This is a genomic window from Sphingobium boeckii (assembly GCF_014199215.1).
In the GTDB taxonomy this organism is placed as follows: Bacteria; Pseudomonadota; Alphaproteobacteria; order Sphingomonadales; family Sphingomonadaceae; genus Sphingobium_A; species Sphingobium_A boeckii.
The window spans coordinates 1-456,379 of the sequence record NZ_JACIJC010000004.1 but is presented as its reverse complement, the minus strand read 5'-3'; the positions used below and the strand labels follow the sequence as shown (position 1 = coordinate 456,379).

435 protein-coding genes, 1 tRNA gene, 2 pseudogenes and 2 riboswitches (1 of these 440 cut by a window edge) are annotated in these 456,379 nt (G+C 61.8%); of the genes and pseudogenes, 247 read left to right on the top strand and 191 right to left on the bottom strand.

The genetic code is table 11. The features are described 5' to 3' along the window. The 7 genes from FHS49_RS13735 to FHS49_RS13705 all read left to right on the top strand — a co-directional run. A protein-coding gene (locus tag FHS49_RS13735; protein WP_184019477.1) for a TonB-dependent receptor crosses the window boundary here: on the top strand, positions 1–10 show its 3' end. 2,444 nt of this gene lie to the left of the window's left edge; the window shows 10 of its 2,454 coding nt (coding positions 2,445–2,454); its start codon lies off the left edge, out of view; its stop codon occupies positions 8–10. 337 nt (positions 11–347) lie between these two features. Continuing rightward, entirely contained in the window at positions 348–1,034 is a 687-nt protein-coding gene (locus FHS49_RS13730; protein ID WP_184019475.1) for a TetR/AcrR family transcriptional regulator, read from the top strand. Positions 1,035–1,119: 85 nt separating this feature from the next. After that, entirely contained in the window at positions 1,120–2,103 is a 984-nt protein-coding gene (gene acuI / locus FHS49_RS13725) for an acrylyl-CoA reductase (NADPH) (protein WP_184019473.1), read from the top strand. Between the two features lie 53 nt (positions 2,104–2,156). Further along, positions 2,157–3,851 carry a class I adenylate-forming enzyme family protein gene (locus tag FHS49_RS13720; protein WP_184019471.1) on the top strand — a complete coding sequence of 565 codons (1,695 nt, stop codon included), beginning with the start codon at positions 2,157–2,159 and terminating at the stop codon, positions 3,849–3,851. After that, complete coding sequence (locus FHS49_RS13715; RefSeq protein ID WP_184019469.1) at positions 3,848–4,261, top strand: nuclear transport factor 2 family protein; 414 nt, start codon at positions 3,848–3,850, stop codon at positions 4,259–4,261. The genes FHS49_RS13720 and FHS49_RS13715 overlap by 4 nt, the downstream gene beginning before the upstream one ends. A 28-nt stretch (positions 4,262–4,289) precedes the next feature. After that, positions 4,290–5,051 carry an SDR family NAD(P)-dependent oxidoreductase gene (locus tag FHS49_RS13710; protein ID WP_184019467.1) on the top strand — a complete coding sequence of 254 codons (762 nt, stop codon included), beginning with the start codon at positions 4,290–4,292 and terminating at the stop codon, positions 5,049–5,051. Continuing rightward, a complete protein-coding gene (locus FHS49_RS13705) occupies positions 5,051–5,479 on the top strand; it encodes a nuclear transport factor 2 family protein (RefSeq protein ID WP_184019465.1) in 429 nt (142 codons plus the stop codon). The genes FHS49_RS13710 and FHS49_RS13705 overlap by 1 nt, the downstream gene beginning before the upstream one ends. On the opposite strand, the gene FHS49_RS13700 is transcribed toward FHS49_RS13705, so the two are convergent. After that, complete coding sequence (locus tag FHS49_RS13700) at positions 5,480–6,190, bottom strand: alpha/beta hydrolase (protein ID WP_246350713.1); 711 nt, start codon at positions 6,188–6,190, stop codon at positions 5,480–5,482. A 47-nt stretch (positions 6,191–6,237) separates the two neighbouring features. Between FHS49_RS13700 and FHS49_RS13695 the strand changes: the two genes are divergently transcribed. After that, a complete protein-coding gene (locus FHS49_RS13695) occupies positions 6,238–6,837 on the top strand; it encodes a TetR/AcrR family transcriptional regulator (RefSeq protein ID WP_184019463.1) in 600 nt (199 codons plus the stop codon). Positions 6,838–6,849: 12 nt separating this feature from the next. Here the strand turns inward: FHS49_RS13695 and FHS49_RS13690 are convergent, their stop codons facing one another. Then, positions 6,850–7,401: a cupin domain-containing protein gene (locus FHS49_RS13690; RefSeq protein ID WP_184019461.1), complete on the bottom strand. Its 552-nt coding sequence runs from the start codon at positions 7,399–7,401 to the stop codon at positions 6,850–6,852. 175 nt (positions 7,402–7,576) lie between these two features. On the opposite strand from FHS49_RS13690, the gene FHS49_RS13685 reads away from it, so the two are divergent. The 4 genes from FHS49_RS13685 to FHS49_RS13670 all read left to right on the top strand — a co-directional run bounded on the left by FHS49_RS13685 (position 7,577) and on the right by FHS49_RS13670 (position 11,471). After that, positions 7,577–8,359 carry a hypothetical protein gene (locus FHS49_RS13685; RefSeq protein ID WP_184019459.1) on the top strand — a complete coding sequence of 261 codons (783 nt, stop codon included), beginning with the start codon at positions 7,577–7,579 and terminating at the stop codon, positions 8,357–8,359. Between the two features lie 95 nt (positions 8,360–8,454). Beyond that, positions 8,455–9,192: an SDR family NAD(P)-dependent oxidoreductase gene (locus FHS49_RS13680; RefSeq protein WP_184019457.1), complete on the top strand. Its 738-nt coding sequence runs from the start codon at positions 8,455–8,457 to the stop codon at positions 9,190–9,192. Positions 9,193–9,235: 43 nt separating this feature from the next. Beyond that, positions 9,236–10,699: an aldehyde dehydrogenase family protein gene (locus FHS49_RS13675; protein ID WP_184019455.1), complete on the top strand. Its 1,464-nt coding sequence runs from the start codon at positions 9,236–9,238 to the stop codon at positions 10,697–10,699. A gap of 25 nt (positions 10,700–10,724) precedes the next feature. Further along, entirely contained in the window at positions 10,725–11,471 is a 747-nt protein-coding gene (locus FHS49_RS13670; RefSeq protein WP_246350710.1) for a TetR/AcrR family transcriptional regulator, read from the top strand. 6 nt (positions 11,472–11,477) lie between these two features. Here the strand turns inward: FHS49_RS13670 and FHS49_RS13665 are convergent, their stop codons facing one another. Genes FHS49_RS13665 through FHS49_RS13650 form a run of 4 tightly spaced genes read right to left on the bottom strand, consistent with a single transcriptional unit; the run spans position 11,478 to position 15,588 of the window. Next, complete coding sequence (locus FHS49_RS13665) at positions 11,478–12,278, bottom strand: enoyl-CoA hydratase/isomerase family protein (protein ID WP_184019453.1); 801 nt, start codon at positions 12,276–12,278, stop codon at positions 11,478–11,480. 7 nt (positions 12,279–12,285) lie between these two features. Then, a complete protein-coding gene (locus FHS49_RS13660; RefSeq protein ID WP_184019451.1) occupies positions 12,286–14,493 on the bottom strand; it encodes an acyl-CoA dehydrogenase family protein in 2,208 nt (735 codons plus the stop codon). Between the two features lie 15 nt (positions 14,494–14,508). After that, on the bottom strand, positions 14,509–15,336 hold the full coding sequence (locus FHS49_RS13655) for a coniferyl-alcohol dehydrogenase (RefSeq protein ID WP_184019449.1): 828 nt from the start codon (positions 15,334–15,336) through the stop codon (positions 14,509–14,511). Between the two features lie 21 nt (positions 15,337–15,357). Beyond that, positions 15,358–15,588, bottom strand: coding sequence for a ferredoxin (locus tag FHS49_RS13650; RefSeq protein ID WP_184019447.1), 231 nt, complete (start codon positions 15,586–15,588; stop codon positions 15,358–15,360). Positions 15,589–15,824: 236 nt separating this feature from the next. On the opposite strand from FHS49_RS13650, the gene FHS49_RS13645 reads away from it, so the two are divergent. Genes FHS49_RS13645 through FHS49_RS13630 form a run of 4 tightly spaced genes read left to right on the top strand, consistent with a single transcriptional unit; the run spans position 15,825 to position 19,388 of the window. Then, positions 15,825–17,078, top strand: coding sequence for a cytochrome P450 (locus FHS49_RS13645; RefSeq protein ID WP_184019445.1), 1,254 nt, complete (start codon positions 15,825–15,827; stop codon positions 17,076–17,078). 2 nt (positions 17,079–17,080) lie between these two features. Continuing rightward, complete coding sequence (locus FHS49_RS13640; RefSeq protein ID WP_184019443.1) at positions 17,081–17,485, top strand: Zn-ribbon domain-containing OB-fold protein; 405 nt, start codon at positions 17,081–17,083, stop codon at positions 17,483–17,485. A gap of 3 nt (positions 17,486–17,488) precedes the next feature. Then, complete coding sequence (locus tag FHS49_RS13635) at positions 17,489–18,649, top strand: thiolase family protein (protein WP_184019435.1); 1,161 nt, start codon at positions 17,489–17,491, stop codon at positions 18,647–18,649. 4 nt (positions 18,650–18,653) lie between these two features. Beyond that, positions 18,654–19,388: a DUF2889 domain-containing protein gene (locus FHS49_RS13630; protein WP_184019433.1), complete on the top strand. Its 735-nt coding sequence runs from the start codon at positions 18,654–18,656 to the stop codon at positions 19,386–19,388. A 134-nt stretch (positions 19,389–19,522) separates the two neighbouring features. On the opposite strand, the gene FHS49_RS13625 is transcribed toward FHS49_RS13630, so the two are convergent. From FHS49_RS13625 to FHS49_RS13615, 3 genes are all read right to left on the bottom strand, one after another. Continuing rightward, positions 19,523–20,812 carry an amidohydrolase family protein gene (locus FHS49_RS13625; RefSeq protein WP_184019431.1) on the bottom strand — a complete coding sequence of 430 codons (1,290 nt, stop codon included), beginning with the start codon at positions 20,810–20,812 and terminating at the stop codon, positions 19,523–19,525. After that, positions 20,805–21,641 carry a helix-turn-helix domain-containing protein gene (locus FHS49_RS13620; RefSeq protein WP_184019429.1) on the bottom strand — a complete coding sequence of 279 codons (837 nt, stop codon included), beginning with the start codon at positions 21,639–21,641 and terminating at the stop codon, positions 20,805–20,807. Before FHS49_RS13620 ends, FHS49_RS13625 begins: the two co-directional genes overlap by 8 nt. A 94-nt stretch (positions 21,642–21,735) precedes the next feature. Next, a complete protein-coding gene (locus FHS49_RS13615; protein WP_184019427.1) occupies positions 21,736–23,241 on the bottom strand; it encodes a class I adenylate-forming enzyme family protein in 1,506 nt (501 codons plus the stop codon). A 126-nt stretch (positions 23,242–23,367) separates the two neighbouring features. On the opposite strand from FHS49_RS13615, the gene FHS49_RS13610 reads away from it, so the two are divergent. After that, complete coding sequence (locus FHS49_RS13610; RefSeq protein WP_343052984.1) at positions 23,368–24,315, top strand: enoyl-CoA hydratase-related protein; 948 nt, start codon at positions 23,368–23,370, stop codon at positions 24,313–24,315. On the opposite strand, the gene FHS49_RS13605 is transcribed toward FHS49_RS13610, so the two are convergent. From FHS49_RS13605 to FHS49_RS13585, 5 genes are read right to left on the bottom strand one after another with little or no spacing between them, the layout of a single operon-like run. Next, entirely contained in the window at positions 24,277–25,671 is a 1,395-nt protein-coding gene (locus FHS49_RS13605; RefSeq protein WP_184019425.1) for an amidohydrolase family protein, read from the bottom strand. The genes FHS49_RS13610 and FHS49_RS13605 overlap by 39 nt on opposite strands. After that, positions 25,665–26,828 carry a CoA transferase gene (locus FHS49_RS13600; RefSeq protein WP_343052982.1) on the bottom strand — a complete coding sequence of 388 codons (1,164 nt, stop codon included), beginning with the start codon at positions 26,826–26,828 and terminating at the stop codon, positions 25,665–25,667. Before FHS49_RS13600 ends, FHS49_RS13605 begins: the two co-directional genes overlap by 7 nt. A gap of 1 nt (position 26,829) precedes the next feature. After that, the gene (locus tag FHS49_RS13595) at positions 26,830–28,326 is read right to left on the bottom strand and encodes a class I adenylate-forming enzyme family protein (protein WP_184019421.1); all 1,497 of its coding nucleotides are present in this window, start codon (positions 28,324–28,326) and stop codon (positions 26,830–26,832) included. A 10-nt stretch (positions 28,327–28,336) separates the two neighbouring features. Beyond that, a complete protein-coding gene (locus FHS49_RS13590) occupies positions 28,337–28,627 on the bottom strand; it encodes a hypothetical protein (RefSeq protein WP_184019419.1) in 291 nt (96 codons plus the stop codon). Positions 28,628–28,646: 19 nt separating this feature from the next. Further along, the gene (locus tag FHS49_RS13585; protein WP_184019417.1) at positions 28,647–29,873 is read right to left on the bottom strand and encodes a CaiB/BaiF CoA transferase family protein; all 1,227 of its coding nucleotides are present in this window, start codon (positions 29,871–29,873) and stop codon (positions 28,647–28,649) included. Between the two features lie 231 nt (positions 29,874–30,104). Here FHS49_RS13585 and FHS49_RS13580 point away from each other — a divergent pair, with 231 nt between their 5' ends. Continuing rightward, the gene (locus FHS49_RS13580; RefSeq protein ID WP_184019414.1) at positions 30,105–30,896 is read left to right on the top strand and encodes an SDR family NAD(P)-dependent oxidoreductase; all 792 of its coding nucleotides are present in this window, start codon (positions 30,105–30,107) and stop codon (positions 30,894–30,896) included. A 191-nt stretch (positions 30,897–31,087) separates the two neighbouring features. Further along, positions 31,088–31,381 carry a hypothetical protein gene (locus FHS49_RS13575; protein ID WP_184019412.1) on the top strand — a complete coding sequence of 98 codons (294 nt, stop codon included), beginning with the start codon at positions 31,088–31,090 and terminating at the stop codon, positions 31,379–31,381. Between the two features lie 126 nt (positions 31,382–31,507). On the opposite strand, the gene FHS49_RS13570 is transcribed toward FHS49_RS13575, so the two are convergent. Together FHS49_RS13570 and FHS49_RS13565 are read right to left on the bottom strand one after the other, a co-directional pair. Then, positions 31,508–31,972 (bottom strand): MarR family winged helix-turn-helix transcriptional regulator, encoded by a 465-nt coding sequence (locus FHS49_RS13570; protein WP_184019410.1) that lies wholly within the window; start codon positions 31,970–31,972, stop codon positions 31,508–31,510. A gap of 68 nt (positions 31,973–32,040) precedes the next feature. After that, on the bottom strand, positions 32,041–33,297 hold the full coding sequence (locus FHS49_RS13565; RefSeq protein WP_184019408.1) for an acetyl-CoA C-acetyltransferase: 1,257 nt from the start codon (positions 33,295–33,297) through the stop codon (positions 32,041–32,043). Positions 33,298–33,481: 184 nt separating this feature from the next. Here FHS49_RS13565 and FHS49_RS13560 point away from each other — a divergent pair, with 184 nt between their 5' ends. The 3 genes from FHS49_RS13560 to FHS49_RS13550 all read left to right on the top strand — a co-directional run bounded on the left by FHS49_RS13560 (position 33,482) and on the right by FHS49_RS13550 (position 38,536). Continuing rightward, positions 33,482–35,152, top strand: a complete 1,671-nt coding sequence (locus tag FHS49_RS13560) for an MFS transporter (protein ID WP_184019406.1) — start codon at positions 33,482–33,484, stop codon at positions 35,150–35,152. 157 nt (positions 35,153–35,309) lie between these two features. Beyond that, positions 35,310–37,499: a TonB-dependent receptor gene (locus FHS49_RS13555; protein ID WP_246350708.1), complete on the top strand. Its 2,190-nt coding sequence runs from the start codon at positions 35,310–35,312 to the stop codon at positions 37,497–37,499. Next, positions 37,499–38,536, top strand: a complete 1,038-nt coding sequence (locus tag FHS49_RS13550; protein WP_184019404.1) for an NAD(P)H-dependent amine dehydrogenase family protein — start codon at positions 37,499–37,501, stop codon at positions 38,534–38,536. Before FHS49_RS13555 ends, FHS49_RS13550 begins: the two co-directional genes overlap by 1 nt. Before the next feature lie 15 nt (positions 38,537–38,551). Here the strand turns inward: FHS49_RS13550 and FHS49_RS13545 are convergent, their stop codons facing one another. Further along, entirely contained in the window at positions 38,552–39,475 is a 924-nt protein-coding gene (locus FHS49_RS13545) for an SDR family NAD(P)-dependent oxidoreductase (RefSeq protein WP_221240503.1), read from the bottom strand. Positions 39,476–39,630: 155 nt separating this feature from the next. On the opposite strand from FHS49_RS13545, the gene FHS49_RS13540 reads away from it, so the two are divergent. The 7 genes from FHS49_RS13540 to FHS49_RS19900 all read left to right on the top strand — a co-directional run bounded on the left by FHS49_RS13540 (position 39,631) and on the right by FHS49_RS19900 (position 45,068). Beyond that, entirely contained in the window at positions 39,631–40,386 is a 756-nt protein-coding gene (locus tag FHS49_RS13540) for an SDR family oxidoreductase (RefSeq protein ID WP_184019402.1), read from the top strand. 58 nt (positions 40,387–40,444) lie between these two features. Next, positions 40,445–41,782: a spinster family MFS transporter gene (locus FHS49_RS13535; protein ID WP_184019400.1), complete on the top strand. Its 1,338-nt coding sequence runs from the start codon at positions 40,445–40,447 to the stop codon at positions 41,780–41,782. Between the two features lie 18 nt (positions 41,783–41,800). Further along, positions 41,801–42,103, top strand: a complete 303-nt coding sequence (locus tag FHS49_RS13530) for a DUF1330 domain-containing protein (RefSeq protein ID WP_184019398.1) — start codon at positions 41,801–41,803, stop codon at positions 42,101–42,103. 15 nt (positions 42,104–42,118) lie between these two features. After that, on the top strand, positions 42,119–42,907 hold the full coding sequence (locus FHS49_RS13525) for an acid phosphatase (protein ID WP_184019396.1): 789 nt from the start codon (positions 42,119–42,121) through the stop codon (positions 42,905–42,907). Between the two features lie 29 nt (positions 42,908–42,936). Continuing rightward, positions 42,937–43,590 (top strand): carboxymuconolactone decarboxylase family protein, encoded by a 654-nt coding sequence (locus FHS49_RS13520; RefSeq protein ID WP_184019394.1) that lies wholly within the window; start codon positions 42,937–42,939, stop codon positions 43,588–43,590. Between the two features lie 131 nt (positions 43,591–43,721). Then, positions 43,722–43,952, top strand: a complete 231-nt coding sequence (locus FHS49_RS13515; protein WP_184019392.1) for a biotin/lipoyl-containing protein — start codon at positions 43,722–43,724, stop codon at positions 43,950–43,952. 12 nt (positions 43,953–43,964) lie between these two features. Continuing rightward, complete coding sequence (locus FHS49_RS19900) at positions 43,965–45,068, top strand: Gfo/Idh/MocA family protein (protein ID WP_184019390.1); 1,104 nt, start codon at positions 43,965–43,967, stop codon at positions 45,066–45,068. Positions 45,069–45,077: 9 nt separating this feature from the next. On the opposite strand, the gene FHS49_RS13505 is transcribed toward FHS49_RS19900, so the two are convergent. Continuing rightward, a complete protein-coding gene (locus tag FHS49_RS13505; protein ID WP_184019388.1) occupies positions 45,078–45,878 on the bottom strand; it encodes an enoyl-CoA hydratase/isomerase family protein in 801 nt (266 codons plus the stop codon). A 148-nt stretch (positions 45,879–46,026) separates the two neighbouring features. Between FHS49_RS13505 and FHS49_RS13500 the strand changes: the two genes are divergently transcribed. Continuing rightward, positions 46,027–47,712: an FAD-dependent oxidoreductase gene (locus FHS49_RS13500; protein ID WP_184019386.1), complete on the top strand. Its 1,686-nt coding sequence runs from the start codon at positions 46,027–46,029 to the stop codon at positions 47,710–47,712. A 3-nt stretch (positions 47,713–47,715) separates the two neighbouring features. Here the strand turns inward: FHS49_RS13500 and FHS49_RS13495 are convergent, their stop codons facing one another. Beyond that, positions 47,716–47,985 (bottom strand): hypothetical protein, encoded by a 270-nt coding sequence (locus FHS49_RS13495; RefSeq protein WP_184019384.1) that lies wholly within the window; start codon positions 47,983–47,985, stop codon positions 47,716–47,718. A 167-nt stretch (positions 47,986–48,152) separates the two neighbouring features. On the opposite strand from FHS49_RS13495, the gene FHS49_RS13490 reads away from it, so the two are divergent. Next, complete coding sequence (locus FHS49_RS13490; protein ID WP_184019382.1) at positions 48,153–49,148, top strand: thiamine pyrophosphate-dependent dehydrogenase E1 component subunit alpha; 996 nt, start codon at positions 48,153–48,155, stop codon at positions 49,146–49,148. A gap of 5 nt (positions 49,149–49,153) precedes the next feature. After that, positions 49,154–50,134, top strand: a complete 981-nt coding sequence (locus FHS49_RS13485; RefSeq protein ID WP_184019845.1) for an alpha-ketoacid dehydrogenase subunit beta — start codon at positions 49,154–49,156, stop codon at positions 50,132–50,134. 46 nt (positions 50,135–50,180) lie between these two features. On the opposite strand, the gene FHS49_RS13480 is transcribed toward FHS49_RS13485, so the two are convergent. From FHS49_RS13480 to FHS49_RS13465, 4 genes are all read right to left on the bottom strand, one after another. Continuing rightward, positions 50,181–52,310, bottom strand: a complete 2,130-nt coding sequence (locus FHS49_RS13480) for a PKD domain-containing protein (RefSeq protein ID WP_246350705.1) — start codon at positions 52,308–52,310, stop codon at positions 50,181–50,183. 25 nt (positions 52,311–52,335) lie between these two features. Then, positions 52,336–53,322, bottom strand: coding sequence for an acyl-CoA dehydrogenase family protein (locus FHS49_RS13475; protein ID WP_184019380.1), 987 nt, complete (start codon positions 53,320–53,322; stop codon positions 52,336–52,338). Beyond that, positions 53,319–54,512: an acyl-CoA dehydrogenase family protein gene (locus tag FHS49_RS13470; protein WP_184019378.1), complete on the bottom strand. Its 1,194-nt coding sequence runs from the start codon at positions 54,510–54,512 to the stop codon at positions 53,319–53,321. Before FHS49_RS13470 ends, FHS49_RS13475 begins: the two co-directional genes overlap by 4 nt. Positions 54,513–54,671: 159 nt before the next feature. Further along, positions 54,672–54,986: a Rieske (2Fe-2S) protein gene (locus FHS49_RS13465; RefSeq protein ID WP_184019376.1), complete on the bottom strand. Its 315-nt coding sequence runs from the start codon at positions 54,984–54,986 to the stop codon at positions 54,672–54,674. Positions 54,987–55,202: 216 nt separating this feature from the next. Here FHS49_RS13465 and FHS49_RS13460 point away from each other — a divergent pair, with 216 nt between their 5' ends. After that, positions 55,203–56,348 carry an acyl-CoA dehydrogenase family protein gene (locus FHS49_RS13460; protein ID WP_184019374.1) on the top strand — a complete coding sequence of 382 codons (1,146 nt, stop codon included), beginning with the start codon at positions 55,203–55,205 and terminating at the stop codon, positions 56,346–56,348. Continuing rightward, positions 56,348–57,265, top strand: coding sequence for an acyl-CoA dehydrogenase family protein (locus FHS49_RS13455; protein WP_184019372.1), 918 nt, complete (start codon positions 56,348–56,350; stop codon positions 57,263–57,265). Before FHS49_RS13460 ends, FHS49_RS13455 begins: the two co-directional genes overlap by 1 nt. Positions 57,266–57,377: 112 nt before the next feature. Here FHS49_RS13455 and FHS49_RS13450 read toward each other — a convergent pair whose 3' ends face one another. Together FHS49_RS13450 and FHS49_RS13445 are read right to left on the bottom strand one after the other, a co-directional pair. After that, positions 57,378–58,778 carry an aromatic ring-hydroxylating oxygenase subunit alpha gene (locus FHS49_RS13450; protein ID WP_184019841.1) on the bottom strand — a complete coding sequence of 467 codons (1,401 nt, stop codon included), beginning with the start codon at positions 58,776–58,778 and terminating at the stop codon, positions 57,378–57,380. A gap of 111 nt (positions 58,779–58,889) precedes the next feature. After that, complete coding sequence (locus FHS49_RS13445) at positions 58,890–60,068, bottom strand: CaiB/BaiF CoA transferase family protein (protein ID WP_184019370.1); 1,179 nt, start codon at positions 60,066–60,068, stop codon at positions 58,890–58,892. 160 nt (positions 60,069–60,228) lie between these two features. Here FHS49_RS13445 and FHS49_RS13440 point away from each other — a divergent pair, with 160 nt between their 5' ends. The 5 genes from FHS49_RS13440 to FHS49_RS13420 all read left to right on the top strand — a co-directional run bounded on the left by FHS49_RS13440 (position 60,229) and on the right by FHS49_RS13420 (position 65,745). After that, positions 60,229–61,395 (top strand): acyl-CoA dehydrogenase family protein, encoded by a 1,167-nt coding sequence (locus FHS49_RS13440; RefSeq protein WP_184019368.1) that lies wholly within the window; start codon positions 60,229–60,231, stop codon positions 61,393–61,395. A 15-nt stretch (positions 61,396–61,410) separates the two neighbouring features. After that, entirely contained in the window at positions 61,411–62,298 is an 888-nt protein-coding gene (locus tag FHS49_RS13435) for an HpcH/HpaI aldolase/citrate lyase family protein (protein ID WP_184019366.1), read from the top strand. After that, positions 62,295–63,557: an acetyl-CoA hydrolase/transferase C-terminal domain-containing protein gene (locus FHS49_RS13430; RefSeq protein ID WP_184019364.1), complete on the top strand. Its 1,263-nt coding sequence runs from the start codon at positions 62,295–62,297 to the stop codon at positions 63,555–63,557. The genes FHS49_RS13435 and FHS49_RS13430 overlap by 4 nt, the downstream gene beginning before the upstream one ends. 1 nt (position 63,558) lies before the next feature. Continuing rightward, positions 63,559–64,326, top strand: a complete 768-nt coding sequence (locus FHS49_RS13425; protein WP_184019362.1) for an enoyl-CoA hydratase/isomerase family protein — start codon at positions 63,559–63,561, stop codon at positions 64,324–64,326. 66 nt (positions 64,327–64,392) lie between these two features. Next, positions 64,393–65,745, top strand: coding sequence for an aromatic ring-hydroxylating oxygenase subunit alpha (locus tag FHS49_RS13420; protein ID WP_184019360.1), 1,353 nt, complete (start codon positions 64,393–64,395; stop codon positions 65,743–65,745). 70 nt (positions 65,746–65,815) lie between these two features. Here FHS49_RS13420 and FHS49_RS13415 read toward each other — a convergent pair whose 3' ends face one another. The 4 genes from FHS49_RS13415 to FHS49_RS13400 all read right to left on the bottom strand — a co-directional run bounded on the left by FHS49_RS13415 (position 65,816) and on the right by FHS49_RS13400 (position 68,915). Continuing rightward, on the bottom strand, positions 65,816–66,661 hold the full coding sequence (locus FHS49_RS13415; RefSeq protein ID WP_184019358.1) for a TauD/TfdA dioxygenase family protein: 846 nt from the start codon (positions 66,659–66,661) through the stop codon (positions 65,816–65,818). A gap of 62 nt (positions 66,662–66,723) precedes the next feature. Then, a complete protein-coding gene (locus FHS49_RS13410; protein ID WP_184019355.1) occupies positions 66,724–67,299 on the bottom strand; it encodes a TetR/AcrR family transcriptional regulator in 576 nt (191 codons plus the stop codon). A gap of 59 nt (positions 67,300–67,358) precedes the next feature. Continuing rightward, positions 67,359–68,159 carry an SDR family NAD(P)-dependent oxidoreductase gene (locus tag FHS49_RS13405; protein WP_184019353.1) on the bottom strand — a complete coding sequence of 267 codons (801 nt, stop codon included), beginning with the start codon at positions 68,157–68,159 and terminating at the stop codon, positions 67,359–67,361. Between the two features lie 3 nt (positions 68,160–68,162). Continuing rightward, the gene (locus FHS49_RS13400; RefSeq protein ID WP_184019351.1) at positions 68,163–68,915 is read right to left on the bottom strand and encodes an SDR family NAD(P)-dependent oxidoreductase; all 753 of its coding nucleotides are present in this window, start codon (positions 68,913–68,915) and stop codon (positions 68,163–68,165) included. Between the two features lie 157 nt (positions 68,916–69,072). Between FHS49_RS13400 and FHS49_RS13395 the strand changes: the two genes are divergently transcribed. The 3 genes from FHS49_RS13395 (at position 69,073) to FHS49_RS13385 (ending at position 71,551) form a co-directional block, all read left to right on the top strand. Beyond that, on the top strand, positions 69,073–69,669 hold the full coding sequence (locus FHS49_RS13395) for a TetR/AcrR family transcriptional regulator (RefSeq protein WP_246350703.1): 597 nt from the start codon (positions 69,073–69,075) through the stop codon (positions 69,667–69,669). A gap of 107 nt (positions 69,670–69,776) precedes the next feature. Next, positions 69,777–71,240: a carboxylesterase/lipase family protein gene (locus FHS49_RS13390; protein ID WP_184019349.1), complete on the top strand. Its 1,464-nt coding sequence runs from the start codon at positions 69,777–69,779 to the stop codon at positions 71,238–71,240. A gap of 56 nt (positions 71,241–71,296) precedes the next feature. Next, positions 71,297–71,551 (top strand): hypothetical protein, encoded by a 255-nt coding sequence (locus tag FHS49_RS13385; RefSeq protein WP_246350700.1) that lies wholly within the window; start codon positions 71,297–71,299, stop codon positions 71,549–71,551. A gap of 145 nt (positions 71,552–71,696) precedes the next feature. On the opposite strand, the gene FHS49_RS13380 is transcribed toward FHS49_RS13385, so the two are convergent. Further along, positions 71,697–72,260 (bottom strand): pseudouridine synthase, encoded by a 564-nt coding sequence (locus tag FHS49_RS13380; protein ID WP_184019347.1) that lies wholly within the window; start codon positions 72,258–72,260, stop codon positions 71,697–71,699. Further along, positions 72,261–73,412, bottom strand: a complete 1,152-nt coding sequence (locus FHS49_RS13375; protein ID WP_184019345.1) for a cupin domain-containing protein — start codon at positions 73,410–73,412, stop codon at positions 72,261–72,263. Positions 73,413–73,826: 414 nt separating this feature from the next. On the opposite strand from FHS49_RS13375, the gene FHS49_RS13370 reads away from it, so the two are divergent. The 4 genes from FHS49_RS13370 to FHS49_RS13355 all read left to right on the top strand — a co-directional run bounded on the left by FHS49_RS13370 (position 73,827) and on the right by FHS49_RS13355 (position 77,753). Then, complete coding sequence (locus FHS49_RS13370; protein WP_184019343.1) at positions 73,827–74,552, top strand: Crp/Fnr family transcriptional regulator; 726 nt, start codon at positions 73,827–73,829, stop codon at positions 74,550–74,552. 92 nt (positions 74,553–74,644) lie between these two features. After that, positions 74,645–75,136: a MarR family winged helix-turn-helix transcriptional regulator gene (locus FHS49_RS13365; protein WP_184019341.1), complete on the top strand. Its 492-nt coding sequence runs from the start codon at positions 74,645–74,647 to the stop codon at positions 75,134–75,136. A gap of 334 nt (positions 75,137–75,470) precedes the next feature. Then, positions 75,471–76,385, top strand: a complete 915-nt coding sequence (locus tag FHS49_RS13360; RefSeq protein ID WP_184019339.1) for an alpha/beta fold hydrolase — start codon at positions 75,471–75,473, stop codon at positions 76,383–76,385. Positions 76,386–76,562: 177 nt separating this feature from the next. Beyond that, positions 76,563–77,753 carry an FAS1-like dehydratase domain-containing protein gene (locus FHS49_RS13355; protein WP_246350697.1) on the top strand — a complete coding sequence of 397 codons (1,191 nt, stop codon included), beginning with the start codon at positions 76,563–76,565 and terminating at the stop codon, positions 77,751–77,753. 52 nt (positions 77,754–77,805) lie between these two features. Here the strand turns inward: FHS49_RS13355 and FHS49_RS13350 are convergent, their stop codons facing one another. Then, on the bottom strand, positions 77,806–78,630 hold the full coding sequence (locus FHS49_RS13350) for an alpha/beta fold hydrolase (RefSeq protein WP_343052981.1): 825 nt from the start codon (positions 78,628–78,630) through the stop codon (positions 77,806–77,808). Between the two features lie 164 nt (positions 78,631–78,794). Between FHS49_RS13350 and FHS49_RS13345 the strand changes: the two genes are divergently transcribed. After that, positions 78,795–79,802: a DUF1838 family protein gene (locus FHS49_RS13345; protein ID WP_184019335.1), complete on the top strand. Its 1,008-nt coding sequence runs from the start codon at positions 78,795–78,797 to the stop codon at positions 79,800–79,802. A gap of 18 nt (positions 79,803–79,820) precedes the next feature. Beyond that, on the top strand, positions 79,821–80,738 hold the full coding sequence (locus tag FHS49_RS13340; RefSeq protein ID WP_184019333.1) for a DUF1838 family protein: 918 nt from the start codon (positions 79,821–79,823) through the stop codon (positions 80,736–80,738). Between the two features lie 35 nt (positions 80,739–80,773). Here the strand turns inward: FHS49_RS13340 and FHS49_RS13335 are convergent, their stop codons facing one another. Further along, positions 80,774–81,898 carry a serine hydrolase domain-containing protein gene (locus FHS49_RS13335; RefSeq protein WP_184019331.1) on the bottom strand — a complete coding sequence of 375 codons (1,125 nt, stop codon included), beginning with the start codon at positions 81,896–81,898 and terminating at the stop codon, positions 80,774–80,776. 412 nt (positions 81,899–82,310) lie between these two features. Between FHS49_RS13335 and FHS49_RS13330 the strand changes: the two genes are divergently transcribed. Continuing rightward, the gene (locus FHS49_RS13330; protein ID WP_184019329.1) at positions 82,311–84,887 is read left to right on the top strand and encodes a TonB-dependent receptor; all 2,577 of its coding nucleotides are present in this window, start codon (positions 82,311–82,313) and stop codon (positions 84,885–84,887) included. A 145-nt stretch (positions 84,888–85,032) separates the two neighbouring features. Here FHS49_RS13330 and FHS49_RS13325 read toward each other — a convergent pair whose 3' ends face one another. The 3 genes from FHS49_RS13325 to FHS49_RS13315 all read right to left on the bottom strand — a co-directional run bounded on the left by FHS49_RS13325 (position 85,033) and on the right by FHS49_RS13315 (position 87,060). Then, positions 85,033–85,557, bottom strand: coding sequence for a DUF3598 domain-containing protein (locus FHS49_RS13325; RefSeq protein ID WP_184019327.1), 525 nt, complete (start codon positions 85,555–85,557; stop codon positions 85,033–85,035). 109 nt (positions 85,558–85,666) lie between these two features. Next, positions 85,667–86,626, bottom strand: coding sequence for an alpha/beta fold hydrolase (locus FHS49_RS13320; RefSeq protein WP_184019325.1), 960 nt, complete (start codon positions 86,624–86,626; stop codon positions 85,667–85,669). Beyond that, on the bottom strand, positions 86,626–87,060 hold the full coding sequence (locus FHS49_RS13315) for a c-type cytochrome (protein ID WP_184019323.1): 435 nt from the start codon (positions 87,058–87,060) through the stop codon (positions 86,626–86,628). Before FHS49_RS13315 ends, FHS49_RS13320 begins: the two co-directional genes overlap by 1 nt. A gap of 230 nt (positions 87,061–87,290) precedes the next feature. Between FHS49_RS13315 and FHS49_RS13310 the strand changes: the two genes are divergently transcribed. The 11 genes from FHS49_RS13310 (at position 87,291) to FHS49_RS13260 (ending at position 97,884) form a co-directional block, all read left to right on the top strand. Continuing rightward, complete coding sequence (locus FHS49_RS13310; protein WP_184019321.1) at positions 87,291–88,733, top strand: FAD-dependent oxidoreductase; 1,443 nt, start codon at positions 87,291–87,293, stop codon at positions 88,731–88,733. Between the two features lie 211 nt (positions 88,734–88,944). Then, positions 88,945–89,679, top strand: coding sequence for a Crp/Fnr family transcriptional regulator (locus tag FHS49_RS13305; RefSeq protein ID WP_184019319.1), 735 nt, complete (start codon positions 88,945–88,947; stop codon positions 89,677–89,679). A gap of 27 nt (positions 89,680–89,706) precedes the next feature. After that, the gene (gene ccoN / locus FHS49_RS13300; protein WP_184019317.1) at positions 89,707–91,374 is read left to right on the top strand and encodes a cytochrome-c oxidase, cbb3-type subunit I; all 1,668 of its coding nucleotides are present in this window, start codon (positions 89,707–89,709) and stop codon (positions 91,372–91,374) included. Positions 91,375–91,386: 12 nt separating this feature from the next. Next, the gene (ccoO, locus tag FHS49_RS13295) at positions 91,387–92,121 is read left to right on the top strand and encodes a cytochrome-c oxidase, cbb3-type subunit II (RefSeq protein ID WP_184019315.1); all 735 of its coding nucleotides are present in this window, start codon (positions 91,387–91,389) and stop codon (positions 92,119–92,121) included. Continuing rightward, complete coding sequence (locus FHS49_RS13290; protein WP_184019313.1) at positions 92,118–92,279, top strand: CcoQ/FixQ family Cbb3-type cytochrome c oxidase assembly chaperone; 162 nt, start codon at positions 92,118–92,120, stop codon at positions 92,277–92,279. Before ccoO ends, FHS49_RS13290 begins: the two co-directional genes overlap by 4 nt. Beyond that, positions 92,272–93,201 carry a cytochrome-c oxidase, cbb3-type subunit III gene (ccoP, locus tag FHS49_RS13285; RefSeq protein ID WP_184019311.1) on the top strand — a complete coding sequence of 310 codons (930 nt, stop codon included), beginning with the start codon at positions 92,272–92,274 and terminating at the stop codon, positions 93,199–93,201. Before FHS49_RS13290 ends, ccoP begins: the two co-directional genes overlap by 8 nt. After that, on the top strand, positions 93,188–94,639 hold the full coding sequence (gene ccoG, locus FHS49_RS13280) for a cytochrome c oxidase accessory protein CcoG (protein ID WP_184019309.1): 1,452 nt from the start codon (positions 93,188–93,190) through the stop codon (positions 94,637–94,639). The genes ccoP and ccoG overlap by 14 nt, the downstream gene beginning before the upstream one ends. Next, complete coding sequence (locus tag FHS49_RS13275; protein WP_184019307.1) at positions 94,636–95,088, top strand: FixH family protein; 453 nt, start codon at positions 94,636–94,638, stop codon at positions 95,086–95,088. The genes ccoG and FHS49_RS13275 overlap by 4 nt, the downstream gene beginning before the upstream one ends. After that, on the top strand, positions 95,085–97,208 hold the full coding sequence (locus tag FHS49_RS13270; protein ID WP_343052980.1) for a heavy metal translocating P-type ATPase: 2,124 nt from the start codon (positions 95,085–95,087) through the stop codon (positions 97,206–97,208). Before FHS49_RS13275 ends, FHS49_RS13270 begins: the two co-directional genes overlap by 4 nt. Continuing rightward, on the top strand, positions 97,205–97,357 hold the full coding sequence (gene ccoS / locus FHS49_RS13265; RefSeq protein ID WP_184019305.1) for a cbb3-type cytochrome oxidase assembly protein CcoS: 153 nt from the start codon (positions 97,205–97,207) through the stop codon (positions 97,355–97,357). Before FHS49_RS13270 ends, ccoS begins: the two co-directional genes overlap by 4 nt. 128 nt (positions 97,358–97,485) lie before the next feature. Next, on the top strand, positions 97,486–97,884 hold the full coding sequence (locus tag FHS49_RS13260; RefSeq protein WP_184019303.1) for a hypothetical protein: 399 nt from the start codon (positions 97,486–97,488) through the stop codon (positions 97,882–97,884). A gap of 128 nt (positions 97,885–98,012) precedes the next feature. Here FHS49_RS13260 and FHS49_RS13255 read toward each other — a convergent pair whose 3' ends face one another. Then, entirely contained in the window at positions 98,013–98,669 is a 657-nt protein-coding gene (locus tag FHS49_RS13255) for an OmpW family outer membrane protein (protein WP_184019301.1), read from the bottom strand. A 133-nt stretch (positions 98,670–98,802) separates the two neighbouring features. On the opposite strand from FHS49_RS13255, the gene hemN reads away from it, so the two are divergent. Then, the gene (gene hemN / locus FHS49_RS13250; protein WP_184019299.1) at positions 98,803–100,125 is read left to right on the top strand and encodes an oxygen-independent coproporphyrinogen III oxidase; all 1,323 of its coding nucleotides are present in this window, start codon (positions 98,803–98,805) and stop codon (positions 100,123–100,125) included. Further along, positions 100,115–100,348 carry a hypothetical protein gene (locus FHS49_RS13245; RefSeq protein WP_184019297.1) on the top strand — a complete coding sequence of 78 codons (234 nt, stop codon included), beginning with the start codon at positions 100,115–100,117 and terminating at the stop codon, positions 100,346–100,348. Before hemN ends, FHS49_RS13245 begins: the two co-directional genes overlap by 11 nt. Before the next feature lie 31 nt (positions 100,349–100,379). Here FHS49_RS13245 and FHS49_RS13240 read toward each other — a convergent pair whose 3' ends face one another. After that, positions 100,380–101,057, bottom strand: coding sequence for an NAD(P)H-dependent oxidoreductase (locus tag FHS49_RS13240; RefSeq protein ID WP_184019295.1), 678 nt, complete (start codon positions 101,055–101,057; stop codon positions 100,380–100,382). 117 nt (positions 101,058–101,174) lie between these two features. After that, positions 101,175–101,627, bottom strand: a complete 453-nt coding sequence (locus FHS49_RS13235) for a potassium channel family protein (protein WP_184019293.1) — start codon at positions 101,625–101,627, stop codon at positions 101,175–101,177. Positions 101,628–101,814: 187 nt separating this feature from the next. Between FHS49_RS13235 and FHS49_RS13230 the strand changes: the two genes are divergently transcribed. Continuing rightward, positions 101,815–103,089 carry an MgtC/SapB family protein gene (locus tag FHS49_RS13230; protein WP_184019291.1) on the top strand — a complete coding sequence of 425 codons (1,275 nt, stop codon included), beginning with the start codon at positions 101,815–101,817 and terminating at the stop codon, positions 103,087–103,089. On the opposite strand, the gene FHS49_RS13225 is transcribed toward FHS49_RS13230, so the two are convergent. Further along, entirely contained in the window at positions 103,066–103,233 is a 168-nt protein-coding gene (locus FHS49_RS13225; RefSeq protein ID WP_184019289.1) for a hypothetical protein, read from the bottom strand. The genes FHS49_RS13230 and FHS49_RS13225 overlap by 24 nt on opposite strands. 168 nt (positions 103,234–103,401) lie before the next feature. On the opposite strand from FHS49_RS13225, the gene FHS49_RS13220 reads away from it, so the two are divergent. Beyond that, entirely contained in the window at positions 103,402–104,199 is a 798-nt protein-coding gene (locus tag FHS49_RS13220) for a universal stress protein (RefSeq protein ID WP_184019288.1), read from the top strand. A gap of 123 nt (positions 104,200–104,322) precedes the next feature. Here the strand turns inward: FHS49_RS13220 and FHS49_RS13215 are convergent, their stop codons facing one another. Then, the gene (locus FHS49_RS13215; RefSeq protein ID WP_184019286.1) at positions 104,323–104,460 is read right to left on the bottom strand and encodes a hypothetical protein; all 138 of its coding nucleotides are present in this window, start codon (positions 104,458–104,460) and stop codon (positions 104,323–104,325) included. Here FHS49_RS13215 and FHS49_RS13210 point away from each other — a divergent pair. From FHS49_RS13210 to FHS49_RS13200, 3 genes are all read left to right on the top strand, one after another. After that, positions 104,459–106,297, top strand: a complete 1,839-nt coding sequence (locus FHS49_RS13210; protein ID WP_184019284.1) for a PAS domain S-box protein — start codon at positions 104,459–104,461, stop codon at positions 106,295–106,297. The two genes, FHS49_RS13215 and FHS49_RS13210, sit on opposite strands and share 2 nt — an antisense overlap. Next, a complete protein-coding gene (locus tag FHS49_RS13205) occupies positions 106,294–106,908 on the top strand; it encodes a response regulator transcription factor (protein WP_184019282.1) in 615 nt (204 codons plus the stop codon). The genes FHS49_RS13210 and FHS49_RS13205 overlap by 4 nt, the downstream gene beginning before the upstream one ends. A 71-nt stretch (positions 106,909–106,979) precedes the next feature. Beyond that, a complete protein-coding gene (locus FHS49_RS13200) occupies positions 106,980–107,387 on the top strand; it encodes a response regulator (RefSeq protein WP_246350694.1) in 408 nt (135 codons plus the stop codon). 9 nt (positions 107,388–107,396) lie between these two features. Here FHS49_RS13200 and FHS49_RS13195 read toward each other — a convergent pair whose 3' ends face one another. After that, positions 107,397–109,025, bottom strand: coding sequence for an NAD(P)/FAD-dependent oxidoreductase (locus FHS49_RS13195; protein ID WP_184019280.1), 1,629 nt, complete (start codon positions 109,023–109,025; stop codon positions 107,397–107,399). Between the two features lie 90 nt (positions 109,026–109,115). On the opposite strand from FHS49_RS13195, the gene msrB reads away from it, so the two are divergent. Then, positions 109,116–109,565 carry a peptide-methionine (R)-S-oxide reductase MsrB gene (gene msrB, locus FHS49_RS13190; RefSeq protein ID WP_184019279.1) on the top strand — a complete coding sequence of 150 codons (450 nt, stop codon included), beginning with the start codon at positions 109,116–109,118 and terminating at the stop codon, positions 109,563–109,565. After that, a complete protein-coding gene (gene msrA / locus FHS49_RS13185) occupies positions 109,562–110,071 on the top strand; it encodes a peptide-methionine (S)-S-oxide reductase MsrA (RefSeq protein ID WP_184019277.1) in 510 nt (169 codons plus the stop codon). The genes msrB and msrA overlap by 4 nt, the downstream gene beginning before the upstream one ends. Before the next feature lie 131 nt (positions 110,072–110,202). On the opposite strand, the gene FHS49_RS13180 is transcribed toward msrA, so the two are convergent. Then, positions 110,203–112,299, bottom strand: a complete 2,097-nt coding sequence (locus tag FHS49_RS13180; RefSeq protein WP_184019275.1) for a catalase — start codon at positions 112,297–112,299, stop codon at positions 110,203–110,205. Between the two features lie 220 nt (positions 112,300–112,519). Between FHS49_RS13180 and FHS49_RS13175 the strand changes: the two genes are divergently transcribed. Further along, a complete protein-coding gene (locus FHS49_RS13175; RefSeq protein ID WP_184019273.1) occupies positions 112,520–112,666 on the top strand; it encodes a lmo0937 family membrane protein in 147 nt (48 codons plus the stop codon). Between the two features lie 3 nt (positions 112,667–112,669). Here FHS49_RS13175 and FHS49_RS13170 read toward each other — a convergent pair whose 3' ends face one another. From FHS49_RS13170 to FHS49_RS13160, 3 genes are all read right to left on the bottom strand, one after another. Continuing rightward, the gene (locus FHS49_RS13170) at positions 112,670–113,851 is read right to left on the bottom strand and encodes a glycosyltransferase (RefSeq protein ID WP_184019271.1); all 1,182 of its coding nucleotides are present in this window, start codon (positions 113,849–113,851) and stop codon (positions 112,670–112,672) included. Positions 113,852–113,857: 6 nt separating this feature from the next. Then, positions 113,858–114,745 carry a hypothetical protein gene (locus tag FHS49_RS13165; RefSeq protein WP_184019269.1) on the bottom strand — a complete coding sequence of 296 codons (888 nt, stop codon included), beginning with the start codon at positions 114,743–114,745 and terminating at the stop codon, positions 113,858–113,860. Between the two features lie 155 nt (positions 114,746–114,900). Further along, positions 114,901–116,235, bottom strand: coding sequence for a tetratricopeptide repeat protein (locus FHS49_RS13160; RefSeq protein ID WP_184019267.1), 1,335 nt, complete (start codon positions 116,233–116,235; stop codon positions 114,901–114,903). Between the two features lie 333 nt (positions 116,236–116,568). Between FHS49_RS13160 and FHS49_RS13155 the strand changes: the two genes are divergently transcribed. After that, positions 116,569–117,117 carry a PEPxxWA-CTERM sorting domain-containing protein gene (locus tag FHS49_RS13155; protein ID WP_184019265.1) on the top strand — a complete coding sequence of 183 codons (549 nt, stop codon included), beginning with the start codon at positions 116,569–116,571 and terminating at the stop codon, positions 117,115–117,117. Positions 117,118–117,122: 5 nt separating this feature from the next. Here FHS49_RS13155 and FHS49_RS13150 read toward each other — a convergent pair whose 3' ends face one another. After that, positions 117,123–117,593, bottom strand: a complete 471-nt coding sequence (locus tag FHS49_RS13150; RefSeq protein WP_246350691.1) for a CAP domain-containing protein — start codon at positions 117,591–117,593, stop codon at positions 117,123–117,125. A 250-nt stretch (positions 117,594–117,843) separates the two neighbouring features. On the opposite strand from FHS49_RS13150, the gene rfbC reads away from it, so the two are divergent. From rfbC to FHS49_RS13115, 7 genes are all read left to right on the top strand, one after another. Then, positions 117,844–118,404: a dTDP-4-dehydrorhamnose 3,5-epimerase gene (gene rfbC / locus FHS49_RS13145; RefSeq protein WP_184019261.1), complete on the top strand. Its 561-nt coding sequence runs from the start codon at positions 117,844–117,846 to the stop codon at positions 118,402–118,404. Positions 118,405–118,424: 20 nt separating this feature from the next. After that, entirely contained in the window at positions 118,425–119,498 is a 1,074-nt protein-coding gene (rfbB, locus tag FHS49_RS13140) for a dTDP-glucose 4,6-dehydratase (protein WP_184019260.1), read from the top strand. Then, positions 119,495–120,391 (top strand): dTDP-4-dehydrorhamnose reductase, encoded by an 897-nt coding sequence (rfbD, locus tag FHS49_RS13135; RefSeq protein WP_184019257.1) that lies wholly within the window; start codon positions 119,495–119,497, stop codon positions 120,389–120,391. The genes rfbB and rfbD overlap by 4 nt, the downstream gene beginning before the upstream one ends. After that, a complete protein-coding gene (rfbA, locus tag FHS49_RS13130) occupies positions 120,388–121,254 on the top strand; it encodes a glucose-1-phosphate thymidylyltransferase RfbA (protein WP_184019255.1) in 867 nt (288 codons plus the stop codon). The genes rfbD and rfbA overlap by 4 nt, the downstream gene beginning before the upstream one ends. A 196-nt stretch (positions 121,255–121,450) precedes the next feature. Next, the gene (gene xrtV, locus FHS49_RS13125; protein WP_184019253.1) at positions 121,451–122,356 is read left to right on the top strand and encodes an exosortase V; all 906 of its coding nucleotides are present in this window, start codon (positions 121,451–121,453) and stop codon (positions 122,354–122,356) included. After that, positions 122,343–123,044 carry an exosortase-associated protein EpsI, V-type gene (gene epsI / locus FHS49_RS13120; RefSeq protein WP_184019251.1) on the top strand — a complete coding sequence of 234 codons (702 nt, stop codon included), beginning with the start codon at positions 122,343–122,345 and terminating at the stop codon, positions 123,042–123,044. Before xrtV ends, epsI begins: the two co-directional genes overlap by 14 nt. Positions 123,045–123,095: 51 nt before the next feature. Next, on the top strand, positions 123,096–124,382 hold the full coding sequence (locus FHS49_RS13115; RefSeq protein ID WP_184019249.1) for a glycosyltransferase family 4 protein: 1,287 nt from the start codon (positions 123,096–123,098) through the stop codon (positions 124,380–124,382). A 4-nt stretch (positions 124,383–124,386) separates the two neighbouring features. Here FHS49_RS13115 and FHS49_RS13110 read toward each other — a convergent pair whose 3' ends face one another. Beyond that, positions 124,387–124,635, bottom strand: coding sequence for an XrtV sorting system accessory protein (locus FHS49_RS13110; protein WP_184019247.1), 249 nt, complete (start codon positions 124,633–124,635; stop codon positions 124,387–124,389). Positions 124,636–124,759: 124 nt separating this feature from the next. On the opposite strand from FHS49_RS13110, the gene FHS49_RS13105 reads away from it, so the two are divergent. Continuing rightward, complete coding sequence (locus tag FHS49_RS13105) at positions 124,760–125,611, top strand: EpsD family peptidyl-prolyl cis-trans isomerase (protein WP_184019245.1); 852 nt, start codon at positions 124,760–124,762, stop codon at positions 125,609–125,611. Between the two features lie 38 nt (positions 125,612–125,649). Here the strand turns inward: FHS49_RS13105 and FHS49_RS13100 are convergent, their stop codons facing one another. From FHS49_RS13100 to FHS49_RS13090, 3 genes are all read right to left on the bottom strand, one after another. Further along, the gene (locus FHS49_RS13100; RefSeq protein ID WP_184019243.1) at positions 125,650–126,831 is read right to left on the bottom strand and encodes a glycosyltransferase family 2 protein; all 1,182 of its coding nucleotides are present in this window, start codon (positions 126,829–126,831) and stop codon (positions 125,650–125,652) included. After that, on the bottom strand, positions 126,828–127,889 hold the full coding sequence (locus FHS49_RS13095; RefSeq protein WP_221240500.1) for a glycosyltransferase: 1,062 nt from the start codon (positions 127,887–127,889) through the stop codon (positions 126,828–126,830). Before FHS49_RS13095 ends, FHS49_RS13100 begins: the two co-directional genes overlap by 4 nt. A gap of 217 nt (positions 127,890–128,106) precedes the next feature. Next, positions 128,107–129,588 carry an O-antigen ligase family protein gene (locus FHS49_RS13090; RefSeq protein WP_184019239.1) on the bottom strand — a complete coding sequence of 494 codons (1,482 nt, stop codon included), beginning with the start codon at positions 129,586–129,588 and terminating at the stop codon, positions 128,107–128,109. 539 nt (positions 129,589–130,127) lie between these two features. On the opposite strand from FHS49_RS13090, the gene FHS49_RS13085 reads away from it, so the two are divergent. The 4 genes and pseudogenes from FHS49_RS13085 to FHS49_RS13070 all read left to right on the top strand — a co-directional run bounded on the left by FHS49_RS13085 (position 130,128) and on the right by FHS49_RS13070 (position 133,877). Beyond that, positions 130,128–131,189, top strand: a complete 1,062-nt coding sequence (locus FHS49_RS13085; protein ID WP_184019237.1) for a glycosyltransferase family 2 protein — start codon at positions 130,128–130,130, stop codon at positions 131,187–131,189. 50 nt (positions 131,190–131,239) lie between these two features. Further along, entirely contained in the window at positions 131,240–132,286 is a 1,047-nt protein-coding gene (locus FHS49_RS13080) for a glycosyltransferase family 2 protein (protein ID WP_184019235.1), read from the top strand. A gap of 4 nt (positions 132,287–132,290) precedes the next feature. Then, entirely contained in the window at positions 132,291–132,848 is a 558-nt protein-coding gene (locus FHS49_RS13075) for a serine O-acetyltransferase (protein WP_184019233.1), read from the top strand. A 91-nt stretch (positions 132,849–132,939) separates the two neighbouring features. Beyond that, positions 132,940–133,877: pseudogene (locus FHS49_RS13070) on the top strand (IS630 family transposase). Positions 133,878–133,889: 12 nt separating this feature from the next. Here the strand turns inward: FHS49_RS13070 and FHS49_RS13065 are convergent. The 3 genes from FHS49_RS13065 to FHS49_RS13055 are packed head-to-tail and all read right to left on the bottom strand — an operon-like array spanning position 133,890 to position 137,722. Beyond that, positions 133,890–134,678, bottom strand: coding sequence for a WecB/TagA/CpsF family glycosyltransferase (locus FHS49_RS13065; RefSeq protein WP_184019231.1), 789 nt, complete (start codon positions 134,676–134,678; stop codon positions 133,890–133,892). After that, positions 134,668–136,125, bottom strand: coding sequence for an undecaprenyl-phosphate glucose phosphotransferase (locus tag FHS49_RS13060; RefSeq protein WP_184019229.1), 1,458 nt, complete (start codon positions 136,123–136,125; stop codon positions 134,668–134,670). Before FHS49_RS13060 ends, FHS49_RS13065 begins: the two co-directional genes overlap by 11 nt. A 40-nt stretch (positions 136,126–136,165) precedes the next feature. After that, complete coding sequence (locus tag FHS49_RS13055) at positions 136,166–137,722, bottom strand: tetratricopeptide repeat protein (RefSeq protein WP_184019221.1); 1,557 nt, start codon at positions 137,720–137,722, stop codon at positions 136,166–136,168. A 289-nt stretch (positions 137,723–138,011) separates the two neighbouring features. Between FHS49_RS13055 and FHS49_RS13050 the strand changes: the two genes are divergently transcribed. The 7 genes from FHS49_RS13050 (at position 138,012) to FHS49_RS13020 (ending at position 144,693) form a co-directional block, all read left to right on the top strand. After that, entirely contained in the window at positions 138,012–138,629 is a 618-nt protein-coding gene (locus FHS49_RS13050; protein ID WP_246350688.1) for a polysaccharide biosynthesis/export family protein, read from the top strand. A gap of 68 nt (positions 138,630–138,697) precedes the next feature. After that, positions 138,698–139,879, top strand: coding sequence for a hypothetical protein (locus FHS49_RS13045; RefSeq protein ID WP_184019219.1), 1,182 nt, complete (start codon positions 138,698–138,700; stop codon positions 139,877–139,879). Further along, positions 139,876–141,330, top strand: a complete 1,455-nt coding sequence (locus tag FHS49_RS13040; protein WP_184019217.1) for a GumC family protein — start codon at positions 139,876–139,878, stop codon at positions 141,328–141,330. Before FHS49_RS13045 ends, FHS49_RS13040 begins: the two co-directional genes overlap by 4 nt. Before the next feature lie 5 nt (positions 141,331–141,335). Further along, the gene (locus FHS49_RS13035) at positions 141,336–142,154 is read left to right on the top strand and encodes a CpsD/CapB family tyrosine-protein kinase (RefSeq protein WP_184019215.1); all 819 of its coding nucleotides are present in this window, start codon (positions 141,336–141,338) and stop codon (positions 142,152–142,154) included. Between the two features lie 230 nt (positions 142,155–142,384). Beyond that, positions 142,385–142,765: a PEPxxWA-CTERM sorting domain-containing protein gene (locus FHS49_RS13030; protein WP_221240499.1), complete on the top strand. Its 381-nt coding sequence runs from the start codon at positions 142,385–142,387 to the stop codon at positions 142,763–142,765. A 186-nt stretch (positions 142,766–142,951) separates the two neighbouring features. Next, a complete protein-coding gene (locus FHS49_RS19895) occupies positions 142,952–143,944 on the top strand; it encodes a cell wall hydrolase (RefSeq protein WP_343052979.1) in 993 nt (330 codons plus the stop codon). Further along, complete coding sequence (locus tag FHS49_RS13020) at positions 143,941–144,693, top strand: enoyl-CoA hydratase-related protein (protein ID WP_184019213.1); 753 nt, start codon at positions 143,941–143,943, stop codon at positions 144,691–144,693. The genes FHS49_RS19895 and FHS49_RS13020 overlap by 4 nt, the downstream gene beginning before the upstream one ends. Positions 144,694–144,698: 5 nt before the next feature. Here the strand turns inward: FHS49_RS13020 and FHS49_RS13015 are convergent, their stop codons facing one another. The 3 genes from FHS49_RS13015 to FHS49_RS13005 all read right to left on the bottom strand — a co-directional run bounded on the left by FHS49_RS13015 (position 144,699) and on the right by FHS49_RS13005 (position 148,080). Beyond that, positions 144,699–145,673 (bottom strand): quinone oxidoreductase family protein, encoded by a 975-nt coding sequence (locus tag FHS49_RS13015; protein ID WP_184019211.1) that lies wholly within the window; start codon positions 145,671–145,673, stop codon positions 144,699–144,701. A 42-nt stretch (positions 145,674–145,715) separates the two neighbouring features. Then, positions 145,716–147,242 (bottom strand): UxaA family hydrolase, encoded by a 1,527-nt coding sequence (locus FHS49_RS13010; protein ID WP_184019209.1) that lies wholly within the window; start codon positions 147,240–147,242, stop codon positions 145,716–145,718. A 70-nt stretch (positions 147,243–147,312) separates the two neighbouring features. Continuing rightward, positions 147,313–148,080: a phytanoyl-CoA dioxygenase family protein gene (locus tag FHS49_RS13005; protein ID WP_184019207.1), complete on the bottom strand. Its 768-nt coding sequence runs from the start codon at positions 148,078–148,080 to the stop codon at positions 147,313–147,315. A gap of 114 nt (positions 148,081–148,194) precedes the next feature. Here FHS49_RS13005 and FHS49_RS13000 point away from each other — a divergent pair, with 114 nt between their 5' ends. The 4 genes from FHS49_RS13000 to FHS49_RS12985 all read left to right on the top strand — a co-directional run bounded on the left by FHS49_RS13000 (position 148,195) and on the right by FHS49_RS12985 (position 155,298). Continuing rightward, positions 148,195–149,115: a LysR substrate-binding domain-containing protein gene (locus tag FHS49_RS13000; protein ID WP_184019205.1), complete on the top strand. Its 921-nt coding sequence runs from the start codon at positions 148,195–148,197 to the stop codon at positions 149,113–149,115. A gap of 162 nt (positions 149,116–149,277) precedes the next feature. Further along, positions 149,278–151,590 carry a TonB-dependent receptor gene (locus FHS49_RS12995; RefSeq protein ID WP_184019203.1) on the top strand — a complete coding sequence of 771 codons (2,313 nt, stop codon included), beginning with the start codon at positions 149,278–149,280 and terminating at the stop codon, positions 151,588–151,590. Between the two features lie 65 nt (positions 151,591–151,655). Beyond that, positions 151,656–153,299 (top strand): long-chain-fatty-acid--CoA ligase, encoded by a 1,644-nt coding sequence (locus FHS49_RS12990; RefSeq protein WP_184019201.1) that lies wholly within the window; start codon positions 151,656–151,658, stop codon positions 153,297–153,299. After that, positions 153,289–155,298, top strand: a complete 2,010-nt coding sequence (locus tag FHS49_RS12985) for an alpha-glucosidase (protein ID WP_184019199.1) — start codon at positions 153,289–153,291, stop codon at positions 155,296–155,298. The genes FHS49_RS12990 and FHS49_RS12985 overlap by 11 nt, the downstream gene beginning before the upstream one ends. Here FHS49_RS12985 and FHS49_RS12980 read toward each other — a convergent pair. After that, positions 155,244–156,191: a LysR family transcriptional regulator gene (locus FHS49_RS12980; protein WP_184019197.1), complete on the bottom strand. Its 948-nt coding sequence runs from the start codon at positions 156,189–156,191 to the stop codon at positions 155,244–155,246. The two genes, FHS49_RS12985 and FHS49_RS12980, sit on opposite strands and share 55 nt — an antisense overlap. Positions 156,192–156,259: 68 nt before the next feature. On the opposite strand from FHS49_RS12980, the gene FHS49_RS12975 reads away from it, so the two are divergent. Genes FHS49_RS12975 through FHS49_RS12965 form a run of 3 tightly spaced genes read left to right on the top strand, consistent with a single transcriptional unit; the run spans position 156,260 to position 160,546 of the window. Next, positions 156,260–157,747, top strand: coding sequence for a glycerol-3-phosphate dehydrogenase/oxidase (locus FHS49_RS12975; protein ID WP_184019195.1), 1,488 nt, complete (start codon positions 156,260–156,262; stop codon positions 157,745–157,747). Further along, on the top strand, positions 157,744–159,138 hold the full coding sequence (locus FHS49_RS12970; protein WP_184019193.1) for an FAD-binding oxidoreductase: 1,395 nt from the start codon (positions 157,744–157,746) through the stop codon (positions 159,136–159,138). The genes FHS49_RS12975 and FHS49_RS12970 overlap by 4 nt, the downstream gene beginning before the upstream one ends. Then, a complete protein-coding gene (locus FHS49_RS12965) occupies positions 159,131–160,546 on the top strand; it encodes an FGGY family carbohydrate kinase (RefSeq protein ID WP_184019191.1) in 1,416 nt (471 codons plus the stop codon). The genes FHS49_RS12970 and FHS49_RS12965 overlap by 8 nt, the downstream gene beginning before the upstream one ends. A gap of 2 nt (positions 160,547–160,548) precedes the next feature. On the opposite strand, the gene FHS49_RS12960 is transcribed toward FHS49_RS12965, so the two are convergent. After that, complete coding sequence (locus FHS49_RS12960) at positions 160,549–161,382, bottom strand: sugar phosphate isomerase/epimerase family protein (RefSeq protein WP_184019189.1); 834 nt, start codon at positions 161,380–161,382, stop codon at positions 160,549–160,551. A gap of 71 nt (positions 161,383–161,453) precedes the next feature. Between FHS49_RS12960 and FHS49_RS12955 the strand changes: the two genes are divergently transcribed. Continuing rightward, positions 161,454–162,788 (top strand): spinster family MFS transporter, encoded by a 1,335-nt coding sequence (locus FHS49_RS12955; protein ID WP_184019187.1) that lies wholly within the window; start codon positions 161,454–161,456, stop codon positions 162,786–162,788. Continuing rightward, positions 162,785–163,948 (top strand): iron-containing alcohol dehydrogenase, encoded by a 1,164-nt coding sequence (locus tag FHS49_RS12950; RefSeq protein ID WP_246350685.1) that lies wholly within the window; start codon positions 162,785–162,787, stop codon positions 163,946–163,948. The genes FHS49_RS12955 and FHS49_RS12950 overlap by 4 nt, the downstream gene beginning before the upstream one ends. A gap of 90 nt (positions 163,949–164,038) precedes the next feature. Here FHS49_RS12950 and FHS49_RS12945 read toward each other — a convergent pair whose 3' ends face one another. The 3 genes from FHS49_RS12945 to FHS49_RS12935 are packed head-to-tail and all read right to left on the bottom strand — an operon-like array spanning position 164,039 to position 167,320. After that, positions 164,039–165,106: an LLM class flavin-dependent oxidoreductase gene (locus tag FHS49_RS12945; protein ID WP_184019185.1), complete on the bottom strand. Its 1,068-nt coding sequence runs from the start codon at positions 165,104–165,106 to the stop codon at positions 164,039–164,041. Next, a complete protein-coding gene (locus tag FHS49_RS12940) occupies positions 165,103–166,011 on the bottom strand; it encodes an aldo/keto reductase (RefSeq protein WP_184019183.1) in 909 nt (302 codons plus the stop codon). Before FHS49_RS12940 ends, FHS49_RS12945 begins: the two co-directional genes overlap by 4 nt. A 52-nt stretch (positions 166,012–166,063) precedes the next feature. Further along, on the bottom strand, positions 166,064–167,320 hold the full coding sequence (locus FHS49_RS12935) for an MFS transporter (RefSeq protein ID WP_246350683.1): 1,257 nt from the start codon (positions 167,318–167,320) through the stop codon (positions 166,064–166,066). 113 nt (positions 167,321–167,433) lie between these two features. Between FHS49_RS12935 and FHS49_RS12930 the strand changes: the two genes are divergently transcribed. Continuing rightward, positions 167,434–168,489 carry a YeiH family protein gene (locus FHS49_RS12930; RefSeq protein ID WP_184019181.1) on the top strand — a complete coding sequence of 352 codons (1,056 nt, stop codon included), beginning with the start codon at positions 167,434–167,436 and terminating at the stop codon, positions 168,487–168,489. Here FHS49_RS12930 and FHS49_RS12925 read toward each other — a convergent pair. Both FHS49_RS12925 and FHS49_RS12920 read right to left on the bottom strand, forming a co-directional pair. Then, positions 168,486–169,496: a LacI family DNA-binding transcriptional regulator gene (locus FHS49_RS12925; RefSeq protein ID WP_184019179.1), complete on the bottom strand. Its 1,011-nt coding sequence runs from the start codon at positions 169,494–169,496 to the stop codon at positions 168,486–168,488. The genes FHS49_RS12930 and FHS49_RS12925 overlap by 4 nt on opposite strands. 67 nt (positions 169,497–169,563) lie before the next feature. After that, the gene (locus tag FHS49_RS12920) at positions 169,564–170,028 is read right to left on the bottom strand and encodes a GNAT family N-acetyltransferase (protein ID WP_184019177.1); all 465 of its coding nucleotides are present in this window, start codon (positions 170,026–170,028) and stop codon (positions 169,564–169,566) included. A gap of 248 nt (positions 170,029–170,276) precedes the next feature. Here FHS49_RS12920 and FHS49_RS12915 point away from each other — a divergent pair, with 248 nt between their 5' ends. The 4 genes from FHS49_RS12915 (at position 170,277) to FHS49_RS12900 (ending at position 177,645) form a co-directional block, all read left to right on the top strand. Beyond that, complete coding sequence (locus FHS49_RS12915) at positions 170,277–170,792, top strand: RNA polymerase sigma factor (RefSeq protein WP_184019175.1); 516 nt, start codon at positions 170,277–170,279, stop codon at positions 170,790–170,792. Between the two features lie 37 nt (positions 170,793–170,829). Then, positions 170,830–171,822: a FecR family protein gene (locus FHS49_RS12910; protein WP_184019172.1), complete on the top strand. Its 993-nt coding sequence runs from the start codon at positions 170,830–170,832 to the stop codon at positions 171,820–171,822. Next, entirely contained in the window at positions 171,809–174,220 is a 2,412-nt protein-coding gene (locus FHS49_RS12905; protein ID WP_184019170.1) for a TonB-dependent receptor, read from the top strand. The genes FHS49_RS12910 and FHS49_RS12905 overlap by 14 nt, the downstream gene beginning before the upstream one ends. Positions 174,221–174,417: 197 nt before the next feature. Further along, a complete protein-coding gene (locus FHS49_RS12900) occupies positions 174,418–177,645 on the top strand; it encodes an autotransporter outer membrane beta-barrel domain-containing protein (RefSeq protein ID WP_184019168.1) in 3,228 nt (1,075 codons plus the stop codon). Positions 177,646–177,987: 342 nt separating this feature from the next. Here the strand turns inward: FHS49_RS12900 and hemC are convergent, their stop codons facing one another. Continuing rightward, positions 177,988–178,917 (bottom strand): hydroxymethylbilane synthase, encoded by a 930-nt coding sequence (gene hemC, locus FHS49_RS12895; RefSeq protein ID WP_184019819.1) that lies wholly within the window; start codon positions 178,915–178,917, stop codon positions 177,988–177,990. Positions 178,918–179,043: 126 nt separating this feature from the next. Between hemC and FHS49_RS12890 the strand changes: the two genes are divergently transcribed. Further along, entirely contained in the window at positions 179,044–179,487 is a 444-nt protein-coding gene (locus FHS49_RS12890) for a c-type cytochrome (protein WP_184019160.1), read from the top strand. Beyond that, positions 179,487–179,912: an OsmC family protein gene (locus FHS49_RS12885; RefSeq protein WP_184019158.1), complete on the top strand. Its 426-nt coding sequence runs from the start codon at positions 179,487–179,489 to the stop codon at positions 179,910–179,912. Before FHS49_RS12890 ends, FHS49_RS12885 begins: the two co-directional genes overlap by 1 nt. Positions 179,913–179,998: 86 nt before the next feature. On the opposite strand, the gene FHS49_RS12880 is transcribed toward FHS49_RS12885, so the two are convergent. The 3 genes from FHS49_RS12880 to FHS49_RS12870 form a co-directional block, all read right to left on the bottom strand. Next, positions 179,999–180,523: a phosphoribosyltransferase gene (locus tag FHS49_RS12880; protein ID WP_184019156.1), complete on the bottom strand. Its 525-nt coding sequence runs from the start codon at positions 180,521–180,523 to the stop codon at positions 179,999–180,001. Then, positions 180,520–181,539, bottom strand: a complete 1,020-nt coding sequence (locus FHS49_RS12875; protein ID WP_184019154.1) for an adenosine deaminase — start codon at positions 181,537–181,539, stop codon at positions 180,520–180,522. The genes FHS49_RS12880 and FHS49_RS12875 overlap by 4 nt, the downstream gene beginning before the upstream one ends. A 71-nt stretch (positions 181,540–181,610) precedes the next feature. Next, positions 181,611–182,840, bottom strand: coding sequence for a TetR/AcrR family transcriptional regulator (locus FHS49_RS12870; protein WP_184019152.1), 1,230 nt, complete (start codon positions 182,838–182,840; stop codon positions 181,611–181,613). Between the two features lie 205 nt (positions 182,841–183,045). On the opposite strand from FHS49_RS12870, the gene FHS49_RS12865 reads away from it, so the two are divergent. Together FHS49_RS12865 and FHS49_RS12860 are read left to right on the top strand one after the other, a co-directional pair. Continuing rightward, complete coding sequence (locus tag FHS49_RS12865) at positions 183,046–183,813, top strand: thioesterase family protein (RefSeq protein WP_184019150.1); 768 nt, start codon at positions 183,046–183,048, stop codon at positions 183,811–183,813. Continuing rightward, the gene (locus FHS49_RS12860) at positions 183,810–184,703 is read left to right on the top strand and encodes an acyl-CoA thioesterase (RefSeq protein ID WP_184019148.1); all 894 of its coding nucleotides are present in this window, start codon (positions 183,810–183,812) and stop codon (positions 184,701–184,703) included. Before FHS49_RS12865 ends, FHS49_RS12860 begins: the two co-directional genes overlap by 4 nt. Here FHS49_RS12860 and FHS49_RS12855 read toward each other — a convergent pair. After that, positions 184,700–185,266 (bottom strand): TlpA family protein disulfide reductase, encoded by a 567-nt coding sequence (locus FHS49_RS12855; protein WP_343052978.1) that lies wholly within the window; start codon positions 185,264–185,266, stop codon positions 184,700–184,702. The two genes, FHS49_RS12860 and FHS49_RS12855, sit on opposite strands and share 4 nt — an antisense overlap. Before the next feature lie 16 nt (positions 185,267–185,282). Here FHS49_RS12855 and argH point away from each other — a divergent pair, with 16 nt between their 5' ends. From argH to FHS49_RS12830, 5 genes are all read left to right on the top strand, one after another. Then, the gene (gene argH / locus FHS49_RS12850; RefSeq protein WP_184019143.1) at positions 185,283–186,659 is read left to right on the top strand and encodes an argininosuccinate lyase; all 1,377 of its coding nucleotides are present in this window, start codon (positions 185,283–185,285) and stop codon (positions 186,657–186,659) included. After that, entirely contained in the window at positions 186,656–186,895 is a 240-nt protein-coding gene (locus FHS49_RS12845; protein ID WP_184019141.1) for a hypothetical protein, read from the top strand. Before argH ends, FHS49_RS12845 begins: the two co-directional genes overlap by 4 nt. Before the next feature lie 69 nt (positions 186,896–186,964). Then, entirely contained in the window at positions 186,965–188,236 is a 1,272-nt protein-coding gene (lysA, locus tag FHS49_RS12840) for a diaminopimelate decarboxylase (protein ID WP_184019139.1), read from the top strand. Between the two features lie 68 nt (positions 188,237–188,304). Further along, entirely contained in the window at positions 188,305–189,072 is a 768-nt protein-coding gene (locus FHS49_RS12835; protein ID WP_184019137.1) for a precorrin-2 dehydrogenase/sirohydrochlorin ferrochelatase family protein, read from the top strand. After that, positions 189,069–190,025: a zinc transporter ZntB gene (locus FHS49_RS12830; protein WP_184019135.1), complete on the top strand. Its 957-nt coding sequence runs from the start codon at positions 189,069–189,071 to the stop codon at positions 190,023–190,025. The genes FHS49_RS12835 and FHS49_RS12830 overlap by 4 nt, the downstream gene beginning before the upstream one ends. Positions 190,026–190,055: 30 nt before the next feature. On the opposite strand, the gene FHS49_RS12825 is transcribed toward FHS49_RS12830, so the two are convergent. Further along, positions 190,056–190,460 (bottom strand): DUF1489 family protein, encoded by a 405-nt coding sequence (locus FHS49_RS12825; RefSeq protein WP_184019133.1) that lies wholly within the window; start codon positions 190,458–190,460, stop codon positions 190,056–190,058. A gap of 31 nt (positions 190,461–190,491) precedes the next feature. Then, the gene (gene mgtE / locus FHS49_RS12820) at positions 190,492–191,916 is read right to left on the bottom strand and encodes a magnesium transporter (protein ID WP_184019131.1); all 1,425 of its coding nucleotides are present in this window, start codon (positions 191,914–191,916) and stop codon (positions 190,492–190,494) included. Positions 191,917–192,085: 169 nt separating this feature from the next. On the opposite strand from mgtE, the gene FHS49_RS12815 reads away from it, so the two are divergent. Beyond that, the gene (locus tag FHS49_RS12815) at positions 192,086–192,532 is read left to right on the top strand and encodes a peptidylprolyl isomerase (protein WP_184019129.1); all 447 of its coding nucleotides are present in this window, start codon (positions 192,086–192,088) and stop codon (positions 192,530–192,532) included. Positions 192,533–192,697: 165 nt separating this feature from the next. Here the strand turns inward: FHS49_RS12815 and FHS49_RS12810 are convergent, their stop codons facing one another. After that, positions 192,698–193,579, bottom strand: coding sequence for a LysR substrate-binding domain-containing protein (locus FHS49_RS12810; RefSeq protein ID WP_184019127.1), 882 nt, complete (start codon positions 193,577–193,579; stop codon positions 192,698–192,700). A 264-nt stretch (positions 193,580–193,843) separates the two neighbouring features. Between FHS49_RS12810 and FHS49_RS12805 the strand changes: the two genes are divergently transcribed. Further along, positions 193,844–196,144 (top strand): CDC48 family AAA ATPase, encoded by a 2,301-nt coding sequence (locus FHS49_RS12805; RefSeq protein ID WP_184019125.1) that lies wholly within the window; start codon positions 193,844–193,846, stop codon positions 196,142–196,144. Here the strand turns inward: FHS49_RS12805 and FHS49_RS12800 are convergent. Beyond that, positions 196,098–197,408 (bottom strand): MFS transporter, encoded by a 1,311-nt coding sequence (locus FHS49_RS12800; RefSeq protein WP_184019123.1) that lies wholly within the window; start codon positions 197,406–197,408, stop codon positions 196,098–196,100. The two genes, FHS49_RS12805 and FHS49_RS12800, sit on opposite strands and share 47 nt — an antisense overlap. 175 nt (positions 197,409–197,583) lie before the next feature. Between FHS49_RS12800 and FHS49_RS12795 the strand changes: the two genes are divergently transcribed. Then, positions 197,584–198,213: a class I SAM-dependent methyltransferase gene (locus tag FHS49_RS12795; protein ID WP_184019121.1), complete on the top strand. Its 630-nt coding sequence runs from the start codon at positions 197,584–197,586 to the stop codon at positions 198,211–198,213. Between the two features lie 3 nt (positions 198,214–198,216). Here the strand turns inward: FHS49_RS12795 and FHS49_RS12790 are convergent, their stop codons facing one another. Beyond that, complete coding sequence (locus FHS49_RS12790; RefSeq protein WP_184019119.1) at positions 198,217–199,395, bottom strand: phospholipase D-like domain-containing protein; 1,179 nt, start codon at positions 199,393–199,395, stop codon at positions 198,217–198,219. Positions 199,396–199,545: 150 nt separating this feature from the next. Between FHS49_RS12790 and rpoZ the strand changes: the two genes are divergently transcribed. Continuing rightward, a complete protein-coding gene (gene rpoZ, locus FHS49_RS12785; RefSeq protein ID WP_184019118.1) occupies positions 199,546–199,890 on the top strand; it encodes a DNA-directed RNA polymerase subunit omega in 345 nt (114 codons plus the stop codon). 119 nt (positions 199,891–200,009) lie between these two features. Here rpoZ and FHS49_RS12780 read toward each other — a convergent pair whose 3' ends face one another. Beyond that, the gene (locus tag FHS49_RS12780; protein WP_184019116.1) at positions 200,010–200,510 is read right to left on the bottom strand and encodes a winged helix-turn-helix transcriptional regulator; all 501 of its coding nucleotides are present in this window, start codon (positions 200,508–200,510) and stop codon (positions 200,010–200,012) included. Between the two features lie 117 nt (positions 200,511–200,627). On the opposite strand from FHS49_RS12780, the gene FHS49_RS12775 reads away from it, so the two are divergent. The 3 genes from FHS49_RS12775 to FHS49_RS12765 all read left to right on the top strand — a co-directional run bounded on the left by FHS49_RS12775 (position 200,628) and on the right by FHS49_RS12765 (position 204,906). Then, a complete protein-coding gene (locus tag FHS49_RS12775; RefSeq protein WP_184019114.1) occupies positions 200,628–200,957 on the top strand; it encodes a CC_3452 family protein in 330 nt (109 codons plus the stop codon). A 140-nt stretch (positions 200,958–201,097) separates the two neighbouring features. Then, complete coding sequence (locus tag FHS49_RS12770) at positions 201,098–203,191, top strand: RelA/SpoT family protein (RefSeq protein ID WP_184019112.1); 2,094 nt, start codon at positions 201,098–201,100, stop codon at positions 203,189–203,191. A gap of 80 nt (positions 203,192–203,271) precedes the next feature. Continuing rightward, complete coding sequence (locus FHS49_RS12765; RefSeq protein WP_184019817.1) at positions 203,272–204,906, top strand: alkaline phosphatase D family protein; 1,635 nt, start codon at positions 203,272–203,274, stop codon at positions 204,904–204,906. A gap of 40 nt (positions 204,907–204,946) precedes the next feature. On the opposite strand, the gene FHS49_RS12760 is transcribed toward FHS49_RS12765, so the two are convergent. Continuing rightward, the gene (locus tag FHS49_RS12760) at positions 204,947–205,681 is read right to left on the bottom strand and encodes an SDR family oxidoreductase (protein ID WP_184019110.1); all 735 of its coding nucleotides are present in this window, start codon (positions 205,679–205,681) and stop codon (positions 204,947–204,949) included. 177 nt (positions 205,682–205,858) lie between these two features. Between FHS49_RS12760 and FHS49_RS12755 the strand changes: the two genes are divergently transcribed. Continuing rightward, on the top strand, positions 205,859–206,770 hold the full coding sequence (locus FHS49_RS12755; protein ID WP_184019108.1) for an AraC family transcriptional regulator: 912 nt from the start codon (positions 205,859–205,861) through the stop codon (positions 206,768–206,770). Here FHS49_RS12755 and FHS49_RS12750 read toward each other — a convergent pair. After that, positions 206,767–207,069 (bottom strand): phasin family protein, encoded by a 303-nt coding sequence (locus FHS49_RS12750; protein ID WP_246350681.1) that lies wholly within the window; start codon positions 207,067–207,069, stop codon positions 206,767–206,769. The genes FHS49_RS12755 and FHS49_RS12750 overlap by 4 nt on opposite strands. 146 nt (positions 207,070–207,215) lie before the next feature. Here FHS49_RS12750 and FHS49_RS12745 point away from each other — a divergent pair, with 146 nt between their 5' ends. From FHS49_RS12745 to FHS49_RS12735, 3 genes are read left to right on the top strand one after another with little or no spacing between them, the layout of a single operon-like run. After that, positions 207,216–208,379 carry a PepSY-associated TM helix domain-containing protein gene (locus FHS49_RS12745; protein WP_184019104.1) on the top strand — a complete coding sequence of 388 codons (1,164 nt, stop codon included), beginning with the start codon at positions 207,216–207,218 and terminating at the stop codon, positions 208,377–208,379. Beyond that, the gene (locus FHS49_RS12740; RefSeq protein WP_184019102.1) at positions 208,376–208,564 is read left to right on the top strand and encodes a hypothetical protein; all 189 of its coding nucleotides are present in this window, start codon (positions 208,376–208,378) and stop codon (positions 208,562–208,564) included. Before FHS49_RS12745 ends, FHS49_RS12740 begins: the two co-directional genes overlap by 4 nt. Before the next feature lie 48 nt (positions 208,565–208,612). Next, positions 208,613–210,805 carry a TonB-dependent receptor gene (locus FHS49_RS12735; RefSeq protein WP_184019100.1) on the top strand — a complete coding sequence of 731 codons (2,193 nt, stop codon included), beginning with the start codon at positions 208,613–208,615 and terminating at the stop codon, positions 210,803–210,805. Between the two features lie 48 nt (positions 210,806–210,853). Here the strand turns inward: FHS49_RS12735 and FHS49_RS12730 are convergent, their stop codons facing one another. Both FHS49_RS12730 and FHS49_RS12725 read right to left on the bottom strand, forming a co-directional pair. Beyond that, complete coding sequence (locus tag FHS49_RS12730) at positions 210,854–212,236, bottom strand: FAD-containing oxidoreductase (RefSeq protein ID WP_184019098.1); 1,383 nt, start codon at positions 212,234–212,236, stop codon at positions 210,854–210,856. Beyond that, positions 212,233–212,697: a DUF4126 family protein gene (locus tag FHS49_RS12725; RefSeq protein ID WP_184019096.1), complete on the bottom strand. Its 465-nt coding sequence runs from the start codon at positions 212,695–212,697 to the stop codon at positions 212,233–212,235. The genes FHS49_RS12730 and FHS49_RS12725 overlap by 4 nt, the downstream gene beginning before the upstream one ends. 176 nt (positions 212,698–212,873) lie before the next feature. Between FHS49_RS12725 and glk the strand changes: the two genes are divergently transcribed. The 3 genes from glk (at position 212,874) to FHS49_RS12710 (ending at position 217,439) form a co-directional block, all read left to right on the top strand. Further along, complete coding sequence (gene glk / locus FHS49_RS12720) at positions 212,874–213,899, top strand: glucokinase (protein ID WP_184019815.1); 1,026 nt, start codon at positions 212,874–212,876, stop codon at positions 213,897–213,899. Between the two features lie 100 nt (positions 213,900–213,999). Next, positions 214,000–216,159, top strand: a complete 2,160-nt coding sequence (locus FHS49_RS12715; RefSeq protein WP_184019094.1) for a TonB-dependent receptor — start codon at positions 214,000–214,002, stop codon at positions 216,157–216,159. Positions 216,160–216,383: 224 nt separating this feature from the next. Next, complete coding sequence (locus tag FHS49_RS12710) at positions 216,384–217,439, top strand: serine hydrolase (RefSeq protein WP_246350680.1); 1,056 nt, start codon at positions 216,384–216,386, stop codon at positions 217,437–217,439. Between the two features lie 50 nt (positions 217,440–217,489). Here FHS49_RS12710 and FHS49_RS12705 read toward each other — a convergent pair whose 3' ends face one another. Next, positions 217,490–218,074 carry an arylesterase gene (locus tag FHS49_RS12705; protein WP_246350679.1) on the bottom strand — a complete coding sequence of 195 codons (585 nt, stop codon included), beginning with the start codon at positions 218,072–218,074 and terminating at the stop codon, positions 217,490–217,492. Between the two features lie 84 nt (positions 218,075–218,158). Between FHS49_RS12705 and FHS49_RS12700 the strand changes: the two genes are divergently transcribed. From FHS49_RS12700 to glpK, 11 genes are all read left to right on the top strand, one after another. After that, on the top strand, positions 218,159–218,851 hold the full coding sequence (locus FHS49_RS12700) for an ABC transporter ATP-binding protein (RefSeq protein ID WP_184019088.1): 693 nt from the start codon (positions 218,159–218,161) through the stop codon (positions 218,849–218,851). A gap of 115 nt (positions 218,852–218,966) precedes the next feature. Then, a complete protein-coding gene (locus FHS49_RS12695) occupies positions 218,967–221,462 on the top strand; it encodes an ABC transporter permease (protein ID WP_184019086.1) in 2,496 nt (831 codons plus the stop codon). A gap of 55 nt (positions 221,463–221,517) precedes the next feature. Then, a complete protein-coding gene (locus FHS49_RS12690) occupies positions 221,518–221,748 on the top strand; it encodes an AbrB/MazE/SpoVT family DNA-binding domain-containing protein (RefSeq protein WP_184019083.1) in 231 nt (76 codons plus the stop codon). Then, positions 221,738–222,145, top strand: coding sequence for a PIN domain-containing protein (locus FHS49_RS12685; protein WP_184019081.1), 408 nt, complete (start codon positions 221,738–221,740; stop codon positions 222,143–222,145). Before FHS49_RS12690 ends, FHS49_RS12685 begins: the two co-directional genes overlap by 11 nt. After that, the gene (locus FHS49_RS12680; protein ID WP_184019079.1) at positions 222,138–222,869 is read left to right on the top strand and encodes a TlyA family RNA methyltransferase; all 732 of its coding nucleotides are present in this window, start codon (positions 222,138–222,140) and stop codon (positions 222,867–222,869) included. The genes FHS49_RS12685 and FHS49_RS12680 overlap by 8 nt, the downstream gene beginning before the upstream one ends. A 65-nt stretch (positions 222,870–222,934) precedes the next feature. Next, on the top strand, positions 222,935–223,984 hold the full coding sequence (locus FHS49_RS12675; protein WP_184019077.1) for an efflux RND transporter periplasmic adaptor subunit: 1,050 nt from the start codon (positions 222,935–222,937) through the stop codon (positions 223,982–223,984). Between the two features lie 11 nt (positions 223,985–223,995). Next, positions 223,996–227,103 (top strand): efflux RND transporter permease subunit, encoded by a 3,108-nt coding sequence (locus FHS49_RS12670; RefSeq protein ID WP_184019075.1) that lies wholly within the window; start codon positions 223,996–223,998, stop codon positions 227,101–227,103. Positions 227,104–227,117: 14 nt separating this feature from the next. Beyond that, on the top strand, positions 227,118–227,672 hold the full coding sequence (locus FHS49_RS12665; protein WP_184019073.1) for a TspO/MBR family protein: 555 nt from the start codon (positions 227,118–227,120) through the stop codon (positions 227,670–227,672). 32 nt (positions 227,673–227,704) lie between these two features. Beyond that, on the top strand, positions 227,705–227,998 hold the full coding sequence (locus FHS49_RS12660; RefSeq protein WP_184019071.1) for an accessory factor UbiK family protein: 294 nt from the start codon (positions 227,705–227,707) through the stop codon (positions 227,996–227,998). A 115-nt stretch (positions 227,999–228,113) separates the two neighbouring features. After that, positions 228,114–228,623, top strand: coding sequence for a type III secretion system chaperone family protein (locus tag FHS49_RS12655; RefSeq protein ID WP_184019069.1), 510 nt, complete (start codon positions 228,114–228,116; stop codon positions 228,621–228,623). Positions 228,624–228,696: 73 nt separating this feature from the next. Continuing rightward, positions 228,697–230,178 (top strand): glycerol kinase GlpK, encoded by a 1,482-nt coding sequence (gene glpK / locus FHS49_RS12650; RefSeq protein ID WP_184019067.1) that lies wholly within the window; start codon positions 228,697–228,699, stop codon positions 230,176–230,178. A 160-nt stretch (positions 230,179–230,338) separates the two neighbouring features. Here glpK and FHS49_RS12645 read toward each other — a convergent pair whose 3' ends face one another. Beyond that, on the bottom strand, positions 230,339–230,518 hold the full coding sequence (locus FHS49_RS12645) for a hypothetical protein (protein WP_184019813.1): 180 nt from the start codon (positions 230,516–230,518) through the stop codon (positions 230,339–230,341). Between the two features lie 106 nt (positions 230,519–230,624). On the opposite strand from FHS49_RS12645, the gene FHS49_RS12640 reads away from it, so the two are divergent. From FHS49_RS12640 to FHS49_RS12625, 4 genes are all read left to right on the top strand, one after another. Next, entirely contained in the window at positions 230,625–231,548 is a 924-nt protein-coding gene (locus FHS49_RS12640; RefSeq protein WP_184019065.1) for a M48 family metallopeptidase, read from the top strand. Between the two features lie 142 nt (positions 231,549–231,690). Then, on the top strand, positions 231,691–232,557 hold the full coding sequence (gene galU / locus FHS49_RS12635; protein ID WP_184019063.1) for a UTP--glucose-1-phosphate uridylyltransferase GalU: 867 nt from the start codon (positions 231,691–231,693) through the stop codon (positions 232,555–232,557). Positions 232,558–232,660: 103 nt separating this feature from the next. Next, positions 232,661–233,818 (top strand): aminotransferase, encoded by a 1,158-nt coding sequence (locus FHS49_RS12630; RefSeq protein WP_184019061.1) that lies wholly within the window; start codon positions 232,661–232,663, stop codon positions 233,816–233,818. 795 nt (positions 233,819–234,613) lie between these two features. Then, on the top strand, positions 234,614–234,937 hold the full coding sequence (locus FHS49_RS12625; RefSeq protein ID WP_184019059.1) for a hypothetical protein: 324 nt from the start codon (positions 234,614–234,616) through the stop codon (positions 234,935–234,937). Between the two features lie 72 nt (positions 234,938–235,009). On the opposite strand, the gene purU is transcribed toward FHS49_RS12625, so the two are convergent. Both purU and FHS49_RS12615 read right to left on the bottom strand, forming a co-directional pair. Then, positions 235,010–235,861: a formyltetrahydrofolate deformylase gene (gene purU / locus FHS49_RS12620; RefSeq protein WP_184019057.1), complete on the bottom strand. Its 852-nt coding sequence runs from the start codon at positions 235,859–235,861 to the stop codon at positions 235,010–235,012. Positions 235,862–235,901: 40 nt separating this feature from the next. Continuing rightward, the gene (locus tag FHS49_RS12615) at positions 235,902–237,908 is read right to left on the bottom strand and encodes a GMC family oxidoreductase (protein WP_246350678.1); all 2,007 of its coding nucleotides are present in this window, start codon (positions 237,906–237,908) and stop codon (positions 235,902–235,904) included. 148 nt (positions 237,909–238,056) lie between these two features. Here FHS49_RS12615 and FHS49_RS12610 point away from each other — a divergent pair, with 148 nt between their 5' ends. Then, positions 238,057–238,473 carry an RrF2 family transcriptional regulator gene (locus tag FHS49_RS12610; protein ID WP_184019053.1) on the top strand — a complete coding sequence of 139 codons (417 nt, stop codon included), beginning with the start codon at positions 238,057–238,059 and terminating at the stop codon, positions 238,471–238,473. A gap of 132 nt (positions 238,474–238,605) precedes the next feature. Continuing rightward, positions 238,606–239,289 carry an RBBP9/YdeN family alpha/beta hydrolase gene (locus FHS49_RS12605; protein WP_184019811.1) on the top strand — a complete coding sequence of 228 codons (684 nt, stop codon included), beginning with the start codon at positions 238,606–238,608 and terminating at the stop codon, positions 239,287–239,289. Between the two features lie 16 nt (positions 239,290–239,305). On the opposite strand, the gene FHS49_RS12600 is transcribed toward FHS49_RS12605, so the two are convergent. Further along, a complete protein-coding gene (locus FHS49_RS12600) occupies positions 239,306–240,346 on the bottom strand; it encodes a rod shape-determining protein (protein WP_184019051.1) in 1,041 nt (346 codons plus the stop codon). Between the two features lie 460 nt (positions 240,347–240,806). Here FHS49_RS12600 and FHS49_RS12595 point away from each other — a divergent pair. From FHS49_RS12595 to FHS49_RS12575, 5 genes are all read left to right on the top strand, one after another. Then, a tRNA-Gly gene (locus FHS49_RS12595) sits at positions 240,807–240,880 on the top strand. 124 nt (positions 240,881–241,004) lie between these two features. Next, on the top strand, positions 241,005–241,610 hold the full coding sequence (locus FHS49_RS12590) for an EF-hand domain-containing protein (protein WP_184019049.1): 606 nt from the start codon (positions 241,005–241,007) through the stop codon (positions 241,608–241,610). Positions 241,611–241,676: 66 nt separating this feature from the next. Continuing rightward, a complete protein-coding gene (locus tag FHS49_RS12585; RefSeq protein WP_184019047.1) occupies positions 241,677–242,396 on the top strand; it encodes a response regulator in 720 nt (239 codons plus the stop codon). Further along, positions 242,372–243,760 (top strand): sensor histidine kinase, encoded by a 1,389-nt coding sequence (locus tag FHS49_RS12580; RefSeq protein WP_184019045.1) that lies wholly within the window; start codon positions 242,372–242,374, stop codon positions 243,758–243,760. Before FHS49_RS12585 ends, FHS49_RS12580 begins: the two co-directional genes overlap by 25 nt. 72 nt (positions 243,761–243,832) lie before the next feature. Then, complete coding sequence (locus tag FHS49_RS12575; RefSeq protein ID WP_184019043.1) at positions 243,833–245,146, top strand: methyltransferase family protein; 1,314 nt, start codon at positions 243,833–243,835, stop codon at positions 245,144–245,146. A gap of 152 nt (positions 245,147–245,298) precedes the next feature. On the opposite strand, the gene FHS49_RS12570 is transcribed toward FHS49_RS12575, so the two are convergent. From FHS49_RS12570 to FHS49_RS12560, 3 genes are all read right to left on the bottom strand, one after another. Beyond that, complete coding sequence (locus FHS49_RS12570) at positions 245,299–245,634, bottom strand: hypothetical protein (protein WP_184019041.1); 336 nt, start codon at positions 245,632–245,634, stop codon at positions 245,299–245,301. A gap of 51 nt (positions 245,635–245,685) precedes the next feature. Beyond that, the gene (locus FHS49_RS12565; RefSeq protein ID WP_184019039.1) at positions 245,686–247,059 is read right to left on the bottom strand and encodes a glutamate--cysteine ligase; all 1,374 of its coding nucleotides are present in this window, start codon (positions 247,057–247,059) and stop codon (positions 245,686–245,688) included. Positions 247,060–247,199: 140 nt separating this feature from the next. Continuing rightward, a complete protein-coding gene (locus FHS49_RS12560) occupies positions 247,200–247,880 on the bottom strand; it encodes a YiaD family glycine zipper/OmpA-like lipoprotein (RefSeq protein WP_184019037.1) in 681 nt (226 codons plus the stop codon). A 155-nt stretch (positions 247,881–248,035) separates the two neighbouring features. Here FHS49_RS12560 and FHS49_RS12555 point away from each other — a divergent pair, with 155 nt between their 5' ends. The 3 genes and pseudogenes from FHS49_RS12555 (at position 248,036) to FHS49_RS12545 (ending at position 250,798) form a co-directional block, all read left to right on the top strand. After that, positions 248,036–249,355, top strand: coding sequence for a hemolysin family protein (locus FHS49_RS12555; protein ID WP_184019035.1), 1,320 nt, complete (start codon positions 248,036–248,038; stop codon positions 249,353–249,355). 390 nt (positions 249,356–249,745) lie between these two features. Next, positions 249,746–250,168: an enoyl-CoA hydratase-related protein gene (locus FHS49_RS12550; RefSeq protein WP_343052977.1), complete on the top strand. Its 423-nt coding sequence runs from the start codon at positions 249,746–249,748 to the stop codon at positions 250,166–250,168. A 328-nt stretch (positions 250,169–250,496) separates the two neighbouring features. Next, positions 250,497–250,798: pseudogene (locus tag FHS49_RS12545) on the top strand (GIY-YIG nuclease family protein). Positions 250,799–251,134: 336 nt separating this feature from the next. Here FHS49_RS12545 and FHS49_RS12540 read toward each other — a convergent pair. Beyond that, entirely contained in the window at positions 251,135–251,920 is a 786-nt protein-coding gene (locus FHS49_RS12540) for an SDR family NAD(P)-dependent oxidoreductase (protein WP_184019033.1), read from the bottom strand. Positions 251,921–252,017: 97 nt separating this feature from the next. Between FHS49_RS12540 and FHS49_RS12535 the strand changes: the two genes are divergently transcribed. After that, positions 252,018–252,683, top strand: a complete 666-nt coding sequence (locus FHS49_RS12535) for a nitroreductase (RefSeq protein ID WP_184019031.1) — start codon at positions 252,018–252,020, stop codon at positions 252,681–252,683. Positions 252,684–252,733: 50 nt separating this feature from the next. On the opposite strand, the gene FHS49_RS12530 is transcribed toward FHS49_RS12535, so the two are convergent. The 4 genes from FHS49_RS12530 to FHS49_RS12515 all read right to left on the bottom strand — a co-directional run bounded on the left by FHS49_RS12530 (position 252,734) and on the right by FHS49_RS12515 (position 257,007). Then, entirely contained in the window at positions 252,734–253,561 is an 828-nt protein-coding gene (locus tag FHS49_RS12530) for an alpha/beta fold hydrolase (RefSeq protein ID WP_184019029.1), read from the bottom strand. Between the two features lie 69 nt (positions 253,562–253,630). Beyond that, complete coding sequence (locus FHS49_RS12525) at positions 253,631–254,806, bottom strand: GAF domain-containing sensor histidine kinase (RefSeq protein ID WP_184019027.1); 1,176 nt, start codon at positions 254,804–254,806, stop codon at positions 253,631–253,633. A 36-nt stretch (positions 254,807–254,842) separates the two neighbouring features. Next, positions 254,843–255,772: a DUF808 domain-containing protein gene (locus tag FHS49_RS12520; protein WP_184019025.1), complete on the bottom strand. Its 930-nt coding sequence runs from the start codon at positions 255,770–255,772 to the stop codon at positions 254,843–254,845. 80 nt (positions 255,773–255,852) lie between these two features. Beyond that, positions 255,853–257,007, bottom strand: a complete 1,155-nt coding sequence (locus tag FHS49_RS12515; protein ID WP_184019023.1) for an acyl-CoA dehydrogenase family protein — start codon at positions 257,005–257,007, stop codon at positions 255,853–255,855. Positions 257,008–257,193: 186 nt separating this feature from the next. Here FHS49_RS12515 and FHS49_RS12510 point away from each other — a divergent pair, with 186 nt between their 5' ends. Beyond that, positions 257,194–258,198, top strand: a complete 1,005-nt coding sequence (locus tag FHS49_RS12510; RefSeq protein ID WP_184019021.1) for a fumarylacetoacetate hydrolase family protein — start codon at positions 257,194–257,196, stop codon at positions 258,196–258,198. 43 nt (positions 258,199–258,241) lie between these two features. Here FHS49_RS12510 and FHS49_RS12505 read toward each other — a convergent pair whose 3' ends face one another. Beyond that, positions 258,242–259,438, bottom strand: a complete 1,197-nt coding sequence (locus tag FHS49_RS12505) for an acetyl-CoA C-acyltransferase (protein ID WP_184019019.1) — start codon at positions 259,436–259,438, stop codon at positions 258,242–258,244. Between the two features lie 139 nt (positions 259,439–259,577). Here FHS49_RS12505 and FHS49_RS12500 point away from each other — a divergent pair, with 139 nt between their 5' ends. From FHS49_RS12500 to FHS49_RS12480, 5 genes are all read left to right on the top strand, one after another. Further along, the gene (locus FHS49_RS12500; protein WP_184019017.1) at positions 259,578–260,753 is read left to right on the top strand and encodes an acyl-CoA dehydrogenase; all 1,176 of its coding nucleotides are present in this window, start codon (positions 259,578–259,580) and stop codon (positions 260,751–260,753) included. Between the two features lie 141 nt (positions 260,754–260,894). Next, positions 260,895–263,057, top strand: a complete 2,163-nt coding sequence (locus tag FHS49_RS12495) for a M3 family metallopeptidase (RefSeq protein WP_221240497.1) — start codon at positions 260,895–260,897, stop codon at positions 263,055–263,057. A gap of 113 nt (positions 263,058–263,170) precedes the next feature. After that, positions 263,171–264,457: a 3-methyl-2-oxobutanoate dehydrogenase (2-methylpropanoyl-transferring) subunit alpha gene (locus FHS49_RS12490; protein WP_184019015.1), complete on the top strand. Its 1,287-nt coding sequence runs from the start codon at positions 263,171–263,173 to the stop codon at positions 264,455–264,457. Between the two features lie 178 nt (positions 264,458–264,635). Then, positions 264,636–265,640 (top strand): alpha-ketoacid dehydrogenase subunit beta, encoded by a 1,005-nt coding sequence (locus tag FHS49_RS12485; RefSeq protein ID WP_184019807.1) that lies wholly within the window; start codon positions 264,636–264,638, stop codon positions 265,638–265,640. A 162-nt stretch (positions 265,641–265,802) separates the two neighbouring features. Continuing rightward, on the top strand, positions 265,803–267,092 hold the full coding sequence (locus tag FHS49_RS12480) for a dihydrolipoamide acetyltransferase family protein (protein WP_184019013.1): 1,290 nt from the start codon (positions 265,803–265,805) through the stop codon (positions 267,090–267,092). Between the two features lie 11 nt (positions 267,093–267,103). On the opposite strand, the gene FHS49_RS12475 is transcribed toward FHS49_RS12480, so the two are convergent. Next, complete coding sequence (locus FHS49_RS12475; RefSeq protein WP_184019011.1) at positions 267,104–267,559, bottom strand: hypothetical protein; 456 nt, start codon at positions 267,557–267,559, stop codon at positions 267,104–267,106. 124 nt (positions 267,560–267,683) lie between these two features. On the opposite strand from FHS49_RS12475, the gene FHS49_RS12470 reads away from it, so the two are divergent. From FHS49_RS12470 to FHS49_RS12460, 3 genes are all read left to right on the top strand, one after another. After that, positions 267,684–269,819: a prolyl oligopeptidase family serine peptidase gene (locus FHS49_RS12470; RefSeq protein ID WP_184019009.1), complete on the top strand. Its 2,136-nt coding sequence runs from the start codon at positions 267,684–267,686 to the stop codon at positions 269,817–269,819. A gap of 90 nt (positions 269,820–269,909) precedes the next feature. Further along, entirely contained in the window at positions 269,910–270,572 is a 663-nt protein-coding gene (locus FHS49_RS12465) for a hypothetical protein (protein ID WP_184019007.1), read from the top strand. Continuing rightward, positions 270,569–270,907: a hypothetical protein gene (locus FHS49_RS12460; protein ID WP_184019005.1), complete on the top strand. Its 339-nt coding sequence runs from the start codon at positions 270,569–270,571 to the stop codon at positions 270,905–270,907. The genes FHS49_RS12465 and FHS49_RS12460 overlap by 4 nt, the downstream gene beginning before the upstream one ends. Before the next feature lie 12 nt (positions 270,908–270,919). On the opposite strand, the gene cobU is transcribed toward FHS49_RS12460, so the two are convergent. After that, positions 270,920–271,441, bottom strand: coding sequence for a bifunctional adenosylcobinamide kinase/adenosylcobinamide-phosphate guanylyltransferase (gene cobU / locus FHS49_RS12455; protein ID WP_184019003.1), 522 nt, complete (start codon positions 271,439–271,441; stop codon positions 270,920–270,922). Between the two features lie 133 nt (positions 271,442–271,574). On the opposite strand from cobU, the gene FHS49_RS12450 reads away from it, so the two are divergent. Genes FHS49_RS12450 through FHS49_RS12440 form a run of 3 tightly spaced genes read left to right on the top strand, consistent with a single transcriptional unit; the run spans position 271,575 to position 274,934 of the window. Further along, complete coding sequence (locus FHS49_RS12450; RefSeq protein ID WP_184019001.1) at positions 271,575–272,549, top strand: aminotransferase class I/II-fold pyridoxal phosphate-dependent enzyme; 975 nt, start codon at positions 271,575–271,577, stop codon at positions 272,547–272,549. Further along, positions 272,542–273,480: an adenosylcobinamide-phosphate synthase CbiB gene (gene cbiB, locus FHS49_RS12445; RefSeq protein WP_184018999.1), complete on the top strand. Its 939-nt coding sequence runs from the start codon at positions 272,542–272,544 to the stop codon at positions 273,478–273,480. Before FHS49_RS12450 ends, cbiB begins: the two co-directional genes overlap by 8 nt. Continuing rightward, positions 273,468–274,934, top strand: a complete 1,467-nt coding sequence (locus FHS49_RS12440) for a cobyric acid synthase (protein WP_184018997.1) — start codon at positions 273,468–273,470, stop codon at positions 274,932–274,934. The genes cbiB and FHS49_RS12440 overlap by 13 nt, the downstream gene beginning before the upstream one ends. On the opposite strand, the gene cobS is transcribed toward FHS49_RS12440, so the two are convergent. The 7 genes from cobS to FHS49_RS12405 all read right to left on the bottom strand — a co-directional run bounded on the left by cobS (position 274,908) and on the right by FHS49_RS12405 (position 281,748). Next, positions 274,908–275,627, bottom strand: coding sequence for an adenosylcobinamide-GDP ribazoletransferase (cobS, locus tag FHS49_RS12435; RefSeq protein WP_184018994.1), 720 nt, complete (start codon positions 275,625–275,627; stop codon positions 274,908–274,910). The two genes, FHS49_RS12440 and cobS, sit on opposite strands and share 27 nt — an antisense overlap. After that, entirely contained in the window at positions 275,624–276,193 is a 570-nt protein-coding gene (locus tag FHS49_RS12430) for a histidine phosphatase family protein (RefSeq protein WP_184018991.1), read from the bottom strand. The genes cobS and FHS49_RS12430 overlap by 4 nt, the downstream gene beginning before the upstream one ends. After that, positions 276,190–277,206 (bottom strand): nicotinate-nucleotide--dimethylbenzimidazole phosphoribosyltransferase, encoded by a 1,017-nt coding sequence (cobT, locus tag FHS49_RS12425; RefSeq protein WP_184018989.1) that lies wholly within the window; start codon positions 277,204–277,206, stop codon positions 276,190–276,192. Before cobT ends, FHS49_RS12430 begins: the two co-directional genes overlap by 4 nt. After that, positions 277,203–277,610, bottom strand: a complete 408-nt coding sequence (locus FHS49_RS12420; protein ID WP_184019805.1) for a DUF1636 domain-containing protein — start codon at positions 277,608–277,610, stop codon at positions 277,203–277,205. Before FHS49_RS12420 ends, cobT begins: the two co-directional genes overlap by 4 nt. A gap of 72 nt (positions 277,611–277,682) precedes the next feature. Continuing rightward, the gene (locus FHS49_RS12415; RefSeq protein ID WP_184018987.1) at positions 277,683–279,626 is read right to left on the bottom strand and encodes a TonB-dependent receptor domain-containing protein; all 1,944 of its coding nucleotides are present in this window, start codon (positions 279,624–279,626) and stop codon (positions 277,683–277,685) included. Between the two features lie 146 nt (positions 279,627–279,772). Further along, positions 279,773–279,964: riboswitch (cobalamin riboswitch) on the bottom strand. 21 nt (positions 279,965–279,985) lie between these two features. Continuing rightward, entirely contained in the window at positions 279,986–280,756 is a 771-nt protein-coding gene (locus tag FHS49_RS12410; protein WP_184018985.1) for an ABC transporter ATP-binding protein, read from the bottom strand. After that, on the bottom strand, positions 280,750–281,748 hold the full coding sequence (locus FHS49_RS12405) for a FecCD family ABC transporter permease (RefSeq protein ID WP_343052976.1): 999 nt from the start codon (positions 281,746–281,748) through the stop codon (positions 280,750–280,752). Before FHS49_RS12405 ends, FHS49_RS12410 begins: the two co-directional genes overlap by 7 nt. 73 nt (positions 281,749–281,821) lie before the next feature. Between FHS49_RS12405 and FHS49_RS12400 the strand changes: the two genes are divergently transcribed. Next, complete coding sequence (locus FHS49_RS12400; RefSeq protein ID WP_425502689.1) at positions 281,822–282,658, top strand: ABC transporter substrate-binding protein; 837 nt, start codon at positions 281,822–281,824, stop codon at positions 282,656–282,658. Between the two features lie 101 nt (positions 282,659–282,759). Here the strand turns inward: FHS49_RS12400 and cobO are convergent, their stop codons facing one another. The 9 genes from cobO to FHS49_RS12355 form a co-directional block, all read right to left on the bottom strand. Continuing rightward, entirely contained in the window at positions 282,760–283,422 is a 663-nt protein-coding gene (cobO, locus tag FHS49_RS12395) for a cob(I)yrinic acid a,c-diamide adenosyltransferase (RefSeq protein ID WP_343052975.1), read from the bottom strand. Positions 283,423–283,427: 5 nt separating this feature from the next. Then, positions 283,428–287,147 (bottom strand): cobaltochelatase subunit CobN, encoded by a 3,720-nt coding sequence (cobN, locus tag FHS49_RS12390; protein WP_184018977.1) that lies wholly within the window; start codon positions 287,145–287,147, stop codon positions 283,428–283,430. Then, a complete protein-coding gene (cobW, locus tag FHS49_RS12385; protein ID WP_184018975.1) occupies positions 287,147–288,193 on the bottom strand; it encodes a cobalamin biosynthesis protein CobW in 1,047 nt (348 codons plus the stop codon). Before cobW ends, cobN begins: the two co-directional genes overlap by 1 nt. Further along, the gene (locus tag FHS49_RS12380; protein ID WP_221240495.1) at positions 288,190–289,161 is read right to left on the bottom strand and encodes a DUF6925 family protein; all 972 of its coding nucleotides are present in this window, start codon (positions 289,159–289,161) and stop codon (positions 288,190–288,192) included. Before FHS49_RS12380 ends, cobW begins: the two co-directional genes overlap by 4 nt. Positions 289,162–289,172: 11 nt before the next feature. Beyond that, a complete protein-coding gene (locus FHS49_RS12375) occupies positions 289,173–289,940 on the bottom strand; it encodes an ABC transporter ATP-binding protein (RefSeq protein ID WP_184018971.1) in 768 nt (255 codons plus the stop codon). Further along, positions 289,937–290,923, bottom strand: coding sequence for a FecCD family ABC transporter permease (locus FHS49_RS12370; RefSeq protein WP_184018969.1), 987 nt, complete (start codon positions 290,921–290,923; stop codon positions 289,937–289,939). Before FHS49_RS12370 ends, FHS49_RS12375 begins: the two co-directional genes overlap by 4 nt. Further along, entirely contained in the window at positions 290,920–291,825 is a 906-nt protein-coding gene (locus FHS49_RS12365; protein ID WP_246350752.1) for an ABC transporter substrate-binding protein, read from the bottom strand. The genes FHS49_RS12370 and FHS49_RS12365 overlap by 4 nt, the downstream gene beginning before the upstream one ends. Beyond that, positions 291,825–293,735 (bottom strand): TonB-dependent receptor plug domain-containing protein, encoded by a 1,911-nt coding sequence (locus tag FHS49_RS12360; protein WP_184018964.1) that lies wholly within the window; start codon positions 293,733–293,735, stop codon positions 291,825–291,827. Before FHS49_RS12360 ends, FHS49_RS12365 begins: the two co-directional genes overlap by 1 nt. Before the next feature lie 174 nt (positions 293,736–293,909). Continuing rightward, positions 293,910–294,147, bottom strand: a riboswitch (cobalamin riboswitch). Between the two features lie 63 nt (positions 294,148–294,210). Beyond that, the gene (locus tag FHS49_RS12355) at positions 294,211–295,434 is read right to left on the bottom strand and encodes an NAD(P)/FAD-dependent oxidoreductase (RefSeq protein WP_184018962.1); all 1,224 of its coding nucleotides are present in this window, start codon (positions 295,432–295,434) and stop codon (positions 294,211–294,213) included. 122 nt (positions 295,435–295,556) lie between these two features. Between FHS49_RS12355 and FHS49_RS12350 the strand changes: the two genes are divergently transcribed. After that, the gene (locus FHS49_RS12350) at positions 295,557–297,395 is read left to right on the top strand and encodes a DUF885 domain-containing protein (RefSeq protein WP_184018960.1); all 1,839 of its coding nucleotides are present in this window, start codon (positions 295,557–295,559) and stop codon (positions 297,393–297,395) included. Positions 297,396–297,605: 210 nt separating this feature from the next. Beyond that, complete coding sequence (locus tag FHS49_RS12345) at positions 297,606–298,658, top strand: GGDEF domain-containing protein (RefSeq protein WP_184018958.1); 1,053 nt, start codon at positions 297,606–297,608, stop codon at positions 298,656–298,658. A gap of 89 nt (positions 298,659–298,747) precedes the next feature. On the opposite strand, the gene FHS49_RS12340 is transcribed toward FHS49_RS12345, so the two are convergent. After that, on the bottom strand, positions 298,748–299,818 hold the full coding sequence (locus FHS49_RS12340; RefSeq protein ID WP_184018957.1) for a LysR substrate-binding domain-containing protein: 1,071 nt from the start codon (positions 299,816–299,818) through the stop codon (positions 298,748–298,750). Positions 299,819–299,875: 57 nt separating this feature from the next. Here FHS49_RS12340 and FHS49_RS12335 point away from each other — a divergent pair, with 57 nt between their 5' ends. Next, a complete protein-coding gene (locus FHS49_RS12335) occupies positions 299,876–301,123 on the top strand; it encodes a GNAT family N-acetyltransferase (protein ID WP_184018955.1) in 1,248 nt (415 codons plus the stop codon). Further along, positions 301,113–301,496 carry a hypothetical protein gene (locus tag FHS49_RS12330; protein ID WP_184018953.1) on the top strand — a complete coding sequence of 128 codons (384 nt, stop codon included), beginning with the start codon at positions 301,113–301,115 and terminating at the stop codon, positions 301,494–301,496. The genes FHS49_RS12335 and FHS49_RS12330 overlap by 11 nt, the downstream gene beginning before the upstream one ends. Positions 301,497–301,514: 18 nt before the next feature. Here FHS49_RS12330 and FHS49_RS12325 read toward each other — a convergent pair whose 3' ends face one another. Further along, positions 301,515–301,691, bottom strand: a complete 177-nt coding sequence (locus FHS49_RS12325; RefSeq protein ID WP_184018951.1) for a hypothetical protein — start codon at positions 301,689–301,691, stop codon at positions 301,515–301,517. 293 nt (positions 301,692–301,984) lie between these two features. Between FHS49_RS12325 and FHS49_RS12320 the strand changes: the two genes are divergently transcribed. Further along, a complete protein-coding gene (locus FHS49_RS12320; RefSeq protein ID WP_246350676.1) occupies positions 301,985–302,815 on the top strand; it encodes a hypothetical protein in 831 nt (276 codons plus the stop codon). Here FHS49_RS12320 and FHS49_RS12315 read toward each other — a convergent pair. The 13 genes from FHS49_RS12315 to flgB form a co-directional block, all read right to left on the bottom strand. After that, positions 302,808–303,755 carry a flagellar motor protein MotB gene (locus tag FHS49_RS12315; protein ID WP_184018947.1) on the bottom strand — a complete coding sequence of 316 codons (948 nt, stop codon included), beginning with the start codon at positions 303,753–303,755 and terminating at the stop codon, positions 302,808–302,810. The two genes, FHS49_RS12320 and FHS49_RS12315, sit on opposite strands and share 8 nt — an antisense overlap. Before the next feature lie 3 nt (positions 303,756–303,758). Next, positions 303,759–304,622 (bottom strand): flagellar motor stator protein MotA, encoded by an 864-nt coding sequence (motA, locus tag FHS49_RS12310; RefSeq protein WP_184018945.1) that lies wholly within the window; start codon positions 304,620–304,622, stop codon positions 303,759–303,761. A 122-nt stretch (positions 304,623–304,744) separates the two neighbouring features. Then, positions 304,745–305,575 carry a flagellin gene (locus FHS49_RS12305; protein WP_184018943.1) on the bottom strand — a complete coding sequence of 277 codons (831 nt, stop codon included), beginning with the start codon at positions 305,573–305,575 and terminating at the stop codon, positions 304,745–304,747. 11 nt (positions 305,576–305,586) lie between these two features. Then, positions 305,587–306,933, bottom strand: coding sequence for a flagellar hook-associated protein FlgK (gene flgK, locus FHS49_RS12300; RefSeq protein ID WP_184018941.1), 1,347 nt, complete (start codon positions 306,931–306,933; stop codon positions 305,587–305,589). Continuing rightward, positions 306,930–307,232, bottom strand: coding sequence for a rod-binding protein (locus FHS49_RS12295; protein ID WP_343052974.1), 303 nt, complete (start codon positions 307,230–307,232; stop codon positions 306,930–306,932). Before FHS49_RS12295 ends, flgK begins: the two co-directional genes overlap by 4 nt. Next, positions 307,229–308,329, bottom strand: coding sequence for a flagellar basal body P-ring protein FlgI (locus tag FHS49_RS12290; protein ID WP_425502688.1), 1,101 nt, complete (start codon positions 308,327–308,329; stop codon positions 307,229–307,231). The genes FHS49_RS12295 and FHS49_RS12290 overlap by 4 nt, the downstream gene beginning before the upstream one ends. Positions 308,330–308,340: 11 nt before the next feature. Beyond that, positions 308,341–309,024 carry a flagellar basal body L-ring protein FlgH gene (locus tag FHS49_RS12285; RefSeq protein ID WP_184018939.1) on the bottom strand — a complete coding sequence of 228 codons (684 nt, stop codon included), beginning with the start codon at positions 309,022–309,024 and terminating at the stop codon, positions 308,341–308,343. Between the two features lie 13 nt (positions 309,025–309,037). After that, positions 309,038–309,826 (bottom strand): flagellar basal-body rod protein FlgG, encoded by a 789-nt coding sequence (gene flgG / locus FHS49_RS12280; RefSeq protein ID WP_184018937.1) that lies wholly within the window; start codon positions 309,824–309,826, stop codon positions 309,038–309,040. A 27-nt stretch (positions 309,827–309,853) separates the two neighbouring features. Further along, positions 309,854–310,597, bottom strand: a complete 744-nt coding sequence (gene flgF / locus FHS49_RS12275) for a flagellar basal-body rod protein FlgF (RefSeq protein ID WP_184018935.1) — start codon at positions 310,595–310,597, stop codon at positions 309,854–309,856. Positions 310,598–310,603: 6 nt separating this feature from the next. Next, complete coding sequence (locus tag FHS49_RS12270) at positions 310,604–311,917, bottom strand: flagellar hook protein FlgE (RefSeq protein WP_184018933.1); 1,314 nt, start codon at positions 311,915–311,917, stop codon at positions 310,604–310,606. A 25-nt stretch (positions 311,918–311,942) separates the two neighbouring features. Then, a complete protein-coding gene (locus FHS49_RS12265) occupies positions 311,943–312,602 on the bottom strand; it encodes a flagellar hook assembly protein FlgD (protein ID WP_184018932.1) in 660 nt (219 codons plus the stop codon). Next, positions 312,599–313,003: a flagellar basal body rod protein FlgC gene (gene flgC / locus FHS49_RS12260; protein ID WP_184018930.1), complete on the bottom strand. Its 405-nt coding sequence runs from the start codon at positions 313,001–313,003 to the stop codon at positions 312,599–312,601. Before flgC ends, FHS49_RS12265 begins: the two co-directional genes overlap by 4 nt. Before the next feature lie 4 nt (positions 313,004–313,007). After that, positions 313,008–313,361, bottom strand: coding sequence for a flagellar basal body rod protein FlgB (gene flgB, locus FHS49_RS12255; protein WP_184018928.1), 354 nt, complete (start codon positions 313,359–313,361; stop codon positions 313,008–313,010). A gap of 217 nt (positions 313,362–313,578) precedes the next feature. Here flgB and FHS49_RS12250 point away from each other — a divergent pair, with 217 nt between their 5' ends. The 8 genes from FHS49_RS12250 (at position 313,579) to FHS49_RS12215 (ending at position 319,714) form a co-directional block, all read left to right on the top strand. Next, positions 313,579–314,262 (top strand): MotA/TolQ/ExbB proton channel family protein, encoded by a 684-nt coding sequence (locus FHS49_RS12250; RefSeq protein ID WP_184018926.1) that lies wholly within the window; start codon positions 313,579–313,581, stop codon positions 314,260–314,262. Further along, positions 314,259–314,726, top strand: coding sequence for a flagellar motor protein MotB (locus tag FHS49_RS12245; RefSeq protein ID WP_184019798.1), 468 nt, complete (start codon positions 314,259–314,261; stop codon positions 314,724–314,726). The genes FHS49_RS12250 and FHS49_RS12245 overlap by 4 nt, the downstream gene beginning before the upstream one ends. Positions 314,727–314,777: 51 nt before the next feature. Continuing rightward, on the top strand, positions 314,778–315,287 hold the full coding sequence (locus tag FHS49_RS12240; RefSeq protein ID WP_184018924.1) for a flagella basal body P-ring formation protein FlgA: 510 nt from the start codon (positions 314,778–314,780) through the stop codon (positions 315,285–315,287). Positions 315,288–315,355: 68 nt separating this feature from the next. Then, positions 315,356–315,637: a flagellar biosynthesis anti-sigma factor FlgM gene (gene flgM / locus FHS49_RS12235; RefSeq protein WP_184018922.1), complete on the top strand. Its 282-nt coding sequence runs from the start codon at positions 315,356–315,358 to the stop codon at positions 315,635–315,637. A gap of 3 nt (positions 315,638–315,640) precedes the next feature. Next, a complete protein-coding gene (locus tag FHS49_RS12230) occupies positions 315,641–315,985 on the top strand; it encodes a hypothetical protein (protein ID WP_184018920.1) in 345 nt (114 codons plus the stop codon). A gap of 99 nt (positions 315,986–316,084) precedes the next feature. After that, positions 316,085–318,190: a flagellar biosynthesis protein FlhA gene (gene flhA, locus FHS49_RS12225; RefSeq protein ID WP_184018918.1), complete on the top strand. Its 2,106-nt coding sequence runs from the start codon at positions 316,085–316,087 to the stop codon at positions 318,188–318,190. Next, the gene (locus tag FHS49_RS12220) at positions 318,187–318,996 is read left to right on the top strand and encodes a nucleotide-binding protein (protein ID WP_184018916.1); all 810 of its coding nucleotides are present in this window, start codon (positions 318,187–318,189) and stop codon (positions 318,994–318,996) included. Before flhA ends, FHS49_RS12220 begins: the two co-directional genes overlap by 4 nt. Next, a complete protein-coding gene (locus FHS49_RS12215) occupies positions 318,986–319,714 on the top strand; it encodes a sigma-70 family RNA polymerase sigma factor (protein ID WP_184018914.1) in 729 nt (242 codons plus the stop codon). Before FHS49_RS12220 ends, FHS49_RS12215 begins: the two co-directional genes overlap by 11 nt. 226 nt (positions 319,715–319,940) lie before the next feature. Here the strand turns inward: FHS49_RS12215 and FHS49_RS12210 are convergent, their stop codons facing one another. Beyond that, positions 319,941–320,753, bottom strand: coding sequence for a flagellin N-terminal helical domain-containing protein (locus FHS49_RS12210; protein WP_184018912.1), 813 nt, complete (start codon positions 320,751–320,753; stop codon positions 319,941–319,943). 260 nt (positions 320,754–321,013) lie between these two features. On the opposite strand from FHS49_RS12210, the gene FHS49_RS12205 reads away from it, so the two are divergent. From FHS49_RS12205 to FHS49_RS12115, 19 genes are all read left to right on the top strand, one after another. Continuing rightward, positions 321,014–322,267 carry a sigma-54 interaction domain-containing protein gene (locus tag FHS49_RS12205; RefSeq protein WP_184018910.1) on the top strand — a complete coding sequence of 418 codons (1,254 nt, stop codon included), beginning with the start codon at positions 321,014–321,016 and terminating at the stop codon, positions 322,265–322,267. 14 nt (positions 322,268–322,281) lie between these two features. Beyond that, complete coding sequence (gene fliE, locus FHS49_RS12200; protein WP_246350675.1) at positions 322,282–322,623, top strand: flagellar hook-basal body complex protein FliE; 342 nt, start codon at positions 322,282–322,284, stop codon at positions 322,621–322,623. 1 nt (position 322,624) lies between these two features. Next, positions 322,625–324,334: a flagellar basal-body MS-ring/collar protein FliF gene (fliF, locus tag FHS49_RS12195; protein ID WP_184018908.1), complete on the top strand. Its 1,710-nt coding sequence runs from the start codon at positions 322,625–322,627 to the stop codon at positions 324,332–324,334. A gap of 34 nt (positions 324,335–324,368) precedes the next feature. Further along, the gene (gene fliG / locus FHS49_RS12190) at positions 324,369–325,358 is read left to right on the top strand and encodes a flagellar motor switch protein FliG (RefSeq protein WP_184019794.1); all 990 of its coding nucleotides are present in this window, start codon (positions 324,369–324,371) and stop codon (positions 325,356–325,358) included. Continuing rightward, positions 325,351–325,995, top strand: a complete 645-nt coding sequence (locus FHS49_RS12185) for a FliH/SctL family protein (protein ID WP_184018906.1) — start codon at positions 325,351–325,353, stop codon at positions 325,993–325,995. Before fliG ends, FHS49_RS12185 begins: the two co-directional genes overlap by 8 nt. Next, the gene (locus FHS49_RS12180; protein ID WP_184018904.1) at positions 325,992–327,320 is read left to right on the top strand and encodes a FliI/YscN family ATPase; all 1,329 of its coding nucleotides are present in this window, start codon (positions 325,992–325,994) and stop codon (positions 327,318–327,320) included. The genes FHS49_RS12185 and FHS49_RS12180 overlap by 4 nt, the downstream gene beginning before the upstream one ends. Then, positions 327,317–327,748: a hypothetical protein gene (locus tag FHS49_RS12175; protein ID WP_184018902.1), complete on the top strand. Its 432-nt coding sequence runs from the start codon at positions 327,317–327,319 to the stop codon at positions 327,746–327,748. Before FHS49_RS12180 ends, FHS49_RS12175 begins: the two co-directional genes overlap by 4 nt. Next, positions 327,745–328,959 carry a flagellar hook-length control protein FliK gene (locus tag FHS49_RS12170; protein ID WP_184018900.1) on the top strand — a complete coding sequence of 405 codons (1,215 nt, stop codon included), beginning with the start codon at positions 327,745–327,747 and terminating at the stop codon, positions 328,957–328,959. The genes FHS49_RS12175 and FHS49_RS12170 overlap by 4 nt, the downstream gene beginning before the upstream one ends. 14 nt (positions 328,960–328,973) lie before the next feature. Then, a complete protein-coding gene (locus tag FHS49_RS12165) occupies positions 328,974–329,552 on the top strand; it encodes a flagellar basal body-associated FliL family protein (protein ID WP_184018898.1) in 579 nt (192 codons plus the stop codon). Beyond that, positions 329,549–330,523, top strand: coding sequence for a flagellar motor switch protein FliM (locus FHS49_RS12160; RefSeq protein WP_343052973.1), 975 nt, complete (start codon positions 329,549–329,551; stop codon positions 330,521–330,523). The genes FHS49_RS12165 and FHS49_RS12160 overlap by 4 nt, the downstream gene beginning before the upstream one ends. Then, the gene (gene fliN, locus FHS49_RS12155; RefSeq protein WP_184018896.1) at positions 330,520–330,834 is read left to right on the top strand and encodes a flagellar motor switch protein FliN; all 315 of its coding nucleotides are present in this window, start codon (positions 330,520–330,522) and stop codon (positions 330,832–330,834) included. Before FHS49_RS12160 ends, fliN begins: the two co-directional genes overlap by 4 nt. Continuing rightward, positions 330,834–331,124 carry a FliO/MopB family protein gene (locus FHS49_RS12150; protein WP_184018894.1) on the top strand — a complete coding sequence of 97 codons (291 nt, stop codon included), beginning with the start codon at positions 330,834–330,836 and terminating at the stop codon, positions 331,122–331,124. Before fliN ends, FHS49_RS12150 begins: the two co-directional genes overlap by 1 nt. Then, positions 331,117–331,980 carry a flagellar type III secretion system pore protein FliP gene (gene fliP / locus FHS49_RS12145; protein ID WP_184018892.1) on the top strand — a complete coding sequence of 288 codons (864 nt, stop codon included), beginning with the start codon at positions 331,117–331,119 and terminating at the stop codon, positions 331,978–331,980. The genes FHS49_RS12150 and fliP overlap by 8 nt, the downstream gene beginning before the upstream one ends. 3 nt (positions 331,981–331,983) lie before the next feature. After that, a complete protein-coding gene (gene fliQ / locus FHS49_RS12140; RefSeq protein ID WP_184018889.1) occupies positions 331,984–332,256 on the top strand; it encodes a flagellar biosynthesis protein FliQ in 273 nt (90 codons plus the stop codon). Then, the gene (gene fliR / locus FHS49_RS12135; RefSeq protein ID WP_184019782.1) at positions 332,253–333,032 is read left to right on the top strand and encodes a flagellar biosynthetic protein FliR; all 780 of its coding nucleotides are present in this window, start codon (positions 332,253–332,255) and stop codon (positions 333,030–333,032) included. Before fliQ ends, fliR begins: the two co-directional genes overlap by 4 nt. Before the next feature lie 4 nt (positions 333,033–333,036). Further along, positions 333,037–334,176, top strand: a complete 1,140-nt coding sequence (locus tag FHS49_RS12130) for an EscU/YscU/HrcU family type III secretion system export apparatus switch protein (RefSeq protein WP_184018887.1) — start codon at positions 333,037–333,039, stop codon at positions 334,174–334,176. Between the two features lie 56 nt (positions 334,177–334,232). Then, positions 334,233–334,523 carry a hypothetical protein gene (locus FHS49_RS12125; protein ID WP_184018885.1) on the top strand — a complete coding sequence of 97 codons (291 nt, stop codon included), beginning with the start codon at positions 334,233–334,235 and terminating at the stop codon, positions 334,521–334,523. A gap of 62 nt (positions 334,524–334,585) precedes the next feature. Then, on the top strand, positions 334,586–336,205 hold the full coding sequence (gene fliD / locus FHS49_RS12120; protein ID WP_246350673.1) for a flagellar filament capping protein FliD: 1,620 nt from the start codon (positions 334,586–334,588) through the stop codon (positions 336,203–336,205). 30 nt (positions 336,206–336,235) lie between these two features. After that, positions 336,236–336,619, top strand: a complete 384-nt coding sequence (locus FHS49_RS12115) for a flagellar export chaperone FliS (RefSeq protein ID WP_184018883.1) — start codon at positions 336,236–336,238, stop codon at positions 336,617–336,619. A 7-nt stretch (positions 336,620–336,626) separates the two neighbouring features. On the opposite strand, the gene FHS49_RS12110 is transcribed toward FHS49_RS12115, so the two are convergent. The 3 genes from FHS49_RS12110 to FHS49_RS12100 all read right to left on the bottom strand — a co-directional run bounded on the left by FHS49_RS12110 (position 336,627) and on the right by FHS49_RS12100 (position 338,523). Continuing rightward, a complete protein-coding gene (locus tag FHS49_RS12110; protein WP_184018880.1) occupies positions 336,627–337,697 on the bottom strand; it encodes a sigma-54 interaction domain-containing protein in 1,071 nt (356 codons plus the stop codon). Positions 337,698–337,824: 127 nt separating this feature from the next. Further along, complete coding sequence (locus tag FHS49_RS12105; RefSeq protein ID WP_184019880.1) at positions 337,825–338,088, bottom strand: hypothetical protein; 264 nt, start codon at positions 338,086–338,088, stop codon at positions 337,825–337,827. Between the two features lie 69 nt (positions 338,089–338,157). Continuing rightward, positions 338,158–338,523 (bottom strand): hypothetical protein, encoded by a 366-nt coding sequence (locus FHS49_RS12100; RefSeq protein ID WP_184018878.1) that lies wholly within the window; start codon positions 338,521–338,523, stop codon positions 338,158–338,160. A gap of 479 nt (positions 338,524–339,002) precedes the next feature. Between FHS49_RS12100 and FHS49_RS12095 the strand changes: the two genes are divergently transcribed. Together FHS49_RS12095 and FHS49_RS12090 are read left to right on the top strand one after the other, a co-directional pair. Further along, a complete protein-coding gene (locus FHS49_RS12095; protein ID WP_184018876.1) occupies positions 339,003–339,629 on the top strand; it encodes an NADPH-dependent FMN reductase in 627 nt (208 codons plus the stop codon). Between the two features lie 58 nt (positions 339,630–339,687). Then, complete coding sequence (locus FHS49_RS12090) at positions 339,688–340,419, top strand: metallophosphoesterase family protein (RefSeq protein ID WP_184018874.1); 732 nt, start codon at positions 339,688–339,690, stop codon at positions 340,417–340,419. Between the two features lie 3 nt (positions 340,420–340,422). Here the strand turns inward: FHS49_RS12090 and FHS49_RS12085 are convergent, their stop codons facing one another. The 9 genes from FHS49_RS12085 to FHS49_RS12045 all read right to left on the bottom strand — a co-directional run bounded on the left by FHS49_RS12085 (position 340,423) and on the right by FHS49_RS12045 (position 346,880). Continuing rightward, positions 340,423–341,112, bottom strand: coding sequence for a hypothetical protein (locus FHS49_RS12085; protein WP_184018872.1), 690 nt, complete (start codon positions 341,110–341,112; stop codon positions 340,423–340,425). Between the two features lie 18 nt (positions 341,113–341,130). Then, positions 341,131–341,877 (bottom strand): arsenical resistance protein ArsH, encoded by a 747-nt coding sequence (gene arsH, locus FHS49_RS12080; RefSeq protein WP_184018869.1) that lies wholly within the window; start codon positions 341,875–341,877, stop codon positions 341,131–341,133. Next, a complete protein-coding gene (arsB, locus tag FHS49_RS12075; protein WP_184018862.1) occupies positions 341,874–342,953 on the bottom strand; it encodes an ACR3 family arsenite efflux transporter in 1,080 nt (359 codons plus the stop codon). The genes arsH and arsB overlap by 4 nt, the downstream gene beginning before the upstream one ends. Next, positions 342,950–343,372 carry an arsenate reductase (glutaredoxin) gene (gene arsC, locus FHS49_RS12070; protein WP_184018859.1) on the bottom strand — a complete coding sequence of 141 codons (423 nt, stop codon included), beginning with the start codon at positions 343,370–343,372 and terminating at the stop codon, positions 342,950–342,952. The genes arsB and arsC overlap by 4 nt, the downstream gene beginning before the upstream one ends. A gap of 14 nt (positions 343,373–343,386) precedes the next feature. After that, positions 343,387–343,716, bottom strand: coding sequence for an ArsR/SmtB family transcription factor (locus FHS49_RS12065; RefSeq protein WP_184018857.1), 330 nt, complete (start codon positions 343,714–343,716; stop codon positions 343,387–343,389). Positions 343,717–343,831: 115 nt separating this feature from the next. Then, on the bottom strand, positions 343,832–344,392 hold the full coding sequence (gene rpsI, locus FHS49_RS12060; protein WP_184018855.1) for a 30S ribosomal protein S9: 561 nt from the start codon (positions 344,390–344,392) through the stop codon (positions 343,832–343,834). Further along, entirely contained in the window at positions 344,392–344,871 is a 480-nt protein-coding gene (gene rplM, locus FHS49_RS12055) for a 50S ribosomal protein L13 (RefSeq protein ID WP_184018853.1), read from the bottom strand. Before rplM ends, rpsI begins: the two co-directional genes overlap by 1 nt. Before the next feature lie 151 nt (positions 344,872–345,022). After that, complete coding sequence (locus FHS49_RS12050; RefSeq protein ID WP_184018851.1) at positions 345,023–346,057, bottom strand: COX15/CtaA family protein; 1,035 nt, start codon at positions 346,055–346,057, stop codon at positions 345,023–345,025. 46 nt (positions 346,058–346,103) lie between these two features. Beyond that, the gene (locus tag FHS49_RS12045; protein ID WP_246350671.1) at positions 346,104–346,880 is read right to left on the bottom strand and encodes a PEPxxWA-CTERM sorting domain-containing protein; all 777 of its coding nucleotides are present in this window, start codon (positions 346,878–346,880) and stop codon (positions 346,104–346,106) included. A gap of 407 nt (positions 346,881–347,287) precedes the next feature. Here FHS49_RS12045 and FHS49_RS12040 point away from each other — a divergent pair, with 407 nt between their 5' ends. Further along, complete coding sequence (locus FHS49_RS12040) at positions 347,288–347,626, top strand: MerC domain-containing protein (RefSeq protein WP_184019776.1); 339 nt, start codon at positions 347,288–347,290, stop codon at positions 347,624–347,626. 30 nt (positions 347,627–347,656) lie between these two features. Here the strand turns inward: FHS49_RS12040 and FHS49_RS12035 are convergent, their stop codons facing one another. After that, positions 347,657–349,042 (bottom strand): MATE family efflux transporter, encoded by a 1,386-nt coding sequence (locus FHS49_RS12035; protein WP_184019774.1) that lies wholly within the window; start codon positions 349,040–349,042, stop codon positions 347,657–347,659. A gap of 378 nt (positions 349,043–349,420) precedes the next feature. On the opposite strand from FHS49_RS12035, the gene FHS49_RS12030 reads away from it, so the two are divergent. From FHS49_RS12030 to FHS49_RS12020, 3 genes are read left to right on the top strand one after another with little or no spacing between them, the layout of a single operon-like run. Further along, positions 349,421–349,573, top strand: coding sequence for a hypothetical protein (locus FHS49_RS12030; protein ID WP_184018848.1), 153 nt, complete (start codon positions 349,421–349,423; stop codon positions 349,571–349,573). A gap of 32 nt (positions 349,574–349,605) precedes the next feature. Next, the gene (locus FHS49_RS12025; protein ID WP_184018846.1) at positions 349,606–350,607 is read left to right on the top strand and encodes a threonine aldolase family protein; all 1,002 of its coding nucleotides are present in this window, start codon (positions 349,606–349,608) and stop codon (positions 350,605–350,607) included. Next, complete coding sequence (locus FHS49_RS12020; RefSeq protein ID WP_184018844.1) at positions 350,604–351,521, top strand: EamA family transporter; 918 nt, start codon at positions 350,604–350,606, stop codon at positions 351,519–351,521. Before FHS49_RS12025 ends, FHS49_RS12020 begins: the two co-directional genes overlap by 4 nt. Here the strand turns inward: FHS49_RS12020 and FHS49_RS12015 are convergent. Beyond that, on the bottom strand, positions 351,431–352,285 hold the full coding sequence (locus FHS49_RS12015) for an SDR family oxidoreductase (protein ID WP_184018842.1): 855 nt from the start codon (positions 352,283–352,285) through the stop codon (positions 351,431–351,433). The two genes, FHS49_RS12020 and FHS49_RS12015, sit on opposite strands and share 91 nt — an antisense overlap. A 59-nt stretch (positions 352,286–352,344) precedes the next feature. On the opposite strand from FHS49_RS12015, the gene pepN reads away from it, so the two are divergent. Beyond that, entirely contained in the window at positions 352,345–354,936 is a 2,592-nt protein-coding gene (gene pepN / locus FHS49_RS12010; protein ID WP_184018840.1) for an aminopeptidase N, read from the top strand. On the opposite strand, the gene FHS49_RS12005 is transcribed toward pepN, so the two are convergent. The 5 genes from FHS49_RS12005 to FHS49_RS11985 form a co-directional block, all read right to left on the bottom strand. After that, positions 354,937–355,395 (bottom strand): 3'-5' exoribonuclease, encoded by a 459-nt coding sequence (locus FHS49_RS12005; RefSeq protein WP_184018838.1) that lies wholly within the window; start codon positions 355,393–355,395, stop codon positions 354,937–354,939. A gap of 70 nt (positions 355,396–355,465) precedes the next feature. Beyond that, complete coding sequence (locus FHS49_RS12000) at positions 355,466–356,056, bottom strand: ABC-type transport auxiliary lipoprotein family protein (protein WP_184018836.1); 591 nt, start codon at positions 356,054–356,056, stop codon at positions 355,466–355,468. Position 356,057: 1 nt separating this feature from the next. Then, a complete protein-coding gene (locus FHS49_RS11995; RefSeq protein ID WP_184018834.1) occupies positions 356,058–357,008 on the bottom strand; it encodes an MlaD family protein in 951 nt (316 codons plus the stop codon). A 7-nt stretch (positions 357,009–357,015) separates the two neighbouring features. After that, complete coding sequence (locus tag FHS49_RS11990) at positions 357,016–357,858, bottom strand: ABC transporter ATP-binding protein (protein WP_184018832.1); 843 nt, start codon at positions 357,856–357,858, stop codon at positions 357,016–357,018. Next, positions 357,855–358,964 carry an MlaE family ABC transporter permease gene (locus FHS49_RS11985; protein WP_184018830.1) on the bottom strand — a complete coding sequence of 370 codons (1,110 nt, stop codon included), beginning with the start codon at positions 358,962–358,964 and terminating at the stop codon, positions 357,855–357,857. The genes FHS49_RS11990 and FHS49_RS11985 overlap by 4 nt, the downstream gene beginning before the upstream one ends. Before the next feature lie 89 nt (positions 358,965–359,053). Here FHS49_RS11985 and FHS49_RS11980 point away from each other — a divergent pair, with 89 nt between their 5' ends. Next, positions 359,054–359,704, top strand: a complete 651-nt coding sequence (locus FHS49_RS11980) for an HAD family hydrolase (RefSeq protein WP_246350669.1) — start codon at positions 359,054–359,056, stop codon at positions 359,702–359,704. A gap of 34 nt (positions 359,705–359,738) precedes the next feature. Here the strand turns inward: FHS49_RS11980 and FHS49_RS11975 are convergent, their stop codons facing one another. The 7 genes from FHS49_RS11975 to FHS49_RS11945 all read right to left on the bottom strand — a co-directional run bounded on the left by FHS49_RS11975 (position 359,739) and on the right by FHS49_RS11945 (position 368,077). Beyond that, a complete protein-coding gene (locus FHS49_RS11975; RefSeq protein ID WP_184018826.1) occupies positions 359,739–361,349 on the bottom strand; it encodes an FAD-binding oxidoreductase in 1,611 nt (536 codons plus the stop codon). A 138-nt stretch (positions 361,350–361,487) separates the two neighbouring features. After that, a complete protein-coding gene (locus FHS49_RS11970) occupies positions 361,488–362,879 on the bottom strand; it encodes an MFS transporter (protein WP_184018824.1) in 1,392 nt (463 codons plus the stop codon). Between the two features lie 101 nt (positions 362,880–362,980). After that, entirely contained in the window at positions 362,981–363,547 is a 567-nt protein-coding gene (locus FHS49_RS11965) for a cupin domain-containing protein (RefSeq protein ID WP_184018822.1), read from the bottom strand. A gap of 11 nt (positions 363,548–363,558) precedes the next feature. Further along, positions 363,559–364,941 carry an MFS transporter gene (locus tag FHS49_RS11960; RefSeq protein WP_184018820.1) on the bottom strand — a complete coding sequence of 461 codons (1,383 nt, stop codon included), beginning with the start codon at positions 364,939–364,941 and terminating at the stop codon, positions 363,559–363,561. Positions 364,942–364,980: 39 nt separating this feature from the next. Further along, positions 364,981–365,847: a phytanoyl-CoA dioxygenase family protein gene (locus FHS49_RS11955; protein WP_184018818.1), complete on the bottom strand. Its 867-nt coding sequence runs from the start codon at positions 365,845–365,847 to the stop codon at positions 364,981–364,983. Then, on the bottom strand, positions 365,844–367,142 hold the full coding sequence (locus FHS49_RS11950; protein ID WP_246350667.1) for a DUF3089 domain-containing protein: 1,299 nt from the start codon (positions 367,140–367,142) through the stop codon (positions 365,844–365,846). The genes FHS49_RS11955 and FHS49_RS11950 overlap by 4 nt, the downstream gene beginning before the upstream one ends. 8 nt (positions 367,143–367,150) lie before the next feature. After that, positions 367,151–368,077: a LysR family transcriptional regulator gene (locus FHS49_RS11945; protein ID WP_184018814.1), complete on the bottom strand. Its 927-nt coding sequence runs from the start codon at positions 368,075–368,077 to the stop codon at positions 367,151–367,153. A gap of 159 nt (positions 368,078–368,236) precedes the next feature. On the opposite strand from FHS49_RS11945, the gene FHS49_RS11940 reads away from it, so the two are divergent. From FHS49_RS11940 to FHS49_RS11930, 3 genes are all read left to right on the top strand, one after another. Continuing rightward, complete coding sequence (locus FHS49_RS11940; RefSeq protein WP_184018812.1) at positions 368,237–369,397, top strand: LLM class flavin-dependent oxidoreductase; 1,161 nt, start codon at positions 368,237–368,239, stop codon at positions 369,395–369,397. A 126-nt stretch (positions 369,398–369,523) separates the two neighbouring features. After that, complete coding sequence (locus FHS49_RS11935) at positions 369,524–370,072, top strand: cupin domain-containing protein (protein ID WP_184018810.1); 549 nt, start codon at positions 369,524–369,526, stop codon at positions 370,070–370,072. Positions 370,073–370,442: 370 nt separating this feature from the next. Further along, entirely contained in the window at positions 370,443–372,788 is a 2,346-nt protein-coding gene (locus FHS49_RS11930) for a TonB-dependent receptor (RefSeq protein WP_184018808.1), read from the top strand. 136 nt (positions 372,789–372,924) lie between these two features. Here the strand turns inward: FHS49_RS11930 and FHS49_RS11925 are convergent, their stop codons facing one another. The 7 genes from FHS49_RS11925 to FHS49_RS11895 all read right to left on the bottom strand — a co-directional run bounded on the left by FHS49_RS11925 (position 372,925) and on the right by FHS49_RS11895 (position 377,030). After that, on the bottom strand, positions 372,925–373,797 hold the full coding sequence (locus FHS49_RS11925; protein WP_246350665.1) for an alpha/beta hydrolase family protein: 873 nt from the start codon (positions 373,795–373,797) through the stop codon (positions 372,925–372,927). 117 nt (positions 373,798–373,914) lie between these two features. Continuing rightward, entirely contained in the window at positions 373,915–374,208 is a 294-nt protein-coding gene (locus tag FHS49_RS11920; protein WP_184018804.1) for a DUF1330 domain-containing protein, read from the bottom strand. A 198-nt stretch (positions 374,209–374,406) separates the two neighbouring features. Then, positions 374,407–374,964 carry a nuclear transport factor 2 family protein gene (locus tag FHS49_RS11915; protein WP_221240494.1) on the bottom strand — a complete coding sequence of 186 codons (558 nt, stop codon included), beginning with the start codon at positions 374,962–374,964 and terminating at the stop codon, positions 374,407–374,409. Beyond that, complete coding sequence (locus FHS49_RS11910; protein WP_184018802.1) at positions 374,961–375,833, bottom strand: SDR family NAD(P)-dependent oxidoreductase; 873 nt, start codon at positions 375,831–375,833, stop codon at positions 374,961–374,963. Before FHS49_RS11910 ends, FHS49_RS11915 begins: the two co-directional genes overlap by 4 nt. Beyond that, positions 375,833–376,366 carry a nuclear transport factor 2 family protein gene (locus FHS49_RS11905; RefSeq protein WP_221240493.1) on the bottom strand — a complete coding sequence of 178 codons (534 nt, stop codon included), beginning with the start codon at positions 376,364–376,366 and terminating at the stop codon, positions 375,833–375,835. Before FHS49_RS11905 ends, FHS49_RS11910 begins: the two co-directional genes overlap by 1 nt. 200 nt (positions 376,367–376,566) lie before the next feature. Further along, complete coding sequence (locus FHS49_RS11900) at positions 376,567–376,752, bottom strand: hypothetical protein (protein ID WP_184018799.1); 186 nt, start codon at positions 376,750–376,752, stop codon at positions 376,567–376,569. Continuing rightward, entirely contained in the window at positions 376,749–377,030 is a 282-nt protein-coding gene (locus tag FHS49_RS11895; RefSeq protein ID WP_184018797.1) for a hypothetical protein, read from the bottom strand. The genes FHS49_RS11900 and FHS49_RS11895 overlap by 4 nt, the downstream gene beginning before the upstream one ends. 155 nt (positions 377,031–377,185) lie before the next feature. Here FHS49_RS11895 and FHS49_RS11890 point away from each other — a divergent pair, with 155 nt between their 5' ends. Continuing rightward, complete coding sequence (locus tag FHS49_RS11890) at positions 377,186–377,614, top strand: hypothetical protein (protein ID WP_184018795.1); 429 nt, start codon at positions 377,186–377,188, stop codon at positions 377,612–377,614. Positions 377,615–377,828: 214 nt separating this feature from the next. Next, a complete protein-coding gene (locus FHS49_RS11885) occupies positions 377,829–378,623 on the top strand; it encodes an alpha/beta fold hydrolase (protein WP_184018793.1) in 795 nt (264 codons plus the stop codon). 150 nt (positions 378,624–378,773) lie between these two features. Here the strand turns inward: FHS49_RS11885 and FHS49_RS11880 are convergent, their stop codons facing one another. Further along, the gene (locus tag FHS49_RS11880; RefSeq protein ID WP_184019770.1) at positions 378,774–379,208 is read right to left on the bottom strand and encodes an Rrf2 family transcriptional regulator; all 435 of its coding nucleotides are present in this window, start codon (positions 379,206–379,208) and stop codon (positions 378,774–378,776) included. An 85-nt stretch (positions 379,209–379,293) separates the two neighbouring features. Between FHS49_RS11880 and FHS49_RS11875 the strand changes: the two genes are divergently transcribed. After that, positions 379,294–380,073 (top strand): class I SAM-dependent methyltransferase, encoded by a 780-nt coding sequence (locus FHS49_RS11875; protein WP_184018791.1) that lies wholly within the window; start codon positions 379,294–379,296, stop codon positions 380,071–380,073. 32 nt (positions 380,074–380,105) lie between these two features. Here the strand turns inward: FHS49_RS11875 and rsgA are convergent, their stop codons facing one another. The 6 genes from rsgA to FHS49_RS11845 all read right to left on the bottom strand — a co-directional run bounded on the left by rsgA (position 380,106) and on the right by FHS49_RS11845 (position 388,124). Then, entirely contained in the window at positions 380,106–381,131 is a 1,026-nt protein-coding gene (rsgA, locus tag FHS49_RS11870; protein WP_246350663.1) for a ribosome small subunit-dependent GTPase A, read from the bottom strand. A gap of 332 nt (positions 381,132–381,463) precedes the next feature. Further along, positions 381,464–382,393, bottom strand: a complete 930-nt coding sequence (locus tag FHS49_RS11865; RefSeq protein WP_184018787.1) for an alpha/beta fold hydrolase — start codon at positions 382,391–382,393, stop codon at positions 381,464–381,466. Positions 382,394–382,446: 53 nt separating this feature from the next. After that, positions 382,447–383,508, bottom strand: a complete 1,062-nt coding sequence (locus tag FHS49_RS11860) for a DUF3089 domain-containing protein (RefSeq protein WP_184018785.1) — start codon at positions 383,506–383,508, stop codon at positions 382,447–382,449. A gap of 143 nt (positions 383,509–383,651) precedes the next feature. Further along, the gene (locus tag FHS49_RS11855; RefSeq protein ID WP_184018783.1) at positions 383,652–385,139 is read right to left on the bottom strand and encodes a flavin monoamine oxidase family protein; all 1,488 of its coding nucleotides are present in this window, start codon (positions 385,137–385,139) and stop codon (positions 383,652–383,654) included. 126 nt (positions 385,140–385,265) lie between these two features. Next, a complete protein-coding gene (locus tag FHS49_RS11850; RefSeq protein WP_184018781.1) occupies positions 385,266–387,371 on the bottom strand; it encodes a TonB-dependent receptor domain-containing protein in 2,106 nt (701 codons plus the stop codon). 279 nt (positions 387,372–387,650) lie between these two features. Further along, entirely contained in the window at positions 387,651–388,124 is a 474-nt protein-coding gene (locus FHS49_RS11845) for a c-type cytochrome (RefSeq protein ID WP_184018779.1), read from the bottom strand. A gap of 297 nt (positions 388,125–388,421) precedes the next feature. Between FHS49_RS11845 and FHS49_RS11840 the strand changes: the two genes are divergently transcribed. Further along, on the top strand, positions 388,422–389,303 hold the full coding sequence (locus FHS49_RS11840) for a LytTR family DNA-binding domain-containing protein (RefSeq protein ID WP_184018777.1): 882 nt from the start codon (positions 388,422–388,424) through the stop codon (positions 389,301–389,303). Between the two features lie 81 nt (positions 389,304–389,384). Here the strand turns inward: FHS49_RS11840 and FHS49_RS11835 are convergent, their stop codons facing one another. Both FHS49_RS11835 and FHS49_RS11830 read right to left on the bottom strand, forming a co-directional pair. Beyond that, entirely contained in the window at positions 389,385–391,718 is a 2,334-nt protein-coding gene (locus FHS49_RS11835) for a putative bifunctional diguanylate cyclase/phosphodiesterase (RefSeq protein ID WP_246350660.1), read from the bottom strand. A 59-nt stretch (positions 391,719–391,777) separates the two neighbouring features. After that, on the bottom strand, positions 391,778–392,383 hold the full coding sequence (locus tag FHS49_RS11830) for a cupredoxin domain-containing protein (protein ID WP_184018773.1): 606 nt from the start codon (positions 392,381–392,383) through the stop codon (positions 391,778–391,780). 134 nt (positions 392,384–392,517) lie between these two features. Between FHS49_RS11830 and FHS49_RS11825 the strand changes: the two genes are divergently transcribed. Together FHS49_RS11825 and FHS49_RS11820 are read left to right on the top strand one after the other, a co-directional pair. Then, on the top strand, positions 392,518–393,405 hold the full coding sequence (locus FHS49_RS11825; RefSeq protein WP_184018771.1) for a DUF3034 family protein: 888 nt from the start codon (positions 392,518–392,520) through the stop codon (positions 393,403–393,405). A 13-nt stretch (positions 393,406–393,418) separates the two neighbouring features. After that, the gene (locus FHS49_RS11820) at positions 393,419–393,889 is read left to right on the top strand and encodes a group I truncated hemoglobin (RefSeq protein ID WP_184018769.1); all 471 of its coding nucleotides are present in this window, start codon (positions 393,419–393,421) and stop codon (positions 393,887–393,889) included. Between the two features lie 347 nt (positions 393,890–394,236). Here FHS49_RS11820 and FHS49_RS11815 read toward each other — a convergent pair whose 3' ends face one another. The 3 genes from FHS49_RS11815 to FHS49_RS11805 all read right to left on the bottom strand — a co-directional run bounded on the left by FHS49_RS11815 (position 394,237) and on the right by FHS49_RS11805 (position 396,059). Then, positions 394,237–395,052, bottom strand: coding sequence for a hypothetical protein (locus FHS49_RS11815; protein WP_184018767.1), 816 nt, complete (start codon positions 395,050–395,052; stop codon positions 394,237–394,239). Positions 395,053–395,181: 129 nt separating this feature from the next. Continuing rightward, complete coding sequence (locus FHS49_RS11810; RefSeq protein ID WP_184018765.1) at positions 395,182–395,469, bottom strand: UvrB/UvrC motif-containing protein; 288 nt, start codon at positions 395,467–395,469, stop codon at positions 395,182–395,184. 116 nt (positions 395,470–395,585) lie between these two features. Beyond that, entirely contained in the window at positions 395,586–396,059 is a 474-nt protein-coding gene (locus FHS49_RS11805; RefSeq protein WP_184018763.1) for an Hsp20 family protein, read from the bottom strand. 555 nt (positions 396,060–396,614) lie between these two features. Between FHS49_RS11805 and FHS49_RS11800 the strand changes: the two genes are divergently transcribed. Continuing rightward, complete coding sequence (locus FHS49_RS11800) at positions 396,615–396,884, top strand: hypothetical protein (RefSeq protein ID WP_184018761.1); 270 nt, start codon at positions 396,615–396,617, stop codon at positions 396,882–396,884. Positions 396,885–397,020: 136 nt separating this feature from the next. After that, positions 397,021–399,531, top strand: a complete 2,511-nt coding sequence (locus tag FHS49_RS11795) for an esterase-like activity of phytase family protein (RefSeq protein WP_184018759.1) — start codon at positions 397,021–397,023, stop codon at positions 399,529–399,531. Positions 399,532–399,659: 128 nt separating this feature from the next. Here FHS49_RS11795 and katG read toward each other — a convergent pair whose 3' ends face one another. Both katG and FHS49_RS11785 read right to left on the bottom strand, forming a co-directional pair. Beyond that, the gene (katG, locus tag FHS49_RS11790) at positions 399,660–401,921 is read right to left on the bottom strand and encodes a catalase/peroxidase HPI (RefSeq protein ID WP_184018757.1); all 2,262 of its coding nucleotides are present in this window, start codon (positions 401,919–401,921) and stop codon (positions 399,660–399,662) included. Between the two features lie 188 nt (positions 401,922–402,109). Next, the gene (locus FHS49_RS11785) at positions 402,110–402,883 is read right to left on the bottom strand and encodes an N-formylglutamate amidohydrolase (RefSeq protein ID WP_184018755.1); all 774 of its coding nucleotides are present in this window, start codon (positions 402,881–402,883) and stop codon (positions 402,110–402,112) included. A 30-nt stretch (positions 402,884–402,913) separates the two neighbouring features. Here FHS49_RS11785 and FHS49_RS11780 point away from each other — a divergent pair, with 30 nt between their 5' ends. The 4 genes from FHS49_RS11780 to FHS49_RS11765 all read left to right on the top strand — a co-directional run bounded on the left by FHS49_RS11780 (position 402,914) and on the right by FHS49_RS11765 (position 407,062). After that, positions 402,914–403,837, top strand: a complete 924-nt coding sequence (locus FHS49_RS11780; RefSeq protein WP_184018753.1) for a transglutaminase family protein — start codon at positions 402,914–402,916, stop codon at positions 403,835–403,837. Next, positions 403,837–404,646, top strand: coding sequence for a transglutaminase-like domain-containing protein (locus FHS49_RS11775; protein ID WP_184018751.1), 810 nt, complete (start codon positions 403,837–403,839; stop codon positions 404,644–404,646). The genes FHS49_RS11780 and FHS49_RS11775 overlap by 1 nt, the downstream gene beginning before the upstream one ends. A 121-nt stretch (positions 404,647–404,767) precedes the next feature. Then, positions 404,768–405,442: a spermine/spermidine synthase domain-containing protein gene (locus FHS49_RS11770; RefSeq protein ID WP_184018748.1), complete on the top strand. Its 675-nt coding sequence runs from the start codon at positions 404,768–404,770 to the stop codon at positions 405,440–405,442. Positions 405,443–405,550: 108 nt separating this feature from the next. Further along, on the top strand, positions 405,551–407,062 hold the full coding sequence (locus FHS49_RS11765; RefSeq protein WP_184018746.1) for a serine hydrolase domain-containing protein: 1,512 nt from the start codon (positions 405,551–405,553) through the stop codon (positions 407,060–407,062). A gap of 334 nt (positions 407,063–407,396) precedes the next feature. On the opposite strand, the gene FHS49_RS11760 is transcribed toward FHS49_RS11765, so the two are convergent. Further along, on the bottom strand, positions 407,397–408,335 hold the full coding sequence (locus tag FHS49_RS11760) for an SDR family NAD(P)-dependent oxidoreductase (protein ID WP_184018744.1): 939 nt from the start codon (positions 408,333–408,335) through the stop codon (positions 407,397–407,399). Positions 408,336–408,517: 182 nt separating this feature from the next. On the opposite strand from FHS49_RS11760, the gene FHS49_RS11755 reads away from it, so the two are divergent. Further along, entirely contained in the window at positions 408,518–409,654 is a 1,137-nt protein-coding gene (locus tag FHS49_RS11755; protein WP_221240511.1) for an aldose epimerase family protein, read from the top strand. A 35-nt stretch (positions 409,655–409,689) separates the two neighbouring features. On the opposite strand, the gene FHS49_RS11750 is transcribed toward FHS49_RS11755, so the two are convergent. Then, the gene (locus tag FHS49_RS11750; protein WP_221240492.1) at positions 409,690–410,982 is read right to left on the bottom strand and encodes a sensor histidine kinase; all 1,293 of its coding nucleotides are present in this window, start codon (positions 410,980–410,982) and stop codon (positions 409,690–409,692) included. Positions 410,983–411,023: 41 nt separating this feature from the next. Then, positions 411,024–411,773: a response regulator gene (locus FHS49_RS11745; RefSeq protein ID WP_184018738.1), complete on the bottom strand. Its 750-nt coding sequence runs from the start codon at positions 411,771–411,773 to the stop codon at positions 411,024–411,026. 308 nt (positions 411,774–412,081) lie between these two features. Between FHS49_RS11745 and FHS49_RS11740 the strand changes: the two genes are divergently transcribed. Genes FHS49_RS11740 through FHS49_RS11715 form a run of 6 tightly spaced genes read left to right on the top strand, consistent with a single transcriptional unit; the run spans position 412,082 to position 418,027 of the window. Then, positions 412,082–412,408 (top strand): high-potential iron-sulfur protein, encoded by a 327-nt coding sequence (locus FHS49_RS11740; RefSeq protein WP_184018735.1) that lies wholly within the window; start codon positions 412,082–412,084, stop codon positions 412,406–412,408. Between the two features lie 52 nt (positions 412,409–412,460). Further along, on the top strand, positions 412,461–412,922 hold the full coding sequence (locus FHS49_RS11735) for a c-type cytochrome (RefSeq protein ID WP_184018733.1): 462 nt from the start codon (positions 412,461–412,463) through the stop codon (positions 412,920–412,922). Further along, on the top strand, positions 412,919–413,722 hold the full coding sequence (locus FHS49_RS11730; RefSeq protein WP_343052969.1) for a hypothetical protein: 804 nt from the start codon (positions 412,919–412,921) through the stop codon (positions 413,720–413,722). The genes FHS49_RS11735 and FHS49_RS11730 overlap by 4 nt, the downstream gene beginning before the upstream one ends. Before the next feature lie 38 nt (positions 413,723–413,760). Further along, positions 413,761–414,963 carry a hypothetical protein gene (locus FHS49_RS11725; RefSeq protein WP_246350659.1) on the top strand — a complete coding sequence of 401 codons (1,203 nt, stop codon included), beginning with the start codon at positions 413,761–413,763 and terminating at the stop codon, positions 414,961–414,963. Next, the gene (locus FHS49_RS11720; protein WP_184018731.1) at positions 414,960–416,690 is read left to right on the top strand and encodes a DUF1592 domain-containing protein; all 1,731 of its coding nucleotides are present in this window, start codon (positions 414,960–414,962) and stop codon (positions 416,688–416,690) included. The genes FHS49_RS11725 and FHS49_RS11720 overlap by 4 nt, the downstream gene beginning before the upstream one ends. Then, positions 416,687–418,027, top strand: a complete 1,341-nt coding sequence (locus FHS49_RS11715) for a DUF1552 domain-containing protein (protein WP_184018729.1) — start codon at positions 416,687–416,689, stop codon at positions 418,025–418,027. Before FHS49_RS11720 ends, FHS49_RS11715 begins: the two co-directional genes overlap by 4 nt. Positions 418,028–418,133: 106 nt before the next feature. Here the strand turns inward: FHS49_RS11715 and FHS49_RS11710 are convergent, their stop codons facing one another. After that, positions 418,134–420,854 (bottom strand): TonB-dependent receptor domain-containing protein, encoded by a 2,721-nt coding sequence (locus tag FHS49_RS11710; protein ID WP_184018727.1) that lies wholly within the window; start codon positions 420,852–420,854, stop codon positions 418,134–418,136. A gap of 303 nt (positions 420,855–421,157) precedes the next feature. Between FHS49_RS11710 and FHS49_RS11705 the strand changes: the two genes are divergently transcribed. The 9 genes from FHS49_RS11705 (at position 421,158) to FHS49_RS11665 (ending at position 431,449) form a co-directional block, all read left to right on the top strand. Next, entirely contained in the window at positions 421,158–422,093 is a 936-nt protein-coding gene (locus FHS49_RS11705; RefSeq protein WP_184019764.1) for a formylglycine-generating enzyme family protein, read from the top strand. A gap of 76 nt (positions 422,094–422,169) precedes the next feature. After that, entirely contained in the window at positions 422,170–424,131 is a 1,962-nt protein-coding gene (locus FHS49_RS11700) for a sulfatase-like hydrolase/transferase (protein ID WP_184018725.1), read from the top strand. Positions 424,132–424,504: 373 nt separating this feature from the next. Continuing rightward, entirely contained in the window at positions 424,505–425,797 is a 1,293-nt protein-coding gene (gene andAc, locus FHS49_RS11695) for an anthranilate 1,2-dioxygenase large subunit AndAc (RefSeq protein WP_184018723.1), read from the top strand. After that, entirely contained in the window at positions 425,794–426,270 is a 477-nt protein-coding gene (gene andAd, locus FHS49_RS11690; RefSeq protein WP_184018715.1) for an anthranilate 1,2-dioxygenase small subunit AndAd, read from the top strand. The genes andAc and andAd overlap by 4 nt, the downstream gene beginning before the upstream one ends. Positions 426,271–426,279: 9 nt before the next feature. Then, a complete protein-coding gene (locus FHS49_RS11685) occupies positions 426,280–426,588 on the top strand; it encodes a non-heme iron oxygenase ferredoxin subunit (protein ID WP_184018713.1) in 309 nt (102 codons plus the stop codon). Positions 426,589–426,972: 384 nt separating this feature from the next. Continuing rightward, on the top strand, positions 426,973–428,277 hold the full coding sequence (glcF, locus tag FHS49_RS11680) for a glycolate oxidase subunit GlcF (protein WP_184018711.1): 1,305 nt from the start codon (positions 426,973–426,975) through the stop codon (positions 428,275–428,277). 2 nt (positions 428,278–428,279) lie between these two features. After that, positions 428,280–429,827 carry an FAD-binding protein gene (locus FHS49_RS11675; RefSeq protein ID WP_221240491.1) on the top strand — a complete coding sequence of 516 codons (1,548 nt, stop codon included), beginning with the start codon at positions 428,280–428,282 and terminating at the stop codon, positions 429,825–429,827. 18 nt (positions 429,828–429,845) lie between these two features. Beyond that, positions 429,846–430,634, top strand: a complete 789-nt coding sequence (locus tag FHS49_RS11670) for an SDR family NAD(P)-dependent oxidoreductase (protein WP_184018709.1) — start codon at positions 429,846–429,848, stop codon at positions 430,632–430,634. 20 nt (positions 430,635–430,654) lie between these two features. Then, positions 430,655–431,449 (top strand): alpha/beta hydrolase, encoded by a 795-nt coding sequence (locus tag FHS49_RS11665; protein ID WP_184018707.1) that lies wholly within the window; start codon positions 430,655–430,657, stop codon positions 431,447–431,449. On the opposite strand, the gene FHS49_RS11660 is transcribed toward FHS49_RS11665, so the two are convergent. Next, the gene (locus FHS49_RS11660; RefSeq protein WP_184018705.1) at positions 431,441–432,355 is read right to left on the bottom strand and encodes a LysR substrate-binding domain-containing protein; all 915 of its coding nucleotides are present in this window, start codon (positions 432,353–432,355) and stop codon (positions 431,441–431,443) included. The two genes, FHS49_RS11665 and FHS49_RS11660, sit on opposite strands and share 9 nt — an antisense overlap. Positions 432,356–432,447: 92 nt before the next feature. On the opposite strand from FHS49_RS11660, the gene FHS49_RS11655 reads away from it, so the two are divergent. The 4 genes from FHS49_RS11655 (at position 432,448) to FHS49_RS11640 (ending at position 435,854) form a co-directional block, all read left to right on the top strand. Beyond that, a complete protein-coding gene (locus FHS49_RS11655) occupies positions 432,448–432,813 on the top strand; it encodes a hypothetical protein (protein WP_184018703.1) in 366 nt (121 codons plus the stop codon). A gap of 26 nt (positions 432,814–432,839) precedes the next feature. Beyond that, positions 432,840–434,066 (top strand): aromatic ring-hydroxylating oxygenase subunit alpha, encoded by a 1,227-nt coding sequence (locus FHS49_RS11650; RefSeq protein ID WP_184018701.1) that lies wholly within the window; start codon positions 432,840–432,842, stop codon positions 434,064–434,066. Positions 434,067–434,290: 224 nt separating this feature from the next. After that, entirely contained in the window at positions 434,291–434,755 is a 465-nt protein-coding gene (locus FHS49_RS11645; RefSeq protein ID WP_184018699.1) for a cupin domain-containing protein, read from the top strand. Between the two features lie 139 nt (positions 434,756–434,894). Continuing rightward, a complete protein-coding gene (locus FHS49_RS11640; RefSeq protein ID WP_184018697.1) occupies positions 434,895–435,854 on the top strand; it encodes an AraC family transcriptional regulator in 960 nt (319 codons plus the stop codon). Positions 435,855–435,980: 126 nt separating this feature from the next. On the opposite strand, the gene pcaD is transcribed toward FHS49_RS11640, so the two are convergent. Genes pcaD through FHS49_RS11605 form a run of 7 tightly spaced genes read right to left on the bottom strand, consistent with a single transcriptional unit; the run spans position 435,981 to position 441,722 of the window. Then, on the bottom strand, positions 435,981–436,769 hold the full coding sequence (gene pcaD, locus FHS49_RS11635; RefSeq protein ID WP_184018695.1) for a 3-oxoadipate enol-lactonase: 789 nt from the start codon (positions 436,767–436,769) through the stop codon (positions 435,981–435,983). Next, positions 436,766–437,968, bottom strand: coding sequence for a 3-oxoadipyl-CoA thiolase (gene pcaF / locus FHS49_RS11630; RefSeq protein WP_184018693.1), 1,203 nt, complete (start codon positions 437,966–437,968; stop codon positions 436,766–436,768). The genes pcaD and pcaF overlap by 4 nt, the downstream gene beginning before the upstream one ends. Then, positions 437,965–438,624, bottom strand: coding sequence for a 3-oxoacid CoA-transferase subunit B (locus FHS49_RS11625; protein WP_184018691.1), 660 nt, complete (start codon positions 438,622–438,624; stop codon positions 437,965–437,967). The genes pcaF and FHS49_RS11625 overlap by 4 nt, the downstream gene beginning before the upstream one ends. Continuing rightward, on the bottom strand, positions 438,624–439,328 hold the full coding sequence (locus FHS49_RS11620; RefSeq protein WP_184018689.1) for a CoA transferase subunit A: 705 nt from the start codon (positions 439,326–439,328) through the stop codon (positions 438,624–438,626). Before FHS49_RS11620 ends, FHS49_RS11625 begins: the two co-directional genes overlap by 1 nt. Positions 439,329–439,345: 17 nt before the next feature. After that, positions 439,346–440,236 (bottom strand): dioxygenase family protein, encoded by an 891-nt coding sequence (locus FHS49_RS11615; protein WP_184018687.1) that lies wholly within the window; start codon positions 440,234–440,236, stop codon positions 439,346–439,348. Between the two features lie 30 nt (positions 440,237–440,266). Next, entirely contained in the window at positions 440,267–440,557 is a 291-nt protein-coding gene (locus tag FHS49_RS11610) for a muconolactone Delta-isomerase (protein WP_184018685.1), read from the bottom strand. 4 nt (positions 440,558–440,561) lie between these two features. After that, on the bottom strand, positions 440,562–441,722 hold the full coding sequence (locus FHS49_RS11605; protein ID WP_184019760.1) for a muconate/chloromuconate family cycloisomerase: 1,161 nt from the start codon (positions 441,720–441,722) through the stop codon (positions 440,562–440,564). Positions 441,723–441,804: 82 nt separating this feature from the next. Between FHS49_RS11605 and FHS49_RS11600 the strand changes: the two genes are divergently transcribed. The 3 genes from FHS49_RS11600 (at position 441,805) to FHS49_RS11590 (ending at position 447,059) form a co-directional block, all read left to right on the top strand. Beyond that, positions 441,805–442,707, top strand: coding sequence for a LysR family transcriptional regulator (locus tag FHS49_RS11600; protein ID WP_246350657.1), 903 nt, complete (start codon positions 441,805–441,807; stop codon positions 442,705–442,707). Positions 442,708–443,237: 530 nt separating this feature from the next. After that, complete coding sequence (locus FHS49_RS11595) at positions 443,238–445,760, top strand: TonB-dependent receptor (RefSeq protein WP_184018683.1); 2,523 nt, start codon at positions 443,238–443,240, stop codon at positions 445,758–445,760. A 423-nt stretch (positions 445,761–446,183) separates the two neighbouring features. Continuing rightward, the gene (locus FHS49_RS11590) at positions 446,184–447,059 is read left to right on the top strand and encodes a DMT family transporter (protein WP_184018681.1); all 876 of its coding nucleotides are present in this window, start codon (positions 446,184–446,186) and stop codon (positions 447,057–447,059) included. 91 nt (positions 447,060–447,150) lie between these two features. Here FHS49_RS11590 and FHS49_RS11585 read toward each other — a convergent pair whose 3' ends face one another. The 3 genes from FHS49_RS11585 to FHS49_RS11575 form a co-directional block, all read right to left on the bottom strand. Beyond that, positions 447,151–448,377: an NAD(P)/FAD-dependent oxidoreductase gene (locus FHS49_RS11585; RefSeq protein ID WP_184018679.1), complete on the bottom strand. Its 1,227-nt coding sequence runs from the start codon at positions 448,375–448,377 to the stop codon at positions 447,151–447,153. 280 nt (positions 448,378–448,657) lie between these two features. Beyond that, positions 448,658–449,218, bottom strand: coding sequence for an S-(hydroxymethyl)glutathione synthase (gene gfa / locus FHS49_RS11580; protein WP_184018677.1), 561 nt, complete (start codon positions 449,216–449,218; stop codon positions 448,658–448,660). Positions 449,219–449,239: 21 nt separating this feature from the next. Further along, complete coding sequence (locus FHS49_RS11575) at positions 449,240–450,346, bottom strand: S-(hydroxymethyl)glutathione dehydrogenase/class III alcohol dehydrogenase (protein ID WP_184018675.1); 1,107 nt, start codon at positions 450,344–450,346, stop codon at positions 449,240–449,242. A gap of 98 nt (positions 450,347–450,444) precedes the next feature. Here FHS49_RS11575 and FHS49_RS11570 point away from each other — a divergent pair, with 98 nt between their 5' ends. After that, positions 450,445–451,350 (top strand): LysR family transcriptional regulator, encoded by a 906-nt coding sequence (locus FHS49_RS11570; protein WP_184018673.1) that lies wholly within the window; start codon positions 450,445–450,447, stop codon positions 451,348–451,350. Between the two features lie 117 nt (positions 451,351–451,467). Here FHS49_RS11570 and FHS49_RS11565 read toward each other — a convergent pair whose 3' ends face one another. Beyond that, the gene (locus FHS49_RS11565; RefSeq protein ID WP_184018671.1) at positions 451,468–452,394 is read right to left on the bottom strand and encodes a LysR family transcriptional regulator; all 927 of its coding nucleotides are present in this window, start codon (positions 452,392–452,394) and stop codon (positions 451,468–451,470) included. A gap of 250 nt (positions 452,395–452,644) precedes the next feature. Between FHS49_RS11565 and FHS49_RS11560 the strand changes: the two genes are divergently transcribed. Beyond that, positions 452,645–453,862, top strand: coding sequence for an aromatic ring-hydroxylating oxygenase subunit alpha (locus FHS49_RS11560; protein ID WP_246350655.1), 1,218 nt, complete (start codon positions 452,645–452,647; stop codon positions 453,860–453,862). After that, positions 453,810–455,225, top strand: a complete 1,416-nt coding sequence (locus FHS49_RS11555; RefSeq protein WP_184018667.1) for an MFS transporter — start codon at positions 453,810–453,812, stop codon at positions 455,223–455,225. The genes FHS49_RS11560 and FHS49_RS11555 overlap by 53 nt, the downstream gene beginning before the upstream one ends. Positions 455,226–455,501: 276 nt before the next feature. On the opposite strand, the gene FHS49_RS11550 is transcribed toward FHS49_RS11555, so the two are convergent. Then, positions 455,502–456,268, bottom strand: a protein-coding gene (locus FHS49_RS11550) for an IS5 family transposase (RefSeq protein ID WP_184018665.1) whose coding sequence is annotated in 2 segments (ribosomal slippage) — positions 455,502–455,956 and positions 455,956–456,268 — 768 coding nt in all. Because the reading frame shifts where the segments join, the coding sequence is not laid out codon by codon here. Positions 456,269–456,379: the final 111 nt, after the last annotated feature.

The following is a 456,379-nucleotide window of genomic DNA, read 5'->3' as shown; positions in this document are numbered from 1 at the left end:
ATCGCGCTGATCGTCGGAAAGCACGGACAAGGGAATCGAAATCGGCCGGGCAGCGTCAGCGTTGCCCGGCCGATCTTCGTTCGCACGCCGTAAATCCGGGCACGTCGTTCGCGGGAGCGATGAACGCACCGCTCCGCCGCAGGAAGCGAGAGCTTTTATTGACTCTCGCGGCGCGGCGTTCAGTGATGGTGGCGGATCGAATGGTCGATGTGTGTGACGGGGCAGGATTGGCTCCCGGGCGTCGGTGATGTGGGTTCGTGCCGTCACTTCCGTGACGACCTTTGCAGGTGTTGGCTCATCCAATGCCGGGAAGGCGAGATCGAGAATCAATTGAGGTGCGGCCCATCATGACGGAAATTCGCAAGCGACGCTCGAGAGACCCGGCGGCCACGCGCGAAGCGATCCTTGAGGCGGCGCGCACCCTGCTGGCCAAGGATGGCCCCGAAGGAATCAGCCTTTCCGAAGTCGCGCACCTGGCGGGGGTCAATCGCGGCACCGCCTACCAGCATTTCGAGACGCGCGAGAAGCTGATCGCCGCAACAGCGGATTGGGTGTCGAACAAGATGTTCCGCGCGGTGTTCGGGGATCCCGAGACCGTTGGGGAGCGGCGCATCGAGCAGGTGGATATCGCCGACACCACCAATCGGCTGACCGATTTCGCGATGGACAATCCCGAGCTGTGCCGCATCTGGCTGCTCCAGTTGCTTTCATCCGCCGAACCGACGGGCGATCCGTTCTGGCGCGAATATGAGGGGTCGCTGCAGCGCTTTGCGGAAAGCGATCTGGCGCAGGAGAATGTGGACGCGGAAGTGCTTTCGGTGCTCATGCTGGCCGGCACGTTCCTGTGGCCGATATGGGCGCGATCCCATGCACGCAGCAATGGCGAGCGGCGGAGCCTGGCGCACCGTCTGGCCCAGGAATGCCTGCGCCTGTGCATGTTCGGTTCGATGCGGAGCGAGCGCTTTCCCCAGATTGCGGAGCAGCTTGGCAGGGGCCCGGCCGGTGCCGCCAAAATTGCCGTGGCGGGGCATTAGGTCATGTTTCTGCCACCGCTTCCGTTCTAGACACGCACGATCACCATTTCGATATTTCATCCCATCATCACAAAAAGGATAACCGATGTTTTCAGCCATCATAATCGACAAGATCGACGACAAGCAGACCGTCTCGCTGGCCCAGATTGAAGAGACCCAGCTTCCCGAAGGCGATGTCACGATCGATGTCGATTATTCCACGCTCAATTATAAGGACGGACTGGCCATCACCGGCAAAGGTCCGGTCGTGCGCAAATTCCCGATGGTCCCCGGCATCGATCTCGTCGGAACCGTGACCGAGTCCAGCCATGCCGATTGGAAGGCCGGAGGCAAGGTAGTGCTTAATGGCTGGGGCGTGGGCGAAACCCATTGGGGTGGCCTGGCGCAGAAGGCGCGCCTCAAGGGCGATTGGCTTGTGCCCTTGCCCGCGGGCTTTACGCCGAAGCAGGCCATGGCGATCGGCACGGCCGGCTACACCGCTGCACTGTGCGTTGAAGCGCTGGTGGCGCATGGCGTGACGCCCGATCAGGGCGAAGTGCTTGTCACGGGCGCAACCGGCGGCGTCGGCAGCGTTGCGGTGGCGCTGCTCGCCAAGCTCGGCTTCAATGTGGTCGCGGCGACCGGCAAGGAGTCCGAAGGCGATTATCTCAAGCAGCTTGGCGCGACATCGATCATCGCGCGTTCGGATCTGAGCGAGCCAGGCCGGCCGTTCCAGAAGGAGCGTTGGGCCGCCGTGGTGGATTCGGTGGGCAGCAACACGCTCGCCAATGCCGTGGCCGCCACCAAATATGGCGGCACGGTCGCCGCCTGCGGTCTGGCGCAGGGTGCGGACTTTCCTTCGTCCGTGATGCCGTTCATCCTGCGCGGTGTCAGCCTGCTCGGGATCGACAGCGTGATGGCACCCAAGGCCAAACGGCTCGTCGCCTGGAAGCGCCTGGCGGATGATCTCGATCCGGCCATTCTGGAAACGATCGCCAAGGAAATCAGCCTTGCCGAAGCCGTGCAGGCGGCGGCCGATCTGATCGACGGCAAGGTCCGCGGTCGCATCGTCGTCGACGTCAATCGCTGATCGCATAGAGGGGAGAGACCATGCCAGCATCTTCGAACCCCTCTTGTCCTGACATGAAAAGCCGCCCGCCATCGATCATCGCCGGACGCCCCCTTTCGGAAGAGGAGGGGCTTGGCGCATTGACGCTTGGCGGGTGGCTCCGCGAAGTGACGGATCGCTTCGGCCCCCGCGAGGCGCTCGTCCTGCATGAAGCGGGCGGCGTCACGCGATGGAGCTATGACGAGCTTTGGGAGCGCGCCAATGCAGTCGCCCGGTCGCTGATCGCCTGTGGCGTCGGCAAGGGCACCCGCGTCGGCGTGCTGATGACCAACCGGCCGGAATTCCTGTCGGCGGTTTTCGGTACGGCTCTTGCGGGCGGCGTGGCGACAACGCTCAGCACCTTTTCGACACCCGCTGAGCTTGAGCATCTGCTGCGGTCTTCGGGCTGCTCGATTCTGCTGCTCGAACGCGCTGTGCTCAAGAAGAATTTTGCCGAGATGGTGACCGCGCTCGAACCCGCCATCGCCGACGCCGCGCCGGGTGCGCTGGCCTCACCCAAATTTCCGTTCCTGCGCCGTATCGCGGCGGTCGGCGGCGGATCGGACGGGATCGAGGATTGGGAGACCTTCCTCAGCCATGGCGACGATACGGACCAGGCCATCGTCGATGCTGCCGCGGCTTCGGTATCGCCCGCCGATCCCGGTGCCTTATTCTTCTCCTCTGGCTCCACCGCCAAGCCCAAGGGCATTTTGAGCGCGCATCGCGGTGTCGCGCTGCAGCTTTGGCGCTGGAAGCGTTTCTATGCGACGGGACCGGATGTGCGGCTATTGTCTGCCAACGGTTTCTTCTGGTCGGGCAATTTCGGCATGGCGATCGGCGGCGCGCTCTCGAGCGGTGGCAGCCTGATCCTGCAGGCAACCTTCAATCCCGCAGAAGCGCTGTCTCTGATGGAGACCGAAAAGGCGACGATGGCGGTGGCCTGGCCGCATCAATGGGCACAGCTTGAGGCGGCATCGAACTGGGCCGACGTCGATCTGTCCCCACTCAAATATGTCGGTACGCAGACGCCGCTGGCCCGCCACCCGACGGTCCATACGGATTGGCAGGAGCCGATGGCGGCTTATGGCAATACGGAGACCTTCACGATCAGCGCGATCTTCCCCTCGGGCACACCCGAGGATGTGATCGGCGGCAGCCATGGCACCCCGCAGCCGGGAATGGTGTTCAAGATCGTCGATGCGCTGACCGGAATGGTCGTGCCGATGGGCGAACGCGGGGAGATCACGGTGAAAGGACCGACGCTGATGCTGGGCTATTCGGGCATTCCGCTGGATGAAACCCTGGATGGCGAAGGCTTTTTCCGCACCGGCGACGGGGGCTATGTGGACGTGACCGCAGACGGCATCCCGCGGCTGTTCTGGGAGGGGCGGCTGAACGATATCATCAAGACCGGCGGGGCCAATGTCTCGCCGATCGAGATCGACACGGTGCTGAAATCCTGCCCCGGCGTGAAGGTCACGCAGACAGTGGGCGTGCCGCATGAGACGTTGGGCGAACTGGTCGTCACCTGCATCGTGCGCCATGAGGGCGTGACGCTGGATGAAGAGGGCGTGCGCGGCTTCGCCAAGGAGCAACTGGCCAGCTACAAAGTGCCCCGCCGCGTGATGTTTTTCACCGACGATGCGCTGGAACTGACCGGCACAGCCAAGATCAAGACGGCTGATCTGAAGGCGCTGGTGATCAAGCGGCTGGAAGCGGAAAGCGAGTGACCGCGCTGGCCGAACAGGCGCTGGCCATCGCCAATTTGAAGGCCCGCTATTGTGCCGCCGCCGATCTCTCCGCCACTGACCAGGCGCAGGCGCGCCTGCTGTTTTCGGATATCTTTGCCGATGATTTCCGGGGCGATTATGGAATGGGACCGTTGATCGGCGCGCAGGCCATCATCGATTTCCTGTGCACGGCCATTGCGGGAAACAGCCTTTGGGTGCTGCATATGCTCCATTCCCCCTGCATCGTCGTCGACGGTGATCGGGCGACGGGCGACTGGACCATATTGGCGTCTCTCAAGCGCCGGGGTGGCGGTGCGCTCGACACCGTGATGGGCCGCTATAGCGATACATTCCGGCTGACCGAACATGGCTGGCGGATCGAGACCGTGACGTTCGTGCGGCTGGAGTAGCGCACACCCCCTCCAGGAGAGGCCAGATATGACTGATCGATTTCAAGGCAAGACCGTGCTGGTGACGGGCGGCGCGGGCGGACTTGGCCGGGCTTACGCCCTCGCCTTCGCACGCGAGGGGGCTTTCCTCATCCTCGCCGACATCAATGAGGCCGGACTGGCCGAGACCAAGGATATGGTCGAAGCGCTCGGATCGGGTGCATCGGTGCATCGGGTGGATATGGCGGTCGAAGCCGATATCGAAGCCTTGGGCCGCGATGTGCTGGCGACGCACGCGCGACTGGACGTGCTGATCAACAATGCCGGGCTTCACGCGGGCGAAATCGCGCGGGGGTTCTTCGGATTGGGCCAGGCCAAGTGGCAGCATTTCTTCGCGGTCAACACGATCGGCCCGCTGCTGCTGGCAGAGGCGCTGCGCCCGGCGCTGGCCAAAGCGAAGGGGGTGATCATCAATAAATCCTCGATGGCGAGCTACAATCCCGCGACGGCCTATGGCATTACCAAGGCGTCGCTCAACGTCCTCACCCACGCCATGGCGCAGCAATTCGGGACCGATGACATCCGTTGCGTCGGCATCGCGCCCGGCCTGATGGCAACCGACGCGGCGTTGGGCGGGGTTGATCCCGAAAATTGGGAGCGGCTGAAGGCCATGCAATCGGTCAAGCGCCAGGGCACCGCGGACGATATCGCGAATCTGGGGCTTTTTCTGGCGTCGGACGAAGGCAGTTTCGTCAACAATCAGGTGATCCTGTGCGACGGCGGCAATCAGATGCGGGGTTTTCGCATTTGATGGCTGCGCCCGATTTTCAGGACTGGCTCGCCATCGCCAATCTGAAGGCGCGCTATTGCCGCCTGCTCGACACCAAGGATTGGACGCGCTTCGCGGGCCTGTTCACCGAAGACCTCGTGATCGACGCGACCGGTTCGGGCGGCCCCCGTCTGGAAGGACGGGCGGCGGCCATTGCCAGCGTGCGCGCTTCGATCGACACGGCGAAGACGGTGCATCAGGTGCATACACCCGAGATCGAACTCGAAGGCGATGACGCGCGCGCCATCTGGGCGATGCAGGATCGGCTGATCTGGCCCGATGGCCGCACGCTCACCGGCTATGGTCATTATCATGAGCGCTATGTGCGTGCAGACGGCGATTGGAGGATTTCCGAATCCCGCCTCACGCGGCTGAGCATCGAAATGCAGCCGCCGCGTGAGGCGGGATGATCAGGCGCGCTTGAGCAGGCACGCGGTGACGGCTTCGGGCTCCGTGATCATCAGATCATGGCCCGTATCGATTTCGAAATTGTGATCCCCCTCCAATTGACGCGCGCGCGCGGGCTCCGGGCTGTTGCGCAGCGATTCCGTGCAGTTGATGTTCGTCCGCGGCAGCGTGCTGGTGCCGTGGGTCAGCGTGAGGGGCTGCGAAAAGCATTTCCAGGGATGCGGGGTGAGTTTGCTCTCGGTCCAGGCCACATCATCCGGATCGGTCACCCCCAGAAACCCGGCCATGCCCGGAAAGGGCCACATGACCAGTTCCACGCCGTCGACGGTCTTGGCCCCGGCATAGGTGGGCTCCATCTGCTGGGGCGCGACGGTCGCCAGCGATTCGCCGTTTCTGGGATGCGCGGCATCGAGATAGACCAGTTCCCTGATCCGCTCCGCGGCGCGATCTGCCACGCCGGTGATCACCATCCCGCCATAGCTGTGACCGACCAGGATGACATCGCGCAGATCTTCATAGGTGAGGACCGCGACGATATCCGTGATGTGGGTGTCGAGATCGATATCCGGATGGCGCAGGTGCGCGCGCTCCCCCAGCCCGCTCAGCGTTGGCGTGTAAACCTCATGCCCTGCCTGCCGCAGCAAACGGGCGACCTTTTGATAAACCCAGCCGCCGTGACCGCCGCCATGCACCAAGACATATGTCGCCATCATGGAATCTCCTCTAATGTTGGGTCTCGACCGACCTTCTTCACGGAGATATGGAACATGGTGTTCCGAAACGCAATCGTCACTGGATGCTGATGGAGGATGCACGCGTGCGCCGGAGTCGCGTGGGGCTGCGCACGGCGCTGATCGCCCTGCTCGGGCAAAGGCCGCTCGATCAGATCAGCATCCGGGAGATCGCGGCTTCGGCGGGCGTGGGATACACCACCTATTTTCGGCACTATCCCAATAAGGAAGCGCTGCTCGACGCGGTGATCACGCAGGAAATCACCGCGTTGACCCGGCTGACGCTGCCGGTTTACGATACTGCCGATTCCGCGGCCGCCTGCGTGACCCTGTGCCGCTATATCGACCAGCATCGCCCCTTATGGACGGCGCTGCTCACGGGTGGCGCGGCGGGCGCGGTGAAGGAGGAATTGCTGCGACAGGGCCGCGCGGCTTCGGCGTTGCGATCGGACAAGCACGGGCTTCCGGTGGAGCTGGGCGTGGCCATGGCGATTGCGGTGACAGTGGAGCTCATGTCGTGGTGGCTGCGGCAGACGGAGCCCTGGCCTGCCGAAGAGATTGCCGCAATTCTCGATCATACCGGCATCAAGCCGGCGATCAGCGTCCACGCCATAAAAAGCGGCCGATGACGATCCGCGTGTCTATGCGTTCGCGGCGGGGTTGCTGTTTCGCCCGAAAGTGAGGCCGGAGGGCGGGGATTCGGCCGGCCAATCCGCTTGCTTGGCTTTGACGCCCTCGACCGCCTTGGCCCAGAAAGCGGCGTTGCTGGCGAGCAGATTGATATCGAAGCTGTTGGATGTTCGGAACTCCAGCACTTCGACCCCATCGTCGCCCGGCACATAGGCATAGGGCACGTCCGCCCCGACGAAGAAACCATCGCCCGCGCCCAATTCCTCGGTGCCGAGCCGAAGCGAACCGGCGATGATGTAATAGAGACAGTCCACATTGTGGCTGTGACGAGGCAGGGGAAACCCGCTCTTGAACCAGGCATGGGCAAGGCTGAGCCCCGGCAATTCGAACAGCAGCCGCGTGGACGCGCCGGCCATGGCACCCGCATCGATCGCTGCCACCGAACCCGCGATCTCCGTCTCCGTGAGCGGGACGGTGGACATCAGGCCGCTCTCCTCGAAATCCGTGGCCGATTGTGCGCTGAAAATGGCGAAGCGGGTGTTGGGTGGCAGTTTCGCGGTCATGACGATGGACTCACTGGCTTGAGGAGGTCAGCGTGCGATCCGGCAGGACGGGCGTCAACCGCGATCGCCGCGGCTCACGGCTCAATGCCCCGGCGATAAGTTTGGTATTCGGCTGGTATCAACGGTGTTTCCATGCTGGATATCGACCAAACAGAATGAATCCGAGGATCGAGGCATGAGCCTGTACACGACCATTCACCTCCACAATGTCACCAGCGGGCGCGAGGCGGATTATGCGCAATGGTTCGATGGCGAACATCGCGAGGATGTGGGGCGGCTGCGCGGCTATCGATCCGCGGATCGCTATGAGATCACGCCCGAGCAGGTGATGCCCGATATTCCCCAGCCTTGGCGCTATATGAGCGTCTACGAGTTCGATCACCCCAGGCCGGAGATCGACTTGCCGGCGCTGGGGCCGCTGCTGGCCGAAGCGCGCGACGCCGGGCTGACCGATGATTCCGCCGAGAGCGAGCGGATTCACAGCTACGCCATGTATTCCGACTGGGTATCCAGCCCCAATCATCGGACAGACAAGCCCTTTTCCGGCGTCAGCATCATCCTGGCCAATTTCGTGGCGGGGCGCGAGGCGGAATATCATCAATGGTATGAAGAGGTTCATGGCCCCGAAGTCACCCGCGTGCCGGGCAAGGTGGCGATGAAGCGCGGCCGCCTTTCCCCCATCCAGATCGAGCCGCGGCGTTATTGCCCGGGCAGCGATCTGGTCTTCTGCGCGCAGCAGACAGACGATTTGCTGTTCACGGTGAAGGATTTCAGCGCACGCGCGCGCGGCGTCAGCCCCAGCGGAATCGCCATGGCACCGCGCTCGTCGGCAGGATCGGTGGCGCGCACGGTGCATTATTTCAGAAAGATCAGCGGCGCTGAATTCTGGTCGGATGGCATCGCCTATGATGGCGATCTCTCCGTATATCCGGCCGATTTTGCGCGGCCGGCAGGCTGAAGCGGAAGCATCGCGCGCGCGATGGCGCTACCACTTGCCGCTTATGGGGGCGGTGTGCAGTTAACATTTCATAGCAGCCAATATTGGAGCAGCATGTGAACAAGATTATCGTCATAACCGGTGCGGGCGACGGGCTTGGCCGTGCGCTGGCGCGGCGTTTCGCGGCGGATGGCGAAACCGTGATCCTGCTGGGCCGGACTCTGGCGAAGGTGCAGGCGGTTGCCGATGAACTGGGCGCGCCGCATATCGCGCTGGAATGCGATGTGACCAATCCGGATTCGGTGCGGGCTGCGTTTGCGGCCATCGCTGCGCGCCATCCCAAGATCGACGTGCTGATCAACAATGCGGGCGTTTTCGAGCCGTTCACGCTGGCCGAAGTGCGCGACGATCAACTCGTGAACCAATTGATGACCAATCTTGCCGGCCCGATCTTCTGTTCGCGCGATGCCCTGCCGCTACTGCGCGGGGGCGGCCATATCATCAATGTGAGCAGCGAATCCGTATCGGTCAAAATGCCCATGCTGTGGATGTATGCGGGCACGAAGGTCGGCCTGGAATTCGTTTCGGAAATGTGGGCGCGTGAACTGGAGGCCGATGGCGTGCGCGTCACGACGGTGCAGGCCGGGCAGATGATGGATGAAACCAAGACGGGCAGCAAATGGCCGATGGACGTATCCATGCGCTTTGCACAGGAAAACGCCAAAGTGGGCCTCCATCTGCGCGAGCGGCCCATGACGCATTATAATTCGGTGACCGATGTCTTTCGCGCCGTGCTGGACATGCCGGCTGACCTTCACATCGGCACCGTCGCGCTCAGCGCGTCCCGGCGTTGATCATCGCGCCCACCGCAAGATTTTTCGACAGGAAACGACAAACATGACCATTCTCCCCGACGCCAAATTGTTCATTGATGGCGTGTTGCGCGATGCCGAAGGCGGCAAGACCTTCGACGTGATCGGCCCCTGGACGGGCGAAGCCGTGGGCCAGGCCGCCGACGCCTCCGCCGGGGATGTGGACGCCGCCATCGCCGCCGCCCGCCGCGCCTTCGATCACACGGACTGGGCGACCAACATCGAAAAGCGTGTTGCGCTGGTCACCAAATTGCGGGCCTTGTTCGAAGACAATAGGGAGCGGCTGTCCGATCTGGCCCGGCATGAAGCCGGAGCCGCCTGGGGCGCGGTGGGTCGCGCGCATGTCGATATGGCGCTTGAAGGCTGGGATGATTACCTGGCTGTCTTCCCGCAGGTGACATGGGAGCGCGATTATGGCGGTCGCACCAGCTATGGTTTCGAAACGCTGCGCAAGGCGGTGTATGAGCCGATCGGCGTGGTTGGCGCGATCACGCCCTGGAATGTGCCGCTCTATGTGAATGTCGGCAAGGTGGTGGCAGCGCTGCTGGCGGGCTGCACGGTGATCCTGAAGCCCGCCCCCAACACGCCGGGCATGGGCGCGATCTTCGGCGAACTGGCGGCAGAGGCTGGCTTCCCGGCGGGCGTGATCAACGTGGTGTTCGGCAGCGATCCGGCGCTGGCGGGTGAAATGCTCGTCACCGATCCGCGCGTCGATCTGATCTCTTTCACCGGCTCGACCGGCGTGGGCAAGCGGATCATGGCGCAGGGCGCGGAGACGCTCAAGCGCGTGTTTCTGGAGCTTGGCGGCAAATCGGCCAAGATCGTGCTTGATGATGCGCCCAATTTCGCGATGGAAGTCGCGCAGACCATGCTGGTGTTCCACGCCGGGCAGGGCTGCGCGGTGCAATCGCGCCTGCTGGTGCCGCAAAGCCGTTTCGAGGAAGCCAAGGCGATCCTCAAACATGGGTATAGCAGCTTCGGTGAGAATTGGGGCGTGTTCGACGATCCCAAGCACATCATGGGGCCGGTCGTGTCCAAGCGGCAGATGGAACGGGTGATGTCCTATATCGAACTCGGCAAATCGGAGGGCGCGGAATTGCTCGCCGGCGGCAACGCCCGTCCCGACAAGGGCGGCGGCTTTTTCATCGAGCCGACCTGCTTTGCCGGCACCAACGATATGCGGATCGCCCGGGAAGAGATTTTCGGGCCGGTGCTGGTAGTGATACCGTTCGAGGATGATGAGGATGCCATCCGCATCGCGAACGACAGTGACTACGGGCTGGGCGGCGGGGTTTCCTCCGGTGATCTGGATCGCGCCATGCACATCGCCAATCGGGTGCGCACGGGCACGATGAGCGTGAATGGCGGGATGAGCATCGCCGGCGATATCCCGTTCGGCGGCTTCAAGGCCAGCGGGATGGGCCGTGAATGGGGGCTTGAAGGGATTGAGGAGTTCCTCGATACCAAGCTGATCGCATGGCGCAATTGATACGATAGACAAAAAAGGACGAACTTTGGACGCGAAAGCCGGAGTGGCAACGACGGACGTGATCGAGATGGCGGGACGGAGCCGGGCGCGCACGGCCGCGCCCGCCAAGGCCTTGAGCCACAATCTCAATGGTCAGCGTCTGGGCCGCAAGGGCCGCGATACGCGCGATCGCATCATCGCTGCGACCAGCGAATTGCTGGCCGAATCGCCTGTCGCGCCGATTTCGCTCAGCTCGGTCGCGCGGCAGGCGTCGCTCGGCATGACCTCGCTCTATCTCTATTTCAACGATCTGACCGAATTGCTGCTGGCCGTGCTCGAACCGATCATGGCGACGGCGGAAGAATCCTATGTGTCCATGCTGCGCGCGCATTGGGAAGAGGCCGAACTGGGCCAGCGCGCGCTTGAATTCGTGACGGCCTATCATGGTTTCTGGGTGAAGCATTCGCGCATTCTTCACCTTCGCAACAGCATGGCCGATCAGCAGGACGAGCGCATGTTGCTGCATCGCGTCCGTTCCGCGCAGCCGCTGATGCGGATGATGGTGGAGCAGATGGACGGCGATCTGGAAGCGGTCGGGTCACCCGTCTTCAGCATGGCGACGGCGCTGATGACCGGGCTGGAGCGTGTGGTGACCGTCACCACCGATACCGCGCTGCAGGATATCCTCCACGCGCGATTCTCGTCATCACACGCGCATTTGCTGGTGGCGGAAGCGCGGCTGCTTGAGCTGGGAATCCGCGATTACCGCACGCTTTGCGATCGCGCGCGCTGAAGGGCGCTATCCCTTCTTCTCGCCAATCCCCTTGATGTAACGCTCGATCCCTTCGAGATAGGCGGGATTGAGCATTAGCGCGCTATTGGCCATCCGCTCGACATGGCGACCCATGCCAGGGCCGACTTCATTGGCCAGCTCGATCGCGATCTTCGCTGCAGCCATCTGCTCGCCATTCTGCTTGGTCAGATGCCGGCAGAAATCCAGCGCGGCCTGCGCGAATTCATCGTCTGCGATCACATCATGGACCAGCCCCATGATCAGCGCGCGATCGGCATCGGCCTTTTGATTGCCCATGATCAGCCAGCGCGCCCAATGCGGGCCGCAAATGCGGGTGAGCCGGCTCACGCCGTTGGACGCCGGCAGCACGCCGAACAGGCCTTCGGGGAAGGAGAAGGCCGCACTCTTGGCGGCCAGACGGAAATCGCATGACAGCGCCAGTTCCAGGCCGCCGCCGACGCAAGTGGCGTGGATTGCGCACACGATGGGCTTTTCCACATGCTCCATCTCGTCATAGATGCGGTGCATCCCGTTGAGATTGAGCCGGTGGTTTTCGCGAATGCCGGAGGGGGTGCGGGGTTGGTTGGGATTGCTGCCGCTCTTGAGATCCGCGCCCGCGCTGAAATAGCGGCCATTGGCGCGCACGAGCATCACCTTGAGCGCGGGCGTATCCCGGAAGCGGTGTAGCGCGGCCTCGAACAGCGACATGGTTTCGGCGGACAAGGCGTTGAGCTTGTCCGGGCGGTTCAACGTGGCGATCAGGATGCCATCCCGTTCTTCCGTCAGCAGATGGGGTTCGTCGGTCATGTCATTCCTATCCACGGGTGCGCGGCAGGCCGAGCGCGCGTTCCGCGATCATGCTACGATGGACCTCGCTGGTGCCGCCATAGATGGTCGCTCCTTGCGCATGGCGATAGAACATATTGATCTCGGCAACGGCGCCCTTGCGCTTGGAGAGCGATAGCGGGGCGGTGAGATCCAGCAGATCGCGGGCGTCGCTCAGGAATTTTTCGGAGCTGAACATCTTGGCCATCGGGCCATAGGCCAGATTGGGCTTTTTCTCCATGCTCGCCCATTGCGCGCGGAAGGCAATCAGCTCCGACGCCCAGAGATTGGCGGTGGTGCGGGCGAGGCGGATCTGCGCGCTGCCATCGGCGATCAGCGGCTGGCCCTGATGACTGATTTCGCGGCATAATGTTTCCGCCGCGTGCAGCATCGCGCGCTGATATTTCGCAAAGCCGCCGCCATGCTCAAGCTCGAGGCTGGCGCTCATGGTCCGCACGCCACCGTCCACATCGCCCAGCCGCCAGCTATCGGGAATGCGCACGCCATCATAGAAGGTGATATTGGTGCGCTCGTCCTGAAAGGTATAGACGGGCTGGACGGTCACACCTTCGGCCTTGAGCGGCACGATGAACATCGTCAGCCCCTTATGCTTGGCCACATCCGGATTGGTCCGGCACAGCATCAGCACATAGCTGGAGAGATTGGCGCCGCTTGTGAACATCTTGGTGCCGTCGATGCGCCAGCCATTGCCATCCGGCGTCGCGCGGCATTGCGCGGCAAACACGTCCGAACCCGAACCGGGCTCGGAATAGCCCAGACTGCAGATCACTTCGCCGCGCATGATCTGCGGCAACACATCCTGCTTGAGTTCTTCGCTGCCGAAGCGGTGGATGATCAGCGACACCATCTGGGTGACGCCCGCGGCCGGGTTGTTATAACCTTGCAACTCCAGCGCATCCATTGCAGCGGTCTTGGCATAAGCTGAAAGACCACGCCCGCCCACATCCTTGGGCAAGCCCAGATAGAGCAGATTCTGCTCGGCCAGCTTGCGGTTCAGCTCGGGATTGTAGCCCTCCCAGCTATAATGGAAGGTTTCGCGCATTTCCGGCGTCACATTGGCTTCGAAGAAGGCGTTGATTTCGTCAGTCAGCGCGCGCGCGTCTTCGCCCAGATCGAAGTCGATCGGCATCGCGCCGACATCGGGCAGCGCCGCGGCTTCGCCGGCATAGAGGCGCCGCCCCGCCTCCTCGAGAAGCCGCTGCGGATCGCCCAGCACGAGGGGCCAGGCCTTGGCGCGCAGATTGAACAGGAAGATGTCATATTCTGTGGTGAGGCCATAGCCACCGAACGTGTGAAGCGCCTGAGCCACCGCGCGCGTCGCCGCATCGGCATTCCACCAAGCGGCGAGCGAGATCGCGGCCCCGGCATTTTCGGCGCCATCGGCCAGATCGCGGATCGCTTTCCACACCAGGAATTTGCCGCCGTCGACATCGCACAGCAGATCGGCGAGCGGATGGGAAATGGCCTGGAACTGGCCGATATATTGATCGAACTGCTTGCGTTCGCACGCGTAAGCGGACGCCAGCTTCAGCGCTTCCCGCCCGATCCCGGCGAGGCCGGCGGAGATAAGGAGCTTCCACTCCTCCACGCCTTGCGCAAACGTCTCCAGCGCGTCAGTGCCGGTCGCCAGCGTGATCCGCGGATGCGCCGCCAGATCGATTTCGGCCATGGGCGTCGAGGCGAGATTGTCTTCCGCCGCGCGTGCCGTTTCTGGCACGGAAATAAGCACGATCTCCTGACCCATGCGCGCGATCACCGCTTCAGCACATTGACCGCCGCCGATCCATTGCACCGGCGCGATCGCCACGTCGTGAAACGCCAGGCTGGCGACCGCGGTGCCGGTGACCACCCGATCGAGCAGCTCGGCCGTTGCCTCGCCGCCCAATTGCGCCAGCAGCCGCGCGGTGACCAGCGTCTCGGCCAGCGGACCCGAAGCGAGCGTTCGCCCCGCTTCCTCCATCAGGATGGCGGCGTCGAACAGCCCGAGACCGAGGCCGCCCACCTCTTCCGGCACGCGGATCGATAGCGCGCCCTGTTCGGCCAGGCCTCGCCAGAGCGCATCATCGAACCCCGATGGCGCAGCGGCACGCACACGCGCCAAGGTGCTGTTTTCATCCAGGAACCGCGCGAACATGTCGCGCATCATTTCCTGATCGTCCGTCAAACCGAAATTCATGTCCGAGGCTCCAGATTATTGCGCGGGCGCAGACCGGCGCATCATGACGCTCAGATCGACCTGGCCCGTGGCCACACCGCCCATGAACCCGCCATCCACCGGGAATACCACGCCGTTGACGATGCTGGCGAGTGCGCTGTTGAGAAGAACGATGCCGCCTGCTTGCTCTTCGGGAGTCGAATAGCGACCCATTGGCTGGGCCGCGGCTTCCACCACGTCCTTGCCCGATGTTGCTTCAAACGCCGCCATCATCGGAGTTTGCGTGGGGGAGGGCAGGGTGCAATTGATGCGGATGCCCTTCTTGATCAGGTGCGCGCCCATATATTGGGTCCACACGATCACATTCTCCTTGGAGAAGCTGTAGCCTTCCTTCACGTCGTCCATATGCGCCTCGCACCAGGCGACTGCGGCATCGAAACCCGGTGTGGTGACGAATTCCATGTTGAGCGGAACCCGTCGACTCCAGCCCAGACCGCCGGTGGACGCAATGTTGGCGATCGCGCCGCCCGGCCCCATCAGCGGCAAGACCTGCTCCGTCAGATGACGCAAGCCGATGAAATTCACTTTCATCACATCCATGGCGGGGAAGGATTGCGGCAGGCCGGCGCAATTGAACAAGGCATCGACCTTGCCGCCGATCGCGGCGACACCCGCTTCGATCGACGCCGCATCGCGCAGATCGACGCTGTTGAAGGATGCCAAAGGCAGCGTGCTATCCTTGTAATCAAGGCCGTGCACTTCGGCGCCAAGCTCAAGCAGCAGCTTGGCAGTCGCCGCACCCATGCCGGAAAAGCAGCCGCTCACGATGACGCGCTTGCCCTGATATCCCAAAATGTCGCTCATCATATTCTCCGATTCATCAATTCAATGTTTGGCATTGGGGGGCCAGGAAATCGTGCCGTCATCCTCTTCCACGACGATGATCCGTTCGGGGCAGGCGCGCGCGCCCCTCCTGGCCATCTGTTCCGTTCCCGGCTGCACGTCGAAACCCTGGGTGGCAATGTAGCCATCGTCATCCAGCGGAAAAAGCTCTTCGGACACAGCAGCGCAGCGGGCATTTCCGACGCAGCCAGATTGTTCGATCCGGATCTTCATGGCCCTCTCCACCGATGCTCACGTCCTTAGAAAGGAGTATGGAAGCGCGATCAACTCGCGCCCATGCTCATCGCTGACGCGATGGCGCGTTCGCGCGCATTTCCGGGCAATCGTCGGCGCGTTATCTGGGCGCTTTCCGCCGCAGCCATTGCCTTTGTTCACCATGCGCGCGACATCAGGCACCGTTCACGGGCGGGTGCGCCTGTAAGACAGATGCACGATGATCGGAGATGTCGATGACCCATGCCATTTTGAGTCCGGCGATGCCCAAACCCGCTCATGTTCCCGATGCGCTGGTTTATGATTTCGATCTTCATGCCGATCCCGGCCTGCTGGCGGATCCGCACGCCAGGCTGCTCGATATCGCGCGTAATGCGCCGCCGGTATTCTGGTCGCCGCGCAACGGCGGCGGCTGGGTGATCGCCAGCCACGCCGCCAATTACGCCGCATCACGCGATACGGAGACCTTCTCGAGCGAGTTTGTGCCGCAGGCGCAGATGAAGGCCATGCTCGCGTCGCTGCCGGCTGGCGCACCCCATATTCCGCAGCCTATTCCGATTACACTCGATCCGCCCGAGCATACCAAATATCGCCAGCCTCTGCAGAAGGTGTTCTCGCCCAAGACGATCTCGAACCTGCGCAGCAGCATCGCCGAACTGGCGGGCGAATTGATCGACGCGGTGAAGCCGAATGGTGGCTGCGAATTCATGTCCACGGTCGCCGAGCCGCTTCCTGTCCAGGTGTTTCTCAAGATGCTCGGCCTGCCGCTGGAGCGCGCGGGTGAATATCGCGCGATTCTTAAAGAGCATATGTCGGCGATGGACAATGATCGGGAGGGCGCGATGCGGCGCCTGCAGCGGATCGCCGCGGCCATGCGTGATACCGTGCTCGCCCGGAAGGAAAATCCGCAGGATGATATCCTCTCGATGCTGTGGCAGTTGGAGATCGACGGCCAGCCGACCACGCTGGCGGATATGGAGAATTATGGCGTGTTGCTGTTCATCGCCGGGCTCGACACGGTGATGAACGGCATGGGCTTGGCAATGCGCGGTCTGGCGGGCGACCCCGCGATGCAGGCTAAGCTCCGTGCAGAGCCCAGGTTGATCCCCGAAGCCTCCGAAGAAATGCTGCGCCGCTATACGTTCACGGTGCCGATGCGGATTGTCCATAAGGAGGTAGAGCTTGCCGGTGCGCGGATGCTGCCCGGTGATTGGGCCAAGCTGTTGCTGCCGGCTGCCGATCTGGATTCTAGCGAATTTCCTGTGCCGGAGGATTACGATCTCAATCGGGAAAACAACGTCCATATCGCCTTCGGCGTCGGGCCACATCGTTGCCTGGGATCGCATCTCGCCCGTGTCGAACTGCAGGTTCTTTACGAGGAAATGCTGGCGCGCCTGCCAGAATTCAGGCTCGATCCGGCGCATCCGCCGGTCTTCCATGGCGGCCATGTGATCGGTATCGAGCGCATGAACCTGATCTGGGATATCTGATCATGGCATGGCAACGCTCGCGTCCGCGGCTGGACAATGACAATCGCGCCTTCTGGACCGGAGGCGCTGATGGCAAGCTGAACATCACGCGCTGCAATGATTGCGGGGGCTTCATCCATCCGCCGCGCGAAATCTGCCGTCATTGCCAGTCCGAAAATGTGGCGCCTTTCGCCGTTGCGGGCACGGGAAGCGTCGATACCTATACGGTCAATCATCAGGCGTGGGCGAAGGATATGGACGTGCCCTTCGTCATTGCGCGCGTAAAGCTGGATGATGCGCCGGGCGTGTATCTCACGACCAACATCGTGAATTGTCCGGTCGATGCGGTGGATGTGGATGATCGTGTTCAGGTGGTTTTCGAGGAGCAGGACGGCATCTGGTATCCGCTGTTCGAGAAGGTGCAATAACTCATGTCGAACGAAGCCTATATCACGGGAATCGGCATGTCCGAGGTCGGTGTTCGCCTCACCCGCTCACCCCTTTTGCTGACCGTCGACGCGGTCAAGGAAGCGATTGCGGATGCGGGCCTGACGCTCGACCAGATCGACGGGGTGGCCACATATCCTGGCAAGATGGCCAGCTTTCTCGGCTTTTCGCCGGTCAGCTCCGATGATCTGATCGAAGTGCTGGGCCTCGAGACGCGGTGGCATATCGGCGCTGCGGAAACGACCGCGCAGCTCGGCGCGATTGCCGAGGCTGCCAATGCCGTGAAGGCGGGCCTTGCGCGGCATGTGATCTGCTTCCGCACGGTCTATGAAGCCGCGGCGCTCGCCCGCCCGGAAGAGTTTCCGCCGATGGAGCGGCGCAAGGACGTCTCAGGCAATTCGCAATGGGTTTCGCCCTTCGGCGCGTTTTCCGCCGCCAATTGGACCGCGCAATTCGCGATGCGTCACATGAAGCGCTATGGCCTGACGCGCGAGCAATTGGCGCAGGTGGCGCTGAACGACCATGCCAATGCCGCGATCAATCCGCGCGCCTTGGTCAAGAAGCCACTGACGATGGACGATTATATGTCGGCGCGGCTGATCAGCACGCCTTTCTGCCTCTATGATTGCGATCGGTTCACCGATGCGTCCACGGTGGTGATCGTATCAGCGGGCGATGCGATCGACGAGGTGAAGACAACGCCCATCCGGATCGCGGCCACTGCCGGGTCGGTGGAACGCTATAGCTGGGATCAGGCCGAATGGGCGGGGGCGTATCCCACCGGTCGTGATCTGTGGAAGAATACGGATTACCAGCCAAAGGACGTGGATACCGTCCAGCTCTATGACGGCTTTGCCTTTCAGCCGATCACCTGGCTGGAGGGGCTTGGCTTTTGCGGCATCGGCGAAGGCGGGCTGTTTCTGGAAGGCGGAAAGCGGATCGCGCGCGATGGCGCACTGCCGATGAACACGGGCGGCGGACAGCTTGGCTGGGGGCGGCTCCATGGCTTCGGCTTTGCGTTTGAGGCGGTGGTCCAGTTGCGCGGCGAAGGCGGTGCCCGGCAGATCGGCGGTGATCCGAGAGTGGCGATCGCGACATCAGGCGGCGGACCGATGGCGGCGGCGCTGCTGCTGACGAAGGACTGACGGCGTGGATGCGGTCGAGGTTGACGGATTGCCGGGATTTCGCCGGCGATTCCTGATCTCGCCCACCGCCGATCGGGTAACGGCGGCAGTAGAAGACGATTTTCACTGCATGGCGGTGACCTTGCATCATGACGGGCACCAGATCGCCGCCGTGGATGCGGAGATGCAGCGATGGCCGTGGACGACCTGTCCGGGTGCTGTGACGGTGGTGCGATCGACCTTCGTCGGTGCAGCGCTATCGCAAGCCGCAGCGCTCGGCCTGAAATCCAGCAATTGCACGCATCTTTACGATCTGGCCATTCTGGCGGCGGCCCACGCCCAGGATCATGAAGCGGTCTGCTATGATGTGTTTGTCGGTGATGCGGTAGAAGGCCGCAAATATGCCGAGATCCGCAGAGACGGCGAGATCATGCTCTGCTGGACCATGGACCGCGACGTGCTGCGATCGCCCCCCATCGTGCAAGGTACGCCTCTCATGAAGCTGCGCGACTGGATCGCAACGCTGGATCCGGCGGCGCAGGAGGCGGCGCGCATCCTGCAATGGGCGTCGTTGATTTCGCACGGGCGCAGCATCCCGCTGGATCAGCAGTCAGACGCCACGCGGATGCCACCGAATTGCTATTCCTTCCAGCCGGAGCGCGCGAAAAGGGCGGGAAGGATCGGCCAGATTCTCGATTTCAGCGGCAAGGATCGTCGCCCGCTCGATCATTTCGACGGTCACGCCTTTATCGGCCGCTAGAGCGGGATGACTTCAGGTTGATCCACCCCCGTCATTGCGAGCCTGGCGAAGCAATCCAGAGCGGTTTATGCCACCCTGGATTGTCGCGTCGCTGCGCTCCTCGCAATGACGGAGCCATGTAATATTATCGTGCTCTAGAAGGGCAGATTATACAGTTTGGTCGCATTATCCTGAAGAACCTTCTTCTTCGTCGCGAAGTCATAATCACCCAGCGTCGTCTGGATATGCTTCTGCACGCCGGGATAGAGCGACGTGGGATGCGGGAAATCGGTTTCGAACATCACTTTGTCGACGCCAATGGTTTCCAGAAGGAGCTTCGGCCCCACCGTTTCAAACCAATAGGTCACCCAGAAATGGTCGCGGAAATATTCCCACGGCCGTTTGTGGAGCAGATTGGCCTTGCTCGGCAGCATCTCGTTAAACTGATGCTCCAGCGCCTCGACGGCGAAGGGCACCCAGCCCATGCCGCTTTCGATGAGGCCGATCTTGAGCTTGGGATGCTGGTCCAGCCGGCCCGAAACCATCCAATTGCCCAGCGTCGCCGCATTGCCGATCGAGAACATGGTCGCCACCACGGAGAGCGTTTGTTCGAAGCCGAAGCCGTCCCAGGTGAGCGTGTTGGGATCGATCGCCGCATTGAGATGGAAGTTGAGCGGCATACCGGTCGCTTCGCACATCTCGAGGAACGGGGTCCAATAATCCTGCAGGAAGCTCGGCACGCCGACGCGCTCGGGCGTATCGGGCAGCACAAAGCCCTTCAGGCCCATGTCGAAGCAGCGGCGGGCTTCCGTTTCCAGAGCCTTCTGATCCCAGAAGGGCAGATGCGCCATGTTGAAGATGCGGTTGCCCGACACTTCCTGATATTCGGCCGACGCATCGTTGAAGATCTGGATGATCATCAGCGCCAGATCAGGATCGCCAAGGGACATCAGCGATCCAGCCTGGGTGACACCCGAATTCTGGAAACCGATCTGGGCATAGACACCCATATCGTCCATCGCCTGGATGCGTTCCTTGATCTTGTGTCCGCCGGGATGCGCTTCTTCCAGCTTGGGAAAGGCGAGGCGACCCAGCAATTTGTTATTGTCGGCGCGAATGACGTTGCCGCCCATCGATCCGAAATTGCGATCACCAACATACCAGCGCTCGACGCCATCGGCGTCCAGCTTCACATAGGGCATCTTGTCTTTGAGCGCGGCTGGCGCGCGCGAGGTGAACAGATCGGGCGCCTCGGTGATGTGCGTATCGGTATCGACGATCTTGATGCCCGCCAGCGACGGATCCATGCCGCCGGATTGCGACGCATAATCGACCTCGCGGATCACGCCGCCCGGCGTATATCCTTCCGCAGACCAGTATTTGCGCGCATTCGCGGCCATTTCCGGTTCTTCGGTGGCGATTTCAGGTTCTTTGGTTTCAGCCATGCATTTTCTCCAGCCGGGGCCGCCAGGCTGCGTCAAAGAGCGGCTGTACGGTGTCGGGCGCTGATGTGTGTCCCTCGATGCAGCGACCAACGGCTTCGTTGAGCGTGTGCATCAGGATTGCGGTGTCGATATGTTCGGAAGGTTCGTAGACGAACCCGATCGCCAGAGGTTGGTTTTCGGGCAGATCCGGAAGGAGGACCGCGGTCACGTCCGCGATCGATCCAAAGCCCACAGCACCGCTCACATTCCCGCCGTCCCGGCATTGCTGCACGCGGGCGGCCATATCGGTAAAGGAGAATTTGCGCTCGGTGGCCGCTTCGGCGTTCAGGCGACGGATCATGCCGTCGCGCCTTGGCTGGGCCACGGTGGAAAGCAGCAACATGCCAGCCGCGGAGTCCGAGAGATGCTCCTGCTGGCCGCCGCAGAAGCCGCTGAGGCCCGAGGTGCGGAAGGTGCGTTTGCCGCTGCGCCAGTTGAACACCTGGATTTTGAGGCCGACCATGCCGAACACCGCGACGCCAAGGCCCGTCTGGGCGGAAAGGCGATCGATCAGATCGGTCAGGCGGCCATCGCGCACGAGGCCCGGCTGCACGGCGCAGCCCAGCATGGCGGCGCGCGGCGTGGGCGAATAAGAGCGCGAGCAAGGATCCTTGTGCAACAGGCCGAGGTCCACGAGGCTCGAGAGAAGTTCGGATGTGCTCGACTGCGGCCGATCAAAGCGGCGAACGATGTCCATGACCGTCGCCTGGGGATGCTCTTCATCGAAGAATTCGAGCACCTCGATGACCCGCTTGGCAATCTTTGCCTTGTTGGACTCCACTAGAGCCATATCCCTCTCCTTCTGTTTATCAACACAGTTGTTCACTAAGGACAAGGGGCTGTCAATTAAAAATGAGACGGTCTCTGTTTTGTAACTTTTGATGTCAAAGCGGGCCGGGTTTCGCGTCGGGATCAGGCTCGAAAAGACGCTGCAGTGCGGGACGATCCAGCTTGAGCGAGGGTGTGCGGGGTAATTCTTCGCAAAATAGCCATTTTATCGGAATGTGCGTTGCGAGAACATGGTGCCTCAAATGAGCCTCCAACGCGTCTGCAGCAGGAACATCGCAGCCGGGCTTTACCCTGATCGCAGCGGCCGGCACCTGTCCCAGCCGGCGATCCGCAATGCCGATCACTGCCGCCTCGGACACCGAGGGATGTAACATCAGCGCGCGTTCGATCGATTCGGGCAGCACCTTGAATCCGCCGCGCATGATCGCGCCGTCTGCCCGCCCGCGATGGAACAGAAAGTCATCCTCGTCGATCATCGCCATGTCCGACGTGCGGATCCATTCGGGGCCGATCCGCGGTGAAACGACCTCCAGCAGCCCCTCCACCCCGCGCGGCAGTTCAGCGCCCGTCTGCGGATCGACGATGCGCAGACGCGCACCCGGCATGGCGCGCCCCACGGTGCCGCATTTGCGATTGCCCCATGCGGCGTGAAGATCGGCGGTCATCGCGGCGACCGGGCCGGCAAATTCGGTCGCGCCATAGGATATCAGGATCGGGATGCCATAGCGATCCTCGAACGCCTTTTGCACCGTGGGATCGAGCGGCGCCGCGCCGACGCCGATGGCCTTGATCGAGGCCAGATCCTCCTTGGGGATATCCGCATCCAACACTAGCTGCACGCAAGAGGGCGGCAGGCCTGAATGGGCAGGCCTGAAACGCACGACGTGATCGCGCCACGCCCCGATCGTGAAGCGTTCGAGCAGCACGATGGGTTGTCCGCGGATGACCATCGGCAAGGTGGAATACAGACCCGAAATATTGCCGAGCGGAAAGAAGAGCAAGAAGGGGGGCGATTGCGCGGGAGCATCGCCCTGTTGCCTTGTCAGGGCGCTGTTGATGAAATGCTGCTCCAGCAGTCTGTAAGCCACGGGAAAGGACTTGGGCGGTCCGGTCGTGCCGCTGGTCAGGATCTCGATCTGTGGCTCTGCGGGGCCAGTGCGGGCGAGTGCAGCGCCGGTGGCGCGTTCGAAGCCAGTAAGCGGGGCTGCCGTCATGTCATCCAGCGCGACCGCCGCCATGCCCTGCCGTTCCATCGCCGCGCGCACTTCGGGGGAAAAATCCTCCCGATAGGCGATCACCGCGGCGGACTGAAGGTGCTCGATATTCCGCGCGATGCCGGTGGCCGATTGAAAGGCATAGATCATCCGGATCGTGCGCCCCTGCGCGATCAGCCCCAGCAACGCGGCGATCGCACCAGGTCTGTTTCGCGGCACGAAGGCCACCGGGGCATCGGCCGCGATGCCGCTGGCTTCAAGCGCTGCCTGCACGCTTTCCGCCACACGCCGGATCGCACCCCAATCATGCCAGTGATGCGCGAATTCGATCGCGGGAATTTCCGGATTCCGCTCCAGCGCTTGGGCCGCCAATGCCTGCAGGCTCATCGCCATTCTCCCTTCACGAACCTCTGCCGGAGGGTAGCCCGGAACGCCAGAAAGCCCGCAACGCCGCAGCGATGTTTGCGCTTCCAGACGTTTGACGGCGGTGCCGACGCCTCTAGTCTGCGCCGCGTGACGATAGCGCCTTTCATGATTGATCCCCGCGATCTTCTGCTCCCCTGGTCCGGGGATGCCATGCCGATCGGCGTGATCGATCTGGATGCTGCGCGCGATGAGGGCGCGACGCTTGCGCTGCCGCCCTTCCCGCTGATCGGTATCGGCGATCCCCTTCATCCGATCGCTTGGCAGATGGATGCACTCATCGAAGCGCCCGTCACGCTGGAGGCGATACTGGAAGCGGTCCGGGATCAGCCCGCGGCCGCGGCGGTGCTGGTGCAATTGCTGCGCCTGATTGAGGGAATGGAGTTGCAGGCTGCGCTGGTGGCGGAATCCATGGCCTATGGGCTGCTGCAAGGGAGCGATGGCCATGCCCAATGGCTGGCTGCGCAGACGGTTGCTTCCACGGCACCACCGGGGCGGGTGGTGATGGAGCGGAGGGAAAAGGTGCTCGATATCCGTCTCGACCGGGCGGCGGCGCATAATGCGATAGACCGCATCATGCGCGATGGGCTGCGCGAAGCGTTCGAACTGGCCGCGCTGGATCCGGAGATCGAGCGGATCACGCTGCGCGGCGCGGGGAAGACATTTTCATTGGGGGCCGATCTCTCCGAATTCGGCACCACGCGCGATCCTGCCACCGCCCATGCGATAAGGATGCAGACGCTGCCCGCACATGTGATGGCGCGCTGCTGCCACAAGCTCGAAGTGCATGTGCAGGGGGGCTGCGTGGGATCCGGTCTGGAAATGGCGGCTTTCGGGCGGCGGATCACGGCGAGCCCCACGGCCTGGTTCCATCTGCCCGAGCTTGCCATGGGGGTGATCCCCGGGGCGGGGGGCTGCGTCTCGCTGTCCCGCCGGATCGGCCGGCAGCGCGCGGCGCTGATGATGCTGTCGGGCAAGCGGATTAATGCCCGGATCGCACTAGATTGGGGATTGATCGACGCGATCGTGGACGATTGAGCCGGCGATGAAAGTCAGGCGGACATCCTCTGCCCGCAAGCGTGTCCGCGCCGCTGCCCACGTTCGGTCAAGCAGACAGAGGTGGGCTGGTGCGCCCGGCGCGATGCGGCGCTCCACCGTCAAATCCAGCGGATCGCCGAGATAGAGTGCCAGCGCGGCTTCCGGGGTCAGCGCTTCATCCAGGCCGACCACCACGCCTGCGCCGGTGCGTCGCGTGATCGCCGCGCGCATGGCGGCCCAGGGATCATGCGTGCCATAAGGCGCGTCGCTGCCCGCGGCCACGGTCAGCCCCGCGCGCCGCAACGCGCCCAGCCGATAGAGCAAGGCGTGATCGCGTGGCTCCACATCGCGCAGATAATGATCGCCGCGCTCGGCGATGAAATGCGGCTGGGTGACCACTTGAACCGCCATCCGCGCCATCTCCTCCACCAGCGTATCAGGCGCGACGCCGGCATGTTCGATCCGGTCGCCCGGTCGCGGCCCGGCGGCTTCGAGCGCGGCGAGCGCGAAGACCAGTTCGGTTTCTGTGGTGCAATGAATGGCGGTGGCACGGTCCTGCGCATGTGCCGCGCTCAGGAAGCCCGCGGTTTCGTCAAAATCGGGCAGCGCGTTTTCATGAAGATGCAGCTTGGCAGGACCGAGGCGCAGGGTGTTGCTGAATCCCGCGTCCGCCAGCGCCAGCGTGCCTGCCAAAACCGTAAGCTGAGGCAGGTGGCCGGATGCCTGCTCCCGGGCGAAATGCGCAGCCATGATCGCGTCATTGGCGGGCGACATATCCGTGATGCCGGTGACGCCCATCGCCGCCAGTTCTGCGCCAATGGCGGCAAAGGCGGGGGGACTGCTTCCCAAAGCCTCGCGCAGCCAGCGGTCTTCATCGAACAGCCGGCCCGTCCATCGGCCGCCTTCGCGCTCCAGCCCGGCTGGCGGTGCGGCGCTTTCGAGCAACCGATCCAGCGCCAGGCTGTTGAGAAACCACATCCGCCCCGAACGATGCTGGATGCGAATGGGGCGATGCGGTGCCAGGCGATCGAGCAAGGCGACGTCCGGCATCCCCGCGACGCTCTCATGATAGCCGATCCCGCGCAGCCATGCCGCGCCCGGCTGCGCCAGCGCCCGGGCCAGTCCCGCCTCATCCGTGACATCCGGCGGACCGCACGGAACTGAGGCCTTGGCGACGGCCAGCGCGGCCATATGGATATGATGATCATGCAGGCCGGGCAGCAGCAGCCCGCCATGGGCGTCGCGGACATCCTCGCCATCCAGCGGTGACAAATGCCCGATCTCGGCGATTGAGCCAGACGCGATCCGTATATCGGCGATACCCTGCCGCCAGATTTCGGCGTTGCGGATCAGCATGACGCCAGCCACGCGGCAGTGTCAGCGCCGAGCGCGGCGACCGATCCTGCGATCCGCCCGGGGACGGCGGGAAACGGCTGGCCGACCGATGCCGCCCAATGGATCAGCATCGCCTGAAGAGTTTCTTCACCCTCGTTCGACAGCGCTTCGGCGACGATCCCGCTCATCGAGAGAATCAGCCGCGCGCCCACGCCGCGTGTACGCTGTGTGAGCGCGGCGCGCGCGGCGTAAATGCCGGTCAGCGGATCGGCGCAGGCGTCCCCGCCAAAACCGGTCGCGCCGGTGGCTGTGTGCAATGCGGCGCTCAAGCCACCCCCCACGCTGCAATCATCGCCAAACCCGATCCATTGGGCGGCGTCACCCGCAGCGCCATGGCCCGTGATCGTGACCCACACCAATCCCGGCGTTTCCGTCACCAACCGATCGGCATCGATGCCGAGTTGCAGCAGAGCGCGGGGGCGGGCCGCCTCTATCACAATGTCCGCGCGCCGGATGAGCGCGATCAGCGCGTCCCGATCAGCGGATTGGCGCAGATCCAGCGCGACATTCGCCTTGTCCTGATTCAACCGCGCAAATAGCGCCGGATCGCCCTGGCGCATCCGATCGGGGCGGTTGACGCTTTCGACCTTGATCACCTGCGCGCCGCTCATGTCGAGCAGATGCGCCGCCAGCGGCCCGGCCCAGAGGGCGGAAAGGTCGATCACCAGCGGTAGACCGGTTGCGGGCGCGGCCGGGAGTCCCTGGGCCGTGATTGTGGCGGCGGGGCTGACGGGATGTTCGTCCAGCGCTGCCATGGCAAGACCAAGCACCCGTCCGCGCGCGACGATATCGGCGGCGCTTTCGCGGCGTAATCGTTGAGCGATATCGCCATTGTCATCAGGATCGACCGAGGCGTCTCCGAACAGCGCGGGCAGCAGCGTGCGGTCGTCAGGCCGGGCCAGCGTGAGCGCGACCGGCGCGTCCCGCGTATCGAAGAGGCGGCAGCCGCCGCCACAGGAATGGCGTCCAGGGATGACGAAACCATTAAGCGCGGCGCGTTCGCCCAGCAGCATCGTGCCCGACACCGCTGTGAGCCTGGAGGATGTGGTGAATGCTGCCATCGCCGCCAATTGCGCATCCGCCCAGCCGGACAGGGGAATGGCGAATGGCGGGGTCACCTTACGCGGCAAACAGCTTCTTGATCTCACGCCGGAGGAGTTTGCCCATCTCATTATACGGCAGCGTATCGGCAAACAGCAATTTCTCCGGCACGCGCGACGAGCGCAGGCGCGCGCGGACAAGCGCGTTCAGTTCATCGTCGCCAGGCCGTTCATGGCCTTCGCGGATGACGACGATCAGCCCGACCGCCTCGCCCCATTCCAGCGAGGGAATGGCCACCGCGGCGGCGTCGGCGATGGCGGGATGCGCAAGCACCACATCCTCGATTTCGCCGGGCGAGATATTCTCGCCGCCGCGCACGATCACATCGTCAGCCCGGCCGGACAGGAACAGATAACCCTCCTCGTCGATCCAGCCGGCATCGCGCGTGGGAAACCAGCCTTCGGCATTCAACGCGCTGCGTTCGCGATATTCGCCGGAAACCTGCTCACCGCGCACATAGATTTCGCCCTGCTCGCCGGCGGGCAAGACATGACCATCCTCGTCCCGGATCTCGATTTCCACAGTGGGCAATGGACGGCCGACCGAAGCGAGCCGGGCGCTGACCGCGGGATCGTTCGAGGCATGAGCGGCGCGGTGCTCATCCGGCCCGAGCAGCGCGATCGTCGAGCTGGTTTCTGTCAGGCCATAGGCATTGGTGAACCCCGTTTCCGGAAACAGATCCAGCGCATGATGGATCAGTTCCAGCGGCATCTTGCCACCGCCATAGGCAAAGGAGCGCAATGAGGAGAGATCGGGCGCATGACCCTTGTCCATCGTGTCGATGATGCGGGAAAGCATGGTCGGCACCACAAAGGCGTTGCTCGCCTTTTCCGCCGCCGCGAGATCGAGCCAGGCCTTGGGATCGAAGGCAGGCAGCAGCAGGATGCGGCGCAACGCATAAATGGAGCTGAGCAGCGCGGCAATGCCCGCGATATGATAGGGCGGCACGCTCACCAGCGCGGCGTCTTCTTCCGGCGCCGACGCGAATTCCACCGTGCCGAGAATGTAGGATACCAGATTGGCGTGCCGCAGGATCGCCGCCTTGGGCGCAGCCGTCGTGCCGCTGGTGAAAAGCTGGATCGCGATGCCCTCGCCGTCTTCGCCCTCGGCGGGCGCATCCGCGCTGCGCGCGAGCGCCGCCGTCACGAAATCGGCGCGGCTGTAAAGCGTGTTGGCCTCTGATGGATAAAGGCGCGCCACCCGGTCCACGTCGCCCACGATCAGCGCCGGTGTGATCCGATCCAGCAGCGCGGCCAGATCGGCGTCGGCCAGACGATAATTGAGGGGCACATAGGGCACGCCCGCCAGCGCCGCGCCGAACAGCGCCATCGCCGCCGCTTCGCTGCTTTCATCAAGCAGAGCGACATGCGTGCACCCGCTCTCCCGGATCAGGGCGGCGGCACCGCGCGCCCCCCCCAGCAATTCGGCATAGGTCCATCGCCGGCCGTCGCACACCACCCCGATGCGATCGGGCGCGGCCTCGGCGGCCATTTCAAGAAACAAGGCGATGTTCATCGGTTGCGGATCAATCCGAAGCCGGAAGCGGCTTGGCATCCTTGGTGGAAAGCGCAGCCCCGCTCACGGAGAGCGAACCCTTGCCGGGCTTCACGCACAGCAGCTCGAATGCGCCCGCGGCATCGACATAACGCTTGCCCATCAGCGTGCCATTGGCATGATCCGCGCTTGGCGTGCCTAGCGTCTCAGGCTTTGCATCCCCCATTGGCGCGCCACCGCATTCGATCGCGCCCTCGCCGCAGCGGATGATCATCACCTCGGTATCGCATACCGCGCTTTTCAGTTTCGTTCCCGGTTTCATGCTGTGTTCCTTCCGGCCCTCAGGCGATCGCGCCCTTGGCCTTTAGCGCTTCGATCCGGTCCCACTCAAGCCCAAGCTCCATCAGCACCAGTTCGGTATGTTCGGATGCCTGGGGCGAGCGCGTGGTTTCCAGTGGCTGTCCGTCATATTGGACCGGGCCGCGCACCAGCCGAAGCGGCTTGCCGCCATCAGCGCCTTCCACTTCGATGATCATGTCATTGGCCAGCGCCTGCTCATCGGTCAGCAGATCCCGGAAGCTCTGAATGGGTGCCCATTGCCCCTTCATCGTCTTCAGATGATCGCGCCAGTAAGCGAAGGGCTTTGATGCGAAGGCCTTGACCAGAATGTCGCTCGCAGCGCCTGCATTTTCGATCAACAGCAGCACGTCGGCGAAGCGCGGATCGTCCGCGGCTTGGGGCACGCCGACATGCTCGAAGGTATCGCGGATCAGGCCGGTGGGGCTGACCATGCACAGATTGATCGTGCCGCCGTCGGCGGTCTGGAAATTGCCCATGAAGGGGTTGCGCAATGACCCGCCCGAACTGGGCATCCCGTTTCGCGTGAGGATGTCGGTCTCCATGACCTGGGACACCAACGTGCCCGACGCCCACCAGGCGGCGCTGAGCAGCGATACGTCCATCTCAACGCCTTCACCGGTCTTTTCGCGGTGCAGCAGTGCGCCGGCGATCCCGCCAGCGATGAACATGCCGCCGATCGAATCGCCAAAGGCCGGGATGCCCTGGGTCAGCGGGCCGGACAATTCCGCCGGTGTCATGGCATGGGCGATGCCGCTTCTGGACCAGAAACAGGTGCCGTCAAAGCCACCCACTTCGCGTTCCGGCCCCTTATTACCCAGCGCGCTGCCGCGGGCGTAAACGATATTGGGATTGACCGCGCGGATATGCTCGACATCGAATTTGTTCTTCTGGCGCACCTGCGGCAGATAGTTGGTCAGGAACACGTCGGCGGTCTTGGCCAGCTCATAGAGCACTTCCTGGCCCTCTGGCGTCGAAATATCGATGCCGACGCTGCGTTTGCCGCGGTTTGGATGTTCGAATAGCGTGTGGCGCAAAGGATCAAGCGTCACGCCGCCCATGTTGAGGAAGCCGCGCTGCGTATCGCCGCGCACGGGATGCTCCACCTTGATGACGTCCGCGCCCCAATCAGCCAATATGCCGCCGGCGGCGGGCACAAAGGTAAATTGCGCCACTTCCAATACGCGCACCCCTTTCATGACCTGGGTCATAATTTTCGAAATCCCCTCGCATGTCGCACGGCGCGACCCTATGCCTTAAAGCCTAAAAGCTGGGGCCAACGCCGCAAGCCCCAAGTTGGTTTGGGCGTCTGGCTATCGCTAGCACGATACCGGCGAATGCCTAACGCCGTGGCGATATCCATCCCCGGCGGGTGGGCGGGCGCTTGAGAAGCGCGGCATCTGTGCTGATAGCCGCATCCTATAAGGTTCGGGAGAAACATTGTGAAAATCGACTCATCGCTCTCCGCCGTGGTCACGGGTGGGGCTTCGGGATTGGGATTGGCGACCGTGAGGGCGCTCTGCGACGCCGGCGTCAAAGTCGCGATCTTCGATGTGAATGAGGAAAGCGGCCAGACAATCGCCGATGAAATCGGCGCGTTGTTCTGCAAGGTCGATATCATGTCCGAAGACAGTGCGTTGGCCGGTTTCGAAAAGGCGCGCGCCGCTCATGGGCAGGAGCGCATCCTGGTGCATTGCGCCGTGGTCGCCAAGGGCGGCAAGACGGTGGGCAAGGATAAGGAAACCGGCGGCTTCAAGCGCTTTTCCACAGAAGACTACGCATTTTCCGCCGAAGGCGTGCTGGTCGCGAGCTATCGCATGGCCTCGATCGCGGCGCTGGGAATGGCCGGACTGGGGCCGCTCGAGGATGGCGAGCGCGGTACGATCGTGCTCACGTCCAGTGCTGCAGCGCAGGATGGGCAGGTGGGGCAGGTGGCCTATGGCTCGCTGAAGGCCGGTGTCAACGGACTGGTGCTGCCGATGGCCCGTGACCTCATGGACTTGGGCATTCGAGTCAATTCGATCATGCCGGGGATCTTCGCGACTCCCCCGATGCTGCGCTTCAAGGATATGAACCCTGCGATGTGGGAAGGGCTGAACAATTCGGTCCCCTTTCCCAAGCGGCTCGGAAAGCCCGATGAATTTGCCAGCCTGGCCATGGAATTGGTGCGCAATACCTATCTGAACGCCCAGACGATCCGGGTCGATGGCGCTATCCGGATGCCACCGCGCTGAACGCATTCCGCAATTCCTGAAGGATGAAGTACGCTGCGCGCAGGGCCGCGCGCGCGGGTAGATGGCTGCGCGCGGCTATGTTCGCACATGCAAAAAAATATACTAAGCTAGCTTGACATTTTGAACAACTAAGCTAGGTTAGTGTTAGCACGCTTATTCGTGACATCATTCATTGTTCAAGAGGCACCCCAATGCACATCCTCGCCAAGATCGCTCTTCCCTTGTCGCTCGCGCTCGTCGCGATCGCACCGCACGCTGCTGTGGCTCAGGCAGCCCCTGCCGCCAGCGCGACCGAATTCAAGGGCAAGATGCTTTACGGCCCGGCTGGTGAACGGCTGGCGGCTGTTTATCGCGTGGGTCAGGATGGCTCCGCCCAGATCATCATCAATGGCAAGATGGTCAGCGTGCCTGCGTCCAGCCTGGCTGCTGCCGATGGCAAGCTGAGCACCAGCCTGACCAAGCGCGAGCTGCTGACCGCCCGGTGACATCGTGACAGGGCTTGGCGGCATTCGCCCAAGCCCTGGCGCATTGAATTGAAAAGGGCCGCCCGCATCGGGTGGCCCTTTTTCATATGTTGAACAAATCCCGGTGCTGGAAGCGACGGCCTCCGCTCAGGATTTGCTGATATTCTCCGAAATCGTGTCGAGCAGCGCGTTAAGGCGTTCCAGATCGTCCATCCCGACGCCCGCAAAGGCGATATCCTCATTGGAGCGCGCAATTGCCCCCAATTGCACGGTGATCCCCTGACCCGCTTCGGTGAGGAACACCGTATGCGCCCGGCGATCATCATCCTTGGGCCGGCGTTCGGCCAGGCCATCTGCACAGAGCCGGTCGATCAGCCTTCCGGCGGAGACTTCGGTGACCTCCAGAAAGTCGGCGATCGAGCGTTGGGTGATCCCGGGATGACGCGCCACGACCGCGATCGCGGTCCATTGGGAACGGGTGACGCCGAGCCGTACCACCGACTGGTCGAAATGCGCGCGCAACTGCCGGGCGATGATCGACAGCTTGAGAGACGCATTGCGCCGCAAATCGGTCGGCTCATCCGCCGTGATTTCGTGCGCTATCTTCCCCATGGCCGTGGCACCATAACGTCGCCGCGGCGAAACTAAAGCCGCATCATCCCCGTTCGCCGGACACTTGCTCACACGCGCTCGATGATGATCGCGGGGGCCATGCCGCCTGCTGCGCACATGGTGATCAGGCCATAGCGGCCGCCCGACCGCTCCAGCTCGTCAAGCGCAGTGCCGATCAGCACCGCCCCGGTCGCGCCGATCGGATGGCCGAGCGCGATCGCGCCGCCATTGATGTTGATCTTCGCCCGGTCGATCCCGAGATCGCGGATGAATTTCTCGACGACCACCGCGAAGGCCTCATTGACTTCCCACACGTCGATATCGGCCACGGTCAGCCCGGCCTTGGCGAGCACCTTCTTCGCCGCCGGAACGGGCGCATTGAGCATCAGCGTGGGATCATCCCCGACATTGGCCATCGCCACGACGCGCGCGCGGGGCTTGATCCCGGTTCGCTTCACATAGGCATCGGACGCCAGCAGGATCGCCGCAGCGCCATCCACCACGCCGGAGGAGGTTCCGGCATGATGCAGCGGTTCGATCTCGACATCGGGATAGCGCTGCTTGACCAATTCACCGAAGGTGGGGCCGTCCTCGCGCGACGGCATGTCGCGGAACAGGCCGAAGGCGGGTTTGAGCCCCGCCAATTGTTCGGCTGTGGTGCCGGGGCGCGGATATTCCTCCTTGTCGAGGATCACGCTGCCATCATCGGCAACCACCGGCACGGTCGATCCGTCGAAGCGGCCCTCGCTCATCGCTACGGCGGCCCGGCGCTGGCTCTCCACTCCGAATGCGTCCAGCTCTTCGCGGGTGATCCCTTCAATCGCGGCAATCGCATCTGCGGCCACGCCCTGATTGGTCTGGGGATGCTTGTCCTGCAGCCGCATATTACCGGTGCCGATCCCGCCCGCAGACTTGATGCCCGCTTCGCGCAGGCTCTGGCCATAATGGGTGACGTAGGACATCATCTCGGTGCCGCCGGCGATCACCAGATCCTCCATGCCAGACATGATCTGGCCCGCCGCCAGATTGGTCGCCGTGATCCCGCTGCCGCAGAAGCGATCCAGCGTGACGCCGGATACTTTCACGTCATAGCCGGCATCAAGCGCCGCCATGCGGCCCATATCGCCGCCCTGCAGGCCCGCTTGCGCACTGGTGCCCCAGATCACATCGTCCACATCGGCGGTATCAAACGCGTTGCGGTCCCTGAGCGCCTTGAGCACTGTTGCAGCAACATGCTGCGGGTGCATCGTGGACAGTGCGCCCTTGCCCATCTTTCCGATGCTGCGGGGGGTGCGGACGGCGTCAATGATATAGGCAACGGCCAAGGCTCATCTCCTGATCGGGCTCGCATGGAGCATTTTCAACAGCTATCGCATGGACATGGGGAGCGCGCCACTCCCCGGTAAATCGCGCGGGCGATTGATCGACGATGGAAGACAGGGCAGGGCGTTCCCGTGCTAGCAGGTCGGCCTTGCGCCAAGGGCATGGCGATGGAAGGAGAGCGAAAATATGGGGGCACCTGGCGTCGACGACGGACCGGGGCAGGGCGGCGCTTTCGAGCCGCTGCGCGAACCCGTGTTCAGGCGCATCTGGTCCGCCAGCGTCCTTTCCAATTTCGGCCAGCTTATCCTGGGCGTGGGGGCCGCCTGGGAGATGATGCGGCTCACGCCCTCGCCCAGCATGGTCGCCTTGGTTCAGACGGCGCTGATGCTGCCGCTGATGCTGGTCGCGTTGCCGGCGGGGGCGATCGCGGACATGTTCGATCGACGGCGGATCGCGTTGGCGGGCCTCGGTTTTTCGATGGTCTGCGCGGCGACGCTCACGGCTCTGGCCGCCTGGGGCTATACCTCGCCCTGGATGCTGCTCGCTTTCTGCTCGCTCATCGGCGGTGGGGTGGCGCTCTATTCGCCCGCGTGGCAGGCCTCGATAAGCGAACAGGTGGAACCCCGGCATTTGCCCGCCGCGGTCGCGCTGGGCACGATCAGCTATAATGTCGCGCGCAGCTTCGGTCCGGCGCTGGGTGGTCTCATCGTGCTGGCGGCCGGCGCTCAGGCGGCGTTTGCAATCAACGCCGTTTGTTATGTTCCGCTCTTCCTGGCGTTTTTCCTGTGGAAGCGGAGGCATGTTCCCTCCCGCCTGCCACCGGAGCAGATGCACCGTGCCATCGTTTCGGGCGCGCGCTACGCCTTTCATTCAGGCCCGATCCGCACCGTGCTGCTGCGGTCATTCCTGTTCGGGCTGACGGGGGCGTCAGCCACCGCACTGGCACCGCTTGTGGCGAAGAATTTGCTCGGTGGAGACGCCAGCACCTATGGCCTGATGCTAGGTGCCGGCGGTGTGGGGGCAGTTGTCGGCGCGCTGATGGTCAGCCCTGCGCGCACGCGGTTCGGCACGCAGAACACGACCAGCGCGATGGCGGTGGTCGGCGGGTTGGCGCTGGTGGCCGCGGGCTTGAGCCGCTCGGTGCCGCTCACCTGCTTCGCCCTGTTCGTCGCGGGCGGCGCGAACATCCTCACGATCGCGCTGTTCAACGTGTCCGTCCAGCTCGCGGTGCCGCGCTGGGTCACGGCGCGCGCGCTGTCCCTCTTCTCATCGGCGTTGACGGGCGGCATCGCGTTGGGCGCTGTGCTGTGGGGCAGCGTGGCCGGGATCTGGTCGGTCGATGTGGCGATGGTTGTATCGGGTGTCGCGCTGGGGGCCATGCCGTTGCTGGGTTTCATTCTGCCGCTGCCGGAGGCGAGCGAGGCGGATGTCGCGCCCTTCGAACTGGCGAATGAGCCGGAGGTCGCGCTGGCGCTCACCCAGCGTTCGGGGCCGGTGGTCATCGAGATCGACTATGAAGTCGATCCGGCGCAGGCGCGCGATTTCTATGATGCGATGCTCAAGGTTCAGCGCACGCGATTGCGCAATGGCGGCTTTGATTGGTCGCTCTCGCGCGACATCGCCGATCCCGCTTTATGGACGGAGCGCTATCAATGCCCGACCTGGGGGGATTATCTGCACATGCGCGTGCGCTTCACCCTGGCGGACAAGGCGGTTCAGCAACATGCCCGGTCGTTCAACCGCGACGCGAGCGAATTGCGCGTGCGACGGCGGCTCGAACGCCCGTTCGGCTCGGTGCGCTGGCGCGCGGATTCGCCGGATCCCAAACAGGGCTCCATTGGCTATATGGGGCCATGACGTGATGCCGAACGCAGTGTCAAAGCGCGGGGCAAAACGCGGGGGCGATGTCAGATGCGTTTGAGAAGATTGCAAATGTAAGCGCCATCCCGGCGGTATATGAAGTCTCCTTCCATAAGAGCGGCCAAGAATGGCCGTCACAATAGGGGAGGCTTGAATGGCCGGACTAATGCGCTTGAGCGCGACATCATCCATGATCGGGCTGGCGGCCCTTCTGGTTCTCACGCCGCAGACCGCTGTCGCGCAGGCAGCCGATGAAACGCAGGCCAGCGAAGGTGGCGAGATATTCGTGACCGCGCAGCGCCGTTCGGAACGCTCGCGCGACGTGCCGATCAGCATCACGACGCTTTCCCAGGATCAGCTCACCACGTCGGGCGCCAATCAGCTTTCCGATATCGCCAACGTGACCCCCGCGCTTCGCTTCGACAGCGCGGCCACCTTCGTGCAGCCGACCATCCGCGGCGTGGGCACCGCGGTCGCCAGCTCGGGCAGCGGCGCGAATGTGGGCATCTATGTCGATGGCTTTTACTCGCCCAACTCGCTGGCAGCCGATTTCCAGTTGATGAGCCTGCAAAGCGTGCAGGTTTTGAAAGGGCCGCAAGGCACGCTATTTGGCCGCAATACCACGGGCGGCGCGATCCTGCTGACCACGGCGGAACCGAGCGCGGACGCGCATGGTGAGTTCAAGACGAGCTATGGCCGCTTCGATACGCTGGCCGTGCAGGGCTATTCCACCTTTGGCGTAATCGACAATGTGGCCATGGATGTCGAAGCGATGTTCCGCCGCGGGGATGGCTTTGTCCGTAATATCACCACCGGCAGCGATAATGACGGCAATTACCGCAATTGGTCTTTCAGGAGCGGCCTGAAAATGGATTTTTCGGATTCGGTGTCTTTGCTGCTCCGCTATACCCATAGCGACAGCAACGATCCCACGCTGATGAACACCAATATCTATGAGGGGGCCGATATCGGGGGCGCGGGCACCAACGTGCCCGCCGGCTTCTATGCGACCGATCCTGACGAGGTGGCATCATCCGGCCCATCGGAATTCCGTTTCAACGGCGATGTGCTGCAAGCCACGCTGAAGGCCGATCTCGGCTTCGCCAATCTGACGTCCTACACGCAATATCGCGATGAAAAATCACTGATCGTGGAAGATCTGGATCACACGGCCGTGAACATCTTCCTGCTGCACATCCCCGTGCGGGCGAAGACCTTTTCGCAGGAAATGCTGTTGACGTCTAAGCCCGGAGGTCCGCTGCAATGGACGGCTGGCCTCTTCTATTTCCACAACCAGGATACTTGGCGCACCGCGCTCGGCACGCCGACCGCGACGGACAGGCTGGCGAGCCTTGCGCTGGGCGGCTCAGGCACGGACAGCAAATCCTATGCGGCCTTCGCCGACGCCACCTATGAAATCACGCCAAGGCTGTTTGTCACCGCGGGCGCACGATACAGCCATGATGTGGTGGACGATCCCTATTTCATCGTCCCCTTCTCAGGCGTTCGGACTTATGTGCCCAAGCTGAAAGGCGACAAAGTGACGCCGCGCGTGGTCTTGCGCTACAAGCCGAGCGAGGAATCCAGCGTCTACGCATCCTTCTCCAAGGGCTATAAATCGGGCATCCTCGATGTCGGCGGGGCGACCGGAAATATCGTGAAGCCGGAGGATATCAACGCCTACGAAATCGGCTATAAATTTGATGACCGGCGGCTGTCGTTCGATCTTTCGGCTTATTATTATGATTACAAGAATCTGCAGGTGTCTCTGTTCCGGGGCAATCCGCCCTCGGCCCAGATCATTAACGCCGCCTCTTCGGAAATTTATGGTGCCGAAGGCCAGCTCGCTTACCGGTTGAGCGATCATCTCTCCTTCAATCTTGGTGCTGCCTATACGCACGGCCGCTACAAGACGTTCGTCGATGCGCCGATCTACACGCGCTGCACACTACCGGCTTGTGCGGCACAGGGCATTTCGTTCGTGATCACCCCCGCGCTGCTGCAGAATGTGAACATGCAGCGGACACCCGAGTTCACCGGCAATGCGGGTATGCGCTATGCTACGGAAGTGGGCGGGGGTGAACTCGCGCTCTCCGGCAATCTTTATTACACGTCGAGTTTCTTTTTCGGACCCTCCGGCACCCAGTTCAAGGAAAAGGGCTATGAGGTGCTGGCCCTGCGCGCGCAGTGGACCGATCCGTCGGAGCGTTACACGCTCGCGGTTTACGGCGATAACGTCACCAACAATCGTTATCGGACGCAGGTTCAGTACAATAATTTCGGCATCGGCAATATCTACAGCGCGCCGGCGAGCTGGGGCGTGCAGGCGGGAGTGAAGTTCTGATGGGCAACGCGCGTCTAAAGGTGATCCAATGGGCCACGGGCAATATCGGCAGGCGCGCGCTGCGCGCGGTGATCGAGCATCCGGAGCTGGAACTGGTGGGTCTGTGGGTGAGTGCGCCGGACAAGGTGGGCCGCGACGCCGGTGACATCGCTGGCACCGCGCCATGCGGGATCGCGGCGACCAATGATGTCCAGGCGATGATCGCCACCGATGCCGATTGCGTGCTCTACATGCGGCAGGGCACCGATATCGACGAGGTTTGTGCGCTGCTCGCCTCGGGCAAGAATATCGTGACCACCCGTGGCGATTTCCATCATCCGCGCTCGATGGATCCCGTCATGCGCGCGCGGATCGAAGAGGCCTGTGCGATCGGCGACAGCTCCATCTACAGCACCGGGATCAGCCCGGGCTTCGTGACCGAAGCGCTGCCGATCGTTCTGCTGTCCTTGTCGCGCCGGCTCGATTGCCTGACGATCGACGAATTTGGCGATATGACCAGCCGGAATTCGCCGGATCTGCTCTTCAACATCATGGGCTATGGCGTGGCACCGGCGCAATTCGACCAGCGCAAGATCGATTATGTGAAGCATGATTTTGCCGGTTCGCTCGCGCAGCTTGCCGATGCCATCGGGCTTGATATCGATGAATGGGATGCCATCGGAGAAAATTCTGCGGCGCGCCATGATGTGGAGATTGCAGCCGGCACGATCAAGGCAGGCACCGTCGCCGCCCAGCGCATCACCATCACGGGAATGGCCAAGGGCAAGCCGGCGCTGCGTTTCCGCGCGAACTGGTATTGCGCGCGCGATATCGAGCATTCCGAATGGGAATTGCGCGAGTCCGGCTGGCGGATCCGGGTCGAGGGGGATACCCCGCTCGACGTGCATATCACCTTCCCGGTCAAGCCCGAGGACTATGCCGCCTTTACGCCCGGCTTGACCGGCCATCGTGCGGTGAACGCCGTGGCCGCGGTGTGCGCCGCGCCGTCGGGCATTCGCACCACGGTGGACCTGCCGCAGGTGATCGCGCAATTGTGAAGCCAGGCGGGTGGATCAATAACCCGCCACCAGCGTCTCGCTCAATTCCCATAATCGATGCGCGGCGCTATCGTCCTGCGCCGCGGGAGAGGGCATGAGCCATTGCCGCTCATGATAATAGCCGCCGGTCGTCTCGCCGGGTTCATGGGCGCAGGCCAGCCAGATCAATGTATCGGCGGCGGCTTCGGGGGTGACCGAGCGATCCCTGAGCGACTCCATATAGGCCTGCATCGGCGCATCGCAGTGGCTGGCGAAATTGCTGGCGACCACGCCGGGGTGCATCGCGTGGGAAACGATCCCGTCATCGGCCATGCGCCGCGCCAGTTCACGGGCGAACAGGATATTGGCGAGCTTGGCATGGCAATAGGCAGCGCCGCCGGTGAAGCCGTGGGCCAAGGTGAGATCGTCCCATTGCACACCCGCGCATTGCGCGTGCCCTGTCGAGGAGACCGCCACGATGCGGACCGCGCCCGGCCTCGATCGCGCGGCTGCGGCTTTGAGCTGAGGCATGAGCTTGCGGGTCAGCAGGAAGGCGGCGAGATGATTGGAGGCAAAGGTGGCCTCATGCCCTTCCGGCGTGATGATTCGCCGGGAGAAAACCCCGCCTGCATTGTTGAGCAGCACGTCTACGAACGGGCCCATCTGCGCGATCTTATCCGCCGCCCGGGCAGTTTCCGACAAGGACGAGAGATCGGCGCGGATCATGGTGAAATCGGAATCGGGCAGCGCGCGCAGCGTCGCCTCTGCATCGGCGCACCGTCCCGGATCGCGTCCGATGCCGATCACGCGCCATCCTCGTTCGATGAGGGCGCGGGCCGCCGCTTTGCCGATGCCCGCGCTGGCACCCGTTACGATGGCAAGCTTTTTGGTCGTCGCGTCGCTCACGCCATGGCCTCCTTCAACGCGGTTGTCCTTCTTGCGCCAGAGCAGGAACAGCATTTCGGGCCGCTCGATGCAAACCGCCCCGCGCTATCGCCCGGCGCGACGGATCCGCGGAGACGCCTGAGCGATATCTGCCAAATCCTATTCCGAAAGATTTTACAGCGCCGCGCCGCCGCGCGATCACAGGGCCAAATCAAAGGAGAGACGCGATCATGGCGATTGGACTTGCGGGCAAGGTGGCCCTTGTCACCGGGGCATCGTCGGGCATTGGCGAGGCAACGGCGCTCGGCCTCGCTGAAGCAGGCGCGGTCGTCGCCCTGTCCGCGCGGCGCGCCGATCGGTTGCACACGCTGGTCGCGCGAATCGAAAGCGCGGGCGGCAGGGCGCTGGCGCTGCCGGGCGACATCGCGGTGGAGGCCGAAGCGAGCAAAGCCGTGGCCGACACGATCGCGCAACTGGGGCGCATCGACATTCTGGTCAATTCGGCCGGCGTGATCCAGGCGGGCGGGGTGGAGAGTCTGTCGCTGGATGAATGGCGGCGGGTGATCGAGATCAACCTGATGGGCACGCTTTACACATGCAAGGCGGCGATCTGGCCGATGAAGGCGCAAGGGGCGGGCGACATCATCAATATCTCGTCGACGTCGGGACGGCGGGCAGCGGGGATGTTTGGCCCGTATTCGACGAGCAAATTCGGATTGACCGGCCTTACCGAAGGGCTGCGGCAGGAAGTGGGGGGCGCTGGCATCCGCGTGAGCATCGTTGAGCCGGGGGCGACCGCGACCGAAGTTGCGGGCGGCATCACCGACCCTGCCATGCGTGCCGCGATGGCGCAGCATGTGACCAAGGATGGCGCGATGCAGCCTTCGGACATCGCGGATGCGATCGTTTTCATCGCATCGCTGCCCGCGCGTGTGAACGTGTCGCAGATACTGATACGCCCCACCATCGATACGGCCCCGATGTAGTGACGGCGAGGGGGGCGAAGCACGCAACGACGTGCGAAGACAAGTTCAGGAGCAGAGCATGACCGATCCCGAAACGCGTCCGCTCACCCCGCCCGAACAATTGCCCGGGATGCTCTATCGATCCTATTTCCTGTTCATCATGGTGCTGGTCTCGGCATCGGTCATCGGCGAACGCTACATGATGGTGGTGATGGTCGAACCCATCCGCCGCGAGCTTCAACTGAGCGACACCGCAATCGCCATGGTCAAGGATATGGCGATCGCCATCATTTACATCCTGGCCATCATTCCATTGGCGCGGCTGGCCGATCGCTGGTCGAAGCGCAAGGTCGTCGCCATATCTGCGGTGGTATGGAGCGTGGCCGTCATCATGTGCGGCGCTGCCAAGAATTTCTGGATGCTGCTGATCGGCCGCGCAGGGATCGGTCTTGGTGAAGGCGGTTTCACCTCACCGTCCCAGGCGTGGATCGCCGATCTGTTTCCGGTGAGCCAGCGCGCCACCGCGCTGTCGATCTTTCTGCTGGGCGCATCGCTCGGCAATTTTCTGGGGCCGGCGATCGGCGGATGGGCTGCACTTGAATATGGCTGGCGCAACGCGCTGATCTTCGCGAGCATTCCGGGCTTCATTCTGGCACCGATCGTGTGGTTCACCTTGCGCGATACCCGGTCGGGCCTGGCCGATGGCGCGCCCGTCGCGCCTAAAATTCCCGTGTCTTTCATGCAGACGGCGCGCGAGCTAATGGCGATCAAGACGCTGCCCCTGCTGATCCTGGCGGCATCGCTCAATGCGCTGCTGACCATGGGCGTGGTAAGCTGGGCACCCGCCTTTATGGAGCGCACCCATGGGATGCCCGCGAACCAGGCCGGTCTGCAATTGGGCAGCGCGCTGTTCGTCGGTTCGGTGATCGGCCATACGCTGGGTGGACCACTGGCCGATTTCCTGGGGCGCAGGGATTTGCGCTGGTATATCTGGATCCTCACCTTGAGCGGCGCGATCGCCACGGGGGTAGGGTGGCTGATCCTGACCGGGCCGGCGAACCGCGTGTTTCCGCTGTTCGGCCTCAATCTTCTGGTTGGCGGGATTTCCGCGGCGCCGCTGATGGCAGTGGTCGCAGGATTGGTCCCGGCCCGCTCGCGCTCCACCGCGATCGCGGTGCTGATGGTCGCCATACAGGTGATCGGGCTGGGCGGCGGACCCGTGTTCGTCGGCTGGCTGAGCGATATGCTGCGGCCCACCTATGGCGAGGAATCGCTGGGCATGGCGATGCGCTGGGTGTTGCTGGTCGGCATCCCCAGCACGATCCTGTCATGGATGGCGAGCCGCACCTGCAGAGAGGATTTCGCCACGGTCGGCGGATGGGGCGGCGCTGCGATGAAACATGCTGTGGCCCATTGAAACACTGGAGGATAGACGATGCCAGCCTATATGATCTTCACCCGCGAAGGGCCAATTTTCAACCAGGCCGAGATGGAGGCCTATAGCAGCCGCAACCGCAGCGAGGCTGGCCAGTCGGTGGAGAAATACGGGCTGAAACCGCTCGCCATCTATGGTGCACTGGAAACATTGGAGGGTGCGGGGCCGGAAGGCGTCGTCATCCTGGAATTCCCCAGCGCTGACGATGCGCGCGCCTGGTATAACAGCCCAGAATATCAGGCCGCGGCCGAGCATCGCAAGAAAGGTGCGCCGTACCGGGCATTGCTCGTCGAAGGGCTGTAACAGGAGGAGAAGCAGATGAGGTTCGTTTTCGCGCTGTGCTGCCTGTTTTCGGCGGCTTGCCATACGGCTGCCGCCGCAGCGCCCGCGCCGCCGATGGCGGCACCGCGGCTGGGCGAAGGCTATCTGAAGGGCGCCGCCATGACCGACAGCATCGCGCTGTCTCCGCCCCCGCCCGCTGCGGGATCGGCCGCGGAGGCGCGGGATATCGAGGCATCGAAAGCCGGGCTTGCGCTCAGCGGGAGCCCGCGTTGGGCGCTGGCCACGGCGGACGCCGATCTGTTCGGGCCGCAGGCCACCGCAACGCTCTCCTGCGCCGCCGGCGTCGCGATCGGCCCCAAGACGACGCCCCGGCTGGATCGTCTGCTCCGCAAGACGATCGCTGATCTGGGCATGTCCACCTCCGCCATCAAGCGCGCTTATCAACGCCCGCGCCCGTTCATGGTCAACGGCCAGCCGACCTGTACGCCGGATTGGGAGCCGGTGCTGCGCAAGGACGGTTCCTATCCTTCGGGCCATAGCGCGATCGGTTATGGCTGGAGCCTCATCGTCGCAGAACTCCGCCCGGAGCGCGCCGCGAAGATCGTCGCGCGTGGCCGGGCCTTTGGCGACAGCCGCCGCATCTGCAACGCGCATTGGCTGAGCGATGTGGAGGAGGGCCGCATCGCGGCGGCGGCGACCTTCGCGCGCCTCAATGCCGATCCCGTGTTTCAGAAGGATATCAAGGCCGCCCGCGCTGAACTGAAGAAAGCCAAGGCGTCGCCGGAAGGGTGCGACAGCGAAGCGCAGACACTCGGCGCGCCCTGATCCGCCAGACATCGAAGGAGTGAAAGATCATGAGTGACATCAAGCCCCGCATCCCGCCGCTGCCGCGTGCGGAATGGACGGACGATGCGCGCGAGGTCTTCGCCTATTGGGGCGAGCCCAATGCCTGGGAGGAAGGGTCGAAGACCAATGTCCTGATGGTGATGGGCAATCACCCCGGCCTCGGCAAAGTGTACAATATCTGGGGCAAGCATCTGCTGATGGCGAACACGCTGTCCACACGACATCTGGAGATCTTGATCCTGCGCGTCGCCTGGCTGGTGAAATCGGCCTATGAATGGCACAATCACGTCGGCTATGCCCTGAATGCCGGGCTAACGCTGAAGGACATCGCCGCGATCCGGGATTTTCCGGAGGGCGGGGATTGGGACGAGCCGGATGCCGCCGTGATGCGATCGGTCGACGAACTGAAGAATGACGGCACGCTGAGCGACGCGACATGGGAAACGCTCGGCAGGCATTTCAATACCCAGCAGAAGATGGATCTGGTCTTTTCCATCGGGCATTATGTGATGACGAGTTGGGCGTTGTCGTCCTTTGGCGTACAGATCGAGGGCGCTGCGGACCGGATCGGCTTTGATCTGCGCACCGAATCGGGCAAGATACCGGGCAAGACCTACAAGCCCGGCGAAACCGAGGATTGGACGGACAGCCGGGGATATTGAACCTGGCCCTTCGGATCGCGGCAACGATATCGAGATGGGCAGGCGCGGTTTTCGGATGGTTCCGCTTTCAATGCGCGATAGGCACATGAACAAGATCAATGGATCGGCATTTTCGAAAGGGATCAACAGACGTGGCTACAGAAATCCTGCTTCCTAAAATCGGCTTTTCGATGACCGAGGGCGAAATTGCCGAATGGCTGGCCGAAGATGGCAGCGAAGTGACCGAAGGCCAGCCGCTCTATCTGCTCGAAGCCGATAAATCGGCCAATGAAGTCGAAGCGCCGGCCAGCGGCACGCTGCGCATCATCATCGAAGCCGGGGAAACCCATGAAGTCGGGACCGTCCTCGGCACGATCGAATAGGGATCATAGACTGTGACCCTTCGTGTGGGGATCGTCAGCGCTGCATGGGGGGGCTTTGCGCATCTCCCTGCCTGGCGCGCCATCCCGGGGGTCGAGGTGACGGCGATCTGCACCTCGCGCCAGGAAACGGCGGAGGCGGCGCAGCAACGGTTGGGATTGCCGCGCGCCTTCTGGAATGCCGAGCAGATGTGCGCGGATCCGGATATCGATATCGTCGATCTGGGCACGCGGCCCAGCGTGCGCCTGCCCATGATTCTGGCAGCACTGGCGCATGGCAAACATGTCTATAACGCCAGTCCCCATGCGCCGGACTGGGCCGGGGCCAAGGCGATCGACTCCGCCTGGCGTGCAAGTGGTGCTGCCGGCGTGGTCGATGCCTTTTCGCAGTGGATCCCCGCGCATCGCCAGATGAAGGCGATGGTGGATGAGGGCTATCTCGGGGCACCGCTCGGGGGCACCTGCCATTTCAACATCTCGCTGTTCAACCAGCCGATCAAGCAATTCCCTTATAATTGGTTCGCGCAAGCCGGGCTGGGCGTGTCCGCAGTGCGCAACAATGGCAGCCATGCGCTGTATATGCTGCTGCACATGTTCGGGCCGGTCGCCGAACTGGTGGCCGATGACAGCCAGATCCTCAAGCAATGGAATTTTGCGGATGGGGACAGCATCACGCCGGAGACGAATGATTTCGCCAATGTGATCCTGCGCTTTGTCAGCGGGATGACGATGCAGATGCAGATAAGCTGGAGCATGGCGCTGCATGACGGCTGGCTGCTCGACGTGTTTGGCGAAAAGGGGCGGCTGATTGCATCCTCGCCCACATTCCCCACCGCGCGCGATTGCCTATTGCGCGGTGGTGCATTGGGCGGTGCGCTTGGCCCGATCGATATTCCGGAGGCGTTTCTGAAATCGCCAGACATTGCGCTCGACTGGCAGAGCGAACCGCAGCCCAGTTTCCCGATGGCGCTTTCGATGCAGGCGATGGTCGAGGCGATCCATGGGCGCGGGCAGGCTTCGCCTGATTTTGCGCAGGCGCTTGAAGTGGAGCGCATTCAGGAAGCGATCCGGATTTCGAGCCTCGAACGGCGCTGGATCAGGATCGCCGATATCGTCTGAAATCCTGCGCTATTTGCCGGTGAAGCGGGGTTTGCGCTTGTCTTTGAGCGCGGCGATGCCCTCGCGATGGTCGGCGCTGCGCACGCTGACGGATTCATAGGCGATGCCCGCCTCCATCACCGCGCCGGCGATCCGCTTGAGCTCCATATTCGTGAGCACCTTGGTCCAGCGGATCGCATTGGGCGCGCCTTCCAACAGACGCTGACAAAAGGCGTCGACTGCGCCGTCCAGTTCGGCTGCGGGCAGGCAATGATTGATCAGGCCGATATCCGCCGCCTTTTGCGCGCTCAGCAGTTCACCCGTCAGCAGATATTCCTTGGCGCGTGTGAGGCCGATGCGCTGCGCCCAGATTACCGCGCCGCCGTCGCCCGCCACCAGCCCGATGCCGACATGCGGATCGCCGATCTTCGCCGTGTCCGCGGCGAAGATGACATCGCAAAGAAGCGCGACGCTCGCGCCCAATCCTATCGCATGGCCATTCATCCGGCACACCACGGGCTTTTCGATATCGAGCAGCGCAAACACGATGCGCTTCGCCTGCCGCGCCTCATGATCGAACAGATGGGGGTTGGCGGCATTATGCTCCATATGCGCGATATCGCCGCCCGCCGAGAAGGCGCGGCCGGCCCCGGTGATCAGGATGACATCGGAGCCATTGTCCCGTCCCGCAAAGGCCAGTGCTTCGGGCAAATCATCGTGCAGATCGAGATTGACCGCATTCATCGCATCGGGCCGGTTGAACGTCAGCACCAGCAGCCGGCTGCGGCGTTCGAGCAGGATCGTGCGGAATTCCGGAAGGTCTTGGCTCATGAACGCGAATCTCCTTCCCGCTCCCTTATCACGCCGGGGCGATATGCGAAGGCCGCCCGGGCGATAAGCCCTTGTGCAGTTCATCGGGCGGGGTTTTAGTCCGCCGCTCTGCGATAAGGCGCGTGAAGAGACACAGGAGAGGCGGCGCATGGGCGGGTTCGACGAGATGTTCGACTGGGTGGTCGTGGGCAGCGGCGCAGGGTCGATGAGTTCGGCGCTCGTGATGCGCAAGGCGGGCAAGTCCGTGATCGTGCTTGAAAAAGAACCGTTCCTTGGCGGCACCACCGCCAAATCGGGCGGGGTGATGTGGATCCCCAACAACCGCTTCATGCGCGAACAAGGCGAGGCCGATAGCGCGGAGGCGGCGATCACCTATCTCGATGCGCTGATGGCCACCGAAAGTGCCGAAGCACCAGGCAGCAGCGCCGAAAAGCGCCGCGCCTATGTCAATGAAGCGCCCAAGATGATCGATTTCCTGGTCGATCAGGGCGTCGCGCTGGAGCGCGGCCCCGATTTCTGGCCGGATTATTATGACGAACTGCCAGGCGGCTGCAAAACCAGCCGGACCGTGGTGGCCGAACCCTTCAATAAGAAGGAACTCGGTCCCTGGGCAAAGACGCTGCGCAAGGGATTTGCGGAATTTCCGGTCCGGCTTGGTGAGGCGATGAAGCTCAATTATATCCGGCGCGATCCGGCGCTGAAAAAGGCGCAGCTCCGGATCGTCTGGCGCACCATCCGCACCCGGCTGATGGGCCAGCATTATGTCACCGCTGGTGCCGCCCTGCAGGGACGGATGTTGAAGGCCGCGCTGGCGGCGGGCGTCGATTTTCGCATTGAAAGCCCGGTTTCCGAACTCATCGTCGAGAATGGCAAGGTGACCGGCATCCTGACCCAGAAGGATGGAAAGCCCTGGCGTGTCGGCGGCCGGCTGGGCGTGCTCGTCAATGCCGGCGGTTTCGCGCAGAATCAGGCGATGCGTGATCGCTACATGCCCGGCACGCGCAGCGCATGGTCGCAGACGCCCGAGGGCGACACTGGCGAGATGCACATGGAAATGGAGCGGATCGGTGGTGTGCTGGCGCAGATGGATCAGATGGTCGGATATCAGACCACGCCTGCTCCAGGCTGGGAAAAAATATATGTGACCCCGCCAGCGCAAGGCCTCACGGGCAAGCCGCACGCCATCCTCGTCGATCAATCGGGCGTGCGCTACATGAACGAGGGCGGCTCTTATGAGCTGTATTGCGAGACCATGCTGAAGCGCAACGCCAGCGTTCCGGCGGTGCCGAGCTGGGCGATTCTGGATCGGCAATATGTCGAGATGTACAAGGTCGCCGACAAATGGATCGACAAGAAGGTCCCGGCAGGCTGGATCGAGCAGAATTATCTGCACCGGGCCGACAGCATCGAGGCGCTGGCACGCAGCATCAAGGTGGATCCCGTCGCGCTGAAAGCCACGATCGATCGCTGGAACGGGTTTGTGGCGGCGGGCCGGGACGAGGATTTCCATCGCGGCGAGCGTGCTTATGATAGCTGGCTGGGTGATCCCTATCACGGCCCCAATCCCGCATTGGGTACGGTCGAGAAAGGGCCATTTTATGCGGTGCCCGTCGTTCCGGGGGATGTCTCCACCTATGGCGGCGCGGTGACCGATGCGCATAGCCGGGTGGTGAAGGCCGACGGTTCGCCGATCGAGGGGCTGTATGCCACCGGCGTTTCCACCGCATCGCCGATGGGCAATGCCTATCCGGGTGCCGGGGCCAGCATCGGCCCGTCAATGACATTTGGCTATATCGCGGCCAAGCACGCCGCGGGGCTGGGCAACCAGCTTTAGCGCCTAATTCCCGAAGGTCACCGGTTTGGAGAGGCGATAGGGAAGGCTGGGTGAGGCAATCTTGGATTCATGCCCGTCATCGTGAATCAGAGTCACGCGGCCGACACCGGGCGAGGCGACCACGCCCACCACGCTATCCACCCATTTGTGCAGTTCAGCGCGCGCAAAGGCGAGTCGATCGCCGCCTGTGCTGGCGTCTCCGGCAGCTTCCAGCTCGGCTTCAAGCTGAAGAATGCGGTCCGCCGCCTGTTGTATCGTATCGTCTTTATCCATGCCGGCTCCAATCGATGATCGCCCCGATCATAAAGCGATTACGCATCGCAACGAAACCTGGGTGCATCCGGACGGGGTGATGCGCTCCACATATCGCCGGGGCGAGTTGACCTCCAGAGGCTGACAGCCAATTGATGAGGGCAGTCCAACGGCCATCGAGGAACCCCATGGCAGATCTCAAAAACGCCCCGGTGCCAGATGCCGAGACACTGGTCGATATCTACCGTCGCATGATCCGCATCGAGCGCAATGATGACGCCATCCGCAAGACGGTCCGCCTCGGTCGCCTGACGATGCCTTATTATTCCGCGCGCGGTCAGGAAGTGATTCCATCGACCATCTCGGCGCTGCTGAACAAGGAAGACCAGATCTGTACGATCTATCGTGGTATCCACGATATGGTGGCCAAGGATATGCCGTTGCGCCCGCTCTGGGCCGAGATTGCGGGCCGGATCGATGGCACCTGCAAGGGCAAGGGCGGACCGATGCACCTCACCCATCCCGAAAGCGGCGTGATGGTCACGACGGGCGTGGTCGGCTCTTCGATGCCGATCGCCAATGGCCTGGCCTGGGCCGCGAAGCTCGATGGCAGCAAGCGCGTTGCGATCGCCTATTTCGGCGATGGCGCATCGAACATCGGCGCATTTCACGAAAGCCTCAATCTGGCGTCGCTCTGGAAGCTGCCAGTGATCTTCGTTTGCCAGAATAATGGCTTTGCCGAGCATACCCGCTATGAAAACGCCACGTCGGTCGATTTCATATCCAAGCGCGCCGCTGGCTATGCGATGCCGGGCTTTACCGTGGACGGCAATGATCCCGTGGCGATGTATGCTGCCGCGCACACCGCCATCGCCCGCGCCCGCGATGGCGAGGGGCCGACGCTGCTTGAGTGCAAGACGTTCCGTTTCTTCGGCCACGTGCTGGGCGACGACGATTTCTACATGACCAAGGAAGAAAAGGCCGCGGCGATGGCCGACGACCCCTTGCCCAAATTCCGCGCGAAACTGATCGCGGACGGCCATGCGACCGAAGACCGGCTTGCCAAGATGCAGGCCGATATCGAGGCCGAAATCGCCGATGCCCAGGAATTCGGGCTGAACAGTCCTTTCCCGTCGGCCGATGAGCTGCGCCGCGATATCTTTGCCGAGGAGATTCCCGCGTGAGCGAGATGGTAAAAATGAACGGCCTGCAGGCCATCAACGCCGCCATGTTCGAGGCGATGGAGGCCGATCCCAAGGTGCTCGTGCTGGGCGAGGATATCGCCGATCGCGAAGGCGGTGGCGTCACCGGCACGATGCGCGGTCTTTCGACCAAATTCGGCGATCACCGGGTCTGCACGACGCCGATCTCGGAGCAGGCGATCATCGGCGCGGCCATCGGCGTGGCGATCAACGGCTATAAGCCCGTCGCCGAGATCATGCTGATGAATTTCACCACGGTCGCGATGGACATGATCTTCAATCATGCGGCCAAGCTGCGTTTCATGTCTGGCGGGCAGACCAGCGTGCCTTTGACCATCCGCACGCTGACAGGCGCTGGCTGGCAGACGGCGGGCCAACATGCGGATCATCTCGAAGGCTGGTTCGCGCACGCGGCGGGCATCAAGGTCGTCTGTCCTTCGAACCCCGCGGATTATAAGGGCTTGCTGCTTTCCTGCATTCAGGATCCCGATCCCTGCCTGTTCGTCGAAACCGGCGGCACATTGTTCGTGCCTGGCGAGGTCGCGGTCGATCAGGGGCCGATCCCGCTGGGCAAGGCGCGGATCGTGCAGGAGGGCACGGACGTCACCATCATCAGCTATTCGACGATGATGCTGCGCTGCCAAGCTGCACTCGCCGGCCTGGCGGAAGCGGGCATCTCCGCTGAACTCATCGATCTGCGCACGATCTCGCCATGGGACAAGCAGGCCGTGCTGGACTCCGCCGCTAAAACGGGCCGTGTCGTCATCGTTCATGAGGCCGTGCGCAATTTCGGCCCCGGTGCCGAAATCGCGGCGACCATCAACGAAGAACTTTACGGTCAGCTCAAGGGGCCGGTGCGCCGGCTGGGCGGGCCCTACTCGCCCGTGCCCTTCTCCAAGCCGCTGGAAGACGCCTTCCTCGTCACGCCGGAACAGATTGTCGAGGCGGTGAAGGGCCTGATGGGCTGAACAAAACGCGCCCCCTGTCCGGATGGACGGGGGGGCGGTGTTCAGATCATTCCACCACGACTCTTACCCGCCCCAGATTCTGGATATGAGCATAAGGCGAGGCGGCATTTCCATGGCGCTCCGCCGTCACGCGGAGCGCCGGAAAATAGGTGCCCGGCTTGAGAAAGCTGTGGCTGGCCTTGAGCGTGATCTTCGCTTTTTGGGTCTTCGGCAGCCTAGCCTTGAGCGGGAATGCGCCGTCCCCTTCGAAATCCCATTCCGCCGCGATGATCCGGCCCGCGCTGGGGGGCACTTCGATCGTCGCGGAAAAGCGGACCGACTGACCGGGCTTCGCCGACGCCTTGGCACCGCCATCGGCCTTGACCATGGCCACTGGCTGAATGCCCATCCGGGCGGATGCGGTGGCCGGAACAATCACCTGCCCGTCCTTTATGACGTAGGCGGTGCTGGCGGGTGGCGTGACGCCCTGTTCCACCCAGAGGGAAAGATCGCGCAGCGCCTGGTGCAAGACGCCGAGATAGCTGACCGTCCGGGTCGGATCCTCCTGCTGGCTGTCGTCGCCGTGCAGCGCGTGATCGATCATCCAGATCCGGAACGTGTCGGCGGCCGCAGCCCCCTGGCTGGCTTCGACCTGCCTGCGATACCAATCGCCCTGCCATGGCATCGCCTCGCGATCCCATAGCGATTCGACGAGGATCATCTTGCCGCTGAACTGCCCGGTCATCGGCGGCTGTCCAAACGGCCTGCCCGTGGTGGAGGCGGTGAACAAGGGACCGAGCAGGAAGGCGCGCTGTGGATGGAGCGGCGTGCCATCCGGCTTGCGAAACTGATCCCACACGGCATAGCCGGCGTCCCTGGGCGGCACCTGATGCCAGTGATAGGTTTCGGCGGCGAGGAAATTGCTGTTGTCGATCCGCACTTTGTCGCCGCCCTGGAGCTTCGCCGCGACCGTGTCATCGACAACGCCGAGCACGACCACATCACCGACGATCCGGCTGATCGTCAGCCGCTGGCCGGCAGCCGCCCCAGATCCGACGATCAGATCACCGCCGACGAAATAGGTGGGTGGCGGTGCGCTGGCGAGACGGAAGGCGACGATCCGGCGGGCGGCTGCGCCCTGCAGCGCGGCAAAGGCGTTGTCGACATTGGAGGTGCCGTTGGTCACCCGCGTGTCGAGCTTCAACGCCGCGGCATCGCTCGCCGAGATCGTCGCGGCGACGGTCGAATCATGTTGCAGACGATAGCCCGCGAACGCCTGTGGCGCATCATGGCCCAGATAACCGGGCTTGCTCCAGAAATCGTTGAAATAGCCCGGATCGGCCATCAGCATCCCGCCATAGAGCGCGGCAAAGCCATGGATGCCCATCGTGCGCCAGCCAAACCAGGAGGGCGTGGGGAAGCCCATATTCGTCACTTCGCGCAGCACCGACGCTTGCTCCGGTGTCAGGCCGGCATAGGGATCGCCGCTGCCGCCGGGTTCAACGGCATTGAGGATATGGGGAAATTTGTCCTGCAGCACGCGCATCGCGCGCAGCCGCACGGTGAACATATTGGGCGGGGCCATGGGCGATCCGAGCACATAGGGAACGACGCCATCCCACACCCCTTGCGCATTTTCGATCGCGCCGACCGTACGGAAGCCGCCGCCACTGCCGCCAAAGGCATAGCCATAAGGACGCTTGCCGCCGTACATCTGCTGCGCGACGACGCGCGAATAATCGGCCGCCGCGGCATTGGCGCGATAGGCGGCAATGGTCGCGTCCACCGGCTGGCCCGGCATCCCCACCATGCCGCGCCCGCCGCCATTGGTTTCAACGAAATAGCCGCCCGAAGCGATCGCAAAGCCGATCTTGTCTTCTTCGCCTGGGGCCATTTTCTGCGCCAGATTCTCGTCATCGGGCACGGGCGTGATATGTTGGAAGAAGCGGTCCCGATATTGCGCCTTGTCCGGAAAATAGAAGGAAAAGCGGGTGTCGGTGCCCTTGAAGCCACCGTGCACATAACGATGGCGAACGGGGGCATCGCGCCACTCGTCAACGTCGATATAGGGTTCCTTGAACAGGGGATCCGCCGCCGCGCTGACAGCCGTGGGCGCTGCTGGTTCGCCGGCATGAACGGGCGCGGCCAGCGCCAGCACCGAGGCCGCCAGATATGACGCCGTCGCAATTGTCCTCATGCTTCATCCTCCCCTGATATCGGGGTCAGGCGGTCGCTTGTGCCAGCGCCTGCCTGCCCGCCATTTCTTCCCATTGATCCGCATCGCCGCCGAGCGCGCAATTGAGCAGCGCGCGCTTGAGGAACAGATGGCAATGGTGCTCCATCGTAAGGCCAATGCCGCCGTGAAGCTGAACAGCCTCCTCGGCGATGGTCCGATAGACGGTCGTGGTGTGCGCCTTCAGCGCACCCATCTCGGCCAGTGTAACCGCGGGATCGTTTCCACGCGCCCAGAACAGCGCTTCGGCAGCGGCAAGCCAGGTCTTCATATCCGCCACGCGGTGCTTCAAGGCCTGAAACATGGCCAGTGGCCGATCGAACTGACGGCGTGTTTCGAGATATTCGATGGTGAGGCGCAGAATGGCATCCGCCCCCCCTAGCGAGTCTCCCGAAAGCGCGAACAGGCGCTGCGCCTGAAGCCGTTCGGCCAGCGCCGTCGCAGCGTCGCCCTCCGCCAGCGTAAACCCTGTGGCACTCGCATCGATCGCGATGTCGAACAGGCGCCGGGTCTTGTCCCAAGTGGCGCGCGCCGTGAGGGTTTGCGCATCCACGGGCATGAGCGCAATGCGCCGATCCTCGATCACAAGAACGTGACTGGCGCGGTCGGCATCCGGCACGCAGGTCAGTCCCCCGGCAACGCTGTAGCCCGCCAGCGATGCGGTCATCACCGCGCCACCCATGGCTTGCGTGAGCAGATCATCGCGCTCCGGCAACCCGTCGGCCGCCGTCAGCGCCGTGATCACCAGCATCTGCGCGATGGCAGGGCCGGGGACGAGCGCGCGGCCCAGGGCCATGTGCGTGACACCGGCCGCTTCCACGCCAAGCCCGAGCCCGCCCAATTCTTCGGGCACCGCCATCATCAGCCAGCCCATCTCCGCGATCAGGCCCCAGCTTTTGGCGGCATCGGGCACCAGATCGGCCGGATCGAACGCCTTGTGCGCGGCATCCTGCAATTCGGCGCGGGTCATGCTCATGCGGCGTCTCCGGCCAGCGTCCAGCTTTTGGGTTCGCGTGGCATATTGAGCAGACGCTCCGCGATGATGTTACGCTGAACCTCGTCGCTGCCGCCCGCAATGGTCCAGGCATAGCTGTTCATGAAATCCGCCATCCAATTGCCTGTTTCCATGCCGCCGCCAAAGGTGATGGGCTCATGATATTGGGCATCCATCCCGCCCAGCCGGAGGCCGAGCAGCGTGAATTCGCGTAGCGTGCGGGAATAAGAGAGTTTGACGATCGAGGCGTCGCCCACGCGTTCCTCGCCCGCGATCCGGTTGGCCAGGAACTGATCGGCGATCGCGCAGGTTGCGTCGATCTTGGTGGCGAGACGACCGAAATCGCGCAAGATGCCGGGATCATTCTCCCGCCCGCCCGCGCGGATCAGATCGGCGATCCGCCAGAGCGCACCCCGCATCCGCGCACTCAGCTCGAGAAGCGTCAGGCCGCGTTCGGAAGAAAGCGTGGATTGTGCGACCGCCCAGCCCTGGCCTTCCGCGCCCAGACGATCCTCCACCGGAATTTCGACATTATCGAGAAACAGTTCGGCAAATTCCTCATCGCCATGGATCTGGTGGATCGGGCGTGCGGTGACGCCCCTGGCCTTGAGATCGAGCAGGAGATAGGTCAGCCCCGCCTGTTTCGCACCTTCATTGCTGGTGCGCACCAGCAGCAGGCATTTGTCGGCGAATTGGCCCATGGTGGACCAGAGCTTCTGCCCGTTCACGATATAGACGTCGCCCTGCCGCTCCGCACGGGTCTTGAGGCTGGCGAGGTCGGATCCCGCATTGGGCTCCGAAAAGCCCTGGCACCAGATTTCCCCCTCCAGAATCCGGGGGATGTAACGCTGCTGCTGCGCCGCGCTGCCCCATTCGAACAGGGTGGAGGCGGCATGATAGGTGGACATGAAGGAGAGCAGCAGGCGCGGTGTATCGGCGCGGGCAAATTCTTCGTAAATGACCTTCTGTTCGGCCAGGCTGCGGCCGCCGCCCGGCCATTCGGCGGGCCAGTGCGGCACGGCATAGCCGCCGCCCGCCAGCGTGGCGAACCAGCGACGCTGCAGATCGAGAAACGCTTCGTTGCTGGTGCAATATTCCCGCCAGCCCTGCGGCGCATGGGCGGCGAGCCAGCGGCGCACATCCTGGCGCAGCGTTTCGAGTGCGTCGGTCAAAAAACCAGCCTCCTCCAGCGTGATTTACGCATCCAGATCGGCCTGAGCCGGAGCGCGCTTCCATTCTGTCTCATGCTAGGCCTCAATTCACAGGAACGCCGCAAGCCATGGCCATGAATATCGGCAAGGCGATGCCGGATCGCGGCCCATTTTTGCGGGCTAGACCGCGATTTCGATCGTCTCTCCGACGATCCTTACCGGGAAAATAGCGATGGGATCCGTCGCCGGCGGGTTCAGCGGCTCACCCGTTTCCAGATCGAAGCGCGCGCCATGCGCCGGGCAGGCGATCCAGCCATAGCGAATCCGCCCGCATTCGAGCGGCTCCTGCGCGTGAGAGCAGAGATTTTCGACGGCATAAATTTGCCCGTCGCTGTTGCACAGCAGGATCGCGCGGCCGCCGGCTTCCACCCGCTTCGCCTTGCCGGGCTCTACCTCCCCGATCTGCGCCACCGCGATAAATTGCTGTTCGCTCATCCTCGATCCCGCTGCTGTGATTGCGCTCCATGCCATGGACGGAGCCGCGTGGTGCTTGCAAGGGCGGGCGGATCGGGATCATATCACCGGGGCGGTGTCTTGCCGCCGCGCCGCCGATCACGCACGCCGCCCCTGTTCCCCCGCCCATGTGTCCATTAACGGATTGAAGGGATATATCAGGCCCAAGATGCGCCGCATGTGGAAATGAACTGCCCCATGAACTTCGAATGGACCCCAGAGGAAGCCGCGTTTCGCCAGCGGCTGCAGGATTTCCTGGCCGTCACGCTGCCCGACGATTGGGAGCGCTTTTCGCAGCACGGCCCGGCCTCTCCCGCGCTCACCAAATATGCCGAGACGTTTTGCGGCAAGCTGGCTGAAGAGGGTCTGCTGACGCCGCACTGGCCCAAGGCGATCGGCGGGCAGGGGCTGGATCCCTGGCATCAGGCGATCCTGGCCGAGGAAATGTGGATCGCGGGCGAGCCGCGCGGCGGCCAATATATGAACGTCAATTGGGTCGGCCCCACGTTGATCAAATATGGTTCGGCGGACCAGCAGGCACGCTATTTGCCACCGATTTCCGAAGGCAAGGCGCTCTGGTGCCAAGGCTTTTCCGAGCCCGGCTCGGGCTCCGATCTGGCGTCGCTCCGCACCCGCGCCGTGCTGGATGGAGACAATTACCGGGTCTCAGGTCAAAAGATCTGGACGAGCTATGCCGGGCTGGCCGACACCTGCTTTCTCGTATGCCGCACCAGCGACGATCGCAAGAAGGGCATCTCCATCCTGCTCGTGCCGATGGATACGCCGGGCATCACCGTGCGGCAGATCCCCTCGCTGATCGGCGAGGGGGATATCCATGAGGTCTTTTTCGATGATTGCGTCGTGCCCGTCAGCGCGCGTCTCGGCGATGAGGGGCAGGCCTGGGAAATCATCGGCTATTCGCTCACCAACGAACGGTTGGGTATTCCGCGATATGCGCTCGCGCGCGCGGCGCTTGATCGTGCGGTGAGCCTTTTGCAGGCGCAGGCGGAATTTGCCAGCGAGGCCGTGAAGCTGGAGGCCGCCCATGCCGCTGCATTGTGCGAGGCCGCGCGTATGGCGAGCTATGCGATCATCGATTGTCGCAGCCGCGGCGAGGCGATCGGCGCGGAATCCAGCTCCGCACGCTTTGCCACCGTGATGGCGGAGCGCAAGGTGGCCGAGTTCGTGGTGGAATATCTGCCGGAGGCGCTGGCCGACGCGCATCCCTATCTCAAAATGCACCATCAACGCGGGATCGTGGCTGGGATTGCGGCGGGGGCGGCCGAAATCCAGCTCAACATCATCGCGACCGACGTGCTGAAACTGCCCAGGGAGCCGCGCTGATGGATCTGGCTCTGTCCTCCGATCAGATCGCCATTCTCGACGCGATCGACTCTCTTGCGAAGCCCTATGCGGCTGCGCCTACGCATGAGGCCGGCTTTGCGATGGTCAGTGACGCCCTAGACCGTGAACTGGCCGAGGGTGGTTTTCTGGATGTCGCCTTCGATCCGGATCTGGGTGCGGTATCGGCCGCGCTGATCATCGAACGGCTGGCGCGCCTGCCTTATGCGATCGAGGCAGCGGCGAGCGCGCTCGTGCGGCCGCTGCTGGGGGATGATGTGTCGCGTCCGCTCTGCCTGGTGATGGAGGGAAAGCACGCGCGGCCGATCCGTTTCCTCAAGGCCGGAGCCACGGTGATCGTCACGGGCCACGAGACTGTCTCCAGTTTCACCGTAAGCCAGGATCAGGCGCGCGCTGAAGACACGCTGTTCGGCTATCCGATGGGCACGCTGCTGATCGATCCGGCGACGGTGGCGATGCCGTGTCCCGATGTGTCACCCGAGGCGGTTCTTGTCCGCTGGCGGGTTGGGCTTGCGGCGGAGGCGGCGGGTCTGCTGGCCGCGGCGCTGGGCAGCACCGCGACCTATGTGACCGATCGCCAGCAATTCGGCCGTCCGCTCGCCACTTTCCAGGCCATTCGCCATAGGCTGGCCGAGGCGCAGGTGAGAACCAATGGCGTCTATTGGCTGGCGATGAAGGCGGCGGGCACGCTGGATCCCGGCGATGCCGCGCTGGCGGCGTTGCACGCACAGGAATCAGCGCGGGCGACGGTCTATGATTTCCATCAATTCCTGGGTGCCATGGGCATGACGCTGGAGCATCCGCTGCATCTGTGGACCTATCGCCTCAAGGCGCTGATTGGTGCCTTGGGTGGCCGTGGCGCGCAGGGGCTTGCGGCAGCGGATGCGATCTGGGGTTAGGGCGATATGATCCGACGCCGGGCTATGACGGCATAAAGTTTCGGACCCGATCGGTCGACCGTCTGCGCTTTTTCGACGCGCAAACCGACGGGTCAAATGCCTTCCGATATCGTCAGAAGCCCAGATCCACGATCGGGCCATCGAAATTGCCGGCCAGCTTCTGCGTTGCGGCGGCCAGTTTGTCCTGGGGCACGTCCTTCAGATAGCCGTCTATGATGCGCTGATAATTGCTGATCAGCCCTTCGATATCCTTTGAGAGGCGCATGAAATCGAAGCCTTCGGCGTGCATACCCTTTTGCTGCTGCGGGATATTGGAATAATCCTGCCGGGGGATCATGGGGAATTGATCGCTGTCATAGGGCAGTATCACCGGGTCCATCACGGGTGCGGGTTCCTGGCCCTCGGCAAAATGCGTGAGCGACCACAATTCGAACATGCAGCTTTCCGGTCCCAGCGGGCGAATGCGGTAAGCGGCCATGCTCGAAAGGAACGGCAGAACGAAATAATTGGGGAAGATGAACTCCACCGCCTTGACCGGGGTCTCCACGGCGATCTTGTTGAGATCGGGAGTCGGCTCGCCGCGCGCCTGGCCGGCCTGGGTGACGAAGTGATTGACCATGCCGAACCATTGCATGATCGCCTGACCCGGATCCTCGGGCAGATCGACATCGATCAGCGTGCGGGCCACCGCCACATCCTTGGCGTGGCACATGCCGGACATGCCGTCGCTCAGCAATTGCATATGCTCCACCTGATCTTCGATATTCTCCTTCATGGAGCGGTTCGGATTGATCGGATCGCCGATGCCGCCCGTATCCATGCCATACATCATATTGTATATCATCGGCACCTTCTTCTGAAGCTGCGGATGCGTGCGCATCACATGATAGCCTTCCATAAAGGCTTCCATCGCGATCTTCCAATTGGCGGGCAGCACAGTGGCGTAGCACCATTCGGCGCGCATCTTGTCGGCATTATAGGCGTCCAGCCCGATCGCGAGCGGACCCAGGTTTTCGCGCAAGGATGGCGCATTGTCGTCGAAATTGATGAAGACGCAGCCCATCTCGATTTCGGTGCGGCATGGGCGCAGCGCCAGATCGCTTTCATCGAGCTGGCTTTCACTGAACATGTGACGACCATAAACGAAGGTATTCTTCCCCTCGACATTCCAGCGCCAGCCGTGGAAGGGGCAGATGAAGCCCTTGCCCTTGCAATTGCCGTGCGGCCCCTCGGTCAGCGGCACGCCGCGATGGCGGCAGGCATTGTGATGCGCCTTGATGCCATCCTTGGTGCGCACGATGATGACCGACTTGCCGAGATTGCTATATTCGATCCAGTCGCCGATCTCGGGAATCTGCTCCACGCGGCAGGCCATCTGCCACACATGCGGCCATAGCTCCTCGCATTCGCGCTTGTAAAAGGCCTCGTCATAATAGCGCGGCGTGGGGATGCGTTCGGGATCGGTGATCTCGAAAGGCACCGAATCGCGGGCCGTCTTCACATCGTCTAGCATCCGATACCTCACCCATGTCTTGCTTGGGCAAGAATGGTAAAGTGTGGGCGCGCGCGCGCAAGCATACCGTCACGCCGCGCCCATTCCATCGCCACCCCGATAGAATGAGGCTCAGGACAGGTCTTCGGCCTCGCCGCTGGGCAGGCTGATATCGCCGAGCACGGATTGCGTATGCTCGCCCAGACCGGGGGCGCCGCCCGCTACCTTGCCCGGCGTCCGCGAAAACCAGGTCGGCACGCCCGGAAAGCGCACCGGTCCGGTGTCCGTCTCGACGGTCTCGAAAAATCCGATCGCGTTGAGATGTTCATTGTCGAACAATTCATCGGTGGTGCGCAGCGGGGCGGCCGGGATGTTGAGCCGTTCGAGCAAATCCAGCCACTCCTGCGTCGTGCGCTGGACGAAGGTTTCGCCCAGCAGGCCGTAAACCCGGTCGATCTGCCCGGCGCGCTTGGCGAGCGTATCGAATTCGTCTGTCGCCCAGGCGGGCTTCACCGCATCGACAAAGGCGCTCCAATGCTTGTCATTGTAAACGAGCGCCGCGACATAGCCGTCCTTCGTCCGATATGGCTTGCGATTGCGCGCCACCACGCGGTGATAATGGGCCGGGCCGAGCGGCGGTTGAAACAGCATCCCGCTGGCATGTTCGGTGAGCATGAACGACGCCATTGTCTCGAACATGCCGACCTCCACTTCCTGCCCCTCGCCGGTGCGCTCGCGGTGGAACAACGCCATCATCGTGGCATAAAGGCCGGTCAGACCCGCCACCTTGTCCGCGATGATCGTCGCGACGAAATCGGGCTTGCCGGTCATCAAATTCTGAAGGTGCGGGATGCCGCATTCCGCCTGGATCGTATCGTCATAGGCGGGCTTGTCGCCATCCGGGCCGCGACGGCTGTAGCCATAGCAATTGGTATAGACGATATCGGGCTTGATGGCTTTCACGGCCGTATAATCGAAACCCAGCCGGCCGATCGCCTTGGATCGCATCGAATGGATGAAGACATCTGCTGTAGCGATCAGCGCGCGGAGCGATTCTTTATCCGCCTCCTGCCGCAGATCCAGCACCACGCTGCGCTTGCCGCGATTGACGTTCATGAACACGCCGCCGAGATCGGGCGCGGGGCCAGCATTGATGAACCGCGTATTATCGCCCGCGGGCGGCTCGATCTTGATCACGTCCGCGCCCATGTCCGCCATGATCTGCGTGGCATAGGGACCAAAAACCATGCTGGTGAGATCCACGACGCGCACACCCGATAGCGGCCCGCCATGCCCGATAGTGTCGCCCATCCCCGTCTCCTCAGTCCAGCCTAGGCGGCTAGAGGATGCTGGCGGTGAAATCTAGCATGACGCCTTCGCCCCGCCGATATCGATGGCATCTGATTGTGCGCCTTGGGCGCGGCTGCTACCCGCAATCCACTGTTGGGGCGCTTATTTGAGGCATCGAGCCGTGGATTTTTCCTACACTCAGGATCAGCAGAATATCAGGGATGCGATCCTGAACCAGTGCAGTCAGTTTTCGGACGATTACTGGCTGGAGCGGGATCGTGAAGGCCTGTTCCCGCTCGATTTCTACAAATCCATGGCGGACGCCGGCTGGCTCGGCGTGGCGATGCCGGAATCCGTGGGCGGTGCCGGCCTCGGGATCACCGAGGCGGCGATCATGATGCAGGCGGTGGCGGAAGCGGGCGGCGGGATGACCGCGGCGTCGAGCATCCACGGCCCGGTCTTCAGCCTTGAGCCGATCGCGTTGTTTGGCACTGAGGAGCAGAAACAGCGGATGATCCCGCCGATCTTGTCCGGCGTGGAGAAAATGTGTTTCGCGGTGACCGAACCCAATGCGGGCCTCGACACGACCAAGCTCAAGACGCGGGCGGAAAAGCAGGACGGCGGCTATCTCGTCAATGGCGAGAAGATCTGGATCACCAATGCGCATGTGGCAGACAGGATGATGCTGCTTGCCCGCACCACGCCACTGGATCAGGTGGCGCGCAAGACGCAGGGGCTGTCGCTGTTTTTTACCTGTCTAGACCGATCGAAGATCGAGCATCGCCTGATTCCGAAGATGGGCCGCCATGCGGTCGGCTCCAACATGCTGTTCATCAACGATCTCTGGATCCCCGAGGAAGACCGGATCGGTGCCGAGGGCGAGGGGTTCAAGATCATCCTCAAGGGGCTGAATCCGGAGCGTATCCTGCTGGGCGCCGAGGCGGTCGGCATCGGCCGCAACGCGATCCAGCGCGCCGCCCGCTATGCGCGTGAACGGATCGTGTTCGATCGTCCGATCGGCATGAACCAGGGGATACAGCACCCGCTTGCCAAATGCTGGGCGCAGCTCGAGGCGGCGAACCTCATGGTGATGAAGGCGGCCACCTTGTTCGACAAGGGCGAGGACTGCGGCGTCGAGGCCAATGCGGGCAAATATCTCGCGGCGGAAAATGCCTTCGAGGCCTGCCACACCGCGATGCTGACGCTGGGCGGGATGGGCTATGCGCAGGAATATCATGTGGAGCGTCTGCTGCGGGAGGTCTTGATCCCGCGCACCGCGCCTGTCAGTCCGCACATGATCCTCAATTTCCTGGCTGAAAAAGTGCTGGAATTGCCCAAATCCTATTGAAGGACGAGAGAACGGATGCCTGATACCCCTTTGCCCAAGATGCGGTCCTGGTTGTTTGCACCCGGCGACAGCGAGAAGAAGATGGCCAAGGCCGCCGAGGGCACCGCAGACATTGCGCTGTTCGATCTCGAAGATGCGGTCGCTACCGAAAACAAGGCGGTCGCCCGCCAGATGGTCCATGATTTCCTGAAGGCGAACCCCTCTGGGCGAGAGCGGCTATGGGTGCGCATCAACCCGCTTGATGGTCCCTATACGCTGGACGATCTGGCGGCGATCATGCCGGCGCGGCCGGGCGGGATCATGCTGCCCAAGGTGTATGGCCGGCAGGACGTGGAATTGCTGGATCATTATCTCTCCGCGCTGGAAGTGGCGAACGGCATCGAAAAGGGGTCGACGCCCGTGATCGTGCTGATCACCGAGACGGCCGAAGCGATGTTCCACACCGGCAGCTACAAGGGCGCGCCGCGCGTGATCGCGCTCACCTGGGGCGCTGAGGATCTGGCCGATTCGATCGGGGCCAGCTCAAACCGCAATCCCGATGGCAGCTATGGCTTCACTTACGAACTGGCGCGCAGTCTCTGCCTGCTGGGTGCCGCAACGGCCGGCGTGCCAGCGATCGAGACGATCCAGGGCGATTTCCGCGATCTTGAAGGGCTGAAGGCGCGCGCCGAAAAGGTGCGGCGCGACGGCTATCGCGGGATGCTGGCGATCCATCCGGCGCAGGTGGATGTAATCAATGCCGCCTTCACGCCGACCGAGGAGGAGATTGCCGAGGCGCAGGCCATCGTCGATATCTTCGCCGCCAATCCCGGCGTCGGCGCAATCGGTTACAAGGGCGGGATGCTCGATCGCCCCTATCTCAGCCGGGCCGAACAATTACTGAAATCCGCCGGCCGCCTGTGATCGACGCGGCCGCGCTCGATCTCAGCCGCATTCTGCGTCGAGGCGATCGGATCGTGTTTGGCCAGGCCTGCGGCGAGCCGACGACTCTGGTCGAGGCGCTGATCGCGCAAGGGCAGGGCATTGGCGATCTGTCAGCCTTCATCGCCACCAGTTTCTCGGGTCTCTTCACGCCCGAAAGTGCGGCCAGCGTCGCGCTTTCCAGCATGGGCGCGATCGGCGCTTTGCGATCCATGACCAGGGCGGGCAAGCTCGCGATCATCCCCGTACATGTGAGCCAGATCGGCCCGTTGATCACGGCCGATATCATCGGCTGCGACGTCGCGATGATTCAGGTGAGCCCGGCGGATGCGGATGGCAATCACAGTTGCGGCCTGATCGGCGATTATGTGCGCGCCGCGGTGGAGAAGGCGCGCGTCGTGATCGCCGAGGTGAATGAGGCTGTCCCCTACACGCCGGGCGAACTCATCCCGGCCTCGGCCATTGACGTGGCGGTGCATGTCTCGCGCGCGCCGGTCGAGGTCGCACCTGCGAAAATCGGCGAGACCGACGAGATCATCGCGCGCCATTGCGCCGCGTATATCGGGGACGGATCGGTGATCCAGACCGGGGTGGGCGCGGTGCCCGATGCGATCCTGCGGCTGCTCGGCGATCGCAAGGATCTGGGTGTGCATTCGGGGATGCTGGGCGACGGACTGGTGGAGTTGGTCGAGGCCGGAGTGATCACCAACGCGCGCAAGGAAGTGGACGCGGGCATTTCGATCAATGGCGCGCTGATCGGCACCAGGCGGCTCTATGACTGGGCGGATCGCAATCCGGCCATCCGCATGTGCACCACCAGCTATACCCATGACGCCGCTGTGCTGGGCAAACTCTCCCGCCTCGTCACGATCAATTCCGCGTTGGAGGTGGATCTTACGGGGCAGGTGAATGCCGAACAATCGGGCGCGGCCTATCTGGGCGGCACGGGCGGGCAGGTGGATTTCGTGCGGGCTGGTGCGCGGTCGCCCGGTGGCCGCTCGATCATCGCGCTTTCCGCCACGGCAAAGGGCGGCGCGATCAGCAAGATCGTTTCCGCGCTCTCCGGCCCGGTCACCACCGCACGCAGCGATGTGGATGTGATCGTGACGGAATATGGCGCGGCGGAGCTGAAGGGGCAGATGCTGGCCGAACGCGCCCGCCGCCTGATCGCCATCGCTCATCCCGATTTTCGCGAAGGGCTGGAGCGGGCGGCGCACGATATTTTCCAGAGGGGATTCTGAAATGAACGATGCGGTCCTGTTCGACGCGCGGGATGACGGAATTGCGATCATCACGCTCAACCAGCCCGAAAACCGCAATGCGCTGGGCCGCGAAATCCGCGAGGGGCTGTTCGCGGCATGGGAACGGTTCGAGCGTGATCCAGCGCTGCGGGTCGCGATCCTCACCGGCGCGGGGGAAAAGGCTTTCTGTGCGGGTGGCGATCTGAAGGAGATGGTCGAGACGGGGATGCAGGTGCCGCCGCGTGACATGTTTCCCTTGCCCTATGATACGATCGAACTCTCCAAGCCGACGATCGCGGCCGTCAACGGGGTGGCGTTCGCTGGCGGATGGATGATCGCCCAGGCGTGCGATCTGTGCGTGGCGAGCACCACCGCGCGCTTTGCCATTACCGAGGTGAAGGTCGGCCGCAGTTCGCCCTGGGCCGCGCCGCTGATCCACATGATTCCGCAGCGGATCATGATGGAGATCATTCTGACCGGCAAACCGATCACCGCACAGCGCGCCTATGAGATCGGACTGGTCAACCGTCTGGCCGAGCCGGACGCGCTGATGGACAAGGCGCTGGAATTGGCCGGGGAGATATTGGAAGGCGCGCCGCTGTCCGTGAAATCCGGGCGCGATACCGTGATGCTGGCGACCGAAATGGGGCGGGCGGCGGCGCTGCAGGCGGCGCGCGCGGCCTCCGAATATACCTATCGCAGCGATGATGCGCAGGAGGGGCCACGGGCCTTTGCCGAGAAGCGTCCGCCAGACTGGAAATCGCGGTAGCGATACGGATAAGCGGCGCGAAATGCTATCGTTCGTCCTTGCAGGAACGAAGGTGCGACACACGACATGGCCAAAATCGTCCAGAGCGCTGAAGATCTGATCGGACCGGTCACCGTGCCCGCCGAAGCTTATATCTCCAGCGATTATGCGCGGGCCGAGCAGCACCGGCTGTGGCGCAAGACCTGGCTTCAGGCCGGCCGGATCGAGGACATTCCAGAGATCGGCGATTTCATCACTTATGAGATCGGCCCGGATTCGGTGATCATCTCGCGCGCCGGGGCGGATGAGATTCGCGCCTTTCACAATGTCTGCCCGCATCGCGGCCGCCGCCTGATCGATACGCCACCGGGCAAGCGCAACGCCAAAGGCAAAAGGATGAGCTTCATCTGCGGCTATCATGCCTGGACGTTCAATCTGGAGGGGCGCTGCACCTATATCGAGCATAAGGATGATTGGCAGGGGGCTTTGAGCGACGCGCGCACCAGCCTAGGCAAGGTGCAGGTCGATACATGGGGCGGCTGGCTGTGGATCAATCTCGATCCCGATTGCGCACCACTCGGCGATTATCTGGGCGCCATTCCCGAGATGCTCGATCCCTATCAGCTTCAGAACATGCGTTACCGCTGGCGCAAATGGATCGTCTTCGATTGCAATTGGAAAGTGGCGATGGAAGCGTTCGCCGAGACCTATCATGTGTTCAGCACCCATCCCGAATTCAACGATTTCGGCCAGTTTCGTGGCTGGGCGCACACTCACGGGCTGCATACCAATATCGGCTATGAAGCGCCCAAGGGGATGGAGGAGGATAGCGGCAAGCTGCGCGTGGGCAGCGGGGCAGACCCCCGGCTGACCACGGCGGACATGCAGAATTTCACCTGGGCGAATGCCAATACCAACACCACGCAGACGCTGGTCGATGCGGCCAACCGGCTGAAGGACGAATTGCCCGAGGGCACGCCGGCGACCGAAGTGTCACGCCACTGGATACAGTCTGCGCGCGCCGCCGATGAGAAGCGCGGGGTTGTCTGGCCGGTGATCGCGGCGGAGCACACCGCCAAGGCGGGAACGGCATGGCAGGTGTTTCCCAATTTCCAGATCGGCCACGCGGTCAACAACATGCTTTGCTACAGCGCACGGCCCTTTGGCGACGATCCGGACAAGTGCATCTTCGAGGCGGCCGTCTACGAACTGTATCCCCAAGGCGAAGCGCCGGACACCGAATGGGATTATACCGCCGCGGAAAACTGGCCGCCCGTGCTGCAACAGGATTTCGCCAATATGGCGGCGGTCCAGCAAGGCATGAAGAATGTCGGCTTCCGCGGCACGCAGCCCAATCCCTATATGGAGCGCGCGGTGGCGAGCCTGCATTTCAATCTGGCGCGCTTCATGGGGGCGGGGGCACCGACCGTGATGGATTGAGGCCGCGCAATCGAAAAAGCCCGCCCCCATCTGCATGGCGGCGGGCCTTGTTGGCGTTGAATGGCCTGGCTTATTCGAAAGGCTCTTCGCCCTGCAGCTTGGTGCGGTGCATCATGCGGTTGCAATCGGGATCATATTTCTCGGCGCGGTGCATCGTGCCGGTATTGTCCCAGATCACCAGATCGCCGACGGACCATTCGTGGCTGTAGCTAAACTCTTCGCGGGTCGCCCATTCGCGCAGGCCCACCAGAAGCTGCGCGCTCTTCATCGGCTCCTCGTCGAGCACGCGGTGCGCGGTGCAACCCAATACCAGTGACTTACGGCCGGAGCGGTGATTCCAAACCAGCGGCAATTCATTTTCGCCGATCCGCTGGAAGCCGGTCAACTTGGCCAATGGCGGCTCGGGCTCGTAATACAGCAGCGATGACCAGACCGAGTGCATCACGCGCAGCGGCTCATATTCGGCCTTTTGCTCGTCGGTCAGGGCGTCATAGGCGGCATAGGTATTGCAGAAGCCGGTATTGCCGCCCCAGGTCGCGGGCACCTTGCACGACAACAGCGATGCCAGGATCGGCGTATCGTTCATCGTGCCATCGATATGCCAGTAGAGCGAGCCTTTGAGATATTCGGCGCTCTGGGGATTTTCCTTCACATCGAGCGTGATCTTGTGGATCTTGTGATCCGTGCCGTCCTGCATCTCGGGCGCAAAGGTGCCCAGCGTCTTGGTGAAGGCGATCTGCTCTTCATCGTTGAAATTGATTTCCTTGAACACCAGCACGCCGCGCTGCTCGAGCAGTTCGCGGATCTGGGAACCAAGATCACCCGCCAGCAGTTCTGCCTTGCTGTTGAGGATGCGGCTGCCGATCGTCGGCTTGATCTTTTCATGGACAAAACGTGTCATCGTAGTGACGGACATGGCGTGCTCTCCTGTGCGTGCCCTTTTGTTGAACACATGTTCAGCACAATGGATTGCGGGAGTCAAGATAGCAGCCGATCCAGCCAGGCCTCGACGGATGCGCGCGCTTCATCATGGCCTGCGCTGACCCCGAGTCCGCCTTCCATGACGAGCGTCCGGCCAACGCCCGCGAGCAGCAGCCCGAGGCCCGCGGCCGTCAGCCCGTAAGCAGCCAGCCGATCCCCCAGCAGCCGTTCGAGCAGATCGGCCTGGCGTGCGCGCATGGCGTCGCTGTGGCGCGCGATTTCCGCCTGGATGGTCTTGCGGTGATTGGCGAGCGCCACGAACTCCATCGCCAGAGCGGTGCGGCTGGCGTCGGCGAAAAAGCGCCATAGCGCGCGGACCGGATCGTCGCTGCCCAGCGCCTGCTCGATCATTACATCGCTCTGCGCCGCGCCGCGCCGGAACACGGCGAGCAACAGATCATCGGTCGTGGGGAAATAATAATGGACCAGCGAAGGGGGCAGTTGGGCGCGCAAGGCGACCCGCCGCGAACTGGCGGCGGCATAGCCCTCGTCGCGGATCACCTGTTCGGCCGCATCAACGATCCGGGCACGGGTTTCTGAGCTTTCCGCGCCCACGCGACGTTTCTGGACCATCGCACCAGCATAGATGGCAATAGGCCTGGCGCAAGTTCGTTGGCGCTTTGGCGCTTTGGTTATTTGGCGAACATCTGAACCGAAATGCCGCTCATCGCGGTCCATCCGGCGTCATTGTTGAACGCCGCGCCGGTGGCGAAGCTGGCTTCGTCGCTGGCGAGGAACAGCGCCATCATCGCCATCTCCTCGGGCCGGGCCATGCGGCCCAGCACGCCCATGCGGTCGATGAGCTCATTCGAAGTGGGCAGTCCCGCTTTCTCCATCTCCTCGCGCTGATGCTTGGCCATGGGCGTTTCGGTGGCACCGGGACAGAGCGCGTTGACGCGGATATTATGCCGCCCCAGTTCGACCGCGGCGACCCGCGTGAGCGAGACCACGCCTGCCTTGGCGGCGCAATAGCCTGCCGTGCCCGCGGCTATGGAGGCTGCGATCGACGCGGTGTTGACGATCGAGCCGCCGCCGGCGGGGATCATGAGCGGCGCGATATGCTTGATCATCAGCCACACCCCCTTGAGATTGACCTCGACGCATCTGTCGAAAGCCTCTTCGGAGATGTCGAGAATGGACTGCTTGTTTTCCGTATCGACCCCGGCATTGTTGAACAGGATGTTGGGCACGCCAAGCTCGCCCACGGTGCGCGCGGCGATGCGCAGCACGTCCGCCGTCTTGCTGATGTCCGCGCCGATGGCGATGGCCTCCCCGCCCGCGGCGCGGACGGATTCGACCACCGGCGCCACGCGTGCTTCGTCCAGATCAACCGCGGCGACCTTCGCGCCTTCGCGCGCGAAGAGCAGCGCCGCCGCCTCGCCCATGCCACCGGCTGCGCCGGTGATGATGGCGATCTTGCCTGCCAGCCGCATGGATCAGTGAGAGCCCATGTAGCGGCCGCCATTGGTGCTGATCGTCTGCCCGGTGATGTAGCTTGCTTCTTCCGAGGCCAGATAGGCGACGGCGGCGGCGATATCCTCGGGCGTGCCGACGCGCTTCATCGGCAGCGTCTGCGCAAAGGCATCGACGTCAATCGGTGCCGAGCGCAGCATCGGCGTGTCGATGAAGCCCGGTGGCACCATGTTGAAGGTTACGCCCGAAGCCGCGAATTCCAGTGCCAATGCCTTGGTCATGCCCATCAGCCCGCCTTTGGACGAAACATAATGGACCTGGGCGAAGGAACCCGACTGGACCGAGGAGGAGGTGATGTTGACCACCCGGCCCCATCCCGCCGCCAGCATATCCGGCAGCACTTCCTTGGTCAGCAGATAGGGACCGCGCAAGTTGATATGGACGGTCTTGTCAAACAGATCGTCTTCAATGTCCATGAAGGGCGTGAAGGGCGCGATCCCGGCATTGTTCACGAGGATCGCGATCGGCCCCAATCGGGTGCGGGTTTCCTCCGCGGCGGCATGGATCGCGGCCTTGTCGGAGCAATCCGCATCAAGCGCGATCGCGGTGCCGCCCGCCTCCTCGATCAACCTGGCGGTTTCGGCCGCGCCGACGGCGTTGATATCCCAGATGGCGATCTTGGCCGTATCTTCGGCGAGGCGGATCGCGATGCCGCGCCCGATGCCGGAACCAGCGCCGGTGACCACGGCGACCTTGCCATTCAGAGACCTCGTCATCGCAATTCCTTCCCGTGTTTATTCTGAATGCCGCTTCATGGCCCGGCTGGTGCATTGCGGCGCATCAACAGGATCGTTCCTTCCGGTGTCAACCGGCGCAACCGTGTAATCGCCTCGGCGAATATTCCGTGCGGGCCGGGATTGTCGCAACCTTGCGATGTTCGCGATAACCGTGAAGGGTGCGCGCCGGATGATCGGAGAGCCTTCCACCCTCAAGGACGCGCGGCAGGTGCGCACGCGCCGCAATCTGCTCGATGCGCTGCTGCGCCTGCTTGAAACGCGTCCCTTCGAGCAGGTGACGATCCGCGAGATCGCGCTGGAGGCGAAGATCGGTTATGCGACCTTCTTTCGCCACTATCCGGCCAAGGAAGCGTTGCTTCACGATCTGGCCGCAGGGCAGATCAGCGCCCTTCTGGGTCAGGCGCTGCCGGTGCTTTTCGCGGTCGATAGCCGGCAATCCTGCATCACTCTGTTCGAATATGTCGATGAACGGCGGGCCTTGTGGTCGGCGCTGCTCACCGGCGGGGCCGCGACCATGCTGAAACAGGAGTTCACGGCGCAGGCCAGGCGGGTCGCGGAGCAAAGGGGCGGAGTCGATGGCTGGCTGCCTGATGAGTTGCGCGTGATCTTCGCGGTGAGCGCCGCGGTCGAAATCCTGGCTTGGTGGTTGCAGCAAGGCGCTGATTTTCCGATCCCGAAGATTGCCGAAATCCTCGATCGTCTTGTGGTGGCGCCGGCCATGACGGTGGATTGATCGCCACAGGGCGGGCATCGCATGGACGATGAGCGCCGTTCGCCTCAGTTGGCATTATGCGCGCCGGGTCGTTGGCCTTAGCCTGCCGCCCAAAGCAGGAGGGGGCCATGGGCAATCTGACGATCGTCACCAAAAGCGGCGCGGTGCGCGGGATGGTCAGCGGCGGGGTCCGGCGCTGGCTGGGTCTGCCTTATGCGCACGCTGCGCGCTTTGCTGCGCCGCAGCCGCCCAAACCCTGGGAGGACGAGCGCGACGCTTCGGTGCATGGCCCGCAATGTCCGCAAATGTATGGCAATTCGGCCAAGCGCGCGCATCTGGACGCCCCCGGTTTTGCTGAAGACTGCCTTACGCTCAACATCCATGTGCCCGAGGGCGGCGCGGATGAAGGACGCAAGCCCGTCTATGTCTGGATCCATGGCGGGGCGTTCGTGGCGGGCAGCGGCAATCCCTATGACGGTTCGGCGATGGCGAAGAATGGCGACATTATCGTAGTCACGATCAACTATCGGCTTGGCGTGCTCGGTTTCGTCAATTTCGGCGAAGCGCTGGGCTTGCCGGAAATCCCGTCCAACCTCGGGCTGCGGGACCAGATTGCTGCGCTGACGTGGATCAGGGATAATATCGCCGCATTCGGCGGCGATCCGGGGCGGGTGACGATCGGCGGCCAATCGGCGGGTTCGATGTCGGTATCCTTGCTGCTCCAGGCACCAGCCGCCTGGCCGCTCTTCCAGGGAGCGATCATGCAGAGCGGCGCGGTCAGCCTGGTTCACAGCCGCGAAAAGAGCCGCACGATCGCACGGCAATATGCCAAAGTGCTGGACCTCGATCAGGGCAGGCTGGAGCCGTTGCGGACGATGGATATCAGGCGGCTGTTCGAGGCGCAGGGCGTGGTTGGTGCGGCCAATCCAGGGTCGATCCCGTCCGCACCCTGGTTCGATGACGATCTGTTGCCCGCATCGCTGGCCGATGCCCATGCAAGTCCATCGGCCTCCGTTCCTCTTCTGGCCGGCGCGGCCCGCGATGAGATCCGCCTATTCGAACTCATGCCGGGCGATATCCTGCCGACCCGATGGGCCGTGCTTGAGGCGCTGCTGAACGATCAATTGGGCGCCGAGCACGCGGCGCAAATCCTGGCGACCTATCCGCGCACCAAAGCGGGGCGGCGGGCCTTGGCGAGCGATCTCACATTCCTGATGCCCGCGCGCAATTTTGCCGAACGCCACGCGCGGCATAGCCCGGCCTGGTTTTATCGTTTCGACTATAGCCACCCGATCGCGGGCGCGACCCATGGGCTGGATCTGACGCTCACCTGGCCGATGTCCGGCTTTCGCGCAGCGCTGGCGCGCGGTGGCCGGATGACGGGTGAAAGAGCGGCGCTCGGCGCTCGGATGACGGGCCATTATGCGCATTTCGTCCGTCATGGAACGCCGGGCGCTGGCTGGCCCTCTTATGCGCAGGACGGAAAGCCCGTGATGATTTTCAATCTGGAAGACCGGCTGGAGGCCAATCCCGATGCGGCCCGCTTCGCCGCCTGGGCCGGACATGATGTGGGCGTCGGCATGGCGAATTAGCGTCATCGCTAAGCTTTGGCATTGCCGCGCCGGATGACGGTCGGTAGGCGGCGAAGATGACCGACGCCACCGCCAAACCCCTTTCAGACCATGGCAAAGAGGCCATTGAAGACACCGCCGCGCTGGACGTGCGTGATATCGTCCTTCGGCTGCAGACCCAGATCGCCAATCCCGTCACCCGCGCGCGCATCCGGGTCGAACAGGAAGTGCCCGAGGCGCGGCGCGGCCCAGGCTGGGATCGGCATTGGCGCGAACTGGAGGCCTATCTGGAATTGCCCGGCGAATGGCCCATGGCGCAGGATCTGGATTAGAGCGCGATGACTTTAGGTCGATTCAACCCGTCATTGCGAGCGTAGCGAATCCATCCATAGCGGTTTTTGCCACCCTGGATTGCCGCGTCGCTGCGGTCCTCGCAATGACGGAGGCAGGTAATGTCATCACGCTTTAACGCCGGAATTATCCGGAGGCGTGCGCGATAGGTGCTTCGCGCCATTGACCGGGTGGCAGGTCGTCGATCGTCCAGTCGCCGATCCGCCAGCGCACCAGACGAAGCGTGGGATGGCCGACGGCCGCGGTCATCCGGCGCACCTGCCGGTTTCGCCCTTCCCGGATCGTCAGCTTGAGCCAGCAATCGGGCACGCTCTTGCGAAAGCGGACGGGGGGATCGCGGGGCCACAAGGCAGGATCGTCAATGCGCTCGACCACTGCCGGACGGGTCAGGCCGTCCTTCAGGCGCACGCCCTTGCGCAATTGATCGAGGCTGGCCTCCTGCGCGTCTCCCTCCACCTGCACGAGATAGGTTTTCGGCATCTTGAACCGCGGATCCGCAATGCGCGCCTGCAGCCGGCCGTCATCGGTGAGCAGCAGCAAACCCTCGCTATCGAGATCGAGCCGTCCCGCCGGATAGACGCTCCGCACGTCGACGAAATCGGCCAGCGTCGAGCGCTTCGATCCCGGACTATCATCCGTGAACTGGCACAGCACACCATAGGGCTTGTTGAACAGGATCAGCCGCGGCATTCAATCCTCGGACAACAGGGTCATGCTGCCCTGATTGAACAGCGTTGTGAGCAAAGCCGTCGCCGTCTCCGATTGGCTGATCTCATCGGGAATCATCGGGTGATCCTGTGCGCACAATTGCTCGGCCAGGGCGGCGGTTTCTCCAGCGCATTCAAAACACGCGCCATCGACGAACAATAACAGCGGCCCTGTCTGCTGACGAATGAAGGAAAAGCGACTGGCTGGATTGCGGCGGAGCGGCGCATCGCCCGCGATCAGCGCTCGCAAAGCCTCCGTCTCGATCGGCTCTTCGGGGCGCCAATCCATCTCGGGATATTTGGGTGTGCTGTTATACTGCCCGAACCAGCGCGCAAACGCATCGCGGTCACCCATGGTCCGGGTGATCATCGCATGAAGCGCCGCGATCGCATCTGGGGAAATCTCGCCTGGATTGGCCTGGGCTTGCAAATCCGGATCGCCATAGCGGTCATCATCCGGCATTTCGGCAATCAGATCGTCGCACCAGCTTCCGATCAGCTCGCTGCGCGATGGGGCACGAAACCCGATCGAATAGGTCATGCAATCATCGCCCATGGCCACGCCATTGTGCGCAACGCCTGGTGGCACGTAAAGGATATCGCCGGGTTCCAGAATCCATTCGTCCGTGGCTTCGAAATGGGCGAGCAGACGCAAATCGTCATGCGGCAGCAAGGCGGTGTCTTCATCGCAAAGCGCGCCGATCTGCCAGCGACGTTTGCCGAGACCCTGGATCAGAAACACGTCATATTGATCGAAATGCGGGCCGACGCCGCCGCCATCGGTGGCATAGCTCACCATCACATCATCGATCCGCCAATTGGGAATGAAGCGAAAGGCTTCGATCAGCGCGGCCACATCGGGCACCGCCTGATCGACGGCTTGCACGAGCAGCGTCCACGGCTTTTTGCCGAGCTTGGCAAAGCGCGATTCCGGAAAGGGTCCATGTTCCATTTTCAGCGTCTCGCGCGCCTGCACGATCAGCCGCGCTTCGATCTCGTCGTCGCAAGCCAGTCCAGCGAGTTCATCGGGTTCAAGCGGATTGCGCCAGAACGACCAGGGATTTTTGATCAGCAGCGGTTTCTTCTGCCAGATATCCGACAAGAAAGCGTCGCTGTCGAAATCATGTAATCGCATAGGAACTCACGGCGAAAGCGGCAGCCTGGTGCCGGCCGCCAAAGCGCCTCCTCCTATGGCGGAAAGCCTCGAATAGAAAGCGATCATCGCACCGCCGACTTCCAACAGGGCAGCCTTGGTTCCGATGATAGTAACCTCTCGGGCCAAGGCAGGTCTGAAGCTTGCGTATGATATCTGCATCTGAAAGGGAGAAGTTGGCATATTTTAGCAAAGACGCCACCGAAAGCATTGCGGAATATAAACTAATATATATTGCAAATTAAAATCAGATAATTGTCATATATATTATAAATGCTTATGTTAAAGCGAATTATCGCTGACGGTCTATATGGGTGTCCGGCGACTGAGAGATGCTTTGAGCTCCCGCCCCGACGGAGAGCCGATGTGTCTGCACGAACACATATTCTGGAGTTGATGGCGCGTAGGCTCCGGTCACGGGCCGATCTGGACGATGAAGATTGTCGGGCGATCATAGCGTTGCCCCATGCTGTGCGCGTCTATGAGGCACCGGCCTATATCATCAGGGAGGGCGGGCCGCCTACGTCATATTGCACCTTGATCCTCTCGGGCCTCGCTTTCCGGCAGAAGGTGACGCTGACGGGCGCACGGCAGATCGTCTCCATCCATATGGCGGGCGATTTCATCGATCTGCAGCATCTGTTTCTCAAGCGGGCGGATCACAGTGTTCAGGCGCTCAGCCGGGTGGAAGCGGTCGATATCGAGCGCTCGGCCCTGCGGCAGTTGATCATCGATCGACCGGCAGTCGGGCGTGCCATGTGGACGGACGCGCTGATCGAAGGCTCCGTGTTTCGCGAATGGGTCGTCAATGTGGGGCGGCGCGACGCCAAGACGCGTGTGGCGCATCTCCTGTGTGAATTCGCGCTGCGGATGCAGGCGGCTGGCTTGGCCAATGGCGAGGGGTTTGAATTGCCGATGACGCAGGAGCAGATCGGCGATGCCGTGGGGCTGACCAGCGTGCACGTCAATCGGACGCTCAAGCTGCTCGCGGCCGAAGGACTGATCGAGCGGGACAAGCGGTTTGTAAAATATCGGGACTGGCAACGGTTGCAACATGTCGGCGATTTTACATCGCTTTATCTGCATCTGGACCAAGCAGGCGGAGAGCAAAAAACGCTTTGAACCAAGCAGTACTAAATAAATCTATGTTCTTATGAAATACGCAACGTATGTTAGCATCTTATCGAGCAACCTGATTTCAAGGAGCTTGCGGGATGGGAAGAGCGATTTCAGAACAGTTCCCCGCGGGCGATGGCTTTGGCGCGCACTCCGATTTCTACGTCGAACATGCGCGCGGGCTTCTCACCGAAGCCCAGCAATCGCTTGACGCCATTTTGGTTTCTGCGCTCCAGAATCCACCAATGCGCAGCACATCTCCCGCGCAGACGGCCCGGCGGCTGGGGCGCGAACGGATGACGCGGGACAATTTCTTTCCGGCCAATCTGACCAAGGAGCCGGCGTGGCCGATGCTCGTCGAACTCTACCGTTGCCGAATCGACGGCGAGGATCTTTCGGTCACGGGGCTGTCCTTTGGCGTCGGCATCCCGCTTACGACTGGTCATCGCTGGATCGAAGGGCTGCGCCAAGGCGGATATCTGGAGGCCCATCCATCAAAATCAGATGGCCGATCCACGCTGATCGTGATGACGGACAAGGGGTTTGCCGATATGAACAATTATCTGATGAGCATTTCGAGCGCCGTTTGAGAGAGGCAGGGCGCGGCTCAAAGCGCGAAGCGCGATTGCAGGCCAGCACGGGGCCGGATTTATAACGACGATCCCGGTGGGGCACCGCGGAACGGAATGCCGATATCCCGGCGCGTTCAGGATCCGCCCTAACAACATCCGCCTGACGAAAACATATCGAAACAATCTCGCCTCAGTTCGCGAACCATCGCCTCATGCCCCCATGGGGACATATCATGACGAATCTGCGAATTCCTCGATCGGAAGCTGGCCGCACCGGCTTCGGGCGAGACCCCTTTCTCAGGCACTGCGCTGCCTCAACGCCCGAAAGCCCTAGCATGAAAAAGGAGGCCGCGTGACCGCATCCACCCTGAACCGCCGCCAGATGGCGCTGGGCATCACCGCGGCGGGGCTGGCCCTGTCCACTGATGGGCTGACGGCCTCCGTGCGCGCCGCGCCGCCGCCTGGCCCGCAAGCGATGCTGAATGGCTATCAGCCCTGCCGCTTCGGCCAGGTCCATTATCGTTTTGCGCAACCGCAGAAGGCGAGCGGAAAGCTGCCCTTCCTTTGCCTGCACGCCAGCCCGGGATCGAGCCGGGGCTATATGGATTTCCTGCCGATGATGGGCACGGACCGTCTGGCGATCGCCGCCGATACGCCGGGTTATGGTCTCTCCGATCGCCCTCCGGCCCCGTCTACGATTGGCGATTTTGCAGCGGCCATGGGCGATCTGGTCGATGCGATGGGCCTGAAGCGCATCGATCTGCTGGGCAATCACACCAGCTCAGCCACAGCGCTCGAACTGGCGCGTCAGCGGCCCAGGCTGGTGCGCAAGATCATCCTCAATTCGGCGCTGATGTTCACGCCGGAGGATCTGGTCAAGATGAAGGCCGGGGTCGCAAACGTCGCGGCGTCGGATCTGGAGGCGGCCGCTGCGCGAATCCCTGAAAACTGGAAGGCTTTCCGCAAATTCAGGCCCGACATGAATGAGGAGCGCGCCTGGCTCCTGTTTTGGGAGATGAACCGGGATCCGATGCACCTGGATTGGGGCTATGCCGCATCCTTTGACTATGACTTTGCAAAAACGCTGGTTCAGATCACCCAGCCGATACTGATCCTCAATCCCAACGATGTTTTATTTGCCATCACGTCACGCGCCCGGGCCGTTGTCCCCAACGGGCGTGTGCTCGATCTGCCCTGGACGGGCGGCACGTTCGGCGTCCATGCGGCGGAGGTTGCCGCTTTGGCGCGGGACTTTCTGGATGGCTGAGGGCAGGCCGCTCATCCTCTTTCTCCGGCGCTTCTTTTAGGAAAGTAATGATTTCAGTTATTTGAAGCCTGTAGCCGCTGCGGCGATGCTTTGCCATTTGCCATCCAATGGTCTGGCGGCGGCCGATGCGCAGCGATAGAAAGCCTCATCAAGCGCTGAGGATGATTTCCCGCGCCCATGGATTCAAACCGGGAGACGATGGTGGCTGACAGAACGCTCGATTGCTCGGATCTCGATAATTATCTCGGCAAACCCCTTCAGCCTGCGCGCATGAAGGAGCCGCTGCATAACAATGATTTTCGGCGCTGGGTGCAGGCGATGCACTATCCCAATCTGCTGCACTATGATCATGATTTCGCCAAGGAAGGCCGCTACGGCCGGCTCGTGGCACCGCAATCCTTCGCCGTCGCCACTGACGATGGCCATGGCGCCGGCCCCGCGTGCGTCGGCCGGGTCCCCGGTTCTCACCTGATTTTCGGCGGCGATGAATGGTGGTTCTATGGCCCGCGCATCTTTGGCGGCGACATGATCCACAATGAAAAGATCCCGTTCGATTATGTGGTCAAGGAGACCAAATTCGCCGGCCCGACCTGTTTCCAGCGGGGCGACAATAATTATTATAATCAAGATGGCGATCTGATCGCCAAGCAGCGGTCCACCGGTATCCGCTATCGCAATGATCTCGCCGTCGAGATGGGGTCCATGGACGCCACGGAAGACCCCGAGTGGACCGATCAGGCGCTCGCCGAGCTGGAGGAGCGCAAGCTCGAATTCATCAACATGATGCACGATCTTGGCCATGGCAAACGCTATTGGGAAGATGTGAGCATCGGCGATGCGCTGCCCGTGCGCGTCTTCGGGCCTCACAGCATTGCAAGCATCACCACCGAATGGCGCGCCTATCTCTTCACCCTGTGGGGCGATACGCACCGGCCCGTGATCGATTTCGAGGCGCTGGGGTTCGATCCCGCCATGGCGGGTCACGAGAATGACGGGGTGATGGAGCGGATCAATCCCGAACTGACCGACGGCGCCTATTTCGGGCCGTCACGCGGACACCTCTTTCCCCGCTGGGCGCGCTACATCGGGATGCCGCGGCCTTATGGATATGGTGCATCCATGGGCGCGTGGATTCTCGATTACCTTGCAGGTTGGGCCGGAGAATATGGGCAGGTGGTCCATGTGAACTCGGCCTATCGCGGCCCGGCCTTTACGGGCGATGCCACCTTCATGACCGCCACTGTGATCGACAAGATGGTCGATGAGCAGGGCCGGCATGTCGTGCAGATCGATTGCAAGATGGCCGACCAGCTCGGCAAGACCATGGCGACCGCCAAGGGCGAGATCGAGCTGCCGACCCGGAAGTGACGCCCCGCGCCGGCGAGGGTTGGTAGGGATTCCTGCTGGATCCCTGACCGGCTTACGCCGGCACGTCGGCCAGAAACGCGGCGATGGCGTCGGCCCATTGCTGGGGTTGCTGGTCAACGATATCGATCCCGCCGCCGTTCAGCGCGGTGAAGGCGAAATCAGGTCGCATCCGGTGCGCGGTCAGCGCGCTTTCGTAGAGCATGTCGCCGGTGTTCGTCAGGATCAGCGTGGGCTGCGTGATCTGCATCAGCGTCTCTTCCTGACGATAGGAAAAGCCGGCATTATGGCCATACCAATAGGCACCGTGCGATAGCGCCGCCATCGCCTGCACCACATAATCCCCGATCCGCGCCGGGCTGATCGTGCCCAGGCTATAGCGTTCGCGCGCGGCGGCGACCTGCACCATATGCGCTGCGCCCGGCAACGCCGTGAAGGCTTTTTCACGCACCAGGATATCATCGATGAGCGCCTGACGCTGGTCTTCGCTCACGATGAAGGGGCCACCTAGGATCACCGCACCGACGCGATCGGGAAAGCGCACCGCCGCTTCGTTGGCTACAAGCGCACCGGTATGATGTCCGCCGATTGCGGCGCGCTCCAGGCCGAGCGCGTCGAACACCAATGGCACGGTTTCGGCATAATCGCGTATCGCAGGCACGAACGGTGTCGGATCGGACATGCCAAATCCGGGATAATCGATCGCGATGGGCCGGATGCCGTGCGCCATGAGCGGGGCAAACACATAATCGAACTGGTTGGCGGTCATGATGGACTGATGCAGCAGCAACAGCGGGCGTCCTACCAATCCGTCAAGATAATGGATCTGTCCATAGGGGCCGTCGATATAGCCCCTGCGCATCCTCAAGGCCTGGCTCACTCTGATGTCCTCCGTCGTGCACCGCTGCATTGCGCCGGTCGACCGGCTTTGAGCGCAGGCGGGTTCTCTCTTATCCGGCAGTCGGATAAGATGCGCCAACCTTGTGGCGACAAGGCAATGATCGGCAGCAGGTTCGGGCATTGTATACAGTCGGGAGAATGGGGATGAAGGATATGCTTTTTACGCGCCGTGAAGGCCTTGGCATGGCAGCGCTTGCCGCGGGCGCGGCGGCAGCCGGTCCGGCGATGGGCGCGGCTCCCAAAGTGGATTTCGTCTCCAAGATCGATTTCAAGGATCCGAAATGGAACCGTGACACCTTTACGCGGCTGGATGCCGATCTTGATCCGACGAAGGAAAAGGTGGGCTGGATCAGGGGCCGGGCGATGGGCGTGCGAGACAATGAAAAGGTTCGTCCGCTCTTCGGCGTCGATGGTTTCAGCGTGGTGCGCACCAAGCGCCTGGAAGATGGAAGCTGGCGCCGGCTGCTGCGCGAGATCGTGTTCTACCGGGATCTGGAAACCGGCAAGATCCTCGATAGCTGGGAAAATCCTTATACGAACGAGACGGTCAAGGTCGTCCCGATCGCCAACGATCCCTTCAATTTCACGATCAGTGAATTCCATCAGGATCCCCCGTCTTATGGCGGTCTGCAAACTGAAAAGGTGGCCAAGCGGCCCTATCTGCTCGATTGGGTTTATGGGCCGGACGATACGCTGATCCTGCAAACGGGCATCGACATGGTTTATCCCAACGCTTTGCGGCCAGATAAATGGCCGCGGGAATCCTCCGGCTGGATGAACCGCGTTTCCGAGCATTTCACCTACACCGCCAAGCTCAAGGACGTGAAGAACCCCAATCTGACTCATGTGCCGCATGTGGGCGCATGGCAGCGCATCACGCCTTGGCTGCCCTGGATGCTGATGGGTGCCGCGCCCGGAAATATTCTTTACACCACGGCCTTTGCTTCTGTGCCCAACGGCATTGCCGGGCTTGCACCCGATATCCGCGAAGCGGCGCGCGCGATGGATGAGAAATGGCTTCATGCGCCGACGGAGGATTATGGTCCTTCGCTGTCCAGCCTCGAAAATTACGCGCGTTATCAGAAGCCTGCGCCGGTTCCTGCTGGATGGACGCCGCCCCAGCCGCCGCCGGCTGCTGGTCCCATGAAGTGATGCCATGGACAGGCGGTCGTGACCGGCCGCCTGTCCGTGCAGACGTGCGATAGACACGGGAAAGGGCGGGCGATGCTGGAATTTGGACGACGCGACGTGATGGCGGCAATGGCCGCGGGGGCTGCGCTTGGCAGCGCAAGCTCGGCGATCGCCCGCAAGACAAACGCCAAGCCTCTCGATTTCAGCAATCAGGACGATCGCTTCCGGGCCTTCATGCAGATGCGCGGGGCGCTCGATGAACGGCTGGTGATCGGCTATTGCACCGGTGCGTATTTCGGCGTCGTCGATGGGCAGATGACCCCTTTATGGGATGTCGTCGGCGTCACTTTCGCTCGGTTCCGGCGTCGGCCCGATGGCAGCTATGATGGCGTCTCGGGCGAGATCGCGCATTTTCTTGATCCCAAAACAGGCGAAGCGCCGGGGCGCTTTTTCAACCCCTACACTGGCAAGACCATCACGGAGCCGCGCAGAAATCTGCCGCCGTCCCGCATCCTGGTGCTGCCCGATCATGGTGTCTCGCCCGCGCGCGACATGCCCGGCGCGACGTTCGATCACGAGCTTCGCGCGCCGCAGGTCCGCGGTGACGATGTCTGGATCAGCGAAATCAATCGTGTCACGATGCAGCCTCCGGGTGGCACCAAGCCATTTTCCTACAATGAGGTGGTGACGATGCACGCCAGCCTGAAAGAGCTTCAACAGCCTGGCGCGATGCGAGTGACCTGCCCCACCAGCGTGACGATCACAGTGGACTGGCGGCCATGGATGGAGATGCCGGCCGGTCATCCCGGCCATCTGCTGATGGCGAGCACCAGTGGAGGCTATGGCGTATCGATGGACGAACTGCCCGAAACCTGGCTCAAGGCCACCAGACAGCATTTCCCGCAAATGCTGGAAGATCCCGCTTCGCTGATCGAACCTTTGTGGAAAACCCTGTGAGGCCGGAACTCGGCGCTCGATCGCGCTGATTCAGATCAGGGCGCGGCCTGCGCTACGGGTCTGGTCTCACCCTTTTTCCAGATGATTCCGCCCAGGATGATATTGGGCAGGGCGCTGTTATCCCATTCCGGCGATGGAGGCGGCGCATCGCCGATCCGCAGGATGACCGTCCGCGCGGCGCGCGAAATGAATACCAGTTGATTGGCATTGCCGTCGAACATGAACAGGTCTTTGTCGAGATAGGGCTGGCTGTGCAGAACTTTTGGCCCCGGCTTGCTCGGCGCAGCAAAGCCGCGGCGCGATAGATAGGGGCCGGCGACCCACAGGCCCATGCCATAATGCGGATTTTCAGGGGTGCCATGCGCCATGTCATCCACATAGCCCTTGGGCAGAAGCCTGCGCCCATCGGCCACGCCGTCATTCATCAGCAGGATGCCGAGACGCAGCCAGCTTTCCGCCGGCAACGTCATGCAGCAGCCCGAATGGGCGAGGCCGCCGGGCCGGTTGACCCAGATTTCGCCGCCCGCCGCGCCGATCGGCGCCAGGATCTGCTTGCCGATGAAATCCCCGTAGCGCGTGCCCGTGGCCCGCTCGATCACCACGGCGATCAGCTCCGCCACGGCATTGCCATAGCCATAATAGCGGCCAGGCTCGTGAGTCAGCGGATAATCGTTGATGATGTGCCAGCCATGGTCGGGATCGATATAGGCGCGGTTGATCGGATGTTCGGGATCGTCGCTATACATCTGCTCCAGCAGGCCCGAACGCATATCTAGCAGATGACGGATCAGCATCGGTTCCTTGGGCGTGCCGCGCCATTCCGGAATGAAATCTGCAACCGGCTGATCCACCGACTTGATCTTGCCCATCGCAATCGCGCGGCCCACCGCGATCGCGGTGATCGGTTTGGAGAGCGATTTGGATACGATCTGACTGTTCCGGTCTTTGCCTTTGAAGTAATCCGCACGCTGCAATTTGCCATCGCGCCACACGATCATCGCGCTGGCGTTGCTGGCCTTGGCATAAGCCGACGCCTGATCCAGAGCCTCTGGCGTGACGGACAGCGCATCGGCGGCGGCAAGCGGCAGCGGTCTTGCTTTGCGCGCACCTTCAACGCGCTCCATCGGATCATAACGGGTCAGGATTCCGCCGCTTTTCATCAGGGCTTCGAAGCGTTGACGATAAATTTCCTCATTTGCGTGTGGGGTATTCGCGGCCGTCAGCATCAGCGCTGGAACGATCACGCTCGATCGCAGCAGGCCGCGAACAACAGCGGTTCTGAACGTGGGCTTCGTCTTTGAAAATATGGCCATGACCAAGGACATGCTGGCTAGTTCCAAAAGCTCGCAACGGGATTTCGAATGCTATCCGCACTGCGGACATCCGGCAAAATTGTGTGCAGAAAATACCGTGCTGCAATCGCCTGTCGGATAGACGGCACGTTTGCCGTTATTTGTCGGGTGCGGCCGATATGCTCCGGATCAGGTGCCCAAAGGGGGGCGTGGGCAAGCCAGCAATGCGGACAATCCGCCGGCCTGCCGCTTTGGTATTCAAGATCAGGGAGAAGAACATATGGCATATTTCAAGAAAAGCGCTTTGGGAGGCGCATCTTTCATGGCCTTGGCGTCGATCGGGGCTGCGCTGCCTGGCGCGGCGATCGCCCAGGCACCTGCCGAGACAGCGACTGAAGCAGCAGCAGACTTCGGCGAGATTTTCGTGACCGCGCGTCGCCGCGAAGAAAGCATCCAGACCGTCCCCATCGCGATCACGGCCTTGAGCGCGGATGATCTGGCCGATCGCAATATCAGCAATCTGAATGACCTTACCAATGCCACCCCGGGCGTCGCCATCACCCAGATCACCGGCGGCGGGATGCAGATGATCTACATTCGCGGCCTGGCACCGGCGAATACCACCAACGATCTGAACACCGAGGCCAATGTCGGCGTGTTCATCGATGACATTTATCAGACGAGCCGCAACACGCTGGATATGATTTCGGTGCTCGATGTCGGGCAGATCGAAATCGCCAAGGGGCCGCAGAGCGCGCTGTTTGGCCGTTCCACCTTTGCCGGCGCGATGTCGATTTCGACCCGGGCGCCTTCGCGCGATTTCGAGGGAAACATCCAGGCGACCGTCGGGCAGGATAAGGATTATCGCGTCCGCGGTTCGATTTCCGCGCCGCTGACGGACACGCTGTCGTTGCGCGTAGGCGGTGGTTATCTCACCTATGACGGCTTTGGGACGAACTCTGCGGATACGGACGACAATCTGGGCGGCACCGAAAAATATGCTGTTACAGCGGCTTTGGAATTTGCGCCGACGCCCGATTTCACAGCGCGTCTTTCAGGTTTTCTGACCAGCTCGAAATCGGAGCTTTCGGCTTATTCCGTTCTGCCCCTGTCCGCATTCAACTGTGGTGCCGTCAACGCGGCGACCGGCTTGCGCACCCAATATTGCGGCGAGATCAAATCCACCAAGATCAGCAGCATCACGGCTGATCAGCCCGAAACAAAGGCCGAATCCCGGCAGATCTCGTTGAACATGAACTGGCGCCGCGATGGCATTTCGGTCACCAGCGTCACCGGCTTCACCGAAGCGGAAAACCGGTCTTACAACGATTATGACGGCACGGCGAACGGCGCGCCCTTTGGCGTTTGCACCATTGGTGCCGGCTGCTTTCCTGCTGGCCCCTATACCCGTTTGACGAACGTCAACCTCTTGAGCTCCGGGCGCGAGCGCGTGCGCACGTTCAGCCAGGAAATTCGGTTCCAGTCCGATAACAGCTCGCCTTTCCAGTGGATTTTCGGCGGGAGCTATTTCAATTCGCGGATTCCGCTGGCGGCTCTGGGCATCGGGGTGGATAGCAGTGGTCTCGCCGCCAACGAGCGTCTGGTGCAGGTCAATCCGGTCGGCACCCCCGCGGCGACCGGCTTTGGGGCCTATGACTTTACGGCCAACCCGTTCCTTTCGAGCGATTTCATGGGCACCCAGGTTTACAGCAGCTATACGCGCGCCAGCTCGAAGACGATGTCGATCTTCGGATCGCTGGGTTACAGCTTCGGATCGTTCCGCGTGAATGCCGAAGGTCGTTACAATATCGATCGCAAGCTGGCTCAGGTTCTGTCGGTCAGCAATCCGCTGAGCGCACCGGGCATCAACGTGCCGATCGATGGCACGCAGGTTCCGGCCGCCGGAGCGTTCCCGGTCACGGGGCCGCAATTCTTCCGCACGTTTGAAAGCTTCGCGCCGCGCTTCACGGTGGATTATCAGGTGACGCCCGATATCTTCCTTTACGCAACGGCGGCAAAGGGCGTGCGCGCAGGCGGGTTCAATACAGCCAATCCCGTCAGCCCGACCGGCATTCTAGCCGATGAAACCGCGTATGAGGAAGAAACCAACTGGACCTACGAGGCGGGTGTAAAGACGCATCTGTTCGATCGTCGCCTTCTTCTCAACATATCGGCTTTCCATGTCGACTGGACGAACGCACAGGTTTCGGCGTTCACGCTCAACCCGACCGCGGTCAATCCGACCCGGATCGTGCGCAACGCCGGCAATATCAAGAGCAATGGTATCGAGGTTCAGAGCGAACTGAAGCTGCATGATTATTTCAGCGTCGGCGGCAGCATGATCTACACTGATCCGAAATTCCAGGCCGGTGCTTATGATGCGTCGATCGTGGCGCAGTGCGTAATCGGTACGGGTGCCACGGCCACCGCCGCGCCGGGTTGCCCGCCGGTCATCCTCGTCACGACGCCGAGCGGCACACGCGCCGTCACGTCGATCGAAGGCAAGCGGCCGACCCGCTCGGTGAAGCTGCAGTGGAATCTCCATGCAACCGCAGACGTGCCTTTGACGGATAGCTGGAACATCACCGGACGTGTGGATGTGAGCCACTCGGGCCTCACCTATGGCAATTTGATCAACACGGCGAGCTTCGGGGAGCGGACGCTCACCAGCCTGCGTTTTGCGCTGGAGAATGATCGTTACAGCCTGGCGGTGTGGGGCAACAACATCTTCAACGTGCTCTACACTTCCAATTCGATCGCCCAGCCGCGTGCGGGCTATCCGTTCGCCTTCAGCATTCCCGAAATCTATCTGGGCGAATCGCGGCGTATCGGCGTGACGGCCAGCGCCAAATTCTGAGGTCTCCGGGAGGGTGTTCGCACCCTCCCGTTTTCTTCGGATGCGCGGATATCGCGCCATCCTCATGCACCAAAAGCAAAACGCCGGCCCCATAGGAGCCGGCGTTCTTTTTGGTCGCGATGTCTTTCAGGTGTTTGGAACGGACTCAGATCTTCGGGGCTGAATGATCGGTGAAATTGGCCCAATCCTTGGTGACGAACTTCTCGTCGATCAACGTGCGCTGATAGCAGAGACCGTCCCTGAACCACTGCCATGTCCGCGCGCGATGCGTGCGAGCGTCGTTATTCTGGATCATCTCGTAGAGATAGATGCCCGGCTCGTCCTTGCGCGTCCAATTGAGGCAGGTCGAACGGTTGAAATCGTCTGGCTGCATCTGTGCGGCCCAGCCCTTGATCAGATCATTGTCCCACCAGATCCGGCCATTTTCATACCAGGCCGGAAAATCGCGCACATCGACGCGGCCATCGTCCCAGAAATAATGGTTCGTCTGGTGATAATGATCAACGCCGTCCTTGTGAAACAGGCGGCAGATCAGGCGAGAGCGATGCTCGTCGATCAGCTTGCCGGTGGCGGCATCATAATAGCGATACCAGCCTTCCCAGACGCCTTCATTGCTCACCAGAATGGGCATCGCGTCGCGGACGCCCGGCTTGTTCAGTGCTTCAGTCACTTGTTTCTCCCGCTTGCTCCCTGGAGCATATCGGCGCGCTATCCGCACTCCCACCGGGATGAACGCTATATCCACACAGTGACTATCGGCATGCAGCCCAAGAGGGCGCTCACGGCGCGGGGGTTGCGGCTTCGATATAGGCGGCGACGATCTGGGCGAAGCGCTCGGGCGCTTCCAGCGGCGGATAATGGCCGACGTCAGGCATGAATATCTTGGAGACCTGGGTGCCGGTCAGATAGCGTTCCAGCGCGTTGGCGGCTGGCGGGGTCAGCAAAGGATCGGCACCGCCCCAGATCAGCAGCGTCGGTGCCTTGACCTGCGCCATGGCGACCTTTGCGGCCTTGCCATCACCGATCTTGGCGACAAGCGCGATCATGTGCTTTTCGGGATTGCGGCGGTTGAGATCGTAATAGGCTTTGATCTTCGCGGGGCCGATGCGGCGGCCGTCGCCGGAGAAAAATGTCAGATATTCCTTCCAATAATCCTGGTCTTCGAATTTGGTGTCCGCCGCTCGTTGAAGCGCCTGCGCCCATGAAGGGGTGGGCTTGAGGTGATCGGTCTTGACGGGATCGGCCGGCGTGTTCGCCATGATGAGGCGATCGACCAGATCGGGGCGCTTCGCAGCCAGATACATGCCCAGCGTGCCCCCGCTGGAGACGCCCACGAAGGTGATGTGATCCACGCCGAGCTGCGCGAGGAGCTTCTCCGCGATATCTGTGGGCTGCACCGCCGCCGCCTGCGCGTCCGTCACGGTGCCGGAAAGGCCGGCGGCGGGAATATCGTATCGGATCACGCGATAACGGTCGGTGAGTTTCGCCGCTACATCGTCCCATTGCCGGAGCGAACTGCGCGATCCATGCACCATCAGAATGGCCGGGCCTTTGCCCTCATCCTTATAATAGACCTCCATCCCCTCGATCACCGCGATATGGCCCGCGGGATCGTCATAGAGTCCGCGGAGCTGTGCGACGGAGAGATAGGGCGTGCCGCTTTCAGGCGGCGCGGCATGAGATGACGGCGAAATCAGCATCATCGCGGCGATCGCCGTCGCCATGCGCCAGCGCTGCATCACTTGCCCTTCAGCGTTGCGAGATAAGCGATCATATTGGCCCGGGCCTTGGGATCGGCCATCCCCGGATACATCATCTTGGTTCCGGGAATAAGGGCCGAGGGGCGCTTCAGCCAGGCATCCATCGTCGCAGCGGTCCAGGTGATGCGCGTCTTTTCCATGGCAGGCGAATATTTATAGCCGGGATGGAACGCCGCTTTCGCGCCCATCACGCCGGCCAGATTCGGCCCGACGCCATTGCGGCCGCCGACGTTGATCGTGTGACAGGCCCGGCATTGAAGAAACAGCTTGGCACCGATTGCAGGATCGCCTTTGGCCGTCGCTGCTTGCAGCATGAATGGCAGCGGCGCGGCGGCTGTCGAGCGATCCGCAACGGACAGGGTCAGCGCAACCGCGGCCCCGCAGAGAATGGCGAAAGGGAGAGGGTGGTTCATACTGATTATCCTGCGGTCGGTGAATGTGTTGCGATGCTGCGGCAGGCGCGATTGCTGTGGGCTGAACTGATCGACTGCCGCGGTTTCAAAGTCCAATCTATCGGGCGCAGCCCAAGCCGATCGCGGGGGATTAAAATTATTCGTCAGGTGATCAGCATTTCACGCTGAATCGACTTCACGGTCGTCAATGTGTGGATGATACGCTGCATTCAGCCTGACAGGAGAGACCGGTGGATCTGACGCGTCGAGATTTCGCTATTGGCGCGGCTGCCATCGGATTGGCCGCCTCCGTCGGCTCTGGCGTGGCGCGCGCTGCGAAGCCCAAAGCGCTCGACGCGATTGTGCTGGGCGCGGGCGTCTCCGGCCTCAACGCCGCGTGGCTGCTGGAACAGGAAGGCATGAAGGTGCTGGTGCTCGAAGGGCGTCAGCGCGTGGGCGGTCGCGTGTTGACGCTGATGGATCAGCCTGGCTATCCCGAGATGGGATTCAATTCCATGGGCGAAGGCTATGGTCGCGGAATCGATGCGGCGATGCGTGCGGGCGTCGAGCTGGAGAATATCTCGCCACGCTTCGGCGGCAGTTCTCAGGAATTATATCTGGGTGGCAAAAGGATCTCGAAGGAAGAATGGGCGCGTTCGCCGCTCAATCCCTTTCCCGATGCGTTGAAGACGGCGATGCCCTGGGAAGTGGTCAACCGCCTGGTGCATCAGCATAACCGACTTCCGGATTTCAACACCTGGAACGATCCCGCCAATGCCGCGCTGGATATTTCGCTGCACAGCTTCCTGAAAGCGCAGGGGCTGAACGACGCCGCGATCCGCCTCGCGCACGATGTGTCACCTTATTACGGCACCTCGGCTTATGATGTTTCGGCGCTGATGCTTGAGTTTAACGACGGATTCATCGCAGGGCAGATCGCAGCGGGGCCGCGTTCGCTGGCGGTGAAGGGCGGCAATATCAAATTGCCGATCGGTATGGCCAAGCTGCTCAAGGGCGATCTTCTGTTCGGCAAGGAAGTGGTCGCGATCGACAGCCAGACGGGCATGGCCGAAGTGCGCTGCGCCGATGGATCGGTCTATACCGCACCGCGCGTGATCTGCTCGCTGCCTTTCTCCACGCTCCGTCATATCGCCATCACGCCCGGCCTTTCCGGCAGCCAGGCGCTGGCGGTGACGACATTGCGGTATAACCCGATCACGATTGCGTTTCTGACTTTCACGGAGCCTTTCTGGGAAAGCGACGGCTTTGCGCCGGGCATGTTCACTGATGATCACCTGGGCGTGGTGATGCCGCAGCGCTTTGGCAGCGATCCAGCCAATCCCACCGCGATTACGGGCCTCACAGTCCAGGCGCGGGGGCAGCTTGCCTATTATTGGGATGCGATGGGCAAGGATGCAGCGCTGCAATATGTCGTGCAGCGCCTGGAAGCGCTGCGCCCCGCCGCCAAGGGCAAGGTGAAGGGCGCGGCGATCCATAGCTGGGCGTCCGAACGCTTCAACATGGGGGATTGGTGCTATTTCGCACCGGGGCAGATCGCCGCATTTGCCGCGGGCATGGCCGCGCCAGCGGGCCGCATCCATTTCTGTGGCGAGCATACTGCGGTCGGCGCGCGCGGCCTTGAAGGTGCGTTCGAATCCTCCGAACGCGTGGCGCTGGAAGTGATGACGGCCTGATCTGAAGCGAAGGCGCTGGAAGACGTTTGCGCGCCCGTCGATCCCGCCAGAATATCAAGGTTTGAGGCTGCTAGATATTCAGCAGTCGCATCCGGAATCCAGCGATAGTACGGGAAACTCCGTATATCTGCGAAACGCCCCCATTGTCATTGGCAGTGCGGGGGCAGGAGCGAAGACGCATCCGGTCTGAGCGCCCCCTGGTGACACGACCATGACAGCATTGATCCAGGCTTTGGCGGCGAGCCAGCCGCAAGCGCAAACGGAGTGCGAGGCCTGTGCGCTCAGCGCCGGAACCATCTGCGCGCGGCTCGGTGCGGAGGGGCGCGGGGAGCTTCACCGCATGGGCCGGCGACGCGCCATCGCCAAGGGTCAGACGATCCTCTGGCAGGGAGAAACGGCAAGCGCTGTCGCCAATGTGCTGAGCGGCACGGTGAAGCTGAGCGCCACAACGGCCGATGGGCGTGAGCAGATTCTGGGTATCGTCGGCGCCGGCGGCTTTATCGGCCGGATCGACGACAAGGCCAGCGCCTTTTCCGCCATTGCGCTCAATCCGGTCGAAATCTGCCTGTTTCCGCGCAGCGCCTTTGTCGCGATGGCCGAACATCATCCGGAAGTGGGGGCGGCGCTGCTGGAGCGTGCGCTGGCCGATCTCGATCGTGCCCGGCGCTGGCTGCTCATGATCGGGCGCGGCACGGCGATCGAGCGCGTGGCGGCGCTGCTCGTGGATTTTGCGGGGGAAAGCACAAGCACCCGCCACGCCTTCCCGCTCAGCCGCGGGCAGATGGCGGATCTGGCGGGCCTCACGATCGAGACGGTCAGTCGCCAGCTCGGCAAGATCAAGAGCGCCGGGCTCATCGCCATGCCATCGCGCGACATTTTCGAAATCCGCGACATGGAAACGCTTCGGGCCATTGCGGGCGAACAGCCCGGCAATCGACCGCATTGATCCAGATCGCGCAGAGGGAATTGGTTGATGGATAAATTGGTGATGAAGAGCGCGGGGTGGATGCTCATCGCGCTGCTCGCGCTGACGGGCTTCGCGCTGTCTCAGGATCCTGGCTATTCGGTCCATATGGTGATCATCGGCCTGGCCGCATTGATCGCGATGGGGGCCGGGATGAAAGGCGCGGACTATGCGGCGCTGGCCCGTGGCGCGCTGAACATGCCCGCGGACCAGGGTCTCTATGATGATGATCCGGTCCGCTGGGGCGTGATCGCCACGGTGTTCTGGGGGCTGGCCGGATTCCTGGTCGGGCTGTTCATCGCGTTGCAGCTTGCCTTTCCCGCGCTCAACCTGGGGCTTGAATATACCAGCTTCGGGCGTCTGCGACCGCTGCATACCTCCGCGGTGATCTTCGCCTTCGGCGGCAATGCGCTGATCGCGACGAGTTTCTATGTGGTGCAGCGCACCTGCCGCGCGCGCCTTGCCCTTCCGAAGATGGCGCGCTTCGTCTTCTGGGGTTATCAGCTCTTCATCGTGCTGGCGGCCACCGGCTATGTGATGGGCGTCACCGAAGGCAAGGAATATGCCGAGCCCGAATGGTATGTCGATCTGTGGCTCACGATCGTCTGGGTCTGTTATCTGCTCGTGTTCGGCGGGACGATCATCAAGCGCCGCGAACCGCATATCTATGTGGCCAATTGGTTCTATCTCTCCTTCATCATCACCATCGCCATGCTGCATATCGTCAACAATCTGGCGATCCCGGTCAGCATCTTCGGCTCCAAGAGCTATAGCGCCTTTGCGGGCGTTCAGGATGCGCTGACGCAATGGTGGTATGGCCATAATGCGGTGGGCTTCTTCCTCACCGCCGGCTTCCTGGCCATGATGTATTATTTCGTGCCCAAGCAGGCGGAGCGGCCGGTCTATTCCTATCGCCTCTCGATCATCCATTTCTGGTCGCTGATCTTCCTCTACATCTGGGCCGGTCCGCACCATCTTCACTACACCGCATTGCCCGATTGGGCGCAGACGCTGGGCATGGTCTTTTCGATCATGCTGTGGATGCCGAGCTGGGGCGGGATGATCAACGGCCTGATGACGCTGAACGGCGCATGGGACAAGATCCGCACCGATCCGATCATCCGCATGATGGTGATGGCGCTCGCTTTCTACGGGATGAGCACCTTCGAAGGCCCGCTCATGTCGATCAAGGCGGTCAACAGCCTGTCGCATTATACGGACTGGACCATCGGCCATGTCCATTCGGGCGCGCTCGGCTGGAACGGGATGATCACCTTCGCCGCGCTTTACTATATGACACCGCGCCTGTGGGGCCGCACCCGGCTCTATTCGCTCCGCGCGGTCAACTGGCACTTCTGGCTCGCGACGATCGGCATCGTTCTCTACGCCGCCGCCATGTGGGTTGCGGGCATCATGCAGGGGCTGATGTGGCGCGAATATGGGGCCGATGGCTATCTCGTCTACGCCTTCTCCGAAGTCGTGAGTGCGATGCTGCCCATGTATCTGATCCGCGCAACCGGTGGCCTGCTTTATCTGTCCGGTGCGATCATCATGGCGTGGAACATCTGGATGACCATCGCGGGCAAATTGCGCGATGAAAAGCCGATGCGCGATGCCGCTTTTGATCCGGCCAAGGATCATCCGCTCCCCGCCGCCACAGCCATTCCCGCCGCATAAGGACAGACAGTCATGGCGAGCAAATTCTTCAGCCACGCAAAGATCGAACGCAATGTCACGCTGCTTGGGGTTCTTTCCCTGGTGGTGGTGGCGATCGGCGGCATCGTGGAGATTGCGCCGCTCTTCTGGATCGATAGCACGATCGAGAAAGTGGAAGGGGTGCGCCCCTATACCCCGCTAGAGCAGGCGGGGCGCAACATCTACATCCGCGAAGGCTGCTATAATTGCCATTCGCAGATGATCCGCCCCTTCCGCGACGAGGTGGAGCGTTATGGGCATTACAGCCTGGCGGCAGAGAGCATGTACGATCACCCGTTCCAATGGGGATCGAAGCGCACCGGGCCGGATATCGCGCGTGTCGGCGGCCGTTATTCGGATGAATGGCATGTCCAGCATCTGAAGGATCCGCGCAGCGTGGTCCCCGAATCCATCATGCCAGGCTATCAATTCCTGGCCGAACGCCCGCTGAAGGTCGGGGACATGAAGGCGCATCTGACCGCGCTTTCGCGTGTCGGCGTGCCTTATTCGGCTGAAGCGATCGAGGCTGCGAATGACGATCTGCAGGCGCAGGCCGATCCCTCGCTGGATACCGATGGGCTGAAGAAGCGCTATCCCAACGCGCAGATCCGAGATTTCGACGGCAAGCCCGGCGAACTGACCGAAATGGATGCGCTGGTCGCCTATCTCCAGATGCTCGGCACGCTCGTCGATTTCGAGGCCGCCGCACCGCAGGAGAAGGCGCAGTGAGCCTCTACGACACGCTTCGTCATTTCGCCGATAGCTGGGGGCTCGTCTTCATGGGCGTGCTGTTTCTCACCTTCATCGGCTGGACCTTTCGCAAGGGCGCAAGCGCCCGGCACCGCGACGCGGCGCACATGATCTTCGAGGATCACCACAATGGCTGAAAAACGTATCGACGAAGCCACCGGCACGCAGACGATGGGCCATGAATGGGATGGCATCGAGGAACTCGATACGCCCATGCCGCGCTGGTGGCTGTGGACCTTCTATGCCTGCATCGTTTTCGCGATCGGCTACACGATATTCTATCCCGCCTGGCCGATGATCGACCGGGCGACCGGCGGCACGCTCGGCTGGTCCAGTCGTGACGATTTCGACAAGGAGATGCAAACCGAGGCCAGAAGGCGCGCGCCGATCATGGCGGCGCTCGCCGCCACGCCGATCGACCAGCTCTCCGCCAACCCGGAATTGATGCAGGCCGCCGTCGAAGGCGGGCGCGCCGCGTTCAAGGTGCATTGCGTCCAGTGCCACGGATCGGGTGCCGCCGGTTCCAAGGGCTATCCCAATCTCAATGACGATGACTGGCTGTGGGGCGGCGATCTCAAGACGCTGGAATATACGATCGAACATGGCATCCGGAATCCGGATCACGATCAGACCCGCATGTCTCAAATGCCTGCCTTTGGCCGCGACGCCATATTGGACGGCAAGCAGATCGCTGATCTCACCGCTCATGTCCGCGCCATTTCCAGACAGGATAAGGCCGGTGCCGCCTCTGCACGCGGCGGCCAGCTTTTCACGGACAATTGCGCTGTCTGTCATGGCCCTGCCGGCAAGGGTCTGCGTCCGTTCGGCGCGCCCGATCTTACCGATGCGATCTGGCTCTATGGCGGTGACAGCGACAGCATTGCCGCAACGATCAGCAACGCCCGCTATGGCGTGATGCCGCGCTGGGGCGAGAAGCTGGGGCCGGTCACGGTGAAGATGCTGGCGGCCTATGTCCATTCACTGGGGGGCGGCGAGGCCGCGCCGCCGCCGGTGGCGGATCCGGCCCCGGATCCGGCGAAGCCCCATGTCCAGCCCTGACGCGATTGCCAGCGCATCGCTCTATGCGAAGCGGAAAGCCGTCTATCCCAAGGCGGTGGACGGCTTTTACCGTCGGCTGAAATGGGCGGTCATGGCGGTGACGCTGACCATCTATTATGTCACGCCGTGGCTGCGCTGGGACCGCGGGCCTTATGCGCCCGATCAGGCGGTTCTGATCGATATCGCCAATCGCCGCTTCTACATGTTCGCGATCGAGATCTGGCCACACGAATTCTATTATGTGGCCGGCCTGCTCATCATGGCGGGGATCGGCTTGTTCCTGGTCACCTCGGCGGTGGGCCGCGCCTGGTGTGGTTATGCCTGCCCGCAGACGGTGTGGACCGATCTCTATCAGCATGTCGAACGCTTCATCGATGGCGATCGCAATGCCCAATTCCGGCTGGCCCGTGCGCGCTGGGGGGCGTCCAAGATCGCCCGACGGCTCTTCAAATGGAGCGTCTGGCTTCTCATCGCCCTGGGCACGGGCGGTGCCTGGATCTTCTATTTCGCCGACGCGCCCACGCTGTTCAGCGAGTTTTTTGCGGGAGAGGCTGCCCCGGTCGCTTATGGCACGGTGGCGCTGCTGACGGCGACGACCTTTACGCTGGGCGGCTTCATGCGCGAGCAGGTGTGCATCTATATGTGCCCCTGGCCGCGTATCCAGACCGCGATGCTCGATGAAAAATCCCTGACCGTCACGTATAAGGACTGGCGCGGCGAGCCGCGCAGCCATGGCGTCAAGAAGCAGACGATGGATCTGATCCAGACGGGTGATTGTATCGATTGCCTCCAATGCGTCTCCGTCTGCCCCACCGGGATCGACATCCGCGAAGGGCCGCAGGTGGGCTGCATCACCTGCGCCCTGTGCATCGACGCGTGCGACAAGGTGATGGCGCAGATCGGCAAGCCGCGCGGCCTGATCGATTATGCCACGTTTGAAGATGCGGAGCTGGAAAAGTCGGGCGCGCCGGCCCGGCCCGTGATCAAGGCGCTGCTGCGTCCGCGCACGATCGCCTATCTCACGATCTGGAGCGCGATCGGCGCGGCGATGCTCTTTGCTCTTGGGGTGCGCACCCGGATCGATATCAGTGCGCAGCAGGATCGCAATCCCATCACTGTGCGGCTGGCGGACGGAACGATCCGCAACAGCTTCACAGTCAAGATCCGCAATATGGAAGCGCGTCCGCGCACCGTGGAGATCGGGATCGTCGGTCTGGACGGCGCGGTGCTGTGGTCCGGCGGCGCGCGCCCGGCTAATGCGCGCACGGTCACTTTGAACGTCGCTGCGGACAGCGTGACCAAACAGCGGCTGTTCCTGGGATCCGCCCGCCCCGGCGAGGCCCGCCAACCCTTCGCCTTTACCGTTCGCGCGCTGGATGCCCAGGGCGGCACCGACACCGAACCAGCCCAGTTCGAACGCCCGGAGACCCAGCCATGACCCGTCCCTTCACCGGCCGCCACATGACCATCATCCTCATCACCTTTTTCGGCGTGGTGTTTGCGGTGAACTTCACGATGGCGCGGCTTGCGATCGGGTCGTTTGGCGGCACGGTGGTGGACAATAGCTATGTCGCCAGCCAGAAATTCAACGGCTGGCTGAAAGATGCGCGCGCGCAAAAATCGCTGGGCTGGACCGCCGGGGTGACGCTGGATCCCGATCGCCATGTCCAGATCGCCATCGGCGCGCCCGCTGCCAAAGTCGCGATGGAGGCAAATGCGACCGCCAGCCATCCCCTGGGACGCGCGGCGGACATTCCGCTCAGCTTCGTGCCGATCGCGCCCGGCCGGCTGCGCTCCGTGGAGGCGCTGCCCGCGGGCCGATGGACCCTCCACGCCACGATCGGTCGCAATGGCGATAACATGCGCGTGATGGAGACCGTCCAGTGAACGCGCGCACCGCCGCCACGGCAACGACGCCGCTGGCCGAAACCAATTTTTCCGTGCCCAACATTCATTGCGCGGGCTGCATTTCCAAGCTGGAGGGCGGGCTGTCGCTCACGCCCGGCATTGCTGCAGCGCGCGTGAACTTCACCGCAAAGCGCGTCGCAATCAGCCATTTGCCCGAGTTGACCTTGCCGGATCTTACGCAGGCAATCGCTGCTTTGGGCTTCGAATCCCAGCCGCTCTCCGCCGCGCTTGCCAAGGGTGCGGATGGCGAAAGCCGAATGCTGCTGCGCGCGCTGGCCGTTGCGGGCTTTGCCTCGATGAATGTCATGCTGCTGTCCGTTTCGGTCTGGTCCGGTGCGGAGGGCGCGACTCGTTCGCTCTTTTACTGGCTCTCGGCGCTGATTGCCTTGCCCACCGTGGCCTATGCGGGTCGCCCCTTCTTCAAATCGGCCTGGGCGGCGCTGCGCCATGGCCGCACCAACATGGATGTGCCGATCTCGATCGGCGTGCTGCTCACCTGCGCGATCAGCCTGTTCGAAACGATCACCGGCGGCGAACATGCCTATTTCGACGGGGCGGTGATGCTGCTGTTTTTCCTGCTCACAGGCCGCGTGCTGGATAGCGTGATGCGCGATCGTGCGCGCGACGGCGTCACCGCCCTGCTCAAGAACACCGCGCCCGGCGCATTGGTCCTCAACGAGGCGGGCGGGACGGACTGGCGCGAGGCGCAGAGCCTTGCCCCCAATATGCGCATGATCGTGGCGGCGGGCGAACGGCTGGCGGCGGATGGGGTGATCGAACAGGGACGGAGCAGCTTCGATCTGTCCCTGCTCACAGGCGAAAGTGCCCCGCAGATGGTCGGTGTGGGCGATGCCGTCCATGCCGGCACGCTCAACATGGACGCGCCCGTTACCGTGAAGGTCACCGCCGCAGGGCCGGATACCGCCATCGCGGACATCGCGCGGATGATGGAGAATGCCACCCAGTCCCGCTCCCATTATGTCCGCATCGCCGATCGTGCTGCGCGGATATACGCCCCGGCCGTCCACGCTCTGGCCGCGCTCAGCTTCGCCGGATGGATGGTCGCGGGTGCAGGCTGGCACCAGTCTTTGATGATTGCGGTCGCGGTGCTGATCATCACCTGCCCGTGTGCGCTGGGGCTGGCCGTCCCGGTCTCGCAGATGGTGGCGTGCGGCGCGCTGATGCGCGCGGGCGTGCTGGTGAAGGACGGGTCCGCGCTTGAGCGGCTGGCGGAGGCGGACCGTGCGCTGTTCGACAAGACCGGCACGCTGACGCTCGGCCGTCCTGAACCGGTGAACCTCACCCTGTTGGACTGGCGGCAGAAGAGCGTCTTGCTGGCGCTGGTGCGCGGCAGTCGCCATCCGCTGAGCCAGTCGTTGCGCAAGGCGATCGAGGCGGAGGGGATCACCGCCGCCGCCGTGGACGAGATCCGCGAAACCCCCGGCATGGGGATGACCGGCCTGTTTGAAGGCGAAACCGTCGCCCTCGGCCGCGCCGAATCCGGGAGCGCCGATCTGGCCTGCCGCTTCGGGATCGAGGGCGAGGAGCCTGTGACGATCCTGTTCCGCGATTCGCTGCGTCCGGGGGCGGAGGCCATGCCCCATGCGCTCGCCGCCCTCGGCATCCAGTCATCGATCCTCTCGGGTGATCGCGCCAGCGCCGTCGCTCCGGTGGCGCGCGCGCTCGCGCTGACGGCGCAGACCGGCATGTTGCCGCAGGATAAATTGGATGCCATCGCCCGCCTTTCCGGCAGCGGCGCGAAGGTGTTGATGGTGGGCGATGGCCTGAATGATGGCCCCGCGCTCGCCGCCGGCCATGTCTCCATGGCACCCGCCTCGGCCAGCGACGCGGGGCAGAATGCGGCGGATGCGGTGTGGCTGGGGGATAGCATCGCCCCCGTGGCCATCGCGATCCGCGCCGCGCGGGCCACGATGCGCGTGGTGCGCCAGAATTTCGTGATGGCGATCGGCTATAATGTGATCGCGGTGCCGCTGGCGATCGCGGGCCAGGTCACCCCGCTGATCGCGGCGCTCGCGATGTCCGGCTCGTCGATCGTGGTGGTCGCTAATGCGTTGCGCCTGCGGAGTGCCGCCCGATGAACGGCATCGCGATCCTGATCCCCATCGCTCTGACCCTCGGCCTCACCGGCCTCGCCGCCTTCTTCTGGGCGATGCGCGTCGGCCAGTTCGACGACATGGACGGGGCCGCGCTCAGGATCCTGATCGATGAGGAGGAGGCAGGGGAGTAGTCTGGGCCTTCTGATCACGTTCGCGAACGCAGGGATGGCGGGAAAAGGTGGTTATGCGACGGTTGGCTTTTAGCCTACAGTCTCGAAAGCAGCCATATCGCGCTAGGTAGCGCAAGCAGGAAATGAACATGAAACGCAAGCGATGGCTAGCTCTTGGAATCTTGCTGTTTTCGACATCGTGCGAGCGCGATGGGGGCATTATCGGCCAAGGTCATTTGGATGGTGTTGCGGGGATGTTCGTACTTGAGGACGATTATCGAACTGTGGCTTTAACCTCGGTTCAGCACTCGGTTTTTTATCAGATCGGCAACAGGCGAGAGTTGGTATTCAAGGGCATGGGAGGCGACCAACCTCGGATTTCTCTGATCGGCCCTGACACCATCCTGCTTCGCTACTGCCGCGGCTCAATCGATAAGGTTGAATCCTCATTCTTCGAGCAGCCAAGCCCCGACAACGGCGTCCGGATTTTACGGCTGCAAGTAGTCACCGTTCCGGGGGTATCAATTAAAGGTCGTTCCGTTTGCTGAACAAACGGACGGAAGAGGGTTGCCGGATGCTTCTGCTCGCTGACCCGAGTTGGTCGTTATTTGCCGTGCGCTCGGTAAAAAAAGGCCAGCCTGGAAGGCCGGCCCCAGGGGAGGGATGTTTAGGGGTGCTAGAGCTTGATTCCCACCCCGATTCCGAAAACGAATGGGTCAAGATCGATCTTCACCTTTTGCGAGCCCGCCGCCGTGGTGCGCAGCGTGGCTGTGGTGTCGATATCCAGATATTTGATGTCGAGATTGAGGAAGATCGTCTTGGTCAGATCGATGTCCACGCCCGCCTGCAGCGCATAACCGAAGCTGTCGGACATGGAGACTTTGGTCTGGCCCACGGCGGCCTCCAGCCCCTTTGACGCATCTTCGGCATAGAACAGCGTGTAATTGATCCCGGCGCCGACATAGGGGCGGATCGGGCCGGTCACGATCGGATGATATTGCGCGGTAAGCGTCGGTGGCAGCACCCAGGTGGAGGCCAGTTTGCCGATGCCCCCGGTGGTGCCCGTGCGGCCCGACGCGCTGTGCCTGGTGGTCGCCGCGATCAATTCGAAGCCGATATGGTCGCTGGCCATGTAGGTGACGTCCACTTCGGGCATCACGCTATTGTCCACGCTCACCTTTTCGCCGGGAAAGGCGGGAAGCACGCTGCCCGATTTTTCGTTGGGTGCCACGGCGATGCCGCGCAGTCGCAGCAGCACGTCCCCTTTTTCCGCCATGGCGGGCTGGGCGATCATGCACGCTGCAAGCAGCGGCAACGCGATCAATGTCTTCACGTCCCTGTTATCCTTTCACTATTTCGATCGTGCCGGGTTAGAGCGCGCCGCGAGTGACCTCCTTGATCCAGACCAAGAAGATATTTGATCTGAATCAAGGTGCTGATGAAGGCGCGTCGATAGGTCGGCAGGCATGTGGAAATATCATCCAGCGCTGCTTGATGCGCCCGTTCCGCGCTACACAAGCTATCCGACGGCCGCCGAATTTCACGACGGGCCGGATGCTGGCGACATGGATGATGCGCTGCAGGCCATCGGCGCAGACACGCCGGTCTCGCTCTATGTCCACATCCCTTATTGCCACGAAATATGCTGGTATTGCGGCTGCAACACCGGTGCCGCGAGCCGGGCCGGGCGGGTGGACGCCTATCTCGAAAGCCTGCACCGCGAGATTGAAATCGTCGGCCGGGCACTGGCCGGGCGCGGCCGGCTGAGCCGGATATCCTTTGGTGGCGGCAGCCCCAATGCGATCTCTCCGGCACAGTTCATCCATTTATGCGAAGCGCTCCGCTCGGCTTTTGGCGCGGCGAGCGACGGTCTGTCGGTGGAGATCGATCCGCGGAGCTTCACGCACGAATGGGCGGGCGTTCTGGGGGCCATGGGCGCGCGCCGGGTGAGCCTTGGCGTCCAGACGCTCGCGGCGCATGTCCAAAGCGCGATCGGCCGGGTCCAGCCTGCCCAGATGATCGCACAGGCCATGCTCTGGCTGCGGGCGGCGGGGATATATTCGATCAACTTCGATCTGATGTATGGCCTGCCCGAACAAAGTCTGCGCGATCTCGACGAAACGCTCACCGCGGCCATGGCCATGGGGCCGGATCGCATCGCATTGTTCGGCTATGCGCATGTGCCGCATCTCATCCCGCGTCAGCGCCGGATACACTCCGGCCTGCTGCCCAATCCCGTGATGCGCTTCATGCAGGCATCGCTGGGGCACCGGATACTCGTGGAAGCGGGCTATGTCCCGATCGGTTTCGATCATTTTGCCGCGGCGAGCGATCCGCTCACATCGGCCGCGCGCTGCGGTCTTTTGCGCCGTAATTTTCAGGGGTTTACCGATGATCCGGCGGAGACGGTGATCGGTCTGGGCGCAAGCGCGATCAGCGCCTTTCCGGATCGGCTGTTGCAGAATGAAAAGAACGCCGGACGCTATCGCATGAAGATCAGCGCAGGATTGATGCCGGTCTCGCGGGGCGTGATGCGGTCGGCGGATGATCAATTGCGCGGCCACGCGATCGAAACGCTCCTGTGCACCGGCATCGCCAGCCTGGCCGGATGGTCGGACATCGCCGGCATCCGGGCACGATTGACGCCGTTTGCCAACGCCGGATTGCTTTCATGGGATAAGGAGACGCTGCAACTCGCTACGGATGCAACGCCCTATGCCCGCGCGATCGCCGCGTGCCTGGATCGCTATCGGCAGCCCGATGCGCGCCGGTTCAGCAATGCGATCTAGACTGGGCCAAGGGCTCGGCTTCGCGGCCGTGATCGGCCTCGCATCATCGGCGCAGGCGCGGCCCGAGCCGATGATGGTTGCCACGCTGTGCACGGGGGCTGGTCTTGTCAGCATCATGCTGCCCGGACAGGACGATCATCAGCAACCCAGAGATTGCGACAAGGCGTGCCATGCCGCTTGCGACAGCCGCAAGAAAAAGGAGCGGCGGCGAAGCGCGCTCTAGCACCGGCTGTCCGCTCATGCTCCGGTGGTGATCATATCCCCATCGGCTGTTGCGGTCTCGCCTCAGGAACACCGGGGCGGTGATGAAGCTGCGCGCAGATTTTCTCCGCCTCCTGCTCGGCGCGAAGCAATTGCTCGCGCACGAAGCGCGGCTTCATGCCGTCCACGATGCAATCGAAATGCACATGATCGCAGCGGGCGAGGGAAAATGCGCTGGCCAGATAATCGTCAAAAACATGTCGCAAGGCGACCCAGGCGGCCTTTTCATTCAACCAGGCCCAGCTCGATCCCGATGATGAAAAGCTCAGCAGGTTGCGGCCGGACAGGATCGGATGAAATTGCTGGTCCCGCACGGCCCTGTGCGAAAAGCCGGCACCAAGCACGCGCTCGACATAGCCCTTCAACATCGCGGGTGGCGTGCCAAACCATAAGGGATAGATGAACACGAATTGCGCCGTGCCGGCGATCAGCCCCAATTCATCCTCTACATCGGCGGAGAGCCTGAAATCAGGCGATGTCGGCCGCTCCGCCGCCCTGAGCACGGGATCGAAACCCATCTGATACAGATCCCGAACGATGACGTGATCGCCGTGCCGCCGGACCACGTCGCAATATCGATCAGCCACCGCCGCACAAAAGCTGTCGGGGTCGGGATGACAAAGGATGACGCAATGTTTCAGGTCAGAACGATCCGGGATTCGATGATCCATGGCTATGCTCCTTGCAGCATAACTCTATCGAATTGCGATTGGCTGTCGTTACGTGACTTTACGGGGTGGACGCCGCAGGTGACGCTCGCATCAATGGGCGTTGGCGACCCTCGCATTCTACATCCGCCGATCCGCTTCCAGTCCACGCTCCAGAAGTTTGAGGCGATCGACGATGGAGAAGAAGAAGGCGGTTGACCAGCCGATCAGGATGATGCCGCTGGCACCTTCGATCGCGCCCAGAATGCGAAATCCCCGCGGCAGGACCAAATCGCCATATCCGATGGTGACGTAGGTGGAGGTCGAGAAATACAGAGCCTGCTCCAAGTCTGGAAAAACATCGAGCCATCGGTAAACGCCAGCCCAAGCCCATATTTCGATGGAATGAAGGCCGAACAGTCCAAAGGCGCTGAGAAGTATGGCTGTTGCGTTGATCATCGCCGCCGCCATGCGGCTTGTCGCATGACGATGGTGGCGCATGATGGCCAGCAGCGCGGCGAGACCGACAAGGTGAATCAGCACCGTCGATGCGACGATCAATGTGGCAAGGCCGAGCTGCGATGATAGGCTCATGGCAGCCACAATGGCATAGGCGTCGCTTCCCGCCCATCCGCGATTTTCAGTTCGCCTCAAAGAGGCCGCGCATCGCCATGCTGATCCGGTCGCTACGTGATTGTCCGAAGGGCACAAGCCCCGGCGATCCGGCATAGCGCGATCGTCATGGGGCTGTGATCGTTTGAACGGGAGAATAGGATTGGGGATGATCGATATCAACGCGATCTCTGCGATCGGCCTGTCTCTGGCGCTGGGCCTCCTCATCGGGATTCAGCGGGGCTGGGCCTTGCGCAACGAAGCGCCGGGATCGCGCTTCGCTGGTATAAGGACGTTCGGGCTGTTGGGTCTGGCCGGCGGCGTGGCCGGGATCATCCATGGCGACGGATCCGGCGCCGGGCTCCTGATCGTGGCGGCCGCGGCGGCCCTGGTCGTTCTGGGCTATGCGCAGGCGGCGCAGCGCGGCGGACCGATCAGCGGGACGGCGAGTATCGTCGGATTGTTGACACTTGGCTGCGGATTCCTGGCCGCCACGCAGCACGGATCCGTCGCCACGATTACTGCGGTCCTGATGATGCTCATATTGGCGATGCGAAACCAGCTTCATGATTGGGTGCAACGGCTGAGTGAGGTCGAGGTGATCGCAGTCGCCCGGTTCGCGCTGATCTCGCTGGCAATCCTGCCGCTGCTGCCCGATCGGGCCTATGGCCCCTTCGATGCCTGGAACCCGTATAAACTGTGGCTGGTGGTGGTGATGGTGTCGGGCTTCTCGTTCGCGGGCTACATCGCAAGCCGGCATCTGGGCGCGTCGCGCGGCACGATCGCGACCGCCGGGGCGGGGGCGATGGTTTCGTCAACGGCGGTGACTGCGGCGCTGGCGGTGCGATTGCGCGACGGGGATGACAATGCGCCCGTCCTTGCGGCCGGGATCGCGACCGCCTCAGCGGTGATGCTTGTGCGCGTGCTGGTCCTCGTGGCGGCGCTGGCACCCTTTGCGCTTCCTACGCTTGCGGTTGTCGTCATGCCGGCCGCACTAGTGAGCACGCTCGCCACCTTTTGGTATTTGCGCGCGGCGGCGCGGCTCCCGGCGCAGGGCGTGCAGGAAGTGTCGGTGCGCAATCCTTTCGATATCGGGCCGGCCCTGGGCTTGATGGCGCTGGTGATGGTGGTATCGCTGGTGTCGCGCTGGGTTCTGCACAGGTTCGGCGATGCCGGGCTGGCGACCGTGCTTGCGATTTCCGGCACCTTCGACGTCGATTCCGCCATCATCACGATGAGCGGATTGCCATCGGGAACGCTCGATGCCCGGATGGCCGGTCTGGTGCTGGCCGCCCCCGTGATGCTCAACACGCTCTTCAAGGCCGCGGTGGCGATCAGCCTTGCGGGATGGAGCCGGGGCTGGCGCGCCGCGGTGCCGCTGGTCGCGAGCGTTGCAGCGGGGATGCTGACGCTACCCGTCTTATTGGGAAATGCGATCCTTTGAGGTTTGCGTATCTCCCGTGCGCTGCGCTTGATCGCGGTGTTCCAAAAGGCTCTCTTCGGTCACGACGAAGAGCATCACGCCCGCAAATGCCGACATGGCTGCGACAACCAGATACAGAAAATGTGCGCCGATGAATGACAACATAAACAGCCTCCTTGATCGAACGCTGCACTATTGCGGAAATATTCGGGGTGGCATTCGCAAATTTACTTATGCTTCGTTTGCGCCGCGCCCGGTTTCGTATCCGTATCATCACGCATATCTGGCGGATGACCGCCGCAATAGCGTCCGCTTGGAACAATGGAGGTGGTGATGAAAAATATCCTGTTGCTGGTGCATGATGACGAGGGCCAGGAATCGCGGCTTCAGGCGGCGCTTGATCTCACGCGCGCCCTGGGAGGGCATTTGTCCTGCATCGACGTTGCCGTGCTGCCCATGGTGGTGGGCGATCTTTATGGGGGTGCGGGGACGGCCATGCTGCTTGCCGATGAGCGCGCGCGAGAGGGTCAGAACAAGGCGAAGCTCGAAGCGCGGCTCGCGCGCGAAGACGTGTCGTGGGACTGGATCGATTTTACGGGCTCGCTGGTGGAGGGCGTGCTGGAAGCCGCGTCTCTGGCGGATCTGATCGTTCTCAACCGCAAGCTGGACAGCTTTCCCTATCCCGATATGCACGACGCGGCGAGCCGCATTCTGATGCACGCTCGCCGGCCTGTGGTCGCGGTTCCCGAGACGCTGACCTGCTTCAAGCTCGATCGTGCCGTGATCGCCTGGGACGGGCAGGCGGCTTGCATCGCCACGATGCAGGCGTGCGTGCCAATATTGGCCTTGGCGAAGGAGGTCGAGATCTTCACCGTCCGCGACGGCGGCGGGAAAATCGAGCCGGCCGAGGCGGCTGAATATCTGTCGCGCCATGGCATCCATGCCAGCGTGCGTATCATCGACGACGGGCTTGATGCCGCGGATCATCTCATCACCGAAGAATGCGTGCGCCTGAATGCGGATTATGTCGTGATGGGTGCCTATAGTCGCGGTCGACTGATGGAAGCATTCGGTGGGGTCACGAAGCGTATGTTGGCGAACAGCAAACTGCCTTTGATCCTGGGTCACTGACGCGGCTGAAACGGGAATGAGCGGTCGCGCGGCAGGCAGACCGCTTATTCCCCGCCACACCGGCTTGGCCAAAACGCGTGGTGAACCGCACGCGCAATTCCAATTGCTTGAAAGATAGCGATATTACGCGACCAGAAAATTCATGTTATGCTGGTGGCCTATCAAGTTGCAGGCTTTGAAGCCGGGGGTGTCGCTGGCCCTCCCACCTGCGCGGATGAGGGCCAGACGTTCGATGCCGAACCGCGAAAGCGCGATTTCCATGCGTATCATCACGGCCCTGGCGGTCGTGCTGATCACCGCATGTTTGCGCTATGTCGCGGATCCCTGGCTGGCCGATCGATCCGCATTTTTCCCATTCGTGCTGTCGCTGATCATCATTGCGGTGGGGCTGGGCACATGGCCGACGCTGATCGCCGCGTTGCCGGCACTGGGTCTGGGCATTTATTTCGCCGACCGTGAAGGCTTCACGACCGGAGACGCCGTGGAAGCCGGGCTATTCCTGCTGGCGCTCGGCGCGGTCGTCCTGGTCGCCGCGAGCCTTGATCAGTTGCTGGCACAGGCCGTTATGCGTGCACGGGAACTGGATGCCCGCGCATCTCGCGCGGATCAGGTCGCGGAGGAACTCGGCCTGCTGATTGATGGTGCGCAGGGGCACGCCATCTATCTGCTGGATCCCGATGGTCATGTCACGATCTGGAACAAGGGCGCGGCGCGGCTGAAGGGCTGGTCTGAGGAGGAGGTGCTGGGGCGCCACGCCACCATTTTCTATCCCAAGGATGCCGTGGACGCTGGGAAGCCGGCGCAGGATCTGGCGCGCGCCGCCGCGGAAGGCAAATTCGAGGAGGAAGACTGGCGGGTCCGCAAGGACGGTTCTGAGTTTCTGGCCAGCGTGTCGATCACGGCCTTGCGCAACGCGGATGGCAGCCTGAGAGGCTTTTCCAAGATCGTGTCCGATATTACGGAGCGGCGCGCGGCGGAAGAGGCGCTGCGTGCGCGGGAAAGCCATCTTCGTTCCATTCTGTCCACGGTGCCCGATGCGATGATCGTCATCGATGACGAGGGGATCATCGTGTCGTTCAGCGCTGCCGCCGAACGGCTCTTCGGCTTCAGGGAAGTGGAAATCCTCGGCAGCAATGTCAGCCGGCTGATGCCCTCGCCCGATCGGGAGCGGCATGATGGCTATCTCGGCCGCTATCTGCAGACCGGGGAGAAGCGGATCATCGGCATCGGCCGCGTGGTGTTTGGCGAGCGGCGTGATGGCTCGACCTTTCCGATGGAATTGTCCATCGGTGAAGCAACCGGCGTCCAACGGCTCTTTACCGGGTTCATCCGCGATCTCACCGAACGCCAGCGCACCGAGCAGCAGCTTGAGACGCTGCAATCCGAGCTGATCCATGTCTCGCGCGTGAGTGCCATGGGGACGATGGCCTCCACCCTTGCTCACGAACTGAACCAGCCCATCACCGCGGTCGCCAATTATGTTCAGGGGATTCGCGATCTTCTGGCAAAGCCCGATCCGGACAATCTGCCGATGATCCGCGAGGCGCTGGACGATACCGCCAGCGAGGCTTTGCGCGCCGGGCATATCGTCCGGCGGTTGCGCAATTTCGTGGCACGCGGCGAAGTGGACAAGACCATCGAGAAGCTCCCCGCGCTCATCAATGAGGCCGCGGTGCTCGGCCTGCTCGGCGCGCGGGAGAAAGGCATCGAGCCGCTGTTCGATCTCGATCCCTATGCGTCCCCGGTGCTGGTGGACAAGGTGCAGATTCAGCAGGTTCTGATCAATCTGATCCGCAATGCGGTCGAGGCGATGGCGCAGAGCGCCGTGCGGAGGCTCACGGTCGCCAGCCGACCTGATCAACCGGGCTTCGTGCGGGTGACGGTAAGCGACACGGGCAGCGGCGTGGCCCCCGACATCGCCCGAAATTTGTTCACCGCCTTCGTCAGCTCCAAGAGCGACGGCATGGGGCTTGGCCTTTCCATCTGCCGCACCATCGTCGAAGCCAATGGCGGCCGGATCTGGATGGAACCGGGGATCGGCGGCGGCACAGCCTTTCATTTCACGCTGATGCGCGCACAGATAGAGGAGGGGGCATGACCGATCGGAAGCTGATTCATATCGTGGATGACGAGGATGCCGTGCGCCGATCCGCCAGCTTCATGCTCAAGACATCGGGCTATGCGGTGGAGACCTGGGCGTCCGGGGCGGCCTTTCTCAAAGACATTCGCCATGCCGAGCATGGCTGCGTGCTGCTCGACGTGCGAATGCCCGAGATGGACGGCCTCGAAGTCCAGCAGCAATTGGGCGAGCGGGGCATCACGATGCCGGTCATTATCCTGACGGGCCATGGTGATGTTTCGATTGCCGTCCGCGCCATGAAGATGGGGGCAGTGGAATTCATCGAAAAGCCGTTCGAAAAATCGGTGCTGATCAGCGCGATCGAAGCGGCGTTCGACAGGATCGCGGCGGCGGACGGGGTGGCGACGCGGGCGGCGGAAGCGCATAGGATTCTCGGCGCGCTGACGCCGCGCGAGCGCGATGTGCTCGAGGGGCTGGCGCAGGGTTTGCCCAACAAGACGATTGCCTTCGATCTCGGTATTTCGCCGCGCACGGTGGAAGTGCACCGCGCCAACCTCATGACCAAGCTCGACGTGCGTAGCCTGTCCGACGCGCTGCGGATCGCGTTCGCCGCCGGCATGGGTGTCTGACCTCGGGACCAATACGTAGCGACCCCGGGCCTTTACGGTGCCATCTATGCGGCATTTGAGGGTCTACATGAATGGATGTCGCGACGGGTGCACTGATGGTCGAGCGGCCGAAAATCCTGTTGCTGGAAGATGATCCGGGCGTGCGGCGATCTCTCCAGCTTCTTCTCCAGGCCCAGGGTCTGGACGTGAGAGCCTATGCTTCGGGTGTTTCCCTGCTGGCGGACGAAACAACGGCCGGGGCGATCTGCCTTGTGGCGGATTACCGGCTTGAGGATCTTGACGGCATCGCGGTGCTGTCCCGCCTGCGCGCAAAACATTGGGATGGACCCGCGATCCTGATTACGGCCTTTCCCACCGAAGCGCTGCGCCGCCGCGCGCTTGTGGCCGGATTTGCGGTGGTGATGGAAAAGCCGCTGCGGCCCCGCGCCCTGACCGAAACGCTGTCGCGCATGGTTTCGCGCACCAAAGGAGAAGCCTGACGTCTTGCGCTATGGCAGCGCGCCGACGAGGCTGAGCGCGACGGCTTCGGCCACCTTGATACCATCGACCCCGGCGGACAGGATGCCCCCGGCATAGCCTGCGCCTTCGCCTGCGGGATACAGGCCCGCGGTGTTCAGGCTTTGAAAGTCGCTGCCCCGGTTGAGGCGGATGGGCGAGGAGGTCCGCGTCTCCACGCCGGTCAGCATCGCATCCGGATGGTCATAGCCCGGTATCTGCTTGCCGAAGATCGGAAGCGCCTCGCGGATCGATTGCACGGCGAATTCGGGCAGGCAGGCGGCCAGATCGGTCAGGTGGACCCCGGGCCGGTATGAGGGGATGACGCTGCCGAGCGCGGTGGAGGGGCGGCCCGCCAGGAAATCGCCGACGCGCTGCGCCGGGGCTTCATAATTCGAACCGCCGGCGACATAGGCTTTGGACTCCCAGTGTCGCTGGAAATCGATGCCGGCAAGCGCATGTTCGGGATAGTCGCGCGCGGGATCAATGCTGACCACCAGGCCCGAATTGGCGTTGCGCTCATTGCGGGAATATTGGCTCATCCCGTTGGTCGCCACCAGGCCCGCTTCGGACGTGGCGGCGACCACCGTGCCGCCGGGGCACATGCAGAAGCTGTAGACCGTGCGGCCATTGGCGCAGTGATGCGACAGGCTGTAGGCGGCGGCGCCCAGATCGGGATGCCCGGCGCAGGGGCCGAAGCGCGCCTCGTCGATCCAGGATTGGGGATGCTCGATCCGCACGCCGATCGAAAAGGGCTTGGCCTCGATCTGGACGCCCTGTTCCATCAGCGTTCTGAACGTATCGCGCGCGCTGTGGCCGACGGCGAGGACGACATGATCGGCCTCGAGATAACCGTCATTGGCCAGATGCAAACCGCGGACGCGACGCCGGCCGGCGTCGTCGGTAACGATGTCGAGCCGATCGACTCGTTGTTCGAACCGATATTCGCCGCCCAAGGCTTCGATGGTTTCGCGGATGCTCTCCACCATCGTCACCAGCCGGAACGTGCCGATATGGGGATGCGCTTCGGTCAGGATCTCCGGCGGGGCACCCGCCTTGACGAATTCGGTCAGCACCTTGCGGCCCAAGTGACGGGGATCCTTGATCTGGCTGTAGAGCTTGCCATCGGAGAAGGTGCCCGCCCCGCCCTCGCCAAACTGCACGTTGGATTCGGGGTTGAGCACACCGCGCCGCCACAAGCCCCATGTATCCTTCGTGCGCTCTCGCACCACCTTGCCGCGGTCGAGGATGATGGGCCTGAAACCCATTTGCGCCAGAATCAGGCCCGCAAACAACCCACATGGCCCCGCACCCACGACCACTGGACGCCGCCCGGCCTGCGCAGCGGGTGCCTTGGCGACGAATTGATAGCGCGTGTCGGGCGCGGGCTGGACGTGTCGGTCCTTTTTCATGCGGGCCAGCACGGCCGGCTCATTCTTCACAGTCACATCAACCGAATAGACCATCTGGATCGCGGTTTTGTCGCGCGCATCGTGCGCGCGGCGGACCACGACATGGCGGATCAGATCGCGCGGCGAGATGTTCAACCGCTTGCAGATCAACGCGGCCAGCGAGTCTTCGGTTTGATAGAGCGGCAATGTGAGTTCGGTCAGGCGGATCATCGCCTTGCCCTAGCGGGAACGGGGCGGGCCCGCCATGGGGGGATGACATCCCTTCATCGCCTCTTATTTAAGGGAGGATTGGAGATCGAAATGTCCAAATATGAAAAAACCGCCGCTGCCATCGCGGCACTCTCGCCCGAACAATATCATGTGACGCAGGAAAGCGGCACCGAGCGCCCCGGCACAGGTGCGTATCTGAACAATAAGGAACCCGGCATTTACGTCGATATCGTGTCAGGTGAGCCCCTGTTCGCCAGCGCGGACAAATATGAATCCGGATGCGGCTGGCCCAGCTTCACCAAACCGATCGAACCAGTCCATGTCACAGAATTGCGTGATGCGTCGCTCGGCATGGTGCGCATCGAAGTGCGGTCTGCGCAGGGGGACAGCCATCTTGGCCATGTGTTCAACGATGGGCCGCGCGATCGTGGCGGTCTGCGCTATTGCATCAATTCGGCCTCGCTCCGCTTCGTCCACCGCGACGATATGGTGGATGAAGGCTATGGCGATTATGTCGCCCAGGTGGAGAATGTGGCATGAGCAGTGAACGCGCCGTTCTGGCCGGGGGATGTTTCTGGGGTATGCAGGATTTGATCCGCAAGCTGCCAGGAGTGGAGTCCACGCGGGTGGGCTATTCCGGGGGTGAAGTGCCCAACGCCACCTATCGCAATCACGGCCATCATGCCGAGGCGATCGAGATCATCTATGATCCTGCGCAAACCAGCTTCAGGGCTTTGCTGGAATTCTTTTTCCAGATTCACGATCCGACGACGCCAAACCGGCAGGGTGGCGATGTCGGGGCAAGCTATCGCTCTGCAATCTTCTACGTCGACGACCTACAGAAAGCTGTGGCTGAAGATACGATCGCCGACGTCGAGGCATCGGGATTGTGGCCCGGCAAAGTCGTGACCGAGTTGAGCCCGGTTGGCGATTTCTGGGAGGCGGAACCCGAGCATCAGGATTATCTGGAACGGCTGCCCAATGGCTACACCTGCCATTTCGTCCGGCCGGGCTGGACCCTGCCGCATCGGGCAGATGCCATCTGACGCCACGCGGTCTGGCAGAAAAATGCCCCGCCCGGAATATTCGGAGCGGGGCAGTATTTTTTTGAAGGCGGTGAAAGGGGGAAAACACCGCACTTGTCTTACTAACCAATCTCAAGCGCGATTGTTCCCGCTCATGCGAGCATTCTCAAGGACGGCTCGCGATCCCAAAATCGTTTTGCTGCAGCCGCCACGAAATCCTTGCCTGTTGCGGTAACGCCCTCGTCTAGAACGACATTGGCCTTGTCGAGCACCGCCTGCGCGCCATCGGATGCGCCGATCGCTTTCAAATGGCCAAAGGCGTCCATCGCAAACTGAACCGCAGCGGCTTCCTTTGCGAGCATCGCGCCGCCCTCGGGCGACAGGATCAGCGCCACCGCGTCGAAGATTTGCGACGGCATACCCGCAAGCTGCCCGTCGGCCTTCCTCACGCTGCCGTCCGCCAGCACGGCACCGCCCACCTTGGGCGCGACCAGCACGGCCTTTCCCTTCGCCGCAGTGACGGCCTTGATCAGCGCATCGATCTCGGCACCGTCAGAACCGTCGGCATAAAGGATGCCGACACAGCGGCCTTCAAGCGTCTCTTTCATATTCTTCTGGATCGAGAGCGCGGGGCTCGGCTCCATGTCTACCGGCGCACGCGCCGCCTTGGTCTTCGGGGGAAGGGTGATAGCGAGACCGTCGGCCACGCGCTTGGCCAGCCCTTCGTCCACATTGCGCAGGCCCGCGACCATTCGGCCCGGCACCTGCTGGAGGCCCACTTTCGACAGCTCGAAAACGAAGGAGGAGGCAATATGCGCCTGTTCGCTCTCGGTCTGCGACAACCAGAACAGCCGCGCCTGACTGTAATGATCGGCGAACAGCTCGGCACGGACGCGCAATTTGTCGCCTTGCTCGTCATTGTCCGCACTGCCCTCAAAGGTCTTGAAACCCGTCATCGGGCATTCGCGCGGCCCGCCCTCTTCGCCATGGGCAGCCAGGCTGTTGGGTTCGTAATTCGCGCGCCCGACCGGGATGTTCATCTGCATCTGCCCATCGCGCTGGAAATTCATCACCGGGCATTTGGGGGCGTTGATGGGGATCTGGTGGAAATTGGCCGTTCCCAACCGGCTCTTTTGCGTATCGAGATAGCTGAACAGCCGCCCCTGAAGCAGAGGGTCGTTCGAGAAATCGACGCCCGGCACGATGTTGGCGGGGCAGAAAGCGACCTGCTCGGTCTCGGCAAAGAAATTGTCGGGCCAGCGATCCAATACCATCCGACCGACGATTCGCACCGGCAGGATTTCTTCCGGGATCAACTTTGTCGCGTCGAGCACGTCATAGGGCTGGGCGTCGGCAAAGGCCTGATCGAAGGTCTGGATGCCCAGCTCCCATTCGGGGAAGGCACCCGTGTCGATGGCTTCGAACAGATCACGGCGATGATAATCATTGTCGGCCGCCTGCAATTTCAACGCTTCATCCCACACGGTGGATTGCACGCCCAGCTTGGGCTTCCAGTGGAACTTGACGAAGGTGGATTTGCCCTTGGCATTGACGAAGCGGAAGGTGTGAATGCCAAAGCCTTCTATGGTGCGCAGGCTGCGCGGGATGGTGCGATCCGACATCGCCCACATCAGCATATGGGTTGTTTCGGGGAGCAAGGATGCCCAGTCCCAGAACGTGTCATGCGCCGACCCGGCTTGCGGATAGCCGCGATCGGCTTCCATCTTGACCGCATGGACCAGATCCGGAAATTTGATCGCATCCTGAATGAAGAAGACCGGGATGTTGTTGCCAACCAGATCCCAATTGCCTTCCTTGGTATAGAATTTGACCGCAAAGCCTCTCACGTCGCGGGGCGTATCCACCGATCCCGCGCCGCCGGCGACTGTGGAGAAGCGCGTGAACAGAGGCGTCCGCTCGCCGACGCGCTGAAACAAATCGGCCTTGGTGATATCCGCCAGGGACTCGGTGCATTCGAAAAAGCCATGCGCCGCGCTGCCGCGTGCATGGACGATCCGCTCGGGAATCCGCTCATGATCGAAATGGAAAATCTTTTCACGAAGGACGAAATCTTCGAGAAGGGTAGGGCCGCGCTCACCGGATTTCAGGCTGTTCTGATTGTCTGAAACGCGGATGCCCTGATTGGTCGTCAGATGCGCCGCGCTATCATGTGGCCCTTTTTCAGGAATGGCCTGATGCGTTTCGCCGCCTTGGCCCTGCTTGGTTTCGAATTCGGCTTTCTGCGCCATGCCACCCTCCAGATGTTTCAATTCTGCTCCACGCGGCCTTTTGGCTGACGCGAGCAATCGTCTCGGAAGGCCAAACGCTCAGGAACGAATAAGGAAGCGGGGTCGCACGCAAAAAAGATATCAACATCGATCAATGCCGTTGCAGGGCTGACAGGAACCATTTCGTAACCGCATCGTTCTGAACGCTTCCCGCCCCGAATGCCCCCGTGGAGACGTGAACATGCTTTGGACCATCGCCGTCATTCTCGTCATCCTGTGGCTGCTCGGCTTCGCCTTTCATGTCGCGGGCGGCATCATCCATCTTCTGCTGGTCATTGCGGTCGTCGTGGTGATCTTCCAGTTCGTCACCGGTCGCCGGAAACTCTAACCGCTATCGCAACAGGCTCGTCAGGCGCGCACGGATGACGGCTTCGGGCCGGACAGCGAATTGCGGTTGAAGGGCCTCGGCCGATTTCCGGGCCGCAGATGCCAGTCTTCCATCGACATAAGCATTCTGGATCATCTGCCGGAGGATGGGAGCGGTGCGATCGTGGATCGTGGCGACTTGCGCCACGCCGGCCGCTTCGGCGCGGCGGGCGTGGTATAGCTGTTCCAGATGCTGGGGGATGCAGATTTGCGGTAGTCCAGCGGCCAGGCCGAGGCATAATATGCCGTGTTGCCCGGCATTGATGATCAGCCGCGAACGGCGGACCAGCAGATCGACGGGCACAGGCGCAGTTTCGAGCAGGACGCCCGCCGCCGTCAGGCGCGTCGCTGCGGAAGGCCCGAGGCCGGGGCAGAAAGCGCGGATGGGCAAACCGAGCGTCGTGATGGCACCCAGAACCGCTTCATCTTCCAATTCGCTGGTTGAGAAATAGACGAAGATTTCATCGCCATCGCTTGCCATGAGGCGCGACACATCAGCGACCGGCGGCAATAGCGGTTGTTCCCGCTGGCCCTGATAGGGATCCAGCATATCGAGCGTGCGCACCAATTCCCCGGAGCGGCGATAGATGTCGGACAGATGATCCAGCGGCGGCACGCCGAGCGGCACAACAGCCTGATTGATCAGGGTCAGCATTTCCGCTTCGTCATAAAGACGATGCGAGAATTCGGGCAGAAAGACGGGAAATTCCGGTAATCTCGGCGGTGGTATCCCATAGCCGGTGCCGACGATCACGGCAGGAATGCTCATGCTATAGGCGGCCATCAGCGCGCAGGGCGCATAATCACCCACCAGAAGATCCGTGCTGCGCGCGGCCAGCACATCCTGCCACCATCGGACCTGGCGAGTCAGGAATGCGGGATCGCGAAATCCGCTGTCGCCCAGATATTCGCCCCAGGTGGCGGTGCGCGTTCCTCCCGGCCCCCGCACGCCCGCCTGATCATAATAGAGGCACGCTGCCGGGAAGACGAGATCGCACAGCGGGGCGATTTCCGCCGCATGGTCCATCCGGCATAACGCGGCGTCATAGATGAAATCCGGACCGAGCGCCGCGGCCACCGTCTTGAGCGTGACGAGATGGCCGCGGCCCGCGCCGGATTCCCAGGCCAGCAGAATACGCGGTTTCAAGGCTGATCAGGTGCAATAACTGCCACCGCAACCGCCGCAGCCGCCGGCGGGCGGGGGTGGCGGCGGCGGGGGTGGCAATGCGACCTGCCCACGCCGGCGGGTGTTGCTGGCACCAAATAATTCATCCTTCAGGCGATTGGCATAGCCGCTGTTACGATCCTGATCGCGGAGAGAAACACCGTTGCTGCCGAAACGCAGGCGAATGCCGGCCCATGCTGCGGCATAGCCGGCATTGCCGATCCGCCCTTCTGCGAACAGCGTGAAGCCGCTGCCAGAGGCGGACAGGGATTTCTCTGTTCCCAGCGCCGCCGCGTGTCGCCCGCCGATATAGCGATGGCCTGCGGTCAGCGACCAGCTATCCCGCGGATAGAAGCTGATGTCCGCCATGCTGAAGAAATTCCCTTTGCGGCCATAATCGTCAACCACGGTGAAGCCGGGTATCACGCCGACGATCGCGGTGGCACGTTCATTATGCTCATAGCCTGCAATGCCGGACAGGGACACGCGGTCCGCATGATAAACGGCTTCGGCTCCGATCCGATACGTGTCCAGCTTCTCGAAACTCTTCAGGTGCGCATAGGCACCATAAACACCCACCGACACTTTGGCGCTGGGCTTCACGCCGATATGCCCTGCCGTGGCCCAAATTGTGTCGCCGAGATGGTCGGCGATCATCGCATCGGCCTGGACCTGCAGCGTGTTGCCGATCCTGAAACCGACGGAGGGAAGGACGCCGCCTGAAAAATCGGTGTCGGAACCGGACAGCGGCCGCTTGTCCCTGGCAACGCCGCCCATGCCCTCGATCCGGAGGATCACGTCGCCGGGTGCGGCCCATGCCGCTTGCGGCAGGAGCCCCGCTGCGGTCACGGCCAGAAGGCCCGCGACGATATTCATTGAATCCTGTGTCTTCACAATGTCCCCCAGTCATCGGGCGCAGAGAATGGCCCGTTCGCTGTCGGGGACGCTTGTCCTCATCCATGTCCTCGGGGGAAAGTGGCAATTAGTTGCAACAGGATGAGAGTTGTTGCGCGCGCAGGAATCTCTGCGCGTTATTCGATCGGCTTGGCCCGCCGGCGCGCCAGATGTTCGCTGATCAGACTGTCTTCGCGCCAGCGATCGGCGATGCGCGACACGAGGCCCGAACTGCCCCAAAGCTCCCCTCGCTGATCTGCCGTATCCAGAATGGAAAGCAAAAGGTTCCGATCCTGCGCCACGGAGGCGAGGAACGCGGCCCATACATGATCCTGCCCAGCATTGCCTGCGAGATTGGCCCTGGCCTGCGCCATCATCACCGCCTGCGCTGTGGGCACATTCGACAAGGCGGCCTGCACGTCAGCGGCCTGGCGTATCAGCGCCGCGTCGTTGCGCAGACGCGCGAAAGCGGAAAAGGCGCGGGCATAACCCGCATAATCGCCCCTCGCGAGATGGATGGCGCTCAGGCAATCGTGGATCACCGCGAAATTCGGATGACTCGCCAATAGGTCTTGTAGCATTTGCATGGCTTCATCCTCTCGCCCGGCAGACCATAAGGCCCAGGCAAGATCGGTCTGGATCGCGGTCGAACCCGGTTCGATCAGGCGGGCGGCGTTCAGTTCGCGCAACGCGCCGGCGTGCGATCCATTGTCTGACAGGATATTGCCATACCAGAAGTGGGTCTGCGCATTGTCGGGAGACAGCGCCTTGGCGCGAAGGAAGGCCTTTGATGCGGTGGGGGCATCATGGTCCCGCCAGTAGGAGATGAAGCCGAGCGCGCGATAGGCTTCGCCCGCATTCGGATCGAGCGCCATGGCTTTCTCAGCCGCAGCCTTCGCCTTGGCAAAGGCTGCTCCATCCGGCAGCGCGCCGAATTCGCGCGCGAGCAGATAGGCCTCCGCCAGGCCGGCATGGGCCGGCGCGAAACCGGGCTCCCTGCGGGTGACTTCGACAAAGGCGGCCATGGCCCGCGTCAGGCTGTCCGGTTCGCGTTTCGCCCAATCATCCCGTGCCTGCAGAAACAGGCGCGCTGCCGCTGGATCCGCGGGCAGGCGTGGTTTCGCAATCGCCTGCTCATTTTGCTGAGGTTTCAGAGTGCAGAAGGCTACCGCGCCGCTCGATAAAGCCATCAGCAGCATGGCGATCACAACCGGTCTCAAGCGGCGCGGCGCAGGGGCGTGGACGGGCGATGCCGCTTCTGCAGCCGCGTCATCATCTGCGGGCAAGCGCGATTGGCTGCTGGCCCAAGCATCCAGTTCTTCCCGCAGCGCATAAACGGTTGCCCTTTTGCCGCCCGGCATTCGCCGCACGGGCAATCCACGGTTGTCGGCCCAGCGGATCGCGGTGGTTCGATCGCGGCCGAAATAGGCACCAATGGCTTTCCAGCCGTCAATCCGCTTCGATGAAGACAAACACGCGCCCCCCGGATACGCCTCCCACGCTGATACGCATGAATCGCGGTGCCGCAACTGCGAAGGTTGAAATTATCATGGATTCGCGATGGCGGCAGCCGCCGCCCCGTTGAACGGCGCAACATGGTAAGCGCAAAATTAACATTGCATCCACAAGCTTTTTTAAGAGTTGTGGATGCAAATGAGGTCATAGGCCGGAAATTCCGGAAGCGTTATAAACGATCCAAATGTGAACTTTAGTTAACAGACTCGCTATAGAATGTTGAGATTGCTATAAGTTATCTCAGCCGCATCGGTGGGAGCGTATAATTCCGCCAATTTGGGGAAGCACTCGTGATCAAGGCACTCGCAGTATCGAAGACGGCAAAGGCTCTGGGCCTTTGCGTCTGCCCAATCGTGGGCACCGGCGTCGTTGCGACGCAGGTTCCCGCCGTCCGCACCGCGATCCACAAGGCGACGGCGCCGCGCGCTTATGCCAAACCGAAGACGCGCGTGCGAGCGCCGGGCGCGCTTGCCGCGCCCGTGAAGATGGCGGCTGTCGATCCCTGCCTCACCAACAATCCGGTTATCATTCAAAGCGGGCAGGCGTTCAACCTGCCGACGCTGCCTGAAACGGGTCCGGTGATCGCGCTGAATGGCCCGTCCACGATCGGCGGTACTTCGCCGGTCCGCGTGTTCGTACCCGGATCCCCTTCGGCGATCATTCCCGGCAATCCTGGGACGCCCGGCACGCCGGGCACGGACATCCCGGTCAGCCCGGTGCCTGAGCCTGCGACATGGGCGCAGCTTGTCTTCGGGTTCGTGATCGTCGGTGGCGTCATGCGTTCTGTCTCGCGGCCGCGTGCAAAGTCAGAAGACAATGCGCCGGAAGCTGCGGTCTGATTGGATCAGAACGGCCTTTCGCCCATCACATTGCCGCCTTCACTATAGCGGCACACGAGGAATTCATCGGCCCGCCCGCGAATGAGCGCACATCCCACCGAATGGGATGATCGCCACATAAGCTGGGTATAATGGCCGATGTCTTCCAGATTGCCGGTCACGGTATTGTTCGGAAACAGGCCGGGTTTGAAATTCTTGCGCTCGGCGATCCACAGGCCAACCATGGATTCAGCGGAATAATAGCCGCGCGTGCCGGCCCATAGATTTTCGCCCTGCGGATCGGGATCGGCCGGATTATCGGGATAATGCTCAAGCCGGCCGAGCTTGGCGAGATGATTCCCCCATTTCTGCGCATCCACGGCCAGCGCCTGATTCCATGCCAATGCGGGAATGTCGAGCTTGGCGCGTTCACGATTGTGCGCTGCCAATACGCGATCTTCCAGATTGTCGATTCGGCCGGCGGCACCCGTGGTCAAAGGGATGCAAAGCGCGAGTAGAGCGGCGGAAAACAGCCGGTTTCGTGTCGGTTTCCAGCATGGTATGCGCATGACGGCTGACCCAGTTCATCGTTGGTAACAATGACGGGATAGGGGTGAGCCATGCCAATGAGCTTGATATCCAAGGTAAATCTCGGGTTAGCTATGTTCGTGCACGAGAAATTAAGGAGATGGCTGTGAAGCGGGGCATGGTCGGTTGGGAAGAAAACATCAGCATGAGGCACATTGGATGACGGTCATATTGGTCAAGCAGCCGCGATTCGCCGATCAGCGAGGCTGGTTCACGGAAAGCTGGAATCAGGCGAAGTTCGCGGCTTTGGGGATCGAGGCCGATTTCTGTCAGGACAATCATTCTTATTCGCAAAGCACCGGCACGGTGCGCGGCCTTCATTTCCAGACGCCGCCTTATGCCCAGGCGAAGCTGGTGCGCTGCGTGCGCGGCAGCATCCTCGATGTGGCCGTGGACATACGGACCGGATCACCAACCTATGGCCAGCATGTCAGCCGGGTTCTTTCGGCGGACAATGCCGAGCAGCTTTTCATCCCCGCGGGCTACGCCCACGGTTTCATCACCTTGGAGCCGGATTGCGAGGTGATCTACAAGGTCACCGCGCCTTATCACAAGGAATCGGAGGGCGGAATCATCTGGAACGATCCTGCGCTCGGGATCGATTGGCCCTTGCCTGAAACGGGTGCCTGCCTGTCCGACAAGGATCTGGTGCTGCCACTTCTTCACGAATTGGAACCGCACTTCGCCTATGAGGGCGGACCACTGGTCCCACTCGACTGATTCGCAGCAGGAAAGATCGAATGACAAAGAAAATCCTCGTAACCGGCGGGGCCGGGTTCATCGGTTCGGCCCTGGTGCGTCACCTAATCGAAAACACGTCGCATCATGTGCTGAATGTCGATGCGCTGACCTATGCGGGCAATCTGTCTTCGCTGGATGGCGTCGCATCCTCCAATCGCTATGCGTTCCAGCAGATCGACATTTGCGATCGCGAGGCGATTGCGGCGGCGATGGCGGCGTTCGCGCCCGATGTGGTGACCCATCTCGCGGCTGAATCCCATGTCGATCGTTCGCTGGATGGTCCGGCGGCGTTTATCGAGACCAATGTGGTCGGCACATTCGGAATGCTCTCGGCGGCGCAGGCCTATTGGAACGGGCTCACGGGAGACGCGCGGGAAAATTTCCGCTTCCACCATATCTCAACGGATGAAGTGTTTGGTTCTCTGGGTGATGAGGGCGCGTTCAACGAGGCGACGCCTTACGATCCGCGTTCGCCTTATTCGGCATCCAAGGCGGCATCCGATCATCTCGTGCGCGCGTGGCACCATAGCTATGGCCTGCCCGTACTCGTCACCAATTGCTCGAACAATTACGGGCCGTTCCATTTTCCGGAAAAGCTGATTCCGTTGATCATCATCAAGGCCTTGGCTGGGGGGGATCTCCCGGTTTACGGCGATGGCACCAATGTGCGCGACTGGCTCTATGTCGATGATCATGTCCGTGCGCTGGAAAGCGTGTTCGAAAAGGGCGTGCCGGGCGAAACCTATCTGATCGGCGGGCGCAGCGAACGGCGCAATATCGATGTGGTGCATGTGATCTGTGATATGCTCGATCGCGTTCAGCCGCGCGCGGACGGAAAATCCTATCGCGCGCAGATCGTGTTCGTCGGCGATCGGCCGGGCCATGATTTCCGCTACGCCATCGACGCGGGCAAGTTGCGCAGCGAACTTGGCTGGGAGCCACGCGAGACCTTCGAAAGCGGCATCGAAAAAACAGTGCGCTGGTATCTTGCCAATGAAAGCTGGTGGCGTCCGATTCTGGACGGTAAATATCAGGGCGAGCGTCTCGGCACGGCGGCACCGAAGGCCGCATGAGCGACTCGATTCTGGTCATTGGCGGGGGCGGACAGGTGGGCACCGCCTTTCGGGGCATTGGCGATATCGCGGGTTTGCCGATTCATGCGCCGACGCGCGCTGAGCTCGATCTGCGCGATCCCATCGCGATCGCCAATGCGATGGGGCCTGATACGAAGGCGGTGATCAATTGCGCGGCGTTCACCGACGTGGACGGTGCCGAAAGCGCGGTCGACGCGGCGCAGTGGCTTAACGGCGACGTGCCCGGATTGCTGGCGGACGCCTGCAATCGCCGGGGGATCCCGCTGGTGCATTTCTCGACCGATTATGTGTTCGATGGAGAATCCGATCGGCCCTATGCCGAAAATGATCCCATTGCCCCGATGAGCGTCTACGGGCGTTCCAAGGCCGAGGGCGAGCGGCGGATATTGGCGGCGGGCGGTCCGCATCTGATCGCACGGACCGCCTGGGTGGTCAGCCCGTGGCGCAAGAATTTCGTGAAGACGATGCTGCGTGTCGCCGCCGAGCGCGATGAACTGCGGGTCGTGGGCGATCAGCTTGGCTGCCCGACCAGCGCCATCGATCTGGCCGATGCCATTGCCAAAGCGCTGCCCGCAATGCTGGCCTCTCCATCCGCAGTGCCCGAAATTCACCATCTGGTGAATGCCGGCAGCGCGACCTGGTATGATCTGGCCGTGTTCATCATGGATGAGTTGCGCGCCGCCGGGCTGAAGGCAGCGCGCGTGACCGCGATCGGATCGGATGAATATCCCACGCCCGTCACGCGGCCCAAAAATTCCCGCCTGTCCACCGATGGGTTCCGCAGACGCTTTGGCATAGAGATGCAGCCATGGCAGCCGGCGATCCGCACGATCATCGCCGCGTGCCTGGCCGAAACGAAGGAAAATTCATGAAGGGTATCGTTCTCGCCGGCGGCTCGGGCAGCCGCCTCCATCCGGCGACGCTGGCAGTCAACAAGCAGTTGCTGCCCATCTATGACAAGCCGATGATTTATTATCCGCTTTCGGTGTTGATGCTGGCGGACATTAACGAGATCATGCTGATCTCGGCTCCCGAATATCTTGAGAATTACAAGCGCCTGCTGGGCGACGGCAGTCGGTTTGGGATCGAGATTACCTATGCGGTGCAGCCCAAGCCCGAGGGTCTGGCGCAGGCCTTCCATATCGGGGCGGATTTTGTGGGCGATGAACGCAGTGCGCTTGTGCTGGGGGACAATCTGTTTTTCGGCGCAGGTATGCAGCAATTGCTCGCTGGCGCGAAGGCACGTGAGGATGGTGCGACCGTGTTTGCGCATGAGGTCGATCAGCCGCAAGCCTATGGCGTGATCGAAATGGACGCGGACCGCCGCGCCATCAGCATCGAGGAAAAGCCGGCTCAGCCCAAATCGAACCTCGCGGTGACGGGCCTGTATTTCTATGACGAAACCGTGGTGCAAAAGGCGGCCGATCTGAAGCCGTCGGCGCGTGGGGAGTTGGAGATTACCGATCTCAACCGGCTATATCTCGAATCCGGGGATTTGTTCGTCGAAGAGCTTGGCCGCGGCTTTGCGTGGCTCGATACCGGCACGCATGACAATCTTCTCGAGGCTGCCCAATTCGTTCGCACGATCCAGCATCGTCAGGGCCTTCAGATCGGTTGTCTTGAGGAAATCGCCTATCGGGCAGGCTGGATCGATCGCAGTGCGCTGGAAGCGAGCGGGCGCGAATTGGTCAAAACGGAATATGGGCAGTATTTGCTTAAGCTTGCTATGCGATAGAGGAATAGTTCCCGAACCAGGGCGGTGTTTTGCCTGTCGTTACGGGCTCAGGATTGTATGAGTTCATGAATCTTTATAAGCGTGTAGATACCGATGATCGTGCCGCCTCGCGAGAGGCGCGCAGAAAAGGCATCGGATTCGGAGGGGCAATGCCATTGTCGATAAGCATGAGCCTCGTGCGCGCGGAGCCAGTTTGATGGAGGCTGTCAGAAGATCTGCGATCTGGCGGTTCGTTCAGGATAATTGGCTGCTTTGCGTGGGCATCTTGGCGATCCTGTTGCCGACGATGGCGTTCGTCGCGAAGGAAACCTGGTCGACCGAACAAGGAGGGCACGGCCCAATCGTGCTGTCGACCGGGCTTTGGCTGCTGGTGCGGCAATGGCCGCAGGACAAGAGCACGCTTGCGCCGCCGCCTGCTTATAAGGTTGCGCTGTTTTTTGTGCCTCTGCTGCTTCTTTATCTCGCGGCCCGCGTGATCCAGATCGTCGAGATTGAGGGGTTCGTCATGTACGCGCTGCTCGTCGTCACATTGTACAGCTTCGCCGGCTTTGCCGTTCTCCAGCGGCTCTGGTTTCCGCTTTTCTATCTGCTGTTCACTTTCCCCCCACCCGAAAGCGTGGTGGCGGCAGTCACGCAGCCATTGAAGATCGGCATCTCGCAGGCTGCGATCGATTTTCTCTATTGGCTTGGATATCCCATCGCCGGAGCAGGAGTCACGATCCAGATCAGTCAATATCAACTGCTGGTCGCCGAGGCGTGCGCAGGTTTGAACTCCCTGATTTCCCTGTCCGCCATCTCGCTTTTCTATGTCTATATGCGGCATCAGATGAACTGGCGTTATGCCATGATCCTGATGCTGGCCGTGATACCCGTGGCGATCTTCGCGAATTTCGTGCGCGTTCTCGTGCTGATCCTGCTCACTTATTATGCCGGGGAAGCGGCTGCGCAGGGCTTCCTGCATAATTTTGCCGGATTGACGATGTTCGTCACGGCTTTGCTCGCGATCTTCGCGATCGACGCTTTAGCGGGGCCATTACTGCGGCGCCTTCTGGGCGGCGATTCCAGATCTTTCTCCTTGGGAAGCTCAGATGGCACAAGATAAAGACAGTCCGGCGGCACCCTGGCTTGGCATGTCTCGGCGAAGCGTCTTCCTGGGGGGCGCTTTGCTCGCCACCTCTGGCCTTGCTGCGTTGAGAGAGCCTGTCCGGGCGGTCAAACCGTTTTCCGAAAAGGAGTTTGATGCACTGATCCCGCGGGTGGTTGGCCCTTGGACCGCGGAAAACAGCAGCGACCTCATTCTGCCTCCGCCAGACCAACTCAGCCAGAAGCTTTATGAGCAACTGGTCACGCGCGTGTATCTGGCGGAAAGCAAGCCTCCGGTCATGTTCTTGGCGGCCTATAGCAGTATCCAGCAGAACAACGTCCAGGTTCATCGACCTGAGGTGTGTTACCCTGCCGCTGGTTTCGTCATCACCGAGAATGAGCCATTCACGTTAAAAATCGCGCCAAATATAGAAATTCCCTCAAGGTTTCTCGTCGCGAAACAATCCAGAAGATCGGAAATGATGATCTATTGGACGCGGGTCGATAACAAATATCCGCTGAAATGGAGCGACCAGCGCCTCGCCATGGCGGAAGCCAATTTGAAGGGATATTATCCCGATGGCGTGCTGGCCCGCGTGTCGATGATCGGTCTTGACCAGACAGAGGCGGCGGAAACGATCAGCGACTTTGCAAGAGAGCTCGAAAAGTCCGCGACCCCTGCAGGCAGAAAGATTTTATTCGGCTAAGGCAGAGATGGTAAAGGATCGCGCATGATCTGATCCGCGGGGGCATCGTTTATGGATATCGAAAAACAGAGCCCGCGCGTCCTTCTCGTGGCGCCCAATATATCGCGGAAAATGGGCGGTGAGGCGCTCAAGGCACTGCAGATATTATTGGGACTGGAGGCATTGGGGATCGATGTCGTGCAGGTAACCCATTCCAGGGTTCGGGATGAAGTGCAGGCCATGAATCTCACGACACAAGTTGTGTTCGTGGAAGACCATCCTATCGAAAAGCTGTTTTACAAGCTGCGGCTCAACTGGCCGTTGATGGTGGTCAGCGGGTGGCTGCTCCACCGCCGCGCGCTACAATGCGCCAGGGCGACCAACCCCTGGTTGGTGCATTTCACGTCACCGATATCACCGACATTGCCTTATTTTCGCTTTCCCAAATTTCCGGTCGTGATCGGTCCGTTAAACGGCAACATTCTTCATCCTGCTGCTTTCTCCGATCGGGAAACTTTGGCGAAAAGGGCCGGAAGCCTGATGCTTTGGCCGATGCAAAAGCTCGGCGGCGCGCTGTTTCGCGGCAAGCGCAAGGCGACCTTACTGGTCGCGGGCGGCGGCAGGACGGTCCGCGCGCTTCGTCTCGGCGGATGCAGCGACGCCCGGATGGTGCCGTCGCTCGATAGCGGGGTCGATCCTGATCTGGCGGCCGCTCCGCGCATCCAGCATGTCGGCCATAAAGCGCGGTTCGTCTTCATCGGCAGATTGGTGCGCTACAAGGGTTGTGATTTGGCGATCAGGGCGCTGCGCCTGGCGCCCGGAGCAACGATCGATATTTACGGTGATGGGGAAGAGCGGGCCGCCCTTGAAGATCTCGCCGGGCGCGAAGGCGTCGCCGATCGGGTGAATTTTCTGGGCTGGTTTCCGGCGGGTAAAGCCCTGTTCGATCAGTTGCGCCAATATCGCGCCTTTGTATTTCCCAGCCTGGCGGAAGCCAATGGCATTGTCGTTCAGGAAGCGATGATGCTGGGATTGCCGGTCATCGCGCTGGATTGGGGCGGTCCGGCTTTGTTGCTGGATAGCGATAAGGGCATTTTGATCGCACCTGACGATGAGGCGGCCGTCGTCGCTTCGATCGCCGCCGCCATGCGCCGCCTGGCGGAGGATGCGAATGAGGCCAATCGCCTGTCTGCGAATGCCCGTGCGGAGGCGGAACGCGCCGGCTATTCTTGGCCGTTTCTGCTCAAGTCATGGATCGGGACTTATGATCGCGCGCTGGCCGAATGCGGGGGCAAGTCCATCAGCCAATGGCTTGCTGCCAGATCTGAAGCCAATTTTGAGGAATCGCGGAGCGTTTAAGCGATCAGGGCCGCTTCCAGCCCTCGAACGGCTTCAGGACGATGAATATGAAAGCGAGCACGGCACCGATCACGACGATGGCGGCGATCTCGTTGACCTCATTGCCCACATAGTTCGCCACGGCGCATCCCACGGCAGCAATGAGATATTGCCACAGGCTGTCACGCGGCTCGGCTTCCGAAGAGCGTTGAAGAAAAAGAACGATCAAGCCGGCGAATATGGCCAGCGTGACCCAATCAAATACGGTTTCCAATGCACTGCCCCGTTGCAAAGATTAATCTTTATCGCGTATCGCCGGTGTCTACAAGGAAACTGAATTTTTTAGCCGGACTTGATCGCCATTATCGACCTTCCGGCATCTTGGGGAGACAAATATCATGAAACGCAATTTCAAAGGTGCTGCGGCGGCGGGCGTTCTCGCCGTGCTTTTGCTGGCGAGCGGCTGCGAGAAGAAGGCGACCGGGCAGATCGTCGCGGTGGTGAATGGCGAGGAAATTTCTTTGCAGGAATTGAACGCGGAACTCGAAGGCGTGAATTTGCCCGCCACCGCCGACAAGAAGCTGGTCATGAAGCAGGTGCTTCAGCAGGTGATCGACCGCAGGCTTCTGGCGCAGACCGCCAAGGAAGAGGGTCTTGATCGCGATCCCACCTATGTGACGCAACAGCGCAAGATGAGCGAAGAGTTGCTCGTGCGCATGTATGCCAAGAAAGCCGCGGATGCGATCCGCGTGCCCGATGCCGGCGCGATCGACAAATATATCGCTGAGCATCCCGCGATGTTCACGGGCCGCACCCGCTATAAGGTCGATCAGCTCCAGTTCGACATGCCGGGCGACGTGGCGCAGTTGAAGAAGCTCGAAGGCGATCATAGCCTGGAGGCAGTCGCAGCGTCTCTGACGGCCATGGGCATCAAGTTCCAGCGTGGTGCAGGCGCGATCGATTCCGGGGCAATCCCGCCTGAAACGCTCAAGCAGATCGTCGCACTTCCTGCCGGCGAGCCGTTTATCGTTCCGGCTGGTGGCAAAGTTGTCGTGAGCGTCATCACCGGCAGCGAGCCGTTGCTGGTTCCCGCCGATCAATCGCGGCCGATCGCGGTTCAGGCTATTCGCAACGAGGGTTTGTCCAAGGTGGGCGAAACGCGGCTCAAGGAAGCGCGCGCCAAAGCCAAGATCGAATATCAGCCGAATTACGAACCTGCTCCGGCGGCAAAGCCCGCAGCCGCCAAGTAAAAATCATCGGGCGCGGCGCTGCGGCATCGCGCCCGATTTTATTCTTCGGGTCGCTTGGTCCGCACCCAATTGGTCTCTGCTCCGCGCACGAGTTTGAGATAGACCGGGATTTTCCACAGCGCGTAAAGCGGCAGGCGTAAAAGCGCCCCTGGCGCGATCATGGCGCGCCCGAAGCCTCGCCATGCCAAGAGAATGGCGAGCCCGCTCGCGGCCATCATGCTAAACAGCAGAAGCGCAGGGCCGAAACCGGCACCCGCCAACATCAGCAATAAAAGCATCGTCAGCACGACGGTTCCGGCCATGAACAGCAGCGCCAATGGCGGTACGAGCAGATGCAAACCCAGCCAGAATAATGGCCAGCGTCCTCTGCGCAACCCTTCCAGCGCCAGCGGCAGTCCATGTGATCTTGCGGTTGCGACAAAGCCATGCTCCCAGCGGGTGCGCTGCGTGAGCGTATCGCCTTCGCTCGCCGCGACGCTCCATACGCGTGCCTGTTCCAGGAAGCGCGGCGCATGGCCTGCACGGGACAAATCGACGCCAAGCGCCAGATCCTCGACAATGTTGCCAGACGCCAGCGGCGCATCTTTGAAAATGGCCCAAGGGAAGGCCATGCCCGTTCCCGTCAGCAAGGCAGGAGCACCCAATGCGGACGCGCCACGCTGTCGCACGAGATTTTTGATCAGAAAAGCGAAGTTGGATATCTGCACCATTGGGCTTGCGATCCGGTTGGGCTGCATCAGATAGCAGGCCTGAGCCGGCTTGCCCGTCCGTGTTGCTTCGGCGGCGAGCAGCGCCAGCGCCTTTGGTTCCGGAACGCAATCGGCATCCAGTACGATCACGCAATCGGGTGGGTTGGCGCACAGATGATCCCGTCCGAACGCCAGTGCATAACCTTTGCCGCGATGCGCTGGATCGTGGCGTTCGATCACGGCGCAATGGGCAGCGCGTGCGAGTGCGGCGGTATTGTCGCAACAATTGTCGGCCACGATCAGAAGCTGGGCACCGTCGGGCAGACGGGGCAAAACCTCTGCGATGGTCCGTTCGATTCCCGCGGCCTCGTCATGTGCGGGCATCAGGACAATGGTTCGGCCAAGTGCTTGCGATTCCCGGGTGCCGTCGAATCTTTTGACCAGCCCGGCGGTGACCTCGGTCAGAAAGACGCTGAACATGGCGCCTGTCGGCAATGCCGCAAGCCATGCGACGAGGCCCGCCCCCGTCATGGTCGATTGATCCCATGCGATGCCTCGATCAACTTCAACAAGTGCGCCCCGTTGATGCGAGAATCATGCTGCTCCAGAACGCGCCTCCGGCCTTCCGCGCCGCGACGCTGGAGTTCAGCCACCGGCAGCGTGAGCGCTTCCGCCATGGCATCGGCCAGATGCTCCACCGAACCGGCGCGGATCAGCCAGCCGCACGCTTCATCCACGAGTTCGGGCGTGCCCGCGATGGCGGTGGCGATCACGGGGCGTGACAAGGCGAGCGCCTCCATGATCACCACTGGAAGGCCTTCTGCAAAGCTCGGCAAAACCATGGCGCGGGCGTTCAATATGTGATCCCTGACCGCCTCCGAGCTGGACCAGCCGGCGATGTGGACTTTCGCTTCCAAACCGTGTCCAGCGATCATCTGCTCTATCTCGGGACGCATTTCGCCGTCGCCGACCAAGGTCAGATGGAAATCCAAGCCGCGGCGGTCGATCAGCGCCGCGGCCTCGATCAGCAGCGGCAACCCCTTTTGCGCACTTAGCCGCGCCACGCAGCACAGCCGCGGTGCGGCGGGGATCGGTTGCGGCGCGATGGGCTGCAGAAAGCTCTCATCCACCCCGCACCGAACGATCGCAATGCGATCCCAATGCGCGGGATCGCTCCAGCGCATGAGCTGGCTTCTACCGAAACTGCTGATCGCGACGGTCAGGCTGGCGTCGGTGATCTTGCCCGCCAGATCCAGCGCCTGAGGCCGATCGAACTCATCGGGACCGTGAACGGTAAAGCTGTAGGGTGGCCCGCCCAGCTTATGCAGCAGCCGCGCGACCATGGCCGGGTTCGTGCCGAAATGCGCATGGACATGATCGACCGGGTCCTTGGCCAGCATTCGATAAAGCAAACAGGCTTCGGCCAGATAGGCCATGTGCTTGAAAATGGACTTGGGAGATGCGCCGCCTGCGCGCAATGCGAGCATGAGCGCCTTCAAAAAGCGCCATAAATTGAAGATAACGGCGTTGGCAACGGCAATGAAAAATGCGCCGATGTTGCGATCCAGCAAAAGCGTCGTTTGAGGCAATTCCTCCTGGTCTCTCTGATCCGGCAAATCCGCATTGGGGCGCCGGACGGAAAATCGCCTGACCTTTGCGGAACAGCTTTCGACCGCATCAATTTCTCGTCGGATAAAGCTATGGCTCACCGCGGGATAGGCGTTCACGAGATAAGCAATCTTGAAACCGGGCATTATTCCAAATTTCTCATAGAGGCGTCCAGATTCTGTTTCATGACCATGATGATCACTCTACGAAAGTTCCGCTCCGCCTGTGCTTATAAGCGAGATTGATCAAAATGCCCGCCATGGCCATGGTCATTCCCAAGGTCATGGTTATGCGGCCTCCCATGGAGATATTGGCCAGCATTATGCAGTTGGCGATCATGGTGGAAAATGCAAATGCCAGATACTCTCGATGCGTCGATGTGTTTTTCGTGGCGACGCGGGCTTGCCAGATGATCGTGCATTGGGAGATCAAGCCGGTGGAAAATATCGCGAGACCGATAAGGCCGGAAACAAGGGCGACGACGAGATAAGAGTTCACGAAATCAACGATACCCTCTCCTTGAGTCATGTCTTTCATCGCTTCTGTCACTTGTTCAAAGGGGCGGCCAATTAAAGGATAGGCGCGTACCTCTTCTATACCTCGTGTCAGAAGATCTTCGCGATAATCGATCGTTCCATGGCCTTCGGCGGACGTCCCGGTAAGATTGGCCAGATGAGAATTGACGGTTGAGCCAGCGACAGCCAGGACGCCGGCCATGACGAGAATACCCGTCCGCGTGGCCAATACCTGCCAACGACCGCGATAGGCATCACATGCCAGCAATCCGACAATCAGTCCGATCCATGCGCCGCGTGATTGTGGTGCCGCGATACCAATGGCGGTGATAGCGCAAAGCCCCAAAAACCATAATCTGGAACGAAAAGATCTTCGGCTTGCGACAAGGGCGAGAATACACATGGTCAGCGAGAAGGATAGCGAGAGGGGTTCGGCGTAGGGGCCAGGCGACCTCAGCAATCCGCCGCGGAGTTTCACACTGGCACCAGAGCCGAGGTCAATACCGTGGTATGACCAGATGGCGCGATAAAGTGGCCAACCCTTCAACGCTTCGAATGCGCAGATAATCGAAAGCAAAACCGCCGCGGCGGCCAATATCAATAATGTGAGACGGACATCCGTCAAATTGCGAATACCCCTGCTGACGATCCAATAGGGCGGCCCATAAAGCAACGCCTGTCCCAGAAATTCGCGCAATATGTTCGTGACGGATGTATCGCGGACCGTTATGAAAAATAGAACCAGCATTATGCCGATAAAAGGCAAATCCGTCGCAAATTTCGCGTATGAGCGCCCTTTCCCTTTTATAGCGAAGGCAATGATTGCTCCGATACCCAGCGAATGGGCAACGCTATAATCTAATAAAAATATTCCCCCGGCGCTCACATTATAACTAAGAAGCGGAGAAATAATGATACAGAAAATATATATCGGCGCAACTTGACTAAAGTTCCTAGCAATAAGTGGTATGAGTATTATATAGAAAATATTGAGAAATATTAGATTTGGACTTAAGAATGAAAATGCTGCGACGCTTAGAGATATAATATAAAGAATATTGCCAAATTCAGATCTTCGCTCTTTTATCAGGCTTCTCAAAAAAATCCATATGCCTGCAAAGGATAGGATTTCTATAAAAGCGAGATTTATAATCAGATTGCGCATGGTGAACCTGGAAACATCTGGTGTGTGGCCTGTCGATTGGCTGACTTTTGCAACCCATGACCGATGTGCCGGAAAAAATGGAAGTCCCCCGATTTTGCTCGTCGATCTAAGCGGGCGATTGCGATCAAAAACCTCTTATCCGAAGGTGTCGACACGCATCCATGATCGTTCTGTGACAACATTCTGGCATTGCTCTCATCAATGCCCGGTCCGAGGCAGAAAACGTGCGGTTCGAATTCTCATTGCCTAGCTCCAATCAGATCACAAGCCTTGCGATGTTTCATATTGCGTGAAATTGTTAACATAACGGCGTTCGTTGCGTGCCACATGGTTCGATATGTCATGCGCGAGCAAACCACGGTGTCTGACGTGTCATCCAGATCTTGCGCATAGGATCGTTTGAAAACGCAATTTGTGGTCGAGTCCTGGTTGCCGCGGCCGAACGCGAAAAGCCTTGATCCTTTGGCGATGTTCTGTTCGACAGAAAAGATGCTCGCCCCCATCACATCGTGTCGCGTTTCCGGAACCGGCGTCGCCTTATGAAGCCGGCCCATTTACTGGACGAACAGTCTCGTTCAATCGCCATAGTCATCGTCAACTATCGCACGCCGGAGCTTGTTGCGGATTGCCTGAAAACGATATTGGTCGAGCGCGACAGTCTGCCGGAATTGACGGTGATGGTCGTCGATGGCGGGTCAGGCGACGGCTCCGCCGAGAAGATTGAGGCTTCTTTGAACGACCCGGTTTTTGCAAATTGGGTCACCTTTCTTCCACTGGACATCAATGGCGGCTTCGGCTGGGCGAACAATCAGGCAATCCTCCGCCTTCTTCGCCAGGAAAATCCACCGGCTTTCATCCATTTGCTCAACCCGGATTCGCGAATCGAGCCCGGCGCGATCGCGGCGTTGCGCGACGCCATGATCGCGCATCCGCGCTGTGCGGTCGCGGGGAGCCAACTCATCAATCCTGACCTCAGTCTGGCGGGATCGGCATTTCGCTTCCCCACGGCCGCACGGGAATTGGTTAGCGGCGCACGCATCCATCGGGTCGGCGTTCTGCTGGGCATTGCGCCTACGCTCATTCAGTCGGAGCGTATCGTGCCGGCCGATTGGGTGACCGGCGCGAGCTGTATGGTTCGCACCGCTGCGTTGGCGGAAACCGGCCTCTTCGATCATGGATTTTTTCTGTATTTCGAAGAGGTCGAACTGATGTACCGGCTGAAGCGCGCGGGTTGGGACATCCTTCATGTGCCGGACAGCCGCGTGATTCATATCGGCGGTGCGGCCACCGGCGTGCGCGACGGCAAATCAGTCGCCGCGCCGACAAAACCGGATTACTGGTTCAGATCCCGCCGCCGTTTTCATGCGCTCGCTTATGGGCGGCGGATGACGGCGATTGCGGGTGTCGCCTGGCTAGTGGGCGATATGTTCTGGAGATTGCGGACGATATTGAAGCTTTCTAGCCGGAGTGAAACCGATCTGGCCGAACGCCGATCGCTTCTTCGTGCCGGCATATTGGCCGACGCCGATGATATTCGACCGCAAATCGCCACCGCGAAAGATGCGCTGGATCAGCGGCCAGCATGGATGCCACCGAATTGACTGCCCTTGCCGTTCGGGGGCAAAGGGAGCCGGACGGGGTGCATAGCGTTATGGATGACAGGAAATCGAACCGATCGGGCGAGGCCGATGCTTCGGCGCGCGTGGGGATCGTGGTCATCGGACGCAATGAGGGGGATCGGCTGAAGACCTGCCTGCGCTCCATCCCGTCGGGCGTCAGCGTGGTCTATGTCGATTCCGGATCGACCGACGATAGCGTCGCCTTCGCACGCGCCTTGTCCGCACATGTGGTCGAGCTTCCCACCGCCATCGGATTCACAGCCGCACGGGCGCGCAATGCTGGCTTCGAAGTTCTGAAGAAAAATGACCCTGAGGCCGCATACGTCCAGATGATAGACGGCGATTGCGCGTTGCAGCCGCACTGGCTGGATGCCGCGATCGCCGGGCTGGAGGCGGATCCGGGCCTTGCAGCGATCTTCGGGCGCCGGCGCGAACGGTTTCCGCAAGCGAGCATCTATAACGCCATCTGCAACGCGGAATGGGATGTGCCAGTGGGGCCGGCGCTTTCCTGTGGCGGCGATGTGCTCTTCCGGATTTCGGCCTTCGATGAGGCCGGCGGCTACAATCCCGATCTGATCGCGGGCGAGGAGCCCGACCTGTGCCTCAGGATGCGGGAAAAAGGCTGGCGCATCGAACGAATCCCAGCGGAAATGACGCTTCATGACGCCAATATCCTGCATTTCGGGCCTTGGTGGCGCCGCGCCCGGCGGTCCGGACATGCCTTTGTCGAACATGTCTGGCGGCATGGAGCGCGGAGCGATCCTTCATGGATCAGGCAGGTCCGCAGTATCATAGTCTGGGGCGGCGTGTTGCCAACGATCGCGATCTCGGGTGTTCTTCTGGCCCTCGTTTTCGAACCTATATTTTGGGCCGTGCCGCTGGCTTATCTCGCAATTCTGGCCGCTCAAATTTGCCGGATCGCTCTGCGGGGACGTGTGGCGGGCGAGCCGAAAAGCTATGCCTGGCGCAATGCCGCGTTGCTGATGATCGCGAAATTCGCGCAGATCGGCGGCGGCATGACATTCCTGCGCAGCCGTTTGCTCAATCGACGCTCCCTGATCATCGAATATAAGGGATAAAGGCATGGCGCGGCTCAGCGATCTTTTTGCGGTGATCGGCGAGGACCATCGCGCGCACGGGGGGGATTGGACAAGGCCGGGGTTCCGGGCGATGGCGGTCTATCGGTTCGGCGTGTGGCGCATGACCATCCGGAACCGGTGGCTACGCGCCTTGCCGAATTTTCTTTACCGCGCGGCCTTCCGCTTCTGCCGCAATATTTACGGGATCGAATTGCCCTATACCGCCATCATCGGGCGGGGCGTCGTCATCGAGCATCAAGGCGGCATCGTGGTGCATGGCAGCACGGTGATCGGTGACGGTTGCATCATCCGCCAGAATTGCACTCTTGGTATCCGGTCGCTCGACCGCCTGGATGACGCTCCGGTTCTCGGCTGTCATGTGAATGTCGGCGCGGGGGCTGTGATCCTCGGCAAGATCCATATAGGCGATGGTGCGCAAATCGGAGCCAATGCCGTGGTGCTGAAGGATGTTCCAGCGCAATGGCTCGCGGTCGGCGTGCCCGCGGCTGCGCGTCCGCCGCGTGTCACAGCACCACCGTCCACCGTGTCGGACGATATTTAGAGCGGGATGACATTTGACTGATTCAAAGGGGATTCCCTTTGGGAGGTTTTTCTGATTCAAGCTTCTTGCTGGGATGGGAGGCCAGCAATGTATGTCCAGACCCATATCTACGGATTTGCGCGAGCGGCTGGTTTTGGCGGTTTCGCGGGAGGGGATTTCGGCCCGGGCTGCTGCGGCGCGCTTTGGTGTTTCGGTCAGCAGCGCGATTGTGTGGGTCCGTCGACATCTTGAGACGGGGAGCGTCGCACCGGGCAAGATCGGCGGATACAAACCCAACATTCTGTCAGGCTCCCATGCCGACTGGCTGGTAGAGCGGGCCAAGTCAGATTTCACCTTGCGCGGGCTGGTTGCCGAACTGGCCGAACGCGGGGTCAAGGTCGACTATGTGCAGGTCTGGCGTTTTGTCCATGCGCGAGGGCTGAGCTTCAAAAAAAAGCGTTCTTCCCGCCGAACAGTTGCGTCCCAAGATCGCAAGGCGGCGCGCGCAGTGGCGCAAGTATCAGGGGCGACTTGATCCCCGGCATCTCGTCTTCATCGACGAGACTTGGGCCAAGACAAACATGGCCCCGCTCAGGGGATGGGCTCCCAAGGGCCAGCGGCTGCACGCCAAGGTGCCCTATGGTCATTGGCGCACCATGACCTTCATCGCTGCGCTGTGACCGGATCGATGCCCCGTGCGTCCTTGATCAACCGATCAACGGGGCCAGTTTTGCCCAATGGGTCGAGCAGTTCCTCGTGCCTACCCTCGCACCGGGCGATGTCGTGATCATGGACAACCTCTCCAGCCACAAACGCCCAGCTATCCGCCAAGCCATCCGCGCCGCCAAGGCCAAGCTGCTCTACCTGCCGCCATACTCGCCTGACTTGAACCCCATCGAGCAGATGTTCTCCAAGCTCAAGCACCTGCTGCGAAAGGCCTCCGAACGAACCGCTGAAAGCACCTGGCGATCCATCGGATCATTGCTTGACGCCTTCAGCCCGCAAGAGTGTGCAAACTACTTCGTTAACTCTGGCTATGCATCAATGTAATGTCATCCCGCTCTAAGCGTCAGCACGGGTCCTGTTCCGGCGTGACCAGATCGCGGCGAGATAGAAGATCCGCGGGCCATCGATCAGATAGCGTCGCCACAGTCGCGCCGGTTCGGCAAGAAGCCTGAACGCCCATTCGAGACCCGTTTTTTGCATCCAGCGCGGCGCGCGCTTCCGGTTGCCCAGGATGAAATCGATCGATGCACCCACACACAGGCCAACGCCGACCGACATGCCATCGAGCAAGCATTTATGTGCGCATATTTCACTCTGCGGTGCCCCGATGGCGAACAGTGTGATCGGCGCGCGCGTCGATCGGATGAAGGCGATGATCGCATCCATCGCGGCGTCATTTGCGAGCACACCCATAGGCGGAATATGCTGACGATAATCCGGGCCTGGAAAGGCGGCGCGAAGCTGGGACAGCATCGTCGCGTCACCACCGATGATGGCGATGCGCTCATAAGCCGTGATCTCATCGAACAGCGCTGCGGTCAGATCGCTGCCGGCCACCAGCGGCAGATTGATCCGATAGGATCTGGCCAGTCTGCGCAGGATGCGGCTGTCGCACAGCCGCAGCGCGGCGGCGTCATAAGCGGCATTGAAAGCGTCTGTGGCCTTCGTCGGCGTGCTGGGTTTCAGCTTGACCACATGATCGACGTTCGGCGTCACGATGTAGGAAAAACGGGGCGAAGCCGCGCGTGTTCGAATATCCGCCAGAACCTCGTCGAACGACAGCGCCGAAAAATCCAGATCGAGAAACCGGATCGGTGGGCGTGTCGCATCGTGTTCAATAGGCATTGCGGTCCCACACCAGCTTGACGATCGTTTCAAGGATGATCCGGATATCCAGCAATGGAGACCAGTTTTCGATATAATAGACGTCATATTCCACACGCTTCTTGGCGCGCTCGATCGTGTCGATCTCTCCGCGCAGGCCGCGTACCTGCGCCAATCCGGTGATGCCGGGCTTCACGCGATGGCGTGCGGCATAGCCTTGCACGGCATCGAAATAATATTTGTCGCCCACGCGCATCTGGGTCGCATGGGGGCGCGGGCCGACTAGCGACATTTCGCCGCGCAGCACGTTGAGCAACTGCGGCAATTCGTCGATGCTCAGGCGGCGGATGATCCGGCCTACCTTCGTGACGCGGACATCGCCTTTTTGCGTGCGCGCCGCCCCCGTTTCATCCTGCCGATCGACATACATCGAGCGGAATTTGAAGACGCTGATCTCCAAATTGTTGAAGCCGAAGCGCTTCTGGCGAAAGAAAATCGGCCCCTTGCTCTCGATGCGGATGGCCAGCGCCGTGAGCAACAGCAGCGGCGAAAGAAGGATGAAGCCGAGTGCCGCGAGCCCCCGATCCTGCACAGCCTTCATGATGCCGTCCAGATCGCGCATGGGCTGTTGCCAGACGCTCAGCACCGGCAGCGAGCCGATATAGTTCATGCGATAGCTTGCGCGCAGTTCCAGGATTTCGCGTGGCATGATGCACACGTCGATGGCCGCCGCGCTAAGCTGGGCGACGATCGAATCCAGCCGTTCCTGGCTGACCATGGGCAATGCGATGATGACCTGATCGAGCTGACCATTTTGCGCCAGCTTCAGCAGCTCTTCGAAGCCACCGATGAACTCAGCCGTATAGACCGGCGTGGTATCGACGCGGCTGCGCCGGTCATCGGCGAAGCCGATCAGCCTGAGATGAGGCAGGCGTTCAATTTCGAGCAGTTCGAATACCCGCGTCGTGATCGCGCGATCCGCCCCGTAGATGACGACACGCTGGCCGATATAGCCCATATCCATCAGCCACCAGGCGATACGGCGAAAAGCGATGCGGCTGAAAAACAACAGAGCCAGGCTCATCCCCACGAAGATCATGCCGAGCCCGCGCGAGAAATCGCCAAGCATACCGAATTGTGTGATCGTCAGCGCGGTCAGCGTGGCCGCAACCAGGAAATCGAGCATCGTGCCTTGGCCGACATCGTCACCCTGGCCGCGAAATGCAGAATAGGCATCCCGCGAAATCCGGATGAGAAAGAAGTTGATCGCCAGCACGATCGCGCCAGTCGTATGCAGCCGCGAATCGTAGAAATTGCCGATGCTGATATCGTAGATGAGAAGAGCCAGCATATAACCGACAATGAAGCACAAGGCGTCGTTGACGATCCCGACCGATCTCAAGACGTTGGATGTAAAGCGGACATGTTTGTTGCGGACCGGTCTTTGATCGGGAAGGAAACCACTCACGATGCTTGCCCTTGTTCTTCAGGCCTTAAGGTGTGGCGCATCAGAGCTTTCCAAACAGGCCGCGAGGCCGCCTGGCGCCTGGGCGTTCGTCCATCGTATAGGTGTGCAATGCCTTGTCGCGCCCCGCTTTGGCTTCGCTAGCGCAGGCGGAATCATTCAGCCGCGCGCAGGTGCTGGCAAACAGATTCCAGCCTCTCAGCGAAGCCGGATTGGCGAGGGCATATTCTCGAGACACTGACATGGCGCGGGCCTTATCATTGATTCGGTAAAGAAAATCCCTGAAATGCGCGACAAGCGCATAGTTTTCCGGATGATCGTTGATCGCCTGTTCATACACCTGGCGCACGCGCCATATTTGCTTTCGCGCCTCAAAACCCTGAGCCAGCACGATATAGCCAAGTTCGTTCGCCGGATCGTCCCGGACCACGATCTGCGCGTCATTGATGGCCGAATCCGCGTCCGCGCGCTTCAAGGCCTGCTGCGCGCGCAGCACCAGTGCATCTGAATTGTTGGTGTCATCCTTCAAAACCGCGGCGATGATCGTGCCGGCCCGCGCGGCCTGACCCTGAGCATCCAGCACACGCGCATAAAGCGATCGGGCGTCCGCCATTCCGAGGGCGGTTGCGGCGTCGGCCACGGGGCGCAGGATGGCTTCCGCCGGCATCGGCCTTCCTTGGGCGAGGAGATGCCGCGCGATGGCCATGCGCTGGATAAGAGACCCGTCTTCTTGCAACTGCGCCAATTGTGCTGCCGACAATGGATCCCTGTCATATTCGGCCCAGAGCGCCGAAATCTTGTCGATCAGTTCGCGATTGTCAGGTTGCTCGGTCATCACCGCGCTCAGCAGCATACGGGCACGCACGATGTCACCGCTCTTGTACAGCGCATTGGCGAAGTCGATCTTCAAATCGTAATTTTTCGGAGACTTGCCCGTCAGCGTCTCGAACAGGGGAAGCATGTTGGCCAGATCACCATCGGCGCGATAGACTTCCAGCGTGGTGGCGGTGATCGCATCGCCTTCGCCTACTTTGAGCAGACCGTCTTTGAGGATCTGGATGGCGTCCGCGCGTTTGCCGCCGAGCGCCAGCACGCGGGCTTTCATCACGATACCGCCTTCGTCGTTCGGATTGATCGCCAGCATCTTATCGGCAAAGCCTTCCGCTTCGGGCAAGCGCCGGTTTTCCAGTGCGATCAAACCCTTGATCAGCATCGCACGGGTGGCATTGGGGTTCAGCGCCAGCAAGCGGTCCGCAAAAGCCCCCGCCTCGCGCACACGCCCCACCTGAAAGCCGACTTCAGTCACGATCTGCAAGGCTTCCTGATTGGTGGCATCCAGATCGAGCGCGCGTGAATAGGCCTGATAGGCGTTGACCGGGGCGTTCAGGGCCAGTTCGATCCGGCCCTGCAGCGTCCAGTGTTCGGCGACGTCATCGCGCGCGGCGGTCGCTTTCATGATCTCCAGTCGGGCGGCCGGATAGTCACCAGCATCGAACAATCCCGCTGCCGTTGCGGCATATTCATTGGCCTTTTCCTGGGAGGATGTGCATCCGCCCAGGGCGATCAATGCGGCGACCGCGATAATCTGCCAACCCTTCATGCGCGATTCAGCCCTTCTTCTGCGGGCACGCCGCAACAATCATCCAACATAAGCCCTGCCCGGATTCGCATGGTGAACGGGATATGAGCCAGAAATAATAGGCAAAAAATTCATACTTTGATATTAACAGCGTGGATGGTTCAGGCGCACGATGAGAGCAGGGATGTGTCTGGAATTACAGGATTCGGCATGGGCTGCCATCGACTTTTCGATGGTAAGCAGCATCTGCCATGCTATAGGATCAGCCACTTTGTGGGGGTATAGGAACTTGAACTTGGCGCTGCAAGCGATGAAGAAGTCGAGCCTCATGCTGATGGCGATGACGCTCGGAACGCCCCTGACCGTTTCTGCTCAGGAAGCAACCGCACCGCAATCCCAGCCTGTTCAGGCAACGCCCTTGCGGCCCTATACGGTGAATGCCGGGGACGAGATCGAGGTCTATGTCTGGGGTGAAGAGCGGCTTCAGCGCAAGATCCGGGTTTTGCCGGATGGCACATTCTCATTTCCCCTGGTCGGCAAGGTCAATGCTGTTGGTCAGCTTCCTTCGCAGATCGAGGTCTTGATCAGCAAGGGGCTGGAAAGCCAGTATCGCGGTCAGGTGCCACAGGTGACGGTGTCCGTCAGCAGTCCTTCGGGGTTGCAGTTTTCGGTGGTGGGCAAGGTCGGATCGGCTGGAACATTCACGCCGGGTCGCTATGTGAATCTGCTTGAGGCGCTCAGCCTTGCGGGCGGCCCTGCGGAATTCGCCAATCTCGATAATGTCACGATCGTGCGCAAGACGCCGACGGGTCTCATCACCATTCGCGCTCGTATGGCGGGCGTTTTCAAGAACGGCGCTTCCGCCCGGGATCTCGCGTCCAACGGCATCCCGCAGATTGAAAGCGGCGATACGGTGATCGTTCCTTGATGCGAAAACATCTCAAAACGAAAGTGGGCGGATCACGCGCCGAATGCCTTTTGGCGGGCGCGGCTGCTATGTGGAATCTGTTGGTTCCCGGTCAGGCGATGGCGGACACCACTTTTTCGGCGGATGTCTCCGCTGGGATCAATACGTCCACCAATCCCTATCTGTTTGATGGCGGCGATACGAGTTCGGTATCGGCGACCGTTTCCGTGTCCCCGACCGTCACGGTGAAGGACGAAGCCGGAGAGTTTCGCCTGACAGGCTCCCTCCAGCACGAAGAGTTTTTCAACCGCTATCCCTCGGCGCAGAATTACGCGCTCAACGCTGGTTATGATCGGCGATTGAGTTCGGAACTGAGCTTCAGCGCGGGTGCGGGTTTTCGAAGCTCCGTGTCGAACGCAAACCAATTATTGAATGATCCGCTCGGCGGCGGGATCATCGATCCCACTCTGCCTCCTGTTTTGGAAGACATTACGCTGAATGGCCTGCGCCAGCGCCAGACTTCGTTTCAGACCCGCGCCGGATTTGCATTGAGAACAAGCGCGCTGGATCAATTCACGCTGGATTATTCAGGTGCTTTCACGCGCTATCCGTCCAATTCCAATTTTCTGAACGATTATGATTTTTTCGGACAGACGCTGGCTTACAGTCGCACGCTGAACAGCCGGACTTCGGTGGGTGCCAGCGTCGGCGTGTCGCGCAGTAACTACCGCGGCATCTCTCAGGGCGACGGCATCATCATTTCGCCGCAACTGACGGCCTCCACGAAATTGGCAGCGCGCTGGAGCTTGTCCGGATCCATAGGCACATCCATCACGCGCACCAATACGCTCACGAGAAAAATCACGGCTACGACGCTCGCGGGTTCTCTCAGTGCGTGTCGCGCCGGCGAGCGCTCCAATCTGTGTTTGACCGGATCACGAGCGGCAACGCCAACCGCCTTCGGCGGCATTCGCGCGCAAACCGCGATGGGCGCGTCTTATAGCTACCGCGTGGATGAAAAGAGCGATATCTCGGCCTCTGCCAATTATTCCATGGCATCAGAACCGCTGTTCGATACCACAGTGCCGGGGCAGACCGGGCGATCCGTTGATTTTGTCTCGACCAGCGTGACGATCAATCGCAAAATCAATCAGCGCCTCTCCGGCTTTATTTCGGGTGGCTATAGCGAAAGCTTCGAGAAGCTCCTGAACCAACGCGCCAATTTCCAGGTCAGCGCGGGAATCAGATTATTGATTGGGGATCGGCGATGAGTGCTGAAATCGATCGGGATGAGGATGAAAGCGGTGGTTCCTTCCTGGCACATCTGCCGGCTATCATAAAGCAACGCCGTTGGTTTCTGGTCATTCCTTCCATCATCGGTATGCTTGGCGGTATCGCCGCTGCATTTCTGATGCCGACGGTCTATCGTTCGTCGGCGGTGCTTCTGGTTGAATCGCCGCAATTGACGATCGACACGAACACGCAGACGACTGACATTATCGATCAGCGCATAGCGAAGATTCAGCAGCAGGTGCTGAGCCGGCCCGATCTGATCGAAATGATTCAGCGTTTCGGGCTTTACACCGACGAACGGAATAGCAAGCCGCTTTCCGAAATCGTCGAGACGATGCGCAGCGCGGCGATGGTTGCGCCGGTCGATGCGCAGATCCAGCAAAGCAATAATGGACGATCCACCACGATCGCATTTTCGATGTCATTCGATTATTCCGATCCTGTCAAAGCCCAAGCCGTGGCGCAGGAACTGACGGAACGCGTTCTTGAAATCGATTCGACTAAAAATGCGGAGCAGGCGGAAAATACGGTCCAATTTTTGACCGACCAGGCAACCGGCCTTCAGGCGCAGATCAGCCAGATGGAAATGCAGATCTCGGGCATCAAGGCCCGCAACGGGTCGGCGCTCTCGAGCACCGGCATGACAATGCTCGGCATGTCCGGCGGCAGCTACGATGCGCAGATCGCTCAGCTTCAGCGCGATAATGCACAGCTTAACGGACAGCGGGCTTTGGCGGGCACCGCCGCCAATCGCGATCCCGCCGTTTCGCAGGCCGAAGCCGCGCTGGCCGCTGCGCGCGCCGTCTATTCCGAAACCCACCCAGATGTGATCGTCGCGAAACAGCGCCTGGCCGAAGCCAAAGAGCTTGGCAAAAGGAATGTGGGCAATCTGCCTGCCGATTCCACGGCGTCGCAGATCGCATTCAACAATTCCCAGATCGCGGCGCTTCAAGCGGCGCGTGCACGCGAAGCGGCTCAGGCCTCCACGATCCTGGGCGCCCAATCCAGAGCGCCGGTCATCATGGAGCAGGTGGCGCAGCTTCAGCAGAAGCTCGAGGGGGTGAACGCCCAATATCAGGGTGTTTCGGCCAAGCTCCTGGCGGCGCAGGCCAATGCCAAGATGGAGAATGAGCAGAAAGGCGAACGCCTGTCCGTGATTGATCCGCCAGTGGTGCCGGATAAGCCCAGTTCGCCCAACCGTCCGGTTTTGATCGCCGGCGGCTATGCGGCAGGGCTTGGACTGGGTCTGGCGCTGATCCTTGGGCTCGAATTGCTGTTCAAGCCCGTTCGCGGCGTGGATTCGGTCAGGGCGATCGTGGGCGCATTTCCGCTCGTCGCGATCCCGACGATTGTTCCGGCAGTCGCTGACAGGGCGCCTTGGTATCGCCGTCTCTGGCCCTTCGGACGCAAGTCGGCGGTCAGCACATGAAGCATATGCAGATACAGGAAACCGCCAGCGTGTCCTTTGATCCTTCCGATCCATTGAAATCTGCGGCATCCGATGTCGTCATTCCCGCGATCGATCGGCTGGAGACATTCGCGATTGAACCGGATGTGCTGGCGAACAACAGCATCGTCGGTTTCAATTCGCGCGATATCCGGTCGCGTCCGTTTAACTTGCTGCGCTCGCAGGTGACAAAGCGGATGCGTGCCGAAGGTTGGAAACTGCTGGGGATCACATCCGCCACACCTGCGGCGGGAAAATCTTTTCTGGCGGCGAATATGGCTGCTGCCATGTCGCAATTGTCGGATACGCGGGTTTTCCTCTTCGATCTGGATTTGCGTCGCGCATCGCTGGCCGAAAATTTCGGAATGCAAGGCGATGTGGGCCTCACCGAATATTTGCAGGGCGACACTGCGGATCTGAGCAGCTTCGGCCGGCGCATGGGCGAGGTCAATCTGGCGGTATTTCCCTGCTTCAGATCGGGCGTCAATTCTGCCGAATTGTTCGCCGGTGAACAGTTTCAAACACTGATGAACGGCATGAGGGCACTGCCTGATGATTCGATCGCCGTTTGCGATCTGCCGCCGGTCTTCGCCAACGACGACGCCATGATGATCGCACAGAGCCTGGATGCGTATATTCTGGTGCTCGAGGAAGGCGTGACCACCAAGAAACAGATCCGCGATGCCATGCGTCTGCTATCGCCCACGCCGTGCCTCGGCACCGTGCTCAATCGCTTCGATGGCGGATTCGGCGATCAATATGGCTATGCCTATGGCGGAAAATACGACAAATATTACGGCGATTGACACCCTTCGTTTCTGAATTTGAAATCGGCTTCCGGTCTATCGTGTCATCGCCCTGTCATGGCTCCGTCCCAGTTTTAGACATTGTAAACCATGATTAAATCCTAACAATTCGTTTACCCGATACGCTTTTTGTGCGATGCACCATTTCAGGTAAATCGAACTGGGTTGGCCTTCAGCGGTCGCAAAACGCTGAAAAGGGGTTTCGGATGAAAAAGTGTATTGCCTCGGCGATGGCCGCGATGCTCGCTTGTAGCACCGCCCACGCCGCGATCATCTTTACATCCGATTTCGAAATTTCTGAGGCTGAGGGTGGCCCTGCTGCGGGCAGCCTGCAAACCGAGAATTTTCTCGGGAGCTTCGGCGGCCCCCGGCCTGGCCAGGATCCGACAACCAATCGGACCGCCAAAACGATTGCGCCTTTTGAAGCCAAGGCAGCCGATAAGATCGTCTTCCGCGCCAGCGGCACTGACGACACACTGGGTGGTTACATCGACAACATCAATTTGACGGCTGTACCGGAACCCGGAACCTGGGCATTGCTGTTCACCGGCTTTCTGGCGATTGGTTCGGTCCTCCGCCGTCGCCGCAATGATGTGATCAGTTTCGCCTGATCATTGCGATCGGCTGAATCGAAGGCGGATCGACAGCAAATAAATCGGGGGGTGGGACGGTGCATCGGCATCGCCCCGCCTTCTTGCTTAACGATTTGGCGGCTATGAAAGCGAATCGCTGTCGCTTTCAGGCGCAGAACCAATTGGGAGAGCCGCCGCGCCGCGTGCGTGACGTGATAGAATGTGATGGCGAACACCCCTTCCTTCTGGATGCGAAATCCGTCCTTCTGGCTCATCCTTCTGTCCGTCATCCTGTGCGCGGGCACGCTGGCGTGGGGCTTCATTCCGCCCACAGCGGCACCGGTCTATACGTTGCCCGTGGAACTGGTGATCCCGACGGACGCGAAGCGCATCGCGCTGGAGGCGGGGCCGGAGACGTTCACCTTCCAGCAGGTCGCGCCCGAAAAGGCGGTTGAACTGAATGCCGCAGTCCCATTGGTCACCGGACCCAACCCGCCGGCGAAGCCGTTCAAATTCGATCTGGCCGCTACCACCGCGATCGGCCGCCTCACCGCGATCGATTGCCTGACTGCGGCCATTTATTACGAGGCGGCGAGCGAAACCGAGACCGGACAGCGCGCCGTGGCGCAAGTCGTGCTGAACCGGGTACGACATCCATCCTATCCCAATTCGGTATGCGGCGTCGTATTTCAGGGGGCCGAGCGTTCGACCGGCTGCCAATTCACCTTCACCTGTGATGGCGCGCTTGCGCGGCCGCCCGTGCCCGCGCTGTGGCTGCGCGCCCGCCGCTTTGCCGAACAGGCGCTGTCCGGCTTTGTCGAGCGCAATGTCGGCCTCTCCACGCATTATCACACCAATTGGGTCGTGCCCTATTGGAGCGGCAATCTGGCCAAGACAGCGCTGGTCGGCACGCACATCTTCTATCGCTGGCAAGGGGGGGCTGGAACACCGCGGGCCTTCACCAATCATTATGCCGGAGAAGGGCCGCCGCCCACGAAGTTCGCGCTGCTTCAGGGTTTCCTGATGTCACAGGATGGCTCGGCGCTGCCGGTCGATCCGCTTGTTGCCGAAACGCCCGCTCTCGCCGAAGTGCCAAAGGCACCTGAGACGCCGCCATCTCCGCTTCCCACTACGCGCAAGGTCGCCGCCGACGCGGCAAAACCGACGCTTGCCGCAGACGAGAATCGCGGGCAACTCGTGCGGGATCAGGCGCAGTGACGCTCAGTCTTGATCGGCACTACCCTATAGCCCGTTTGCTGATTGACCGGCCCGACAAGCGCAATGCGTTTAACCAAGCGATGTGGGAGCGCCTGCCCGCCCTTCTGGCTGAAGCCGTGGACGATGCTGCGGTGCGCGTGATCATCCTCCAATCCGCCGCGCCCGGGCTCTTCTGCGCCGGCGCGGATATCGGCGAGATGCTGGAAAAGGCGCAAGATGCGGCATGGCGCGCCGCCAATCAGGCTGCGATCGAACGCGCCCAGCATGATCTGACCCGCGCGGACCGCCCAGTGATCGCGTTCATTGACGGCGATTGCATCGGCGGCGGCTGTGGCCTCGCGCTTGCCTGCGATCTGCGGGTCGCCACGCCGCGCGCGCGCTTCGGCATCACACCCGCCAGACTGGGCATCGTCTACCCGCTGCATGATACCAAATTGCTGGTCGATCTCGTCGGGCCAGCGCAAGCCAAGAGAATTCTGTTCACCGGCCAGTTGATCGACGCCGAAGAAGCGCTGCGCATCGGTCTGATCGACATGATCGCCGAAGAGCCTGATATGCTCGCCGCCAGCATCGCTGATGGGTCTGCCCATAGCGTGCGCGAAAGCAAAAAGGCGATCCGCCGGATCCTGGAGGGGCAGATGGATGAGGACGCGCACTCTCGCGCCCTGTTCGCGGAGGCCTTCACGCTCCCTGATTTTCGCGAAGGCGTCTCCGCCTTTGTCGAAAAGCGCAAACCGAAGTTTCCTTAGCGCTCCTACGGGATCAATACGGTCGATCCCGTTGTCCGGCCCGCCTCAAGATCGCGATGTGCCTGCGCGGCCTCTTCCAGCGCATAACGCTGCCCGATCTCGATCGTCACCTGGCCCGATCGGATCATCGACCACAGCCGATCCACGCCCGCGGCGCGCTCCTCGGCTTCGACATAATAATCGAATAGTGTCGGGCGGGAGACGAACAGGCTGCCCTTGGCCGCCAGCGTGCTGAGGCCGACGCCGGTCACCGGCGCGCCGACATTGCCATAGCTCACGATCATGCCGCGCCGTGCCGTGGCGGCCAGTGAGGCCTCCCACGTCGCCATGCCGATCCCGTCGAACACCACGGGCACACCCTTGCCGCCGGTGATGTCCCGCACGCGGGCCGTGATATCCTCGGTCTTGTAGAAGATGATGTGATCCGTGCCCGCGGCCTTTGCCGCTGCGGCCTTGTCCTCGGTGCTTACCGTGCCGATCACGATCGCGCCGATCGCCTTCAGCCATTGCACCAGGATCAGCCCGACGCCGCCCGCGGCCGCATGGACCAGCACGGTCCAGCCCGGCTGCACCCGGGTGCAGCGCTCGATCAGGAATTCCGCCGTGCAGCCCTTCAACAGAGCCGCTGCGGCCACGTCATCGGGAATATCGCCGGGCAGTTTGAACAGCGCGGCGGCGGGCACATTGCGTTCGTCGGCATAAGCACTGCGCACCGGGCCGAAGGTCGCGACGCGATCGCCCACCGACAGGGCCGTCACGCCTTCGCCCAGCGCGGTCACCGTCCCGGCGGATTCCATGCCCAGGCCACCGGGCAGGTCGATCGGATAGATACCGCGCCGGTGATAGACATCCAGAAAGTTCAGGCCGACGGCGCTCTGGCGGATTCGCACCTCGCCGGGGCCGGGCGCGGGCAGATCCACGTCGCGCCATTGAATGACCTCCGGCCCGCCATGAGCCTCGATATACGCAACCCGTGCCATCGTTCTGTCGCTCCCTCTATGCCATTCGCCCTGAACGGCGCGTCACATCACCGCGCCAAGTTGCCAGGGCACGAATTCGTCCACGCCGAAACCATGCGCCTCGCTGCGGCTGGGCGCGCCCGATGCGGTGGCCAGGATCAGATCGAAAATCTGCGCCCCGGCCGCCTGCACCGAAAGGCCCTCGTCGATGATCGCGCCGCAGTTGAAATCCATGTCGTCGCGCATCGCGCGATACATGCGGCTGTTCGTGGCCAGCTTCAACGAAGGAGTCGGCTTGCAGCCGTAGACGGAGCCGCGCCCGGTGGTGAAACAGATCACGTTCGCGCCGCCCGCCACCTGGCCTGTGGCCGACACCGGATCATAGCCGGGCGTATCCATGAAAACGAGGCCGCGGGTGCGGACCTCCTCGGCATATTGAACCACGTCCATCAGCCCGGTCGATCCCGCCTTGGCCACCGCGCCCAGGGATTTTTCGAGGATCGTGGTCAGCCCGCCCTTCTTGTTGCCGGGGGAGGGATTGTTATCCATCTCGCCGCCGTTGCGCGCGGTATAGCCATCCCACCAGCGGATGCGCGCATTCAGCTTGTCGGCAATATCCGCGGAGGCGGCGCGCGCCGTCAGCAGATGTTCCGCACCATAGATTTCGGGCGTTTCGGAGAGAATCGCCGTGCCGCCATTGGCAATGAGCAGATCGACCGCCGCGCCCAGCGCAGGATTGGCGGTGATCCCCGAATAGCCATCCGATCCGCCGCATTGCAGGCCCAGCGTCAGGTGAGAGACGGGCAGGGCGGTACGCCGGTCCGCGCTGGCCGAAGCGATCAATTCGCGGACGATGTCTTCACCGCGCCTGATCGTCGCCACGGTGCCGCCCTCATCCTGGATCACCAGGGTGCGCAGCCGCGGTCCTGTTTCCAACGATTCGGCATCGAACATGCCGGCGATCTGATTGGCTTCGCAGCCCAGGCCAATCAGCAGCACCGCGCCGAAATTGGGATGGCGCGCATAGCCCGCCAGCGTGCGGCGCAGCACGTCCATGCCTTCGCCGGATGTGTCGATACCGCAGCCCTGGCTGTGCGTAATCGGCACCACGCCATCGATGCCGGGGAAATCTTCGCCACGGAACCGGTCCGCAATCGCGCGGCAGATCGTGGCCGAGCAGTTGACCGATGCGATGATGCCCACATAGTTGCGCGTCCCCGCTCGCCCATCCGCGCGCATATACCCGTCGAACGTCGCGGGGTGCGGCACCATGGCGGTGGCCCGATAATCCCGCCCGGACGCATCGGCGCGCGCGAAATCGCGGACTTCGATATTGTGCACATGCACATGCGCGCCCGCCGGGATCGGCTGCGTGGCAAAGCCGATCACCTGGCCATAGCGGCGCACGGGCGCATCGACGGCGATGGCGTGGCGTGCGATCTTGTGGCCCGCCGGAATGGCCTCGATCGCGATCGTGTCGCCATAGGGAAGCAGGCTGCCCGCTTCGATATCGGCGATGGCGATGGCCACGTCATCGGCGGGGTCGAGGAGGATCGTCGTCGCGGGGAGAATGATGGTGTTGGTCGTCATTCCCGCCATATAGGCCGTCGGTCGGGTTTTGGCGACGGTCGCCGACGCGCGATATTGCTTTTCGGCCGCCTCAGCCGACCATCACCTTGGTTCCGCCCCGCAGGAACGGCACCGCGTTGCGCCGCAGATGCTTCGTGCCGGGGTTTAATATCGCCTCGGGCGAATATTGCGCCAGATAGACGCGGCGCATCTTGTCCGTGGTGTTGGCTCCGGTGGCGTGGAGCGCCAGGCTTGAAAAGGCGACCACGCTGCCGGCCGGCACTTCAAGCGTCACGCCTTCCGCCTCGCCGCTATAGCCCACCAGATCGTTGCTTCCCGGCTGGCGCTCATGCGGCACGATGCCGTCACGCGTCGCGGGCGCCTGCGAGAAAGGCAGGATCCGCACGGTGCCGTTCGCCACCGTGGTATCGTCCAGCGTGCACCAGCAGGTGAGATACGGCTTGTGATCGGCCGGGCCACCATTGCCCACCACATAGCCCGAATCCTGATGCCAGCTAAAAGGAAGCCCTTTGCTCGCGCCCTTCACCACATATTGATCGTAGAAAAAATAGGCATCGTCGCCCAGCGTGGCGCGGCAGATATCGGCCATGGTATCGCTATAGAGCATCGTGCGGAGCGCGGGCTGGGAGCGCTGGCATTCACCCGCGAAATAGCGCTTCCCCTTGTGGCTGATGCCGTCCACCTCGACGCCCAACCCGTCCAGCCGCGCGTCTTCCCGAGCGATCACCTCGGTGCATTGCGCCCGCAGAAGATCGAGCAACGGCCCTTCGAGCACACGCTCGAACACCGCATAGCCTTCTTGCGCAAATTGCGCGCGCTGGTCCGGATAATCCATCATGCTCTCCGATTGATGCGGACTTGCGTGTCCTGTCGTGGGCACTCGTATCGCGCAAAGCAGCCATCGTATCCAATCGAATTGTATCGTCAGGTCATACGCATATACAATGGCCTGATGAGGATGAGGCAGGTCGAGGCGTTTCGCGCCGTCATGATGAGCGGTGGCATCACCGCCGCAGCCACGATGCTGAATATCAGCCAGCCGTCGGTGAGCCGGCTGATCGCGGATCTGGAGCGTGCCGTGGGCTTCCGCCTGTTTGATCGGCGCGGCGCGCGGGTGCATCCCACGGATCAGGCGCAGGCGCTCTTTGAAGCGGTGCGGCGGAGCTATACCGGGCTTGATCTGCTCGACCAGGCCGCGCGCCGTATCCGCGCGCATCCCGTGGGCACCGTGCGGATCGCGGCGCTGGCGGCGCTGGCGATGACAATCCTGCCGCCGGTGGTGCGGCGGTTTCAGGAGCGCTATCCCGACATCAAGATCACCGTGGAATCGCTCGGCCAGCGCGCGATCGAGGAGCGTGTGTTCCTGGGGCAGGCCGATCTCGGCATCGGCGTGAGCATTCCGCCGCGTGAAGGCGTCCGCATCACGCCGCTGGCCCGCGCCGAATATGTCTGCGTGCTGCCTGCGGGGCATCCACTGGCGGGCCGCAAGCGCCTGGCGGTCGCCGATCTCTCCGGCGAAGAGTTCATCGGCCCGATGCACGAAGCGGATGCGCTGTGGAACGGGATCGATGCGGCGCTCGAGTCCGCGGGCATTCCCGTGTCCCGCCGGCTGGAAACGCAGCATTCGCAAATCCTTTATGCCTTTGTGGAGGCCGGTCTCGGGGTCTCGATCGCCGAGCCGTTCAGCGCGCCGCTCTTTACGCGACTGGGTGTGGTGGTGCGTCCGATCGAGCCTGCCATCTTCCTCGATTTCGCGCTGCTGGAGCCCGATATCGGCCCGACCCCGGAAATCGTGACCTGGCTGCATGATGAAGTGGACCGCGCCACCACCTCATGCCTGGCCGAGGTTCAGGGGTTGATGACCCAGTCATAGTATTGGTGAATGAACTACCGATAATTTTCGATTGGACTGCGATGACCATTGGTTGCAGGGTGAGATGAAGACTATTGTCAATTAATCAGATTGACATTAGGGCGCCTGTCGCGCCCGCTCCAAGCGGACGAAGATCTGCTGGAAAATATCGGAGGGGAAGAAATGACCAATTTCAAACTGTGCCTTAAGCTGTCCACCGCTGTCATAACGTGTGCGATCACCACCAGCGCCTTTGCGCAGGAGGCCGTGCCCGCGGATCAACCCACAGGCGGTGTGCAGGAAATCATCGTGACCGCGCAAAAGCGCTCGCAAAATCTGCAGGATGTGCCGCTCGCCATCTCGGTGGTGTCGGGCGCCCAGCTCGAATCGGGCAATGTCAATTCGGCGGAACAGCTCTTCCAGAAGGTGCCCACGCTCACCTTCCGCAAGGGCAACACCAATAAGGATTCCGCGCTCTCCATCCGCGGGGTCGGCACGATCTCCTTCGCATCGGGCGTGGAGCCTTCGGTTTCCACCGTGATCGATGGCGTCGTCTATGCCCGCACCGGCCAGCAGACATCGGATTTCCTGGATGTCGACCGGATCGAAGTGTTGCGCGGCCCGCAGGGCAGCCTATTCGGCAAGAACGCCTCCGCCGGCGTGATCAGCATCATCACCCGTGAGCCGAGCGAGACGCCCAAGGGCTATTTCGATGCGGCTTATTATGAGGGCAATGAACTGCGCATCCGTGCCAGCGCCTCCGGCCCGCTCGCCAACGGTCTGCTCGGTTCGCTGACGGGCTTCTTCTCGCGCTATGATGGCAATGGCCGCAACGTGTTCAACAATCACGAGGTCAATGGCTATAAGCATTGGGGTGTCCGCGGGAAGCTGATCGCCGAGCCCAGCGACAATGTGAAGATCGCGCTGATCGCGGATTTCTCGAAGGGCAATGACAATGGCTATGCAGACAGCATCGGCACGGTCTTCAGCTCGGCCTTCAACAATGCGGTGTTCATCCCCTCGCTCGCGCCGCTCACGCTGAACGGCAAGAATAAGGATATCGACAACGATCTCGATCCGCTGACGCGCGACAAGAATAGCGGCGTCTCGGCGCAGGTCGATGTGGATCTGGGTGCGGCCACGCTCACCTCGATCACCGCTTATCGCCACTGGTATAATTATCAGCAGCGCGATGGCGATTTTCGTTCGGATTCGCCCACCTATGTGAATACCGGCACGGCGGCAGGCGATGTCCGCTCGCATGACCGCGGTGATCTGAAATTCGATCAGTTCACGCAGGAATTGCGCATTGCCTCGTCAAACCCGCAATTCCTCGAATATGTCGCGGGCGTCTATTATTACAAGACGAAGGAAGTGGACTTCTTCAACCGCACGGTCACCTCATGCACCGCATCTACGCTGCCTACGGTGAACGGCCTCACACCCTGCACTGCGGCGGCGTCCACCTTCGTCACCAATGAGGGCAATGCCGATTTCACGACGCGGCTCACCAGCTATTCCGCCTTCGGTCAGCTTACGGCCAATTTCTCCGATGTGTTCCGCGGGGTCGCTGGCTTGCGTCATACCAATGACAAGGTGGGTTATGATTTCGCGCGCAGATCGACCTCGACAGCCGCTTTTGCGGGCGTGAATCCGGCCTTTGCTTCGTCGGGCTCGATCAAGGACAATGGCTGGTCGGGCAATGCCGGCCTGCAGTTTGACGTCAACGACGATATCATGAGCTATGTCAGCTACACTCGCGGCTATAAGGGCCCGGCGATCAACGTGTTCTTCAACATGCTGGCGCGGGATACTGGTCGGATCGATCCGGAAACTTCCAATGCCTATGAAGCCGGCCTCAAGACCCGCCTGTTCGATCGCCGCCTCACGCTGAACCTGGCAGCCTTCTACGCGAAATATAACAATTATCAGGCCAATTTCCTCGATCTCGTCGCCGGGCAGGTCGTCACGCGCCTCACCAATGCCGGCACGGTCTCCACCCGCGGCGTCGAGCTGGATTTCAATGCCCAGCTCACCGACGATTTCTCTCTGAACGGCGGCTTCAACTACACCGATGCGCATATCAACAAATTCATCTGCCCCACTGGGGCGGCGGTCACATGCGCGGATGCGATCAACGGCAAGCCGCTGCCGTTCGCGCCCAAATATAAGGGGACGGTCACGGCTGACTGGCGCTTGCCGCTTGAGTTCGAGGCTTTCGATATCAATCTGAATTCGTCGCTGGTTTACCAGAGCCGGACCCAGTTCGATATCAACCAGAATCCCAACGCCTTCCAGAGCGCCTATGCGATCTGGGATGCCGGGATCACGCTGCGCACCAAGGATCAGAAATACAGCGTATCGCTGATCGCCAAGAATTTGACCGACAAGCAGTTCGTGACCCAGCGCATCCCGAACGGCACATCGTTCATGCGCCAGATCACGCCGCGCGATGCCGAACGCTATTTCGGCGTCTCGGGCCGCGTGAACTTCTAAACGCTCCCTGAAGCCGAGGGGCAGGACATGATCGAACCGTCTTGCCCCTCGACCGGAGATCAACCATGCGCGGCCTGATGCAGCATTGGCCGCTCACGGTGGACCGAATCATCGATCATGCCGCAGATTGGGATGGCGATCGCCCGGTGATCTTCCGCGCGGCGGACGGCGATATCGCCCGCACCGATTATGCCGCCATCCGCGCCCGCGCCCGCCGCCTGTCAACGGCGTTGGCCGGCCTAGGCATCAGGCCCGGAGACCGGGTGGCGACGATGGCGTGGAACAATGCGCACCATCTGGAATGCTGGTTTGCCGTGATGGGCATGGGTGCGGTCTGCCACACGCTCAATCCCCGCTTGTTTGCCGAACAGCTCCGCTACATCATCAGCCATGCTGAGGATCGCGCCATTCTGGTCGATCCCTGCTTTCAGCCGCTGGTCGCCGCGCTGACGGCCGCGATGGACTGGCGCGGCGCGATCATCTTGCTGGGCGGTGACGCGCAGATTGATCGTGCGATCCTGCCTCATGCCCTCGCCGTGGAAACGCTGATCGCTGCCGCCAGCGATGACGCAGCATGGGGTGGCTTCGACGAAGAAACCGCCTGCGCGCTTTGCTATACCTCCGGCACGACGGGCCATCCCAAGGGCGTGCTCTATTCGCACCGCTCTACGGTCATCCACATGCTGATGACGCTGCAGCCCGATGTGTTCGGCCTCTCCATCCACGATGTCGCGATGCCGATCGTCCCCATGTATCACGCCAATGCCTGGGGGATGCCCTTGTCCACGGCGGCGGTCGGCTGCACCCTGGCGCTGCCCGGCGCGCAGCTTGACGGCGCGTCGCTGCATGAATTGATCGAGCGCGAGGGCGTCACCTTCTCCGCCGCGGTCCCCACCATATGGCAGGGGCTGCTGCATCATCTGGCGCAGACCGGCGGCACGCTGACCAGTCTCAAGCGCGTCATCATCGGCGGCGCGGCGTTGCCCGAAAGCATCGTGCGGGGCTTGCGCGATCATGGCGTGGAGAGCGTGCAGGGCTGGGGCATGACCGAAACCTCGCCCATCGGCACCCATGCCAAGCTCACCCCCATGGTCGCCGCCCGGCCGCTCGATGATCAGATGCCTTTCCGGCTGAAGCAGGGGCGGCCGCCTTTCGGCATAGACCTCAAGATCGTGGACGATGCGGGGCAGCGCCTGCCGCATGATGGCGTGGTGCCCGGGCGGCTCCATGTCAGCGGGCCAACGGTCGCCTCGGCCTATCTCAGTGGCGCGGCTGGCGAAATCCTCGACGATGAAGGCTATTTCGACACCGGCGACATCGCGACCATCTGCCCGCAAGGCTATATGGCGATCGTCGATCGCGCCAAGGATGTGATCAAATCCGGCGGCGAATGGATCAGTTCGATCGAGATCGAGAATATCGCTTCGGGCCATCCCAAGGTGGCGCTCGCCGCCGTGATCGGCGTTCCCCACCCGCGCTGGGATGAACGGCCGTTGCTGATCGCCGCGCTCCATCCGGGTGAGGCTGCGTCGCCCGATGAAATCCTGTCCTGCCTCGAAGGCCGGATCGCGCGCTGGTGGATGCCCGATACGGTCGTCTTTGTGGAAGCGATGCCGCTGGGCGCCACGGGCAAGATCGACAAGAAAATTCTCCGGGCGCAGTTCCCGGCTTACCCCCTTCCCGAAAGGATTTCCGAACATGGCGCTTGAGGCGTTCGACAACGGCTTTGAACTGCGCCTGGGTGGCCAATCCATCCTCCGTCACAGCGCGGATGCGCCGTGTCTGTTCATCGGATCGGGCGATGCGCATGTGGAAGGCCTGCGCGGCCATTATCATATCGAGGATCATCTGATCGAGCGCATCGCGCTGCGCCATGCCGAAGTGGCGGGCGATCGGGTGCGGCTGGCGGCGCATCCAGGCGCGCCATGGCGGATCGAACTCGTCTTTTCCGCGGATGATGACGACGCCGAAATCCATTTCCTGTCGCTTGATCCTTCGATCAACCGCTTGTGGTTCCGCGTGCCGGGTGAGGCGGGCGAACATATCTGGGGCGGCGGCGAGCAATTTTCCCATTTCGATCTCGCCGGGCGACGCTTTCCGCTCTGGGTGTCAGAGCCGGGGGTGGGGCGCGACAAATCCACCCTGCTCACCTGGCAATGCGATCAGCGTGGCGGCGGGGCCGGGGGCGATTATTACCACACCAATTTTCCGCAGCCGACCTTCGTCAGCGCGCGCCGCTACGCGCTCCATGTGGATAGCAGCGCCTATGCCGCCTTCGATTTCCGCAATCCGGCCTATCACGAGATTGAGATCTGGGGTGTGCCTGATCGGATCGAGCTGTTCGCCCGCCCGCATTTCACTGATCTGGTCGGCGCGCTCTCCACGCGCTTCGGGCGTCAGCCACCCCTGCCGGCATGGCTGCTGAAGGGCGCGGTCATCGGGCTGAAGGACGGGGCCAAAAGTTTCGATCGGCTGAAGGTTTATGAGGATGCCGGGGTCGCGGTCTCCGGGCTATGGTGTGAAGACTGGATCGGGCTGCGCGAAACCAGCTTCGGCAGCCGGCTATTCTGGGATTGGCAGTGGAACGCCCAGCGTTATCCCGATCTGCCCGCGCGCATCGCCGAATTGAAAGACCGCGGCATCCGCTTCCTCGGCTATGTGAACCCCTATCTCGCGGTGGATGGCCCGCTGTATGCCGCCGCCGCCAAGGCCGGCTATCTCGTGATGCGCCCCGATGCCGACGAACCCTATGTGATCGATTTCGGCGAATTCGAAAGCGGTCATGTCGATTTCACCAATCTCGCGGCGGCCGCCTGGTTCGCCGAGGAGATTATCGGGCGCAACATGATCGATTTCGGTCTTTCCGGCTGGATGGCCGATTTCGGCGAATATCTGCCCACCGACGTGCGCCTGCATAATGGCGAGGAAGGCATGCGCGCGCATAATCGCTGGCCCGTCCTGTGGGGCGCGGTCAATGCCACGGGCGTGGCCGGGCGGGGGATGACCGGGGAGTCTATGTTCTTCATGCGCTCGGGCTATTCGGGCGTGCAGGCGCATTCGCCGATGCTGTGGGCGGGGGATCAGTCAGTCGATTTCAGCCGGCATGACGGCATCGGCACGGTGATCACCGCCGCGCTCTCGTCCGGTCTGCTCGGCAACGCCTATCATCACAGCGATATCGGCGGCTACACCAGCCTGTTCGATACGATCCGAACGCCCGAACTGGCGATGCGGTGGGTCGAGATGGCGGCGTTCACCTCCATGATGCGCACGCATGAGGGCAATCGCCCGCGCGCGAATACGCAATATGACGACAGCCCCGAATTGCTTGCGCATTTTGCACGGATGACGCGGATCTATGCCTATCTCGCGCCCTATCTCCGCAAGCTCTCCGACGAGGCCGTGGCGACGGGCCTACCCTGCCAGCGTCCGCTATTCCTGCATTTCGAGGAGGATGCGAAGACCTATGCGATCCAGACCGCTTACCTTTATGGCGCGGATCTGCTGGTGGCACCGGTGATCGAGGCGGGGCGGAGCGACTGGACCACCTATCTGCCCGCAGGCGTGGATTGGGTGCATGTCTGGTCCGGTGCAATGCACCAGGGCGGGCAGGAGGTCACCGTGCCCGCGCCCTTCGGGCAGCCGCCTCTATTCTATCGCGCCGGTTCTGCCGATGCCGCGCTGTTTTCCGGGATCGCCGCGTTCTGACCGCGCGCCTGCGCCGCTGCGCGCAACGCCGCCACGAAGGCGGCAACGAGCGCGCTGCGGCTGCGGTTGCGCAGCAGGTGAACGGCGTCGCGCGTCTGCTCGCTGGGCGGCAAGGGCGATTGCACCAGCGTGCCATCCGCGCAGACGATGCGCGCCAGCGATTGGGGCACCACAGTGATCGCGCGGCCATGGCGGATCATATCGATGCACGCCGCGGTCGAATCCAGTTCGTAATCGGGGAAATTCCCGGCCTCGATCCGCGCCCGGATCGCGCGCGGGAAATTGCTGTTGGGGGCGGGGCGGGGCAGCGCCCAGGGCCAGGCGGCGGTGTTCAGCCGCCCCGGCGCACCATTCAGCGGATGCGTGGCGGCGAACATGAGCACCAGCGGTTCGGCCGGCAATGGGATGCAGAGCACTTCGTCCGCATGGGCGGAGGTCGCGAATTTGGCGCGATCGCACACCACCAGATCGAGCCGCCGATCGACCAATGTCTCCAGCAATTGCTCCGATGGCCCGCCGGTCACGGTCACGCGCACCGCGGGATGCGCTTCGGCAAAGCGCGCGATCGCGTCGGTCAGCAGCGGTTGCAGCGGATAGGGGCCGGCCCCCACACGCACCGTGCCCGAGCTGGGCTGCTTCAGGCCGCGCGCCTCATCGGCCAGATTGGAAGCCGCGGCGATCACATCGCGTGCGGCGCGGATCAGGCGTTCGGCGTCGTCGGTCGGGCGCACATAATGGGTGGTGCGATCGAAGAGCGCGGCGCCCAGTTCGGATTCCAGTTTCTGGATGCTGCGGCTGAGCGCGGACTGGGTCAGCCCCCTCTCATCCGACGCGCGCGCAAAGCTGCCCAGCCGGTAAAGCGCTTCGAAATGCCGCAATCGTGTCAAATTCATGCGCTGCTCACCACTTCATTCCTATTTCGCATTACCATATGCTTGTTCATTCTCATAGCGTTTGGCCTATGAGCAGCGCCAATATCGATTCCCGCGACCGCAGCGCCGTCTTGACCGCGCTGGAACAGAGCGTGTTCGATGTCGCGGTGATCGGCGGCGGCATCACCGGTGCCGGGATCGCGCGGGATGCGGCATTACGCGGGCTGTCGGTCGTGCTGGTCGAGGCGCGGGATTATGCGAGCGGCACGAGCAGCCGCAGCTCCAAGATGATCCATGGCGGCCTGCGCTATCTGGCGCAGGGCGATGTGGCATTGGTCAAGGAGGCGGCTTCGGAGCGCCAGATTCTCCGCCGCATCGCGCCGCATCTGGCGCAGATATGCCCGTTCCTCATTCCCACCACATCGCTGGCGATGGTGACCAAGCTGCGCGCCGGCCTGTGGACCTTCGAGAAGCTGGGCAATGTACCCGATGACGAGCGTCATGAGGTGATCGGCGTCAAGGATTTGGCCGCGCGTGAGCCTTTGATGCGCACCGACAAATTGAATGGCGCGGTGATTTACCCTGAATTTCTGACGGACGATGCCCGGCTGGTGCTGGCAAACATCCGCGCAGCGCAGGCGGCGGGTGCGGTGGTGTTGAACTATGCCGCGGCGGCTGGACTGACCCCTGACGGACTTCTCGTGCGCTCCACATCGCCCGGCGAAAATCTCGGGGCGGAGGTGCGGGCAAAACTGGTGGTGAATGCGGCCGGGGCCTGGGTGGATCGAGTGCGCGCGCTGGAGACCGGCGAAAGCGACACGCGCCTGTCGCTCAGCCGCGGCATCCATCTTGTGCTCGATCGCGCGGGCCTGCCGGTCAATGCGACGGTGCTGCTGCGCGCGGCGGACAAAAGGACGATCTTCGCGGTGCCGCGCGGGCGCTTCACCTATCTCGGGACGACCGATGTTTTTCATGACACTGCTGATTACTGGCCCGCGCCCGAACGCAGCGATGTGGATTATCTGCTGCGCGCCACCGAAGCCGCGCTCGATATCGCACCGCTGACGGATAATGACATCGTCTCGCTCTGGTCGGGCGTCCGTCCGCTGATCGCGCAGCCGGGCAAGAAGGCGAATGAAGTGTCGCGCAAGGATGAAATCTGGACTTCGCCATCGGGCATGATCTCGATCGCGGGCGGCAAGTTGAGCGCCTATCGCGCGATGGCGGAGCGTGTCGTCGATCTGGTGGTCGAGCGGCTTGGCGTCACGGCGAAGCCCTGCGCCACAGCCGATATCCCCTTGCCACTGGATGAAGCGGCGGATGATGTTGCTTCAGAGGCGCGCCGCGCGGTGATCCATGAAGGCGCGGTCACGCTGGAGGATTATTGGGTCCGCCGCAGCGGGCGGGCGTGGTTTGATGACGCCGCCGGACTGGCCGTGCTCGCACCGGCGACGGACGTGATGGGCGATCTGCTGGGATGGGATGCGGCAGAGCGCACAGCCCAGATCGCGCACTGCCAAACACTGGAAAAAGACAGCCGCCGCGTGCTCGCGGACGGATCGGGAGAGACGGGATGACGAGATTCGGCGAAATGCTGGCGGCGGCGATCGGCGCGGAGCAGGTGGCGTCTGATGCAGCCGCGCTCAATGCACGGCGGTTCGATCAATGGGCGGTGAAGCATCTGCGAGACTGGCGCGGGGAGGCCGTGCCCGGCCCCGGCTGGGTGGTGCAGCCCTGCTCGGTGGAGGACGTGCGCCGGATCGTGTTGCTCGCGAACGAACATCGTGTGCCGCTCATCCCATTCGGTCTGGGCAGTGGCGTGTGCGGCGGGATCGAGCCGACCCCGGAATCGATCCTGCTCGATATGAGCGCGATGAAATCGGTGCGCTTCATCGATGATCGCAATCTGCTCGCCAGTTTCGACGCCGGGCTGAATGGGCTGGAGGCGGAGGAGGCGGTCGCCGCGCTCGGTCTGACGATCGGCCATTGGCCGCAATCGATCGGGATCAGCAGCGTCGGCGGCTGGGTCGCCACGCGGGCATCGGGGCAATTCTCCACGGCTTATGGCAATGTGGAGGATATCATCCATTCGATCGAGGCGGTGTTGCCCAATGGTGAGATCGTCACGCTGGGCAAGGCCGTCCGCGCCGCCGCCGGGCCTGATCTGCGCCATCTGCTGATGGGTGCGGAAGGCACGATGGGCGTGATCACGGGCGTCACCTTCTCGATCCGTGCGAAGCCCGAATATCGCGGCTACAGCATCTTCTATGCGCCCGATATGGAGGCGGGTTTCGAGGCGCAGCGCCGCATCATCCGCGCCGATTGGCGGCCACCGGTGATGCGCCAATATGACGGCCGTGAGGTCCGCCGCCTGTTTCGCGATCATGAGCGCGATGGCCAGGCGATGCTGCTGATGGTGCATGAAGGCCCGCAGGCGCGGGTCGAGGCCGAAATCGCGGCGATGGCGGCACTCACTGGGCTTGAGCCGGGCGATCCCAAAGCCGCGCAGGACTGGATCGAACGGCGCAATCATGTGCCGACCTGGCGCGACATGTTCGAGCGCGGCTATATCGCCGATACCGTGGAGATTTCCGGCACATGGAGCCAGATCGGCGCGATCTATGCCGATGCTATCGCGGCGCTCAATGCGGTGCCGGGCGTGGTCAATGCTTCGGCGCACAGCTCCCATGTCTATCGCTCCGGTATCAATCTCTATTTCAGCTTCGCCGCTACTTTCGAGGATAAGGCGAAGATGGAGCCTGCCTATTTCGCCTGCTGGCACGCGATCATGGAGGCGACGGCGAAGCATGGCGGCGGGGTGGCGCATCATCATGGCGCGGGGCGGCTGCGCAAACCCTATCTGCAACATGATCTGGGTGCGAACGGCGTCGCTCTTCTCCGCACGATCAAGGCCGCACTCGATCCCCATGGCATCATGAATCCGGGCAATCTGATCCCCGATGCCTGAGCTGCTGCTCGCGCTGGATGCGGGCACCACCGGCGCCCGCGCCATGCTGGTCGATCCGGCGGGGCGGGTGCTGGGCATGGACAAATGCGGGATCGAGACGCGCTATCCCGGCGCCGGGCTGGTGGAGCAGGACGGCGCGGCGGTGTGGGACACATGCCGTGCGGTGATCGCGGGTGCACTGGCGGCGGCGGGGCGGAGCATGGCCGATGTCGCTGCGATCGGCGTCACCACCCAGCGCGCCAGCGTTGTGCTCTGGGATCGCGCCATCGGCGAACCCGTCTGTCCGATCCTGATCTGGAGCGACCTGCGCGGGATGAACGTCTATAAGGATCTGCGCGCCGCGGGCTTTGCTTCCTGGCCGCAGGTGCCATCGGCCAAGCTGCCTGCGGCGATCGCGCTGGCGGGGCGTCCGTTGGAAAGCCTGCGCTGGGGCACGCTCGATTCCTGGCTGGTCTTCCGGTTGAGCGGCGGCGCGGCGCATGTCACCGACTCTTCCTGCGCGTGGCTCAGCGGCTATATGGATTATGACCGCGGTGCGGGCTGGAACGCCGGATTGCTCGCCTATCAATCGCTCCCCGAAACGCTCTTCCCGCGGCTCACCGATAGCTGGGGTGCGATTGCCGAAACGACCGACGGCGTTCCGATCTGCGCCATCATGGCGGATCAGCAGGCGGGGATGGTGGCGCATGATGCCCTACGGCGCGGGGCATGGAAGGCCACCTATGGCACCTCCGCCGTGCTGATGGCGAACGCGGGCGGCGCGCCATTCTCGCCGGATGCTTCCATGCCCGCCCAAGCGCTCGCCACCATCGCCGGTGAGGCACATTATTGCATCGAGGGCATGGTGATCAGCGCGGGCAGCTTCGTCGACTGGCTCTGCGGCCCGATCGGCCTGTTCGACACTCCCGCCGCGCTGGAGTCAGCGGCGCGCTCGGTTCCCGATGCTGGGGGAGTCCAGGTGCGGCCATCGTTGCAGGGGCTGGGCACGCCGCATGGCCGGTTCAACGATCGCGGCCTGATCTCCGGCCTCAGTTTCTCGACCAGCCCGGCGCATCTTGCGCGCGGCGCGCTGACGGGCATCGCCTGCCGCATCCGCGAGATTGCGGATTTGATCGCGGCGAGTCTGCCGGTGCCGGACGCCCTGCCGGTGGATGGCGGGATGGCGGCGAGCGATATCTTTTTGCAGATTCAGGCCGATATGCTCCAGCGCCCCGTGCGGCGCCATGCCGTGCGCGAAGGCACGGCTTATGGCGCGGCCATCGCGGCGGGGTTGGGGGCGGGCCTGATCGCGGAGAGCGACCTTCCCGCACTCGCGCGCTATGATGCGGACTTCACGCCCGCGATCAGCCGCGATGCGGCGGATCACGCCTTCGCCCGATGGTCCGCCGCGATCACCGTCCAAGCCTGATGTCAGCCATTCACCTCGTCCCACAGCCCTATCACGATATCGCGCATCCTTTGCGCCTCATCCCAGCGGTCGCTCAGTTCGGTGCCATCGGGCGCGGTGATCGCATAAGGCGGTGGGCCGAGTTCGCACATGAAGGTCAGCGCATCCTCCGCGCCGGCCTGGGCGAGCCACAATTCGAATCCGCGCCGCCACCATGCCTTATGCTGATCCAGCCATCCCTGATGCTGCGGCGATACGAGCGCCACCTGCACCTGATGCGTGGTGGACACGCGCCCGTGAAAATTGTGGCAATGCTTGAGGATCGTCTCGATCGCAGCCAGTTGATCAGGGCGCAGCGGCAATTCCATCTCGCCCGCCACGGGATAATGCGAAAGATCGCCGGTGAGCCGCAAACCCGGCCGTGCCGCCAGCATCCGCAGCGTGAACAGCAGATCATTGGTCAGGCGGCCACGATGCGTTTCGAACCACACCGGCAGTGGCGCGGTTTGCGCGAGTGGGATCAGACTGTCTATCAGCATGAGCGCATCGGACAGGTGCGGCACCGGCCCGGCCACCTGCACGTTCAGATGATGGGCACCCAGCCGGTGCGCTTCGGCGATATAGGCGGCGAGTTGCGGGGCGTCATGCGCCAGCACCTGACCTTCCCAGGCCAGCCCGCGCGCATTCATCACCCGCGCGACGGTTGCCGTCCGCGCCACCCGCGCGATATTCACCCCCACGCCATCGAAACCCGCCGCGATCACCCGTTCCAGCGCCGCATCCAGATCATGTTCGATGTCGAACCCTTGGCATTTGTCGAGACCCCAGACAGACTGCAAAACCAGCAAGCGCGCCATAACATCCTCTCTGACAACGCTGCCATAAAGGCTGCAGCAGGGTGGATGTCAATCGTCACAGGAGAGCAGGAATGAGTGAGCGCAGCCCGACCGCACCGGCGGTGTCCCCGGTCTCGCCCGGCTATCGCCGCTATGCGCTCAGCGTGCTGCTGTTGATCTATATCCTGAACTTTCTCGATCGCCAGATCGTCGCGATCCTGGCCGAGCCGATCAAAAACGACCTCCATCTGGCGGACTGGCAATTGGGGCTGATGACGGGCCTGGCCTTTGCGCTATTCTACACCGTGCTGGGCATCCCGATCGCGCGTGTGGCCGAAACGGGCAACCGGCCGCGGATCATCGCGGCGGCGGCGGGCGCGTGGAGTCTGTTTACCATTGCCTGCGGCTTTGCGCAGAATTTCGTGCAACTCGTTCTCTGCCGTGTGGGCGTCGGCATCGGCGAAGCGGGCTGCACGCCGCCCGCGCATTCGCTCATCAGCGATTATACGCCCCGCGAAAAGCGCGCCTCTGCGCTCGCTTTTTATGCGCTTGGCACACCGATCGGCGGATTGATCGGCATGGCGCTGGGGGGCGTGATCGCCGATGCCTATGGCTGGCGCATGGCCTTTCTCGTGGCCGGCGCGCCGGGCGTGATCATGGCGATTGTCGCCTGGACCACGCTTCGGGAGCCGCGCAGCAAGCTCGCCGCCGATCTCGCCGCCCGCCGCGCCGCGCGCCCCAGCCTGAAGCAGGCTTTTGCCGAAATCCGCAGCAAGCGTACCTTCTGGCTGATCGCTTTCGCCGCTGCGATCAAGGCGTTCATCGGCTATGGCGCGGCCGCCTTTCTCGCGCCCTTCTTCTTTCGCAATCACGCCGCCGAACTCACGCTGCTGGCCGATGATTTCGGCCTCGGGCTCACAGGTTTCCTCGGCATCACATTGGGCATCGTATTGGGCCTGACCGGGGCGGTCGGCACCTATATGGGCGGCTATCTGGCGGACCGGTTCGGCGCGAAGGATCTGCGCGCCTATGTGTCCATCCCTGCCGTCTCCACCTTGCTGGGCATCCCTTTCTATATCTTCGGGCTGCTCGCGGATTCGGCGGTGACCGCGCTCATCCTCTTCGCCTTCCCGCCGATCCTGAACACGCTGTGGTACGGCCCCGGCTATGCCGCGGTGCAGGGGCTGGTCCGCCCCGAAACGCGCGCCACCGCCACGGCGGTGTTGCTGTTCCTCATCAACCTCATCGGGCTGGGCCTCGGGCCGCTGGGCGTGGGGGCCGTCAGCGATCTGATCAGCGGGCCGATGGGCTTTGGCGCGGCGGAGGGGGTGCGTTGGTCGCTGATGTTGTTTATCCTGTTCGGCGCGCTGGCGTCCGCGCTGTTCTGGATGGCGCGGTCGTCGATCCGCGAGGAGATGGTGAGTTGAGCATTTCGAATATCGCCTTGCCGCGGATCATGCGCATCGGCGGCGGCGCTTCACGGCAATTGCCGGAGGTTCTGGCGATGCTCGGCCTGTCCCGCCCGCTGATCGTGACCGACAGCTATCTGGCGGGGCAGGGGTTGGCCGATCGGCTGGCGGAGGATCTGCGGGCGGCCGGAATCGAAAGCCGCGTCTTTGCCGATACCGTGCCCGATCCCACGGTCACCTCGATTGATGCGGGCGTCGCTTTTCTGCTGGCGGGCGCGCATGATTGCGTGGTCGGTTTCGGCGGCGGCAGTCCGCTCGACAGCGCCAAGGCCATTGCGATGCTGGGCGCGCATGGCGGCGCGATGGCCGATTATAAGACGCCGCATGTGCAGGATGCCCCCGGCCTGCCGATCATCGCCATCCCGACCACGGCAGGGACGGGATCGGATGCGACGCGCTTCACGATCATCACCGACGAGACGACCGACGAGAAGATGCTGTGCGCGGGTCTGGCCTATCTTCCCGTGGCGGCGCTGGTCGATTATGAACTCACCCTCACCAAACCGCGCCGCCTGACCGCGGACACCGGCATCGATTCGCTGACCCACGCGATCGAGGCCTATGTCTCGAAGCGCGCCAATCCGTTCAGCGATGGCATGGCATTGCTGGCGATGAAGGCCATCGCCCCCAATCTCCGCCGCGTCTGTGCCGATCCGGGCGATCTTCTGGCGCGTGAAGCGATGATGCTGGGTGCCACGCAGGCGGGCATCGCCTTTTCGAACAGTTCGGTCGCGCTGGTGCATGGGATGAGCCGCCCGATCGGCGCGCATTTCCATGTGCCGCACGGCCTGTCCAATGCGATGCTGCTCCCGGCGATCACCGCATGGTCTGCGCCTGCCGCTCTGCATCGCTATGCCGATTGTGCGCGCGCGATGCAGATCGCGCCTGAAGCCGAAGGCGATCAGGCGGCGGTCGCGCGGCTGCTCGATGAACTCGCCGCGCTTAACCGGGATCTCGAAGTGCCAGGGCCGTCGGCCTGGGGGATCAATGCGGGCCGGTGGGACGCGCTGGTGCCGCTGATGTGCGAACAGGCGCTGGCGTCGGGATCACCGGGCAATAATCCGCGCGTGCCGGATGCGGCGGAAATTGCGGAATTGTATGCGCAGGTCTGGCGGTAACTTAACCCGTTTGTCCCGAGCGAAGTCGGGGACGTGGTGTAACGACCAACGTCCCTCGACTTCGCTCGGGACAAACGGCTTCGGGGCCAATCAGATCACCAAAGGCCCATGCTCGATCTTCGGCAGCACATGCCGGGCGAACAGATCGGCTTCCGCTGCATGAGGATAGCCCGACAAAATAAACGCATCGATCCCCATGTCGCGATAGCGCTCCAGCTTCGCCAGCACCTGATCGGGATCGCCCACGACCGCAGCGCCGCAGCCGGAGCGGGCGCGGCCGATGCCGGTCCATAGATTAGCCTCGGCATAACCATCATCCGACGCGCTTTCGCGCAGCGCCACCTGCGCATTGACACCGACGGAGGTCGAATCCAGCGATTTCGCCTTGATCGCCGCGCCCGTCTGCGCGTCCAGCTTGGAAAGCAAGCGCTCGGCCGCGGTCCGCGCTTCGGTCTCGGTGTCGCGCACCACGACATGCGCGCGATAGCCGAATTTCAGCGTGCGGCCGTGTTTCGCAGCACGCGCGGTCATGTCCGCGATGATCTCGCGGACGGTCTCTTCCTTGTCCGGCCACATCAGATAGACGTCGCAGCCCTTGGCGGCGGCTTCCCGCGCATCAGGGGAAAGCCCGCCGAAATAGAGCAAGGGTGCCTTGCCAGAAACCGTGCCGACGCGCGGCGGATCGAGCTTTAGCTTCCAGAATTCGCCGTCATGATCCAGGCTTTCGCCGTTCAGCATGGTCTTGAGGATCTGCATCGCTTCGAACGTGCGCGCATAGCGCGGCGCGGAGCCGAGCGTTTCGCCGGGCATTTCGGACGAGATGATGTTGACCGTCAGGCGGCCACCCAGCAACCGATCGATCGTCGCGATCTGGCGCGCAAGCTGCGGCGGCCAGGTTTCGCCGATGCGCACTGCCATCAGCAGACGCATCCGCTTGAGCATGGGTGCGATGGCCGCGGCGAAGGCGGTGGTGTCGATGCCCAGCGCATAGCCGGAAGGCAGCAGGATATTGTCAAAGCCGCCGCTTTCGGCCTGCATCACGATATCGCGGCAATGCTCCCAGCTCGATTTGAGCTTGTCATCGGGCACGCCCAGAAACTCGTAATCGTCATCGCATAGCGCGGAAAACCAGCTTATTTCGCAAGGGGCTTTCGTCATGGCAAACTCTCTCCCATCGATGCTTGGAGCACCGCATACCAATCGGCGCGGGTCCAGCGCGGTTTTGTGGCCTGCGGTATCTCGCGGATGCGGTCCGGATTCTGCGTGCCCACGATCGGGATCGGGCGGGCAGGGTGCGCCATGATCCAGCTATAGGCAGCCGCGGTGCGAGAGACCTCGTAAGCGGCCGCCTTCGCATCGAGCAGCGCGGCCACAGCCTTGCTGCGTTCGTCTGCAGGCGCGGCGAGCCGGCCGCCACCCAGCGGAGACCAGGCGAGCACCGCCATATCTTCGGCCATGGCCTGATCCATCACGCCGTCGCTAAGCGGATTCAGCTTCAACGCGGAAAATTCGGGCTGATGGCTGGCAATCGGGATCGTCAGATAGGTCGCCAGCGCCGCGGTCTGCGATACGGTGTGGTTGGAAACGCCGATCGCGGCGATCTTGCCGGCCTTATGCGCATCTTCCAGTGCGCGCGCGGCTTCCTGCGGATGGGTCAGCATATCGGGCCGGTGGATCTGCCACAATTCCACACGCTCTACGCCCATGCGGGTCAGCGAGGCGTCGATCGCACTGGTCAGATAAGCCGCGCTGGACTCATAGGGCGTGCCCATCACGATGCCGCCCTTGGTGGCCAGCACCATCCTGTCGCGTAGCGACGGCGCTTCGGCGAGCACGCGGCCCAGCAGCAATTCGGACGCGCCGAACGGCTCGCCATTATCAGGCCCGTAAATATCCGCCGTATCGAACAGGGTCACCCCCGCTTCGAACGCGGCCTCCACCTTTGCGCGCGCCGCGCGGACATCGTCCCCGGCGAAGCGCCACATGCCCCAGGCGATGGGGCTGACGGTGATGCCGCTCTTGCCGAGCGGCTGGGAGGCGAGGGGGGCGGGAAGCTCTGACATCGCTGTCATATGGCATAAACCTCATGCTTTGGGAAGGGGAATGTGCGTCCTATCAATGCCCGATGACGATGGCGTCCTCATCCTTCGGGCCATCATCCACCGCGACGATCCGGGGCAATACGAGATGGACCGCAAGCAGCGCCACCAGATAGGATCCGGCGCAGACGAACAGCATCGGCGCATAGCCCCGGCCGGTCTCAAGCGACCATCCGGCGAATTCGATCATCGCCATGCCGCTCAGATTGCCAGCAAAGGCACCAATGCCGATCGCCGAACCCACGATCCGTGCGGCGAAGATATCGGTGGTGATGCCGAACACGTTCACCGAAAATCCCTGATGCGCGAAGAGAGCGATGCCGAGGATCAATGCGGCCACCCAGGCATTGTCCGTCAGCAGCACCAAAGGCACGGGCAGGATGATCATCGCATAGATCAGCATCGTGATCTTGCGCGAGAAGTTCAGGCTGTGGCCACGGTCCATCAGCCGTGCGGGGAGATAGCCGCCGATGATCGCGCCCAATGCGGCGAGCACGTAGACCGCCGCCACGGGCAGGCCGAGTGTGCCCTGGCTGAGGCCGAACATCCGGTGAAACAGATCGGGCATGAAGAAGAGCAGGAACCACCACACTTGATCGGTGAGCGCCTTGGCCACGATGATCGCCCATTGACGGCGATCGGTGAGCAAGGATCGCCACGCGATCTTGGCGGGCCGCATCGCGCTTTCCGCGCCGGGGGCTGGCGGAATGCGGAAGGAAAGCCAGGCGACCACCCAGAGCAGGCCAAGGCCGCCTGCGAGCAGGAATGTCGCCTGCCAACCAAAGGCGATGGCGATGGCGGGAATGGCGAGCGGGGTGATGATCGCGCCCACATTGGGCGCGGTATTGCCGATGCCCAATGCGATCGTGCGCTCACGCGGCGTGAAATAGGTGGCGGCGGTTTTGACGGCTGCGGGCGTGCCGATCGATTCGGCCGCGCCCAGAATCGCGCGCGAGGCGATGAAGCCGGAGACGGTGGTGGCAAAGGCATGGGCCATGCCGGCCAGGCTCCATATGCCCACGCCCAGCGCAAAGCCCCAGCGCAGGCCGACGCGATCGATGAACCAGCCCGTGCCCAGAAACGCGAGCGCTGCGGCGAATTGGAAGGCGGATGCCATGTGGCTATAATCGCGGTCGCTCCAGTCGAACTCCGCCTGGAGCGTGGGCTTCAGAAGCGCGATGATCTGCCGGTCAACATAATTGAGGACGATCGCGACGAACACCAGCGCCACGATGATCCAACGCCTGCGATCGGCCATTTGCGCCTTGGTCATCCCTCACCCTTTGCTTTGTTATGCCGATATGATAACGCTGTCAGAGTCAAAGGAACAGCCCTAATTGTGGTCTCGGCCAAGGGATATATAAGCGGGACAGGGAGGCAAGGCCTATGAGCGAACGCGCCACATCACGGCCGCTGCCTGCGGTGGCGGATCTTTATGGCGATCTGGAAACGCCCCCCGATACTATTTGGCGGGATTATGTGCCCGGCCTGATGGTCACCGGCTTCGCCGCGCTCGCCGCCGCCTATCTTTCAGATCATTATGGCGCACCGCTGACGCTGATGGCTCTGCTGATCGGGCTGGCGCTCAACTTCCTCAATGCGGACCCCAGACTGGCGCCCGGCCTCGGTTTCGCTTCGCGCACGCTGCTGCGGATCGGCATCGTGCTGGTGGGGCTGCGCGTCACCTTCGGCCAGATGATCGATCTTGGCCCGGTGGCGCTGATCGCGATCCTGTTGATCGTCGGCCTCACGCTGGCGACGGGGGTGCTGGTCGCCCGCCTGTTCGGCTTCAGCGCGGCATTCGGCACGCTGGCGGGCGGCGCGGTGGCCATCTGCGGCGCATCGGCGGCGATGGCCATCGCAACCCTGCTTGGGGAGCGGCGGATCGGGCAGGCGCAACTCGCGCTCGTGCTGGTCGGCATCTCGGCGATGAGTTCGCTCGCCATGTTCGTCTATCCGATCATCGCGCATCAATTGAACCTGGGCGATGTGTCCGCCGGCTTCCTGATCGGCGCGGCGATCCACGATGTGGCGCAGGCGCTGGGCGCGGGTTATTCATTTTCCCAATATGCGGGCGAAACCGCGGCGATCGTGAAGCTGGCCCGCGTCGCGCTGCTGGCGCCGGTGCTGGCCATCGTCGCAATGTTCTTTCCGCAGGATGGCGTGAAGGGTGTGGGCGTCGCCGCCCTGCCGTGGTTCGTCATCGGCTTCTTCGCGCTGGCCGCGGTCAATTCGATCGGCGTGATTCCAGCGGCGGTGGCCAGCCTGGCGCAGACAGGCACGGCGGCGCTGCTCGCCTGCGCGGTCACCGCGACGGGCATCCGTTCGCCGATGAACAGTCTGCTCGGCAGCGGTGCCAAGCCCTTGCTGGTGATCATCGCGGCCACATTGGTGGCGCTGGGATTGAGCGCTCTGGCTGCGACGGTCCTGATCGAGCGCTAAAGCGAAGGGGGTGCGGTGGAGGCGCGGATGATCAGATCATGCGGAAGCTGTTTCGCCTCCACACCCTCTTCGAATTCCAGCAACAAGCCCGCGGCCGCATAGCCCAGATCGAAGGTCGGCTGGCGGATCGTGGTGAGCGGCGGCCAGACGAAACGGGCGAGATCGGTATCATCGAACCCCGCGACCGAGAGGGACTGCGGGACGGAGATGCCCAGCCGGTGCGCGGTGGCCAGCACGCCCGCCGCCATATCATCGCTGCTGGCGAAGATCGCGCTGGGGGGCGTTGGCAGCGCGAGCAGGGTTTCGGCGGCTTCTGACCCGGACTGAAAATCGAACCGGCCCTCGATCACCAGCGCGGTATCGAAGGCGAGTCCAGCGCGCTCCAGCGCCTGCCGATAGCCGCAGAGTCGCTGGCTGCTGACGGCATAATTGGGATGCCCTGCCACGAAGCCGATCCGCCGATGCCCCAGGCCGATCAGATGAGCGGTCATGTCGTCCGCCGCCTGCACATTGTCGATGAAGGTCGAAGACGTGGCGGCGGGATCGGCCCCCGGCTGCACGCGCACGAACGGGATGCCGCGCCGCTCCAGCGCGGCCAGGGCTTCGGGCACATCCCCCACCGGTGGGGTCAGGATCACGCCATCCAGATGCGATTGATCGATCAGGCTGGCGATATCGTCCAACAGCGTGGGCGAATTGACGTCGCACGGCTGCACGATCATGCGGAAGCCGGCTTCCAGGCAGCGCGTGCGCACGCCCGCCTGCATGTTGAAGATGTAATAGGGGCTGGGATTGTCGTAGATCAGGCCGATCTGGAACGAGCGCTTGCCCGCCAGCGTCCGCGCGGCGAGGCTCGGATGATAATTGAGTTTGGCCACCGCGGCCTCCACCCGGAGCCGCGTATCATCGCTGACGTATTTTTCCTTGTTCAGCACGCGGGAAACGGTCTTGATCGATACGCCCGCGGCGTCCGAAACATCCTTGATAGTCGTCCGCGTCAATTCCATGCACCCGTTGCGAAAATCCCCGCTGAAACCCTAAACGCAAATCCGGCAGTAGCGCCAGCACAGAACGCTATCGCGGGGTCAGCGTGCGCGTCATGCAGATGCTGTTGGAATCCTCGGCATAACCGTCAAAGGGCGGGCAGATCGCAAAGCCGTTGCGCAGATATAGATCGCGCGCCGGCCGGAAGGCGTCCATCGATCCCGTTTCCAGGCTCAGCCGCCCGTAGCCGCGCGCCACGGCTTGCTGGACGATATGATCGAGCATGATCTGCGCGATACCGCGGCCGCGCATCGCTTGTGCGGTGTGCATGGATTTGATCTCGCCATGATCGACTGAAATCGCCTTCAGCGCAGCGACAGCCAGGAGCGTAGGGCCGTCCCATCCTGCCCAGAAGGTGATGTCCGGCGTTTGCAGCGCTTCCAGCGACAGGGCATGGACGCTTTCGGGCGGTGATTGCGCCTGCATCGTGGCCATATGTGCGTGGAGCAGGGCGATGATCTGGGGCTGCGCGAAATCGCCGGGAAGAATCTCCATAGGCGGGAAAATCACCGGATCGCCTCGCCTTTGTCAAGCGGGAGGCAGGTGCGGGGAAGGCCGCGACTTGCCTTCCCCGTCCCGCCATCCGGGGGAGAGGCGGGAGCCCCGCTGTCGGGGAGAGAGCGGTGCCTGAAAGCGATGACGCCGCCACAAGTCTGTTCCCGCATATCAAGCGATGACGCTTGCGCGCACCGTGGAATTCGCGGCATGGATCGCGCCGTGACGCGCAGAGCGAACCCTTGACGATGACGGCGAATGGCCTGGAGGCGGTGTTTCTCGGCAATCGGGATGTGTTGCTGCGATTCCTGCGCGCGCGGGGTGGTGGCGATGCGGCTGAGGATTTGCTGCAGGAATTGTGGCTGCGCGCTTCAAGCGCGGACGCGGGGCCGATCGCCGAGCCTTTGTCCTATCTTTATCGCATCGCCAACAATCTGATGCTCGATCGACATCGATCCAGCGTGCGGGCGCAGCGACGCGATCAGGATTGGAGCGACAGCGCGGGCGGCACCGTGCCGGGCGTGTCCGACGAACCTTCAGCCGAACGGGCGCTCATCGCGCGCGAGCGACTGCGCGAAGCGGAGGCCGCGCTGGCAGCGCTGGGGGATCGGGCGGCCACGGTGTTCCGGCGATACCGCATCGAAGGCGTAAGCCAGCGCGATATCGCGGCCGATCTGGGGATCAGCCTGAGCGCGGTCGAGAAAGATCTGCAAAAGGCGTATCGTGCGATGATCGATCTCAGGAGACGTGACGATGCGGATTAGGGTGAACCGCGACGTCCTGACATTGAGGCTTATGTAAATGTCCAGACCGCACGCCAATATCGAGGAAGCCGCCATCGGATGGATCATCCGTATGCGAGACCCTGCATTTGCGGGATGGGATGCCTTCACCCTATGGCTGGAGGAAGACCCCGTGCACGCCGCCATCTACGACGAACTGGCGCTGGCTGATGCCGATGCCGCGGATGTGCTGGCAGAAACCGAGCCTGTGAAGCCCGAGCCGGTGGCACCGCCGCCACCGCCGCGCGATCCGATTCCCGCCAATGACGATAAGCCGGAACGTCCGCGTTGGGCTACGCGCCGGAGCATGGTCGGTTGGGCGATGGCCGCATCGCTACTGGGCGTCGCCAGCTATACCAGCCTGATGCCGGGATCGTCGCCTTATGCGGTGGAGACGCTGGCTGGACAGCGGCAGAGCGTGACGCTCGCCGATGGCAGCCGGATTGATCTGAATGGCGCGACCCGGCTGATGCTGGATCGGGAAAACCCGCGCTTTGCCCGGCTGGAGCGCGGCGAGGCACTGTTCAGCGTGGTGCATGACGCCCGCCGCCCCTTCACGGTGGAGACCGGCGGGGCGACCCTGGTGGACGCCGGCACCGCGTTCAACGTCATCCGGCTGGACGGGATGACCGAAGTCTCCGTATCCGAGGGCGTGGTGATCTATAATCCCAAGGTCGAGAAGGTCACTCTGGCGGCGGGAAAGGTGTTGCGCGCGCTGGACGCCGACGGGCAGATTCGCGTGGGTAATATCGACGCGGGCAGCGTGGCGGCATGGAAGCAGGGGCGGTTGATCTATGAAGGTACGCCGCTGTCCGCCGTCGCCGCCGATCTTTCGCGCAATCTGGGCTTCGGCGTCACGGCGGGCCGCGACGTTGCGGCCCGGCCTTTCAGCGGCGTGATCCAGATCGAGGGCGATCGGGAACGGGTGCGTCAGCGCGTCAGCGCGGTGCTCGGCGTTCCGGTGGATCAGGCCGGGGGCGGCTGGCGGCTGGGGGCGGATGCGGCACGCTGAACGCGCGGCTCTGATATTCCTGTTGGGCGCGGTCTCCTCCGCCGCCCATGCCGAGTCGCGCCAGCCGATCGAGCTTCCCGCCGGGCGGCTCGGCCCCGCCATCGTGGTGCTCGGGCGGCAGGCGGGGATCAGCATCGGCATTTCCGATCCCGCGCTGGCATCGCTGCCGGTGCGTCGGGTCAGCGGAAAGATCACCGTAAAGCAGGCGCTGGCCCAGCTTCTCAAAGGCAGCGATGCGCGGGCGATAAGCCTGGGCGACAATGGCTGGCGCATCGTGCGCACGCGCGCTCGCCCCGGACCGCAGCGTGCAAGTATGGCGGCGGCGCTGCCAGTCGCGCCCGATGACGCGCCGGAAGCGGAAATCGTGGTCACGGGCAGCAAGCGTGCCATGCCGCTCGCCGGCTATCCCGGCAGTGTCTCGGTAATGACGATGGCGGATTTCCCGGCGGGCGCTGATGGCGCCGGCACGGACGCCATCGCGTCCCGATTGCCCGGCGTCAATTCCACGCATCTCGGCTCCGGGCGCAACAAATTGTTCATGCGCGGCATTGCGGATTCGAGCTTCAACGGGCCGACCCAGGCCACGGTGGGCCAGTATCTGGGGGAAACGCGGCTCAATTATAACGCCCCCGATCCCGATCTCCGGCTCTATGACATCGCCACGATCGAAGTGCTGCAGGGGCCGCAAGGCACGCTGCATGGCGCTGGATCGCTCGGCGGCGTGCTGCGCATCCTGCCGGTGTCACCCCGCATGGGGGCGACGCAGGCGAGCCTCGCGCTCTCGGGTGGATCCACCGCGCATGGCGGGCCGAGTTATGATGGCAGCGCGATGATCAACCTGCCCGTGCTGGGGGATAAGGTGGCGCTCCGCGCGGTCGGCTATGCCGTGCGCGATGGCGGTTATATCGACGATAGCCTGCGCGATCTGCAGGACGTGAACCGCACGGATACCTATGGCGGCCGCCTGGCCTTGCGCGCCGAGCCGGGGTCGGGCTGGACGATCGAACTGGGCGGCGCGCTGCAATCGATCCGCGGGGACGATAGCCAATCGGCCAATCGCGATCTGCCTGATCTCACCAAGGCCAGCCCGGTGGCGCAGGCTTTCGCCAATGATTATGCGCTGGGCCAGATCGTGATCCGCAAGGATTGGGATAATGGCCTGAGCTTCGTATCGGCCTCAGGCGCGGTGCGGCAGGATATTTCCGAAACCTATGATGCCACGCCGGAAGGCGGCGCGCCCGCACTCTTCCGCCAGAAGAGCCGCATCTCGCTGCTCTCCAGCGAAAACCGGTTGTCCCATGATGGCGGCGGGTCTGTAAGCTGGGTGGTCGGCACCAGTCTGGTGCGCAATCGCTATCGGCTGAACCGGCTTGCGGGTCAGGTTTCGTTCGCGCGCGCGGTCACCGGCGTGTCGAACGGTGTGGACGAGGCGACGCTGTTCGGGGAAATGACGTTGCGGGTGGCCCCGGCGGTGAACCTCACGGGCGGCGGGCGGCTGACCTATGCGCGGCTCTCCGGCGAGGCGCTGGATACGCCCGTGGCAGTGGCGCTGGCCACGCGGATGCAGGCGCAACGCGGCGAAACGACCGTGCTGCCCTCGCTCGCGATCAGCTATGCGCCGCATCACGCTCTCACGTTGTTCGCCCGCTATCAGGAGGGTTTCAGGCCGGGCGGGATCGCGGTGCGCAACGAGATCGTCCAGCGCTATCAGAATGACGATGTGTCTTCCGCCGAGCTGGGCCTGCGCTACGGCGGCCGGGGCGATACCGGCTTCGACGCCGCCATCTCCCTCGTCCACACGCGCTGGCGTGATATCCAGGCGGATCTGATCGACGGCTTCGGGCTGCCCGGAACCGCCAATATCGGCGATGGCCGCATCTGGTCGGTCGATGCGGCTCTGGGCTGGCGGCCCGTGCCGGGCTTGCGGATCGAAGCGGCGGGCGTGTTTGCGGATAGCCGGCTCACCAGCCCGCAGGTGAATGTGGTCGTTTTGCGGTCAAGCCTGGCTGCGGGCGCGCCGATCTCGGCCGACGCCGTGATTGCGGAGAGCAATGCCCTGCCCAATGTGGCGCGCTTCAATGGCCGGATCGGCGCTGAATATGCCACGATTCTGGGGGGCGATTATGATTTCCGGCTGTCCGGCTGGGCGCGTTATGTCGGCCGGTCGCGGCTCGGCATCGGCCCCGTTCTGGGCGTAGCGCAAGGCGATTTTCTCGATACCGCGATGAGCGTGCGGATCGGGCGGGGCGGCTATGGCCTGTTCCTCAGCGCCACCAATCTGCTCGACACGATCGGCAACCGCTTTTCGCTCGGATCGCCCTTCACATTGCCTCACGAATCCCAGATCACCCCGCTGCGGCCGCGCACGATCCGCATCGGTATGGACGTGCGTTTCTAGGTTCTAGATCTCCGGACCCGTTCGGGCTGAGCCTGTCGAAGCCTCTTCCTCCCTCTGCGCCGAAGCCAAGCAGACCCTTCGACAAGCTCAGGGCAAGCGTTGCGGGAGAAAAATCGATTTTTGTATGCGGGTCCGCATCCGCCGCGCCGTCTGGTTGAGCATAGGCGATCCTTCGCCAGCCCAACACCGGAGTTCCGATGCGCAACCTTCTTGCCTGCACCTGCCTGACCCCCATCGCATTGCTTGCCCTTCCGCTGCACGCGGAAACCGTGGTCAGCACGGCGCGCACCACCCCCATCGCCACCGCGACCGCCAATAACGGCGCGGCGGACACCATTCGTATCGCGGCGGCCGGATCGGTAGCCACCACCACCAGCGGCGTCGCCGTCACGATGAACAGCAATCACAATGTGACCAACGAAGGTACCGTCCAGATCACCGGCGCGAACGATGCGAGCGCGATCCAGGCCAATGCCGGCACGGCTGGCACGATCGCCAACAGCGGCAAGATCATCGTCGACGAAAATTATACGCCCACCGATACGGACAAGGATGGCGATCTTGATGGTCCGTTCGCGCAGGGCGCACGCCGCTATGGCATCCGCACGCTGGACGGCTTCACGGGCAATGTGATCAACAGCGGCAGCATCGTGATCGAAGGCAATGACAGCGCGGGCATTGCGCTCGGCGGCCCGCTGGCCGGATCGCTCAATCATAGCGGCACGATCACCGTGACGGGTGACAACAGCGTGGGCATCCGCGCCGGTGCCGTCAGTGGCGATGTGAAATTGAACGGCGGCGCGATTGCCGTGCAGGGGGGCAACGCCGTGGGCGTCGCGCTTCAGGGCGATATCGGCGGCGCTTTGCTGATCCAGAGCGCCATCACCGCCACCGGTTATCGCTCCACCACGGCCCCGGCCGATGTGAGCAAGCTGGATGCCGATGATCTGCTGCAGGGCGGTCCGGCGCTGATCGTGTCCGGCAGTGTCGCGGGCGGCATCCTGTTCGATGTGCCGCCCAAGGATGCCAGCACGACGGACAAGGATGAAGATAAGGACGGCATTGAAGACGCCAAGGAAGGCAGTGCCGCTGTCGTCTCTTATGGTGCAGCCCCCGCGGTCCAGATCGGCGCGGCCACCGGCCCGGTCGCGATCGGCGCAGTCGCCGGAACGGCGGCGGGCGGCCATGGCATCGTGATCAACGGCACGATCGGCGGCAACGGCGTTTACAAGGATGTGCAGGCCAATGGCATCGTGATCGGCGGCCTGGGTGGCACGGTTACCGTCGCAGGCGGGATGACCGTCAACGGCACGGTGGTGGCGGTGTCGACCGGCGGCAATGCGACCGCGGTGCGGATCGGCAATGGGGCCAGCGTGCCGATCATCAAGAATGCCGGCACGATCTCCGCGCAGGGCGGCAGCGCAGCCGCCTCGCTCGTCAGCGCGCTCTCGATCGATGCAGGCGCGAACGTCACGTCGCTCAGCAACAGCGGCAAGATCACAGCCGCAGCCGCTGTGGACGGATCGGCGGTGGCAGTCATCGACAGGGCCGGAACGGTCGGCCTGATCGAGAATAGCGGCGCGATCTCGGCCACCAGCGCGAAACCCGGCGTGGACAAGGCCGTGGCGATCAATGTGTCCGCCAACGGAAACGGCGTTACCGTGCGCCAGCCCGCAGTGGCGGCGACGGCGGCGGCTCCCGCCATTGTCGGTGACGTGCTGTTCGGATCGGGCAATGATCTGTTCGATATCGCCGATGGCACGGTGACCGGCGCGGCCCGGTTCGGCGCGGGTACCAACACGCTGAAGCTGGGCGGCGATGCGGTCTATCTGGGCGATGTGAGCTTCGGCGGCGGCAATGATGCCGTAGCGCTGGCGGGCGCCACCAAGCTGACCGGCACGATCGATTTCGGCGGCGGCAGCGATAGCCTGACGCTGGGCGGCACATCGGTATTCACCGGCAGGCTGGTGAACAGCACCAATCTCAACGCCAATCTCACGGGCGGCAAATTGCTGGTCACCGGCACGGGGCCGGTGGCGCTCAACACGCTCGCGCTTTCGGGCGGCAGCGGAATCGGGGTGAACATCGCGGGAGACGTGAACAATTTCACGCAATATCTGGTGGGCGGCGCGGCCAATTTCGCGACCGGATCCAAGATCATCGTTTCGATCGATACGGTCAGCAATGCCGTGGGCGATTATCTGATCGTGAAATCGGGCTCCATGGCCGGCGGCGCGAACCTCACCTCCGATGCCGTGGCGCTGCCCTTCATGTTCAAGAGCAGCGTCGCCGCCAATGATGCGGCGGGCGAAGTGAAGCTCTCCATCGCGCGCAAATCGAGCACGGAGCTTGGCCTCAATCGTTCGCAGGGTGCCGCCTATAATGCGATCTTCACGGCCATCGGCAAGGACGCCGCGATCGAAGACAGCTATCTGGCGATACAGGATGGCGGCGATTTCCGCTCCAGCCTGCGGCAGATGCTGCCCGATCATGCGGGCGGCGCTTTCGAAACGGTCACTCAGGCGTCACGGGCCACGGCGCGCTTCCTGGCGGATCCCAATGCGCCCTTTGCCGATCAGGGGCATTGGGGCTTCTGGCTGCAACAGGTGGCCTGGGGCACGTCCAAATCGCTTGGCGACACTGCGGCCTATGATATCACGGGTTGGGGCGCATCGGGTGGCGCTGAAATCAAGACGGACGGCCTGGGCAATCTCGGCCTGTCGCTGGCCTATCTGGCGGGCAGCGATGCCGATGGCGGCACCAATAATGAGGTCAATACCAACCAGTTCGAGCTCGCGGCTTACTGGCGGGGGCATTGGGGCGGCCTGAATGCGAACGCGCGCGCCTCGGCGGCCCGCATCGGCTTTGATGGCACACGCATCTTCAATGGTTCGGCCGGCGGCGCAGAGGTTGAACGCCAGGCGGACGGCGAATGGGACGGCACCTTGTTCGGCGCATCGGCCGGGCTTTCCTATGAAGTGAGACTGGGCAAGCGATTCAGTCTGCGGCCGACCGCGGCGATCGATTATTATCGTCTGAAGGAAGATGGCTATGCCGAAACCGGCGGCGGCGATGCGTTCAACCTGATCGTGGACGGCCGCACCAGCGACGAACTGGCGGCCACGGGGACGATGGTCGCTGGCTATGATTTCGGCAGCCTGGAGCGTGATGCCGGCTGGATGCGTGCTGAAATCGAAGGCGGCCGTCGCCAGCTTATCGGCGGTTCGCTCGGTTGGACCACCGCACGTTTCAAGGATGGCGCTGATTTCACGCTGCTTCCCGAAGACCGCACCAATGGCTGGGTCGGCAAACTGCGCGTCGTGGGTGGCACTCCGGGCTTCTCGCTGGGCGGCGAATTCAGCGCCGAAGAACAGCAGGGCCGCGCCGCCGTCGCCTTCCGCGTTTCACTGAACGTCGGCCTCTAAGGCGGGATGTGAAATGCGGCGGCTGTCAGCCGCTGGATCGGGTAGCGTATCGATCCGGCGGCTGATCTAGGTCGCCGCGCTAGAGCGTGATGGACATTGCATGGCTCCGTCATTGCGAGGAGCGCAGCGACGCGGCAATCCAACGTGGCATAAGCCGCTCTGGATCGCTTCGCTACGCTCGCAATGACGGGTTGGATCGACCTGAAGTCATCGCGCTCTAAACCGTTTGTCCCGAGCGAAGGCTCCCCTGAGCAAAGTCGAAGGGTCGAGGGGCGCGAGAACCGGTGCAGCGTCTCTCGATCGTGCTCGGACAAACGGCGCTGTCGATGCCTCCAGTCCGCTTCAGATGCCGGAAAACAGCGCTCGCAATTCGGGCTCGGCATCGGCCAGCAATGCGGAGGCGAGTGCCGCGATCGGCGCATGATCGCCCACCGCCGCCGTTGTTTCCCCGGCGCGGTGGAGGCGGCCGTCCATGGACAGGATTTCGGCGCGGAGAAATACGCTGTCGCCCTCGCGCACCGCCAGTGCGGCCATGGGGGAGCGGCAATCCGCGCCCAGATGCGCCAGCAATGCGCGTTCCGTCAGCACGCACAGATGCGTGTCATGATGATCGATCGCGGCCAGCGCTGCGCGCAGGTCATCGCGCGTGCCCAGGCATTCGATGCCGACCGCACCCTGCGCAGGGGCGGGCAGCATGATGTCCGTCGCGATGGCATGGCCGATCTCAGGCCGGCCCAGCCGGTCCAGCCCCGCCGCCGCCAGCAAGGTCGCATCCGCTTCGCCCAGATTGAGGCGCGAAAGGCGGGTATCCACATTCCCGCGAAACATCACGATCTCCAGATCGGCGCGCAGCCGCAAAAGCTGGGCGGACCGGCGCGGAGAACTGGTGCCCACGCGCGCGCCGCGGGGCAGCGCCGCAACGGAGTCCGCCCCGATCAGCCGGTCCCGCATGTCCGCGCGCTCCAGCATCGCGGCGATCACGATCGCTTCGGGGCGGATCGTCTCCACATCCTTCATCGAATGCACGGCGAAATCGATCGCGCCTTCGCCCAGCGCGTGATCCAGTTCCTTGGTCCACAGCGCCTTGCCGCCCAGTTCCGACAGCGGACGATCCTGTACGCGATCCCCCGTGGTCTTCACGGGCACGATGGTGATCGCATCCTCGCCCCAGCCATGCGCTGCCATCAGCGCGCGGCGCACCATATGGGCCTGGGTAAGCGCCAGCGGAGAGCCGCGGGTGCCAAGTTTCAAGGGAAGCGGGGGAGGGGCCATCGCCGCCCTGTAAAGGTCTTGCAGCGCAGGGAAAAGGGGCATTGCGATGATGTCATGCAATTGTCCGCCCCGACTTTCAGTGTATATCCGGCGGGTCGAAGCGAAGACGTGTGCAGAGGAAGATATATGAGGGCATTTTTCACGGTGGCCGGGCTGGCCTTGGTGCTGGCGGGTTGCTCCGGGGCCAAGCCTGAAGAGAGTGGTGCGAGCGAACAGGCGGCAGCGCCCGAAGTGTCCGCCGCGCCTGTCGCCTATGCCTCGCTCACCGGCGACGCCGCCAAGGGCGAAAAGCTGTTCATGCAGTGCAAGGCCTGCCACGCGATCGAGCCGGGCAAGAATATCATCGGCCCGTCGCTGCATGGCGTGGTCGGCCGCACCGCGGGACAGGTGCCCGGCTTCAACTATTCGCCCGCGAACAAGGCCAGCGGCGAAGTGTGGAGCGAAGACCATCTCTACGCCTTCATAGAAGCGCCGCAAAAGGTGATCCCCGGCACGCGCATGGCCTATTTCGGAATGCGCAAGCCGCAGGACCGCGCCGATCTGATCGCCTATCTGAAAACGGTGAAGTGATGACGGACGGTCGTATAGAAGCGCATGTTCAGGAGACTGGCGAGAGCGATTTTGCCGTGCGCATCCAGGTTTCCGGTCACGAGATATTGGGCGATGAACCCGAAGCGGCGGGCGGCAAGGATCTGGGGCCGGCGCCCTATGATCTGTTGCTGGCGGCGCTGGGGGAATGCACTGCGATGACGGTGCGTTTTTACGCCAAGCAGCAGGGTTGGCCGCTCGAGGAGGTCGAAGTGGGCCTCACCCATCGCAAGGGCGGGATCGAAGGCAAGCCGGCCTATACCGATGTGTTTACCAAGACGGTGCGGATCCATGGCCCGGCGCTTTCGGATGCGCAGCGGGAAAAGCTGCTTTCCGTCGCTTCGCGCTGTCCCGTGCAACGGACGCTGGAGGGCAATCCGGTGATTGCGACCGTGCCGGCGGCTTGACCTGTAACCCCTTGTGCCGAGCGCAGTCGAGGGACGTGGGAACCGTCACCAACTGCGCTCGGGACAAACGCCGTTATAGCGCAAGCCTAGGCCAATCGTTCCGGCACCGCCATCGCATCCTCGTGCAAGACGGCATCCGCTGCCATCGCTTCCCAGGGGAATACGAACCAGTCCTTGCTGGTATGCCGGTCGATCGTGCGGGAGCAGTAATCGACCTTGGCGGGGGAGCGGATATTGTTGAGCAGGACCGCGAAACGGACATTCTCCGAAACGCCGCCCGCGCCGTCCATTGCTTCGCGCAGATAGCGGATCGTCTTCCCCGAATCGTTGATGTCATCCACCACCAGCAGCCTCTTGCCCTCGCCCGATTGGCGCGCGAGTTCGGCGAGGAGCCGATCGCCAAAACCATAGATCTTGGCCGAATGATCGACTGACAGCAGGTTGATGCCGGTGGCGTGGGAGAGATAGGCACCGGGCACAAGTCCGCCGCGGCCGATGCCGATCAGGAAATCGGGTGCCCAGCCATCGGCCTTCACCGCGGCCGCGATCACGCGAACGTCCTTGACGAAATCTTCATAGGGAATCGGGGTCAGCAGGGGCTTGTCGCTCATGCCGCGGCCTCCGCTACATAGGTTTCCAGTGCCGCCAGATGCCGGGCGATTTCTTCGGGAGGCAGGAAGGATCCTGTGAAACTGTTGCGCGCCAGCGTCGCGAAATCGGCCCGGCCAAGCGACGTGCTGGCGGCCAACGCGCGATAATTGTCATTCACATAGCCGCCGAAATAAGCGGGGTCGTCCGAATTGATCGTGGCTTTCAGGCCAAGCGCCAACATGCGCGGGATCGGGTGGGCGGCCATGTCATTCACCACGCAGAGCTTCAGGTTGGAAAGCGGGCACACGGTCAGGGTCATCCCCGCACGCGCCAGCCGATCCACCAGCGCCGGATCTTCCAGTGCGCGATTGCCATGATCCAGCCGGTCGATCCCGAGCAGATCGAGCGCCTCGGTCACATAGGCCGGCGGCCCTTCTTCTCCGGCATGGGCCACACGGCGCAATCCCTGGTCAGCCGCTGCCGCAAACACGCGTGCGAATTTCGAGGGCGGATTGCCGATCTCGCCCGAATCGAGGCCCACGCCCGCGATCCTGTCCAGCCACGGCTTCGCCTGCGCCAGCGTGGCAAAGGCGGCTTCCTCGTCCAGATGGCGCAGAAAACAGAGGATCAGCCGCGATGTGATCCCGAAATCGCGCTGTGCATCATCCATCCCGGCGAACAAGCCGCGCGCAACCGTCTCGAAAGCGATGCCGCGATCGGTATGCGTCTGTGGATCGAAAAAGATTTCCGCATGGCGAACCGCGTCGGCGTGCGCGCGGGTGAAATAGGCATAGGCCAGATCGCGGAAATCCTGCTCGGTCTGCAGCACTGCCGCGCCCTGATAATAGATGTCGAGAAAATCCTGGAGCCGCGAAAAGCTGTAGGCCGCGCGGATATCCTCCACGCTGTCGAACGGGATGACCACGCCGTTGCGTTTGGCGAAAGCGAACATCTGTTCGGGTTCCAAACTGCCCTCGATATGGAGGTGCAGTTCAGCCTTGGGCAATCCGGTAATAAAGGCATCAAGATCGGCCATGGAGGCTCCCGTGCAGGTGATTCTATTTCGGCGGTGATAGCCGCGTGGCGGGGCTTACGGCAACGGGCAGCTCAGATCCGTGGTGGATCGAACAATCCGAACGCCAGCGTGGAGGCGTAGGCACTCACTGCTGCGCTCCGGTCCAGCCCGGCGGACCAGGTGCGCAGTTCATAAGCGGCGTTCAGCATCACCATCAGCGATTGCGCGGCGATGATCGGATCGATCGCCCGGATCGAGCCCTCGCTGATCCCGTCGATCATCGTGCCGGCGAAACGCCGCGCCAGGCGGTTGGAGCGTTCGACCACGCGGTTGCGCATATCGGGCGGCAGCGCCTGCAGCGCGGTGGTGCGCAGCAATGGTCCATCCGTGCCGAGCTGAATTTCGAGCAGCATCGCCATGGCCGAACACAGCCGCTCCCATTGCGCCCCGCCCGCCGCATCGGCCTCCCGCTGCGCGCGGGACAGGGTCAGAAAACTGTGACGGAAACATTCCACCACCAGATCGTCCTTGGCGTCGAGATGGTGATAGAAGCTGCCCTTGGTCACGTTCAGCTCGGATGCGATCCGGTCGACCGATGCGCCGCGATAGCCGCGCTCATTGATCAGCCGGGTGGCCGCGACCAGGAAATTGTGCCGCGCCAGTTCCGGCCCCTCCAGCAGCGCGTCGGCGTCGAGCCTGGCTTGAACCGGTGCCCAATGCGCATTGGCGGGTGCGATGCCATGATCGAACAGATCGAACAGCCGCTGCTCCACCCGATCAAAATCATCGACGAAATAGCGGAACAGCCAGCCCGGCAGCCAGAGCATATTTTCCATCAGCACATGGGTGCGCGCCGTGTGGAGTGCCTTGGCCGCTTCGTCGGAGGGCGGGCCGAAGAAGCCGCGCACCGTGCGCAAGATGCCGCGAAAGCGATCTCCAAGGGCTGCCCGGTCCGGTCCTTCCATCGCGCGCATGTCCGAAAGCACGGTCACGGATCGCTCCTCGCCACGGCGGACGCGCGCCTGAAGCGTGAAATGGCTGTGCAGGAAATGGCGGACGCGCGCGCGGGGATCCGCCTGCGCAGCGGCGGCGTGCGCCACGGCCTCCAGCCGCGCCATGGTCCGGTCATAGCAGGCCGCGGCAAGCTGCTCCTTGCGCTTGAAATAATAAGTGACGCTGGTGGTGTTCAACCCTACGGATTGTGCGACGTCGGCCAGCGTCATCCCCTTGGCACCATGCTCGTTGATCAGCGCCGATGCAGCATCCAGTATCGTTTCGCGCTTGCGCTGAAATCGCGCAGTTTCAGGAATTTCCGCCGCCATATCCCTACCGTCCCTTCTCCGCTCGAATAACCGGTATGGTGGCGTCTTGGCAAATGCTGTTGCGCAACACGCTTGACGGCGGCCGTGGTTTGGCGGACGGAAACGGTCTTTAAGGGATGATTGGAGGCAATGCCATGTTTGATCGCCGGCAGCGCAGGGGCCATGGGACCAGCGCTTTGACGCGCATTAACGGTGCCGCGCGCGCATGACTCTCGCGGAGATTATCGCGGGCGGCCGCCCGAACGCAACCGGCCTGGATGTGACGCTGCCAGAGACGTGGATGCAGGGGCGAACCGCCTATGGCGGCGTTTCTGCGGCGCTCGCGCTCACCGCCGCCCAGGGCGTTGCAGACGATCTTCCGCCGCTGCGGACCGCGCAGATATCCTTCATAGGGCCGCTGTCAGGCGACGTGTCGATCAGCGCCGAAACGCTGCGGCGCGGACGAACCGCCGCCTTCATCGATGCCGAAGTGCGCAGCGAGGCGGGTTTGGGCATGAAGGCGATGTTCGTCTTTATGGGCGATCAGCCGTCCCATATCGATCATGAAGCCATGCCGGCTCCCGCCATCTTTCCCGATCCAGCACCCGTGCCGAAATCCGTCGGGGCGGCGAAATTTTTCTTCCAGAATTTCGAATATATCGAGGCGGCGTCCGATACGCCCAAATCGGAGTTGCTGCGCTGGGTGCGGCTGAAGGCGCGCGACGGGGTGGATCCAATGGTGGCGTTGCTCGCGGTGGCCGATGCGTTGCCGCCGGCCGCGCTGGGACTGGCAACCGAGAAGGGGCCGGTCAGTTCGATGACATGGCTGGTGAACATGCTCGCCGCGAGGCCGGACACCACCGATGGCTGGTGGCTGCTCAAATCCGCGACCGAATATGCGCGCAGCGGTTGCTCCAGCCAGACGATGGCGATCTGGAACGCCGATGGCGTGCCTGTCGCCAGCGGGATGCAGAGCGTGGCGATCTTCTCATGACGGAGATCGCGCAGGAAAAGCGATCCCCCGCGATCATGATCGAGCAATTGAAAGCGCTGCTGGATGTCGAGGAAATTGATCGCGATCTCTATCGCGGGGCGCGGGCGCGGGGCAGCAGGGGGCGGGTCTTCGGCGGGCAGGTGATCGGCCAGGCGCTGGTCGCGGCCAGCAAATCGGTGGATGACGATCGCCCCATCCACTCGCTCCATGCCTATTTCATGCGGCCCGGCGATACGGCGCTGCCGATCATCTACCGCGTGGTGCGCGATCATGACGGCGGCAGTTTTTCCACGCGCCGGGTGATCGCGATGCAGCGCGGGGTGCCGATCCTCAATATGGCGGCGTCGTTCCAGCGGCCGGAGGAAGGGCTGAGCCATCAGTTCGCCATGCCGGTGGTGCCACCGCCCGAAGACCTGATTTCGGAAGAGCAGCATTTCCGCACGCATATCGATCAGGTGCCCGAATCGATGCGCGATTGGGTGTTGCGGCCGCGTCATATCGAGCTGAGACCCGTCCAGCAGCGCTTTCCGATCGAGATGCGATCGCATGAGCCAGTCCAGCAAACCTGGTTTCGCGCCGTGGCTCCGCTGGGGGATGATCCGCTGGTTCATCGCGCCACGCTTGCCTTTGCCAGCGATATGGTGCTGCTCGGCACCAGCATGATCCCGCACGATGTGGACTGGATGAAGCCCGATCTGCAGTCGGCCAGCCTGGATCATTCCCTATGGCTGCACGACGTGTTCAGGGCCGATGATTGGCTGCTTTATGCAACGGACAGTCCCTGGGCCGGCCATGCGCGGGGCTTCAATCGCGGCTCGATCTTCACGCGCGAGGGCAGGCTGGTCGCCAGCGTGGCGCAGGAAGGGCTGGTCCGGCTGCGAAAAAGCTAGGTGCCCAGCGTCTCCGCCAGCAGCGTATTGGCGCGCGGGCCGTCCCAGTCCATGCCACCGATCACCCGCCACACTTCCTTGCCCTGCGCATCATACAGGATCGTCGTGGGCAGCATTCCGGTCTGGAAATGATCGCCCAGCGCCTGTTCGGGATCGATATAGGCCTCGATCATCTTCAGGCTGTTCTTGGCGAACCATGGATCGACCACCGCTTTGCCATTGCCATCCTGCGATACCGCCAAAACGACCAGCCGGTCCTTTTCGCGCGCCGCCAGCGCGTCCAGCGTCGGCATTTCCTTTACGCACGGCACGCACCAGGTGGCCCAGAGGTTGACCAGAACGGGCTTGCCCTTGAAATCACCGAGCGAAATCTTCTCGCCGTCCGGATCCTGAAACACCGCATCGGGCATCGCCTTGCCGCGATTTTCGATATCGAGCTTGCCTGTATCCTCCACCTTGACGGGCGCGGCGACATTCTCGGCGGGTTGCGGCGCCTGTTCCGATTGCCTATCGCAGCCGGCAAGCGCCAGGGCTCCAAGGAGAAGTAAGATCTCAGACCGCACGAATGACTCCAACAGCATGTGGGGCGGGCGTTTCTCGGAAGGCCCGGCCGCGGTGATGCGGGAGATAAACGCCTCCATCCCCTTCGACAAGCGATTGTGGAAGCAGGATATCGCCGGATCGAAGGCGCATGTGGCGATGCTGGCGCAGCAGGGCATCGTGAGCGCGGCCGATGCGGCGGCGATCACCGGCGGTCTGAATACGATCGCGGGCGAATATGAAGCCCATGGCGTGCCCGAGGATCTGGCGCTCGAAGATATTCATATGGTCACCGAAAGCCGGCTGGCCGCGTTGATCGGTCCGGCGGCGGGGCGGCTGCATACGGCACGCTCGCGCAACGATCAGGTGGCGACCGATTTTCGCCTGTGGGTGCGCGATGCGATTGATCAGGTGGAGCCGGCGCTTGCCGCGCTGCAACGGGCGCTGGTCGGCCGCGCGGGCGATCATACCGATTCGGTGATGCCCGGTTTCACGCATCTCCAGTCCGCTCAGCCGGTGACGCTTGGCCATCATCTGATGGCTTATTATGAGATGATCGGCCGTGATCGCTCGCGCTTCGCCGATGCGCGCACGCGGATGAATCGTTCGCCGCTGGGCGCTGCGGCGCTCGCCGGCACGGGCTTCAACATCGATCGTCATGCCACGGCAGCCGCGCTCGATTTTGCGGGACCGACGGACAATTCGCTCGATTCGGTCTCGGACCGCGATTTCGCGCTCGATTATCTGATGGCGGCCACGCAATGCGCCTTGCACCTCAGCCGGCTTGCCGAGGAGTTCATCATCTGGGCAAGCCAGCCCTTCGGCTTCGTCTCCCTGTCCGATCAATGGTCCACCGGATCGTCGATCATGCCGCAAAAGCGCAATCCTGACGCTGCCGAGCTGGTGCGCGGCCATTCGGGCCGGATTGCCGGCTGCATGGTGGCGCTCAGCATGACGATGAAGGGGCTGCCGCTCGCTTATTCGAAGGATATGCAGGATGATAAGCCGCCCGTGTTCGAGGCGCATGATCTGCTGGGTCTTTCGATCGCGGCGATGACGGGCATGGTCGAGAGCGCCACCTTCCGCACCGATCGGATGCGCGCGCTGGCCGAAAGCGGTTTCGCCACCGCCACCGATCTGGCCGACTGGCTGGTGCGCGAGGCGGGACTGCCGTTCCGCGAGGCGCATCATTTGACCGGGCGCGTGGTCAAGCTGGCGGAGGACGAGGGCGTGAAGCTGAATGAGCTGGCGCTCGAAAAGCTGCAGGCCATCGATCCGCGTATCACCGATGATTGTTTTACCCTATTGGGGGTGGACGCTTCGGTCGCAAGCCGCACCAGCCACGGTGGCACGGCGCCGAGCGAAGTGAGGAAGCGGATCGCGGAGGCGCGCGCCGCGATTGGAATGGGTGCATGAACAAGGCTTTTATTCCGATTGCGATGCTCGCTTTGCTCGCGGGCTGCGGCAGCAAGCAGGATCTGAAACCCAATGTGGGCAGCCAGCTTCCGGGAAAGCCTTATGGTGCGGCGGAGGCACCGGCCCCGCTGGACCTGATGACTCCACAGGATCAGGCGCGGCCGCAGCGCAGCGACGAGGTGCTCATCCGTTCGCAGGAGCGCACGGAAGACAAGTTCGATCTGCCGCCGACATAGAGATTATAGTTCCCGTTTCCGGCATCGCTCGCGTAGAGCGCCGGTGAATCGGCAGTATCGGGCGGGCACATGGACCATTTCAATCTTTCGAACGGCAGCATCCACGCCGAATCCGTCTCGCTTGAAGCGATAGCCCAAGCGGTCGGCACCCCGGTCTATGTTTATTCTCAGGCAACGCTGGAGCGGCATGTGCGCGTGTTTCGCGAGGCTGTTTCGGGGGCGGGCAAGGGTGAGCCGCTGGTGGCCTTCGCGGTGAAGGCCAATCCCAATGGCGCGGTGCTCCGCACGATGGCCAGGGCGGGCATGGGCGCGGATGTGGTGTCCGGCGGGGAGCTGATGCGCGCGCTGGCGGCAGGGATCTTGCCGGAAAATATCATCTTTTCCGGCGTGGGCAAGACCCGCGAGGAGATGGCGCTGGGCCTCTCTCATGGGATCGGCCAGTTCAACCTGGAATCCGAGCCGGAGGCGGAGATGCTCTCCGCGGTCGCCAGCGCGATGGGGGTGGAGGCCAAAGTCGCCTACCGCGTGAACCCCGATGTGGACGCAGGCACCCATGCCAAGATCTCCACGGGCAAATCCGAAAACAAATTCGGCATCCCGATCGACACCGCGATTGATGCCTATGCTCGCGCTGCGGCATTGCCGGGGCTGAAGCTACAGGGGGTGGCGGTGCATATCGGCAGCCAGTTGACCGACCTCGCCCCGTTGGAAACCGCGTTCGGCAAGGTGGGCGCTCTGGTCTCCGCGCTGCGGGCCGAGGGCCATGATATCACGCTGGCCGATCTCGGTGGCGGTCTTGGCGTTCCTTATGATCCCGCTCTGCCGCTGCCCCCCAGTCCGACGGATTATGGCGCGATGGTGCGCCGCGCGACGGCGGGATGGGATGTGCGGCTGGCGTTTGAGCCGGGGCGGCTGATCGTGGCCAATGCGGGCGTTTTGCTGTCGCGCGTGATCCGCGTGAAAGAAGGCGTGAGCCAGCCTTGGGTCATTCTCGATGCGGCGATGAACGATCTGCTGCGCCCCAGCCTCTATGATGCGTGGCACGATATCCGCGCGGTAAAGCCCAAGGGTGAAAAAGCGGCCGCCAATGTGGTCGGCCCGGTGTGCGAAAGCGGGGACACCTTCGCAACCGCGCGGCATATGGACGTGGTGGCTGCAGACGATCTTGTCGTCTTCATGACCGCGGGCGCTTATGGCGCGACGATGGCGGGCACCTACAATAGCCGCGCGCTCGCGCCCGAGGTGATGGTGTCGGGTGATCAATGGGCGGTGGTGCGTCCGCGCCAGCCGCTGTCGGCGCTGATCGACGCCGAGCGCGTGCCCGATTGGCTGGCGGATTGATTTTGCCGGATTGATTTCTGCGGTCCGGCTCTTGGCATCGGGGGCGGCCCGCGCAACAAGGCGTGCCGATGAATAGCCTGCCCGTCTTCCTGCGCCTGCAAGGCCGCCCGGTGATTCTTCTGGGTGAAGGCGAAGCGCGCGCCGCCAAGGCGCGGCTGCTGGAGCGGGCGGGGGCCGAAATCGTGGGCGAGGACACCGATGCCGCGCTCGCCATCGTCGCGATCGAGGATGAGGCCGAGGCCGAAGCGGCGGTCGTGCGGCTGAAGGCGCGGGGCGTGCTCGTCAACGCGACCGATCGGCCGGCGCTGTGCGATTTCACGCTGCCGGCAATCGTGGATCGCGAACCCGTGCTGATCGCGATCGGTACGGGTGGCGCTTCGGCGGGGCTGGCCAAGGCCTTGCGGCAAAGGCTGGAGACGCTGCTCCCGCCATCGCTGGGCGATCTGGCGACACGTCTGTTCGGTGCGCGCGCCGCGATTCGCGCCCGATGGCCGGATGCGACGGCACGGCGCAAGGCGATCGACGCCGCGCTCGATGGCCCGCTCGATCCGCTGTCGGCCTTGTCCGAGGATGCCGTGACCTCATGGCTTCAGTCGGCCGATCAGGCCGAAGCGACCGCTTTGATCACCATTGTCGTCCGCTCCGATGATCCCGATGATCTCACATTGGGCGAGGCGCGGCTGCTCGGCCGGGCGGATCATGTCTATCATAGCCCCGCCGTCCATCCCGCGATCCTCGATCGCGCACGCGCCGATGCCGGGCGCACGCGGACGTCAGCGCCGCCGCGCGCATTTGCTGGACTTTCGCTGTATCTGCTCGGAAAGGCGCAGCCATGACCTTTGCATGGATCGTGAACAAGGCCGGGCAGCGGCGGATCACCCTGGAAGACGTGTGCGCCGGGAAAACCGATGCCGATTTCCTGTGGGTCCACCTGGATGGCCGCGATCCGGCGGCGCTGGCCTGGCTTGAGCGGCAATCCGAAATTCCCGAGGTGGCGCATCGGGCCTTGATCGCGCAGGAAACCCGCCCGCGCACCGAGGCGATGGAGCAGGGTGCGCTGGTGAACCTGCGCGGCCTGGGTGCCACCCCCGAAGACGATCCCGATGCTTTGGTCTCGATCCGCATCTGGGCGGAAAAGGGACGGGTGATATCGGTCTGCATCCGCACCCCGCTCGCGCTGGAGCCGCTGTGCCATGAAGTTTCAACGGGCAAGATCCGCGATCCGGGCGATCTGATCTCCACGCTGGCGACGCTGATCACCAATGGCCTCGATCCCGATGTGGCTGAACTCGGCGATACGCTGGATGATTGCGAGGTGGAGCTGGAAGACCGCTCCATCTATGCGATGCGCCGCGAAGTGGCCAAGGCGCGGTCCCAGGCGATCTCCTATCGCCGCTTCGTCTCGCCGCAGCGGCAGGCGCTCGAGCGGCTGTCCACGCTGGGCGCTGACTGGCTGGACGAGCATGACCGGATGCACCTGCGCGAGGCGGCGGATCGCTGCGCGCGCATGGCCGAAGAGCTTGAGGCGGTGCGCGAACGGGCGGCGCTGATGCACGAACAACTCACCGATCTGCGCGCCGAGCAGATGGACGCCCGCGCACTGCTCATCGCGATCGTGGCGCTGATTTTCCTGCCGCTGACCTTTCTCACCGGCCTGCTGGGCATGAACGTGCAGGGCATTCCCTATCACGATGAGCCTTGGGCGTTCTGGGGCGTGGTCGGCGTCTGCGCGCTGGTTGCGTTCGGCATCAGCGCCTATTTCGCGACGATCCACTGGCTGAAGAATTAGGACGCCACAAACCCTGTGTGGTTACGGAATTCAGATCAGCGCCAGCGCCGACAATTCCCCCCGCAGGGCGCTCGGCATTTCCGCCAGTCCCGCATCATTCATGTCGAAATCGGCCGGTGCATCCTCGGCAGCCAGATAGCGCCAGCCCTGATGCGCGCGGCGCGGTTGCGAACGGACCATGACGAGCCTGGAATCCAGATGGATGCGCCAGCGCTTCTCATCCTCCATCTCGGAAAAACCGAGGATCGTCTGCCGCGCGACCAGATGATGCTTGATGATCCAGAAGAGCGATCCGCCGATGATTTCTTCATGCCGGGTCGGCCGATAACGCGTGGTGACGATCGCCACCTCATTTTCCACGCGCGCAGCGACCCGTTCCTTCAGGATGTCGAGCGAGGCACAGCCGAAGGCGACCTTGGTGATGTTGAGCGGCATGGATCGCATCTGGCGATCCCCGGACGGCAGATCAAGCCGAAGGCACGATCCCGCTGGCCACGGCCAGCCCGAGAAACGCGAAAAAGCCCATGGAATCGGTGATCATGGTGACGAATACCGAGGATGCGACCGCGGGATCCTGATCCATCCGTTCCAGCAAGACGGGCACCAGAACGCCCGCCAGCCCCGCCACGATCACGTTGATGAGCATGGCGGCGGCGATCACGAAGCCCAGATGATGATTCTGGAACACCAGCGCCGCGCCGATGCCGATCAGCACCGCGATGGTCAGCCCGTTGAGCGCGGCGATCATGATCTCGCGCTTGATCGTGCGGATCGTGTTGGATTGGGTGAGTTGGTTCATCGCCAGCGCGCGGACGGCGACGGCCATGGTCTGCGTGCCCGCATTGCCGCCGATCGAGGCGACGATGGGCATCAGGATCGCCAGCGCCACCATATGCTCGATCGCCGCGCCGAAGAAGGCGATGATCGAGGAGCCGACCAGCGCCGTGCCCAGATTGGCGACCAGCCAGCGGACACGGGCCGAATAGCTGTCCCGCAGCGGTTCGTTGATATCGCCATCGCCTGCGCCCGACAGCTTGAGGATATCCTCGCCGGCCTCTTCCTGAATGATGTGGACCACGTCATCCACAGTGATCATGCCCACCAGCCGGCCTGATTGATCGGTGACGGCGGCGGAAATCAGCGCATATTTCTGGAAGCGCAGCGCCACTTCCTCCTGATCCATGTCGACCGGGATCAGCGTCTGTTCGCGTGCCATCACATCGGCGATCGCAATGCCGCGCGGGGTGCGCAGGATCCACGACAGCGCCACCGTCCCCACCGGCTTGTGGCTGGGATCGACCACGAAGATCTCCCAGAAATCGGTGGTCAGATCTTCGTTCGAGCGCAGATAATCCAGCACGTCGCCCACCGACCAATGTTCGGGCACCGCAATCAGATCGCGCTGCATCAGGCGGCCGGCGGTTTCCTCGCCATAGCTCAGCGCTTCCTCGATCGCGGCGCGATCATCGGGGGCCAGCGCGCGGAGAACGGCGCGCTGATCGTCTTCCTCCATATCCTCGATGATCGCGACGGCATCGTCGGTATCGAGTTCGCCCGCGATTTCGGCGACCTGATGGGGTTCCAGCGCGTCGATCAGGCCATCGCGGACCCAATCGTTCATTTCCGCCAGCACATCGCCATCGAGCAGATCCGCCAGCGCGGCGGCGAGCGCGGCGCGGCTGTCCGCCGGAGCCAGCTCGAACAGATCGGCGATATCGGCCGGATGAAGCGGGGCGACCAGGGCGCGGGCACCCTCCGCATCGTCATCCTCCACGCATTCGAGTACCGCGCGGACGAATTCGGGTTTCAGCCGGTCGTCCTCGTCAAGGCTCGGTTCTGCGGGGGGAGCATCGTCGGACAGGGGAGGATGCTTCAGCTCGATATCGCTCATGCCGCCCTCCATGTTTCTCGCGCGTGCAACATAGCTGCCCTAGGCGCACAATTCCGCGCAGGCAATCCACGTATCTTGGCCGGGTCGCGGGGCGTTGCGCGCTGGGCCGTTGCCGTTCGCCCAGCCATCGCTATATGAAGCGCCTGTTTTTCCGAGAAAGGAGCCTTTCATGGCCGATACCCTGACCCTTACCCTTGATACCGGCGATGTCGTGATCAAATTGCGCCCCGATCTGGCCCCCGGCCATGTGGAGCGTATCGCCGAGTTGGCGAGCGAAGGCTTTTACGATGGCGTGATCTTTCATCGCGTGATCGACGGCTTCATGGCGCAGGGCGGCGATCCCACCGGCACCGGCATGGGCGGTTCCAAAAAGCCCGATCTGGCCGCCGAATTCAATGCCGAGCCGCATGTGCGCGGCGTCTGTTCCATGGCGCGTTCGAGCAGCCCCAACAGCGCCAACAGCCAGTTCTTCATCTGCCTGGACGACGCCAAGTTTCTCGACAAGCAATACACCGTCTGGGGCGTTGTCGAGAGCGGCATGGACAATGTCGATGCGCTGCCCAAGGGCGAACCGCCCCGCACGCCGGGCAAGATCGTGAAAGCCACGGTCGCCTGAATTAGAGTTATCTGGCAAATAAGCCGTTTGTCCCGAGCGAAGTCGAGGGACGTTTGGTGTCGCGCAACGTGTCTCGACGGCGCTCGACACCAACGGTCTTTGGCAAAATGAGGCCGGTCATGAAACACCGTTCGGGATCAGCCCGGACGGTGTTTGTAGTCCGCCCTATCCCTCGAATTTCTCGACCATCCAGTCGTGAAAGATCCGCACGGGGCGCAATTCCAGCGCGCGGGGGCGGCAGGCGAACCAATAGCTATAGACCGATTCGACATCGACATCGAACAGGCGGACCAGCCGTTCGTCGGTCGAATCCTCCAGATGACTGTCGAGCATGAAGGCGACGCCCAGACCGCCCGCCGCGGCTTCCAGCATCAATTGCCCCGAATCGAAATGATCGATCGACGCCGGCTCCAGATCGTTCAGGCCCAGCGCGTTTTTGAAGGTCTCGAAGGTTTCGGGCATGTCGCGGTGCAGCAGCACGGTGGCGCGCGCCAGATCGCGGGGTTCGCGAATCGCGTTCGGCCCTTCGGTCAGCATCCGTCCGGCGATCGGATAGACCATATTGCGGCCCAGGCGGCGCGCATACAGCGCCGGATCGATCTCGCGCGCCAGCGGAATGGCGACGTCCAGCCCTTCGCCAAGCCGGGTGAGCGCATGGGCGGCGGTATCGATGTCGAGATGCAATTCGGGATGCAGCGCGCGCAATTCGGGTAGCTGCGGCATCAGTTTCTGTGATGCGAAGAGCGGCAGGATACCCAGGCGAATTTTCATCACATCGCTGCTGGCACTCATCTCGTCGATCGCGAGCGAGAGCGAATCGATGGCGGGCGCGATGTTATGAAGCAGCTTTTCGCCATCGCTGGTGAGCACGAGCGCCTGATGCCGACGTTCGAACAACTGACGGCCCAGAAACCGTTCCAGCGCCTGAACCCGGCGGCTCAGCGCGGGTGATGACAGGGATAGGTCTTCCGCCGCCGCCTTGATCGAGCCAAGCCGGGCCACCTGGAGAAAGGCTTCCAGCGCCGTCAGGGGTGGCAATCGCCGCATCGTTTTCCTTCCATTTTGCGCATCACGGCTTTGCCCATAGGCTGGCTTCATGACAATTTTGTGATTGCATTCTTTGCAATCGCAGAATGTCTTTTCGCACTTGCAACATAATGTGCTGCGACGCAAAAAGAACGCGCCTTTCAGGCATCCTCTCCTAAAACTTTTCAAGGCCGGTCCCTAGGGATCGGCCCTTTTTTTGCGCTCAGGCTCGCAACGCCCGGAAGCCATGCCTATCTTGCCGCTTCAAGGAATGGAGCCGGGATCATGGCAGATAGCGAAAATACAGGTAGGCGGCTTCAAGTTGCCAATGCACGGCCCGAAGATAGCGGCCGGGGACTGGCGCGGCTTTCGCGCGCGACGATGCAGGCGCTCGGGCTGGCCGAGGGTGATGTCATCGAGATCGTCGGCAAACGGACCACGCCGGCGCGGGCGGTATTCCCCTATCAGGAAGATGAAGGGCTGGAGCTGATCCGGCTCGATGGCCTGCAGCGCGCCAATGCGGGCGTTGGGTCGGGCGATTTCATCGAGATTCGTAAGGCTGATTCGCGTCCCGCGCAGCGGGTGGTGTTTGCCCCCGCGCAGCAGAATTTGCGGCTGCAGGGATCGGCCAATGCTTTGAAGCGCAGCTTCATCGGCCGTCCGCTCACAGCGGGCGACGTGGTGGCGACGGCTGGCCAGCAGCAGGTGGATCAGGGCAATATGCCGCCCCAGCTTCGTCAGATGCTGCAGGCACCCGCTTATGCGCTTCAGGAAATCCGCCTCGCGGTGATCTCCACCGTGCCCAAGGGGCTGGTGCATATCGATGCCGAGACCGAGGTGGAATTGCTCGCGGAATATGTCGAGCCCAAGGAATCGCGGCGTGCGGACGTCACTTATGACGATATCGGCGGCATGGCGGCCACGATCGATCAACTCCGCGAGATGGTCGAGCTGCCGCTGCGTTATCCAGAATTGTTCCAGCGTCTCGGCGTGGATCCGCCCCGCGGCGTGCTGCTGCATGGTCCGCCGGGCACGGGCAAGACCCGGCTGGCGCGCGCAGTCGCCAATGAAAGCGATGCCGAATTCTTCCTGATCAACGGCCCCGAAATCATGGGTTCGGCTTATGGGGAGAGCGAGAAGAAGCTGCGCGATATCTTCGAAGCGGCGACCAAGGCGGCACCCTCGATCCTCTTCATCGACGAGATCGATTCGATCGCGCCCAAGCGCGGCCAGGTGCAGGGGGAGACCGAAAAACGGCTCGTCGCCCAATTGCTGACCTTGATGGACGGGCTGGAGGCGCGGGTGAACCTCGTCGTCATCGCCGCCACCAATCGGCCCGAGGCGATCGACGAAGCCTTGCGTCGGCCCGGCCGCTTCGATCGCGAGATCGTCGTCGGCGTGCCGGACGAACGTGGTCGCCGCGAGATCATCGGCATCCACACGCGCGGGATGCCGCTGGCCGAAGGCGTCGATCTGAACGAACTTTCGCGCATGACCTATGGCTTCGTGGGCGCGGACATCGCCGCGCTGGCGCGCGAGGCCGCCATAGACGCAGTGCGCCGGATCATGCCCCTGATCAATCTGGCGGAGGGAACGATTCCGCCCGAAGTGCTGGACAATCTCTCGGTCACGCGTGACGATTTCATGTCCGCGATCAAGCGTGTCCAGCCATCCGCGATGCGCGAAGTGATGGTGCAGGCACCCAATGTGAGTTGGGACGATATCGGCGGTCTGGATGATGCGCAGATGCGTCTGAAGGAAGGCGTAGAGCTGCCCCTGAAGGATCCCGATGCGTTTCGGCGTCTGGGCATCCGCCCGGCCAAGGGCTTTTTGCTCTATGGGCCGCCGGGCACGGGCAAGACACTGCTGGCGAAGGCCGTGGCGCGCGAGGCGCAGGCGAATTTCATCGCTACCAAATCGAGCGACCTGCTCAGCAAATGGTATGGGGAGAGCGAGCAGCAGATCGCCCGGCTGTTCGCCCGCGCGCGTCAGGTGGCGCCGTGCGTGCTCTTCATCGACGAACTCGATTCGCTGGTGCCCGCGCGCGGCGGTGGCATGGGCGAGCCGCAGGTGACCGAGCGGGTGGTGAACACCATCCTCGCTGAAATGGACGGGCTGGAGGAATTGCAGTCCGTGGTCGTGATCGGGGCCACCAACCGGCCCAATTTGATCGATCCGGCGCTGCTCCGTCCGGGCCGGTTCGATGAATTGATCTATGTCTCCGTGCCCGATGAGGCTGGCCGCAGGCGCATTCTCGGCATCCAGACGGGCAAGATGCCGCTGGCGGGCGATGTCGATCTGGATGTGCTGGCGGAACGGACCGATCGGTTTACCGGGGCGGATCTGGGGGATCTGGTGCGCCGGGCCGGTCTGTTCGCGCTGCGTCAGTCGCTCGATGTGAAAGAGGTGACGATGACGCATTTCGAAAAGGCGCTGGAGGAAAGCCGCGCTTCGGTCACGCCGGAGATGGAGGGCGAATATGCCAATATCGCCGCCAAGCTGAAGCAGAATGCGCAGGCACTGAACCCGATCGGCTTTGCTATGCCGGCGATGACGGCTCAGCGTGCTCCGAAGAGTGAAGATTGAACCACGCATAGAGGAAGACGATCACCAGGGCGGCCGCGGCCACATTATAAGGCAGCGGCCGCCAGATCTCATACATGCCCACGCCAAGCGACGGGCCGAGGACGAATGCCGCGCCGTTCACCGCCGTGGTCTTGCCCGCGACCGATCCCTGCTCATTGCTGTGCACCGCCAGCGACGATCCCGCGGTGAAACCCGGCCGGATGAAGCCGAAGCCCAGCGACGAGAGCGCATAGGCCATGGCGATGCCATAAAATGATGTGGCCATGCCGGTGAACAGGCACCCCAGCGCCGAGAGGATGAGTCCGATCAGGATCAGCGCGCGGGGCTTCAGGTTCAATATCGGGATCAGCCCCCATTGTGCGAGCAGTGCCGCGCCTGCGCCCGTCATCAGCACCAGGCCGGTCGCCTGCAGCGCCTCGCCCAACGTGCCCCCCATGCGATCGATCACCAGAAATGGAATGGCCTGGCCCGCCATCGCCTGCGCATGGGTCATCACCAGGCCACTCAGCATCCAGGGCCAGATGCGAGGATCGCGCAGCTTGACCTCGATCGACGGGCCGGACACCGCAGCGGTGACACTGGCGCCCGAGGATTGTCCGCCGATCGTGGGATAGGTCATCGCCGCGCCCTTGGCATGGTCTCCCGGCTTGTCGTCGGGCAAAAGGCGCGCCGCCGCGATGGCCACGGCGATCCCGAGGATGCCGAAGATGAACGCCGGCCCGGCCATGCCCACCACGGGCAATATCAGATAGGGCGAGAGGGCGGGGCCGAGGATCGTGCCCAGTCCAAAGGCGGAGGCCAGCATGGTGAGCGCCTTGGTGCGCTCGTGCCGCGATGTTCTGGCGGCCACCATCGCCTGCGCGGCAGAGGGAGTCGCGGGGCCGCAAATGCCGTAGATCATGCGCCCGATCACGAAGGCGGCAAAGGCGGTGATCGGCGCGATCGATCCCATGATGCCCGCGCTCAGGAAGACGCCGCACAGCAGGGTGGAGACCGCGAAACCGGCGAGACCCAGCACCACCATGTTGCGCTGGCCGTGGCGATCAAGCCTTTTGGCCCAAAATGGGGCAGCGAACACCCACAGCGCCGCCGAAACCGAAAAACAGAGCGCGACCGCGCTGTCGGGCACGTTCAGTGAACGGCCGATCGCAGGAAGCACGGATTGCATTGCGGTGTTGCCCGCGGCGATGGTCAGCATCACCACGAAAAGCAGCCCGAAATCGCGGCGGTTGGCGCTTTCGCCCAAGTCGGCCCCGCTCAACATGCCGTCCATCTCACGTCAATGTGCCCGCCGCGAATCGCGAGGTTCCTGCCCGCTAGAATGGGAAATGGCGCTTCGGAAGGATAGTCTTTAACGCTTCGTGCGTTGAGTGAAGCTTGAACATGTTCGCCATATTTGCGACTGCCCATTGTCACAGTATCGACCCGAAGGGATTTTCATGCCTGCTTCCACCGCCAAGACCGGACGAAAGCTTCCAGCTTGGCTTCGATTTGCGCAGCGCAAGACCGGCCCTTTGACGATGTTTTTCAAGGAATTTCTGAAGCATCCGGTGATGGTGGGGGCGATCGTGCCGTCTTCCGATGCGTTGATTGCGCGGATGCTGAGCCGGGTCGATTGGGCCAATACCAAGATTTTTGTCGAATATGGCCCCGGCGTCGGCACGTTCAGCCGCCCGATCCTGAAAAAGCTGCCGCACGATGCGCAACTGGTCGTGATCGATACGAATCCCGATTTTATCGACTATCTGCGTGAGGATATCCCCGATCCGCGCTTCATTCCGGTCCTGGGGTCCGCAGCGGATGTGCGGCGTATCGTGAAGGAAGTCACCGGGGCGGATCATGTCGATTATGTCGCTTCCGGCCTGCCGTTCTCGACCCTGCCTACGGGCATCGCGCCCAAGATCGCGGCGGAAACCCACGCGCTTCTGCGCACCGGCGGCGCCTTTCTCGTCTATCAATATTCGCCCAAATGCCGCAGCTACATGGCACCGCATTTCGATCGCATCGATCACGACATGGAATGGTGGAATGTGCCCCCGGCCCAATTATATTGGGCCTGGAAGGATTGAGGCTCAGTCCAGCCCGAAATTCAGCCGGCGGGTGACCGTATAATCGGCCACGCCGACCACAAGGTAGGATAACGCCCATTTCAGCCGATTGATGAAGCCGGCGCGCGCTTTGTGCAATTCGAGGGTGATGCGTTCGCAATCGGCCAGTTCCCGGTCGACGAACGTGCGTGCCAGAGCCGCAAAGTCCGCATCCTCTATCCGCAGCATCAATTCGAGATTGAGAAACAGGCTGCGCATGTCGAAATTGGCCGATCCGATATAGGTGGCGTCGTCGATTACGATCAGCTTCATATGGAGCTTGGTCGGCCGATATTCGTAAATCTCCACCTTGCCGCGCAGCAGCCCGCCATAAAGGAAGCGTGCCGCGCCGATCGTCGCGCCATTGTCCGAAATCTGTGCGGTGACCAGCCGGGTCCGTCCGCCGCGTTTCACGATTCGCCGCAGCCGCTTGAGCATCGCATTTCCCGGGGAGAAATAGGCTTCGATCATATCGGCGCTGCGGGCGCGATCCAGATCATGCTTCACCGATCTGGCCCAGGGGCTCAGTCGCCGGGTCGGTCCGCCCAGCAGCCAGCAGAGCGTGCCGCCTGAAACGGACATTTCGCGCAATATGCGGCGCAGGCTGCGTATGCTGGCCTTGTCCTCCCGCGTCCAGCGGGCAAGGATTTCGAAATAATCGACCAGCCAGGTCACAGCCGGTCCCTTCACCTCAAGCCCCATATCGTGCCAGCCGCCCTCTTCGGGCGGGCGGAAATAGTCGTCGCTGATGTTGAAGCCGCCGATGATCGCGATCCCGTCATCGGCAATCGCCATCTTCTGATGATTGCGCAGCAGATAGCGCCGGCCGAAACGCGGCAGGAAGCGGCAGAAATCGCAACCGGCGTGCTGAAGCGGGGCGAAGAATGCGGCGGGTGCCGCGCTGCTGCCAAAGCCGTCGACGATCAATGATACGGTCACGCCGCGGTTGATCGCATCGAGCAGCGCTTCGCGCACCGCCGTGCCGGATGCGTCGGCCTCGAAGATGTAATAATAGAGGCGAAGGCTGACGCGGGCGTTTTCGATCAGAGCCATCAAGGCGGCCAATTGGGCAGGGCCGTCTATGACGGGTGTGAGCTGATTGCCATCCACCACGCGCACAACGGCTTCGGTATGGGAGGGCGCGGGGGCGGCGTGCTGGCTCATGCGCGTTCAATGGGTGCGTGCGGGGGCGAGGGCAAGGCGTTTGTGCAGGGTGGCAAGGGCAAGTGAAAACCCGCATTTCCTTGACAGTCTCCGGTATCGTCGCTACCTGCGCCCCTTTCCAGAACCTTCGTAAATGCAAGTGGAGCGACTATGGCGCGCGTAACTGTCGAGGATTGCGTCGACAAGGTATCCAACCGGTTTGATCTGGTGTTGTTCGCAGCGCAGCGCGCCCGCCAGATTTCAGGCGGTGCGGAGCTGACCGTCGATCGTGACCGGGACAAGAATCCCGTCGTCGCTTTGCGCGAGATCGCGGAAGAGACCGTCCAGCCGTTCGAGCTTCAGGAAGCCGTGGTCATGAACCTGCAGCGCGTCCAGATCGATGATGACGATGCCGTGGATGAAATCGGCTCGCTGTCGCAGTCGGCCGAAGCGCTGCGCCTCACCGCCGCAGCCCCGCCGCGCAACCAGAATGTCGGCGGCGATTACGACGGCTGATCGTTAGCCCTTTTTGAATCCGGCGTCATTGCGAGCGCAGCGAAGCAATCCAGCGATACGTCCAGCACTGGATTGCTTCGCTGCGCTCGCAATGACGGTTTTGGACAAAATTTCGGCCTTCAGGCCACGCGATCCATCAATTCGGCTTCCCGCGAAGCGCCCAGCGGCTTCACTTCCTCCGCATGGCGCCAGCACAGATCGGCCGGCCCGAGCACGCGATCATCATGCGCGCGAATGGTGACCGGCTGGATCGGTTGATTGTCCCGCTCATCCACCAGCACTGGTGTCGATGTGGTGCATGATCCATAAAGCTCGCCCCATTGCCGTAGCGCGATCATCGCGGGCAGCAGCGCCATCCCCTTTTCCGTCAGCCGATATTCCACCTTGCGGCGATCCTCGGGGCAGGGGGTGCGCCCCAATATGCCGTGCTCGACCAGCCTCGAAAGGCGATTCGCCAGGATATTGCGCGCAATCCCCAGCTCGGATTGAAATTCCTCGAAATGATAGATGCGGTTGAACGCCGCGCGCAGGATCATGAACGACCAGCGCTCTCCCATGGCCTCCAATGCGATGGGCAGGCCGCAATCCGCGATCTGTTTAAGCGGTTCTCTCAATCCCATAATCAACGAGCCTAATCCAAAAAGGGCGCAATGCGAAAGAAATACGCATTTTAAGTTGCAACTTAAAATCTATCTATGTAGGTAGTGATTCGCAACTTAAATTGAAAGGGCCGAATCGTGAAGCGCTCCTCCCCCATTGTCATCTCTCTCTTTTCGGCCGCGATCACTTCGGTGCTGCTGCTGACGGCTGCGGCATCCAGCGCGGCGACGGGCGGTGCCTATTATGCGGCCAAGCCAATCAAGGCATCGGCCGACGCGCGTCTCGTGGTGCGCGATACGCTGTGGAAATGCTCCGATGCCGGGTGCGCCTCCGCGCTCAAGGGCAATAGCCGTCCGGCATTCGTGTGCGAATCGCTGGTGAAGGAAATCGGCGCGCTCGTGTCCTTCCGGGCCGGTCAGGAAGAATTCAGCGCCGAGGCGCTGGCCAAGTGCAACGCCAAGGCCTGAATTTCGTCTCCTCGAGAAATTCAGCGGCGTTATCAATTGAGCGTCATGCGGAGATCGCATGACGCTCTTTTTTGCATCTCGATATGGCGCAAGGCCGCAAAAAACTTGCATTGAACCCCCTCGAACCTCCACATAAAAATGTGCTGAGACAATATGAACTTGTGGACAGGGTGCTGAGCTATGATCCGGATGCGGATGAAGCCCTGCTCAACCGCGCTTATGTCTTTTCGATGCAGATGCACGGATCGCAAAAGCGCGCCTCGGGCGATCCCTATTTCAGCCATCCGATCGAAGTGGCCGGCATCCTCACTGATCTGAAGATGGATGGCGAGACCATCGTCACCGCCATCCTGCATGATACGATCGAGGACACGCTGACCACGCATGAGGAGATCGAACGACTGTTCGGCCCCAATGTCGCGCGGCTGGTGGACGGCGTCACCAAGCTTTCCAAGATCGAGGCGCAGACGGAGAATGAGCGCGCGGCGGAAAATCTGCGCAAGTTCCTGCTCGCCATGTCCGATGACATCCGCGTGCTGCTGGTCAAGCTGGCGGACCGGCTGCACAATATGCGCACGCTGCACTTCATCAAATCGGAGGACAAGCGCCGGCGGATCGCCCGCGAGACGATGGATATCTATGCCCCGCTGGCGGAGCGGATCGGCATGTATGAATTCATGAAGGAGATGCAGACGCTCGCCTTCCAGCATCTCGAACCCGAAGCCTATGCCTCGATCACCAAGCGGCTGGAACAATTGCAGGGCGATGGCGGGGATCGGATCGCGAAGATCGGATCGGGGCTAAAACTCGTGCTGGCGCGCGCCGGCGTGGATGTCGATGTCTCGGGGCGGGAGAAGCATCCCTATTCGATCTGGCGCAAGATGGCGGAACGCCACATCAGCTTCGAGCAATTGTCCGATATCATGGCGTTTCGCGTGATCACCGATGATGCCGATGCCTGTTATCGCGCCTTGGGCGTGATCCATCAGCGCTGGCCGATGGTGCCGGGCCGGTTCAAGGACTATATCTCCACGCCCAAGCGCAATGGGTATAAATCGCTCCACACCACGGTGATCCATGCGGGCGAAACGCGGATCGAGGTGCAGATCCGCTCCAAGGCGATGCACGCGCAATCCGAATTCGGGCTGGCGGCGCATTGGGCCTATAAGCAGAATGGCGTCACGCCCGATGGGCAGGCGGGCTGGATCCGCGATCTGATCGAGATCCTCGACAATGCGGACAGCGCCGAGGAATTGCTCGAACATACCCGCATGGCGATGTATCAGGATCGCATCTTCGCCTTCACGCCCAAGGGCGAATTGTATCAGCTTCCCAAGGGCGCGACGCCGGTGGACTTTGCCTATGCGGTGCATACCGATCTGGGCGATCAGACGGTGGGTGCCAAGGTGAATGGCCGCGTGGTGCCGCTGCGCACGCCGCTGGACAATGGCGATCAGGTGCAGATCCTGAAATCCAAGGGGCAGGAGCCGGAGCCGGGCTGGCTGAATTTCGTCGTCACCGGCAAGGCCCGCGCCGCGATCCGCCGCTTCGTGCGCAACAAGGAACACGGCGAAACCATCGCCTTGGGCCGCAAGATCTATGACGAGATCGTCAAGCGGCTGCCCGCGCAATTGGGGCAGGAGGCGCTGGCGCAGGCGCTCAAGCGCTTGAAGAAACCGAATGAGGCCGTGCTGATGGAGGCGATCGCGCGGCAGATGATTTCGGATAATGAGGTGATGGAAGCGCTGATGCCCGGATCGACCGGCGCGGATGTGGCGGGCAAGAAAGCCCCGGCGCAGCGCGAGGCGATCTCGATCCGCGGCCTCACGCCCGGCGTGGCGTTCAGCCTGGCGCAATGCTGCCACCCCGTTCCGGGTGACCGCATCGTCGGCCTGCGTCGCCCGTTCGAGGGGATCGAGGTCCATACCATTGATTGCCCCACGCTGAGTGACGGGGTGGACGCCGATTGGGTCGATCTCGCCTGGGGCGACGCTTCCGAATCGGGGACCGCGCGGCTCAACATCGTCATCAGGAACGAGCCGGGTGCGCTGGCGGTGATGGCGGGCATCTTCGGCACGCACAAGGCCAACATCCTGAACCTGCGCATGGAAAATCGCGATGCGAGCTTCCACACCTTCCAGGTGGATCTGGAGGTGCACGATCTCCATCATCTGATGCGCATTCTGGCGGCATTGCGCGCAGCGGATGCGGTGAGCCAAGCGGAGCGCGTTTAACCACGCATATTTAACGGCACCCCGTAACATGACTGCCACGATCCCGGTGCAACGGAGCAGCACTTCACCGGGAGACTATGATGACTATCCAGATCGATCGCCGCTCAATCGTCCTTGGCGGAGGCTTTGGATTGGCCGCGCTGCTCATGCCGGGCGGCGGGGCACTGGCGGCCGGCATGTTCGGCGGATCAGGCTTTACGCACAATGTGGCCAGCGGCGAACCCGGTGCCGATTCGATGCTGCTGTGGACACGCTTCGTGCCGGCAACTGGCCAGGGTGTGATCCGTCTCGATGTGGAGGTGGCGCTCGATCCCGATTTTGCGAAGGTCATATCCGGCGGCACAACAAGGACCGGTGCCTATCGGGATTGGACGGCCAAGATCACGGTCGACGGCCTGGCCCCCGGCACCGCCTATTGGTATCGCTTCGTCGGCCCGGATGGCAGCAAATCACCCACAGGGCGCACCAAGACGTTGCCCATCGGCAATGTGAAGCGCTTTGGACTGGGCGTCTTTTCCTGTTCGAACGTGCCGTTCGGCTATTTCAATGCCTATGCGCACGCGGCCGCGCGGGAGGATATGGATCTGTGGTTTCATGTCGGCGATTATCTGTATGAATATCACCGCGGCGGCTATCCGTCCGAGGGTCAGTCCGTGGCGAACCGGCTGATCGAACCGGCGCGCGAGATCAACGATCTGGGCGATTATCGGATGCGCTACGCCAGCTATCGTGCCGATCCCGATCTCCAGAAACTGCATCAGATGAAGCCGATGGTCGCACTGTGGGACGATCATGAATCCGCCAACGACAGTTGGGAAGGGGGCGCGGAAAATCACACGCCCGAAACCGAAGGCTTGTGGAACGTCCGCCGCGCCATGGCAGTGCAGGCGTATCGCGAGTGGATGCCGGTTTCCGATGAACCTTGGAAAACCTATGATATCGGCACTCTGGCGACGCTTTACCGGACGGAGACGCGGCTGCTGGCACGCACGCAACAGCCAGATGTCGCGCCGCTATTCCGCGAGGCGGATCCGACCGCAGCCCTGAAGGCCTTTCGTGACGGCCCGTGGATGGACCCTTCGGCCACCATGATGGGATCGACCCAGGAAAGCTGGCTGGCGCACGCCCTGAAAGCGAATGCCCGGACGAGCGCCTGGCAATTGGTGGGAATCGGCACCAATGTGGGCCTCACATCGGTGCCCGCCAATGCGATGGACTGGCTGACGCCGGATGCGGATACGCGCGCCAAGGCGTTCGTCGAAGCCGGGATGGCTGCAAGCAAGCTGGGGCTGCCGATGAGTTTCGACAATTGGGGCGGCTATCCCGCCGCCCGCGCCAGGCTGCTCAAATCGGCGCAGGTGGCGGATGCGGATCTGGTGCTGCTCACCGGTGACAGCCACAACGCCTGGGCGTTCGGGCTGATGCAGGATGGCAAACCCGCCGGCGTCGAATTTGGCGGGCATAGCGTGACATCGGCCGGCTTTGAGGGCTTTACCAAGACCGATCCCAAAGTGGTGGCCAAAGGCCTGGTCGATGCCAATGCCGAGCTTAAATGGGCCGATACCAGCCAGCGGGGCTATATGATGATGGAGGTCACGCCGCAGCGCGTGTCAGGTGATTGGGTGTTCCTGCAGACCATAAAGACGCAGAACCTGGCGCTGGCGGGCACGCATCGCATGAGCGTCGATCGCGGGCGACGTGCGTTTTCGGCATGAAGACATGGGGCGGCGGATCGCAATCCGCCGCCCGCACCGATCAATCCACCGTCGCCAGCGGGCGAACGATGATCTCGTTCACGTCAACATCGTCGGGTTCGCTCACCACATAGCCGATGGCGCGGGCGATCGCGTCGGGCGAGAGCGCGATGGCGCGAAAGGCCCGCATGTCTTCGCGCGCCTGCGGATCGCTGATCGTATCGGCCAGTTCGGATTCGACCACGCCGGGTGAAACGATGGTGACGCGGATATCGTCATGCTCCAGCCGCAGGCCTTCGGAAATGGCGCGCACCGCGAATTTGGTGGCCGAATAGACACCGCAGCTCTGCCATACGCGGTGGCCGCCGATCGAGGAGAGGTTGACGAAATGGCCATGGCCCTGCCGCTTCATCACCGGCAGCGCGGCTGCAATGCCGTGCAGCACGCCGCGGATGTTCACGTCGATCATCCGATTCCATTCCAGCACCTTGCCCGCCGCGAAGGGCGAAAGCGGCATCACGCCCGCATTGTTGATCAGCGTGTCGATCGTGCCGTTGATCTCCAGCGCGAAGTCGATGAACGCATTCATGCTGGCCGGATCGGTCACGTCGAGCGCCCGGAAGCTGGCTCGGCCGCCGCTGGACCTGATCTCGGCGACCAGCGCCTCCAGCCGCTGGGTGCGGCGGGCACCCAGCACGACATGCGCGCCCAGCGCCGCCAGATGACGCGCGGTGGCTTCGCCGATGCCGCTCGATGCGCCGGTGATGAGGATGATCTTGTTGTGCAATGGTGTCATGGATGGGCTCCCGATCGGACGGAACGGTGGAAGGGTCCGGTTGATCATCTTCTGCACCGGGTCTGGGCTCGAACGGTAGAACGCTTCTCCGCAATCCTTGCACGATCCTCCGTATTCGGGGTCGCACGGCTTGCGCGGGCAGGGGCGCGATGGCAGTCGGGGTTCAGGAGAATAGCGATGAACCAGTTGAACGACCTTGCCGCGCTGATTGAACGAAACACCGGATCGGATGGACTGCATGAAACGGCATTGCCGGGCTTGCGGCTGGCGCGCTATTCAGCGCCGAGCGCGCCCGTGCATGGGTTGCACAAGCCGGCGATGTGCATCATCGCCGGTGGACGCAAGCAGGCGATGATCGGAGACAGGATCATCATATACGACAAGGCCTGCTATCTGGTCGTAACGGCCGATCTGCCGGTGGTCAGCCAGGTGATCGAGGCGAGCGCCGAGGCACCCTATCTATGCTTTGCGTTCGATCTCAATCCTGCGGTGCTGGCCGCGATGGTCAGCGCGGCCGGGGTGATCGCGCCGGGCGACGCACCCGGCGGCGCGCCCGGCCCCGGATTGGCGCTCAGCCGGAGCACACCCGAATTGCTTGATGCCGCCATCCGCCTGATGCGGCTGCTCGATACGCCCGGGGATCTCCCGTTTCTGGCGCCGCTGGTCGAGCGCGAAATTCTCTATCGGTTGTTGAACGGTGATCAGAAGGATCAGGCGCGCGCCATCGCGGTGGCGGATAGCCGGCTCAATCAGGTCAATCGCGCAATCGGCTGGATCCGGCGGAATTATGCGCAGCCGTTTACGATCGGGCGCGTGGCGGAAGAAGCGCGGATGAGCACCTCTGCGCTGCATGAGCATTTCAAGGCGGTCACGGCGATGAGCCCGCTGCAATATCAAAAACAGATCAGGCTGCAGGAAGCCCGGCAGCTCATCCTGGGCGCTGGCATGGACGCGGCCACGGCGGGGCATGAGGTGGGCTATGACAGCCCCTCTCAATTCAGCCGCGAATATCGTCGTCTGTTCGGTGCCCCGCCCATTGCGGACGCGGCGCGATTGCGCGCGCGCCCGGAATTGATGGCCGAGATTTAGTCCTTCTTGCCGGTCAACGGCGATACGGCGGTCTTGCCGAATGCGGCGATCAGTTCACCGATCTCGCGCGCCTGGGTCATGCTGCGTCCGCCCTGTTCGCGGATGAAATCGCCCTGCACTTTCAGCACTTCGCTGAGGCTGGTGGCACCGGCGGCGGCGCGCATCGCCGCAAAGGCTTCGCGCGTATTCTGCTCCGCATAATCAAGCATTTTCAGGCTGACGGTCGCGCTATTCTCGGCGATCTTCGTCCCTGACGCCTTGATTGCGTCGCCCATGCCCTGTGCTTTGTCGTCTGCCATCGCTCGTTCCTCTCGATCTCTCTCCAAAGCGCGCATCGCGGCTTTCGGTTCCCTATCATTGCATAGCTATTGCATCGACTCCTAGTGTTCCCTTATGGGCTTTTGCAAATGACATTCATTATGCAATCGGGCCGGGAATACGGGCGATGAGCCGCGGCGCTATCCGTGCGTGGTATCTGGTGCATAAATGGACGAGCATCGTCTGCACGCTGTTTTTGCTGATGCTCTGCGTCACCGGCTTGCCGTTGATTTTCCACCATGAAATTGATGAACTCGCCGGCGGACATGAAGCATTGGCGGCGGCATCCGATGCGCCATTGCTCAGCCTCGATCGCGTGATGGCCTCCGCGCTTGAGCGTCGTCCGGGTGAGGTGGGCCTGTTCCTGAGTTTCGACGAAGACCGCCCGGTGGTGAACATCACAACCGGACCGCGGCCCGACTCGCCCGAAGCCGACATGTATTTTCAGTCGTTCGATCGCGTCACGGGCGATTTGATCAGCGCCCCGGCGGGGGAAGCGCAGACGGTGGACGGGGTGATGCACTTCATCCTCCAGCTTCACACCGACATGTTTCTGGGGCTCCCCGGTATGCTCTTCCTGGGTCTGATGGGGCTGCTCTTCTTCGTGGCCATCGTTTCGGGCGTCGTTCTCTACGCGCCGTTCATGCGCAAGCTCGATTTCGGCACGGTTCGCGTATCGCGCAGCCGGCGCGTGAAATGGCTCGATTATCATAATCTGCTCGGCATCGTGAGCCTCGCCTGGGCCAGCGTCGTCGGGGTGACCGGGGTGATCAACACGCTCGCCACGCCGATCATCCAGCTCTGGCAGGCGAGCGAACTTGCGGAGATGACCGGGGCATACAGGGACCAGCCACCGCCGCCGCCGGGCCGCCTGGGCTCGATCAATGCTGCGGTGGAGTCCGCCAAGCGCGCCGCGCCCGGCAATCGTCCGCAATTCGTGGCCTTCCCCGGCGGTGCGTTCAGCAGCAAGCATCATTATGCGGTGTTCCTGCAGGGCGATACGCCGCTGACCAAGCGGATGCTGACCCCCGCGCTGATCGACGCCCAAACCGGCGTACTCACCGATATTCGGCCCTTGCCCTGGTATGTGCAGGCGCTGCTCCTGTCCCAGCCGCTCCATTTTGGCGACTATGGCGCGCTGCCGCTCAAGATCCTCTGGGCGTTGCTCGATCTGGCGACGATCGTGGTGCTGGGCAGCGGGCTGTATCTGTGGCTGGGCAAGCGCCGTTCGACGCTGGACGCGCGCGTGCGCGAAGTCGAGACCGGTGGCGTCGCGGTGCCTGCGGAATGAGCCGTCGACCCGTCCGCAAACCGCTCCGCGCCATCTTCGCGATGCCGCTGGCGATCGCCTTACTCAGCATCATGGGCCTGGTGAGCGCGCTCACCGGCGACGGCATCCGCGATGCGATCTCCTGGGTGACGCTCGCCGTCCCCGTGATCGTGATCGGCTGGGCGCTGAAATATCGGAAATACTGACCAGATTGCGGCTCTGCCGTATGAATTTTGAATAAAGGGAATGATAAAATGACACACCGCCACTTGATCCGCATGGCCGCGCTGGCCGGATCCGCATTGATCGCGATTGTACCGCTCCACGCGCAGGAAGGTGCTGCGCCTGCCGAGAGCGCCAATGAGATCATCGTGACCGCGCAGCAGGGAAACCAGACCCAGGTGTCGCGCAGCGGCGGCGTCGGCGTGCTGGGAGACAAGCCGGCGTCCGATGTGCCGTTCAATGTGAAGAGCTACAATAGCGCGTTGATCCTCAATCAACAGCCGCAGACGCTGGGCCAAGTGCTGGAGAATGATCCGTCGATCCGCACCAGCCTGGGCTTTGGCAATGCCGCCGAAGTGTTCATCATCCGCGGCTTCCCCCTGTTTGGCGAGGATGTCGGGCTCGAAGGGCTATATGGCATCACCCCGCGCCAGTTGGTCGCGCCCGAACTCTATGATCAGGTGCAGGTGCTGAATGGTGCCAGCGCGTTCCTGAATGGTGCGGCCCCCAGCGGGACCGGCTTGGGCGGTAGCGTCAATCTCACGCTCAAGCACGCCGAAGACAAACCGCTCACGCGCCTCACGGCCAATTACAGCGGCACCGGCCATTTCGGCGGCAGCGTCGATATGGGCCGCCGCTTTGGAGAGGCGGAGGCGTTCGGCGTGCGGATCAATGCCGCTTACCGGGCGGGCGACATCAGCGTGGACGATGAATATCATAGCTCCGCCGTGATCGGCGCTGGCTTCGATTATCGCGGCGAGAAACTGCGCCTGTCGCTCGACGTCGCCTATCAGCGCTTCAAGGTGCGCAACCTGCGCTCGAAGGTGACGCTGGGCTTTGGCGTGACTGCCATTCCCGATGTGCCGAGCGCGGACGCGAATTACAATCAGCCCTGGTCTTACTCCACCTTGCGCGATGTGTTCGGCATCTCGCGCGCCGAATATGATCTGGCCGACAACGCCATGCTCTACGCCTCATTCGGTGCCCGCGACGGTTCGGAACAGGGCATTTACGATGGGATCACGCTCACCGACGTGACCACCGGCGCGGCGACCGGCAGCGGTCTCTATGTGCCACGCACCGATAACAATGAAGCGGCCACGGCTGGTCTGCGCGTCAAGCTGGCGGGCGGCGGCATCAGCCATGAAATCAATATCGGCGGGTCGCAGATCTGGCAGGTCAACCGCAATGGCTATGACTTCCTGTATCCCGGCCCCGGCTTCACCCCCTATGCCACCAATCTCTATAATACGCCGACCGTGCCGCTGCCCGGTTCCGTATTCGTCGGCGGCGATCTGGACGATCCCTTTGCCGTCAGCCGCACGCGTCTGGGCAGCGTTTTCGCGTCCGACACTTTGGGCTTCTGGGATGATCGCATCCTGCTCACCGCGGGTCTCCGCCTGCAGACGATGAACCTCAAATCCTATTCCTATGGCGATGGATCGCTGGTGACGGAATATGATGAGAATGCCGTGACCCCGGTCGTTGGTCTGGTGATCAAGCCGGTCGAAGGCCTGTCCCTCTATGCCAATCGTATCCAGGGTCTGGCGCAGGGGCCGACCGCGCCCCTGGCTGTCGGCACGGCCCCCGTCAGTAACGGCGGCGATGTCTTCGCGCCCTACAAAACAACGCAATATGAGCTTGGCGGCAAGCTCGGTTTTGGTCGGTTCAACGCCGCCGTGGCCGTCTATCAGACCCAGCAGCCAAGCACCGGGTCCGTGCCGGATACGGCCATTCCGGGGAATGTGGTTTTCGGCATCTTCGGCAAGCAGCGGAACCGCGGCGTCGAGTTCAGCCTGGATGGCGAGCCGGTCGATGGCCTGCGTCTGATCGCAGGCGCGTCCTTCACCCAGGCCAAGCAGCGCGATATGATCGACGCCAGCCTGAACGGCCTCAAGGCAAAAGGCGTGCCTGATTATACGGTGAATGCCAATGTGGAATGGGATCTGCCCTTCCTGCCGGCGGCGACGCTGACGGGGCGGGTGGTCAACACCGGAAAGCAGATGGTGGATGCCGCAAACACGCTGGAATTGAAGGGCTGGACCCGCTTCGATCTCGGCGCGCGTTATGTCGCATTGGTCGGGGATCACCCGCTCACGCTGCGCTTCAACGTCGATAACGTCGCCAACAAGCGCTATTGGGCGTCGGCTTATGATTCCTTCTCGAACGCACTGCTGCAGGGCGGGCCACGCACCTTCAAGCTGTCGGCTTCGATCGACATGTAAGCGGGCCTGATGCCGATCCGGACCCGTCGATGACGGGTCCGGATCCGCTCAGACCGTTGCCGGCTTCAGATCGCCGAGCAAAGTGGGCAGCAATTCCGATACGGTGGGATGGATCGGCACGCTGCGCTGGATCACGGTATAGGGTTGCTTGGTGTAGATCAGGTCGATCAGGCCGTGCACCGCCTCGTCGCCGCTGACGCCCAGGATCGCCGCGCCCAGCAGTTGTTTCGTCTCCGCGTCCGCGATCGCCTTCATGAAGCCCTGCGTCTCACCTTTTTCCACAGCCCGGCCCACGCGTGTCATCGGGCGGGTGGAGATGAGCAGCGGCCGCCCCGATTTGCGCGCCTCCGCCTCGCTCATGCCCACGCGGCCGAGCGGGGGATCGATATATAGCGCATAAGCGGTGATCCGGTCGCTCAACTTGCGGTCGTCGCCGTCCAGCAGATTGGCCGCCACGATCTCGAAATCATTGTATGCCGTGTGGGTGAAGGCACCGCGGCCGTTGCAATCGCCCATCGCCCAGATCCCGGGCACATTGGTGCGCAATTGCTCGTCCACCTGGATAAAGTCGCGTGCATCCATGACCACGCCCGCCTTGTCCAGCTCCAGATCCTGCGTGTTCGGCGTCCGCCCCACGGCGAGCAACGCGTGTGATCCGATCTCGCGCGGGCTGCCGTCGTGGCAATCCACGCCCACCGAAACGCCCGCATCATGCGGTTCGAAACTGATGCACTCCGCGCCCGTGCGGATCGTGATCCCCTCCGCCTCCAGGATCGCGCGCACCGCGGCGGACACGTCTTCATCCTCGCGCCCGATCAGCCGCGGGCCTTTCTCCACGATGGTCACCCGGCTGCCGAAACGGCGATACATTTGGGCGAATTCCAGCCCGATATAGCTGCCGCCGATCACCACCAGATGTTCGGGCAATGTCTCCAGCGCCAGCATTGACGTGTTGGTCAGGAACGGCACCTCGTTCACGCCCGGCATATCGGGCACGGCGGCGCGCCCGCCCACATTGATGAAGATGCGTTCCGCGCGGATCGTCTCGCCGCCGATGCTGACGCTATCCGGCCCCTCGAAGCGCGCATGGCCTTCGAACACGGTGCAAAGGTCCATCGATTTCAGCATCGTTTCCACGCCCGTGCGCGCGTTGAACGAAACCGTGTCGGCGCGCGCCTTCACCTTCGCCATGTCGATGCCGATGCCGCCCGCGATCTCAACGCCATAATCGGCGGCGCGGCGCGCCAGATGCGCGGCATAGGCGCTGGCGACCAGCGTCTTGGTGGGCATACAGCCGGTGTTGACGCAGGTGCCGCCGAAGAGCTTGCGCTCGATCAGCGCCACCGTCATCCCCGCCGCGGTCAGGCGGCTGGCCAGCGGCGGCCCGGCCTGGCCGGCACCGATGATGATCGCGTCGAAGCGGCGGTTCATGCCAGCGCCGATACGATCAGCAATGCGCCGCCGATGGCGATGACATCTTCGGTGATCGCGGCAGGCAGATCGCGGCCGAAGCCCTGCGCCAGCTTCGCGCGGCCGGCCGCGCCGCCCAGCGTGCCGATCACAGCGCCCACGATCCCGGCGATCACGCCCGCCACCAGCATTCCGCCCGAAGCGCCGATCGCCCCACCGCTCAGGCCGCCCAGCACGATCCGCGCGCCGAATTGCGGCGGCACCTTGCGGCTGGGGGTGGAGGGCAGTTGATCGGTCACCAGTTCGCCCAGCGCCAGCACGGTGAAGATCCAGGGCGTCCAGGCATAGCCGAGCCAGGCCAGCGGCGTGCCTTCAAGCGCGATCCAGCCGCAATGCGCAGCCCAGGCAACCGCGGCAGGCGCGGTCATAGCGCGAAGCCCGGCGATGATGCCGATCAGGAGCGCGAAGATGATGAGGGTCATGGCTTTTCTCCGATTCGGGAATGTGCGCGCAGGTGACTACGGTTGCGCAACGAGGTCCATCGGAATTTACATTTCTCACGCGCAAAGCGGCCAGCGGTCCAGCGACTTGCGCCGCGCGGGAAGCGCGCTAGACAGACCGGCTTAGGACGGGACGCAAGGAAATTACCATCATGGCCATGCAGCCGATCGCCAGCCCGGAGTCCGTTCCGGCCGCCAACGCCGGTGCCGGTGCGATGACCGAGATCGTCGCCGTCGATATCGGAGGCACCCATGCCCGTTTCGCCATTGCCCGGGTGGCGCGGGGCCGGGTCGCTGAGATCGGCGAGCCAGTCACGCTCAAGTCCGCCGAACACGCCAGCTTCCAGACGGCATGGGAGCATTTCGCGTCCGAGATCGGCCGGCCCCTGCCGCGCGCCGCGGGCATAGCGATCGCCAGCCCGATCACCGGAGACGTGATCAAGCTCACCAACAATCCCTGGATCATCCGGCCGGCGCTGATCCCCGAAAAGCTGGGGGTGGACAGTCATGTGCTGGTCAATGATTTCGGCGCGGTGGCCCATGCCGCGGCGCAATTGGGGCCGGAGCATTTCCGCCATCTGTGCGGCCCCGATACGGCCTTTCCCGCCAATGGCACGATTTCCATCGTCGGCCCCGGCACCGGCCTCGGTGTCGCACATGTGCTGCGCCGCGACGGGCGCTATTTCGTGAGCGAGACGGAGGGCGGGCATATCGATTTCGCGCCGCTCGATCCGCTGGAGGACGCCATATTGGCGCGGATGCGCACGCGCTATCGTCGTGTTTCCGCGGAGCGCCTCGTATCCGGCCCCGGCCTCGTCAATTTCTATGAGGCGCTGGCCGCGATCGAAGGCCGCTCGGTAGAAACGCGCGATGACAAGAGCCTGTGGACGATGGCGATGGAAGGCGGAGACAGTCTCGCCGCCGCCGCGCTGGATCGGTTTTGCCTCTCGCTCGGCGCGGTGTCAGGCGATATCGCGCTGGCGCAGGGCGCGCAGGGCGTGGTGATTGCAGGTGGGCTTGGCCTGCGCATCGCCGATCATCTGGCGCAATCGGGCTTTGCCGAGCGATTTACCGCCAAGGGCCGTTTCGAAGCGATGATGGCGGCCATCCCGGTGAAGCTGATCACCTATGCTCAACCGGGGCTTTACGGGGCTGCTGCGGCTTATGCCGAAGCGCATCGGTAACGCCGCGCAAATTGATTAGAATGGTAAGGCTTTCGAAGGTATAGGCCGCCAGCCAAATGGGTATATCGGGCAGCATAGCCGTTCGCGAGGGAATGACATCATGTTCGGCATAAGGGCCATGCTGATCGCCACCGCATCGTTGATGCCCGTAGATCTTCTTGCCCAGGAGCCTGCGCCCGGCGCGGCGCTGGGCGAGATCGTGGTGACGGCGCAGAAGCGCGAACAGGCGCTGAAGGACGTTCCCATTTCCATGAGCGTAGTGGGCGCTGAGGAATTGGCCCGCACGCGCGCCGCCGATCTCCGCGATATCAGCCGGCTCATTCCCAATTTCGCGCTCCTGCGCGGCGGCGCGATCGATACCGTGCTCATCCGCGGCGTCGGCGGCGGCGGGCGCAATATCGGATTCACCACGCGCGCAGGGGTCTATGTCGACGGCGTCTATGCGGGCCAGTTCGCCGCGGTGAATCAGGATACGCTCGATGTGGAGCGGGTCGAGGTGCTGCGTGGGCCGCAGGGACAGCTTTTCGGGCGCAACACCGTTTCGGGGGCGGTCAGCATCGTCACGAAGCAGCCGGGGCCGGATCTGGGGGGCTGGATCGAGGCGGGCTATGGCAGCAAGCAGCTTTACGAGATCAAGGGCGGGATCAATCTCCCTCTGGCCGCGGGCGTCGCGCTGCGCATCTCGGGATCGCATCGGGAGCGCAATGGTTTCACGCTGAACGTCCCCACGGGCGACGATCTCGACAATATCGATCGCGATACGGCGCGCGCGCAATTGCGCGCCGCGCTGGGCGGACGCACCGTGCTCACGCTCACCGCAGATTACAGCCGGGACGACACCCGCAAAATGGTCGGCGAGCCGATTACGGACACGTTCGGCACCGGGCCGACACCGTTGCCCGGCGCGTTCGATACCCCGTTCAATCGCGTGCCGGATCAAGATGTCGAGGTGGTGGGCGGGTCGGCAACCCTGGTCACAGACCTTTCCGACGCGTTGACGCTAACAGCGATCAGCGGCGTCAGGCATATCGATTGGCGTCGCACGAGCGATCTTGATTTCATCCCGCTCGATTTGTTCGCATCGCGTTTTCATGACGTATTCGATCAGTTCAGCCAGGAAATTCGCATTGCGCTGGATGATGACAGCCCGGTCAAAGCGGTGGCCGGGGTCTATTATTTCGATGAAAATTCAAAGACGTTGCGCACGGCATCGGGCGGCACGCAGGTGGCGCTCGTCGGCCTGGGCCTGCCGGTCGGTCCTGCCGCGCAAGTGAGTGCGCGGATCAAGCGTCGCTCGGCCGCGCTGTTCGGTCATGCCGATTGGGCGATCACGCACGCACTCACGCTGAATGCGGGGCTGCGCTATACGCATGAGTGGCTGAGGCTGCGCGATTATGACACGTTCGGCCCGGCGATCTTCGGTCTCGCCAATTTTTCCGATTTCAACGACAGCCGCGGCGAAAGCAGTCTCGATCCCTCGATCGGGCTCACCTACGCGCTGTCCGATCAGGCCAATGTCTACGCCAAATATACGCGCGGCTTCAAAAGCGGCGGTTGGAACGTGGATTTCGTCAACGCCATGCAATTTGCGCGCGGCATCGATTTCAAGACCGAGAGCGTCGATGCGTTCGAAATCGGGCTGAAAGGGGAAACGCAGGATCGGCGCATCCGCTATAGTCTTGCCGGCTTCTATGCCGTTTACGAACACTATCAAATCAATCAGTTCGTCGATCTGGGGCAGGGGCAGACCGCGATCAGCCTGCGCAATGCGGCGCAGCTCAGCACCTGGGGGGGCGAGGCGAGCCTCGCGGTCGCCCCCGCCTCAGGCCTCACGATCGGCGCGGACATCGGTTATGCCCAGGCTGGTTTCGACAGTTTTCCCGAAGGCGCGCCCGGCGTGGATTTCGCTGGCAAGCGCGCACCCTATGCGCCGCGGCTCACCACCTCCGCCAATGCCGCTTATGAAATGCCGGTGGATGCGATCGGCGGGGCGCTGACGGTCTCGGCCAATTGGAGCTACCGCTCCGGCGCTTTTTCCGGCCCGGAAAACCGGCCCGATGAAAAGCTCGACGCGCGTCATCTGGTGGACGGGCGGATCGAACTGTTTGGTGGTGGAGAACGCTGGTCGCTGGCGCTATGGGCGCGCAATCTGTTCAACGAAAGCTGGATCGATAACCGCATCATCGATTTCTTCCAGACCCGCGCGGTCGAACGCGGCGAGCCGCGCACCTATGGCATTTCGGGCCGGATCGGTTTTTGAACGGTCGAAAGCCGGCGGCCATAAAATGCGTTCGACTCGGTTCGTCGCGCTGGTGCCGCGCTGCAACCGGTTGTGCCGGGCCAGACAGTTGCTATTCAGCTTAAGGGGTTAGCTTAGACGTTTCCGATATTCGGAAAACGGGCAAAGGGTTGATGTTGAACTACGGTGTAGCAGGTTTGCCTATGGTGGGGAGGACGCGGTTCGGCGCATGGCGCGGCGTCGTCATGGCTTTGATGGCGCTCACCGGCCTTGCTGGTTGCTCGTCGCGCGTCATTCCGCCTGCCCGCACCCAGGCACCAGCGCATATCCCGCCGCCCGTGCGCTTCGCCCCCGTGGCGCAGCCGCGCCCCGCCGAAGCGCCGCGCGCGCTGAATGCCGTGGTCCAGTCGCTCGGCGCTGGCTTTGATGGGCAGGTGGGCATCGCGATCCGTCGCATGGATCAGCCCTGGACGATCCAGTTTGATGGTTATCGCAAATATCCGCAGCAGAGCGTGTCGAAGCTGTGGGTGGCCGCCACCTTGCTCGATCAGGTCGATCGCAAGAAGGTGGCGATGAGCGATCCGGTGGTGGTGAAGAAAGAGGATCTCACGGTGTTTCACCAGCCGATCCGCAGCCTTGTCGGTGCAGATGGCTATGCCACATCGGTCGCCGGCCTGTTTGGCCGGTCGATGACCGCCAGCGATAACACCGCCAATGACAGTCTGCTGCGCACCATCGGCGGGCCTGAAGCGGTGCGGCGGTTCTTCGCGGAAAAGCGGATCGAGGAAATCCGCTTCGGCCCCGGCGAACGCCTGCTCCAGTCCCGCATCGCCGGGATCGAATGGAAACAGGAATATTCGCAGGGCAATGCCTTTTACACGGCCCGCGCGAACCTGCCGATGGACAAGCGGCAAAAGGCGCTTGAGGCCTATCTCGCCGATCCGATCGACGGCGCAACGCCCGTGGGCATCGTCAATGCGCTGGTGAAGCTGCAGCGCGGCGATCTGCTGTCGCGTTCCTCCACGTTGCAGCTTGTCGCCATCATGCGCGCCTCCAAGACAGGGCCGCAGCGTCTGCGCGGCGGCCTGTCCCCGGGCTGGACCTTCGGCCACAAGACCGGCACCGGTCAGGAATTGCAGGGCCGTGCGACGGGTTTCAACGATGTCGGCATCCTGACGGCACCCGACGGCACGGACTATGCGGTGGCGGTGATGATCGGGGCCACGCGCAAGTCGATTCCGGAGCGGCAGAGCCTGATGCAGGCCGTGACCCGGGCGGTGATCGCCAATCATCGGCCTTAGCGGGTAAAAATCCGCGTCATTCCCGCCTGCGCGGGAAGGACAAAAATGGGCTACCGCAGCCCCGCCCTCACCATCGGCAGGATCCCGCGCACCACGATGCCCACGCCCGCGGCGGTCGGGTGCATCCCGTCCTTCAGCAGCAGCGCCCGGTTGCCCGTCACGCCCTTCATGAAAAAGGGATAAAGCGCCACGCCGTGCTTCTTTGCGAGCTGCGGAAAGATCGGATCGAATTGCCCGCGATAGGCCGCGCCCATATTGGGGGCGGAGAGCATTCCCGCCAGGAGCACGCGGATGCCGCGGCGCTTCAGTTCCACGATCATCGCATCCAGATTGGCCCGGGTCTGCGCGGGCTTGATCCCGCGCAGCATGTCATTGGCGCCCAACTCCAGAATCACCAGATCGGGCTTGGCCTTCAAACTGTTCAGCACCCAGGCCAGTCGCGCCTTGCCCGCGGCGCTGGTGTCACCCGATACCCCGGCATTGTGCACCCGCGCCTTCACGCCGCCGCGGTTGAGCGACGCCTGCAATTGCGCGGGAAAGGATTCCGCGGGCTTCAATCCGTAACCCGCCATCAGGCTGTCGCCAAACGCCACGACCAGTTTCTGCTGGGCGAAGGCGGGGGTCGTCGCCCCCAAAACAATGAGCAGGGCGAGATGGACAATCCGCCGCGGCCACCCATATGCACTGAACATCTTTCCCACGGATACGAACTCCCATCTATGACACAGACCGATATCGTGATCCGCGCCCGCAATGTCACCCTGGCATTGGGGCAGGGCTCCACACAGGTGCAGATTCTTCGCGGCATCGATCTCGAAGTCGCGCGGGGCGAGAGCCTGGCGCTGCTCGGGCCTTCGGGATCGGGGAAGTCCTCGCTCATGGCGGTGCTGGCCGGGCTGGAACGCGCGAGCGGGGGGAGCATCGAGGTGGCGGGCAAGGATTTCGGCGCGCTGGATGAAGATGGCCTGGCGCTCGCCCGGCGTGGCCGCATTGGAATCGTGCTGCAGAGCTTCCATTTGCTCCCGACGATGACCGCATTGGAGAATGTGGCGGTGCCGCTTGAACTGGCTGGCGTGGACGATGCCTTCGATCGCGCGCGCGTCGAACTGGAATCAGTGGGGCTGGGGCATCGCACCGGCCATTATCCCGTCCAGCTTTCGGGCGGCGAGCAGCAGCGTGTGGCGATCGCCCGCGCCATCGCCCCGCGCCCCGCGATCCTCTTTGCCGATGAACCTACGGGCAATCTGGATGCGGCCACCGGTTCGTCGATCATGGACCTGCTCTTCGAACGCCAGCGCGACACCGGCGCGACCCTGATCGTGATTACCCATGATCAGGCGCTGGGCGTCCGCTGCAGCCGCATCGTGGAGATGCGCGACGGCGCGATCGTGGCGGATCGGGTGGCGGCGTGACGGGTATTTCAACGTCATCCTCGCGAAAGCGGGGATCCCGCTTCTTTTTTCGCTCCGACCCATTAAGGCAGCGGGATTCCGGCTTTCGCGGGAATGACGGGAGATTGGGGCTTTCATGAACCTCTCCCTCCGGCTGGCGCTCCGAGACCTCCGTGGCGGCCTGAAAGGCTTGCGGCTGCTCGCCATCTGTCTGCTCCTCGGCGTCGCGGCGCTCGCGGGCGTCGGCAGTCTCTCCTCCGCGATCGTGGCTGAACTTTCGGCGCGCGGCCAGGAGATCCTGGGCGGCGATCTCGAGATGCGGATCGTCCAGCGCGCGGCGGATCCGGTGGAGCGGGCCGCGTTCGACAGGGTTGGTCGGGTTTCCGAATCTGTTCGTTTGCGCGCCATGGCTGCGCGTCCCGATGGCGGCCAAAGCGTGCTGGCCGAGCTGAAGGGGGTGGACACCGCCTGGCCGCTTTATGGTACCTTCAAAATGGCCCCCGGTGCGCTCGCCCCGCGGCCCAAGGGACGGCAGATCGCGATCGCGCCCGCACTGGCCGAGAAGCTCGATCTGAAAGTCGGGGGGATGATCCGCTTCGGCGATGCCGAGTTGAAGATCATCGGCCTGATCGCAGACGAACCGGATCGGGTGGGTGAGGGGTTCGCGCTCGGCCCCGCGGCCTTGGTCGATCTGGACGGTATGGCGGCGACCAATCTGATCCAGCCGGGCAGCCTTTTCAACAGTCGCTACCGGATCAAGCTGCCGGCCGCGGCGGACCCTGCCGCGCTCGGCCTGGCATTCCAGAAGCAATTTCCCAGCGCTGGCTGGGAAGTGCAGGATCGCACCAATGGCGCGCCCGGCACGCGGCGTTTCATCGAGCGGCTGGGACAATTCCTGTCGCTGGTTGGGCTGGCGGCCTTGGTCGTCGCCGGCATCGGTGTCGGCAATGGCGTGGCCTCATGGCTCGAAGGCAAGCGCAGCGGCATCGCCACGCTGAAGACGCTCGGGGCGTCGTCCGCCATGATCTTTCGCATCCATGTGATTCAGATCGCGGTCGTCGCGGCGGGCGGCATTCTCGCCGGGCTGGCGATCGGTGCGCTCGTGCCTTGGCTGGTCACCAGCATCGCCGGGAATGCGCTGCCGGTCGCGCCGCGTCTCGCGGTTTATCCGCTGCCTCTGCTGGTGAGCGCGGCTTATGGGGTTCTGATCGCCACCGTCTTCGCGCTCATCCCGCTCGCCCGCGCGCGGGCCGTGCCCGCGGGATCGCTGTTCCGGGGCGGGGTGGAGCCGATGGCCCGCCCGCCCGCACGGACGCTCATCGCCGTCGCGCTCTCCGCCGCGCTCATCGTGGCGCTCGCGATCGGGACGGCGCGGGAGCCGCTGTTTGCGGCGGGCTTTGTCGCCGCCGCGCTCGCGATGCTGGCCTTGCTTTACGCACTGGGCTGGGCCGTCCGCCGCATCGCCTCGATCCTGCCGCGCCCGCGCCGTCCTCTGATCCGGCTGGCGCTCGCCAATCTGCACCGGCCAGGCGCGCAGACGGACCGCCTGGTCGTCGCGCTCGGCCTGGGGCTCACGCTCTTCGTCACGCTCGCCGTCATCGAAACCAATCTCTCCGGCCAGATCGAGCGCACCGTGCCGGCCAAGGCACCCAGCTTCTTCGCGCTCGATATCCCGGTCGACGAGATCGGCCGCTTCAAGCAGATCCTGGCGCAACAGGCGCCGGGCGCGGACATCACCACGGTCCCGTCGCTGCGCGGCCCGGTCGTCGCGGTGGGCGAGACGCGTGTTCAGGATATGAAGACCATTCCCGAAGGCGCATGGATTCTCCGCGGCGATCGCGGCCTGACCTATGCTGCAGAAGTGCCGGAGGGCAGCCGCATCGTCGCTGGTCAATGGTGGCCCGCCGATTATGCCGGCCCGCCGCTGGTTTCGCTCGATCAGCGCGCCGCCGAAATTCTGAACATCGGCGTGGGCGATACGATCACTGTTTCGGTGCTCGGCGTTGAGATCACCGCAAAGATCGCGTCGCTCAGGGAGATCAATTGGGATACGATGGGCTTCAATTTCGTCATGGTCTTTTCGCCCGGCACATTGGAAGGCGCCCCCCACAGCTTCATGGCGACGATCGGCCTGCCGGCGGATCGCGAAGCCGCGCTCAGCCGCGCGGTCAGCAACGAATTTCCCTCGGTCTCGATGATCCGCGTGAAGGATGTGATCACGCAGGTGGGCGATCTTCTGGGTCAGCTTTCCACCGCGGTCCGCGCTGCGGCCTCGGTGGCGGTCGCCGCCGGGATCGCCGTGCTGATCGGTGCCATCGCCGCCTCGCGCCGGTCGCGCATCTATGATGCGGTTCTGCTCAAGCTGCTCGGTGCGACGCGGCGGCAGGTGCTGGCCTCGCAGGCGCTCGAATATCTCGTCCTCGCGCTGATCGTGGCCGCGGTCGCGCTGCTGATCGGGAGCATTGCGGGCTGGTATGTGGTCACCCAGGTGCTCGATCTGGATTGGGCGACGGATTGGGCCGTGGTGCTGATCACGCTCGCCACCGGCGCTGTGCTCACGCTGGGCATCGGCCTTCTCGGCGCGCTTCCGGCGCTGGCGGCGCGGCCCGCACGGGCGTTGCGCGAATTGTAAGAATGCGCGGCGCATGATATACATGGCGGCTCGCTGTATATCCGTGGAGTCCGCCATGCAGGTCGCCAAATGGGGCAACAGCCTCGCCGTCCGTATCCCCGCCGATGTCGCGCGCGCGCTTAACATCAAGGAAGGAGATGATCTTGATGTGTCTGCTGAAGACGGAAAACTCAAGATTACGCCCAAACCCGTTGATCGCGAGTCGGTGTTTGCACGCATGAGGGCGCTATCCAAACCTCTGCCCAAGGGTTGGAAATTCGATCGAGAAGAAGCCAATGCCCGCTGACCGGGCTTGCCTGGATACAAACATCCTAATCTACGCTTTTTCCCAAGACAAAAAGGCACAGCCGGCCAAGGACATCATGGCATCGGCCGACGTGATCAGCGTTCAGGCACTCAATGAGTTTGCGCATGTGGCAAGCCGGAAATTGGGCATGTCTTGGGCCGAGGTATCGGAATCCATCGCCCTTATCAGAGGTTTCTGTTTCAATGTGATTCCAATAGGAACAGATGTACACGAGCATGGTCTGGCGATTGCGGACCGTTATCAAGTGTCATTCTTCGATGCGCTGATGATTGCCGCGGCATTGTCCGCGGAATGCGACGTGCTGTGGTCGGAAGACATGCACCATGGCCTTCTCATCGACGGCCGTCTCCGCATCACGAACCCTTTCCATGCCTAAAATCCGCGTTGATCAATTGCTCGCCGATCGCGGGCTGGCGGACAGCCGCACGCGCGCGCAGGCGCTCATTCTGGCGGGAATCGTCTTTTCCGGGGAGCGCAAGATCGACAAGGCGGGGCAGACCTTGCCCGATGATGCGCCGCTGGAGGTCCGCGGGCGCGATCATCCCTGGGTGTCGCGCGGCGGGGTCAAGCTGGCGCACGCGCTGGAGCATTTCGGCTGGACCGTCTCGGATGCGGTGGCGATGGACGTCGGCTCGTCCACGGGCGGCTTCACCGATGTGCTGCTCACCGGCGGCGCGGCCAGGGTCTATGCGGTGGATAGCGGCACGAACCAGCTCGCCTGGAAACTGCGGAAGGATGCGCGCGTCATCGTCCATGAACAGACCAGCGCGCGCATTCTCACCGCCGCGCATATCCCGGAGCCGATTGATCTGTTCGTCTGTGACGCCAGCTTTATCGGGCTGTCCAAGGTGCTGGAGGTGCCCTTGTCCTTCGCGGCGGCGGGCGCGCGTCTGGTTGCGCTGATCAAGCCGCAGTTCGAGGCGGGCCGGTCCGAAGTGGGCAAGGGCGGGGTGGTCCGCGATCCCTTGATTCACCAGCGCGTCTGCGATGAGGTGCGCGGCTGGATCGAAGCGAAGGGCTGGGCGGTGGAGGGCATCGTGCCAAGCCCGATCACCGGGCCGGAGGGTAATGTGGAGTTCCTGATCGCCGCGCGCCTTTGATTGCGACAAATTGCGACAAGTCCCGCGCTTGCCAATCATTCGCCCTCGCGATAGCTGCGATCCCTATGCGTCTCACAATAATCGCCTTTCTCCCGATCGCGCTTCTCGCTGCCTGTGGCGGCGACAAGGGCGCGAAAACGCCGGATGCGCCTTTGGTGAAGGCAGAGGCCGTTACCAGCCAGCGTTTCGTGGATCGCATCGATGCGGTGGGCACCGCCTTGGCGAATGAGCAGGTGATCCTCGCCGCGCCCGTGACCGAACGGATCACCAAGCTGAATTTCCGCGATGGCGGCTATGTCGGCGCGGGGCAGGTGGTCGCGGTGCTGGCGCTGGGGCAGGAAGACGCCTCCCTGGCCGAGGCCGCCGCGCGGCAGCGGGAGGCCGATCTGCAATTGGGCCGCCTCGAACAGCTCAAGGCGCGTGGCTTCGCGACCAAGGCGGCGGTTGATACGCAGGTTGCGCTGGCGGGCGCGGCGCGCGCCTCGGCATCGTCCGCGCGCGCCTCGATCGACGATCGCGTGATCCGCGCGCCCTTTGGCGGCTGGCTGTCCCTGCGCAATATCTCTCTGGGTGCCATCGTGACGGCGGGCACGGAGATCGCCACGATCAGCGATGTTTCGCGGATCAAGCTGGATTTCTCGGTGCCCGAGACGCTGCTGGCCTCGCTCGCGCCCGGGCAGGCGATCGCCGCCATCGCCGCGGCCTATCCCGGCAAACCTTTTCGCGGCGTGATCGAGAGCATCGATCCGGTGGTGAATGCGGAGACCCGCGCGGTCACCGTCCGTGCGATCCTGCCCAATCCCGAAAGGCTGCTGAAGCCCGGTATGTTGCTGACCGTGACGGTGGAATCCGCCGCCCGCAACGCCGTGTCCGTGCCCGAACTCGCCATCGTGGGGGAGGCCAATCAGAGCTATGTCTTCCTGATCGGTGAAGGCGGCAAGGTAAAGCGTGCGCCGGTCAAGATCGGGGCGCGGCAGAATGGCGTCGTCGAGATTCTGCAAGGCCTCAGTCCCGGCCAGCGGATCGTGACCGAAGGCGTGGTCAAGCTGGCGGACGGCATGAAGGTCAGCCTGGCGGGCGCGCAGAATGCGAAGCCGGCCGCGGCGCGCAATTAGAGCGGCCGAGGATGCAGCTTTCCGATCTCTCGGTCCGCCGGCCTGTCTTCGCCACGGTCATCGCCATCCTGCTCTGCATCGTCGGTATCGTCGCCTATTTCAGCCTGTCGATCCGCGAATATCCTGATACCGATCCGCCTGTGGTCTCGGTCCAGACCACTTATACCGGTGCTGCGGCCAGCGTGGTCGAATCCCGCATCACCCAGGTTCTGGAAGAGCAGCTCGCCGGCATCGAGGGTATTTTGGCCATCACCTCGCGATCGCGTGATGGCCAATCCGATATCACCGTCGAGTTCAATCCGGGCCGCGATATCGAATCCGCGGCGAACGACGTGCGCGATCGGGTCGCGAGCGCGGTGGAGGATTTGCCCGAAGAGGCGCTTGCGCCCGAGGTCCGCAAAACCGATGCGGATGCGTCTCCCATCCTGTTCTTCATCGTCTCCAAGCCAGGATGGACCAAGCTGCAGCTCAGCGACTATGCCGACCGCACTCTGATAGACCGCTTTTCGTCGATCGACGGTGTGGCGCGGGTGTTCGTCGGCGGCGAGGCGCGCCCCTCCATGCGCGTGTGGATGAAGCCCGAGCGGCTGGCCGCATTCCGCCTGACGCCGGCTGACGTGGAAACCGCGCTGCGCAACCAGAATGTCGAGCTTCCTGCCGGACGCCTCGAATCCAAGGATCAGAACGTCACGCTCCGGGTCGAGCGCGCATTCTCCACGCCCGCGGATTTTATGAACCTCGTCATCGGGCGTGGTGCCAATGGCTATCTGGTGCGCCTGGGGGATGTGGCGCGGGTCGAGCAAGGCCCGGAAAATCCCTATCAGCAGTTCAGGCTGAACGGCAAACAGGCGGTCGGGCTCGGGATCGTTCGCCAGTCGGGCGCCAATACGCTGGAAGTGGCCGATCGCGCCAAGGCCGAAGCCGAAGCCATGAAGGCGAATTTGCCGGCGGGCATGACGATCGGGGTCGGCGCGGATGACGCGCTGTTCATCAGCCGGGCGATCGATCGTGTGTGGGAGACGTTGCTGGAGGCGGCGGTCCTCGTGGTGCTCGTGATTTTCCTGTTTCTCGGCAATGCCCGGGCCACGCTGATACCCGCGGTTACGGTGCCGATCTGCCTGCTCAGCGCGTTCACCGTGCTGTGGATGGCCGGCTTTTCGATCAATCTGCTGACGCTGCTCGCCATGGTGCTCGCTATTGGCCTTGTTGTGGATGACGCCATTGTCGTGCTCGAAAACGTCTATCACCGGATCGAAGAGGGAGAGCCGCCGCTGATCGCAGCGTTCAAGGGCACCCGGCAGGTCGGCTTTGCCGTCATTTCTACCACGCTGGTGGTGTGTGCGGTCTTCGTGCCGGTGATGTTCTTGGCCGGGCAGACGGGCCTGCTGTTCCGCGAGCTGGCGGTGGCGATGATCGCAGCCATCGGTTTTTCGGGCTTTCTGGCGCTCAGCCTGGCCCCGATGCTCTGTTCCAAGCTGCTCAGGAAGCAGGAGCGCGGCCGCTTTACACGCTGGATCGATCATCATTTCCAGCGGCTCGAAAATGGCTATGCCAATCGGCTGAACAAGGTGGTCGCCAAGCCGACGATCGTCATGATCCTTACGGCTTTGTTCGTGGTGGGTGCCGGCGGGCTCTTCACGCTGATGAAGTCCGAACTGATCCCTTCGGAAGACATGGGCATCGTTCAGGTGAACATATCCGCGCCCGAGGGCACCGGCTTCGATACCATGGATCGCTATGTGTCGCAGGCGTTGACGCAGATGATGCCGATGGTGGATGAAGGCACCGTATCGGGCATTATTTCACGCACGCCGGCCAATTTCAGCGGCACGAGCGATGATTTCAACAGCGGCGGCTACACACTGTTTCTCAAGCCCTGGGAAGAACGCACGCGGACGACGCAGGATGTGGCCGATCAGGTCAATCGCGTGCTGCGCAATCAGCCCGCAGTGCGCGGCAATGCCAGCGTGCGCGCGCCGATCGGTGGTCGCGGCAGTAACAATCCGATCAGCTTCGTGATCGCGGGCAATAGTTATGAAGAGCTGGTGGTGGCGCGTGACCGGATCATGGCGGCTGCGGCCAGCAACCCCGGCATCGTCAATCTCGATTCGGATTATAAGGAAACCAAACCGCAACTCCGCGTCGAGGTGAACACCGCGCGTGCGGGCGATCTGGGTGTTTCCATCTCGGACGTGAGCGCGGCGCTGCAATCGCTGCTCGGATCGCGGCGCGTCTCCACCTATCTCGATCGCGGCGAGGAATATCGCGTGATCGTGCAGGCCGACGCAGCCGACCGCGCCGGTCTTCAGAATTTGTCGCAAATCTATGTGCGGGGCCGGTCGGGCGATCTTATCCCGCTCTCCAATCTGGTCACCACCCGGGAAACCGCCGGGCCGCGCGATCTGGGGCGGTTTCAGAAGATGCGCGCGATCACGCTGCAGGGTGCTCTGGCACCGGGCTATTCGCTGGGTGAGGCGCTGACCTTCCTCGAGACGCAGGCGGCCAATTCTCCGGAGGTGACGGCTGTCGGCTATCGCGGCCAGAGCCAGGCCTTCAAGGAAACCGGTGGCTCCATCTGGATCGTCTTCGGGCTCACCATCGCCATCATTTTCCTGGTGCTCGCCGCCCAGTTCGAAAGCTTCGTCCATCCGCTGGTCATCATCGCCACGGTGCCGCTCGCCGTCGCCGGCGGTGTGGTCGGGCTGGCGCTGACGGGGCAGACGATCAATCTCTACAGTCAGATCGGTATCGTCATGCTGGTCGGCCTTGCCGCCAAAAATGGCATCCTCATCGTGGAATTTGCCAATCAGTTGCGCGATGAAGGCGTGGAAATCGCGGATGCCATCCGCCAGGCCTCCGCCCGCCGCCTCCGCCCGATCCTGATGACGTCGATCGCCACCGTGATGGGCGCGGTGCCGCTGGTGATCGTGGGCGGTGCCGGCGCGGCATCGCGCACGGCGATCGGCATCGTGATCGTGTTCGGCGTTTCGATCGCCACATTCATTACACTGTTTCTTATCCCTATTCTTTATAGTCGTCTGGCGCGATATACGGGTTCGCCCGAAGCCGTCGGACGCGAATTGGACGCCGCGCTTGGAGATTCCCAGCCGGTTCATTGAGGAAGGAAGTGGCATTGAGCGAACTTGCGTCTCCCGGTCAGTTGCGTTGGTCCTATGCGCGTTGGGCCATGCTTGCCGTTCCCGCTGTTCTGCTCCTTGGTGTCGCCTCCGGTCGCCTGTCCAATTCGGGCTATGGCAATGCCTGGTTCGATGCACTGATCAAGCCTGAGATCATGCCGCCCGGCTGGGTGTTCGGTGTGGTGTGGACCACGCTTTATCTGCTGATGGGGCTCGCCCTCGCCATGATCCTCAATGCCCGCCGCGCGCGCGGTCGCGGCCTGGCCATCGCCCTTTTCATCATCCAGTTCATCGTGAATCTAAGCTGGTCGCCGGTGTTTTTCGCGGCGCATCAGGTCAGCACCGCCTTCTGGATCATCATCGCCATGCTGATCCTGGCGATCGCGACCACCTTCGCCTTCGGCCGCGTGCGTAAGGCGGCGGCCTGGCTGATGGTGCCCTATCTGGTGTGGATCAGCTTTGCTTCGATCCTGAATTACCAGATCGATCTGCTCAATCCGCAGGCCGAGGCTCTTGTGCCGAACGTCCCCAAGACCCAGATAGACCTTTAGCAAGGGTACACGCCGTTATTGGGAGCCGGACAATGCAGTCTGAAAACCGGATTTTTGAAGATTTCGCGAAATTTATCAACGGCGCTGCCGGGACGCTGGCGGGCGTCGGGCGTGAGGCTGAGGCCTCTGCGCGGGAAAAGGCGCGCGAATGGATGGGCGGGCTCGATTTCGTCAGCCGCGATGAGTTCGAAGCGGTCAAGGCCATGGCTGCCGCGGCGCGCGATGAGGCTGATGCGCTGCGTCTGAGGCTCGATGCGCTTGAGGGCAAGGCGGTTCCCGTCGCGATCAAGACCGCTCCGAAAAAGACGCCCAAGCCGAAAATCTGAAGGCGTCTCTCATCGATTCATCCACAGTTTTTTCGCTCGTTGCAGCCGATTCGCCTTGTCATCCGGGGCGGTCGGCTGCACCATTTCTGTCATCTGGGGCCTTCGGGGCAATTGAATGACGTTGGATGAATTTGAATCGGCGCGGGATAATGGTGCGCCGATCGACATGCTGGAAGCCTATTTCAGCGCGCATGGCTGGACCTATGAAAAGGTCGGCGAGGACGAGATCATCGCCAGCATGGACGGGAGCTGGACGAAATACGAGCTGCGCGCCGTCTGGCGCGAGGATGATCGCGTGCTGCAGTTTCTCGCGCTGCCCGATATCAAGGCCATCCCCGAAAAGCGCGGGCCGCTCTATGAAACGCTGGGCCTGATCAACGAACAGCTCTGGCTCGGCCATTTCGAATTGTGGTCATCCAGCGGCATCATCCTGTTCCGCCACGCGGTCCTGCTCGAAGGGCAGGATGATTATTCTCTGTCGCTGGAGCAGGCGGAGCTTCTGGTGGAAACCGCGATCGACGAATGCGAGCGCTTCTATCCGGTGTTCCAGTTCGTCCTCTGGGGCGGCAAAAGCCCGCAGGAGGCCATAGCGGCTGCCTTGATCGAGACGCGCGGAGAGGCTTAGCTCCCTCTCCCCCTTCAGGGGGAGAGGGGCTCATACCTCTTCCGCATCGTGATCACTTGTGGTTGATGGCGGCATGGAGAGACTTGCCGATAAGATCCTCGTCATAGACGAAGGCACCACGTCCACCCGCGCCATGCTGTTCGCCGCCGACGGCACCGTCCTTGGCAGCGCGCAGCGGCCGTTGACCCAGCATTATCCCGCGCCCGGCCTGGTCGAGCATGACGCCGCCGAAATCTGGACGCTCACGCTGGAATGCGCGCGCGCCATGGTCGAAAAGGCCGGCGGCGCAGACAAGGTGGCCGGGATCGGCATCACCAACCAGCGCGAAACCATCGTCTTCTGGGATCGCCGCACCGGCGAACCGCTGGCACCTGCAATCGTCTGGCAGGATCGGCGCACCGCCGATCGCTGCGCCACGCTGAAGGCAGAAGGGCAGGAGCCGGGGCTTCAGGCCAAGACCGGGCTGCTGCTCGATCCCTATTTTTCGGGCAGCAAGATCGGCTGGGCGCTCGAACACTGGTCGCAATTGAAAGAAGCGGGCGCGCATCTCGCGGTGGGCACGGTGGAGAGCTATCTCGTGTTCCGGCTGACGGGCGGCGCGCATGTGTCGGATGCCACCAATGCCTCGCGCACCGCGCTGATGGCGATCGGGTCCAGCGGCTGGGACGATGGCCTGCTCGATCTGTTCGGCGTCCCGCGCGCCATCTTGCCCGAAATCGTCGATTGCGCGGGCGCGATCGGCACCACGGATCCCGCGCTGTTTGGTGCGGCCATCCCGATCACGGGCATGGCGGGCGATCAGCAGGCGGCAACGATCGGCCAGGCCTGCCTCAGCCCCGGCCAGACCAAGGCGACCTTCGGCACCGGCGCATTCGTGCTGACCACCACCGGACGGAAACTCCCCCAATCGCGGCACCGGCTGCTTTCCACGATCTGCTGGCAATTGAATGGCGAGCGCCATTATGCGCTGGAGGGATCGGTGTTCGTGGCCGGGAGCCTGATCCAGTGGCTCCGGGATGAACTGAAGCTGGTCGCCCACGCCGCCGACAGCGAAGCGCTGGCCCGGTCCGTTCCGGATAATGGCGGCGTCTATCTCGTCCCCGCGCTGTCCGGCCTGGGCGCGCCGCATTGGGAGCCGCGCGCGCGCGCCGCCATTTCCGGCCTCAGCTTCTCCACCGGACGCGCGCATATCATGCGCGCCGCGTTGGAGGCGATGGCGCATCAGACGCATGATCTGAAAGCCGCCTTCGCCGCCGATGGCGCGGACTGGCAGGCGCTGCGTATCGATGGTGGCATGGTCGCCAATGACTGGATGGCGCAGGATCTGGCGGATATGCTCGATCTCACGGTTGAGCGCCCCGCCATGGCGGAGACCACCGCGATGGGGGCGGCGATGCTGGCCGGGGTGGGGGCCGGGCTGTTCGCTTCGCTGGAGGATGCCGCCGCCATGCGCGGGGCGGTCGATCGCTTTGCGCCCCAGATGGCCACAGATGCGCGCGGCGCGCGGCTGGCGGGTTGGGATGTCGCGATGAAATCGGTGCTGGGGTCGGCTTAAACCGCCTCCCAGACCGTTTGTCCCTAGCGAAGTCGAGGGACGTGGGTGCGTGGGGCGGACGTCCCTCGACTTCGGCCCATGCCGAAGTTTATCCTGAGCGCCTGCCTTGCAGGCAGCCGAAGGGCTCGGGACAAACGGTGTTAAGGGATACTCCCCCCGTTCACCGCAGCTTGGAAATCTTCAGCCCATCCTCCTTCGCGCGCGCCTGGATCGATTCCTCGCTCCGGGTCAGCGCCTTGGCCATGGATTTGAGCGGCATCCCCTTGGCGGCGAGGCGGTGGAGCTTCTGGATTTCGTCCGAAGTCCAGGGCTGGCGGTGGCGTTCGAAGCGTTCGGCCATGATTGGCTCCTCCTGAAGATCGGACGCGGCGATAGCATCCCCCGATCCATCGCGCCCGCTCTTATTCAGCATGACGACAGCGGTCGCACTGGATTAGAGCAGGGTCATGAAATGCTCCTCCCTCGGTCTGTTGCTCTTGCTCTCGGCCCATCCCGCGGCAGCCGCCAAAACGGATGCGCGCGCCACGCTCACCGCGCTTCAGGCGATGGATATGGCGCTGTCCCGCGTCGGTTATCGCCTCGCCACCGCCAATGTCGGCATGTGCGATCGCCGTCAGCCCGCCAGCGGTCTGCTGCTCCAGGGAATCGAACAATATGGCGCTGATTTCCGGGCTTCTGCTGCAGTGCTGTTCGCGCTGGGCGCTGCGCCGGGCGTGACGGGCGTGATCGCCGGATCGCCCGCCGATCGTGCGGGCATTCGCGCCAATGATTCGGTGAAGGCGTTGAACGGCGCGGCCTTGCCATTGGCGGCGGGGCCGGGGTTTGATCGCATGGCCGCGGTGCTGGATCGGTTGGAAACCGCGCTCGTCGCCGGGCCGGTGCATCTGGATCTGGAGCGTGCCGGCCAAAATCTCTCGGTCACGCTTCAGGGCGTTCCCGCCTGCGCCTCGCGCTTCCAGGTCAAATCCTCGCCCGGCTTTAGCGCGGGTGCGAACGGGCGCTATGTGGAGGTGGACGCCGGATTGCTCGCCTTTGCCGATGGTGATGATGAGATTGCGGTGATCGTCGCGCACGAACTGGCGCACAATATCCTGAAACACCCGGAAACGCTGAATGCCCAGGGGGTCTCGCGCAAGGCCATTCTGGGCAAGGACGCGCGCCGCATCCGCGAGACGGAGGTGGAAGCGGACCGTTTTTCCATCCGTCTGCTTGCTTCTGCGGGCTATCGGCTGGAGGCCGCGCCGCTATTCTGGGCGCGGTTCGGCAAGGCGCATGGCCATGGCATCCTCTCGGACTCCACCCATTTGCGGTGGAAGAAGCGCGTTGCGCTGATCGAGGCTGAAATCGCGGCAGTCCGCGCCGGGCCGTGATTGCGGTTCGGCCATCGCGGCTTATTGAAGAAGCGGCGACAGCGTTAAATTTCTGGCGATAAATCGCTGCTATAGCGATTTGACAATATTTGTGCGGCGCAACAAAATGCGTCGGTCTTGATCCTGTGCCTTTGGGGGTATCATGAAGCGTGTGCGTAAAGCGGTTTTTCCGGTGGGTGGTCTTGGAACGCGATTTCTGCCGGCCACCAAGGCGATCCCCAAGGAGATGCTGCCCATCGTCGATCGTCCGCTGATCCAATATGCGGTGGACGAGGCGATCGAGGCCGGGATCGAACAGATGATCTTCGTCACCGGGCGGGGCAAGTCTGCGATCGAAGATCATTTCGACATCGCCTATGAGCTCGAACACACCATGTCTTCGCGCGGCAAATCGCTCGAAATTCTTGACGCCACCCGCCTGAAGCCGGGCAATGTGGCCTATGTCCGTCAGCAGGAACCAATGGGTCTGGGCCATGCCGTCTGGTGCGCGCGCGATATCGTGGGCGACGAACCGTTCGCCGTGCTGCTCGCGGATGATTTCATGGTCGGCCAGCCCGGCTGCCTCAAGCAGATGATTGCGGCCTATGAGCGCACCGGTGGCAATCTGATCTGCGCGCAGGAAGTGCCCGATGATCAGACGCATCAATATGGCATCATCACGCCGGGCACGCGCGATGGCGCGCTTACCGAGGTGAAGGGTCTGGTCGAAAAGCCCAAGCCCGGCACGTCACCGTCCAATCTCAGCGTGATCGGCCGCTACATTCTTCAGCCTGAAGTGATGCGCGTGCTGGAAACGCAGGAGAAGGGCGCGGGCGGGGAGATCCAGTTGACCGACGCCATGGCCGTGATGATCGGCGACCAGCCCTTCCACGGTGTCACCTTCGACGGCCGCCGCTATGATTGCGGCGACAAGGCAGGCTATGTGAAAGCCAATATGGCCATCGCGCTGGAGCGTGCGGACATTGGCGAGAGCATCCGCGAGTTTGGCGCGGCATTGTTCGCCCGCTAGCTTTTGATGATATGCGCTTGAACCGTCGCAATGACGGCTCAGGGCAAAGTCATCCCGCGCTAAGCGATTCCCGCGCCGGCCGGAAAGGCGTATCAGGATGGGCATGAACCCGCTCTACGCCACCATGCCTACCACCATTTTCGAAATCATGTCCGGCCTCGCACGCGAAACCGGCGCGATCAATCTGGGGCAGGGCTTTCCCGATTCGAACGGCCCGTCCGATGTGGTGGCGGCGGCCGCCCGCGCGCTGACCGAAGGCTCAAACCAATATCCGCCCATGGCCGGCCTGCCGGTCTTGCGACAGGCGGTGGCCGATCATTATCGCCGGCATCAGGGCATGGATCTGGATTGGGAGCGCGAGGTGACGGTCACCTCGGGGGCGACCGAGGCGCTGGCCGCGGCGATCCTGGCTCTGGTCTCTCCGGGCGACGAGGTCGTGCTGATCCAGCCCATGTATGATGCCTATCTGCCGCTGGTGCTGCGCGCCGGGGGCGTGCCGCGCTTCATCCGGCTCGAACCGCCGCACTGGCGGCTGACCGCCGAGGCGCTGGCGGACGCGTTTACGGACAAGACCCGGCTGGTCATCCTCAATAATCCGGTCAATCCCATTGGCACGATCTGGCCGGCAGAGGATCTGGCGCTGCTGTCCGAATGGATCGTGCGGCACGATGCCGTGGCGATTGCGGACGAAGTGTGGGAGCATGTGATCTTCGATGGGGCTGCGCACCAGCCGATCATGGCGCTGCCGGGAATGCGCGATCGCACAGTGAAGATCGGATCGGGCGGCAAGATTTTCTCGCTCACCGGCTGGAAGGTCGGCTGGATGTGCGCCGCGCCCGCGCTAACCCGCGCAATCGCCAGGGCGCACCAGTTCCTCACCTTCACGACGCCGCCCAATCTGCAAACTGCCATCGCTTACGGTCTGGGCAAGGACGACGCCTATTTCACCGCGATGCGCGCCGATTTTGCCCGCGCGCGCAATCGGCTGACCGCGGGATTGCAGACAGGCGGCTGGCATGTCCTGCCCAGCGCCGCCACCTATTTCCTTTCGGTCGATCTCCCCGCCTCGGGCATACATATGGATGACGAAACCTTCTGCCAGATGCTGGTGCGCGAAGGCGGCGTGGCGGCGATACCGGTCTCGGCATTCTATGCAGATAACCCGGTTGGATCGGTCATACGCCTCTGTTTCGCCAAAAAGGATGAGACGCTGGATGCCGGGATCGCCCGCATGACCGCCGCACGGACGATGTTCGGCTGAAAGCTACCAACCGTTCGGATCGAGTGTGTCGACGCCTTTCCTTCCGCTCGGACACAGTAAAGAAGGCGTTCGATAGACTCGGTCAGGTTCACGTTGGTAGAACGTGATCGTCACCCTGAACGTGTTTCAGGGTCCATTTCAAAGTCACGACCATTGTCCGCGTGGAAAAATGGATGCTGAAACAAGTTCAGCATGACGGTTAAATGTAAATTAAGCCGTCGCCAGTCCCGCGCCGCCGTCTTTTATCGCTGTCCTACAGCGGCCTGATCTGCTTCAATCGGCGCGGCTTTTTGAAATCGTCGAACAAGGAAGCGCCCGATCTTTCGGCTTTGGAGCCTGAGAGTACGAGCCCGAACCATCATCCGTCGTTGCGAGCGCAGCGAAGCAATCCATTGTCGGGCCATCGCTGGATTGCTTCGCTGCGCTCGCAATGACGAAGCAGGGTAAAATCATCCTGCAAAATGCGACAGAAAATTGGTTTCAAGTGTGACCCTAGTGTGACCTTTGGCCGATGTCCGCCAGACAGGAATGGGCGGTCAGCGGGTGAGGCGGCTCAGGCCAACCGCGCGCTACACGCCATTTGTCATTCCAGCGCACGCGGGAATCCAGCTTCGTCCTGCTGTTCATCTCTTCCCTTCCTCTTCGCGCCTCTGCGTCTCCGCGTGAACATAAGGAGGTTCGCGCGGAGACGCGACGACGCGGAGACGACTGCGGAATTCCCGCGTGTGCGGAAATGACGGAATTGGTGGAGAGCAGACGTTGCGTGTGAATAGTTCTGCCGGTAGTTTTTCGCCTATGGATATGGACGAGCTTTGCCGCCGCTTGGCTGTTATTCTGGCGGTCGAAGAGCAGGAGCCTGCCGACTGGTCGGAAGTAGAACGGCTGGCCAGCGAGCTTCAGCAGCAGCTTCCTATCGACGCTACGCCGGAGGCCGTGCATCACTATCTCGACGACGCAGATATTCGCGCTCGGGATGAGAAATACGCCGTGCGGCAAAGGCTGGAAGTTCGCCGGTTTGTCGAGACAGGTGGTTACGACGACGGAACTCCCATCCCAATCTGGGGATGCGCCCTTGTTCTCCTAGTGGGTGCCGGCCTTGTTAATTGGCTGATGCTTTAGGTGTGCCATGACCAAAAATGGTCGATTTCAGATAGTCCGCTTTCCCGCATGGGCAATGATGGCCAACCAAATCTACCGAAACACGACTGTCCGGCTGCCATTCAGCAATACCCGCCGCTCCGCGTGCCAGGTCACCGCGCGGGCCAGCACCACCGTTTCCACGTCGCGGCCGGCGGCGACCATTTCGTCCGCGCTCATGCCATGATCGACGCGGATCGCTTCCTGCTCGATGATCGGGCCTTCATCCAGATCGGGCGTCACATAATGGGCGGTGGCGCCGATCAGCTTCACGCCGCGGGCGTGCGCCTGGTGATAGGGTTTCGCGCCCTTGAAGCTGGGCAGGAAGCTGTGATGGATATTGATCGCGCGGCCCGCCAGCCTGGCGGATAGGTCGTCGGACAGCACCTGCATATAGCGTGCGAGGATCACGAGTTCGCCCTGTTCGCGCTCGAACAGATCGAACAACTGTGCTTCAGCCTCCGCCTTGCCATCCCTGGGCACGGGAATGTGGTGGAAGGGAATGCCGCGCGCTTCCGCCACGCCGCGGAAATCCACATGGTTGGAGACGATCCCGGCAATGTGGATTGGCAGCGCGCCGATCTCGTGCCGATAGAGCAGATCATGCAGGCAATGGCCGAATTTGGAGACGAGCAGGAAGGTGCGCGGGCGGTGCGTCGCGTCGTTGATATGCCAGTCCATCGCATAGCGCCGCGCGATCGCGCCAAAGGCGGCGCGCAGGGTCTCCCCGCTGACGCCCGCTTCGCTGGTGAACAGCATCCGCAGGAAGAAGCGGCCGGTTTCCAGATCGTCGAACTGCGCGGATTCCAGGATGTTGCAATCCTGCCCCGCCAGAAAACCGGCCACGGCCGCGACGATGCCGCGCTCATCCGGGCAGCTCAGGGTCAGGATAAATCTTTCGCTCATGGGCATGTCTATGACATAAAATTACGGCGTATCAACACTGTTACGCAAACGGATCATGCCGGCCGGTGGCGTAATGGGTCATCGCCATGGTCGTCAGTTGCGCGTTCACGCGGATGCAGCTCGGCATCACGCTGGCGTCGGTCACCATCACATTGCGGGTTCCGTGGACCTTGAAATCCATCCCGATCACGCTGTTTTCGGGATCGATACCGATGGCGTTGCCGCCCTGGGGGTGGGAACTGGACAGAGTGACGTCATCGGGCTCGTTGATATGGTCATCCATGAAGGCATCCACATCCATATCCCGCGTGACCGTCTGGCCGCGGGAAAGGGCAGGATACACCTCCAGCGCGCCCGCCGCGAAATGCACCTTGCACAATGTGGCGAGCGCGCTGCGCAACACGGGCAGGTCCACCTCGCGGTCCAGCTTGAAGCGCAGCCGGTCCCCCGCCAATTGCCCGCGCCGGTCGGCGGGGAAGAGCACTCCGGCTGAGGCCAGCCGATTGTAATGGTGCATCCGGTCGAAATGCCCCTCGAACCAGCCGGGGACGAGGCTCGCCATGCTCATCGGTGGCTGGAAATGGGATTCGAGCAGGAAATCGCCGCGATCGACATAGGTCGTCATCTGATCCTCATCCCACGCCCTTTGCGGCGCGTTTTCCGGCATCAGGGCCACCACGGGGCAGGCGATGTTGAGCGAAATGCCGGTGCCGGCACCCGCCACGCCGCTGTCGCGCAGCAGCCGGCTCGACGCGAGCGTACCCGCGGCCACCACCACGCCCTTGCGCGCGCGAATATAGCGGCGGCGACCGTCTTCCAGCGTGATCGCCACGCCGTCCGCGGTTCGCGATCCGTCGGCATGGCGCGGCTTCCAGCGGATCTCGCTGGCCTTGGCATCACACATGATCCGCGCGCCGTCCCGCACCGCGTCGCGCAGCCGGGATTGGGGCATCCCGTTCTTGCGGCCATAAGGGCAGCCGGTGTTGCAATAGCCGCAATAGACGCATTCTTCCGCGCTGTTCGCCCGGCCCCAATTCTTGCGGAACCAGCCATAGGGCGCATTGGCATCCATCGGATCGCTCTTGAGCGCGGCATGGGCCTGCCATCCGCGCATCAGATGATTGCCGTTCATCCGGCCCGATCGCTGGGCGATGGTGCCGATCCCCATGGCCTGCTCAACGGCGTCATAAGAGGCATCGAGCGCCCGGGGATCGATCGGCGCGCCCAACTGATGCCATTTGGCCACCACATCCTGCGCATCGGGATGGATATGGCCGGGCTGCTTCACCCGCAAACAGATGCCATTGTTGATCACGGTCGATCCGCCGACGCAGCGGCCCTGGAACACGATCAGATCATTGTCCGTGCTGCTCTGGATCGCGCCATCCACGAACAGCCGCGCGGTCATGCGCTTTTCCTCATGCGTGATCCGCGAGGAGGGATAATGTGGTCCGGCCTCCACGATCAGCACCTTATGGCCGTATCGCGCCAGTTCGGCTGCCGCCGTGCCGCCGCCTGCGCCCGATCCGATCACGATGATGTCGGTTTCGGCGGGCACGGCATCATGGCCGATAAACGCGGTGTGGGTGAGATCGCGGCCGGGGATATATTTGATCTCCAGGTCGCCAGTCTGGGTGCGATCGCGGTGTTTGGGCAGGGTATAGCCGATCGCGTTCAACACCGGATTGTCGATATTGTCATCCTGGTCATTGCCCTGCCAATGACCATAATAGCCCGCATAGATGATGCCGCGCAGCCGGGCGAGATCCTGCAGCACATTCACCTTGGTATTTTGAAGCCGCTTTTCGATCCGGCGGCGGCGGAAGGCCGGGCTGCCCCAGATGAAGAGCGGGCCGCCCAGCACGAGGCCCAGCGCCAGGATCGTCCAGCCAATCTCTTGGGGCTTGTCGCCCTCGATATTTGAAAACTGATCCTGCATGTTCTCGATCACCTCATGCGGGGTGATCGCCATGGTCCTGCCATGGAAAAAGGTTTCGGTCATCTTGCGCAATATGAGCGCGTGAATCGCGTTGAACGGCCGTCCCATCAAAAATCCCCCGATGTGGCGCGACCCGGAGGTTATTATGGGCAAGCGCATAACATCGGTCGCCCGCCGGGCAAAGGGTGAAGGCAGGACCGCTGACACCGATGTCTGATATGGTTGCAATTGCAGCGCGGGTGATTCATGAAACGCCATGCTTTCTCAACGGACCCGCTATACAATCCGCGCACTGCAGCACCTGGCGGATCATTTCGGCCAAGGCCCGATCCAGTTGACCGAAATCGCCACCGCGCAAAACATTCCGGCCAAGTTTCTCACGGTCATTCTCTCGGAGATGAGCCGCGCGGGTCTGGTCGCCACGATGCGTGGCAAGGATGGCGGCTATTGGCTCGCGCTGTCCCCCGTGGATGTTAGCTATGGGGATATCGTGAGGATCACCCGCGGCTCGCTCGCCCTGGTCCCCTGCGCCAGCCGCTATGCCCATGAAACCTGCAAGAATTGTCTTGAAGAAGAGAAATGCCGGCTGCGCGAATTGATGCTGCGCGTGCGTGACGAAACAGCGCAAGTCCTTGATAAGATTACCCTGGCCGACCCCATTCCAATAGGCTGATCGGCCCGGCGCAAACGCCGCACATCTGGGCTATAAGTCATTGTCAACTAAATCAGTAGAGTCTATTTCTTGCGCTATAACGGCGCGACTCAACGGATGGTCGGGCGCCTTTCACCAAGGAAGGAGCGCATGATGTCTGAAGCGGATTTTGCCGGTCGGGGAACCACCCCGCTGGTGCTCACAATACCCGGACTGAACAGTTCAGGACCGACCCATTGGCAAAGCATCTGGGAGCGGACACGCGGCGATTGCGATCGCGTCGATCTCGGCATGTGGGCCTCGCCCCGGCGCAATAGCTGGGTGACCAAGCTGGATCATGCGATCAAGATGGCGCCGGCACCCGTGATCCTGGTGGCACACAGCCTGGGTTGCCTTGCGGTGGCCTGGTGGGCGGCGCTGGAGGGGCAGCCTTATGGCTGGCCGGTGGCCGGCGCGCTGCTGGTCGCGCCGCCCGATTGCGACCGCAACGACGCCTGCCAGGCGGTCGGCGGCTTTGGCCCGGTGCCGAAGGTCAGCCTGCCGTTCCCGTCCGTTGTGGTCGCCAGCCGCGATGATCCCTATGCCTCGATCGACCGGTCTCACAGCATGGCCAAATTCTGGGGCAGCCATTTCGTGGATGTAGGCGCGCTGGGTCATATCAACGCCGAGTCCGATGTGGGCGCATGGCTGTTCGGACAGCGTCTGCTCGATCGGCTGATCGCCTCCGCCAATGATCGCGCGCGGATGCCGCCGGGCGATCGCTCTTCCGCGGGGCCATGGTCCCTCTATCCCCCGGTTGCCGCCCCTGGCCCGGAGCACAGCGGAACGCGTGGATGAAAGCGCGGCCCCGACCTCAGGCCGGGGTCAGCACACCGCGATAAGCATCGTCTTCGAGCGCCAGACCCGCACCCCGCGCCACGCAGATGAGCGCATCCTCCGCCACCACCACGGGCAGCCCCGTCGCCTGCGACAGGATCTCGTCGATCCGCCGCAGCAAAGCGCCGCCGCCGGTCATCACGATGCCCTGATCCACGATATCCGCGGCCAGTTCGGGCGGCGTATGCTCCAGCGCCGCGCGCACCGATCCGACGATCTGGCTGACGGGCTCGGCAATGGCTTCGGCAATCTCCGATTCGGTGATCGTGATTTCCTTGGGCACGCCCGCGACAAGATCGCGGCCCTTTACGCTCAGACTGCGCCCCGAATCGGCGGGGATCATCGCGCTGCCGATCTCGTGCTTGATCCGCTCCGACGTCGATTCGCCGATCATCAGATTGTGCTTGCGGCGGATGTAGGAACTGATCGCCTCATCCATCTTGTCACCACCCACGCGCACCGAATTGCTATAGGCCAGGCCGCGCAGCGACAGCACGGCGACCTCCGTGGTGCCGCCGCCGATATCCACCACCATTGCGCCCACCGGTTCGGTCACGGGCAATCCTGCGCCGATCGCCGCCGCCATCGGCTCCTCGATCAGGAAGACGCGCGATGCGCCGGCGTTGGAGGCGGCGTCGCGGATCGCGCGGCGTTCCACCGTGGTGGAGCCCGAAGGCACGCAGATCACGATCTCGGGACGGCGCGGCAGCCGCGATTCGCCGCCATGCGCCTTGTTGATGAAATGCTTGATCATCTGCTCGGCCACATCGATGTCGGCGATCACGCCATCGCGCAAAGGGCGGATCGCCTGGATGTTGTCGGGCGTCTTGCCCATCATCAACTTGGCATCGCTGCCCACGGCGCGGACTCGCTTCACGCCATTGCGCGTTTCGATCGCAACCACGGAGGGTTCGTTCAGCACGATTCCCTTGTCGCGGACATAGACGACGGTGTTCGCGGTGCCGAGGTCGATGGCCATGTCGTGAGACGTGAATTTGAAAAGGCGGGAAAAAAACATGGGGGGTAAATCAGTGCCTCTCATTGGGGTCGCAACGGAACCCGTCGTTCGAAATTCCCCGAGGCTTGCGACCCGCCCTGTGGAGACGCGGCTTGGGTCCGCACCCCCGCCGAGTCAATCCGCGCCTGCGCCGGAGCGCGGCTTTATTGCGATGGTTCGCGGGGGCATCGGATCGCCGTGATCGGGAGGGACGACAAATGCCCCGGCTGCCGGGGATCGAAAGAGGTTTGAATCTCCCGTGTAACGGAACCTAAACCCTTTTGCGTGCTTGATAATGCAGCCGGACGACTGCGAACGGTGAGGCCGCCGGGCTGAATGCGACACGTCCCGGCGGCCGTGCCGTCTCGCCTTGCGTTGACGCCGCGGCCATTGTGATGGCATTGAGCGATCGAATCAAACGGGCCGTGTCAAACGCCCGGGAAGAGGGCTTGGTGAAAATCATGCCCAAGCCCTTGATTTTGCGGGTATAGCTCAATGGTAGAGCACTAGCCTTCCAAGCTTGTGATGCGGGTTCGATCCCCGCTACCCGCTCCAAAAGCACGCAGCCATTGCGACAGTTTGCGACAATATTCCTGTCGGCTGGCATATTTGCGCGACACCCCCGCTCCATAAGACACCCATGCAAGCACATCGCTTGTCCGTTTTTCGGAGAGTAAACATGAAAAAGAAAATCATCATCGGTTCGAGCCTCGCTGCGCTGCTCATGGCTGGCGGAATCGCGATTGCGGCACCCGGCGGCGTGATCGACCGCACCGCCACCGTCACAAAGGCGGAGGTGATCGCCAAGGCCGACGCGCGGTTTGTGGCCAAGGACATCGACAAGGATGGCAAGCTGACCCCGGCGGATCGCAGCGCGGCGCAGAAGGCGCGTGCCGATGCGCGCTTTGCCACCATGGATGCCGACAAGAGCGGCCAGATCACACGCGCTGAATTCGACGCTGCGGGCGACAAGCGCATGGAAATGCGCGGCGCGCGGGGCGACGGCGAACGCGGACCCGGGCATTGGGGCCGCGGCGGCGGGAAGGGTGGTCATCATGGCATGATGGGCAAGGGCCATGGCCGCGGTCCAGGCGGGATGATGGCGGTCGATGCCGATAAGGATGGCGCGATCACGCTCGCAGAGCAGCGGGCGCACGCCGTCGCGACGTTCGACAAGCAGGATGCCAATAAGGACGGCAAGGTGACGCCGGACGAGCGCAAGGCGGCGCATGAGGCGATGCGTGCCGAATGGAAGGCCCAGCGCGCCCAGGAAAAGGGCGAGTAAGCATAATGCGAAGAGGGGCGGGTGGCTTGCAAGCCACCCGCCCTTTCGCCAAGACCGGAATCGCTCATGACAGACAGACCCCATCTCCTGCTCGTCGACGACGAACGCTCCATCCGCGAACCGCTGGCCACCTATCTCCAGAAAAACGGATTTCGCGTCACGGCCGTGGGCGATGCCGCGACAGCGCGTCAGCGCCTGGCGGGTTATGCGATCGATCTGGTCGTTCTCGATATCATGATGCCGGGCGAGGACGGCCTCAGCCTGTGCCGCCATATCCGCGAGACCGGGGAGATCCCCGTGATCCTGCTGACCGCGCGCAGCGAAGAGACCGATCGGATCGTCGGCCTTGAAATGGGCGCGGACGATTATGTGCTGAAGCCGTTTTCGCCGCGCGAACTGATCGCGCGGATCAAGGTGATCCTGCGCCGCGCCGGCAATGGCGGGGTGCGCCAACATGCGCCGGAAAGCGCGAGCTACGCTTTTGCCGGGTGGGTGCTGAAGGCGGCGGAGCGCACGCTGGTGGACATGGACGGGGTTTCGATACCGCTCAGCACGGGCGAATATAATCTGCTGCTGGCACTGGTGACGCGGCCCAATCAGGTGCTCAGCCGCGATCAGCTTCTGGATATCACGCAGGGGCGAGAGGCCAATGCGTTCGATCGCGCCATCGATAACCAGATCAGCCGTCTTCGTCGCAAGATCGAACCCGATGCGAAGAACCCGACCTTCATCAAGACGGTCTGGGGCGGCGGCTATACCTTATGCGCAGACGTGACCCGCCAGTGAAGCGGTTCTGGCCCGGCAGCCTGATCGGCCAGCTTGCGTTGCTGGTGGCGCTGGCGCTGCTGGTGGCGCAGGCGATCAATTTCGGTCTTCTGGTGCGCGAGCGAGACCGGCTGGTGCTCACCCAGACCAGCGTGCCCACCATTGCGCGCTTGGCCGACGCGATCGAGCGCGATCGTTCCGGCCTGCAGGTGGAGCGGCAGCGCGGACCGCGCCAGCTTCGTCGCAACGTCTTCGTTTCCGAAGCCGTTGTTGTTACGCCCGATATGAAGGCGCGGCCCGATGTGGCGCAGCGTGCGCGCGGTGCGCTCGATGAACTGGGCATCGGTTATCTCAGCGTCGCCGCCGCGGAATCGGATGTCCGTCCGGACCGCCGGATGGACCGGCCGGAACCATCACGCCGTGAAGAGGGCGATGGCGACGATCGCGGCGGGAAATCTCATTTGCTCATTTCGGCACAGGTTTCACCCGGCCATTGGGTCAATGCGATCGGGCGGCTCCCGTCCAACGATCCGCGTTTCATGGGCTGGCTGCTGGTGCAGACGCTCATCCTGTATGGCGTGGTCCTGGTCCCCGTATTGTGGCTGGGACGACGGATGGCGCGGCCGCTGAAGGCATTGACCGGCGCGGTCGAATCCTTCCGCAGCGCTGAAGACAGCATCGCCGTGCCCGAGAGCGGCCCTTCTGACGTCCGCCGGCTGATCGTGGCGTATAACGGGATGCGTACCCGCATCGCCGCGCTGCTCGATGAAAAGGATCGGATGCTGGGCGCGATCGGTCATGATCTGCGCACGCCGCTGGCCTCGCTTCGCGTCCGCGTCGAGGGGATGGAGGATGAGGATGAGCGCGAGCGGATGGTCGGCACGATCGAAGAGATGAACCGCACGCTTGATGATATCCTGTCGCTTGCGCGCCTCGGCCGCCCGAAAGAAGGCGAGACCAAGGTGGATCTCGCGGCGCTGCTCGATCAGGTGGCGGACGATTTTCAGATATTGGGTGCTGATGTCACGCTGGAGGAGGCAGACCGCACCACGGTGACCATCCGCCCCACGCTGATCACCCGCGCGCTGCGGAACGTGATCGACAATGCAGTGAAATACGGCGCGCGGGCGCGTGTGGGAATCGAACGGCAGGATGGCGGCATCGCCATCGTGATCGACGACGACGGGCCGGGCATTCCCGAGGACCGGATCGAGGCGATGTTCGAGCCGTTCGCGCGGATGGAGGAATCGCGCAGCCGCGAAACCGGCGGAACGGGTCTTGGCCTAGCGCTCGCCAAGGCGATCCTTGTCCAGCATGGTGGGCGGCTGACTTTGGCGAACCGCGCCGGTGGCGGTCTTCGTGCGACGCTGTGGTTGCCCGCTTAGGGTGAAACCATTGCCTCCGGATTCACGGAGCGAGCTAAGCAAATACTTACCATTTTCGCTTATCCCGACAGCATGAATGCCGAGACCCGGATCGTCGCCGAAGCGGCCATCGATATGCGTCCGCGCTCGGCGGTCAGCGGGGGAGTCGGGCTGGCCGGGCTGGCCGGATTGGTTTCCTGGGTGCTGATCGCGCGGCATTATGGCATGGATGGAAGCTGGTCCGCGCTCGTCGGCATCGCGGCTTGCGGGCTGCCGATGGTGCTCTGGTCCCTGCTGGTCGACAAGGTGCACCACCATGTCGAAACGGGTCTGGATTGGAGCGGCCCACCGCGCCCGCTGCGCGATTCTCTGGATATCAGCCTCATCAAGATCGCGGGATTATGGGCGACATGGGGCGTGATCGCGATCGTCTATGGCGTCGCGCGCTGGTATTGGCAGGGCCAATATCTGTTTTCGATGGAGTTGTTCACTGCCGCAGCGCCCTGGCTGGCGGGACTATCCATCCCTTATATCCTCTGGATAGACCGGCGGCTGAAAGAGCCGCGCGACGGGGCATATGCTTTCGGCCAATGGCTTACCGGCACGGGCGCACCGGATCGCGCGCTGCTTCACGATCACTTCCGCGCCTGGGCAGTGAAGGGGTTTTTCCTGGCGTTCATGCTGTCAATCGTGCCCGGCGGCTTCGGAGAGATCGTGCGCACGCCCGCGGCGGAGATGGCGGCCAGCCCGCTGGCGCTGATCCGCTGGATGATCGCGGCGATGTTCGTGATCGACGTGGCCTTCGCCACCGTGGGCTATGTGCTCACGATGAAACCGCTGGATGCGCACATCCGCTCGGCCAATCCCTATGCTGCGGGATGGACCGCGGCGCTGATCTGCTATCCGCCGTTCACCCTGATGGGCGATGGCGGGCCGCTGGATTATCATCCCGGCACAGCGGATTGGGCGCAGTGGTTTGCGATGTATCCCGCGCTGATCGTAATGGTCGGCGCGGTGCTCGTGGCGCTCACCGGCGTCTACGCCTGGGCCACCGTCGCATTCGGCCTGCGCTTCTCCAATCTCACGCATCGGGGCATCCTCACCCACGGCCCTTATGCCTGGAGCAAGCACCCGGCCTATCTGTCGAAAAACCTCTTCTGGTGGCTCTCCACCTTGCCGTTTCTGGCAGCCAACGGCAGCATCATCGATGCCGTGCGCAACACGATCATTCTGGGCGTGGTCAGCGGCGTCTATTATTGGCGCGCACGGACGGAGGAACGGCATCTCGGCACCGATCCCATCTATCGCGCCTATGCCGCGTGGATGGCGCGCAATGGTGCCATACCCCGGCTAATCCGCTGGGTGACGGGGCGTCCCTCGAAACCAGGGACGATGCCCGCCGAATAATCCTGTCTGCTGATGTCCCCGCCGGAGGACTGCGAATCGGCGCGCCGTGCCCTAGTCAGATAATCACTGCGAACCCATGCGGGCGTGAATTGCGACCTCACGTTTGACTGGAAAGCCCCGGCCCTGTCCCCAGGTCCGGGGCAACCGTGTTTTCACTGGCCCGCCGCGGTCTCCAGGCAGCGGCGCTGACCGCAAGACAGCGATCTATCCATCGCGAGCCGCACCTTTTCGATCATCTCGCAGCTTGTGCCCGCGGCGGGGATCAGACGCACGACATGGGCCTGGGCATCCGCCTTGTTCAGCGTGTCACGCAGACGCTCGAAGGATGTGATCTGCCCGTTCCACAGGATCCGGTCATGCTTGTCGAGCGCAAGCACATCATCAAACGGCTCGTTTTTCGCCCAATTGGCGCGTGGCGCAGCGCACGTCTTTTCCGCGCAGGCGCTGACGAGCAGCAGCGCGATGACCGGGATGGCAGCTTTGATCATCTTTGGGAGATGGCAGGGTTTTGGATGTCAGGCCAGCCCGATCGTCCCGCGCTAGAAGCTGAACTCCTCATAGACCTTGCTGATGTCGCCCTTCCATTCGCCGTGATAGCGATCGAGCAGGCGCTGGGCGGGGACTTTGCGGGTGCGGGCGGTTTCGCGCAGGGGATCGAGGAAGCCGCTTTCATTGTCGCCCGATGCGTTGAAGCGCGCCCGCGCCGTCAGCCCGGCACCCGCAATATCGACCACTTCGGCGGCGATATCGCCCAACGTCCGGCCGCCTGCGATCGGAGCATCAAGGCCCATTTTCGGCACGGCATCGCGCAGCGCCTGGCGCTCTTCCATCGTCCAGCTCTTGACGACATCCCATGCGGCATCCAGCGCGGTGCCGTCATAGAGCAGGCCGACCCACAGAGCCGGGAGCGCGCAGATTTTGTTCCAGCGGCCGCCATCCGCGCCGCGCATCTCGAGGAAGCTCTTCAACCGCACTTCGGGGAAGGCGGTGGAAAGATGATCGTTCCAGTCCGAAATCGTGGGCAGTTCGCCCGGCAAAACCGAGAGCTTGCCCTTGAGAAAATCGCGGAAGCTGAGGCCCGAGGCGTCGATATACTTCCCGTCGCGATAGACGAAATACATCGGCACATCGAGCGCATAGTCGGCATAGCGCTCATAGCCAAAGCCGTCTTCGAACACGAAGGGCAACATGCCGGTGCGCGCGGGATCGGTGTCGGACCAGATGTGGCTGCGATAACTGAGGAAGCCGTTGGGCTTGCCTTCGGTGAAGGGCGAATTGGCGAAAAGCGCGGTGGCGAGCGGCTGGAGCGCCAGGCCCACACGAAACTTCTTGGCCATATCGCTCTCGGTTTCATAATCGAGATTGACCTGGATGGTGCAGGTGCGCAGCATCATATCCAGCCCCAAGGTGCCGACGCGGGGCATGTGGCGCAGCATGATCTCGTAGCGGCCCTTGGGCATGATCGGCAATTCGGCACGGGTCTTGTCCGGCCACATGCCCAGACCCAGCATTCCGAAGCCGAGCCGGTCGCCCACCGATTTCACCTGCTCCAGATGACGCCCCGTCTCCGCGCAGGTTTCGTGCAGATTTTCCAGCGGTGCGCCCGAAAGCTCGAGTTGCCCGGCCGGTTCGAGGGATACATTGCCGTCGGGACCGGAGAGCGCGATGATACTCTCGCCCTCATAAATCGGTTCCCAGCCGAATTTGGTGAGCGCCACGAGCAGCGCATGGATGCCACCGGGCTCCTCATAGGAGGGCGCGCGATGATCCTTGTGCCAATAGACAAATTTCTCATGCTCGGTGCCAATGCGCCAGCGTTCGGGCGGCTTTTCACCCTTGGCGAATGCGCCGATGAGCTGATCCCGGTTCTCGATGACCGGATCGCTCTCACTGGATACCGTTTTCGTGCTCATTTTTCGCCTCTAGCGGGGCGATCGGCTTTTTGAAAGCGGGAACGGCAGGAAAAGTTACCGACTTGTAACAAGCGCGGTCGGGAATGTTTTTGCGGATCGCCCCTCCGCCGGCACGGGCCGGCGGAGGGGCGACGATTTCATCAGCCGCGCACGTCATTCTCGGTCAGCGGGACGATCTTGATTTCCACGCGACGATTGGCCTGGCGACCCTCATTGGTGCTGTTGGTGGCCACCGGACGGGTGGAGCCAAAGCCCTGGGTGCCGACGCGCGCCGCGGTTACGCCGCGGGTTTCCAGATAATTAGCAACCGCGCGTGCGCGGTTCTGCGAAAGCGGATTGTTAATGGCATCGCTGCCGGTGGAATCAGTGTGACCGTAAACGTCGATATAGGTCTTGTTATACTGGTTCAGCGTGCTCGCCACCTGATCCAGCGTGCTGCGGAATTCGGGCTTCACTGAATAACTGTTGGTATCGAACGTCACGCCTGATGGCATGTTGAGCAATAGTTCGTCACCTTGGCGGATCACCTCCACATCGGTGCCCGCGGTCTGCTCGCGCAGCTTCTTTTCCTGCTCATCCATGTAATAGCCGACGCCTGCACCCGCCAGCGCACCGATGCCGGCACCCACGATCTTCTCGGTCCGGTCGCGCTTGCCGCCGACGAGATCACCCAGGAGATAGCCGCCCAATGCGCCGCCGATGCCGCCGATTGCCGCCTTGGAAATGGTCTTCTTGCCCGTGTTCGGATCCGTGGTGCACGCCGCTGTGGTGGTAAGAATGGCGATCATCGCCGCCGCGCCGAATTTCGATGAAATACGCATATTGCTTCCCTTTATTGGTCCTCTCCCGGCGGATACGACGGGAACTCCGGCAGTAAAACCACCACCGAAACGCATTGTTCCGCCTCCGCACTGAACCTTTGATGAGGCGGTTGTTGTGGCATTGCAAGAATCGCCGCTATAGGGGGTTTGCACCCATGGCACCGCTCCCTCCCTTTCCCTGGTCTGACGTCGCGATCATCCTGGCGCTGATCGCGCTCAACGGCGTGTTCGCCATGTCCGAACTCGCCATCGTCTCCGCCCGCAAACCACGGCTGCAGGCGATGGAAAAGGCCGGGCGCTATGGCGCGCGGCGCGCGCTGACGCTGGCGGAGGATCCCGGCCGCTTCCTTTCCACCGTGCAGATCGGCATCACGCTGATCGGCATCATGGCGGGTGCCTATTCCGGATCGAGTCTCGGCGGGCCTGTGGGCGCGCGCCTGGAAATGCTGGGCGTGCCGGCGGCGAGCGCTGACGAAGTGGGCTTTGCCGTCGTCATCGTAATCACCACTTATGCCTCGCTCATCGTGGGCGAACTCGTTCCCAAGCAATTCGCATTGCGGTCGCCCGAGCCGATCGCGGCGATCATGGCCACGCCGATGCTGTGGCTTTCGAAGATCACCATGCCGCTGGTCTGGCTGCTCGATAAATCGAGCGCGCTGATCTTTCATCTGCTGCGGATGAACCGCGAATCCGAAAATCATGTGACGGCGGAAGAATTGCACCTGATCGTGGCCGAGGCGAGCAAATCCGGCGTGATCGAGGAAAGCGAGCGCGCGATCATCTCTGGCGTGGTGCGGCTGGCGGATCGCCCTGTGCGCGAGATCATGACTCCGCGCACCGATGTGGACTGGATCGACGCCGATAGCGACGCGGATGCGGTGCGCGCCTTCCTGCTCGAAACCCCGCATACCCGCTTTCCCGTGGCCGAGGCGTCGGTGGATGAGATCATCGGCGTGATGCAGGCGCGTGACATCGTCTCCGCCATGATCCGTGGCGAGCCGCTCGATCTGCGCGCGCTGATGCGCAAGGCACCCGTGCTGCCCGATCATATCGATGCGATGGATGCGCTGGATGCGCTGCGCATGGCGGATGTCCCGATGGCGCTGGTGCACGATGAATATGGCCATTTCGAAGGACTGGTCACCCCGGCCGATCTGCTGATCGCGATCGCGGGCGAGTTCGCCTCCGACGCCGATCTGGGCACCGATCCCGCGCTGGTGGAGCGCGAGGATGGTTCTTTCCTCGTTTCCGGCTCGATGGCCGCGGACGCGCTGGCGGACAAGCTCTGCATCGACCTGCCCGAAGACCGGGATTATGCGACCGTGGCCGGCCTCACGCTGGCGGTGGTCCGCCATCTGCCCACCGTGGGCGAGCGCTTCACCTATAAGGGCTGGCGTTTCGAGATCATGGATATGGACGGGCGCAAGATCGATAAATTGCTGGTGAGCGAGGCACCGAAAAAGGCGGGGGCCTGAGGCCTGCTTGTCGAGTTTGTGCCGATTCTCTTGCAAGATAAAGACGAGCGTGGCGGTGATCCGTCTCAAGCAATGCGCGGTGCGCGGTGCGCGGTGCTACAATCAGTCCTTCGAGCCATCCCGAAGGCCCTTACTCATCGGATTTTGGCATGTTGTCGCCAAAGCTCTGCGGGAGTTCGCTTCTGCGTCTCTTGAGTCGGGATGCGGAGACCTCCCGCCTGACAAATCCTCGATAAAGCCCGGCACGCAACCCGTGGGCCATATGAACGAAAATCCCGGCCTGCGCGCCGCGGTGCTGTGGGGCGAGGGCCGCGTTTCTCCGCCGGACGGGATATGGCAAGCATGTCGCCTGGGGCTGGCGCACCTTGCCCGTGCCGGTGATCGCGCGCGGTGCACGGCCTCGCTTTCGGTGGCGGCTTCCAGATCATGTCCGGCGCGGACATCCGCATCGCCCATCCCGCCACGCGCCTGTCGATCATGGAGATGAAATGGGGGCTGGTGCCCGATATGGGCGGCGTGGCTTTGTGGCGGACCCTGGTGCGCGATGATGTGCTGCGCGAACTGACTTATACCAACAGGGAATTTACCGGGGCGGAGGCGCTGCATCTGGGCTTCGTGACCCGGCTGGCCGACGATCCTCATGCCGAGGCACTGGCCCTCGCACGCGAGATCGCCAGCAAGAACCCGCAAGCGATCCGCGGTGCCAAGCGGCTGTATAATGACGCAGCGGATCAGGATGCGGCGACGGCGCTGCTGGCCGAAAGCGCGGCGCAGAAAGCGGTGCTCCGCACACCCAACCAGATCGAAGCGTGATGGCGAATATGGAGAAAAGGGCGCCGGGGTTCGTGGATTGAAAGGCAATTTGGAGACACACCAAACCCGTCATTCCCACGAAAGCGGGAATCCCGCTTCTGCTTCTTCCTTCGTTCTTCTCTCCTTCCTCTTTGCTTCTCTGCGTCTCCGCGTGAACATTAAGAGGTTCGCGCGGAGACGCGAAGCCGCGGAGAAAGAAGCGGGATTCCCGCGTTCGCGGGAATGACGGAAAATGGTGGGAAGCGGACTGTCGGGTTTTGGTATCACGCTCACCTTCCTCGTCACCCCGGGCTTGACCCGGGGTCCCGCTTTTCTTCAAGTTTTGCGTATGGGAAGTGAAAGGAAAGGCGGTTGGGTCTACATTATGGCCGATCGTTATCGCGGCACGATGTATGTCGGTGTCACGACGCATCTTGCAGCCCGCATTTATCAGCATCGGCGTAATGAGGGATCGGATTTCTGCACGCGATATAGGCTAACCCGACTTGTGTGGGCGGAGCGCGGCGATGATATCCTTCAGTGCATCGCCCCCATGAAAAGCGCATCAAGCGCTGGCGACGGGAATGGAAGTTTGCCCTGATCGAGCAGAGCAATGCCCAATGGCACGATATGTTCGAAACGCTTGCCTGAAAAAGAGCGGGATCCCGGATCAAGTCCGGGATGACGATGAAGCCATGTCCGCAAGTGGTCGTTAGCTGGCCTGCCGCTTTTTATTCCCACCCTGTCCTACAGCCCGCTGCCTGTGATAGCCTCCAAATATGCTTCTCGCATCATCCGCTTCGGCTACCAGCGCGGCACGGGCTTTCTGCCTCCGCACAGCCATCTCCAAACAATCATCACTTCAACGACAAAACAACACGCTTCGACGCATCGCGAGCGCGTCAAAGACACTGGGATCTTGGGCCACAAAAAGTGGACACTTTTCCCCCTAAATCCGTCGTTCCCACACCGCGCACGATACCCACATTACCGCGGCGCCATCCGGATTCCGCCGTCCAGCCGTACATCCTCGCCATTGAAATAGCTCGTTTCGATCATCGTCAGCGCCAGCGCGGCATATTCGACGGGCTGGCCGAAGCGCTTGGGGAAGGGCACCGAGGCTGCGAGTGCATCCTTCACGTTATCCGGTGCGCCCTTCATCAGCGGGGTATCGAAAATGCCCGGCAGGATGGTGTTCACCCGGATGCCCTCGTTCATCAGATCGCGCGCGATCGGCAGGGTCATGCCGACCACGCCGCCCTTGGATGCGGCATAAGCCGCCTGGCCCACCTGACCGTCTTCCGCCGCCACGCTCGCGGTGTTCACGATCGCGCCGCGCTCGCCGAACTCGTCTGCCGGATCGAGCGTCAGCATCCCCGCCGCCGATTTGGCGATGCAGCGGAAGGTGCCGACCAGATTGATCTGGATCACCCAGTTGAACGCATCGAGCGGGAAATGCTTGATCGCCCCATCCTCGCGCGAGCGGCTGGCGGTCTTGATCGCATTGCCCGTGCCGGCGCAATTGACGAGCACGCGCTCCTGACCGTGCGCGGCGCGGGCTTTTTCCAAACCGGCGTCCACGCTCTCGTCCGATGTGACGTTCACCTCGCAAAAGACGCCGCCGATCTCGGCTGCCAGCGCTTCGCCTTTCTCCGTCTGCAGATCGAAGATGGCGACCTTCACGCCCTTGGCCGCGAGCGCACGCACGGTCGCCGCGCCAAGGCCCGAGGCGCCGCCGGTGACGACGGCGGAAACGGTGGAATCGAGCTTCATGATGGCCTCTCCTTGATGGGCGCGGTTTCTGATTATGCCCTATCCAATGCCATGATTGCCGTTTACGTCAAGGGGAAGAATGGCCGGGAGAGAGCGTATGAATGTGAGTGAAGCCATGCTTGCCCGCCGGTCGGTTCGCGGCTTTCGCGCGACACCCGTCGATCCCGGACAGATCGGTGATCTGCTGGCAGAGGCGGCGCGCGCGCCGAGCGGGGGCAATCTCCAGCCTTGGCATGTGGATGTGGTGACGGGCGAAGCCATGGCGCGGCTGAAGGCGCTGATGATGGACAAGCTGGCGGCGGGCGTCAGTGAAACACCGGCCTATGACATCTATCCGCCCAAATTGACCGCCCCCTATCGCGATCGGCGCTTTGCCGTGGGCGAGGCGATGTATGCGCATATCGGCATCCCGCGGGAGGACAAGGCGGCGCGGCGGGCGTGGTTCGCGCGCAATTTCCAGTTCTTCGGCGCGCCCGCCGCGCTCTTCTGCACCGTCGATCGCCAGATGGGGCCGCCGCAATGGTCCGATCTCGGCATGTTCCTGCAGAGTTTCATGCTGCTCGCAGTGGATGCGGGGCTGGCGACCTGCCCGCAGGAATGCTGGGCGATGTATCCCGAGACGGTGAGGGGGTTTCTCGGGACGCCAGCGGAACGAATGCTGTTTTGCGGGATGGCGATCGGGTTTGAGGATGCGGCCGAACCAGCCAACCAGTTGCGGACCGACCGTGCACCCCTGGAGCAATGGGCGCAGTTTCACGAATGAGAAAAGCCCTCTCCCCTTCAGGGGAGAGGGTTGGGAGAGGGAGCGTTGATTCAGCCTTTGATGAAGCCCAGCACGTCGGCATTGAAGCGGTCGGCCTCGATCTGGGCGAGCCCGTGCGCGCTGCCCTCATAGATTTTGAGGATCGAGCCCTTGACCAATTTGGATGACAGCAGCGCGGAGGCACCGATCGGCACGATCTGGTCATCGTCGCCATGGATGATCAGCGTGGGCACATCGATCTTTTTCAGATCCTCGGTGAAATCGCTTTCGGAGAACGCCTTGATCGAATCGAGCTGGCCTTTCAGGCCGCCCTGCATCCCCTCACGCCAGAATTCCTGACGCACGCCTTCGGAAATGACCGCGCCGTCGCGATTATAGCCATAGAAGGGGGTCGTCAGATCGTAAAAAAACTGGCTGCGATTGTCATAGGTGCCCTTGCGGATGCCATCGAACACATCCATCGGCAGCCCGCCGGGATTGGCTTGGGTCTTGAGCATCAGCGGGGGGACCGCGCCGACCAGCACCACCTTGGCGATCCGGCTCGTGCCGTGGCGGCCGAGGAAGCGGGTCACTTCGCCGCCGCCGGTGGAATGGCCGATCAGGATGGCATCCTTCAGATCGAGCTGATCGAGCAACTCACCCAGATCGTCGCCATATTGATCCATGGTGTTGTTATTCCACACCTGCGCCGAGCGCCCGTGGCTGCGACGGTCATGCGCGATGGTCCGAAAGCCCTGATCGGCGAAGAACACCATCTGCGGATCCCAGGCGTCTGCCGAAAGCGGCCAGCCATGGGAGAAGACGATGGGCTGGGCATCCTTGCCGCCCCAATCCTTGTAGAAGATTTCGGTGCCGTCCTGGGTGGTGATCGTGCTCATGACCGGGGTCCTTTCGTCGAGGGGATATCTGATAGGCCGATCCGAAAAGGCAGGGCTGTCAGCCCGAAACTAGCCCCGATTCGGCATCGTGAGAGTGAACACGGTTTCGGCCGCCGTCGAGGTGACATCAACCGTGCCGCCATGGGCCTTGGCGATGGCGGACACGATATAGAGGCCAAGGCCAAGCCCCTGCGGACGGCCCTCGTCCATGCGGGTGAAGGGTTGGAACAGGCGCGCGCGCTTGTCCGACGGGATGGGCTGGCCATGATTGACGACGGAGAGCGTGAAAATACCGCCGCGGCTTTCCGCCGAAGCCCGCACCACACTGTCCTTGTCGCCATGGGTCAGCGCGTTGGTCAGCAAATTCGCCAGCAATTGCGCGATGCGCTGCGTATCGCAATCGACCTGCTCCTGAAGATCGAAACGCCGCGCGATCTGGCGGCCCGGATAGGCTGCGCGCGTTTCCACCACCACCTGATCCAGCGCCGCCCGCAGCCCGCCGTCGATCTGGCGGACCAGCGTCAATCCGCTGCCCAGCCGGCCCCGTGCGAAATCGAGCACATCGCCGATCAGGCCGGTCATCCGCTTGCAGCTATCCTCCACCATGGCAATGATCCGCGCCGATTTCTCGTCGGGCGGCGCTTTGGCCAGCATGGCCGCGCCCGCTTCGATCGCCGCAACCGGATTGCGCAGATCATGGCCCAGCACCGCGATGAACTGTTCGCGCAGCTCGGCCGTCTCCTGCGCATCGAGCAGCGCGGCCTCGCTCAGCGCCAGCCGCGACTGGCTTTCCAGATGCAGCGCGATCAGCTCTGCAAACAGCTTGAAGGTGGAGATGATGTCCGGCGTGGACAGCGTGGCCGGCTCGGGATCGAGCGCGCACAATGTGCCGAAGAAGCTGCCGTCGCGCAGGATGATCGGCATGGAAATATAGCTTTGAAAGCCATAAAGCTTGGGCGTGTGATGTCCGCTCCAGGCGACGTCCTCCGCGACATGATCGATGATCACCGCTTGCCCGCCAGCGCGGATTTCGTCGCAGATGGTGGTTGCGATCTCAAGCTCGCCGCCGGGCACCAGCCCCAGTGCGATATCGTCGCGCACCGCGCAGCAGATCCACCGGCTTTCGGTCACCCGGGCGACGGCGGCGAAGCGCAGCCCGGTGACGCGACAGGCGACATCCAGGATCGCCGGAATCGCGTCGATCCGGCCGATCGCTTCTACATCGCTGTTGATCGTGTCATTCATGAATTCAAGCGCCTCGGACGCACTTTTTGTGCGTGTTCAATGCTTTATCTTGTGAACGACGAAAGTGATAGCCGCCCCGATGATCACGCCCAACAGGCCCGAACCGATGGCGTTGACCGCCCATTCCACCAGACCCTGCGCTACGGGAGACGCGTGCGCAGCGGTCTCCGCGCTGTGATGGATGAAATGCGGGAGGGTGGTCATGCCATAATGTTCGATCCCATGGACGATGATGCCGCCGCCAACCCAGATCATCGCCGCCGTGCCGATCACGGAAAGGGCGGAGAGCAGATAGGGCATCGCCTTCACCAGCCCGCGTCCGATCGCCCGCGCCGCCGCACTCGATTTTTCCGCCAGATGGAGGCCGATGTCGTCCATCTTCACGATCAGCGCGACCACGCCATAGACGCCGATCGTCACCAATATGCCGACCACGGCGAGAACGATCGCCTGCTCCCACAAGGATTTATCCGCCACATCGTTGAGCGCGATCGCCATGATCTCGCCAGACAGGATCAGATCGGTGCGGATCGCGCCGCTGACCTTCTGCGCCTCCAGATGCGCGGGATCGTCGGTCACTTCGTCTTCAGCGTCCGCAGTCTCTTCATGCGGGCTGAAGGATTCGATCAGCTTTTCCGCGCCCTCGAAACAGAGATAGGCACCGCCCACCATGAGAATGGGGGTGATCGCCCAGGGCGCGAGCGCGCTGAGGGCGATGGCGGCGGGCAGCAGCAAGACCAGCTTGTTCTTGAGCGACCCCATGGCGATCTTGCCGATAATCGGCAGTTCGCGTTGGGGCGTGAAGCCCACCACGTAGCGCGGGGTCACCGCAGCGTCATCGATCACGACCCCGGCCGCCTTGGTCCCTGCCTTGCCGGCTGCCGCCGATACATCATCCAGCGAAGACGCCGCGAGTTTCGCGATGCCCGCCACATCGTCGAGCAGGGCTGCCAATCCAGAGGGCATGGGTTCGTTTCACTCCATCGTGTGGTCAGGCGTCTTGGTAGAGGAGACGCAAACGCTTGCAATGGAATTTCGACGCCCTTCTATAACTTGCGGCCGATCAACTCCTTCATGATCTCGTTCGTGCCGCCGAAGATCCGCGTCACGCGCGCGGCGCGCCAGGCGCGAGCGATCGGATATTCGTTCATATAGCCCGCGCCGCCATGGAGTTGGAGGCATTTGTCCATCACTTCCCATTGCAGATCGGTGTGCCACAGCTTGGCGGCGGCCCCCTCCTCGGCGGTCAGCGCTTTCGTCGCGTGGCGATTGAGCGCCCAATCCAGATGCGCCCAGCCCACCTGGAGCTTTGACTTGAGGTCTGCCAGCACGAAACGGGTATTCTGGAAATCGAACACCGGCTTGCCGAAAGCCTTGCGCTCCTTGGTGAAGGTCACCGTGTCGTCAAAGGCCTTTTGCGCCGCAGCCTGCGCCGAGACGGCGATCGAAAGCCGTTCCTGCGGCAATTCGCTCATCAGATAGATGAAGCCCTGTCCCTCTTCGCCGAGGCAATTGGTCATCGGCACGCGGACGTCTTCGAAGAACAGTTCGGATGTGTCGGCCGCGTCCATTCCGATCTTGTCCAGATTGCGCCCGCGCTTGAATCCCTGGCGATCCGCCTCGACAAGGATGACCGAGACGCCCTTCCATGCGGGTTCGATTTCCGTATCGGTCTTGACGCAGACCAGGATCAGATCGGCATTCTGGCCGTTCGTGATGTAGGTTTTCGATCCGTTGATGACATAATGATTGCCATCCTTTTTCGCGGTCGTGCGCATCCCCTGAAGATCGGATCCCGTGCCAGGCTCGGTCATGGCGATCGCGGTGATGGCCTCGCCGGAAACGAGCTTCGGGAGCCATTGCTGCTTTTGCTCTTCCGATCCGTAGGCGGTGATGTAGCCCGCGACGATATCCGAATGGAGCGAGAAGCCCAGCGTCACGCCGCCATGATAGGCCGCTTCCTCGTCAACAACCGCATTATAGCCGAAATCCAGACCGAGGCCGCCATATTCTTCCGGTACGGTGGGGCAGAGGAGGCCGAGTGCGCCGGCCTTGGGCCAGAGCGCCTTGGGCACGACTCCGTCTTCGTCCCATCTTGCCGCATTGGGCGCGACTTCCTTTTGCATGAATTGACGGACCGTCTGGCGAAAAGCCTCATGATCTTCATTATATGCGGTGCGCGCGAGGTTATCGAGTGACATGGGCTATTCCCTCTCCGGAAAAAATGGTCTGTTATGCCGTGTAGGGAATACCGTCCTCACGTTAAGGTCAAGTCGCTTTCCGTTATCGTCAATGCCGTAACGGCAAGGTGGACATGGTTAGTATCAATTGTTACCGGATTGCGAATCGTATCAAACGAAGCAACCGGGCTTCTGGAGGGAATGCGTATGAAACTGGCCAGCCTCAAATCAGGTCGTGACGGGAAACTCGTCGTGGTGTCCAACGATCTCGCTTATTATGCCGATGCCGCCCATATCGCGCCCACGCTTCAGGCCGCGCTGGACGATTGGGATCATCTGTCGCTCGATCTGCGCAATCTTGCCACCGATCTGGAGCATGATGCGATTCCCAAGGAGCGCTTTCATGAACGCGAGGCGGCATCGCCGCTGCCGCGCGCCTATCAATGGGCGGATGGCTCGGCTTATGTGAACCATGTCGCCTTGGTGCGGCAGGCGCGCGCGGCCGAGATGCCGGAAAGTTTCTGGCATGATCCGCTGATGTATCAGGGCGGATCGGATGGGTTTCTGGGGCCGCGCGATGCCATTCCGCTGGCGGACGCGGCCTGGGGTTGTGATATGGAGGCCGAGGTGGTGGTCGTCACCGGCGATGTGCCGCAGGGTGCCAGTCGGGATGAGGCGCTGGCTGCGATCCGGTTGGTCGGCCTCACCAATGATGTATCGCTGCGCAATCTGATCCCAGGCGAACTCGCCAAGGGGTTCGGCTTCTTCCAGTCAAAGCCCGCCAGTGCGATGTCACCGGTGTTCGTGACACCCGAGGCGCTGGGTGATCGGTGGAAGGATGGCAAATTGCACGGCGCGCTGATGGTCGACCTCAATGGCGAGCCGTTCGGTCGTGCGGATGCAGGCGTGGACATGACCTTCGATTTCGGCACTCTGGTCGCGCACGCTGCCAAGACTCGTGCGCTCGGCGCGGGGACGATCATCGGATCGGGCACGGTTTCCAATCGCGATGCCGATGGCGGCCCCGGCAAGCCCGTCGCGCAGGGTGGCCTCGGCTATAGCTGCATCGCGGAATTACGCACGGTGGAGACGATCCAGGGCGGCAAGCCCGTGACGCCTTTTCTCAAAACGGGCGATATTGTGCGGATCTGGATGGAAGACGAACATCATCATCCGCTGTTCGGCGTGATCGAACAGGCGGTGGGCGGATAGCACTAATCGGATCCCCTCCACGAAGACGTGGAGGGGGACTAAATCAGACGATTTCGAACAATCCCGCCGCGCCCATGCCGCCGGCGATGCACATCGACACGACGACATATTTCACGCCGCGGCGCTTGCCTTCGATCAGGGCGTGGCCGGCGAGGCGTGATCCGGTCATGCCGAAGGGATGGCCGATCGCGATCGCGCCGCCATCCACATTGATCTTTTCGGGATCGATCTTCAGCGTGTCCCGGCAATAAAGTGCCTGGCTGGCGAAGGCCTCGTTCAATTCCCAGAGACCGATATCGTCCACGCTGAGGCCCGCACGTTCCAGCAGCCTGGGCACGGCGAAGACCGGACCGATTCCCATTTCGTCCGGGCGGCATCCCGCCACCTGAAAGCCGCGATAGAGGCCCAGGATCGGCAGGCCTTCCTTTTCGGCCAGGCTTCGCTCCATGAGCACCTGTGCAGAGGCACCGTCCGAAAGCTGGCTGGCGTTGCCCGCGGTGACGAACTGGCCTTCCTTCACGAACTCTCCATCCTTCCAGACGGGTTTCAGGCCGGCCAATGCCTCATAAGTGGTGCCGGCGCGGACGCCCTCGTCGCGATCGAGCGTCACCGTTTCCACACCCGCTTTCGTGCCGTCCTTTTCGTAAAGCTGCTTCTCCACCGTGATCGGCACGATCTCTTCATCGAACCGGGCCGCAGCCTGCGCGGCGGCGGCGCGCTGCTGGCTGAGGGCCGAAAAACGGTCCTGCGCCTCGCGGGTGATGCCATAGCGTTCGGCGACGATCTCTGCGGTTTCGATCATCTGGATATAGGCGCTCGGCTCCTGCGCGGTGACGGATGTGTTCGCAAAACGCGGCATATCCTTGTTGATGGTAAGCGAGATGGATTCGACGCCACCCGCCAGCATCACGTCATTATCCCCGGCGATGATCGCCCGCGCGGCCTGCGCGATCGCGTTCAGGCCGGACGAGCATTTGCGATCGAGCGCCATGCCCGCAATGGAATGCGGCAATCCGGCGGCTAGCACGGTCATGCGACCGATATTTGCGGCGTGCGTCCCCCATTGATTGCCGCAGCCCAGGATGACATCCTCGATTCGCGCCGGATCAATCCCTGCGCGCGCGATGGCGGCCTTCGCCACATGCGCGGAAAGGGCAGGCGCTTCCGTAGCGTTAAACGCGCCGCGATAGGCTTTGCCGATGCCGGTGCGGGCAGTGGAAACGATCGCGGCTTCGCGCATGGAATTTTCCGTCTGTGCTTGATTTGCGGGCGTTCTTAGCGATCTGCGCTGCGTTTCACCATAGCTGCGGCCCTTGGCGCGGGGGTTTTGCTGCGGCATAGCGGGACAATAAAATATTCGCCGACTGGAGAAATCGATCATGGCCGCGTTCACGCCTTTTCATTGGGACGATCCGTTTTTGCTGGATGCGCAGTTGAGCGCGGATGAGCGGATGGTGCGCGATACGGCGGAGGCCTATGCGCAGGAGAAATTGCTGCCGCGGGTGATCAGCGCGACGCGCGAGGAGCGGTTCGATCGCGAGATCATGAGTGAACTGGGGGCATTGGGTCTGCTGGGCGCGACGATCGAGGGCTATGGCTGTGCGGGGGTCAGCCATGTGGCTTACGGCCTGGTGGCGCGCGCGGTGGAGCGGGTGGATTCGGGCTATCGCTCGGCGATGAGCGTGCAATCATCGCTCGTGATGCACCCGATCCATGCTTATGGTTCGGAGGAACAGCGCCAGAATTACCTGCCGCGTCTGGCCTCGGGCGAGATTGTGGGCTGCTTTGGCCTCACCGAACCCGATGCCGGGTCCGATCCTGCGGGGATGAAGACCCGGGCGATCGTGGCCGATGGCGGCTATCGCCTGTCGGGATCGAAGATGTGGATCACCAACAGCCCGATCGCGGATATCGCGGTGGTCTGGGCCAAGCTCGACGGCGTGATCCGCGGCTTCATCCTGGAGCGCGGGATGGAGGGGCTGAGCTTTCCCAAGATCGAGGGCAAGATGTCGCTCCGGGCGTCGATCACCGGCGAGATCGTGATGGACGATGTGTTCGTGCCCGAATCAAACCTGCTGCCCAATGCCAAAGGCCTGGGCGGCCCGTTCGGCTGCCTCAACAAGGCGCGCTACGGCATCGCCTGGGGCGCGATGGGCGCGGCCGAGGATTGCTTCGCGCGCGCACGGCAATATCAGCTCGATCGCCAGCAGTTCGGCCGGCCGCTCGCCGCCAACCAGATCCCGCAATTGAAGTTCGCCAACATGCAGACCGAGATCGCGCTGGGTCTTCAGGCCGCGCTCGCGGTCGGCCGCAATATCGACGCCGGGACATGGGCACCCGAAATGGTGAGCCTGATCAAGCGCAACAATTGCGGCAAGGCGCTCGACATCGCCCGCGTCGCACGCGACATGCACGGCGGCAACGGCATCGCCGACGAATTCCATGTGATCCGTCATCTCGTCAATCTCGAGACCGTCAACACCTATGAAGGCACCCACGATATCCACGCCCTCATCCTCGGCCGCGCCATCACAGGGATACAGGCCTTCAGTTGATGCGTTACGCCGTCGGATCGCGATGATCACGATCGTCGCGGTTCATCGTCCCTTCATGACCGTTTGTCGAAAACCAGTCTAGGTTCATCCCATGCCGCTCCAACGCGACCTCATCATAAACCGCTTATTCGGAGAATTGCCTTGCGCACCCTCTTCCTGCTTGCCGCGGGCGCATCGTCGCTTGCCGTGGCTGCGCCCGTGACCGTTTTTGCCGAAACCGCAGCGCCCGCCGCCAAGGCCGTGCCCGCCAGCGACAATCCCATGCTCGCCAAATGGACCGGCCCGTTTGAGGGGGTTCCGCCCTGGGACAAGATGCAGCCCAGCCTGTTTCCGGCAGCGTTCGAGGCGGCGATGGCTGAATATCGCGCGGAGGTGCACAAAATCCGTGACGATGAGTCACCCGCCACCTTCAAGAATGTGAACGAAGCGATGCAGCTTTCGGGGCAGACGATGACGCGCCTGTTCGGCCTGTGGGGCGTCCAGGTGAGCAATCAATCCAATGCCGAGGTGCAGGCGATCGACAAGGAATGGAGCCCGAAGCTCGCCGGGTTTTTCGATGAATTCAACCTCGATCAGAAGCTCTTCCAGCGCCATAAAGCGGTTTACGACAAGCGTGCCTCGTTGAAGCTCACGCCGGAACAACTCCGTATCGTCGAGCGCGATTATGAAGGGTTCGTCCGCCGTGGTGCGCTGCTGACACCCGCGCAAAAGGCGCAGGTGACGCAGATCAACCAGGATCTGTCGGGCGCTTTCTCCGATTTCAGCGCGAAGGTGCTGGCGGATGAAGAGACGTGGATCGTGATCGATGACAAGGCGGATCTGGCAGGCCTGTCGGACAGCTTCGTCGCGTCGCTCAAGGATGCGGCGGATGAGCGCAAATTGCCGGGCAAATGGGTGGTGGTCAACACGCGCTCGTCGGTCCAGCCCCTGCTCAATGCGTCCACCAATCGTGCGCTGCGCGAGAAAGTGTGGCGTGCGTTCACCAATCGCGGTGACAATGGCAATGCGAATGACACCAATGCCACGATCGTGAAGATCCTCAAGATGCGCTCCGATCGCGCCAAGCTGCTCGGCTTCAAGAACCATGCCTGGTATCGGATGGATGACACCATGGCGAAGGATCCGGCCAAGGCGATGGATCTGATGATGCGTGTCTGGGGACCGGCGGTGGCGCGGGTGCATCAGGAAGTGGCCGACATGCAGGCGATCGCCGACGCTGAAGCTAAGAGCGGGAAGGGCGCGAAGATCACGATCGAGCCCTGGGATTACCGTTTCTATGCAGAGAAGGTGCGCAAGGCGAAATATGATCTCGATGAGGGGGAGATCAAACCCTATCTCGAACTGAACAATATCCTGCAGGGTGCCTTTTACGCGGCCGGGCGCAATTATGATCTGGCGTTCAAGGAAAACACCGGAGAGATTCCGGTGTTCGATCCCAATGTCCGCACCTTCGCGGTGACCGACAAGCGCGACGGCTCCAATGTGGGCGTGTTCTACTTCGATGGCTATGCGCGTGCCGGCAAGCGCTCCGGCGCGTGGATGACCACCTATCGCAGCCAGCAGGGGCTGGGCGGCGAACAGAATGTGCTGGCGTCCAACAACAATAATTTCGTGAAGGGCGGGGCGGGCGAGCCCACGCTGATCAGCCTGGACGATGCGACCACGCTGTTTCACGAATTCGGCCATGCCATCCATTATTTCTTGCAGGACGTCTACTATCCGGCGCTGGCGGAAACCCCCCGGGATTTCGTGGAATATCCCAGCCAGGTGAATGAGAATTGGCTGCTGACCCGCGACGTGCTGGATCAATATGCCAAGCATTACAAGACGGGCGAACCGATGCCGCAAGCGCTGGTCGACAAGATCGAGAAATCGTCGACCTTCAATCAGGGTTTCGAAACGGTGGAATATCTGTCGTCCGCGATCCTCGACATGAAGATCCATGATCGGGATCAGCCCGTCACCGATCCCAAGGCTTTCGAAAAGGCGACGCTGGCGGAAATCGGGATGCCCAAGGAAATGGTGATGCGTCACCGCCTGCCGCAGTTCAATCATCTGTTCGCGGACGATGGCTATTCAGCGGGCTATTACAGCTATCTCTGGTCCGAAACCATGGATGCGGATACCTGGGCGGCGTTCACCGAAGCGGGGAGCCCGTGGGACAAAGCGACCGCGGACAAATTCCGCGCGATTCTCTTGTCCACCGGGAATGAGACCGACCGGGCAGAAGCCTATCGTGCGTTTCGCGGCCGCGACCCAGACGTGAAAGCGCTGCTCAAAAAGCGCGGATTTCCGACCGAATGAAACGAAATTGCCAGCGGATGTAAAAGTCCGCTGGCAATCGTCTTTGAAATATAATAACAAGGATAGGGTAGGAATGCTGACCCATTAATGGGCGCTGAAAGAGGATGATCGGGATGACCGCAGAGGTTGGAAGCGGCGCGCGCGAAGGCCGCAATTTGAGTCCGCTGGAGCTTCATGTTCCCGAACCCAAATTCCGTCCCGGCGACACGGCGGACTATAGCGATCTCTTCATCCCCGTCGCCGGTGTGGCCGTCCGCCCGGAAGCCGACGCCAGGCCGGACAGTTTCCACGAACTCGCTTATTCGCTCGTCCGCGTGCTGGATGATGACGGCCAGGCGGTCGGGCCTTGGAATCCCAAGCTCTCCCCCGATCGCTTGCGGGCGATCCTCCGCGCGATGGCGCTGACCCGCGTTTTCGACGAGCGCATGTTTCGCGCGCAGCGGCAGGGCAAGACCAGCTTCTACATGAAGTGCCTGGGCGAAGAGGCGGTGGCGATCGCCGCGACCTTCGCGCTGGAGAAAGACGATATGTGCTTCCCCAGCTATCGCCAGCAGGGCATCTTGATCGCGCGCGGCTGGTCTCTGGTCGATATGATGAACCAGATCTATTCGAACAAGGGCGACCGGCTGCAGGGCAAGCAATTGCCGATCATGTATTCGGTGCGTGATGCGAGCTTCTTTTCGATCTCCGGCAATCTGACGACGCAATATCCGCAGGCCGTGGGCTGGGCGATGGCCAGCGCCTCGCGCGGCGACACGCGGATTGCCGCCACATGGTGCGGCGAAGGCTCCACCGCGGAAGGCGATTTCCATTCCGCCTGCACCTTCGCCAGCGTCTACCGCGCGCCCGTGATCTTCAACATCGTGAACAATCAATGGGCGATCTCCTCCTTTTCCGGTTTTGCGGGCGCGGAATCGACTACCTTTGCCGCGCGCGCGATCGGCTATGGCATCGCCGGGCTGCGAGTGGACGGCAACGATGCGCTGGCGGTTTATGCCGCGACCGAATGGGCGGCCGAGCGCGCGCGGACCAATCAGGGGCCGACGCTGATCGAGCATTTCACCTATCGCGCCGAGGGGCATTCCACCTCGGACGATCCCGGCCAATATCGTTCGGCGAACGAGAGCGCTGACTGGCCGCTGGGTGATCCGATCGCGCGGCTGAAACAGCATTTGATATTGCTGGGCGAATGGGATGATGCGCGCCACGCCGCGATGGACCTGGAACTGGCCGAATTGGTGAAGGCATCCGCCAAGGAAGCCGAAAAGAACGGCATATTGGGGCATGGTCTGAACCAGCCGTTCGAGACGATGTTCGAGGGCGTGTTCGAGGATATGCCATGGCATCTGAAGGAGCAATGCCAGCAGATGCTGGACGAGCAGAAAGCGGCGGGGTTGTGACGATGTTCGTGCACGCCTCTCTCGTCATCCTCGCGAAAGCGGGCATCCCGCTTCTCCTTCTTCGTCTGTCGGCTTCAACACAAAGGCAGCGGGATTCCCTCGTGCGCGGGAATGACGAGGTGTTCGCATGAGCGATATAACTGAAAATCCAGTGGAAACCGCCGAACCCACCACGCGCATGAACATGATCCAGGCGATCAATTCCGCCATGGACGTGATGATGGCGCGCGATCCGGACGTGATCGTGATGGGCGAGGATGTCGGCTATTTCGGCGGCGTGTTTCGGGCAACCGCCGGGTTGCAGAAGAAATATGGCAAGCGCCGCGTATTCGATACGCCGATCACCGAATGCGGCATAATCGGCGTCGCGGTGGGCATGGGCGCTTATGGCCTGCGCCCCGTGCCCGAGATCCAGTTTGCCGACTATATCTATCCGGCGCTCGATCAGCTCGTTTCGGAAGCCGCGCGGCTGCGCTATCGCTCGGCCGGCGAATTCATCGCGCCGATGACGGTGCGCTCGCCCTTCGGCGGCGGCATTTTCGGCGGACAGACGCACAGCCAATCGCCCGAAGGCATCTTCACCCATGTGTCCGGCGTGAAGACCGTCATTCCCTCGACGCCTTACGATGCCAAGGGTCTGCTGATCGCGGCGATCGAGGATAATGATCCGACGATCTTCTTCGAACCCAAGCGCATCTATAACGGCCCGTTCGACGGTCATTATGATCGCCCTGCGCGCAACTGGTCCGCGCACCCCGCAGGTGAAGTGCCCGAAGGCTATTACAGGATCCCGCTGGGCAAGGCCAATGTGGTGCGGGCGGGGCAGGCGCTCACGATCCTGTGCTATGGCGCGATGGTCCATGTCGTTGCTGCCACGATCGAGGAACTGGGCGTGGATGCCGAGATCATTGATCTGCGCACCCTCGTCCCGCTCGATATCGAGACGATCGAAGCCTCTGTGAAGAAGACCGGGCGCTGCATGATCGTTCATGAAGCCACGCGCACATCGGGCTTCGGCGCGGAGCTTTCGGCCCTGGTACAGGAGCGTTGCTTCTATCATCTCGAAGCCCCGATCGAGCGCGTCACCGGCTTCGACACGCCTTATCCCCACAGCCTCGAATGGGCCTATTTCCCCGGCCCGGTGCGCATCGCCGAGGCGCTCAAGAAAATCATGAAGGAATGAAATGCAGAGTTCTTCCTCCTATTCGGTTCGTGTCGAGCCCCTTGACTGCCTGCCAAGGCAGGCGCTCGGGATAAACTTCGTCGCAATGCGACAAAGTCGAGACACCTTCTCCCAGACTCAAACGTCCCTCGACTTCGCTCGGGACAAACGGGGATTTTTGTAATGGCTCTTTTCACTTTCAAATTGCCCGATATCGGCGAAGGCATTGCGGAGGCGGAGATCGTCGCATGGCATGTGAAGCCGGGCGATATGATCGCCGAGGATCAGCCGATCGCTGACATGATGACCGACAAGGCCACGGTGGAGATGGAATCCCCGGTGGCGGGCAAGGTGATCGAGATCGCGGGCGAGATCGGCGATGTCGTGTCGATCGGCGCGATGCTGGTGGTGATCGAAACCGAGGGTTCGGTGGAGGAACGGATCGATGCCGAGACGCCGGATGCCGGGACGGTGGAGATTGTTGAAGCGGCTGAGATTGCCCCTGAGCCGTTCGTGCCGAGCGAAGTCGAGGCACCTGCTCCGACGCCGGCGTCTCAACCCGAACGTGTCTCGACTACGCTCGACACAAGCGGTGTTGATAAAACGGCCGCCAAACACATCCTCGCATCCCCCGCCGTGCGCGATCGCGCCAGGGCGCTGGGCGTCGATCTGGCGGATGTGAAAGCGCAGTCCGATCGTGTGCGTCATGCTGATCTGGATGCCTATCTCACCTACAATAGCGCACAGGGTTTCCGTGCAGCGGGCGCGTCGGCCAGGCGCGCGGACGAACCGATCAAGGTGATCGGGATGCGCCGTCGCATTGCGGAGAATATGCAGGCTTCCAAGCGTAACATCCCGCATTTCACCTATGTCGAGGAAGTGGACGTCACCGATCTGGAGGCGATGCGCGCGGATCTGAATGCCAATCGCGGGAGCCGCCCGAAACTCACGATGCTGCCGCTGCTGATCGTCGCGATCTGCAAGGCGATCCCCGATTTTCCGATGATCAACGCGCGCTACGATGACGAAGCGGGCGTTGTGACGCGGCATGGCAGCGTGCATCTGGGCATGGCGACGCAGACCGATGCGGGCCTGATGGTGCCCGTGATCCGCGATGCGCAGGATCGCAATGTGTGGCAGCTCGCTACCGAGATCACCCGCCTGGCGGAAGCCGCGCGCATCGGCAAGGCGAAGAGCGAGGAATTGAGCGGATCGACCTTCACGATCACCTCGCTCGGACCGCTTGGCGGCGTGGCGACAACGCCGGTGATCAATCGTCCCGAAGTAGCGATCATCGGCCCCAATCGCGTGATCGAGCGGCCGATGTTCCGAGGTGGCGAGATCGTCGCGGCCAAGCTGATGAACATCTCCATCTCCTGCGATCACCGCGTGGTCGATGGCTGGGATGCCGCGAGCTATGTTCAGGCGGTCCGCAAACTGCTGGAGACGCCGGTTTTGCTGTTTGCGGATTGAGGATTATGCCGTCAATATTGGGGCCAAGGGATCAACTCTCCCTTTGGCCCGATTTTTGACCAGCCCTGAGCGACCAAGCTGCCGTTTATGGTTTTGAGATGGATGCGGAGCTTATCGCCTTTCTCGATGGCTGGGCCGGGCGGTCCGCATCCTCCTCTGCCGTCGTCGGACCACCAACGAAGTCGATAAATTGCTGGTAATTTTTTGCCGCGAATAACCTTAGTTATTCTAATGTCGGAATCGAAAATCCCAAGGCTGTTACCGACTAATTTTTTGCGCGCGATTGAAACACCGTCAAAGACATGGTCCGCCGTCTCTCTGCTCGAATAGAAATCTTGCGTCGGCGCGCGACAAGCAATCGCACTGAACGGCGTCGAGAATAGCAATGTAGCGCCAATGATGGTCGAGAGCCTGCAACATCTGCGGCCATTTCGCTGCGGTGAAACCGAATTAGTTAACGTCAGCATCTTCTGGCTTCCTCTCCAATTGTATCGCATTTAACATGATCGACAGTCATGGCGCATTAAAAAGCCAGATCGAATTTACACGCGATCGTTCAATGTGGGACATATATCGCCAAGGAGAATTTCCATGCGCATCGCCCTTGCCGCTGCCGCTTTGCTCTCTACCTTCACAACTATGTCATCCCATGCCCAAACCCCCGCCGCCCCGGTGAAGTCCATTCCCGGTGATCCCTATGTCTGGCTGGAGGACTGGACCGGCCCCGAAGCGATGGCGTGGGTCGAAACGGAGAATGCGCGGACGCTCAAACGGCTGCAGGATGATCCGCGTTTCAAGGCGCTTTACGGCGAGGCGCTGGCGATTGCGTCGGCCAGTGACCGCATCCCCTATCCCAATCCGCTGAACGGCCGCATCTTCAATTTCTGGCGTGACGCCGCGCATCCGCAGGGCATCTGGCGTTACACCACCGAGGCCGACTATGCCTCGGCCAGCCCTGCATGGACCACGATCCTCGATCTGGATGCGCTCTCCAAGGCCGAGGGCAAGAAATGGGTGTGGAAAGGCGCAACCTGTCTCGATCCCGATGAGCGGCTGTGCCTGCTCAATCTCTCCGATGGGGGCGAGGATGCGGTGACGATCCGCGAGTTCGATCTCTCCACCGGTCAGTTCGTGGACAAGGGATTCACCTTGCCCACGTCCAAGCAGAATGAGGCCTGGCTCGATCAGGACACATTGCTGCTGGCGCGCGACTGGGGGGCGGGGAGCCTCACGGCCTCCGGCTATCCCTTCGTGGTCAAAGCGGTGAAGCGTGGCGCGCCGCTTGATCAGGCGGAGGAAATCTATCGCGGTGATCCGGCGGATCAGGTCGGCTCGGCACCCTTTGTGCTGAGCGACGGCAGCGGCCATCGTGCGGCCTTCATCTATCGCGGCACGACTTTTTTCACCAACGAGACCTATTGGATATCGCCAGAGGGGCCGAAGCGATTGCCGTTGCCGGGCAAGGCGCGGCTATCGGGTATGGTCGCCGGGCAGGTGATCGTCACCACCAGCGAAGACTGGACCACGCGCGACGTGACCGTGCCGGCGGGTGCCGTCGCCGCAGTGACGCTGAAGGATATTCAGGATGGTGGCGATCTTTCGCCGGTGATCCTGTTCGCCCCCAATGCGCGCCAGTCGGTAGAGGGTGTGACCCCCACGAAATCGCGGCTGATCCTGACGATCATGGACAATGTCCGTGGCCGGGCGATGGTGCTGACGCCGGGCAGCAAAGGCTGGACCTCCAAGCCGCTCGCCTTGCCGGACAACACCTCCATCAGTGTGATCTCATCGACCGACAAGAAGGATCTGGCCTATATCAACGTCACCGGCTTTCTCGATCCGACGACGCTATGGTCGGTTGATACTGCGGCGGCCAGCGTGAAGCAGGTCAAGGCGCTGCCTGCGAAATTCGATGCGTCTACCCATGTGGTCGAGCAGTTCGAGGCGGTCTCCACCGATGGCGCGAAGATCCCCTATTTCATCGTGCACAAGAAAGGCATTCCGCTTGATGGGAGCACGCCGACGATCATGACCGCTTACGGCGGTTTCGAAGTCTCGATGACGCCCAGCTACGCCGCCACGATCGGCAAGCTCTGGCTGCAGCGCGGCGGCAGCTATGTGCTTGCCAATATTCGGGGCGGCGGAGAGTTCGGCCCGGCCTGGCATGAGGCAGGACGCAAGACCAAGCGGCAGATCATCTACGATGATTTCGCCGCCGTGGCGCAGGACATCTTCGCGCGCAAGCTGTCCAGCCCGCAGAAATTCGGCATCTATGGTGGCTCCAATGGCGGGCTGCTGATGGGCGTGGCGTTCAATCAGCATCCCGATCTCTGGAGCGCGGTCACCATCCAGGTGCCGCTGCTGGACATGATCCGCTATGAGCAGATCGCGGCGGGCGCATCCTGGGTGGATGAATATGGCAGCGTGGGCGTGCCGGCGGAAAAGGCGTTTCTCGAAAAGATATCGCCTTACGCGAATATCAAGAAGGGCGTCGCCTATCCCGAGCCTTATATCTGGACGACCACCAAGGACGATCGCGTCGGCCCGCAGCACGCCCGCAAATTCGCGGCGCGGCTGAAGGAATATGGTCTGCCCTATCTGTTCTACGAGGATACGGCAGGCGGGCATTCGGGCGATGCCGATATCCAGCAGGGTGCCCGGCTTCAGGCGCTGCAGATGACCTATTTCGCGCAAAAATTGATGGGTGAGGCACCGGCCCATCCATAAAGCCCGGAAAATCGACGTTTTTGGAGCGCTTGCGTAACGAGGTTCCCAGGCGCACCCTTCGATCAAATGATTCGGGGCGGGGGAGTGTCGATGATGCGGAGGATGATTTCCGGAATAGTTATAACGGGGCTTGGTCTGTCGGGCTGCAACGGCACGCCCGAAATTGCGCTTCCGGCGGACCGGCAAGAGCAGGCGGCCACCTGTTATGCGGCGAAGATGGCGGTCTTCAACGCGGCGGAAGGCCCGGACAAGATGACGCTCGACCAGATCAACCAGGCCGCGCATTTCCTGATACTCGGCGCTTCGCTCAACGGCATTGCCGAGCCGACCACGCTCCAGAAGCTCAGCGCGCGGGGCAAAGTGCTTGAGGCAGAGGTGAGCAAGGCGAAGAATGGGGCAGCTTATGCCAAGCCATGCCAGGCCGCTTTTCCCGCGACGCAAGCGGGCGCGTTCACGACCTTGCCGACCGACAATGCGAATACGCGGATGCTGTGCTACACGCTCTCTACCGCATTGCTGCAAATCTATCAGGCGAGCGATCCGCTCCCTGATCCGCGCGCCGAAACCTATGTGAAATTGAACAGCGATCTGGATGCGCGCATCCTCTCCGAGCTGCAGGCGGGGGGCGAGGTCAATCCGGCCGAGCTGGCAGGGCGCGCGGTTCGCGGGCTGGCCCAGGCGGTGGAACTGGGTTCGCCGACCCAGGTGATGAAAGCGTGCGCGGATCGCTATGCGGGCGGCGTCGGCGTTTGAACTTTACCCTGATCGTGATCGCCGCCCTGATCGCGCCGGCCGTTCTTGTCGTGATACTGCCCCGGCGCTGGCTGGTGCGGGCCATGCTCTTTTGGCTGGTCCTGCCCCTCATCGTCTATTGCGGGATCGTCATCTGGGAAACCATCACACGGCCGCCGGTGCCGAACCTGTTTGAAAATATGGCGTTCGGCTTCATGCTGGTGGCGACGATCGGGGGCATCCCCTGGCTGATCGCCAGCGTCATCGGTTTCGGTCTGGGCTTTCTTTTGCGCCGCGTCGTCAGGCCAGGTGATCGCGCCGGGCCAGTCGCCACGGTTTCCGATCCCGGCGTATAGGTGCCAGCCCCGCTATTTCAGTTTGATCGGCAATCCCGCGGCGATGAATACCGCTTCATCGGCAGCGGCGGCGACCGCCTGATTGATGATGCCTGCCACATCGCGGAATCGGCGGGCAAGTGCATTGTCAGGCACGATCCCCAGGCCGACTTCGTTGGATACGAGGATGACAGGGCAAGGTGCCCCACGCAGCGCATCCAACAATCGCACCGTTTCCGCCTCGGCATCGCGTTCGGCGAAGATCAGGTTGGATGCCCACAGGGTGAGGCAATCGATCAGGAGCGCGCGGCCCGAGCGCCCTTCGGCGTCGATCGCGGCCGCCAACGCGAGTGGCGCTTCGAGGGTCGCCCAGCGCGGGCCGCGGTCATCCTGGTGGCGCGCAATCCGTGCGGTCATTTCATCATCCCATGCCTGGGCCGTCGCGATATAGACCAGATCGCCTTCCAGTTGTTCGGCGCGTTGTTGGGCATAACGGCTCTTGCCGGAGCGTGCGCCGCCGAGAATGAACAGGATATGGGGGGGCGGGGATGGCATCGCTCAACCATAACGCACGCCGCGATTCCCTCAACTCCTTAGCCATTTGCCCCTGACGGTGTTTCGGTGTTTGGACTTGTCCCACGAAGCCTGACGCGCGAGAGGAAAGCGCGCGGTGCAAAGGGGCAAGCGGTTGAGTGAATGGACGTTCCATGGCGGCAGATTGAGCGCCGCGCGACTGCGTTTCGCTAGCGCGCCGGAACCGTGGCTCGATCTGTCCACCGGCATCAATCCTCATCCCTGGCCAGGCGCTGCCGCAATGGAGATCGACTGGCGCGCACTGCCCGACGAAGCTGGCCTGCGCGCGCTGGAGGCCGCGGCGGCGGTCTGCTTCGGCACGTCCCCCGATTTCGTGTGCGCGCTGCCGGGTACCGAGATCGGGCTGCGTCTGCTCGATACGCTGCCATTGCCGCGCCCCGCCTTTCATGTGGCGGATGGCTATCGCACCCATGCGGAGGCGCTGTCCGGATCGCAGTCGATCGATGCGCACGCGATTCCCACGCGCGGGGGTCGAACGGTGCTGCTCGCAAACCCTGCGAATCCAGACGGGCATATTTTTTCGACCGAAGCGCTTTTGGACATCACACAGGCGGGAGGCTGGCTGATCGTCGACGAGGCGTTTGCCGATGCGCTTCCGGGCACCAGCGTGGCGCATCACGTGGCCGAAGATCGTCCGCTCATGGTGTTGCGATCCTTCGGCAAATTCTTCGGGCTCGCCGGGCTGCGGCTTGGCTTTGCGATCGGACCGCGGGCGATGATCGATCGACTGCGCGCCCGATTGGGAAGCTGGCCCGTTTCGACGGCGGCGTTGCAGATTGGTGCCGCCGCCTATGCGGATGCGGCATGGATCGCGATGATGCGCCAAGCGCTGGCGGATGAGGCTGCGGCACTCGATGTGGTGCTGCGGCGGCATGGTTTCGATCCTCGCGGCACCTGTCCCTTGTTCCGGCTGATCGAGACGGGCCACGCGGAGGCGCTGTTCGAACATCTGGCAGGGCAGGGGATATTGACCCGGCCGTTCGATCATCATCCGCGCTGGCTGCGGCTGGGATTGCCGGGCAGCGAGGCAGCATTGGACCGGCTCGATCGGGCGCTGGGGCTTGGCTGAACCGGTCGCCCTTTTGGCGCTGGTGATTGACGCCGCGATCGGCTGGCCGCCCGCGCTCTACAATGTGGTCGGGCATCCCGTGGGCGCGTTTGCCAAGCTGATCGAAGGTTGTGAGGGACGGTGGAACAATCATGCCCGTGGCGAGCCTTTCCGAAGAATTGCGGGCGTGATCACGGTGGTGATCCTGGTCGCCTTTGCAGGCGGGATCGGGTTCCTGATCGAATATGCGCTGGCGCTTTGGCTCGGGCAATGGGCGTGGATCGGCGTGGCGCTCTGCGCGGCGCCCGGTCTCGCGCAGCGCAGCCTTCATGATCATGTCCTGCCCGTCATGCGTGCATTGATGGCGGGCGATCTGGCCGAGGCGCGCGTTTTCGTCGGCATGATCGTAGGGCGCGACACCGCGGCGCTCAGTGAGTCCGGCGTCACCCGCGCCACGATCGAAAGCCTGGCCGAGAGCTTTTGCGATGGTGTGGCGGCACCGCTCTTCTGGTTGCTGTGGCTCGGCCTGCCCGGCCTTTGGGCGTATAAGGCGATCAACACGGCGGACAGTCTGATCGGTCATCGTGAGGAACGCTGGCGCGCCTTTGGCTGGGCGGCGGCGCGGACCGACGATATGGCCAATCTGATCCCCGCACGGCTCTCGGCTATGGTGATCTGCCTGGCCGGGATGGGCGGCTGGCGCATGATGATCCGGGATGCCGGCAAGCACGCGTCTCCCAATGCGGGGTGGCCCGAGGCGGCGATGGCGGGCGCGATCGGGATCAGGCTGGCCGGGCCGATCGCCTATGACGGGATTGTGCACGACAAGCCGTGGATCGGGGATGGCCGCGCCGATGCGAGCGCCGATGATATCCGCCGCGCACTCGCCATCTACCGGCGCGCGTGCCTTATCCTGTGGATCATGGCAGGGGGTGCCGCATGGGTGCTGTGATGCTTCAGGGAACGGGATCGGACGTCGGCAAATCGGTGCTGGTCGCCGGATTGTGCCGCGCGTTGGTCAATCGCGGGCTGACTGTGATGCCGTTCAAGCCGCAGAATATGTCCAACAATGCGGCCGTGACGGCGGATGGAGGCGAGATCGGGCGGGCGCAGGCGCTGCAGGCGATCGCCTGCCGCGCAGAGCCGCATACCGATATGAACCCGGTGCTATTGAAACCGCAAGCGGACCGCACATCGCAACTGATCGTGCATGGGAAGGTGCGCGGCACGCTGGGTTCGGGAAATTTCCGGGCAGCGCGGGGCGCGTTGCTCGGCGAAGTCATGGCCAGCTACCGGCGCTTGCGGTCCAGGTGTGACATCGTGGTGGTGGAGGGCGCGGGATCGCCCGCCGAGATCAACCTGCGCGCCGGTGATATCGCCAACATGGGCTTTGCGCGCGCCGCCGATGTCCCGGTGGTGCTGGTCGGCGACATCGATCGCGGGGGCGTGATCGCGGCAATCGTGGGCACGAAGGCAGTGATTGATCCCGCCGATGCGGCGATGATCCACGGCTTCATCATCAACAAGTTTCGCGGCGATCCCGCACTGTTCGAGGATGGCTATCGGCAGATCGAGACAATCGCCCGATGGCGCGGTTTCGGCGTCGTGCCGTGGCTGGCGGCGACGGCACGGCTGCCCAGCGAGGATGCGGTGGTGCTTGAGCGCCATGCGGCGCGCGGGCCGGGCGCGAAACTGATCGCCTGCCCGATCCTGCCGCGGATTTCCAATTTCGACGATCTCGATCCGCTGAAGCTGGAGCCGGGCGTGGAATTGCTGATGGTGCCGCCAGGCCAGCCGATCCCTGCGGAGGCCGCGCTGATCGTGCTGGCGGGGTCCAAGGCGACGATGGCCGATCTAGCGGCGCTCCAGGCGGAGGGCTGGGACGTGGACATTCGTGCGCATCATCGGCGTGGTGGCGCGATCCTGGGGCTGTGCGGCGGCTATCAGATGCTCGGCACGCGGCTGTCCGATCCCCACGGGATCGAGGGCGCGCCGGGCAGCGTAGATGGGCTGGGGCTGCTTGACGTGGAGACGATGCTGACCCCGGCCAAGGCGTTGCGGCAGGTGCGCGGCGCAGCCTTTGGCGCGCCATTCGACGGCTATGAAATGCACATGGGCGAGACCACCGGGCCAGACGCGGCGCGGCCATTCGCACAATTTGAGGCTGGTCGCGCGGATGGTGCGATCAGCGCGGACGGGCTGGTGATGGGCAGCTATATTCATGGCCTGTTCGCCGATCCCGGGCAACGCGCCGCGCTCCTGGCGAGGATCGGTGTGGAGGGGGGGGGGCGCGATTATCATGCCTCGGTCGATACCGCGCTAGATGAGATCGCCGCGGCGCTGGAAGCGCATCTGGATATCGACGGGCTGATCGCAGTGTCAAAGCAGGCGGGTGCCGATCAATAAGGCGGCGAGCAGGCCGGTCTCGACCAGTTCGATCCCCGCGCCGTGGCAATCACCCGATACACCGCCCAATGCGCGATGCAGCCAGAGACCCCAGAGCGCGATTAATATAGGTGCGATCAGGATGAACGGGGCGATCAGCGCGCTCGCCGAGAGCACGGCGGCCCAGCCAATGATATCCTGAAGCCGGATCGCCTTGGCGAAGCGCGCGGCCAGCCCGCTATGAAGCGGCTCCAGCCAGCGGGTCCAGGCGAGCGGACCGATCCGGGCGGCGAAGGGGATCAGTGCCAAGACTGCCCATGCCTGCGCTTCGATCAGCCCGTGCAGCAGGATGATCTTGGCGATCAATTGCAGCCCGATCGCCACGACGCCGAAGCTACCGACATGGGGATCGGCCATCACTGCCAGGAAGCGTTCTCGATCCTTGTGCGCCGCACCGCTGGCATCCGCCAGATCGGAAAGTCCATCGAGATGGAGCGCGCCGGTGACCAGCACCCAGGCGACAAGCGCGGCCAGTGCGCCGGTCCAGGGATCGATCAGCGAACCTGTAAAGGCCGCACCCGACAGGATCAGTCCGATGACCAGACCAACGGCGGGAAACCAGCGCATGGCATGAGGAAAATTGTCGCCTTTCACATCCATGCGCGGCGCCGGCAATCGTGTCAGAAATTGCAGCGCGATGATGAAGCCTTTCACGCGTAAAGGCCCGTAATCTGCGCCGAGCGTGGTTGCCCTTCCCACACCCGCAGAGACAGCAAGGCGGCATAAGGCAGTTCGAATGCCCAGAGCTGACGTTGATCGAAGCCGCAGAGCGCCGCCAGCGCCGCGCGCATCGCGCCGCCATGCGTGACGATCAGCGTGGGGCGGGGCGGGAGCATCGCGATCGCGTCCGACACGCGCGCCACCAGCGCGGACCAGCGTTCGCCGCCCGGCGGCGGATGAGCATCGGGGTCATTCCAGAAACGGCCCAGAGCCTCGGGATCGAGATCGGCGCTCGCCATGCCGTCCCACGCCCCGAAATCCAGCTCGCGCCAGCGCGGATCGCGCGTCACGGATATATTCAATGTCCGGCCGATCGCGCTCGCCGCATGGCTTGCCCGGATCAGATCGGACGATATCAGCGTCTCGATGCCGAGATCGCCCGCCTGATCGACACAGGCGGCGATGCCCGCCGCGGTTGAGGCGCAATCCGTGCGGCCCAGCATCAGGCCGGTGCGTTCGGGCTCGCCGTGCCGCAGCAGGTGAAGCGCGAAATCGGTCATGGCGCGTTCGAAACCCCGGCTTCAGCAAAAGTAGCCATATTATTGTGCGCCGCCAGCGCTGCGCGGATGATGGACACCGCTATCGCGGCCCCGCTCGCCTCGCCCAGCCGCATGTTGAGGGAGAGCAAGGGGATCAGGCCCAATCGATCGAGCAGGCGGGCATGGCCTGGCTCCAGCGAGACATGGCCCGCGATGCAATGATCGGTAATCGCGGGGCAGGCGGCGGCCAATGGGGCCAGCGCAGCGCCACTGATGAACCCGTCCATCACCACCGGGATCCGCAACAATCGGGCCTGAAGCACGGCCCCGGCCATCGCCGCAATCTCGCGACCGCCCAGCCGCCGCAGCGTCTCGAACGGGGTGTGTGGCGTGTTGTCATGGAAGGATAAGCCGCGTTCGACCACGGCGATTTTGCGCGCTATCCCATCCGCATCCACGCCCGTTCCCGGCCCGACCCAATCGCGCGCCGCGCCGCCGAAGCTGCGTGCGCACAGCGCCGCGGCGGCGGTCGAATTGCCGATCCCCATTTCGCCCACCGCCAGCAGATCGAGCGCTGGATCGACCGCGGCGGCCCCTGCGGACAAAGCGGCAAGGCATTCGGCCGCGCTCATCGCGGGTGCCACGGTGAAATCAGCGGTGGGCCGATCCAATTCCAGCGCGACAACCTTCAGCTCAAGCCCGGCCGCGCCCGAAAGGGCGTTGATCGCCGCGCCGCCCGCTTCGAAATTCGCGACCATCTGCGCGGTGACGGCCGGCGGAAATGCGCTCACGCCATGCGCGGTGATTCCGTGATTGCCGGCAAATACCGTGACGCGCGCGCGATCGACAGTAGGACGCGCCTTGCCCTGCCATCCGGCCAGAAACAGCGCGATATCCTCCAGCCGTCCGAGCGATCCCGCAGGCTTGGTGAGCGACGCCTGTCGTTCCACGGCGGCGGCGATGGCTGCCTCATCGGGCGCAGGCAGAGCGCGCAGCGCGGCGTCGAACGCTGCCACGGTTGCGAACGCGCTCATTCAGCGACGAACCCGGCGGGCGGGGTGCGCGTGATGAAATGGCCTTTCACGCCCTGCGGCCATTGGGAGAACGGCACGCGGCCATGATCGCTCGCGGCATAATGCACGGCATAATCGAGGATCGCACGCGCGGCCTCCTCATCCGGCGTGAAGCGGCCGAGCACATAGCCCACCTTGCCCGGCGCGCGCAGGTGAATGGTGCAGAAATCGGTGCACGCAAACAGGCACGGCATCTGCTGCACCGCGATTCCGGCATAGCGATCGTCCGATGCCTTCACTGTTTCGAGCGCCGCCACCAGGCGTGCGCCGCCGCGGATGCCCTCGGCATCCTGCCGCGATTCATCCGAATGACGGCAGGTGTTGCACGCGACCACCGCGGGTCCATCATCGACTTGTGTCAGCATCATTTCATCTCCTGCCGCGCAAATTCATGAAAAGCCATCCAGTCTGTCCGAAGTCCATCGAACCACATGCCATCAGAAGCGCCCCCGCAATCCGACATGAATGCTGCGGCCGAGCGTGTTGTAATTCCGGGCGGTCTCATAATATTCGTCGAACAGATTTTCGGCGCGGGCATAGATTTCAAGGCCGTCGCCTGCCTTCAACGCTGCCCGCAGATCGATCAGCGTATAATCGTCGAGGATCTGCGTGTTCGCGGCGTTTTCGAACGCTTTTCCGGACCAGCGCACCGCAGCGGCAAGCGAAAGGCCGAAGCCGAAAGCATAGCCGATCGATCCGTTTGCCGTGTTGCGCGGCAGGCGGCGGAGTTTCTTGCCCAGCGTGGCACCGGGCGAACGGTCTTCCGCATCGATCCAGCTATAGTTTCCAGACAGTGCGAACCCCGCCACGTCCACGCTGCCGCCCAGTTCAACGCCCTGCGTGCGTGTGCGGCTGACATTGTCATAATAGCCGCTGCGCCCGATCGTGGCCGAACCTGGTTGCAGACACAGGCCCGCCGGCGCGCCGGAGCAGGAATAGAAAACGATCAGATTTTCAGCGTCGCGCGCATAATAAGTGGCCGACAGTGTGACCGCGCGATCGAACAGGCGCTGCTCCAGGCCGGCTTCCCAGCCCTCCGACGTCTCGGGCTTCAGCGCCGCATTGCCATATTCGCTCTGCAATTGGTACAGCGTGGGCGCTTTGAAACCCTCGGCATAATTGCCGCGGATCAGGCTATTGCCATTGAAGAGCGACAGGATCGCGCCGCCGCCAAAGACGGTGTTGCCGCCAAAGCGATCATGATCATCGTGGCGCACCCCCGCCGTGATCGTCAGCGGATCGATGACTTGTGCGATCAATTGGCCATAGAGGCTATCGAGCCGCGCGCTGCCGCGCGTGGGTGTCGGGATCACCGCGGTCAGGCTGGCGGGAAGATTGTAGGTACGCAGACGCGATTCCTCTCGCTCTAGCCCGAAGGTCGCGTCCCAGCCTTGGGTGATGGCGAAACCGCCCTGATATTCATAGCGCCGGTTGGTGCCATGCGCCGCCAGGCTTTGCGGCCGAGCGCGGGTGGGGCCGAAGCTGTCACGGTCGGTCTGCGTGGCTGAAATCGCCAGGCGATTGCGCCAGCGGCCGTCCAGCAAAGGGACGCTGATCGCGCTATAGCCCAGCATATCTTCGGTCGTACTGTAATCCAGCGTATCGCGCGTGGTGGAATCGATCTCCACCCGGCCGCGTCCGTAATAGCCGCGCAGATCGAGTCCGGCACCGCCCCCGAGATCCACGTTCACCCGGCCGTTGCCGCCGACATCGGTATAACGATCCGGCTCGACGCCGCCGACGCGCGGAGAGAGTGCGCTGATCCCGTCGGTGGTGAAGGCGTTGCCGGCCAGACGCCATGTCACCGGGCCGGTCACGCCGCCGATTCCGGCGCGTGCGCTGAAGGTCTGGCGCGATCCGGCCTCCACATCGAAGCTGCCTTCCAGCGATTTTTCGGGCGATGCGGTGACGATGTTCACCACGCCGCCAATGGCCTGGCTGCCCCACAATATCGATTGCGGGCCGCGCAGGATTTCGATCTGCGCGGTGTCGCCGACAAACAGATTGGCGAAATTATAGCCGCCGCCGGTTGACGAGGGATCGTTCAGCTTCACCCCATCGATCACGACTACGGTCTGGTCGCTCTCAGCCCCGCGGATGCGCACGCCGGTGGCGGTGCCATAGCCGCCGTTGCGAGTCAGCGTCACGCCCGTCGCACGCACCAGAACGTCCGATATGATGATCGCTTGGCTGGCGTCGATCGCCGGCTTGTCGAGCACGGTGACGGAAGACGCGATCTGATCGCTGGTAATCGGCGCGCGCGCCGCGGTAACAATGATCAGGCCGCTTTCGCCAGCCGCATCGTCGAGCGGCTCCCCTTGCGCGAAAACGGGGGAAGACAGCAACAGGAGACCGGGAACGACAATCTGAAATTTTGACACTGGATACACCCCTTCAAAGACATGACGGCCACGTCTTCATGGGCAGGGTCGGGCGTCAAAACGGCGCACGACCTCGCCCGCGAAAACGCGGTCAACGATGTCGTCGCTCGGGCTTGACCCGTCCGCTCGGCGCACCCTGGCCGGACGAAGGACGACTGCAACGGGCAGGTCTCCTGGCTTGCGGGTCAACGCCGGTTCTCGCCGCCTTCTCAGGACCGAAATCCCAATGGCATATGGCGTGATGGCTCACCGCTCACAGTTGCAGGGGCAGCCGGGGTCTTGAACCCCGTTCCCATTTTCATCCCCGTCTCCGGGGAACCTGTTGCAGATGGCGCGTTAGGCGCGGTCGGGCGGGTTCGTCAACTGCTGCGGTGCAGCGGAACGATCACGGAGGCGTTTTCGCCGGTGCCAAACCATGCCGTGATGCCATAGATCCGCGCGAGGCGATCGGGGGTGAGGACAGCGGAAGGCGAACCTTCAGCCGCGACACGGCCCTGGCTCAAAAGGATCAGCCGATCGCAGAAACGTGCCGCCATCGTCAGATCGTGCAGCACCGCGATCACAAGCGCGCCGCGCGCCGCCTGCGCTTTGAGCAATTCCATCACCTCAAGCTGGTGGCCGGGATCGAGCGAGGCCAGCGGCTCGTCCACCACCAGCGCAGGTGCCTCCACGGCCAGCGCGCGGGCAAGCATCACGCGGGCGCGTTCGCCCCCCGAAAGCTCGGTCGCGATGCGATCCCGCAGGCCGGCCACGTCTGCCATCACCATAGCGCGTTCGATGGCATCATGGTCGGCGTCCGCAATTCGGGAGAAAGGTGCCAGATGCGGCAAGCGACCGAGCGCGACCAATCGCTCCACTGTCAGCGGCCAGTGCAGCGTCTGCCCCTGCGGGAGATAGGCGACGGTCCTGGCCATCCGGTTGCGCGGCATATCGGCCACGCCGTCGATCAAGACTTTGCCGGCGGTTACGGGAATTAGACCGAGCATCGCGCGCACCAGCGTGGATTTGCCCGCGCCATTGGGGCCGATCACGCCGATCACCACGCCGCCGTACATCTGAGCATCCACGCCGTGCAGCACGGGCTTGCGTCCGAGCGATACATGCAGCCCTTCGATCGCGATCTTTACCATAGCCGCCGCTCCCGCATGAGGTGCACGAGGAAGACGGGGACGCCGAGAAACGCCATCACCACGCCCAGCTTCAATTCGTTGCTGGTCGGCACGATCCGTACCAGCACGTCCGCGAGCGTCAACAGCGCTGCGCCCGCAATGGCGGAGGGCAGCAGCACCGCCGAGGGCGAACGATCGGTCAGCGGGCGGATCAGATGCGGCACGATTAACCCGACGAAGCCGATCGCGCCCGATACCGCCACCGCGCCGCCCACGCCGATCGCGACACCCAGCAGCAGCCGCAGCCGGATGCGGCCCAGATCGAAGCCCATCGCGCGCGCGCCGTCTTCGCCCAAGGTCAGCGCATCGAGCGCGCGGCCGTCCCATAGCAGCAGGATGAGGCCGATCGCGATGCACGGCAATGCGATCCACACATGGCTGAACGAGCGATCCTCCAGCGATCCCAGCAGCCAGGTGGTGATCTCCATCGCCGCAAACGGATTGGGCGAAAGATTGAGCGCCAGGCTGACCCCCGCGGTCGCCAATGTCCCCACGGCGATGCCGGCCAGGATCAAGGTGAGCGGACTCTCGGAATGTCCGGCCAGCGCGAAGAGCATTACGAGCGCGATTATGGCGAAGGCGATGGCCATCAGCGGCAGGATCGCCGGATGCCATTGCGCGAACCCGAAATACAGCGCGATCACCGCGCCGAGCGCGGCCGCATTGGAGGCACCCAGAACGGATGGTTCGGCCAGGGGATTGCGCAGATAGCCCTGCAGCGCTGCCCCCGCCGTCCCCAGCATCGCGCCGACCGAAAGGCCCAGCAGTGCACGGGGCAAGCGGAGTTCGATCAGGATGGTGCGCGCGATCGGATCGCCATGGCCGGTAAACACGTCTGCCATGCGGGCGAACGGGAGCGGCGCGGAGCCGACGAAGATCGACAACAGGGCCGCGACGACACAGGCCAGGATCAGCGCGCCGATCAGCAACGATCGGGCAGAAAATGTTCGCACGGCAAGACCTCGTTTGGATCGGTCCGCCCCGTCACGCTTGTGTCCCGGAGGCGTTGAGGTCATGGGCCTAGCGATGACCCTGCCGATTGAGAAGCCCGTGCGCAAAGTAATTCTCCGATCCTGCCTGATGGTGATGCTGTGCCTGCCCGGCCCTGTGGCCGCGGCTCCACCCAAGCGGATCGTGTCGCTCAATCTGTGCGCGGACCAGCTTTTGCTGGCGCTGGCGGACCGCAGCCAGATCGCGGCGCTCACCCGGTTCGCGCGCGATACTGCGATGTCCGCCGAGGCCGCGCGCGCAGGCAATATCCGCACCTCGCGGGGCAGCGCCGAGGATGTGCTGGCGCTTAATCCCGATCTCATTCTGGCCAGCCCAGGGCGTAGGAGCGGCACGATGGCGGCGCTGAAAGGACAGCATTACCAAATCCTCGAACTGCCGTCGGCGGAGAGCTATGACGCGATCATCACGCAGATCCGGCAGGTGGCGGACGCCGTGGGCCATCCCGAACGCGGCGTGGCGATGATCCGCACGATGAATGCCGAACTTGCCGCGATTCCGAAAGTTTCCGGACGGCCGATCGCGGCTTATTATCAGCGACGCGGCTATCTGACCGGCACGGGCACGCTGATCGATGATCTGATGCAGCGGCTCGGTCTGCGCAATCTGGCGGGCGTCTTGGGCTTGCCGGCCTTGTCGCGCCTGAGCGTGGAGCAGATGGTGATGGCGCGGCCGGATTATCTGATCGTAGAAAGCGCGACCGACAGCGTGACCGACCAGGGCACGGAGATGCTGCATCATCCGGCACTGGCCGATATCCCGCGACTGAAATTGCCGCAGGCGTGGACGGTATGCGGCGGGCCATCCTACGTGCGTGCGGCGAAGAGTTTGTCTGCGCAATTGAGGGCGAGATAGCCTCCGAAAGCCGTTTGTCCCGAGCCTAGTCGAGGGACGTGGTGACGCGACAGACGGCCCTCGACTGCGCTCGGGACAAACAAGCCTGAGGAGATCCAGTCTCAAAACTCGATCCCCGCCTGCGCCTTTACACCCGAACGGAACGGATGCTTGATCATCGTCATTTCCGTCACGAGATCCGCCGCCTCCATCAAGGCGTCGGGCGCGTTCCGGCCGGTGACGATCACATGCTTCATCGCATCCTTGGCGGCGAAAACTTCGAGCACTTCGTCCAGCGGCAGATAATCATAGCGCAGCACGATGTTCAGCTCGTCGGCCAGTACCATGTGATAGCCGGGATCGGCGATCATGCGTTTCACCTCTTCCCAGGCTTCGCGCGCCACCGCGACATCGCGCGCGCGGTCTTGCGTATCCCAGGTGAAGCCTTCGCCCATGGGCTTGAACTCCACATTGTCGGGAAAGGCGTCGAACACCACTTTCTCGCCCGTGGTCATCGCGCCTTTCACAAACTGGACGACGCCCACTTTCATGCCATGCCCGATCGCGCGCACGACCATGCCGAGCGCGGCGGACGTCTTGCCCTTGCCCTTGCCGGTATGGACGATGAGCAGACCCTTTTCGCGGGTCTTGCCCGCCATGATCTTCTCGCGCGATTCCTGCTTTTTCTTCATCTTCTCATTGTGACGGGCATCGCCCGTAACAACAGCATCAACTTGGCGGGCATCGCCCGTAGCAACATCGTCAACCTGGCGGGTGTCGTCCACGCTGTTCACTCCTGCAATTCGGCGAGCATCACGCCCGCGCTGTTCGATCTGGGTTTCCATAGGCCGCGCTCCAGTGCCTCGGCCAGCCGGGCCGCGGTTTCGCGCAAAGCGGCGGGATTGGCTTCGGCCATGAAGGCGCGCACGGCATCATCCTCGATGAACGCGGCATAGACCGCATCGAAATGATGATCGCGGACAGCATGGGTCGTGGCGGCGAAGGCGAAGAGATAATCGACCGAAGCCGCGATCTCGAACGCGCCCTTATAGCCATGGCGCATCACGCCCGCGATCCATTTGGGATTGGTGACGCGCGCACGGACGACGCGGCCGATCTCATCCTCCAGCGTGCGGATCACCGGGCGCTCGGGGCGACTGTGATCATTGTGATAGGCACGCGGCCGCTTGCCGGAGAGGTGCTCGACCGCCGCCGCTATGCCGCCTTCGAACTGATAATAATCATCGCTGTCGAGCAGATCATGTTCGCGATTGTCCTGATTTTGCACCACCGCATCAGCCTGCGTCAGCCGCGCGGCAAACAGGGCGCGCTCATGGTCCCCCTCCACGCCCGCGCCATAGGCATGGCCGCCCCAATCCAGATAGACATTCGCCAGATCGGCGCGATCGTGCCAGATCTTCTCGTCGATCATCGCCTGAAGCCCCGCTCCATAAGCTCCGGGCTTCGATCCGAAGACGCGGTGCCCGGCGCGGCGGGCGGCGGATGTCGCATCCACGCCCTGATCAACCATTTGCGCAGTTTCGCGGCGATGGCGCGCGGCGGCGGGATTGTCCTCTTCCGGCTCGTCCAGAGCCATGACGGCGCGGGCGGCGGAATCGATCAGATCGATCTGTTCGGGAAAGGCGTCGCGGAAAAAGCCGGAGACGCGAAAGGTGACGTCCACGCGTGGGCGGCCCACTTCCACCGGCTTCATCACCTCGAAACCGATCACCCGGCCGGAGGTGAAATCCCAGCGCGGGCGCACCCCCATCAGCGCCAGTGCCTGCGCGATATCGTCGCCGCCGGTGCGCATGTTGGCTGTGCCCCAGGCCGACAGCGCCATCGCCTTGGGATAGTCGCCCTCACGCTGGAAATAGTCATCGACCAGCAATTGCGCGGAGCGTTGCCCCAGATCCCAGGCGGTCGCCGTGGGAACGGAGCGGGTGTCCACCGAATAGAAATTGCGGCCGGTGGGAAGCACGTCGGGCCGGCCGCGGGTGGGCGCGCCGGAGGGGCCGGGGAGGATGAAGCGGCCGTCGAGCCCGGCGAGAAGTGCCGCCTTTTCGGCGGGACCGCAGGCTTGGACGCGGCGGGACAGATCGTTTTGGATCGTGTGGAGCACGGCGGCGCTCTTTTCCCCCAAACCGTCATGCGCTGAATCGACCAACCCGATCGCCAGCAACTCCAGCCGCTCGATCGTGTCGCCATATGTCCGCCAGAGATCATCCGTTACGGCTGCCAGCACATCCGGCTTCGGCCCATCCCAGGTCGCACCCATCACGCAATCGAGTGGATCGAAATCCAGCGCGAGATCATCGGCCAGCGCGCGCAACAGCGATCCCTGTCCGGCATGATCATAGCCACGCGGTGTGCGGGTCAGCGCGATCAGGAGATCGGTGCGCAGCCGTCCCTCGGGTGATTGCGTGAAGATATGCAGACCGTCGCGAATCTGCATTTCCTTCAGCTCGCACAGATAATTGTCGAGCGCCGCCAGCGCATCGTCGCCATCGCCTGCCGCGCCCGCGTCGGCATCAAGCCCCTGCGCGCGCGCCAGATCGAGAATCTGGGCTTTCAGATGATGGATCCGCCGTGGATCCATCCCCGCCGCCAGATAATATTCGTCTACCAAGGCCTCAAGCTGCTTGAGCGGCCCATAGCTCTCTGCGCGGGTGAGCGGCGGGGTGAGATGATCGACGATCGCCGCGCCGATCCGGCGCTTGGCCTGCGTGCCTTCGCCCGGATCATTGACGATGAAGGGATAAAGCTGCGGCAATGGCCCGGCGCAGATTTCCGGATAGCAGGTGGCGGACAGCGCGAGCGCCTTGCCGGGCAGCCATTCCAGATTGCCATGCTTGCCGACATGAACAACCGCATGGGCACCGAAATGCCGGTTCAGCCAGAAATGGAAAGCAAGATAGCCATGCGGCGGGACGAGGGCTGGATCGTGATAGGCCGCCTTGGCGTCGATATTGTAGCCGCGTGAGGGCTGGACTGCGACCACGACGTTGCCGAAGCGGTGGACGGGCAGGCGGAATGCGTCATCGCGCACGAAAGGATCGGTGTGCGGGCTGCCCCATTGCGCGATCACGGTATCGCGCACTTTTTCGGGCAAGGTGGCGAAGGCGGCGCGATAGCCATCGAGCGGCAGCGCGATCTCGCCATGGCGATCGGCCGATCCAGCGGCATTGGTCACGCCCGCGAGCATGATCTTCATCAGCGCGGCACCATCGGCGGGCGCGTCCTCGACCGTATAGCCCGCCCCGGCCAGCGTCGCCAGGATCGCAGCGGCGCTGGCGGGGGTGTCCAGGCCCACGCCATTGCCGATGCGGCCGTCGCGATTGGGGTAGTTCGCCAGCACCAGCGCAACGTGACGATCCGCAACGTCCGTGCGCCGGAGTCGCGCCCAATTGGCGGCGAGTGCGGCCACGAACGCCACGCGATCCGGCGCGACCTTGGGGACGACGATCCCGCATTCTGTCCGCGTGTCGAACCGCTCCGCGGCCTTGAACGCGACCGCACGGGTGAAAAGTCGCCCGTCCACTTCGGGCAGCGCCACGTTCATCGCCAGATCGCGCGGGCCCAGGCCGCGCGCGCTTTCGGCCCAATTGGCCTCTTCCACACCCGCGAACACCGTCTGCAAGATCGGGCAATCGGCGGCTTCCAATACGCTTTGGGTCCGGTTTTCACCGGGCGAGGATGCGGCGAAGGAGGTGGCATTCAGGATCACATCGGGCTTCGCTGCGTCAATCACGCCGCGCAGCCAGTCTGCCGCAAACGGCTCCCGCAGCGCGCGGACATGCACGGCGAGCACATTGACGCCCTCCGCCCGCAGCGCATCGGTCATCGCGTCCACGGCACCCAGCGTGCCGGCGATCATCAATGCGCGGTAGAATACGAACAGCGCCACGGGTTGCCCCTCGATCCAATCGGTGCGCGCATCGTCGAGCGAAGGGCGCTCGATCCCCGGCAGGTAAATCCCTGCATCCGCCACTGGCACGGGATCGTCGGGCAGACCCGCATCCTTGCCGATCATGCGCGCGGCGGTGCGCAGGAAGCTGGTCGCATTGGCGATCCCGCCCTGCCGCAGATAGTCGCGCAGCCGCTCGCAGGTTTCGGCTGGCAAGGTGGATGCCTGATCCAGCGCCGGATCGGCTTCGCGTCCGTCCGCGATGGCGGCGAAGGCGATGCCATGCGCGCGCACCACGCGGGCGATTTCGTCTATGCCATAGGGCCAATAGGCCTTGCCGCCGAGCAAGACGACGCACACGAATTTGGCATGGGCGATCACCTTTTCGACATAGAGATCGACCGAATAGGGATGCTTGAGTTGAAGCAGGTTCGCCAGCCGGATGAGGGGTGCATCATCCCCCAGCCTTTCCGCCGCCCGCGCGAAGCACGCCAATTCGCTGTCCGCCACCGTGAGGAACACGATGTCGCCGGGCGATTGGGCGAGGTCGATCGCCTCGTCGCCATTGGAGATCGTGCCGGGCGTGGCGGCCAGCAGGTGCATCAGCGCGCGCCGATGCTCATTGCGCCTTTGATGGAGGCTTCGATCGCGGCCTTATCCAGCCCCGTCTGGCCGATGATCACCAATTGCGACACCCGCGCCTCGTCCGCCCCCCAGGGACGATCGAAATAATGCTGGATGCGGGGGCCGACGGCCTGGATCACCATACGGGCGGCCTTGCCATGCACCGCGATCATGCCCTTGATCCGCAGGATATCGTGCGCGGCAATGACATGGGACATCGCCACAAGCAGCGGTTCGACGCTTTCCATCTCGCCGGCCTTGACCACGAAACTGTCGAAATCGTCATGATCGTGATCCGCGTCTTGATCATGATGGGAGGGGCGGGCCTCCAGATCATCTTCGGCACCCGCGAACAGGCCGAGCAACACGCTGGCATCCACCGCGCCATGATCCGCGCGGACGATCTTCACGCCTTTGCGAATATGCCCGGCGATGTCGCCCTCGATCCGCATCAATGCCTCGACATCCACCAGATCGGCTTTGTTGAGGATCAGCAGATCGGCGCAGGCCAGTTGATCCTCATAGAGTTCCTCCAGCGGGCTATCGTGATCCAGCGAGGGATCGGCAGCACGCGCCAGCGCCAGCGCGGCCTCGTCCGTGGCGAAGCGCCCGGCGGCGACCGCGTCGGCATCGATCAGCGCGATGACGCCGTCCACGGTGGAGCGCGTGCGGATTTCAGGCCATTGGAACGCCTTCACCAGCGGCTTGGGCAATGCGAGGCCGCTGGTCTCGATAATGATATGTTCGGGTGGATTGGGGCGATCGAGCAACTTCATCATGGTCGGCAGAAAATCGTCCGCCACGGTGCAGCAGATGCAGCCATTGGCCAGTTCGACGATATCCTCCTCCGGGCAGGCCTGATCGTTGCAGCCCTTGAGCAAGGCACCATCGACGCCGACATCACCGAATTCGTTGACGATCAGCGCCAGCCGGCGACCCTTGGCATTTTGCAGGAGGTGCCGGATCAGCGTCGTCTTCCCTGCGCCGAGAAAGCCGGTGATGACCGTGGTGGGGATCTTGCTCAAGGCTCTTCTCCTTCTTCGATTTCTAAAGGCGCGCGATCATGCAGTGCGCGCAGGGACTGCACGTCGACGCCGGTCGCGGCGAGGCGGCGCAGGACGATGCGGGCCTTGGTGCGACCACGGCGGGTTTCGGGCCATGTGGGGGTCTGTCCTTTGGCGACCGCGCCGGTAATCGCGGCATGGACCGCCATATCTTCGGGCAGGCCGTAAGTGGCGAGCAGCGGCTGAAATACGGCGTCGATCGAAGGATCGAATGGATAACGCTCCCCCAGCATCGTACGCCATGGAGAGCGCGGATGGGCGGTCAGCGCCGATTGCAGGCCATCGGGCAATGGCGTGTTCGATGAATGCGTGCGGTCCTTCGCGATCAACTTGGGCAGCAGATGCGTGTGCGGGCCTTCGGGCGATTTGCCGTCCGCCGGCGGGATCGGCTGGAACACCTCGATCCGTCCGGCCGGGGAGAGCATCACGCGATGGGGCTGGGCGCGCAGCACTTCGGCCATGATGCCCGGCGTATCGAGCAGCGCATTGCCCTGCGCGGCATCAAGCGCAGCGATCAATGCGGCATCGCGCGTGCGCAGGCACATATGGACCGCACCTGCGGCGACGCCCAGATCGAACATGGCCGCGCCGCGATCCTCCTTGCGGATGGCCTTGCGGTCTGGGCCGAGCGATATGATCACGCGGTTGGGCGTTGCGGGCCGCGCCACGCAAAATGCCAGGGCATGGCCCCAGCTTTCGCCGTCAGCGGCAAGGCTGTCCCACGCGATCGCCTGCAGCGGCACCAGGGGCTTGATCCGCATCGCACCGCGCGCCGTGACCACCGTGATGGCATCGACTTTGCGCGCGATCGTCACCGGCTCATCCGCATCGCGCACGAATTCGCCGATCGCGCCGAAACTGCCGATGCTCCAGCCATTGACCGGATCGCTGGCAAGATCGGCGAGCAAGGCGAAGGGGGCGGGTTTCATGAGAATATCCATCAATCGAGAAAACGAATGGCCGCACCGTCTGCGTCGCGGCTGATGCGGACGCGGACATCGTAAAGGTCCGCCAGAATGGCTTCGGTCATCACTGCGGCCACGGGGCCGGCGGCGAGCAATCGACCGTCGCGCACCGCCACCACATCGTCGGCAAAGCGCAAGGCGAGATCAAGATCGTGGATCGCCATGATCACGGTGCGACCCGCATCGGCGCGTGCGCGCAGACGCCGGGCGGCGTCGATCGCGTGGCGCGGATCAAGGCCCGATGTCGGTTCGTCCACGATCAGCAATTCGGGATCGCCGACGATCGCACGCGCCAGCATCGCGCGCGCCAGTTCGCCGCCGGACAGGCTGGTGGCAGGACGATCGCGCAAATGTGTCAGGTCGCAATCCGCCAGCGCGCGATCGATCCGCGGCAGCAACGCGGCCGGCAGATCGCCAAAGGCCGGAAGGGCCGGGGTGAGGCCAAGCGCCACGACACGTTCCACGCTGATGGGCCACTCCACGCCCGCGCGCTGGGGCAGATAGGCGCGCCGCTCGGCCAGAGCACGGCGGCCGATGACCGGGAGGGATTTGTCCCCCAGCATGATCGATCCCGCTATGGGCGTGAGCAGACCCGCGGCGGCTTCCAGCAAGGTGCTCTTTCCCGCGCCATTGGGTCCGATTACCGCAGTCAGTCGCCCCGTCACGAAGATGATATCCAGCCCATGTAAGACCATGCGTTTGCCACGCATTGCGGTAACGCCTTGAAGCGTCAGCGCGCTCATGGCGCGCGGCTCCGCACATGCAGGACAAGCCAGAGGAAGAACGGCGCGCCAATGATGCTGACGAACACGCCGAGATTGATCGCCGGGCCATCGAAGCGGATCACGCGTGTGGCGATGTCGGCCATCACCATCAGGATCGCGCCCGCCAGCGCCGCGGGCAAAAGCGTCTTGCCGGGGCGGTGACCCACCAAAGGCCGCACGACATGCGGCGCGACGAGACCGACAAAGCCGATTGCTCCGGATACCGCGGTTGCCGCCCCCACGCCCAGCGCGGTGCCAAACAAGGCGAGCAGGCGGGTGCGGCCGACATGCACGCCGAGGCTTTCCGCCTGCGCCTCGCCCAGCGCCAGCGCATCGAGCGCGCGGCCGGTGAACAGCAGCAGCGCGCCGCCGGCGAGGATGAACGGTGCAGCCAAATGGACATGATCCCAGCTCCGGTCGGTCAGCGATCCCATCAGCCAGGTCATGATCTCATAAGCGGCATAAGGATTGGGCGCGAGATTGAGCGCCAGACTGACGCCAGCCGCCGCGATAGCGGACACTGCCGATCCGGCGAGGATCAGCGCCAGCGTGCCGCCGCTACGCGAAAGCAGCAGCGCCAGACCTGCGGTGATGAAGCCGCCCGCCAGCCCGAACAGCGGTGTGGCCAGCGTGAAGGCCGCGGCGAAACCGTAATAGATGGCGATCACCGCGCCCAGCGATGCGCCGGCAGAGACCCCGAGCAGGCCGGGCTCGGCCAGAGGATTGCGCAACAGTCCCTGCAACGTGGCACCGGAGAGACCAAGGATGCCGCCGATGAGGATCGCGAGGATCAGGCGGGGGAGGCGAATCTCGGTAACGATCAGGCTGGCGAGATCGGTTTGCGTGCCGGAAAGCGCGAACAGGATTTCGTTGGGGGTAAGCCACACCGTCCCCGCCAGCAGCGACAATGCGGAGATTATGACAAGTGCCACGATCAGCGCGGGGATAAACCAGCGGCTCATTGCAGAACGCCCTTGGTGAAGGGCAGGGGGGTGCGCACAGCAGCGGCCGCCTGTCTTAGTTCCTTCTGCAATTGGAGCGCGGCATCGGCGACAAAGGGCGTGCCGCAGACATAATAGGCCTGGCGGATCGTCAGTGTGCGATCGCCATCCCAATAGCGCCGGACCAGCCAATGCCGGGACAGATTATCGCGCAGCCCCGGCCGGCGAAAAACGCGCTGCCCCTGCACCAGCAAGGCCGGTGCGGCGGCGAGCAGAACTTCGGCATCGGGCGCGCCATAGCCGGAGGCCGGCGGCGTGTTCGCCACGTTCACCGCCCTCGCCGCTTCGAGCACGGCGTTGTAAAGCGATCCCTTGGACGCATTGAACCCCGCGCCATCCCATGCGGCCACGCGGAGCAGCGGACGAGGATGATCGGCCAGCGCCGCCAATTGCCGGTCCATCCGCGCCAGCAGCATCTCGCCGCGTGCTTTCTCGCCAACGGCCTGGGCCACCTGCCGGGTGATCTTGCGGATATCCTCAAAGCTGCTCGCATGCGGCACCTCGATGATCGGATAACCCATGCGCTTGAGCAGCCCGCGCGTGGCGGGCGTCGAGAAATCCCCCGCGACCACCAGATCGGGTTTTTGCCTCAGCACGTCTTCGGCCAGGCCGTGATTGACGCCCACACGCATGGCTTCTGCCGCCATCAGCGACCCCTCCGCATCGCGCGCCAGCCATGTGACCGATGCGATCCGTTCCGGCGGGAGCAAGGCCAGCACAAGCTGATCGGTGCACTGGTTCATCGACATGACGCGCAGCGGTTTCGCGGTGGGCGCCGGAATGCCGGGAAACCGCGCCGCGCTGCCGATCGAAATCGGCAGCGCGGCGGCCAGCATCGCTATGAGGACGCCGGAGGCTTTCATCACAGGCGGATGCGAACCCCGCCATAAGCCGCACGGCCAGCGGTCAGGAAGCCGACATTCTCGACATAGCGCTCCTTGAACAGATTTTCGACGCGGCCATAGATGGAAATCCCATCGCTCACTTCGAATGCGGCACCGAGGTTGACCAGCGTGAACGCGTCAAGCGGCGCGGTGACATAGGTCGCGAAATTGGTGTCGAGCTGTTTGCCATTGTGGCGCACCGTCACAGTGGCACCAAAGCGGTCATCACTGCTGCGCCATGCAAGATTGGCGCTGCCGATATGCTTGGCGCGGCGGATCAGAACGATCCCGGCCTCATTTTCGGCATCGAGATAGGTATAGGATGCGTTGAACCGGAAACCCGCCGGCAGATTGGCGTCGGCAGAAACCTCCACGCCCTTGTGCGGCGATTTTCCGGGCGCGTTGATCGCGGTGTAAACGGGGGAGAAGGTCGAGACGATCTTGTCCTTCAGATCGGCCTCGAAATAGGTGGCGTCGATCCGTGCATCGCCGTCGAGGAACGATTGTTCGACGCCCACTTCCCAGCCGGTCGATTTTTCCGGTTTCAGATTGGGATTGCCCACGAAACCGCTGGTCGGCGAATAGCCGAACAGTTCGGAGAATGTGGGCGCCTTGACGCCGGTGCCTGTTGCCGCATGAAGCCGTGTACCGAAATTGAAGCGGTAGCTGGCCTGCGCGCGCCATGTGGTGTCATTGCGGAAACGGCTGTTCTCATTGTGCCGAATGGCCAGACCGATGCCGGCGCGGTCGTCCAACTTCAGATCATATTGGCCGACAAAGCCCCAATTGGTGGTGCTGCGCTTGGGATTGGCGGCCGAGATCGCACCGCGGTTATGAAATTCCTCGCGCTCATAATCCACCGCACCGGTGAGGCTGTGGCTGATCGGGCCGGAGCCGAGGCGAAGCGTGGACACCCAACTCGCTTTCTGGCGCTGCCCCGCGCTGCCGCTTTCCACCGCGCGATCCTGATCGAAATAGGTGCGCTTGCTATCCTGCATCTGCGCGCTGAAATCATTGACCCAGCGATCGTCGGCATTCCCGATGCGCGCGCCGACAAGGCCGTAGAAAGCATCATTCTTGTAGGAGCCGCCTTCGTCCGTGGCATTGCCCGTAACGAAATAATCCTGATTGTTCAGTTCGGCATCGGTGTGATTGTAACGGGCCACGGCGCGCAATGCGACGCTGCCGATCTGATAGCCGAATTTGCCGCCCAGCGTTCCGATCTTGGAGCCGATCTTGCGCGAGCCGCCCGGGGCGATGACATAGCCGCCAATGCCCGAATAGGAGCCGGTGAGCGCGTAATCGAGATCGCCGACGATGCCGGCACCACGGACGCCGCCCTGCACGGTATCGAACGCCCCCCCTTCCAGACGGGCGCTGAAACCGGGCAGATCACGGCCGCTGGCGGTGATATAATTGATCACGCCGCCGATCGCATCGGAGCCATAAAGCGCGCTCTGTTCCCCGCGCAGCACCTCGACGCGTGCGCCGTCATCGGCAAAGAGCGTGGCGAAATCATATTCGCCATAGGTGGCGTCCGATGCTTCGATGCCGTCGATCATCACCAGCGTATGGTTGCCCTCGGCACCGCGAATGCGCACCTGGGTAAGCCCGCCGACCGGGCCGGTGCGGCTGACCGCGATGCCGGGCACATCGCGCAGGATATCGGACACCTGCTGCGTTTGCCGGTCGCGAAGATCCTCCGCGCGCAGGACAGTGATCGACGATCCGAATGTGGCGGTCGATACGCCGCCATCGGCGCGCGTGCCGGTCACAACGATCGTATCGGTGATCTTCTGATCGTCACCGGGTGCATCCTGCGCGAAGGCAGGCGCATGACTGGACAATGCGGCGGACAGCGCCAGCGCGGAAACAATGGATTTAGACAATTTTCGTACCCCCAGGCGCCATGAGCGAAATGAAGGCGAGGGCGTCCGCGCAAACGGTCAGCACGCGCACCGGGCGGGCGCCGGAGCCCCCGTCACGCGAACCGATGCGGCCCTCGCCGCATAGACGTCGCTCAGACGGAGTACCGTGCCGTGACCATTCCCTGGATCAAGGCAAGAGCGACCGGTGCGCTGGCAGGTCTCCTGGCTCGCGGGTCAAGGCTCGATGCACGCCTTCCCAGGCCCCGCACGATTTAGCGTCCGGCCCAGTGGCTGCCCCTCCATGAAGAGGAGCGATGTGCATCGCGCTCGCCGCTTACAGTTGCAGGGACAGCCGCGGCATTGGATGACGGATCATCCGCACCGCATTCCCATTTTAATCCCCTTGCAGGGAACCGGCGCGATCTTTGAAGACCTGAAATCAGGTCTTCGGGCGGGGCCATAGGATAAGTCGGCGGGATTGCCAATCCATCATCTGTCACTCATCCCCGAAGCGATAGGGATCGAACAGCGCCAGATCCGGATCCGGCTTGCCGCTGAATTGGGCCGCGAGCAGATCAGCCGCCAGCGCGGCAAAGGCGATGCCATTGCCGCCAAAGCCTGCGGCAATCCATATCTCATCCATATGCGCGGCAGGACCGATCGCAGGCAGGCCATCGGGCGAACTGCCGAATGTGGCGGCCCATTGACGGTCGATCGAAAGCGGCCCGCAGCCGAGCATCGCTTCCACCTTGGCCTTGATGGTGCCGGCTTTCTGTTCGATCAGCGCATCCCGGCGCAGCGGATCCCAGAAATCCTCATCTTCCCCGCCGGCGATGATCCGGCCATCGCTGGTGGTGCGCACATAGAGATAGGGATCGGAGGCCTCCCAGATCATGGCATCCTCGCGCCAGAGCGGCGCAACGCCCGGCGGGGTGGCCATCACGAAGCTGGAGAGCAGACTGAACTGTGGTGGCAGGAACACGCGTGCGCGCTCATAGCCGCTGGCGAAAATCACACGCTTTGCGTTCAATTCTCTGCCATCCTCCAGCGTGAGGACGGTGCCGTCTCTCGTCAGAACGGACGTTACATTGCATGGATAGCAGAGCTTTGCGCCGCGCTGGCGCGCAATCTCGAGCAGGCCGTGCGCCAGCTTGACGGGATCGACGACGAAACCGCCCTCGGATACGAGCGCCGCCCTGGGTGCAATGCCGAAGCGGGCGGCCACCGCATCCGCATCGAGATAGCGCGTCGGAAGATCATGGCGCGCGTGGAATGCGGCTTCATGCTGCAATCCCGTTTCATCCAGCACATCGCCCGCCAGATAGACTGTCGGCCTGTCCCCCCGGTCACAGTCAACGCCCAGATCTTCGATCCGCGCCGCCAGTCCGCGCACGGCCTGATAGACGCATCGCCATCGTCTCGCGGCCCCGGCCTCGCCGATCTTTTCCGACAGATGCGACAATGGCACATCCATCGCCCACATCAGTTCGGCGGTGGACGCAGCCGTGCTGCCATGGCCGGAAGGGCGTCGATCGAGCAACACGATTGAATGCCCGTCCGCGCTCAGCCTTTCAGCAAGGATCGATCCCATGATGCCCGATCCGATGATGGCGATATCGCAAGGACCCTCGGGCAGGGGATCGGCGGGCGGCGGTGTCCAGTCGCTGTCGCGCCAGGCCGGGACGCCGCCGCGCAGATCGTGATGTTCGGTGAGTTCCATCCCTGCTCAACCGCCGAAGCGCGATATGGTTACGCAGCCGTGTGAAATACCGCGCGCGCATTCATTGCGTGGCCTGCGGGACTATGGGAAGGTTTGCGATCATCAAGGCATGGAGCGCGGATATGTCACAGCTTGATCGTCGGCAGTTTCTGGGCGCGACCGGCGCGCTGGCCGCGGCGCAGATACTGCCAGGCAGTGCATCGGCCGCCAGACCCGTGAAGGGCGACGCTGCAGCAGAGCAGATGCTGGCGCGGATGGCCGAAGAATTGCTGGCCGAATATCCGGAAAATGCCGGCGCGCTCGGGCTCGACAAGGGCAAGAGGGCGGCGCTCAAATCGCGGCTGACCGATCGGTCGGCCAAGGGCGCGCGGCGTCATGCCGATGCCGCCGCGAAGCGACTGGCGCAATTGAAGGCGATCGATCTGCAAAGCCTGAGCCCTGCCGCGCGGCTCGACGTGGGCGTGGTGCAAACCGCGCATGAACTCGCGGCGGAGGGCTTCGCCTTCCCGTTCGGCGATGTGGTGACTTTGAGCCAGCAATGGTCCTATCGCAACGCGCCATATGTCGTGGCGCAGAATACCGGTGCCTTTATCGAGGTGCCCGATTTTCTGGATAGCAGCCATGCGATCGCCAGCGCATCCGATGCGGACGCCTATCTCGCGCGGCTGGAGGCTTATGCGGACGCGCTGGACGGGGAAACCGATCGTCTGAAGCATGATGCCGGGATCGGCGTGATCGCGCCATCCTTCCTGCTGGACAAGACACTGAAGCAGATGACCGGTGCCCGTGCGCAGCCGATCGCCGACTGGACCGTGGTCCAGTCGCTTGCGAAACGGAGCGGGGCATTGCGCGGCGATTATGCCGCACGGGCGTCGCGGATCGCAGGCGACAGGATCGCGCCCGCGCTCGATCGCCAGATTGCGGAACTGACGCGGCAACGCACTCGCGCGACTGCCGACGCGGGCGTATGGAAATTGCCCGAAGGCGAAGCCTATTATGCCTGGGCGCTGCGCGCGGCGACCACGTCGCGGATGACGCCCGATGAGGTCCATCAGCTCGGCATGGAGCAGGTGAAGATGCTGGCGTCGCAGATGGACGGGCTGTTGCGCGCGCATGGCATGACGCAGGGCAGTGTGGGGGAAAGGATGACCGCACTGGGCGAGGATCCGCGGAATCTGTATCCCAATACCGATGCGGGCCGCGCGCAGATCCTGGATTATGTGAACGGACGCGTCGCCGATATCCGCACCCGACTGCCGCTCGCCTTCGCCACGCTGGTGCCGGGCAATCTGATCGTGAAGCGCGTGCCGCCGGAGATCGAAGCCGGCGCGCCCGGCGGTTATGCGGCTTCGGGCAGCATCGATGGTTCAGTGCCCGGCAATTATTATATCAATCTGCGCGATACATCGATCTGGCCCAAATATGCGCTGCCCACGCTCACCTATCACGAGGGCATCCCAGGCCATATCTGGCAGGGCGAATATAGCTATAAACTGCCCCTGATCCGCTCCTTGCTGGCCTTTAACGCCTATTCGGAAGGCTGGGCACTCTACGCCGAGCAATTGGCCGACGAACTGGGCGCCTATGGCGGCGATCCGCTCGGCCGGCTGGGCTATCTGCAGTCCATGTCCTTCCGGGCCTGTCGTCTGGTGGTGGATACGGGGATCCACGCCAAGCGCTGGACACGGCAACAGGCCATTACCTGGTTTGCGCAGACCAATGGCTCGACGATCGAGGAAGTGCAGGGCGAGGTGGACCGCTATTGCGCGTGGCCGGGGCAGGCGTGTGGCTATAAGGCCGGCCATATCGAGATCAATCGGCTGCGCGACAAGACGATCAAGGCCCTCGGCAGCCGCTATGATCTGAGGTTGTTCGACGACGCCGTGGTGAAGGGCGGTGCGGTGCCGTTGACGTTGCTGGAGCAGGTGATCGACGCACATATCGTGGCGCGGCAGCAATAATCTGCCTGCTCCCTTCAAAATCGATCGAATTTGCGGTCATTATGGTTAAGTTACGCTACCGTATCCGTTAACCCGAGTATGAGACATGACCAGAAACAGTTCGATGGGGGCGAGACCATTTCTCTAGAACCCATTTTGGACGCCGATGGGGATCGGCGTTACCGCAAAAAGCGCAATGTCGGGGAGGATCGTCCCCGATGGTTTGCGCGGTTGCTCGGATGGATCGGCGATGGTGGGGACCAGGCCGAACCGGAAACGCGCCCGGATATCCCGCCGCCGATCGAGCTGGATGACACCAGCCGCAAAATCTTTCAATTCTTCAAGCAACACGGGCTTGATGCCAATCCGGACCATTTTCATCTCGCCTGGACCTATTTCGTCTCGCCGCTGAACAGCTTGAGCATCGCCGTGGACGAAGCTCTTGTCCGCGATGGGCGGCTGACCGAGGAATCGGCCGCTTTGCTGCTGTCCGAATATCGTGCGAGCAGCGTCGCCAACGATCTGGCCGGGTTGCTGGTGCAGGCGCGCGAAGGCATTGCCGATGGTAGCAAGGTGGTCAAACGGTCACGCGAGGATGTCGCGGCCTTTGGCGTGGCGTTGCGCACCGAGTTGGGCGAAACGCGGCAGACGCGCGGATCGCCGGACGTCGACCAACTGATGCAATTGACCGAGGCGATGATTCAGAAGGCGTCGGAAGCCGAGCAGGAATTGCGCGGCGTTTCCGGCCAATTGGCGAAGATGGAAAAGCGCGTCCGCACCGCGGAGCGGCTGGCGGAGACCGATCCGCTGACCGGATTGCCCAACCGCCGCGCGTTCAATGATGATCTCGAGCAGGCCATCGCCCGTTGCCGGGCGCGTGGCACGCCGCTCAGCGTCGCTTTTTGCGATATCGATCATTTCAAGGTGATCAATGACACCCATGGCCATGCCACGGGCGATCGCGTGCTGAAATATATCTCGGGCATCCTGGCGGGCATCGCGAACGGAAGCTGCCATGTGGCGCGGCATGGGGGCGAGGAATTCGTGATCCTGTTCAGGGATCAGACCGTTGAGAAGGCGATCGAGATCGTGGATGGCATCCGCGAGACGCTGGCGCTGAAGAAGCTGGTGGCGATGGACACTGAACTGCCGATCGGCACGGTCACCTTTTCGGCAGGGGTGGCGCAACTCGGCGACGAGTCGACCGCGGCAGATCTGCTGCATCAGGCCGACATGGCGCTTTACCGGGCCAAGCATTCGGGGCGGAATCGGGTCTGCCTGTAAGGCGAACCGAATAGAACAACCATTCGGGCTGAGCCTGTCGAAGCCTTATTTTGCCTTCGACCGGCTTAGTCCGAACGGCGTTTGCGGGTTCAGATCAGGTCGTCGCCGATCAGAGGCTCGAACAGGCGCACGACGTTGCCGCTCGCATGGGTGGACGGGTTGAATTCGGACGGGTGAACGAAATCGTTCCTGAACCAGGGATAGCGATCCGGATCGAAGACCGAGCGCAGCCATGAGACGCCGGCCATCACAGGCGGCGAATGGCGGGCTTCGGGATGATAATAATAATAGAGATCGAAGCGGAGCTGCGCGGGCAGGTCGATCGGGATCAGCTTGCGCGTGATCCCCATGACATAGGTGGGCATGAACGCGATGCCGGCACCGCTCGCCACCGCCCAGAAGAGGGCAAGGCTCGAGTTGGTGCGGATCGGCAGGAAGCCGACCGGCCGGTCACTGCCGATCAGATGATCGAGCAGGCTTGAATTCACGCCCGGCGCAACCTGCTCGATAAAGCGATGATTGCGCAGATCGTCGAGCGATTTGGGGACGCCATGTTGCTCGATATAGCCGCGTGAAGCGAAGGGCATGAAATGCAGCGTTGCCAGCTTGCTCACCACAAGCTCGGGATTGCGCGGCAATGTGAACAGCAGACCGATATCGAGATCGGCGCTGCGCTCCGAATGCACGTCATAATCGCACATCAGTGATACGGTGAGTTCGGGAAATTGTTGCTGCAGATCGAGCAACCGTGGCGTGAGCCAGCCCGATCCGATCGCCTCGCTCGCCCCGATGCGGATCTCGCCCGGACGGCGCAGTTCATATCCGGCTTCGTGTGACAGCGCGTCCATCGTGGCACCGCGCATACTCTTGGCCAGATCGCCCATGCGGCGGCCCGCGGCGGTGGGCCGCACGCCATCGGGCGAGCGTTCCAGCAGGACTTCGTTCATGGAGCCTTCGAGTCGCGCGATTCGCGCCCGCACCGTATTGACCGACACATTCAGCATAGTCGCCGCCGATCTGAGGCTGCCGATCTCCGTCACGGTTAAGAAAGCGTTGAGATCGTCCCACCGGAGATTGGCAGGAAGCAGCCGTTCCTGCGCGCTGTGCGGCGCTTGAACAGGGTGTTCACTTTTCTTGTTCACGGCATCGGGTGGTCTCACCGGTATCTCATCCTCCAGCGGCTCCGAGGGGTTTGCCGCATGAGGGGTAGAAACGCAATGGAAGCTGTATTTGGAAAGCCCGGCACAAGCGGCAACGTGAACAGCCTGGCTTTCACGCCCAGCTTCTACAAATGGCTGGGACGATCAGCAGGGTCATCAAACCGGATCGAAATACCGAACGACGCGGAGGTCGGCGAAGCCCTCCGGATTGCCAGTGCGCATATGGTGCTTGCGGAAGCAACGCGTATCGAAGCGATCCGGAGACGCAATGCAACGGTATTTCGCGTGATCCGGCGGGGCGATAATATCGCTCAATGGCCTTTCATCGCATTTCTGCCCCTCAACACGCTTGGCGTCGAAGCCATGGCTTCTGGCGCTTTCGATGGCCTGTGTCCCGATCCGTCGTGGATCGTGGAGGCCGGCGAAGCGCCGCTCGCCATCTATGTATGGCTGGTCTATGCGCCCGGCCGCATGGTCGATGGATTGCGGCTGCTCCAGGCGCTTGAAGAGATTGGCGGCGGTGTTTCGCTCTTCTCGCGCGCCGTCAATCCGGTGTCCGCGCGTATCCAGGAATCGATCGGTTTCCTGCCGGCGACGCAATTCTATCCGGATGCGCCGTCATGGGCGCTGGTGATCCATCCGCAGCAGAGCATCGCGCCTTCGCGGCCGCGCCGCCCGAAGATCAAGGTGACCATCGCCCGCACGATCGAGGATGTGATGAGGGTCTTTGCGGTGCGATCGGCGACCTACATGTCCGAACAATTTGCCACTTATGAAGAAGAATATGATGGCAATGACTTCTGCGCCACCCAGCTTCTGGGCACGATCGACGGCGATCCGGCCGGCTGTGCGCGGATCCGCTATTTCGGGGATTTCGCAAAGCTGGAGCGATTGGCGGTCCGGCGCGAATATCGCCAGACGCGGCTGATGTTCGAGCTAGTCCGCGCCTGCATCGATCATTGCCGAGAAAAGGGCTTTTCCAAGCTCTACGCACATAGTCGCGCGGATCTGGTGCCCGCATGGAGCCGCTTCGGCGCGCGATTGATCGAAGGCAAGGCACCCTTCTGGTTTGCGGACGTGGAATATCGCGAAATGTATATGGACGTGGAACCCACCAAGGATGCGATCCGCTTCGGCGCTGATCCCATGGTGCTGATCCGTCCGGAAGGTGTGTGGAACCGTCCCGGGCCGTTCGAACAATTGCCCAAGGGCGGCGTGGCCAATCGCGCCGCGCTGATCGATCTTCACGCTCGCCGCCTGCGCCGGCCGGATCAAATGCCCCGGGATGCCTGGGATGCGCGATAACGCTTTCGATCTTCGCGTGGTGCGCGGCGGCCACGATGCTGGTGATGGATCGCTGCTCAGCGCTGCCATCCGCATGAAGGATGCGCGCCGGATCCGGGCATCTCTATTTGGCGCCGGCCTGTTTGCCGAACCGAGCTGGGATATTCTGCTGGAAGTCTATATCGCGCAGGAGGATCGCCGCTCGCTGCTGGCCGCGGACATATGTGTCGATATCAATGCGGGGTGGTCGAGCGTGATGCGCTGGATCCGGGTGTTGCGGAGCGAAGGCCTGATCGAAGGCTATCCGGCGCTGCCGATATCGGAAAATACGCCGATCACTCTGTCCCGCAAGGGCGATGAGAAGATGGTGGCCTATCTGTCGATTACTCACTGACGAAGGCGTTAACGTCGGTCAGGCCTCGCCGGCGATGTTCTGGACATCATAATCCCACGCCTCGAGCCTGCGGATCGCCAGATCGAGATGCGCGCTCGCTTCCCATGCTTCGGCGCGATCCAGTAAAGTCAGCGCCTCGTTCATCAGCGCGATGGCAGTCTGCGCCAACGCTTTCGGTTCGATGCCATCTTTCAAAGAATTTTCCCCGGCGATCACTATCTGGTTCGGTATGCTGAACGGACGCACTCATCAACAACCGTTGTTAAACCGTGCTTGTTAATCATGATAACGTCCGGCAACGCCATATGTTTAGTTGCCGGGGGCGGCTCATAGCGATGAAAAACACATAATTACAGTCACTGAAAGTGTTAACGCGGAAGTGTATCATTAGTTGACAGTTTAGGGTTTTGTTAACCGGATTTGTTTAGCTCTGGGCGGTAACGCGTTCGGGGAAATTCATGGGTGCCAAGCCGATCAATGCTGGAGGTATGGCGGATGCCAGAATCTCCTATGCGATCGGCCAGGCTTCGCAGCGCACCGGCGTGGACTTCGATTATCTCTGGAATCAGGCGCGGGTGGAAAGCAGCCTCGATCCCGGTGCCAAGGCGAAGACGTCTTCGGCGGCAGGGCTGTATCAATTTATCGAACAAAGCTGGCTGAGCACGGTGAAGAAACACGGTGCGGCACACGGCTATCAAGCCGCAGCGGAGGCGATCAAGCAGCGTTCCGACGGGCGTTATACCGTGAGCGATCCGGAGGCGCGCCGCGCCATTCTGGCGATGCGCTATGATCCGGATGCGTCCGCGGCGATGGCCGCCGAATTTGCATCGGACAATGCCGATTATCTGACGCGGCGGATCGGGCGGACGCCCAATGCGACCGATCTCTATTTTGCGCATTTCCTGGGGGCGGGCGGCGCTTCGAGCTTCCTGAAAGCCGCCGCCGCGACCCCCGACGCCGCCGCCGCGGCGCAATTTCCGCGCGAGGCAGCGGCCAATCGCTCGATCTTTTACACCAGAAGTGGTGAGGCCCGCAGCTTTGCGGACGTCTATGCGCTGATGGGCAACAAGCTGGGCGGCAGCGGTGCTGCCGCGGCTGTGGTTGCGCCATCCTATGCCGGCGGGTTTGCGCCGGGATTGCGGCTCATGGCGGAGCCGCCGGCAGACGGAATGACCTGGGGCGGGCATATCGCGCAGCAGGAGGCTGTGACCGAATTGGACACCGCCGATACACTCGAGGCGCGTCCGATGGACATGCTGCGGCCCAATCCGCAATCCGCGCGGCTGGCCTATATGCTCGTGGTCTCTTCGCTCACTTAGACGCGATTTTCTGCGGCGCTGCCTGTGGTTCCACGGGCGCTGCGGGATCGGCATCCATATTCGCACTGTCCGAAATCCATGCCAGCGTGACCGACATGCGGCGGTTGCGCGGATCATAGATATTGCCCGGCACATAGGGTTCGCGCTCCGCCACGCCTTCGATCCGGGCGAAACGCTGCGGGATGACGCCCGATGAATTGAGCGCGAGGCGCGTCGATTCAGCCCGTGCGGCAGACAGCGTCCAGTTATTGCCGCTCCGCCCCGAAGCGTAAGGCAGGGCATCGGTATGCCCGCGCACGATCACATTGTTGGGAATGCCGTCGATCACCCGCGCCACTTCGCCCAGCAGCCGTCGTGCTTCGGGAAGCAGGGTTGCGGTGCCCAGGCTGAACATCGAGAAATCGGCCTCGTCGATCAGATCGATGCGCAGCCCCTCGCGTGTCTCTGTAAAGCGCACGTTCTTGAGCAGACGGCTCAGTTTCTTGTCGCGCTTCATGCGCTCGGTCAGCTCTTTGCGCAGCATCTGGAAGCGCTTGCGTTCACGCATCCGTTTTTCGCCCGCACCGTCCTTGTTGCCGCCTGTCGCATCCTTGGGCATTGTGATGCCCTTGGACCCCGTTTGCGCGGCCTTGTGCGCATAATTGTCACGCGAAACGATGGATTGCCCGCCGAACGCGCCGTTCGATCCGGCGCTCTTCTGGCGCATCTCGATCAGCGTCGGTGTGAAGTAATCCGCAATGCCCTTGCGCTGCTTCTCGGTGGTCGCGCCCAGGATCCAGAGCAAAAGGAAGAAGGCCATCATCGCGGTCACGAAATCGGCATAGGCCACTTTCCATGCGCCGCCGTGATGGCCGCCATGGTCGCCCGCGATGATCTTCTTGACGATGATCGGGCGAACTTCGGGCTCGTTCTTGCCCCGTTTTGCTGGTGCCTTCGCCATGGATCAGCGACCGCGCATACCATCGAACACGTCGGCGAAGGCGGGCTGGTTGGAATGGGTGATGCCAGACCGCGCGGCTTCGATGACGAGCGGGATGGGGTGGCCGTGCAGCGATGCGATGATCATCTGTTTCACCACATGATAGATGGCGTCATCCGCCTCGATCACCTGCTTGGCGCGATTGGCGAAGGGCGAAACAATGCCATAAGCCAGAAGCACGCCCAGGAATGTGCCGACCAGCGCGGAGCCGATCATTTCGCCCAGGATTGCCGGCGGCTGATCGATCGAGCCCATGGTTTTCACCACGCCGAGCACGGCGGCGACGATGCCGAGCGCGGGCAAGGCATCGGCCAGCGTCTGAAGCGCTTCGGCAGGCTGCATCGTATCGTGATGGTGGGTCTTGAGGCTGTTATCCATCACCTCTTCCACCGCATGAGGATCAAGCGTGCCGGAAGATACGACGACCAGACGGAGCGTATCCGTGATCAGATGAACCAGCGTGTCGTCTTTCAAAAGCCGGGGATATTCGCCGAAGATCGTGCTGGTCTTGGGTTCCTCGATATGCGGCTCCAATGCCACTGGCCCATCGGTGCGCATCATCTTCATGAGCGCGGAGACCAGGAAGATCACATCCAGAAAATCCTGCTTCTTATATTTCGGTCCCTTGAATATCTTGCCCATCACGCCGCCCAGCGCCTTCAATTCCTTCATGGAATTGCCGGCGACCATCGCGCCGACGGCGGCACCGCCGATGATCAGCATTTCATGGGGCACGGCGTGCATCACTGCGCCGAGATCGCCGCCGGTGATCATGAACCCGCCGAACACCATGACGAGAAGGATCACGAGACCGATTGCTGCGAACATTAAAGAACCCCCGTGATACGCGAAGCGGCGATTACAAAAGGCCGCCGGTAACTATGTCTCTCTTGGGATTAACGGCAGAGCGGGCCGCGGCTTTACGGTTAACGTGATATTAGCTCGAAATTTTATCCAAGAAGATCGAACAATGTCTGCCGGTTGATCCGCACGAAGCTGGCCTGTGCCGCCTCGAGCGTCAGGATCGCGGCATTCATGCGCGGGGTCGCCTCGGTGATGTCCGTATCCTCGATATCCGAACGCTCCGATTTGAGCGCCAGCCCGGAGACCAGGAAACGCTCCCGCACCTGATCGATCAGCGCCGCGCGCGAACCATGTTCGCCGCGGGCATCGGTCAGCCGCTCCTGCGCGCCCTGAACCGCGGTCAGGCTGCCTGCAATGGCGGTGTCGTTGCCGGACTGGAGCGCCGCGACGGCCGCGTTCAGCGTGGAAACGAGATCGCTGCCGGCAGGCCCGAAGACGGATTCGAACGATGGATTGGCCTGCAGGGCACTCGTCTTGCCCACTGGAATGGAGAGCGGGGTGCCATTGGCGAAAAAGGGCTGGCCGCGCGAATCCGATTGGGCGGAAAGCTCGGCGATATCGGTTGCGAGACCGGCAATTTCGGATGCGTAATTCTGCCGGTCTTCCGCGCTCATGGTGGTGGACCGCGCGAGCGTGATCAGTTCCACCGCGCGATCGACCGCGGTGCCGATGCTGGTCAGCGCGGTTTCAACGCGCCCGGCAAGCGCCGCGGCACCATCGGCATTGGCGGCCCAAGCCTTTTCATTCGCCTGCGCCTGCCCGATCTGCGTCACGCGGGCGGCACCGACGGGATCATCGGACGGGGCCAGGATCTTCTTGCCTTCCGAAATCTCGGTCTGGATGCGGGCCACGGCCTGGGACAGCCGCGTCTGGCGGGCGATCTCGGCATTGAGGTGATGGCGGCTGCCAATGATCATGTCGCGCTCCGTCAGAAGATATCGAGGATGGATTGCATGGTCTCGCGGGCGATCTGGATCACCTTTGCCGAGCCATTGTAAGCCTGTTGATAGCGCAGCAGTTCGGCGGCTTCGCGATCGAGATCGATGCCCGCGATTTCGTCCCGCGCGGCCAGCGAATTTTCATGCCGCGCCTTGAAGGCGCTTTCCTGCGTGCGATTGGACAAAAGCTGCTGGGCAAGCTGGGTCACCAATTCGGCATGACGCGCTTCCGCGCCGGATTCGGTGCGCTGGGATTGGAGCAGCAGAAGATTGCCATTTGCCGCTCCGCCGGGTGCTGCAGCCGCGATCATATCCGGATCACTGGTGTTCAGCGCCATTGCGGCGGCCCCGGTGGTCGTCAGCAGCGCCTGGCCGGGATTGCCCGCCTTATCGAGGCCATTTGCCGACCAGCTATTGATCTGGCCCGCGAAATCATTGGCGATGCTATCCAGCGCGATGCGCCGATCGGCAATCGCGGTTGCGGATGAAACCAGCCCGGCCATCGAGCCGCCCGCAGGCGACAACGTGCTGGTTTCGCCCGCGAACGTGGTGGAAAGGGCGATCCGGCCATCAGCGGCGGTGCGCGACTGGACGATCGCTGCGACATTGCCCTCCAGCAGCACCGGCCCGCCGGGGCCATTGGCGCGAATGCTGGCCGCGCCCTTGGCGTCCAGCGTGATATCGATCGACATCTTCTGGTTCAGACCATCGAGCAGCCGATCACGCTCGTCTTCCAGTTCGGCGCGCGAGCCCGTGCCCGTCGCAACGCGACGAATGGCAGTGTTCACATTGGCGAGCGCCTGAAGATCGTTATTGATCGCCGTGGTCGTGGTGCCGGCTTCGGCGGAGACGCCCTTGGCCGCCTGCTCAAGCCCTTCGGCGCTGGTGCGGAAGGCCGCGGTCACATCATCCAACGCCATCAACATGCCGCGCCGGGGCGCTGCGCCATTGGGATCGGCTGCCAGCGTATCGGCGCTGGTGTAAAATGCGGTCAGCCGTGCGCCGACGCCCGCAGTGCCGGTATCGAGCGCTGTTTCGGTGACAGTGAGCCAGCGGGTCTGGGCGCTGGAGCGCGCGGAATCGGCACCGGCGCGGCGTGCGTCGGTCGCGCGAAACGCATCCCAGGCACGATCCACCGCATCGATCTGCACGCCGCCAAGCGCCGTGATATTGTTATAGAGTGCCATGCCGGGGCCAAGCACCGCGGTTTCGCGCAAGCTCACATCGCGCCGCGAATAGCCTTCGGTCTCCGCATTGGCGACGTTATCGCCGATGGTCGCCAATGCGCCGCGATAGGCGGATACGCCAAGCGAGCCGATCCGCAGCAGGTCACTCATGTGGCTTTACCTTTGTCGGTGGCGGGAACCATGCCCTCGAATTGCTTGAGCAGCATCTGCGCGATGCCGAGCGATCCGCTGGTGGCCATGCTCTCGGCCAGCTTGGAATCCTGCATGTCGCGAAACTGATTGCCCGCGTCGCTGCCGAACAGATCTTCGCCAAGGCTGGGCGAGCGCATCGATCCGATCATCTGCCGTGCGAACACCGCTTCGAAAGCCTGCGCGGCCTTTTCAAGCTGCGCGCGCTGCGGGGACTGGCCGGGCGCGGCGCCGGTGATGGAGGAGAGCGCCGAGGTCACAGGATCACCAGCTCCGCCTTCATGGCGCCCGCCTGCTTCAGGGCTTCCAGGATCGCGACCAGATCGGCCGGCGATGCGCCGATGGCGTTCACCACCTTGACGATATCGGACAGCGACGCCGTTTCCTGCACCGCGAACATGGGGGAGCGATGCTCTTCCACCGTGATCGTGCTGGACGGTTCAAGCGCGGTTTCGCCCTTGGAGAAGGGCGCTGGCTGGACGATCCGGGGATCTTCATCCACCTTCACGGTGAGCTTGCCATGGCTGACGGCGGCGGGGCGGATGCGGACGGCACCGTTGATCACCACCGTGCCCGTGCGGGCGTTGACGATGACGCGCGCGGGCGCATCGGCGGGATCAACATAGAGGTTTTCGATCTGGCTCATCAGCGTGGAGCGCCCTTCGACACCCGTGGGCGCTTCGATCGCGATCGATACGGCGTCCATGGCACGGGCGCGGCCCATGCCGATCGAAGCGTTGATCGATTGCGCCACGCGCTGGGCGGTGGTCAGATCGGCTTCGGCCAGATTGAAGGTGAGCAGCGGGGTATCGCCAAAGCCGTTGAGCACGGCCTGTTCGATCGTGGCACCCGAAGGGATGCGGCCCGCCGAAGGAATGTTGATCGAGAGCTTCGATCCGTCCGCCGCTTCGACGCCAAGGCCGCCCACCGCAAGATTGCCTTGCGCCATCGCATAGATCTGGCCATCCGCGCCCCGCATCGGGCTCATCATCAGCGTGCCGCCGCGCAGCGATTTCGCCTTGCCCAATGCGGACACGGTAATGTCCAGGCGCTGGCCCGGTTTGGCCATGGGGGGCAGATCAGCAGTGATGATCACGGCCGCGCTGTTCTTCAGCGCCGGATTGACGCCCGCGGGCAGCGTGATGCCGAAGCGCGATGCCACGCCCTTCATGCCCTGCGTGGCATATTCAAGGCTGTCATCGCCCGTACCGGCCAGGCCGACGACGATGCCATAGCCCGTCAACTGGTTGACGCGCAGACCTTCGAACTGGCCGAGATCCTTCACCCGCTCGGCAAAGGCCGGGGTGGAAAGGCTGGCCAGGATCAGCAGCGCAAGGGTCAGAAAGCGTTTCATCATATGTCCTAACGTCAGAACGGGCTGATTCTTGAGAAGAAGCTCTGCAGCCAGCCCTGTTTGCTGGCCCGGGCGATGTCGCCCTTGCCCGAATAGACGATGCGGGCGTCCGCAACGCGGGTGGAAGCGATGCGATTGTCCGCACTGATATCGATCTGGCGGACCAGGCCGGAAATCCGGATATATTCGTCGCCGCGATTGAGCGTGACGCGCTTTTCGCCGCGCACCAGCATCGTGCCATTGGGATAGACCGCCGCCACGGTGACGGTGATCTCGCCCTGCAGCGTGTTCGACTGGGTGGCCTGGCCCTTGCCGGCGAAGGTGGCACCGCCGCTCATGGCCACATCGCTCGGATTGAAGAGCGACAGCGGGCCGGTGGCGGGTGGGGTCAGGCCGATATCGCCCTGCCGGTCGGTCGATTGCGTCGCGGTCTTCACCGCCTGGGTGCGTTCCACCAGCAGGATCGTGACCAGATCGCCGATCGAGGCTGCGCGATTGCCGCTGGTAAGCGGTGCATAGCCATTGGCCACCTGAAAGATCGCGCCATTGGTGGGCCGTGCCTGAAGCGGATCGGACATGGTGGGCGCGAATTCGGGATCGACCTGCTTTTTTTTCGCGGAAACGGGTGCCGTGGCCACCATCATGGCGGCCACGGCGATGAAGGCGATGCCAGCGCCAAAGGAAATGCGGGTTGTCATCAGATCAAGCGCCTTAAAGCTGCTGATTGACATATTTGAGCATCTCGTCGGTCGCCGAGATCATCTTGGAATTGACCTCATAGGCGCGCTGGGTCTCGATCATGTCGACGAGTTCCTCGACGACATTGACGTTCGATCCTTCCAGCGAGCCGCTGCGAATGGTCCCGCGACCGTCGATTCCGGCGGCGCCGACTTGTGGGGAGCCGGACGCCGCCGTTTCGACGAGGATGTTGTCGCCAAGCGCCAACAGACCCGCGGGATTGATGAAGCGTGCGGTCTCGATCTTGCCGAGTTCCGTGGCTTCGCTTTCACCGGGCAGGGTGGCGGAAATCGTGCCGTCCGCGCCGATGGTGATGGCTTGCGCGCCTTCGGGAATGCTGATCTCCGGAATGAGCGGCTTGCCGTCATCGGTGATGATCTTGCCTTCGGGCGACTGATTGAAATTGCCGGCGCGGGTATAACCGATGCGACCATCGGGCATCTGCACTTGGAAATAGCCGCTGCCTTCAATCGCCACGTCGAGCGCATTGCCCGTGGTGATCAGCGATCCGGCGGTATCGATCCGCGATGTGCCCGTCATCTGCACGCCCGAACCCAGCGACAGGCCGGTGGCATATTTGTTTTCGCCCGAAGAGGTGGCACCCGGCGCGGTGATCGATTGATAGGCCAAGGTCTCGAAGCTGGCGCGATCGCGCTTGAAGCCCGTGGTGTTCACGTTCGCCAGGTTGTTGGCGATCACGCGCATCCGGGCCGATTGGGCGTCAAGGCCGGTGCGGGCGACGTGGAGAGCGGAACTGGTCATGTGTTTCTATCCCTGTTCTTGAGATTATCAGGCGGGCAGGCGCATCAGATCGGCCGAGGCCGTATCCAGCTCGCGCGCGGTGGTGAGCAATTTGATCTGGGTTTCCCAGGCGCGGCTGGCGTCGATCATATCGACCAGAGCCTGGGTGGCGTTGACATTGGAGCCTTCGAGGCTGGACGACGTGACCTGCGCCTGCGGATCGGCGGGCAGAGCGCCGCCGCCATTGACGCGAAACAGGCCGTCTATGCCCTTGATGGTCTGCGAACCCTGCGCTGAAACCAGTTTGAGACGATCCACCTTTTGTGGCTGATTGATGTCGCCGCCGGTCGGGATGATCCAGATCGAACCATCCTTGTCGATCCGCACCTCGTCTGCGGGCGGCAGCGCGATCGGGCCTTGATCGCCCAGAACCGGGTGACCGTCACCCGTGGTGAGCAAGCCGCTGTCATCAAGCTGAAGATCACCGCGGCGGGTATAGGCCTCGTCGCCATTGGGGGCCTGCACCGAAAGCAATGCGTCGGCATCCATCGCCACATCCAGCGCACGGCCGGTCTCGAACACCGCGCCGGCGTTCATGTCGGCTGACTTCACTTCTTCGGAGGCCGGCGCGCGGGCGTCGAAGCCGGGGCCGTTCAGCCACAGCGCCTGCGTGTTGGCGATTTCGGCGCGAAAGCCCACAGTGTTGACGTTCGCGAGATTGTTCGCGGTCGTCGTCTGCTGCGACATCGCGCCGCGCATCGCCGAGAGAGAGGTGTAGATCAGCCGGTCCATGGCTTATCAGCTCCGCATGTTCACGATGGTCTGGGTCAGCGTGTTCGCTGTTTCGATCGCCTTGGCGTTCGCCTGAAAATTCCGCTGCGCGGAGATCAGGGCGACGAGTTCCTCGGTGATATCCACATTGGCCTGTTCCAGCGCACCCGATTGCAGCACGCCGAAGCCGGCGCTGCTGGCTTCACCCACTAAAGGCTCGCCCGAATTGCCCGTGGCGCTCCAGCTTGCATCGCCGAGCTGACGGAGACCTGCCGGATTGGCGAAGTTCACCATCATGATCTTGCCGAGCGCCTGGCTGTCTCCATTGGAATAGGTGGCGGTGACAAGACCGTCCGAGCCGACCGAGATATTGTCGAACTGGCCGGCGGCAAAGCCGTCCTGCGCGAAATTGCCCAGAGAGAAAGCGCCTGCGGCCTGGCGGGTCGCGGTGCCGAAATCGACCGTGAGCGACAGCGGGCCGCTCGCGCCCGAGGGCTGGATGTTGGGCAGTGTGGTTCCGCCGGTCGGCGCGGTCAGATTGCCATTGCCATCGAAGGTCATTTCGATCGGCGTGGTCCCGGTCACCTCGGTGCTGCCCACGAACATGCGCGCTTGCCAGGTGCTGTCGGTCGTCGGCACCGAGTTCGGATCATTGGGATCAGCCGCCGCCGGCGCGGTGGTCCGCGTGTAATAGACCGTCGCGGGAAGCTCGTTGCCGGCTGCGTCGTAAACGCTCGTCGCAGACGAGAAATTATAGCTATTGGGATCGAACCGATCGAATTCATAAGGATTGCCGGTGTTGTAGACCGCGCGGTCTGCCGGGAGCTGCGCGTCCGACGGCAGATTGACCGTGATGTCGATGTTCGACGTGGCCTGGGACTGGCCGGAGGTCAAAGGCACCTGAAGGTTGCGCGATGCGGAAATGCCGGTGGCGGTGACGACGCCATAGGAATCGACCGGCAGAACCTGGAGGAAATTGCCGCGCGCATCGATCACGTTGCGCTGGTCGTCCAGCCCGAATGCACCGTTGCGGGTGTAGCTCAGACGGCCACCGGCACCATCGCTGCGAGTGGCGAAAAAGCCCTGGCCGCTGATCGCGAGATCCAGCGCCCGATCCGAAGCGGAGAAACCGCCCTGGCCGAATTGCTGCGTGATGCTCTTGAGGCGCGTGCCCTGGCCAGCGACATTGCCCGACTGCATCGGCGAGGACGATACCAGATCGCCGAATTCGGTGCGGCTGCGCTTGAAGCCCACGGTGCCGACGTTCGCCACATTGTTGGCGATCACCGAAAGATCGGTCTGCGCGCCCTTGAGGCCGGAAAGCGAGGTGTAGAAAGACATGTTATTCTCCGTTCAGGAAATGGGTTCAGCCGAGGCGGATGGCTTCTTCGGGCGCGATCAGCCCGAGCGGCGTGACAAGCGAGGCGGCGCTGCCGCTGGCGGGCGATTGCACGCCGGTGATCGGGGTCCAGGCCGCGGTGGCGGCTTCGATCTTGCCGGCCGATCCCTCGGCATTCACCACGATCTGCAGCGTTCCGGTGGTGGGGGTGCCGTCGGCGGCCTTGCCATCCCATTTGAACGCGAAGTTGCCCGCCGCCTTCGCGCCGAGCGCTTCGGTGTGGACCACTTGGCCGTTGGCATCGACGAGGCTGACCGTGACGTTGTTCGCGGGTTCGGCGATGGCGATTTCGCCTGCATAGCTGCCGTCCGCCAGTGGCGGCGCGGAGTCCGAAGCGACCAGCGCCGGGTGACCGATCCAGCTCGCGGTATCCCCCACGCGCGAAGCTGTGAGCGTTTCGGCAATACCCTTCAGGCTCTGGTTCATTTCTGAAATGCCGGCGACGCTGGAGAATTGCGCCATCTGCGCAACCATCTGCGTGTTATCCACCGGATTGAACGGATCCTGCGTCTTCAACTGCGTCGTCATCAGCTTCAGGAATGCTTCCTGATCGAGCGTGCTGCTCTTGGCCGTGTTCGTGGTGGTGGTCAGCGCATCAAGCGCCGAATTGCCCGTAATGGTGCTCATTTGCCCATCCTCAATGTGTCGAGTGTCAGAGTTTTCGCGGTCTGAAGGACCTGCACGATGTTTTGATATTGCCGCGCCGTTTCCAGCATCTCGACCAGCTCGGCCGCGCTATCGACGCCTGATTGCCACACATCGCCATTGGCATCGGCCATGGGATGATCGGGATCGTGCTTCTTGGTCGGCTCGGTCTGCGACGTGACCACCTGACGCACGCGCACCGTGGCCTCGCCCGGATTGCCATTGACCGTTTCGAACACCGGCTTGAGCGCACGGAATGCGGTCGCCTTGCTGTTGGAAACCGATCCGGCATTCGCGAGATTGGAGGCGGTGGTGTTCAGGCGCACCATCTGGGCGGACATGGCCCGCCCGGCGATATCGAATACGGAAAGCGAATTGGACATGCGCTTATTCTCCCTTGATCGCTGACATCAGCGTGCCGATGCGGCCCTGCAGAAAGGAAAGGGTGGTGCGATATTGCACCGCATTTTCCGCGAACAATGTCTGCTCGGTGCCCAGCTCCACGGTGTTGCCGTCGAGCGAGGATTCCAGCGGGATGCGATAGCCCATCGCTTCATTGCCGGCCTGGTTCACCGCTGTGCCGCTTTCGGCCATCGCCAGTGCCTTGGTGAAATCGATGTCGCGCGCTTTGTAATTGGGTGTGGCGGCGTTCGCGATGTTGGAGGCGAGCGTGGTCAGCCGCTGGCTGCGCAGCGCAAGCGCCGTGCCATGAATGCCGAACAGATCCTGCGTGATGCTCATCGATTGCCCCACTTCAACTTTGCCCACTTAAACCTTCGCCGCCGCTGCCGTTATTCAGCTTGAGCGCCTCATGGCCCCTATTCAGCAAAGGGTGTGCCAAAGTGCGAAAAACCCCGGAAAAGCTGGGGTGAACGATGGTTATCCAAACGTAACCGGCAAGAAATTGCCGGGGGCGGCAAACTTTTGCCGGTCATTGCCGGTCGGGGCATTCTGGGGAATGGCGATGCTTGAAAAACTGGCGCAATTGGCTGATTTCACGTCCTTTCTGCTGGTTTTTGCGGGCACGATGCTGGTGGTGCTTTCCCGTTTCGATCGCGCCGGACTGTCGCGCGCCTTTGCCGCATTCGGCCCGCTGTTCAGTGCAGCCCCCGAACAGGATGAGATCGCCGCGATGCGCGCCGTTCGCCTGATCGAGCGGATCGCCGAAGCCCGCAGCATCGCCTGCGCCGATCGGGTGGAGACCGCGCAGCGCTTTCTCCGCCTGGCGGCGCGCCGCCTGTCCGATGCGACATCGGCTGCCGCTTTCACGCGCTGGGTGGAGGAAGAGCTCGAAGACCGGCGCCGTCGTCACGCCATCGCGATCGATTTCTGGACGATGGCGGCGGAAACAGCGCCCGCCATGGGGATGATCGGCACGATCATCGGCCTGGTCTTCATGTTCGCCGCGATGGACGATGCCGCGGCGATCGGTGGCCCGATGGCGCTGGCGATGCTCACCACGCTTTACGGGATCATCATCGCCAATCTGATCGCTTTGCCGATCGCGCGGCGGCTGGAGCGTCTCTCCGCGCATGAACTGGCCTGGCAGCGCCGCGCGCTGGATCATCTGGAGACGCTGGCGGTGGCGGAACTGGAGGCCAAGCCGGTCGCGCCGGTGCCCAAACTTCGCGTCGCGCAATGAAGATCGCCGCCCAACCCCGCTGGCTGCTGAGCTTTGCGGATCTCATCCTGCTGCTGCTCGCCTTTTTCGTGATGCTCCATGCACGGGAAAGCGATGCGGACCGGATCGTCCAGGGGATCGGTGATGCGCTTGGCCCCAAGACATCACGCGCAGTTGCCGGCGGCTATGCGGCAGATGCGATCTTCGAAACCGGCGAGGCCGTGTTGAAACCCGGTGCACAGAAGGATCTGAACGCGCTTGCCGGGCAGTGGACGAGCGAGGGCAGGGTGATCGTCACCAGCATCGGCCAATCCCATGCTGGGGCGCGGTTTGACACTTGGGAGCTATCCGCTGCGCGCGCCGCAGCCGTCGCGCGACATCTTTCGCTGGCGGGCATCGCGCCGGATGCGATCGATATCGACATGGACGCTGCGGCCACTGTGGCGGGGGATCAGCGGATCACGGTGCGGCATCGTTCTCGCTAAATGGCGCAATCCTTGCTTGTCAGGATGACAAATGGGGCAAGATCGATGAAGATGACGGTTTTCCGACACATGACGATGATGTTGATGGCCGGCGCTGCTGCGCCTGTCATGGCGCAGTCGTTCGAAAATGTGGCGCGGCTGGAATCCGGCCTGGTCGCCGAACTGGGGGCGGGCATTGGCGAGCCGGGCGGCCCTGCCGCGCCGATCGACCGCCGCCTGAAACTGGCGTCCTGCCCAGATCCCTTGGCCTATGACCCACCCAATCTGGGCGCAGTCGCGGTGCGCTGCGCGGCGCTGGGCTGGCGCATTCGCGTGCCGCTGATGCGCGCGGCGGGCGGCGCTTCAGCACAGGGGCAGTTGGACCAGGGCGAATTGGTGATCCGCAAAGGTGATCCGGTCGAACTCGTGGCGGGTGGAAAGTTTTTTTCGGTCTCCTCTCAGGCGATTGCCGAGCAGGATGGGCGCATCGGTGCCCGGATTCGCGTGCGTGGCGGAGCGAAAAATGCGCCTATGATGGTTGAAGTGGTCCGCGAGGGCGTTGTTCGCATTCCGGGGTCTTAACAAATCGAAACGATTGCCGTTAAACCCCTTGAGCGGAAGAATTGGGCAGCAATGCCAAGGAGGATCGAATGATCAAGGGAATAGGACAGGCGCTGGGTGGCCGCATTGAGCCGGGCCGTGCGCAGACTGTATCCGATGGAAGACCCGTCGCGCGCACGGAAGCGGTTGGCCGCGCCCGCAGCGCGGACGTGGAGCCTTCGACGATCGACACGATCGTGGCCGCCGGGCCGCCGGTAGACGCCGAACGCGTGGCGCGGATCAAGGCGCAGATCGCTGACGGCAGCTATCGGATCGATCCCCGGCAGATCGCGCAGAAGATGATCGATCTCGATCTGGGCGCGCAGGGCTGACGCATGATGAAATCCGCGCCCGAGGTGGTGCTTGAAAGCATGGAAAAACTCTCGCGTGCGCTGGGCGGACGCGATTGCAGCGCGATCGAGACCGCGGTCACCGAAGTTGCCGCCGCTGTCGATGCGGTGCGCGGTGTTGGGGCGTGGCGGGCCACACCCGAATTGCGCGCCACGCTGAAAAAGGCGCTGGCCGTGGCGGAATCCGCGCGGATGCAAGCCAATGTGATGAGCGACGCCGCGGATCGGCAGCTCGAGGCGCTCGCCGCGCTGCGACCCGGCCATGTCGCCGCGCTCGCCTATGACCGCAATGGTCAGCAGCGTCAGGCTCCTTATAAACAGTTAAGCTGACTGGCACGCTAATTGCTGAGATCTCCGCAATTGGGGCGGAGGTGTCATGTTTTCGACGCGGTGGGGGAATTTGCGGGTCCGCGATGCGGGTGATCGCGCATGAGCGGGGTCCGCACACGGATCTGGGGCGACGCAGCGCGTAAAGCGATCCTGCCGTTCGCCACGCTGGCGCTCGTCGGCCTGATGATCGTGCCGATCCCGGCCTTCATCCTCGATATCGGATTCATCACCAGCATCATCGTCGCGCTCGCGGTCCTCATGGTCTCGCTGAACGCCGCAAAACCGCTTGATTTCTCGTCATTTCCTACGGTTTTGCTGTTCGCGACGCTGTTTCGTCTCTCGCTGAACGTCGCCTCCACCCGCGTCGTCCTGGTCGATGGGCATGAAGGGCCGGATGCCGCGGGTCATGTGATCGAGGCGTTCGGCAGCTTCCTGATCGGCGGCGATTATGTCGTCGGCCTCTTCGTCTTCGGCATCCTGATGATCATCAATCTGGTGGTGATCACCAAGGGGGCGGGCCGCGTTTCCGAGGTTTCGGCGCGCTTCACGCTGGATGCTTTGCCCGGCAAGCAGATGGCGATCGACGCTGATCTCAACGCCGGTTTGTTGACACCCGACGAAGCCAAGGCGCGTCGCCAGGAAGTCGCCACCGAAGCCGATTTTTATGGCTCGATGGATGGTGCCTCCAAATTCGTAAAGGGCGATGCCGTTGCCGGCGTGCTGATCCTGGTCATCAACATCCTGGGCGGCCTGACTTTGGGCGTGGTGAGCCACGGTCTTTCCTTCAGCGAGGCTGCATCCACCTATATCCTGCTTGCCATCGGCGATGCGCTGGTGGCGCAGGTGCCCGCCTTGCTGCTCTCGATCGCAGCGGCCGCGATCGTCACCCGGGTCACCTCGCCGCTTGATCTTTCCGCGCAGATTTCCAGCGATTTCAGTTCGCGCCGCGCCTGGGTGCCCGTCGCTGCGATCCTGGGTTTTCTCGGCATATTGCCGGGTATGCCGCATTTCATCATGCTGAGTGCAGCCGCGCTTTGCGGCTTTTTCGCCTGGCGGATGGGCATACCGAACGAAGCCGATGCGAGCGCCGCGGCGGCCGATGAACTGCGGGCCGAACCTGCGCCCGCCACGATCGACTGGAATGACGTGAGCGATTCCGCGCCGCTCAGCCTCGATCTGGGTTACGGTCTCGTCGCATTGGTCGATGAGCGCAAGAATGCGCCGCTGATGGGCCGGATCACGGGCATCCGTCGCCAGCTTTCGCGCGAATTGGGCTTTGTGGTGCCGATGGTGCGCGTGCGCGACAATCTCTCGCTCGCGCCCAACAGCTATCGGATCGTCGTCAATGGTGTCGTGCTGGGCGAGGATGAAATCTGGCCGGAAGATCTGCTCGCGCTGGATAGCGGCGAGGTGGAAATTCAGGTGCAGGGCCGTCCGGTCAAGGATCCCACCTTCGGCCTGGATGCCTGCTGGATTTCCCCCGATCAGCGTAGCGACGCGATCGTGGCGGGCTATACCGTGGTCGATCCCGCTACCGTGATCGCCACGCACCTCAATCAACTCGTGATCAACAATGCCGCCGAACTTTTCGGCCTGGATGAGACGGATAAATTGGTCGAGGCGCTCAAGGAATCTGCGCCGCAGCTCGTCTCCGGCCTCACGCCTTCACCTCTGTCGCTGACCGATATCATGTCGCTGTGCCGCGCGCTGCTGGCCGAGGGCGTATCGCTCAAGGATTTCCGCAGGATTGCCGAAGCCATGGTGGAGGCTTCACGTGACGAAACCAGCGCCAGCCCGCTGCTCGAAAAGGTGCGCAAGCGGATCGGCGCGATCATCATTCAGCGTATCGTGCCGATCAAGATGCCGCTCCCCGTGATCACGCTCGATTCGGGATTGGAATCGCTGCTGTCGCAGGCGGTACGGATGGATCCCAATGCCGCGCATCCTTTCGATCCCGCTTTGGCCAACCGCATCATCGAATCCGTGATGAGTGCCGCCCAGCCGCTGCTGGGCGCGGCACGATCTTTCGCACTGGTGACGTCGCCGCTCGCGCGGCCCGCGCTTGCACGGCTGCTCGGCCCTCATCTGCATGATGCGCCCGTCTTGAGCTTTCTTGAAATTCCGGATTCCAAACCGGTTGAGGTCGTCGCCGTGATCGGCGGCGATCAGACCCAGCCCATCGCCATCAGGGAGACCGTATCATGAGCGCCTATGAACGTGCGCGCGTGATCGCGTTCGCCAGCGGTAAGGGCGGCGTCGGCAAGACCAATATCGCCGTGAACCTCAGCGTGGCGCTGGCGCGGATGAACCGCCGCACGATGCTGATGGATTGCGATTTCGGCATGGCGAATGCCGCGATCATGCTGGGCATTAATGCGGGTGTCGATCTGGAGCGGTTCGCCGCAGGCCATGCCGATCTGGAATCGATCATGCTGCAGGGGCCGGGCGGGCTTCATCTGATCCCCGGCGGCAGCGCCGGCAGCCTGCCGCCCTCGCGCCACAAATTGCGTCGCCGGCTCGCGCTGGAGATGCGGCTGCGCGCCCATGCGCTGGATTATGTGATCGTCGATACGCCGTCCGGCGTGTCGCCGCAGGGCGTCTCGACGATCGCGGATTCGGATCGCGTGCTGCTGATCGTATCCGCCGAACCGACGACCTTCATGGACGCTTATGCCACGCTGAAGCTGCTCACGCTTGAATATGGCTGCCGTTCGGTTTCGGTAATCGCCAATACGGTGGATGACGAAGCGGCGGGACGCGATCTGTTCAACCGGTTCAGCGATGTGGCCTCACGGTTTCTCACGTCCGAACTGCATTTCCTCGGCTCCATCCCGCGCGACGAACATATGCGCGCCGCGGTGTTCCGCAAGCATTGCTGCCTGGATGCCTTTCCTGAATCGCGCGCCTCTGCCGCCATTCAGCGGATCGCGGTCGCCCTGGACAGGGATCGCATCGCGCCGACCATCGGCGGCGATCGCTTCTTCGCGCTGGAGATGCAGGATGCCGATTGAGCTTTCGGTGCAGCCCGCCACCTACGGCCGCAATCCTGCGCGGCAGGATCCGCAGGCGCTGATCCGTCAGCATATGCCGCTGGTCCGCAAGATCGCGTGGCATGTGCACGGGCGCGTGGCATCGGCGATCGATGTCGAGGATCTGGTGCAGATCGGCATGGTGGCGCTGGTCGAGGCGGCCAATGGCTACGAAGATCGCGGCTATGCCTTTGGCACCTATGCCTCCATGCGCATCCGCGGCGCGATGATCGACAAATTGCGCAGCCAGGCCACCATATGCCGTTCCGCCATGAGCCGCCGCCGCGAACTGGCGGCCACGCGCAAGCGTCTGGAGTCCGTGCTGGGTCGTCATGCGCATGAGGCTGAAATGGCCGAGGCCATGGGGCTGAACGCCGCGGATTATCGCGCGCTGGTCGATGGTTCGGAAGGCAGCGTTCATGAATCACTCGACGAGATTTATTCGGATCACTCGCTGTGGTTCGCCGATGTGGAAGACCGCGCCGACGACGCATTGGAGCGCTCGGCGCTGCGCGATGCGATCGAAGCGGGTATCCGCGATCTGCCCGAACGCGAGGCGCTGGTGCTCCAGCTCTATTTCGTCGAAGAACTCAATCTCGAGGAAATCCGCGAAGTGCTGGGCGTCAGCGCCGCGCGCGTCTGCCAGATCAAGAAGGTGGCGCTGGACCGCTTGAGGTTGCAGCTTTCCGCCTGGCATTGAGTCTCTAGTTCCGTTTGTCCCGAGCGCAGTCGAGGGACGCGGTGACAGTCTCCCACGTCCCTCGACTGCGCTCGGCACAAACGGTTGAAGCTGAGGTTACCGTTCGCTGAAACCCCAAACAAAAAAGGGCTCCGCAATTGCGGAGCCCTTTTCCTTACGCTTACTCAAACTGGGGCTCCCGGCGCGTGGGGTGCGCCGGGAGCCACCTGCTTCGGCTCGTGGGACCTTAACGAAGCAGGCTAAGCACATTCTGTTGGCTCTGATTGGCCTGGGCCAGCATCGCGGTCGATGCCTGGCTCAGGATCTGAGACTTGGCGAGGTTGGTGGTTTCCTCGGAGAAATCGGCATCTTCGATGCGCGAACGCGATTCCGTCAGGTTGGTGGCGCGGTTCGTCAGATTGCTGATCGTCGCGTCGAGACGGTTCTGGACGGCACCGAGATTGGCGCGTTCCGTGGTGACCGTGGTCAGCGCGGTATCGATTGCCGTCAGCGCTGCGGTTGCGCCGGCTGCTGTGGCGACGGTCGTGGCGGCAACGCCCAGCGAAGCCGTCGTCATCGAACCGATGCTGAACTGAACCGTTTCGGAAGCCTTGCTGCCGGTCTGGATCGTGATCGAGGTCGACGCTGCCATCAGCGACGTGCCGTTGAAGTTGGTGCGGCTGGAAACATCGCCGATCTGGCTGATGAGCTGCGAGACTTCCGCCTGAAGATTGGTGCGATCTTCGGTGGTCAGCGTGCCGTTGGCAGACTGAACAGACAGTTCGCGCATACGCTGCAACATGCTCGTCACTTCGCCCATCGCGCCTTCAGCGGTCTGAACCAGTGAAATGCCGTCGTTCGAGTTGCGCACCGCTGCATTGAGGCCGCGAATTTCCGAAGTCATGCGGGTGGCGATGGCCAGGCCCGCTGCGTCGTCCTTTGCGCTGTTGATGCGCTTGCCGGTGGAGAGACGCTCCATGGCGGTGCCCAATGCCTTGTCGGCGCTGCGCGATGCGGTGGAGGCGCGCAGTGCGCTCACATTGGTGTTGATTACGGTCATATTAGATCCTTTCTCGCTTCAATTCCCCGGCCGCCAGAAAGAAACCCGCAGCAGCCACAACCGGGATAACGGCGAGGCTCAGGAACATTTAAGGGCAGCCGCATTTTTGTCGGCATCCCGACGAAACCGGCGTCGGCTTTACGTCACATGATTGTGGAATCACGCGCACGCGTAGGAGGATTCAGCCGTTCCCGGTTTGGCACAATTGTTGCTTAATTTATCGTTGCGGCCTGGGGGGTCGCGATTTGGGGGACCAAGGAATGAGTGTAATCGTCAGCGACCGCGCGGCTGAAGCCAGCCCCACGTTGATGAGATGGATCGCGGCGACGGGGCTTGCCTGTCACGTCGCCCCCGTAATCGTGCCCGAACGCCGCGGCGCGCCCCGCGTGCTGCACGTCACCGAAATGGCACAGGCCAATTGCGGCGATGTGTTTTTGGAATTCAGAGATGGGCCGCCAGAGTTTTCCTGGTCTTCTGGCGGTCTTCCGGCGCGGATCGGCTTCGGGTTCGAAGATATGGCGTTTGGTCACGCCATGTTGACCGAGCTGGTCCGCCCGGCCCATCGCCCCGCATCGGGCGAACCGGAGTCCGGGCGCTTCCTGCAAATGTGCGAGCGCGTGGCCGCCAGCGATGCCACCGTTCTGGTGCTGGGCGAAACCGGCACCGGCAAGGAAGGCGTTTCCCGCTTCGTCCATGCGTCGTCCCTACGCGCCAATCAGCCGTTCGTGCCGGTCAATTGCGCAGCGCTGCCTTCGACGATGCTCGAAGCCATATTGTTCGGTCATCAAAAGGGCAGCTTCACCGGCGCGGGCACATCGGGCGAAGGCTTGTTCCGCGCCGCCGATGGCGGCACGCTAATGCTGGACGAGGTAGCCGAACTGCCACTGGATCTTCAGGCCAAGCTGCTGCGCGCGCTGCAGGAGCGTGAAGTGCTCCCCGTTGGTGCCACGCGCGCCATCCCTGTCGACGCCCGCGTGATCGCCGCCGCCAACCGCGATCTGGCGGGCGAAGTGGCGGCGGGCCGGTTCAGGGCCGATCTTTACTGGCGTCTCAATGTGATCCCGTTGCAGATCAAGCCGTTGCGCGATCGCCGCCAGGATGTGCGCGCGATCGCCGCGACCTTGCTGATGAAACATTCGCCCAAGAACGCCCCCTTTGCCTGGCCCACCGCGAATGCGCTGGATCTGCTGATGGCGCATAGCTGGCCTGGCAACGTCCGCGAGCTGGAAAATACGCTGCAGCGCGGATTGCTGCTGCGCGCGGGCGAAAGGCTGGACGCATCCGATCTTTCGATCGAATCGACCCATATGCCGCGCGATGAAAACCTTCTGATCGCGGAGTATCTGCCGGAAAAGCGGCATCGCCTGTCCGAGATCGGCCGGGCGAGCCAGGCGCGTGCGATCCGGGAAGCGCTTGAAGCCACGGGCGGCCACCGGGTCCGCGCAGCCGAGCGGCTGGGCATCAGCGAACGCACACTGCGTTACCGCCTCGCTGAATTCCGTACTGCGGCTTGACTGGAGATAGAGCCATGAAGATCGACGCCACCAGCATCATGCAAATGCGCAGCGCCATCCTGCAGCAGAATTCCTCGCTTCAGAAAGTGGCGGGGCAGGGGCTGCCCGGCATCGGCAAGACGGATGCCACGGGCGATGCCAATTTCACCGAAGCGCTGCGCGGTGCGCTGAGCGAGGTCAACAATCTCCAATCCAATGCGTCCACCGCTTCGGAAGCGTTTGAACGCGGCGAGACGACGGACATTGCAGCGGTGATGATCGCGCGCGAACAGGCGACGCTTGGTTTCCAGGCCACGCTTCAGGTCCGCAACAAGCTGCTGTCCGCTTACAAGGATATCATGAGTATGCCGGTGTAACATGAGTGATCTTGTCACCCTCCCGCCGGAGCCATCAGCTCCCCGCTCGATCCAGCCCCGCCGCGCCGATTGGTCGCCCGCGGGGATTTTGTCGCAAGCGCGGCAGTTCACGGCACAGCCGGCTTTCGCGAAGGCGATGCCCGCGATTGCGGTCGCCTCGCTGATCGGCATGAGCGCGCTCGCCTGGTCGGCCTTCAGCCAGCCGCCGCAGCGCGATCTTTTCGCCGGGCTCGCCGATGGCGACAAGGCCGTGGTGGCGGATGCGCTGCGCAGTGCCGGCGTGGATTATACGCTGGATAACAAGAGTGGCGCGCTGTCCGTCTCCGAAGCCGATTATCATGAAGCGCGGATGCTGCTCGCGTCGCAGGGGCTGCCCAAGGGCGCGCCTGATAGCGAAAGCATGATCAGCAATATGCCGATGGGCGCGAGCCGTGCGGTTGAGGATCAGCGCCTGCGCGCCGCGCGCGAGGCCGATCTGGCCCGCACGATCGAGGAAATGGACGCGGTGAAGAGCGCGCGGGTGCATCTCGCCGTCGAACAGCCCAGCGTGTTCCTGCGCGATCGTTCCGCGCCTGCAGCCTCGGTGATGCTTCAGCTTCAGAATGGCCGTTCGCTGAGCGACGGCCAGGTTCATGCCATGGCGTATCTGGTGGCATCGTCCGTGCCCGGCCTGTCGCCTGAGGGTGTCTCGGTGGTCGATCAGACCGGCCGGCTGCTTTCGCGCAATGGCGACGCATCGTCTGCCGCGTCGGATCGCCAGATCGACATCCAGCAGCGCATGGAAAAGCGCTATGTCGAATCCCTGAATGCTTTGCTAACGCCGATGCTCGGCGCTGGCAATTTCACCACCGAGGTCCATGCGGATGTCGATTTCGCCGAGGTTCAGGCCACGCGCGAATCCTATCCGCAGGATACGTCAGCGGTGCGCGAAGAGCGCGGTGCCTGGACCAAGGATGGCGAACCCGTCGGCGCGAGCGGCATTCCCGGCGCGATTTCGAACCAGGCACCTACCGCATCACAGGTGCAGGCCGCGCCCGGCGCATCGCTGACCCTGCCGGTTGCCGGCGCACCCGTTCCGCCGACACCTGCGCGCACCACCGAAAATTATAACCGCACGTTCGAACTGGGCCGTGAAGTCTCCGTGACCAAGCAGCCCGTGGGTTCAATCAAGCGCCTGTCTGTTGCGGTCGCGCTCCGCGATCCCGCCACCGGCAAGCCGCGCAGCAAGGCGGAAATCGCCGCTGTCGATGCGCTGGTGAAGGGCGCGGTCGGCTTCGATCAGGCGCGGGGCGATCAGATCGCCATCTCGTCGCGCAAATTCGCCGATGTGACCGAAGAGGCCGTGCCCTGGTGGCAGCAGGATTGGATCGCGATGGTGGCGCGCAACGTGACTGCGCTGCTCGTCGTCATATTGCTGGTGTTCGGTATCGGTCGTCCGATGCTCAAGCGTCGCGCCGCGGCGGGCCAAGCGCCCGGCGCGGGGAAGGCCTCCAAGGCGGCGCTCGGCGGCGAAATCGCGAGTGCCCTGGCGGATCGCGCGCGCACCGGCAATGATTCCGAAGTGACGATCGACATGATCGAAGCGGCGCCGGGCTATACCGCCCGCGCCGATCTCATCCGCAATTTCGTCCGCCAGGACCCGGCGCGCGCGGCACTTGTCGTGCGTGATCTGATCCAGGCCGATTCGAGGAGCAACGCGCGTGGCGACTGATTTTGCAGACCTTGCCGATATCCCCGAAGAGCCGATGAAGGGCAGCGAAGCCGCTGCGATCTTCCTGATGCTGCTTGATGAAGCCGAAGCCGCCGATGTGCTGGGGCGTCTTGGCCCGGACGAAGTGGAGCAACTTGGCGGCGCGATGTTTGCCGTAGCCGATGTTTCCGAAGGCCAGGTGTCCAACGTGCTCGATCTGTTCGTGCAGCGCGCCCGCGCCCGTACAACGATCGGCTTTAGCGCGGACAAGCAAATCCGCGGCATGATGGAAAAGGCTTTGGGGTCTGACCGTGCAGATAACGTGCTTTCGCGCATCACGCCGATCGAGCGCTTCAGTTCATTGGAAGCGCTGAAATGGATGGATACGCGCACGATCGCTTCGGTGATCGAGCATGAGCATCCGCAAGTGGCCGCCCTCGTGATGGCGCATCTGGAATCGGGCGTCGCAGCCGAAGTGCTGCAGATGCTGGATGATGATTGCCAGGCCGATATCGTCTATCGCATCGCGACTTTGCGCCCCGTGACGGGTGATGCGCTGGATGAACTCGAGCGCGTGATGCTCAAGATGGTGGAACGCTCCAATTCCGCCGGAGCCACCTCTCGTCGCGGCGGGCCGTCCGAAGCCGCCAAGATCGTGAACGGCACCCGCAAGACCAGTGAGCAGCGGATCGTCCGTGGCCTCGTCAAGCTGGACAAGACGCTGGCGCGCACGATTGAAGACGAGATGTTCATCTTCGATAACCTCATGGAACTGGACGAGAAAAGTCTCGGCGCATTGCTGCGTGCGGTGGAAAACGACATTCTCGTGCTTGCGCTCAAGGGCGCGGAGGAAAAGTTGCGCAACAAGATGCTGGGCTGCATGTCCAGCCGCGCCGCGCAATCGATCCAGGACGAAATGGCCGACCGTGGCCCGACCCGCTTGGCCGAAGTGCAGGAAGCGCAGCGCGAAATGCTGACTGTCGCCCGCCGTCTCGCCGATTCTGGCGCGATCATGCTGGGGGGCAAGGGCGAGGACTATGTCTGAGTTCTGGAAACCCGATGCAGCACGCGGCGCATCCACGCTCAATGCCATGGATCTGACGGGCACGAAGGAACGTCCGCCGTTCGTGCCCTGGACAGAGAAATTCTCGTCAGGCTTTGAAAGCAGCGCCACGCTGGTGCAGCGGGAACCCGTTGAAACCACGATCAACCTCGATTCCATTCGCGATATCGCCTTTGCCGATGGCTATAATGAAGGCCGTCGCACGGTGGAGCTCGAGGTCGGGGCGGAGCGGGAAGCCGTCGCACGGCTGGCCGAAATGCTGGAGCAATACCGGCCCGAGCCGCCTGCGGAACTGGCATCGCTGCTTGCGGAAACCGTCGATCGGCTCGTCCGTCAGATCGTGGGCGAAGCGGTGATCGACGCCGATCTGCTGGACAAGCGGGTGGCCGTGGTTGCGCAGTTGATCGCGGATGCGTCTGCGCCGCGCCGGATGCGGCTGCACCCCGATGATATCAAACGCCTGGAGGGTGCTGATCTCGATGTGGAGATCATCCCCGATGCCGGCATGTTGCCCGGCTCGGTCTTCGTGGAAACGGGCACTGGATGGGTGGAAGACGGCCCCGACGTAGGTCTGGAAAAGCTGCGTCAGGCGCTGGAGAGAATGGGCATCTCGCAATGAGCCATCTCGCCGCCCATGCCCGCACATTGCTGGAGTCGATCGACGTCGCGTCGCTCGGCCCGCGGCGCGTGGGCCGGCTGGCGGCGTTCGATGGCATGATGCTGGAAGCGACCGGTTTCGTGCAGCCGATGGGATCGAGCGCGCGGATTGCGGATTCGGATGGTCATCCGGTACGCGCCGAAGTCGTTGGTTTTCGCGGCGATCGTGCCTTGCTGATGGCGCTGGACCCGGATCGTTCGCTGATCTGCGGTGCGCGAGTCGAGCCCGATGGCTATGGCGGCGGCGCTGAAGTGGGTGAAAGCCTGCTTGGCCGCGTGGTGGATGCGCTGGGCCAGCCGATCGATGGCCTGGGGCCGCTCGGCAACACGCAACTCTGGCCGCTCGCGGGCCGCCCCGGCAACCCGATGCAGCGCGCGCGCGTCACCGAAACCTTCGATGTCGGCGTGCGCGCGATCAATGCGCTGCTCACCGTGGGCGTGGGGCAGCGCATTGCGCTGGTCGCGGGGTCCGGCGTCGGCAAATCCGTTCTGATGGGGCAGATCGTGGCGGGGGCCGCGGTGGATGTCGTCGTGGTGGGACTTGTTGGCGAGCGCAGCCGAGAGGTCACCGATTTCCTGCAGACCAAGCTGACGGGTGCCGCGCGTGCCCGTTCCGTGGTCGTGGCGGTTCCGGCCGATCACCCGCCGGTCTTGCGGATCCGCGCCGCGATGCGCGCCACCGCGATTGCCGAATATTTCCGCGCGCAGGGTCTTCGCGTCCTGCTGCTGATGGATAGCCTCACCCGCGTCGCCCATGCGCAGCGCGAAATTGGACTGTCTCTGGGCGAACCGCCGACCATGAAGGGTTATCCGCCCTCGGCACTGGCGATCATTCCGCGTCTCGTGGAGCGTGCCGGCGTCGACAGCCGCAATGGCGGTTCGATCACCGCAATTTATACAGTGCTGGCGGACGGCGGCGATCTGGAGGATCCCGTGGTCGATTCCGCACGCGCGATCGTGGACGGTCATTTCGTGATGGTCCGCACGCTCGCCGAGCAGGGCGTCTATCCCGCGATCGATATCGGTCGTTCGCTCAGCCGCGTGATGTCCGATATCGTGACCCCGCAGCATCTGGCGGCCGCGACGGCGTTTCGCCGGATCTGGTCCGATTATGAGGAAAATCGCGATCTCATCCTGATGGGTGCTTATCGCGCTGGCAGCGATCCTGCGATCGACGAAGCGATCGAGCGCCGTCCGGAATTGCTGGCCTTCATCCGGCAGGGGCAGAAGGATTCGATCGGCTTCAACGATAGCCGTGCCGACCTGATGGAAGGATTTGGCCTGTGAAGAGCCTGACCCAGCGCCGCGCCCGCATCGCGCGCGTCCGCAAGATCGAGCACGCGCGCGCCTCCGCCAGCGCGGCCGAGGCGGAAGGCCGCGTAATCGTGCTGGAAGAGCATTCTTCGCGGCTTCATCGCCTCGCCACCGATCTCACGCCATCGGCGGGCTCGATGTTTGGCGCGGCGCTTTCGAATGCAGGCGAACTGGCGCAACGGCTGCGCGATGCCCGCACCGGCCTTGCCGATGCGATCAGTGGAGCGAAGGCGAGTGCGCTCGAAAGCTCGCTGGCACGGATCGAAGCGCGCATCCGCCAGGAAAGCGCAGACCGGCTAGAGGTTCAGGCGCAGGCGCAATTGAACGAAGCCATGGAGCGTCGTCGTGAGACGCCGTTCCGCACCCGCGTTCGCAACCGCGGATTTGGAGACATATCATGATTGCACGCACCCTGCCGTCACTCGATCAGATGCTGGGCGCAGTCCCCGCGGCCTCGCCCAGCGGCGAGACGGCGGGTGCCACCGCGTTCGATCAGTTGATGGCCTCGCTCACGCTGCCGCAGGCGGGCCAGCAGGCCGCGTCACAGCCCGGCAAGATGACGCCGATCTCGTTCCAGCCCGCGGTACCCAAGGCGGAAACGCCTTCCCCTGCATTGTCCCTCGTCAAACCCGAAACGGCGCCGGCTTTGCCGGGTACGATCAAGGTGACCGCGCCAGAGGGTGAAGCCGTCCAGACCACGACGGTGACGGCGGACGGTCAGGCGGAAACCGAAATTGCGGCGGAAACAGCTGCCCCTGCCGCGCCGCAAGCGCTGTCAGCGACACCACAAACCACTCCGGATGTGGCCGCCATATTGGCGGCTGTCGGCACGCAGGTGCCCGTACAGATGCCGGCGACGTCGATAAAGGCAGAAGCCGCCGCCGCAATCGCCGCGCCGGCAATCTTTCAGAATGTGGTTGCACAGCCCGTGTCGCCGCGCACCGGCAAGCCGGCTAAAGCGACCGAAGCGACTTTTGCCGTGCCGGTTTCCGACCAAGCGGCAGCGCATCCGTTCACTCTGGATGCGAAGGTGGAGGCTCCGGCGGCATCCACGCTGCCCGGGGAGACCGAAATGCTCCTGACCAAGGTGGATGCGGCCCCCGTCATCCTGCTGCACAAACAGACGCCGGGCGCGATCAATGTCGCCACGCCTGCGCCCGTCAGCGATATCGCCGCTATCCAAACCGAACTCGCCTCGCAATCGCTGGAGACCCGGCTCGATGTGGCGCGCGATGCGCAGTGGATCGATCGCGCGGCCAAGGATATCGCCCAGCTTGCCAATGGCGAAGGCCGCCTGCGCTTCCGGCTCGATCCCGACCATCTGGGCAGTTTGCAGATCGACATGGCCAATGGCAGTGACGGCCTGTCCATGCGGATGACGACCGAGACCGAGGCCGCGCGCCTGATCCTTGCCGACGCGCAACCCAGGCTGATCGCCGAAGCGCGCGCGCAGGGCGTGCGCATTGCCGAATCGCACGTCGATCTGGGCCAGCAATCCAGCGGGGGCGGTCGCAACGCGCCTCAGGAACCCGTAATATTCAACCGCGATCAGACGTTCGATGGCGAAACGGCGGAGACCACCGCCCGGCCCTCGAACGAACGCTTTGCATGACAGGATGACCAGAGATGAGTGATGCACCCAAAGAGGCCGATGCGCCGATGAAAAAGAAGGGCGGCGGTCTGAAGAAGATCGCATTGCTCGTAGCCGGCGTTGCCATACTCGGCGGCGGCGGGGCGGTTGCGGGCATTTATGCCTATGGCTCCGGCCTGGTCGGCGGCGGCAAGGATGAGGCACACAAGGAAGACCCCAACAAGCCCCAGCTCGTGATGAAGGAAAATGCGATCGAGCATTCCGGTGCGGCGGCAGCGGGCAAGGAAAAATCCAAATTCCAGACGAGCTATTACGAGATCGAGAAGAATTTCACCGCCAATCTGGCGGATACCGATGGCTTCATGCAGGTCTCCATCGGGGTTTCGACCAATTATGATAACCGCGTAATCGAAAATCTCACCAAGAACGAGATTCCGATCCGCTCGGCGGTGTTGATGACCCTGTCGGATCAGGGCATCGATGCCGTGGCGACGCCCGAAGGCAAAAGGCAGCTTCTGCGTGCACTCAAGGTGGCGATCAACAAGGCCTTGGAGGAAAAGGAAGGGTTCGGCGGGATAGACAATGTCTATTTCACGAATTTCGTGATCCAGTGAGCAAGATCAAGAAAGCGGCGCTGACCGGCGCGGAGGCATCGGCACTGATGGACGAGCTGAACCAGGTGGGCGGCATCGCCTCCGATATTCCCAAGGTCGAGCCATTCTCGCTGGGCGTGCACGATTCCAAGCCGACGGCCTGGATGCCGGGGCTGGAGCGCATCGGCGAAAAGATGGCGCGGCGCTTGCGTCAGGTTGTCGAGCCATTGGTGCAGGGGCGCACGAAAATCGTGGCCGAGCCGATCGAGACGGTGCGCTTTGAACATTGGCGCGGCGACCTGCCCGATTTCACGAGCCTGAATTTCTATCGCGTGCGGCCGCTCAAAGGCGGCGTGCTGGTGAAGATCCAGCCGGATTTCGTGGCCAGCGTGGTCGATATCTTCTTTGGCGGCACTGGTATTCCCAGTGCGCGACGTCACGCCGAATTCACGCCATCCGAAGATGCGGTGATCATGAAGATGACCGATTCGATCATGCAGGCGCTGGTCGAATCCTGGGGCGAAATCGTTGCGCTGACGCCAACGCTAGCGTCGCGGGACACCAATGCGATTTTCGCCAATCTCTTCCGTCCGGAGGAATCGGTGGTGATCCAGCGCTTCACGATCACGCCCGCGCATGGCCGCGCGACCAGCATCGCAATCCTGTATCCGCTGGGTTCGCTCCGTGCTGTGGAAGGGTCGCTCACCGCCAAGGTGCATGACGAAGCCGGCCCCGCGGATGCGCAATGGCGCAATCGCATGGCGCAGGCGTTGAACGAAGTGCGCCTGCCCGTGCGCAGCGTGCTGGCGCGGCCGAAGATTTCGGCGGCGCAGCTCATGTCGCTCAAGCCCGGCGACGTCATTCCCATTTCGGTCAGCGCCAAGGTTCCGCTGCTCGTCGCCAACCGTCGCTTTGCGATGGGGACCATTGGCGAAAAGGACGGGCAGGCCGCGCTGCTCATCGACACTATCGAGAAAGGCCAGATTTCATGAGTGACTTGTCCGAACATATGATCGCGCCCGAGGCAGATTCGCTGCACAATATGCGGCTGCTGGCGGATATCCCGCTGCGTCTCTCGGTTGAAGTGGGCAATACCTCGCTTCGCCTTGCCGAATTGCTCGAGCTTGCCGAAGGCAGCGTGGTCGAACTGGATCGTCAGGCGAGTGAATTGCTCGATATCCTGGTGAATGGCACGCTCGTCGCGCGCGGCGAAGTGGTCACGGTCAATGGTCGCTTCGGAGTCCGGGTCGTCGATGTCGTCGGCACGGAAACGCGGATGGCCGGGGTCGAACGGCGCCTGTGATGTTCGATTATGTCGTGCGCATGTTGATCCTGCTCCCGCTTGTGGCGGGCATGGCGGTCGGCGCTTTGTGGCTGTGGCGCAAGGTCGGCCCCGATCTCACGGTCAACCGGCGCGTGCGCCATCTGAACGTGATCGATGCGATCCCGATGGGCACGGCAGGCCGGCTCGCTCTGGTCGAATTCGGCGAGCGTCGCCTTTTGCTGTCGGTAACACGCGGCCGGATCGATCTGATCGCCGAAGAACCCAAGCCTGCGGTATTCGAAGTGCCTGATCTGGATGCTGATGCTTAAGCGACCTTCTGCTTCATTCTCCCCTCCAGTCCTTGCTGGAGGGGGCGGGGGTGGCCCTCCCTTCTTAAAGGAAGTTGCCACCCCCACCCCCTCCACGAAGGCATGGAGGGGAGCGAGTATCGTCCTTCTTCTGATATCCTTTCTCATCGCCACGCCCGCTTTCGCACAGGTCGCGCCGGGCGGCCTCGATCGCGCGATGAGCACGATCGCGGGCGATGGGCGTCCGCTCTCCCTGTCGCTGCAGATCCTCGTCCTGATGAGCCTGCTGACGGTGCTGCCGTCGCTGGTGCTGATGATGACGAGCTTTACCCGCATCATCATCGTCCTCTCGATCCTGCGCCAGGCGCTGGGATTGCAACAGACTCCGCCCAATCAGGTGCTGGTCGGGCTGGCGCTGTTTCTTTCGGTTTTCGTGATGAAGCCCTCAATCGATCAGATCAGGGACAGCGCCTATACGCCCTATGGCGCTGGGCAGATCAGCATCGAGGAAGCGATCTCGCGTTCCGGCACGGTGCTGCATGGCTTCATGGTCAAGCAGACGCGGCAGACCGATCTCAAGTTGTTCATGGATATCTCCAAATCACCGGCGATCGCGACGCCCAAGGATATTCCCTTCGCGATCCTGCTGCCAGCCTTCGTCACGAGCGAGTTGAAAACCGCGTTCCAGATCGGGTTCCTGATCTTTCTGCCGTTCCTGATCATCGACCTCGTGGTGGCGAGCACGCTCATGGCGCTGGGCATGGTCATGCTCTCGCCCTCGATCATCTCGATGCCGTTCAAGCTGCTGCTCTTCGTGCTGGTGGACGGCTGGGCGCTGACCATGGGGTCGCTCGCCGGCTCCTTTTCGGTGACATAGGCGATGGCCGACGCTGATTATTTCATGGGCGTGGCGCAACAGGCGCTCTGGGTGCTGGCTCTGGCCTGTGCGCCGATTTTGATCCCGGCGCTGATCGTCGGCCTCGTTCTGGGCATGATCCAGGCCGCGACCTCGATCAACGAAGCCACGCTGACGTTCGTACCCAAGCTGATCGTAATCGCGATTGCGCTCGCCATTTCGGGCAGCGCGATCCTCATCCTGCTGGCGGATTTCACGCGGGAAATCTTTGCGCGCATCCCGGATATCGTGCGCTGATGCCGGCAGGGTTTTCGGATCTGGAGATCAAGCTCTGGCTCTGGCTGCTGATGATGATCCGCCCCGGCGCGGCATTTCTGGCGGCACCGATCTTCGGCGCAGCCGCCGTGCCCGTCCAGCTTCGCCTGATCGTGGCGCTGGCGATTGGATTGGCCGCGCTTCAAGTGCAGCCCGTGGCGATGCCCGATTCCGGGCTTGTCAGCATCTCCGGATTCATGCTGATCACCGGCGAAGTGCTGATCGGCCTCGCCCTTGGCTTTGCCGTGCAGATCGGTTTTTCCGCAGCGATGATGGCGGGCGAGGTGATCGGCAATGCGATGGGCCTGGGTTTCGCCGGCATGATCGATCCGGCGAGCGGTGCCTCCACCCCCGCGCTCGGCCAGTTCCTGAATTTGCTCGGCACCTTTCTGTTTCTGGCGCTGGGCGGGCATCTCATGCTCGCGGCGATCATCGTGGACAGTTACCAGTCCATGCCGGTTGGCGGCCCGATGATGACAAGCGAGGCTATCAACAGCCTCGTGATGTTCGGCGGTAATCTGTTCGCGATGGGGCTGACGATCGCGCTGCCGGTCGGTTTCTCGCTGATCATGGTGCAGCTCATCATGGGTGTGCTGTCCCGCTCTGCACCTGCGTTGAACCTGTTCGCGGTCGGCTTGCCCGCCACACTCATGGCCGGGGTCGTGCTGATCGCCATCGCCGTGCCGTATCTGGCGGAAAGCATCACCGCGGCGCTCGAAGCCGGACTGGCGATGTCGCGCCAGTTGGCGGGAGGCTGAGGCGATGGCCGATCAGGCAGACAAGGACCAGAAAACCGAAGATCCAACCGATAAGAAAAGGCGTGATTCGGCCGAGGAAGGCGATGTCCTTCAATCGCGCGAACTGGCGATTGCGCTGGTCATGGGGGTGGGCGCAGCATGGCTGATCGCGATCGGGCCGATGATGATCGAAGCGATATCCACGATGCTCGGCGAAGCCCTGCGCTTCAATGCCGCCGATATCGAGAATTTCGATCCCGCCGCGCGGGCGTTGCGTCTCGGCGCGATCGTCATCCTGCCGCTGGTGGCGCTGTTTGCGATGACACTGGCCGCCGCCTTCGCCGCGCCCGCCATGCTGGGGTCGCTCGGCTTCCGTGCCAAATCCTTTGCCTTCAAGGGCAATCGCATCAATCCGGCCACCGGGATCAAGCGCATCTTCAGCATGAACGGATTGATCGAGCTGGTGAAGTCGATCGCCAAAGTGGGGGTGATCGCGGTCGTCGGCTGGTATGTGCTGATGGGGCAGAGCGATCATATCATGTCGGCCGGGCGGCAGGAGCTTGGCCCGGCGCTGTCCCAGCTCGCGTCCACCTTCACGCTGATCGTGGCAGTGATGGCGGGTGCGCTGTTCCTGATCGCGATGGTCGATGTGCCGGCGCAATTCTTCCAGCGCCTCGCGCGTATGCGTATGACGAAGCAGGAGGTGAAGGAGGAAGGCAAGCAATCCGAAGGCTCGCCCGAAGTGAAGCAGGCGATCCGCCGCAAACAGTTCGAAGCGGCGCGCGGCTCCGCGCGTCAGGCTGTGGCGGAGGCTACGGTGATCCTGGTGAACCCCACCCATTTCGCCGTCGCCTTGCGCTATCGCCCTGGCTATGACGCCGCGCCGGTGCTGCTGGCGCGGGGTCGCGGCGCGATGGCCCAGGCAATCCGCGAGGCGGCGGGCGAGGCCAAGGTGCCGGTATTGTCTTATCCCTCGCTCGCCCGCGCGATCTATTTCACGACGCGCACCGGCGACATCGTGCGCGAGGATCTGTATATCGCCGTGGCCACGGTGCTGGCGTTCGTGTTCAATCTTGATCGCGCCATGGCCGAGGGTATCCGCCAGCCCAATGTCGATGTGCCCGAAGGCGCACGTTATGATGAAGAAGGCCGCAAACAGGCTTAAGTCCTGATCATATCAGCCGTTTCCCCATCTGGCCAAGAGCGGCCATGGAGTGTGGCGTGCGCGATCTATCCCGAAAACATCCGATCCTGTGGCGTATGGCGCAGCTCGCGCCGGTCTTCTCCCTCTCCGTGCTGGCAGGGCAGAGTGCCGCGAACCCGGACCTCTCCGCCCGGAGCGCCACTGCGCGGATCAGTGTGCAGATCCGATCAACCGTGCGGATGACGCCGGATACGGCGCGCGATGCCGATCTGGCTGCACCCGCACCCGCACCCGTGGAGCGCGCCTGCCCGAAGCCGGAATCGGAGCGCCGGCCCGGTTGCACGATGAAGATCGTCGATATGCCTTGAATCCGCTCTTAACCGCCCGGCCCGCCGGCCGTTAAGGGGGATAGAAGGAGCGCAAGCGCATCATGGTCACGTCAATTTCAGCAGCGATGGGGGTGGGGTCGGGCATCGACACTGTCCAGTTGATTGAGGATCTGGCCAATGCGTCCAAGGCACCCAAGGAAGCGCAGATCACGGCGCGGGAAACCGCGAACACCGCCAAGATTTCTTCCGTGGGAAGCCTCGCCAGCGCCATTGACAGTTTCGCCAGCGCGCTGACCACGCTGATCAGCGGCGGCACCCTGTTCACCCAGCCGACCTCTTCGGACACCAGCATCCTCACCACCACGATGAAGCCCGGCGCGCATTTGAGCGGTCTTTCGGCCAATATCGAAGTGGTGCAGCTCGCCACCGCGCAATCCCTGGCTTCCGGATCGATCGCAGATACCGCGGCACCGATCGGCGTCGGCACATTTACGCTGACCACCGGCAAGGGCGCGTTCAACGTCACGGTGGACGCCAACAACAACAGCCTTTCCGGCTTGTCCGCCGCGATCAATGCCGCCAATGCGGGCGTTACCTCGTCCATCGTGAGTGATGGCAATGGCGGCTCGCGACTGATCATTCGCGGCACGACCGGCGCAGCGCAAGCGTTCACGATGGTGCCTCAGGCGGGGGCGGATGCCAGCCTTTCGCAATTCGCTTATGCCGGCGTGGGATCGACCGGCGGCCTCACCCAGGCGCAGGCCGCGCAAGATGCGATCATCAAGCTGGACGGCATCGCGATTTCTCGCGCCACCAACAGCTTCAGCGATGTGTTGCCGGGCGTAACGATCGATTTGAAAAAAGCATCCGTGGGCACCGTCGTCGGAATCGGCTCAAGCCGCCAGACCGATGCGTTGAAGCAGGCGGTCGAGGATTATGTCGCCGCCTATAACAGCCTTGAAACGATGCTGGATGAAGCGACCGCGCCCGCCGATAGCGATGGTGCGAACGGCGGTCCGCTGCGCGGCAATTCCGCGATCCGCGATATGCGGACCAAGCTGGCCGCGATGAGCGCGATGAAATTGCGCTCCGGCGATGGCCCGACCACGCTGGCCGAAATCGGCGTGCGCACCGCGCGTGACGGCTCGCTCTCGGTGGATACGGCGCGGCTCGACGCGGCCTTGGCCAACAGCCCGGATGCGGTTGAAGAGCTGTTCAATCCCAGCCAGAAGAGCGACAATCCTCTGGTCTCCATTTCCAGCGCTCCGGGCCTGGCCAAGCCGGGCACCTATGTGCTGACCAATCTCGTGCCAGGGATCAATGGCGGTGACGCATCGGGCATGATCAACGGCGTGGCTGCCACCGCCAGCGGGAATACGCTGTTCGGCGCGATCGGCACCTTGGCCGCCGGCCTGGCGTTCCAGCCGCTCGGCACCGTCGCCTCGGCGACGATCACGGTGGATCTCGGGCTTGGCGGTGCATTGAAAGCCGTGCGTGATGCGCTGCGCAGCACGACCGGTCCGCTGGTGACGATGCAGGACCGTTTGAAGAAAGAAGCCGAGATGATCGGCGACGATCGCGAAAAGATGGAAATGCGCGAAGACGCTTTCCGTGCACGGCTGGAGGTTACCTTCACCGCGATGGAACGCCGGGTGGCCGCGTTCAAGGCGACCCAGAGCTATCTCGAACAGCAGATCAAGATGTGGACGAACGACGATTAAACGCGGCGGACCCGAACAAAGGATAGAAGAATGTATTACAGCCGCCTCTCCGGTGCCGCTCCCAGCGCACGTTATGGCCAGATCGATCTCGCCGGGCGCATCGAAAATGCGTCGCCTCATGGGCTGGTCGCCATCCTGTACGAGGAACTGGGTGTCTCGATCCAGCTCGTCGCTGGCTGTCGCAATCCCCAGCTCCAGGCGCAGGCCTTGTCCCGTTCGCTCAACATCCTGCAATCGCTGGATGGCAGCCTGGATTTCGAACGCGGCGGCGAAGTCGCCAAGACCTTGAGCCGGGTCTATGAAGAGGCGCGGCGGCTATTGCTGGCGGGTGTGCGGGAAGGCGAACTGGAAAAAATCCAGGCAGCCGGCGGCATCATCGCCGAAATCGCCGAATCCTGGAAACAGATCGGCTGACGCCGGATCAGACGGTTTCGCGGACCACGCCATATTTGTGCATCTTCTCGATCAGCGTGGTGCGCTGGAGAGACAGCAGGCGGGCGGCGTCGGCGACCACACCCTTGGATTTCCTGAGCGCATCCAGAATGTGCTGATGTTCGAAATCGGCCACCATGGAGCGCAGATCGATCGGGCCGGTGGACGCGGGCTTGTGTGGCAGTGCGAGTTCGCCCTGTATGGGGTTTGCAGGCGATGCCGGTAATTCGCTCATCGCCCACAGCATTTCGCGTTCAAGCCGGCGGCCGGGTTCGGCGCGCTGCAGCAGCGCCTTGATATCGCTGCCCCCAAGCTCGCGCCCCGGATAGAGAATCGCGGCCCGCTCCACCACATTGCGCAGTTCGCGCACATTGCCGGGCCAGCGATGTTCGGCCATCGCCATCAGCGCGCCATGGGAAAACACCAGGCGATCCTGCTCCGGCGCATGGCTGCGCTCCAGGAAATGCTGCACCAGGAGCGGAATATCCTCGGTGCGCTCCGCCAGCGAAGGCAGCGCCACGGGCAACACCGCAAGACGATAGAATAAATCTTCGCGAAAGCTGTTGGTTTCGATGGCGCGATCGATATCGCGGTGGGTGGCGGAAATGATGCGGGTATCGATCGGGATCGGATTGCGACCACCCACGCGCGTGACGTTGCGTTCTTCCAGCACGCGCAACAATTTCACCTGCATCGCCGGCGGCATATCGCCGATCTCGTCCAGAAAGAGCGTGCCGCCATCGGCATCTTCAAAGCGTCCGCGGACCTGAGCCACCGCACCGGTGAACGAGCCACGCTCATGGCCGAACAATTCGGATTCCAGGAGGTCATGGGGAATCGCCCCGCAATTGACCGCGACGAAATTGCCGGTCGCACGGCGGCTCTCCAAATGGAGTGCGCGCGCCACCATTTCCTTGCCACTGCCCGAAGGCCCGGTGATCAGGACGGACGCGTTGGTCGGCGCGACCTGGCGGACCAATTGACGCAGGCTTTGCATGGATTCGCTGCGGCCGACCAGCAGCCGATCGACGGGGCTTTCCGTCGACAGACCCAATTTCATGGTCACGCTCACTTGAAATCTGGACCCGTATTTGTCCAAATCTCAAAAGCGTCTTTCAGGATGCTGATTTTGCTGGTCAACTTCACGTCTTTCCCCATTGACGCCGGATTAACCCTGCTTCGAAAGCTCAGGAAACTGAAACGGAATCGGTGCCATTATGAATCGAGATTCGATTCGTTTTGGATGTATCCGGGTTGGCGATCATCAGTGGAGCGAACTGGCCAAAAACCGATGGCAGTGATAAGCAGCAACCAAGCTCACAATAATGGAGCGCTTTTCTCGGGGGAATTCGATGGCCCGATTGCAAGCCAATCGCGTTGCGATTGCCGAACAGCTTTCGGATGCGCTGATCCGTTGCGATGAAGCCGGCCTGCTGCTCGTCGGCGCGCATGTTGCTTCCGCGATCGAGGCCTTGGCCGTGGATCGTTCGATATCTCCGCGCACGTCGGAAAAGCAGCCGTCAGATGGTGATGCTTTCCCTGAGCATGTCGCCGATCGCGCGGCCGCCGATCGGCGTGATTTCTAGGATCGTTCGCCGGGCATCCTTGTCATCGCGAAAGCGGATCGCAAAGCCATCGCGCACCAGAATGGAAATCCATCGCAATGCTGTCGATGTCGGCGTGTTGGAGGCGATGCAGGCATCGTTCACGTAAACGATCCGCTTTTCCGCATTGGCCACGTATAGATCCAGCAAGATATTATAGGCCGGTTCTTCGAAATAGCCTTCGGGCAGGTATTTGCGACGCGCTTCTCTGATCTTGATGATCCGCTTGGCCGCATTGACCAGATCCTGCTCGCCATCGGGGAGGTTGGCCGAGGCAGCCATGACCGGCCGAGTGACGGCTATGCCATTGGATAATTTAAGTTCATCAAGAATATTTTGTATTTCGAACAACGCGGATTCGGCAGAAGAACCCGGTCTTCTTTGAAATTGGTCGTGGGCCATAATCTTATGTACCATCTGTTGGCCTAAGCGCGATCAGGCGATGAATTACGTAAATTACGTAAAATAAAAGCAGATGATGTTCGTTGGCCTCATGGCATGAATAGCGCCAGCGACCGTCACCATCTGCTTCCTTATTCATCAAATCAGAATTCGCACCCGTATGATTGCAGTTTTTCTGATCTCGTCTTTAGTCCCCACACATCCGACGTTACGCATCCAACGCATATTGTTCAAGCACTAAACCGAATTGATCGGAAATTGCAGCCAAAATGAACCTGCTCATGCCAAGCGCCCGATTTTTCGGGCCGGAATACGCTTCAGGGCTTCCCCTCTGCGAGGCCCGCGCTATAGCGCAGCCTATGCAAGAAAAGCCTCTTATCGTTGGTCTGGGTGGCACTGGCAGCCCGAACTCCTCTTCCGAACGCTTGCTGCGTCATGCACTGGGGCAATGCGCGGCCAAGGGGGCCGATACGCTGATGTTCGCGGGGCTTGATCTGGATCTGCCGATGTATTCGCCGGGCGAAGAGGCGCGGGATGAAAAGACGCTGGCGCTGATCGCGGGGCTTCGCCGTGCGCAGGGCGTGATCATCGCATCGCCGGGCTATCACGGCACGGTTTCCGGCCTGATCAAGAATGCCCTCGATTATGTGCAGGATATGGCCAAGGACGATGCGGTCTATTTCGAAGGTCGTGCGGTCGGGCTGATCGCCACCGCGGCGGGCTGGCAGGCGACGGGCACCACGCTGGCCACGCTGCGCTCCATCACGCACGCCTTGCGCGGCTGGCCGACGCCGATGGCGCTTGCGGTCAATTCCATGGTGCCGGTGTTTGGCGAAGATGGTTCGATCGTGGACACGTCTATCGCGAACCAACTGGACATTCTCGCATCTCAAGTGGTGACGTTCGCCAATATGCGGGCGCTGCACGATCTTTCGCTTCTGCAAGGGGTTGGGGAACGCGAAGCCGGCGGCGCGGGCGGACAATAGTCCGGCAGCAAGGTCACAGCAGGGGAACCGCCGCGTCGGGCATCCGTTCGGATCTTCAATGACCCGCCTGTTCCATGTCAGTGATCTCCATTTCGGCCGCGAGGACGAGGCTGCGCTGGCCTGGTTCGCCGCCAGGGTGAAAGACGAGCGCCCAGACGGGGTCATCATCACCGGCGATCTCACCTATCGGGCGCGGAGCGAGGAATTCGCCACGGCCACGGCATGGCTCGAGCAACTCAAGGTGCCGGTCACGATCGAGCCCGGCAATCATGATCTGCCCTATTTCAATCCGATCGCACGTTTTTTGTCACCGTATCAGCGCTATCGCAAATTGGAGCGCGCGATCGAACGGCCGCTTGATCTGGAGCATGTGTGTATCGTGCCGCTCAAGACCACGGCGCGGGCGCAGTGGCGCGCCAATTGGTCATGGGGCGTGGTGCGTCCCGTCAGCCTTGTGCGCACCTTGACGCTGCTACAGGCCTGTCCCGCGAACCGGCTCAAGATCGTCACCTGCCATCACCCGCTGATCGATACGGCGGATATGACCAAAGCGAGCAACACGCGGGGCGGCGAGGCCGCGCTGGGCCGCCTGGCGGCGGCTGGCGCGGATGTGATCCTGAGCGGCCATGTCCACGATCCGTTCGACATCCGTCACCCGATCGCTGGGCGCGCGGTTCGCCTGATCGGTGCCGGCACGCTATCCGAGCGGGTGCGGACGACCGCGCCCTCGTTCAATGAATTGTCGTTTCTGGCGGGCAGCCTTCAGGTCAAAGTGCGCATGATGACATGACGGTCAGCGCTTCGACGGGGCGCTGTTCAAAATCGCTTTCGTATAGGTTTCAAAGACTTCAGAGATCGGTTTCATGTTGCGATCAAACACCAGAGCGCGGTGTTCGATAACGAAATCGGGTGGAAGCGAAGGGCGTCTGGCATAAGCAGCCACATTGGCAGCGCTGCTCCGCATATCCCAGTCATCGTTTTCCATCGGATTCCACAGCACCTTGGCGCTCAGCGTCTTACGGTTGACATCCAGCGGCGCGACGACCCTGCCAAATGGCGCGTCCTCGCCATCCAGCGCGGCGTTCATCGCAGCGGTAAGCCGGGATGGGACATACCAATTGTCGGCTTCGGACAGCACCGCCGCCCCGCATTTCAAAAGAACGCGGCGATAGCGCACGGGTTCGTCTGCGGCGATGTCCAGCCGTGCGCGTTGCTCGGCGGTAACCGGCTTGTCCTGCCCCTTGATCCGTTCGGCGACGATCTTGACGACGGGCGCGATACGATGGGCCAGGCACCATTCTTCCAGCGTGCGGGTCGCGCTGTTGCTGGAAAGGAGCCGCGCATTGAAGTCGTTCAGCATTGCGGCTTGCTCCAGCCGGTTCATATAGCCCCAGCCATCGGGCTGCCTGGAGACGCGGGCGGCCAACGGCCCCGGCGCGACAAGCGCGAGTGTCATGGCGGCGGTCAGCGTCATTTTGCTCATCGGATATCCACCATCCGATTATTGCGGCGCGATGGCAATGGTCGAGAGGTCTGTCGTCGGATCGATCGTGATCTGCCTTTCCTTGCGCTCGGAATAACGGTCCACCAATTGCCGGCTATGAGGCCGCAACAGAATGGTGAAACGCACGAGTTCCTCCATCACATCGACGATGCGGTCATAATAGCCGGATGGCCGCATCCGGCCCGCCTCGTCAAATTCCTGAAAGGCCTTGGCCACGCTGGACTGATTGGGAATCGTGACCATCCTCATCCAGCGGCCCAGGATGCGCAGCGTATTCACGCTGTTGAAAGATTGGGAACCGGCGGACACCTGCATGACTGCCAGCGTGCGTCCCTGCGTGGGGCGCATTCCGCCCATGGAAAGCGGCAAATGGTCGATCTGCGCCTTCATCACCCCCGTGATCTGTCCATGCCGCTCGGGGCTGCACCAGACCTGTCCTTCGGACCAGAGCGAAAGCGCGCGCAATTCGTGCACCGCGGGATGATCATCATTCCCGATCTGATCGGGCAGGGGCAGATCGGAAGGATCGAAGATTCGGGTGTCCGCACCGAAAAATTCCAGCAAACGCGCGGCTTCTTCCACGCAGAGGCGCGAAAATGATCGTGTTCTCAAAGATCCGTAAAGCAGCAGGATGCGCGGCGGCGGCTGATCGTCACCCAGTCCCAAAGCTGGTCGATCAAGCGCATAGCGCTTGTCCAGCGCGGGCAGTTCGGCTGGATCGCTCAAGGTTCGAAGGCGGCTCATGTCATGGCCTTGGGCACGGTGGCGGGAAACCAGCGGTGGCCGAGGCGGAGCGCGACGTGAACCAGAAGAATGAGAACGGGCACCTCTACCAGCGGACCGATTACGGCCGCAAACGCCACGGGGGACGCAAGGCCGAAGGTGGCGATGGCGACGGCGATGGCCAATTCGAAATTATTGCCTGCTGCGGTGAAGGCGATGGCGGTGGTGCGGGGATAATCAGCCGCGATCAGCTTGCCCATGAAAAAGCTGATGAGGAATTGCGCCACGAAATAGAGCGTCAGGGGGATCGCGATCCGCACGGCATCAAAGGGCAGCCGCACCACATCGCCGCCTTTCAGGCTGAACATCGCCATGATCGTGAACAGCAGGGCGGCCAATGTGATCGGCGCGATGCGCGGAATGAAGACACGTTCATACCAATCCGCGCCCTTCACGGTGGTCAGGATGCGCCGCGTCAGGAATCCCGCCAGAAACGGAAGGCCCAGATAGACCAGCACCGCCTCTGCAATGGTCCAGAAACCGACGTGGATCATCTGCCCTTCCAAGCCGAAAAGCGGCGGAAGAAGGGTGAGAAACAACCATGCGTAGACACTGAAAAACAGGATCTGGAAGATCGAATTAAATGCGACCAGCCCAGCCGCATATTGATTGTCGCCTTTGGCAAGCGTGTTCCACACCAGCACCATGGCGATGCAGCGGGCCAGACCGATCAGAATGACCCCGGTCATGTAAGCCGGTTGATCCCGCAGGAACACGACCGCCAGGGCAAACATCAGCACGGGGCCGATGATCCAATTCTGTACGAGCGACAGCGCCAGAATGCGTTTGTCCTGAAAAACCTTGGGCAGTTCCTCATAGCGCACGCGCGCGAGCGGCGGATACATCATGAGGATCAGGCCGATGGCGATGGGCACATTGGTGGAGCCGATCGACGCCCGGTTCAGCGCTTCGGGCACGCCGGGAAAGAGGGTGCCCAGGATCACCCCCAGCGCCATGGCTACGAAGATCCAGAGCGTCAGATAACGATCGAGAAAAGACAGGCGGCCCGGTATCGGCACCGTTGGAATTTCGATCATCCCCGCCGCCGCTCATCGCGAACCACGTCGCCATCCTCTTTGACAAAGGCCGATGCGAGCATGGCAGGCAATATCTCCAGAACGACCTCGGAGGGACGACAGAGCCGGACGCCCCGATCCGAGAGGACGATCGGGCGATTGATGAGAATGGGATGATCCATCATGGCGTCGAGGAGCGCATCGTCGGACAATGTTTCATCGTCCAGCCCCAATTCGGCATAGGGCGTGCCTTTCCGTCGCAGCAGTGCGCGCGGCGTCAATCCTGCGCGCGCGATCAATTGTACGAGCATGGCCCGGCTCGGCGGGGTTTTGAGATATTCGATGATATGCGGCTCAAGACCCGATTGCCGGATCATCCCAAGCGTGTTGCGAGACGTTTCGCAGGCCGGATTGTGATAGATGATGACGTCTTGAGGCATAGCGGGCGCTCCGTTCAGCAGCAGGTCAATTCGGCAATCAGCGGTGCGCACAGATCGGCATTCCTACCGCAGCAATCCTTGAGAAGGTAGACAAGCAAAGTGCGCAGGCCGGCAAGATCGGCGCGATAGATGACGGATCGGCTTTGGCGTTGCGACATCACCAGGCCGGCGCGCGCCAATATCGCCAGATGGGTGGACATCGTATTTTGCGGGATGCCCAATTGAAGAGCGATTTCGCCCTGCGGCAAGCCGGAGGGTTCGTGGCGCACCAGCAAGCGGAAGGTTTCCAGTCGCGTTCCTTGCGACAGGGCGGCGAACGCAAGAATAGCCGAATCATCATCCATATATCTGGATTAACAGATATATGGATGATGTCCATGCTATCTTCGGTGTGCAAAAAAAGGGACCGTTTCCGGCCCCTTTTCTTTTGTCTTGCAGGATCGAAATCCCGGTTGCTTTTTAGCGCTTCGAGAACTGGAAGCTCTTGCGCGCCTTGGCCTTGCCGTATTTCTTGCGCTCGACGGTGCGGCTGTCGCGGGTCAGGAACCCTGCAGCCTTCACCGGTGCGCGCAGGATCGGCTCGAACTTGGTCAGCGCTTGGCTGATGCCATGCTTGACCGCACCGGCCTGGCCGGAAAGTCCGCCGCCCTTGACGGTGGCGACGACATCATAGGCGCCTTCGCGACCGGCGATGCCGAATGGCTGGTTGAGCACCAGACGCAGCGTAGGACGAGCGAAATACACTTCCTGATCGCGGCCGTTGACGGTGATCTTGCCCGAACCGGGCTTGATCCACACGCGGGCCACGGCATCCTTGCGGCGGCCGGTTGCATAAGCGCGGCCCTGCGCGTCGATGATCTGCTCGCGCAGCGGCATCGGCTCGACATAAGGCGCTTCCGGCGCGGCTTCTTCGGCGGCTGCGGCAGGCGCAGCGGCTTCGGTCGCGGCAGGCGCTTCGGCGGCGGGGGTTACGGCAGCCAGATCCTTGAGATCAGACAGCGATTGACGGGTATCGGACATCAGGCACCCACCTTGTTCTTGCGGTTCATAGCCGCGACATCGAGGACTTCAGGCTTGAGGCTAGCGTGCGGATGCTCAGTGCCATTGTACGTGCGCAGGTTGCGCATCTGCTGGCGGCCGAGCGGACCACGGGGAATCATGCGTTCCACGGCCTTTTCGATGATGCGCTCCGGAAAGCGACCTTCGAGGATCTTGCCGGCGGTGACGCCCTTGATGCCGCCGGCATAGCCGGTGTGGCGATAATAGATCTTGCCCTTCAGCTTGTTGCCGGTGAAGCGCACCTTGTCTGCATTGATGACGATGACATTGTCACCGCAATCGATGTGCGGGGTGTAGCTCGGCTTGTGCTTGCCGCGGAGAAGATCGGCGATGACGACGGCGAGGCGGCCAACGACCAGACCCTCCGCGTCAATGATATGCCACTTTTTTTCCACTTCGGTCGGTTTGATCGACCTTGTGGTCTTATACAGCGCCTGCATTGGCCTGGACCTTTATGATTGAAACAAGCAACGCCGCCCTTCGCAAGGCGGCGCTGTTGACGGGGCTAATGACGCTCCACCCTTTGGAAGTCAAGATAAACCGGGCGTTTCATGGAGGGTATCTAAATACCACTCACTATTTATGGCGGCTTTATCGCGCCTGACGCCGACCTATGACATGCAGTCCCCAAGCGGCGCTGGCCACGACCAGCGCGCCGACAGCCTGATGCAGGACGGACACCCACAGGCTGATCCCGGTCAGGACGGTGGCGATGCCGAGCAGGATCTGCGTCCCGATGGCGCTGTGGATCGCGATCGAGGCGGGGCGGACGCCTGCGGCTTTCACGCGGCGCGCAAGCATGGCGAGTGCGATCAGCGCGACCCAGGCCCACCAGCGATGGATGAAATGGATGAGGAATGGATCGTTCGCGATTGTGGCCACGGCTGAGCCCAGCCATGTGACGCCCTGGGGGAAGAGGTGATCATTCATCAGCGGCCAGGTGTTGGAGACATAGCCGGCATTGAGGCCGGCAGTGAATGCGCCAAACAGGAGCTGGATCAGCAGGATGACGGCCACGAACAGACCGAATGCCGTGAGGCGCGCCGGGCGAGCGGCGGGATCGGCCGCCAGCGCTTTCAGATCGAGCGCGGTCCAGATCAGTCCACCGATGATCAAGAGCGCGGTGAGCAGGTGCACTGCCAGCCGGAAATGGCTGACATCGGTGCGCAGCGTGAGGCCCGATTTCACCATCCACCAGCCGATCGCGCCCTGCAGCCCGCCAAGCGCCAGCAGGGCCACGAGCCGCGGCCCATAACCCTTGGGGATCGCGCGCCGCCAGGCGAACCAGATCAGCGGCAACGCAAAGGCCATTCCGATCACGCGCCCCAGCAACCGGTGCAGATATTCCCAGAAGAAGATGAATTTGAAATCCGCCAGGCTCATGCCCTGGTTGATCTGGCTATATTCCGGAATCTGCTGATATTTCGCAAACGCCTCCAGCCAGGCCGCTTCGTTCAACGGCGGCAGCGTGCCGGTCACGGGTTTCCATTCGGTGATCGAAAGCCCCGATTCCGTCAGCCGCGTGATCCCGCCGACCACGACCATCGCAAAGACGAGCGCCGCGATGAAGAGCAGCCAGTGCGCAATGGCGGCCGGGCGGGGCAGGGGCGGGCGTGGGAAAGACATGCGCCGCCTATGCCGCACCGGGAAGGCGCGTTCAAGGCGGCGTGAGTCATGCGGCCAGGGCGATCGCCATCTTGGCCGAACGGCGGCGCATTCCGCTGCCGATGAAGCCGAATCCAGTGATCATCATCGCCCAGGTGGCGGGTTCGGGAACAGCCGCGGTCGAAACCCAAAGATGATCCTGATTGCTGCCCGAATCGGCGTAGAAATAATTGACCCCGCCATTGTCGGTCCATGTCCCATCCCGCACATTGGCCAACCAATCGCTGGACAATTGATCGCGTTCGGCATCGAAACGGCCGGAAAAGACGCCGAAATTGCCCGAGGCGAGATCGAGGCTGGCGCCCGGCGCGGTCTCATCCGTGATTTCCCAGAACGCGTTCTGAAGCGCCGCACCATAGCGCGCATAATTCGTCGCAGACGATCCATTGAATTCAGCATCCAGCGCGGGATTATACGCCAGGCTTCCACCGTTGAGCGCGCGATAATTGTCGGCGGCCAGATTGAAGAGCGGTAGCGCGTTGGAAAACAGCGCCGCGATCTGCTGCTGACGAAGCGGCGTGAACAGGGCGAGGCCGGGCGTGATGTCCACGTCTCCATCAGCGCCGCCGATGAAGAACTGGCTGCAGAAAGAAAGCAACTCGCCCTGATTCTTGACGTTGATCACGTTGACACCGCCGAATTGAAAGCTTGCTGTGCCATTCACGCTGTATTTGTTGTTCTGCAGCGCATTCTGAACCAGCGTGATGTCAGCCGCCTGAACGATCTCGGCGCTTGCCGCCGAAGGCATTGCCGCAACGCCTGCCAGTAACAGTGACACGGCCATGCGAATTTGCATTGTCGTTTTTCTCACAAATAATCGTCCCTTATAAGATCCAAATACGCTGAACATTTGTGAGATTATTAAGTAATAAATCTAGGCAATCAATCCTGTGCCGAAACGGGAATTATAAGAAATGTCCAATGTTATTAATATATTGAGAACATTGGCATCAGGGCGCAAATTACAACAATTGTAATATTACAAAATATCGAAATTGTGAAAAACTGTTATTTGAGGACTTGGATTATTTGTCGCGATAAGAGTTGGAGATCCCGATGAGCGAAATCTAGATCCGGTTGGTGCCATGCTCGGCAAATGTGATGTTGTAACTTGTCCCTTGCCGTGGCAGAGACTTTATATCGTTTCGATCTGGAGTCGGTGTGGAACAGCTTGGTTTGCGCAATGGATGGATGGACCGGATGGCCATGGGGCTTTCCGGGCTGTGCCTTGCGCATTGCGTGGCGAGCGCCGTGTTCGTGGCGTTTCTGGCATCCGCGGGCGGTATTTTGGTGGATCACCGCATTCACGAAACCGGGCTGCTGCTGGCGATCGCTCTGGGTGCTGTGGCGTTGGGCCGCGGGATCTGGTCGCACGGCTTCATGATGCCGTCTGCCGTCGGCGCGCTCGGTTTGGGCGTGATGGCGGGCGCGCTCACCATGCCGCATGACAGCGCGGAGGTGGTTTTCACGATCGTCGGCGTGCTGATCGTCGCCTTGGGCCATGATCTGAACCGGCGCGCTGAAATCTAGGGACCGCTCGCGGAAGCGCTGCGGCTATCCTTACGCCACCAGCCCCAATTTTTCGCGCCGTGTCCATCTGACCACCATCAGCACCGCCACCGTGCCGAGGCCGCTTGCCAGTCCGAGCCAGAGGCCGACACCCTTGAAGCCCAAGGGGAAGGCCATGATCGTGCCGACGCCGATGCCGATCACCCAATAGCCGAGGCCCGCATAGATCATCGGCACCGTGGTATCCTGCAGACCGCGCAGCACGCCGGCCCCCACGGCTTGCGCGCCGTCCACGATCTGGAACAGCGCCGCGACCGCCAGGAACGACACGGCCAGCGTGACCACCTCCGCATTGGCGGGATCGGCCAGATCGAGGAAGCCGCCGATCAGGACGCGCGGGATACCGATCAGGATCGTGGCGGCCACGCAGGCAAAGCCGGTGCCCATGATCAGCGCGAGCCATCCCGCGCGGCCGATCGCTGCCGAATCGCGCCGGCCATAAGCGAAGCCGACGCGCACCGTGGCCGCCTGGCCCAGGCCCAGCGGGACCATGAAGGCCAAAGCGGCGATCTGGATCGCGATGGCATGTGCGGCCAGCGAGGGGCGATCGATCAGGCCCATCAGGAACACCGCGGCGTTGAACACGGTGACCTCAAGCCCCAGCGTGATCGCGATCGGAAGGCCGATCTTCCAGACGGCGCGATACCGCTGCCAATCCGCGCGCCAGAAGCGCCCGAGCAGATGATAGCGCCGGAATTGCCGATCGGCATAGACCACCGCGATCATGCCGAGAAACATGAACAGCGCGGAAAGTGCGCTACCGATCCCGGCACCGACCAGCCCGAGCGGCGGCAAGCCGAACTGGCCGAAGATCAGCACCCAGCAGGCAAAGGCGTTGAAGAAGACGGTGGCGACCACGACCGATACGCCCCAGAGCGGTCTTTCGAGCGCGGAAACATAGTTGCGCAGCACCAGATGGAACAGGAACGGCAGCAGCCCCCATTGAAGCACGCGCACGAACTTTCCGGCTTCCGCGGAAAGCACGCGATCCTGGCCCATGGCGAGCAGGATCGCCTCGCTATGCCACAGGATCAGCCAGCAGGGCAGGCAGATGGTGGCGGCGGCCCACATCGCCTGGCGCACCGTGCGGCGAATATCGCGCACCGAATGGCGTTTCGCGCCGCGCTCGCTGGCGATCATCGGTGCCGCGGCAGTGACCAGGCCCATGCCGAAAATCATGAAGGCGTTATAGACGTTCACGCCCAAGGCGCCCGCTGCCAGCGCATCCGCACCGAGCTTGCCCAGAAGCAGGAGATCGGTGGCCGCGATGATCGACCAGGCGAGGTTGCCGATGATCAGCGGGAGCGCGAGCACGATCAGCGCGCGTGCCTCCACCCGCCATTTGCTGCGTTCCGTCAAGCCACCGTCCCCGTTCATGCGCCAGCCGTTAGCCGGGATCGGCGCATCGCGAAACAGAAAGCGGATGTTCTGCGCCTGCAATATTCGCTTGCTTGTATTGTCGATTGAAACAGTAGAAATAAAGGCCATCGGACGGTCCGGCCGATCAGCAGACGGACCCGCGGCTTTTGATGGTCAGCTTGCCCCGCGATACCAAAGGCTAAAGCGCATGAGCGCGGCCCCGCGCGTGAGGGGGCTGCCTCGTGGACCGTATATGGAGGTCAACGATGGCATATTGGAAAAGCGGCAAATGGCTCCGGAACAGAGACGGGATGATGTGTCGTCGCGCCGCATGAGCGCGGTTCGTCATACCCCCGTCATTCGAAGCGCGTAGAGCGCGTTCCAAGGAGACAGTCCATGTCCGGCATCAATCAGGGCGAGCCGAGCCTCGCCGATTATTCCCCCTCGCTGCAGCAGGCGGCGCGCGCGCTGTGGGGCGATGATTTCTGGGGACGCCATGCGCCACGCCCCGTAAAGCCTGAAGCGCCGCGCAAACGCCGCGCGGCTTGACCTCAGCCCCTGCGCGTATCAATGCGCAGGTCATGCGTTTCTTTTCGGATAATGCCGCCCCAATGTGCCCCGCTGTCATGGAGGCGCTGTCGGCCGCGAACGTGATGGACACCGCTTATGATGGCGATGCGTGGAGCCAGCAGCTCGACGCGCGTTTTTCGGCGCTGTTCGAAACGGACGTGAAGGCGCATTGGATCGCGACCGGCACAGCGGCGAATTCGCTCGCGCTGGCCGCGCTTTGCCCCCCGCATGGCGCGGTGCTGTGCCACCGCGAGGCGCATATCCAGAATGACGAATGCGGCGCGCCGGAATTCTACACGCATGGTGCCAAGCTCATGCTGGTGGAGGGCGCAGGGGCCAAGGTTTCCGCAGAAGCGGTGCGCCATGCGCTGTCGCTCATCCGAGACGATGTGCATCAGGTACAGCCACACGCGCTTTCGATCACCAACGCGACTGAATATGGGCAGGTCTACACGCCCGCAGAGGTGGCGGCATTGGGTGCGCTGTGCCGCGAAAAGGGGCTGGGCTTCCATATGGATGGCGCGCGCTTCGCCAATGCCGTCGCGCACCTCGGCTGCTCGCCAGCGGATGTGACATGGCGCGCCGGTGTCGACGTGCTGAGCTTTGGTTTCGTCAAGAATGGCGGCATGTCCGCCGAGGCGCTGATCTTCTTCAAGCCGGAACTGGCAGCCGCCACGCCTTATAGGCGCAAGCGGGCGGGGCACCTGTTTTCCAAGGGCCGCTATATGGCGGCGCAGATCCTGGCGATGCTGGACGATGATCTGTGGCTGGAGAATGCCCGTGCGGCCAATGCCGGGGCGCGGATGCTGGCGGATGCGGCGGGTGATCGGCTGATCCATCCGGTGGAAGCCAATGAGGTGTTCCTGCGCGTTTCGCCCGATGAGGCCGCGTCGCTCCGTGGAATAGGCTTCGATTTCTATGATTGGGCACCGGGGGAAGCGCGACTGGTGACGAGCTGGAACCAGAGCATAGCAGATATCCGCCCGCTGGCAGACGCGATCGCGGCGTTGTGAACGCACCTCCCGAGCCGGTTGCCACCCGCGCCCGCGTCATCATTCCCTTCATCATCGTCACGCTGATCTGGGGATCGACCTGGCTGGTGATCAAGGATCAGCTTGGCGTGGTGCCGGCGAGCTGGTCGATCGCCTACCGCTTTTTCGCAGCCTCGCTGGCGATGTTTCTAGTGGTGGTCCTGCGCCGGGAAAGGCTGTGGCTGGACGCCTCGGGCATGGCTTTTGCGGCCGTGCTGGGGATGATGCAATTCGTGCTCAATTTCAACTTCGTCTATCGCGCCGAGGGGCATGTTACCTCGGGGCTGGTGTCCGTGGTCTTCGCGCTGATGATCGTGCCCAATGCCATTCTGGGCCGGATTTTTCTGAAACAGCGTGTGGGCGGCACCTTCTTCATGGCCTCGGCGATCGCGATTGTCGGGGTTGCGCTGTTGTTCGTTCAGGAAGCCCGCGGGGATTCCGCGGACCCGGGAGAAACGCTGATGGGCGTGGGGCTCACCTTCTGCGCCATCCTGTGCGCATCCATCGCCAATATCATGCAGGGCACTGAACGGGCCAGGCGTTATCCCATGCTCACGGTGCTGGCATGGGGAATGCTGATCGGCAGCATTGCCGATAGCGCGCTGGCCTGGTTCATGACCGGTCCGCCGGTGTGGGACGCGCGGCCCGCTTATATAGGGGGCGTGCTTTATCTGGGCCTGATCGGCTCAGCGCTCGCCTTTCCGCTCTATTTCAGCGTGATTCGCGCGATCGGTCCCGCGATGGCCGCCTATTCGGGCGTGCTGGTGCCGGTGATCGCGATGCTGCTCTCCACGATCTTCGAAGGCTATCGCTGGTCGACATTGGCGATCTTCGGAGCGGCATTGACGATGACCGGACTGGTGATCGCTTTAAGGGCACGCAGACCCGTCCGGTAATCGGGATAAGCCGGGGTCCAGCCGAGCAGTCGCTTAGCCTTGCCATTCGCCACCCGCCGGTTTTCCGCATAGAAGCCGCGCGCCATGGGAGAGAGGTTCGCCTCATCCATCGTCTGGATCGGCGGCGGCGCAAGGCCGAGCAGGGACGCGGCATAAGCGATCACAGCATTCTGGCCGCAGGGTGCATCGTCCGAAAGGTTATACACGCCGGCCGGGCCATCGAACCCGGCGATGATCCCGGAGACGATATCGTCCACATGCACCCGGCTGAACACCTGATCGGGCAAAGCAATGCGATGCGCCTTGCCCTCCGCCACGCGCTCCAGCGCGGAGCGGCCGGGGCCATAAATGCCGGGCAGACGGAATATGCGAATGTCATCGCGCAGCGCTTGCCATGCCAGATCGGCCTCCGCGCGCGCAGTGCGGCGGCCGCTGCCCACGGGCGCGCTTTCGTCCACCCATGCGCCGCCCGCATCGCCATAGACGCCGGTGGACGAGATATAGCCGATCCAGAGCGCAGGCGCGCTGCGGAGCACATCGGCATAATGGACCATCACTGGATCGACCGTGCCGAAGGGCGGCACGCTGGAGAGAATATGCGTGGCGGAGGCGAGCGCGGCCTTTACGGCATCAGCATCCTCGAACTGGATTGTATCGTGCCCCGCGCGGCGTTTGGTGCCGGTCACGCGCCACCCCTCTGAACGCAGGCGGCAAGCGAGATGGCTGGCGGTATAACCCATGCCGAAGATGAGAAGCGATGACATCGCCTGCACCCTATCCGGCATGATTGCGCGCGTCATCCCCGCGTCGTAAGGCTTTCGTCATGCTCGATATTCAATCCACCGCCGCCGCTGCCCCCCAAGTCATTCGCCGGGATGCCTATCGCGAACCCGATTGGCTGGTGCCGGAGACGGCGCTCGATTTCAGGCTCGATAGTTTGCAAACGCGCGTGAAGGCGCGGCTGACGGTGGTGCGTCATGGCGATCATGATCGGCCCTTGCGACTGGACGGCGATTCGCTGACCCCCGTTGCGGTATCCGTGGACGGACGCGCGGTAACGGACTGGACGATGGAAGACGGGCAACTTGTGATCGCCCTGTCGGGCGTTGATCATGTGATCGAGACCGAGGTGGAGATCGCACCCGAACTCAACACCCAATTGATGGGGCTTTATGCCTCGGGCGGGCTGCTGTGCACGCAGTGCGAGGCGGAGGGTTTCCGCCGGATCACCTTCTTCCCCGATCGGCCCGATGTGCTCAGCCGCTACACGGTGCGGATGGACGCGGACAAGGCACGCTATCCCGTGCTGCTCGCCAATGGCGATCCGATCGCTTCGGGCGATCTGCCGGACGGGCGGCATTGGGCGGAATGGCACGATCCTTTCCCCAAGCCCTGCTATCTTTTCGCCCTGGTCGCGGGGGATCTGGAGGCAAACCGGGACAGCTTCGTCACCATGACCGGCCGCAAGGTCGATCTGGGCATCTGGGTGCGCGCGGCAGATCTGCCCAAGACGGATCACGCCATGGCCGCGCTCAAGCTCTCCATGGCCTGGGACGAGGCGATGTATGGCCGCGAATATGATCTAGACGTGTTCAACATCGTCGCCGTGGCCGATTTCAACTTCGGCGCGATGGAAAATAAGGGGCTGAACGTCTTCAACTCGCGCTACATCCTGGCCGATCCGGATACCGCGACGGACATGGACTATGACGCGATCGCAGGCGTGGTTGCCCATGAATATTTCCACAATTGGTCGGGCAACCGCGTCACCTGCCGGGACTGGTTTCAGCTCTCGTTGAAAGAGGGGTTCACGGTCTTTCGCGATCAGCAATTCTCGGGGGATCAGGGATCGAAGGCGGTGAAGCGGATCGAGGACGTGCGCACGCTGCGCGCGTCGCAATTTCCGGAGGATTCGGGGCCGCTCGCGCATCCGATCCGCCCGGAATCCTACATGGAAATCTCCAATTTCTATACCGCGACCATCTATAACAAGGGCGCGGAAATCGTCCGCATGATCCACACCATCCTGGGGCCGGAGAAATTCCGGGCGGCGACCGATCTCTATTTCGCGCGGCACGATGGCGAAGCGGCGACGTGCGAGGACTTCGTAAAGGCCATGGAAGATGGCGGCGGGGTCGATCTTTCCCAATTCCGCTTATGGTACAGCCAGGCAGGTACACCCCGGGTGAAGGCGGCGCTCAGCCATGATGGCGCGACCGCGCGGCTCAAGCTGGAGCAGACCGTGCCCGCGACGCCGGGCCAGCCCGAAAAGCAGCCGATGCTGCTGCCGCTGAAGGTGCGTTTGTTCGGCGCGCAGAGCGAAGCGCCGCTGTGCGACGAACGGATCGTGATGCTGTCGGCCGCCAACGACGAAATCGTGATCGAGGGGATTGAAGAGCGCCCCATATTGTCGATCAATCGCGGTTTTTCCGCACCGGTCGTGCTCGAAAGCGATCGGGGTGCGGCCGATCTCGCCTTTCTCTCGGCGCATGATGACGATCCGTTCGCGCGCTATGAGGCGATGCAGCAGTTGATGGTGGATACGCTGGTACGCGCGGTGGCCGAGGGCATGGCCGATCACGGCCCGGTGATCGAAGCGGTGCGGGGCACGCTGACGGACAAGGCGCTGGATGCGTCTTTTATCGCCGAGGCCGTGTTGCTGCCGTCCGAAGCCTTTATCGGCGATCAGATGCTGGTGGTGGATCCCGACGCGATCAACCGCGCGCGGGACTCCCTGCGCGCGGAACTCGGCGTCAAGCTGGAAAGCGCGTGGCGCGGGGCTTATGATTCCGCACAGGCGAACCGTTTTGAATATTCGCCAGCGGCCAAGGGCGCGCGGCGGCTGAAGTCTGTGGCGTTGGGTTATTTGGCCGCCTCGGGTGCGAAAGACGCAGCGGATCTGGCCTATGCCCAGTTTGCCGGGGCGGATAATATGACCGATCGGCAAGGTGCGCTGGGCGTGCTCGTCAATGGCACCTCCGGCAATCGCGCCAAGGCAATCGAAGCGTTTTACGATCGCTATCAGGATAATGCGCTGGTGCTGGACAAATGGTTCACCAGCCAGGCGCTTTCGACGCGCGCCGATGTGATGGATGAGGTGCTGGCGCTGTCCAGCCATCCCGATTTCACGCTTGCCAATCCCAATCGCGTCCGCGCGCTGGCCGGGGCGTTCTCGGTCAACCAGCGCGGCTTTCATGGCGCTGACGGGCGCGGCTACGCCTTTCTGGCGGATATTATCATCGCGCTGGACAAACTCAATCCGCAGACCGCCGCCAAGCTGGTGCCCCCGCTTGGTCGCTGGCGGCGGTTTGATGAGAGGCGCGCCGAAAAGATGCGTGCCGCGCTCCAGCGGATCGTCGATGCGCCCGGTCTGTCCAAGGATGTGTTCGAACAGGCCTCCAAAAGCCTGGGGTGATCAGTCCGCGCTGATTTCGTTCAGCACGAAATCCCTGAGCGCACGGGCATCGTGCAACGCATTGTGCGGCACCCGGCTGTTGCCCGCTGTGCTGAAACCGGGGCTGCGATGAAAGCGAAAAGTCAGCGGGCCGACATCCACGATATGCCCCGGTCCGGTCATCAGCAGACGACAGAATAAAGCGATATCCTCCGGCCAGTCCGCCACGATCACCGGTTCGGAATCGCCCGCCAGGAACGCCGCAATCTCATGCGCAGCGGTTTCAGCGTCGATGCGATTATCCATCGTGTCGGGCACGGTGTGGAGATAGGGGATCACATGCCGATCGACCCAGGGCTCGATCTTTTCGGGCAGGGGCAAGACCGCATAATATTCCTGGTCGCCATATTCCGGTGCCAAGGCGATCGAGATCAATTCGCCGCCAAACCCGTTGAATTCTGTATCGAGGAAATAACGCATCGGGCGGCGTTACAGAGGTGCGCCTGGATTGTCATTCCCGCGAACAAGCAAAGCGCATTTTCTTTCCTGATCAGCCCCCGATCCAGGCTGCGACCTCCGCCGCGACCTGGTTCGCCGCCTGGTTCAGCGCGGCACCTGCCGGTCCGGCCTCAATCGCTGACACCGGAACCCGCGCTTCGAAACGGCGCTCTTCCACGCGCGTGCCATTCACACCGGATTTCGCCGCGTCATAGGTCACCACGGCCTCCATCGCGCGGGCGTCCAGCCCGAAGCGGCTCAACTCACCCGTGACGCGCACGCCGGGATCGAACGAAAATTGCCGCGCATCGAGCACCACCCGGCCGGTCTTGGCCGCCACGGTTTCGGATACGAGCTGCTGAAACATCTTGGCGGGGACATCCACCCATTGCGCCTTGTCGATATAGGCGATGTTGGTGTCGTCGGCCTGCACGGGCACACGATTGGTGGCCAGCGCCGCCGGGGTGGTGGGCGTGATGATCGTTACAGCCTCGCCTGCGCCTGCGGTGCGGCTTTGCCCGGCGCCCATGGTGGCCTGAGCGGTCAGCATCAGCAGCGAGGGCGGCGGTTTTGCACCAAAGCTGATGCAGCCGGTGAGCGCCAGTGTGGCGGCGAGCGCGATGGCTGTTGGGGTCTGTCTCATCTCAATTGCCTTTCGGCTTGTAGGTGGGAAGCTTGGGCGCGCCGATGATCGAACCCGCACCGCCGCGATCGAGCTTGCCCGCCACGGCGGACAGCGCCTCGGACATGTCACGCAGATCGCGGACCAGCAGCCCGACCTCGGGAATGGTCTGCTTGGAAAAAGCCTGAAGGCCCGGCCGCGCATCGCCGATCGCCGCATCCAGATTGGCCATGCTCGATTGCGCGGACGCCACGGTCTTCGTCAATTCGGCCATCAGCGGCCGGCCCTGCTCGTCGAGCAGCGCATTCGTGGTGCCCGCGAGCTTGCCGATTTCCTCCACGGCAACGCCCGCCTTCTGCACGGTGAGCCTGGTTTCAGCGAGCGTCGCCGCAATTTCCGGACCGCGATCGGCCAGATTATCGGACAGGCGATTGACGTTCGCCAATATGCCCGCGATCGACGCCTGGTTCTTGTCGGACAGCATCAGCGTGAGCCGCTCGGTCAGCGTGGTCAGCCGCTCCAGCAATTGCGGTGCGTTGGACAGCAATTCGCCGAGCGCCCCGGGTTTCGTGGGGATGACGGGTTTGCCGGCCGGGCCTTCGTTCACGATCGGCGGCGCATCCTTGACCGCGCCATCCAGATTGATCTGCGAAACACCGGTAAAGCCGACGCCCGCGATCGTGGCGGTCGTGCCCTGCAAGACGGGGGTTTCTTCCTTGACGCGAATGCGCACGCGCACGAATTGCGGATCGAGCGGCCACAATGCAATCTCGTCCACCTGCCCCGAGGGGACGCCGGAAAAGCTGACGGCAGAACCTTTTGCCAGACCGTCCACCGATTGCTTGAAGAAGATGTCATATTGCTTCTCGTTGCCGCCGCCCAATTGGGCCAGCCAGACGAGGAAGATGGCGAGCGCACCGAGCAGCGCCAGAACGACGCCGCCCACCAGAACATGATTTGAGCGGGTTTCCATGTGTCTCTCAGCCTTCCGCCCTGTTTTTCTTCACCGTCGCGATCGCAGCACGGCCGCGCGGTCCGTTGAAATATTCCTGGATCCATTCATGGTCGGTCGCCAGCAATTCGTCGATCGTGCCAACCGCGATCACCTTCCTGTCCGCCAAAACGGCCACGCGGTCACAGATAGCATATAGCGTATCCAGATCATGCGTAATCAGAAAAACGGTCAATCCCAAGGTCTTCTGCAATTCGCTCGTCAATTCATCGAACGCCGCCGCGCCGATCGGATCAAGCCCCGCAGTGGGCTCGTCAAGGAACAGCAATTCGGGATCGAGCGCCAGCGCGCGCGCCAGTCCGGCGCGCTTCTTCATGCCGCCCGAAAGCTCCGCGGGATATTTGGGGCCGGCGTCTGCAGGCAGGCCGCTCATCACCACCTTATAGGCGGCAATCTCGTCCAGCAGTTGCGGGCTGAGTGACCCGTAAAATTCGCGCAAGGGCACCTGCACGTTTTCCGCCACGGTCAGCGTGGAAAACAGCGCACCACCCTGAAACAGGATGCCCCAGCGTTTGCGGATGGCGGTGGCCTCATCCTCGCTGCGGTCGATCATCGATTCGCCAAAGACGGTGATTTCGCCCTCGACCGGCTTTTGCAGCCCGATGATCGCGCGCATCAACACGGATTTTCCGGTGCCCGATCCGCCGACGACGCCAAGGATCTCGCCTTTCTTCACATCCAGATCGAGCCCTTCATGGACGACCTGATCGCCGAACGCGTTCTTTAACCCCCGCACGCAGATGATCGTTTCGCCATCCGCCAGCTCGGGCAGCGTTTCGCCCGCATCGTCCCCGTGGAAGATTTCGCTCATATCCAGTCGATCCAGGTGAAGAACACCGCGAAGAACGCATCAAGCACGATCACCATGAAGATCGCCTGCACCACAGCCGCGGTGGTCCGCAGACCCACTTCCTCGGCATTGCCCTTCACCTGCATCCCCTGGAAACAGCCGGACATGGCGATGATCGCACCAAAGACGGGTGCCTTGACCAGCCCGACATAGAGATCAGTGATGGGCACGACTTCCTGGATGCGCTGAATGAAGGTGATCGGCGGGATCCCGAGCGATACCCAGCAGAGCATCCCGCCCCCGATGATCGCCACGATCGAGGCGTAAAAGCCGAGCAGCGGCATCATGAATACCGCGGCCAGCACGCGCGGCAACACCAGCGCTTCCATCGGGGAAACGCCGATCGTGCGCATGGCATCAATCTCTTCGGTCAGCTTCATCGTGCCGAGCTGCGCGGCGAAGGCGCTGCCGGATCGCCCCGCCACCATGATCGCGGTCATCAGCACACCGAGCTCGCGCAAGGTGAGGCGGCCGATCAGGTTGATCGTATACACCTCGGCACCGAACTGGCGGAGCTGGACCGCGCCCTGCTGCGCGATCACGATGCCGATCAGGAAGCTCATCAAACCGATGATGCCCAGAGCGGAGACGCCCACCACCTCGAAACGCTGAATGACGGCATTGATGCGCAGTCGACTGGGATGCCGAATGACGTTAAACGCCGCAACGCAGGTCGCGCCGAAAAAGCCGAGCAGCCCAAGCATGGTTTGGCCGGCCACTGCGGTCGCGCTGCCGATCTCGCCCAATACGCGGGCAAAGGCATTCGTGCGATCGGGCCGCATCCGCACCACCTGATGCGATTTCGCGACCTGCTCGATCAGGCGGGTGGCATCCTCGTCCGCGCCGGTGATTTCGGCATCGTGATCATGCGCGGTCTTGTGGACCAGCCACGCGCCGATCGTGTCGATATGATCAAGCTGATCCAGCCGAATCTCGTCGATCGGGGTATTCAGCGCTTCCAGCCGCGCGGGGACGTTGCCGAGCGAGGCGATCGAAAGACTGCCCGTGAAACGCAGGATGCGACCGGACTCGCCCTGCTCCTCGATGAAATCTGCTTGTGCGCTCATGCACTTAAACTCTTGCGGCATTATCGTCCGCACGGCAAGCCGTGTGCGACGGAAGACGGGACGCAATGAAACGATACGCAATATACGACATGGACCGCACGATTACGCGGACGGGAACTTATACCGGCTTTCTGACCCATGTGGCGCTGCGCCGATCACCCTGGCGGCTGATCTTTTTTCCTTTGGTCGGGATCGCCATGCTGATCTATGCGACCAAGCTGATTTCGCGCAGCCGGCTCAAGGAATGGAATCAAACCATGCTGATCGGTCGGCATATTCCGGGCGATGCGCTCGCACCGCTGATCGATTCCTATGCGGATAAGGTAATTGCCACCAATATCTATCCCGGCGCGCTCAGGCAGATGGCGGCGGATCGGGAAAGTGGCCATCATCTCGTGATGGCGACCGCATCCTACCGCCTGTATGTGAGCGTGATCGCCCGGAAGCTCGGGATGGATGACGTGATCGCCACCGATACCTTCTGCCTGCCAGATGGGCGCATTCACGCCCGCATCGACGGCGAAAATTGCTACGGCCCCGCCAAGCTGCGCAAGATCGAGGCCTGGCTTGAAACCAAGGGGGAGACGCGTGCAGATTGCGCGGTGCGCTTCTATTCCGATCACGTCTCCGATGCGCCCGTGCTGGATTGGGCGGACGTGCCGATCGCCGTGAACCCCAGCCCCAAGCTCAGGCGGCTGGCGAAAAGCCATGGCTGGCTGATCGTGGACTGGAGCCTCTAGAGCGTCGAACCGCCTCTGGTGCCATAGGTCTGGCTTATTGCGGGAAGCCAAGGCCGCCCGGATTGAACTGCCCCTTGGGATCGACCACGGCCTTGACCGCATCGAGCAGCGCCTTGGACGCATCATCGCGGCTCTCGCGATAGCGATAGGCGCGGCCGATCTGGAAATGCCCCGCGCCATAACGCTCGCATATCGCCTTCACGCCATCGCGCGCTGCGGTCACGACGGCAGTGGCCTCAGGATTGGGATCGAGCTTCTTCAATTTGCCCAGATAACCCGCTTCCATCATGGATTCATGGATCGGGCGATAGCCATGCGGCCAGAAGAACACGGGTTCGATGATGATCGCATTGGTGGACATGGAGGTGAACAGATAGCCGATGTGCACCTTATGCAGTGCGAACGCATCCGCCATGCCGGCGAACAGCGCTTGAATATCCTCGAACATGGCAGGCGCGTTGGACAGGGAAACCTGGCCATGCACGGGTGCCCAGCTCTCGCCATCGGGGCCGATCATCGAATTGGGAGGCGGGAAGGGCTGGGCGCGGATGATCTTGGCGATGCTGTTTTCGATTTCGCTGCCGTTGAACCGTCCGGCGATTCCGCGCGCGGTCGCCAGATCGGCCGCCACGCCTTCCTTCGTCCGGCCTTCGGCGATGATGTGCAGAGGATATGCGTCCTCATCCACGAAATTGCGCCCGGCCAGCGCGATCTTCGCGGCCGCCATCAGCCCCTTGCCCAGCGATTTCTGCTTGCCGATCACCGCGCCGAGCGTCTTGACGTCACTGGTCAGGGACATGCGGCGCATCCTGATCTTGGTGAGGCCGGGATCGAAGCCGCAGGTCTCGCTGGCCACGCCCGCCCGTGTGATCTCGGCCAGCGCCTTTAGCATGTCTGTGCCGCTCTTGAACGAGAAGGATACATAGTCCTCATGCTGCGGCGTGCGGATCAGCCGCATCGTGATTTCGGCCTTGATGCCCAGCGTCCCGCTATCGCCGCAGAAAAGCCCGGCGATATCGGGGCCGAAATGCCGATAAAAGGGCGTATCGCCATCCGGGCCGCGCGCGCCCGTCCGCAGGATCGCACCATTGCCCAGGACCACCGTGAGCGCGATCATGCTTTCGCTCGATGTGCCGTAATGGCCAGCGCCGAACATCGCATTGAGCTGGGAAAGGCCGCCGCCGATGGTGGAATAGATGCCGGACATCGGCCCCCAAAAGGGTGTTCGAACCCCGTGCGGCGCCAGCGCTTCATTAAGCGCCAGCCATGTGCAGCCCGCTTCGACCGTGACGGTCATGTCATCGGGATTGATGTTCAGCACGCGGTTCATGCGCGTCATGTCGAGCGACACCGTGCTATTGTCGGCGGGAAGATAGGAGGCAGTATAGCTCATGCCGCCGCCACGCGGCGCGATCGCAACGCCGGCCGCATTCGCTGCGGAGACGATGGCACCCAGTTCCTCCGTCGACGCCGGGGCGACGATCAGCATCACGGTGTTGCTGCTGGTCTCATAGACGTCTTCGCTATGCAGCTTCCGGCCGGCTTCGTCGTCCCGCACATGGTCTGCGCCGACAATGGCGGAAAAGGCGGCTTTCAGTGTGGCTGGCAAATTCGACCCTGCCGGGGTCGCGCTATCTGTCTGCATCGAAACTCGTCCCCAAAGTCCGGATAATTCGGTGATGGTTCCTTTATGAGAAGATGAAACGATCATCCGGCAAGAGGTCGATCGTCTTTATCCAAGGGGCGGAATCGCGATCGGCCACAGAGCATTGCGTTCGGGGCGCTATGGCGTCTGCCCCGCCAGAGGCGCTTCGTCATGCCGTTCGCTGCGCCGTGTGGTCGCTGTTTCCACGGGCTGCAAGCGATAGCTCCGCAGGAAAAGGCACGCGAGCAGCGCGGCGATGGCGGGCAGGATCGACAATGCCACGGTGATGCCCATGATCACCCCGGCGGGCTGCGCACCCGCACCGGCGTCATGCGCGGAAACGAAGCCGACCATGCTCATGATCGCGCTGAAGATAAAGGTGCCGAACGCGGCGGTCGCCTTTTCCACCATGACGAAAACGCCCGCCAATATCCCTTCGCTGCCTTCGCCGCTTGCGGATCTGCGCGAATAATCCATGGTATCGGTCAACACGGTGTAGAGACCAAAGAAGATCCCGCCGCTGCAGATTCCGCTGAAGCCGCCGATGATCTGAATCCAGGGGGAGGGGCTGGCGGCCGGAACCAGAGACCAGGAGAACATCACAATGGCCTGCATGAACGCGGCGGCCATCAAGGCATTGCGGCGGCCAAACCGGCGCGCCATCCACACCCAACCGATCTGGGACAGCATCATCGCGATCGTCTGCGTCAGGAAGATGCTGCTCAGGCTGACATCGGTGGCGTTGAGGACATGCCGGGTGAAATAGGGCACCGCGGAGATATGGAGCGTGAGGCCGGCAAACATCGTCACCTTGAACGCCATCAGGCTTTGGAAAGGGCGGTTGGCGCGCAATGTGGCCCATGCCGTCCGGAAAGATGTGTGATCGCCGCTGCCGCTCGCATTGCCCGGCTTGTCCGTTTCACCTTCACTTTCGCGGATCAGCAGAAAGGTGATCGTGCCGCCGGTGGCGATCATGGCGGCGAGAATCCACGCGACCAAGCCATGCCCCGCGCGATCGCTGCCCATCGTCGAGAGCAGAAACGGCGCGGCGGATGTCGCGGCCAGGCCGCCGAGCGAGGAGCCATAGACGCTGAACGTCATCAAGCGCGATCGCTCGTTGAAATCCTGTGTGATCGAGCGACCGATCGCGAGATACGGGATGCGGAACATCGTATAAGCGGTTGAAAACACGAGCAACGAGATGGATGCAAAGGCGATCAGTCCGCCGCCGCTCAAGCTCTCTGGCACGTTGAAGAGCATGATCAGCGATATGGCGGACAGCACCCCCCCGCCCAGAAGATAGGGCCGGTGCCTGCCGAAGCGCGTGCGCGTGCGATCGCTGATGACGCCCATCACGGGATCGAGCGCGGCGTCATAGAGCTTTGACAGCACGACGAGCAATCCGGCCAGGCCCATGGCGATGCCAAGCGAATCGGTCATGAATCTCAGGTGGAGAAGCCCCACCGCCCCGACGAGCGCGGACGAGGTGAACGATCCAATTCCCCAGCCAAACATGGCGCTTTTCTTCACGGGCGACTCCCTAATCCGGAACAATGGAGGCTATGCCCTTTTGAGACGCGCCATCTTCAATTCGCGCGAATGATCGTCAGCCGATCATCGCGGTGTCTGCATTAATCCTGCCAGACCTTGCTCATGTCCGAACTGCCCGAGGCGGGGCAGAGTTTCTGCGGCAATTGCACGGCGACCATGAACGATCCTTCCGGGCCGGCGCGCGAGATATGCCCCTTGCCGCTGCAATCCTCGGCGATCGCGAGGTCGCCGTGTTCGAGCGCATATTGGGTGCCGTCATGAAGCTCGATGATCATGCTGCCGAAGAGCGTGATCAGCAATGTGGGCTGATGAGCGACATGAAAATCATAACCTGCGCCGGCGGCGGTTCCGCCGATCGTCACCCGCTCCGCCGTGCGCCGGAGTAGCTGGGCGACCTGTGCGCCCGTTTCGGGGCCGGTGACCGGCAATTGCTCCGCGCGCGTCAGGCCATCGGGGCCGGTGTAGAGATGAAAGATGCGCTTGATCCAGGGGATCGCGCCGGTCCCCGGATAATCCAGCGGAAAGCCCTTCTTGGGGAGGGCTGGTGCCGCCGTTGCATTGCCGACGCAGCCCGCCAGGCCGAACGAGGCGAGCAGTGCAGCGGATTTGGCCAGCAGTTCACGTTTGCTTTGGAGAGTTTCGGACATTGTGTTTCCCTTCAATGCGCTGGTTTGGCGCGTAGTTCGTCAAGCATCCGGTTGGAAAGTTTGTAGCGGCCGATGGAGAGCATGGAGAGCGCGATGAAGACCGCGGGGACGATCGTGACGCACACGCGCAACGCGTCGATCGCGCTTTGCGGCTGATCCACGCGCACGCCCTCGAACCCGCCCGCATAGCCGAATGCACCGAGCGACCAGCCGAAGAATGCGATGCCCAGCGCCCCGGCGAGCTGCTCAACCATGATGAACAAGCCCGCGAACGTGCCTTCGCGCCTTACGCCGTTGATGTGATAATCATATTCCATCACGTCGGGCAGCATGGCCTGGCTCAGCAGGAATGTGCCGCCGCCCGCAAAGCCCAGCATGATGCAGCGTGCCAGCGTGATCGCCATCGGCTCTGCGGTGTCCGCGATCCAGTAAGACAGGCAGCCTGCGCCATAAAGCGCAGCGGCCATCAGATAGCCCCGGCGCTTGTCCAGCGTGCGGGCGATCCACAGCCAGAAGGGCTGGGAGAGCATCAATGCGGCGGTCTGGCTGATCAGCATGGTGCCAAGCCAGGCATCGGATATGCGCAAGACATGCTTGGTGAAATAGGGCATCGCCGTCAGCGTGAAGGCCAGCGTCAGAAAATAGAGCACCTTGGACAGAAGCAACCAGGCGAAGGGCGGTATCTGAACCGCGGAGGCGAGCTGGCGGAAAAAGGGCATGGGGGCTTGCGCCGGGCGGGCCGCGCGGGGTGCCTTGCGCAGGAGATAGACGCTCACCAGAACACCGATGGTCGCGATGGCGGCGATCACCATGGCCATTTTCAGATGGCCGGCGCGGGTCGCCCCCCACAGGCCCAGCATCATTGGTGCGAGGCCGAGGCCGATAAAGCTGCCGGCCGAATTGCAGACCACGCGAAAAGACATGAGCTGGCTGCGGCCGTTATAGCTGGACGTGATCTCGGCGGGCATCGCCATATAGGGGATCATGAACATCGTGTAGCTGGTCGCAAAGAGCAGCATCATGATCAGCAGAAAGCCGGGCAGCAGGATGTCGCCGCTCACCGGCGCAGTATAGGTTGCCACCAGCACGACTGCGGAGAGCAATCCCCCCGTCAGCATCCAGGGCAGACGGCGGCCCCAGGGCGTGTTGATCCGATCGCTCATATGACCGATGATCGGATCGCTCACCGCATCCCATATCTTCGCCACGCTGAACAGCGTCGCAGCCAGCGCCGCGGCGACGCCCAGCGTGTCCGTCATATATCGTACGAGCAGCGTTCCCGCCGCCAGATTAAGCGACGCCATCGGAAAGGAACCCAGCCCCCAGCCCAACCGGGTGGACAGCGGCAGCAATGGCTCTTCAGCCGGTTCTCTCTCTCCCATCGGCGTCTTCATTCCGGCGACTTCCCCTTTGTGCGTGGTCTCGACGGTGATTTAGCCGTCGATCTTTTCAGCCGTCCGCTGGGGTGAAAAGGCGCGGGGTTCGTCGGCCGGGCGGCTCCAGATCACGGGCAGGTGCTCGCTCGGCGCGGGATGGACGCCTTCGGGCTGGGTCATCAGGTCGATGCCGGGCACCGGCATCAGCCCCTCACGCGGGCACCAATAGGAATCATCGCCGATCACGCGGATCGCAAGACCGGAGCGCGCGAGATGATCGGAATCATTGCCCTTGGAATAATGCGGAATATCGACGTGGAAGAGCACGGCGTCGCCTGGTTCCAGATCCCAGGTGACGAATTTGAACGGAAAATCGGGATTGTTGCGTTCGGCCTCGAAATCCGGAAAGCGGAAATGGCCATCGCCAGCCGGGCCGAAGCGCGAACCGGTTTCCTGACAGAAATGGTGATAGCCCGCGACGAATTCAATCTGGCCGTTTTGCTTGTTGACTGGGGTTAGCGCCACCCAGATGTTGGGCACCATCGAGCCGGTGAACGGCCAGACGTGATCGGCGTGCCACTGCATGATTTGCGGAGAGAGCGGCGGCTTGTGAAACAGATGATCGTGAAACATCTGGATGGTATCGGCTTCGATCACGCGGCCAACGACTTCGCCCACCGGAGAATTCAGCGCGAAATCGCGAAAGACGCCGGGCTTGCGCCAAAGATGCGCGACGGATGTCATCGAACCATGCGACGGGCCGGTGTGTCCGAATTCATCGGGATTGGCGACCACCGCGGCCGCGCCTTCGCGCAGGCTCTCAATCCATTCCGCATCGAACATCTGACGCAGGCAGAGAACGCCGTCGCGGCGATAATCTTCGATGTGCTGGGGCGTGATGGGATTGAGAGGGGCTTTATTCATCGATCGTCTCCGGACGTCCTGGGAGGATTGTTGCGGGCAGGCGCTTTGGTGCGCGGCTTGCGAAGGGCTTTCAGAAAGGCCTGACTGCGCAGGTCGGCATTCTGGCGGATGTCTTCATAAAACAGGCCGATATCGTGATAGTGCATACTGCCGCCATCCAGCGGCTGAAGCGCCAGTTGCGTTGACGGTTCGACGATCAGCAGCCCTTCTTCGCTGCACCGCGCGCTGACGGCGCGGCGGATCAGCGGCTTGATGGCGCCGGCGTCGGGTGCCCCCGGCACCGCACCCTTGCTGGCGGCGCTCGTTGCGGCGGGCATCCCCCGGTCAAAGGTGAGCGGGTTGACGCACAACATCGTGTTGCCGGCCACATCGCCATAGCGCTCGATGTAAGCCTGCTGGCTGAATGCGGCGGTCTGCTTGGCCGATCCGGTCGGCAGGATGCTGTTCCAGTGGACCGCGCACCCGGTCTGATCCGGCTTGGCGCAAATATCGATCGTCTTGTAGGCGCGCCCGAAAGCGCCTTCCATCAGCCCGATGCCGACAATGTAGGCCGCAACCATGCGATCGGCCAGCGGGGTGCCGTCGATCCGTTCTTCCAGCAATTGGGCGATATGCGCCGCGCCCTGACTATGGCCGACAAGGATGAACGGGCGGCCCCGATTATCGTGTGCCAGATAATATTCGAAGGCGCGCAGTACGTCGCCATAGGCGATGGCGAAGGCTTCCTGGCGCAGCGCGGGGACGGCGAAATTCGCGCGGCGGGTGGCCTGCCGATAGCGCGGCGCGAAGATGCGGCAGCAGCGATTGAATGCCCCGGCCTGTCGGGCGATCACGCTTTGATCTGTCCATAGATTGACGGTGGCGTCCGCTATGTCCTGATTCCAATGGTCTTGAGACCGATCCGTGGTCGGATGAACATAGAATATATCGACGGCAGGCTTTTTCCGGCGAGGGGCGGCGCCCGGCGCAACGCGTGCGGCGGCGCTCTCGCTGCGTGCCGTTGCGGCCCAGCTCTCGTCTTTCGAATAATCCGGTGTCGGCGGCGCGCTATCGGCCGGACGAGATTCCGGGACGGCGTTTGGCTGGGAATGCGCTGGCGCGGTCGCGGCGAAGAGGAGCAAAGCTGCAAATCGTATCGAGCGGCGACGCGGCAAACAGTTCACTCCCTGGCGAAGAGACGGAGCCCCGCCCAGATCATCGGATAATCTGCTGCATTGGCTATGGCCGGCTGACGATCGATATAGCCTTGCGAAAGATGACACATAAGTGACGAATTCTCTTACAGCGATAGACATAACTTGCTCTAAATCCGGCTGGGGGCGTTGCGGCCGCTGCGACGGAGCTGACGCAGCATCGATTTGAACCGTCGTGCGGCGGGATTCTCGTAACTGCCGCTCAAGCTGACAAATCCGATGGGCGCAGCCTGGATCTGCGTGCCTGGGATGCGCCCCAGTTTTCCTGTCGCCAGCTCGTCAGCGATAAACTCGTCTGCGATCAGGCCCAGAAGCCCGCCTTCCTGCACCAACAATTTGATCAGGCTCATGGAAGACGATCGCACGGTCTTCGATTTTTCGCTGTAGCCCGCTTTTTCGAGCAACATCGAAATCTCGTCACTGTTCCGGTTGCCGGCGACGATGTTCTGCGCGTCGAACTGCGCCCAGATATGCGGTCCGATCGCCCGCCCGTCCGCCAGCTCTTCGAACACGGGATGATCAGGCCGGGCCACGACCGAATAGTCCTGCACCGAAACCTGCTCGAATTCGAAATTCTCATTGTCGGCAATGGCTTCGGGAAAACCGCAATAGGCGAAATCCAGCTCTCCGCGCTGGAGCATCTCAAGCAGATTGGAGCTATAGCCTTCGCGTATTCGCAGCCTGATATCGGGGGAAATTTCGCTGAATTGCGCGGCGCAGCGTGCGAAATCGCCCGTCAGCATGATCGGATGAACGCCGACTTCGATTTCCTGCTCCCGATTGTTCTGCTCCACCTCGGCCACGAAGCGAGCCTGTTCGCTCACGATCAGCTTGGCGCGCACGATCAGGCGTTCGCACATCGGCGTGGTGCGTATGCCCCGCGGCCCGCGATCGAACAGCCGCGTATTCAGACTCTCTTCAAGCTGCCTGATGCTCCACGTCAATGCGGGCTGCGACATTCCGAGCTGGAGCGATGCCTTTCGAAAGCTCCCGCATTCAGCGACGGCGATCATCCTTTCGAGCTTCGTGATGTTCATCGGTCTTCTCCGGGGAAGCGCCTCAATTGGAACTGGCCAAGCGATCCGGCGAGCGTTGTCGATCAACTTTCCTTTCATGAGGAACAGATAATTTGGATTATCCGAGGGGCGGCAGAGTGTCAGGTGAGAGGAATTGGCGGGTCACCCTTGGGGAAATAGATGAGCATCGAGATTCTGGGCGTATTGGTCCATCGCAACGTGTCCGAGATCAGCGCAGCCGAGGGGCCGGTCTTCGATCGCGAGATGGTCGGGGAGCTGGCGCGCCGATTCGACGACAATGATTTTGATCGGGTGCTGATCCTCCAGAATTCCTTTGCGCCGGATCCGTTCGCGATTGCCACCTATGCTGCGGCGATCACGAACAAGCTGGCATTCATGGTCGCGCACCGGCCGGGCTTCATCGCGCCCACCATGGCGGCGCGCATGTTTGCGACGTTGGACCATCTGTCTCAGGGCCGGGCGGGCGTGCATATCATATCGGCGGCCAATGACGTGGAAACCCAATGCGACGGCGACTTCCTGACCAAGGAAGAGCGCTATCGGCGCAGCCGCGAATATGTCGAGGTGTTGCGCACGATGTGGGGCGCGACCGAGCCGGTCGATTTCGACGGCGATTTCTACAAATTCAACAAGTCGCTCGCCGAATTGCGGCCGGTGCAAGAGTCCTCGATTCCGATTTATTGGGGCGGGACATCGCCCATTGCGATCGAAAAAGCCGGCGAATGCGCCGATGTCTATGCCATCGGCGGACTTCAGCCGCTGGAGAAAATGCGCGCGACGGTGGCCGAACTCAAGGCATCGGCGGCCAAGGCGGGGCGCACCATGCGGCTGCAGACGTCGGCACGCGTGATCATCGGCGAAACCGAGGAAGAAGCCTGGCGCACCGCCGATCATGTGCTCCATCGCCTGCATGAAATGGCGATCGAGCAGCAGGAATTGCAGAAAAAAGGCGAAACGGCCTCGCGGCCGGGGCTGCGGCTTGATCCCGCCATGTCCACCACCCGCGGCGGTGCCAACCGCAGCCAGTTCAGCGAGATCGCGGCGGGCCGTGATCTGCTGGACAAGAGGCTGTGGACGGGCACAACCAAGGCGTCGCTGGATTTCGCCACGCCCACCTTGCCACCTGCATTGGTGGGCACGGCAGAGCAGGTAGCCGATGCAATGATGGATTATTACGATATGGGGATCACCGGCTTCCTGATGCGTGGCTTCGATCTTCTCGGCGATATCGAACTGCATGGGCGGGAACTCATCCCGCGCCTGCGCCGCCTGGCCGCCGAGCGTACGGGTGACAGGGCGATGGCCGACGTCGAGGGTTAAGGGTTTCCGATCACCCACAGATATTATTGCAATTGCTTGGTCACGAGGTGACTGACATCTTCCTGTCACAAGGCAACCCTGCGGGAGCGTATATTGAAACGGATTTCGTCGATTGTCCTGAGCAGCGTGCTGTTTTTGAGCGCAGCGCCGGGGTGCGCCGCCAAGACCCCGCCGGCTCACCAGCCGGTCTCGCCACTGTCTCCGACCGGCGAGGCGTTCAAGATCATGCAAATGTCCGGCGGCAGCGATGGCGAATCCCACCTGGAGATCGTTAGCCTGCCGCGCACGGGCGGCGAAGCCGGACGCAGCGTTCAATCCCGCCTCTATGCGACGGACGTCGAAATCGGCGATTCTCTCCCTGGTGCCTTCATCGATTGGCACGGCGTTTCCACGCCGCGCTTGCTCATCGTTTTATCCGGTGAGTTGGAAATCGGGCTGGGTGATGGTTCGAAACATGTCATGCGCAAGGGCGATGTGGTCCTGGCCGCCGACGTGACCGGACGGGGCCATACGTCGCGCACGATCGGCACCGAGCCGGTGCGCATCCTCACGGTGCGTCTGCCGAAGGAAAACAGTCTGGCACCGAAATTGAATTCCTGCCCCGCCGGTGTTCCGGAAGCAGAATGCGTCAGCGCGCAATTGCAGAAAAATGCTGAAGCGGCCGCTGCCAGATAGTTAAGCGTAAATCAGTGCCAAATAGCTTCTAACACAAGGAAATGATAAGATTTATAGTTCGGGAGAAGAGGGTTTTCGATATCCGGAAGGTGGATAGGATCCAGAAAATACCCGTTCCCGAAATTGGTGCGTTTATGGAAGAATAGCCCGCGATAGACTGCGGAACGGCGATGCAAAATATGCCTGGTGGCCGATGTGGATCAGCATCGGACAGATAAGGTGCGGTCGTCAGGAGGAACATCCAAAATTACGGGTTTCGGCGCTGCCGAAAGACGCGCCGTGTCGGTGCGACTGGAATGCTGTGTCTTGGGATCCGCGCAACAATATCATCCTAAAAAAGGGACATATAATGACTTCGAGAAATTCAAGGATGCGTGACGCCCTGACGGTGTTGATGGGTTCCAGCTTGCTTGCGATCAGCTATTCGGCTTCTGCCCAGACAGAGGGTGCGCAGGCCGAAGACAGCCGCAGCGATATCGTCGTGACGGCCAAGAGCCGCGAAGAAAGACTGCAGGATGTTCCGCTGTCGATCACCGCGCTGACCACCGCCGATCTGGGCGAAGCGCAGATCCGCGATATCCGCGATCTTCAGAAGATCACGCCGAACATCAGCCTTTTCGGCGGATCGGGCCGCAACGATCCCTCCGCCTACGCCATGCGCGGCCTCACATCGAACACATCGGATGAGCGCTATCAGGGCATTTCCTTCTTCCTCGACGGTATCGCGCTGAGCGGCCAGCTCGCGTCGCTCGATATCGATAACGTCGAACGCGTCGAGATCATCAAGGGGCCGCAGGCGGCCACATTCGGGCGTTCCACCTATAGCGGTGCCGTCAACTTCATCACCAAGGATCCCAGCGGCAACGACATCAATGGCTATGTTCGTGCCCGCGGCAGCTTCAGTCACAGCGCGCCTGAAGCCAGCTATTTCCTTGGTGGCTCGCTCACGCTTCCTCTGGTGCAGGACAAGCTATGGCTGAGCGTCTCGGGTTCCGTCACGCAGAATGGCGCGGTCGCGAAATCGGCCGACGAAGACCGTCCGGTGGGGCGCGAGCGTTCGCAATTCGGCACCGCGACGCTGTTCTACGAGCCAGATGATACCTTCTCGATCAAGCTCCGTGGCCTTTACACGCACGATAGTGACACCGTGCCTGCGCAAACTCTGCAACATCCACGCGACTGGCTCGAAGCCGGTATCGATGTGACGCCGATGGCGCGCGGCCTTGGCTCTTTCCTGCCAGACCATATGCCCGATCCCGATGTGAACCAGGTGGCGACCAAGGGCACCTATGGCACCAAGCGCGATCGCTATTTCGCATCAGCGATCATTTCGAAGAAGATGGGCGATTACGAGCTGAGCTATCGCGGCGGCTATCTTCGCTATGAGCATAATAATTGGTTGCCGGGCATCAATCGCGCAACAGGCGTCGGCCAAGATCCCGTGTTTGGCGATCAGGTGGGCACCGGTTCCGTGACCGTCACCGGATTGGGAACGAGCACGAGCAAGGGCAAGGAAGTGTTCGAGAACACAAGCCACCAGCTCGTGATTCTTTCGCCTGGCGATTTGCCGATCCGCTGGCGCGTGGGTGCGTATTATTTCTGGGAAAAGGATACATCCTGGTTCCCGCTGAACGCGACGACCGCGAACCCCACAGGCAAGCTGCGCCAGGATACCATTGAAAACATCGCCGGGTTCGGCGGGCTGGATTGGGATGTGACCGACAAGCTCACATTGAGCAGCGAGGGTCGTATTGCGCGCGAAACATTGAATTACCTCGCATGTGCGACCTGCATCAGCCCGATCGCACAGGGCCGATCGCAGGGTTCGACAGATTTCACGCCACGCTTCACATTGAGCTACAAGGCATCGCAGGATAATTTGCTGTATGGCCTTTATTCACGCGGCGTGAAGAGCGGCCGCTTCAGCTATGTGGTGTTGTCGGGTGTGCCGACGATCTTCTATGCCGATCCGGAAAAGCTCGACAATTTCGAAATCGGTTCGAAGAACAGCTTCATGGGCGGCCGACTGGTGTTCAACGCTGCTGGTTTCTACAATAAGGTCAAGGATCAGCAACTCGTCAGCACCGTCACCACGGCGACGTCGACCGGTGGCGTATTGAATATCACATCGGCCAACAATGTGGGCGAATCCGAGATCTGGGGCTTCGAGCTTGAATCCACGTTCAAACTCACTCCGCGCCTCACCATCCGCGGCGCGGTCGGTTATGCGCATCAGGAGTTCACAACCACTGAACCCATCAGGCTGGCGGCCACATCGTCGGTCGGCTTCCCGGTTTCGACCGATGGATCGGTCGTTCTCGATGGGAAGACCCAGGGCAACGTGCCGCGCTGGAATGGCTATATCTCGGGTGAATATACGGTGCCTGACATGTTCCAGGATTACGCCATGTCGTTCCGCACCGATGGCAGCTATCGTGGCAGCTATTATGCCACGCTGGCCAATACCGTTTCGGTGCGCAGCGCCTGGACGGTGAATACCCGTCTGAGCTTCTACAATGACCAGATGGATTTCGCGCTGTTCGGCCGGAATATCTTCAACAACCAGCGCGCCACGGGTTCGGGTCTGGCCGGGGCGACAGGCGGTTGCGCCTTCATCGAGACCAATACCGCGGTCTATGGATCGAACCAGCAGTGCCTCTATTCCTCGCCGCCGCGTCCCGCGGAATGGGGTGCGGAAGCGGCCTTCCGCTTCTGATGGACATGCGCAGGGGCCGGCGAATGCCGGCTCCTGCCTCAACGGGCTGACGCGCCCAAAAAAGCGGCTATCCGATGATGACGGATAGCCGCTTTTTGTTGTGCGACAGGAGGGGGCGAACCAAAGCGCCGGGCGGCTATTTCCGCCGGAGCATGACCGGCCCGCTCTCGCTCAGGCGCGCGTCGAGCCCTGCGCGGCCGCGCTTTCTGCCAAGGCCGAATCCCTCCAGAAATTGAAGTGACAGCGCCACGGCCTGTTTCATTGGCGCGCTCTGCCTGGGGCCGGGCAGCTCGGGCCGGCAGATCAGCCCGCCGAAATAATGATCCACCCCATCCAGCACCAGCGCATAGCGATCGCCGCCCGGTCTGGCATTGTCATAGGCCAGCAAATGGCTGCGCCAGCCCTCGGGGTCCGGCTTCGTACCGGGCGCGGCGGGCGGATTGTCCAAAGTTCCGGTCTGGATCATGGCAGGGACTGCAAGGCTCGCATAATCAGCGCCCGTCACCAGCCCGGGGGCATGGCCCGGCGGGGAAAAAGCGACGACCGCCTGCACGCGCGGATCGCGCAATCGTGCCGAATAGCCTTCCGGCACGGTGGGCGATGCGCCGCCCAAAGTGAGCGCGACCAGACCGCCATAGCTGTGGCCGGCGGCGATGAAGGATTCCGCATTCACATGGCTGGCCAGCGCCTGCATGTCCTCAAGCCGCGCGCGCCAGCTCGCGCTGCCCGCAAATGCCTTGGTATCGGGATGATCGGTCGAATCCACATGGAGCGGCGCCCACACGTCGAAGCCCGCCGCGACCCAGGGCAGGATCAGGGGATCGTATTTGGCGGGCGAGGAAAGCGCGCCGTGGGAAAACAGGATCACACCTTGGCGCTTCGCCGCGCGCCAGTGGGTCACCTGCGTTACCCGCCCGCCTGCCGTGATCAGATCGACACGTTCGGGTGCGCGCGCTTTCCCGGCGAACAGCGGATGGGCGCTGCCGGCGGCGGCCGATGCTGCCGCCATGGCGATGAACCGGCGTCGGGACGTGTGGAGCGTCATAAGAAACACCTGCCTTGTTGCTGTGCGATCATAAGGCCGGACCCGATCACGGAACGATGATCGCACAGCCAGGCATCCGGATCAGGCCGGATCGACGAGCAATCGCGTTTGAACGGTGCCAGCGCCTTCGCGCAGCTTGGCACCCGCCTTATATTCCGGCGATTTGGCGTAGGCGATCGCGGCCTCGGCGGTGGGGAAGCGTGAGACCACCACGCGCTCTTCGGGGTTCACATCGCCTTCAAGCACTTCGGCCACTTTGCCGCGCACCACATATTCGCCGCCATGCTTCTCGCTCAATCCTGTAATCGCCTTCACATAATCCCCGAATTTCACAGGATCGGTGATTTGCACGGTAGCAACGATATAGGCAGCCATAGTCTGTGTCCCATTCAGGTCTGTGATAAACAACCGAGCCTAGCCGAGCCTTCGCCGCACCAGCGGCAAAGCTCCGGACTGTCCGACTGCCGATCAATCCGGTCTGCCTTATCTTTGCCTCGCTGCACCAGGAACGGATTCCGGGCAGGAATGATCGCATGGCGGTCATTCTCGAGCCAGGCGCAGGCGTGGGATTACTCAGTCTGCCGCGGGGTTCAGACGCGTGCGCCGGTTGGTGAGCGGACGCTGATAGGATGGGTCGGTCTTGTCGCGCGCCGGTGCGCCATTGTCGGATATGCCGGGCACATCGGCGAAGGGGATCGGTAGGGTCTGTGCCCTGCCGGACCATTCGATGGCATTGGTGCGCAGCGCGATCTTCCACTGGCCGTCGCGCCGCTCCAGCCGATCGATGTAGCGCCCGCCCGCGATCCAGTTGCTCTCGTCGCGATTGCGGCCGACGAACAGATAATAGGTTTCGGTATGGGCGATATCGCCCTGGATATCATAGCTCACGTTGAGCAGATTGTGATGCGTGGCCACCTGACCCGCCTCGTGCATGGCGGCCGCCCAATCATAGCAATCCGAAGGGCTGCCGACGAACGGGCCAGCGGCCATAATGGCGTCGCCATGGAATGCCGACAAAAAGAGGTCGCGATCGAAGCGATCCATGCCGCGGCTGAACCGCGTTAGGCATTCGAGAATATCCTGCTTGTCGAGCAGCGCCTCCATGCGGGCCATGCGATGTTCGTCCCTCATGCTGTCTCCGCAATCGGTTGCCAGATCGGCGCGCCGCGGCGATCCCGCAGCGATGGGATGATCCGTCCGTCGATATCGGTGACACCATATTCCTGTGCCAGTTCCGCCGTGATGAAGGTGCCGCCCGACAGGCGCATGACGTCTGCATCCTGGGCAAGCGCCGCGATGACCCGGCCTGGAAATTCAGGCGAGCACCCATCTTGCGGCCGTGTGGCATCGCGTCCCTGCAGGCCGGGGATGGTCGCCAGATTGCGTTCGGCTCGCTCCGTCATCGTCAACCCTTGCCAGAGAGATATCGAGCTAACTCCATGCGGCTGCAACTCGATCGCCATATCCCGCGCCATGCGATCGGCCGCCGATTTGGCGGTGCCGAACAACACGCCATAGGTGTAGCTCACCCCGACATAGCCTGAGATGGCGACGATCAGGCCGGATTGCTGCGGCGCCATGATCCGCGCCGCATACCAGGCGGCCGTGAAATTCGATCGCACGCCGACGTCCAACATCTGGAGATTGGAGAGCGGCTTTTCCCAGAATGGTTCCGGGTCCGTCAGATCGTCGGGCAGCGCAAACGCATTGTTGACCAGAATGTCCAGCCGGCCCTCATCCGTCTTGACCTGATCGAAGAGCGCCGCGACCTCATCGTCGTCAGCGTGATCCACCGCGACCGCAATCCCCTTGCCGCCACGCGCCGTGCACTGCGCTGCGGTCTCGCCGACGGTGCCCGGCAGATCGTGAACCCCCGGGGTCACGGTGCGGCCCGTGACATAGACCGTCGCCCCTTCGCTTGCGAGCGCCAGCGCCATGCCCTTGCCGATACCGCGGCTGGATCCGGTAACGACGGCCACTTTCCCCGATAGCGCGCCCATTATCGTGTCCCAGCGATGCTGAAAAATGTCTCGCTATGATCGCCGATCGACCGGCCCGTGTAATGACCGGCGCTAAAGGCCATGCCCATCACACCCTGCGTCCAATCGATCGACTGGCCCCAATCCTGATACCAGTCATAGAGCATCAGGCGGTGTGCGATCCGCCATGCGTCGTTCCGCTTTTCCAGGCGGTCTAGGTAACGCCCGCCGATGCAGATATCGCGATCACCGTCGCCCATGTCGATGCGATGATAGGCGCTGACCTGCGTCTCGACGCGCGCTTGATCGCCCTGGATCTCGATGACGCTCTGGCCCAGCCCATGCTGGGTGTTGCTGATCGCATCCGCGCCCGGCACGACCCAGGCGAGATAGGTCGCGAAATCGCCCTTGAACACGCCATAGTCGGTTTCGGCATCCGGCCAGTAAGCGGCGCTGATCATGCCGGGATCTCGTCGATCTTCGCCGCGGGCCAGCCGACCGATGCAATCGCGGATCGCCTCGCGGTCCAACAGGGCTTCGAGCGCTGCATCCATTACATCCATCTCCCATCAGGCCTGCCCGGGAATGCGGCGGCGGTTGGGTGATGTCTGCCACATGGTCCGGCAAGGCGAACAGGGCGCGCGCCTCATTCTACGCCGGGGCGATGCGCGCCTGATCGTGGGCGGCGCTTGGGCTGGGAGCGGAGATGCGTTCACCGCGCATCGAATGAAGTCGTAGCTCGGCCGACTTCGGCTTAATGGCCTCCATTCCACGAACCGACCGACAGCGCTGGCGCGACGATGGCAAGGCGTGCGGCCTCGAGTACATTGAGGATCGTCAGGCCGTCCGCCTTGGTGAAACCGGTTTTCTTGTCGATCACCCCGTCAGGACTGTTGTTGAGAAAGGCCGCAAATCTGGACTGCGCCGTGTCGCCGGTCATGCGCCGGTGCCGTCTTGTGCTGACAGTGCGGCGCGGTCGGGTTCCGGTCCATCGTCAATCTCGTCAGCGTCTTCCTGAAACTCCCTGGCGATCTCGGCATCAGCCGCGCTCAGACGATTGACGGAGCCGCTCTCGCGCTTTTCGGCCCAAACGGCCTCATGCCCCCAGGCGGTGGCGGCGGCCAGGGCGATATTGCGCACATTGGCAAGTTCGGACGCTTCGGCGATCTTGAGATGATGGGCTTCCTGCGCCCTGCAGGTGGCGGCTGAATTGTTCATGGATCGGCTCCGGCTTTCAAGCGGCAGCTCTCCAATGTCTGACGGTCGGTGCCCAGCTTGCATAAAGCGGCAGCGATGCCTGATCATATCACGGATACTGGCGGATAGCGAACGCGACCACTCGCGCATCACGCCGGCGCGCGATATACGGAGGCATGTCTCTCACCAAAATTGATAGCTGGATCGGCAGGACGCTCTTTGTGCCGCCGATCATCAAGCTGTGCCAGATCACCCGCCAGAGCCAGTTCGCGATTGCGCGGCTCTTCTGGTTCATCGCGGCGCTCGACGGTTTCTATCGCGCGGAAACACTCGTCAGTTCGGTGCTCTTCGGCGTCCTCAGCCTTATCATGATGCTCACCGCATCGCTCCGCGCGGATATGCCGACCAACAGTTCGGTCGGATTCCGGATGCTGGCGGTCGCGTTTTTCCTGATGGATGTGGTGACCGGCCTGGCAACCGGTACCTGGCGCGGCATCGAATTCTGGATATTCGTGATGATCGCCGAATATGCAGGCTCGATCCGCACCATCCCGCCGCGCGAATCCCGCAAGAAGGCGGTAAAATCGGTCAAAGCCGGAACGTAAATCGGGGAGGGCGCTAGCCGCCGGTTGGAAATGCGCACCGCGCCGTGATCTGGGTTATCCGCGAGGTGGCTACGACGGGGCAAGCCGGTAAACCCTTAAGCAAAAATGATATTATACCGTGGCAGCCGATGCAGAAAGCGGCGCGCTTGCGGCGAGCGCTGAGTTATCGGATGTGGACGAGGCTTGAAGCGATAGCCCCGTTTGGGAGAACGCAATGCGCGAAATTCGCAAGGGCTATGTCGATGCCACCGGCGGCCAGATTCATTATCATTCCGTCGCCGGGAGCGAACCCGCGATCATCTTTCTGCATCAGACCGCGTCTTCGGCGCGCAGCTACGATCCGCTCCTTGAGGCGTTGACCCTGCCGAACCGCCTGATCGCGCTCGATACGCCCGGTTTCGGAAACTCGGCCGATCTGGGCCTATGGCCCTCGCTTCAGGATTATGCGGCTTTCGTCGTCGAAGCAGCGGATGCACTGTCGATCAGTCGCTTCCATCTTTTCGGGCATCATACCGGTGCCACGCTGGCGATCGAGATTGCTGCGGCCTGGCCCGAGGGCGTATTGTCGCTCATGCTATCCGGCCCCGTGTTCATGACCGTGGAAGAGCAAGCGCGCTTCATCGAGCATTATGAGGCACCGATCAGCCCGGTGCGCGACGGGAGCCATCTTGCGACCAATTGGGGCTATGCAGCCAGCAACAACCCGACCTGCGCCGTCGATCTGCTGCAGGATGCGGTGGTCGATTTGCTTCATGCGTGGCGCGCGCGGCCCAAGGCTTATATGGCCGTGGCGCGACACGATACGGCCGCGCGCGCACGCGATGTTCACATACCGACGTTGCTGCTGACCGCGCCAGGCGATTTCTTCTACGAGACCTTCGACCGCGCTCGGGCCATTTTCCCGAAAGCGACGGTGGCCACGACGGCGGGTGATAATTTTCAGGCGACGGCCGACCCGCAGGGTGTGGCGGCTGCGATTCAAGACTTTCTCGGCGCGGCGCGTCTGTAGGCTATCTGGGTGAAACGAGCATCGAGTGCCGTTTCGATACGCTCTTTCACCATGCTGTTTCCGCGGTGCTCCAAGCCGAAATCATGGCGCATTGTGTAAGAGGAAAGGTGATCGCCAGATGGCCATCCCATCTTATCGTGCACAAACCTCCTACTGGAGCGTCGCGGAACAGCGGGCTTCAAAGGCGCAACCCAATTGGGCCAAGCTCACCGCGCCGAGCCGTTCGACCAATAGAGCCTCGGCGTCGCGCAAGGCATCGCCCACGGCTTCGTTGACGACCTGCTCGACGGCGCAGCCGGGATTGGAATTTTCGTTGCCGATCGCGAAGATCCTGGGGCCGCCGACCGCGCGATGGACGTCGAGCAGCGTAACCCGGTGGAGATCACATGCGATTGTCCAGCCGCCGCCATGTCCCTTGTCCGAGCGGACATAGCCAGCATCACGCAGCCCGGCCATCGTGCGGCGGACGAGCACTGCATTGGTTCCAAGCATCGCGGCGATGGCCTCCGATGTCATAGGGCCATCATGCCGCGCCATATGAAGCAGCACATGCAGCATTCGAGAAAGACGACTGTCATTTCGCATCATCCGACCTTTCACATGCCTTTCATCATTGGCAAGCGCTTCTATTCACGATACTCGTAAAGTTACATGATTCGGAGAGCGGAAAATGCGCGAATTTGAAAATCCCGATCACTGGGATGCGGCGGCGACCCATTATGAGCGGACGGCCCATCCGTTCACGACGCGTTTTGCAGAGGCTGCGCTTTCGCGCGTGACGTTGAAGCCGGCGAGCCATGTTCTCGACGTGGCCAGTGGAACCGGCGCGCTCGCGCTGGCGGCAGCGCGCACGGGCGCGCAAGTCATGGCAACCGACTTTTCGCCTGCCATGGTTGCGCGTGTTGCGGCGGCGGGGCTGCCCAATGTGGAGGCGCGGGTCATGAACGGACAGGCGCTCGATCTGCCCGACGCGCGCTTCGATGCCGTCTTCTCGATCTTCGGCGTGATCATGTTTCCCGATTGGCGCAAAGGCCTGAAAGAGATGCGACGAGTCACGAAGCCGGGCGGCGTTGGCGTGGTCGCGACATGGCAGACCGAGGGAGCGGCGACATTCCTGCTGCTCGGCCAGATCCGGCGGAAGCTGTTTCCCGAGCGCGAGAATATGGCCATGCTTGAAGCCGTGCTGGCGCTGAGCGATCCCGGCGATTTTGCCTGCGAGATGGTTGCGGCGGGCTATCGCAATCCGGAGATCGCCAGCGTGACGCATGACTATACGCTTGAGGTCTCGGCTCTGGACGAGCCCGACACGCTTTTCGGCATGTCGCCCGACTGGACCAGCCTGAGCGATGCAGACAGGGTGGCGGTGATAGACGAGGCACGGAAGATGGCCGGTCAAGCGGCGGTTCTTCCGATCCCGTCTACGGCTTTGATCGCTGTCGCGACACGCTGAGGATCATTGGAAGGCGCATCGCTGCTCGCATCCTATTTCCGTTTGCTGCCTGCCGCGCCCGCGATGCGATCGAGGGCGCGGCGCTCTGCCAGACTTGCGCTGTTGTAAGTCTCTTCCGTCACCAGCCTGCGCCAACGATCAAGGCGCGCGGGCGCAAGCGATCCGTCGGCAATGGCCGTCTGGATGGCGCAGCCCGGCTCGACATTGTGCGCGCAATTGGCAAAGCGGCAGTGCTGCGCCATATTCACGATGTCATCGAATACCTCGGCAAGACCGGCCGCGGCATCGGTGAGCTGCAATTCCCGCATACCGGGCGTATCGAGCAGCCACCCCCCCTGATCCAGCCGGTGCATTTCGCGGACCGTGGTCGTATGACGCCCGGTGTCGTCGCCCTTTCGTATGGCTTGTGTGGCGATGTTGTTGGATCCTCTCAGCGTGTTCACCAGCGTCGATTTGCCGACACCGGAGGATCCAAGAAGAGCGACCGTTGCCCCCTTGCCACACCAGGCCGCGAGGCGAGCGACGCTGTCGGCATCGCGCGCGTCGACCATTTCCACCAGCAGGTCCGCTTGCAGGTGGCGCGCCGCTGCCGCGAAATCGTCAGGTGTATCCGTCAGGTCCGTTTTTGTGAGAACCACGACGGGTTGAACGCCGACCTCGCGTGCCAGTACCAGATACCGCTCCAGCCGCGGGGCGCTGAAATCCTGGTTGCAGGAGGCCACGATAAAGAGCGTATCCACATTGGCAGCGATCAATTGCGTCTTCTGATCCTTGCCGGGCGCGCGCCGCTTGAACAGATTCTCACGCTGCAGAATGCGCCTGATCTGAAGCGTTGTATCCTCAATCAGCAGCCAGTCGCCGACCGTTGGATGATCGTCGGCTTCAGCGGCGTCGGGTATGTAAGGTTGTATAAGATGTGTCGATCCCGCCCCAGCGACCGCGATCTTGCCGCGATGGACCGCCATCACGCGGACGGGGTGACATCCGGCATCGTCATGACTTGAGATTTGCGCGTCGAAAAATGGCCGCCAGCCAAGTTCATCCAAAGTCTGGTTCATGGTCTCACACATATCCGTCAGGCATTGATCGAAAGCCCAGTCCCATTCATCGAGATTTCGGCGGCTTTGGCACCATGCCCCATGGGGGCCGCAATGCCGTCCGCAATTTTACGGCACCTTGCACTGAAGCGGCGCAAAGCGCCTCAATGGCTGCGCCGATATACCGGAGAGGCCTCTGAGGGAACAGAGGCATTCACCATCATGCAAGAATAGGCGGGCCTTCGGCATTGATTGGCTCTGCCGCAGACTCAACCAATTTTCCTCACGAAGGACTTCGTCGCAGATTCGAGGCAGCCAGAAATCAGCCCCGTTCGTTGGACGCGACGCGCGGATCAGGATGGCTTCAGCGAAAGCCGATCCATGAAAATCCGGGCTTTGCGCGCGCTGGCAATGCCGCATTCGATGGGCATCATGTGCCCGCAATTCTGGATTACCAACAGCGCTTTATCGCGCGAGCCAAGACCCGCGAGCGCCTTTTTACCCTGCGTTTCCAGCGGCACTTCAGGATCACGATCCGACCATAGCAACAGTGTCGGCACCGCAATCCGGGCGAGATCCTGTGGCGTGCGTGTGAAGGGAATATAGCCGGAGGGCCGTGGCTGGCGCTTCATACCCTGCGCGCGATTGTTGAGATCGGTCCACTGCTGCACCAGGGCCGGCGTGATCTTGCTTCGATCCGCGAAATTCATCTCAAGCACACCCCGCCAAAAAGCGGTGGGATGCCAGCCGCCAAACCAGGAATCCGCCCATAGAACCGACCGGAACCAGAGCGGATAATGGGGAGGTGTCATCGCAAGCGGACCTGCGGCGATGTTGGCGAGGATCAGCCCGCGCACCTGGCCAGGATGATCGGCGGCGTAAGCGGCGGCGGGCTCGCCGGCGCTGGACGTTGCCGCCAGAACGAAGCGGTCCACGCCCAATTTGTCCGCCAGCTTTGCGATGAGCGCCTGCTCCCGGTCTGAATCGTATCGCCCTTCGGGATCGGTGCCGGACAGCCCCATGGGCGGGCGATCATACCGGATGACTCGATAATGCGGGCTGAGCGCGGCGGCCCAGTCATTCCATATCAAGAGGCTGCCATAGGATCCATGGACAAGGATGATGGCATCGCCTGAACCTTCATCGACATAGTGGATCGATTGCCCGTCGATATCCACGAACATGGATTGCGGCAGGGCATAGCGGAGGCGCACATCCGCCTCATCGGGTTTGAGCCAACCGTTGCGCGCGGAAAGGACGAAGCCAGCTATGCCGATGGCCATGATCAGCGCGGCATAAAGCGAGCCTTTGGCTGCCCGTCTGCACCGCGACCGGCTCAATGCTTCCGGCCTCGCATCTTCAGGAATGCGGCTGCGCGCAACATCGCATTGGCCCGCACATCGGCGTAAAAGAGCCCCAGATCATGATAGTGCATACTGCCGCCGGGCAGGGGCTGCAGATCAAGCACGGCATCAGGCTCCACGATCAGCGCGCCCTTGTCGCAGCGCGCTTTCACGCCGTTTGCCCTCAAGCGCTGCAGTCCGCCCCAACCGGGAGCGCCTGGAACCGCGCCCTGGCTTTTATCCGCATCCGCATCCGGACGCGCGCGATCGAATGTGAGCGGATTGATGCACAGGATCGTCTTGCCGGGATCATCGCCATACCGCTCGATATAGCGTTGTTCCGCGAGAGCGGCCGTAGCCGCCCGGTTGCTTTCGGGCAGAACGGCATTCCATGCCACCACGCATCCCGTCTGATCCGGCGTGTCGCAGATGGAAATCGTTTTGTAGGTTTTGCCAAATTCGCCTTCGGACAGATTGACGCCGATGACATAGGCCGCGACCAACCGCGCCACCAATGGGGTGCCGTCAATCTTGCGTTCGAGAAGGCGCGCCAGATGGAATGCGCCCTGACTATGCCCCGCCAGAATGAAAGGCCGGCCTTCACTGGCTGCCATGAACGCATCAAACGCGCGCTCGACATCGCCATAAGCGAGATCGAACGCTTTGCTGCCATCGCCTTTCATATTCATCAGCGCCAGGAAGGACGCCTGGCGATACCGCGGCGCGAACACCCGGCAACAGGCGTTGAATATGCCGCTCTGACGCGCCACCACGCTGGCGTCGGTCCAGGCGTTGAGCGCGCCATTGGCGATATCGGCATTCCAGTGATCCATGCTCCGATCGGTTGTCGGATGGATATAGAAAATGTCGATGGCGGGCGAAGCCGCGGCCGGCGTCGCGCCTGGCGCCACGATTGGCACTGCGCCCGCGAGCGGCGTCCAGGCCTCCGTCTTGCTGTAATCAGGCGCAGGCGGTGCTGGCGACTGGGCAAAGGATACCGGTGCCGCTTGCGCGGTCACCGACCCGCTGCTCGACACGCCCAAAGCCGCAATCATCAGGCGTAAAGCGAAGGCATATCGCTTTGTCTTCATGGGCGCAGGCGACCGGGATATTCGCCTGCGCCTTTGTTGAAGGCTGACGGTGTTGGTTGAACGCTCATCATTCCATCCTGACTTAACCGCCCAAATTCAGATCGGCCTCATGCACGCGCCATGATTTCGATCGCGGCGCGCTCGCCACTTTCCATGGCCGATTCCATGCCGAAATCTATGCGCCGCGTATGTTCGCCCGCAAAGTGCATGATTTTCCAGGGCTCCAGCATGGAGCGGCCAAAGCTGTTGACCTGGCCGGGCGCGAAGCTGAAGCCGCAACCCATTTGCAGCGGATCAAGCGCCCAATCCTTATAGGTCTTGATTTTCACTTTGCCCACCGAAGCGGGACGGAGACGTGCCAATTCATCGATCAGGAATTGCTCGCTGCCCTTGCCTTTGGCGCTGATATTGCGTGCGCTCGGCCCGGTCAGCACGATCATCGCGCGGTTCGTTGGCCCGCCCTGGTGGTTCTGGATCGCCCAGAACATCCCCAATGGCCCATCGGTCTGGAAGGATGCGGGAAGGCCGTCCTCCTGCCAGAACGGATCAACCGAGAGATAAAGCCGCGCCGTATTGGCATAAGGCATGTGTGCAATGGCATCCGGCGAAGTGCCGCCGTTACCGCCTTCGATCTTGACCTGCCGGAGCATCGTGAATGGGATGGCCGATATGATGAACCGCGCCTTGTAGCTGGTGCCATCAGTGCAATGAACCGTGCCGCTCTTGTCGCTCATTTCGATGCGGCCGACCCTTTTGTTCAGGCGCACGCTATCTCCCAACGTCGCTGCCATCGCAGCGGGCAGGCGGTGGCAACCGCCCTCGATATTGGACGTCGATGTCAGGCCGTTGACCAATTTGCGCTGATGGATTTCGCCGAACGGCTGTTCCCGGCCGGCGTGCTGCTCTTCCGTGTTTCCGGTCGCGCCGAAACTGACATCGACGGCACCGCGTGTCTCTTCCTGCCACATCCGCAGCACTGACGTGCTGTCGATGTCGATCCCGCTGGGCCAGAGCGAGGCCAGCTTGATCGCCTGTTCGCTATGACCGTGCGACTGAAGGAGCTGGCGGAGGCTGATATCCAGCGACGCGTATTTGGGATCGAGCCAATCGGTGACATCCTGAAAGGGATTGTATTTTGAAACAAGACGCTGTGCCATCAGCATGGGCGGAATGCTGCGTTCTTCTCCAACCGTCTTGTTGAGGGGGTTATCCGCCCATTTGGCGTTGTCGATCCATGCACCTTGATAATGAGCGCCAAAGGGCAGGAGATCGCGGTCTTCCGGGATCAGCTTCAAATTCATCTTCTGGACCATATCAAGCACGCGCGCATAGCTGCGGCCGATCTGGCTGGCACCGACGTCTACCGGCCCGTCCACGCTTTCATGCGTTCTGACCCTGCCGCCGACGATGGAATTGGCTTCAAGCACGATGGGCCGCATCCCCTGCTCTTTCAAAAGCATGGCGGCATTCAGGCCGGAAAGCCCCGCGCCGATGATGATGACGTCGGCGGTGTCGGCTGCAAAAGCACTTTTGGGTATCGCTGCCACACCGGCGGCGGCCGTCGCATAAGTCAGAAATTTGCGGCGATCGAACATGATTTTCCTCAATTGTTGTGGCGAGCAGCGGATACGCGCGATGTCGTCATGATCGCCGCCGGATGGGAGCGGCTTGCCAGCGCCGGAAATGCTCCGGCGCTGGTTGCCTGCAAAACAGGATGGCGATCAGTATTTGACGGAAAAACGGATGCCGATCTGCCTCGGGTTTGGCAGTTGAACGATGAAGGTTCGCGCATAATTTGAAGGATTGACGTAGGCGCGGGTCGAATCGATGGCGCGATTATCGAACAGATTGTTCACATAGAGCGCTGCCCGCACCGTGCCGTTCTTGAAGCCCGCCTGGACATCCACCGTGGTTTTGGATCCCGTTTCGGCCAGACCTGCTTCCGTGGCGTAGGTGGTGCTGCGATAGTTCAGATCGCCCTGGAGGAATGCAGTCGCGGTGTCGTTGATCGGTAAGCTGTAGATCGTGCCGAAATTGCCGGTCCAATCAGGCGTGCCCGCGATCTGATCCTTGCCGTCGGTCTTGATCCCGGCGTTCGTGGCGCGCGTGTCGACATAGTCCAGGATGCGGATCGGTGAATAACCAATGCCGCCATAGACATCCCAATGGTCATCCGGCTGGAAACGCAGTTCGGCTTCGAAGCCGGTCCCGCGCGCCTTGCCACCGTTGAGCGTGATGCCAACCGGGAAGCCGCCCACGATTACCTGCGAGTTCACCTGGATATCGGACCAGTCGATGTAGAAGACCGATGCGTTCAAGGTCAGGCGTCTGTCCAGCCAGGAGGTTTTGAAGCCGGCTTCGTAGACCCACATTTCTTCTTCGTTATAGGCTTTCAGATTATCCGGAACCGGGCTGAAGCCGGTGCCGGCCGAGTTGTTGAAACCGCCCGGCTTGTTGCCCTTGGCCACGCTGGCATAGATCATCTTGTCGCGCGAAAATTGATATTCGAGGATCGTGCGTGGCAAGACATTCGTGAACTTGTTTTCAAATGCGCCGGCGACCAACGCCGCGCGCGGCTTGGACGTTTCGGAAATGCGGTCTTCGGAATAACGCAGTTCTTGCGAGAGCGTGAGCCCGTCGGTGATCTCATAGCTCAGGGAGCCGAACGCACCGAAGGTCTTGATCTCGCGTGTCAGGATATTGGGCGTTGGCGCCAAGATAGATGATGATCCCTGCGCCGCCGTCGGGCTGAAATCCAGGCTCCGGTAATCTTCCTTGCGGTAATAGCCGCCCACGAGCCATTTCAGCGGCCCGTCATTATCCGATTGAAGGCGCAGTTCCTGGCTGTAATCCTCGATCTCGACATCCAGAGTGCTGCGGAAATTGCCGAGCAATGTCGTGCCCGCAATGATGTCGGGCTGTCTTGTGAAATCGATGTCGGTGTCTTGGGTTTGATAGGCACGGTTGTAGCTCGTGATCGACGCGAGCGTCACGCCGCCGAAATCATAATCGAAGTGAAGGCCCGCGCGATAAAATTCCAGATCGATCTGCCCATAATTGTCGCCATTGTGCGCAATGAGATCGGAATCCCCGCGCAATTTCCCCACATACCAGCGCTGGTTCGGGAGCGTGCCGGTCTGGGTGTTTGTCGCGACCTGATGCCAGGCAGGCTGACCGATATTTTCCTTGCTATAGGCAAGACGGAGATAGACTTCGCCCTGGTTCTCGCTGCCCAATTTTGCCCGCAGGCCGCCGATCAGGGAATAGCTGTCACTGTCCCCGACATCCTGGCCTGAAAAGGAATTGTTGTAGAAGCCATCGAAGCTCCGGCGCTGGCCCGCCAGCGACACGGCGACGCCATCGGCCACAGGCCCGCTGATCCGGCCTTCGAGACGATAGAGATTGTGCTCGGCGACCTCTCCGGAAAATTCGGCTTCCAGCTTTTCCAGATTGGGGCGACGCGAGACATAGTTGATCGCGCCCGCCAGAACGCCACGACCGAACAATGTGCTCTGCGGGCCGCGCACGACCTCGATCCGCTCCACATCGAAAGACTGCAGATTGATGCCCGACGAATTGCCGGTGTCGATCCCGTCAATGAAAACGCCCACCGATGCCGAACCGCCGGTGCGCGGTGCGCCGATGCCGCGGACGACAGGAACGCCACCAAAGAGGCCCAGATTGTTGGAGAAGGTGAAGTTCGGCGTGCGCTTGGCAATGTCCGAGAGATCGGAGATGTCGTAGCGCTCGATCAGTTCCTGATCATAGGCTGCAACCGACAGCGGCACCTCCTGAAGCGTTTCTTCCTGCTTGCGGGCCGTGACCACAATCTCGTCGATTTGCGCGAACGCGGTCCCTGAACTTAAAGAAATCAATGATGCGCCCAAATAGCACACTGTTCTCATAGATTTACGATCAACAGATGCTTGTTTTGTGGAATTTTTCATATAATACCCCTTAATATATAGAAAAACATTCAGATTTTTCTGAATTGTCAACTTAGATTGGCAAAAAAACTGATTCAATTTCGAACCATTTTTTATCCGACAGGCGATAATAAAATCTTATGGCCATAAAACTTATTTATATATATTAATTTGTTACTGTTATTTTCCAGAATGTTTGATATATTCAATTAGTACCTTGCGTCTTTTGGCATCCGATATGCCTGAAAATGCCATCTTATTGCCCTTGATGACCGCAGACGGACGGGTCAGCCAAAGATCAAGCATCTTGTCGTTCCACACGATGTTGGCGGCCTTCATGGCCGGAGAATAATTATAGTTGATCACTTTGCCGGCTGGTTTCCCGAAAATGCCAAATAGATTGGGTCCCACTTTGTTGGGCGCGCCGGCCTTCAGCGCATGACAGGCGCTGCACTGCGCCCAGGCGATTGTACCGGCCGATCTGGGCGGTGTTTGAGCGTGGCCGGCCTGTAAGGGCAACAGCGCGGAAATCGAAATCGCCATGGTGCATAACAGCGCATCGACGCGATTCAGGCATCGATCCTTCATCGTTCGGGTCTTTTCAGATCGGGTGCGATCAAGCCTTGCAAAGGGCGTGCGCTCACCGCTTTTCAACCGCTGGTGCCGCGCACTCGGCGGCGCTGATAGAGGACGTCCGCATGGAGAATTGCCCCTTGTCCAAGCCAGCCTTGAGGCCGGCGTCTTTTATCTGTCCTGCAGGTGCTAAGCATTCGGGTTGCCGGCTCAACGGTGTATTCCCGGGCGGTGCGCAGGGTTCCCCAAAGACATTTGGGAAGGCTCCAGCGTGCATGAATGCGTTTCGTGCTGCGCGAATGGATTGACGTTGCAGATGAATCGTTTGACAAAGGTCAGACCCATTGACGGGTTCCGCACTGACTTTTGGGAATATCCTTGGCGAAGACAGTTCCGCTTTCTGGCTCATTCTGGTCGTCTGACCGACGCACGGTGCTGGGCCTGAGTCCCAGAGAAGCGCTCATTTTCTATCTGTTGATCCCGGTCGTTCTGGGGTTTCTTGCAGGGTGGCCTCAAGCCGGCCGGACCGCGCAATGGCCGAAATTCCATGCTGTCGGATTCTGGGTGATCCTGTCGGTGGGCGGTTGGTGGCTCAATGATCTTTTCACCCGGATTTTGCAGAAGCCGCTCCGCCGTGCGCGCTTTCCGCTTTGGGCCGTTCTTCTGATGGGTGCCCTATTCGCGTCGCTGCCCGCGGATTTTTTCTTCCAATGGGTCGTCCATGTCACCTATCGGATATTTCCGGGTCTGCCGCTGGACCGTCCGCTGCCCGTTCTCGCCCTGAACGCCGCCTCGTTTCTGAAAACCCATGGTTATGCCTGGATCGTCTGGCCGACGATCAATCTCGTCCTTTTCCATGTGATGAAGATGCCGCGTTATGGCTTCAGCCCCGTGGCAAAGACGCAACTCCTAAGCGAGCATGGGCGAGACGACAGTCCATTTCTCGCCAAATGGCCCGCCCATTTGCGCGGCGAGATTCTAGCGCTTGAAGCGGAGCAACATTATCTGCGCATCCATTCCACCGAGGGCAATGCACTCATCCTATATCGTCTGTCGGACGCGATGCGGGAGCTCGGTCCGAAAGGGATGCAGGTCCATCGCAGTTTCTGGGTCACAGCCGGGGCGGTCGCCCACGTCGTTCGCAACAATGTCTCGCTGAAATTGGTGCTCACCAACGGCATGGAGATCCCCGTGAGCCGGTCATTTCGATTGTCCGTGCAACAAGCTGATTTTCTGCAGAGCAATCCAGGCAAGAATTAAGTGCTTTGAACATTGGAAGGCAGGCAGGCGGATATGGTCGGCGTCCGGCTGCTTTTCCCGTCCATTCGAAACGCAATCGCGTCAGGCGGCCTCGCGGCGGGCGTCCTGGGCGTCTGCGGTGATCAATAGGGCGGCTTGCTCGGCCGATACCGGTCGACTGTAAAGAAATCCCTGTATCGTGCCGCAACCCTGCGCCCGCAATTCCGCCATCTGGCTTTCCAGTTCGACGCCTTCGGCGGTGGTTTCCATCCCCAAGGCAGTGGCCAGATCGACGATTGCGCGAACGATGGCTGCCGCATTCTGCTCGGATGCGATCCCCGTGACGAAACTGCGATCGATCTTGATCTTGTCGAACGGGAAACTGCGCAAATAGCTGAGCGAGGAATAGCCCGTGCCGAAATCATCCAGTGCAAATCTGATGCCGAGCGCGCGCAAAGAATGAAGCAGCGCCAGCGTATCGTCCGTATTTTCCAGAAAGATGGATTCCGTCATTTCGATTTCCAGACGATGCGGCTCGATCCCGCTATAGGCGAGCGCTTGAACGATCACTCCTTTGAGGCCGGGGCTGCGAAATTGAAGCGGCGATACGTTGACGGCAACGCGCATATGGGCCGGCCATGATTTCGCCTGGCGACAGGCCTCATGGATGACCCATTCGCCGATCTGGATGATCAGGCCGGTATCTTCGGCCACGGGGATAAATTCGACGGGGGAGACGAGCCCGCGCGTGGGGTGATGCCAGCGCAACAGGGCTTCGAAGCCCGAGATGCGATCATTCTTCAGACACAGAACGGGCTGAAAATCGAGCCTGAATTGACCTTCGGATAGCGCCTCGCGCATATCCAGTTCCAATTGGCGACGCGCGCGGGCGGCTGCATCCAGAGCCGGTTCGAAAAAGCAGAATGTGCTGCGGCCATCCTGCTTGGCGCGATAGAGTGCGAGATCGGCATTTTTCAAAAGCGTATCGGCGTCGTCCCCGTCATGCGGCGCAATGGCGATCCCGATGCTGGCACCCGTCGCAACGCTGTGACCTGCCACGAAGAGCGGTTCACGCAGCCGATCGACGATGGATTGCGCCAAGGCTCTCGGGCGATCCGTCGCGGCCTGATCATTCAGGATGATCGCAAATTCGTCACCGCCCAGCCTGGCCAGATGCGCTTCGCCGCAAAGCTCGCTGATCAATTTGCTCACCAGCTTCAGCATCTCGTCGCCCACGGGATGGCCCAGTGTATCGTTCACGCTCTTGAAGCCATCCAGATCCAGGCAAAGCACGGCGACCGGCGCGTCCCTATGCGTAGCGCGGCGCAGATCGGCGTCGAGCTGTTCCCGAAACAGAACGCGATTTGGCAGATCGGTCAATGAATCATGGAAGGCCAGATGGGCAATCCTGTTTTCCCGTTCGGCAATGCCGGTCGACATGGCGTTGAAACTGCGCGCCAGGCGACCGATCTCGTCATCGCTATCCACTGGAACCTCGGTGCGCTCTCCCTCCTCCAGCGCGCGGGCGGCCCGATCCAGGCGGGCGATGGGGCGGGCGATGCTGCGCGCCAATTTCAGGCTACCGAAAAGGATCAGCACAAGGCCGATCAATCCGGCGAGAACGATGCCCCCCTGAAGCGCGCGATAGGGCTGCATCGCCTTGGCGAACGGATAAGAGAGCAGCAACACGCTCTCCGTCTCATTCTCCGCTGCTGGCAAAGGCTTTGCCAAGGCGAAGGCAGAGCCGGCGGCCAGAGCGATCGGCCGGGCCTCGGCGGTGCCCTGCCTCAGCGAAACATTGACGAAATCGCTGATCATATTCTGGTCCGCGCCGCGCGATGCACTGGGCGACACCCATTGGCTGCCGCTTTTCCGGTGCAAGACATCGGCCGTCAGGGGAATGGTGGACAGGCCTTCCAGCGCGCGCATCTCGGCGGCGTCGAGTTCGATCGCAAACAACACCCAGCCGATGCGTTCGGGTGCCAGAATAGGAGTGGTCACGACATAGTAACTGCGCGCGCCCGTGGAAATCACGGCGGCATTGCGCCCCTCCTGCATCCGGAAAGGCAATTGGGCCGCGATCTTTTTCAACGCAGTGTCTCCGGTGCCCGTCAGAGTGCCGTCATCAGTGATGATATAGGCATTGTCCGTGCCGGATCGCGTGCGCAAATTGGCCAGGGCTGATTCGATCGTTGGCTGATCCCCGGTTGCCACCGCGGCGCGAAAGCCGAAATCGCGTGCCAGCGTATCGGCAGAATCGCGCAATCCCTTGCTGCGCAAATCCAGCAGCCGGCTGAAAATCTTGTTGCTGTTGGTCAATTCGGCAAGAACGCTGCGTTCGACATTAGCTACGATCGCATATTGCGCGACGAGCGCGACAAGCATCAGCGTCAGGGCAAACATGCCGGTATAGAGAACGCTCAACTTGGTGCGCATACTGCGAAAACGCGGCATACGGAATTGCCATCCCGGCTTTGTGGGACGGACCGCGGATATCATCGCGGTGCCACGCGCATCGTAATCAATTTCGCGATCGACCCGCTCGCGGGCAATGGCAATGGCGCCACGAACTCGCCATTCTTCGCAACCGCCTTTGGATGCCACACGGTGATCGTCGAAGAGCCGCCGGGGATGCCGGAAATCGTGACGCGGCCGTTGGCGTCCGTTTTTCCAGCCCAGGGGGTATCAACGACGCGGATGAACGCCGACATCTGATCGTGGATATTGCAGCCGAGCGCGATCGTGCCGGCAATCTCGAAGCGCACCGAGTGCGTATCGTCCTTGCCATACAGCTTCAGCTCGAAGCGCTTGGGTTTGGAGAAGGAATAGACGTGGTGCCGCACCTTGTCGCGATTGGGAAAGGAGACCGTTGTCCCTTTGCGAACGAGAAGCACATCGGGCGCGAACTGGATATTCTGCTGGGTGATGCTGGGTGCATCGGTGAAAACGGATGCCGTTCCAACGCGCGTAGCCGGGCTTTGCACGCTGACGACCGCATTGCGCAAAGGCTTGCCGTCCGCGCCATTGACGGTGACGGACAAGGTGGTGGCTCCGAGCGTGCCCGGAAGGATTCCCGCACAGATAATTGCTAGCAAACGCATATACATAGAGGTGGCAATTGACAGTGAATCCTTAAATATGAGTGTGCGAAGGATTATGAAAATTTTAACCCTGTTCTGGTCAAGGGTGTCGGGTGCTTCCTGTTTTCAATGGGGCATCTGTACGGAGAATATTCATGGCCAAGACGGCGCGTCTGACGCTCTTTGCCCCACTGCTTGCAATCATTTTTCCATCGCTTCCGGCATTCGCACAGGGCGACTATCGCTCAGGCGGAAAATTGCTGCTGACGGGTGGCGTCACAAGCGTCGAAGGGGCCAGCGGCGGCGGTCTGGCGACATGGTCCACCATTGCGGGTGATGAGACCGAACGGGGCATCGGTGCCAGCGCCAGCGCCACATGGATCGAAACGCGCGATTTCGGCATGACCGCTTTCGGCGGCAAGATCGGTCTCTTCGATCGCGTGGAGCTATCCTATGCGCGCCAGCGCTTCGATACCAATGCGGCCGGGGCCGCGCTTGGTCTGGGGGCCGGCTTTGCCTTTGGTCAGGATGTCTTCGGTGCCAAATTGCGCCTGTTTGGCGACGCTGTGTATGATCAGGATCGGTTCCTGCCGCAGGTTTCTATCGCGGTTCAGCACAAGCACGCCAATCGCGGTGCGGTCATTGGTGCCATTGGCGGCCGGGATGACAGCGGTACTGATTATGTCCTGTCCGCCACCAAAATCATTCTCGACAAAAGTCTTGTCCTGGGCGGCGCGGCGCGCCTGACCAAGGCCAATCAATTCGGTCTTCTGGGTTTCGGGGGCGATCGGCAGGGCGCGGCCACCGTCCAGTTCGAAGGCTCCGCAGGGGTTCTCGTCAGCCATAAACTGCTGGTCGGTGCCGAATATCGCTCAAAGCCCGATAATCTCTCCTTCGCGCAGGAGGATGATGCTTATGATCTGTTTGCCGCCTATGCGCTGCATCGTCATCTGACCGTCACCGCAGCCTATGTCGATCTGGGCGATATCGCCACGGTCAAGGCGCAGCGTGGGTTCTTCCTTTCAATGCAAGCGGGATTTTGAACCGATGCTCACAATGTTTCTCCTCCTGCTCGCCTCCGCACAGGTTTCCATGACCGTACCGGCAGGCGAAGAGCCGGTTGAGCCCTATGTCATCCAGGACAGCAACGCTGGTGCCACCCCGTATAAGACGGATCGGTGGTTCAAGGCATTTCATGGCCAGCCGGGGATAGACCGCATCGTCGAATCGTTCATGGATCGCAACATCGCCGATCCGGTGATTGGCGAAATCTTCAAAAATCAGGATGATGTCCGGATCAGGCGAACCCTGAAGGAGCAGATCTGCTATCTGCTGGGTGGCGGCTGCGCCTATACCGGGCGCGACATGAAGGGCGCACACCAGAACATGGGCGTGCAAACGGCCGACTTCAACGCGCTGGTAGAAAACCTGCAATGGGCGATGAGAGAAGAGGGCATTGCCTTTGCTGCCCAGAACAAGCTCCTCGCCAAACTTGCGCCGATGAAGCGAGACGTGGTCGAGCGCTGAATTCGCGCGCGGACAGGCACGCAAAGTCGCTGGAAATGGCCTTTTGCGCATCGGCAGGGTAGGTCGGGCGGCCCGGAGGTGTCATGGGCTGCCTAATTTCACTGCACGGATCAGAATTCGCTGATCGCCCGAATGGACTGGCTGGGCCGTATCCGGCCGCGCTGCTATGATCCTGTCTGCCGCCGATCCTGCGCCATAATAGGTTCTTTGCCATGTGATCTCGGGAAGCGGTGCATCCCGCGTGAGAAACAGCGTGACGTCCCGTGTTCGGCAGGCTCTGCCGGAGCAGCCGATGTAACTGAGCGGCCCCACCACCTTCGGGCGCGCACCATTGACGAGGATGCCTTTCACGGCGCCCCCATTTTTGATGCGCAATTCCTGCCGGTCCGCCAGCGGTGCCGCCATTCACTGATCGTCCGAATGTCGTCGCTGATGCTGTCGAAGGATACCGTAATGCCTCCATCGTCAGGCAGCGGGAATGCGGGAGCGCTCCAATGACCGTCATCGCGTGATCGTTCACCAAAGGCAGCGGCGGCTCTGATGCCGGCAGGCAAGGGGCCGTTGTTCCATATCAAGAACGCACCCTTTCCATCCACATCCTCATGGACGATCGAGAGATGGCGCGGCGCATCCTGGCTGTGAGAGGGGGCGATCAAGACGCAGATCGCCGCGATCACCATCACGATCGCACAGATCATGGACGCCATAAGGACGTGCCGGACGCCGGTGAGCATCGAGAAAAGGAACATGAAGGTCAGCAGCAATGTGGCTGGCGCAGCGCGTTCGATGAAAAGCGCTTCCTCCATGCCCCCGCTGAGCGGCAGCGCGATGATGATGAACAGCAATGCCGCCGCACCAAGCAGAACGGGCACCGCTTTGCGCAACGCCGGCACGCCAAGCGCCAGTGCCGCGCAGAGGATCGGGATGATCGGCCATACCACCAGAATGGAAATGCCCGGCACGAACATGAATGTCCCGGCCGCCGGGAGGATCAGCCATATCCAGGACGCGGCCACCAGTCTCATCCCGCTTTCCAGCCGCAGGACATGGATCACGAGCGCTGCGCCCAGCAATGCGGCCGCCCCGAACGCCGTTCTCAGAGCGACGGGATAAGCGCTGGCGAATGCGGGTTCAGCCCGCAACGTCGCCAATAGAAGACCCATGACAAAGGCCAGTCCCGTTCCGGCGATCACCGCCAGCGGGGGCGCGAGCAGCGTCCTCGCCGGCCCGCCGCCATTCGATCTCGCGTAGACGAACCCTGCGGAGGCCGCGCCATGTCGTGTGGTGCGTCGTCACTTACGCGGCTTTCCTCGCAGCGATTGGCCGGACGTCATTGGGTCAGGCTTGGCGGGCGGCGTCCAGCCCGAGGGGGGTACCATGCGCTGCTGGCTGGTTCCGAGGCCCATCGCCCCCGGCTTCTGGCGTTCCAGCCCGCCGAAGTCCGCCTGCTCAGCCTCTTCTGCCGTAGCACCCCCACGCATCAGATTTATTTTGTCCCGGCACCGCTTTGCTTCCTCGAAATCCAGAGTGCGGGCCGCGGCCTCCATCTTGTGTTGCAGTGTTTCAATCGTTTCGCTCATGGCAGATCAACGCACAACCCAGATATTTGGTTACATGGGTGCCAGTGAAACGGGTAACGCAGAATGGCCCGCCGGCCCGCCCGGCGGCGGTGCCGGCAGACTTTGCAGGCAAGGGATCAGGCGGCCTGTCGATCTTCCTCCCTCGGTGCCGCGATGCGGTCATTGGCAATTGGGGCGCTGCCGATCTCGATCCGACGCGGCTTCATAGCCTCCGGCACGACGCGCCGAAGCCTTATGCTCAGAAGGCCGTTTTCGAAGCTGGCATGGCCTGCTTCCACGAAGTCGGCGAGTTGAAAGCGTCGTTCGAAAGTGCGCGCGGCGATGCCACGGTGCAGATATTCGCCCGCGCCCTCGCCTCCGACGGGCGCGCCCTTGATGGTCAGCAGATTCTGCTGCGCAACCACTTCGATATCTTCGGGCCGAAAGCCAGCCACCGCGAGAGTGATCCGGTAATTATCCTCGCCATCCTTCACGATATCGAATGGTGGATAGCCGTCATCTTCGCGCGATCCCGCCTCGAGCAGGTTGAAGGGGCGGTCGAAACCGACGGTCGAGCGCCGGTAGGGGGCAAAGTCAAAGTTGGTTCTCATCTCCAAATCCTCCAAAAGAAGCAATTCGGACATGAGCAGCGCCGGTAACGAAGAGCCGGTGCCCTCTGTGTCCACCGGACCCGAACGGCGCCCGGTGAAAAAAATTTAGGTGAGCATCAGAGGCTTTCAAGAGACTGAATACCAATTTTTTGGAGGGTCGAAAAGAAGTCGATTTTGAGAACGGTGCGTCATCCCGCGGAGCATTCTTCCGAATCTCGCAACGAGATGACCCTCAGCGCGTTTCGCGCACGTCGCAGCGACCTCAATGATCTGGTAGCCGGACCGAGGCTTTGGCCGGATTGGGGGATAGTGGCGGACATATTCACTGGAGCTGAAAATAAGGCATTTTGCTCGGAAAGGCCCAAATCGCATGGGAGATTCTGATTGATCGGGAACGCTTCTGGCAGCGACGCCGGTTCAGCCCGCCTGCGCCGACCAAAAATCCGTATTAGCGGTATTGGCTTGGCGCGGCGCAACCGACATATCGGCCCATGCAAATGAGACTGGACCCACAGGGGTCGAAACCTGGCCATGGCAATAGTATAGGAACCTGGCATGAAGGATGGACTGAAACGAAAATCCTGCCGCGCTGCCCCAGAAACCATCTGGGCAACCCCCGCCGAAATCCTCTCAGGCAGCGCGCCGATCATCGAAGGGTCGCTCCGCGAGTGCATCGGCTTTTGGGCTCGGCTGAGCCACGCAGCGCGCGCGAATGTCGTCATCCGCATCAGCAAACTGCTGATCATCGAGAATAACACCTATGAAATCGTCGCCGAGCCGGATCTCACGACGTTGCGATTGCTGTCGCGCCGCCGCTGGGTCTGACGCACTGGCAATCGGGCTTACGCAGCGAGCGCGGCGAGACACGCCTATTTTCATGCAATCATCACGAGTTTGACCCTGACGTGTCACGACGCTGGTCTAGCCGAACGGCGACACGGAATTGCTGTCGGGGGAAATCATGATGAAACTTTTCACGTTGCGCGCGAGCGCATCATTGGCCGCGCTTGGCCTCGGTCTGCTGGCGGCGATACCGGCCAGCGCCCAGTCGCGTCAGGTCACGACGCCAAACGTCACAACCGCCGACGGCACGACCAGCGTTTCGCTTAACGGTGCCACTTTTTCCAATCAGGGACTGGTCGGTGCCGGCCGGCTTGACGCCAATGTGCGCGATTTCCGCAACGAAACGCTGGGCAGTTTTTCGGATATGGCGATTAATCTGTCGACCTGGCAGCGCAATGCCGACGGCAGTTATGGCGGCAGCATGTTCACCTTGCCGGATCGCGGTCCGTTCGATGGCGCGATCGACTATCGCAACCGCGTTCACGCCGAGAGCATCATTTTTCGGCCTTTGACCGGCACGGCGGCATTGCCGCAATCCCCAACGTCGCAGAGCCAATTGACCATAACGCCAACCGGCGGCTTTACCCTTACGGATACCACGGGTGTTGAAATGACCGGCCGGGATCCCGCGGGCAGCACCATCACACGCAACGGCATCGTCTATCCCATCGCCACGGTCGGCACAGCCGCGGGGCATATCAGCCTTGATGCCGAGGCCATTGCCTTCCGCCCCGACGGCACCTTTTACATTTCCGACGAATACGCTGCCGGCCTTTATTATTTCGACGCCACGGGCAAGCAGATCGGCGCGATCCAGACCATCCCGGCGTTGCTGCCGCTGACCGGCGGCGCGGTCAACTTCAACAGCGTCACGCCCGGCCAGACGGGCCGCCGCAACAATCAGGGCCTTGAGGCCATGACGATCACACCGGACAATAAGAAGCTGGTGACGATCCTGCAGTCCGCGACGGTGCAGGACACCAATGGTGCCAACCAGCAGACTCGCAACAACACGCGCATATTGGTTTACGACATCAGCGCCACCGGGACACCGACCAACCCCATTGGCCATTATGTCCTGCAACTGCCCGTCTTCAACAACAATGGCTCGGGTGCGGCACCGGACCGGACGGCGGCACAATCGGAGATGCTGGCGTTGAACGACACCCAATTTCTGGTGCTCGCCCGCGATGGCCTCGGTCGGGGTGTTGCCGCCAGCGCCAGCACCAGTGGCACGCCAATGTTCAAGAGCATCCTGCTTGTTGACACAACCGGGGCCACCAATCTGGCAGGCACACAATATGAAACGGGCAATACGCCGGTTGCCACCAATGGCGCGCTGGTCCCTGGTATCACCGCAGTCCAACAGGTCGAACTGGTCAACATGCTGAACCCGGTTCAACTTGCGCGCGTCGGCATGAACATCAACCGTCTGCCGCTGACGAACGCCACGTCTCTCGGCGAGAAATGGGAAGCCATGGCGCTTGCGCCGGTGCTGGAGGAAGGTGCGCCACAGGATTTCTTCCTGTTCGTCGGCAATGACAACGACTTTCAGGGTACCGACATCCTTTTCAACGGCGTCCCCGGAGTTTCGGGCGCGCTTGACGGTAGTGGCAACAATGACAGCATCATGCTGGTTTACCGCCTGACACTGCCGACCTATGTCGATCCGCAGGCACTTCAGGCGATGAACGCCATGGCACCCGACGTGCTCTATGGCACGCGCATGGCGATGAACGGTCTGGGCACGAGCGCAACACTCCCGGCGATGCGCTTCCTCAACGCTCAACGCGGCTGGGTCGCACCCACCTTGCGCACCCAAATCTGGCTCGACACCGACTGGACCAAGACCGGTGCCGGCGCGAGCCCCCTCACCGGACTTGACGTGGACACGATGGCGACCACGATCGGTTTCGACATCCCTTTGAACGAGACCGCACGCATCGGTGTCATGGGCGGTTACCGCAAGATGGATGGTCGTCTCGCATTCGGGAGTCCGCTTGATGCGCGCGCCTGGACGATAGGTGCCTATGCAGCCGTCGCCACGCCATCGGGATTTTACGCCCAGGTCTCGGGCGCATGGATTGGTGACGCAAAGTTTGGCGAGATCGGTCGCGTCTCGGCCTATGGCCAGCAGGCTCAAGGCGAAACCAAGGGTGACGGTTGGGCCGCAAGCGGGGAAATCGGCTGGACAATACCCGTTGGGCGGATGACTCTGACGCCATTTGCCGCCGTTGATTATACCGACCTTGGTCTCGACGGCTACACCGAGACGGGCGCCTCCGTTTCCAATCTGGTTTATAGCGATCGCAGCTTCAAAAAACTCTCGGCCAGCCTTGGCGGTGAGCTAGGCGTCCAGCTTGGCGCGATCCGGCCGGCCATTCGCGGCGGCTATAGCGTCGAGAGAGAAAGCGGGGATGAGACTGCCATTGTTCGGCTCGCCTCGGCCCAGCATAGCATGGGAACGGTAGACCTCTCGCTGGCCAATACCGAGCGGAACAGCGCCTTTGGCGAAATACGCGTCGCCATGCGCGATGGCCCGTTATCGGGCTATGTTTCGGGGCGTGGCCGCTGGGGCCGCGGCGATGACGATGCCCGTGTCTCGATTGGAGCAAGCTTCGCATTCTAGATCCTATACGGCCTCTGCGCGCGTCCAGTGCGGGGATGCCGGGCGGGGACTTAAAATCCCGCCCGGCATAGATACCGCGGTCCTCGCCAGGAGAGACCGACGCGCGCTGGCGATGCCGGCCTCAATGATCAAAAACGATCGGCGTTCATCACCTTTGTCCAAGCCGCAACGAAATCATCGACGAATTTCTGTTGCGCATCTTGGGACGCATAGACTTCGGCGACAGCGCGCAGTTCCGAGTTGGAGCCGAAGACCAAATCGACGGGCGTTGCCGTCCATTTCGCTGTCCCGCTGGCGCGATCCTTGCCATCATAAAGGCCGGGCGTGGCCGACTTGTTCCACACCGTGTCCATCGTCAGCAGGTTGACGAAGAAGTCGTTGCTGAGCGTGCCTGGACGGGTCGTCAGCACGCCATTCTTCGATCCACCACTATTGGCGCCGAGCGCGCGCATACCGCCGACCAGCACGGTCATCTCCGCTACGGTGAGGTCGAGCGCATCAGCCTTGTCGACCAGCGCGTCGGTCGGGCTCACCTCTGCTTTGGGACCATACCAGTTGCGAAAGCCGTCAGCCTTGGGCTCCAGATAGGCGAAGGAAGCGACATCGGTCTGCGCCTGGATGGCGTCGACGCGGCCCGGCGTGAAGGGCATGGTGACATTATAGCCGCCCTGCTTGGCCGCCCGCTCGATCGCCGCATTGCCGGCCAGAACGATGATGTCGGCCATCGACACCTGGCTGCCTGACTTCGCGAAATCCTTCTGGATCGCCGTCAGCTTCGTCAGCACTTTGTTCAGCTCGAGCGGATCGTTGACTCCCCAGCCCCGCTGCGGATCAAGCCGCAGGCGCGCGCCGTTCGCACCGCCACGCATGTCGGTGCTGCGAAAGGTGGCGGCAGAGGCCCAAGCGGTGCGGACCAGTTCCGGCCCGGTCAGGCCCGAGGCAAGCACGGCAGCCTTCAGCTTCGTCTGGGTCGCGGCATCGATCGGCGCGAAACTCGCCTTCGGCAGCGGATCCTGCCAGCTATAGGTTTCGCCGGGGATGTCCTTGCCCCGATAGCGACCTTGCGGGCCGAGATCGCGATGGGTCAGCTTGAACCACGCACGCGCAAAGGCCTTGCTGAAAAGTTCCGGATTCTTCTGCCAGCTTTCGAGCACCTTGCGGAAGCCGGGATCTTCCTTGAGCGCGATGTCGGTGGTGAACATGATAGGCGCGTGGCGCTTGCCCTCGACATGCGCGTCGGGAACCAGTTCAGCAGCGGCCGGATCGGTCGGAATCCACTGGGTGGCACCGGCCGGGCTCTTGGTCTTGACCCATTCGAAGTTCAGCAGATTGTCGATATATTGGGAGGTGAATTGGGTCGGCGCTGCGGACCAGGCACCTTCCAGGCCGGACGTCAGCGTGTCCTCCGCATTGCCCTTGCCGCATTTGTTGCGCCAGCCAAGGCCTTGCTCCTCCATGCCCGCCGCCGTGGGCTCTGCGTCCAGGCACTGGTCCGGCTTCTTGGCACCATGCGCCTTGCCGAACGTGTGGCCGCCCGCGATCAACGCCAGCGTCTCCTCGTCATCCATCGCCATCTGGCCGAAGGCGCGGCGAATGTCGGCGGCGGCACCGATCGGGTCGTGATTGCCGTTTGGCCCCTCCGGATTGACATAGATCAGGCCCATTGTGGTAGCCGCCAGCGACCGCTTGAGCGAGCCATCCGGGTTGGAGCGCTCGGTCCCCATCATCTTGGTTTCCGGTCCCCAAAATACGACGTCGGGCTGCCAGGCGTCGATGCGCCCGCCGGCGAAACCGACGGTCCGAAAGCCCATGTCTTCCAAAGCCACATTGCCGGCCAGGACCATGAGATCCCCCCAACTGAGCTTGCGGCCATATTTCTGCTTGATCGGCCATACCAAGCGGCGGGCCTTGTCGAGGCTGACATTGTCGGGCCAGCTATTAAGCGGATCGAATCGCTGTTCGCCGCCATCAGAGCCGCCACGGCCGTCACCCACGCGATAGGTGCCGGCGCTGTGCCAGGCCATGCGGATGAAAAAAGGCCCATAATGCCCATAATCGGCTGGCCACCAAGGCTGCGAGGTGGTCAGCACCTTGCGGATGTCAGCCTTGAGTGCATCGAGATCGAGGCTGTCGAATTCCTTCATATAGTCATAGTCGGCACCATAAGGGTTCGACATCGACTCATGTTGGCGCAGAGCGGTAAGGTCGAGCCGCGTTGGCCACCAGTCTTTATTGCTCATGCCGCCGGGCTTTTCGCCAACGGGCGGCTTGGCCGTCTGGCTCACGGTTTCCGCGTCGGTGGCGGACTTGTTGGGCTTGGGTTCTGCAGCATAGGCGGGCGACGTCGCCGCAATCATCAGCGCGACAAGTGAAATATGGTATCTGGACATGGTTTCTCCCCTGTATTCGTTTCGATCCTGCACTTGGGACCGCCAATTGATAGGCGAGGCGGCTTCATTGCCGAAACGAATCGATTGCGTCAGAGTGATCGACAATGTCGATGTGTTACGGCCTCGCCATCTGGGGTCGTGGCACGCCGCGTCAGCGATCGCGGCTTCTGCATTCTGACCTAGACCGGCTAAAACTGACCTGTGGTTCCGGAGTTGAGCGCATCGCACAGCGCGCGCGCCATCCATGCGACGATGTGATCCCGGCGCTCTGCGGTTAGCAAATCCTGTCTGATTTCGATCTCGGCATAAGGCAGATTTCGCGCCCAGGCATGGAACGGCACGGTGAAATCGGTTTCGTCCATATGATAGGGCTCATTGTCCCCGATGATCATATCCGGGTTCAGGCGAAGCACGCTCAGCAATCGTCTGGCGTAATCGGGGATGCCGTCGGCGTGCAGAATGCCGACATGCCATGGCCTATGTTCGCCTGCGAGCACGGGCGTGAAGCTGTGAAGCGCCACCAGCACGGTCTCCCGATCGGTGCGTTCGTCCAGAATGCCAGTGATCGCCTGGTGATAGGGGGCATGGATGGCGTGGATTCGGTGCGCGCGATCCTCGGCGCTCAATCGGGCGTTGGCGGAAATGAGAGTGCCGTCCGACAGCGCCGGGATTGCGTCGACGCGCGATGGGTCGCGATTGCAGTCGATCACCAGGCGCGAATAGCGCTGCATGACCAGCGTTGCATCCAGCACAGCGGACAAGGAGAGCGCAAGATCGCGCGCGCCGATATCGCAGGCGATGTGCCGATCGAATTCTGACGGCGCCAGATCAAGCCCGTTCAAGCGGGCCGGCACGTGCTTGCCAGCATGATCGACGATCAAAAGGAACGGAGACGGGCCTGAACGGTTAAGGATTTCGACGGGCTCAGGGTCGCCTGAGGACAGCAATGGGCCGACAGCCATGATGATCTTGCTCCGGAAGGGACATCTTCGATGCCGGTTCTGACGATAACGCACAGGACATGCTATACGTACCGTCAGCCGGTGTCCTTTGGCGAACATCGGATCATGGTGCGCCCGCGCGAGAGTTTCGATCAGCATTTGATCGACGCCAGATTGGATATCAGTCCCGATCCAGAAGAGCTACGTTGGGTGCAGGACGTGTTCGGCAATGCGGTGGCGATCGCGACCTTTTCGGGCCGCGCCTCCTTGCTCGATATCAAGAGCGTGGTCCGGATGAATCATCTTCCGATCGCGGCCAACAGCGTGGAGATCGAGCGTTACGCCCGGCAATTTCCCTTCACCTATTCGCCCGAAGATATGCCCGATCTGCTGCGTTCGATCGAGCGGCAGCATCATGATTCCGCACGGATCATTGATGGCTGGGCGCAAGGCTTTGTCAGCCGGGACGGGCGGGCCGATACGCTGGCGCTGCTTGAGGAGATGACCCGCCGGATCAAGCAGGATTTCACCTATGTGCCGCGCCCGGAAAAAGGCACGCAGACTCCGGTCGAGACGATCCGGAAGGGGCGTGGCACGTGCCGGGATTTCGCGGTGCTCATGATCGAGGCAGTACGTGCGCTGGGCTTTGCAGCGCGCTTCGTATCCGGCTACCTTTACAATCCCAACCGAGAAGAGGGGCGGCTGGGCGGGGGCAGCACGCACGCATGGGTGCGGATATTTCTGCCGGGTTCGGGCTGGGTGGAATTCGATCCCACCAACGGCATCATCGGCAATCATGGCCTGATCCGCGTGGCCGTGGCGCGTGATCCGTTTCAGGCTGTGCCGATCTCGGGAAGCTGGTCCGGCTTTCCATCGAGCAGCCTGGCCATGACCGTCGATGTGGATGTGGTCGCCCATGATGACAGTGAAGCAAATCCGCTTGCGCCACGCGCCGTTAAAGGGAGTTCCGTTTGATGCTGATCCGTGCCGGCTTCGATATCGATTTTGAGTGCGAGATCGACACGCCCATGATGGCGATGCTGAGCGTCCATCCGAGCCGCAATCGCGATCTGCAGACTCCGCATCGTCTGATCCTCAATCCGGAAATTCCGATCTATGATTATCTCGATCATTTCGGAAACGTCTGCACCCGGCTCACGATTCCTGCCGGTGGCGCATCGCTCTCCTGCGATTTCACGATTGCCGACAGTGGCGCGGTCGATCGTCGTCCGCCCGATGTCGGCCAGATGCCCGTCTCCGAACTCCCGGACGATGTTCTCGTCTATCTGCTTGGTAGCCGCTATTGCGAGACGGATCGTCTGCAGGACACTGCCTGGTCGCATTTCGGGCATGTTTCGGGCGGCCGTGCGCGGGTTGAGGCGATCGTCGATTTCGTCCATCATCACATCGCGTTCGGCTATCAGCACGCCCGCCCCGACAAGACGGCATGGAATGCCTATCAGGAGCGCGTGGGCGTATGCCGCGATTTTGCGCATCTCGCGATCGCGATGTGCCGTTGCATGAACATTCCCGCGCGCTATTGCACCGGCTATCTGGGCGATATCGGCATACCGCCGATCGACGCGCCGATGGACTTTTCAGCGTGGTTCGATGTGTATCTGGATGGCGAATGGTATCAATATGACGCCCGCCATAATCGACCCAGGATCGGGCGGATCCTGATGGCACGCGGCCGTGACGCCACCGACACCGCACTCACCACGGCGTTCGGCCGCGCAGACCTGGTCCGGTTCGAAGTGCATACGGACGAAATCGAAGGCTGAAGGGCAACGGTGGCGGTTCGGTTGAACGCCGATGGTTCTCGACGGCAGGGCCATCCCGCGGCTATTCGCCGATCCCCAGCGGCGCGCTTTCCGGGCCGCTGACATATTCGGAGTGCATTGAATGATCCCGCGCGAACTGATCGATACAGCGCAAATCCCTCAGGGTGATGAGTTGCGGCTGTTCCGGCGCGGCGACGATTTCATGATCGTGCTTGATCGCAATGAATTGATGAACAGCCGCATGAGCGGATCGGAAGAGGCGCTCGCGACGATGACGTGCGAGCGTCTGTCCGCGCGCAAAGCGCCACATCTGCTGATCGGTGGCTATGGCATGGGGTTCACCTTGCGCGCCGCATTGGCGGAAACGCCGGCGGACGCGCGCTTGACTGTGGTCGAACTGGTGCCCGAAATCCTGGAATGGGCACGCGGACCGATGCACGTCTTGACCGCTGGATGTCTGGATGATCCGCGGGTCAGTCTGATCGAGGGGGATGTCGCCGCGGAGATTGGCGCTGCGCGCGGCGTCTATGACGCCATATTGCTCGATGTGGACAATGGCCCGGATGGCCTGACGCGCAATCGGAATGACGGCCTTTATTCCGCACGGGGTCTGGCGGCGGCCAAGGCAGCATTGAAGCCCGGCGGCGTGCTGGCCGTCTGGTCGGCCGCCCCGGACAAACCGTTCGCGCAGCGGCTTCGGGATGCAGGCTTCCTGACCGATGAGGTGGTCGTGCGGGCGCGCAGCAATGGCAAGGGGCCGCGACATGTGATCTGGTTCGCGGCCAAGCGCCAATAGCGAGCCGGGTTGCTCGATCGACGGATAGTGCATCCTCTGCGGCCATTGGCATCGCTTGCTTTGGCCTCTGTTGCCGGCGAGAAGAGGCCTGACGACGCGGATGGGGGAATGATGATGCTGATACGACGGCTGACCATGGCTCTGGCAGCGTTTTCCTTACTGGCCACCCCCGCGCATCTGTGGGCGGCCAGGCCCGACGCGCGCGTGCTGGCGGACATCGAGCATATCTTCGCACAATGGCGCACAGACGCCCATGTGCCTGGCCTGGTCTATGGCATCGTCGCAGACGGCGAGCTGGTTGCGCTCAAGACGATGGGCGTATTGGAGAAGGCTTCCAATCGACCCGTGAAGGAAGACAGTCTCTTCCGCATCGCATCGATGAGCAAGGCCTTCACCGCCCTCGCGATCCTGAAGTTGCGGGACGAAGGAAAGCTGTCTCTCGACGCGCTGGCCGAAACCTATGTGCCGGAAATGCGGGACTGGAAATATCCCACAAGCGACAGCCGCAAGATCCGGGTGCGTGATCTTCTCCACCACAGCGCCGGGCTGGTGACGGATGATCCCTGGGGTGATCGTCAACAGCCTCTGTCAGAAGCGGAGTTCACCCGGATTTTGAAGGCGGGCGTGCCCTTCTCCCGTGCGCCGGGCATGGCGATGGAATATGCCAATTTCGGCTATGCCACGCTCGGGCGCATCATCACCAACGTCTCGGGCACGCGATATCAGGATTATATCCGCGAGACGCTCCTCCTGCCACTCGGGATGTCGGCGACGGGTTATGATATCAGCCAGTCTCCTGCGGACCGTCGTGCACTTGGATATCGCTGGCAGGATGATCAATGGGTCCGCGAACCGGATATGGCCGATGGCGTGTTCGGTGCCATGGGCGGTATTCAGACCGATGCGAAGGATTATGCGCGGTGGATCGCATTCCTGCTATCCGCCTGGCCGCCGCGGGACGATGCCGATCCGGGGCCGGTCGCGCGGGCCACGGTGCGCGAGATCGTCGAAGGATCGAATTTCGTTCACGCGATCCAGCGATCTTCCGAGGTCAACCCGACGCCATGTCGCACGGCGCGGGCCTATGGCATGGCCTGGCGCGTGCTGGACGATTGCGATCTGGGCCTTATCCTGACGCATGGCGGCGGTTATCCGGGCTATGGATCGAACGTCTTGCTGCTGCCCGACAAGGGGGTTGGCATTTTCGTGTTCACGAACCGCACTTATGCCGGACCCTCGGCACCCGCGATGAAGGCTGCTCTGGCGCTCAATGCAACCGAAGCTTTCCCTGATCGCGCGGTGCCGGTCAGCCGGCATGTAGCGGACGGCTATGCGATTGCACAGTCCATTTGGGCGGCGGGGGATGTGCTGGCCGTTCGGAATAGGCTGGCAATGAATTTTCTCATGGATCGGGATGCTGCTCATTGGAAAAATGATCTGACGCGTCTGAAGGAAGAGGTCGGCCGATGCGCCACGCGCGGATCCGTGACCGCCCAGAGCGCGATGGAAGGCGGCTTCGAATGGACATGCGAGCGTGGCCGTATCGCAGGGCATTTTCTGCTCGCCCCCTCCAACGCGCCGACGTTGCAGGCGCTGACGCTGGAGATCGTCAGACCCTGATGGACGTGGAATGACGGCGATCAAGGCCGATCTCTGCAAGCATTGGCGCGGCGCGCCATGCCGAACCCGGCAAATCCAATAACGCGTCCTTCAAACATATTGTTGCTGGCGGGCGGGGACAGCTTGCCGGCAACTTTCGCTGCGTCGCTTTGATCGATTCGCTTTCCGTGTTCGCCAAGGTAAGGGCATGGCGAATAACACCGGCGTGCCGCCGCGCTTTCAGGTGAATTACCGCGGCTCCAACAATTTTGTGATCCGCGGCGCTTCCTACACCTCGATCGAACGCCGGGGCGGTCCGGGCGCCCCTTTGAAAGGCCGCACAGGTTACACGAATTCAATGATCGAGGAGATATCCGCCATCGAGCGGAATCACCGCGCCGTTGAGATAGCTATTGGCGATGATCGCCAGCGAGAGGCCGCCGATGTCTTCGAAACCGCCGAAGCGCCCGGCCGGCACCTCGCGCAGCAATATTGCCTTGCCGGCTTCGTCTGGCGCGAAGCCGTCCATCATCTCGGTTTCGAAATAGCCCGGCGCGATGACGTTTACCTGGATACGGTCCTGCTTGAAGCGTCGCGCCAGGATTCTCGAGAGATGGTGAAGCGCGATCTTGCTGGGATAATAGCTGAACGATTCCTCGCAATGGATCGTGAAACCGGCGGCTGATCCGATGTTGAGGATTTGCGCGGGGATATGGTCCGCGGCGGTACGGCGCAGCAAGGGGTGAAGCGCCTGGATGATCATGAAGGGCGCCTTGAGGTTAATGTCGAGCTCCTGGTCCCAAATTTCCGCCGGAAAAGCTCCGAACGCTGCGTTGCGCGATAGGCCGGCGTTGTTGACCAGGATGTCCAGCCGGTTCATCGATCCTGCCAGCGTTGCGCGCAGACGCTCGATGTCGGCGGCGGATGTCACGTCGGCGGCAATCGCGTGACAGACACCGCGCCCCCCATCGAGTTCGGCGGCAGCGCGCTGGGCTCGCTCCGCGTTGCGGGCGACGATCCAGACTTCAGCGCCTGCGGCGATCAGCGCGCGGCTGATCATTTTGCCGATCCCGGCCGAGCCACCGGTGACGACTGCGGTTCTGCCTGACAGGCCAAACAGCGATTCAAAAAATCCTTCGTTCATGCGTCTGTTTCCCTTTCTTCTGGCGATAGCCGTGTCGGGATCATTACCGGTCAAAGATTCTGCCGCGCCAGCATCATGTTTAGGGCGCAGCGCACTCAGAATTAACATGGCAAAACGAATAGATGCTATTGTCGCCGGGTCAGCCGCCACGGCCTTCGCTCATCGCAATCAGCCGAAGCTACACATCGTCGCACGGGGACGAACCTGCGCCATAGGTTCGGCTCAGGCCAGAAGCAAAAAATTGGCCTTACCTCTGCTCTTAAAATCCTTCATCGTCGGCTGAACCAAGAATGGATCCTTCAGGATTCGCATTTTTGAGAGGATCAAGCATGATGAATTGGATGAGGTTTGCCGGTGCGCTGGCGTGTTTGACGTTTTCGCACGTCGCGATCGCAGGCGACATATCCCGGCACACGTTCGGGCAGACGGAGACCGGCCGCATCGTCGAGAGCGTGAAGCTGTCCAACGACAATGGCGTGTCGGCCACGATCATCACCTATGGCGCTGCGCTGCAGTCGCTGATCCTGCCCGATGTGAGCGGCGCTCACGTCGACGTGGCACTGGGCCATGCGACGCTGGCGGAATATGTCGCCAAGCGGCAGTTCATGGGCGCGAGCGTCGGGCGCGTAGCGAACCGCATCGCCGGCGGCCGTTTCAGCCTTGATGGAAAGCCTTATCAGGTGACGTTGAATGACGGTCCCAATGCCCTGCACGGCGGCGTTACAGGCGTGGATCAGGCCGTGTGGGACGTCGTCGAGGCGAAAGCGGATCGCGATTCCGCGCAGGTCACGCTCCGCCTCGTAAGCCCGGACGGAGATCAGGGTTTCCCCGGTCGGGTCACAACCACCGTCATTTATCGCCTGGATGACAAGGATCAGTTGAGCATCGAATATCAGGCGACAACCGACAAGGTGACGGTGGTCAGCCTGTCCAACCACGCTTATTGGAATTTGGCCGGTGAGGGCTCGGCTTCCGGGGCGATGGGGCTCACGCTGGAAATTCCGGCCGCAAGCTATCTGCCTGTGGATCAGACGCTGATCCCCACCGGCTTATTCACGGCGGTCGAAGGGACGGCATTTGATTTCCGGACGCCGCGGGCGATCGGCGAACGCGTGCGGACCGCGAGCGATGAACAGATCCGCATTGGTCGCGGCTATGATCATAATTGGGTCGTTGAGCGCACGCCTTCCGGCACGATGCACCTGATGGCGCGCGTGACCGATCCGCAATCCGGCCGTGCGATGGAGCTTTGGTCTGACCAACCCGGCCTGCAATTCTATTCGGGGAATTTTCTGGATGGAACGTCGCGGGGCAAGAGCGGACAGCTTTACCGCCAGGGCGACGCGATCGTTCTCGAACCCCAGGCATTTCCGGATGCCGTCAATCAACCTGCGTTCGGGTCTGTGCGGCTGGTTCCCGGGAAGACATATCGAAATGCGATGATCTATAAATTCAAATCCTCCCGGTGATGGCTATCAGCAGATTTTCTCCGGAATGATCCGCCTTACTGCATATGGGGCAGGGTAACTCGCGCGGATAGGCCAGCCGGAACCCGTCTTTCGAGCAGAACCGTGCCGTTATGCGCGTGGGCGGCGGTTTGAACGATCGAGAGGCCTAGCCCGACCCCGCCCGTCTTGCGATTCCTGGAAGATTCACCGCGGAAAAAGGGTTCGAAGGCGCGAACGATCTGATCGTCTGCCATGCCCGGCCCATCATCGACGATCTCGACAATGGCACAACCAGCTTCCCGGCGCATCGACACGCGCGCGCCACCCCCATATTTGACTGCATTGTCGATCAGATTGGTGAACAGGCGCTTCAGCAGCAGCATATCACCCATGATGGTGATCGGCTGCGGCGCGACGATCGCGACGTCCATCTGCATATCGGCGAAATCATCGACGAGACTTTCGACCAACATGCCAAGATCGAGCGGCTCCATCGTGCGCGGACGGCTTTCATTCTCGACGAAATCGAGGGTCGTGCCGATAAGCTGCTCCATCTGCCTGATTTCTTCTTCGGCCGCGCGCCTGATCGGGGCAGGCGCTGATGCCAAATGGAAGTGAAGGCGCGAGAGAGGCGTTCGCAAATCATGCGCGATGGCACCCACCACCGAGGTGCGTTCACGCACGAAGCGGGCGATGCGCGACTGCATTTCGTTTAGCGAACGCGCCGCCATGCGGATCTCGGTCGGCCCATGAAGCGCCACCGGATGCTCCTCGATCCCGGCACCAAGCCGCTCCGCCGATGTCGCGAACGCGCGGATCGGTCGGCTGAGCCGCGCGCTGAACCAAAGGCTCAGCGGCAAGACGAAAAGCAAACCCAGGACGAAGCCATAGCGGCCCGCCAGATTCCACAGGCTTCCGGGCGATCTCGCGACGCGGGTGATAAGTCGCCATCTTTCATCCGGGGTTTTCAAGGCGATGGTGAAGGTGCCGACGATAAAGGGGTCGGCCGCGCCGTCTTTCCCATACAATGCCGATTCCTGCGCGATCTGATCATAGCGATCGCGATCGCCCCGGTTCAGATAAACGCGGATGTCGCTGGCCGGCATCTTCAATTGCGCTGCCAGCATATCCGATATCAGGCGCTCGGTGCGGTCGCTCGACAGGGGCGGCGCGCTATCCTGTTCATGCAAGCGGATGACAGGTTTTTCCCGGACCAGGGGAAGGCCGTGCACGATGCGCGACATTTCATAGACCGATACCGGAACCCGCTCGCGCGGCAGGATCAGGAACAGAATCGACAGGCTGAACAGAGTCATCGTCAGAATGACGACGAGGGCCAGAGCCAACATGTGTGCATGGATCGAATTGATCCACCTCAGGAAGCGGCCTTTCACAGCCGTGTCACCGGCGGCAGGAACATATAGCCTTCATTGCGCACGGTGCGGATGATTTCCCCGTGCAGTCTTGTGCCAAGCTTGCGCCGCAATCGGCTGACCTGGGTATCGACCGCACGGTCAAAGGCTTCGGAATCCTGCCCCCGCGCCAGTTCAAGCAATCGATCGCGGCTCAAGACCCGCTTTGGCCGTTCGACCAATGCGAGCAGCAAACCGAATTCGCCTTCGGACAGACTGATGATGACACCCGAAGGGTCACGCAACACCCGCCTGACCGGATCGAGGCTCCAGCCCTCGAAACCGTAATGCGCGGTGATCGCCGGCATTTCGGGGGCATGCCGGCGCCGGCGTTGCAAGGCACGGATCCGGGCCAGCAGTTCGCGGGGCGAAACGGGCTTCGCCAGATAATCGTCAGCGCCCACTTCCAGTCCGATGATGCGATCGGTTTCCGAGCCAAGCGCTGAGACCATGATGATCCGCACGTCTTCATCGAGCGCCAAAGACCGCGCGATGGAAAGACCGTCCTCACCCGGCATCATCACATCGAGGATGATGATGTCGGCGGGTGCCTGGGCCAGTGAGCGCCGCATGGACGGCGCATCCTCCGCCTCGGTAACATCATAGCCCTCGCTGATCAGGAAATCGCGTATGAGCCGTCGCAATGCAGGATCGTCGTCCACGATCAGGATATGCGGCAATGCGCCGCCCGGATTTTCATCATTCGTCGAAGCCGTCACGCTGTTCATCGGCCTGGCTCTTCCCAATGCGCCTTTGCCGACCCTATTTTTAGGCACGGTTCGGTCGCTTCCCATCCTATGGCAGCTTATGGCCGATGTTGATGGCCGGAGTTTGTCCGGAGAGACACAATCGCCGTCGCGATCCCCCGCCAAACGCCGCGCCGCAAGGCATTTGGCCCATCGCCGTGAAATATGCTCTTATTCTTGTCAGCGCAGACAAATCAAACGCAGTCCATAATGCTAGACCGTCTCCGAGACAGGTCGGAAATCGACCGTATCGGTGCTTGACCGTGCTGGGAGGAGACAAAATGCCGCGCATGTCGGACAACCATGCTGCTTCTGGCCATCGGATCACTGGTCCGTGGAGCCGGCGGTCCGCCCTCGCGCTTTTCACGCTGGTGCCATTGGCGCTGACGGGAGCGTCCCAGGCGCTGGCGTGCGCAGATCCCGCCACGCTCTCCGCTGCGCAAAAGAGTATGCGCAAATCGCTCGGGTTTCGCGCGCCATCGGCAGATCCCAAGAAAGGCTGTGGCACCTGCGCCTTTTTTACATTGGGCGCGCCGGATTGCGGGAAATGCGCGCTGCTGAGCGGGGGCCAGGTGCCTGCCAATGGCGTGTGCGACTCCTGGGCCCAAAAGGCATGACGGGCGCAGAGCCACTAAGCCGCATCGACGGACGACAAGGGAAAAGGATCGCATGAAAGCTCACGGTAGATTGGGTCGCATCATCGCCACCTTCGTCGGGTGCGCTCTCGCAGCGCCCTTGGTGGCTGCGCCGACCAACATCATTGCGACGCGTATCGCCGGTTTTCGAGAGATCGGCGCGGCGTATAAGAATATCAATGACTCGTTGAGATCGTCATCACCCCAAATTTACGTGCTGCAAATCTCCGCCCGGCAGATTCGCGATTATGCCCGCCAGCAGCCCGGCTGGTTCCCGGTCGGCAGCGGCCCCAAGCCCGGCGTGAAAACCGCCGCCAAGCCCGAAATCTGGGGGCAGGCCGCGGCATTCAAGACGGCGCAGGACAATTTCGCCAAACAAGCGAACGCCTTTGCGGCCATCGCCGCCACCGGCGACGTCGCCAAGATGCGCGCACAGGCCAAAGCGCTGGGCCAGACCTGCGCCGCCTGCCACCGGGCCTTCCGGATCGAACAGTGACGACTTTCTTTCATCACGCCTCGCTGGCCATTGCCCTCATCGTGACGCCCGCGACCGCCTGGGCGCAGGCGTCGGACCTGCCTATAGCTGTGGCGGCATCCGACACTTTCCCTGCTGGCATCGGCACCAAGGCCGTGAAGGACGGAGCAGTCTATGTCGATAAGCGCGGACTGACACTGTATGGCATGGATGTGCGTGCGCTCACCGGGCGGACAGGCAAGCCCTTTTTGTTCTGCACCGGGGCCTGTCTCGATAGTTGGGAGCCGCTGCTTGCACCCGCCGGATCGCCTGTCCAGCCGACGCCCCCCGGTTTCGGTGGAAATTCGCGAAATGGCCCGCGGGTCGCGCCAAGCGGTGACTGGACGGTCTCCGAAGGCCCGCAAGGACCACAATGGACGTATAAGCGCGTCCATATGGTGTTCACCCGCAAGGGCGACCGTCCGGGTTCGACCGCGCATGACGGCGAGGATGTCTTCGTCTGGAACACGCTGAAATATATCCCTCCGGCCCCCAAGATTTCCGCCCCGCTTAGTGTTCAGGCCCGTCTGGTCGATGGTGCCTATGTGCTGGCCGATACGCAGGGCAATTTGCTGTATACGATGCAGACCAAGCGTTGCAGCGCAGCCTGCGCTGATTGGCAGGTGTTCCCCGCAGGCATGGCGCGGCGCGGCGTCGGTGCGTGGAGCGTGGAGCAGGGCCAGGATTATGCCCAGTGGCTCTATCACGGCAAACCGGTCTTCAAGATCAGCGGCACGGATCCCGCCAAAATCCCGACGGGTGGCGTCGTGCTGAAGCCCTGACGACCATTCACGACAAAACAGATGCGCATAGGAAGAGGATGCAGATGATGACACGGCTGAGCAAAGGCAAATGGGGGATCGCGATCGCCGCACTCCCTTTCGCAGCATTGCTGCCGGCGTCCACGAGCCTTGCGGAAACCTCGGTGCTCGCGCCGGCAAATACGGCATTGCCCGCACCGCCCGCCAATGGCGAGATGGGCTTCATCGTTACGCATTTCGCACCCGCCATTTACCAGGGCGAGCAGGATTGCCCGGATGGCGCAGCCGCCAGTTTGCGCGAAACCTATCTGCAGACCGTGCCCGCTTCAGAGCGCATCAGGCTGCTCGACAAGGCCAATGAACAGGAATTGACGACGCGCTGGCAGGGCTATGCCGTGGGTCCGAACGGGATCAATATCTGCACCCATCCCGATCAATTCAGCCGTCCGCCCCAGCGCACAGTGAAAGGCGGCGTGGCGCAGGGCCTCAACCTTGATGGCGATGAGGGTGCCGGGGATGGCACCGAAACCTGTGGCCATGACAATTTCACCAGTCCCGAAGGCGCGGCCGGCGTGGACAATCAGATGTGGCGGGCCATGGGCTGTATGCGGAGCTGGCGGGGCGTGGATGGCCTTGGCGGCGATATCGTGCACGGGCTGACGCAGTTCATGATCAGCGGCGAGCATACGCAGGTGCTGTTGTTGCGCGGTGTTGACAGTTTGGTCAACGATCCCGAAGTCGAAGTGGTCTACGCCAATAGCGAAGATCGCGCGATCATCGATCCGAAGCAGAATTTCATTCCTGGCGCGTCCTATACGGTGGTCGATAATCCGCGCCATCGCAACGTGTTGCGCGGCCGGATCGTCAACGGCGTGCTGACCACCACGCGGACGGATATCCGCCTGCGCCAGACCTGGGGGCAGGGATCGGAGCGCGATATTCGCGGGCAGCGCACCGAATGGGATCTGCGGCGCGGGATGCTCTCACTCGCGTTTCAGCCCGATGGTTCGCTCAAAGGCCTGGCGGGCGGCTATCAGCCGATCTGGAATGTGATCGCCAGCGCGTCGATCGGCGGTGTCGGTGCCGCCACCGTGGCCGGATATGACTGCGCCGCCATGTATGCCACCCTCAAGCAGATGGCAGACGGCGATCGCGATCCGAAAACGAGGCAATGCACGACCATTTCGAGCGGCCTGGCGATGACGGCAATCCCCGCCTTCATCAACGATACGGTCCCTGGAACGCAGGTGGCAAGCCAATGACCGTATTCGTCCCGAAACGCCCGCGTCTGGCGCGCGTCGTCGGCGCTGTCGCCGTCATTCTCGGCCTGGCGTCCTGCGCGGTCGACAAGGCACCGCAGACCGCCACCGCCGAGGCTTCCTTCTCGCTTCTCGGCGAACCCCTGGGCGAGATCGTCGCGCTCCGTCGGCTGACCGAGGATCAATATCGCAACAGCATTGCAGACATCTTCGGTCCGGATATCAAGGTTGCGGGGCGTTTCGAACCGATCGTGCGTCCGGCGCATGAGTTGATCTCCACCGGAGCGGCGGCTTCCACGATATCGCCTGCCGGGCTGGAACAATTCGATTCCATGGGGCGCAATATCGCCGCGCAGGTGATGTCCGAGCCAAACCGCCTGCAGTTCATGTCGTGCGTCCCGCGCGACGCCGCCGCACCCGATCCGGCCTGCGCCGCCAAGATGCTGGTCCCCATCGGCCGTTATCTCTTCCGTCGCCCGCTGACCGAGGGCGAGGTCGCCAGCTATGTCAAAATGGCGGGCGATGCGGTTGCCAATAACGGATCCTTCCATGGCGGGCTGGAGCTCGCGCTCGGGGCGATGCTCGTTTCACCGCAATTCCTCTATGTCATCGAAAGCGCCGAACCGGACCCGGATCACGCTGGTGGGCTGCGGCTGGACAGCTATTCGCGCGCGTCGCGGCTGAGCTTCCTCTTGTGGAATACCACCCCCAATGAAGCGCTGCTCCAGGCTGCGGCAAGCAAACGGTTGATGGATGATGCCGGGCTGGCGGAGATGGCGCAGAGAATGGTGCAATCTTCGCGTCTCGAAGATGGCGTGCGCGCATTTTTCGCCGATATGCTGCTGTTTGAGAAATTCGCTGAAATGGCGAAGGACCAGATCGTCTATCCGCGTTTCAATCCCGATGTCGCCGCTGCGTTGCCCGAGCAGATGCTGCGCATGATCGTTGATCATCTGGTGACGCAAAAGGGCGACTATCGCGACCTTTTCACCAGCCGGCGCACTTTCATCAATCGCGCGCTGGGGCCGCTCTATCAGGTCAAGGTTTCCGCATCACAGGGCTGGGTGCCTTATGAATTCGCGCCTGGAGACGAGCGATCGGGATTGCTGGGGCAGGCCGGCTTCCTGGCGCTCTATTCGCATTCTGGCCGCAGCTCGCCCACGTTGCGCGGTCGTGCGATCCGTGAGCTGCTGCTGTGTCAGCCGGTCCCCAATCCACCGGGCAACGTCAATTTTACCGCGGTTCAGGATGTGAACAGCAAGCTCATGCCGACCGCGCGGATGCGGCTCGATGCGCATAACAGCGATCCGGTGTGCGCGGCCTGCCACAAGATCACCGATCCGCTGGGCCTGCCGCTCGAAAAATTCGATGGCATCGGCGCATCACGCCCGAACGAGAATGGCGCGCTCATCAACACATACGGCATGTTCGAAGGTGCAGACTTTCTCGGCAACGTCGGTCTGGGCAAGGCGATGGCGTCGAGCCCGTCGACGACCGAATGCGTGGCCGGACGCGCCTTCCAATATGCGACCGGCCGGGCGCCGGACGAGGAGGGCAGCACGACCACGGCGATCGAGCAGAATTTTGCCACTCAGGGTTATCGCATCCAAGCGCTGTTCCTGCGCGTCGCAACCATGCCCGAGGCGTATCGCATCGCCCCGACACCGCCCAAAGAAAGCGTGGTCGCCATGGCGGCCAGAAACTCCAGCACGATGGGACTATATCCATGAGCTTAATATTGGATCGCAGGACCGCGCTGCGCGGTGCCGTTCAGGGCATGGCCGTGGCTATCGGCCTGCCGCTGCTTGATATCTTTCTCGATGGCAACGGCCAGGCCATGGCGGCCACTGGTGCGCCGGTGCCGGTGCGGTTCGGCACCTGGTTCTGGGGTCTCGGTGTCAATCCGCCCCGCTGGTTTCCCAACAAGATCGGTGCGGATTACGATCTCAAGGAAGAGCTGTCACCGATTGCGCCGCTCAAACACAAGATCAATATCCTCGGCGATTTCTCATTGCCGCTCGATGGCAAGCCCAATCTGCCGCACACCAGCGGCGGCGTCGGCATCCGCACCGGCATGGCCATCGCATCGGATCGTGGTTTGCCCGCGCCCTCTTTCGATGTGTTGATCGGGGATGTCATCGGCACGCGCACGCGTTTTCGCTCGCTCGAAGTCTCGGCGACCGGTGATCCGCGCAATTCGCTTTCGGGGCGCGGCAATGGCAATCTCAATCCGGCGGAGGTCTCTCCCGCCGCGCTTTATGCCCGGATATTCGGCACGGGTTTTCGCGATCCCAACAGCGCCACCTTCACGCCCGATCCGGCCGTCCTCGCGCGCCGCAGCGTCTTGTCCGGCGTGAACGAGCAGCGCCAGGCGCTCGAAGCCCGCCTTGGCGCGTCAGACCGCCAGCGGCTCGATCAATATTTCACCTCATTGCGCCAGCTTGAAAAGCAGCTCGATGTCGAATTGACCAAGCCCGATCCGATGCTGGGTTGCGTCGTGCCCGGAACGGTGCCCGATCGCCCGATCAATGCCGAGATCGAGAATGTGATGGAAAACCACAAGATCATGACCGATCTGCTGGTCATGGCGCTCGCCTGCGATAACACGCGCGTCTTCAACATGAATTTCAACAACGGTGCATCGTCGCTGACCCGTATCGGCAGCACGATCACGCACCATCAATTGACCCATGAGGAAGTGCTGGACAACCGGCTCGGCTATCAGCCGGAAGCCACCTTCTTCGTCAACAAATGTATGGAAGCCTGGGTCTATTTCATTCAGGCGATGGACGCGGTGAAGGAAGGCGACGGCACGTTGCTCGATAACAGCCTGGTCTTCGCGCATAGCGAAACCGAATTCGCCAAATTCCACACCATCGACAATATTCCGATGATGACCGCCGGTGCCGCCGGCGGACGCCTGCGCACCGGCCTCCATGTGGCGGGCGGCGGCACGCCGGTCAGTCGCGTCGGATTGACGCTGCAACAGATCATGGGCGTGCCGGTCGATCGCTGGGGCGCCGAAAGCCTGGAGACCAATATGCCCATCCGCGAGTTGCTGGTTTAGGCCGCGAAGGCCCGAAAGGGCATCCTGGCCTGGCCGCCACAGTCCGCCGCAATCCTGCGCCAATGCCGCGCATGGCATCGGGCTTGGCCGAAACGCCCGAAGGTGTTCAAAAACGCTTGTTGATCCCAAGCTGCACAATGCGGCCGAGATTGAAGCCAAAGAATCCATAGGCGCCGTTGAGCGCACCCCGGTAAAGCGGCGGATGCTTGTCGAACACATTGTCCAAATTGAGCGTGAAGGACAGATCCTTGAAAGCACCTTCGCCGCCGACATCATATTGGACGAATGCGTTGACCACCTTATACGCATCGACCCGCGACTGATTGAGATTGGCCGCGTTCGGCGTGACGTCGAACCCGCCCATGTGCAGCAGGGTCGCCTGTGCCCGCAGGCCGCCGATCTGCGCGCCAGCCGTCGCGGTGACATTCAGCCGCGGCGCGGTCGACACCGTGCTGGTTATCGGCGAGGTGGTCGAGGCCTGCGCCTCGAACGTCAGCATGTAATTGCCGGCGATATTGGCGAAAATCGAACCAAAACCAGTATTTTCGTGGATCTTCAGGCCAAAATCCAGACCGCTGGTGAAGACGCTGGTCAGGTTCTGTGCCCGCAGGTCGGCAAGGCTATAGACGTTGCTGGGGTCCGCGACATAGGCCGCAACGGCTTGAGGATTGCTGGCGAGCGCCGCCAGTTTCTGTACATCCGCCGCCGTGATGCCGCCGGTTGCCGTATAGAGCTTATAGTTGTTGGGATATTGGGCGTAGAATGCGGCGGGGTTGAAGATCGGTGGGGAGGCGATCTGGCCACGGAAGTTGATGTCATAATAGGTCGCGCTCAGCGACACGCCGCGCGCAAATGGCAGCCGCACGTCAGCACCGACTGACCATGTCTGTGCCTTTTGCGGCTGCAGATCAGCACCGCCGCCGGTAAGGAATATCTGGGACTGGCCGGCCAGAACCGGCACTCCCGGCGCGGCATATGCAACCGTCCCGCCACCACTGATCGTCGTCGGGCTGGCGACGCTGCTGTCCGCCAGCGAGGGTGCCTGGAACGACCGGCCCCAATTGCCGCGGAATGCGATCCACTCGACCGGCTCGTAGGTCAGGCCGATCTTCGGATTGAAGGTCCCGCCGAAGTCGCTGTAATGGTCGTAGCGGCCCGATGCCGACAGCAGCAGGCTTTCAATGCCCGCGGACCGGTTGCCGGTGCCGACGATCGGTATCGACAGTTCGCCGAAGACCGCCTTGGTCGTTCGATCTGCGCGGTTGGTCGCCAGCGAAGACAGCGCGGTGATCGCCGCCTGGCCGATCTTGATCGCATATTCCTCGCGCATGATCTCGAAGCCCATGCCAAGCTGGATGTCGCCGCCAGGCAGCGTCGCAATTGTGCCATCGATCACGACGCGGCCGTTGGTCAGGAAGTTACGCCCCAGCGCGTAGTCACGATAGTTGGCATAGGCATTGAGCACGGGCTGATTGATCGGATCCGCCAGATTGAACGGGTTGAACCTGCCCGCAGTCACGGCCGCGGCCAAGACGCCGGTCGCCGCCGCCCCGCCGATCGCCTCGGACTTACCTTCGCCGTAGTTGAACAGCGCGCGCCATTCCCAGCTATCGCTCAATCTGGCCGATATGGTGTTGGTAACGCCCCAGGTTTCAAGCGACGTGCGCGTATAATTATGTTCGCCCAGTACCGGGGCGAAGTTGAAGAGGACCGTTTCGGCGCGTCCGGTATTCGCATCGCCACTGTCGCGGTAGAAGGGATTGGTCGAGGTCAGCGTGGCCGATCCGACCAGCGGGCCGCCATCATTGATGCTGCGCCGATTGGCATAGAATAGGCGGGTATCGAACGTCACCGTATCCGAGAGATCGACGTTGAACCCGAGAAACACCGAATGCCGACTTTCGCTGGGAAACAGCGCTTTTGTCCGCTGGAGGTCGCAGCGATTGCCAAGGCCTGCCGTGAGCGATGGCAGGCCATAGGTCGTCGAGGCTCCGAGCGCGGAGCGGATCGTCATATTGCCCGGTGCGCAATTCAGATCGGCAGGAATGCCGTTGATCCAGTCTCGATTCTGTACATAGTCCCGGTCGGCCGCGTAGAGGATATCGTGCTTGGCATAATTGTAGGACAGCCAGATCGAACCCTTGTCCCAACTCTTGCCAAGCGTGGCGGAGGCATCCCAGGTCCAATAATCCTCGCCGCTGCCATACCGTCCTCGTACCTCGACACCATCGAAGCGCTTGCGCGTGATGAAGTTGATGACGCCGCCAACGGCATCGGCCCCGTAAGTGGAGGATCCGCCGTCGGTCACGATCTCCACCCGCTCGATCGCGCCAGCGGCGATCGCATCGGTATCCGGCGTTGTCTGCTTGATTCCCATGCCCGGCAGCCGGTGCCCGTCGAGCAGGACGAGCGTGCTCGATCCACCCGCGGCATTGCCGCCCAGATAACGCAAGGTGGGCCGGTTGACCGAGAGCGCCGATCCGTTGATGCCGGCTTGTGGCCGGCGCAGGAAATTGCCGCTCTGCGGGATCTGGGCGATAAGCTGCGATGTGTTGACCGCCCCCGACGCGATCGCATCGTCGCGGCTAAAAGTCAGATGTTGAGACCCGCCTGGCGCGACGCCGCGGAGCAGAGTGCCAGTCACCACGATTTCGGTATCGGGCTGGTCTTCCGCCTCTGCGATGCCGGCGGGCGCGTTTGGGGCAACGGCTTCTTGAGCCTGGGCAACGCCGGCTCCAAATCCCGCCAGGGCGATCACCAACCCGACCGGCGCTGCGCTCGACCGCAGCAGCGATGTGATCGAATATTCTTTGTGCTCAAGTGCCACGGTACGCCCCTTTGATTTTGAAATTTTGCAACGCATTTCAAGCGCCTGCCGGGGGCAAGTATAGTCGATCTAATTGGTAGACAATGAACTTAAACTTCGTTGTCAGCTAGGAAATGTTAGCGCGACCATAAACGCTTAAGCTGGAAATCGACGCTCATGATGCTAAGCTGCGGCGGAGCGGTCTGGAGGTCGGATCGGTAAGGTTGCTGGGAGCAAAGCCGGTCCATGGATGACGCATTTGCCGCCCTGCATCGCGCCGAACGACATGTCGCCAAGGCCGCGACGGGGGACAGCCATCCGGGAATGCGGCACCTGCCGGCCGGCGACTATCATATGGGTTCCGAGCGCTTTTACCCCGAGGAGGCGCCCGTCAGAAAGGCCCGGGTCAGCGGCTTCTGGATCGACGAGACCCCGGTGACGAACGCTGGCTTCGCTGAATTCGTCGCGGCAACCGGATATGTGACGCTTGCAGAGTTGGCCCCCGACCCGCGCGACTTCCCCGGTATGCCCGCTGACATGGCCCGGCCGGGATCGCTGGTGTTTGAAAAGACGGCAGGTCCGGTCGACTTGGCCAATCCCGCCAATTGGTGGCATTACCGCTTCGGTGCCGATTGGCGTCATCCGCGCGGCGCGGACAGCTTGATCGCGGATATGGCCGATCATCCCGTTGTTCATGTCAGCTATCAGGACGGTGCGGCTTTCGCGGACTGGGCCGGCAAGGCTCTGCCGACCGAAGTGGAATGGGAATATGCTGCGCGGGGCGGCCTGCACCGCGCGGAATTTGCCTGGGGTGATGAACTGGCTCCCGATGGGGCGATGCTCGCGAACTATTGGCAAGGCCTGTTTCCCTTTGCCAATCAATTGATCGACGGATTCGAGGGCACGTCTCCGGTCCGCACTTTTCCTGCCAATGGTTATGGCTTGTACGATATGATCGGCAATGTCTGGGAGTGGACGGCCGACTGGTACGCAGCGCCCAGCGCCCGGCCGCCGTTGCGGAAAGGCAAGTCGGGGAGTTGCTGCGAACTCCCCGTCAACCAGTATCGCGGCCGCGAACGCGACAGCTACGATCCTGCATGTCCGGAGATGCTGATGGGTCGCAAGGTGCTGAAAGGAGGCTCGCATCTTTGCGCGCCCAATTATTGCCAGCGTTACCGTCCGGCGGCTCGCCATCCGCAAGCGATCGATACGTCGACCAGCCATATCGGCTTTCGCTGCGTGATCCGTGATGAGGTCTAGCGAGCCGTGAACGCCGGGCTGCAGAGCCGCGCGTCATCGTGCAGAAACGATCAGTATGTTTTTAGAGGATTTCCTGATGAGCGATGAGCATAGCCGCCTGAAACGCGCCCTCTCACGGCGCAATGTTCTCGGCCGCGGCGTGGCCGGCGGCATGGCGGTGAGCTTCCCGCCGCTGGCGCTCGCGGCTGCCAGGCCTGCGACGCCCAAGGGGCTGCCGAACATCCTGTGGATGGTCAGCGAGGACAACAACCCCTATCTCGGGGCCTATGGCGATCCGATCGCGCATACGCCGCATCTCGACGCATTGGCGAAGAAGGGCGTGCTTTATCGCAATGCCTTTTCCAATGCGCCGGTCTGCGCGACCTCGCGCTTCGGCATTCTGACCGGCGTCCATGCCGAGAGTTGTTCGCCCGCCCAGCACATGCGCGCCAACGCGCATCTCCCCAAGCAGCTCAAGACCTACCCGGAATACCTCCGCGAGGCGGGCTATTACTGCCTGAACAATTTCAAGACAGACTATAATTGCGACATCGATCCAAAGATTATCTGGGACGATAACAGCCGGACCGCGCAGTGGCGTAACCGGCCGGCAGGCAAGCCCTTCATGGCGGTCTTCAACGACCTGACGACGCATGAATCCCAGATTTTCTTCAAGACCGAGGGGCGGGTCAAACCGGAGGATGTCCGCGTGCCGGCCTATCTGCCCGACACGCCGGAGGTCCGCACCGATCTGTCGAGCTATTACAACCGTATCGAAATGATGGACGCCAATTGTGGCAAGCGGCTGGCCGCGCTCGAGGCGGACGGTCTCGCCGAGGACACCATCGTCTTCTACTATTCCGACAATGGCGGGGTGATGCCGCGCAGCAAGCATTACAGCTATGACGAGGGCTACCGGACCTGCCTGATGATCTATGTGCCGCCCAAATGGCAACATCTGGCGCCCGCGCCGGCCGGCAGCGTCGTGAATAGCCCGGTCAGCTACATTGATCTGGTGCCGACGTTGTTGTCGCTGATCGGTCAGCCCAAAGCCCCGCACATGGTGGGGCGCGCCTTGCTTGGCCCTTATGCGGGAAGCCCCGAAAAATTCGCGTTCGGCGCAAACGATCGCCAGGGGGAACGCTACGACTTCAACCGCACCGTCTGCGACGGGCGCTATCGTTATATCCGCAACTATTTGCCCGATGTCGCCTGGGGCACGCCGATGAGCTATTCCTGGGTCGCCAAATCCTATCAATCATGGGAACGCGCACATGACGCCGACCGACTGAACCCCGCGCAAGATCGGTTTTTCCAGACCAAGCCCTATGAGGAATTTTACGATCTCGGCACCGACCGGGATCAGGTGCGCAACCTGATCGGCGACCCTGCACAGGCCGGTCGAATCGCGGCGATGCGTTCCGCGCTCGATCGGCATATGGTCAAGATCAACGATAATGGGTTCATTCCCGAGGGGCACGGGGCCGAAGGCTATTTTCAGAGCCGCAATCGCACGGCCTATCCGCTTGGCAAGCTGATGGCGCTGGCGCAGCAATCCGCGCGCCGCGATCCGCGAAACCTCGAGCGGTTCCGCAAGCAGCTTTCCCATGACAATGATCTTGTTCGCTATTGGGCGGTCTATGGCATTAAATTGCTGGGGTCCGATGCTGGGCTGGCCGAAGACCGACTTGTTCGCTTGGCGGAGCACGATCCATCGCCTTATGTGCGTTTGCAGGCGGCCAGCGCGCTGTGCGAAACAGCGCAACATGCTAAAGGCATTGCAAATCTGGCGACGATCCTGGACGCGGCGCCATCCGTAGCATTGCAATTGCAGGCGATCTCGGCGCTGATCCTTGCGGGCCGCTTGGCTCTGCCCGCTCTGCCCTCGATCCGCCGCCTCACCGCAAGCGACGACGAAAACCTCCACGCGGCCGCACGGTATCTCACTGCTGTGCTCGAGGGGGTCTATGCACCGGGCTACGACCTTCTGGACCGGTCGTGGTATGATCGGAAAAATGGCCCATATCTCGGCCAGCCAATGCCGGGGCCGACCTTCTAGCCGGCTGTTTGCGCAGCCTGTCAATCGTGCGTTGCTGCGTGGGGCTTCGAAGGATTATTGCCGGTTTAGTCAGCTCATCCGGTTGTTCGTTCTTTTGTGGAAAATTTCAGTTCTCAAAAACGGTCTTTCACGACGGGTCCTTTTTTGAGAAGCGGTTTGAGAGGGGCGTCATTCAGCCGCCAGAAACTGTCCAGAGTGCGCCGCACGGCGGTCGCCAAGCCTCAAAAACAGGCCGAATGCCATCGGCTCCGGCAAAAGGCAGCATTTAATTGCCAGATTCGGATAGTGGCTTGCTTCCATGCGCCAATCGGATTGCAGCCCCTCCCATGATCGAGAACTCCTGTGGCCAATCAAGAAAATAAGGGAATTAGCGATGGGCGACATTTCAACTGATCTAGAGAAGCGATTTTCTGTCGCTGAATTTCCTAAGGGCGATGGCTCTCGGGTACCATACAAGGTGTTCAGCAGCCAGGACGTCTACGATCGTGAACAGGAGCGCATTTATCGCGGTCCGACATGGAATTTTCTGGGGCTGGAAGATGAGGTGAAAAGCCCAGGTGACTTTAAAAGCACGTTTATAGGCGATACGCCGGTCGTACTAACGCGTACCGAAGACGGCGAATTGGCCGCTTGGGTGAATCGTTGCGCTCACCGCGGCGCGATGGTGTGCCGCTTAGCGCGGGGCAATGCGAAAAGTCACGACTGCGTCTATCACCAATGGAGCTACGATACGCGCGGCAATTTGCTCGGCGTCCCTTTTCGGCGCGGCCAAAAGGGTGCCGAGGGAATGCCCAAAGACTTTAAGCCAGCTAATCATGGCTTGCGACAACTCCGTGTCCAAAATTATCGGGGCCTTGTTTTCGCGACATTCAGCGATTCCGTCGTGGATTTTCTGGATTATGTCGGGCCAGACATGGCTGGATTCATCGATCGGATCTTTCATAAGCCGGTTGAGTATCTTGGTTGCACGCGCCAATTCTCTAACTCCAACTGGAAGCTCTATCTCGAGAATGTGAAAGACCCGTATCACGCGAGTCTGCTCCACCTGTTTCATACAACCTTCAATATCTTCCGCGTGGGTATGAAGGCGCATTGTCAAACTGATAATATCGACGGTCTTCACTCGATCATTCTGGCGATCAAAGAGCAGGAAAATACGGGAGACGCCTATAAAGAACAAAATATTCGTTCTTACGACGAAGGTTTCAGTCTCGAGGATGATAGCATTCTGGCGCTTGTTCCTGAGTTCGACGTGTTGGCGACGAATCATATTCAGCCGATTTTTCCACAATTGGTGATTCAGCAGATCCACAACACGCTGGTGGCGCGGCAACTTCTGCCCAAGGGGCCCAATAATTTTGAGCTAATATTCCACTTTTTCGGCTATGCGGATGACACGGTCGAGCTACGCGCTTTACGTGTCAAGCAGGCCAATCTCGTTGGCCCGGCAGGCTATATCTCGATGGAAGATACCGAGGCGACCGAGTTGGTTCAACAAGGCACTGTTCGTGATGGCAATGCGCACTCAGTGATCGAAATGGCCCGCGATGCTCCCGAGCAAAAGAATACGCTCATCACTGAAAATCTTATTCGCAGCTTTTGGAAAGGCTATCAGAAGCTGATGGATCTTCCCACCACGAAGACTGACGGGGAGCATGGAGCATGACTAAAGATTTGATGGTCCGGCTCGAGGTCCAATGTCTCCTCGATCTCTACATTGACGTGATCGATAATGATAGGCTGGAGGAATGGCCTGCGCTGTTCGTAGAGGATTGCCTTTATGAAATCATTCCACGCGAAAATGAGGATATGGGCTTACCAGCACCAGTCATGCGCTGCGATAACCAACGCATGTTGCGGGACCGCGTCATTTCACTGAGAAACGCAAACATATTTTCGCCTCAGACATATCGTCATTTCCTGTCTGGTTTGGTAATTCAAAGCGTATCGGACGCCGAAATCGCATTTACAAGCAATTATCTGGTGATCAATTCTAACCAAGCTGGGCAATCCTTCGTGTATCAGACAGGTCGTTATCTCGGTGGCCTGGTAGTCACGGCTGAAGGCTGGCGCTTTTCCCGCCTGCGTTGCATTTTCGAGACGTCGCGTGTTCAAACGCTGCTTGCGATCCCGATCTGAGGAATTTCAATGAGCCATTGGTATGATGTGGGGCCTGAAGGTCTCGTCCCTGAAGGTGAAGTTGCCGGCGTCAACGCTGGCGGAAAGCCAATCGCGCTGGTACTGCACGAAGGCAGCCATTATGCACTTTACGATCTGTGCACGCACGGCGAAGCGCAACTTTCTGAGGGCTGGGTTGAGGACGGTTGCCTTGAATGCCCGCTGCATCAAGGCAAGTTCTGTCTCAAGACAGGTGAGGCGGTCTCAGCGCCGGTCTATGAGCCCGTTGCTGCTTTCGAAGTTCGCGTCCGCGATGGCCGAATCGAAGTATTTGCATGAAATCCTTTGAAAGAACGCGTCGTTGAGTCATGAAAACGCCGCGGCGCGACCGTTGCTTTGAGGGTGGTGGCAATTGGGTCCAAATCGCGACGAATGACGTTTGCAGTGGGCTCGCGTCAACAACGCGCCACTCTTGTGCGCTATTCTGCATCGCGCTTCACATGTTTGCCGCCACCGAAAACGCGCCTCGTCGGCTAGCGCTGTCCGCCTGCACGCGTGAACAATGGTCAGAAATTCAGTCAGGCGAGATTCAAAAATTTCCCTGATTCATGGTCCTGATGAAAACATGATTTTATTCGAAAAACGAATTACTTCCCACGAATTAAATATTTTACATATGGACGACCGTTGGCTCTAACGCTGTTTCGAACGGAAAGAGCGGCGATGAAAACGTATTTTACCGAGCAACAGATTGCCAGTCCGATCCTGCAAGAAGCTGCGTCCGAAATAGAGAAATGCCGCCATTACGGCTTTTGCACGGCAACTTGCCCCACTTATGTCTTGCTCGGCGATGAGCTAGATTCACCGCGCGGTCGTGTCGATTTAATAGGGAAGATGCTTGAAGCAGGCGGGGTCCCCGATCCCTCAACGGTCAAGCATCTCGATCGTTGCCTTTCCTGCATGGCGTGCACGACGACGTGTCCGACATCCATTGATTATGGCAAGCTCATTGATATCGGGCGGGAATATATAGAAGAGAATTATCGTCGCCCTCTCGCTGAAAGGGCATTGCGAACTTTAATCGCTAAAGTTTTGCCAAATCCCGCATTGTTCCGCTTAAGTATGTTGGCTGCGTCCGTCGCGCGCCCATTTTCGGGCGTGCTCGGATCAAAGCTGGCCGGCATGATCGCGATGACAAAGGCGCTGAAGCCTCAAAAATCCGACTTTGCACATTTGGAAAGAGTCGATTCATCTGGAGCGGCCGGGTATCGCGTGGCTCTCCTTGAGGGATGCGTCCAAAAGGTCATCGGAGTTCAAATTAACGATGCGACCATTCGGATTTTGTCTCGCCACGGATGCGAGATTTACAAACCTCGGTCGGTAGGATGTTGCGGTTCACTTCCGCTCCACATGGGAAGAGGGGACGAGGCGCGCGCCTTGGCCCGTCGCGCTGTCGATGCATGGCACAGCGCCATCGTGGACGAAGGTGTCCAGGCGATTATCATCAATGCGTCCGGTTGTGGCACGACCATCAAGGATTATGGGCATCTGCTCAAGGGCGACCCTGATTACGCCAGCAAAGCACAGATTGTCGCCGATCACGCACTCGACATTTCTGAATGGCTGGTGAGAATTGGTATCGAACCAGTTGCGCCTCTTGGTCTGCGGGTCGCGTATCATGACCCCTGTTCGCTGCAACATGCGCAACGCGTGACCAGCCAGCCGCGCCAACTCCTGACACGTGTCGGCTGTGATGTGGTGAATGTCCCCGAACGGCACATGTGCTGCGGCTCCGCGGGAACGTACAATATGCTGCAACCTGAGATCGCCGGGCGGCTGGGTAAACGGAAAGCGGAAAATATCTCGCGGACAAAGCCCGAGGTTATTGCGACCGGAAACATCGGCTGCATGAACCAAATTCAACAATATAGCGATGTGCCGATCGTGCATTTCGTAGAACTTCTTGATTGGGCAACAGGCGGCAAAAAACCCGTCGCTCTTTGCGCGACAGCGTTAAATAGGGGATAGCCGTGGCAACATCATCGCAAACTGCAGTCCAGCAGGACGATCTGGCGGAATTCATGGTAGCTGCGCGAGCGCTGGTGGGGGCCGAATGGGTGGACACTAGCGCGTCGAAGGTCGATCGCTTCGGCGAGAATTTGATGCCGGAGGGTAATGTGCCCGTTTCCGGCGTTATTTATCCCAATTCGACCGAGCAAGTGCAGGGGCTCGTTGCGCTTGCCAATCGTTTCAAGGTGCCGCTTTATCCAGTAAGTACTGGCCAGAATATCGGACTAGGAAGCCGCGCACCGGTCCTGCCCGGACAGGTCGTCGTCGAGCTCGGCCGCCGCATGAATCGCATTCTCGAAATAAATGAAGAGATGGCATATGCGGTAGTAGAGCCAGGCGTTTCCTACCAAGATTTGTATGACGAGTTAGAGTCGCGTGGGCATCCGCTTATGCTGGATACCACATCGGGGCCGCCCCAAGGAGGGCCGCTCGGCAATACGCTGGACAAAGGTGCCGGTTACACGCCCTATTTCGACCATTTCTATATGAGCTGTGGCATGGAGGTCGTGCTTGGGAACGGAGATGTATTGCGTACCGGCGACGGCGCGCTGGAGGGTTCAAAATCTTGGAACATCTCCAAATATGGCCTTGGGCCCTATCTTGATGGTCTATTTCTACAGTCCAACTACGGGATTGTGACCCGGATGGGCATATGGCTTATGCCAAAGCCGCCCGTGACCCAATCCTTCTTTTTCTCTTTTCCAGATGATGACGACATCGGCGAGATCATGGAGTTGGCGCGCTTCACAAAACTACGGGGCGTGATCCCCACGCTGCTCAAAGTCACTAATGATATCTATGCCTTTGGTACTGAAACGCGGTTTCCTCTGGACAGGGCAGACATTCGCAAGACGATCCCCGATGCTGTTCGCAAGGAAATGCAGACTGAACATGGCATCGGAAGTTGGGTCGTCTCGGGCGCTGTCTACGCTCCAACGCAGGAAGCAGCGGATGCGCAGATCGACGTTATTCGAGCCCTGTTCACAAAATCGGGCAAAGCGACCTATATCCCGCAGGAGATTGCGGACGAAAATCCCATGTTCCGGATTCATAGCGACAGCTTCATCGGAAAGCCGACCCGTGACGAATTTCCTCTTTACGAATGGCGCCCCGGAGGCGGCGCGACTTGGATCCTGCCCGTGACGCCCATCCATGGAGAGACCGCGAAGGATCATCAGCGCCTGTCGCGGAATATTCTTGAACGCTTTGGGTTCGACTATATTTGTGAACACGTCGTCGGTGCCCGCATGAGCCGCGCGCTGCATGTTTTGGTATGGAACCGAGAAGACCCCGAGGAGAACGCGAGGGCAGACGCTTGCTACAAGGCGTTTATCGACGAGTATGCCGCCGCTGGCTATCCTGTGTCGCGGCCGCCCACGGCCTACCAACCCTATGCAATGAACCGCCTTGGGCACAGCTTCCTGCAAACCTGCAACAACATCAAGGATGCACTGGATCCCAATGGCATTCTCTCGCCCGGCCGATACGGAATCGGGCTCCATCGCTAATTTTATCAAGGCTGACATATGACACTTGATTATTCCACATTGGGACCGACGAGCGGGTCTCGCCTGGTCATAGCCGGGGGCTCGGGAGGGATAGGTCGAGAATTGGTGCGGGCCTGCAAAGCACTGCAACATGAGGTGGTTGTTCTCGATCTCGAAGCATCAATTGCGGACAACGCCCGGGAAGAGGGCGTGGAATACATTGCTTTCGACGGGGCAAGCTCTGCCTCGATCACAGATGCAACACAGCAGCTAACCGCTGGCGGGAAGCACCTGGACGGGTTTGTATTCCTCAGTGGTTTCCCCCTCATGCCGCGTCGACCTCTGTCTGAAGTGGCTGTGGAGCAATGGGACGAACTCATGGCCGTTAACCTGCGGTCAGCGTATCTGCTGTCTGCCGGATTGCTGCCGCTCCTGAAACGCGCAGACGCGCCAGCCATCGTAACGGTCGCCTCTAGCCTCGGATATCAGGTCATGCCGGGAATGGGGGCATACGCGACCTCAAAGGGTGGACTTGTAAGCCTCACCAAGGCGCTTGCGATGGAAAATGCGCCCAAGGTCCGCGCAAATGTCGTGGCACCCGGGGCGGTCGAAACAAACTTTCTGGCGGGTGGAACGGGGCGTGACGCATCTGCGTCTGATCGCTCTTGGTTTGATCAGATGAGCGACAAGTATGTGGCGAGTATCCCCCTTGGCCGGGTGGCGGAACCCTCCGATATTGTCGGGCCAATCCTGTTCCTGCTGGGGCCAAATTCGTCCTACATGACGGGTCAAGTACTTCACTTAAACGGCGGGCGATTCACGCCCTGAGCGGTAGAATGGGCCAATCTATGGGCGACAATGAATTCGAATATGTTACGGGGCAGGGACGTTCCGGTTTTCCGCGGCTACTGCAATCCTTTGAAGCTGCCAGTGAGATCCAGGCGAAGCGTCAAGACAGTATCTTGGACCGTCAATATGGGGCTCATGCCAGACAACGCCTAGATTTTTTTCCAGCCAAAAACGGGGCCATCGCTACGCTCGTGTATTTTCATGCTGGTTATTGGCAATCGCGTGATAAGTCGACGTTCCGCTTTATCGCTCCGCCATTTAACGAAGCGCTTTTCAATGTGGCGCTTGTGAATTACCCGCTATGCCCCGACGCGACCGTGGCGCAATTGACCGATGCGACGGCGGAGTCACTTACGCCAGTGGCTGATCTCGATAAAGTACCGTTGATATTGGCCGGACACTCAGCGGGCGCACATCTTGCGATCGAATTAGGTATGCGGTGCGCAAAGTCTGGACCGACCATCGCTGGCATAGCAGCGATCAGCGGCGTGTTTGATCTGCAACCACTGACATCGACAAGCCTCAACCAGAATTTGCAGATGGACAAGGCAAGTGCCCGTTCGGCGTCACCCGCCTTTCGTGTATTGCAGGATCAGCCGCAGGCTATCTTTGCTGTGGGCGGCGAAGAGACTGAGGCATTTCTGTTGCAGACGCTTCAAATGCATCGTGCCTGGCGGAGCGCCGGCAATGAGTCACATCACCATATCGTCGACGGTGCCGATCACTTCACAATCCTTTCAAGCTTTACGGATCCAAACCAATCATTGCATCGCCTGGTGACCCAGCTAGTCTGAAATCGCGGTGACACGGCCTTCGCAAATTTCGCGAAGCCGCTGGACAAGCCCTGTTCGGTTAGCAGAGCGCGAGATGAGGTAAATGTCTACGAACGCCTCATCTTCAATCTCTATAAAACGTGTGTTCTCGGCATGAACGCCGCTTATGCTGAGAGCGGGAACGACGGCGACTCCGAAACCGGCACCCGCCAAAGCTACAGCGACGGGCATACTTTCAACTTGTTGTGCGATGTGCGGATTGTAACCGGATTTCTGGCATAAGTGCAAAAATGTATCGAAGAAGGATGGAAACGTCTGGCGCGTCAAGGTGATGAAAGCGATGTCCGCCAATTCCCGCATGGCAATACTCTTGCGATCTGCCAGTGCGTGGGTTGCGCCAACGCAAAGGACAAGCCGTTCATGAAGGGCGAGAGTGACATTAAGTTCTGTTGCTTCGAAAACATTTCCCATGCTGCCAACAGCAATATCGACAAATCCCACGTCCACTTCGCCGTTTATAACCGCCATATACTGGGCATTCGACTGCATCTGCCGCAAATCGACCTCTGCTGTTGGTGAAAGTGCATGAAATTCTGTCAAGAACTCAGACAAGCGTACCAGCATCACGGCGCTCATGAAACCAACTACGATTTTACCTTCGTAGCCGCGATCTACCCGCCGAGCTTCGTCGATGGCTTCGTCGGCACTTGCCAAGATCATACGTGCGCGATTGAGAAAGATATCCCCCGCTTTGCTGAGAGACACATTCCTCTTGTCCCGATCCAATAATTTCAGCCCGAGTTCGCTCTCCAGTGCGGCTATTTGCTGGCTGAGAGGGGGCTGAGACATATTAAGCCGCTTTGCCGCTCTGCTAAAGTGTAGCTCCTCGGCAACCGCAACAAAATATCTGAGATGACGCAACTCCATTATATATTCCAAACCTTGCAGCTTTCAATGTAGAATATATTAGACATATTTATGACCCTATTGCAATCTGACTATCAAGGCAGGAGAATCGCATGAGTCAGAGATTGCCAGATCTGTTTGCGAGCCTGGAGCTGTATGTTGATGGGGGTTGGTCTGTCGCCACGCAGCAAGAGCGTAACGATAAGCGTTGCGGGTCCACGCTCGACGAGTTGAATGCCTTTTATTGCGCGATGATGCCGCATATCGCAGCAGTGGCGGACTACCTTAATCATTACCCGCTTGAAGCCATTCCGCCTCAGGCCGCGCGCCTTCTTCAGCTCGGTTTGATGTTGATGGAAATCGCGCCTGCCGTTGAAGTTATGAAGAGTCCGGATATTCCAACCGACTTTGCACGGGAACGGCTCATCATTCACCCGCAGATCCAAAATTACAAAGTGTCGAGCGTGCGGGCGGCATGACTAGCCTCTGATATCAGGAGTGTATAATGGCATCTTTGCCGATATCTGAACCCATCGTTCCCGATCTGACGACCAAGGAACGGGTGAACGCGAGCCAGCATCCTGAGTTGGGCACCGGACCAATTCCGGTTGAGTTTTTTCTGTCAGAAGAAATCTTCCAGCGGGAAGCTGACGAGATTTTTGGCCGCTATTGGTTGGTGATCGGGCGAAGCGAGCAGGTGCGTAACTCTGGCGATTATTTCGTGTATGAAGTTGAAGTCCAAAAAACATCTGTCATCGTCGCCAAAGGCAAGGATGGTAAGGTTCGGGCGTTTCATAATATTTGCCGACACCGTGGGAACCGTGTTGCAAGCGGAGCAGGCAACTGCCGACACTTCGTCTGCCAAAACCACGGCTGGGCCTTCACTATGGATGGAAAACTGGCAAGCGCACCAGACTTCTCGCAATTCCATGATCTGGATAAAGCCACATTAGGTCTTGTCGAGATTAATTGCGAAGTTTGGAATAGCTTTATATTTATCAATTTCGACAAAAATCCAGCGCAAACGCTGATAGAACAACTTGGTGGATTTGTAGAACAATATCGCGATTATCCGTTCGAGTCTCTGGTTTGCGGCGGCCAATGGTCATCCAAGCTCCGTTGTAATTGGAAAGTTTTCCAGGATATTTTCCAAGAGGCATACCACGTCAGCACGGTGCACGCCGGAACCTTTCCAACGTTTTATGCGGGTCCCATTAATCCATTCGGTCGGCCCGGTGGCTTCAAGACATGGGGACTCAACCGGAGCGCGACTGTCGTTTATAACCCTGAGTATGAGGCGACGCCCATCGAAAAGGTTGCGGCTGCGCTGGGGACAACCTGGACCGATATGGCTACCGAAGGATTTCCGGGTTCAAACTGGTCTAACAATAAGTATTTTGCGTTCGATATTAATGGGACGTTTCCCAACATTCTCATTGATGTCGCCTCCGGGTTCTTCTTTACTCACCAATTTTGGCCGATCAGCGTCAATGAGACCCGTTGGGTCGGGAGCGTTTACTTCTTGCCGCCTCGCAAGCCCAGTGAGTTGCTGAGCCAGGAACAGGCGTATATTTTGATACGCGATGCTTGGCGGGAAGATCTCAGTCTTGGCGAGGCCGCGCAGCTCGCGCTAGAATCGCGGGCAATGGACCATGTACATTTTGCGGACTCAGAAATTGCGTTGCGTCACTCCTTTGAGGCCATGAAACAGGCACTCAACCTTGATCTGTGACTAGCGACTTGGATTAGGTTGCGGCCCGCTATTTTAGCGTTGAAGCCAAATTGGCGAATCGCTTCATGCTGACGACCCTCTCCAGAACGTAGGAATGAACTGGTGAACAAGCCGAGATTGATCAGGTTTGATCAAGAAATTCACTTCCTTAAATGACGCTAAAATATGCCTAGCCCGGCATAACGTCCCAGGGCGCGAATTTATTTGACGGGAGCGGTATTTCGTTGAGCAGAGACGTGTTCATAAGTCGTCCTGGAGAAGGCGAGTCTTTCTTCAATCCCGATGGTTGTCGCGTAACAATCCGAGTTGATGGTCGTCAGACCGCAGGACGATTTACGGTCGTGGAAGCCGAGCATCTTCCAGAGGCTCCGCCAGCTCCGCTTCATGTTCATGGCAATGAAGATGAAGCAATCCAGATATTGGAGGGTTGCCTCATCGTTGAAATCGACGGCGTGAAACATGAGGCATCGGTCGGAACATTCATTCACATCCCGCAAGGCGTTTCGCAGCGGTTTTGGAATCCCGGTTCTGAAACATGTCGTTACCTGTCAATATTCTCTCCGTCAGGTCAGGAAGATTATTTCAAAGCGGCATATTCGCTAGATCCTGCCCAGCTTGGTTATGGTCGTGAGCTGGCGCTAATTCGTGCGCAATATGGGTTAGAATACCCTCGCTCGGTGAGCGAATGATTTCGCCAATCTGCCAGGGCGCAGATTCATTCCCTACAGAACGCAGTGCCTTACCCCTGCGGCTATCGAGAAGTGTAGCGAGGGGTGGTTAGCGCCGCACCATTTTTGCAAGATTGGAGCCAGGAGGGCTTAACTCATCATGATCGGTAAGCAACTTTCCAAAGTTCCAGACTATCAATTGTTCGTCTCGGACGATGTAGAAGATATGCGCGACAGGATTTCGGCAGTAATGCAGCCCCATGATCTTCGGCCTCTAGGGTTGAGCAGGTCGGTCAGTTGTTCGATGAGTTATTTGCAACTCGCCAATATTGGCGTCGGCACCATCAGTTTCGGACGAATGGCCGTTCATTTGGATCGGATCGACGGCTACCACCTTCTGATTTTGTGCCAGAGCGGTCAGGCCGAAATACGTATAGGGCAAGAGACACTTGTCATCGGCGGCTCCAAGGGCGTGTGCATCGGCCCGGGGGAGGCTTTTAGCGCGGAATTCTCCCATGATTGCGTACAGCTCATCTTCCGAATTGACGATTTGGCGCTTCGCCGTGCGAGTGGACGGTCTGATGCAACCTTGCGGAATGTGTTTGACCTTGGTTCCGCAGAATTGCGTTCTTGGGTAAAATGCGCCGATATGGTCCTTGATGATCGCGCCATGATGGCCCTGATGCAAAGCGATAGGAATCTTAGTGCAAGCTATGAACAGGTTTTTCTGACCGCTTTGTTCAGCGGGCTCGGCGTGATAGGCGAACCGAAATGCGGCACGTTCGCCCCGGCAGCGGTAAAACGGGCTGAGGCCTACATCGAGGAGAATATCCGAAACGAGATCGCGCTTGGCGATATTGCTTCGGCAGTGGGTGTGCCAGTGCGAACGCTGCTGGATAGCTTTCAGAGGTTTCGAGGTATCAGTCCTATGCGGTATCTGCGAGATCGGCGCCTCGATGAAGCTCGAGACCGGCTGAGATGTGATCCGAATCTGAGAGTGACGCAAGTAGCCCTGGAATCAGGATTTACGCATCTCGGTCGGTTTTCACAGGCCTATCGCTTGCGTTTCGGGGAGAGGCCATCGCTACGCAGCGGTACCATCGCTCGTCGCAATTCATGATTGTGTCGCTGGACCTTGCTCGATCATCGAACCTTTGAACTTTTCTACAAGACCTCATAGAACTTGGAGACTTTCGCGGAACGATGACGCAAAGCCCGGGTCAGCCTCGCGAACGCGATCGCTTGTCTATGAAGCGCAAAATTCAATAATTTTTCGCTCGAAGGCTTTTGGCTGCTCTATATTGGACAGGTGTGCCGCTTCGAGAACCGCAAGCGTTGCGCCTGGAATATTGTCGGCAAGAAATTCGGCATGGCTGATGGGCGTAGCGGGATCTTCCGTTCCTGCGATCACAAGGGTTGGAACAGCGATCAGCTTGGCAACCATGCGCTGATCCATATCACGAATTGCGGCGCAGCATCCCGCATAGCCATGGGCCGGAGTTGATAGCAACATGCTCCGGATCGGTGCGATCGCATCCGCCGAATGCAGCAGGAAATTCGATCGAAACCAGCGCTGCAATACGGAATCAGCTATCGCGGCAGTCCCGCTTGTCGAAATGACACGAATACGTTCGTCCCAACTCTCTGGCGGTCCCATGTAAGCGGAAGTATTGGCTAGGATCAGGCGCTCAAGTCGCTCAGGTGCACGCCAACCCAGCCACTGACCGACCATGCCGCCCTTCGAGAGGCCGCAGAAGGTCACGCGCTCGATCTCGAGTGCGTCGAGCAACTCTATCGCATCTCGGCTCAACCGGTCGACCGAATAAGCACCCGCTGGCGCGTCCGAGAGCCCATGCCCCCGACTATCGTAGCGCAATACGCGGAAATTCTCGCGAAAGCCCGGCATTTGCACGTCCCACATTGCCATTGCTGTGCCCAACGAATTGGAAAGCATCAAAACAGGAGCGTGCGGTGCGCCATCGAAGCGGTATGCGATCCTGCAGCCATCGCCCATGGTAACCATATCGTTGCTCATAACCGCTCCACCGCCAGCGCTAGACCCTGTCCAACACCCACGCACAGCGTGGCGAGACCGTATCGACCACCTTCTACTTCCAACCGATGCACGAGGGTTTGTACAATTCGCACGCCGGACATGCCGAGGGGATGACCTAACGCGATCGCGCCGCCGCATGCGTTGACGTGGTGCGCATCGTCGGCGAGACCGAGACAGCGCAACACAGCGAGAGACTGACTCGCGAAAGCTTCATTGAGTTCAATCGCGTCAAAGTCGCCGATCTTCCTGTTGATCCGCGCCAACAGTGTTTGCACCGCCGGGACCGGCCCGATCCCCATAACGCGCGGAGCCACTCCGGCGCTAGCCATGCCCAATATGCGCGCGCGGGGCGTTAGACCATGCCGCTGCGCGGCCGCTGCCGATGCGACAATCATTGCCGCGGCGCCATCGTTGACCCCCGACGCGTTGCCCGCGGTTACGGTGCCTCCTGGACGAACGATTGGCATGAGTTTCTGCAAATCAGCGATCGACGTGTCGCCTCGCGGATGTTCGTCGCTATCGACGACCACCTTCACCTTGCCGCTATCGACAACCACAGGGACGATCTCATCGGCATGAAAGCCGTCGGCCTGCGCCTTTGCGGTGCGCTGCTGGCTACGCAAAGCAAAGTAATCCTGATCTTCGCGCGAAACCCCGAACTCGTCTGCAACATTCTCGCCGGTTGCGGGCATCGGATCGGTGCCGTAGGCGACGTTCATCGCCGGATTGACGAAGCGCCATCCAATCGTGGTGTCATAGATCGCATTGTCGCGCGAAAAGGCACTTTTGGCCTTCGGTAAAACGAATGGCGCACGGGTCATGCTTTCCACACCGCCCGCAATCATCATGTCAGCGTCGCCCGCTCTTATCGCCCGTGCCGCCGACCCGATCGCATCAAGGCCCGACGCACATAGCCGGTTGACGGTCGAGCCGCCGACGCAATCTGGTAGTCCTGCGAGCAATACGGCCATGCGTGCCACATTGCGATTGTCCTCGCCAGCCTGATTGGCACAGCCGAGTATCACATCGTCGATCGCGGAAGGGTCGAGCGTTTCGTTGCGCTCGATTAGGTTGCGAAGTACGATAGCGGCAAGATCATCTGGTCGAACGTGCGCGAGACCGCCGCCATATCGTCCGATCGGTGTCCGGATCGCATCGCAGATGAACGCATCCGTCATTGCGCCACCTTTGCAGTGCTACCATCGAAAAAGGTGGTGGCTGTGCGGGCAGTGACCTCTTCGAGAGACACGCCTGGTGCCAGTTCGAGCAAGGTTAGGCCGCCTGCCTTTTTATCGCAGCCGATCACGCACAGATCAGTTATGATCAGATCGACAACGCCTGCGCCGGTCAGCGGCAATGAGCAGCGCTCGAGAATTTTTGGGGCACCGTGCTTGTTGGAATGCTCCATCACAACCACAACGCGTTTGACACCCGCGACGAGATCCATCGCACCGCCCATACCCTTCACCATTTTGCCCGGAATTGTCCAGTTGGCGAGATCGCCATTGGATGCAACTTCCATCGCACCGAGCACGGTCAAATCGATATGGCCGCCCCGGATCATAGCGAAACTATCTGCCGAGGAAAAAAAGCTCGAGGTCGGGAGCGCGGTAATTGTCTGTTTGCCGGCATTGATCAGGTCTGCATCGGCTTCATCCTCATAGGGAAAAATGCCCATTCCCAGCATGCCGTTTTCCGACTGGAGCGTGACCTTCATCCCGTCGGGAATATAGTTGGCGACCAGCGTCGGAATGCCGATACCAAGGTTGACATAATATCCGTCGTGCAACTCGCGTGCAGCGCGGGCTGCCATGTCTTCTCGCGTCCATGCCATTAGCCGCTCCTTGGCCGCGTGGTCAGTTTCTCGATCCGCTTTTCGTTGATCGTGCTCCGAACCACTCGATCAACGAAGATGCCCGGGGTGTGGATGTGGTCGGGATCGAACGTGCCGTCGGCTACAATTTCTTCGACCTCGGCGATTGTCACTTTTCCTGCTGTCGCCATGTTCGGATTGAAGTTTCGTGCTGTCTTTCGGAACATGAGATTGCCTGCGCTGTCCGCACGCCATGCCTTGACGATCGATAAATCCGCGCGCAACCACGACTCGCGAATGTAGAGTTCGCCGTCAAATACCTCAGCGGGCTTTCCCTCGGCCACGATCGTTCCCACGCCGGTCCTGGTGTAAAAGGCTGGAATTCCCGCGCCACCGGCTCGTATCCGTTCGGCCAGTGTTCCTTGGGGATTCAATTCAAGTTCCAGTTCACCCGACAGGTAAAGCTGTTCGAACAGTTTATTGTCGCCGACATAAGACGAGATCATTTTCCGGATTTGGCGATTGTCAAGCAACATCCAAAGACCGAAGCCATCGGCTCCACAATTGTTCGAGATGACAGTCAGGTCTTTAACGCCGGCACTGCGTATCTCCGGTATCAGACTTTCCGGATTGCCTGAGAGGCCGAAGCCGCCGGACATGATTGTCATGCCGTCGAACAAGACGTCTACAAGCGCGGCGGTGGGGCTCGGGTAGATTTTACTCATCGTCAGGAGTTATTCCTTCATGCGTGCGCGCGGACGCGTGCGGAAAAAGCTTCGCCCAATGGGTTTTCGGAACGCTGAAGGACAAAGTCGAAGGCAATATAGGCTGTATCACCCTGACGATTAGGCACTGGAAGCAGGCCTGCTCGTGTGCCGAATGCGAAATCGTCTGCAGCGAAGGGATCGTCACCGAAATTGATCTGCGTCGTCAGCGTTCGATAGCCGGGAGCCTCTACGAAGAAATGGACATGTGCCGGTCGATGTCCATGGCGGCCGAGCAAGTGCATGAGCGTATCAGTGGCACCACCGGGGGGAACACTGTAGCCGTTCGGCATCTTCGACTGGAAGCCGTAATGACCATCCGGGCCGAGCTTAAGCCTTCGACGGTTGTTGAACGGTGTCTGCTCACCGGTTGGATCGAAATGCGAATAGAAGCCCTTCGAATTCGCGTGCCACACGTGAAGGACGGCGTTCGGGACAGGTTCACCATCGGCACCAAAAATATTGCCGGACATGTAAAGTGTGCCCGTATCGTCAGGGTCGTCGGTCAGATTGGCGTCGCTATCAACCAGCGGCGCATTCTCAACATAAAGAGGCCCTTCGATGGTGCGCGGCGTCCCGCCCTCAAGTCCCGCCTCGGCATCTTTTGCGTCCATGTGCAGATCGAGAAAATGCTCAAGGCCGACTCCTGGCATCAGGAGGCCGAATTCGGTGACGCCCTGCTGCAGGAAATTCACTGCCTGCCAGACCTCGCTTTCGTCGATATCGTGCTTGACGATCACGGCCATCATTCCTTCTAGCAGATCGCGCAGAATAATCTTCAGACGGGGATTTCCCCCGGTGGTGCTGATACCTGCGGCGCGATCGAGAAGGTCTTGGACGATGGGAGTCTGAATGAAATCAGGGGTCATTGGGCCTCTCCGTATATATGGTGGCGATCTTTAGCGATCGTCGTCGTGAATGGATGACGGGTGACGGCAGAGCGCGGTGACGCGCACTTCCATGAAAGGATACAGCGGTAGGCTAATTAAGACGTCGTGCAATTCGCTGCTGCTGGTAACGTCGAAGATACTGATATTGCTGTAAAGGCCGACAACGCGCCAGATATGTCGCCAGGTTCCCACCTTCTGGAGTTCCTGAAATCGCTCAAGTTCCTTTCGCTTCAGGTCGGCGAAGTGGTCCACATCATAATCTAGCGGCACCTTCACATCCATTTCTACTTTGAACAACATCGATTTAGCCTTTTTGCATTGCAGCGATGGAGATTGTGGGACGTGCGGCTGCGTCACGACGCAGGAATGTGATACAGTCTTCGTCGAGAGCAATCCCGAGTCCTGGTCCTGATGGCACGCTTAACGCGAAATTACTGTAGGTTGGCGGTACCTCGAGGAGTTCCTCGGTCAGCAGCAGCGGTCCGAACAATTCTGTTCCAAAGGCGAGGCTGGGAAACGTGGCAAAGACATGCGCCGAAGCGATCGTGCCAACGCCCGCCTCGAGCATCGTCCCGCCATAGAGGCCTATCCCCGCAGCATCGGCGATCAATTGGACCGCCTTTGCTGCAGACAGGCCGCCGGACTGCTCAATTTTAATGGCGAATACGTCTGCTGCCGCACTCCGCGCAAAATCAAATGCGTCTTCCGGTCCATGCAGCGCCTCGTCCGCCATGATCGGGATCGCAGAGAGGGCGCGCAGCCGGGCCATCCCCTCCCGATTGTTGCGACTGATCGGCTGCTCGACGAGATCGCAGCCGATATCAGCCAGCATGGCGACGCCCCGTCGTGCGGTGGTTTCGTCCCACGCCATGTTGATGTCGACGCGAATGGAAGCGCGGTCGCCAAGCGCTCTTTTGATTGCGCCGACATGGGTCACGTCTTCAACGAGGGCTCGTTTTCCGATTTTCAGTTTGAAAGCCTTATGCCGGCGGAGGTCGAGCATCGTCTCGGCCTCGGCGATGTCGTCGGCCGTACTGCCGCTTGCGAGCGTCCACAGCACAGGAAGCTCATCGCGCACCCGTCCCCCCAGCAATTCGCTGATCGCGAGACCTGTACGCTTGCCCTGCGCGTCCAGCAGCGCGGTCTCTACCGCACATTTGGCAAAATGATTGCCGACGATCGAGCGGCCAAGGGCCGCCATGATCATGGCAGGACGGCTCGCGTCGCCAACGAGCAGTAAAGGCGCGAAATAGCTGTCGATCGCCAGCTTGATGCCCTCGGGGCTCTCGTCGCCATATGACAGGCCGCCAATAGTGGTGGCTTCCCCAATCCCGATTGAACCGTCAGCACAATGCAGCCGCAACAGGCACACTGTCTGCCGATACATTGTGGTCATCGCGAGAACATGAGGTCGGATCGTGGGGACATCCAAGATGATTGTTTCCACGCGTTCAATCGCGATCATACCATTTTCATATTGCATGGCTGATTGGATAGCGAGCAAACACGGCCGCGACAAAGACTTGATTAATCGGCTTTGATACTCAATGGGTATCGTCATGGAACTTCGACACTTGCGCTATTTTATGGCGGTTGCAGCAGCACGAAATTTCACGCGCGCAGCAAACCAACTTGGCATGGCTCAGCCACCGCTGAGCCGACAGATCCTGGAACTCGAGCAGGAGTTGGGAGCGAATCTTTTTGAGCGAAAAAGTCGTCCGATCGCGCTGACCGACGCCGGGCGCCTTCTCTTGGATCTCGCTCACGACACCTTGAACAGCGTCGATCGCCTCAAACATGCCATGCGACGGTATAAGGAGAATGGGCGCCAGCGTTTTGTCATCGGATTTGTCGGATCAACCATATATGGGCCGGTGCCCACAATGTTACGATCATTCCGGGCCCTGGCTCCGGAACTTGACATAGATTTGGTAGAAATGAACACGTTGGCGCAAATGAAGGCTCTGAAAGATGGATCGGTCGATGCGGGGATAGGGCGCCTTATTTTTGAAGACAGTGCGATTGAGCGGCAGGTGCTCGAATTGGAGCCTCTTGTCGTGGCGCTCCCAACTGATCATCCGCTCGCGCCAGACCGTTCTTCTGTCTCGATCCTGGAATTGCTTGAAGATACTCTGATTGTCTACCCAAGCGAACCACGGCCCAGCTATGCCGATCAAATTCTTGGTTTGTTTCGCCAATATGCGGCGACACCGCAGCACATCAGGGAAGTTCGTGAACTTCAAACGGCATTGGGGCTCGTGGTCGCGAGGGCGGGAATATCGATCGTGCCCAATGCGGTTCGAAGGCTGCGGCGCGACGATATCGCATATCGACCTATAAGCGAACCGGACGCTGTTTCGCCGATCATTTTGAGCTGGCGGGCGTCTGACGCCTCGCCTGCTCTCAATCTGTTGCGCAGCGTATGGCGTGATATCGACGTCAGCGCCTGAAGGAAGGAGAGGGGGTGTCGATCACAACGGTCGGGCCAGCCAGAAAAATGATCATCGATATTATGCTAGTTTATTGGTTCTGGGCTGTCTTTGGATTCTTCCGCCACGACGGCCGTGCTGATGAATTTGAGCGCCGGCGAGGTGCGAAGCGCCAACAGCGAAATGGGCCAATCTTTGAGGGGACGAAGCTGTTAATCCGGGGTATCAATTAATACTCAAAACAAATAAATTATCTTGGATAAATATATTAGACATATACGTTTGCTGTGGGCAATCTTGAGCGACGATCAGATGGAGGGTCTCGTGAGCAAGGTGCTGCCGACGCAATTCTCCAATGCTAAGCTTGGTCTTGATTTCACCCAGTTTGCCGGGCTGAGAGGGCCGTTCATCTCGATCTCAGAGAAATCCCGATCTCGCTGCGTGTTTCAATATCCGCTGTGTGATGCGGCGTATCATGCGACACGAAAACATGTGGCCCGCGCTCGCCATGCCTTCCCATTGGTTTTGGCTCGAAAAACTATGGCCCGGCCTTGCGGCAGCCCAGCAATGGGGCGGAAATTATTGGGCCAAGCCGCCTTTCGCGGCGATGCTTCGACGAGCCGACAGGAGCGGTGGTCGCGGCGAAAAAGCGCGTCAGTGGTAATTGGCGCAACGCCAATGTCGGTGGATCAAACATCAATGCGGTCATCAAGAGCCGCAATGTCAGGTGGAGCACGAAGCGTACCGAGAAGCGCGTATTTCTTCGGACGCTGAATCTCGTTCCAAAATCAAAGAAAAGGGGTAATCTCATGACCAAGTCGAAATATACCGGTTTACTTACTGGCGTAGCGCTGACGTGCTTAGCATCGAGCGCACTGGCGCAAGATCAGACATCAGAGGGTGCGGCCGCGACATCCGACAGCGTCCAAATGGACGAAATCGTGATCACCGCGGAAAAGCGTGAGAGCTCCATTCAAAAAACGGCATTGTCGATTACTGCGCTTGCGGGAGCTGACCTGGCCAAAAAGGGTATTGGCTCTGTGGAAGGCATTGTTGGCCAGATCGCCGGCGTTGCAGTAAATAATGAATCGGGAACGACCAAGGTAAACATTCGAGGTCTGGGCCTGTCCTCCTTTGGGCCTGCTGTAGAAGGGTCAGTGGCTGTGTACGCAGGCGGGGTGTATCTGGCCCACGCTAACGAAATTGGCGGAGCGTTTATCGACGTTCAGCGTCTCGAGGTGCTGCGTGGTCCGCAAGGGACGCTCTATGGTCGCAATTCGACTGGCGGCGCCGTCAACATCATTCCCAATGCACCCACAGAGGAATTCCACGCCGGGGGAAGCGTATCCTATGGCAATTATAACAGCTTCGAACTCAACGGCTTTGTCAGTGGTGCCGTCATACCGGATGTCCTGAAAGTTCGCTTCGGCGGCCAATATCAAAGACATGGCGGCTATTCATTGAATGTTCCCACCGGCGAGCATTTCGACAGTCTTAATCAAGGCGGTTTCCGGGGTACTATGGAATATACGCCGACTGACCGGCTAAAGATTACACTCGCCGGCGATTATTATCATGGGGAGGACACCTCGGTCACGGTCCATTATATCGGCGACGGTATTCAGCGGCGCTTCGCCGATCAGCTTGTGCCAAAGGCTGTAAATCCAACCGCAGCGGCAGCAGCGGCGGCATTGATCACCACCGTGCGCCCACTTGGCGTAACTGCATATGGAGGGATCACAAACCCAGTTGATAGCAACAGCATGGCAATCGACCCGCAGAATCTCTACCAAAATAATCGTCCCGATAGCACGCGTACTTATTACGGCTTTTCCGGCATTCTTGATTATGAGATATCCGACGACCTCAGCTTCAAATCGATTACCGCCTATCGCAACGGCCAATACAGCAACTATCTGGATTTGGACCGGACTACGGGCGACGCCGTAAATTATGACCAGTTTGAAAACTGGCGGCAGTTCAGTCAGGAACTGCAGCTCATCGGTGAGACGGGCAAGCTGAGCTACATTCTCGGCGCATATTATCTGAATGATCGCGTTCCCTATGCAGGCTATGTCTTCGAAACCCCTCCGTTTGGAACATTTCTGCCCTATGGCGCAGCAAAGACCAATGCCTATGCGGCATTTGCGCAAGCCACTTATGCATTTACGCCTGAACTCAAGCTCACGGTCGGCGGCCGGTACGGCTATGAGAGGCGCTTCAGAAGCGAGTTCGTAGACAATTATGGTGCGCTTCAAGGCCCTATATTGCCCGACCGGGTATCGTTCTCCAAGTTTACGCCAAAGGCGACGCTTGATTATCAGCCAAGCAATGATGTTACCCTCTACGCCACTGTAGCACAGGGTTTCAAAAGCGGCGGGTTCCTGATCTCTGCTGCGCAGGGGCCAATCGAACCTGAAACGGTTTGGGACTATGAGGCTGGTGCAAAACTTCGGCTGTTCAACAACCACGTTCAGTTGAATGTCTCGGGCTACCATTACGACTACAAAAATATCCAGACGCCCATCGTTAATGGATTTGTTATTGCGGTTGCAAATGCTGCCTCAGCAACGGTCGATGGAGGAGAGGTTGAATTGACCGTTCAACCTGTTCGAGATCTTAAGTTAACAGCTTCGGGATCGCTCATCGATGGAAAATTTGGAGAATTTATTACTCAGAATCCTCAATACACATCTCTTGGACTTCTTAATTTGAAGGGAAATAGGCTGCCATTCAACTCAAAGTGGTCTTATTATTTGGATGCTGTTTATACCATTCACCTGCCAGATGGCGCGTCGATCGAGCCGCAGGTATCGTATACATGGCGAGGGCTCAAATATTTCGATGCTTTCAACCTTCGCAACAATTTTCAAAAAGCGGTTGGAACAATTGATGCTCGGTTGCGATATTCGTCCCCAGGCCAGAAGTGGTATCTTGAGGGCTTTGGCAAGAACCTGACGAATGAATTCGTCATTTCACAGGGCTACGCCAGCGGCGTCTATCAAGGCTCCCCGATAGGGGCGCAGCGAGAAGCGCCTCGGACTTACGGTGTTCGGCTGGGCTTCAACTATTAAGGTCGCAAGCGTGGCGGGCAATGCTTATGGCATCCCGCCACGCTCCTACTCGCCACAGTATTCAATCGCGCGCCGAGCCTCATTATTTAGCCCAAGAGCCTATCGGCCGCGGTGACGCGTCATTAATTGGGATGGCCAACGCCATCTTGCTTCAATTCTCCATAGCCTGTCGGCTATTCGACGGACCGCCAATGGTTCGAATTCCGTCAAATCTGGGGCATATAAGAGCATCCTTCACGTCGCCGCGAACGCGGCTATGTCGGCTGGGTCGTTGGACGCTTTCCGACACCACATCCGTCGGCCGTCCAGTCCTTTGCATTGTTGTCGGTATCTCATGATCGATGCCGGTCGTCGGGGCCGCCGGAGGGATTGCACGCTGCTCCAGCCTCGCCGTGGCGTTCATCAGGATGGAACGGATTTTCGATGAGCTATGCCATTGCGTTTGGGTTGATGACCGCATTGTTTTGGGGCGTTACCGACCTGCTCGCGCAAAGGGCTGCGCGCGCTGCAGGGGTGGTCAGGACAATGATCGTCAACCAGGCACTCGGCTGCTGCGTCCTGGGATTGTTGTTGATCGTAGATTGCGGGCAAGCAACGCAAATCTTTACCGCGCCGCTGGAAGCATGGGCGATTGCGATCGTCGGCGCTTTTTTTGGTATCGGGGCCACGCTGTCGCTGTTCCGCGCGCTTGCTCTTGCGCAAGTCGCGTCGGTAGTGCCGATCGTGGCAAGCTATGGTGCTGTTACCACATTGTTGGCGATTGCTTCGGGCGACCAGATACGCCGACCGCTGATCTTCGGACTGATCGCGTGCATCTCTGGCGCAATTCTCACGGCTGCTTCACAGTCTTCCCAGCAAAACGCCAGCGCCGCAAACTTCGCGCGCCGCTCGATACCGTGGTCGGTGACGGCAGCGATCCTATATGGCTTTCAATTTTTTCTTCTGGGCCGCGAAGCTGTGCCGGTGCTTGGGCCGATCGCGCCTGTCATGGTCTATAATTTGACCGGGCTCATCATCTACGCGCTTAAGCTGGCACTGGTTGGTAGCAGGAGTGAGCCGATAGAGCGGCCGGCATGGCGTTATATGATTGGCACTGGTTTCACGGTGCTGGCGGGTTATGTCGCCATCAGTGCGGGAATGAAGACGGGCCATGTGGCCGTGGTTACAGTGCTGAGCTCGTTTCAGAGTCCAGTGACAGTTGTTTTGGCATGGCTCGTCTTTAGAGATAGAATTTCTCACCATCAGGCTGCCGGCCTTTGCCTGATCGTCGGAGGGCTGATCTGCATCCACGTCGGGTAGGCAAGATTGATATCTCAACGCTCCGATGCTTGGTTTTCGACCGCTCTGCTGAGCTGTGCGAGCCCGCTTTGGCTTCTGAGCTGGATGTCATTCATGCGACAAGAGTTTTGAGAGAAATCCCCAGATCTGCGAGTTGATGCAGATCCGGTGACCGCCGATTAACCACCAGTGCTTTCCCCTGGACATAGTCCTTCGTCGCGTTGACGCAGTCGAGAGCGATCACGCGTCCCGACTTGAGGTATATGATTGAGAAACTGCGGGTCGCAGGATCACCGCGCTGGACGATGTTATCGTAGCCCAGGCTCAGGCCGACCGTCTGCAAACGCAGATCATATTGATTTGACCAGAACCATGGCACGGCTTGATACGGTACGGCTTCGCCGTTGATGGCCTTGGCGACCACGGTGGCCTGATCATTAGCATTCTGCACTGACTCCAGCCGAATTGGGGCACCATCAGCGAATGGGTTGGGGTGCATTGCGCAGTCGCCAATGGCATAGACGTCAGGTAGGGAAGTCTGGCAAAAGATATCGACATCGATCCCATTCCCGCCCGTAGCTCCCGCTACGATGAGAGGCTCGACGGCTGGGATGATGCCGATTCCCACAATCACCATGTCGGCAGGAAGAATACTGCCGTCGTGCATCCGCACGCCCGAAACCCAGCCATCCGATTCGTTGATGCAATCAACGCGCGCGCTGAGGCGGATATCTACCCCTTGGGCTCGGTGTTCCGCCTCATAAAAACGAGACAGCGGCTCGGCTGCGACGCGGGCCAATACCCGATTCATCGCTTCTAGCACGGTTACGTGCTTGCCCATTTTGGTCAAAACGGCGGCCGCCTCGAGCCCGATATAGCCGCCGCCGATCACTATGATGTCACGCGCCGTCCGGGTTTCCGCTAACATCCTGTCGACATCGGCCCGGGTGCGAACGCTATGAACTCCTTTCAGATCATGCCCCGAACAGGTCAAGGTCCGCGGTGCCCCTCCGGTCGCCCAGACAAGGCTGCCATAACCGATCGTGGAACCGTCCCCAAGCGTCACAAGATGTTCGACCGGGTCGACGGCAATGACGCGACGCTCCAGCAAAAGGTCGATGTCCCGCTCGGCCCAGAAAGCCAAGGGACGGATCAGGATGCGTTCGAAGCTTCGTTCCCCGGAGAAATATTCTTTCGAAAGCGGCGGGCGCTCATAGGGTGCTTCCGGCTCATCTCCCAGCAGCGCGATACTGCCTTCGAAATTATTCTGCCGCAATGCGATTGCTGCCTGTGCGCCACCGTGCCCGGCCCCTACGATAAGGACGTCATATTGCGGCATGTCTACGTTCCTTGTCGTTCAAAAATACCCAGTCTGTCCTTGGACCCGCGTCGCCATTCAGGCGTCGCGGCGACAAACCAAGGATGCCCCTATGGCTAACATCACGTTGCAACGCGTCGGCGACTTCGTCGTGCATAGATATATCCGACGCTACGAAAATTCTGAATTCCGGGCATTTGCCGCGAAATTCAGTCATTTCAATGCGGTTGGCGGCAGGAGCATGTTGGCGCGCGCCCTGCACTGCGGAACGTCCGACTTGCCGAAATCGCCTCCAGCGCAATCAAGCGTTCTGCTTGGCCGCGAAAGTCGCCAGCGCATCCATGAGTGGAGGATTCAGGCAGTCATATGGCTCCAGTCCGATGTCCTTGAAGCGTGCACGAATACCGTCCATCTCGACCGGATCTACCCCGCCTTCAATGGCCGATGACACGAATGCCGCGAACCCTGGTGCTGCGGCACCCTGTTCCTCGAAAAGCTCGGCGTGGATGAAATCCAGGCCATGGAAAGCATGCGCCTTCTCTATGCGGCCAAAAAGATGCACGCCGCAGCCAGTGCAAGCGTACCGCTGGATGGTGGCGGCCTCTTCAACAATGGCCAGCTTGTCGCCATTCTCAAGGACCGAAATTGTGTGCTTCGGAACCACGCCAACAATCGAAAAAATCGCGCCGTCCGGCTTCCAGCATTTAGTACATCCGCAGGCATGGTTATGAAGGGCATCGCTTCCGACCGAAACCTTCACTGGCTTGTCCGCGCAATGACACACGAGGGTGCCACCCGCGAAAGTGCCGGAACCAAGCGTCAAGCCATCATTGAGTAACGGGTGTAGGGAAATATTAGACATGAGAGCTTCCTTGCTTGAGTATCAAAATACGACGACGCTGCGAATGCTTTCACCGGCATGCATCAGATCGAACCCCTGGTTGATCTCATCCAACGTCAACACGTGGGTGATCATCGGGTCGATTTCGATCTTGCCATTCATATACCAGTCTACGATCTTGGGCACATCGGTGCGCCCCTTCGCGCCGCCGAAAGCGGTGCCGAGCCAGTTGCGCCCTGTAACCAGTTGGAAGGGGCGTGTGCTGATCTCCATGCCTGCCTCGGCCACGCCGATCACGATGCTTGTTCCCCAGCCGCGGTGGCACGCCTCAAGCGCCTGACGCATCACGGTCGTGTTGCCAGTACAGTCGAACGTATAGTCGGCGCCGCCATCCGTCAGCGCGACGAGATGAGCGACGATATCAGTCACGTCCTTCGGATTCACGAAATGAGTCATGCCAAAGCGGCGGCCCCATTCTTCACGGTCTGGATTAACATCGACGCCGACGACCATGTTCGCGCCGGCCATCTTGGCACCCTGCAGTACGTTGAGGCCGATGCCCCCGAGTCCGAACACGATGACGTTGTCGCCCACCTGCACCTTGGCGGTGTTGACTACTGCCCCGACGCCGGTTGTGACCCCGCAGCCGATGTAGCAGCTCGTTTGAAATGGCGCATCCTCGCGGATTTTCGCGACCGCAATCTCTGGCACAACGGTGAAGTTCGAGAAGGTTGAACAACCCATATAGTGGGAGATTGCCTGTCCCTTGTACGAGAAGCGAGTGGTGCCATCGGGCATCAGGCCCTTTCCCTGGGTCGCCCGAATAGCGGTACAGAGATTGGTCTTACCGCTGAGGCACGATTTACACTGGCGGCATTCGGGTGTGTAAAGCGGGATCACATGGTCGCCCGGCATGACGGAGAAAACCCCGGCCCCAATGGCACGAACAACTCCGGCACCTTCATGTCCCAATACGCTCGGAAAGAGTCCCTCGCTGTCCAGTCCATCAAGCGTATAGGCGTCGGTATGGCAGATGCCGGAGGCCATGATCTCAATCAGCACTTCGCCGGCTTTTGGGCCTTCGAGATCCAGCTCGACAATCTCGAGGGGCTGTTTGGCTTCAAACGCAACGGCAGCACGGGTTTTCATGATTCGCTCCGGAATAATTCGATTAATCTATAGTGCTCCGAAAAATCTGATAATCATGCCATTTTGTAATTCATTATTACAGTATGGGAATAATGACGATGGGTACTTGGGATGGTATGGAAGAGCTTGTGGCGGTGGCGAACGCTGGCAGTTTCATTGGCGGTGCACGGACGCTGGGAGTCTCAGCCGCGCATATCACCCGCGCGATCGCGCGACTTGAGGTGCGTGTCCAGAACCAGCTGTTCATTCGTACCACGCGCACGATCCGGTTGACTGCGACTGGCCAAACATTGCTTGACCATTGTCGTCGTATCGTTTTGGAGCGCGATGAGGCTTTCGCAATGGTCGGTGAGGGGGGCGAACCTCAAGGTGACCTTCGCGTCACATGCTCGGCCGCCCTTGGTGAACGCTTTCTTGCCCCGATCATTCGGCGCTTTTGCGAGCGGCATCCAAAAGTGAGTGTGGTGATCGAACTCAATAATTGTCTAGTCGACCTAGTAGGCGAAGGGTTTGATCTTGCCGTGCGAACGGGCACCCTTGCCGACTCGCGGCTCATAGGCACTCGCATTGCGTATCGGACCCATTACGCCTGCGCAGCAACCGATTATCTCGCAAGGCGTGGCATACCAAGTGACGTGTCCGAACTCAGTCAGCACGAGTGCCTCGCAGGCACTGCGACCGCTTGGCATTTTAAGGTCGGTGATCAGCAACATTTCCATCGTCCACAGGGACGATGGCGATGCAACAGCGGGACCGCGGTCGTAGATGCCGCATTGGCTGGCATGGGGATTTGCCAGCTGCCAGAATTCTACGTTCTGCCGTACATCAGATCGGGCCAGTTGCAGCAGATACTTGGCAAGTTTCAGCCAGACGAGGAGCCGATCTGGGCGGTCTATCCGCAGCGTCGTCATTTGCTGCCCAAAATAAGTCGACTTGTTGAAGCTCTGCGCGATGAACTGCCCGCCGCATTGGAGGGAGCGCGTATTGGCCCGCTATGTGCCTGATTAAGAGATCCAAAGCCTGACAGACACGCGGCCAAGATCAATCTTTGGGCGTGGACGAGGCATTAATCGGTCTAGGATTTCTGACAAGACGGGGAGCATCTGAGCTTAGGGCCACAATCAACCGATTGAGGAAGGTTGAGTCTGACTTACAAAAGCGGAAAAGCGGTCTATCAAAGAAGCTCGAAACCGACGAACGATCGTCTCTTTCATAGCCTCTGGATTGATCTGCAAATAGTATCCGTACCCGACTTTCGCCCCAGAGGGAAATGGAGTGGCGAGATCACCGGACTTCAGTCTGTCAGCATACATGGTCACATCCGCCAGGGCGACTCCCATGCCGGCAATGGCATAATCGATTGCCAGCGTCATGGTCTCGAAGATCACGCCACGGCTGTGATCAAGTTGATACCCAATCTCAGCAGCATACCGCGCCCACAGAAGGTTCGCCGGTTCGTCGGCAATGCGGACATGGAGAAGATCCTCGGACGCCATGAGAGCAGAAAGTCCTGCGTCTCGATATTTGCTCACGAGTTCCGGCTTGCAAACGGGTGTAAGCTGAATTTCCCACAGCAAGTCCCTTATGGATTCACCGACACGCGGACGATCAAACACGATTGCAAGGTCGAGTCCATCCATCCGAATGCCGGTGCCAATGGTGCTCGACAAGTCGACCGAAACATCCGGATTTGCTTCCCGAAATTCTCTGAGAAAGGGCATTGCCAAACTGTGTAAAAATGCAGGCGGTATATGAATACGGAGCTGCTTGCTTCCGGTAATCTGATGCATCGCCTGCTCAATTGCTCCCAAACCGCGGCTTACAGCCTCCAACAACTGAGCGCCTTCTTGAGTCACGTCGACGCCGTTTGGCCGCCTTAAAAACAGTTTAACCGACACCTGCGCTTCCAAGACGGCAATATGTCTGCTTACAGCACTCTGCGTAACGCTAAGCGCTTGCGCGCCAGCGCGAAAACTCTTTGCGCGTGCGACCGCCTCGAACGCTCTAAGAGCATTCAGCGGAAGATTCGTTCGCGTTATAAGTCCCATGCTCAATCTACCTTGCGCCACAGGTTTCAACGCTAAAATGCGATGACTACAATCGCAACCAGATTATGCCTGTCCGCCTTAACGCCATATATTGCTGTAAACCGTTGCGACTTTGGGATTGTCATCAATCGCAAAAAGCGATCGCACTCTCTCATTTTCAGATTAGCTCGCGCCCACGCAATTGGGCATGGTTGCGAAACCGTCTGCAAAAAGTCAGCTACGAGGGATCCAGATGTTTGATTTAGGACGAATGAGCGCACTGCTGGAGCAACGCCGCCCCGATCATAGTCTTCCCCAAGCATTTTACACCGACCAAGACGTCTTCGATTTCGATATGAAGGCAATTTTTGAACGTGCCTGGACGATGGTCGGTTTCGAGATCGAATTTCCTCAGAGTGGCGCCTACATCGCACTAGAAATCGGAAGTGCGGCCGTCATCATCGTCCGGGGGAAGGACGGCATCATTCGTGGCTTTCACAACAGCTGCCGACATCGCGGTGCCCGGATTTGCCAAGAAGCTGCGGGTCGCACACCTCGTTTCGTCTGCCCTTATCATCAGTGGAACTATGATCTCACCGGTAAGCTTCTTCGCGCTGCCAAAATGGCGGATGATTTCATCCCCGAAAATCATGGATTGGTGCCAATTCACGTCGAAACCGTTGCTGGTTGCGTCTATGCCAGCGTCGCCAAGACACCGCTCGATTTTTCTCCGTTTCGTGCCAGCGTTGAACGAGCTTTACGTCCCTATAATCTTCAGGATGCGAAGATCGCGCATATTGGCTATTTAGAAGAACGCGGCAATTGGAAGCTGGTCATGGAAAACAGCCGTGAATGCTATCATTGCGCGGCAGGACATCCAGAGTTTCAAAAAGCCTATCCGATTGCGATCGGTGAACGTGGTGGTGCCCTCGAGCATGTCGATGAAACCGAAACCACGCGCAGGTTGCGCTTGCTGGGTCTGGACGTCCCGTCGGAGATGAACGACTGGTGGCAGGTCGCGCGCGTGCCTCTGAACGAAGGCAAAGTCACCTTTTCCGTAGATGGCGGTGCGCTTGTGTCCAAGCGGTTGATAGAGCAGGACGGTCGCGATCTGGGCGCCTTACGTTGGGCGATCGAGCCAAATAACTTCTGCCACGTTACTGTCGATAGCGCATTCATGTTCAGCGCAAATCCCGTCCACCCGACTCTGACCAAAGTGACAGCCAAATGGCTGGTGCATAAAGACGCAGTCGAAGGTGTGGATTATCAGGTCGCCGACGTGATCCGTCTGTGGGACGAGACCAACATGCAAGATCGGGATTTCATCGAGAACAACCAACTCGGCGTCAATAGCGCGGGCTATATTCCAGGACCCTATTCCCCTTCGGCCGAGCCCTATGTGATGAGCTTCGTAGATTGGTATTGCAAAATGGCACGTGAATTTATTGCAAACGGTCTCACGCCAAGCTCGGTTCAATCTGCGGCATGACATCAAATATCAATATACGGGCGTGAGAACGACACGATACGGGAGAGAGACGACGATGGACATCAGCGGGGATCGTTCAAGGGAGGGGCATTCGCTGGAAGCGGACCGCTGGTACGTCTTGTTCGTTATGACCTTGGTGTATACCGTCAACATCGCGGATCGTTTTGTCGTATCGACCCTGATTGAACCTATCAAGATTGAGTTTCAGCTCAGCGACAGCGCCGTAGGGCTTCTTACTGGTGCGGCACTTGCTATCTTTTATGTCGCTGCCGGAATTCCGCTCGGCATTCTGGCGGACCGGGCGAACCGGAAGCGCATGATCGCGATCGCGCTAACTAGCTGGTCGCTCCTCACAGCATTGTGCGGTCTTACTCAAAACTTCTGGCAGCTCCTGTTCGTGCGGATGGCGGTTGGCGTTGGCGAAGCTGGTGGCATCCCGCCCTCACAATCGCTTCTAGCAGACAAATTTCAGCCGCGCATGCGGGCCTTCGCGATGTCGCTATTCTCGATCGGTGCTGCCGCCGGTGCAGCTATAGGAGCATCACTCGGAGGTTATCTCGTCGACGCATATGGATGGCGTGTCGTCCTCTATGCCTTTGGCCTTGCAGGATTGCCACTCGCCCTGCTGCTGGCAATCACCGTGAAAGAACCGCTCAGGGGTCGACTGGACAGCCGGCCAGTTGCGAAGATGGCAAGCATGGGCGAAACTTTTCGGTTCGTTCTCGGACAAAAAGCTCTATTGCACATTCTGGCTGGCGCCACGGTTCTAACTTATTGGGGCTGGGGGATGGTCTGGTGGACACCCGCTTTTCTATTGCGCAGCCACCACATCAGCTTGAGCGACAGTGGTCAAATGCTCGGGTTAATGCACGGCGTCGGCGGGATTGGTGCCACCTTGGTCACCGCATATCTGATGAAGCAGCTCGCTTATCGGGATGCCCGTTTTCAAACCTGGTTTATCGCGCTCGCGACACTGCTTCCGACGGTTCCGTCGATATTTGCTTATTCGCTTGGCTCCGACCGACTTTCCATTCTCGCGCTGTGGTTTTTTGTCCCAACCATCTACATCTATATTGGGCCATCATTTGCGCTCGTCCAAAATCTTGTGCCGGCCATAATGCGATCACAAGTTTGCGCCTGGTTCCTATTCTGTGTGAATATTGCGAATCTCTTGATCGCGCCGGTCTTAATTGGGTCGCTATCAGATGTGCTGAAGCCGCATCTGGAAAACCCAGCCGAGTCCTTGCGTTACATTCTCGTTGGGACTGCTTTCACCGGATTCTGGGCTGCTTGGCACTATTATACAGCAGGACGTTATTTGCGGGCGGATTTGGTGCGCGCCGGATCTGAGGCTAACTTGTAAGTACGTTGGATGATTCTGGGCAGGCGGCATTTTGACTCATATGAGTGGTGAGGTAAAATTGCCATTCGCAAACCCTTCCAAGACATTCAGCCGCCGACTTTCAAACCCTGGGAGCGGACGGTCCGGTATTGCGGCGGCTCCCGACCAATTGTGTTCTTTCGTAAGCGTGTTCTGACGGTCGCCTTGCGGTATGTGGCTTGAACGGGTTGATTGCCGCTCTTTGAGCGGGGTAGCCGGTGTCGGACGAGATCATTGATTCAGCGAGTGACAGAGCGACTAGGCCGTAGACTCATAAACGCGGAGCCACAGCCGCATTGATGCGAGTTGGACCATGGCGAGGAAGTTGGCGGCCAGCTTGTCGTATCGGGTGGCGACCCGGCGAAAGTGCTTCAGCTTGGAGAAGAACCGCTCGATCAGGTTGCGTTCGTGATAAAGCCGTTTGCTGAAGCATGGCTTCCATTTCCGATTGGATTTGGCCGGGATGTTGGGCGTCGCACCTTGTTCCTCGATCAACGTGCGGATGCGGTCGGCATCGTAGGCCTTGTCGGCGAGCACGATCGTGTGCGGTCCAAGTTGGTTGAGTAGCTGATCTGCAACCTGGCCATCATGTGCCTGCCCGGCTGTCAGGCCGAGCCGGATCGGGAGACCTCGCGCATCGACGACGGCATGGATTTTCGTTGTGAGCCCGCCCCGTGATCGACCGAGACAATGATCTCGATCCCCCTTTTTGCCGTCGCAGCCTGTTGGTGCGCCCGGATGGAAGTGCTGTCGATCATTTGGATGTCACCGTCGTAGGCGGCAGTGATGGCATCCATCATCCGATCCCAGACACCGGCCTTCCGCCATCGCACGAAGCGGTTGTAGCAGGTGGTGCGGGGGCCATAGCGTTCGGGAAGGTCGCGCCATGACGCACCGGAGCGCAGCACCCAGAAGATGCCGTTCAGCACGCGGCGGTCATCGACGCGGGGAACGCCTCGCGGCTTATTGGGCAACAGCGGTTCGATCACACGCCATTCGAAGTCGGTCAGATCATATCGGCTCATGCGGAGCCTGAATCAGTGTTGATTGCTGCTGAGAAGTGACCCGGGGTTTTCATCGAGAAGTGACCCGTCTGTAGGTTATGTTTCGAGTTTCATTGGTGGGTCAAGATGGCG

Coding starts and splice junctions, on each gene's coding strand:
- FHS49_RS13730 (WP_184019475.1), top strand. CDS start 348: ATGACGGAAATTCGCAAGCGACGCTCGAGAGACCCGGCGGCCACGCGC.
- acuI (WP_184019473.1), top strand. CDS start 1,120: ATGTTTTCAGCCATCATAATCGACAAGATCGACGACAAGCAGACCGTC.
- FHS49_RS13720 (WP_184019471.1), top strand. CDS start 2,157: ATGAAAAGCCGCCCGCCATCGATCATCGCCGGACGCCCCCTTTCGGAA.
- FHS49_RS13710 (WP_184019467.1), top strand. CDS start 4,290: ATGACTGATCGATTTCAAGGCAAGACCGTGCTGGTGACGGGCGGCGCG.
- FHS49_RS13705 (WP_184019465.1), top strand. CDS start 5,051: ATGGCTGCGCCCGATTTTCAGGACTGGCTCGCCATCGCCAATCTGAAG.
- FHS49_RS13700 (WP_246350713.1), bottom strand. CDS start 6,190: ATGATGGCGACATATGTCTTGGTGCATGGCGGCGGTCACGGCGGCTGG.
- FHS49_RS13695 (WP_184019463.1), top strand. CDS start 6,238: ATGGAACATGGTGTTCCGAAACGCAATCGTCACTGGATGCTGATGGAG.
- FHS49_RS13690 (WP_184019461.1), bottom strand. CDS start 7,401: ATGACCGCGAAACTGCCACCCAACACCCGCTTCGCCATTTTCAGCGCA.
- FHS49_RS13685 (WP_184019459.1), top strand. CDS start 7,577: ATGAGCCTGTACACGACCATTCACCTCCACAATGTCACCAGCGGGCGC.
- FHS49_RS13675 (WP_184019455.1), top strand. CDS start 9,236: ATGACCATTCTCCCCGACGCCAAATTGTTCATTGATGGCGTGTTGCGC.
- FHS49_RS13665 (WP_184019453.1), bottom strand. CDS start 12,278: ATGACCGACGAACCCCATCTGCTGACGGAAGAACGGGATGGCATCCTG.
- FHS49_RS13660 (WP_184019451.1), bottom strand. CDS start 14,493: ATGAATTTCGGTTTGACGGACGATCAGGAAATGATGCGCGACATGTTC.
- FHS49_RS13655 (WP_184019449.1), bottom strand. CDS start 15,336: ATGAGCGACATTTTGGGATATCAGGGCAAGCGCGTCATCGTGAGCGGC.
- FHS49_RS13650 (WP_184019447.1), bottom strand. CDS start 15,588: ATGAAGATCCGGATCGAACAATCTGGCTGCGTCGGAAATGCCCGCTGC.
- FHS49_RS13645 (WP_184019445.1), top strand. CDS start 15,825: ATGACCCATGCCATTTTGAGTCCGGCGATGCCCAAACCCGCTCATGTT.
- FHS49_RS13640 (WP_184019443.1), top strand. CDS start 17,081: ATGGCATGGCAACGCTCGCGTCCGCGGCTGGACAATGACAATCGCGCC.
- FHS49_RS13635 (WP_184019435.1), top strand. CDS start 17,489: ATGTCGAACGAAGCCTATATCACGGGAATCGGCATGTCCGAGGTCGGT.
- FHS49_RS13625 (WP_184019431.1), bottom strand. CDS start 20,812: ATGGCTGAAACCAAAGAACCTGAAATCGCCACCGAAGAACCGGAAATG.
- FHS49_RS13620 (WP_184019429.1), bottom strand. CDS start 21,641: ATGGCTCTAGTGGAGTCCAACAAGGCAAAGATTGCCAAGCGGGTCATC.
- FHS49_RS13615 (WP_184019427.1), bottom strand. CDS start 23,241: ATGAGCCTGCAGGCATTGGCGGCCCAAGCGCTGGAGCGGAATCCGGAA.
- FHS49_RS13605 (WP_184019425.1), bottom strand. CDS start 25,671: ATGCTGATCCGCAACGCCGAAATCTGGCGGCAGGGTATCGCCGATATA.
- FHS49_RS13595 (WP_184019421.1), bottom strand. CDS start 28,326: ATGAACATCGCCTTGTTTCTTGAAATGGCCGCCGAGGCCGCGCCCGAT.
- FHS49_RS13590 (WP_184019419.1), bottom strand. CDS start 28,627: ATGAAACCGGGAACGAAACTGAAAAGCGCGGTATGCGATACCGAGGTG.
- FHS49_RS13585 (WP_184019417.1), bottom strand. CDS start 29,873: ATGACCCAGGTCATGAAAGGGGTGCGCGTATTGGAAGTGGCGCAATTT.
- FHS49_RS13575 (WP_184019412.1), top strand. CDS start 31,088: ATGCACATCCTCGCCAAGATCGCTCTTCCCTTGTCGCTCGCGCTCGTC.
- FHS49_RS13570 (WP_184019410.1), bottom strand. CDS start 31,972: ATGGGGAAGATAGCGCACGAAATCACGGCGGATGAGCCGACCGATTTG.
- FHS49_RS13560 (WP_184019406.1), top strand. CDS start 33,482: ATGGGGGCACCTGGCGTCGACGACGGACCGGGGCAGGGCGGCGCTTTC.
- FHS49_RS13555 (WP_246350708.1), top strand. CDS start 35,310: ATGGCCGGACTAATGCGCTTGAGCGCGACATCATCCATGATCGGGCTG.
- FHS49_RS13550 (WP_184019404.1), top strand. CDS start 37,499: ATGGGCAACGCGCGTCTAAAGGTGATCCAATGGGCCACGGGCAATATC.
- FHS49_RS13545 (WP_221240503.1), bottom strand. CDS start 39,475: ATGCTGTTCCTGCTCTGGCGCAAGAAGGACAACCGCGTTGAAGGAGGC.
- FHS49_RS13540 (WP_184019402.1), top strand. CDS start 39,631: ATGGCGATTGGACTTGCGGGCAAGGTGGCCCTTGTCACCGGGGCATCG.
- FHS49_RS13535 (WP_184019400.1), top strand. CDS start 40,445: ATGACCGATCCCGAAACGCGTCCGCTCACCCCGCCCGAACAATTGCCC.
- FHS49_RS13530 (WP_184019398.1), top strand. CDS start 41,801: ATGCCAGCCTATATGATCTTCACCCGCGAAGGGCCAATTTTCAACCAG.
- FHS49_RS13525 (WP_184019396.1), top strand. CDS start 42,119: ATGAGGTTCGTTTTCGCGCTGTGCTGCCTGTTTTCGGCGGCTTGCCAT.
- FHS49_RS13520 (WP_184019394.1), top strand. CDS start 42,937: ATGAGTGACATCAAGCCCCGCATCCCGCCGCTGCCGCGTGCGGAATGG.
- FHS49_RS13505 (WP_184019388.1), bottom strand. CDS start 45,878: ATGAGCCAAGACCTTCCGGAATTCCGCACGATCCTGCTCGAACGCCGC.
- FHS49_RS13500 (WP_184019386.1), top strand. CDS start 46,027: ATGGGCGGGTTCGACGAGATGTTCGACTGGGTGGTCGTGGGCAGCGGC.
- FHS49_RS13495 (WP_184019384.1), bottom strand. CDS start 47,985: ATGGATAAAGACGATACGATACAACAGGCGGCGGACCGCATTCTTCAG.
- FHS49_RS13490 (WP_184019382.1), top strand. CDS start 48,153: ATGGCAGATCTCAAAAACGCCCCGGTGCCAGATGCCGAGACACTGGTC.
- FHS49_RS13485 (WP_184019845.1), top strand. CDS start 49,154: ATGGTAAAAATGAACGGCCTGCAGGCCATCAACGCCGCCATGTTCGAG.
- FHS49_RS13480 (WP_246350705.1), bottom strand. CDS start 52,310: ATGAGGACAATTGCGACGGCGTCATATCTGGCGGCCTCGGTGCTGGCG.
- FHS49_RS13475 (WP_184019380.1), bottom strand. CDS start 53,322: ATGAGCATGACCCGCGCCGAATTGCAGGATGCCGCGCACAAGGCGTTC.
- FHS49_RS13465 (WP_184019376.1), bottom strand. CDS start 54,986: ATGAGCGAACAGCAATTTATCGCGGTGGCGCAGATCGGGGAGGTAGAG.
- FHS49_RS13460 (WP_184019374.1), top strand. CDS start 55,203: ATGAACTTCGAATGGACCCCAGAGGAAGCCGCGTTTCGCCAGCGGCTG.
- FHS49_RS13455 (WP_184019372.1), top strand. CDS start 56,348: ATGGATCTGGCTCTGTCCTCCGATCAGATCGCCATTCTCGACGCGATC.
- FHS49_RS13450 (WP_184019841.1), bottom strand. CDS start 58,778: ATGCTAGACGATGTGAAGACGGCCCGCGATTCGGTGCCTTTCGAGATC.
- FHS49_RS13445 (WP_184019370.1), bottom strand. CDS start 60,068: ATGGGCGACACTATCGGGCATGGCGGGCCGCTATCGGGTGTGCGCGTC.
- FHS49_RS13435 (WP_184019366.1), top strand. CDS start 61,411: ATGCCTGATACCCCTTTGCCCAAGATGCGGTCCTGGTTGTTTGCACCC.
- FHS49_RS13425 (WP_184019362.1), top strand. CDS start 63,559: ATGAACGATGCGGTCCTGTTCGACGCGCGGGATGACGGAATTGCGATC.
- FHS49_RS13420 (WP_184019360.1), top strand. CDS start 64,393: ATGGCCAAAATCGTCCAGAGCGCTGAAGATCTGATCGGACCGGTCACC.
- FHS49_RS13415 (WP_184019358.1), bottom strand. CDS start 66,661: ATGTCCGTCACTACGATGACACGTTTTGTCCATGAAAAGATCAAGCCG.
- FHS49_RS13410 (WP_184019355.1), bottom strand. CDS start 67,299: ATGGTCCAGAAACGTCGCGTGGGCGCGGAAAGCTCAGAAACCCGTGCC.
- FHS49_RS13405 (WP_184019353.1), bottom strand. CDS start 68,159: ATGCGGCTGGCAGGCAAGATCGCCATCATCACCGGCGCAGCCGGTGGC.
- FHS49_RS13400 (WP_184019351.1), bottom strand. CDS start 68,915: ATGACGAGGTCTCTGAATGGCAAGGTCGCCGTGGTCACCGGCGCTGGT.
- FHS49_RS13395 (WP_246350703.1), top strand. CDS start 69,073: ATGTTCGCGATAACCGTGAAGGGTGCGCGCCGGATGATCGGAGAGCCT.
- FHS49_RS13390 (WP_184019349.1), top strand. CDS start 69,777: ATGGGCAATCTGACGATCGTCACCAAAAGCGGCGCGGTGCGCGGGATG.
- FHS49_RS13385 (WP_246350700.1), top strand. CDS start 71,297: ATGACCGACGCCACCGCCAAACCCCTTTCAGACCATGGCAAAGAGGCC.
- FHS49_RS13380 (WP_184019347.1), bottom strand. CDS start 72,260: ATGCCGCGGCTGATCCTGTTCAACAAGCCCTATGGTGTGCTGTGCCAG.
- FHS49_RS13375 (WP_184019345.1), bottom strand. CDS start 73,412: ATGCGATTACATGATTTCGACAGCGACGCTTTCTTGTCGGATATCTGG.
- FHS49_RS13370 (WP_184019343.1), top strand. CDS start 73,827: ATGGCGCGTAGGCTCCGGTCACGGGCCGATCTGGACGATGAAGATTGT.
- FHS49_RS13365 (WP_184019341.1), top strand. CDS start 74,645: ATGGGAAGAGCGATTTCAGAACAGTTCCCCGCGGGCGATGGCTTTGGC.
- FHS49_RS13355 (WP_246350697.1), top strand. CDS start 76,563: ATGGATTCAAACCGGGAGACGATGGTGGCTGACAGAACGCTCGATTGC.
- FHS49_RS13345 (WP_184019335.1), top strand. CDS start 78,795: ATGAAGGATATGCTTTTTACGCGCCGTGAAGGCCTTGGCATGGCAGCG.
- FHS49_RS13335 (WP_184019331.1), bottom strand. CDS start 81,898: ATGAAAAGCGGCGGAATCCTGACCCGTTATGATCCGATGGAGCGCGTT.
- FHS49_RS13330 (WP_184019329.1), top strand. CDS start 82,311: ATGGCATATTTCAAGAAAAGCGCTTTGGGAGGCGCATCTTTCATGGCC.
- FHS49_RS13320 (WP_184019325.1), bottom strand. CDS start 86,626: ATGCAGCGCTGGCGCATGGCGACGGCGATCGCCGCGATGATGCTGATT.
- FHS49_RS13315 (WP_184019323.1), bottom strand. CDS start 87,060: ATGAACCACCCTCTCCCTTTCGCCATTCTCTGCGGGGCCGCGGTTGCG.
- FHS49_RS13305 (WP_184019319.1), top strand. CDS start 88,945: ATGACAGCATTGATCCAGGCTTTGGCGGCGAGCCAGCCGCAAGCGCAA.
- ccoN (WP_184019317.1), top strand. CDS start 89,707: ATGGATAAATTGGTGATGAAGAGCGCGGGGTGGATGCTCATCGCGCTG.
- ccoO (WP_184019315.1), top strand. CDS start 91,387: ATGGCGAGCAAATTCTTCAGCCACGCAAAGATCGAACGCAATGTCACG.
- ccoP (WP_184019311.1), top strand. CDS start 92,272: ATGGCTGAAAAACGTATCGACGAAGCCACCGGCACGCAGACGATGGGC.
- ccoG (WP_184019309.1), top strand. CDS start 93,188: ATGTCCAGCCCTGACGCGATTGCCAGCGCATCGCTCTATGCGAAGCGG.
- FHS49_RS13275 (WP_184019307.1), top strand. CDS start 94,636: ATGACCCGTCCCTTCACCGGCCGCCACATGACCATCATCCTCATCACC.
- ccoS (WP_184019305.1), top strand. CDS start 97,205: ATGAACGGCATCGCGATCCTGATCCCCATCGCTCTGACCCTCGGCCTC.
- FHS49_RS13260 (WP_184019303.1), top strand. CDS start 97,486: ATGAAACGCAAGCGATGGCTAGCTCTTGGAATCTTGCTGTTTTCGACA.
- hemN (WP_184019299.1), top strand. CDS start 98,803: ATGTGGAAATATCATCCAGCGCTGCTTGATGCGCCCGTTCCGCGCTAC.
- FHS49_RS13245 (WP_184019297.1), top strand. CDS start 100,115: ATGCGATCTAGACTGGGCCAAGGGCTCGGCTTCGCGGCCGTGATCGGC.
- FHS49_RS13240 (WP_184019295.1), bottom strand. CDS start 101,057: ATGGATCATCGAATCCCGGATCGTTCTGACCTGAAACATTGCGTCATC.
- FHS49_RS13235 (WP_184019293.1), bottom strand. CDS start 101,627: ATGAGCCTATCATCGCAGCTCGGCCTTGCCACATTGATCGTCGCATCG.
- FHS49_RS13230 (WP_184019291.1), top strand. CDS start 101,815: ATGATCGATATCAACGCGATCTCTGCGATCGGCCTGTCTCTGGCGCTG.
- FHS49_RS13225 (WP_184019289.1), bottom strand. CDS start 103,233: ATGTTGTCATTCATCGGCGCACATTTTCTGTATCTGGTTGTCGCAGCC.
- FHS49_RS13220 (WP_184019288.1), top strand. CDS start 103,402: ATGAAAAATATCCTGTTGCTGGTGCATGATGACGAGGGCCAGGAATCG.
- FHS49_RS13210 (WP_184019284.1), top strand. CDS start 104,459: ATGCGTATCATCACGGCCCTGGCGGTCGTGCTGATCACCGCATGTTTG.
- FHS49_RS13215 (WP_184019286.1), bottom strand. CDS start 104,460: ATGGAAATCGCGCTTTCGCGGTTCGGCATCGAACGTCTGGCCCTCATC.
- FHS49_RS13205 (WP_184019282.1), top strand. CDS start 106,294: ATGACCGATCGGAAGCTGATTCATATCGTGGATGACGAGGATGCCGTG.
- FHS49_RS13200 (WP_246350694.1), top strand. CDS start 106,980: ATGGATGTCGCGACGGGTGCACTGATGGTCGAGCGGCCGAAAATCCTG.
- FHS49_RS13195 (WP_184019280.1), bottom strand. CDS start 109,025: ATGATCCGCCTGACCGAACTCACATTGCCGCTCTATCAAACCGAAGAC.
- msrB (WP_184019279.1), top strand. CDS start 109,116: ATGTCCAAATATGAAAAAACCGCCGCTGCCATCGCGGCACTCTCGCCC.
- msrA (WP_184019277.1), top strand. CDS start 109,562: ATGAGCAGTGAACGCGCCGTTCTGGCCGGGGGATGTTTCTGGGGTATG.
- FHS49_RS13180 (WP_184019275.1), bottom strand. CDS start 112,299: ATGGCGCAGAAAGCCGAATTCGAAACCAAGCAGGGCCAAGGCGGCGAA.
- FHS49_RS13175 (WP_184019273.1), top strand. CDS start 112,520: ATGCTTTGGACCATCGCCGTCATTCTCGTCATCCTGTGGCTGCTCGGC.
- FHS49_RS13165 (WP_184019269.1), bottom strand. CDS start 114,745: ATGAATATCGTCGCGGGCCTTCTGGCCGTGACCGCAGCGGGGCTCCTG.
- rfbC (WP_184019261.1), top strand. CDS start 117,844: ATGACGGTCATATTGGTCAAGCAGCCGCGATTCGCCGATCAGCGAGGC.
- rfbB (WP_184019260.1), top strand. CDS start 118,425: ATGACAAAGAAAATCCTCGTAACCGGCGGGGCCGGGTTCATCGGTTCG.
- rfbD (WP_184019257.1), top strand. CDS start 119,495: ATGAGCGACTCGATTCTGGTCATTGGCGGGGGCGGACAGGTGGGCACC.
- rfbA (WP_184019255.1), top strand. CDS start 120,388: ATGAAGGGTATCGTTCTCGCCGGCGGCTCGGGCAGCCGCCTCCATCCG.
- xrtV (WP_184019253.1), top strand. CDS start 121,451: ATGGAGGCTGTCAGAAGATCTGCGATCTGGCGGTTCGTTCAGGATAAT.
- epsI (WP_184019251.1), top strand. CDS start 122,343: ATGGCACAAGATAAAGACAGTCCGGCGGCACCCTGGCTTGGCATGTCT.
- FHS49_RS13115 (WP_184019249.1), top strand. CDS start 123,096: ATGGATATCGAAAAACAGAGCCCGCGCGTCCTTCTCGTGGCGCCCAAT.
- FHS49_RS13105 (WP_184019245.1), top strand. CDS start 124,760: ATGAAACGCAATTTCAAAGGTGCTGCGGCGGCGGGCGTTCTCGCCGTG.
- FHS49_RS13100 (WP_184019243.1), bottom strand. CDS start 126,831: ATGACGGGGGCGGGCCTCGTCGCATGGCTTGCGGCATTGCCGACAGGC.
- FHS49_RS13090 (WP_184019239.1), bottom strand. CDS start 129,588: ATGCGCAATCTGATTATAAATCTCGCTTTTATAGAAATCCTATCCTTT.
- FHS49_RS13085 (WP_184019237.1), top strand. CDS start 130,128: ATGAAGCCGGCCCATTTACTGGACGAACAGTCTCGTTCAATCGCCATA.
- FHS49_RS13080 (WP_184019235.1), top strand. CDS start 131,240: ATGGATGACAGGAAATCGAACCGATCGGGCGAGGCCGATGCTTCGGCG.
- FHS49_RS13075 (WP_184019233.1), top strand. CDS start 132,291: ATGGCGCGGCTCAGCGATCTTTTTGCGGTGATCGGCGAGGACCATCGC.
- FHS49_RS13065 (WP_184019231.1), bottom strand. CDS start 134,678: ATGCCTATTGAACACGATGCGACACGCCCACCGATCCGGTTTCTCGAT.
- FHS49_RS13055 (WP_184019221.1), bottom strand. CDS start 137,722: ATGAAGGGTTGGCAGATTATCGCGGTCGCCGCATTGATCGCCCTGGGC.
- FHS49_RS13050 (WP_246350688.1), top strand. CDS start 138,012: ATGAAGAAGTCGAGCCTCATGCTGATGGCGATGACGCTCGGAACGCCC.
- FHS49_RS13045 (WP_184019219.1), top strand. CDS start 138,698: ATGTGGAATCTGTTGGTTCCCGGTCAGGCGATGGCGGACACCACTTTT.
- FHS49_RS13040 (WP_184019217.1), top strand. CDS start 139,876: ATGAGTGCTGAAATCGATCGGGATGAGGATGAAAGCGGTGGTTCCTTC.
- FHS49_RS13035 (WP_184019215.1), top strand. CDS start 141,336: ATGCAGATACAGGAAACCGCCAGCGTGTCCTTTGATCCTTCCGATCCA.
- FHS49_RS13030 (WP_221240499.1), top strand. CDS start 142,385: ATGGCCGCGATGCTCGCTTGTAGCACCGCCCACGCCGCGATCATCTTT.
- FHS49_RS19895 (WP_343052979.1), top strand. CDS start 142,952: ATGGCGAACACCCCTTCCTTCTGGATGCGAAATCCGTCCTTCTGGCTC.
- FHS49_RS13015 (WP_184019211.1), bottom strand. CDS start 145,673: ATGGCACGGGTTGCGTATATCGAGGCTCATGGCGGGCCGGAGGTCATT.
- FHS49_RS13010 (WP_184019209.1), bottom strand. CDS start 147,242: ATGACGACCAACACCATCATTCTCCCCGCGACGACGATCCTCCTCGAC.
- FHS49_RS13005 (WP_184019207.1), bottom strand. CDS start 148,080: ATGATGGATTATCCGGACCAGCGCGCGCAATTTGCGCAAGAAGGCTAT.
- FHS49_RS13000 (WP_184019205.1), top strand. CDS start 148,195: ATGAGGATGAGGCAGGTCGAGGCGTTTCGCGCCGTCATGATGAGCGGT.
- FHS49_RS12995 (WP_184019203.1), top strand. CDS start 149,278: ATGACCAATTTCAAACTGTGCCTTAAGCTGTCCACCGCTGTCATAACG.
- FHS49_RS12990 (WP_184019201.1), top strand. CDS start 151,656: ATGCGCGGCCTGATGCAGCATTGGCCGCTCACGGTGGACCGAATCATC.
- FHS49_RS12985 (WP_184019199.1), top strand. CDS start 153,289: ATGGCGCTTGAGGCGTTCGACAACGGCTTTGAACTGCGCCTGGGTGGC.
- FHS49_RS12980 (WP_184019197.1), bottom strand. CDS start 156,191: ATGAATTTGACACGATTGCGGCATTTCGAAGCGCTTTACCGGCTGGGC.
- FHS49_RS12975 (WP_184019195.1), top strand. CDS start 156,260: ATGAGCAGCGCCAATATCGATTCCCGCGACCGCAGCGCCGTCTTGACC.
- FHS49_RS12970 (WP_184019193.1), top strand. CDS start 157,744: ATGACGAGATTCGGCGAAATGCTGGCGGCGGCGATCGGCGCGGAGCAG.
- FHS49_RS12965 (WP_184019191.1), top strand. CDS start 159,131: ATGCCTGAGCTGCTGCTCGCGCTGGATGCGGGCACCACCGGCGCCCGC.
- FHS49_RS12960 (WP_184019189.1), bottom strand. CDS start 161,382: ATGGCGCGCTTGCTGGTTTTGCAGTCTGTCTGGGGTCTCGACAAATGC.
- FHS49_RS12955 (WP_184019187.1), top strand. CDS start 161,454: ATGAGTGAGCGCAGCCCGACCGCACCGGCGGTGTCCCCGGTCTCGCCC.
- FHS49_RS12945 (WP_184019185.1), bottom strand. CDS start 165,106: ATGACGAAAGCCCCTTGCGAAATAAGCTGGTTTTCCGCGCTATGCGAT.
- FHS49_RS12940 (WP_184019183.1), bottom strand. CDS start 166,011: ATGTCAGAGCTTCCCGCCCCCCTCGCCTCCCAGCCGCTCGGCAAGAGC.
- FHS49_RS12935 (WP_246350683.1), bottom strand. CDS start 167,320: ATGACCAAGGCGCAAATGGCCGATCGCAGGCGTTGGATCATCGTGGCG.
- FHS49_RS12930 (WP_184019181.1), top strand. CDS start 167,434: ATGAGCGAACGCGCCACATCACGGCCGCTGCCTGCGGTGGCGGATCTT.
- FHS49_RS12925 (WP_184019179.1), bottom strand. CDS start 169,496: ATGGAATTGACGCGGACGACTATCAAGGATGTTTCGGACGCCGCGGGC.
- FHS49_RS12920 (WP_184019177.1), bottom strand. CDS start 170,028: ATGGAGATTCTTCCCGGCGATTTCGCGCAGCCCCAGATCATCGCCCTG.
- FHS49_RS12915 (WP_184019175.1), top strand. CDS start 170,277: ATGACGGCGAATGGCCTGGAGGCGGTGTTTCTCGGCAATCGGGATGTG.
- FHS49_RS12910 (WP_184019172.1), top strand. CDS start 170,830: ATGTCCAGACCGCACGCCAATATCGAGGAAGCCGCCATCGGATGGATC.
- FHS49_RS12905 (WP_184019170.1), top strand. CDS start 171,809: ATGCGGCACGCTGAACGCGCGGCTCTGATATTCCTGTTGGGCGCGGTC.
- FHS49_RS12900 (WP_184019168.1), top strand. CDS start 174,418: ATGCGCAACCTTCTTGCCTGCACCTGCCTGACCCCCATCGCATTGCTT.
- hemC (WP_184019819.1), bottom strand. CDS start 178,917: ATGGCCCCTCCCCCGCTTCCCTTGAAACTTGGCACCCGCGGCTCTCCG.
- FHS49_RS12890 (WP_184019160.1), top strand. CDS start 179,044: ATGAGGGCATTTTTCACGGTGGCCGGGCTGGCCTTGGTGCTGGCGGGT.
- FHS49_RS12885 (WP_184019158.1), top strand. CDS start 179,487: ATGACGGACGGTCGTATAGAAGCGCATGTTCAGGAGACTGGCGAGAGC.
- FHS49_RS12880 (WP_184019156.1), bottom strand. CDS start 180,523: ATGAGCGACAAGCCCCTGCTGACCCCGATTCCCTATGAAGATTTCGTC.
- FHS49_RS12875 (WP_184019154.1), bottom strand. CDS start 181,539: ATGGCCGATCTTGATGCCTTTATTACCGGATTGCCCAAGGCTGAACTG.
- FHS49_RS12870 (WP_184019152.1), bottom strand. CDS start 182,840: ATGGCGGCGGAAATTCCTGAAACTGCGCGATTTCAGCGCAAGCGCGAA.
- FHS49_RS12865 (WP_184019150.1), top strand. CDS start 183,046: ATGACTCTCGCGGAGATTATCGCGGGCGGCCGCCCGAACGCAACCGGC.
- FHS49_RS12860 (WP_184019148.1), top strand. CDS start 183,810: ATGACGGAGATCGCGCAGGAAAAGCGATCCCCCGCGATCATGATCGAG.
- argH (WP_184019143.1), top strand. CDS start 185,283: ATGTGGGGCGGGCGTTTCTCGGAAGGCCCGGCCGCGGTGATGCGGGAG.
- FHS49_RS12845 (WP_184019141.1), top strand. CDS start 186,656: ATGAACAAGGCTTTTATTCCGATTGCGATGCTCGCTTTGCTCGCGGGC.
- lysA (WP_184019139.1), top strand. CDS start 186,965: ATGGACCATTTCAATCTTTCGAACGGCAGCATCCACGCCGAATCCGTC.
- FHS49_RS12835 (WP_184019137.1), top strand. CDS start 188,305: ATGAATAGCCTGCCCGTCTTCCTGCGCCTGCAAGGCCGCCCGGTGATT.
- FHS49_RS12830 (WP_184019135.1), top strand. CDS start 189,069: ATGACCTTTGCATGGATCGTGAACAAGGCCGGGCAGCGGCGGATCACC.
- FHS49_RS12825 (WP_184019133.1), bottom strand. CDS start 190,460: ATGCCGCTCAACATCACCAAGGTCGCCTTCGGCTGTGCCTCGCTCGAC.
- mgtE (WP_184019131.1), bottom strand. CDS start 191,916: ATGAGCGATATCGAGCTGAAGCATCCTCCCCTGTCCGACGATGCTCCC.
- FHS49_RS12815 (WP_184019129.1), top strand. CDS start 192,086: ATGGCCGATACCCTGACCCTTACCCTTGATACCGGCGATGTCGTGATC.
- FHS49_RS12810 (WP_184019127.1), bottom strand. CDS start 193,579: ATGCGGCGATTGCCACCCCTGACGGCGCTGGAAGCCTTTCTCCAGGTG.
- FHS49_RS12805 (WP_184019125.1), top strand. CDS start 193,844: ATGGCAGATAGCGAAAATACAGGTAGGCGGCTTCAAGTTGCCAATGCA.
- FHS49_RS12800 (WP_184019123.1), bottom strand. CDS start 197,408: ATGTTGAGCGGGGCCGACTTGGGCGAAAGCGCCAACCGCCGCGATTTC.
- FHS49_RS12795 (WP_184019121.1), top strand. CDS start 197,584: ATGCCTGCTTCCACCGCCAAGACCGGACGAAAGCTTCCAGCTTGGCTT.
- FHS49_RS12790 (WP_184019119.1), bottom strand. CDS start 199,395: ATGAGCCAGCACGCCGCCCCCGCGCCCTCCCATACCGAAGCCGTTGTG.
- rpoZ (WP_184019118.1), top strand. CDS start 199,546: ATGGCGCGCGTAACTGTCGAGGATTGCGTCGACAAGGTATCCAACCGG.
- FHS49_RS12780 (WP_184019116.1), bottom strand. CDS start 200,510: ATGGGATTGAGAGAACCGCTTAAACAGATCGCGGATTGCGGCCTGCCC.
- FHS49_RS12765 (WP_184019817.1), top strand. CDS start 203,272: ATGACTATCCAGATCGATCGCCGCTCAATCGTCCTTGGCGGAGGCTTT.
- FHS49_RS12760 (WP_184019110.1), bottom strand. CDS start 205,681: ATGACACCATTGCACAACAAGATCATCCTCATCACCGGCGCATCGAGC.
- FHS49_RS12755 (WP_184019108.1), top strand. CDS start 205,859: ATGAACCAGTTGAACGACCTTGCCGCGCTGATTGAACGAAACACCGGA.
- FHS49_RS12750 (WP_246350681.1), bottom strand. CDS start 207,069: ATGGCAGACGACAAAGCACAGGGCATGGGCGACGCAATCAAGGCGTCA.
- FHS49_RS12745 (WP_184019104.1), top strand. CDS start 207,216: ATGAGCCGCGGCGCTATCCGTGCGTGGTATCTGGTGCATAAATGGACG.
- FHS49_RS12740 (WP_184019102.1), top strand. CDS start 208,376: ATGAGCCGTCGACCCGTCCGCAAACCGCTCCGCGCCATCTTCGCGATG.
- FHS49_RS12735 (WP_184019100.1), top strand. CDS start 208,613: ATGACACACCGCCACTTGATCCGCATGGCCGCGCTGGCCGGATCCGCA.
- FHS49_RS12730 (WP_184019098.1), bottom strand. CDS start 212,236: ATGAACCGCCGCTTCGACGCGATCATCATCGGTGCCGGCCAGGCCGGG.
- FHS49_RS12725 (WP_184019096.1), bottom strand. CDS start 212,697: ATGACCCTCATCATCTTCGCGCTCCTGATCGGCATCATCGCCGGGCTT.
- glk (WP_184019815.1), top strand. CDS start 212,874: ATGCAGCCGATCGCCAGCCCGGAGTCCGTTCCGGCCGCCAACGCCGGT.
- FHS49_RS12715 (WP_184019094.1), top strand. CDS start 214,000: ATGTTCGGCATAAGGGCCATGCTGATCGCCACCGCATCGTTGATGCCC.
- FHS49_RS12710 (WP_246350680.1), top strand. CDS start 216,384: ATGGCTTTGATGGCGCTCACCGGCCTTGCTGGTTGCTCGTCGCGCGTC.
- FHS49_RS12700 (WP_184019088.1), top strand. CDS start 218,159: ATGACACAGACCGATATCGTGATCCGCGCCCGCAATGTCACCCTGGCA.
- FHS49_RS12695 (WP_184019086.1), top strand. CDS start 218,967: ATGAACCTCTCCCTCCGGCTGGCGCTCCGAGACCTCCGTGGCGGCCTG.
- FHS49_RS12690 (WP_184019083.1), top strand. CDS start 221,518: ATGCAGGTCGCCAAATGGGGCAACAGCCTCGCCGTCCGTATCCCCGCC.
- FHS49_RS12685 (WP_184019081.1), top strand. CDS start 221,738: ATGCCCGCTGACCGGGCTTGCCTGGATACAAACATCCTAATCTACGCT.
- FHS49_RS12680 (WP_184019079.1), top strand. CDS start 222,138: ATGCCTAAAATCCGCGTTGATCAATTGCTCGCCGATCGCGGGCTGGCG.
- FHS49_RS12675 (WP_184019077.1), top strand. CDS start 222,935: ATGCGTCTCACAATAATCGCCTTTCTCCCGATCGCGCTTCTCGCTGCC.
- FHS49_RS12670 (WP_184019075.1), top strand. CDS start 223,996: ATGCAGCTTTCCGATCTCTCGGTCCGCCGGCCTGTCTTCGCCACGGTC.
- FHS49_RS12660 (WP_184019071.1), top strand. CDS start 227,705: ATGCAGTCTGAAAACCGGATTTTTGAAGATTTCGCGAAATTTATCAAC.
- FHS49_RS12655 (WP_184019069.1), top strand. CDS start 228,114: ATGACGTTGGATGAATTTGAATCGGCGCGGGATAATGGTGCGCCGATC.
- glpK (WP_184019067.1), top strand. CDS start 228,697: ATGGAGAGACTTGCCGATAAGATCCTCGTCATAGACGAAGGCACCACG.
- FHS49_RS12645 (WP_184019813.1), bottom strand. CDS start 230,518: ATGGCCGAACGCTTCGAACGCCACCGCCAGCCCTGGACTTCGGACGAA.
- FHS49_RS12640 (WP_184019065.1), top strand. CDS start 230,625: ATGAAATGCTCCTCCCTCGGTCTGTTGCTCTTGCTCTCGGCCCATCCC.
- galU (WP_184019063.1), top strand. CDS start 231,691: ATGAAGCGTGTGCGTAAAGCGGTTTTTCCGGTGGGTGGTCTTGGAACG.
- FHS49_RS12630 (WP_184019061.1), top strand. CDS start 232,661: ATGAACCCGCTCTACGCCACCATGCCTACCACCATTTTCGAAATCATG.
- FHS49_RS12625 (WP_184019059.1), top strand. CDS start 234,614: ATGGATATGGACGAGCTTTGCCGCCGCTTGGCTGTTATTCTGGCGGTC.
- purU (WP_184019057.1), bottom strand. CDS start 235,861: ATGAGCGAAAGATTTATCCTGACCCTGAGCTGCCCGGATGAGCGCGGC.
- FHS49_RS12615 (WP_246350678.1), bottom strand. CDS start 237,908: ATGGGACGGCCGTTCAACGCGATTCACGCGCTCATATTGCGCAAGATG.
- FHS49_RS12610 (WP_184019053.1), top strand. CDS start 238,057: ATGCTTTCTCAACGGACCCGCTATACAATCCGCGCACTGCAGCACCTG.
- FHS49_RS12605 (WP_184019811.1), top strand. CDS start 238,606: ATGTCTGAAGCGGATTTTGCCGGTCGGGGAACCACCCCGCTGGTGCTC.
- FHS49_RS12600 (WP_184019051.1), bottom strand. CDS start 240,346: ATGTTTTTTTCCCGCCTTTTCAAATTCACGTCTCACGACATGGCCATC.
- FHS49_RS12590 (WP_184019049.1), top strand. CDS start 241,005: ATGAAAAAGAAAATCATCATCGGTTCGAGCCTCGCTGCGCTGCTCATG.
- FHS49_RS12585 (WP_184019047.1), top strand. CDS start 241,677: ATGACAGACAGACCCCATCTCCTGCTCGTCGACGACGAACGCTCCATC.
- FHS49_RS12580 (WP_184019045.1), top strand. CDS start 242,372: ATGCGCAGACGTGACCCGCCAGTGAAGCGGTTCTGGCCCGGCAGCCTG.
- FHS49_RS12575 (WP_184019043.1), top strand. CDS start 243,833: ATGAATGCCGAGACCCGGATCGTCGCCGAAGCGGCCATCGATATGCGT.
- FHS49_RS12570 (WP_184019041.1), bottom strand. CDS start 245,634: ATGATCAAAGCTGCCATCCCGGTCATCGCGCTGCTGCTCGTCAGCGCC.
- FHS49_RS12565 (WP_184019039.1), bottom strand. CDS start 247,059: ATGAGCACGAAAACGGTATCCAGTGAGAGCGATCCGGTCATCGAGAAC.
- FHS49_RS12560 (WP_184019037.1), bottom strand. CDS start 247,880: ATGCGTATTTCATCGAAATTCGGCGCGGCGGCGATGATCGCCATTCTT.
- FHS49_RS12555 (WP_184019035.1), top strand. CDS start 248,036: ATGGCACCGCTCCCTCCCTTTCCCTGGTCTGACGTCGCGATCATCCTG.
- FHS49_RS12540 (WP_184019033.1), bottom strand. CDS start 251,920: ATGAAGCTCGATTCCACCGTTTCCGCCGTCGTCACCGGCGGCGCCTCG.
- FHS49_RS12535 (WP_184019031.1), top strand. CDS start 252,018: ATGAATGTGAGTGAAGCCATGCTTGCCCGCCGGTCGGTTCGCGGCTTT.
- FHS49_RS12530 (WP_184019029.1), bottom strand. CDS start 253,561: ATGAGCACGATCACCACCCAGGACGGCACCGAAATCTTCTACAAGGAT.
- FHS49_RS12525 (WP_184019027.1), bottom strand. CDS start 254,806: ATGAATGACACGATCAACAGCGATGTAGAAGCGATCGGCCGGATCGAC.
- FHS49_RS12520 (WP_184019025.1), bottom strand. CDS start 255,772: ATGCCCTCTGGATTGGCAGCCCTGCTCGACGATGTGGCGGGCATCGCG.
- FHS49_RS12515 (WP_184019023.1), bottom strand. CDS start 257,007: ATGTCACTCGATAACCTCGCGCGCACCGCATATAATGAAGATCATGAG.
- FHS49_RS12510 (WP_184019021.1), top strand. CDS start 257,194: ATGAAACTGGCCAGCCTCAAATCAGGTCGTGACGGGAAACTCGTCGTG.
- FHS49_RS12505 (WP_184019019.1), bottom strand. CDS start 259,438: ATGCGCGAAGCCGCGATCGTTTCCACTGCCCGCACCGGCATCGGCAAA.
- FHS49_RS12500 (WP_184019017.1), top strand. CDS start 259,578: ATGGCCGCGTTCACGCCTTTTCATTGGGACGATCCGTTTTTGCTGGAT.
- FHS49_RS12490 (WP_184019015.1), top strand. CDS start 263,171: ATGACCGCAGAGGTTGGAAGCGGCGCGCGCGAAGGCCGCAATTTGAGT.
- FHS49_RS12485 (WP_184019807.1), top strand. CDS start 264,636: ATGAACATGATCCAGGCGATCAATTCCGCCATGGACGTGATGATGGCG.
- FHS49_RS12480 (WP_184019013.1), top strand. CDS start 265,803: ATGGCTCTTTTCACTTTCAAATTGCCCGATATCGGCGAAGGCATTGCG.
- FHS49_RS12475 (WP_184019011.1), bottom strand. CDS start 267,559: ATGCTGACGTTAACTAATTCGGTTTCACCGCAGCGAAATGGCCGCAGA.
- FHS49_RS12470 (WP_184019009.1), top strand. CDS start 267,684: ATGCGCATCGCCCTTGCCGCTGCCGCTTTGCTCTCTACCTTCACAACT.
- FHS49_RS12465 (WP_184019007.1), top strand. CDS start 269,910: ATGATGCGGAGGATGATTTCCGGAATAGTTATAACGGGGCTTGGTCTG.
- cobU (WP_184019003.1), bottom strand. CDS start 271,441: ATGCCATCCCCGCCCCCCCATATCCTGTTCATTCTCGGCGGCGCACGC.
- FHS49_RS12440 (WP_184018997.1), top strand. CDS start 273,468: ATGGGTGCTGTGATGCTTCAGGGAACGGGATCGGACGTCGGCAAATCG.
- FHS49_RS12430 (WP_184018991.1), bottom strand. CDS start 276,193: ATGACCGATTTCGCGCTTCACCTGCTGCGGCACGGCGAGCCCGAACGC.
- cobT (WP_184018989.1), bottom strand. CDS start 277,206: ATGAGCGCGTTCGCAACCGTGGCAGCGTTCGACGCCGCGCTGCGCGCT.
- FHS49_RS12420 (WP_184019805.1), bottom strand. CDS start 277,610: ATGCTGACACAAGTCGATGATGGACCCGCGGTGGTCGCGTGCAACACC.
- FHS49_RS12410 (WP_184018985.1), bottom strand. CDS start 280,756: ATGGTAAAGATCGCGATCGAAGGGCTGCATGTATCGCTCGGACGCAAG.
- FHS49_RS12400 (WP_425502689.1), top strand. CDS start 281,822: ATGACCCTGCCGATTGAGAAGCCCGTGCGCAAAGTAATTCTCCGATCC.
- cobN (WP_184018977.1), bottom strand. CDS start 287,147: ATGCACCTGCTGGCCGCCACGCCCGGCACGATCTCCAATGGCGACGAG.
- FHS49_RS12380 (WP_221240495.1), bottom strand. CDS start 289,161: ATGAAACCCGCCCCCTTCGCCTTGCTCGCCGATCTTGCCAGCGATCCG.
- FHS49_RS12375 (WP_184018971.1), bottom strand. CDS start 289,940: ATGAGCGCGCTGACGCTTCAAGGCGTTACCGCAATGCGTGGCAAACGC.
- FHS49_RS12370 (WP_184018969.1), bottom strand. CDS start 290,923: ATGAGCCGCTGGTTTATCCCCGCGCTGATCGTGGCACTTGTCATAATC.
- FHS49_RS12365 (WP_246350752.1), bottom strand. CDS start 291,825: ATGAAAGCCTCCGGCGTCCTCATAGCGATGCTGGCCGCCGCGCTGCCG.
- FHS49_RS12355 (WP_184018962.1), bottom strand. CDS start 295,434: ATGGAACTCACCGAACATCACGATCTGCGCGGCGGCGTCCCGGCCTGG.
- FHS49_RS12350 (WP_184018960.1), top strand. CDS start 295,557: ATGTCACAGCTTGATCGTCGGCAGTTTCTGGGCGCGACCGGCGCGCTG.
- FHS49_RS12335 (WP_184018955.1), top strand. CDS start 299,876: ATGGAAGCTGTATTTGGAAAGCCCGGCACAAGCGGCAACGTGAACAGC.
- FHS49_RS12330 (WP_184018953.1), top strand. CDS start 301,113: ATGCGCGATAACGCTTTCGATCTTCGCGTGGTGCGCGGCGGCCACGAT.
- FHS49_RS12320 (WP_246350676.1), top strand. CDS start 301,985: ATGGCGGATGCCAGAATCTCCTATGCGATCGGCCAGGCTTCGCAGCGC.
- FHS49_RS12315 (WP_184018947.1), bottom strand. CDS start 303,755: ATGGCGAAGGCACCAGCAAAACGGGGCAAGAACGAGCCCGAAGTTCGC.
- motA (WP_184018945.1), bottom strand. CDS start 304,622: ATGTTCGCAGCAATCGGTCTCGTGATCCTTCTCGTCATGGTGTTCGGC.
- FHS49_RS12305 (WP_184018943.1), bottom strand. CDS start 305,575: ATGATCATTGGCAGCCGCCATCACCTCAATGCCGAGATCGCCCGCCAG.
- flgK (WP_184018941.1), bottom strand. CDS start 306,933: ATGAGTGACCTGCTGCGGATCGGCTCGCTTGGCGTATCCGCCTATCGC.
- FHS49_RS12290 (WP_425502688.1), bottom strand. CDS start 308,329: ATGATGAAACGCTTTCTGACCCTTGCGCTGCTGATCCTGGCCAGCCTT.
- FHS49_RS12285 (WP_184018939.1), bottom strand. CDS start 309,024: ATGACAACCCGCATTTCCTTTGGCGCTGGCATCGCCTTCATCGCCGTG.
- flgG (WP_184018937.1), bottom strand. CDS start 309,826: ATGACCAGTTCCGCTCTCCACGTCGCCCGCACCGGCCTTGACGCCCAA.
- flgF (WP_184018935.1), bottom strand. CDS start 310,597: ATGGACCGGCTGATCTACACCTCTCTCTCGGCGATGCGCGGCGCGATG.
- FHS49_RS12270 (WP_184018933.1), bottom strand. CDS start 311,917: ATGTCTTTCTACACCTCGCTTTCCGGCCTCAAGGGCGCGCAGACCGAT.
- FHS49_RS12265 (WP_184018932.1), bottom strand. CDS start 312,602: ATGAGCACCATTACGGGCAATTCGGCGCTTGATGCGCTGACCACCACC.
- flgC (WP_184018930.1), bottom strand. CDS start 313,003: ATGTCCAATTCGCTTTCCGTATTCGATATCGCCGGGCGGGCCATGTCC.
- flgB (WP_184018928.1), bottom strand. CDS start 313,361: ATGAGCATCACGCAGGATCTGTTCGGCATTCATGGCACGGCGCTTGCG.
- FHS49_RS12250 (WP_184018926.1), top strand. CDS start 313,579: ATGGCGATGCTTGAAAAACTGGCGCAATTGGCTGATTTCACGTCCTTT.
- FHS49_RS12245 (WP_184019798.1), top strand. CDS start 314,259: ATGAAGATCGCCGCCCAACCCCGCTGGCTGCTGAGCTTTGCGGATCTC.
- FHS49_RS12240 (WP_184018924.1), top strand. CDS start 314,778: ATGACGGTTTTCCGACACATGACGATGATGTTGATGGCCGGCGCTGCT.
- flgM (WP_184018922.1), top strand. CDS start 315,356: ATGATCAAGGGAATAGGACAGGCGCTGGGTGGCCGCATTGAGCCGGGC.
- FHS49_RS12230 (WP_184018920.1), top strand. CDS start 315,641: ATGATGAAATCCGCGCCCGAGGTGGTGCTTGAAAGCATGGAAAAACTC.
- flhA (WP_184018918.1), top strand. CDS start 316,085: ATGAGCGGGGTCCGCACACGGATCTGGGGCGACGCAGCGCGTAAAGCG.
- FHS49_RS12220 (WP_184018916.1), top strand. CDS start 318,187: ATGAGCGCCTATGAACGTGCGCGCGTGATCGCGTTCGCCAGCGGTAAG.
- FHS49_RS12215 (WP_184018914.1), top strand. CDS start 318,986: ATGCCGATTGAGCTTTCGGTGCAGCCCGCCACCTACGGCCGCAATCCT.
- FHS49_RS12210 (WP_184018912.1), bottom strand. CDS start 320,753: ATGACCGTAATCAACACCAATGTGAGCGCACTGCGCGCCTCCACCGCA.
- FHS49_RS12205 (WP_184018910.1), top strand. CDS start 321,014: ATGAGTGTAATCGTCAGCGACCGCGCGGCTGAAGCCAGCCCCACGTTG.
- fliE (WP_246350675.1), top strand. CDS start 322,282: ATGAAGATCGACGCCACCAGCATCATGCAAATGCGCAGCGCCATCCTG.
- fliF (WP_184018908.1), top strand. CDS start 322,625: ATGAGTGATCTTGTCACCCTCCCGCCGGAGCCATCAGCTCCCCGCTCG.
- fliG (WP_184019794.1), top strand. CDS start 324,369: ATGAAGGGCAGCGAAGCCGCTGCGATCTTCCTGATGCTGCTTGATGAA.
- FHS49_RS12185 (WP_184018906.1), top strand. CDS start 325,351: ATGTCTGAGTTCTGGAAACCCGATGCAGCACGCGGCGCATCCACGCTC.
- FHS49_RS12180 (WP_184018904.1), top strand. CDS start 325,992: ATGAGCCATCTCGCCGCCCATGCCCGCACATTGCTGGAGTCGATCGAC.
- FHS49_RS12170 (WP_184018900.1), top strand. CDS start 327,745: ATGATTGCACGCACCCTGCCGTCACTCGATCAGATGCTGGGCGCAGTC.
- FHS49_RS12165 (WP_184018898.1), top strand. CDS start 328,974: ATGAGTGATGCACCCAAAGAGGCCGATGCGCCGATGAAAAAGAAGGGC.
- fliN (WP_184018896.1), top strand. CDS start 330,520: ATGAGTGACTTGTCCGAACATATGATCGCGCCCGAGGCAGATTCGCTG.
- FHS49_RS12150 (WP_184018894.1), top strand. CDS start 330,834: ATGTTCGATTATGTCGTGCGCATGTTGATCCTGCTCCCGCTTGTGGCG.
- fliP (WP_184018892.1), top strand. CDS start 331,117: ATGCTTAAGCGACCTTCTGCTTCATTCTCCCCTCCAGTCCTTGCTGGA.
- fliQ (WP_184018889.1), top strand. CDS start 331,984: ATGGCCGACGCTGATTATTTCATGGGCGTGGCGCAACAGGCGCTCTGG.
- FHS49_RS12130 (WP_184018887.1), top strand. CDS start 333,037: ATGGCCGATCAGGCAGACAAGGACCAGAAAACCGAAGATCCAACCGAT.
- fliD (WP_246350673.1), top strand. CDS start 334,586: ATGGTCACGTCAATTTCAGCAGCGATGGGGGTGGGGTCGGGCATCGAC.
- FHS49_RS12115 (WP_184018883.1), top strand. CDS start 336,236: ATGTATTACAGCCGCCTCTCCGGTGCCGCTCCCAGCGCACGTTATGGC.
- FHS49_RS12110 (WP_184018880.1), bottom strand. CDS start 337,697: ATGAAATTGGGTCTGTCGACGGAAAGCCCCGTCGATCGGCTGCTGGTC.
- FHS49_RS12105 (WP_184019880.1), bottom strand. CDS start 338,088: ATGCGCGCCGACGAGCAGCAGGCCGGCTTCATCGCAACGGATCAGCGC.
- FHS49_RS12100 (WP_184018878.1), bottom strand. CDS start 338,523: ATGGCTGCCTCGGCCAACCTCCCCGATGGCGAGCAGGATCTGGTCAAT.
- FHS49_RS12095 (WP_184018876.1), top strand. CDS start 339,003: ATGCAAGAAAAGCCTCTTATCGTTGGTCTGGGTGGCACTGGCAGCCCG.
- FHS49_RS12090 (WP_184018874.1), top strand. CDS start 339,688: ATGACCCGCCTGTTCCATGTCAGTGATCTCCATTTCGGCCGCGAGGAC.
- FHS49_RS12085 (WP_184018872.1), bottom strand. CDS start 341,112: ATGAGCAAAATGACGCTGACCGCCGCCATGACACTCGCGCTTGTCGCG.
- arsH (WP_184018869.1), bottom strand. CDS start 341,877: ATGAGCCGCCTTCGAACCTTGAGCGATCCAGCCGAACTGCCCGCGCTG.
- arsB (WP_184018862.1), bottom strand. CDS start 342,953: ATGATCGAAATTCCAACGGTGCCGATACCGGGCCGCCTGTCTTTTCTC.
- arsC (WP_184018859.1), bottom strand. CDS start 343,372: ATGCCTCAAGACGTCATCATCTATCACAATCCGGCCTGCGAAACGTCT.
- FHS49_RS12065 (WP_184018857.1), bottom strand. CDS start 343,716: ATGGATGATGATTCGGCTATTCTTGCGTTCGCCGCCCTGTCGCAAGGA.
- rpsI (WP_184018855.1), bottom strand. CDS start 344,392: ATGTCCGATACCCGTCAATCGCTGTCTGATCTCAAGGATCTGGCTGCC.
- rplM (WP_184018853.1), bottom strand. CDS start 344,871: ATGCAGGCGCTGTATAAGACCACAAGGTCGATCAAACCGACCGAAGTG.
- FHS49_RS12050 (WP_184018851.1), bottom strand. CDS start 346,057: ATGTCTTTCCCACGCCCGCCCCTGCCCCGCCCGGCCGCCATTGCGCAC.
- FHS49_RS12045 (WP_246350671.1), bottom strand. CDS start 346,880: ATGGCCGTGTCACTGTTACTGGCAGGCGTTGCGGCAATGCCTTCGGCG.
- FHS49_RS12040 (WP_184019776.1), top strand. CDS start 347,288: ATGGACCGGATGGCCATGGGGCTTTCCGGGCTGTGCCTTGCGCATTGC.
- FHS49_RS12035 (WP_184019774.1), bottom strand. CDS start 349,042: ATGAACGGGGACGGTGGCTTGACGGAACGCAGCAAATGGCGGGTGGAG.
- FHS49_RS12030 (WP_184018848.1), top strand. CDS start 349,421: ATGTCCGGCATCAATCAGGGCGAGCCGAGCCTCGCCGATTATTCCCCC.
- FHS49_RS12025 (WP_184018846.1), top strand. CDS start 349,606: ATGCGTTTCTTTTCGGATAATGCCGCCCCAATGTGCCCCGCTGTCATG.
- FHS49_RS12015 (WP_184018842.1), bottom strand. CDS start 352,285: ATGTCATCGCTTCTCATCTTCGGCATGGGTTATACCGCCAGCCATCTC.
- pepN (WP_184018840.1), top strand. CDS start 352,345: ATGCTCGATATTCAATCCACCGCCGCCGCTGCCCCCCAAGTCATTCGC.
- FHS49_RS12005 (WP_184018838.1), bottom strand. CDS start 355,395: ATGCGTTATTTCCTCGATACAGAATTCAACGGGTTTGGCGGCGAATTG.
- FHS49_RS12000 (WP_184018836.1), bottom strand. CDS start 356,056: ATGAGACAGACCCCAACAGCCATCGCGCTCGCCGCCACACTGGCGCTC.
- FHS49_RS11995 (WP_184018834.1), bottom strand. CDS start 357,008: ATGGAAACCCGCTCAAATCATGTTCTGGTGGGCGGCGTCGTTCTGGCG.
- FHS49_RS11990 (WP_184018832.1), bottom strand. CDS start 357,858: ATGAGCGAAATCTTCCACGGGGACGATGCGGGCGAAACGCTGCCCGAG.
- FHS49_RS11985 (WP_184018830.1), bottom strand. CDS start 358,964: ATGAGCGCACAAGCAGATTTCATCGAGGAGCAGGGCGAGTCCGGTCGC.
- FHS49_RS11980 (WP_246350669.1), top strand. CDS start 359,054: ATGGACCGCACGATTACGCGGACGGGAACTTATACCGGCTTTCTGACC.
- FHS49_RS11975 (WP_184018826.1), bottom strand. CDS start 361,349: ATGCAGACAGATAGCGCGACCCCGGCAGGGTCGAATTTGCCAGCCACA.
- FHS49_RS11965 (WP_184018822.1), bottom strand. CDS start 363,547: ATGTCCGAAACTCTCCAAAGCAAACGTGAACTGCTGGCCAAATCCGCT.
- FHS49_RS11960 (WP_184018820.1), bottom strand. CDS start 364,941: ATGAAGACGCCGATGGGAGAGAGAGAACCGGCTGAAGAGCCATTGCTG.
- FHS49_RS11955 (WP_184018818.1), bottom strand. CDS start 365,847: ATGAATAAAGCCCCTCTCAATCCCATCACGCCCCAGCACATCGAAGAT.
- FHS49_RS11950 (WP_246350667.1), bottom strand. CDS start 367,142: ATGTCTATCGCTGTAAGAGAATTCGTCACTTATGTGTCATCTTTCGCA.
- FHS49_RS11945 (WP_184018814.1), bottom strand. CDS start 368,077: ATGAACATCACGAAGCTCGAAAGGATGATCGCCGTCGCTGAATGCGGG.
- FHS49_RS11940 (WP_184018812.1), top strand. CDS start 368,237: ATGAGCATCGAGATTCTGGGCGTATTGGTCCATCGCAACGTGTCCGAG.
- FHS49_RS11930 (WP_184018808.1), top strand. CDS start 370,443: ATGCGTGACGCCCTGACGGTGTTGATGGGTTCCAGCTTGCTTGCGATC.
- FHS49_RS11925 (WP_246350665.1), bottom strand. CDS start 373,797: ATGGCGGCAGCATCGGCCGCCGCCGGCAGCGCCCATCCGCTGTTCGCC.
- FHS49_RS11920 (WP_184018804.1), bottom strand. CDS start 374,208: ATGGCTGCCTATATCGTTGCTACCGTGCAAATCACCGATCCTGTGAAA.
- FHS49_RS11915 (WP_221240494.1), bottom strand. CDS start 374,964: ATGAGGGACGAACATCGCATGGCCCGCATGGAGGCGCTGCTCGACAAG.
- FHS49_RS11910 (WP_184018802.1), bottom strand. CDS start 375,833: ATGGGCGCGCTATCGGGGAAAGTGGCCGTCGTTACCGGATCCAGCCGC.
- FHS49_RS11905 (WP_221240493.1), bottom strand. CDS start 376,366: ATGGATGCAGCGCTCGAAGCCCTGTTGGACCGCGAGGCGATCCGCGAT.
- FHS49_RS11900 (WP_184018799.1), bottom strand. CDS start 376,752: ATGACCGGCGACACGGCGCAGTCCAGATTTGCGGCCTTTCTCAACAAC.
- FHS49_RS11895 (WP_184018797.1), bottom strand. CDS start 377,030: ATGAACAATTCAGCCGCCACCTGCAGGGCGCAGGAAGCCCATCATCTC.
- FHS49_RS11890 (WP_184018795.1), top strand. CDS start 377,186: ATGTCTCTCACCAAAATTGATAGCTGGATCGGCAGGACGCTCTTTGTG.
- FHS49_RS11885 (WP_184018793.1), top strand. CDS start 377,829: ATGCGCGAAATTCGCAAGGGCTATGTCGATGCCACCGGCGGCCAGATT.
- FHS49_RS11880 (WP_184019770.1), bottom strand. CDS start 379,208: ATGCGAAATGACAGTCGTCTTTCTCGAATGCTGCATGTGCTGCTTCAT.
- FHS49_RS11875 (WP_184018791.1), top strand. CDS start 379,294: ATGCGCGAATTTGAAAATCCCGATCACTGGGATGCGGCGGCGACCCAT.
- rsgA (WP_246350663.1), bottom strand. CDS start 381,131: ATGAACCAGACTTTGGATGAACTTGGCTGGCGGCCATTTTTCGACGCG.
- FHS49_RS11865 (WP_184018787.1), bottom strand. CDS start 382,393: ATGGCCATCGGCATAGCTGGCTTCGTCCTTTCCGCGCGCAACGGTTGG.
- FHS49_RS11860 (WP_184018785.1), bottom strand. CDS start 383,508: ATGATTGCGGCTTTGGGCGTGTCGAGCAGCGGGTCGGTGACCGCGCAA.
- FHS49_RS11855 (WP_184018783.1), bottom strand. CDS start 385,139: ATGTTCGATCGCCGCAAATTTCTGACTTATGCGACGGCCGCCGCCGGT.
- FHS49_RS11835 (WP_246350660.1), bottom strand. CDS start 391,718: ATGCGCACCAAGTTGAGCGTTCTCTATACCGGCATGTTTGCCCTGACG.
- FHS49_RS11830 (WP_184018773.1), bottom strand. CDS start 392,383: ATGCGTTTGCTAGCAATTATCTGTGCGGGAATCCTTCCGGGCACGCTC.
- FHS49_RS11825 (WP_184018771.1), top strand. CDS start 392,518: ATGGCCAAGACGGCGCGTCTGACGCTCTTTGCCCCACTGCTTGCAATC.
- FHS49_RS11820 (WP_184018769.1), top strand. CDS start 393,419: ATGTTTCTCCTCCTGCTCGCCTCCGCACAGGTTTCCATGACCGTACCG.
- FHS49_RS11815 (WP_184018767.1), bottom strand. CDS start 395,052: ATGGGTCTTCTATTGGCGACGTTGCGGGCTGAACCCGCATTCGCCAGC.
- FHS49_RS11810 (WP_184018765.1), bottom strand. CDS start 395,469: ATGAGCGAAACGATTGAAACACTGCAACACAAGATGGAGGCCGCGGCC.
- FHS49_RS11805 (WP_184018763.1), bottom strand. CDS start 396,059: ATGAGAACCAACTTTGACTTTGCCCCCTACCGGCGCTCGACCGTCGGT.
- FHS49_RS11800 (WP_184018761.1), top strand. CDS start 396,615: ATGAAGGATGGACTGAAACGAAAATCCTGCCGCGCTGCCCCAGAAACC.
- FHS49_RS11795 (WP_184018759.1), top strand. CDS start 397,021: ATGATGAAACTTTTCACGTTGCGCGCGAGCGCATCATTGGCCGCGCTT.
- katG (WP_184018757.1), bottom strand. CDS start 401,921: ATGTCCAGATACCATATTTCACTTGTCGCGCTGATGATTGCGGCGACG.
- FHS49_RS11785 (WP_184018755.1), bottom strand. CDS start 402,883: ATGGCTGTCGGCCCATTGCTGTCCTCAGGCGACCCTGAGCCCGTCGAA.
- FHS49_RS11780 (WP_184018753.1), top strand. CDS start 402,914: ATGCCGGTTCTGACGATAACGCACAGGACATGCTATACGTACCGTCAG.
- FHS49_RS11775 (WP_184018751.1), top strand. CDS start 403,837: ATGCTGATCCGTGCCGGCTTCGATATCGATTTTGAGTGCGAGATCGAC.
- FHS49_RS11770 (WP_184018748.1), top strand. CDS start 404,768: ATGATCCCGCGCGAACTGATCGATACAGCGCAAATCCCTCAGGGTGAT.
- FHS49_RS11765 (WP_184018746.1), top strand. CDS start 405,551: ATGATGATGCTGATACGACGGCTGACCATGGCTCTGGCAGCGTTTTCC.
- FHS49_RS11755 (WP_221240511.1), top strand. CDS start 408,518: ATGAATTGGATGAGGTTTGCCGGTGCGCTGGCGTGTTTGACGTTTTCG.
- FHS49_RS11750 (WP_221240492.1), bottom strand. CDS start 410,982: ATGTTGGCTCTGGCCCTCGTCGTCATTCTGACGATGACTCTGTTCAGC.
- FHS49_RS11745 (WP_184018738.1), bottom strand. CDS start 411,773: ATGAACAGCGTGACGGCTTCGACGAATGATGAAAATCCGGGCGGCGCA.
- FHS49_RS11740 (WP_184018735.1), top strand. CDS start 412,082: ATGTCGGACAACCATGCTGCTTCTGGCCATCGGATCACTGGTCCGTGG.
- FHS49_RS11735 (WP_184018733.1), top strand. CDS start 412,461: ATGAAAGCTCACGGTAGATTGGGTCGCATCATCGCCACCTTCGTCGGG.
- FHS49_RS11725 (WP_246350659.1), top strand. CDS start 413,761: ATGCAGATGATGACACGGCTGAGCAAAGGCAAATGGGGGATCGCGATC.
- FHS49_RS11720 (WP_184018731.1), top strand. CDS start 414,960: ATGACCGTATTCGTCCCGAAACGCCCGCGTCTGGCGCGCGTCGTCGGC.
- FHS49_RS11715 (WP_184018729.1), top strand. CDS start 416,687: ATGAGCTTAATATTGGATCGCAGGACCGCGCTGCGCGGTGCCGTTCAG.
- FHS49_RS11705 (WP_184019764.1), top strand. CDS start 421,158: ATGCGGCACCTGCCGGCCGGCGACTATCATATGGGTTCCGAGCGCTTT.
- FHS49_RS11700 (WP_184018725.1), top strand. CDS start 422,170: ATGAGCGATGAGCATAGCCGCCTGAAACGCGCCCTCTCACGGCGCAAT.
- andAc (WP_184018723.1), top strand. CDS start 424,505: ATGGGCGACATTTCAACTGATCTAGAGAAGCGATTTTCTGTCGCTGAA.
- andAd (WP_184018715.1), top strand. CDS start 425,794: ATGACTAAAGATTTGATGGTCCGGCTCGAGGTCCAATGTCTCCTCGAT.
- FHS49_RS11685 (WP_184018713.1), top strand. CDS start 426,280: ATGAGCCATTGGTATGATGTGGGGCCTGAAGGTCTCGTCCCTGAAGGT.
- glcF (WP_184018711.1), top strand. CDS start 426,973: ATGAAAACGTATTTTACCGAGCAACAGATTGCCAGTCCGATCCTGCAA.
- FHS49_RS11670 (WP_184018709.1), top strand. CDS start 429,846: ATGACACTTGATTATTCCACATTGGGACCGACGAGCGGGTCTCGCCTG.
- FHS49_RS11665 (WP_184018707.1), top strand. CDS start 430,655: ATGGGCGACAATGAATTCGAATATGTTACGGGGCAGGGACGTTCCGGT.
- FHS49_RS11660 (WP_184018705.1), bottom strand. CDS start 432,355: ATGGAGTTGCGTCATCTCAGATATTTTGTTGCGGTTGCCGAGGAGCTA.
- FHS49_RS11655 (WP_184018703.1), top strand. CDS start 432,448: ATGAGTCAGAGATTGCCAGATCTGTTTGCGAGCCTGGAGCTGTATGTT.
- FHS49_RS11650 (WP_184018701.1), top strand. CDS start 432,840: ATGGCATCTTTGCCGATATCTGAACCCATCGTTCCCGATCTGACGACC.
- FHS49_RS11640 (WP_184018697.1), top strand. CDS start 434,895: ATGATCGGTAAGCAACTTTCCAAAGTTCCAGACTATCAATTGTTCGTC.
- pcaD (WP_184018695.1), bottom strand. CDS start 436,769: ATGAGCAACGATATGGTTACCATGGGCGATGGCTGCAGGATCGCATAC.
- pcaF (WP_184018693.1), bottom strand. CDS start 437,968: ATGACGGATGCGTTCATCTGCGATGCGATCCGGACACCGATCGGACGA.
- FHS49_RS11625 (WP_184018691.1), bottom strand. CDS start 438,624: ATGGCATGGACGCGAGAAGACATGGCAGCCCGCGCTGCACGCGAGTTG.
- FHS49_RS11620 (WP_184018689.1), bottom strand. CDS start 439,328: ATGAGTAAAATCTACCCGAGCCCCACCGCCGCGCTTGTAGACGTCTTG.
- FHS49_RS11615 (WP_184018687.1), bottom strand. CDS start 440,236: ATGACCCCTGATTTCATTCAGACTCCCATCGTCCAAGACCTTCTCGAT.
- FHS49_RS11610 (WP_184018685.1), bottom strand. CDS start 440,557: ATGTTGTTCAAAGTAGAAATGGATGTGAAGGTGCCGCTAGATTATGAT.
- FHS49_RS11605 (WP_184019760.1), bottom strand. CDS start 441,722: ATGATCGCGATTGAACGCGTGGAAACAATCATCTTGGATGTCCCCACG.
- FHS49_RS11600 (WP_246350657.1), top strand. CDS start 441,805: ATGGGTATCGTCATGGAACTTCGACACTTGCGCTATTTTATGGCGGTT.
- FHS49_RS11590 (WP_184018681.1), top strand. CDS start 446,184: ATGAGCTATGCCATTGCGTTTGGGTTGATGACCGCATTGTTTTGGGGC.
- FHS49_RS11585 (WP_184018679.1), bottom strand. CDS start 448,377: ATGCCGCAATATGACGTCCTTATCGTAGGGGCCGGGCACGGTGGCGCA.
- gfa (WP_184018677.1), bottom strand. CDS start 449,218: ATGTCTAATATTTCCCTACACCCGTTACTCAATGATGGCTTGACGCTT.
- FHS49_RS11575 (WP_184018675.1), bottom strand. CDS start 450,346: ATGAAAACCCGTGCTGCCGTTGCGTTTGAAGCCAAACAGCCCCTCGAG.
- FHS49_RS11570 (WP_184018673.1), top strand. CDS start 450,445: ATGGGTACTTGGGATGGTATGGAAGAGCTTGTGGCGGTGGCGAACGCT.
- FHS49_RS11565 (WP_184018671.1), bottom strand. CDS start 452,394: ATGGGACTTATAACGCGAACGAATCTTCCGCTGAATGCTCTTAGAGCG.
- FHS49_RS11560 (WP_246350655.1), top strand. CDS start 452,645: ATGAGCGCACTGCTGGAGCAACGCCGCCCCGATCATAGTCTTCCCCAA.